The sequence below is a fragment of the Nocardia sp. 149-1B genome (assembly GCF_057747975.1).
In genome coordinates this window covers 2,139,753-2,593,246 of record NZ_CM173233.1, presented here as the reverse complement: position 1 = coordinate 2,593,246, position 453,494 = coordinate 2,139,753, and the positions used below count along the sequence as shown (strand labels likewise).

The 453,494-nt window shown below is 71.0% G+C and carries 439 protein-coding genes, 6 tRNA genes, 3 rRNA genes, 2 pseudogenes and 1 riboswitch (2 of these 451 cut by a window edge); of the genes and pseudogenes, 309 read left to right on the top strand and 141 right to left on the bottom strand.

Annotated elements, in window-relative coordinates:
* Positions 1-493, top strand: the 3' end of a protein-coding gene (locus tag AC3ANS_RS12490; RefSeq protein WP_488291913.1) for an NAD-dependent epimerase/dehydratase family protein. 545 nt of this gene lie to the left of the window's left edge; the window shows 493 of its 1,038 coding nt (coding positions 546-1,038); its start codon lies off the left edge, out of view; it ends in the stop codon at positions 491-493.
* 1 nt (position 494) lies between these two features.
* Here the strand turns inward: AC3ANS_RS12490 and AC3ANS_RS12485 are convergent, their stop codons facing one another.
* Positions 495-1,823: a hypothetical protein gene (locus tag AC3ANS_RS12485; protein ID WP_488291912.1), complete on the bottom strand. Its 1,329-nt coding sequence runs from the start codon at positions 1,821-1,823 to the stop codon at positions 495-497.
* Between the two features lie 112 nt (positions 1,824-1,935).
* On the opposite strand from AC3ANS_RS12485, the gene AC3ANS_RS12480 reads away from it, so the two are divergent.
* The 12 genes from AC3ANS_RS12480 (at position 1,936) to AC3ANS_RS12425 (ending at position 11,173) form a co-directional block, all read left to right on the top strand.
* Entirely contained in the window at positions 1,936-2,595 is a 660-nt protein-coding gene (locus tag AC3ANS_RS12480) for a glycosyltransferase family 2 protein (protein WP_488291911.1), read from the top strand.
* Positions 2,592-3,248 (top strand): TIGR04282 family arsenosugar biosynthesis glycosyltransferase, encoded by a 657-nt coding sequence (locus AC3ANS_RS12475; protein WP_488291910.1) that lies wholly within the window; start codon positions 2,592-2,594, stop codon positions 3,246-3,248. The genes AC3ANS_RS12480 and AC3ANS_RS12475 overlap by 4 nt, the downstream gene beginning before the upstream one ends.
* Positions 3,245-3,826 (top strand): methyltransferase domain-containing protein, encoded by a 582-nt coding sequence (locus AC3ANS_RS12470; RefSeq protein ID WP_488291909.1) that lies wholly within the window; start codon positions 3,245-3,247, stop codon positions 3,824-3,826. Before AC3ANS_RS12475 ends, AC3ANS_RS12470 begins: the two co-directional genes overlap by 4 nt.
* A complete protein-coding gene (locus AC3ANS_RS12465) occupies positions 3,823-4,974 on the top strand; it encodes a molybdopterin-dependent oxidoreductase (protein WP_488291908.1) in 1,152 nt (383 codons plus the stop codon). Before AC3ANS_RS12470 ends, AC3ANS_RS12465 begins: the two co-directional genes overlap by 4 nt.
* Positions 4,971-5,417: a hypothetical protein gene (locus AC3ANS_RS12460; RefSeq protein ID WP_488291907.1), complete on the top strand. Its 447-nt coding sequence runs from the start codon at positions 4,971-4,973 to the stop codon at positions 5,415-5,417. Before AC3ANS_RS12465 ends, AC3ANS_RS12460 begins: the two co-directional genes overlap by 4 nt.
* Positions 5,374-6,051 carry a response regulator transcription factor gene (locus AC3ANS_RS12455; protein ID WP_488291906.1) on the top strand — a complete coding sequence of 226 codons (678 nt, stop codon included), beginning with the start codon at positions 5,374-5,376 and terminating at the stop codon, positions 6,049-6,051. The genes AC3ANS_RS12460 and AC3ANS_RS12455 overlap by 44 nt, the downstream gene beginning before the upstream one ends.
* 8 nt (positions 6,052-6,059) lie before the next feature.
* On the top strand, positions 6,060-7,217 hold the full coding sequence (locus tag AC3ANS_RS12450) for a sensor histidine kinase (RefSeq protein WP_488291905.1): 1,158 nt from the start codon (positions 6,060-6,062) through the stop codon (positions 7,215-7,217).
* 186 nt (positions 7,218-7,403) lie between these two features.
* On the top strand, positions 7,404-8,456 hold the full coding sequence (recA, locus tag AC3ANS_RS12445) for a recombinase RecA (RefSeq protein ID WP_488291904.1): 1,053 nt from the start codon (positions 7,404-7,406) through the stop codon (positions 8,454-8,456).
* 58 nt (positions 8,457-8,514) lie between these two features.
* Positions 8,515-9,141, top strand: a complete 627-nt coding sequence (locus AC3ANS_RS12440; RefSeq protein ID WP_488291903.1) for a regulatory protein RecX — start codon at positions 8,515-8,517, stop codon at positions 9,139-9,141.
* Entirely contained in the window at positions 9,131-9,622 is a 492-nt protein-coding gene (locus tag AC3ANS_RS12435; RefSeq protein ID WP_488291902.1) for a phosphoribosyltransferase, read from the top strand. Before AC3ANS_RS12440 ends, AC3ANS_RS12435 begins: the two co-directional genes overlap by 11 nt.
* Positions 9,619-10,323: a GNAT family N-acetyltransferase gene (locus AC3ANS_RS12430; protein WP_488291901.1), complete on the top strand. Its 705-nt coding sequence runs from the start codon at positions 9,619-9,621 to the stop codon at positions 10,321-10,323. Before AC3ANS_RS12435 ends, AC3ANS_RS12430 begins: the two co-directional genes overlap by 4 nt.
* A 7-nt stretch (positions 10,324-10,330) precedes the next feature.
* Positions 10,331-11,173 carry a PPK2 family polyphosphate kinase gene (locus tag AC3ANS_RS12425; RefSeq protein WP_488291900.1) on the top strand — a complete coding sequence of 281 codons (843 nt, stop codon included), beginning with the start codon at positions 10,331-10,333 and terminating at the stop codon, positions 11,171-11,173.
* Positions 11,174-11,196: 23 nt separating this feature from the next.
* On the opposite strand, the gene AC3ANS_RS12420 is transcribed toward AC3ANS_RS12425, so the two are convergent.
* Positions 11,197-11,883 carry a hypothetical protein gene (locus tag AC3ANS_RS12420; protein WP_488291899.1) on the bottom strand — a complete coding sequence of 229 codons (687 nt, stop codon included), beginning with the start codon at positions 11,881-11,883 and terminating at the stop codon, positions 11,197-11,199.
* 117 nt (positions 11,884-12,000) lie between these two features.
* On the opposite strand from AC3ANS_RS12420, the gene AC3ANS_RS12415 reads away from it, so the two are divergent.
* Both AC3ANS_RS12415 and AC3ANS_RS12410 read left to right on the top strand, forming a co-directional pair.
* Entirely contained in the window at positions 12,001-12,780 is a 780-nt protein-coding gene (locus tag AC3ANS_RS12415) for a HipA family kinase (protein WP_488291898.1), read from the top strand.
* Positions 12,777-13,166, top strand: a complete 390-nt coding sequence (locus tag AC3ANS_RS12410) for a DUF3037 domain-containing protein (RefSeq protein ID WP_488291897.1) — start codon at positions 12,777-12,779, stop codon at positions 13,164-13,166. Before AC3ANS_RS12415 ends, AC3ANS_RS12410 begins: the two co-directional genes overlap by 4 nt.
* A gap of 54 nt (positions 13,167-13,220) precedes the next feature.
* Here the strand turns inward: AC3ANS_RS12410 and AC3ANS_RS12405 are convergent, their stop codons facing one another.
* The 4 genes from AC3ANS_RS12405 to AC3ANS_RS12390 all read right to left on the bottom strand — a co-directional run bounded on the left by AC3ANS_RS12405 (position 13,221) and on the right by AC3ANS_RS12390 (position 16,753).
* A complete protein-coding gene (locus AC3ANS_RS12405) occupies positions 13,221-13,964 on the bottom strand; it encodes a sirohydrochlorin chelatase (RefSeq protein ID WP_488291896.1) in 744 nt (247 codons plus the stop codon).
* 121 nt (positions 13,965-14,085) lie between these two features.
* Positions 14,086-14,832, bottom strand: a complete 747-nt coding sequence (locus AC3ANS_RS12400; protein ID WP_488291895.1) for a phosphoadenylyl-sulfate reductase — start codon at positions 14,830-14,832, stop codon at positions 14,086-14,088.
* Positions 14,829-15,026 (bottom strand): hypothetical protein, encoded by a 198-nt coding sequence (locus AC3ANS_RS12395; RefSeq protein ID WP_488291894.1) that lies wholly within the window; start codon positions 15,024-15,026, stop codon positions 14,829-14,831. Before AC3ANS_RS12395 ends, AC3ANS_RS12400 begins: the two co-directional genes overlap by 4 nt.
* A complete protein-coding gene (locus tag AC3ANS_RS12390) occupies positions 15,023-16,753 on the bottom strand; it encodes a nitrite/sulfite reductase (RefSeq protein ID WP_488291893.1) in 1,731 nt (576 codons plus the stop codon). Before AC3ANS_RS12390 ends, AC3ANS_RS12395 begins: the two co-directional genes overlap by 4 nt.
* Before the next feature lie 379 nt (positions 16,754-17,132).
* On the opposite strand from AC3ANS_RS12390, the gene AC3ANS_RS12385 reads away from it, so the two are divergent.
* On the top strand, positions 17,133-18,584 hold the full coding sequence (locus AC3ANS_RS12385; RefSeq protein WP_488291892.1) for a glycine hydroxymethyltransferase: 1,452 nt from the start codon (positions 17,133-17,135) through the stop codon (positions 18,582-18,584).
* A 25-nt stretch (positions 18,585-18,609) separates the two neighbouring features.
* On the opposite strand, the gene AC3ANS_RS12380 is transcribed toward AC3ANS_RS12385, so the two are convergent.
* Both AC3ANS_RS12380 and AC3ANS_RS12375 read right to left on the bottom strand, forming a co-directional pair.
* Positions 18,610-19,731: a hypothetical protein gene (locus AC3ANS_RS12380; protein WP_488291891.1), complete on the bottom strand. Its 1,122-nt coding sequence runs from the start codon at positions 19,729-19,731 to the stop codon at positions 18,610-18,612.
* A 69-nt stretch (positions 19,732-19,800) separates the two neighbouring features.
* A complete protein-coding gene (locus AC3ANS_RS12375; RefSeq protein WP_488291890.1) occupies positions 19,801-21,462 on the bottom strand; it encodes an acyl-CoA dehydrogenase family protein in 1,662 nt (553 codons plus the stop codon).
* A gap of 17 nt (positions 21,463-21,479) precedes the next feature.
* Here AC3ANS_RS12375 and AC3ANS_RS12370 point away from each other — a divergent pair, with 17 nt between their 5' ends.
* From AC3ANS_RS12370 to AC3ANS_RS12355, 4 genes are all read left to right on the top strand, one after another.
* Positions 21,480-22,463 (top strand): YihY/virulence factor BrkB family protein, encoded by a 984-nt coding sequence (locus tag AC3ANS_RS12370; protein ID WP_488291889.1) that lies wholly within the window; start codon positions 21,480-21,482, stop codon positions 22,461-22,463.
* A 10-nt stretch (positions 22,464-22,473) separates the two neighbouring features.
* Positions 22,474-23,574 (top strand): potassium channel family protein, encoded by a 1,101-nt coding sequence (locus tag AC3ANS_RS12365; protein WP_488291888.1) that lies wholly within the window; start codon positions 22,474-22,476, stop codon positions 23,572-23,574.
* Between the two features lie 105 nt (positions 23,575-23,679).
* Complete coding sequence (locus tag AC3ANS_RS12360; RefSeq protein ID WP_488291887.1) at positions 23,680-25,680, top strand: ATP-binding protein; 2,001 nt, start codon at positions 23,680-23,682, stop codon at positions 25,678-25,680.
* 351 nt (positions 25,681-26,031) lie between these two features.
* The gene (locus AC3ANS_RS12355; RefSeq protein ID WP_488291886.1) at positions 26,032-26,325 is read left to right on the top strand and encodes a hypothetical protein; all 294 of its coding nucleotides are present in this window, start codon (positions 26,032-26,034) and stop codon (positions 26,323-26,325) included.
* A gap of 320 nt (positions 26,326-26,645) precedes the next feature.
* Here the strand turns inward: AC3ANS_RS12355 and AC3ANS_RS12350 are convergent, their stop codons facing one another.
* The 4 genes from AC3ANS_RS12350 to AC3ANS_RS12335 are packed head-to-tail and all read right to left on the bottom strand — an operon-like array spanning position 26,646 to position 31,071.
* Entirely contained in the window at positions 26,646-28,280 is a 1,635-nt protein-coding gene (locus AC3ANS_RS12350; RefSeq protein ID WP_488291885.1) for an NAD(P)-binding protein, read from the bottom strand.
* Position 28,281: 1 nt separating this feature from the next.
* Positions 28,282-29,304 carry a thiamine pyrophosphate-dependent enzyme gene (locus AC3ANS_RS12345; protein ID WP_488291884.1) on the bottom strand — a complete coding sequence of 341 codons (1,023 nt, stop codon included), beginning with the start codon at positions 29,302-29,304 and terminating at the stop codon, positions 28,282-28,284.
* Complete coding sequence (locus AC3ANS_RS12340; protein WP_488291883.1) at positions 29,301-30,506, bottom strand: transketolase C-terminal domain-containing protein; 1,206 nt, start codon at positions 30,504-30,506, stop codon at positions 29,301-29,303. The genes AC3ANS_RS12345 and AC3ANS_RS12340 overlap by 4 nt, the downstream gene beginning before the upstream one ends.
* The gene (locus AC3ANS_RS12335; RefSeq protein WP_488291882.1) at positions 30,499-31,071 is read right to left on the bottom strand and encodes a 2-oxoacid:acceptor oxidoreductase family protein; all 573 of its coding nucleotides are present in this window, start codon (positions 31,069-31,071) and stop codon (positions 30,499-30,501) included. Before AC3ANS_RS12335 ends, AC3ANS_RS12340 begins: the two co-directional genes overlap by 8 nt.
* Before the next feature lie 177 nt (positions 31,072-31,248).
* On the opposite strand from AC3ANS_RS12335, the gene AC3ANS_RS12330 reads away from it, so the two are divergent.
* Positions 31,249-31,887, top strand: coding sequence for a hypothetical protein (locus AC3ANS_RS12330; protein ID WP_488291881.1), 639 nt, complete (start codon positions 31,249-31,251; stop codon positions 31,885-31,887).
* Here the strand turns inward: AC3ANS_RS12330 and AC3ANS_RS12325 are convergent.
* Positions 31,875-32,138 carry a hypothetical protein gene (locus AC3ANS_RS12325; RefSeq protein WP_488291880.1) on the bottom strand — a complete coding sequence of 88 codons (264 nt, stop codon included), beginning with the start codon at positions 32,136-32,138 and terminating at the stop codon, positions 31,875-31,877. The genes AC3ANS_RS12330 and AC3ANS_RS12325 overlap by 13 nt on opposite strands.
* A gap of 183 nt (positions 32,139-32,321) precedes the next feature.
* On the opposite strand from AC3ANS_RS12325, the gene AC3ANS_RS12320 reads away from it, so the two are divergent.
* Entirely contained in the window at positions 32,322-33,320 is a 999-nt protein-coding gene (locus AC3ANS_RS12320; RefSeq protein WP_488291879.1) for a hypothetical protein, read from the top strand.
* A gap of 22 nt (positions 33,321-33,342) precedes the next feature.
* Here the strand turns inward: AC3ANS_RS12320 and AC3ANS_RS12315 are convergent, their stop codons facing one another.
* Positions 33,343-33,951 (bottom strand): response regulator transcription factor, encoded by a 609-nt coding sequence (locus tag AC3ANS_RS12315; RefSeq protein ID WP_488291878.1) that lies wholly within the window; start codon positions 33,949-33,951, stop codon positions 33,343-33,345.
* Positions 33,952-34,098: 147 nt separating this feature from the next.
* Between AC3ANS_RS12315 and AC3ANS_RS12310 the strand changes: the two genes are divergently transcribed.
* Positions 34,099-34,812 carry a GAF domain-containing protein gene (locus AC3ANS_RS12310; protein ID WP_488291877.1) on the top strand — a complete coding sequence of 238 codons (714 nt, stop codon included), beginning with the start codon at positions 34,099-34,101 and terminating at the stop codon, positions 34,810-34,812.
* Positions 34,813-34,858: 46 nt separating this feature from the next.
* On the opposite strand, the gene AC3ANS_RS12305 is transcribed toward AC3ANS_RS12310, so the two are convergent.
* The 3 genes from AC3ANS_RS12305 to AC3ANS_RS12295 form a co-directional block, all read right to left on the bottom strand.
* A tRNA-Val gene (locus tag AC3ANS_RS12305) sits at positions 34,859-34,933 on the bottom strand.
* 25 nt (positions 34,934-34,958) lie between these two features.
* A tRNA-Cys gene (locus tag AC3ANS_RS12300) sits at positions 34,959-35,032 on the bottom strand.
* Positions 35,033-35,063: 31 nt separating this feature from the next.
* Positions 35,064-35,136, bottom strand: a tRNA-Gly gene (locus tag AC3ANS_RS12295).
* A gap of 133 nt (positions 35,137-35,269) precedes the next feature.
* Here AC3ANS_RS12295 and AC3ANS_RS12290 point away from each other — a divergent pair.
* Positions 35,270-36,085, top strand: coding sequence for an aminotransferase class IV (locus AC3ANS_RS12290; RefSeq protein WP_488291876.1), 816 nt, complete (start codon positions 35,270-35,272; stop codon positions 36,083-36,085).
* A gap of 16 nt (positions 36,086-36,101) precedes the next feature.
* Here AC3ANS_RS12290 and AC3ANS_RS12285 read toward each other — a convergent pair whose 3' ends face one another.
* On the bottom strand, positions 36,102-36,533 hold the full coding sequence (locus AC3ANS_RS12285) for an SsgA family sporulation/cell division regulator (protein WP_488291875.1): 432 nt from the start codon (positions 36,531-36,533) through the stop codon (positions 36,102-36,104).
* 136 nt (positions 36,534-36,669) lie between these two features.
* Here AC3ANS_RS12285 and AC3ANS_RS12280 point away from each other — a divergent pair.
* The 6 genes from AC3ANS_RS12280 (at position 36,670) to AC3ANS_RS12255 (ending at position 42,726) form a co-directional block, all read left to right on the top strand.
* Positions 36,670-36,741: transfer RNA gene (locus AC3ANS_RS12280), tRNA-Val, on the top strand.
* Between the two features lie 328 nt (positions 36,742-37,069).
* Positions 37,070-38,356, top strand: coding sequence for an ABC transporter substrate-binding protein (locus AC3ANS_RS12275; protein WP_488291874.1), 1,287 nt, complete (start codon positions 37,070-37,072; stop codon positions 38,354-38,356).
* A gap of 96 nt (positions 38,357-38,452) precedes the next feature.
* Positions 38,453-39,436 (top strand): carbohydrate ABC transporter permease, encoded by a 984-nt coding sequence (locus AC3ANS_RS12270; RefSeq protein ID WP_488291873.1) that lies wholly within the window; start codon positions 38,453-38,455, stop codon positions 39,434-39,436.
* Complete coding sequence (locus tag AC3ANS_RS12265; RefSeq protein WP_488291872.1) at positions 39,433-40,263, top strand: carbohydrate ABC transporter permease; 831 nt, start codon at positions 39,433-39,435, stop codon at positions 40,261-40,263. The genes AC3ANS_RS12270 and AC3ANS_RS12265 overlap by 4 nt, the downstream gene beginning before the upstream one ends.
* Complete coding sequence (locus AC3ANS_RS12260) at positions 40,260-41,696, top strand: glycoside hydrolase family 1 protein (protein WP_488291871.1); 1,437 nt, start codon at positions 40,260-40,262, stop codon at positions 41,694-41,696. Before AC3ANS_RS12265 ends, AC3ANS_RS12260 begins: the two co-directional genes overlap by 4 nt.
* Before the next feature lie 10 nt (positions 41,697-41,706).
* Positions 41,707-42,726 (top strand): LacI family DNA-binding transcriptional regulator, encoded by a 1,020-nt coding sequence (locus tag AC3ANS_RS12255; RefSeq protein ID WP_488291870.1) that lies wholly within the window; start codon positions 41,707-41,709, stop codon positions 42,724-42,726.
* 22 nt (positions 42,727-42,748) lie between these two features.
* On the opposite strand, the gene AC3ANS_RS12250 is transcribed toward AC3ANS_RS12255, so the two are convergent.
* Complete coding sequence (locus AC3ANS_RS12250) at positions 42,749-42,964, bottom strand: hypothetical protein (protein ID WP_488291869.1); 216 nt, start codon at positions 42,962-42,964, stop codon at positions 42,749-42,751.
* 105 nt (positions 42,965-43,069) lie between these two features.
* Between AC3ANS_RS12250 and AC3ANS_RS12245 the strand changes: the two genes are divergently transcribed.
* From AC3ANS_RS12245 to AC3ANS_RS12235, 3 genes are all read left to right on the top strand, one after another.
* Positions 43,070-43,765: an NADPH-dependent F420 reductase gene (locus AC3ANS_RS12245; RefSeq protein ID WP_488291868.1), complete on the top strand. Its 696-nt coding sequence runs from the start codon at positions 43,070-43,072 to the stop codon at positions 43,763-43,765.
* A gap of 174 nt (positions 43,766-43,939) precedes the next feature.
* A complete protein-coding gene (thrS, locus tag AC3ANS_RS12240) occupies positions 43,940-45,859 on the top strand; it encodes a threonine--tRNA ligase (protein WP_488296490.1) in 1,920 nt (639 codons plus the stop codon).
* Between the two features lie 2 nt (positions 45,860-45,861).
* Positions 45,862-46,818, top strand: a complete 957-nt coding sequence (locus AC3ANS_RS12235; protein WP_488291867.1) for a hypothetical protein — start codon at positions 45,862-45,864, stop codon at positions 46,816-46,818.
* Here AC3ANS_RS12235 and AC3ANS_RS12230 read toward each other — a convergent pair.
* Positions 46,766-47,293, bottom strand: a complete 528-nt coding sequence (locus tag AC3ANS_RS12230; protein ID WP_488291866.1) for a GNAT family N-acetyltransferase — start codon at positions 47,291-47,293, stop codon at positions 46,766-46,768. The genes AC3ANS_RS12235 and AC3ANS_RS12230 overlap by 53 nt on opposite strands.
* Positions 47,294-47,316: 23 nt before the next feature.
* Between AC3ANS_RS12230 and AC3ANS_RS12225 the strand changes: the two genes are divergently transcribed.
* Together AC3ANS_RS12225 and AC3ANS_RS12220 are read left to right on the top strand one after the other, a co-directional pair.
* On the top strand, positions 47,317-47,841 hold the full coding sequence (locus AC3ANS_RS12225; protein WP_488291865.1) for an HIT family protein: 525 nt from the start codon (positions 47,317-47,319) through the stop codon (positions 47,839-47,841).
* Entirely contained in the window at positions 47,832-48,611 is a 780-nt protein-coding gene (locus AC3ANS_RS12220) for an inositol monophosphatase family protein (RefSeq protein WP_488291864.1), read from the top strand. Before AC3ANS_RS12225 ends, AC3ANS_RS12220 begins: the two co-directional genes overlap by 10 nt.
* Here AC3ANS_RS12220 and AC3ANS_RS12215 read toward each other — a convergent pair.
* The 3 genes from AC3ANS_RS12215 to xylA all read right to left on the bottom strand — a co-directional run bounded on the left by AC3ANS_RS12215 (position 48,596) and on the right by xylA (position 51,171).
* A complete protein-coding gene (locus tag AC3ANS_RS12215; protein ID WP_488291863.1) occupies positions 48,596-49,738 on the bottom strand; it encodes a N(5)-(carboxyethyl)ornithine synthase in 1,143 nt (380 codons plus the stop codon). The two genes, AC3ANS_RS12220 and AC3ANS_RS12215, sit on opposite strands and share 16 nt — an antisense overlap.
* On the bottom strand, positions 49,735-49,869 hold the full coding sequence (locus AC3ANS_RS12210; protein WP_488291862.1) for a hypothetical protein: 135 nt from the start codon (positions 49,867-49,869) through the stop codon (positions 49,735-49,737). Before AC3ANS_RS12210 ends, AC3ANS_RS12215 begins: the two co-directional genes overlap by 4 nt.
* Before the next feature lie 138 nt (positions 49,870-50,007).
* On the bottom strand, positions 50,008-51,171 hold the full coding sequence (gene xylA, locus AC3ANS_RS12205) for a xylose isomerase (RefSeq protein WP_488291861.1): 1,164 nt from the start codon (positions 51,169-51,171) through the stop codon (positions 50,008-50,010).
* A 414-nt stretch (positions 51,172-51,585) separates the two neighbouring features.
* Between xylA and AC3ANS_RS12200 the strand changes: the two genes are divergently transcribed.
* The 25 genes from AC3ANS_RS12200 (at position 51,586) to AC3ANS_RS12080 (ending at position 74,588) form a co-directional block, all read left to right on the top strand.
* Positions 51,586-52,716, top strand: a complete 1,131-nt coding sequence (locus tag AC3ANS_RS12200; protein WP_488296416.1) for a sugar ABC transporter substrate-binding protein — start codon at positions 51,586-51,588, stop codon at positions 52,714-52,716.
* A 92-nt stretch (positions 52,717-52,808) separates the two neighbouring features.
* Positions 52,809-53,567 carry an ATP-binding cassette domain-containing protein gene (locus AC3ANS_RS12195; RefSeq protein WP_488296415.1) on the top strand — a complete coding sequence of 253 codons (759 nt, stop codon included), beginning with the start codon at positions 52,809-52,811 and terminating at the stop codon, positions 53,565-53,567.
* Positions 53,564-54,814: a sugar ABC transporter permease gene (locus AC3ANS_RS12190; protein ID WP_488296414.1), complete on the top strand. Its 1,251-nt coding sequence runs from the start codon at positions 53,564-53,566 to the stop codon at positions 54,812-54,814. Before AC3ANS_RS12195 ends, AC3ANS_RS12190 begins: the two co-directional genes overlap by 4 nt.
* 12 nt (positions 54,815-54,826) lie before the next feature.
* The gene (locus AC3ANS_RS12185; protein WP_488296413.1) at positions 54,827-56,017 is read left to right on the top strand and encodes an ROK family transcriptional regulator; all 1,191 of its coding nucleotides are present in this window, start codon (positions 54,827-54,829) and stop codon (positions 56,015-56,017) included.
* Positions 56,018-56,141: 124 nt separating this feature from the next.
* Positions 56,142-57,011 (top strand): formate transporter FocA, encoded by an 870-nt coding sequence (focA, locus tag AC3ANS_RS12180; protein ID WP_488296412.1) that lies wholly within the window; start codon positions 56,142-56,144, stop codon positions 57,009-57,011.
* An 18-nt stretch (positions 57,012-57,029) separates the two neighbouring features.
* A complete protein-coding gene (gene pgsA / locus AC3ANS_RS12175) occupies positions 57,030-57,662 on the top strand; it encodes a phosphatidylinositol phosphate synthase (protein ID WP_488296411.1) in 633 nt (210 codons plus the stop codon).
* A gap of 2 nt (positions 57,663-57,664) precedes the next feature.
* Positions 57,665-58,582, top strand: a complete 918-nt coding sequence (gene pdxS, locus AC3ANS_RS12170) for a pyridoxal 5'-phosphate synthase lyase subunit PdxS (protein WP_488296410.1) — start codon at positions 57,665-57,667, stop codon at positions 58,580-58,582.
* 144 nt (positions 58,583-58,726) lie between these two features.
* Entirely contained in the window at positions 58,727-59,269 is a 543-nt protein-coding gene (locus AC3ANS_RS12165; RefSeq protein ID WP_488296409.1) for an alternate-type signal peptide domain-containing protein, read from the top strand.
* Between the two features lie 4 nt (positions 59,270-59,273).
* Positions 59,274-59,888: a signal peptidase I gene (locus AC3ANS_RS12160; RefSeq protein WP_488296408.1), complete on the top strand. Its 615-nt coding sequence runs from the start codon at positions 59,274-59,276 to the stop codon at positions 59,886-59,888.
* A 71-nt stretch (positions 59,889-59,959) separates the two neighbouring features.
* Positions 59,960-60,520, top strand: coding sequence for a SipW-dependent-type signal peptide-containing protein (locus AC3ANS_RS12155; RefSeq protein ID WP_488296407.1), 561 nt, complete (start codon positions 59,960-59,962; stop codon positions 60,518-60,520).
* On the top strand, positions 60,517-61,530 hold the full coding sequence (locus AC3ANS_RS12150; protein ID WP_488296406.1) for a S24/S26 family peptidase: 1,014 nt from the start codon (positions 60,517-60,519) through the stop codon (positions 61,528-61,530). The genes AC3ANS_RS12155 and AC3ANS_RS12150 overlap by 4 nt, the downstream gene beginning before the upstream one ends.
* 72 nt (positions 61,531-61,602) lie before the next feature.
* Positions 61,603-62,205 (top strand): pyridoxal 5'-phosphate synthase glutaminase subunit PdxT, encoded by a 603-nt coding sequence (gene pdxT, locus AC3ANS_RS12145; protein ID WP_488296405.1) that lies wholly within the window; start codon positions 61,603-61,605, stop codon positions 62,203-62,205.
* A gap of 9 nt (positions 62,206-62,214) precedes the next feature.
* On the top strand, positions 62,215-62,994 hold the full coding sequence (locus AC3ANS_RS12140; protein WP_488296404.1) for a YebC/PmpR family DNA-binding transcriptional regulator: 780 nt from the start codon (positions 62,215-62,217) through the stop codon (positions 62,992-62,994).
* Between the two features lie 75 nt (positions 62,995-63,069).
* Positions 63,070-63,603, top strand: coding sequence for a crossover junction endodeoxyribonuclease RuvC (gene ruvC / locus AC3ANS_RS12135; protein ID WP_488296403.1), 534 nt, complete (start codon positions 63,070-63,072; stop codon positions 63,601-63,603).
* Positions 63,600-64,199 carry a Holliday junction branch migration protein RuvA gene (gene ruvA, locus AC3ANS_RS12130; RefSeq protein WP_488296402.1) on the top strand — a complete coding sequence of 200 codons (600 nt, stop codon included), beginning with the start codon at positions 63,600-63,602 and terminating at the stop codon, positions 64,197-64,199. The genes ruvC and ruvA overlap by 4 nt, the downstream gene beginning before the upstream one ends.
* A 4-nt stretch (positions 64,200-64,203) precedes the next feature.
* Positions 64,204-65,286, top strand: a complete 1,083-nt coding sequence (gene ruvB / locus AC3ANS_RS12125) for a Holliday junction branch migration DNA helicase RuvB (protein WP_488296401.1) — start codon at positions 64,204-64,206, stop codon at positions 65,284-65,286.
* A 144-nt stretch (positions 65,287-65,430) separates the two neighbouring features.
* Positions 65,431-65,763 (top strand): preprotein translocase subunit YajC, encoded by a 333-nt coding sequence (yajC, locus tag AC3ANS_RS12120; RefSeq protein WP_488296400.1) that lies wholly within the window; start codon positions 65,431-65,433, stop codon positions 65,761-65,763.
* Position 65,764: 1 nt separating this feature from the next.
* On the top strand, positions 65,765-67,543 hold the full coding sequence (gene secD, locus AC3ANS_RS12115; protein WP_488296399.1) for a protein translocase subunit SecD: 1,779 nt from the start codon (positions 65,765-65,767) through the stop codon (positions 67,541-67,543).
* Positions 67,543-68,781, top strand: coding sequence for a protein translocase subunit SecF (gene secF / locus AC3ANS_RS12110; RefSeq protein WP_488296398.1), 1,239 nt, complete (start codon positions 67,543-67,545; stop codon positions 68,779-68,781). The genes secD and secF overlap by 1 nt, the downstream gene beginning before the upstream one ends.
* On the top strand, positions 68,778-69,335 hold the full coding sequence (locus AC3ANS_RS12105) for an adenine phosphoribosyltransferase (protein ID WP_488296397.1): 558 nt from the start codon (positions 68,778-68,780) through the stop codon (positions 69,333-69,335). The genes secF and AC3ANS_RS12105 overlap by 4 nt, the downstream gene beginning before the upstream one ends.
* 81 nt (positions 69,336-69,416) lie before the next feature.
* Positions 69,417-69,896 carry a hypothetical protein gene (locus AC3ANS_RS12100; RefSeq protein WP_488296396.1) on the top strand — a complete coding sequence of 160 codons (480 nt, stop codon included), beginning with the start codon at positions 69,417-69,419 and terminating at the stop codon, positions 69,894-69,896.
* A gap of 64 nt (positions 69,897-69,960) precedes the next feature.
* On the top strand, positions 69,961-72,264 hold the full coding sequence (locus AC3ANS_RS12095) for a RelA/SpoT family protein (protein ID WP_488296395.1): 2,304 nt from the start codon (positions 69,961-69,963) through the stop codon (positions 72,262-72,264).
* A 150-nt stretch (positions 72,265-72,414) separates the two neighbouring features.
* Complete coding sequence (locus tag AC3ANS_RS12090) at positions 72,415-72,849, top strand: hypothetical protein (protein ID WP_488296394.1); 435 nt, start codon at positions 72,415-72,417, stop codon at positions 72,847-72,849.
* A gap of 376 nt (positions 72,850-73,225) precedes the next feature.
* Positions 73,226-73,417 carry a hypothetical protein gene (locus AC3ANS_RS12085; protein WP_488296393.1) on the top strand — a complete coding sequence of 64 codons (192 nt, stop codon included), beginning with the start codon at positions 73,226-73,228 and terminating at the stop codon, positions 73,415-73,417.
* A 235-nt stretch (positions 73,418-73,652) separates the two neighbouring features.
* Positions 73,653-74,588 (top strand): collagen-like triple helix repeat-containing protein, encoded by a 936-nt coding sequence (locus tag AC3ANS_RS12080; protein ID WP_488296392.1) that lies wholly within the window; start codon positions 73,653-73,655, stop codon positions 74,586-74,588.
* Between the two features lie 29 nt (positions 74,589-74,617).
* Here AC3ANS_RS12080 and AC3ANS_RS12075 read toward each other — a convergent pair whose 3' ends face one another.
* On the bottom strand, positions 74,618-75,772 hold the full coding sequence (locus tag AC3ANS_RS12075; protein WP_488296391.1) for a DUF349 domain-containing protein: 1,155 nt from the start codon (positions 75,770-75,772) through the stop codon (positions 74,618-74,620).
* 252 nt (positions 75,773-76,024) lie between these two features.
* On the opposite strand from AC3ANS_RS12075, the gene AC3ANS_RS12070 reads away from it, so the two are divergent.
* The 34 genes from AC3ANS_RS12070 (at position 76,025) to arcC (ending at position 113,492) form a co-directional block, all read left to right on the top strand.
* Entirely contained in the window at positions 76,025-77,578 is a 1,554-nt protein-coding gene (locus AC3ANS_RS12070; RefSeq protein WP_488296390.1) for a trypsin-like peptidase domain-containing protein, read from the top strand.
* A 78-nt stretch (positions 77,579-77,656) separates the two neighbouring features.
* Positions 77,657-78,340 (top strand): MBL fold metallo-hydrolase, encoded by a 684-nt coding sequence (locus AC3ANS_RS12065; protein WP_488296389.1) that lies wholly within the window; start codon positions 77,657-77,659, stop codon positions 78,338-78,340.
* Between the two features lies 1 nt (position 78,341).
* Positions 78,342-79,685, top strand: a complete 1,344-nt coding sequence (gene hisS / locus AC3ANS_RS12060) for a histidine--tRNA ligase (protein WP_488296388.1) — start codon at positions 78,342-78,344, stop codon at positions 79,683-79,685.
* Positions 79,682-81,454, top strand: coding sequence for an aspartate--tRNA ligase (gene aspS, locus AC3ANS_RS12055; RefSeq protein WP_488296387.1), 1,773 nt, complete (start codon positions 79,682-79,684; stop codon positions 81,452-81,454). The genes hisS and aspS overlap by 4 nt, the downstream gene beginning before the upstream one ends.
* 162 nt (positions 81,455-81,616) lie before the next feature.
* Positions 81,617-82,642, top strand: coding sequence for an ABC transporter permease (locus AC3ANS_RS12050; protein WP_488296386.1), 1,026 nt, complete (start codon positions 81,617-81,619; stop codon positions 82,640-82,642).
* A gap of 91 nt (positions 82,643-82,733) precedes the next feature.
* Positions 82,734-84,488, top strand: coding sequence for an ABC transporter substrate-binding protein (locus AC3ANS_RS12045; RefSeq protein WP_488296385.1), 1,755 nt, complete (start codon positions 82,734-82,736; stop codon positions 84,486-84,488).
* A 190-nt stretch (positions 84,489-84,678) separates the two neighbouring features.
* Positions 84,679-85,695 (top strand): ABC transporter permease, encoded by a 1,017-nt coding sequence (locus AC3ANS_RS12040; protein WP_488296384.1) that lies wholly within the window; start codon positions 84,679-84,681, stop codon positions 85,693-85,695.
* 10 nt (positions 85,696-85,705) lie between these two features.
* Positions 85,706-86,749: an ABC transporter ATP-binding protein gene (locus AC3ANS_RS12035; RefSeq protein ID WP_488296383.1), complete on the top strand. Its 1,044-nt coding sequence runs from the start codon at positions 85,706-85,708 to the stop codon at positions 86,747-86,749.
* Positions 86,746-88,023 (top strand): ABC transporter ATP-binding protein, encoded by a 1,278-nt coding sequence (locus tag AC3ANS_RS12030; RefSeq protein ID WP_488296382.1) that lies wholly within the window; start codon positions 86,746-86,748, stop codon positions 88,021-88,023. Before AC3ANS_RS12035 ends, AC3ANS_RS12030 begins: the two co-directional genes overlap by 4 nt.
* A gap of 30 nt (positions 88,024-88,053) precedes the next feature.
* A complete protein-coding gene (locus AC3ANS_RS12025) occupies positions 88,054-89,409 on the top strand; it encodes a replication-associated recombination protein A (protein WP_488296381.1) in 1,356 nt (451 codons plus the stop codon).
* Positions 89,410-89,604: 195 nt separating this feature from the next.
* Positions 89,605-89,916, top strand: a complete 312-nt coding sequence (locus tag AC3ANS_RS12020) for a hypothetical protein (protein ID WP_488296380.1) — start codon at positions 89,605-89,607, stop codon at positions 89,914-89,916.
* A gap of 129 nt (positions 89,917-90,045) precedes the next feature.
* Positions 90,046-90,543, top strand: coding sequence for a hypothetical protein (locus tag AC3ANS_RS12015; protein WP_488296379.1), 498 nt, complete (start codon positions 90,046-90,048; stop codon positions 90,541-90,543).
* Positions 90,544-90,550: 7 nt separating this feature from the next.
* The gene (locus AC3ANS_RS12010) at positions 90,551-90,871 is read left to right on the top strand and encodes a DUF6167 family protein (protein WP_488296378.1); all 321 of its coding nucleotides are present in this window, start codon (positions 90,551-90,553) and stop codon (positions 90,869-90,871) included.
* The gene (alaS, locus tag AC3ANS_RS12005; RefSeq protein ID WP_488296377.1) at positions 90,871-93,582 is read left to right on the top strand and encodes an alanine--tRNA ligase; all 2,712 of its coding nucleotides are present in this window, start codon (positions 90,871-90,873) and stop codon (positions 93,580-93,582) included. The genes AC3ANS_RS12010 and alaS overlap by 1 nt, the downstream gene beginning before the upstream one ends.
* A gap of 34 nt (positions 93,583-93,616) precedes the next feature.
* Positions 93,617-94,084, top strand: a complete 468-nt coding sequence (gene ruvX, locus AC3ANS_RS12000) for a Holliday junction resolvase RuvX (protein ID WP_488296376.1) — start codon at positions 93,617-93,619, stop codon at positions 94,082-94,084.
* Entirely contained in the window at positions 94,085-95,278 is a 1,194-nt protein-coding gene (mltG, locus tag AC3ANS_RS11995) for an endolytic transglycosylase MltG (RefSeq protein WP_488296375.1), read from the top strand. It abuts the gene before it with no gap.
* A gap of 19 nt (positions 95,279-95,297) precedes the next feature.
* Entirely contained in the window at positions 95,298-96,119 is an 822-nt protein-coding gene (locus AC3ANS_RS11990; protein WP_488296374.1) for a shikimate dehydrogenase, read from the top strand.
* Positions 96,116-96,862, top strand: a complete 747-nt coding sequence (locus AC3ANS_RS11985; protein WP_488296373.1) for a prepilin peptidase — start codon at positions 96,116-96,118, stop codon at positions 96,860-96,862. The genes AC3ANS_RS11990 and AC3ANS_RS11985 overlap by 4 nt, the downstream gene beginning before the upstream one ends.
* Before the next feature lie 39 nt (positions 96,863-96,901).
* Positions 96,902-98,080 carry a chorismate synthase gene (gene aroC, locus AC3ANS_RS11980; RefSeq protein ID WP_488296372.1) on the top strand — a complete coding sequence of 393 codons (1,179 nt, stop codon included), beginning with the start codon at positions 96,902-96,904 and terminating at the stop codon, positions 98,078-98,080.
* Positions 98,077-98,613 (top strand): shikimate kinase, encoded by a 537-nt coding sequence (locus AC3ANS_RS11975; RefSeq protein ID WP_488296371.1) that lies wholly within the window; start codon positions 98,077-98,079, stop codon positions 98,611-98,613. Before aroC ends, AC3ANS_RS11975 begins: the two co-directional genes overlap by 4 nt.
* Entirely contained in the window at positions 98,610-99,707 is a 1,098-nt protein-coding gene (gene aroB, locus AC3ANS_RS11970) for a 3-dehydroquinate synthase (RefSeq protein ID WP_488296370.1), read from the top strand. Before AC3ANS_RS11975 ends, aroB begins: the two co-directional genes overlap by 4 nt.
* Positions 99,704-100,159, top strand: a complete 456-nt coding sequence (locus AC3ANS_RS11965) for a type II 3-dehydroquinate dehydratase (protein ID WP_488296369.1) — start codon at positions 99,704-99,706, stop codon at positions 100,157-100,159. The genes aroB and AC3ANS_RS11965 overlap by 4 nt, the downstream gene beginning before the upstream one ends.
* Positions 100,160-100,175: 16 nt before the next feature.
* Positions 100,176-100,976: an SIMPL domain-containing protein gene (locus tag AC3ANS_RS11960; protein WP_488296368.1), complete on the top strand. Its 801-nt coding sequence runs from the start codon at positions 100,176-100,178 to the stop codon at positions 100,974-100,976.
* Between the two features lie 114 nt (positions 100,977-101,090).
* Positions 101,091-101,654, top strand: a complete 564-nt coding sequence (efp, locus tag AC3ANS_RS11955) for an elongation factor P (RefSeq protein ID WP_488296367.1) — start codon at positions 101,091-101,093, stop codon at positions 101,652-101,654.
* Between the two features lies 1 nt (position 101,655).
* Entirely contained in the window at positions 101,656-102,063 is a 408-nt protein-coding gene (nusB, locus tag AC3ANS_RS11950; protein WP_488296366.1) for a transcription antitermination factor NusB, read from the top strand.
* Positions 102,064-102,254: 191 nt separating this feature from the next.
* A complete protein-coding gene (locus AC3ANS_RS11945; protein ID WP_488296365.1) occupies positions 102,255-103,643 on the top strand; it encodes a dihydrolipoyl dehydrogenase family protein in 1,389 nt (462 codons plus the stop codon).
* Positions 103,640-104,473 carry a DUF1206 domain-containing protein gene (locus AC3ANS_RS11940; protein ID WP_488296364.1) on the top strand — a complete coding sequence of 278 codons (834 nt, stop codon included), beginning with the start codon at positions 103,640-103,642 and terminating at the stop codon, positions 104,471-104,473. Before AC3ANS_RS11945 ends, AC3ANS_RS11940 begins: the two co-directional genes overlap by 4 nt.
* Positions 104,474-104,482: 9 nt before the next feature.
* Positions 104,483-105,820 (top strand): dihydrolipoyl dehydrogenase family protein, encoded by a 1,338-nt coding sequence (locus AC3ANS_RS11935; RefSeq protein ID WP_488296363.1) that lies wholly within the window; start codon positions 104,483-104,485, stop codon positions 105,818-105,820.
* Between the two features lie 90 nt (positions 105,821-105,910).
* Positions 105,911-107,119 (top strand): MinD/ParA family ATP-binding protein, encoded by a 1,209-nt coding sequence (locus tag AC3ANS_RS11930; protein ID WP_488296362.1) that lies wholly within the window; start codon positions 105,911-105,913, stop codon positions 107,117-107,119.
* Positions 107,120-107,238: 119 nt separating this feature from the next.
* Positions 107,239-108,252, top strand: a complete 1,014-nt coding sequence (locus tag AC3ANS_RS11925; RefSeq protein WP_488296361.1) for an NADPH:quinone reductase — start codon at positions 107,239-107,241, stop codon at positions 108,250-108,252.
* A 315-nt stretch (positions 108,253-108,567) separates the two neighbouring features.
* Positions 108,568-110,034: an arginine-ornithine antiporter gene (gene arcD / locus AC3ANS_RS11920; RefSeq protein ID WP_488296360.1), complete on the top strand. Its 1,467-nt coding sequence runs from the start codon at positions 108,568-108,570 to the stop codon at positions 110,032-110,034.
* Positions 110,035-110,179: 145 nt separating this feature from the next.
* Positions 110,180-111,475 carry an arginine deiminase gene (arcA, locus tag AC3ANS_RS11915; RefSeq protein WP_488296359.1) on the top strand — a complete coding sequence of 432 codons (1,296 nt, stop codon included), beginning with the start codon at positions 110,180-110,182 and terminating at the stop codon, positions 111,473-111,475.
* A 44-nt stretch (positions 111,476-111,519) separates the two neighbouring features.
* On the top strand, positions 111,520-112,524 hold the full coding sequence (locus AC3ANS_RS11910; protein ID WP_488296358.1) for an ornithine carbamoyltransferase: 1,005 nt from the start codon (positions 111,520-111,522) through the stop codon (positions 112,522-112,524).
* Between the two features lie 11 nt (positions 112,525-112,535).
* Positions 112,536-113,492 carry a carbamate kinase gene (arcC, locus tag AC3ANS_RS11905; protein WP_488296357.1) on the top strand — a complete coding sequence of 319 codons (957 nt, stop codon included), beginning with the start codon at positions 112,536-112,538 and terminating at the stop codon, positions 113,490-113,492.
* Positions 113,493-113,780: 288 nt separating this feature from the next.
* On the opposite strand, the gene AC3ANS_RS11900 is transcribed toward arcC, so the two are convergent.
* Entirely contained in the window at positions 113,781-114,377 is a 597-nt protein-coding gene (locus tag AC3ANS_RS11900; protein ID WP_488296356.1) for a hypothetical protein, read from the bottom strand.
* A gap of 202 nt (positions 114,378-114,579) precedes the next feature.
* On the opposite strand from AC3ANS_RS11900, the gene pyrR reads away from it, so the two are divergent.
* The 3 genes from pyrR (at position 114,580) to AC3ANS_RS11885 (ending at position 117,501) form a co-directional block, all read left to right on the top strand.
* Positions 114,580-115,167, top strand: a complete 588-nt coding sequence (gene pyrR, locus AC3ANS_RS11895) for a bifunctional pyr operon transcriptional regulator/uracil phosphoribosyltransferase PyrR (RefSeq protein WP_488296355.1) — start codon at positions 114,580-114,582, stop codon at positions 115,165-115,167.
* The gene (locus AC3ANS_RS11890; protein WP_488296354.1) at positions 115,164-116,123 is read left to right on the top strand and encodes an aspartate carbamoyltransferase catalytic subunit; all 960 of its coding nucleotides are present in this window, start codon (positions 115,164-115,166) and stop codon (positions 116,121-116,123) included. Before pyrR ends, AC3ANS_RS11890 begins: the two co-directional genes overlap by 4 nt.
* A gap of 76 nt (positions 116,124-116,199) precedes the next feature.
* On the top strand, positions 116,200-117,501 hold the full coding sequence (locus tag AC3ANS_RS11885; RefSeq protein WP_488296353.1) for a dihydroorotase: 1,302 nt from the start codon (positions 116,200-116,202) through the stop codon (positions 117,499-117,501).
* An 87-nt stretch (positions 117,502-117,588) separates the two neighbouring features.
* Here AC3ANS_RS11885 and AC3ANS_RS11880 read toward each other — a convergent pair whose 3' ends face one another.
* Positions 117,589-118,146 (bottom strand): DUF4142 domain-containing protein, encoded by a 558-nt coding sequence (locus tag AC3ANS_RS11880; protein WP_488296352.1) that lies wholly within the window; start codon positions 118,144-118,146, stop codon positions 117,589-117,591.
* A 252-nt stretch (positions 118,147-118,398) separates the two neighbouring features.
* Between AC3ANS_RS11880 and carA the strand changes: the two genes are divergently transcribed.
* The 11 genes and pseudogenes from carA (at position 118,399) to AC3ANS_RS11825 (ending at position 131,178) form a co-directional block, all read left to right on the top strand.
* Positions 118,399-119,532: a glutamine-hydrolyzing carbamoyl-phosphate synthase small subunit gene (gene carA, locus AC3ANS_RS11875; RefSeq protein ID WP_488296489.1), complete on the top strand. Its 1,134-nt coding sequence runs from the start codon at positions 118,399-118,401 to the stop codon at positions 119,530-119,532.
* Entirely contained in the window at positions 119,532-122,861 is a 3,330-nt protein-coding gene (gene carB / locus AC3ANS_RS11870; RefSeq protein ID WP_488296351.1) for a carbamoyl-phosphate synthase large subunit, read from the top strand. The genes carA and carB overlap by 1 nt, the downstream gene beginning before the upstream one ends.
* A 1-nt stretch (position 122,862) precedes the next feature.
* Complete coding sequence (locus AC3ANS_RS11865) at positions 122,863-123,900, top strand: quinone-dependent dihydroorotate dehydrogenase (RefSeq protein WP_488296350.1); 1,038 nt, start codon at positions 122,863-122,865, stop codon at positions 123,898-123,900.
* Complete coding sequence (pyrF, locus tag AC3ANS_RS11860; RefSeq protein WP_488296349.1) at positions 123,897-124,706, top strand: orotidine-5'-phosphate decarboxylase; 810 nt, start codon at positions 123,897-123,899, stop codon at positions 124,704-124,706. Before AC3ANS_RS11865 ends, pyrF begins: the two co-directional genes overlap by 4 nt.
* The gene (locus AC3ANS_RS11855) at positions 124,703-125,143 is read left to right on the top strand and encodes a hypothetical protein (RefSeq protein ID WP_488296348.1); all 441 of its coding nucleotides are present in this window, start codon (positions 124,703-124,705) and stop codon (positions 125,141-125,143) included. The genes pyrF and AC3ANS_RS11855 overlap by 4 nt, the downstream gene beginning before the upstream one ends.
* A 101-nt stretch (positions 125,144-125,244) precedes the next feature.
* The gene (gene mihF / locus AC3ANS_RS11850) at positions 125,245-125,565 is read left to right on the top strand and encodes an integration host factor, actinobacterial type (RefSeq protein WP_488296347.1); all 321 of its coding nucleotides are present in this window, start codon (positions 125,245-125,247) and stop codon (positions 125,563-125,565) included.
* Positions 125,558-126,154: a guanylate kinase gene (gene gmk, locus AC3ANS_RS11845; protein WP_488296346.1), complete on the top strand. Its 597-nt coding sequence runs from the start codon at positions 125,558-125,560 to the stop codon at positions 126,152-126,154. The genes mihF and gmk overlap by 8 nt, the downstream gene beginning before the upstream one ends.
* A 9-nt stretch (positions 126,155-126,163) precedes the next feature.
* Positions 126,164-126,403 (top strand): annotated as a pseudogene (gene rpoZ / locus AC3ANS_RS11840) (DNA-directed RNA polymerase subunit omega); the annotation flags it as partial.
* Positions 126,404-126,500: 97 nt separating this feature from the next.
* Positions 126,501-127,778 carry a bifunctional phosphopantothenoylcysteine decarboxylase/phosphopantothenate--cysteine ligase CoaBC gene (coaBC, locus tag AC3ANS_RS11835; RefSeq protein ID WP_488296488.1) on the top strand — a complete coding sequence of 426 codons (1,278 nt, stop codon included), beginning with the start codon at positions 126,501-126,503 and terminating at the stop codon, positions 127,776-127,778.
* 73 nt (positions 127,779-127,851) lie between these two features.
* Complete coding sequence (metK, locus tag AC3ANS_RS11830; RefSeq protein WP_488296345.1) at positions 127,852-129,042, top strand: methionine adenosyltransferase; 1,191 nt, start codon at positions 127,852-127,854, stop codon at positions 129,040-129,042.
* Positions 129,043-129,183: 141 nt separating this feature from the next.
* Positions 129,184-131,178 (top strand): primosomal protein N', encoded by a 1,995-nt coding sequence (locus AC3ANS_RS11825; protein WP_488296487.1) that lies wholly within the window; start codon positions 129,184-129,186, stop codon positions 131,176-131,178.
* 79 nt (positions 131,179-131,257) lie between these two features.
* On the opposite strand, the gene ppk2 is transcribed toward AC3ANS_RS11825, so the two are convergent.
* Positions 131,258-132,148, bottom strand: a complete 891-nt coding sequence (gene ppk2 / locus AC3ANS_RS11820) for a polyphosphate kinase 2 (RefSeq protein WP_488296344.1) — start codon at positions 132,146-132,148, stop codon at positions 131,258-131,260.
* Between the two features lie 55 nt (positions 132,149-132,203).
* On the opposite strand from ppk2, the gene def (AC3ANS_RS11815) reads away from it, so the two are divergent.
* From def (AC3ANS_RS11815) to AC3ANS_RS11800, 4 genes are read left to right on the top strand one after another with little or no spacing between them, the layout of a single operon-like run.
* Positions 132,204-132,749: a peptide deformylase gene (gene def / locus AC3ANS_RS11815; RefSeq protein WP_488296343.1), complete on the top strand. Its 546-nt coding sequence runs from the start codon at positions 132,204-132,206 to the stop codon at positions 132,747-132,749.
* A 5-nt stretch (positions 132,750-132,754) separates the two neighbouring features.
* Entirely contained in the window at positions 132,755-133,693 is a 939-nt protein-coding gene (gene fmt, locus AC3ANS_RS11810; protein ID WP_488296342.1) for a methionyl-tRNA formyltransferase, read from the top strand.
* Between the two features lie 25 nt (positions 133,694-133,718).
* Complete coding sequence (locus AC3ANS_RS11805) at positions 133,719-134,147, top strand: MmcQ/YjbR family DNA-binding protein (RefSeq protein WP_488296341.1); 429 nt, start codon at positions 133,719-133,721, stop codon at positions 134,145-134,147.
* Positions 134,140-135,537 (top strand): RsmB/NOP family class I SAM-dependent RNA methyltransferase, encoded by a 1,398-nt coding sequence (locus tag AC3ANS_RS11800; RefSeq protein WP_488296340.1) that lies wholly within the window; start codon positions 134,140-134,142, stop codon positions 135,535-135,537. The genes AC3ANS_RS11805 and AC3ANS_RS11800 overlap by 8 nt, the downstream gene beginning before the upstream one ends.
* A 4-nt stretch (positions 135,538-135,541) precedes the next feature.
* Here AC3ANS_RS11800 and AC3ANS_RS11795 read toward each other — a convergent pair whose 3' ends face one another.
* Genes AC3ANS_RS11795 through AC3ANS_RS11785 form a run of 3 tightly spaced genes read right to left on the bottom strand, consistent with a single transcriptional unit; the run spans position 135,542 to position 137,416 of the window.
* Positions 135,542-136,126, bottom strand: coding sequence for a hypothetical protein (locus AC3ANS_RS11795; protein WP_488296339.1), 585 nt, complete (start codon positions 136,124-136,126; stop codon positions 135,542-135,544).
* The gene (locus AC3ANS_RS11790) at positions 136,123-136,635 is read right to left on the bottom strand and encodes a SigE family RNA polymerase sigma factor (RefSeq protein WP_488296338.1); all 513 of its coding nucleotides are present in this window, start codon (positions 136,633-136,635) and stop codon (positions 136,123-136,125) included. Before AC3ANS_RS11790 ends, AC3ANS_RS11795 begins: the two co-directional genes overlap by 4 nt.
* Before the next feature lie 46 nt (positions 136,636-136,681).
* Entirely contained in the window at positions 136,682-137,416 is a 735-nt protein-coding gene (locus AC3ANS_RS11785) for an AAA family ATPase (protein ID WP_488296337.1), read from the bottom strand.
* 39 nt (positions 137,417-137,455) lie between these two features.
* Between AC3ANS_RS11785 and ligD the strand changes: the two genes are divergently transcribed.
* The 10 genes from ligD (at position 137,456) to AC3ANS_RS11735 (ending at position 145,415) form a co-directional block, all read left to right on the top strand.
* Entirely contained in the window at positions 137,456-138,418 is a 963-nt protein-coding gene (ligD, locus tag AC3ANS_RS11780) for a non-homologous end-joining DNA ligase (RefSeq protein WP_488296336.1), read from the top strand.
* 9 nt (positions 138,419-138,427) lie between these two features.
* Entirely contained in the window at positions 138,428-139,090 is a 663-nt protein-coding gene (rpe, locus tag AC3ANS_RS11775) for a ribulose-phosphate 3-epimerase (protein WP_488296335.1), read from the top strand.
* Positions 139,091-139,272: 182 nt separating this feature from the next.
* A riboswitch (FMN riboswitch) is annotated at positions 139,273-139,418 on the top strand.
* Between the two features lie 76 nt (positions 139,419-139,494).
* Complete coding sequence (gene ribD / locus AC3ANS_RS11770; protein ID WP_488296334.1) at positions 139,495-140,526, top strand: bifunctional diaminohydroxyphosphoribosylaminopyrimidine deaminase/5-amino-6-(5-phosphoribosylamino)uracil reductase RibD; 1,032 nt, start codon at positions 139,495-139,497, stop codon at positions 140,524-140,526.
* Between the two features lies 1 nt (position 140,527).
* Complete coding sequence (locus tag AC3ANS_RS11765) at positions 140,528-141,142, top strand: riboflavin synthase (protein ID WP_488296333.1); 615 nt, start codon at positions 140,528-140,530, stop codon at positions 141,140-141,142.
* Positions 141,143-141,378: 236 nt separating this feature from the next.
* Positions 141,379-142,077 (top strand): nicotinamide mononucleotide transporter family protein, encoded by a 699-nt coding sequence (locus tag AC3ANS_RS11760; protein WP_488296332.1) that lies wholly within the window; start codon positions 141,379-141,381, stop codon positions 142,075-142,077.
* A complete protein-coding gene (locus tag AC3ANS_RS11755) occupies positions 142,074-143,330 on the top strand; it encodes a bifunctional 3,4-dihydroxy-2-butanone-4-phosphate synthase/GTP cyclohydrolase II (RefSeq protein WP_488296331.1) in 1,257 nt (418 codons plus the stop codon). Before AC3ANS_RS11760 ends, AC3ANS_RS11755 begins: the two co-directional genes overlap by 4 nt.
* A gap of 3 nt (positions 143,331-143,333) precedes the next feature.
* Positions 143,334-143,819, top strand: a complete 486-nt coding sequence (gene ribH, locus AC3ANS_RS11750; protein WP_488296330.1) for a 6,7-dimethyl-8-ribityllumazine synthase — start codon at positions 143,334-143,336, stop codon at positions 143,817-143,819.
* Positions 143,820-143,830: 11 nt separating this feature from the next.
* Positions 143,831-144,094, top strand: a complete 264-nt coding sequence (locus AC3ANS_RS11745) for a phosphoribosyl-ATP diphosphatase (protein ID WP_296605538.1) — start codon at positions 143,831-143,833, stop codon at positions 144,092-144,094.
* Between the two features lie 15 nt (positions 144,095-144,109).
* On the top strand, positions 144,110-144,952 hold the full coding sequence (gene hisG / locus AC3ANS_RS11740; protein ID WP_488296486.1) for an ATP phosphoribosyltransferase: 843 nt from the start codon (positions 144,110-144,112) through the stop codon (positions 144,950-144,952).
* Positions 144,936-145,415 carry a PH domain-containing protein gene (locus AC3ANS_RS11735; protein ID WP_488296329.1) on the top strand — a complete coding sequence of 160 codons (480 nt, stop codon included), beginning with the start codon at positions 144,936-144,938 and terminating at the stop codon, positions 145,413-145,415. Before hisG ends, AC3ANS_RS11735 begins: the two co-directional genes overlap by 17 nt.
* A 7-nt stretch (positions 145,416-145,422) precedes the next feature.
* Here the strand turns inward: AC3ANS_RS11735 and AC3ANS_RS11730 are convergent, their stop codons facing one another.
* The 4 genes from AC3ANS_RS11730 to AC3ANS_RS11715 form a co-directional block, all read right to left on the bottom strand.
* On the bottom strand, positions 145,423-146,346 hold the full coding sequence (locus AC3ANS_RS11730; protein WP_488296328.1) for an aldose 1-epimerase family protein: 924 nt from the start codon (positions 146,344-146,346) through the stop codon (positions 145,423-145,425).
* A 38-nt stretch (positions 146,347-146,384) separates the two neighbouring features.
* Positions 146,385-146,927, bottom strand: a complete 543-nt coding sequence (locus AC3ANS_RS11725; RefSeq protein WP_488296327.1) for a nucleoside/nucleotide kinase family protein — start codon at positions 146,925-146,927, stop codon at positions 146,385-146,387.
* A gap of 325 nt (positions 146,928-147,252) precedes the next feature.
* On the bottom strand, positions 147,253-148,515 hold the full coding sequence (locus AC3ANS_RS11720; protein ID WP_488296326.1) for an amino acid deaminase/aldolase: 1,263 nt from the start codon (positions 148,513-148,515) through the stop codon (positions 147,253-147,255).
* Complete coding sequence (locus AC3ANS_RS11715; protein ID WP_488296325.1) at positions 148,515-148,955, bottom strand: hypothetical protein; 441 nt, start codon at positions 148,953-148,955, stop codon at positions 148,515-148,517. The genes AC3ANS_RS11720 and AC3ANS_RS11715 overlap by 1 nt, the downstream gene beginning before the upstream one ends.
* Positions 148,956-149,067: 112 nt before the next feature.
* Between AC3ANS_RS11715 and AC3ANS_RS11710 the strand changes: the two genes are divergently transcribed.
* From AC3ANS_RS11710 to AC3ANS_RS11685, 6 genes are all read left to right on the top strand, one after another.
* Positions 149,068-149,598 carry an SseB family protein gene (locus tag AC3ANS_RS11710; RefSeq protein WP_488296324.1) on the top strand — a complete coding sequence of 177 codons (531 nt, stop codon included), beginning with the start codon at positions 149,068-149,070 and terminating at the stop codon, positions 149,596-149,598.
* 266 nt (positions 149,599-149,864) lie between these two features.
* Positions 149,865-150,596, top strand: a complete 732-nt coding sequence (infC, locus tag AC3ANS_RS11705) for a translation initiation factor IF-3 (protein ID WP_488296323.1) — start codon at positions 149,865-149,867, stop codon at positions 150,594-150,596.
* Between the two features lie 101 nt (positions 150,597-150,697).
* Entirely contained in the window at positions 150,698-150,892 is a 195-nt protein-coding gene (gene rpmI / locus AC3ANS_RS11700) for a 50S ribosomal protein L35 (RefSeq protein ID WP_488296322.1), read from the top strand.
* Positions 150,893-150,964: 72 nt separating this feature from the next.
* A complete protein-coding gene (gene rplT / locus AC3ANS_RS11695) occupies positions 150,965-151,351 on the top strand; it encodes a 50S ribosomal protein L20 (RefSeq protein WP_488296321.1) in 387 nt (128 codons plus the stop codon).
* A complete protein-coding gene (locus AC3ANS_RS11690; protein WP_488296485.1) occupies positions 151,348-152,139 on the top strand; it encodes a TrmH family RNA methyltransferase in 792 nt (263 codons plus the stop codon). Before rplT ends, AC3ANS_RS11690 begins: the two co-directional genes overlap by 4 nt.
* A 10-nt stretch (positions 152,140-152,149) precedes the next feature.
* A complete protein-coding gene (locus AC3ANS_RS11685; protein WP_488296320.1) occupies positions 152,150-153,181 on the top strand; it encodes a sensor histidine kinase in 1,032 nt (343 codons plus the stop codon).
* 10 nt (positions 153,182-153,191) lie between these two features.
* Here AC3ANS_RS11685 and AC3ANS_RS11680 read toward each other — a convergent pair whose 3' ends face one another.
* Positions 153,192-153,815 (bottom strand): TIGR03086 family metal-binding protein, encoded by a 624-nt coding sequence (locus AC3ANS_RS11680; protein WP_488296319.1) that lies wholly within the window; start codon positions 153,813-153,815, stop codon positions 153,192-153,194.
* Between the two features lie 61 nt (positions 153,816-153,876).
* Here AC3ANS_RS11680 and AC3ANS_RS11675 point away from each other — a divergent pair, with 61 nt between their 5' ends.
* The 4 genes from AC3ANS_RS11675 (at position 153,877) to AC3ANS_RS11660 (ending at position 161,684) form a co-directional block, all read left to right on the top strand.
* Entirely contained in the window at positions 153,877-154,890 is a 1,014-nt protein-coding gene (locus AC3ANS_RS11675) for a helix-turn-helix transcriptional regulator (protein WP_488296318.1), read from the top strand.
* Between the two features lie 239 nt (positions 154,891-155,129).
* Positions 155,130-156,236 (top strand): phenylalanine--tRNA ligase subunit alpha, encoded by a 1,107-nt coding sequence (pheS, locus tag AC3ANS_RS11670; protein WP_488296317.1) that lies wholly within the window; start codon positions 155,130-155,132, stop codon positions 156,234-156,236.
* Positions 156,233-158,716, top strand: a complete 2,484-nt coding sequence (pheT, locus tag AC3ANS_RS11665) for a phenylalanine--tRNA ligase subunit beta (protein ID WP_488296316.1) — start codon at positions 156,233-156,235, stop codon at positions 158,714-158,716. Before pheS ends, pheT begins: the two co-directional genes overlap by 4 nt.
* 1 nt (position 158,717) lies before the next feature.
* On the top strand, positions 158,718-161,684 hold the full coding sequence (locus tag AC3ANS_RS11660; protein WP_488296315.1) for an ATP-binding protein: 2,967 nt from the start codon (positions 158,718-158,720) through the stop codon (positions 161,682-161,684).
* 107 nt (positions 161,685-161,791) lie between these two features.
* Here the strand turns inward: AC3ANS_RS11660 and AC3ANS_RS11655 are convergent, their stop codons facing one another.
* The 3 genes from AC3ANS_RS11655 to AC3ANS_RS11645 all read right to left on the bottom strand — a co-directional run bounded on the left by AC3ANS_RS11655 (position 161,792) and on the right by AC3ANS_RS11645 (position 164,497).
* Positions 161,792-162,622: an ABC transporter permease gene (locus AC3ANS_RS11655; RefSeq protein ID WP_488296314.1), complete on the bottom strand. Its 831-nt coding sequence runs from the start codon at positions 162,620-162,622 to the stop codon at positions 161,792-161,794.
* Positions 162,619-163,623, bottom strand: coding sequence for an ATP-binding cassette domain-containing protein (locus AC3ANS_RS11650; RefSeq protein WP_488296313.1), 1,005 nt, complete (start codon positions 163,621-163,623; stop codon positions 162,619-162,621). Before AC3ANS_RS11650 ends, AC3ANS_RS11655 begins: the two co-directional genes overlap by 4 nt.
* Positions 163,624-163,684: 61 nt before the next feature.
* A complete protein-coding gene (locus tag AC3ANS_RS11645) occupies positions 163,685-164,497 on the bottom strand; it encodes a maleylpyruvate isomerase family mycothiol-dependent enzyme (RefSeq protein WP_488296312.1) in 813 nt (270 codons plus the stop codon).
* A gap of 90 nt (positions 164,498-164,587) precedes the next feature.
* On the opposite strand from AC3ANS_RS11645, the gene argC reads away from it, so the two are divergent.
* The 13 genes from argC (at position 164,588) to AC3ANS_RS11580 (ending at position 180,200) form a co-directional block, all read left to right on the top strand.
* Positions 164,588-165,628, top strand: coding sequence for an N-acetyl-gamma-glutamyl-phosphate reductase (gene argC / locus AC3ANS_RS11640; RefSeq protein WP_488296311.1), 1,041 nt, complete (start codon positions 164,588-164,590; stop codon positions 165,626-165,628).
* Positions 165,628-166,779 (top strand): bifunctional glutamate N-acetyltransferase/amino-acid acetyltransferase ArgJ, encoded by a 1,152-nt coding sequence (argJ, locus tag AC3ANS_RS11635; RefSeq protein ID WP_488296310.1) that lies wholly within the window; start codon positions 165,628-165,630, stop codon positions 166,777-166,779. Before argC ends, argJ begins: the two co-directional genes overlap by 1 nt.
* A gap of 76 nt (positions 166,780-166,855) precedes the next feature.
* Positions 166,856-167,809, top strand: a complete 954-nt coding sequence (gene argB, locus AC3ANS_RS11630; RefSeq protein ID WP_488296309.1) for an acetylglutamate kinase — start codon at positions 166,856-166,858, stop codon at positions 167,807-167,809.
* Between the two features lie 44 nt (positions 167,810-167,853).
* Positions 167,854-168,990 (top strand): acetylornithine transaminase, encoded by a 1,137-nt coding sequence (locus AC3ANS_RS11625; RefSeq protein ID WP_488296484.1) that lies wholly within the window; start codon positions 167,854-167,856, stop codon positions 168,988-168,990.
* Complete coding sequence (argF, locus tag AC3ANS_RS11620; protein WP_488296308.1) at positions 168,987-169,907, top strand: ornithine carbamoyltransferase; 921 nt, start codon at positions 168,987-168,989, stop codon at positions 169,905-169,907. The genes AC3ANS_RS11625 and argF overlap by 4 nt, the downstream gene beginning before the upstream one ends.
* Positions 169,904-170,455 carry an arginine repressor gene (locus AC3ANS_RS11615; RefSeq protein WP_488296307.1) on the top strand — a complete coding sequence of 184 codons (552 nt, stop codon included), beginning with the start codon at positions 169,904-169,906 and terminating at the stop codon, positions 170,453-170,455. Before argF ends, AC3ANS_RS11615 begins: the two co-directional genes overlap by 4 nt.
* Positions 170,452-171,885 carry an argininosuccinate synthase gene (gene argG, locus AC3ANS_RS11610; protein ID WP_488296306.1) on the top strand — a complete coding sequence of 478 codons (1,434 nt, stop codon included), beginning with the start codon at positions 170,452-170,454 and terminating at the stop codon, positions 171,883-171,885. The genes AC3ANS_RS11615 and argG overlap by 4 nt, the downstream gene beginning before the upstream one ends.
* Entirely contained in the window at positions 171,885-173,327 is a 1,443-nt protein-coding gene (gene argH / locus AC3ANS_RS11605; RefSeq protein WP_488296305.1) for an argininosuccinate lyase, read from the top strand. Before argG ends, argH begins: the two co-directional genes overlap by 1 nt.
* Positions 173,311-173,904 (top strand): DNA-3-methyladenine glycosylase, encoded by a 594-nt coding sequence (locus AC3ANS_RS11600; protein WP_488296304.1) that lies wholly within the window; start codon positions 173,311-173,313, stop codon positions 173,902-173,904. Before argH ends, AC3ANS_RS11600 begins: the two co-directional genes overlap by 17 nt.
* 426 nt (positions 173,905-174,330) lie before the next feature.
* Positions 174,331-175,855: ribosomal RNA gene (locus AC3ANS_RS11595) — 16S ribosomal RNA — on the top strand.
* 444 nt (positions 175,856-176,299) lie between these two features.
* A 23S ribosomal RNA gene (locus AC3ANS_RS11590) occupies positions 176,300-179,402 on the top strand.
* Between the two features lie 135 nt (positions 179,403-179,537).
* A 5S ribosomal RNA gene (rrf, locus tag AC3ANS_RS11585) occupies positions 179,538-179,654 on the top strand.
* The 16S, 23S and 5S rRNA genes sit together here, the layout of an rRNA operon.
* A 186-nt stretch (positions 179,655-179,840) precedes the next feature.
* Positions 179,841-180,200 carry a single-stranded DNA-binding protein gene (locus AC3ANS_RS11580; protein ID WP_488296303.1) on the top strand — a complete coding sequence of 120 codons (360 nt, stop codon included), beginning with the start codon at positions 179,841-179,843 and terminating at the stop codon, positions 180,198-180,200.
* Here AC3ANS_RS11580 and AC3ANS_RS11575 read toward each other — a convergent pair.
* The gene (locus AC3ANS_RS11575; RefSeq protein WP_488296302.1) at positions 180,175-181,299 is read right to left on the bottom strand and encodes a DUF1015 family protein; all 1,125 of its coding nucleotides are present in this window, start codon (positions 181,297-181,299) and stop codon (positions 180,175-180,177) included. The two genes, AC3ANS_RS11580 and AC3ANS_RS11575, sit on opposite strands and share 26 nt — an antisense overlap.
* 47 nt (positions 181,300-181,346) lie before the next feature.
* Here AC3ANS_RS11575 and AC3ANS_RS11570 point away from each other — a divergent pair, with 47 nt between their 5' ends.
* The 12 genes from AC3ANS_RS11570 (at position 181,347) to AC3ANS_RS11515 (ending at position 195,298) form a co-directional block, all read left to right on the top strand.
* Complete coding sequence (locus AC3ANS_RS11570) at positions 181,347-182,345, top strand: HAD-IIA family hydrolase (RefSeq protein ID WP_488296301.1); 999 nt, start codon at positions 181,347-181,349, stop codon at positions 182,343-182,345.
* Between the two features lie 9 nt (positions 182,346-182,354).
* Positions 182,355-182,585 (top strand): hypothetical protein, encoded by a 231-nt coding sequence (locus tag AC3ANS_RS11565; protein ID WP_488296300.1) that lies wholly within the window; start codon positions 182,355-182,357, stop codon positions 182,583-182,585.
* Positions 182,586-182,587: 2 nt separating this feature from the next.
* On the top strand, positions 182,588-183,427 hold the full coding sequence (locus AC3ANS_RS11560) for a TlyA family RNA methyltransferase (protein ID WP_488296299.1): 840 nt from the start codon (positions 182,588-182,590) through the stop codon (positions 183,425-183,427).
* Positions 183,424-184,389 (top strand): NAD kinase, encoded by a 966-nt coding sequence (locus tag AC3ANS_RS11555; RefSeq protein ID WP_488296298.1) that lies wholly within the window; start codon positions 183,424-183,426, stop codon positions 184,387-184,389. The genes AC3ANS_RS11560 and AC3ANS_RS11555 overlap by 4 nt, the downstream gene beginning before the upstream one ends.
* On the top strand, positions 184,382-186,133 hold the full coding sequence (recN, locus tag AC3ANS_RS11550; RefSeq protein WP_488296297.1) for a DNA repair protein RecN: 1,752 nt from the start codon (positions 184,382-184,384) through the stop codon (positions 186,131-186,133). The genes AC3ANS_RS11555 and recN overlap by 8 nt, the downstream gene beginning before the upstream one ends.
* Positions 186,134-186,212: 79 nt before the next feature.
* Positions 186,213-187,385 (top strand): putative cytokinetic ring protein SteA, encoded by a 1,173-nt coding sequence (gene steA, locus AC3ANS_RS11545; protein ID WP_488296296.1) that lies wholly within the window; start codon positions 186,213-186,215, stop codon positions 187,383-187,385.
* A complete protein-coding gene (locus AC3ANS_RS11540; protein WP_488296295.1) occupies positions 187,382-188,248 on the top strand; it encodes a copper transporter in 867 nt (288 codons plus the stop codon). The genes steA and AC3ANS_RS11540 overlap by 4 nt, the downstream gene beginning before the upstream one ends.
* Positions 188,249-188,259: 11 nt before the next feature.
* Positions 188,260-189,969: a CTP synthase gene (pyrG, locus tag AC3ANS_RS11535; protein ID WP_488296294.1), complete on the top strand. Its 1,710-nt coding sequence runs from the start codon at positions 188,260-188,262 to the stop codon at positions 189,967-189,969.
* 8 nt (positions 189,970-189,977) lie between these two features.
* Complete coding sequence (locus AC3ANS_RS11530) at positions 189,978-190,568, top strand: NUDIX domain-containing protein (protein WP_488296293.1); 591 nt, start codon at positions 189,978-189,980, stop codon at positions 190,566-190,568.
* 60 nt (positions 190,569-190,628) lie between these two features.
* Complete coding sequence (gene ald, locus AC3ANS_RS11525) at positions 190,629-191,744, top strand: alanine dehydrogenase (RefSeq protein ID WP_488296292.1); 1,116 nt, start codon at positions 190,629-190,631, stop codon at positions 191,742-191,744.
* Complete coding sequence (gene xerD / locus AC3ANS_RS11520; RefSeq protein ID WP_488296291.1) at positions 191,741-192,721, top strand: site-specific tyrosine recombinase XerD; 981 nt, start codon at positions 191,741-191,743, stop codon at positions 192,719-192,721. Before ald ends, xerD begins: the two co-directional genes overlap by 4 nt.
* A 57-nt stretch (positions 192,722-192,778) precedes the next feature.
* On the top strand, positions 192,779-195,298 hold the full coding sequence (locus AC3ANS_RS11515) for a DEAD/DEAH box helicase (protein WP_488296290.1): 2,520 nt from the start codon (positions 192,779-192,781) through the stop codon (positions 195,296-195,298).
* Between the two features lies 1 nt (position 195,299).
* Here the strand turns inward: AC3ANS_RS11515 and AC3ANS_RS11510 are convergent, their stop codons facing one another.
* Positions 195,300-196,679 carry a glycoside hydrolase family 26 protein gene (locus tag AC3ANS_RS11510; RefSeq protein WP_488296289.1) on the bottom strand — a complete coding sequence of 460 codons (1,380 nt, stop codon included), beginning with the start codon at positions 196,677-196,679 and terminating at the stop codon, positions 195,300-195,302.
* A gap of 23 nt (positions 196,680-196,702) precedes the next feature.
* Between AC3ANS_RS11510 and AC3ANS_RS11505 the strand changes: the two genes are divergently transcribed.
* The 6 genes from AC3ANS_RS11505 (at position 196,703) to AC3ANS_RS11480 (ending at position 200,941) form a co-directional block, all read left to right on the top strand.
* Positions 196,703-197,014 carry a GNAT family N-acetyltransferase gene (locus AC3ANS_RS11505; RefSeq protein WP_488296288.1) on the top strand — a complete coding sequence of 104 codons (312 nt, stop codon included), beginning with the start codon at positions 196,703-196,705 and terminating at the stop codon, positions 197,012-197,014.
* Positions 197,015-197,268: 254 nt separating this feature from the next.
* Positions 197,269-198,240 carry a ParA family protein gene (locus AC3ANS_RS11500; protein ID WP_488296483.1) on the top strand — a complete coding sequence of 324 codons (972 nt, stop codon included), beginning with the start codon at positions 197,269-197,271 and terminating at the stop codon, positions 198,238-198,240.
* The gene (locus AC3ANS_RS11495) at positions 198,237-198,572 is read left to right on the top strand and encodes a hypothetical protein (RefSeq protein WP_488296287.1); all 336 of its coding nucleotides are present in this window, start codon (positions 198,237-198,239) and stop codon (positions 198,570-198,572) included. Before AC3ANS_RS11500 ends, AC3ANS_RS11495 begins: the two co-directional genes overlap by 4 nt.
* Positions 198,569-199,480 (top strand): segregation and condensation protein A, encoded by a 912-nt coding sequence (locus AC3ANS_RS11490; protein WP_488296286.1) that lies wholly within the window; start codon positions 198,569-198,571, stop codon positions 199,478-199,480. The genes AC3ANS_RS11495 and AC3ANS_RS11490 overlap by 4 nt, the downstream gene beginning before the upstream one ends.
* Complete coding sequence (gene scpB / locus AC3ANS_RS11485) at positions 199,437-200,192, top strand: SMC-Scp complex subunit ScpB (RefSeq protein WP_488296285.1); 756 nt, start codon at positions 199,437-199,439, stop codon at positions 200,190-200,192. The genes AC3ANS_RS11490 and scpB overlap by 44 nt, the downstream gene beginning before the upstream one ends.
* A complete protein-coding gene (locus tag AC3ANS_RS11480; protein WP_488296284.1) occupies positions 200,189-200,941 on the top strand; it encodes a pseudouridine synthase in 753 nt (250 codons plus the stop codon). Before scpB ends, AC3ANS_RS11480 begins: the two co-directional genes overlap by 4 nt.
* A gap of 6 nt (positions 200,942-200,947) precedes the next feature.
* On the opposite strand, the gene AC3ANS_RS11475 is transcribed toward AC3ANS_RS11480, so the two are convergent.
* Entirely contained in the window at positions 200,948-201,301 is a 354-nt protein-coding gene (locus AC3ANS_RS11475) for an STAS domain-containing protein (RefSeq protein ID WP_488296283.1), read from the bottom strand.
* Positions 201,302-201,441: 140 nt separating this feature from the next.
* Between AC3ANS_RS11475 and aroH the strand changes: the two genes are divergently transcribed.
* From aroH to AC3ANS_RS11435, 8 genes are all read left to right on the top strand, one after another.
* A complete protein-coding gene (aroH, locus tag AC3ANS_RS11470) occupies positions 201,442-201,828 on the top strand; it encodes a chorismate mutase (protein WP_488296282.1) in 387 nt (128 codons plus the stop codon).
* On the top strand, positions 201,821-202,897 hold the full coding sequence (locus AC3ANS_RS11465; protein ID WP_488296281.1) for a prephenate dehydrogenase: 1,077 nt from the start codon (positions 201,821-201,823) through the stop codon (positions 202,895-202,897). The genes aroH and AC3ANS_RS11465 overlap by 8 nt, the downstream gene beginning before the upstream one ends.
* Positions 202,898-202,908: 11 nt before the next feature.
* On the top strand, positions 202,909-203,640 hold the full coding sequence (gene cmk / locus AC3ANS_RS11460; protein ID WP_488296280.1) for a (d)CMP kinase: 732 nt from the start codon (positions 202,909-202,911) through the stop codon (positions 203,638-203,640).
* Between the two features lie 7 nt (positions 203,641-203,647).
* A complete protein-coding gene (locus AC3ANS_RS11455) occupies positions 203,648-204,412 on the top strand; it encodes a lysophospholipid acyltransferase family protein (RefSeq protein ID WP_488296279.1) in 765 nt (254 codons plus the stop codon).
* A complete protein-coding gene (gene der, locus AC3ANS_RS11450; RefSeq protein WP_488296278.1) occupies positions 204,409-205,800 on the top strand; it encodes a ribosome biogenesis GTPase Der in 1,392 nt (463 codons plus the stop codon). Before AC3ANS_RS11455 ends, der begins: the two co-directional genes overlap by 4 nt.
* A 33-nt stretch (positions 205,801-205,833) precedes the next feature.
* The gene (locus tag AC3ANS_RS11445) at positions 205,834-206,808 is read left to right on the top strand and encodes a hypothetical protein (protein WP_488296277.1); all 975 of its coding nucleotides are present in this window, start codon (positions 205,834-205,836) and stop codon (positions 206,806-206,808) included.
* Between the two features lie 39 nt (positions 206,809-206,847).
* Positions 206,848-207,363 carry a DinB family protein gene (locus tag AC3ANS_RS11440; protein WP_488296276.1) on the top strand — a complete coding sequence of 172 codons (516 nt, stop codon included), beginning with the start codon at positions 206,848-206,850 and terminating at the stop codon, positions 207,361-207,363.
* Positions 207,364-207,513: 150 nt separating this feature from the next.
* Positions 207,514-207,587, top strand: a tRNA-Pro gene (locus AC3ANS_RS11435).
* Positions 207,588-207,650: 63 nt separating this feature from the next.
* On the opposite strand, the gene AC3ANS_RS11430 is transcribed toward AC3ANS_RS11435, so the two are convergent.
* Positions 207,651-208,838: an IS481 family transposase gene (locus AC3ANS_RS11430; protein ID WP_488293685.1), complete on the bottom strand. Its 1,188-nt coding sequence runs from the start codon at positions 208,836-208,838 to the stop codon at positions 207,651-207,653.
* 231 nt (positions 208,839-209,069) lie between these two features.
* Positions 209,070-211,853, bottom strand: coding sequence for a glycoside hydrolase family 15 protein (locus tag AC3ANS_RS11425; protein WP_488296275.1), 2,784 nt, complete (start codon positions 211,851-211,853; stop codon positions 209,070-209,072).
* 207 nt (positions 211,854-212,060) lie between these two features.
* On the opposite strand from AC3ANS_RS11425, the gene AC3ANS_RS11420 reads away from it, so the two are divergent.
* The 9 genes from AC3ANS_RS11420 (at position 212,061) to AC3ANS_RS11380 (ending at position 227,580) form a co-directional block, all read left to right on the top strand.
* Positions 212,061-213,269 carry an ROK family transcriptional regulator gene (locus AC3ANS_RS11420; RefSeq protein WP_488296274.1) on the top strand — a complete coding sequence of 403 codons (1,209 nt, stop codon included), beginning with the start codon at positions 212,061-212,063 and terminating at the stop codon, positions 213,267-213,269.
* 134 nt (positions 213,270-213,403) lie between these two features.
* Positions 213,404-214,693 (top strand): extracellular solute-binding protein, encoded by a 1,290-nt coding sequence (locus tag AC3ANS_RS11415; RefSeq protein ID WP_488296273.1) that lies wholly within the window; start codon positions 213,404-213,406, stop codon positions 214,691-214,693.
* A gap of 77 nt (positions 214,694-214,770) precedes the next feature.
* A complete protein-coding gene (locus AC3ANS_RS11410; protein WP_488296272.1) occupies positions 214,771-215,727 on the top strand; it encodes a carbohydrate ABC transporter permease in 957 nt (318 codons plus the stop codon).
* Complete coding sequence (locus AC3ANS_RS11405) at positions 215,724-216,593, top strand: carbohydrate ABC transporter permease (RefSeq protein WP_488296271.1); 870 nt, start codon at positions 215,724-215,726, stop codon at positions 216,591-216,593. Before AC3ANS_RS11410 ends, AC3ANS_RS11405 begins: the two co-directional genes overlap by 4 nt.
* Positions 216,590-218,185: a glycoside hydrolase family 66 protein gene (locus tag AC3ANS_RS11400; RefSeq protein WP_488296270.1), complete on the top strand. Its 1,596-nt coding sequence runs from the start codon at positions 216,590-216,592 to the stop codon at positions 218,183-218,185. Before AC3ANS_RS11405 ends, AC3ANS_RS11400 begins: the two co-directional genes overlap by 4 nt.
* A gap of 11 nt (positions 218,186-218,196) precedes the next feature.
* Positions 218,197-220,800, top strand: coding sequence for a glycoside hydrolase family 66 protein (locus AC3ANS_RS11395; protein ID WP_488296269.1), 2,604 nt, complete (start codon positions 218,197-218,199; stop codon positions 220,798-220,800).
* Between the two features lie 4 nt (positions 220,801-220,804).
* The gene (locus tag AC3ANS_RS11390; RefSeq protein ID WP_488296268.1) at positions 220,805-222,427 is read left to right on the top strand and encodes a glycoside hydrolase family 13 protein; all 1,623 of its coding nucleotides are present in this window, start codon (positions 220,805-220,807) and stop codon (positions 222,425-222,427) included.
* 490 nt (positions 222,428-222,917) lie between these two features.
* Entirely contained in the window at positions 222,918-225,134 is a 2,217-nt protein-coding gene (locus AC3ANS_RS11385; protein ID WP_488296267.1) for a response regulator, read from the top strand.
* Positions 225,135-225,471: 337 nt separating this feature from the next.
* Positions 225,472-227,580: a M1 family metallopeptidase gene (locus AC3ANS_RS11380; RefSeq protein WP_488296482.1), complete on the top strand. Its 2,109-nt coding sequence runs from the start codon at positions 225,472-225,474 to the stop codon at positions 227,578-227,580.
* Between the two features lie 183 nt (positions 227,581-227,763).
* Here the strand turns inward: AC3ANS_RS11380 and AC3ANS_RS11375 are convergent, their stop codons facing one another.
* Positions 227,764-228,495 carry an AIM24 family protein gene (locus tag AC3ANS_RS11375; protein WP_488296266.1) on the bottom strand — a complete coding sequence of 244 codons (732 nt, stop codon included), beginning with the start codon at positions 228,493-228,495 and terminating at the stop codon, positions 227,764-227,766.
* Positions 228,496-228,621: 126 nt separating this feature from the next.
* Between AC3ANS_RS11375 and AC3ANS_RS11370 the strand changes: the two genes are divergently transcribed.
* Positions 228,622-229,044: a hypothetical protein gene (locus AC3ANS_RS11370; protein WP_488296265.1), complete on the top strand. Its 423-nt coding sequence runs from the start codon at positions 228,622-228,624 to the stop codon at positions 229,042-229,044.
* Positions 229,045-229,406: 362 nt separating this feature from the next.
* On the opposite strand, the gene AC3ANS_RS11365 is transcribed toward AC3ANS_RS11370, so the two are convergent.
* The 7 genes from AC3ANS_RS11365 to AC3ANS_RS11335 all read right to left on the bottom strand — a co-directional run bounded on the left by AC3ANS_RS11365 (position 229,407) and on the right by AC3ANS_RS11335 (position 237,978).
* The gene (locus AC3ANS_RS11365) at positions 229,407-230,645 is read right to left on the bottom strand and encodes an AGE family epimerase/isomerase (protein WP_488296264.1); all 1,239 of its coding nucleotides are present in this window, start codon (positions 230,643-230,645) and stop codon (positions 229,407-229,409) included.
* Positions 230,642-231,613: a glycoside hydrolase family 130 protein gene (locus AC3ANS_RS11360; protein ID WP_488296263.1), complete on the bottom strand. Its 972-nt coding sequence runs from the start codon at positions 231,611-231,613 to the stop codon at positions 230,642-230,644. Before AC3ANS_RS11360 ends, AC3ANS_RS11365 begins: the two co-directional genes overlap by 4 nt.
* Positions 231,614-231,684: 71 nt before the next feature.
* Entirely contained in the window at positions 231,685-233,682 is a 1,998-nt protein-coding gene (locus AC3ANS_RS11355) for a hypothetical protein (protein ID WP_488296262.1), read from the bottom strand.
* 104 nt (positions 233,683-233,786) lie between these two features.
* Positions 233,787-234,611 carry a carbohydrate ABC transporter permease gene (locus tag AC3ANS_RS11350; protein WP_488296261.1) on the bottom strand — a complete coding sequence of 275 codons (825 nt, stop codon included), beginning with the start codon at positions 234,609-234,611 and terminating at the stop codon, positions 233,787-233,789.
* A 1-nt stretch (position 234,612) separates the two neighbouring features.
* Positions 234,613-235,560 (bottom strand): carbohydrate ABC transporter permease, encoded by a 948-nt coding sequence (locus AC3ANS_RS11345; protein ID WP_488296260.1) that lies wholly within the window; start codon positions 235,558-235,560, stop codon positions 234,613-234,615.
* A 16-nt stretch (positions 235,561-235,576) separates the two neighbouring features.
* Positions 235,577-236,866 (bottom strand): extracellular solute-binding protein, encoded by a 1,290-nt coding sequence (locus AC3ANS_RS11340; protein ID WP_488296259.1) that lies wholly within the window; start codon positions 236,864-236,866, stop codon positions 235,577-235,579.
* A gap of 98 nt (positions 236,867-236,964) precedes the next feature.
* Positions 236,965-237,978 (bottom strand): LacI family DNA-binding transcriptional regulator, encoded by a 1,014-nt coding sequence (locus tag AC3ANS_RS11335; RefSeq protein WP_488296258.1) that lies wholly within the window; start codon positions 237,976-237,978, stop codon positions 236,965-236,967.
* 179 nt (positions 237,979-238,157) lie between these two features.
* On the opposite strand from AC3ANS_RS11335, the gene AC3ANS_RS11330 reads away from it, so the two are divergent.
* The 4 genes from AC3ANS_RS11330 to AC3ANS_RS11315 are packed head-to-tail and all read left to right on the top strand — an operon-like array spanning position 238,158 to position 240,854.
* Positions 238,158-238,394 carry a hypothetical protein gene (locus AC3ANS_RS11330; RefSeq protein ID WP_488296257.1) on the top strand — a complete coding sequence of 79 codons (237 nt, stop codon included), beginning with the start codon at positions 238,158-238,160 and terminating at the stop codon, positions 238,392-238,394.
* A 28-nt stretch (positions 238,395-238,422) separates the two neighbouring features.
* The gene (locus AC3ANS_RS11325) at positions 238,423-239,808 is read left to right on the top strand and encodes a flotillin family protein (RefSeq protein ID WP_488296256.1); all 1,386 of its coding nucleotides are present in this window, start codon (positions 238,423-238,425) and stop codon (positions 239,806-239,808) included.
* 24 nt (positions 239,809-239,832) lie between these two features.
* Positions 239,833-240,360 (top strand): bifunctional adenosylcobinamide kinase/adenosylcobinamide-phosphate guanylyltransferase, encoded by a 528-nt coding sequence (gene cobU, locus AC3ANS_RS11320; protein WP_488296255.1) that lies wholly within the window; start codon positions 239,833-239,835, stop codon positions 240,358-240,360.
* Between the two features lie 44 nt (positions 240,361-240,404).
* Positions 240,405-240,854: a hypothetical protein gene (locus AC3ANS_RS11315; RefSeq protein WP_488296254.1), complete on the top strand. Its 450-nt coding sequence runs from the start codon at positions 240,405-240,407 to the stop codon at positions 240,852-240,854.
* A gap of 31 nt (positions 240,855-240,885) precedes the next feature.
* Here the strand turns inward: AC3ANS_RS11315 and AC3ANS_RS11310 are convergent, their stop codons facing one another.
* Together AC3ANS_RS11310 and cobT are read right to left on the bottom strand one after the other, a co-directional pair.
* Positions 240,886-241,584 carry an adenosylcobinamide-GDP ribazoletransferase gene (locus AC3ANS_RS11310; protein WP_488296253.1) on the bottom strand — a complete coding sequence of 233 codons (699 nt, stop codon included), beginning with the start codon at positions 241,582-241,584 and terminating at the stop codon, positions 240,886-240,888.
* A complete protein-coding gene (gene cobT / locus AC3ANS_RS11305; protein ID WP_488296252.1) occupies positions 241,577-242,599 on the bottom strand; it encodes a nicotinate-nucleotide--dimethylbenzimidazole phosphoribosyltransferase in 1,023 nt (340 codons plus the stop codon). The genes AC3ANS_RS11310 and cobT overlap by 8 nt, the downstream gene beginning before the upstream one ends.
* A gap of 107 nt (positions 242,600-242,706) precedes the next feature.
* On the opposite strand from cobT, the gene AC3ANS_RS11300 reads away from it, so the two are divergent.
* Positions 242,707-243,495 carry a spermidine synthase gene (locus AC3ANS_RS11300; protein ID WP_488296251.1) on the top strand — a complete coding sequence of 263 codons (789 nt, stop codon included), beginning with the start codon at positions 242,707-242,709 and terminating at the stop codon, positions 243,493-243,495.
* Between the two features lie 37 nt (positions 243,496-243,532).
* Here the strand turns inward: AC3ANS_RS11300 and AC3ANS_RS11295 are convergent, their stop codons facing one another.
* From AC3ANS_RS11295 to AC3ANS_RS11275, 5 genes are all read right to left on the bottom strand, one after another.
* Entirely contained in the window at positions 243,533-244,027 is a 495-nt protein-coding gene (locus AC3ANS_RS11295; protein ID WP_488296250.1) for a SigE family RNA polymerase sigma factor, read from the bottom strand.
* Complete coding sequence (locus AC3ANS_RS11290) at positions 244,024-244,596, bottom strand: hypothetical protein (protein WP_488296249.1); 573 nt, start codon at positions 244,594-244,596, stop codon at positions 244,024-244,026. The genes AC3ANS_RS11295 and AC3ANS_RS11290 overlap by 4 nt, the downstream gene beginning before the upstream one ends.
* A 47-nt stretch (positions 244,597-244,643) precedes the next feature.
* Positions 244,644-246,212 carry a long-chain-fatty-acid--CoA ligase gene (locus AC3ANS_RS11285; RefSeq protein WP_488296248.1) on the bottom strand — a complete coding sequence of 523 codons (1,569 nt, stop codon included), beginning with the start codon at positions 246,210-246,212 and terminating at the stop codon, positions 244,644-244,646.
* 133 nt (positions 246,213-246,345) lie between these two features.
* Positions 246,346-247,458: an acyl-CoA dehydrogenase family protein gene (locus AC3ANS_RS11280; RefSeq protein WP_488296247.1), complete on the bottom strand. Its 1,113-nt coding sequence runs from the start codon at positions 247,456-247,458 to the stop codon at positions 246,346-246,348.
* 2 nt (positions 247,459-247,460) lie between these two features.
* The gene (locus tag AC3ANS_RS11275) at positions 247,461-248,648 is read right to left on the bottom strand and encodes an acyl-CoA dehydrogenase family protein (protein WP_488296246.1); all 1,188 of its coding nucleotides are present in this window, start codon (positions 248,646-248,648) and stop codon (positions 247,461-247,463) included.
* 110 nt (positions 248,649-248,758) lie between these two features.
* On the opposite strand from AC3ANS_RS11275, the gene AC3ANS_RS11270 reads away from it, so the two are divergent.
* The 4 genes from AC3ANS_RS11270 to AC3ANS_RS11255 all read left to right on the top strand — a co-directional run bounded on the left by AC3ANS_RS11270 (position 248,759) and on the right by AC3ANS_RS11255 (position 252,121).
* Positions 248,759-249,943, top strand: coding sequence for a 3-ketosteroid-9-alpha-monooxygenase, oxygenase component (locus tag AC3ANS_RS11270; protein WP_488296245.1), 1,185 nt, complete (start codon positions 248,759-248,761; stop codon positions 249,941-249,943).
* A gap of 5 nt (positions 249,944-249,948) precedes the next feature.
* Entirely contained in the window at positions 249,949-250,242 is a 294-nt protein-coding gene (locus tag AC3ANS_RS11265; RefSeq protein WP_488296244.1) for a hypothetical protein, read from the top strand.
* Complete coding sequence (locus AC3ANS_RS11260; RefSeq protein ID WP_488296243.1) at positions 250,239-251,360, top strand: 2Fe-2S iron-sulfur cluster-binding protein; 1,122 nt, start codon at positions 250,239-250,241, stop codon at positions 251,358-251,360. The genes AC3ANS_RS11265 and AC3ANS_RS11260 overlap by 4 nt, the downstream gene beginning before the upstream one ends.
* A gap of 179 nt (positions 251,361-251,539) precedes the next feature.
* Positions 251,540-252,121, top strand: coding sequence for a hypothetical protein (locus tag AC3ANS_RS11255; protein WP_488296242.1), 582 nt, complete (start codon positions 251,540-251,542; stop codon positions 252,119-252,121).
* A gap of 65 nt (positions 252,122-252,186) precedes the next feature.
* Here AC3ANS_RS11255 and AC3ANS_RS11250 read toward each other — a convergent pair whose 3' ends face one another.
* Both AC3ANS_RS11250 and AC3ANS_RS11245 read right to left on the bottom strand, forming a co-directional pair.
* The gene (locus AC3ANS_RS11250) at positions 252,187-252,861 is read right to left on the bottom strand and encodes an MBL fold metallo-hydrolase (protein ID WP_488296241.1); all 675 of its coding nucleotides are present in this window, start codon (positions 252,859-252,861) and stop codon (positions 252,187-252,189) included.
* Positions 252,861-253,583, bottom strand: coding sequence for a maleylpyruvate isomerase family mycothiol-dependent enzyme (locus tag AC3ANS_RS11245; RefSeq protein WP_488296240.1), 723 nt, complete (start codon positions 253,581-253,583; stop codon positions 252,861-252,863). The genes AC3ANS_RS11250 and AC3ANS_RS11245 overlap by 1 nt, the downstream gene beginning before the upstream one ends.
* Before the next feature lie 155 nt (positions 253,584-253,738).
* On the opposite strand from AC3ANS_RS11245, the gene uvrA reads away from it, so the two are divergent.
* Positions 253,739-256,723, top strand: a complete 2,985-nt coding sequence (gene uvrA, locus AC3ANS_RS11240; protein ID WP_488296239.1) for an excinuclease ABC subunit UvrA — start codon at positions 253,739-253,741, stop codon at positions 256,721-256,723.
* Between the two features lie 147 nt (positions 256,724-256,870).
* Positions 256,871-257,278 carry a Rieske (2Fe-2S) protein gene (locus AC3ANS_RS11235; protein WP_488296238.1) on the top strand — a complete coding sequence of 136 codons (408 nt, stop codon included), beginning with the start codon at positions 256,871-256,873 and terminating at the stop codon, positions 257,276-257,278.
* Between the two features lie 44 nt (positions 257,279-257,322).
* Here the strand turns inward: AC3ANS_RS11235 and AC3ANS_RS11230 are convergent, their stop codons facing one another.
* Genes AC3ANS_RS11230 through AC3ANS_RS11220 form a run of 3 tightly spaced genes read right to left on the bottom strand, consistent with a single transcriptional unit; the run spans position 257,323 to position 262,327 of the window.
* Positions 257,323-260,091: an alkaline phosphatase family protein gene (locus tag AC3ANS_RS11230; RefSeq protein WP_488296237.1), complete on the bottom strand. Its 2,769-nt coding sequence runs from the start codon at positions 260,089-260,091 to the stop codon at positions 257,323-257,325.
* On the bottom strand, positions 260,088-261,446 hold the full coding sequence (locus AC3ANS_RS11225; protein WP_488296236.1) for an ABC transporter permease: 1,359 nt from the start codon (positions 261,444-261,446) through the stop codon (positions 260,088-260,090). The genes AC3ANS_RS11230 and AC3ANS_RS11225 overlap by 4 nt, the downstream gene beginning before the upstream one ends.
* On the bottom strand, positions 261,443-262,327 hold the full coding sequence (locus AC3ANS_RS11220; protein WP_488296235.1) for an ABC transporter ATP-binding protein: 885 nt from the start codon (positions 262,325-262,327) through the stop codon (positions 261,443-261,445). The genes AC3ANS_RS11225 and AC3ANS_RS11220 overlap by 4 nt, the downstream gene beginning before the upstream one ends.
* A gap of 173 nt (positions 262,328-262,500) precedes the next feature.
* Between AC3ANS_RS11220 and uvrC the strand changes: the two genes are divergently transcribed.
* The 9 genes from uvrC to AC3ANS_RS11175 all read left to right on the top strand — a co-directional run bounded on the left by uvrC (position 262,501) and on the right by AC3ANS_RS11175 (position 271,325).
* Positions 262,501-264,483 carry an excinuclease ABC subunit UvrC gene (gene uvrC, locus AC3ANS_RS11215; RefSeq protein WP_488296234.1) on the top strand — a complete coding sequence of 661 codons (1,983 nt, stop codon included), beginning with the start codon at positions 262,501-262,503 and terminating at the stop codon, positions 264,481-264,483.
* 68 nt (positions 264,484-264,551) lie between these two features.
* A complete protein-coding gene (gene rapZ / locus AC3ANS_RS11210) occupies positions 264,552-265,397 on the top strand; it encodes an RNase adapter RapZ (protein ID WP_488296481.1) in 846 nt (281 codons plus the stop codon).
* 7 nt (positions 265,398-265,404) lie between these two features.
* Positions 265,405-266,400 carry a gluconeogenesis factor YvcK family protein gene (locus AC3ANS_RS11205; protein WP_488296233.1) on the top strand — a complete coding sequence of 332 codons (996 nt, stop codon included), beginning with the start codon at positions 265,405-265,407 and terminating at the stop codon, positions 266,398-266,400.
* A 22-nt stretch (positions 266,401-266,422) separates the two neighbouring features.
* Positions 266,423-267,409: a DNA-binding protein WhiA gene (gene whiA, locus AC3ANS_RS11200; protein ID WP_488296232.1), complete on the top strand. Its 987-nt coding sequence runs from the start codon at positions 266,423-266,425 to the stop codon at positions 267,407-267,409.
* A 171-nt stretch (positions 267,410-267,580) separates the two neighbouring features.
* Positions 267,581-268,576 (top strand): type I glyceraldehyde-3-phosphate dehydrogenase, encoded by a 996-nt coding sequence (gene gap / locus AC3ANS_RS11195; protein ID WP_488296231.1) that lies wholly within the window; start codon positions 267,581-267,583, stop codon positions 268,574-268,576.
* Between the two features lie 2 nt (positions 268,577-268,578).
* Positions 268,579-269,778, top strand: a complete 1,200-nt coding sequence (locus AC3ANS_RS11190) for a phosphoglycerate kinase (RefSeq protein ID WP_488296230.1) — start codon at positions 268,579-268,581, stop codon at positions 269,776-269,778.
* 108 nt (positions 269,779-269,886) lie between these two features.
* Positions 269,887-270,681, top strand: coding sequence for a triose-phosphate isomerase (gene tpiA / locus AC3ANS_RS11185; RefSeq protein WP_488296229.1), 795 nt, complete (start codon positions 269,887-269,889; stop codon positions 270,679-270,681).
* Between the two features lie 31 nt (positions 270,682-270,712).
* Positions 270,713-270,943: a preprotein translocase subunit SecG gene (gene secG, locus AC3ANS_RS11180; protein ID WP_207559306.1), complete on the top strand. Its 231-nt coding sequence runs from the start codon at positions 270,713-270,715 to the stop codon at positions 270,941-270,943.
* On the top strand, positions 270,909-271,325 hold the full coding sequence (locus AC3ANS_RS11175) for an RNA polymerase-binding protein RbpA (RefSeq protein WP_488296228.1): 417 nt from the start codon (positions 270,909-270,911) through the stop codon (positions 271,323-271,325). Before secG ends, AC3ANS_RS11175 begins: the two co-directional genes overlap by 35 nt.
* A 106-nt stretch (positions 271,326-271,431) precedes the next feature.
* Here the strand turns inward: AC3ANS_RS11175 and AC3ANS_RS11170 are convergent, their stop codons facing one another.
* The 7 genes from AC3ANS_RS11170 to tkt all read right to left on the bottom strand — a co-directional run bounded on the left by AC3ANS_RS11170 (position 271,432) and on the right by tkt (position 280,816).
* A complete protein-coding gene (locus AC3ANS_RS11170) occupies positions 271,432-272,394 on the bottom strand; it encodes a hypothetical protein (RefSeq protein WP_488296227.1) in 963 nt (320 codons plus the stop codon).
* 179 nt (positions 272,395-272,573) lie between these two features.
* Positions 272,574-273,302 (bottom strand): 6-phosphogluconolactonase, encoded by a 729-nt coding sequence (gene pgl, locus AC3ANS_RS11165; protein ID WP_488296226.1) that lies wholly within the window; start codon positions 273,300-273,302, stop codon positions 272,574-272,576.
* Positions 273,299-274,210 carry a glucose-6-phosphate dehydrogenase assembly protein OpcA gene (locus AC3ANS_RS11160; protein WP_488296225.1) on the bottom strand — a complete coding sequence of 304 codons (912 nt, stop codon included), beginning with the start codon at positions 274,208-274,210 and terminating at the stop codon, positions 273,299-273,301. The genes pgl and AC3ANS_RS11160 overlap by 4 nt, the downstream gene beginning before the upstream one ends.
* A gap of 145 nt (positions 274,211-274,355) precedes the next feature.
* Positions 274,356-275,906 carry a glucose-6-phosphate dehydrogenase gene (zwf, locus tag AC3ANS_RS11155; RefSeq protein ID WP_488296224.1) on the bottom strand — a complete coding sequence of 517 codons (1,551 nt, stop codon included), beginning with the start codon at positions 275,904-275,906 and terminating at the stop codon, positions 274,356-274,358.
* On the bottom strand, positions 275,903-277,570 hold the full coding sequence (locus AC3ANS_RS11150; RefSeq protein ID WP_488296223.1) for a hypothetical protein: 1,668 nt from the start codon (positions 277,568-277,570) through the stop codon (positions 275,903-275,905). Before AC3ANS_RS11150 ends, zwf begins: the two co-directional genes overlap by 4 nt.
* 8 nt (positions 277,571-277,578) lie before the next feature.
* Positions 277,579-278,685, bottom strand: a complete 1,107-nt coding sequence (tal, locus tag AC3ANS_RS11145; protein ID WP_488296222.1) for a transaldolase — start codon at positions 278,683-278,685, stop codon at positions 277,579-277,581.
* 28 nt (positions 278,686-278,713) lie between these two features.
* On the bottom strand, positions 278,714-280,816 hold the full coding sequence (gene tkt, locus AC3ANS_RS11140; RefSeq protein ID WP_488296221.1) for a transketolase: 2,103 nt from the start codon (positions 280,814-280,816) through the stop codon (positions 278,714-278,716).
* Positions 280,817-280,938: 122 nt separating this feature from the next.
* Here tkt and AC3ANS_RS11135 point away from each other — a divergent pair, with 122 nt between their 5' ends.
* Complete coding sequence (locus AC3ANS_RS11135; protein ID WP_488296220.1) at positions 280,939-281,883, top strand: heme o synthase; 945 nt, start codon at positions 280,939-280,941, stop codon at positions 281,881-281,883.
* A 184-nt stretch (positions 281,884-282,067) separates the two neighbouring features.
* Here the strand turns inward: AC3ANS_RS11135 and AC3ANS_RS11130 are convergent, their stop codons facing one another.
* From AC3ANS_RS11130 to AC3ANS_RS11105, 6 genes are all read right to left on the bottom strand, one after another.
* On the bottom strand, positions 282,068-282,964 hold the full coding sequence (locus AC3ANS_RS11130; protein ID WP_488296219.1) for a COX15/CtaA family protein: 897 nt from the start codon (positions 282,962-282,964) through the stop codon (positions 282,068-282,070).
* Positions 282,964-283,728: an ABC transporter permease gene (locus AC3ANS_RS11125; RefSeq protein WP_488296218.1), complete on the bottom strand. Its 765-nt coding sequence runs from the start codon at positions 283,726-283,728 to the stop codon at positions 282,964-282,966. Before AC3ANS_RS11125 ends, AC3ANS_RS11130 begins: the two co-directional genes overlap by 1 nt.
* Entirely contained in the window at positions 283,725-284,621 is an 897-nt protein-coding gene (locus tag AC3ANS_RS11120) for an ABC transporter ATP-binding protein (RefSeq protein WP_488296480.1), read from the bottom strand. Before AC3ANS_RS11120 ends, AC3ANS_RS11125 begins: the two co-directional genes overlap by 4 nt.
* Positions 284,622-284,714: 93 nt before the next feature.
* Positions 284,715-285,374 (bottom strand): glycerophosphodiester phosphodiesterase, encoded by a 660-nt coding sequence (locus AC3ANS_RS11115; RefSeq protein WP_488296217.1) that lies wholly within the window; start codon positions 285,372-285,374, stop codon positions 284,715-284,717.
* Entirely contained in the window at positions 285,371-286,117 is a 747-nt protein-coding gene (locus tag AC3ANS_RS11110; protein ID WP_488296216.1) for a phosphatase PAP2 family protein, read from the bottom strand. Before AC3ANS_RS11110 ends, AC3ANS_RS11115 begins: the two co-directional genes overlap by 4 nt.
* A 243-nt stretch (positions 286,118-286,360) precedes the next feature.
* Positions 286,361-287,221 (bottom strand): lysylphosphatidylglycerol synthase domain-containing protein, encoded by an 861-nt coding sequence (locus AC3ANS_RS11105; protein WP_488296215.1) that lies wholly within the window; start codon positions 287,219-287,221, stop codon positions 286,361-286,363.
* 147 nt (positions 287,222-287,368) lie between these two features.
* Here AC3ANS_RS11105 and AC3ANS_RS11100 point away from each other — a divergent pair, with 147 nt between their 5' ends.
* The 8 genes from AC3ANS_RS11100 (at position 287,369) to AC3ANS_RS11065 (ending at position 293,990) form a co-directional block, all read left to right on the top strand.
* A complete protein-coding gene (locus AC3ANS_RS11100) occupies positions 287,369-288,088 on the top strand; it encodes a helix-turn-helix transcriptional regulator (RefSeq protein ID WP_488296214.1) in 720 nt (239 codons plus the stop codon).
* Positions 288,085-289,503 (top strand): Fe-S cluster assembly protein SufB, encoded by a 1,419-nt coding sequence (sufB, locus tag AC3ANS_RS11095; protein WP_488296213.1) that lies wholly within the window; start codon positions 288,085-288,087, stop codon positions 289,501-289,503. The genes AC3ANS_RS11100 and sufB overlap by 4 nt, the downstream gene beginning before the upstream one ends.
* A 111-nt stretch (positions 289,504-289,614) precedes the next feature.
* Positions 289,615-290,799, top strand: a complete 1,185-nt coding sequence (gene sufD, locus AC3ANS_RS11090) for a Fe-S cluster assembly protein SufD (protein ID WP_488296212.1) — start codon at positions 289,615-289,617, stop codon at positions 290,797-290,799.
* Positions 290,796-291,131 carry a non-heme iron oxygenase ferredoxin subunit gene (locus AC3ANS_RS11085; RefSeq protein ID WP_488296211.1) on the top strand — a complete coding sequence of 112 codons (336 nt, stop codon included), beginning with the start codon at positions 290,796-290,798 and terminating at the stop codon, positions 291,129-291,131. Before sufD ends, AC3ANS_RS11085 begins: the two co-directional genes overlap by 4 nt.
* Entirely contained in the window at positions 291,128-291,889 is a 762-nt protein-coding gene (gene sufC / locus AC3ANS_RS11080; RefSeq protein WP_488296210.1) for a Fe-S cluster assembly ATPase SufC, read from the top strand. The genes AC3ANS_RS11085 and sufC overlap by 4 nt, the downstream gene beginning before the upstream one ends.
* 1 nt (position 291,890) lies before the next feature.
* On the top strand, positions 291,891-293,162 hold the full coding sequence (locus AC3ANS_RS11075; protein ID WP_488296209.1) for a cysteine desulfurase: 1,272 nt from the start codon (positions 291,891-291,893) through the stop codon (positions 293,160-293,162).
* A complete protein-coding gene (sufU, locus tag AC3ANS_RS11070) occupies positions 293,162-293,617 on the top strand; it encodes a Fe-S cluster assembly sulfur transfer protein SufU (RefSeq protein WP_488296208.1) in 456 nt (151 codons plus the stop codon). The genes AC3ANS_RS11075 and sufU overlap by 1 nt, the downstream gene beginning before the upstream one ends.
* Positions 293,610-293,990, top strand: a complete 381-nt coding sequence (locus AC3ANS_RS11065; protein WP_488296207.1) for a metal-sulfur cluster assembly factor — start codon at positions 293,610-293,612, stop codon at positions 293,988-293,990. Before sufU ends, AC3ANS_RS11065 begins: the two co-directional genes overlap by 8 nt.
* Positions 293,991-294,230: 240 nt before the next feature.
* Here AC3ANS_RS11065 and AC3ANS_RS11060 read toward each other — a convergent pair whose 3' ends face one another.
* Positions 294,231-295,874, bottom strand: a complete 1,644-nt coding sequence (locus AC3ANS_RS11060) for a methyl-accepting chemotaxis protein (protein WP_488296206.1) — start codon at positions 295,872-295,874, stop codon at positions 294,231-294,233.
* A gap of 306 nt (positions 295,875-296,180) precedes the next feature.
* On the opposite strand from AC3ANS_RS11060, the gene AC3ANS_RS11055 reads away from it, so the two are divergent.
* The gene (locus AC3ANS_RS11055) at positions 296,181-296,789 is read left to right on the top strand and encodes an acVLRF1 family peptidyl-tRNA hydrolase (protein ID WP_488296205.1); all 609 of its coding nucleotides are present in this window, start codon (positions 296,181-296,183) and stop codon (positions 296,787-296,789) included.
* Between the two features lies 1 nt (position 296,790).
* On the opposite strand, the gene AC3ANS_RS11050 is transcribed toward AC3ANS_RS11055, so the two are convergent.
* Complete coding sequence (locus AC3ANS_RS11050; RefSeq protein ID WP_488296204.1) at positions 296,791-297,261, bottom strand: GbsR/MarR family transcriptional regulator; 471 nt, start codon at positions 297,259-297,261, stop codon at positions 296,791-296,793.
* A gap of 53 nt (positions 297,262-297,314) precedes the next feature.
* Here AC3ANS_RS11050 and AC3ANS_RS11045 point away from each other — a divergent pair, with 53 nt between their 5' ends.
* Genes AC3ANS_RS11045 through AC3ANS_RS11035 form a run of 3 tightly spaced genes read left to right on the top strand, consistent with a single transcriptional unit; the run spans position 297,315 to position 300,716 of the window.
* Positions 297,315-298,229: an ABC transporter ATP-binding protein gene (locus AC3ANS_RS11045; protein WP_488296203.1), complete on the top strand. Its 915-nt coding sequence runs from the start codon at positions 297,315-297,317 to the stop codon at positions 298,227-298,229.
* Complete coding sequence (locus tag AC3ANS_RS11040) at positions 298,226-299,797, top strand: ABC transporter permease (RefSeq protein WP_488296202.1); 1,572 nt, start codon at positions 298,226-298,228, stop codon at positions 299,795-299,797. Before AC3ANS_RS11045 ends, AC3ANS_RS11040 begins: the two co-directional genes overlap by 4 nt.
* 10 nt (positions 299,798-299,807) lie before the next feature.
* Positions 299,808-300,716 (top strand): phosphotransferase, encoded by a 909-nt coding sequence (locus AC3ANS_RS11035; protein WP_488296201.1) that lies wholly within the window; start codon positions 299,808-299,810, stop codon positions 300,714-300,716.
* 20 nt (positions 300,717-300,736) lie between these two features.
* Here the strand turns inward: AC3ANS_RS11035 and ypfJ are convergent, their stop codons facing one another.
* The gene (gene ypfJ / locus AC3ANS_RS11030; RefSeq protein ID WP_488296200.1) at positions 300,737-301,672 is read right to left on the bottom strand and encodes a KPN_02809 family neutral zinc metallopeptidase; all 936 of its coding nucleotides are present in this window, start codon (positions 301,670-301,672) and stop codon (positions 300,737-300,739) included.
* Between the two features lie 61 nt (positions 301,673-301,733).
* Between ypfJ and AC3ANS_RS11025 the strand changes: the two genes are divergently transcribed.
* Genes AC3ANS_RS11025 through AC3ANS_RS11010 form a run of 4 tightly spaced genes read left to right on the top strand, consistent with a single transcriptional unit; the run spans position 301,734 to position 306,821 of the window.
* Entirely contained in the window at positions 301,734-303,332 is a 1,599-nt protein-coding gene (locus tag AC3ANS_RS11025) for an ABC-F family ATP-binding cassette domain-containing protein (protein WP_488296199.1), read from the top strand.
* Positions 303,333-303,352: 20 nt separating this feature from the next.
* Positions 303,353-304,141, top strand: a complete 789-nt coding sequence (locus tag AC3ANS_RS11020) for an enoyl-CoA hydratase/isomerase family protein (protein WP_488296198.1) — start codon at positions 303,353-303,355, stop codon at positions 304,139-304,141.
* A 45-nt stretch (positions 304,142-304,186) separates the two neighbouring features.
* Entirely contained in the window at positions 304,187-306,061 is a 1,875-nt protein-coding gene (locus AC3ANS_RS11015; protein ID WP_488296479.1) for an ABC transporter ATP-binding protein, read from the top strand.
* A 4-nt stretch (positions 306,062-306,065) separates the two neighbouring features.
* Positions 306,066-306,821 (top strand): SDR family oxidoreductase, encoded by a 756-nt coding sequence (locus AC3ANS_RS11010; RefSeq protein WP_488296197.1) that lies wholly within the window; start codon positions 306,066-306,068, stop codon positions 306,819-306,821.
* Here AC3ANS_RS11010 and AC3ANS_RS11005 read toward each other — a convergent pair.
* On the bottom strand, positions 306,707-307,693 hold the full coding sequence (locus tag AC3ANS_RS11005) for an SURF1 family cytochrome oxidase biogenesis protein (RefSeq protein WP_488296196.1): 987 nt from the start codon (positions 307,691-307,693) through the stop codon (positions 306,707-306,709). The genes AC3ANS_RS11010 and AC3ANS_RS11005 overlap by 115 nt on opposite strands.
* Before the next feature lie 62 nt (positions 307,694-307,755).
* On the opposite strand from AC3ANS_RS11005, the gene moaA reads away from it, so the two are divergent.
* Positions 307,756-308,760, top strand: a complete 1,005-nt coding sequence (moaA, locus tag AC3ANS_RS11000; RefSeq protein WP_488296195.1) for a GTP 3',8-cyclase MoaA — start codon at positions 307,756-307,758, stop codon at positions 308,758-308,760.
* A gap of 333 nt (positions 308,761-309,093) precedes the next feature.
* Here the strand turns inward: moaA and AC3ANS_RS10995 are convergent, their stop codons facing one another.
* From AC3ANS_RS10995 to AC3ANS_RS10985, 3 genes are all read right to left on the bottom strand, one after another.
* The gene (locus AC3ANS_RS10995; RefSeq protein WP_488296194.1) at positions 309,094-310,509 is read right to left on the bottom strand and encodes a flavin monoamine oxidase family protein; all 1,416 of its coding nucleotides are present in this window, start codon (positions 310,507-310,509) and stop codon (positions 309,094-309,096) included.
* 76 nt (positions 310,510-310,585) lie between these two features.
* On the bottom strand, positions 310,586-310,810 hold the full coding sequence (locus AC3ANS_RS10990) for a hypothetical protein (RefSeq protein ID WP_488296193.1): 225 nt from the start codon (positions 310,808-310,810) through the stop codon (positions 310,586-310,588).
* A 124-nt stretch (positions 310,811-310,934) separates the two neighbouring features.
* Complete coding sequence (locus AC3ANS_RS10985) at positions 310,935-311,270, bottom strand: DUF3099 domain-containing protein (protein ID WP_488296192.1); 336 nt, start codon at positions 311,268-311,270, stop codon at positions 310,935-310,937.
* A gap of 69 nt (positions 311,271-311,339) precedes the next feature.
* On the opposite strand from AC3ANS_RS10985, the gene AC3ANS_RS10980 reads away from it, so the two are divergent.
* Genes AC3ANS_RS10980 through AC3ANS_RS10955 form a run of 6 tightly spaced genes read left to right on the top strand, consistent with a single transcriptional unit; the run spans position 311,340 to position 314,304 of the window.
* Positions 311,340-311,552, top strand: a complete 213-nt coding sequence (locus AC3ANS_RS10980) for a dodecin (protein ID WP_488296191.1) — start codon at positions 311,340-311,342, stop codon at positions 311,550-311,552.
* Positions 311,553-311,612: 60 nt separating this feature from the next.
* Positions 311,613-312,347, top strand: a complete 735-nt coding sequence (gene fabG, locus AC3ANS_RS10975) for a 3-oxoacyl-ACP reductase FabG (RefSeq protein ID WP_488296190.1) — start codon at positions 311,613-311,615, stop codon at positions 312,345-312,347.
* A gap of 3 nt (positions 312,348-312,350) precedes the next feature.
* Complete coding sequence (fabI, locus tag AC3ANS_RS10970) at positions 312,351-313,121, top strand: enoyl-ACP reductase FabI (protein WP_488296189.1); 771 nt, start codon at positions 312,351-312,353, stop codon at positions 313,119-313,121.
* Between the two features lie 4 nt (positions 313,122-313,125).
* The gene (locus tag AC3ANS_RS10965; protein ID WP_488296188.1) at positions 313,126-313,422 is read left to right on the top strand and encodes a DUF1330 domain-containing protein; all 297 of its coding nucleotides are present in this window, start codon (positions 313,126-313,128) and stop codon (positions 313,420-313,422) included.
* A complete protein-coding gene (locus AC3ANS_RS10960) occupies positions 313,419-313,727 on the top strand; it encodes a hypothetical protein (RefSeq protein WP_488296187.1) in 309 nt (102 codons plus the stop codon). Before AC3ANS_RS10965 ends, AC3ANS_RS10960 begins: the two co-directional genes overlap by 4 nt.
* A 55-nt stretch (positions 313,728-313,782) precedes the next feature.
* Positions 313,783-314,304, top strand: a complete 522-nt coding sequence (locus AC3ANS_RS10955) for a SixA phosphatase family protein (protein ID WP_488296478.1) — start codon at positions 313,783-313,785, stop codon at positions 314,302-314,304.
* 165 nt (positions 314,305-314,469) lie between these two features.
* Here AC3ANS_RS10955 and serB read toward each other — a convergent pair whose 3' ends face one another.
* Both serB and AC3ANS_RS10945 read right to left on the bottom strand, forming a co-directional pair.
* Complete coding sequence (gene serB, locus AC3ANS_RS10950; RefSeq protein WP_488296186.1) at positions 314,470-315,696, bottom strand: phosphoserine phosphatase SerB; 1,227 nt, start codon at positions 315,694-315,696, stop codon at positions 314,470-314,472.
* Positions 315,697-315,729: 33 nt separating this feature from the next.
* Positions 315,730-316,464, bottom strand: a complete 735-nt coding sequence (locus AC3ANS_RS10945; protein ID WP_488296185.1) for a hypothetical protein — start codon at positions 316,462-316,464, stop codon at positions 315,730-315,732.
* A 54-nt stretch (positions 316,465-316,518) separates the two neighbouring features.
* On the opposite strand from AC3ANS_RS10945, the gene AC3ANS_RS10940 reads away from it, so the two are divergent.
* The 4 genes from AC3ANS_RS10940 to AC3ANS_RS10925 are packed head-to-tail and all read left to right on the top strand — an operon-like array spanning position 316,519 to position 319,721.
* Positions 316,519-317,313, top strand: coding sequence for an ABC transporter ATP-binding protein (locus AC3ANS_RS10940; protein ID WP_488296184.1), 795 nt, complete (start codon positions 316,519-316,521; stop codon positions 317,311-317,313).
* A gap of 34 nt (positions 317,314-317,347) precedes the next feature.
* Complete coding sequence (locus tag AC3ANS_RS10935; protein WP_488296183.1) at positions 317,348-317,809, top strand: NfeD family protein; 462 nt, start codon at positions 317,348-317,350, stop codon at positions 317,807-317,809.
* 23 nt (positions 317,810-317,832) lie between these two features.
* On the top strand, positions 317,833-318,960 hold the full coding sequence (locus AC3ANS_RS10930; protein WP_488296182.1) for an SPFH domain-containing protein: 1,128 nt from the start codon (positions 317,833-317,835) through the stop codon (positions 318,958-318,960).
* Positions 318,957-319,721, top strand: coding sequence for a sulfite exporter TauE/SafE family protein (locus tag AC3ANS_RS10925; protein ID WP_488296181.1), 765 nt, complete (start codon positions 318,957-318,959; stop codon positions 319,719-319,721). The genes AC3ANS_RS10930 and AC3ANS_RS10925 overlap by 4 nt, the downstream gene beginning before the upstream one ends.
* Positions 319,722-319,911: 190 nt before the next feature.
* Here AC3ANS_RS10925 and AC3ANS_RS10920 read toward each other — a convergent pair whose 3' ends face one another.
* Positions 319,912-320,268, bottom strand: a complete 357-nt coding sequence (locus tag AC3ANS_RS10920) for a DUF4267 domain-containing protein (protein ID WP_284535658.1) — start codon at positions 320,266-320,268, stop codon at positions 319,912-319,914.
* Positions 320,269-320,321: 53 nt separating this feature from the next.
* Between AC3ANS_RS10920 and AC3ANS_RS10915 the strand changes: the two genes are divergently transcribed.
* A complete protein-coding gene (locus tag AC3ANS_RS10915) occupies positions 320,322-320,981 on the top strand; it encodes a nitroreductase family protein (RefSeq protein WP_488296180.1) in 660 nt (219 codons plus the stop codon).
* Between the two features lie 168 nt (positions 320,982-321,149).
* Here AC3ANS_RS10915 and AC3ANS_RS10910 read toward each other — a convergent pair whose 3' ends face one another.
* The 8 genes from AC3ANS_RS10910 to AC3ANS_RS10875 all read right to left on the bottom strand — a co-directional run bounded on the left by AC3ANS_RS10910 (position 321,150) and on the right by AC3ANS_RS10875 (position 328,467).
* Complete coding sequence (locus AC3ANS_RS10910) at positions 321,150-321,572, bottom strand: DUF3224 domain-containing protein (protein WP_488296179.1); 423 nt, start codon at positions 321,570-321,572, stop codon at positions 321,150-321,152.
* Between the two features lie 53 nt (positions 321,573-321,625).
* Entirely contained in the window at positions 321,626-322,588 is a 963-nt protein-coding gene (locus AC3ANS_RS10905; RefSeq protein ID WP_488296178.1) for an alpha/beta hydrolase, read from the bottom strand.
* A complete protein-coding gene (locus AC3ANS_RS10900; protein WP_488296177.1) occupies positions 322,585-323,331 on the bottom strand; it encodes a glycerophosphodiester phosphodiesterase in 747 nt (248 codons plus the stop codon). The genes AC3ANS_RS10905 and AC3ANS_RS10900 overlap by 4 nt, the downstream gene beginning before the upstream one ends.
* A complete protein-coding gene (locus tag AC3ANS_RS10895; RefSeq protein WP_488296176.1) occupies positions 323,328-324,041 on the bottom strand; it encodes a gamma-glutamyl-gamma-aminobutyrate hydrolase family protein in 714 nt (237 codons plus the stop codon). The genes AC3ANS_RS10900 and AC3ANS_RS10895 overlap by 4 nt, the downstream gene beginning before the upstream one ends.
* Positions 324,042-324,043: 2 nt before the next feature.
* On the bottom strand, positions 324,044-324,823 hold the full coding sequence (locus AC3ANS_RS10890) for a 3-oxoacyl-ACP reductase (RefSeq protein ID WP_488296175.1): 780 nt from the start codon (positions 324,821-324,823) through the stop codon (positions 324,044-324,046).
* Positions 324,824-324,974: 151 nt separating this feature from the next.
* Positions 324,975-326,339, bottom strand: a complete 1,365-nt coding sequence (locus AC3ANS_RS10885; protein WP_488296174.1) for an aldehyde dehydrogenase family protein — start codon at positions 326,337-326,339, stop codon at positions 324,975-324,977.
* Positions 326,339-327,676 (bottom strand): glutamine synthetase family protein, encoded by a 1,338-nt coding sequence (locus AC3ANS_RS10880; protein ID WP_488296477.1) that lies wholly within the window; start codon positions 327,674-327,676, stop codon positions 326,339-326,341. The genes AC3ANS_RS10885 and AC3ANS_RS10880 overlap by 1 nt, the downstream gene beginning before the upstream one ends.
* 53 nt (positions 327,677-327,729) lie before the next feature.
* Positions 327,730-328,467 (bottom strand): FadR/GntR family transcriptional regulator, encoded by a 738-nt coding sequence (locus AC3ANS_RS10875; RefSeq protein WP_488296173.1) that lies wholly within the window; start codon positions 328,465-328,467, stop codon positions 327,730-327,732.
* A gap of 150 nt (positions 328,468-328,617) precedes the next feature.
* Here AC3ANS_RS10875 and AC3ANS_RS10870 point away from each other — a divergent pair, with 150 nt between their 5' ends.
* From AC3ANS_RS10870 to AC3ANS_RS10860, 3 genes are read left to right on the top strand one after another with little or no spacing between them, the layout of a single operon-like run.
* A complete protein-coding gene (locus AC3ANS_RS10870; RefSeq protein WP_488296172.1) occupies positions 328,618-330,231 on the top strand; it encodes an amino acid permease in 1,614 nt (537 codons plus the stop codon).
* Positions 330,232-331,146 carry an LPS biosynthesis choline kinase gene (locus AC3ANS_RS10865; protein WP_488296171.1) on the top strand — a complete coding sequence of 305 codons (915 nt, stop codon included), beginning with the start codon at positions 330,232-330,234 and terminating at the stop codon, positions 331,144-331,146.
* On the top strand, positions 331,139-333,553 hold the full coding sequence (locus AC3ANS_RS10860; RefSeq protein WP_488296170.1) for a GcvT family protein: 2,415 nt from the start codon (positions 331,139-331,141) through the stop codon (positions 333,551-333,553). Before AC3ANS_RS10865 ends, AC3ANS_RS10860 begins: the two co-directional genes overlap by 8 nt.
* Positions 333,554-333,557: 4 nt before the next feature.
* Here AC3ANS_RS10860 and AC3ANS_RS10855 read toward each other — a convergent pair whose 3' ends face one another.
* Positions 333,558-334,232 (bottom strand): chitosanase, encoded by a 675-nt coding sequence (locus tag AC3ANS_RS10855; RefSeq protein WP_488296169.1) that lies wholly within the window; start codon positions 334,230-334,232, stop codon positions 333,558-333,560.
* Positions 334,233-334,435: 203 nt separating this feature from the next.
* On the opposite strand from AC3ANS_RS10855, the gene AC3ANS_RS10850 reads away from it, so the two are divergent.
* The 4 genes and pseudogenes from AC3ANS_RS10850 to AC3ANS_RS10835 all read left to right on the top strand — a co-directional run bounded on the left by AC3ANS_RS10850 (position 334,436) and on the right by AC3ANS_RS10835 (position 337,489).
* On the top strand, positions 334,436-334,951 hold the full coding sequence (locus AC3ANS_RS10850) for a PadR family transcriptional regulator (protein WP_488296168.1): 516 nt from the start codon (positions 334,436-334,438) through the stop codon (positions 334,949-334,951).
* Positions 334,948-335,402, top strand: a pseudogene (locus AC3ANS_RS10845) (ABC transporter ATP-binding protein); the annotation flags it as partial. The gene AC3ANS_RS10850 and the pseudogene AC3ANS_RS10845, both read left to right, overlap by 4 nt.
* A gap of 36 nt (positions 335,403-335,438) precedes the next feature.
* Positions 335,439-335,678 carry a hypothetical protein gene (locus tag AC3ANS_RS10840; RefSeq protein WP_488296588.1) on the top strand — a complete coding sequence of 80 codons (240 nt, stop codon included), beginning with the start codon at positions 335,439-335,441 and terminating at the stop codon, positions 335,676-335,678.
* Positions 335,675-337,489, top strand: coding sequence for an ABC transporter permease (locus AC3ANS_RS10835; protein WP_488296167.1), 1,815 nt, complete (start codon positions 335,675-335,677; stop codon positions 337,487-337,489). Before AC3ANS_RS10840 ends, AC3ANS_RS10835 begins: the two co-directional genes overlap by 4 nt.
* Before the next feature lie 24 nt (positions 337,490-337,513).
* On the opposite strand, the gene AC3ANS_RS10830 is transcribed toward AC3ANS_RS10835, so the two are convergent.
* The 3 genes from AC3ANS_RS10830 to AC3ANS_RS10820 are packed head-to-tail and all read right to left on the bottom strand — an operon-like array spanning position 337,514 to position 338,453.
* A complete protein-coding gene (locus tag AC3ANS_RS10830) occupies positions 337,514-338,017 on the bottom strand; it encodes a carbohydrate ABC transporter permease (RefSeq protein ID WP_488296166.1) in 504 nt (167 codons plus the stop codon).
* Positions 338,017-338,199: a hypothetical protein gene (locus tag AC3ANS_RS10825; protein ID WP_488296587.1), complete on the bottom strand. Its 183-nt coding sequence runs from the start codon at positions 338,197-338,199 to the stop codon at positions 338,017-338,019. Before AC3ANS_RS10825 ends, AC3ANS_RS10830 begins: the two co-directional genes overlap by 1 nt.
* Positions 338,121-338,453: a LacI family DNA-binding transcriptional regulator gene (locus AC3ANS_RS10820; RefSeq protein ID WP_488296165.1), complete on the bottom strand. Its 333-nt coding sequence runs from the start codon at positions 338,451-338,453 to the stop codon at positions 338,121-338,123. The genes AC3ANS_RS10825 and AC3ANS_RS10820 overlap by 79 nt, the downstream gene beginning before the upstream one ends.
* Before the next feature lie 167 nt (positions 338,454-338,620).
* Here AC3ANS_RS10820 and AC3ANS_RS10815 point away from each other — a divergent pair, with 167 nt between their 5' ends.
* The 3 genes from AC3ANS_RS10815 (at position 338,621) to AC3ANS_RS10805 (ending at position 341,518) form a co-directional block, all read left to right on the top strand.
* Positions 338,621-339,739, top strand: a complete 1,119-nt coding sequence (locus tag AC3ANS_RS10815; protein WP_488296164.1) for a SpoIIE family protein phosphatase — start codon at positions 338,621-338,623, stop codon at positions 339,737-339,739.
* Positions 339,740-339,855: 116 nt separating this feature from the next.
* Positions 339,856-340,884 (top strand): hypothetical protein, encoded by a 1,029-nt coding sequence (locus AC3ANS_RS10810; RefSeq protein WP_488296163.1) that lies wholly within the window; start codon positions 339,856-339,858, stop codon positions 340,882-340,884.
* A 43-nt stretch (positions 340,885-340,927) separates the two neighbouring features.
* A complete protein-coding gene (locus tag AC3ANS_RS10805; protein WP_488296162.1) occupies positions 340,928-341,518 on the top strand; it encodes a class F sortase in 591 nt (196 codons plus the stop codon).
* Here the strand turns inward: AC3ANS_RS10805 and AC3ANS_RS10800 are convergent.
* Entirely contained in the window at positions 341,496-342,080 is a 585-nt protein-coding gene (locus AC3ANS_RS10800; RefSeq protein ID WP_488296161.1) for a DUF2238 domain-containing protein, read from the bottom strand. The two genes, AC3ANS_RS10805 and AC3ANS_RS10800, sit on opposite strands and share 23 nt — an antisense overlap.
* Positions 342,081-342,176: 96 nt before the next feature.
* Between AC3ANS_RS10800 and AC3ANS_RS10795 the strand changes: the two genes are divergently transcribed.
* Together AC3ANS_RS10795 and AC3ANS_RS10790 are read left to right on the top strand one after the other, a co-directional pair.
* A complete protein-coding gene (locus AC3ANS_RS10795; protein WP_488296476.1) occupies positions 342,177-343,301 on the top strand; it encodes an LLM class flavin-dependent oxidoreductase in 1,125 nt (374 codons plus the stop codon).
* Positions 343,298-343,897 carry an FMN reductase gene (locus AC3ANS_RS10790; RefSeq protein WP_488296160.1) on the top strand — a complete coding sequence of 200 codons (600 nt, stop codon included), beginning with the start codon at positions 343,298-343,300 and terminating at the stop codon, positions 343,895-343,897. The genes AC3ANS_RS10795 and AC3ANS_RS10790 overlap by 4 nt, the downstream gene beginning before the upstream one ends.
* A gap of 3 nt (positions 343,898-343,900) precedes the next feature.
* Here the strand turns inward: AC3ANS_RS10790 and AC3ANS_RS10785 are convergent, their stop codons facing one another.
* From AC3ANS_RS10785 to AC3ANS_RS10775, 3 genes are read right to left on the bottom strand one after another with little or no spacing between them, the layout of a single operon-like run.
* On the bottom strand, positions 343,901-344,986 hold the full coding sequence (locus AC3ANS_RS10785) for an amidohydrolase family protein (protein WP_488296159.1): 1,086 nt from the start codon (positions 344,984-344,986) through the stop codon (positions 343,901-343,903).
* Positions 344,974-346,317, bottom strand: a complete 1,344-nt coding sequence (locus tag AC3ANS_RS10780) for a type I glutamate--ammonia ligase (RefSeq protein WP_488296475.1) — start codon at positions 346,315-346,317, stop codon at positions 344,974-344,976. The genes AC3ANS_RS10785 and AC3ANS_RS10780 overlap by 13 nt, the downstream gene beginning before the upstream one ends.
* On the bottom strand, positions 346,314-346,841 hold the full coding sequence (locus AC3ANS_RS10775) for a YbhB/YbcL family Raf kinase inhibitor-like protein (RefSeq protein ID WP_488296158.1): 528 nt from the start codon (positions 346,839-346,841) through the stop codon (positions 346,314-346,316). Before AC3ANS_RS10775 ends, AC3ANS_RS10780 begins: the two co-directional genes overlap by 4 nt.
* Before the next feature lie 103 nt (positions 346,842-346,944).
* Here AC3ANS_RS10775 and cobA point away from each other — a divergent pair, with 103 nt between their 5' ends.
* Positions 346,945-348,168, top strand: coding sequence for a uroporphyrinogen-III C-methyltransferase (cobA, locus tag AC3ANS_RS10770; protein ID WP_488296157.1), 1,224 nt, complete (start codon positions 346,945-346,947; stop codon positions 348,166-348,168).
* A complete protein-coding gene (locus AC3ANS_RS10765) occupies positions 348,168-348,971 on the top strand; it encodes a TrmH family RNA methyltransferase (RefSeq protein ID WP_488296156.1) in 804 nt (267 codons plus the stop codon). The genes cobA and AC3ANS_RS10765 overlap by 1 nt, the downstream gene beginning before the upstream one ends.
* A gap of 132 nt (positions 348,972-349,103) precedes the next feature.
* On the opposite strand, the gene def (AC3ANS_RS10760) is transcribed toward AC3ANS_RS10765, so the two are convergent.
* Complete coding sequence (gene def / locus AC3ANS_RS10760) at positions 349,104-349,700, bottom strand: peptide deformylase (protein WP_488296155.1); 597 nt, start codon at positions 349,698-349,700, stop codon at positions 349,104-349,106.
* 81 nt (positions 349,701-349,781) lie between these two features.
* On the opposite strand from def (AC3ANS_RS10760), the gene AC3ANS_RS10755 reads away from it, so the two are divergent.
* Together AC3ANS_RS10755 and AC3ANS_RS10750 are read left to right on the top strand one after the other, a co-directional pair.
* On the top strand, positions 349,782-351,158 hold the full coding sequence (locus AC3ANS_RS10755; protein ID WP_488296154.1) for an acyl-CoA dehydrogenase family protein: 1,377 nt from the start codon (positions 349,782-349,784) through the stop codon (positions 351,156-351,158).
* Positions 351,158-352,375, top strand: coding sequence for an acyl-CoA dehydrogenase family protein (locus AC3ANS_RS10750; RefSeq protein ID WP_488296153.1), 1,218 nt, complete (start codon positions 351,158-351,160; stop codon positions 352,373-352,375). The genes AC3ANS_RS10755 and AC3ANS_RS10750 overlap by 1 nt, the downstream gene beginning before the upstream one ends.
* Positions 352,376-352,574: 199 nt before the next feature.
* On the opposite strand, the gene AC3ANS_RS10745 is transcribed toward AC3ANS_RS10750, so the two are convergent.
* Both AC3ANS_RS10745 and galK read right to left on the bottom strand, forming a co-directional pair.
* The gene (locus tag AC3ANS_RS10745; RefSeq protein ID WP_488296152.1) at positions 352,575-353,375 is read right to left on the bottom strand and encodes a hypothetical protein; all 801 of its coding nucleotides are present in this window, start codon (positions 353,373-353,375) and stop codon (positions 352,575-352,577) included.
* Between the two features lie 302 nt (positions 353,376-353,677).
* Complete coding sequence (gene galK / locus AC3ANS_RS10740; RefSeq protein ID WP_488296151.1) at positions 353,678-354,868, bottom strand: galactokinase; 1,191 nt, start codon at positions 354,866-354,868, stop codon at positions 353,678-353,680.
* A 42-nt stretch (positions 354,869-354,910) separates the two neighbouring features.
* On the opposite strand from galK, the gene AC3ANS_RS10735 reads away from it, so the two are divergent.
* A complete protein-coding gene (locus AC3ANS_RS10735) occupies positions 354,911-356,347 on the top strand; it encodes a GuaB1 family IMP dehydrogenase-related protein (protein ID WP_488296150.1) in 1,437 nt (478 codons plus the stop codon).
* Positions 356,348-356,351: 4 nt separating this feature from the next.
* On the opposite strand, the gene AC3ANS_RS10730 is transcribed toward AC3ANS_RS10735, so the two are convergent.
* A complete protein-coding gene (locus AC3ANS_RS10730; RefSeq protein ID WP_488296149.1) occupies positions 356,352-356,945 on the bottom strand; it encodes a LysR family substrate-binding domain-containing protein in 594 nt (197 codons plus the stop codon).
* 35 nt (positions 356,946-356,980) lie between these two features.
* Between AC3ANS_RS10730 and AC3ANS_RS10725 the strand changes: the two genes are divergently transcribed.
* Positions 356,981-357,373, top strand: coding sequence for a GAF domain-containing protein (locus tag AC3ANS_RS10725; RefSeq protein ID WP_488296148.1), 393 nt, complete (start codon positions 356,981-356,983; stop codon positions 357,371-357,373).
* Positions 357,374-357,671: 298 nt separating this feature from the next.
* Here AC3ANS_RS10725 and AC3ANS_RS10720 read toward each other — a convergent pair whose 3' ends face one another.
* From AC3ANS_RS10720 to AC3ANS_RS10710, 3 genes are read right to left on the bottom strand one after another with little or no spacing between them, the layout of a single operon-like run.
* Positions 357,672-358,370 carry an FAD-binding oxidoreductase gene (locus tag AC3ANS_RS10720; protein WP_488296147.1) on the bottom strand — a complete coding sequence of 233 codons (699 nt, stop codon included), beginning with the start codon at positions 358,368-358,370 and terminating at the stop codon, positions 357,672-357,674.
* Positions 358,367-358,990 (bottom strand): molybdopterin-dependent oxidoreductase, encoded by a 624-nt coding sequence (locus AC3ANS_RS10715; protein WP_488296146.1) that lies wholly within the window; start codon positions 358,988-358,990, stop codon positions 358,367-358,369. The genes AC3ANS_RS10720 and AC3ANS_RS10715 overlap by 4 nt, the downstream gene beginning before the upstream one ends.
* Before the next feature lie 21 nt (positions 358,991-359,011).
* Positions 359,012-360,223 carry a hypothetical protein gene (locus tag AC3ANS_RS10710; protein WP_488296145.1) on the bottom strand — a complete coding sequence of 404 codons (1,212 nt, stop codon included), beginning with the start codon at positions 360,221-360,223 and terminating at the stop codon, positions 359,012-359,014.
* Between the two features lie 75 nt (positions 360,224-360,298).
* On the opposite strand from AC3ANS_RS10710, the gene fadD1 reads away from it, so the two are divergent.
* Entirely contained in the window at positions 360,299-361,912 is a 1,614-nt protein-coding gene (gene fadD1, locus AC3ANS_RS10705; protein ID WP_488296144.1) for a fatty-acid--CoA ligase FadD1, read from the top strand.
* A gap of 90 nt (positions 361,913-362,002) precedes the next feature.
* Complete coding sequence (locus AC3ANS_RS10700; RefSeq protein WP_488296143.1) at positions 362,003-363,505, top strand: LCP family protein; 1,503 nt, start codon at positions 362,003-362,005, stop codon at positions 363,503-363,505.
* Positions 363,506-363,522: 17 nt separating this feature from the next.
* On the opposite strand, the gene AC3ANS_RS10695 is transcribed toward AC3ANS_RS10700, so the two are convergent.
* A complete protein-coding gene (locus AC3ANS_RS10695; RefSeq protein ID WP_488296142.1) occupies positions 363,523-365,241 on the bottom strand; it encodes a CHAP domain-containing protein in 1,719 nt (572 codons plus the stop codon).
* A 174-nt stretch (positions 365,242-365,415) separates the two neighbouring features.
* On the opposite strand from AC3ANS_RS10695, the gene AC3ANS_RS10690 reads away from it, so the two are divergent.
* From AC3ANS_RS10690 to AC3ANS_RS10680, 3 genes are all read left to right on the top strand, one after another.
* Entirely contained in the window at positions 365,416-367,122 is a 1,707-nt protein-coding gene (locus AC3ANS_RS10690) for a long-chain-fatty-acid--CoA ligase (RefSeq protein ID WP_488296141.1), read from the top strand.
* A gap of 59 nt (positions 367,123-367,181) precedes the next feature.
* The gene (locus AC3ANS_RS10685) at positions 367,182-367,742 is read left to right on the top strand and encodes a GNAT family N-acetyltransferase (protein ID WP_488296140.1); all 561 of its coding nucleotides are present in this window, start codon (positions 367,182-367,184) and stop codon (positions 367,740-367,742) included.
* Positions 367,743-367,857: 115 nt separating this feature from the next.
* Entirely contained in the window at positions 367,858-369,627 is a 1,770-nt protein-coding gene (locus tag AC3ANS_RS10680) for an AMP-dependent synthetase/ligase (protein ID WP_488296474.1), read from the top strand.
* 58 nt (positions 369,628-369,685) lie between these two features.
* On the opposite strand, the gene AC3ANS_RS10675 is transcribed toward AC3ANS_RS10680, so the two are convergent.
* Positions 369,686-369,770: transfer RNA gene (locus AC3ANS_RS10675), tRNA-Leu, on the bottom strand.
* 78 nt (positions 369,771-369,848) lie between these two features.
* On the opposite strand from AC3ANS_RS10675, the gene AC3ANS_RS10670 reads away from it, so the two are divergent.
* Positions 369,849-371,195 (top strand): M20/M25/M40 family metallo-hydrolase, encoded by a 1,347-nt coding sequence (locus AC3ANS_RS10670; RefSeq protein WP_488296139.1) that lies wholly within the window; start codon positions 369,849-369,851, stop codon positions 371,193-371,195.
* Positions 371,196-371,198: 3 nt separating this feature from the next.
* On the opposite strand, the gene AC3ANS_RS10665 is transcribed toward AC3ANS_RS10670, so the two are convergent.
* The 3 genes from AC3ANS_RS10665 to AC3ANS_RS10655 all read right to left on the bottom strand — a co-directional run bounded on the left by AC3ANS_RS10665 (position 371,199) and on the right by AC3ANS_RS10655 (position 373,731).
* The gene (locus AC3ANS_RS10665) at positions 371,199-372,362 is read right to left on the bottom strand and encodes a GDSL-type esterase/lipase family protein (RefSeq protein WP_488296138.1); all 1,164 of its coding nucleotides are present in this window, start codon (positions 372,360-372,362) and stop codon (positions 371,199-371,201) included.
* A gap of 191 nt (positions 372,363-372,553) precedes the next feature.
* Entirely contained in the window at positions 372,554-372,772 is a 219-nt protein-coding gene (locus AC3ANS_RS10660; RefSeq protein ID WP_488296137.1) for a DUF5703 family protein, read from the bottom strand.
* A gap of 11 nt (positions 372,773-372,783) precedes the next feature.
* Positions 372,784-373,731 (bottom strand): aldo/keto reductase, encoded by a 948-nt coding sequence (locus AC3ANS_RS10655; RefSeq protein WP_488296136.1) that lies wholly within the window; start codon positions 373,729-373,731, stop codon positions 372,784-372,786.
* A 90-nt stretch (positions 373,732-373,821) separates the two neighbouring features.
* Here AC3ANS_RS10655 and AC3ANS_RS10650 point away from each other — a divergent pair, with 90 nt between their 5' ends.
* Positions 373,822-374,643 carry an undecaprenyl-diphosphate phosphatase gene (locus AC3ANS_RS10650; protein ID WP_488296473.1) on the top strand — a complete coding sequence of 274 codons (822 nt, stop codon included), beginning with the start codon at positions 373,822-373,824 and terminating at the stop codon, positions 374,641-374,643.
* Between the two features lie 10 nt (positions 374,644-374,653).
* Here AC3ANS_RS10650 and corA read toward each other — a convergent pair whose 3' ends face one another.
* Positions 374,654-375,625 (bottom strand): magnesium/cobalt transporter CorA, encoded by a 972-nt coding sequence (corA, locus tag AC3ANS_RS10645; RefSeq protein ID WP_488296135.1) that lies wholly within the window; start codon positions 375,623-375,625, stop codon positions 374,654-374,656.
* A gap of 32 nt (positions 375,626-375,657) precedes the next feature.
* Between corA and AC3ANS_RS10640 the strand changes: the two genes are divergently transcribed.
* The 4 genes from AC3ANS_RS10640 to mshC all read left to right on the top strand — a co-directional run bounded on the left by AC3ANS_RS10640 (position 375,658) and on the right by mshC (position 379,138).
* The gene (locus AC3ANS_RS10640) at positions 375,658-376,389 is read left to right on the top strand and encodes a histidine phosphatase family protein (protein WP_488296134.1); all 732 of its coding nucleotides are present in this window, start codon (positions 375,658-375,660) and stop codon (positions 376,387-376,389) included.
* A 9-nt stretch (positions 376,390-376,398) separates the two neighbouring features.
* Positions 376,399-376,971, top strand: a complete 573-nt coding sequence (locus tag AC3ANS_RS10635; RefSeq protein ID WP_488296133.1) for a DUF3090 domain-containing protein — start codon at positions 376,399-376,401, stop codon at positions 376,969-376,971.
* Positions 376,968-377,750 (top strand): SCO1664 family protein, encoded by a 783-nt coding sequence (locus tag AC3ANS_RS10630; RefSeq protein ID WP_488296132.1) that lies wholly within the window; start codon positions 376,968-376,970, stop codon positions 377,748-377,750. The genes AC3ANS_RS10635 and AC3ANS_RS10630 overlap by 4 nt, the downstream gene beginning before the upstream one ends.
* 140 nt (positions 377,751-377,890) lie before the next feature.
* On the top strand, positions 377,891-379,138 hold the full coding sequence (mshC, locus tag AC3ANS_RS10625; protein WP_488296131.1) for a cysteine--1-D-myo-inosityl 2-amino-2-deoxy-alpha-D-glucopyranoside ligase: 1,248 nt from the start codon (positions 377,891-377,893) through the stop codon (positions 379,136-379,138).
* A 262-nt stretch (positions 379,139-379,400) separates the two neighbouring features.
* Here the strand turns inward: mshC and AC3ANS_RS10620 are convergent, their stop codons facing one another.
* Positions 379,401-380,249: a PAC2 family protein gene (locus AC3ANS_RS10620; RefSeq protein WP_488296130.1), complete on the bottom strand. Its 849-nt coding sequence runs from the start codon at positions 380,247-380,249 to the stop codon at positions 379,401-379,403.
* A gap of 132 nt (positions 380,250-380,381) precedes the next feature.
* On the opposite strand from AC3ANS_RS10620, the gene metH reads away from it, so the two are divergent.
* The 5 genes from metH to AC3ANS_RS10595 all read left to right on the top strand — a co-directional run bounded on the left by metH (position 380,382) and on the right by AC3ANS_RS10595 (position 387,372).
* Positions 380,382-384,128, top strand: coding sequence for a methionine synthase (gene metH, locus AC3ANS_RS10615; protein WP_488296129.1), 3,747 nt, complete (start codon positions 380,382-380,384; stop codon positions 384,126-384,128).
* A complete protein-coding gene (locus AC3ANS_RS10610; RefSeq protein ID WP_488296128.1) occupies positions 384,121-384,780 on the top strand; it encodes an HAD family hydrolase in 660 nt (219 codons plus the stop codon). Before metH ends, AC3ANS_RS10610 begins: the two co-directional genes overlap by 8 nt.
* Positions 384,781-384,944: 164 nt before the next feature.
* Positions 384,945-385,367, top strand: coding sequence for a hypothetical protein (locus AC3ANS_RS10605; RefSeq protein WP_488296127.1), 423 nt, complete (start codon positions 384,945-384,947; stop codon positions 385,365-385,367).
* 38 nt (positions 385,368-385,405) lie between these two features.
* On the top strand, positions 385,406-386,734 hold the full coding sequence (locus AC3ANS_RS10600) for a sensor histidine kinase (RefSeq protein ID WP_488296126.1): 1,329 nt from the start codon (positions 385,406-385,408) through the stop codon (positions 386,732-386,734).
* Complete coding sequence (locus AC3ANS_RS10595) at positions 386,731-387,372, top strand: response regulator (protein ID WP_488296125.1); 642 nt, start codon at positions 386,731-386,733, stop codon at positions 387,370-387,372. Before AC3ANS_RS10600 ends, AC3ANS_RS10595 begins: the two co-directional genes overlap by 4 nt.
* 118 nt (positions 387,373-387,490) lie before the next feature.
* Here AC3ANS_RS10595 and AC3ANS_RS10590 read toward each other — a convergent pair whose 3' ends face one another.
* The gene (locus tag AC3ANS_RS10590) at positions 387,491-388,384 is read right to left on the bottom strand and encodes a RecB family exonuclease (RefSeq protein ID WP_488296124.1); all 894 of its coding nucleotides are present in this window, start codon (positions 388,382-388,384) and stop codon (positions 387,491-387,493) included.
* Between the two features lie 104 nt (positions 388,385-388,488).
* Here AC3ANS_RS10590 and AC3ANS_RS10585 point away from each other — a divergent pair, with 104 nt between their 5' ends.
* The 4 genes from AC3ANS_RS10585 to AC3ANS_RS10570 all read left to right on the top strand — a co-directional run bounded on the left by AC3ANS_RS10585 (position 388,489) and on the right by AC3ANS_RS10570 (position 392,936).
* A complete protein-coding gene (locus AC3ANS_RS10585) occupies positions 388,489-389,625 on the top strand; it encodes a site-2 protease family protein (RefSeq protein ID WP_488296123.1) in 1,137 nt (378 codons plus the stop codon).
* A gap of 10 nt (positions 389,626-389,635) precedes the next feature.
* On the top strand, positions 389,636-390,592 hold the full coding sequence (locus AC3ANS_RS10580; protein WP_488296122.1) for a tRNA (adenine-N1)-methyltransferase: 957 nt from the start codon (positions 389,636-389,638) through the stop codon (positions 390,590-390,592).
* Between the two features lie 178 nt (positions 390,593-390,770).
* Entirely contained in the window at positions 390,771-392,525 is a 1,755-nt protein-coding gene (arc, locus tag AC3ANS_RS10575; RefSeq protein WP_488296121.1) for a proteasome ATPase, read from the top strand.
* A gap of 225 nt (positions 392,526-392,750) precedes the next feature.
* Positions 392,751-392,936 carry a hypothetical protein gene (locus AC3ANS_RS10570; RefSeq protein ID WP_488296120.1) on the top strand — a complete coding sequence of 62 codons (186 nt, stop codon included), beginning with the start codon at positions 392,751-392,753 and terminating at the stop codon, positions 392,934-392,936.
* Between the two features lie 9 nt (positions 392,937-392,945).
* Here the strand turns inward: AC3ANS_RS10570 and AC3ANS_RS10565 are convergent, their stop codons facing one another.
* Together AC3ANS_RS10565 and AC3ANS_RS10560 are read right to left on the bottom strand one after the other, a co-directional pair.
* The gene (locus tag AC3ANS_RS10565; RefSeq protein ID WP_488296119.1) at positions 392,946-393,431 is read right to left on the bottom strand and encodes an aminoacyl-tRNA deacylase; all 486 of its coding nucleotides are present in this window, start codon (positions 393,429-393,431) and stop codon (positions 392,946-392,948) included.
* Positions 393,428-394,051 (bottom strand): class I SAM-dependent methyltransferase, encoded by a 624-nt coding sequence (locus AC3ANS_RS10560; protein WP_488296118.1) that lies wholly within the window; start codon positions 394,049-394,051, stop codon positions 393,428-393,430. The genes AC3ANS_RS10565 and AC3ANS_RS10560 overlap by 4 nt, the downstream gene beginning before the upstream one ends.
* 49 nt (positions 394,052-394,100) lie before the next feature.
* On the opposite strand from AC3ANS_RS10560, the gene dop reads away from it, so the two are divergent.
* From dop to AC3ANS_RS10490, 14 genes are all read left to right on the top strand, one after another.
* Entirely contained in the window at positions 394,101-395,603 is a 1,503-nt protein-coding gene (gene dop / locus AC3ANS_RS10555; protein ID WP_488296472.1) for a depupylase/deamidase Dop, read from the top strand.
* A gap of 17 nt (positions 395,604-395,620) precedes the next feature.
* The gene (locus tag AC3ANS_RS10550; RefSeq protein ID WP_488296117.1) at positions 395,621-395,818 is read left to right on the top strand and encodes a ubiquitin-like protein Pup; all 198 of its coding nucleotides are present in this window, start codon (positions 395,621-395,623) and stop codon (positions 395,816-395,818) included.
* A 3-nt stretch (positions 395,819-395,821) separates the two neighbouring features.
* Positions 395,822-396,673 carry a proteasome subunit beta gene (gene prcB / locus AC3ANS_RS10545; RefSeq protein ID WP_488296116.1) on the top strand — a complete coding sequence of 284 codons (852 nt, stop codon included), beginning with the start codon at positions 395,822-395,824 and terminating at the stop codon, positions 396,671-396,673.
* 4 nt (positions 396,674-396,677) lie between these two features.
* The gene (gene prcA, locus AC3ANS_RS10540) at positions 396,678-397,448 is read left to right on the top strand and encodes a proteasome subunit alpha (RefSeq protein ID WP_488296115.1); all 771 of its coding nucleotides are present in this window, start codon (positions 396,678-396,680) and stop codon (positions 397,446-397,448) included.
* A 155-nt stretch (positions 397,449-397,603) separates the two neighbouring features.
* On the top strand, positions 397,604-398,578 hold the full coding sequence (locus AC3ANS_RS10535; RefSeq protein ID WP_488296114.1) for a hypothetical protein: 975 nt from the start codon (positions 397,604-397,606) through the stop codon (positions 398,576-398,578).
* Positions 398,579-398,707: 129 nt separating this feature from the next.
* Positions 398,708-400,069: a Pup--protein ligase gene (pafA, locus tag AC3ANS_RS10530; protein WP_488296113.1), complete on the top strand. Its 1,362-nt coding sequence runs from the start codon at positions 398,708-398,710 to the stop codon at positions 400,067-400,069.
* Positions 400,070-400,240: 171 nt separating this feature from the next.
* Positions 400,241-401,191, top strand: a complete 951-nt coding sequence (locus tag AC3ANS_RS10525; RefSeq protein WP_488296112.1) for an FKBP-type peptidyl-prolyl cis-trans isomerase — start codon at positions 400,241-400,243, stop codon at positions 401,189-401,191.
* Positions 401,192-401,224: 33 nt separating this feature from the next.
* Positions 401,225-402,196: a helix-turn-helix transcriptional regulator gene (locus AC3ANS_RS10520; RefSeq protein ID WP_488296111.1), complete on the top strand. Its 972-nt coding sequence runs from the start codon at positions 401,225-401,227 to the stop codon at positions 402,194-402,196.
* The gene (locus tag AC3ANS_RS10515) at positions 402,193-403,185 is read left to right on the top strand and encodes a helix-turn-helix transcriptional regulator (RefSeq protein WP_488296110.1); all 993 of its coding nucleotides are present in this window, start codon (positions 402,193-402,195) and stop codon (positions 403,183-403,185) included. Before AC3ANS_RS10520 ends, AC3ANS_RS10515 begins: the two co-directional genes overlap by 4 nt.
* A 45-nt stretch (positions 403,186-403,230) precedes the next feature.
* On the top strand, positions 403,231-403,518 hold the full coding sequence (gene tatA / locus AC3ANS_RS10510; RefSeq protein ID WP_488296471.1) for a Sec-independent protein translocase subunit TatA: 288 nt from the start codon (positions 403,231-403,233) through the stop codon (positions 403,516-403,518).
* Positions 403,519-403,534: 16 nt separating this feature from the next.
* On the top strand, positions 403,535-404,389 hold the full coding sequence (gene tatC, locus AC3ANS_RS10505; RefSeq protein ID WP_488296109.1) for a twin-arginine translocase subunit TatC: 855 nt from the start codon (positions 403,535-403,537) through the stop codon (positions 404,387-404,389).
* Complete coding sequence (locus AC3ANS_RS10500) at positions 404,386-404,793, top strand: hypothetical protein (RefSeq protein ID WP_488296108.1); 408 nt, start codon at positions 404,386-404,388, stop codon at positions 404,791-404,793. The genes tatC and AC3ANS_RS10500 overlap by 4 nt, the downstream gene beginning before the upstream one ends.
* 10 nt (positions 404,794-404,803) lie before the next feature.
* Entirely contained in the window at positions 404,804-405,679 is an 876-nt protein-coding gene (locus AC3ANS_RS10495) for a diacylglycerol kinase (RefSeq protein WP_488296107.1), read from the top strand.
* 84 nt (positions 405,680-405,763) lie between these two features.
* Positions 405,764-408,580 carry a DEAD/DEAH box helicase gene (locus tag AC3ANS_RS10490; protein ID WP_488296106.1) on the top strand — a complete coding sequence of 939 codons (2,817 nt, stop codon included), beginning with the start codon at positions 405,764-405,766 and terminating at the stop codon, positions 408,578-408,580.
* Here the strand turns inward: AC3ANS_RS10490 and AC3ANS_RS10485 are convergent, their stop codons facing one another.
* Entirely contained in the window at positions 408,581-409,237 is a 657-nt protein-coding gene (locus tag AC3ANS_RS10485) for an SDR family oxidoreductase (protein ID WP_488296105.1), read from the bottom strand. It abuts the gene before it with no gap.
* An 81-nt stretch (positions 409,238-409,318) separates the two neighbouring features.
* Between AC3ANS_RS10485 and AC3ANS_RS10480 the strand changes: the two genes are divergently transcribed.
* Positions 409,319-410,452, top strand: coding sequence for an NAD(P)-binding domain-containing protein (locus tag AC3ANS_RS10480; protein WP_488296104.1), 1,134 nt, complete (start codon positions 409,319-409,321; stop codon positions 410,450-410,452).
* 210 nt (positions 410,453-410,662) lie between these two features.
* Here AC3ANS_RS10480 and AC3ANS_RS10475 read toward each other — a convergent pair whose 3' ends face one another.
* The gene (locus tag AC3ANS_RS10475; protein WP_488296103.1) at positions 410,663-411,601 is read right to left on the bottom strand and encodes a 5'-3' exonuclease; all 939 of its coding nucleotides are present in this window, start codon (positions 411,599-411,601) and stop codon (positions 410,663-410,665) included.
* Positions 411,602-411,628: 27 nt separating this feature from the next.
* On the opposite strand from AC3ANS_RS10475, the gene AC3ANS_RS10470 reads away from it, so the two are divergent.
* Complete coding sequence (locus AC3ANS_RS10470; RefSeq protein ID WP_488296102.1) at positions 411,629-412,081, top strand: Lrp/AsnC family transcriptional regulator; 453 nt, start codon at positions 411,629-411,631, stop codon at positions 412,079-412,081.
* Between the two features lie 140 nt (positions 412,082-412,221).
* Here the strand turns inward: AC3ANS_RS10470 and AC3ANS_RS10465 are convergent, their stop codons facing one another.
* Positions 412,222-413,628 carry a KamA family radical SAM protein gene (locus AC3ANS_RS10465; RefSeq protein ID WP_488296101.1) on the bottom strand — a complete coding sequence of 469 codons (1,407 nt, stop codon included), beginning with the start codon at positions 413,626-413,628 and terminating at the stop codon, positions 412,222-412,224.
* Positions 413,629-413,782: 154 nt separating this feature from the next.
* On the opposite strand from AC3ANS_RS10465, the gene kdd reads away from it, so the two are divergent.
* The 7 genes from kdd to AC3ANS_RS10430 all read left to right on the top strand — a co-directional run bounded on the left by kdd (position 413,783) and on the right by AC3ANS_RS10430 (position 420,820).
* A complete protein-coding gene (gene kdd / locus AC3ANS_RS10460) occupies positions 413,783-414,844 on the top strand; it encodes an L-erythro-3,5-diaminohexanoate dehydrogenase (RefSeq protein WP_488296100.1) in 1,062 nt (353 codons plus the stop codon).
* Positions 414,841-416,424 (top strand): lysine 5,6-aminomutase subunit alpha, encoded by a 1,584-nt coding sequence (kamD, locus tag AC3ANS_RS10455; protein WP_488296099.1) that lies wholly within the window; start codon positions 414,841-414,843, stop codon positions 416,422-416,424. The genes kdd and kamD overlap by 4 nt, the downstream gene beginning before the upstream one ends.
* Positions 416,421-417,176 carry a lysine 5,6-aminomutase subunit beta gene (gene kamE, locus AC3ANS_RS10450; RefSeq protein ID WP_488296098.1) on the top strand — a complete coding sequence of 252 codons (756 nt, stop codon included), beginning with the start codon at positions 416,421-416,423 and terminating at the stop codon, positions 417,174-417,176. Before kamD ends, kamE begins: the two co-directional genes overlap by 4 nt.
* Positions 417,173-417,559: a 3-aminobutyryl-CoA ammonia lyase gene (gene kal, locus AC3ANS_RS10445; protein ID WP_488296097.1), complete on the top strand. Its 387-nt coding sequence runs from the start codon at positions 417,173-417,175 to the stop codon at positions 417,557-417,559. Before kamE ends, kal begins: the two co-directional genes overlap by 4 nt.
* A gap of 460 nt (positions 417,560-418,019) precedes the next feature.
* Positions 418,020-419,600, top strand: coding sequence for an apolipoprotein N-acyltransferase (gene lnt, locus AC3ANS_RS10440; protein ID WP_488296096.1), 1,581 nt, complete (start codon positions 418,020-418,022; stop codon positions 419,598-419,600).
* 34 nt (positions 419,601-419,634) lie between these two features.
* Positions 419,635-420,357, top strand: a complete 723-nt coding sequence (locus AC3ANS_RS10435) for a polyprenol monophosphomannose synthase (RefSeq protein WP_488296470.1) — start codon at positions 419,635-419,637, stop codon at positions 420,355-420,357.
* A 10-nt stretch (positions 420,358-420,367) separates the two neighbouring features.
* Positions 420,368-420,820, top strand: coding sequence for an FxsA family protein (locus tag AC3ANS_RS10430; protein WP_488296095.1), 453 nt, complete (start codon positions 420,368-420,370; stop codon positions 420,818-420,820).
* A gap of 12 nt (positions 420,821-420,832) precedes the next feature.
* On the opposite strand, the gene AC3ANS_RS10425 is transcribed toward AC3ANS_RS10430, so the two are convergent.
* From AC3ANS_RS10425 to AC3ANS_RS10415, 3 genes are all read right to left on the bottom strand, one after another.
* On the bottom strand, positions 420,833-421,219 hold the full coding sequence (locus AC3ANS_RS10425; protein ID WP_488296094.1) for an RNA polymerase-binding protein RbpA: 387 nt from the start codon (positions 421,217-421,219) through the stop codon (positions 420,833-420,835).
* Between the two features lie 193 nt (positions 421,220-421,412).
* Positions 421,413-422,789: an MFS transporter gene (locus tag AC3ANS_RS10420; RefSeq protein WP_488296093.1), complete on the bottom strand. Its 1,377-nt coding sequence runs from the start codon at positions 422,787-422,789 to the stop codon at positions 421,413-421,415.
* Positions 422,786-423,598 carry a glycerophosphodiester phosphodiesterase family protein gene (locus tag AC3ANS_RS10415; RefSeq protein ID WP_488296092.1) on the bottom strand — a complete coding sequence of 271 codons (813 nt, stop codon included), beginning with the start codon at positions 423,596-423,598 and terminating at the stop codon, positions 422,786-422,788. Before AC3ANS_RS10415 ends, AC3ANS_RS10420 begins: the two co-directional genes overlap by 4 nt.
* A 63-nt stretch (positions 423,599-423,661) precedes the next feature.
* Here AC3ANS_RS10415 and AC3ANS_RS10410 point away from each other — a divergent pair, with 63 nt between their 5' ends.
* Positions 423,662-423,934 carry a TFIIB-type zinc ribbon-containing protein gene (locus AC3ANS_RS10410; protein WP_488296091.1) on the top strand — a complete coding sequence of 91 codons (273 nt, stop codon included), beginning with the start codon at positions 423,662-423,664 and terminating at the stop codon, positions 423,932-423,934.
* Between the two features lie 129 nt (positions 423,935-424,063).
* Here the strand turns inward: AC3ANS_RS10410 and AC3ANS_RS10405 are convergent, their stop codons facing one another.
* Entirely contained in the window at positions 424,064-425,590 is a 1,527-nt protein-coding gene (locus AC3ANS_RS10405; protein ID WP_488296090.1) for a helix-turn-helix domain-containing protein, read from the bottom strand.
* A 94-nt stretch (positions 425,591-425,684) separates the two neighbouring features.
* Between AC3ANS_RS10405 and AC3ANS_RS10400 the strand changes: the two genes are divergently transcribed.
* A complete protein-coding gene (locus AC3ANS_RS10400; RefSeq protein ID WP_488296089.1) occupies positions 425,685-426,701 on the top strand; it encodes a zinc-dependent alcohol dehydrogenase family protein in 1,017 nt (338 codons plus the stop codon).
* Between the two features lie 39 nt (positions 426,702-426,740).
* Here AC3ANS_RS10400 and AC3ANS_RS10395 read toward each other — a convergent pair whose 3' ends face one another.
* Positions 426,741-427,163 (bottom strand): hypothetical protein, encoded by a 423-nt coding sequence (locus AC3ANS_RS10395; RefSeq protein ID WP_488296088.1) that lies wholly within the window; start codon positions 427,161-427,163, stop codon positions 426,741-426,743.
* A gap of 27 nt (positions 427,164-427,190) precedes the next feature.
* Here AC3ANS_RS10395 and AC3ANS_RS10390 point away from each other — a divergent pair, with 27 nt between their 5' ends.
* Both AC3ANS_RS10390 and AC3ANS_RS10385 read left to right on the top strand, forming a co-directional pair.
* The gene (locus AC3ANS_RS10390; protein WP_488296087.1) at positions 427,191-428,894 is read left to right on the top strand and encodes an alkaline phosphatase D family protein; all 1,704 of its coding nucleotides are present in this window, start codon (positions 427,191-427,193) and stop codon (positions 428,892-428,894) included.
* Positions 428,895-428,945: 51 nt separating this feature from the next.
* Complete coding sequence (locus tag AC3ANS_RS10385) at positions 428,946-429,701, top strand: DinB family protein (protein ID WP_488296086.1); 756 nt, start codon at positions 428,946-428,948, stop codon at positions 429,699-429,701.
* A 63-nt stretch (positions 429,702-429,764) separates the two neighbouring features.
* Here AC3ANS_RS10385 and AC3ANS_RS10380 read toward each other — a convergent pair whose 3' ends face one another.
* Complete coding sequence (locus AC3ANS_RS10380; RefSeq protein ID WP_488296085.1) at positions 429,765-429,905, bottom strand: hypothetical protein; 141 nt, start codon at positions 429,903-429,905, stop codon at positions 429,765-429,767.
* A gap of 132 nt (positions 429,906-430,037) precedes the next feature.
* On the opposite strand from AC3ANS_RS10380, the gene AC3ANS_RS10375 reads away from it, so the two are divergent.
* The 4 genes from AC3ANS_RS10375 to AC3ANS_RS10360 are packed head-to-tail and all read left to right on the top strand — an operon-like array spanning position 430,038 to position 433,606.
* Positions 430,038-430,505: a helix-turn-helix transcriptional regulator gene (locus AC3ANS_RS10375; RefSeq protein WP_488296084.1), complete on the top strand. Its 468-nt coding sequence runs from the start codon at positions 430,038-430,040 to the stop codon at positions 430,503-430,505.
* Between the two features lie 17 nt (positions 430,506-430,522).
* Positions 430,523-430,930, top strand: coding sequence for a VOC family protein (locus tag AC3ANS_RS10370; RefSeq protein WP_488296469.1), 408 nt, complete (start codon positions 430,523-430,525; stop codon positions 430,928-430,930).
* A gap of 21 nt (positions 430,931-430,951) precedes the next feature.
* On the top strand, positions 430,952-431,188 hold the full coding sequence (locus AC3ANS_RS10365) for a DUF1059 domain-containing protein (RefSeq protein ID WP_488296083.1): 237 nt from the start codon (positions 430,952-430,954) through the stop codon (positions 431,186-431,188).
* A gap of 27 nt (positions 431,189-431,215) precedes the next feature.
* Positions 431,216-433,606, top strand: coding sequence for an ATP-binding cassette domain-containing protein (locus tag AC3ANS_RS10360; RefSeq protein ID WP_488296082.1), 2,391 nt, complete (start codon positions 431,216-431,218; stop codon positions 433,604-433,606).
* 69 nt (positions 433,607-433,675) lie between these two features.
* Here AC3ANS_RS10360 and pgfA read toward each other — a convergent pair whose 3' ends face one another.
* The 5 genes from pgfA to AC3ANS_RS10335 form a co-directional block, all read right to left on the bottom strand.
* A complete protein-coding gene (pgfA, locus tag AC3ANS_RS10355) occupies positions 433,676-434,605 on the bottom strand; it encodes a cell envelope lipid trafficking protein PgfA (protein ID WP_488296081.1) in 930 nt (309 codons plus the stop codon).
* 88 nt (positions 434,606-434,693) lie between these two features.
* Complete coding sequence (locus tag AC3ANS_RS10350; RefSeq protein WP_488296080.1) at positions 434,694-435,416, bottom strand: ABC transporter ATP-binding protein; 723 nt, start codon at positions 435,414-435,416, stop codon at positions 434,694-434,696.
* On the bottom strand, positions 435,413-438,193 hold the full coding sequence (locus tag AC3ANS_RS10345) for an ABC transporter permease subunit (RefSeq protein WP_488296079.1): 2,781 nt from the start codon (positions 438,191-438,193) through the stop codon (positions 435,413-435,415). Before AC3ANS_RS10345 ends, AC3ANS_RS10350 begins: the two co-directional genes overlap by 4 nt.
* Before the next feature lie 93 nt (positions 438,194-438,286).
* On the bottom strand, positions 438,287-439,486 hold the full coding sequence (locus AC3ANS_RS10340; RefSeq protein ID WP_488296078.1) for an ABC transporter substrate-binding protein: 1,200 nt from the start codon (positions 439,484-439,486) through the stop codon (positions 438,287-438,289).
* 444 nt (positions 439,487-439,930) lie between these two features.
* Complete coding sequence (locus tag AC3ANS_RS10335) at positions 439,931-440,431, bottom strand: GNAT family N-acetyltransferase (protein ID WP_488296077.1); 501 nt, start codon at positions 440,429-440,431, stop codon at positions 439,931-439,933.
* 129 nt (positions 440,432-440,560) lie between these two features.
* Between AC3ANS_RS10335 and mraY the strand changes: the two genes are divergently transcribed.
* A complete protein-coding gene (gene mraY, locus AC3ANS_RS10330; protein ID WP_488296076.1) occupies positions 440,561-441,646 on the top strand; it encodes a phospho-N-acetylmuramoyl-pentapeptide-transferase in 1,086 nt (361 codons plus the stop codon).
* Here mraY and AC3ANS_RS10325 read toward each other — a convergent pair.
* Positions 441,625-442,209, bottom strand: coding sequence for a VanZ family protein (locus AC3ANS_RS10325; RefSeq protein ID WP_488296075.1), 585 nt, complete (start codon positions 442,207-442,209; stop codon positions 441,625-441,627). The two genes, mraY and AC3ANS_RS10325, sit on opposite strands and share 22 nt — an antisense overlap.
* A 24-nt stretch (positions 442,210-442,233) precedes the next feature.
* Complete coding sequence (locus tag AC3ANS_RS10320) at positions 442,234-443,169, bottom strand: GNAT family N-acetyltransferase (protein ID WP_488296074.1); 936 nt, start codon at positions 443,167-443,169, stop codon at positions 442,234-442,236.
* Positions 443,170-443,249: 80 nt separating this feature from the next.
* On the opposite strand from AC3ANS_RS10320, the gene lepB reads away from it, so the two are divergent.
* Positions 443,250-443,990 carry a signal peptidase I gene (gene lepB, locus AC3ANS_RS10315; RefSeq protein WP_488296073.1) on the top strand — a complete coding sequence of 247 codons (741 nt, stop codon included), beginning with the start codon at positions 443,250-443,252 and terminating at the stop codon, positions 443,988-443,990.
* Here the strand turns inward: lepB and AC3ANS_RS10310 are convergent.
* From AC3ANS_RS10310 to AC3ANS_RS10300, 3 genes are all read right to left on the bottom strand, one after another.
* A complete protein-coding gene (locus AC3ANS_RS10310; protein WP_488296072.1) occupies positions 443,984-444,787 on the bottom strand; it encodes a DUF2817 domain-containing protein in 804 nt (267 codons plus the stop codon). The two genes, lepB and AC3ANS_RS10310, sit on opposite strands and share 7 nt — an antisense overlap.
* A gap of 67 nt (positions 444,788-444,854) precedes the next feature.
* Positions 444,855-445,736 carry an LLM class F420-dependent oxidoreductase gene (locus tag AC3ANS_RS10305; protein ID WP_488296071.1) on the bottom strand — a complete coding sequence of 294 codons (882 nt, stop codon included), beginning with the start codon at positions 445,734-445,736 and terminating at the stop codon, positions 444,855-444,857.
* A gap of 9 nt (positions 445,737-445,745) precedes the next feature.
* Complete coding sequence (locus AC3ANS_RS10300; protein WP_488296070.1) at positions 445,746-446,468, bottom strand: M50 family metallopeptidase; 723 nt, start codon at positions 446,466-446,468, stop codon at positions 445,746-445,748.
* Positions 446,469-446,523: 55 nt separating this feature from the next.
* Between AC3ANS_RS10300 and AC3ANS_RS10295 the strand changes: the two genes are divergently transcribed.
* The 6 genes from AC3ANS_RS10295 (at position 446,524) to AC3ANS_RS10270 (ending at position 450,526) form a co-directional block, all read left to right on the top strand.
* Entirely contained in the window at positions 446,524-446,748 is a 225-nt protein-coding gene (locus tag AC3ANS_RS10295) for a hypothetical protein (protein ID WP_488296069.1), read from the top strand.
* A complete protein-coding gene (locus tag AC3ANS_RS10290; RefSeq protein ID WP_488296068.1) occupies positions 446,745-447,179 on the top strand; it encodes a hypothetical protein in 435 nt (144 codons plus the stop codon). Before AC3ANS_RS10295 ends, AC3ANS_RS10290 begins: the two co-directional genes overlap by 4 nt.
* 74 nt (positions 447,180-447,253) lie before the next feature.
* Entirely contained in the window at positions 447,254-447,913 is a 660-nt protein-coding gene (locus tag AC3ANS_RS10285; protein ID WP_488296067.1) for a lysoplasmalogenase, read from the top strand.
* A 9-nt stretch (positions 447,914-447,922) separates the two neighbouring features.
* Positions 447,923-448,759, top strand: a complete 837-nt coding sequence (locus AC3ANS_RS10280) for an aldo/keto reductase (protein ID WP_488296066.1) — start codon at positions 447,923-447,925, stop codon at positions 448,757-448,759.
* A 7-nt stretch (positions 448,760-448,766) separates the two neighbouring features.
* Positions 448,767-449,831: an alanine racemase gene (locus AC3ANS_RS10275; protein WP_488296065.1), complete on the top strand. Its 1,065-nt coding sequence runs from the start codon at positions 448,767-448,769 to the stop codon at positions 449,829-449,831.
* A gap of 23 nt (positions 449,832-449,854) precedes the next feature.
* The gene (locus AC3ANS_RS10270; RefSeq protein ID WP_488296064.1) at positions 449,855-450,526 is read left to right on the top strand and encodes a peptidylprolyl isomerase; all 672 of its coding nucleotides are present in this window, start codon (positions 449,855-449,857) and stop codon (positions 450,524-450,526) included.
* On the opposite strand, the gene AC3ANS_RS10265 is transcribed toward AC3ANS_RS10270, so the two are convergent.
* On the bottom strand, positions 450,523-451,407 hold the full coding sequence (locus AC3ANS_RS10265; protein WP_488296063.1) for an oxidoreductase: 885 nt from the start codon (positions 451,405-451,407) through the stop codon (positions 450,523-450,525). The two genes, AC3ANS_RS10270 and AC3ANS_RS10265, sit on opposite strands and share 4 nt — an antisense overlap.
* Positions 451,407-451,853 (bottom strand): OsmC family protein, encoded by a 447-nt coding sequence (locus tag AC3ANS_RS10260; RefSeq protein WP_488296062.1) that lies wholly within the window; start codon positions 451,851-451,853, stop codon positions 451,407-451,409. Before AC3ANS_RS10260 ends, AC3ANS_RS10265 begins: the two co-directional genes overlap by 1 nt.
* Positions 451,854-451,963: 110 nt before the next feature.
* Between AC3ANS_RS10260 and AC3ANS_RS10255 the strand changes: the two genes are divergently transcribed.
* Both AC3ANS_RS10255 and AC3ANS_RS10250 read left to right on the top strand, forming a co-directional pair.
* Positions 451,964-452,248 (top strand): hypothetical protein, encoded by a 285-nt coding sequence (locus tag AC3ANS_RS10255; protein ID WP_488296061.1) that lies wholly within the window; start codon positions 451,964-451,966, stop codon positions 452,246-452,248.
* Between the two features lie 403 nt (positions 452,249-452,651).
* Positions 452,652-453,185, top strand: coding sequence for a hypothetical protein (locus AC3ANS_RS10250; RefSeq protein ID WP_488296060.1), 534 nt, complete (start codon positions 452,652-452,654; stop codon positions 453,183-453,185).
* Between the two features lie 20 nt (positions 453,186-453,205).
* Here the strand turns inward: AC3ANS_RS10250 and AC3ANS_RS10245 are convergent, their stop codons facing one another.
* A protein-coding gene (locus AC3ANS_RS10245; protein WP_488296059.1) for an aminotransferase class V-fold PLP-dependent enzyme crosses the window boundary here: on the bottom strand, positions 453,206-453,494 show its end. It continues 1,514 nt past the right edge of the window; 289 of the gene's 1,803 nt are visible here — the last part of the coding sequence; its start codon lies off the right edge, out of view; it ends in the stop codon at positions 453,206-453,208.

Genomic DNA, 453,494 nt, shown 5'->3' with positions numbered 1-453,494 from the left:
GGAGCACTACACCTCCGCGTGGGTGCGGCAGGCCGACGCGGCCGCGGTGGCGCTGCGCTACCACAACGTCTACGGGCCCGGGATGCCGCGGGACACGCCGTACTCCGGGGTCGCGGCGATGTTCCGCTCCTCGCTCGAGCGCGGTGAGCGGCCTCGCGTCTACGAGGACGGCGGTCAGATGCGCGACTTCGTGCACGTCTCCGACGTCGCGCGGGCCAACCTGCTCGCGCTCGAGTCGGTGGTCGCGGGCGAGGCGGGGACGTACGCCGCCTACAACGTCTGCTCGGGCCGCCCGGTCTCGATCCTGCGGGTCGCCGAGCTGGTCGGGGCGGGCACCGGCATCGAGCCGGAGGTGACCGGCGACTACCGGCTCGGCGACGTCCGGCACGTGGTCGCCTCGCCCGAGCTGGCGCGCACCGAGCTCGGCTTCACCGCGCAGGTCGACCCCGACCAGGGGTTGCCGGCGTTCGCGACCGCGCCGCTGCGCGAGTGACTCACCAGGTCGTGTAGAGCAGCTGCTGGACGGCGACGGCCCAGGCGACCTGGAGGAGCAGGCCCCAGCGACGCCAGCGCTCGGGCAGCAGGGCCGTCGTGAGCATCAGCCACGGCACGAACGGCAGCCAGATCCGCTCGACCTCGGCCTTGCTCATCTGGGAGACGTCCGCGAGGAGGACCGCCGCGGCGGCGGCCCCCGCGAGCAGCAGGACCACGCGGTCCGAGCCGCGCCGGAGCACGGCCAGGCCCGCGCCCAGCAGGGGCCCGGTGCAGACGAGGAGCGCGGCGAGGTTCGCCCACGTCCAGTACGCCGCCGGGCGCCTCGCGGCGATCCCGTCCCAGTAGCGCTCGCGCAGCACGGGGAAGGCCTCCCACCAGGCGAACCCGTCCGCCGCGAAGGCGAGCACCACCGCGGCAGCGGCCAGCGCGGCCACCGGCAGCGGCCACCACGACCTGGCCCGCACCAGCACGGCCAGGGCGAGCACGCCCAGCAGCGGCAGGCCGTAGGAGAGCATCACGCAGCACCCGAGCAGCACCCCGGCCACGAGTGACCAGCCGATCACCCGGCTCCGGCGGGTCGAGGTGGCGCCGAGCGCGAGCGTGGCCAACCCCCACGCAGCGACCGCCCCGAACAGCGCATCGGCCGAGACCGCCATGAACACCGCGGCCGGCGCCAGCACCAGGAACGGCGCCGCCCGCCGGGCCACGTCCTCGGCACCGAGCGCCCGCAGCGTCACGAGCACCGCGACGGCCGTCGTCGCGGCCAGCACGGTCACCACGACTCCCGCGGCGAGGTCGCCGCCGAGCCCGACCCGCACCAGCCCCACGAAGAACAGCACGGCGCCCGGCGGGTGGCCGGCGATGTGGGTCGGCCAGCTGTCGGCGAGGCCGTAGGGGATGCGGTCGACGTACCCGGTCAGCAGCGCGTGCACGTCGGTGACCTCGCGGGCCGTCGGCAGGTACTCGTACTGGTTGCCGAGCGCTCGCGAGAGCCCGTCGGTCCCGTCGACCAGAGCGAGGCCGAGCAGCCAGGCCAGGCTGCCGGCGTACGACGCGAGCAGCAGCGCCCGCCACGACAACCGTTCGGCCAGTCGGGGCCCGAACCGCCAGCCGAGCAGGGCGAGCGCGACGGCGAACGGCGTGCCCGGGCCGAGCAGCTGCGGGTGCCAGTAGCCGTGCAGTGGCGGCGCGCTGGCGTCGACGGCGCTGCGCGGCGCGCGGGCGAACACCTGCCAGCCGGTGAGCGGCGGTACCGCGAACGCGACCACGACGACGAGGAGCGCGAGCGCCAGCCCGGCCCACGGCGCACGTGTGGTGGTGGCCGACATGCCATCGACCCTAGGTCGCGCGAGCCGCCGAGAACGCCGGCGTCGGCGATCGTCACGGCTTCGTAAGACTTGGGCGGCCCGTACGCGCGTCGCGCTCCCTACGTTCGGTCACGTGCCATCCACGTGCGATCTGATCCTCCCTTGCCGCGACGAGGCGGCCGCCCTGGCGGACCTGCTCCCGGAGGTCCCGGACGAGTTCGCGGTCATCGTCGTCGACAACGGCTCCCGTGACGGCACCGCCGAGGTGGCCAGGCGCCTCGGCGCGAGCGTGGTCGTCGAGCCGCGACCGGGGTACGGCGCGGCCGTCCACGCCGGCCTGGTCGCGGCGACGCGCGAGCACGTCGCGGTGATGGACGGGGACGGGTCCTTCGACCCCCGGGAGCTGCTCGGGCTCCTCGAGGAGGTCCGGTCGGGACGGGCCGACCTCGCGGTCGGCCGGCGGCGGCCCGTGAGCGGCGGGGTGTGGCCGTGGCACGCGCGGGCCGGCAACGCGCTGGTGGTGTGGTGGCTGCGACGCCGCATCGGCATGGCCGCCCACGACATCGCGCCGGCCCGGGTCTGCCGTCGCGACGCGCTCCTGGCCCTGGGCGTCCAGGACCGCCGGTTCGGCTACCCCGTCGAGCTGCTCGACAGAGCGACCCGCGCGGGCTGGCGGGTGGCGGAGCGCGACGTCACCTACCGTCCGCGGGCCGTCGGCACCCGGTCGAAGGTCTCCGGCTCGGTGACCGGGACCGCGCGGGCCGCCCGCGACTTCTGGAAGGTGCTGGCGTGAGCGGCCCGCGGGTGCTGGTGGTGGCCAAGGCGCCGGTCCCCGGGCGGGTCAAGACCCGGCTGGGTGCTGCGATCGGGATGGACGCCGCGGCCCGGCTCGCCGCTGCCGCCCTGCTCGACACCATCGCCGCCTGCCGGGCGACCGTCGGCCCCGAGGGGTGCCTGCTCGCCCTCGCGGGCGACCTCGCCGACGCCGCGCGCGGCGACGAGATCGCCCGGGCGCTGGACGGCTGGGCCCTCGCGCGGCAGCGGGGCAGCACGTTCGCCCAGCGGCTCGCCAACGCACACGCCGACGTCTCGCCCGGCGGACCGGTCGTCCAGGTCGGGATGGACACGCCCCAGGTGACGCCGGCCCTGCTGCACGCGGCTGCCGCCGAGCTCGTGGATCACGAGGCGGTGCTCGGACCCGCGGACGACGGCGGCTGGTGGGTGCTCGGGCTGCGCACGCCCGGCGCGGCCGGGTCGCTGCACGACGTACCGATGTCGACGCCGTCGACGTACGACCACACCCGCGACGCGCTCACCGCTGCCGGCGTCGGTGTCGGCACGACCGCCACGCTGCGCGATGTCGACACGGTCGCCGACGCCGACGCGGTCGCGCGGGTGGCGCCGGACGGCGAGTTCGCCCGCGCCTGGGAGCTGGTGCGGCCGTGAGCGCGGAGCCGCTGGACCTCCTCGCGGAGGTGTTGTCGATCGACAGCTGGGCGCACGCCGCCGACGAGCACGACCGCGACATGGTCGCGCTGTGCGTGGGTCCGACGCTCGACGTCGGGTGCGGACCCGGCCGGTTGACCGCCCACCTGGCGGAGCGCGGGCACGTGGCGCTCGGCATCGACGTGGCGCCCGAGTGCGTCGGCCGGACCCGCGAACGCGGCGCGGTCGCGCTGCACCGCGACGTCTTCGACCGCATCCCGGGTGAGGGTCGCTGGCGTACGGCGCTGCTCGCCGACGGCAACGTCGGCATCGGCGGAGACCCGGTCGCGCTGCTGCGCCGGCTGCGCGAGCTGCTCGACCCGCGCGGGCGGGTCGTGGTCGAGCTGGCCCCGCCCGGCAGCGAGCTGCGGCACGGCTGGGCGACGCTGCGGTACGCCGCGGGCGTCGCCCGGCCGTTCCGGTGGGCCGTCGTGGGCGTCGACGACATCGCGCGCCTGGCACGCGCGGCCGGGCTGGAGGTGACCGGGCGCCACAGGTTCGGCCACCGCTGGTGCGCGGTGCTGGAGGAGGCGACATGAGGATCCCGTCGGAGGCCGACTTCTCCTCCCGGCTGCGCAGCGCGGCCGTCACCGCGCGGGTGGGGCTGTGGCTCGGGGTCTGCTTCGGCATCTGCTTCGTCACCGGGCTGATCAGCCACTACGCGCAGAACGCCGACCACCCGGTGCCGTTCCCTCCCGGCCCAGTGTGGGGCTACCGCGTGACCCAGGGCCTGCACGTCACCACCGGCACCGCGGCGGTGCCGCTGCTGCTCGTGAAGCTGTGGACGGTCTATCCCCGGCTGTTCCTCCGGCCCGCCCGGGGCGCCCGCCGCCTGCTGCTCGACGCCCTCGAGCGCGGATCGATCGGGGTCCTGGTGGCTGCGGCGGTCTTCCAGCTGGCGACGGGGCTGGCCAACGCCGCGCAGTGGTACCCGTGGGACTTCTCGTTCCGGTCGACCCACTACGCGCTGGCGTGGGTGGCGATCGGGGCGTTGCTCCTGCACGTCGCGGTCAAGCTGCCGGTGATCCGCGGCGCGCTGGGCGCCGGCGTCGAGGACACGACGTACGACCGCGCGACCGCCGTCCGCCCGGGCGCGCTGTCGCGTCGCGGGCTGCTGCGGACGACCTGGCTGGCGGCCGGGGTCGCGGTGCTCGCCACCGCGGGCAGCACGGTGCCCGTGCTGCGGCGGGTGTCGGTGCTGGGGGTCCGGTCCGGTGACGGGCCGATGGGCGTGCCGGTCAACAAGTCGGCGGTGGCCGCCCGGGTGACGGCCGCCGCCACGAGCGCGGACTACCGGCTCACGGTCGCCCACGGGGACCGCGAGGTCACGCTGACCCGCGCGCAGCTCCTGGCGATGCCGCAGTCGACCCACACGCTCCCCATCGCGTGCGTCGAGGGGTGGAGCGCGGCCGGCACCTGGACCGGCGTGCCGGTGCGGGCGCTGCTCGAGCTGGTCGGCGCGCCGTCGGGCTCCGACGTGCTGGTGACCTCGCTGCAGGAGAGCGGGCCGTACCGGACCACCGTCCTGCACGCCAGCTTCGCCGACGACGAGCGGACCCTCCTCGCCCTGGCACTCGGCGGTGAGCCGCTCGCGATCGACCACGGCTACCCGGCGCGGGTGATCGCTCCCGACCGGCCGGGCGTGCTGCAGACCAAGTGGGTCGCCCGGCTGGAGGTGAGGACGTGAGGGCCGCGCTCGGGGCGCTCGGCGTCGCGGTCGCGGCGTACGGCGGGTGGCTGCTGGTCAGCCGGGGGCACGACCTGCTCGACGTGGCCGTGTGGCTGGTTGCCGGGGTCGTGCTGCACGACGCGGTGCTGGCCGGCGCGACACTGGCGCTTGGGATGGTGGCCACCCGGCTGCTCCCGCGGCCGGCGCGGGCGCCGGTGGCGGTGGGGTTCCTGGTGCTCGGCCCGGTCACCCTGCTCGCCGTACCGGTGCTGGGTAGGTTCGGCGCCCGCGCCGACAACCCGACGCTGCTGGACCGCGACTACACCGTGGGCTGGCTGGCGCTGGCCGGGGTCACGGTGCTGGCGGTCGTGGTGGCGACCCTCGTACGCTCGCGCTCGGACCGAGAAGGAGGCGCGCGTGGCCCGGATCCTCGTCGTCGACGACGACCCCACCGTGCGTGAGGTCGTGGTGTCCTACCTGCGCGCGCACCAGCACGAGGTCGTCGAGGCCGCCGATGGTGAGAGCGCACTGCGGGCCGTCCGCGACCGGCCCGCGGACCTGGTCGTGCTCGACCTGATGCTGCCCGGCATCGACGGCATCGAGGTGTGCCGCAGGCTGCGCGAGGCCGGCGACGTCCCGGTGATCATGCTGACCGCGCTGGGGGAGGAGACCGACCGCGTGGTCGGGCTGGAGGTCGGCGCCGACGACTACGTCACCAAGCCGTTCAGCCCGCGCGAGCTGGCGCTGCGGGTCGACTCGGTGCTGCGCCGCAGCGGCGCCCCGCCGGCGCCGCAGCGGCTCGTCGACGGCGACCTGCTCGTCGACGAGGCCGCACACACGGCGTTCCGCGGCGACCGCGCGCTCGCGCTGACCTCCCGTGAGTTCGACCTGCTGCGCTTCCTGCTCGCCCACCCCGGCACGGCGTACTCCCGCGACGACCTGCTCAAGCACGTGTGGGGCTGGTCGATCGGCGACCAGTCGACGGTCACCGTGCACGTGCGCCGGCTGCGGGAGAAGATCGAGGACGACCCGACCCGGCCCGTTCGGCTGCAGACCGTGTGGGGCGTCGGCTACCGGTGGGAGGCATCGGCGTGATGGGGGGCGTGACCGCGGACGAGGTGCAGATCGTGCTCGTGGCCGCCGCGTGCGCGGTCGGTGTGGGCGTGGTCGGGTTGGTCGCTGCCTGGCTGGTGCGTCACCTCTCGATCCGGTGGCAGCTGGGACTGATCGTGGTGGTCTCGGTCGGCTCGGTGCTGGCCGGCGTCGTCGCCGTGGCGCGGATGATGTTCATCTCCACCCACGACCGTCAGGTGGTCGGCCTGGTCACCGTCGTCTCCGGCGTGGTCGGCCTCGTGGTCGCGCTCGCCCTCGGTGCGGCGATCTCGCGCTGGTCCGCCGCGCTGCGCGAGGGCGCACGGCTCCTGGACACGCACGGGTCGTACGTCGCGGACCCCCGCGGGCCCAGCGAGCTGCAGGCGCTGGCCGCCGAGCTCGAGCGCACCAGCGAGCGGCTTGCGGAGTCACGGCTGCGCGAGGCCCGGCTCGAGGAGTCACGTCGCGAGCTGGTGTCGTGGGTCTCCCACGACCTGCGCACGCCGCTGGCCGGCATCCGCGCCATGACCGAGGCGCTCGAGGATGGCCTGGCCTCCGACCCGGTGCGCTACCACCGCCAGATCAGCGCCGAGGTGGACCGGATGGTGCGGATGGTCGACGACCTCTTCGAGCTCTCCCGGATCCATGCCGGAGTGCTGCGGATCAGCCCAGAGACCGTGATGCTCGGCGACCTGGTCAGCGAGGCCATCGCCGGTGCCGACCCGGTCGCCCGGGCACGCAGCGTGCGCCTCGGCGGTCGGGTGGAGGACGGCATCGAGGTCACCGCCGACGCGGCCGCGATGTCGCGGGTGATGACGAACCTGATCATGAACGCCATCCGGCACACGCCGGCCGACGGGTCGGTGGAGATCCGCGGGCGGCTCGTCGGCGAGGGCGCCGGCCAGAGCGTCGAGCTCAGCGTGAGCGACCAGTGCGGCGGGCTGAGCGAGGACGACATGGGCCGGGTCTTCGACCTCGCCTGGCGGGGCGGGGGAGCGGCCCGCACGCCCGAGCCCGAGGGTGCCGACCGGCTCGAGGGCCCCGGGGCGGGGCTGGGCCTGGCGATCGTCAAGGGCATCGTCGAGGCGCACCGCGGCGTCGTGCACGTCGAGAACGTCGGCTCGCCGACGCCGGCCGGCTGCCGGTTCCTGGTGCGGCTGCCCGCCTGAGCGGGACGCCGACACGCCGGGCCAGCCTGTCAGTGTCGAACAGGTGTTCGGGCTAGGTTGTGTCCACAGGCACGACGTGGAGCGAGGTTGTCCACAGCCGTGGCGGCGCTGATCAGGGCGCTGTCGGTGGCTCGCTCTAACGTCGCCGATGTGCCTGGACCACGACGAGAGAAGAGGAAGCAGCAGATGGCTGGAGGAGACCGCGAGAAGGCGTTGGACGCCGCGCTCGCCAACATCGAGAAGCAGTTCGGCAAGGGCTCGGTCATGCGCCTCGGAGACGAGGTCCGGGCCCCGCTCGAGATCATCCCGAGCGGCTCGATCGCGCTCGACGTCGCCCTCGGCCTGGGCGGGTTCCCCCGCGGCCGCGTCGTGGAGATCTACGGCCCGGAGTCCTCGGGCAAGACGACCGTCGCCCTGCACGCCGTGGCCAACGCCCAGCGCGCCGGCGGCATCGTGGCGTTCATCGACGCCGAGCACGCTCTCGACCCCGAGTACGCGAAGAACCTCGGCGTCGACACCGACAACCTGCTGGTCTCCCAGCCCGACTCCGGCGAGCAGGCCCTCGAGATCGCGGACATGCTGATCCGCTCGGGCGCGCTGTCCCTGATCGTGATCGACTCGGTCGCCGCGCTGGTGCCCCGGGCCGAGATCGAGGGCGAGATGGGCGACAGCCACGTCGGCCTCCAGGCCCGGCTGATGAGCCAGGCGCTGCGGAAGATGACCGGTGCCCTCAACAACTCCAAGACCACGATGATCTTCATCAACCAGCTCCGGGAGAAGATCGGCGTGATGTTCGGCTCGCCCGAGACCACCACCGGTGGCAAGGCGCTGAAGTTCTACGCCTCGGTCCGGCTCGACGTGCGCCGCATCGAGACGCTCAAGGACGGCACCGACATGGTCGGCAACCGCACCCGGGTCAAGGTCGTCAAGAACAAGGTGGCCCCACCGTTCAAGCAGGCGGAGTTCGACATCATGTACGGCAAGGGCATCAGCCGCGAGGGTGGCCTGATCGATGTCGGCGTGGAGGCCGGCCTGGTCCGCAAGGCCGGCGCTTGGTACACCTACGAGGGCGACCAGCTCGGCCAGGGCAAGGAGAACGCCCGCAACTTCCTGCGCGACAACCCCGACCTGGCCAACGAGCTGGAGAAGAAGATCCTCGAGAAGCTCGGCGTCGGCCCGACCGTCGACCAGGACGTGACCGAGCTGCCCGCGGAGCCGATCGGCGTCGGCGACTTCTGATCGGTGACTTCGAGCTCGAAGGAGCCTCGAGACCATCGCGCCTGCGAGGGAGACATCAATGACTCTCGACGATGACAGGCCGCCTCCTGAGTGGCTGGGTGACGTCACTGACGGGGTCGACGCGTGGACGCATCGCGCGCCGGCCCCGCCCGGGGCTCCGCCCGAGGACCTGGCCGTCCAGGTCCCCGAGGCGGATGCGGAGGCCGTCGCGCGCAAGATCCTGCTCGACCAGCTGACCGGGCAGGCGCGCAGCCGCAAGCAGCTCAGCGACAAGCTCGCGTCTCGCAACGTGCCCGAGGACCTCGCCAACCGGCTGCTCGACCGGTTCGAGGAGGTCGGGCTGATCGACGACGAGGCGTTCGCTCGCCTGTGGGTCGAGTCGCGGGGCGCCGGTGGCGGCCGGGGACTGGCGCGGCGAGCCCTGGCGCAGGAGCTGCGCCGCAAGGGGATCGCCGACGAGGTGGCTCGTGCCGCGCTGGACGAGGTCGACCCGGACGACGAGGAGGAGACGGCCCGGGCCCTGGTCCGCAAGAAGCTGCGGTCCCTCGCCGCGGTCGACGACACCACGGCGACCCGGCGACTCGTCGGGATGCTGGCCCGCAAGGGCTACGGCTCGGGGATCGCCTTCGCGGTGGTCCGCGACGAGCTGGGCCACCGTGCGGAACAATACGAGGGTGGCAACTGAGCGCGAGGTCCTGACGTACGAGCTGTTCGGCACCGCGGTGCGCGACCTGGCCCACCAGATCGTCGACTCCGGCTACGAACCCGACCTGGTCCTCTCGATCGCGCGCGGCGGCCTCGGGCTGGGCATGGGCCTGGGCTACGCCCTGGACGTCAAGAACCTGTCCGCGGTCAACGTCGAGTTCTACACCGGCGTCGACGAGCGGCTCGAGATGCCGGTGATGCTGCCGCCCACCCCCGACGCCGTGGACCTGACCGGTCTGAAGGTGCTGATCGCCGACGACGTCGCCGACACCGGCAAGACCCTCGAGATCGTCCGGGAGTTCTGCGCCGAGCACGTCGCCGAGGCACGTGTCGCGGTGATCTACGAGAAGCCGTGGACGGTGGTGCGGCCCGACTACGTCTGGCGGCGGACGGAGGCGTGGATCGACTTCCCGTGGTCGGCGGAGCCGCCGCTGGTCCGGAGGGATCGAGGTCCGGCGTGACCGCACACCGGGTCGTCGTGCACGACCGTGGCCGCGACCTGACCGGCGTGGTGCACGAGGGTGAGTCCTGGGCGGCCGCGGCTCGGCGTACGGTCGCGAGCCTGCACGCGGACCCGGTCCCGCTCGACCTCTCCGAGGAGGTCAAGCTGTTCGTCGTCGACCACGACAACCGGGTGACCGTGCGCGCGATGACCCGTGGCGACCTCCCCGACGTGACCCGCTGGCGGCAGACCGAACACATCCGGCGGTGGTGGGCCTCGGAGGGTGAGCCGACCTCGGAGCGGATCGAGGCGCGCTACGGCCCGTGCATCGACGGGATGGAGCCCACTCGGATGTGGGTCGCCGAGGTCAACGGCCGCTCCGTCGGGTTCGTCCAGGACTATCGCATCGGCGACTACCCGGACTACGCCGTGCTCGGCCCCGACCCCGAGGCCATCGGCGTCGACTACGCCCTGTGCGAGGAGTGGAGCGGTCGCGGTCTCGGTGCCCGCGTGCTCTGGGCGTGGATGACCCGGGCCCGCAAGCGGTTCCCCGACGCGACGACGTACTTCGCCGCCCCCGACCACCGCAACGCAGCCTCGCTCCGGATGCTCACCAAGACCGGCTTCACTCCTGGCCTGTGGTTCGACGAGCCGCAGGAGGACGGCTCCGTCGACACCGTCGTCGGTTGCAGCCTCGACGTACGCCGCGTCCTGGGATGATGCGGTGATGAACGCCCACGCGCAGCTGGTCCCACCGGGCCCCGTCGATCTCACGGCCTACCGCACCGACCGCACGGCGGGGGTGAAGGGCGGCAAGACCGCCGGCAAGCGGGCCCTGGTTGCGCTGGGTCCGGAGCTGTCCGACCTGCAGGAGCGCTTGTTCGCGCAGGGCCGACGCGGGTCCGAGGTCCGGGTGCTGCTCGTGCTCCAGGGCATGGACACCTCGGGCAAGGGCGGCATCCTGCGCCACACCGTCGGGCTGGTCGACCCGCAGGGCGTCCGCATCACCTCGTTCAAGGCGCCGACTGAGGAGGAGCGTGCCCACGACTTCCTGTGGCGCATCCGCCGGGCACTGCCCGGCCCCGGGATCATCGGGGTCTTCGACCGCTCGCACTACGAGGACGTCCTGGTGCCTCGGGTGCACGAGCTGGTCGAGCCCGAGGAGATCGAGCGCCGCTACGACGTGATCAACGAGTTCGAGCGCGGGCTGGTCGAGAGCGGCACAGTCGTCTTGAAGTGCCTGCTGCACATCTCCCCTGAGGAGCAGAAGAAGCGGCTGCTGGCCCGCCTGGCGCAGCCCACCAAGCACTGGAAGTACAACCCCCACGACGTGGACGAACGGGCTCGGTGGGCCGACTACCGCGACGCCTACGAGGCGGCGGTCGAGCACACCAACACCGACGTCGCGCCCTGGCACCTCGTGCCGAGCGACAGCAAGTGGTACCGCAACCTCGCGATCGGCGAGCTGCTGCTGCACACGTTGCGCGGTCTCGACCTCGACTGGCCCGTCGCCGACTTCGACGTGGACGCCGAACGGGCCAGGCTGACCGGCGAGGAGCCGGTCGCCTGACCCGTTCGGCAGACGCCTCGGTGTCAGAGTCGGTGCGTGTAGTAGACGCCGCTCTGGGTGGTCGCGAAGGACTTGTCAGCGCGGATCACCAGGCGCCAGAAGAACTTGCCGCTCCGCGGGGTGGGCAGGGCGAACGCCACTCGGCTCTTGGCGTTGGTGCGGACGACCTTGAACTTCTTCCACTTCTTGCCCTGCTTCTTCAGCACGGTGATCGCGCCCTTGTACTTCGGGCTGACCTTGACCTTCATGCCGGCCGTGCGGCCGGTCGTGCCGGTGACGTCGAGCTTGCGCTGGATCGAGGCCGAGACGGAGTCGGACGATGGCGCGAAGTCGCCGCTGCCGCTGTAGGTCACGCGGTAGATCGCGTTGCCCTGGGCCTTGATCGACTCGTAGAGGTAGGCGCTGGTGGAGCTGGCGACCGTGGTCCACGTGGACTGGCCCGCGAGCTGGCGCTGGACGGTCAGTGTGCCGTCGTAGACCTGCTGGCCGCTGTCGGTCGCGACCTCGATCGAGAGCGAGAGCGTGTCGCCGTAGACCGGGACGCCCGGCTGGCTGCGGTAGCTGGGGCCGGAGATCCACGGGCCCCCGTCGCTGCTGACGATGTGGGTCGCGGTGGCGGCCGAGGCGGGAGCGGAGGTGGCGACCAGGGCGAGAGCCGGCCCGGTCAGGGCGGCGGCCGTCACGGCGGCGAGGAGGGTGCGGATGCGCATCGGGTTCCTGTCGATCGATGGGGTGGGCGGTCGCCGAGTCGACCAGCCGTCGATTACCCACGGCGGTTGTCCGATAAACCGCACGACCCTCGCGGGGCCGTGCCCTAGGGTGTGCCGGTGATCCCGACGGTCTCCGTGACCCGCTACGTCACCCCTCTGCGCGAGGGTGGCAGCCTGCCCGGCATCGTCGAGGGCGACGACCTGGGCACCTACGTCTGCAAGTTCCGTGGCGCCGGGCAGGGCGTGCGCGTCCTGGTCGCCGAGGTCGTCGTCGGCGAGCTCGCCCGGCGGATCGGCCTGCGCACACCGCGGCTGGTCGCGCTCGACCTCGATCCCGAGATCGCCCGCTACGAGGCCGACGAGGAGGTCCAGGACCTGCTCAACGCGAGTCCCGGGCTGAACCTCGGCGTCGACTTCCTCCCCGGCGCCTTCGGGTTCGACGGCGAGCTGCCGGCCGACCCCGGCGTGGCGGGGAAGGTCCTGTGGCTCGACGCGTTCTGCGCCAACGTGGACCGGTCCTGGCGCAACCCCAACCTGCTGGTCTGGCACGGCGAGCTGTGGGTGATCGACCACGGGGCCTCGCTGTACTTCCACCACGCGTGGCCCGGTGGGTCACTGCTCAAGGAGGGCGCCGCCGGCCGGTTCGCCGGGCAGCCCTGGGACGCGGGGGACCACGTCCTGCTCCCGCTCGCCCATGAGCTCCCCGTCGCGGACGAGGAGGTCCGTGCCCTGCTCTCGCCCGACGTCTTCACCGAGCTGCTGGCGGAGGTGCCGGACGCCTGGCTCGAGGCCGTCCCTGGCGCCGAGACCCCCGACGCGGTGCGGTCGGCGTACGTCGACTTCCTCGGCGCCCGGCTCGCGACGGGCTCCTGGCTGCCCGAGGTGGTGGCGCGATGAGTGAGCCGGCGAAGCTCGCCTACCAGTACGTCGTGCTGCGCTGCGTGCCCCGCGTGGACCGCGAGGAGTTCGTCAACGTCGGGGTCGTCGTCTACTGCCAGGCCAGCGACTTCCTCGAGGCGGCCTGGCTGGTGGACCGCGAGCGCCTGCAGGCCTTCGACCCGGGCCTCGACCTCGACCAGGTGTGCGAGGGGCTGGAGTTCGTGGCCGGGGTGTGCGCGGGTGACCAACGCGCCGGCGCGGCCGCCGGCAAGCCGATCGGCCAGCGGTTCGGCTTCCTCAAGGCGCCGCGCAGCACCGTCCTCCAGCCCGGCCCCGTCCACGGCGGTCTCACCCGAGACCCCGCCCGCCAGCTCGAGCACCTGATGGAGAAGCTGGTCGGCTGAGCCGGGCCGGCAGATGCCGAGCCGGCGCCAGTTTCCGCGCCGACTCGGCAGAGATCAGACGGGGACGAGCTCGACGGCGCCGACCGCGTACCGAGCCAGGATCGTGCGGGCCACCTCGGGGTGAGCGCCCAAGGGCGCGGAGACCGCGATCGCACCGGCCTCGAGGGCCAGCTCGGCCGCGCGGTCGGGGAGGAACCCGGGTGCGAGGAAGAGCGAGGCCACCGCGATGTGGCGGCGTCCCTCGGCACGGAACGCACGGACCGCCTCGCCGGTCGCCGGGGGAGAGGCCGAGGCGAAGGCCGCGGTCACCGGCAGCTTGTGGCGCGACCCCCACACCCGGGCGAGCCGGGCCACCGCCTGGTTGGCCAGCGGGTCGCTCGACCCGGCAGCGGCCAGCACGAGCGCATCGAGCTCACGCACCCGGTGCGCGCGCAGCGACTCGCGCATCCGCACGTCGAGCACCTCGAGGAACTGCGCCTCGAGACCGAGGATCGACGTCGCGCGGATCTGCAGCCCCGGGTGCCGGGACGCGGCCTCGGCGATCGCGCCCGGCACGTCGACCTTGGCGTGGTAGGCCTCGGTCAGCAGCAGCGGTACGACGACGATCTCGTCGAAGCCGGCCTTGACGAGCCGGTCGACCACCGTGGTGAACGAGGGCCGGGACAGGTCGAGGAAGGCCTGCTCGATGCGCAGGTCGGGTCGCATGGACCGGACCTCGTCGACCAGGGCCTTGATGGTCGCGGCGGACCTCGGGTCACGGCTGCCGTGAGCGAGGGCCACCAGTGCAGGAGCAGCCATCACGCCGCCTCCTTACGTGTGCGTGCGGTTGGTGCGGGGTCGTACGTCGTTACGCGGTCGGCCACGCTGCCGGTCGCGCGGTGTGCGGTGGTGCAGGTTGCGGTGTTCGAGAGTGCGGTGATCATGAGTGGATCCCGCACTCGGTCTTGGCGGTGCCGGCCCACCGGCCGCTGCGCGGGTCCTCACCGGGAGCCACGCGTCGGGTGCAGGGCCAGCAGCCGATCGAGGGGTAGCCGTCGTACGCGAGCGGATTGACGAGCACGCCGTTCTCGGCGATGTAGCGCTCGACGTCCTCGTCGCTCCACCGCGCCAGCGGCGAGACCTTGACCTTGCGCCGCTTGGCGTCCCAGCCGATCACGGGCGCGATCACGCGGTTCTTGGTCTCGGCCCGGCGTAGGCCGGTCGCCCACGCGTCGTACTCGTCGAGCGACGTCGCGAGCGGCTGGACCTTGCGCAGCTTGCAGCACAGGTCCGGGTCGGTCTTGTAGAGGTCGGGGCCGTGCTCCGCGTCCTGCTCGGCGACCGACTGCACGGGCGTGATCGTGATCAGGTTGACCGGCAGCGTCGCCTGGACGGCGTCGCGGGTGCCGATCGTCTCGGCGAAGTGGTAGCCCGTGTCGAGGAACACCACGTCGACCCCCGGCGCGACCTTCGAGACCAGGTGGCTGAGCACGGCGTCGGCCATGGACGAGGTGACGCAGAAGCGGTCGCCGAAGGTCGCCACGGCCCACTCGACGATGTGCTCGGCCGGGGCGAGCTCGAGCTCTGCTCCCCAGTGGGAGACCAGCTCTCGCAGCTCCTCGGGCGAACGGCCCGCGGTCTCGGTGCCCCGGTAGTTGCGAGCCGACCTCGTGGTGGCGGCGGTCACGACCGCACCCCCGGTGTCGACGAGCCGGGTCGCACCAGGCCGAGCATCTTCAGCGAGAACGCGCGCAGGCAGCCGCGGCACTCCCAAGTCCCGTGCGGGGAGCTGACCTCGCCGGCCTCGGAGACGACCTCGTGAGGACGGAGGTCCTCCTCGCCGCAGTAGGGGCAGTGGAAGGGGGTCGCCCGCTCGCTCACGGCGTCACTCCTTCCAGGACCCGCTCCCCGCGGAGCAGCTCCTCGTCGGCGCGCGCCACCCAGGCGCTGAAGGACTCGTCCTCGTCTCGGCCGGCGAGGTAGTTGACCACGAGGCTGCTGATGTAGTCGTCGAGCCCGGCGCTGGTGACCTTGTGGGCGCGCAGCTTGCGACCGAAGTTCGCCTGCAGACCGGTGGCGCCCCCGAGGTGGACCTGGAAGCCCTCGACCTGCTGGCCCTCGTGCATCACGAGCTGGCCCTTGAGGCCGATGTCGCCGACCTGCGTGCGCGCGCAAGCGTTGGGGCAGCCGTTGACGTTGACGGTGATCGGGGTGTCGAGCTCGGGGAACCGGCGCTCCAGCTCGTCGACGAGGTCGCGGGCGCGATTCTTGGTGTCGACGATGGCCAGCTTGCAGAACTCCAGTCCGGTGCAGGCCATGGTGTTGCGCCGCCAGGCCGATGGCCGGGCCGAGAGCCCGAGGGCGTCGAGACGGTCCAGCAGCTCGTCGAGGACGTCCGGATCGACCCCGATCAGCACGATCTTCTGGTACGGCGTGAGCCGGGCGCCCGCGACGGCGTACTCCTCCATCAGGTCGGCGAGCGCGACCAGGAGGGTGCCGGAGACTCGCCCGGCAGTGGGGGCGATGCCGACGTACCGCTTGCCGTCCTTCTGCTCGTGCACGCCGATGTGGTCGCGGTGGCCGACCGGTGAAGCCGGCGACTCGCACGACACGAGCGCGTGGCCGAGGTACTCGTTCTCCAACACCTCCCGGAACTTCTCCACGCCCCAGTCCTGCACCAGGAACTTCAGCCGGGCCCGGGAGCGCAGCCGCCGGTAGCCGTAGTCGCGGAAGATGGACGCCACGCCCTCCCAGACGTCGGGGACCTCGTCGAGCGGGATCCAGACGCCGAGCTTCTGCGCCAGCATCGGGTTGGCCGCCAGGCCGCCGCCGACCCACAGGTCGAAGCCGGGGCCGTGCTCGGGGTGGACCGTGCCGACGAACGAGACGTCGTTGGTCTCGGGCGAGACGTCGTGACCTGGGTGTCCCGTCACGGCGGTCTTGAACTTGCGCGGGAAGTTCGCGAAGTCCGGGTTGCCGATGTAGCGGCGCTTGATCTCCTCGAGCGCCGGGCTCCCGTCGATGATCTCCTCGCGGGCCACGCCGGCGACGGGGGAGCCGAGGAACGGCCGGGGGGAGTCTCCGCACGCCTCGAGCGTGGAGAGGCCGGCCGCCTCGAGGCGTTCCCAGATCGCCGGGACGTCCTCGATGCGGATCCAGTGGTACTGGATGTTCTCGCGGTCGGTGACGTCGGCGGTGTCGCGGGCAAAGTCGACGCCGATGCTCCCCAGGGCGCGCACCGTCGCGGGCGGCAGCAGGGCTCCGTCCGAACGCACGCGCATCATGAAGAACTCCGCGTCGAGCTCTTCCTCCGACAGCGTCGCGGTCTTGCCGCCGTCGAAGCCCGGCGCGCGCTGGGTGTAGAGCCCCATCCACCGGAACCGCCCGCGCAGGTCCGCCGGGTCGATCGAGGCGAAGCCGCGCTTGGAGTAGATGTTGACGATCCGGGCCTGCACGTTGAGCGGGCCGTCGTCCTTCTTGGACTGCTCGTTCTTGTTGAGCGGCTCGGTGTAGCCGAAGGCCCACTGGCCCTCGCCGCGCTTGGGGCGCGGGACGTCGGTGCGGGCAGGCGGCTTGGCGGTGTAGCGCAGGTCGGTCATCGGGGGCATTCCTCGGCGGGTCTGGCGAGCGACGCTCGAACCGTTCGGACCACGTCGTCGGGGGCCGTCAGCGGTGAGGTCAGCTGCGCCGGTCTGTTGGCGGGCGGCTGATCAGGAATGCCAACACATGGAGCTCCGCGTACGCCCGAGGTCCACGTGGCGTCGAACCACGAGGTACGCGTGCGTCGCAGCGGAGATCATGTCAAGCAGTCTCACGGGCCGGACGCCCATCCCACAAGGCGAAATCTCATGATGCGGACCGCCTGTCCGAAAGGTGAGACGATCGCAACGCCTGTCCACCGCGTCGAGGTCGACGCCTGAGGCCCAGGTCACACCGAGCGCGCGGACGACTCGGCGGCCGAGGAGCCCGGAATACTAGGCTAGAAGCATGACCTCCGATGCTCGCCTCAGCTCCCTCACCAGCAGCGCGTACCAGCAGGCCCTCGAGGTGATCGGCGCCGTCGAGCCCCGGATCGCGGAGGCGACCCGGCAGGAGCTGACCGACCAGCGCGGATCGCTCAAGCTGATCGCCAGCGAGAACTACGCGTCGCCGGCCGTGCTGCTGACGATGGGCACCTGGTTCAGCGACAAGTACGCCGAAGGCACGGTCGGGCACCGCTTCTACGCCGGCTGCCAGAACGTCGACACGGTCGAGGCGCTCGCAGCCGAGCACGCGCGCGAGCTGTTCGGCGCGCCTTACGCCTACGCCCAGCCACACTCGGGCATCGACGCCAACCTGGTGGCGTTCTGGGCGATCCTCGCCCACCGGATCGAGGGCCCTGCGCTGCAGCGCCTCGGCGCCAAGAACGTGAACGAGCTGACCGAGGCGGACTGGGAGACTCTGCGCGGCGAGCTGGGCAACCAGCGACTGCTGGGCATGTCCCTGGACGCGGGTGGCCACCTGACGCACGGGTTCCGGCCGAACATCAGCGGCAAGATGTTCCACCAGCAGCAGTACGGCACCGACCCCGAGACCGGGCTGCTCGACTACGACGCGGTGCGGGCCAAGGCCAAGGAGTTCAAGCCGCTGGTGCTCGTCGCCGGCTACTCCGCCTACCCGCGCCGGGTGAACTTCGCGAAGATGCGCGAGATCGCCGACGAGGTCGGCGCGACGCTGATGGTCGACATGGCCCACTTCGCCGGGCTGGTCGCCGGCAAGGTCTTCACCGGCGACGAGGACCCGATCCCGCACGCCCACGTGACGACCACGACCACCCACAAGTCCCTCCGCGGACCCCGCGGCGGCCTGGTGCTGGCCCAGGAGGACTACGCCGCCGAGGTCGACCGCGGCTGCCCGATGGTGCTCGGTGGCCCGCTCTCGCACGTGATGGCGGCCAAGGCCGTCGCGCTGGCCGAGGCGCGGCAGCCGGAGTTCCGGACCTACGCCCAGAACATCGCCGACAACGCCAAGTCGCTGGCCGAGGGGTTCCTCTCCCGGGGTGCCCGCCTGGTCACCGGCGGCACCGACAACCACATCGTGCTGCTCGACGTGTCGGGCTTCGGGCTCACCGGTCGTCAGGCCGAGTCGGCGCTCCTCGACGCGGGCGTGGTCACCAACCGCAACTCGATCCCGCAGGACCCCAACGGCGCGTGGTACACCTCCGGCATCCGCCTCGGCACCCCGGCCCTGACCACGCGTGGCTTCGGCCACGACGAGTTCGACCGGGTCGCCGAGCTGATGGTCGAGGTCCTGAAGAACACCCAACCGGGCACGACCAAGGACGGTGGTGTGTCGAAGGCGTCGTACGCCCTCGCCGATGGCGTGGCCGACCGGGTCCGCGCGGCCTCGGCAGAGATGCTCGACAAGCACCCGCTCTACCCCGGCCTCGACCTGGCGTAGGCCGTGGTGGCGGGCGCCCGCCGCGTCAGGACAGCGTGAGGCCTGCGCTCAGCAGCTCGCCCAGGGCGGTGACGGTGGTTGCCGGCGGCACGACGCTCGTCGTCGAAGTGGCGCTGAAGACCACCACCGCGAGGTCGCCGGCCGTGAGGGCGGAGCTGAGGCCGGTCACCCGGCACGTGCCGACGGTCCCCGCCACGGCGATCGTGTTGTACGCCGGGGCGAGCGAGCAGGTCGCGCCGGCGACGGGCGCGAACGGGGTCGCGCCCGACCCGGGTGCGGTGTAGAGCTGGGCGGTGATCGAGAGGCCTGACCCGGTCCCGAAGAACCCGACGGTGGTCAGCAGCACCCCCCGCGCGGAGAACGACGAGAGCGTCATGTTCGCAGGGATCACCTGCGCGACGGCGGCCGGCCCGGTGGGGGAGCTCGAGCTGAGCGGGTTAGACATGTCGATGCTGCCGACGGACCCCGTGCCCGAGATCGGTACGGCGACCCCGGCGCCGGTGCCACCGCCGGGCGGCGTGGTGAGCGTGACGAGCCCGTCGCTGCTGGAGGCCATCGCGGTGGTCCCGGCACCGTCGGTCCCGTCCGCGCCGGCCGGGCCGACCGCACCGACCGCGCCGGCGGGTCCGACCGCTCCGGCCGCTCCGGCCGGGCCGGCAGCGCCGGCCGGACCGGCAGGACCGACTGCGCCGGCAGCGCCCGCCGGGCCGGCGGGCCCCGCGGGCCCGGTCGCCCCATCGGCCCCCGCGGCGCCACGGAGGCTGACGCCCTCTGCGGGCCAGGCGGTGGTCTTGGGTCCGTAGATCCGGCTGGCGCTCAGGTCGAGGTAGAAGTCCCCGGGCATCCCGATGTCCTCGGCCGGTGCGCCGTCGCCGCTGAGGATCGTCGAGCCGTCCAGGCCGGCCGGGCCGCGGGCACCGCTCTTCTTCCAGGAGATCCGGTGCTCACGCACGGATCGGGGACCCTCGGTGACGCAGGGTGACGAGGGACGCTCGAGTCGCATCGCGCCGGTCGCGACGCTCACGCAGGCGGTGACCTTGCCGGACTTGCGCTCGGTGCCGGTCGCATAGCCGACGGCGGTGGACGCGGTGAGCGCCACGACGGCGACGGCGACGCCGGTCACCCGGGCGCGAGATGGCTTGTTCATCGAGAGACCCCTTGTCGTCCGGTCGGTGACCGCACGCTAGGGGCAGGTCCGCCGTCACGTCCGGGGGGTCTAGACCTCCTGGATCACCGGCGTCGCCCGAGCGACCATCGCGCGCAGATCACCGCCCTCGAGGGTGCCGAAGACGCCGTCGTACGACGTCCCGAAGCGCGATCCGCAGAAGAGGTCAGCGACCTCGGGCGGTGCGAAGCGCACCAGCAGCGCGCCCTGCAGGCAGGTCGCCATCCGGGCCGCCAGCCGCCGGGCGTTGACCTCCATCGCGCCGGGCTCGCCCATCAGCGTGCCGAGCAGGGCGAGGGTGTCCTCGACGGCACGGTCGAGGCGGTGGTCGCCCCCGCGGGCACGGCCGACCTCGGTGATCCAGGCGTCGAGCACCTCCGGCTCCCGCGTCAGGGCCCGCAGCACGTCGAGGGCGTTGACGTTGCCCGAGCCCTCCCACACGGAGTTCAGCGGTGCCTCGCGGTAGAGCAGCGGCAGGCCGGACTCCTCGACGTACCCGTTGCCGCCGAGGCACTCGAGCGCCTCGGCGACCAGGAACGGCGTGCGCTTGCACACCCAGAACTTCGCCAGCGGCAGCGCGATCCGCCGGAACGCCGCCTCGTGCGGGTCGGCGACACCGTCGACGGCCGCGGCCAGGCGGATCGCGAGCGCGGTCGCGGCCTCCGTCTCGACGGCGAGGTCGGCCAGGACGTTCTGCATCAGCGGCTTGTCGGCCAGCCGGGAGCCGAAGGCCGAGCGGTGAGCGGCGTGCCAGGTGGCCTCGTTGACCGCCCGTCGCATCAGCGAGGTCGAGCCGAGCACGCAGTCGAGCCGGGTCGCGGCGACCATCTCGATGATCGTGCGGACCCCGCGGCCCTCGTCGCCGAGCCGGTGCGCGACCGTGCCGTCGAACTCGAGCTCGGAGGAGGCGTTGGACCGGTTGCCGAGCTTGTCCTTGAGCCGCACGACGTCGAGCTGGTTGCGGGTGCCGTCGGGGAGGACGCGCGGGACCACGAAGCAGGTGAGGCCGCCCTCGGCCTGGGCGAGCACGAGGAAGACGTCGTTCATCGGGGCGGACGTGAACCACTTGTGGCCGTGGAGCGTGTACTCCCCGTCGACCGAGGTCGGACGCGCCTGCGTCACGTTGGTGCGGACGTCGGAGCCGCCCTGCTTCTCGGTCATCCCCATGCCGGCCAGGGCACCCCGCTTGCCGGAGGCGAGCCGCACGCCGGGGTCGTAGGACGTGGACGCTAGCAGCGGCGTCCACTCCTTGGCGATCGCGTCGTCGGTCCGCAGCGCGGGCACTGCGGCGTACGTCATCGAGATCGGGCAACCGTGCCCGGGCTCTGTCTGCGACCAGGCCATGAAGCCGGCGGCGCGCCGGACATGGGCGTACGGCGAGCCCGCCTCCTGCAGCTCCCAGGGCCGGGCGGCGAGCCCGTGCCCGACCGCCCGCTCCATCAGCCAGTGCCAGGAGGGGTGGAACTCGACCTCGTCGATGCGGTTGCCGTGCCGGTCGTACGACTTGAGCCGGGGATGGAACTCGTTGGCGAGCAGTCCGTGCTCGCGGGCCTCGGCGGTGCCGGCCTCGGCGCCGATCGGCGCGAGGTCGCCGACCACCTCGGGGCTGGCGTGACGGGTGACCGCCTCGACCAGAGCGAGGTCGGCGGTGACCACGTTGTGACCCACCAGCGGCGGTGCCTGGTTGGTGGCTGCCCGGATGTCGGAACGCATGGCCCTACGGTAGTTCCATGTCCGGGGCGGAGGGTGCGGAGCACCGCGACCAGGCGCCCCGCGCCTCGCCGATCGTGCTGCGCGCCCGCCAGGTGCGCGAGGTGGTCTGGCGGCTGGTCGTCACGACCGTCGCCTCGTGCCTGCGCCACCGGGTGACCGGCCTCGCGGCCGAGGCGGCGTTCTTCGCCGTGCTCTCCGTGCCGCCGTTGATCTTCGCCCTGGCCGGAGCCATCGGCTTCGTGTCCGACCAGTTCAGCGCCGCCCAGGTGGAGGACGTCCGCGTCGCGATCATCGACCTGTCCCAGCGGGCGCTGACCGACCGCGCGGTGCACTCGATCATCGAGCCCACGATCCGCGACGTGCTCAAGCCGGGGCGCTTCGACGTGATCTCGGTGGGGTTCGTGCTCGCGCTGTGGTCGGGCTCCCGGGCGCTCAACGTCTTCGTCGACACCATCACGATCATGCACGGCCTGGGTGGTCAGCGGGGGATCGTGAAGACCCGGGCGCTGTCGTTCCTCCTCTACGTGCTCGCCATGGTGACCGGGGTGGTCTCGGTGCCGTTGGTGGTCGCCGGCCCGGGGCTGGTCCACGACTGGCTGCCCGAGCGGCTGGACATCCTCATGGGGTTCTACTGGCCAACGGTGATCGTGGTGTGCATCTGCTTCCTCGCGACGCTCTACCACGTGTCGGTCCCGGTGCGGACGAACTGGACCTTCAACCTCCCGGGCGCGACGTTCTCGCTGTTCTGCTGGGTCGTCGGGTCCTTCCTGCTGCGGTGGTTCCTCACCGCGACGGCGTCCGACTCGCACTCGATCTACGGGCCCCTGGCCGCGCCGATCGCGGTGCTGCTCTGGCTCTACCTCGTGTCGATCGCGGTGCTGGTCGGGGCGGCCGTCAACGCGGCCTTCGACACGGTGTTCCCGCAGAACGCCACGACCAAGGCGAGGCTCGAGCTCGTGCAACGGCTACGCCGCCTCAGCGCTCGCACCGAGAGCGACTAGATTCACCCCCGTGGCAGAGGACTCCAGCGACATCACGGTGGACCGGGCGCGGGGGAAGCTCTCGCTGCCCGACCAGGTGCGCTCGCCGTGGTGGGAGCTCGGTCGCAGGCTGCTGCTCGCGATCGCGATCCTGGTCGGCACCGTGCTGCTGGTCTACCTGGACCGCGGCAACTACCGCGACGCCAACGACCCGACCGGGCGCGTCAGCCTGGTCGACTCGATCTACTACACGACAGTCACGCTCAGCACGACCGGGTACGGCGACATCGCGCCGGTCGCCCCGCACGCGCGGATGATCAACGCGTTCCTCGTCACCCCGCTCCGCATCGCGTTCCTGGTCCTGTTGATCGGTACCACCCTGGAGGTGCTCGCCTCCCAGGGCCGCGAGCTGTTCCGCATCGCCCGCTGGAGGAAGCACATGACATCCCACGTCGTCGTCGTCGGCTACGGCACCAAGGGCCGGGCGGCGGTCGACACGCTGGTCAACAACGGCCAGGACCGTGAGTCGATCGTCGTGGTCGACCCGGGTGCAGGCGCCCTCCAGGAGGCCCACGCGGACGGGCTGGCGGTCGTCACGGGCGACGCCACCCGGCAGGACGTGCTGCGCCGGGCCGGGGTGGGGGAGGCCAGCCAGGTCATCATCACCACCAACCGCGACGACTCCAACGTGCTCGCCACGCTCACCGTCCGACAGCTCAACCCTGACGTGTGGATCGTCGCGGCCGTCCGCGAGCAGGAGAACGTCGCGCTGATGCGGCAGTCGGGCGCCAACTCGGTGATCACCTCTTCCGACGCGGTCGGCCGGCTGCTCGGGCTCTCCTCGCTCTCACCCACCCTGGGGTCGGTGATGGAGGACCTGCTGACGTACGGCGAGGGCCTCGAGGTGGCCGAGCGGGACCTGATGGTCAGCGAGGTCGGCAAGCAGCCGCAGACGCTGCCCGACCAGGTGATCGCGGTCGTGCGCGACGAGAAGGTCTACCGCTACTTCGACCCGGTGGTCACCCAGCTGGCGCGCGGTGACCGGCTGATCGTCGTACGTCCTGCGAAGGAGCTGCCCTGGGCACCGCGCCCCGGCACCCACAACGAGGATCTCGCGACCGACGAGGACTGAACCACCCCGACACGCCTCCGTACGCGTTCGCACGCCTCCGCACGCTCGGGCCGCGGGACCGCTAGCCTGCACCTCACACACAGGTGGGGGCCTAGTGGGGGTGGGATGCCGGGCGACCGGACGAAGACGTATGCGCACGCGCGCCCTGGCGTGGCCTTCGGGCTCGCCGGGTGCTGGGTGCTGCTCGCGCTGATCGCACGTGAGCCCGCGCTCGACAGCCCCGGGTTCGCGACCGTGTGGCCGGCGGGCGGCATCGCCGCGCTGTGGTTCATGGTCCGCGGCGCACGGGGGCTCAGCCTCGACACCGCGTTGCTGGTCGCGGCGGCCGCCACCGCGAACGCGATCTTGGGCTCCAGCCTCGAGGTCAATGCGGTGTTCACGGCGACGAACGTCGGGCAGACCCTGTTCGCGGTGTGGCTCCTGCGCCGGTGGTGCCCGGACCTGTGGGGATGCGGTGGGGACCGCACCCTGGATCGCCCCCGGATGCTGCCGAGGTACGGCGGTGCGCTCGCTCTGGCGTGTGGCGCGGGTGCCCTGGTCGGCAACTTCGCCGCGGCGGCCGTCACGACCGAGCCGGACCCGATGGGCGGCGTGCTGTTCTTCGGGCGCAACCTGGTCAGCTGCCTGATCGTCGTCACGCTGGGCATCCTGGTCGGCCACTGGCGCACGCGTCCGCGTCCGCGGCCGCCGCTGCTGGCGGACGCCACCGTGGTGGAGCTCGTCGCGGCGGCCGTCTTCACGATCGCGATGTACGGTCTCGCCTTCGCGTTCGACGACCTGCCGCTGGTGTTCCCGCTGCTGGCCGCGACCGTGTGGTTCGGGCTGCGGTTCTCGACCCTCGTCAGCGCCGCGCACTCGATCGTCGTCGGCGTCGCCACCCAGACGTTCACGATGACTGGCATCGGACCGTTCGCGGCGGTGGAGCGCTCCGACGTGGGCTCGCTGCTCGCGGAGTTCTACGTGGCGACGATCGTCGTCACGGGGCTCGCGCTCTCCACGGGACGCGACGAGCGGCAGGCGCTCGCGGCGGAGCTCCGTCGGACCCAGGAGGAGGCGGTCTACCAGGCCAGCGTCCGCGAGGCCGTGATCCACTCGATGACCGAGGGCCTGTTCGTGATGGACACCTCGGGTGAGCTGCTCGTGCACAACGCCGCGGCCGCCGAGATCTTCGGGCTGCGGCCCGAGGCTCTGGAGTGGGGCGCCCTGGTGGCCAGCTCCGCGCGCTGGGCCGACGGCTCGGCGACCCCGCACGCCGAGCGCCCCTCCAGCCGGGCCCTGCGCGGCGAGGCCGTCCACGACGCCGAGATGCTCGTGACCCGTCCCGACGGCACCGAGCGCATCGTCTCGGTCTCGGCGATCCCGCTGCCCCGAGACGAGGTGCGCGATCGTGCCCGCGCCCTGGTGCTGTTCCGCGACATCTCCGCCGAGCACGCTCGGCGTGCGGAGCTGGCGGCCTTTGCGGGAGTCGTCGCGCACGACCTGCGCAACCCGCTGGCGGCCATCGACGGCTGGACCGAGATGCTCTCCGACGAGCTCGAGGACGGCACGCTCTCCCCGGACCTGGCACGCGAGTTCGTCGGCCGGGTCGGCTCGTCCTCGCGCCGGATGCACGACCTCATCCGCGACCTGCTCGCCCACGCCACGAGCGGCCAGCGAGACCTCGAGGTGACCCGCGTCGACATCGGCGCGCTGGTCGCGGAGGTGGCCGCGGGGCGGCACGCCGAGCACCAGGTGCGGGTCGAGTCCCTGCCGCCGGTCCTCGCCGACCCCGTGCTGGTGCGCCAGGTGCTCGACAACCTGCTCGGCAACGCGCTCAAGTACGTCGCACCCGGGGTCGAGCCGGAGATCGTCGTGCGCGGGTGCCGCAGCGACGTCCGGCTGGTCACCGTGCACGTCGCGGACAACGGCATCGGGATCCCGGCGGAGGAGCGCGAGCGGGTGTTCGAGGAGTTCCACCGGGCGCACTACCGCGGCTACGAGGGCAGCGGGCTGGGCCTGTCGATCGTGCGGCGGATCATCACCCGCCACGACGGCACGATCCGGGTGCGCCCGAACCCGGTCGGCCAGGGCTCCGTCTTCGAGTTCACGCTCCCGGCGTACGACTGAGGGCACCCGGCCGGTCCTGACCTTTCCTCCAGATTCGCGCAACCCGCTTCGCACGAGGCCGATCTCTGCCTACAGTCGTCCTGGATCGAGTCGGTGACCCGAGACGCCGGCGTGATCCACCCCCGGGTGACGGAACCCGGGGAGCGCTACGTCGACAGGGAGGCGGCCCGCGGTCGTCGCTGCCCGCGGGCCACTCCCTGTCCTCGGCTGCTGCCTCCGGCCGTGGTCTCCGGCCGCTGTCTTGGGCGTCGTACGGCGTGCGCCGGTCGCAGGTCCCTGTCCACGGGGACCATGGACCCTCCTCTGTTCCCTCCTCAGCGCGCAGTCTGGAAGGAGAACGGAGGTGGAGTCGTGCAGCTCCCTTGGCAGTCACGCCCACGCGCACCGCGCGAACACGTCGAACCGATCCGCCTCGACCCGGCCGCCGACGTCGAGGTCCAGCGGATGCTGGTCGACCGGCTCACCGGAGAACAGCTCTGCGCCGCCTGGTACCTCTCCAGCGACGCCCTCCGAGCCGCCCGAGACCCGCGCCGGGCGCAGCAGCTGGTGGTGCTGCGCGGTCTGATGCTCGATGCTCTCGAGCGTCGCGACCCGGCCCGCTACCGGCACTGGCTGCGCGACGGCGGGCCCGCCGTCGAGGCCTGACGACGCCGGGTCGCCGTACGCTGAGGCCGGGTCTCGGAGGGTGAACTGGCTGATCATGGGTGCGTTGGGTCTCGGTGGCCTTGGCGTGCCCGCTGCTCTCGTGCCACCGGCGGTCGCGGCGGGGGAGACCTGCCGGGGGTTGCCGGCGACGATCAGCTCGCGGGATCTCCGTTCGGCAACGACCTCCTGATCGGAGGCGCCGGTGTGGACTCGGCGAACGGCCGGCAAGGGGAGGACAGCTGCGAGGCCGAGACCACGGTCGACTGCGAGCTCGCTCCTGTGCCTGCCCGAGTCCGCCGCTGAGCCGCGGGGCTCCGCGGTCAGATCTCCTCCGGCACCATCCCGATCGCCCCGGCCGGGCACTCGGCGGCACACAGTCCGCAGCCCTTGCAGTAGTCGAGGTCGATGGCGTACGGCGCGTCCGGGTCACCGGTCTTCGTGATGGCGTTGTCGGGGCAGACCCCGAAGCAGTTGTCGCACGAGAAGCAGTTGCCGCATGACATGCAGCGCCGCGCCTCGTAGAGCGCGCTGTCGGCGTCCAGGGACTGCACGACCTCGTCGAACGTCGAGGAGCGGCGGACCGCCTCGAGGAGCGGCCGGTGGGCGCGAGGAGCGTCGGCGAAGTACCAGGTGTTGAGCGCGTCGAACTCCGCGTCCGCCTTCGGCTCTGCGCCCGGGACGGGCCGGCCACGCAGCCAGGCGTCCACGCCGAGGGCCGCGCGGCGGCCGTGGCCGATGCCGACGGTGGCGGAGCGCTGGTCGGGGACCATGTCGCCGCCGGCGAACACACCTGGCCGGCCGGTCATCATGTGCTCGTCGACCGTCACCACGCCGTGGTCGACCTCGATGCCGGCGACGCCGTCGAGGAACCGGAGGTCGGTGTCCTGGCCGAGGGCGAGCACGAGCGAGTCGGCGGGCAGCTCCTCGGTCACGCCGGTGGGCTGGGGGAATCCGGTCTCGTCGAGCTCCATGTGCTCGATGGTGAGCGAGCCCTGCTCGACCTGGGTGATCGAGGAGAGCCAGGTGAACCGCACGCCCTCCTCCTCAGCCTCGCGGACCTCGGCGTCGTGGGCCGGCATCTTGTCGCGGGTGCGTCGGTAGACGACCAGCGAGTCGGCCGCGCCGAGGCGCATGGCGGTGCGGGCGGCGTCCACGGCGGTGTTGCCGCCGCCGTACACCGCGACCCGGCGGCCGAGCAGCGGCCGCTCGCCCTCGCCGAGCTGGTGGAGCAGGGTCACGGCGTCGACCACGTGGGACGCGGCGCCGGCCGGCAGGTAGGCGCGGCGCCCGAGCTGGGCACCGACGGCGAGGAACGCCGCGTCGAAGCGGCCCTCGCGCATGGTCGCGTCCAGGTCCGTGACGGTCGCACCGACCTCGAGGTGCACGCCGAGGTCGAGGATCCGCTGGATCTCGGCGTCGAGCACCTCCCGGGGGAGCCGGTACTCCGGGATGCCGTAGCGCATCATCCCGCCGGGCTTCGGTGCCGACTCGAGGATCGTGACGGCGTGCCCGAGGCGCGCGAGCTGGTAGGCCGCGGACAGGCCCGAGGGGCCCGCGCCGACGACCAGCACCCGCAACCCGCTCGAGGGATGGTCAACGGTGACCTTCCAGCCGCAGCGGAGGGCCTCGTCGCCCAGGAAGCGCTCGACGGAGTTGATGCCGACGGCCTCGTCGACCTGGCCGCGGTTGCAGCCCGTCTCGCAGGGGTGGTAGCAGACCCGGCCCATCACCGCGGGGAACGGGTTGACCTCCATGATCTTGCGCCAGGCACGCTCGTACGCCGGCCCACCCTCCTCGGCCTCGTAGAGCCAGGTGCGGACGTCCTCGCTGGCCGGGCAGCCCTGGTTGCACGGGGGCTGGTTGTGCACGTAGACGGGCCGCTCGGTGCGCCACGAGCCGGTCTTGTTGGCTCGGCTGGTGCCGACGTCGAGGGTGATCGCGAACGGGTGGTCCATGTCAGTCGCTCCCGGTTCCGGGCTCGGTCTCGGTGTCCAGGAGACCGAAGCGGCGGATGTTGCGGTCCGCACCGGCCTGCAGCCGGGCCACCAGGTCCGGCCGGGCGTGCTTGCCGAACAGGTGGGCGTAGCGGCCCTGGAGCCGGAGGTACTCGTCGACCTGGACGGGCCGGCGGATCGGCGTCACGGAGGTGACCTCGCCGTACTCCGCCTCGAAGACCGGGAAGATCCCGGACTGGGCGGCCAGGCGCGCGAGCTTGATGGTGTCGCTGGCCTTGGCGGCCCATCCGAGCGGGCAGGGGACCAGCACGTGGAGGTAGCGGGCGCCGCGGATCGACATGGCCTTCTCGACCTTGCGCTCGAGGTCGCGCAGGTCGGCCACGGTGGCGGTCGCGACGTACGGGATCTCGTGCGCCATGGCGATCAGCGGCGCCGACTTGCCCTGCCCGAACGAGTTGCCCGGCTCGGCCCCGCCGGTGCCGGTGTTCGCGGTGCGGGCGGCCGCCGGAGTGGCACCGGAGCGCTGGACGCCGGTGTTCATGTAGCCCTGGTTGTCGTAGCAGACGTACAGCACGTCGTCGTTGCGCTCGAACATCCCCGAGAGGCAGCCGAACCCGATGTCGACCGTCCCGCCGTCGCCGCCCTGGCCGACGACCCGGGTCTCCTTGCCGAGGGCCTTGAGACCTGCGGCCATCCCCGACGCCACCGCCGGGGCGTTGCCGAACAGGGAGTGCAGCCAGGCGATCTGCCAGGACGACTCGGGGTACGGCGTCGAGAAGACCTCCAGGCAGCCGGTGGCGTTGGCGACGACCACGTCGCCCCCGGCCGAACGCATGGCGGCGTCGAGGACGTAGCGCGCCCCGAGCGCCTCACCGCAGCCCTGGCAGGCGCGGTGGCCCGAGGTGATGGAGTTCGCCCGGTCGGGGTGGGCCTGCACCGAGCGCTCCTCGAGGTCGAGGAGCCGGTTGCCGGCCGCGAACGTGCCGACCTGGTAGAGCTTGAGGTCCGTCACGGGGCCTGTCATCTGGTCCCCCTCCAAGGTGTGCCGGCCCGCTCGAGCAGGTCGTGGTCGAGGTCGAGGAAGTGCAGCTGGTGGTGGTCCATCCGCTCGGCGAGGACGTCGTCCAGGAGCCGGCGCAGCGAGGCGCGGGTGACCGGGCGGCCGCCGAGACCGGCCACCACGGCGTACACCGTCGGCGCGCCGCCGTCACCGGAGCGGAGCGCGAGGCGCACGTCCTGGGCGACGATGCTGCCGGCGCCGGGCGCGAAGGCGCGCTCGACGACGACGACCTTGCGGGCGGACCCGAGGGCCTCGCGGACGGCTGCGGCGGGCCAGGGGCGGAAGCAGGAGATGCCGAGCGAGCCGGCGGCGACGCCGTCTTCACGCAGTGCGTCGACGACCTCGTTCACCCCGCCGAGGACCGAGCCGAGCGTGACGACGACGACATCGGCGTCCTCGGTGCGGTAGGGACGCACCAGGCCGCCGCTGCTCCGGCCGAAGGTGGCCTCGAAGTCGGCGGCGATCTTGGGCAGCTGCTCGAGGGCGGCGAGCTGCTGGTCGTGCATGAGGTAGCGGACCTCGGTGAAGGCCTCGGGTCCGACCATGGACCCGATGGTGATCGGGTCGGCCGGGTCGAGGACCTGGCGCGGCACGAACGGCGGCAGGAACGCGTCGACCTGTTCCTGCTCGGGGAGGTCGACGTCCTCGACGGCGTGGGTGAGCACGAACCCGTCCATGCAGACCATGACGGGCAGCGAGAGCCGCTCCGCCAGGACGAAGGCCTGCACGTGGAGGTCCACCGCCTCCTGGTTGGAGGCCGCGAACAGCTGGATCCACCCGGCGTCGCGCTGCGACATCGAGTCGGAGTGGTCGTTCCAGATGTTGATGGGGGCGCCGATGGCACGGTTGGCCACCGTCATCACGATCGGCAGGCCGAGCCCCGAGGCGTTGAACAATGCCTCGACCATGAACAGCAGGCCCTGGCTGGCGGTGGCGGTGTAGGTGCGGGCTCCGACGGCGGACGCGCCGATGCAGGCCGACATCGCGCCGAACTCCGACTCGACCATGAGGTACTCGCAGCCCTCGAGCTCGCCGTTGCGGACGAAGTCGGACAGCGCCTCGACGATGTGGGTCTGGGGCGAGATGGGGTACGCCGCGATCACGTCGGGCCGGCAGCGCGCCACCGCCTTGGCGACCGCCTTGGACCCCTCCAGCTGCTCAAACATGGCAGATCACCTCGAAGGCTCGGGTGGCGACCTGGACGTTCGCCTCGATGATGGGCGGGGTCAGCACCCCGTCGAACCGCTGCCGGATCGCGGTCGTGACCGCCTCGATCGTCACCACGCGTGTGAGCGCGGCGAAGGCGCCGAGGAGCGCGGTGTTGGGCATCGGCCGGCCCAGCAGGTCCCGTGCCATCTCGGTCGCCGGCAGGGTCGCTGCCCGGCCGGGGGCGAGCCAGTCGACGTACCCCTCCAGGCCGATCTCGGAGAAGGAACGAGACGTGTTCACCAGCAGGAACGTCGCCGGGCTGGCGCCCTCCAGCACCGCGAGCACGTGGAGCAGGGTCGGGTCCTGGATCACCAGGGCATCCGGGACGGCGATCGGTTCGTGGAACCCGATCGGCTGGTCGTGGATGCGGCAGAAGGACACGACGGGGGCGCCGGTGCGCTCGGACCCGAAGGTCGGGAACGCTTGACCGTGCAGGCCCATGTCGAAAGCGGCGGCGGAGAGCATCTCCGCCGCCGTCACGACACCTTGGCCACCTCGGCCGTGGAACCGGACGTTGAACACGCCTTTACATTCGCCCGGCCCGCATCGACGGCGCAGGGCCGAAGGTCCTCGGGGCGGGCGACGTTCTGCCCCTCTGGCCCGGGGCGGGGGTGCGGGTCGTCCGCGAAGGACCGACGTCCCACGTTCGGCGCACTTTCGGCCCTGCCGAGCCGCCTGGCGCGGGCGGATCGTGAGGGCATGACGGGCACACCGGAACGGGTATTCGAGAGCCGCATGCGGCGGCGTTACCGCGTCTTCTGGAACGCGGTGGTCGTCCTCCTGACCGGCGTCGGGATCGTGGCTGGTTCCGCCGAGATCGGGTGGGCGCCGCTGGCCGGCATCACGCTCTGCCTGGCGGTCCTCGGAGCGGCCTTCGGCGTGGCCTGGGTCGAGCCCGACGGCGACCGGCGGGTGGCCTGCTCGGTCGGCGCGAGGTACGGCGCTGCCGGTGCCGTGGTCGTGGCGGGGTTCCCGGCGATCATCGACGGCTGGACCGCGTTGGTGCTGGTCGTGATGACCGTGTCGGCACCCCCGATCGTGGCGCTCATGGTGCGCGGAGTCCGCGGCCGGTGCGACCGTGCCGTCGACGACCCGACCCGTCTCAGCGAGCGGGAGCTGTCCGAGCGGTGGCGCTCGTCGTACGACGAGGTCCACCGGGCCGATGCGTCCACTGCCGACCTGATGACGGTCGTGGCCGAGCGCGCCCGGCTGCTCGACGAGCTCGAGCGGCGCGACCCGCGGCGCTTCCGCGCCTGGCTGGCGGAGACCGCCGAGACCCGGCCGAGCCCGCGTCCCCGGACCCAGCCCGGCAGCCAGCCGGGAGCTCAGGGGCGGTAGCCCGACCCGCTCGAGCCCTCGCTCGCGGGGGCCACGTGCTCGCGGCGTACCCACTCCAGGTGCGCCCGCGGCCGGATGTTGCCGCCGCCCTCGGCCCACGCGACGAGTGCCTCCCAACGGCCGTCCGGACAGCGCCGCCAGTCCAGCAGCACACCGGGGGAGCGGTGCACCGGGTTGCGGGTGACGTTGACCCAGACGTGGCGGGGCGTGGTGTTGCCGCGCTGGCCGGTGTCGCGGTCGGGGGCTGCCACACCACCAGGTTAGAACACATGTTCGAGTCGGTCGCAGTCCACAGGTCCCGGGACCAAAGGCCCTCCGGCACCCGAGGAGGGGCCGGGCGACTCGCGGATTCACGCCGGAGCCCGTGAAAACGTGACGTGTCAGCCCGACAGCTGGGCGACACCCACCGATCTGCGAACGAAATGAGCCCCGTGATGCACGCCCTCGCCGTCTCGATCCTGCCGACGCACGAGACCTGGTTCGAACAGTCCTCCGCCGGCCACGACTGGGGGTTCTTCTTCTCGCCGCTCCCGCTCGTGCTGGTGGCCGTGATGGTCGTGGTGACGGTCGCGTGGCGCGCGGTCGGCAGCCGGTTGCCCGCCCCGGAGCTGAAGGTGCTCGCGCCGGTGGGCCGGTTGACCCCGTGGATCCCGCGGCTGCTCGGCATCCACCTGGGCGTCGCGCTGCTGGCGCTGGCGGCCACGGGTGCCTTCCTGACGCCGGCGAACGACGACCTCGACTCCCCGGCGGGCACGGTGCTGCTGCTGGCCGAGGCGGGCCTGGGGATCTGGCTGGTGAGCGGCTACCGCCTGCGGCCGGCCGCTGCGCTCGTCCTCACCTTCGGGCCGGTGCTCGGCGTCGTGTCGAGCCCGGTCGCGCTGCTGGAGTGCGCGAACCTCGCCGCGGTGGCGGCGTTCCTCGTGATCGTGCCGCCGGGCGCCGACCGCCACGGCGCGGTCACCCCCAGCGCCGACGCCGTGCGCTGGGGCCTGTTCGCGATGCGCCTGGGTGTCGGCATCGCGCTGATCGCGCTCGCGTTCACCGAGAAGTTCACCAACCCGGTGCTGGCGCGCATGACGCTGCACGACTACCCCGCGCTCAACGTCTTCGACCAGGTCGGCATCTCGATGCCCACCGACACCTTCATCGCGGTCGCCGGCTCGATCGAGCTGCTCTTCGGTCTGCTGGTCGTCTCCGGTGCGATCCCTCAGGTCGCCGTGCTCGTCGCGGCGGTGCCGTTCAATGCGACGCTCATCCTGTTCGGGCAGACCGAGCTGGTCGGGCACCTTCCGGTGTACGGCGTCTTCCTCGCGCTGCTCGCCTACGGCTCCGACCCCGCGACCGCTCGGCTCGTCTCGTGGCTGCCGAAGCGCCGGGCCGACCTGGCCCTGGGGACGCGCGAGGTCCAGGCTCCGGTGGCCGTGTCGGCCTGAGAGGCCCGGTGCCGCCGGCCGGTCAGTCCTGCATCGTGCGGAAGCCGTGCTGCATGCCCCACGCGACCGCCTGGGACCGCCGCTGGACGCCGATCTTGCGGTACGCCGTGCGCAGGTAGGTCTTGACGGTGTTCACGCTGAGGTAGGAGTGGGCCGCGATCTCGTCGTTGGTCATGCCCTGGGTGACGAACGCGATCACCTCGGACTCGCGCGCCGTGAGCCCCTGCTCCTGGCCCGGCCAGCTCGGCATCGTCTCTTCCGTAGGCTCCGGTGCGGCGGGCGGGCGGCCCTCGTGGACGGCGACGATCGCCTCGACGAGCTCGTCGGCGGAGATGCCCTTGTGGAGGAAGCCGGCGGCGCCCCGGGCCCGCGCGGCCTCCTCCGGGTAGGTGTGCCAGCTGTAGAGCACGACCGCCGCGTCGTTCTCAGCGACGATCTGCTCGAGCTTGCGATCCCCGTCCGGCATCCGTCCGAACGTGTCGAAGAGGATGACGTCGACGTCGTGCGACATCCGCGTGGCGCCGGTGATCTCCACGACCTCGACCCGGTGGGCGTGCTCGGCCAGCATGGCCGCGAGACCGCGGAGCACGACCTCGTAGTCGTTGGACAGCGCCAATCTGACCGGCTGCATGGGTCCTGCTCTCTGGTGGGATCGGGTCCGCTGACTGTACGTCGACCGCGGCCGGCCCGACTCGGCTCGACTCGGCTCGTCGGGGTGCGTGGACGGTTGCACCATGGGGTACCCAGGTGCGGCCGGCTTACTGCAGAAGGGGGACCAGTGGATCTCGAGCCCATCCAGGAGACCTGCGAGGCCGTCGACGAGCTCGACCCGCCCGACGACGACCTGCTCGACAAGCTGATCTCGTGGGGGCGGCAGGTGGGCGAGCTGGTGCCCGACTGTGTCGGCTTCAGCATCGCCGGTCTCGAGCACGGCGTCACCTTCACCCTCGCCGCCACGAGCCCGGACATCGCGGTGCTCGACGCGGTGCAGTACCTCGACGGCGGCCCCTGTGTGGAAGCCGTCGACGCCGGGCGGGTGCTCGCGTGCGACCGCGAGGACTTCTTCTCGGAGGAGGCCTGGGGCTTCTTCGCCCGGGCCACGGCCGCAGCCGGGGTGGCGAGCTCGCTGACGCTGCCGATCCTGGGCCCGAGGGGAGTGGTCGGCACGGTCAACCTCTACGGGGCCTCCCCGGGCTCGTTCGAGCGCCGGCACCAGGCGCTCGCCGAGGTCTTCTCGGCCTGGGCTCCCGGTGCGGTCACCAACGCCGACCTCGCGTTCGACACCCGGCGAGCGGCTCGGGCGGCCCCCGCCGAGCTGCGGGCGCGCCACAAGCTCTCCGCCGCGATCGGCATCGTCGCGGCGACCGGAGGCCTGTCCCTCGACGATGCGGCCGCCGCCATCGATCACGCTGCGCAGCGAGCGGGCGTCGGGGTCTCCGAGCTGGCCGCCGCCATCATCGCCGTCGAGGGCTGCCGACCGGACCAGAACTGAACGACGAAGGCCCCCGGTCCGCGATGCGGAACAGGGGCCAGTCGACTGGTGGGCGATACTGGGTTTGAACCAGTGACCTCTTCCGTGTCAAGGAAGCGCGCTACCACTGCGCCAATCGCCCGGGTCTTGAGTTAGTGGGGACTGCGTGGAGGTGGGTACGGGATTTGAACCCGTGTACACGGATTTGCAGTCCGTTGCCTCGCCTCTCGGCCAACCCACCATGGAGGCCAAACCAGGGAGAGACCTCTCCGAGCGGACGACGAGGCTCGAACTCGCGACCTCAACCTTGGCAAGGTTGCGCTCTACCAACTGAGCTACGTCCGCTTGCGCATCCGTTCCGGTCTCCCGGTCGGCGTGCGTGAGAACAGTAGCCGATGCCCCAGACCATGCAAAATCCGCCCCCGGCTGGCGCGTCGCGGGCGCGTCGAGCACGATCCGGCCCTCCTAGAGTGAGGCCATGCGCGCCTGGATCAACGGTGACCTCCTGACCGATGCGACCGCCCCGGCGGTGTCGGTCACCGACCACGGCCTCACCGTGGGCGACGGCGTGTTCGAGGCCGTCAAGGTGGTCGACGGCCGGCCGTTCGCGCTCGACCGGCACCTCGAACGCCTGCACCGGTCCGCGCGCGGGCTCGGCTTGCCGGACGTCGACGAGGACGCCGTACGACGTGGGATCGCGGCGGTCCTCGACGGCGAGCCGCTGTCCCTGGGACGGCTGCGCATCACGTGCACCGGAGGGCCGGCGCCCCTCGGCTCCGGCCGCGGCGACGCCGCGCCGACGCTGATCGTCGTCCTCGACGCCATGTCCACGTGGCCGGACACGACGAGCGTCGCGACCGTGCCCTACCCGCGCAACGAGCGCGGGGCCCTCGCCGGCCTGAAGACCACGTCGTACGCCGAGAACGTCGTCGCGCTCGCGGCCGCCCACGAGCGCGGGGCGAGCGAGGCGATCTTCGCGAACCTCGCCGGCCACCTCTGCGAGGGCACCGGCTCCAACGTCTTCTACGTCCTGGACGGCGAGCTGCGCACCCCCACGCTCGCGAGCGGCTGCCTGGCCGGGGTGACCCGCGCGCTCGTGCTCGAGTGGTACGGCGGCCGCGAGGTCGACGAGCCGATCGAGGTGGTCGAGCGCGCCAGCGAGGTGTTCCTCGTCTCCACGACCCGCGACGTGCAGGCGGTGGCGCGCTGGGACGGCCGGGACCTGCCCGCGCCCGGTCCGGTCACGACGGAGGTGCGCGAGGTGTGGCGGCGGCGGGAGCCCGAGCTGCGGTGAGCGACCCCGCCGCGGGCTACTCGGTGGCCGGGGTGCGGGTGATCTCTGCGACCAGGTCGTCGAGGTCGATCGACTCCGCGCCCACCGCGATGACCGCGAGGGTGCGGGTCAGGAACCGGTAGAGGTCGTGGGTGTGCAGCTGGGTCACCAGCCGGCCGTCGGGGGAGCGGAGCTCCATGACGACCGCGGCCCGGCCGTTGTCGTCGATGCTGGGCCACAGCTGGATGTCGCCCTCGCCCGCCGGGTCGGTCAGGCCCTGGAGAAGCAGGTCACGTCCGACCGCCCACCGCACCTGGTCGCGCGGGCCGCGGAACGTGATCCACACCGCCCACGGGTCGGCGGCGTCGTACTCGAAGGTGGATGGGAGGTCCGCCGAGCGCCCCCACGCGTCGAGGACCTGGAGCGTGATGTCCTGGGAGAGGGTGCGGGTCTGCGGCTGCTGCGTCACGGAGAGGGGACGGGCGCCCCGTCGGTCCGTGACGCGGTTCGCGCCCGGTAGGCCGGACGGGCACCGAATGTGAGCCCGCCCGGTCCGTGCGCTAGAGTCTCCGACCGCACCGCTGTTCGCGGCGGAGCACCATCTAGGGCGATTGGCGCAGTGGTAGCGCGCTTCGTTCACACCGAAGAGGTCACTGGTTCGAACCCAGTATCGCCCACCGAGATCCAGCACAGGCCGCACGCAGAGCGTGCGGCCTGTGCCATTTCGGGCTCGCTCCGGCCCGCTGCCGTGCCCATCCGGCCGCTTCGACCGCCACTCCGGCCACGCCAAGAACGGCTGCTCGAGCGGGGCCTTCGACAACCACGTCTGGTGTCTGGCTGGCCATCATCCCACCATGACAGTGGAAACGGTCTCACCGCGTCTGATTCTGATTTGCTACGTACCGCACGCTCACTCTTGACACCGGATGTGATCGCCCTCATAGTCCTGAGGCAACAGGAGTGGAAACGGTTCCACCACGTTCGATCGGTCAGGAGCGTCCAGTGATGCGCAAGCCCAACATCCGACGGGGGGCAGCACTCGGCGCCGCCGTCGCCCTCATCGCCGGGATGACCGCCGCCTGCGGCGACAGCGAGTCCGGCAGCGGCACGTCCAAGCTCGGTCAGGACGACGTCTTGACCATCACCACGTTCAGCGACTTCGGCTACGACAAGCTGATCGACCAGTGGAACGCCGACCCGAAGCGGCCGTTCACGGTCAAGATGAGCAAGATCGCCGACTGGGACCCCTGGAAGAAGACGCTGACCCAGGACCTCCAAGCCGGCCACGGGTTGACCGACATCGTGGCTGTCGAGGGCGACGCGATGCCGCAGTTCGTCGCCGAGGGCGCCTCCGACCAGTTCGTCGACCTCGCCGACTCCTCGCTCGACGACCGCTGGGTCGAGTACGCCTACAAGGCCGCCCAGACCGCCGACGGCAAGCAGATCGGCTATCCGACCGACGCCGGGCCGGAGGCGTTCTGCTACCGCGCCGACCTGTTCAAGAAAGCGGGGCTGCCGAGCGACCGCGACGCGGTCAAGCCGATCTTCGCCAGCTGGGACTCCTACTTCGAGGCCGGCAAGAAGCTCGTCGCGAAGCTGCCCGGCACCAAGTGGTACGACTCGAGCGGCTCGATCGCGCAGGCCATGCTCAACCAGGCCGAGTTCCCGTTCCAGACAGCTGACAACTCGGTCGACGTGGACAACCCCGAGGTCCAGAACGTCTGGGACACGGTCACGCAGTACTCCTCGACGCTCTCGCCTCGGGTCGTCCAGTGGGGAGAGGACTGGACCGCCAACTTCCGCAACGACGGCTTCGCGACGATGCCCTGCCCGGGCTGGATGTTCTCCAACATCAAGTCGTCCGCTCCGAACGTGAAGGGCTGGGACATCGTCGACGCCTTCCCGGGTGGCGGTGGCAACTGGGGTGGCTCGTTCCTCGCCGTGCCGACCCAGTCCAAGCACCCCGAGGAGGCCAAGCAGTTCGCCAGCTGGCTGACCGACAAGGAGCAGGAGCTCGCCGCGTTCAAGGCTGCGGGCAACTACCCGGCCAACGTCTCGGCCGAGCAGGAGCTGGCCTCGCAGAACGCCACCGACCCCTACTTCGACAACGCGCCGACCGCCGCGATCCTGGCCTCCCGTGCCGCGGCCGTCGAGCCGGGTCACCCCTACAAGGGCGACAAGTACTCCGACATCCTCGGCCTCTTCCAGACGGCCATCCAGCGGGTCGACGAGGGCAGCTCGCCCGAGGACTCGTGGAAGACCTTCGTCCAGGCTGTCGACGGCCTGTCCTGACCGCATGTCCGGGTCCGCACCCACGCCCCTGGCCGGGAGTCCCCGCGACTCCCTGCCAGGGGCACCCGGTTCCAGATCGACACGAGGAGGGACGACGTGACAACCGTCCAGGCCACCCGGAGCGGTGAGGCCGGGATCCCGCAGGACTCGCCGCCGCGACTGACTCCGCGCCAGCGGCTGTCCCAGTGGGACTACCGCTTCTCGCCGTACCTCTATGTGCTGCCGTTCTTCGCGCTGTTCCTGCTGATCGGGATCTACCCGATGGTCTACTCGGGGTACCTCTCGTTCTTCTCGTGGCCGCGCTTCGGCCCGCAACACGGTGACAGCGTGGGGTTCGCGAACTACGCGCACGTGCTCCAGGACCCCGTGTTCCGCAAGGCGTTCTGGAACACGATCGGCATCTTCCTGCTCTCCTCGGTGCCCCAGATCGTCACCGCGACCGCGATCGCCGCGATGCTGGACACCCAGCTCCGCGGCCGCACGTGGTGGCGGATGAGCGTGCTGCTGCCCTTCGTCGTCGCGCCGGCGGCGACCGCGCTGATCTTCGGGAGCCTTTTCGCGGACAAGACAGGCCTGATCAACGAGCTCATCCACGCCGTCGGGCTGCCCAAGGTCGGCTGGCACTCCAACCGGTTCGCGAGCTGGGGGGCCATCGCGTCGATGGTCAACTACCGCTGGACCGGCTACAACACGCTGATCATCCTGGCCGCGATGCAGGCGGTCTCGCGCGAGTTCTACGAGGCCGCAGCCATCGACGGAGCCAGCCGGGTCCAGCAGTTCTTCCACGTGACGCTGCCCTCGATCGGGCCCACCATGCTCTTCGTCGTCATCACCTCGACGATCGGCGGGCTGCAGATCTTCACCGAGCCCCGGCTGTTCGACACCAACCTGCAGTTCCAGGGCGGCGCCGACTACCAGTACCAGACGCTCACCATGTACGTGTTCAACACCTCCAACAGCAGCACCGACCCCTATCCGCGTGCGGCCGCCGCGACCTGGATCATCGTGCTGATCATCATCACGATCGCCCTGCTCAACTTCGGCCTCACCCGCCTGGTTCAACGGAGGTCCGAGCGGTGAACCGTCGTCCTGGATTCCTCGTCTACGGCCTGCTGTCTGCCTTCGTGATGGGATCGGCCTTCCCGCTCTACTGGTCCTTCGTGGTCGGCTCGGTCACCAAGGAGCGCGCGATCCACAGTCCGCCGCCGCTCTACCCGGGCGGTCACTTCCTCGAGAACGCGCGGCGGGTCTTCGACCAGATCGACTTCTGGTCCGCGCTGGCCAACTCCGTGATCATCTCCGGAGTCTCGGCGATCTCGGTGGTGTTCTTCTCCACCCTGGCCGGCTACGCCTTCGCCAAGCTCAAGTTCCGCGGCAGCAACGTCGGGATGGCCTTCGTGATCGCGACCATGGCGGTGCCGACCCAGCTCGCGCTGATGCCGCTGCTCAAGGAGTTCAGCAACCTCGGGCTCGCCGGCACCCGTACGGCGGTCGTCCTGCCCTGGCTGGTCACCGCCTTCGGTGTGTTCTTCATGCGCCAGTACCTCATCGACGCGATCCCGGACGAGCTGATCGAGGCGGCCCGTGTCGACGGCTGCTCCCAGCTCCGCACGTTCTGGACGGTGGCGGTGCCGGCGGCGCGCCCGGCGATGGCGATCCTGGCGCTGTTCACGTTCATGCACACGTGGACCGACTTCATGTGGCCGCTGCTGATCCTGCAGGGATCCGACGTCCAGACCCTGCAGACCGCGCTCGACCAGCTCAAGATCGCGCCGGCCGGCGGGATCTCCGACATCGCGCTGCTCCAGGCGGGGACGCTCCTGGCGACGATCCCCCTGCTGATCCTGTTCATCGCGACCGGCCGCCAGCTCGTGGCCGGCATCATGCAAGGAGCCGTCAAGGGATGACGACCCGAGAGTTCCCACCTGGCTTCCTCTGGGGAGCCGCCGCGGCGGCGTACCAGATCGAGGGCGCCGTCGCCGCCGACGGGCGCACGCCCTCGATCTGGGACACCTTCGTGAGGTTGCCGGGTGCCATCGTGAACGGCGACGACGCCGACGTCGCGTGCGAGCACTACGAGCGGATGCCGCAGGACGTCGCGCTGATGAAGGAGCTCGGTCTCGCGTCCTACCGGTTCTCGACGGCCTGGCCGCGGATCTGCCCCGACGGGGGAGCGGTCAACCCGGCCGGGACCGATTTCTACAGCAGGCTCACCGACGAGCTGCTCGCCGCCGGGATCACGCCCTGGCTGACGCTCTACCACTGGGACCTGCCGCAGGTGCTCGAGGACGCGGGCGGCTGGACCAACCGCGACACCGCCTACCGGTTCCTCGACTACGGCATGGCGGTGCACGATGCCCTCGGTGACCGCGTCAGCAGCTGGACGACCCACAACGAGCCGTGGTGCTCGGCGTTCATGGGCTACACCGGCGGCGGCCACGCACCCGGCCGTGAGGAGGGCGTGGCCGGCCTGGTCGCCGCCCACCACCTGCTGCTCGGGCACGGCCTGTTCGTCGAGGAGTTCCGCCGCCGAGGCGGGGTCCCCGAGGAGGGCAAGGCCGTGGGCATCACCCTCAACCCGACGGTTGCCGACCCGTTCGACCCGGCCCGCGCCGCCGATGTCGACGCCGCCCGCCGCCTGGACGGGTTCCACAACCGGGTGTTCCTCGATCCGCTGTTCCGTGGCCGGTACGCCGACGACCTGGCCGCCGACACGCAGGGGATGCTCTTCGCGGGCAGGCCCTGGCAGGACGCCGTCCGCGACGGTGACCTCGAGCTGATCAGCGCACCGCTGGACTTCCTCGGCGTGAACTTCTACCACGGCGACGTCCCCGCAGCGGTGCCCTACGACGCCGAGCCGGGCGAGCTCCTCGGCAGCCGCCTCGAGCATGCGCCCCGGCCGCGTCAGTCGCCCTACCCGGGTGGTGGCTTCGTCTTCCCGCGCACGGGCCGGCCCACCACGGACCGGGACTGGGAGATCGACCCCGACGCCTTCACCCGCCTGCTCGTCCGCCTGCGCGAGGAGTACGCCGTACCCCCGATCTACATCACCGAGAACGGCGCGATGGCCAACGACGTGGTCGAGGACGGCGCGATCCACGACCTCGGTCGACAGGAGTTCATCGAGCAGCACCTGCACGCGATGCTGGACGCCATGGACAAGGGAGTCGACGTGCGCGGCTACTTCGTGTGGTCGTTCATGGACAACTTCGAGTGGAGCTACGGCTACTCGCACCGTTTCGGTCTCGTCCATGTCGACTTCGCCACCCAGGTCCGCACGCCGAAGGACAGTGCCCGCTGGTTCGCCGAAATGGCGGTTCGCAACGCCCTGTGCCAGTAGCGTTCTGCGGATGGCTGAGAACGGGCAGGCGCCCACCCTCGACGAGGTGGCGAGGCGGGCGGGGGTCAGCAAGGCCACGGCGTCCCGGGCGATCAACGGCCGCTCCAAGGTCAGCGCCAAGGCGCAGTCGGCCGTCGATGCCGCGGTCCGCGAGCTCGGCTACACCCCGAACGCAGCTGCCCGGTCGCTGGTCACCCGGCGTACCGGCTCCGTCGCCCTGATCGTCCCGGAGTCCGACGAGCGCATCTTCGCCGACCCCTTCTTCGCGCGGATGCTCCACCTGGTCGCCCGATCGCTGCGCGAGCGCAACCTCCAGCTGGTGCTCCTGATCGCCCAACGCGGGGACGACGAGGCGCGACTGCTGCTCTACCTGCGGGGTCGCTACGTCGACGGGGCGATCGTGGTCTCCCACCACCGGGACGACCGGCTCGCCGAGCACCTCTCCGACCTGGGGCTGCCCTGCGTCTTCATCGGGCGCCCGTGGATCGGGGCCGATCGGGTCTCCTTCGTCGACAGTGACAACGCCGACGCGGCCGGTCAGGCGGTGCGGGCCCTGCTGGAGGCCGGCCGGCGCCGTATCGCGACCATCGCCGGTCCGCGCGACATGCGCGCGGGCCACGACCGGCTGGACGGGTGGCGCCGGGAGCTGGTCGCGGCCGGCCTGGACAGCGATCTGGTGGCCTACGGCGACTTCACCGAGGACAGCGGTGCCGAGGCCTGTGCCGCGCTCCTCGCGGCCGACGGCGACATCGACGGCATCTTCGCGGCGTCCGACCTCATGGCGCAGGGCGCGATGCGCGAGCTCGCCGCGCGGGGCATCCGGGTGCCCGAGGACGTCGCGATCGTCGGCTACGACGACCTCGGGGTCGCCGAGCGCACCCACCCTCCGCTCACGACCCTGCACAACCCGATCGACCAGATGGTTACCGAGGCGGTCCGTCTGCTGACGGAGTCCATCGAGGGCGGGGGCAAGGGCTCCTCGCGGCGCGTGATCTTCGTGCCCGAGCTGGTCCGGCGCGGCTCTGTCTGAGTCGAGGCTGAGCCCGGCCGGCTCAGATGCCGCTGCGGGCGACGGTCGTGCGCGACTGCGAGCGCTTCTCGCGCCGCGGCAGGTGGTTGCCGAAGGTGTCGCCCGAGCAGAGGTCGTAGCTCTCGCCGAGGCCCGGGGCGACCCAACCGACCTGGGGGACATCGACGATCAGGTGACCGCAGTGGGAGCAGATCTCTCGGGGGCCGTCCACGGTTCCGCGTCGTACGAATGCCTTCATGTCTCCATCGTCTTCCGTGCGCTTCTGCATCACAGAGTCAAAAGTTTGTCTGGAGCAAGGCGTTAGTCCCGGAATCCCCGAGCGACCTCCGGTGTTCCCCCTGGCATGACCACCATCGGACTCATCGGCAGTGGAAACATCGGCAGCGCCCTGGCTCGGTTGACGATTTCGGCCGGGCACGACGTCGTCCTCAGCAACAGTCGCGGCCCGGAGACGCTCGCCGACCTCGTCGCCGAGCTCGGCCCGCGGGCGCGGGCGGGCACGCCCCACGAGGCGGCGGAGGCGGGTGACCTCGTCGTAGTGACGATCCCGCTCGCTGCCTACCGCTCGGTCCCGGTCGAGCCGCTGCGCGGCAAGGTCGTGATCGACACCAACAACTACTACCCCCAGCGCGACGGCCAGATCGCCGAGCTCGACGACGAGTCGACGACCACGGCCGAGCTGCTCCAGGCACACCTCCCCGAGTCGAAGGTCGTGAAGGCCTTCAACAACATCTTCGCCGGGTTCCTCACCGTCCTCGCGCGCCCGTCGGGGGACCCCGAGCGGAGCGTGCTGGCGATCGCCGGCGACGACGCCGAGGCCAAGGCGACCGTCGCCCGCTTCCTCGACGAGATCGGCTACGACGCCCACGACGTCGGCCCGCTGGCCGAGGGGTGGCGCTACCAGCGCGACGAGCCGGCGTACGCCGAGCTCTACAGCGCCGACCCCCAGGGGACCTGGCCGCCGCAGACGCCGCGTCGCGTCGACGAGGCCTTCCTCGTCGAGCAGCTCGGGAAGGCCGTGCGCTACCGCGACATGTGACCCCCGAGCACGCAGGCGGAAACCGAAGGGCGACCGCGACGGACCCACCGATACGATCGGTGGGTCCGTTTCGTCTTCCTCCAAGGAGCCATCGTGTCCGATCCGAAGATCGTCCTCGTCCACGCCGACGCGCGTGAGGAGCGGACGGTCACGACGGGCACCAAGGCCTGGGAGCTGTTCGCCGACGACCCCGCGGTCATCGCCGCCCGCGTCGACGGCGCTCTCAAGGACCTCGCCTACGAGCTGTCCGATGGAGACCAGGTCGAGGGCGTGGCGATCGACAGCGCCGACGGCCACGACATCCTGCGCCACTCGACGGCGCACGTGATGGCCCAGGCCGTCCAGCAGCTGTTCCCCCAGGCCAGGCTCGGCATCGGGCCGCCGGTGGAGAACGGCTTCTACTACGACTTCGACGTCGAGACCCCGTTCGTGCCGGAGGACCTCGACAAGATCGAGACCGCGATGCGCAAGATCATCAAGGAGGGCCAGCGCTTCTCGCGCCGGGTCACCACGGATGCCGAGGCGATCGACGAGCTGCAGGACGAGCCCTACAAGATCGAGCTGATCGGGCTCAAGGGCTCCGGGAAGTCCGAGGATGCTGCCCAGGAGATAGCAGAGGGCGCGAGCGTCGAGGTCGGCGCGGGCGAGCTCACGATCTACGACAACATCCGCCGCAACGGCGAGGTCGCGTGGAGTGACCTGTGCCGCGGCCCGCACCTGCCGACCACCAAGCGGATCCCGGCGTTCAAGCTGATGCGCACCGCGGCGGCGTACTGGCGCGGGGACGAGAAGAACAAGCAGCTCCAGCGCATCTACGGCACCGCCTGGGAGTCCAAGGAGGCGCTCGAGGCCCACCTGCACCGCCTCGAGGAGGCCGAGCGCCGCGACCACCGCAAGCTCGGGCGTGACCTCGACCTGTTCAGCTTCCCCGACGAGATCGGCTCGGGCCTCGCGGTGTTCCACCCCAAGGGCGGCGTGATCAAGCGGGTGATGGAGGACTACGTCCGCCAGCGCCACATCGAGGAGGGCTTCCAGTACGTCGGTACCCCCCACATCAGCAAGGAGGGGCTGTTCCACACCTCCGGGCACCTGCCGTACTACGCCGACACGATGTTCCCGCCGATGGAGTTCGAGGGCGCGAACTACTACCTCAAGGCGATGAACTGCCCGATGCACAACCTGATCTTCAGGTCGCGCGGGCGGTCCTACCGCGAGCTGCCGCTGCGGCTCTTCGAGTTCGGCTCGGTCTACCGCTACGAGAAGTCCGGCGTCGTGCACGGCCTGACCCGCGTGCGCGGACTGACCCAGGACGACTCGCACTCCTACGTCACCCCCGAGCAGGCACCCGCGGAGATCAAGCACCTCCTGGACTTCGTGCTCGGGCTGCTGCGCGACTTCGGGATCGACGACTTCTACCTCGAGCTCTCCACGCGCGACGACTCCAAGCCCGACAAGTTCGTCGGCTCCGACGAGGACTGGGTGACTGCGACCAAGGTGCTCGAGGACGTGGCCATCGCCTCGGGCCTCGACCTGGTCGCCGACCCCGGGGGAGCGGCGTTCTACGGCCCCAAGATCTCGGTGCAGGCGCGCGATGCGATCGGCCGCACCTGGCAGATGTCGACGATCCAGTACGACTTCAACCAACCCAAGGGCTTCGGGCTGGAGTTCCAGGCCGCCGACGGCACCCGTCAGCAGCCGGTGATGATCCACTCGGCCAAGTTCGGCTCGCTCGAGCGGTTCTTCGGCGTCCTGGTCGAGCACTACGCCGGCGCGTTCCCTCCGTGGCTCGCGCCGGTGCAGGTGCAGGCGATCCCGATCGCCGAGCGTCACAACGACTACCTCTACGAGGTGGCCCAGCGGATGCAGCGTCAGGGCCTGCGGGTCGAGGTCGACGACTCCGACGACCGGATGCAGAAGAAGATCCGCAACGCCCAGCTGCAGAAGGTGCCGTTCATGATGATCGCGGGTGACGACGACATCGCGGCGGGCGCGGTGTCGTTCCGCTACCGCGACGGGCGCCAGGACAACGGCGTACCCCTCGACGAGGCGATCCGACGGGTCACCGACGCGGTCGCGAGCCGCGAGCAGGTCTGAGCTTGCTTCGCACGGCGGCGGCCACGCTGATCACGGTGGCCGCCGCCGCGAGCCTCCTCTCGTGCTCGGCGTCCGACGCCCCGACACCGAGCCCATCGCGGTCACCGACGCCGCGACCGACCTCGGTGGTGCAGCCGACGCAGGACCCAGCGGCTGCCCGGCTCTCGGCGCTGGCTCGGCTCGCCGAGCAGGCCGCGGCCGAGCTGCCGCAGGCCCCGGTGGCCCAGCCGCGCAGCGGCGAGGTCCTCGGCGCCGACGTCAGCTGGCCCCAGTGCCCGCGCGGCCTCGGCATCCCCCAGCGGCGCACCCTCGGGTTGCCGATGCCGGACGCGAGCGCGGAGTACGTCGTGCTCGGTCTCACCAACGGCCCCGGGTTCACCGCCAACCCGTGCCTGGCGGACCAGGTCAGCTGGGTGCGGGAGCGCCGGCTGATGGCGGCGGCGTACGCCGTCGCGAGCTATCCCGACGACTCGGCCGTCGCGGAGCACCGCGCGTCCGGGCCCTACGACGGCTCGAGCTCACTCGGGGCGCTCGCCAACACCGGCTACCAGGAGGCGCTCGCCAACGTCGTGACGATGCGCCGTGCCGGGCTCGCCTCGCCGGTGGTGTGGGTCGACGTCGAGCCGGTCCCGGACTTCGGGTGGAGCAGCGACCGGGAGGCCAACGCCGCCGTCGTGGAGGGCGTGGTGCGGGGTTATCGCGACGCGGGCTACCGGGTCGGCGTCTACTCAACGCCGGCGCTGTGGGCCGGCGTGGTCGGTGGGCTCGCGCTGGGCCTGCCCGAGTGGAGGGCGGCCGGGCAGACCTCCCGCTCCGAGGCGCGCGGGCGCTGCTCTGACGACTGGTCGATCCAGGAAGGCCCCGCGGTGCTCGCCCAGTGGGTGGAGGACCGCCGGGACCTCGATCTCACCTGCCCGGGGACGTCTGCCCGGCTGGGTCGGTGGTTCCAGCAGTACTGACCGGCTTCACGTAGCGCCGGCACGGGGAGACGTACGCCGTCCCGCCGGCGGTGACCTCGTAGGGCAGGTCGCCGCCGTCGCGCCAGCCGTGCTTCTCGTAGAACCGGCGCGCCCGGGCGTTGCCGGTGACCACGGCCAGCCAGGCCTCGGCGTACCCCGCCGCGGCGATCCGCAGCTCGGCCTCGGCAAGCAGAGGAGCGCCGACCCCGGAGCCATGGTGCCCGGGGTCGACGAAGAGCTGCTCGACCTCGTCGCCGGCGACCATCGCGAAGCCCACGACGAGGCCGTCGACCTCGGCGACGGTGGTGTCGACGACCCGGGCCGGCGTCCGGTCGTGGAAGGCCTCGAGCGTGCGCGCCGCGGTGAGGCCCTCGGGCACGTGACCGGCGTGCGCGAGGTGCCAGGCCACGTGCCAGATGTCGGCGACCGTCGACATGTCGTCGGCGCGGGCGGGACGCAGCGTCGGGGTGCTCACGGGCTCACCCTAGGGTTGTCGCCATGACGGATCCTGCCGGCCACGCGCGCGACGGGTTCGAGGGCTTCGACCGGCTCTGGACACCCCACCGGATGGCCTACATCGCGCCGAGCCTGCCGGTCACCGACCAGGGCTGCCCGTTCTGCGCGATGGAGCACCTGGCCCCGGAGGAGAGTCTCGTCGTCCACCGCGGCGAGACCTGCTTCGTCGTGCTCAACCTGCACCCCTACAACCCGGGCCACCTGATGGTGCTGCCCCACCGGCACGTCGCCGAGCTCGAGGACCTCACACCCGAGGAGACCACCGAGCTGATGACCACGACCCAGCGGGCCGTACGGGTGCTGCGCGAGGTCAGCGGCCCCCATGCCTTCAACATCGGCATCAACCTCGGCGGGGTCGCCGGCGGCTCCCTGTCCCAGCACCTCCACCAGCACGTGGTGCCTCGGTGGTCGGGCGACGCGAACTTCATCACGGTCCTCGGCGGGACCAAGACCCTGCCGCAGCTGTTGTCCGACACCCGCGCCCTGCTCGCAGAGGCATGGACGTGAGCATCGCGGACGACGTCGCGCTCGCCGCGCGGTTGGTGCGCGACGCCGGCGAGCTGGCCGCCCGGATGCGGGCCGAGGGCCTGGAGACCGCGACCAAGACCTCGATCTCCGACGTCGTCACCGCGGCCGACCACGCCGCGGAGCGGCTGGTCGTCGACACCCTCGCCCAGGAGCGCCCCGAGGACGGCGTGCTGGGGGAGGAGGGGGCGGCCCACACCGGGTCCTCCGGCCGAACCTGGGTGATCGACCCTGTCGACGGCACCTACAACTTCGTGTCCGGGCTCGACTGGTGGTGCTCGGCACTGGCCCTCACCGATGGCGACGAGCTCGTGCTGGGCGCGGTCCACCACCCCGCCACCGGTTGCACGTACGTCGGCGGGCCCGGTGTGCCGACCCGCGTCGACGGGGTGCCGCTGGCCCCGCTCGAGGACCGGCCGCTCGCGGCGGCCTGCCTGACGACGTACCTCCACCCGCCGTCGTACGGCGGCGAGGTCGGTGCGGCCTTCGACCGGCTGGCCGGCGGGGCGGCGACGCTGCGCATGCTCGGGTCGGCGTCGATGGACGCCGTCGCGATCGCCGCGGGGCAGCTGCACGTGCGCTGCCAGCACTCGCTGCCGCCCTGGGACGACCTGCCCGGGCGCGCGCTGATCCTCGGGGTCGGCGGCGCGTCGGCGCGTGTTCGTGCCGGGGGTGTCGAGTGGTCCGCAGCGGGTGTCCCGACCGCGGTCGCGGATCTGTGTGCGGCCCTCGAGGCTCAGGCGACCGCGTAGGGCGGCTGGGCGTCCCTGCCCTGGAAGGCCAGGATGGCCGGGTTGACCACTCGCCCGTCCCGGATCTCGATCGCGCGGTGCAGCGTCTCGTCGGCGTCCCAGGCGGCTGAGCCCTCGAGCATCGGGCGCAGGAACGGGATCAGCGCGTTGCTGTTCTCCCACGTCGCGGAGTTCCACAGGTACGACGGACTGTGGTCGACCGCGTAGTAGAGGACGTGGTCGCCGACCACGAACGTCGGCTCGTCGAAGGTCGTCGGCCGGGCCCACTCGAAGCCCATGCCCTCGTCGCAGGAGACATCGACGATGAGGCTGCCCGGGCGGAAACCCGCCAGGTCGGCGGTCTGCAGGTAGGTCAGGGGAGCGGCGGTGTCCTGGAGCGTGCAGTTGACGATGATGTCGTTCTCGGCCAGGTACGGCGCCAGCTCGACCCGGCCGCGGTCGGTGATCACGTGGCTGAGATGGGTCTCGTCGGTGTCGTGGTCGAACTGCCGGATCCGTACGGAGTGGATGGGGGAGCCGACGGCAGCGACGCCGCGGTTCGTGAGCACCGCGACCTCGTGCACGCCGTGGGCGTTGAGGGCGGTGACCGCCCCACGGGCGGTGGCGCCGAAGCCGATCACGACTGCGGTGAGCCGCCGGCCGTAGTCGCCGGTGATCCCGGCCAGCTCCATCGCCTGGATGACCGAGCAGTATCCGGCGAGCTCGTTGTTCTTGTGGAAGACGTGCACCCCGACGTCGCCGCCGACCGTCCAGTGATTCATGGCCTCGAACGCCACGAGCGTCAGCTTCCGGTCGATCGCGAGCTGGGTCAGCTCGGGGTCCTGGACGCAGTGCGGCCAGCCCCACAGCACCTGCCCAGGGCTGAGCGCCGCGACATCGGAGTGCTGCGGCTTGGGCAGCAGTACCACGTCGGACGTCGCCAGGATCTGCGTGCGCGACGCGAAGCCGGCGACGTGCGGCGCGAGCGAGGCGTCGCTGATGCCGAATCGCTTGCCGTAGCCGTGCTCGAGGGTGATCTGCGCCTGGAGATCCGCGTCGAGGTGCGGGAGGTGCTCCGGGTGCAGCGGGAGCCGGTGCTCGTTCTCCTTGGCCGAGGTCCCGATGACGCCCAGGCCGCGGAGTGTCACTTCTTCTTGTTCGGGTGGATGCTCTCGGAGAGTGTCACCTCGTGGCCCTTGTCGCGCTTCTCGGCGCGCTTCTCCTTGATGGACTTCCCGGACTTCTTGGACATGCCCTGGCGCGGCGACTTGTCGCTCATGTGGGATCTCTCTGAGAGGAAGCCTGGACGGCTCCGCACTCGCGACACTACGCCCCCTCTGCATTGGGGGAGCGACGACGACGGGCCCCTCCCCGATGGGGAGGGGCCCGTGCGTCAGGGACTACGCGACAGGATCGCTCAGCGAACGCCGTACAGGTGCTCGAGGGCGAGCTGGTCGAGCTTCTCGAAGCCCATGCCACGCTGGGCCGCTGCGTCGGGGTCGAACGACTCGGCACGCAGGTCGGCGATGCTCTCGCCGGCAGCCACGGTCGAGACCGCGAGCTGGTCGACGCGTGCGTCCTTGAGCGCCTGCTGGACCTCGGGGTCGGCACGGAACGCGCGGACCTTCTCCTTGAGGATCAGGTAGTTGCGCATGCACGCCTCGGCCGAGACCCAGGCGCCTTCCTGGTCCTCGGTGCGCGGGGGCTTGAAGTCGAAGTGGCGCGGCCCTTCGTAGCCACCGTTCTCGACGATGTCGACCGTCCAGAACGCGCCGCGCGCGTTGCCGGCGCCGAAGCGCAGGTCCTGGTCGTAGCGCGGGCCGTGCTGACCGTTGAGGTCGATGTGGAAGAGCTTGCCGTGCCACAGGGCCTGGGCCAGGCCGTGGGCGTAGTTGAGCGAGGCCATCTCCTCGTGCCCGACCTCGGGGTTGATGCCGACCATCTCGGGGTGCTCGAGCTCGTTGATGAAGGCCAGGGCGTGGCCGACGGTCGGGAGCAGGATGTCGCCGCGGGGCTCGTTGGGCTTGGGCTCGATCGCGAAGCGCAGGTCGTAGCCCTTCTCCAGCACGTAGGAGCCCAGCAGGTCGAAGGCCTCCTTGTAGCGCGACAGCGCGGACTTGACGTCCTTGGCCGCACCGGACTCGGCACCTTCACGACCGCCCCAGGCGACGAAGATCTTGGCGCCGAGCTCGGCGGCCAGGTCGATCTGGTCGGCCGCCTTGCGGATGGCGAAGCGGCGGACGTCGCGGTCGTTGTTGGTGAAGCCGCCGTCGCGGAAGACCGGGTGGGAGAACAGGTTCGTCGTCACCATCGGGACGACGAGACCGGTCTCCTCGAGCGCCTTGCGGAACGGCGCGAGGTGCTTCTCCTTGGTGGCAGCGTCGGCGTCGAAGGGGAACACGTCGTTGTCGTGGAACGTCACGCCGTACGCGCCGAGGTCGCTCAGGCGGTGGATGGCCTCCGCGGGCTCGAGGACGGGGCGGATCGCGGAGCCGAACACGTCGACCCCCTGCCAGCCCACGGTCCACAGGCCGAAGGTGAAGTGGTCGTCGCGGGTGGGGGAGAAGCTCGACTCGGTCATGGTGCCTGGTGCCTCCGGGTGGGAACGGGGTTGATGGAGCAACAGAACCGGGGCGTCCGCAGGCGTGGGTAGGGCCAAGGGACCCAGGTATGTTGTCGACCACAACATACCCGGTGACGGTCGTCACGTCACCTGCCTCCAGACAGGTTTCGATATCGATTTCCAAACGAGGCCCCGACGGCCTCCCGGCAATGTCTCGAAAAGTCGCCGACGAAGCCGTTCTGGGCTAGCCAGCAGGGCTCTGAGCATCACGATTTGGTTACGGCCAGGCGGGCCGAGACTTGGTTTGATCGTGCAACAAAAGAAGGGTCCTTGGTCCCCTTGCTGCGGTCAGGGGTCCTCAGTATGTTGTCGCCGACAACATACCCGGTGATGGTCGTCACATCGTCGGGCCCAAGCCATGGAGGTCGAGGAATGGTCAGGATCAAGGGAGCGCGGCTCGCGTCCCTCGCAGCAGTCGGGGTAATCGCATTCGGCTCACTTGCCGCGTGCGGAAGCGACTCCGACGGCGGCAGCGGCACCAACAGCGGCGGCGACAAGAACACCGAATCATCGGCTCCTGCGGCCACGGGCAAGGTCGGGGTCATCCTCCCCGACTCGAAGTCGTCGGTCCGGTGGGAGACGCAGGACCGCCCGAACCTCGAGGCCGCCTTCAAGGCCGCGGGACTCGAGTCGACCATCCAGAACGCCGAGGGTTCGCCCGACACGTTCGGTCAGCTCTGCGACCAGATGATCACCGAGGGCGTCAACGTCCTCATCGAGACCGACCTCGACCCCGACTCGGGCAAGGCGTGCATCGACAAGGCCAAGAACGCCGGCATCGCGGTCATCGACTACGACCGCCTCACGCTGGGCGGCGGCGCTGACTACTACGTGTCGTTCGACAACGTGAAGGTCGGCGCGCTGCAGGGTCAGGGCCTCATCGACGGTCTCAAGGCCAAGGGCGTCACCAAGGGCAACATCGCGTTCATCAACGGCGCAGCGACCGACAACAACGCGACGCTGTTCAAGCAGGGCTACGAGCAGGTCATCAAGGACGACGGCAGCTTCACCGTCGTCGCCGACCAGACCGGTGACTGGGACCCGGACACCGCGGGCAAGGTCTTCGACCAGTTCTACGCGGCTCACCCCGACCTCGTCGGTCTCGTCACCGCGAACGACGGCATGGCGGGCGGCGTCATCGCCCGTATGAAGGCCGCCGGCGTCGAGGGCAAGATCCTCGTGACCGGTCAGGACGCGACGGCCGAGGGTCTGGCCAACGTGCTCCAGGGCTACCAGGCCGGGACCGTCTTCAAGGACACCTCGATCGAGGCCAAGGCTGCGGCCGACCTCGCGATCGCGATCATCAAGGGTGAGGACCCGGCCTCGATCGCGACCGGCTCGGTCAACGACTCGGTGCTCAAGGTCGACGTCCCGTCGGTGCTCGCGACCCCGGTCTGGATCACCGCCGACAAGGTCGAGACCGTCGTCACGGCCGGCCAGGCGAGTGCTGCGGACATCTGCAAGGGCATCGAGAAGCTCTGCACGAAGTACGGAGTCAAGTGACCATCTAGTGGTCGCGTGACAACTCGAGACACGGGGGCCCGTCCGGCTGGGCGGGCCCCCGTTCCACGATCAAACCCCGGAGGGTCTAGCAAATGTCGAGTGGAGAGCCGTTGCTGGAGTTGCACGGCGTTGAGAAGAGCTTCGGTGCCGTGCACGTGCTGCACGGCGTCGACCTGACGGTACGGCCCGGCCGTGTGACGGCCCTGGTCGGCGACAACGGCGCCGGCAAGAGCACCCTGATCAAGGGGATCGCCGGCATCTATCCCTTCGAGGAGGGCGACTACCACTTCGAGGGTGCACCGGTGAAGGTCCACTCGCCCAAGGACGCCAACGACCTCGGCATCGAGGTCGTCTACCAGGACCTCGCGTTGTGCGACAACCTGGACGTCGTGCACAACATGTTCCTCGGGCGCGAGCTCACCAAGAGCGGCATGGTCGACGAGGACACGATGGAGTCGCGGGCTCGCGAGACCCTCGACGGGCTCTCGGTGCGCACGCTCCAGTCCGTGCGCACGCACGTCGCCGCCCTGTCCGGTGGGCAGCGCCAGACGGTCGCCATCGCGCGCGCCGTCCTTTGGAACTCCAAGCTCGTCATCCTCGACGAGCCGACCGCGGCGCTGGGCGTCGCGCAGACCGAGCAGGTCCTCAAGCTGGTCCGCCGGCTCGCCGACCGTGGCCTCGGGGTCATCTTGATCAGCCACAACCTCAACGAGGTCTTCCAGGTCGCCGACGACATCGCGGTCCTCTACCTCGGCCAGATGGTCGCGCAGGTCGAGGCCAACACCACCAACCGCGAGCGGATCGTCCAGGCGATCACGACCGGCAAGCTGAACGAGGGGGATGCGGCATGAGCGTCGCGACCGACGAGACGCACGACACGCACCGGCCGGCCACGGTCCTCAGCCTCTGGAGGGAGTACGTCGCCAAGCTCCGGGGCGGCGACGTCGGCTCGCTCCCGGCGATCCTCGGGCTCCTCGTGCTCGTCGTCGCGTTCTCGCTGCTCCGGCCGGAGACCTTCACCAAGGCCTTCAACTTCGGCAACCTGATCCAGCAGTCCGCCGGCGTCACGATCATCGCGATGGGACTCGTCTTCGTCCTGCTGCTCGGTGAGATCGACCTGGCCGCCGGCTACACGGGCGGCACGTCAGCGGCTGTGATGTGCCTGCTGCTCATCGAGCACGGCTGGCCGACCCCGTGGGCGATCCTCGCTTGCATCGTCACCGGTGCCGTGATCGGCATGTGCATTGGGTTGATCGTCTCCCGGCTCGGCGTTCCGTCGTTCGTCGTCACGCTGGCCGCCTTCCTCGGCCTGCAGGGCGTCATGCTGTCGATCATCGGCGAGAAGGGCTCGATCGACTCGGGCGAGTTCGTGGCGAAGCTCAACAGCGAGACCCTTCCGGTCTGGCTGGGCTGGGTCATCGCGGCGGTGCTCGTGGGTTCCTATGCGGCGTTGACGTACCTGAGCAACCGGCGCCGCCGGCGCCACGGGCTGACCAGCCAGCCGCCGCTCCTGTGGGCGTTGAAGTCGATCGCCCTCGCTGTCATCGCCCTCCTGATCGTCTTCTACCTCTCGATCGAGCGCAGCCCCAACGCGCACATCAAGTCGATCAAGGGCGTGCCGATCGCGCTGCTCATCCTGATCACGCTCGCGCTCGTGCTCAGCTTCTTGCTGGGCCGGACCAAGTGGGGCAGCCACGTCTATGCCGTCGGCGGCAACGCCGAGGCCGCGCGTCGGGCGGGTATCAACGTCCCGTTGATCAAGCTCAGCTGCTTCGTCGTAAACTCCGCGGTGGCAGCGCTCGGCGGCATCATGCTCGCGAGCTACAGCGGCGGCGTGAACAACGTCACCGGCGGCACCACCACGCTGCTCTACGCCGTGGGCGCGGCCGTCATCGGCGGCACCAGCCTCTTCGGCGGCAAGGGCCGGGTCATCGACGCCCTCATCGGCGGCACCGTCGTGGCGGTCATCGCCAACGGCATGGGCCTGATGAACCAGCCCGACAGCCGGAAGTACATGGTCACCGGACTGGTGCTGCTCGTCGCCGCGAGCGTCGACGCGATCAGCCGTCGGCGCGCGGCCGCCAGCGGTCGCGTCTGACGGGAAGAGAACGTGCCCACCCCCACCGGCGTCGGCACCGACGAGCTGCGACGCGCGAACCTGCGCGCGATCCTGCAGACGGTGCACACGCGGGGTCCGACGACCCGCGCGGTCCTCACGCGCCAGCTCGGGCTCAACCGCAGCACGATCGGTGCGCTCACCGGTGAGCTGCAGAGCCTCGAGCTGGTCTCGGAGGAGACGTCGGCGGTGGGTGGCCGCTCCGGTCGCCCATCGCACCTCGTGGTGCCGCGGGAGGACAACGTGGTCGTCGCTGTGGACGTGGGGGTCGACCGGATCGCGGTCGCGCTCGTCGGTCTCGGCGGCGAGGTCATCGAGCGGCGTGATCGCGGCCACCAGCGCGGTGAGCACGACGTCGACCACGTGGTCGAGGCGATCGCACAGATGGTCGAGGAGACGCTCGCGGCGGTGGCCGGCCGCCACGTCCGGTGCCTCGGCGTCGGCGTCGCGGTGCCCGGTGCGGTCCGGGCAGTGGACGGACTGGTCCGGTTCGCTCCCAACCTCGGGTGGGTCGAGGTGCCCTTCACCGACCTCCTGGCCGAGCGCCTCGACCGGCCGGTCGCCGCCGGCAACGACGCGGACCTCGGCGTGCTGGCCGAGCACGTCCGGGGGGCCGCCGTCGGCTTCGGCGAGGTGGCGTACCTGAGCGCGAGCGTCGGCATCGGTGGGGGGTTCCTCGTCGGCGGCCGGCCGCTCCGGGGTGCTCGCGGGTACGCCGGCGAGGTCGGCCACATGCAGGTCGACACCGAGGGACCGGTGTGCCGCTGCGGCGCGGTCGGGTGCTGGGAGACCAAGGTGGGGGAGAACGTGCTGCTCCGGCTCGCCGGGCGGCTGCCCGGGGGCGGCCCGCCCGCCGTCGCCGAGGTGATCGACGCCGCCCGGGCGGGCGAGGCCCGCGCCTCGCACGCTGTCGAGGAGGTCGCCGACTGGTGCGGGGTCGGCCTGCGCGCGATCGCGAACCTCTTCGACCCCGAGGTCGTGGTGCTCGGTGGATCCCTGGCCCAGGTGTGGCGGGCAGCCGAGGCCCGGGTGCGGGAGGCGATGTCGCGCAGCACGATGATGCCGCGCGACGACGTCGCCGTGCGCGCGGCGCAGCTGGGCGGCGACTCACCGCTGGTGGGTGCCGCGGAGCTGGCGTTCATGCCGGTGCTCGACCACCCCCAGGCCGTGCCCCAACCTGTCTGACCCGGCCGCTGGTCACGCTCCCACGCGCCCTAGGATCGGACGAGCAATCAGTCGCCTCGGGGACCACTCGCCCCGGACGCGGCGCGACGGAGTCCGGCGCCGGACCGACCTGGAAGGCCACGTCATGTCCGACTCGAGCTGGATCCGCTCGCCCGACCAGATGGCCCAGGCCGCCGAGGATGCCGCGTTCGGCAAGGTGACCGCCGGGCTGCTGAAGTCCCTGCTCCTCGGGCTCACCGGCGGCGGCTACATCGCCCTGGGCTTCGTCTTCTTCGTCACGAGCCAGGTCGGTGCCGGTGACATGCCGTACGGCGTCGCCAAGGTGCTGGGCGGCGTGGTGTTCTCCACCGGCCTCGTGCTGGTCGTGCTCACCGGTGCGGAGCTGTTCACGAGCTCGACGCTGACCCTGGTCGCCCGCGCCAGCGGTCGCATCACCTGGCGGCAGCTCGCCGGCAACTGGGCCGTGGTCTACGTCGCGAACTTCGTGGGTGCGCTGACGATCGTGGGCCTCATCTACCTCGCCGGGACCTGGCACAACGCCGACGGCGCCTGGGGCGCGGTCGTCCTCGACGCGGCGCTGCACAAGGTGCAGCACACGTTCGTCGAGGCGTTCGTGCTCGGCATCCTGTGCAACCTGATGGTCTGCCTGGCGGTGTGGGCGGCCTACTCCGGGCGCACCACCACCGACAAGATCGTGGCGGTCACGATGCCGATCGCGCTCTTCGTCGCAACCGGCTTCGAGCACTCGGTCGCCAACATGTTCATGATCCCGCTCGCGCTGCTGATCAAGGGCCACGCAGGGGCGGACTTCTGGTCGACCAGCGGCCTCGACGTCAGTGCGTACGGCGACCTCACCTGGTCGTCGTTCTTCGTCGACAACCTGCTGCCGGTGACGCTCGGCAACATCGTCGGCGGCGGGGTGATGATCGGCATCTTGTACTGGACGATCTTCCACCTCCTCCCGAGCCGCAAAGCCGCCTCGGCCGGCGAGTGACGGTAGCCTACTGCCGCCATGCTCGAACGTTTCCGTGCCTTCTGGACCAAGGTCCTCTCGCCGATCGCCCACCTGCTGCTCCGGATGGGCGTCAGCCCTGACGCCGTGACCCTCGTCGGCACCATCGGCGTGGCCGCGGGGGCCCTCGTGTTCTTCCCCCAGGGGATGCTGCTGACCGGGGTGCTGGTGATCACCGCGTTCGTCTTCAGCGACCTCCTCGACGGCTACATGGCCCGCACCTCGGGCCGGGTGAGCAAGTTCGGTGCGTTCTGGGACTCCACGCTCGACCGGATCGGCGACGGCGCGATCTTCATCGGGCTCGCGCTGTACTTCGCCTGGGAGGAGCCCAGCAGGCTCTACCTGGTGCTCAGCCTGGTCTGCCTGTTGATGGGTGGGGTGACGTCGTACGCCCGCTCCCGCGGCGAGACGCTCGGGTTCTCCGTCAAGGTCGGCATCGCGGAGCGGGCCGACCGGTTGGTCGCGATCTTGGTGATGACGGGACTGAGCGCGATCTTCGACCTGCCGGTGCTGCTCTACATCGCCCTGTGGGCGCTCGCCGCTGCATCGACCATCACGGTCGGTCAACGCGTGTGGGTCGTCCGCAAGCAGGCACTGGCCGAAGCCGGCACGACGACCGGCACTACGATCTGAGCATGGTCGAGAGCAACACCACCGCAGCGGACAGCACCCCCACCACCGGCACCACGCGCGTCAAGCGCGGCATGGCCGAGATGCTGAAGGGGGGCGTGATCATGGATGTGGTCACGCCGGACCAGGCGAAGATCGCCGAGGACGCCGGCGCGGTCGCGGTGATGGCGCTCGAGCGCGTGCCCGCCGACATCCGGGCCCAGGGCGGCGTCTCGCGGATGAGCGACCCCGACATGATCGACGGCATCATCGAGGCGGTCTCGATCCCGGTGATGGCCAAGGCCCGGATCGGGCACTTCGCCGAGGCCCAGGTGCTGCAGGCGCTCGGCGTCGACTACGTCGACGAGTCCGAGGTGCTGACCCCGGCCGACTACGCCAACCACATCGACAAGTGGGCGTTCACCGTCCCGTTCGTGTGCGGTGCGACCAACCTCGGTGAGGCGCTGCGGCGGATCACCGAGGGCGCGGCGATGATCCGGTCCAAGGGCGAGGCGGGCACCGGTGACGTCTCCAACGCCGTGACGCACATGCGCACGATCCGCCGGGAGATCCGGCGTCTGGGTGCGCTCGAGCCCGACGAGCTGTTCGTGGCGGCCAAGGAGCTGCAGGCGCCGTACGACCTGGTCAAGGAGGTCGCCGAGGCCGGCAAGCTGCCGGTGGTGCTGTTCACCGCGGGCGGCATCGCGACGCCCGCTGACGCGGCGATGATGATGCAGCTCGGTGCGGAGGGCGTGTTCGTCGGCTCGGGCATCTTCAAGTCCGGCAACCCGGCGCAGCGCGCCGAGGCGATCGTCAAGGCCACCACCTTCCACGACGACCCCGACGTGGTCGCCAAGGTCTCGCGCGGTCTCGGCGAGGCCATGGTCGGCATCAATGTCGAGGAGATCCCGCAGCCGCACCGGCTCGCCGAGCGCGGTTGGTGACGCCCTTTTCGGACGGCGTTCCTCTACAACACATTCTGTAATAAAGCAAGCATTTCCTACGATTCGGCGCGTCGATGCCGAGTTGGAACTCGACATGTCCATTTCCGGGAATGGACCACCATTCGAGTTCCAGAGGAAATGACCATGAAGAAGACAACCAAAGGCGCACTCGCCGCCGTCGCCGGCGGCACGATGCTGTTCGGCGGCGCAGGCTCGCTCGCGTACTGGTCGGGCACCTCGACCGTCACCGGTTCGACCATCGACTCCGGCACGATCACCTTGAGCGCGCCGGACTGCTCCGTAGCCAGCGGAACGCACGACTGGCTCCTCGACAACACCGACCCGTTCGACGCGCTCAACGACACGATCGTCCCCGGTGACACCATCACCAAGGTCTGCGACATCGCGCTCCACATGGACGGCAAGCACATCGGCGCGACGTTGGCGATCGACCCCGCGGTCTTCGGCAGCCCCAACGTGCTCACCGGTGAGCTGGTGCCGACCGCGACCTTCCTCGTCGACGGCTCGCCCTACGCCCCGATCACCGCGGCAGGCGACTACGTCGTCCGAGCCACGATCACCGTCGACTTCGACTTCGCCGCGGCCACCAACGGGTCCCAGGCGCTCAGTGCCGTTCTCGACGACATCGCCGTGACCACCACGCAGACGCACGACACGGCGTCCTGATCCGATGACCACGCTCGTCGCCGGGCGGCACGCCGCGGTCGAGAGTCCGGCGCCCGGCCCGGTACGAGGTGTCCTGCCGTGGCTCGGGCAGGTGCTGGCCTGGGCCGTGATGCTCGGGATCGGCGCGGTCCTGCTCGTGTCGCTGATGGTGCCTCGGATCGCCGGGGCCACGACGTACGTCATCGAGACGGGCTCGATGAGGCCAGACCTCCCGCCGGGAACGATGGTGGCGGTCCGGCCAGTCGATGCGAGTGCCGTGCGGGTAGGTGACGTGATCACCTACCAGCTGCGATCGGGCGACCCGACCGTCGTCACCCACCGGGTGGTCGCCATCGGCTACGACGCGGCCGGCCGGATGCGCTGGAGCACCCAGGGCGACGCCAACAACACGGCCGACGCTGCGTGGGTCCGTCCGGCGCAGCTGCGGGGTCGGCTCTGGTACGCCGTCCCGTACCTCGGCTACGTGACCTCCGTGGTCACCCAGCAGCAGCGCGGCGTCCTCGTGGGTCTCGGCGCCCTCGGCCTCGGCGGCTACGCCCTGCTGCAGTTCCACGGGGCGTGGCGCGACCGGCGGCGTCACCGGGCGCCCCGACGCGGCGAGATGGGCGCCGAGAGGTAGCGATGACGGGCAGGCGAGCCGGACCGGCCCGGTGTCGGCACCTGCCGCGGCGCAGGCTGCGGCGGGCGCTGATGTCTGCCCAGGTTCGCGCGGCGCTCGGCCTCGGCGTGGTGCTGTCCGTCGGAGTCACGGGCACCTTCGCGTACTGGACGGACGCGGTCGCGATCAGCGGTACGACGCTGACCGGCGGCACCATCGACCTCCGGGCCGACGACAGCGATGCGCTCGCGGGCTACTCCACGCTCAGCCTCGCGACGATGGTCCCGGGCAGCGCGACTGCCGCGGTGCTGACGATCAGGAACGCCGGGACCTCGCCGCTGAAGTACACCGCGGCCTCGACGGCGACCGACCCGGACGGCAAGAGCCTGCGGGACAGCCTCGTGGTGAAGGTCACCGGCGATGCGGTCGTCGCGGGCGCGGCGCCGTCGGCCACGTGCCCGGGGGCCGCGCTGCCCGGAGCGCAGACCACGGTGAACGGGCCGCTCCTCTCCACGGGCCGGCTGCTCGCCGCCGGCGCGACCGAGACCGTGTGCATCCAGGTCACGCTCGACCCCGCGGCCGCGAGTGCGCTGCAGGGTGCGACCACGGACGTCGTGCTCACCTTCGACGCCACCTCGGACGTGTTGTCATGATCGGGCCGAGCCGCGTCACCGCCGGCGTACGGCAGACCGTGCTGTGGGTCGGCGCGGCCGCCGGTGTGCTGTGCATCCTGGTCACCCTCGCCGCCGCCGGCTTCGGGCTCCGGCCGCTGGTGTTCCGGTCGGGCTCGATGGCTCCGGCGATCGACTCCGGCGCTCTGGCGATCGCGCACCGGGTGGACGCCGGCCACCTGCGCCGCGCCGACGTCGTCTCGGTGCCCACCCCCGGTGGGCAGCGAGTCACCCACCGGATCGTCTCGATCGAGCACGTCGGCCCGCAGGCGGTCGTGCGGCTCAAGGGCGACGCCAACGAGGCGGCCGACGCAACGCCGTACGTCGTGCACGATGCCGACGTCGTGCTGTTCTCGGTGCCGAGGGTCGGCACCGCGGTCGCCTGGCTGACCTCACCCGCCGGACTGTTCGCGCTCGGCCTCTACGCGGCCTACCTGGCCTCGGTGATCCTGCGTGGCGACACCCGGCGCCCCCGCGCAGGGCGTCGGCGCAAGGAGGCCGGCCGCCACCGTGGTGCCCTGCCGGCGCTCACCCTGCCGCTCACGGCGATCACCCTGGTCGCCGGCGTGCTGAGCCTCGGTCGGACCGAGTCGACCCTGGCGGCGTGGACCGACCCGGTCTCGGTCTCGGGCACCACGCAGACGGCGTACACCGTGCCTGCGCCAGGGGGCGGCAGCTGCGAGGCCTTCCCCGGCGGCAGTGACACCACGCGCGGCGTCGACCTCACCTGGCCCGCTGTGGCGGCGCCGCTTCCGCCGGTCGCCTACTCCGCGTCCGTGAGCGGCCTGAACGGGGAGACCGCCGAGTTCGTGCAGATCGGGGCGGACGTGCAGCTCCAGGTGCGCTACGACCCCAGCGTGGTCGCCAACCAGGGTCAGACGGTGACGGTCACCGCGACCCCTGCGCTGGCGGGCACGTCCAGCTGGACCGGCCCGTCGACGACCTGGACGTTCCGGACAGGTGGGACCTCCTCCCAGCCTGTCTGTGCGTGACGCGACCCCTGCGGACCTCGTGACGACGATGGCGGTGTCACCGGCGTTCGGGTCACCACCTACGATCCAGGCGTGTCCGCTCCGACCGTCGGTGTCTTCGCCCTGCAGGGTGACGTGCGTGAGCACCTGCGCGTGCTCCGCGACCTGGGCGTCGACGCGGTCGCCGTACGCCGCGAGCGGGAGCTCGACGCGTGCGACGGCTTCGTCATCCCCGGAGGCGAGTCGACGACGATGGCCAAGCTGGCCCGCACGTTCGACCTCTTCGAGCCGATCCGGCAGCGGATCAAGGGCGGCATGCCGGCGTTCGGGACCTGCGCCGGGATGATCCTGCTGGCCGACCGGATCGAGGACGGCGCCCACGACCAGGAGACCCTCGGGGGACTCGACATCACCGTGCGGCGCAACGCGTTCGGGCGCCAGGTCGACTCGTTCGAGGGCGACGTCGAGGTCACCGGTCTGGACGCTCCCGTGCACGCGATCTTCATCCGCGCGCCGTGGGTCGAGGCGGTCGGCGACACGGTCGAGGTGCTCGCCCGTGTCGAGCAGGGTGCGGCCGCGGGTAGGATCGTCGCGGTCCGTCAGGGTTCGCTGATGGCGACGTCGTTCCACCCCGAGGTGGGTGGCGACTCCCGGGTCCACCGCTTGTTCGTGGACCTGGTCACCGCAGAGAGATAGGGATACGCCATGTCTGGCCACTCCAAGTGGGCGACCACGAAGCACAAGAAGGCCGCGATCGACGCCAAGCGCGGCAAGCTGTTCGCCAAGCTGATCAAGAACATCGAGATCGCGGCGAAGATGGGAGGTCCCGACCTCTCCGGCAACCCGACCCTCTACGACGCGGTCCAGAAGGCGAAGAAGCAGTCGGTCCCGAACAAGAACATCGACTCCGCGGTCAAGCGCGGCGGTGGTCTCGAGAGCGGCGGCGTCGACTACGAGACGATCATGTACGAGGTCTACGGCCCCCAGGGCGTGGCACTGCTCGTCGAGTGCCTCACCGACAACCGCAACCGCGCCGCGATGGAGGTCCGCACGGCGGTCACCCGCAACGGCGGCACCATGGCCGACCCCGGCTCCGTCTCCCGCCTGTTCACCCGCAAGGGCGTCGTGGTGGTGGAGAAGACTCAGGAGCGCGGCGGCAAGCCGTGGGAGATCACCGAGGACGACATCCTCGAGGCCACCCTCGACGCGGGTGCCGAGGAGGTCGACGACCTCGGCGACACCTTCGAGATCCAGTCGGAGGCCTCCGACGTGGTCGCGGTGCGTACGGCGCTGCAGGCCGCTGGCATCGACTACGACTCCGCCGAGGTGCAGTTCGTCGCGACGCTCGACATCCCGGTCGGGGAGGTCGACGTCGCGGGCAAGGTGTTCCGCCTGGTCGACGCCGTCGACGACCTCGACGACGTCCAGAACGTCTACACCAACGCCGACATCCCCGATGACGTCATGGAGTCCATCGACGCGTGAGCGTGTCTTCCCGCGATCGGGGGAGCAGGCGGCTAGCGTGACCTCCGAACACCTGTTCGGACGGAAGGTCACCACATGCGCGTGCTCGGCATCGACCCGGGCCTGACCCGCTGCGGCATGGGCGTGGTCGACGGCTCGATGGGGCGACCGCTGACGCTCGTGGACGTCAACGTGCTGCGGACCTCGGCCGACCTCCCGGTGCCGCAGCGGCTGGTGACCATCGAGCGTGGCGTCGAGGCGTGGCTCGAGGAGTACGCCCCCGACGCGGTGGCGATCGAGCGAGTCTTCGCCCGCTCCGACGTCAGCACGGTGATGGGCACCGCCCAGGCGAGCGGCATCGCGATGGTGGTGGCCGCCCGGCGCGGGCTGCCGATCGCCCTGCACACGCCGAGCGAGGTCAAGGCCGCGGTGTCGGGCAACGGCCGGGCCGACAAGGCCCAGGTCGGTGCGATGGTGACCCGCATCCTCCGTCTCGACACGATGCCCAAGCCGGCGGACGCCGCCGACGCGCTCGCGTTGGCGATCACCCACATCTGGCGGGGTGGCGCGCAGGCCCGGATCGACGCGGCGGTCGCCGCGGCCCGCCAGCAAGTGAGGAGCAGATCGTGATCGCCTTCGTGCGCGGCCAGGTGGCCGCCGTGACCCTCTCGAGCGCCGTGGTCGAGGTCGGGGGAGTCGGCCTCGACGTGATGTGCACGCCGGGCACCCTGGCCACCCTCCGCGTCGGCCAGCAGGCCACCCTGCCCACCAGCATGGTGGTCCGCGAGGACTCCCTGACGCTGTTCGGATTCGCCGACGACGACGAGAAGCAGACGTTCGAGCTGCTGCAGACGGCTTCGGGCGTCGGCCCGAAGCTCGCTCAGTCCATGCTGGCCGTGCTGTCGCCCGACGACCTGCGCCTGGCGATCGCCGGTGACGACGTCAAGACACTCACCCGGGTCCCGGGCATCGGGCAGAAGGGCGCCCAGCGCATCATCCTGGAGCTCCGCGACCGGATCGGCGCCCCGACGGGTGCCGGCCACCGCCCGGCAGCTCCCGCGCCCGGAGCCGTCTGGCGCGACCAGGTGCACCAGGGCCTGGTCGGCCTGGGCTGGCCGGCGCGCGACGCCGAGAAGGCGGTCGAGGCCGTGGCCCCCGAGGCCGGCGATGCACCCGACGTGGCAGCTCTGCTCCGGGCCGCCCTGCGCACGCTGAGCAAGGCGTGAGCCGATGACCTTTCACGAGGAGGACCTCGACGAGACCGAGGCCACCCACTACCGATCGCTGACGGCCGTCGAGGCGGACGGCGACGAGCGGGCGGTCGAGGCCGCCCTGCGGCCGCGGACCCTCGACGAGGTCATCGGGCAGGTGCGCGTCCGCGACCAGCTCGGCCTCGTGCTCGAAGCGGCTCGGCGCCGCGGGCGAGCACCCGACCACGTGCTGCTCTCCGGTCCGCCCGGCCTCGGCAAGACGACGCTGGCGATGATCATCGCCGGCGAGATGAGCACGCCGCTGCGGCTGACCAGCGGGCCGGCCATCACGCACGCCGGTGACCTCGCGGCCATCCTCTCGGGCATGAACGAGGGCGACGTCCTCTTCGTCGACGAGATCCACCGGATGTCGCGCCCGGCCGAGGAGATGCTCTACATGGCGATGGAGGACTTCCGGGTCGACGTCGTCATCGGCAAGGGCCCCGGCGCGACCGCGATCCCCTTGGAGATCCCGCCGTTCACCCTGGTGGGTGCCACCACCCGCGCCGGCCTGCTGCCCGGGCCGCTGCGCGACCGCTTCGGCTTCACCGCGCACCTGGAGTTCTACGAGCCCGACGAGCTCGACACGATCATCCAGCGCTCGGCCCGGCTGCTCGACGTGCACGCGGTCGCCGACGGCACCGCCGAGATCGCGTCCCGATCCCGCGGCACGCCGCGGATCGCCAACCGCCTGCTGCGCCGGGTCCGCGACTACGCCCAGGTGCGCGCCGACGGGGTCGTCACGCTGCCGGTCGCGCGGGCGGCGCTCGATCTCTACGAGGTCGACCGGCTCGGCCTCGACCGGCTCGACCGGGCGGTGCTCGACGTACTCTGCCGACGCTTCGGCGGCGGCCCGGTCGGTGTGTCCACCCTGGCCGTGGCGGTGGGGGAGGAGCGCGAGACCGTCGAAGAGGTCGCCGAGCCGTTCCTGGTCCGCAACGGCTTCCTGGCCCGGACCCCGCGCGGTCGGGTGGCGACGCCGGCGGCCTGGCAGCACCTCGGCCTGACGGCGCCGCCGACGCTGACGTTCCCCGAAGCCGACGCGCCGCTGTTCGAGGACTGACTCGCGAGAGGACCCGGATTCGCGGCCCGACCCGCCCACCCGGTTATGCTTGCCCGTCGACCGGCCCGGTCTGGGCCGCGTATCCGGCGAGCCCGCTCGCGAGCCCGCCGATGCATGTCGTGAGGTCGTTCGAGAGGTTGTCCCGTGGTAGAGCTGCTGCCGCTTGTCGGCATCGCGCTGCTCTTCTGGCTGTTCCTGATCCGGCCGATGAGTCGTCGCCAGAAGGAACTCCGGCGGATGCAGTCGTCGTTGTCCGTAGGGGACGAGGTCATGCTGACCTCCGGCGTGTACGGCGAGGTGCGCGAGCTCGAGGATGACCACGTGATGGTCGAGGTCGCGCCCGGCGTGACGATCAAGGTCGCGCGCGGTGCGGTCGGAACCATCCTCACCCAGACCGACGAGCAGTACGACGAGCCCGACGAGCACGACCAGACCGATGACCAGCCGGGGACGATCTCCGGCCCGGAGGAGAGCTGACATGGCACGCAAGGCGTTCCGCCCCGGACGCACCCTCGTGGTGTTCTTCCTGGTGGTGGTGGTCTCCTACGGACTGGTGGCCCTCGGGGGCACCTGGAAGCCCGAGCTCGGGCTCGACCTCAAGGGCGGCACCCGCATCACGATGACCGCCAACGGCAGCCCGAAGGCGGACCAGCTCGACGAGGCCGCCTCGATCATCGACCAGCGGGTCAACAGCACCGGTGTCGCCGAGGCGGAGGTGACCACCCAGGGCAACAAGTACATCGTGGTCGAGATCCCCGGACCGACCAACGACAACCTCGTCGGCCTGGCGACCCGGACCGCCCAACTGCGATTCCGCGTCGTGGCGTGCAGTAGCCAGATCCCCGGTCCCTGCGGCACGGCCAGCTCGCCGCTGCCGGGCGATGGCTCGTCGCTCCTCCCGTCGGGGTCCCCGTCTGCCGAGTCCTCCGGCTCCCCGTCGGCCAAGCCCTCCGACAAGGCCAGCGGGAAGCCTAAGAACCGACCCGGCGTGCTCGCGAAGCCTGCCAAGAAGCCCTCGAAGACGCCGTCGCCCAGCGGCTCGACGACCTCGACGACCTCGACGCCGACGGGCTCACCCGCCAGCTCGCCCAGCGAGTCACCGACGGACACCGCCTCCGACGCTCCGAGCGGCGAGTCCGGTGACAAGGCGCAGATGGCGCTGAAGTTCATGACCGACCCTGGCCAGGAAGCGATCGCGGCCTACAACGCCTACAGCTGTCCCGCGAAGCAGCCGGTCGTCGACGACGCCGGAAAGTTCCTGGTCACCTGCGGCGTGGAGGCCGAGGGCGAGGCGAACGTCAAGTTCCTGCTCTCTCCGGCGGCGATCGAGGGCACCGATCTCAAGAGCGCGTCAGCGCAGCCGCCCGGGGCAACGCAGGGGGGAGTCGCGTGGACCGTCAACTTGACGCTGGGCGGCGAGGGCAAGGGCGTCTTCGCTGACCTCTCGCAGGCAATGCAGAACAAGAGTGGTGAGCAGTTCGCCGTCGTTCTCGACGGACAGGTGATCAACCACCCCGGCTTCAACGGTTACATCCCCAGCGGGGATGCCGAGATCTCCGGCAACTTCACCAAGTCTTCGGCGCAGTCGTTGGCCACCAGCCTCAAGTTCGGCGCACTGCCGATCTCCTTCGCGAAGGACGGCACGCAGGTCGACGAGATCGGCGCGACGCTGGCCGGTGACCAGCTCTCCGCGGGCATCACCGCCGGCATCGTCGGTCTGATCCTGGTGATGATCTACTGCCTGCTCTACTACCGCGGCCTCGGCGTGGTCGTGATCGCCTCGCTGATCGTGGCGGGCGTCGTGACGTACTCGCTCGTGCTGTTGCTCAGCAAGACCGCTGGCTTCACGTTGACCTTGCCGGGCATCGCCGGACTGATCGTCGCGGTCGGCATCACCGCCGACTCGTTCATCGTCTACTTCGAACGCATCCGCGACGAGATGCGCGACGGCAAGTCGATGCGAGTCGCGGTGCAGGCCGGCTGGAAGCGCGCCCGGAACACCTGTCTGGCCGCGGACACCGTCTCGCTGCTCGCGGCGGTCGTGCTCTACATCTTCGCCGCCGGCGTGGTGAAGGGCTTCGCCTTCACGCTGGGTCTCTCCACCCTGATCGACCTGGCGATCTTCTTCTGGTTCACCCATCCGCTGGTGACCGTGCTGGGCGGGCACCGCTTCTTCAACCAGGGACACAAGCTCTCCGGGCTGGACGCCGAGGCCCTCGGCGTCGACCGGATCAACACCGTGGGAGGGAGGGCCTGATGGGCAAGTTCTCGCGATTGGGCAACCACCTCTACTCGGGTCAGAAGTCGATCGACTTCGTCGGCCGCAAGTGGCTCTGGTATGCCATCTCCGGCGTCATCGTGCTGGTCTCGGGCGTGGCCCTGATGGTCAAGCCGCTCGACATGGGCATCGAGTTCGTCGGTGGCGCCGAGTACAAGGTCAGCGGCATCGCCGACCTCAACCAGGGCCTCGTGGACGACGTGCGGACTGCCGTCGCCGACACCGGCATCGACGCCGCCAAGCAGCCAGTCGTCAGCAGCACCGGCAAGGACGGGATCCTGATCCAGGTCAAGTCCGTGACCAGCAGTGAGAGCACCGAGATCAAGTCCGTCATCAAGGACAAGACGGGCACCACGGACAAGCAGATCAACTCCCAAGAGGTCGGGCCCAGCTGGGGCAAGGAGATCGCCAAGCGATCGCTCACAGGCCTCGTGGTCTTCCTGGTGCTGGTCGTGCTCTTCATCTGGGCCTACTTCCGCGAGTGGAAGATGTCCGTGGCGGCGATCGTGGCGCTGGCGCACGACGTGGTGATCACGATCGGCGTCTACGCGCTCTCGGGCTTCGAGGTGACGCCGGCGACGGTCACCGGCGTGCTGACGATCCTCGGCTTCTCGCTCTACGACACCGTGGTGGTGTTCGACAAGGTGCGCGAGAACACCAGGAACCTCCGCGAGAGCCGCACGACCTACGCCAAGGCCGCCAACCTCGCGGTCAACCAGACGCTGGTGCGCTCGATCAACACCTCGATCGTGGCGCTCATCCCGGTGGCGGCGATCCTGTACGTCGGCGCGGTCCAGCTCGGCGCCAGCACGCTGAAGGACCTCGCGCTCGCGCTGCTTGTCGGCATGGCCGCCGGTGCCTACTCGTCGATCTTCATCGCGACCCCCCTGGTCGTCCAGCTCAAGGCCGGTGAGACCGACGTGGTCCAGGCCGAGAAGCGCGACAAGGCGCGACAGAAGAAGATCGAGGCCGACCGCTACGCGGCGGTGCCGACCTTCAGCGAGGACATGCCGATCGCGGCCGAGCCCGGTGACTCCGACGAGCTCGGTGACGCTCCGGTGTCCCGGCCGGCGGCCCCGGCCCGTGAGCCTCGTGCCCCGAGCGAGCCCGGGCGCGGCCGCGTGGCCCCCCAGTCCCGTGGACCGGTGCGGCCCTCGGGCGCGGCGGGTCGGCAGCAGCCGACCCGTGAGCCGCGGTCCAAGCGGGGCAAGAAGTGACGCTGCCCGCCGCTGAGGTGGCCGGGGTGGCGGACGCGCTCGCGCTGATCGCGGACGTGCCAGACTTCCCCGAGCCCGGGATCCTGTTCAAGGACATCACCCCGCTGCTCGCCGACCCGGGCGCCCTGGCGGCGGTCGTGGCCGCGCTGGCCGCCCCGGGACGTGACGAGACCGGTGCCGTGGTCGTCGACAAGGTCCTCGGCATGGAGTCGCGCGGGTTCATCCTCGGCGCGCCCGTGGCGCTGGCGCTGGGCGTGGGCTTCGTGCCGGTCCGCAAGGCCGGCAAGCTCCCGCGCGCGACGTACGCCGTCTCCTACGCCCTCGAGTACGGCGAAGCCACGCTCGAGGTCCACCAGGACGCGCTCGCACCGGGGGACCGGGTGCTGCTCGTCGACGACGTGCTCGCCACCGGCGGGACGGCGAAGGCGACCATCGACCTGGTCGAGCAGTGCGGGGCGAGCGTGCACGCCGTGGCGATGCTGATGGAGCTCGGCTTCCTCTCCGGACGGCAGGCGATCGGGTCGACGCCGCTGACGTCGTTGCTGGTCGTCTGAATCGACGCGACCGCAGTTTAGGACTCGTCGGTAGCGGGCACGCGACGAGCTGACCACTGAACGCAACGTCTCGGAGGACCCGTGAAGCGTGTACTGCTCGTCTCATTCGTCGGAGTGTTCAGCTTGTTGCTGAGCATGGTGGCACTCGGTCCGACAGCAAGCGCGGACACCACGTCGGTGCCGTTCCAGGGAATGAAGCTGCTCCCCAAGAAGTGCAAGACCCCCGGGTCCTATCGCGTCGTCAAGACGGTCAAGCGCGCCCCTCGCGAGTCCGACACGCCCGCCTGGTACTGGGTCGAGACGAGTCAATCGGCCACCGGACACCTGAAGACGCAGACCTACGTGAAGAACTCCTGGCGCGACTACGAGGTCGGGATCTTGTGCAACAGCGCCCACGACAAGTACCGCATCACGGACCCGGTCACCTACCTTCACAAGACGCGCAGTGTCTTCCTCAACTGCTACGGCGGGAGTTGTCAGCTCCTCTTCACCCGAACATCGGATTGGGCGAAGGGCTATTGCATGCGTGGCGAGGACGGAAAGTACTGCGTGAACTACTGAGGTCCATCGCGGTGCTGCGCCTGCGGGCGCAGCACCGCGAGCCCGGGCTACGTAGACTGAACGAGTGACCGAGGAACGCACCGCCCCGCCCGAACAGGAGCGGCGCGCCTCGGAGCCGGCGCCGTCGACCAGATCGATGCGGGCGCGGTTCGCCCGGATGGGCACCCGCAACCAGGGCGCCAACCCGGTGCTGGAGCCGTTGTTCCGGTCGGTGCGCGCCAACCACCCCAAGGCCGACCTGGCGCTGCTGGAGCGGGCCTACGCCACCGCCGAGCGGATGCACGGGACCCAGACGCGCAAGAGCGGTGACCCCTACATCACCCACCCGCTCGCGGTGACGACGATCCTCGCCGACATCGGCATGACCGAGCCGACGCTCGCCGCGGCTCTGCTCCACGACACGGTCGAGGACACGCCGTACACGCTCGAGCAGGTGCGCCACGACTTCGGCGACGAGATCGCGCTGCTGGTCGACGGCGTGACCAAGCTCGACAAGGTCAAGTACGGCGACTCCGCGCAGGCCGAGACCATCCGCAAGATGATCGTCGCGATGTCGCGCGACATCCGGGTGCTGGTCATCAAGCTCGCCGACCGGCTGCACAACATGCGCACGCTGCGCTACGTCCGCCAGGAGACCCAGGAGCGGGTCGCGCGCGAGACCCTCGACATCTACGCCCCGCTCGCGCACCGGCTCGGCATGAACACGATCAAGTGGGAGCTCGAGGACCTCGCGTTCGCGACCCTGCACCCGAAGATCTACGACGAGATCGTCCGAATGGTCGCCGAGCGCGCACCGTCGCGCGACCAGTTCCTCGCCGAGGTGATCGCCCAGGTCGAGACCGACCTGCGCGAGGCGAAGCTGAAGGCCGCGGTCACCGGTCGACCCAAGCACTACTACTCGATCTACCAGAAGATGATCGTCGGGGGCCGGGAGTTCTCCGACATCTACGACCTGGTCGGCATCCGCGTCCTCGTCGAGAACGACCGCGACTGCTACACCGTCCTCGGCATCCTGCACGCCCGGTGGAACCCGGTCCTCGGCCGGTTCAAGGACTACGTCGCGATGCCGAAGTTCAACATGTACCAGTCGCTGCACACGACGGTGATCGGCCCGCAGGGCAAGCCCGTCGAGCTGCAGATCCGCACGTTCGCGATGCACCGCCGTGCGGAGTACGGCGTCGCCGCGCACTGGAAGTACAAGGAGGACGGCCGCGCCGGCGTCGACACCGAGCGCCCCGGCGACCTCGACGACATGACGTGGGTCCGCCAGCTGCTCGACTGGCAGAACGAGGTCGAGGACCCGGGGGAGTTCCTGGAGTCGCTGCGCTTCGAGATCAACCGGGCGGAGGTCTACGTCTTCACCCCGCGCGGTGACGTGATCGCGCTGCCGACCGGCGCGACCCCCGTCGACTTCGCGTACGCCGTCCACACCGAGGTCGGCCACCACACCATCGGCGCGCGGGTCAACGGTCGCCTGGTGCCGCTGGAGTCCGCGCTCGAGAACGGCGACGTGGTCGAGGTCTTCACCTCCAAGGCCCCCACGGCGGCACCGTCACGCGACTGGCTGGGCTTCGTGAAGTCCCCTCGCGCGAAGTCCAAGATCCGGCAGTGGTTCACCAAGGAGCGCCGCGAGGAGGCGATCGACCGCGGCAAGGACCAGATCGCCAAGCTGATGCGCAAGGAGGGGTTGCCTCTCAAGCGGCTGATGACCCACGAGTCGCTGATGCTGGCCGCCGGACACTTCAAGCTGGCCGACGTCTCGGCGCTGTACGCCGCAGTGGGCGAAGGCAACCTGTCGGCCCAGTCCGTCGTACGCCGGGTGATCGACGTCCATGGTGGCGATGCCGGTGCGGCCGAGGACCTGGCCGAGGGTGTCACGATCACCGGACGGCGCTCCCGGTCGAACGTCCAGCCCGGCGGCGACTCCGGGGTGATCGTCAAGGGCGCTCCGGACATCTGGGTCAAGCTCGCGAAGTGCTGCACCCCGGTGCCGCCCGACCCGATCCTGGGCTTCGTGACCAAGGGCGGGGGAGTGTCCGTGCACCGCCAGAACTGCACCAACGCCGCGAGTCTGCAGGCCCAGCCCGAGCGGCTGCTCGACGTCGAGTGGGCGCCGACCGGTCAGTCGAGCTTCTTGGTCAACATCCAGGTGGAGGCCCTCGACCGGGCCCGCCTGCTCTCCGACATCACCATGGCGCTCTCCGATGCCCACGTCGACATCCTCAGCGCCAACCTCTCGACCACCCGCGACCGGGTCGCCAAGAGCCGGTTCACCTTCGAGATGGCCGAGGCCAAGCACCTCGACAACGTCCTCAAGGCCGTGCGCTCCGTGCCCGGCGTCTTTGACGCCTACCGCGTCACTCAGTAGGGCGCCCGAAGGGCAGCTGGCCCGCCTGTCGATCTCTGGGTTGCGAGGCGGCTGCAGGTTCCTGCAACTGTGTGGTGGAGGGTCTGCAGCAATGCGACGATCGGCGCACGCGGGGCCGCTCGGCGCCGATCTCGGAAGGATCTCGGGTACATGTTCAGATCGATCTACGCGTTGTTGGCCGCCGTGGCTGTCATCCTCAGCGTCGGTGCGCCTGCTGTTGCCACTCAAGGCGACGGCGGCGGCGGCAGCCGGGCGTGCACGTCGTCGGTGACGACCAGCAAGTCGGGCGGCTACGTCTACGGCAGCTTCACGGTGTCCTGTGACTCCATCGTCTACCAGATTGACGTTCAAGGGAACATGCAGCGTGGGAACGACTCGCCCATCCACAAGGGACGCGAGTGCAACCTGGTGAAGTCGTGCACCGTCCAGCTGAAGCTGAGTGACCCGTCGGGATCGCAGGACTATGCGTTCGTGTTCGAGCCCGAGGGGGCGGTCACGTCTGTGACACTCGTGCGCTACACACAGCCCGACTACTACTGTGAGTACCTGCGATGCGGGTACGCGCTGACGACCAAGACGTACTGAGCCGCGGCTCCTCATCGAGGCGGGCAGGGGCCGATTCGGGTGTGTGCGGCCGAGGTTGGCCATCGACGCCGAGTCTGGTCCCTGCTCGGTCATGGGGGCGTCTCGCGCCACGAGCTTCTTGTCGCCGCCACCACCCAGCGGCATGCGGCATGCGGCATGCCAGCGCGCAGCCGGCGACGGCGACCCGGCCTGAGGGGGTCTCCCCGGGAGGCAGGCGTCGACGATCCCAGGCCGGAGAGTCTCGCTGGGTGCGGCCGACTTCGTCCTTGACGCACGGTCAGCTGCAGCACGCCCGTCGACGCGCATTGCCTGAGCGCGCCACGTGCGATGTCACCTACCCCTCTCGGTGTCCGCCGGGGGTCTCGAGCTGCCGGTGATGAACCTGCCGATGCTCGGACGCGGCAGTGACTGCCCGCCGGACAGCGGCGCGACGTACGCGATCGTCGCGATCTACCAGGTCAACGACACTCCCACGCCCGACCCCACCCAGTGCGACGGCCCGTATGGGGGTGGGGGCTCTGATGCCGGCCAGCTGGGGAAGGTCGCCCGTCAGCTCGGACTGCGCTGAGGCACCGACCGACCGTGGAGTCGAACGAGCGGGTCAGCCAGAGCAGTCTGCGCTGGCCCGCTCGCGGCCCCGGGGTTCTCGTGGCCTCACGACCCAGGTGGCGGCCGTGCACCCGGCAGAGAACCCGGCAGAGAACCCGGTCTGGACCGGGGTGGCAGATCGGGCCGAATGCCATGCCAGACGATGACCTTCGGCCCTAGCGTGCGCTTACCAGCTCAGCCTCGGAGGTGCCCGCATGCGCTCGTTCCGCCCATCCGGCAAGGCCGTGTTCGTCGCCGCCGCACTCGCGGCGACCCTCGTCGTCGCCGGCACGTCCGGCGCCGTGGCCGCCCGTCTGATCACGTCGCAGAACATCAAGGACGGCACGATCCAGGCCGAGGACCTGGACAACAACAGTGTCACCAACGACAAGATCGCTCGAGGCGCGGTCGACTGGGACAAGTCCCTGAGCGCAGCCACCAGGAAGCAGATCCAGTCGCTGCTCGCCGAGCCCGTCCCCGGCCCCCAGGGCGAGCCCGGTCCGGCGGGGGCTGCCGGTCCGCAGGGCCCGGCCGGCGCGATCGGTGCGCAGGGTGCGACCGGTGCGCCGGGTGCAACCGGTGCGCAGGGGCCGACCGGCGCGCCCGGTGACGGCAGCCTGGTCGCCGGCGACATCTTCGGCCTTGACGGGTACAGCGCGGCCAGCGACGGCCAGGGCCTGAGCGAGCTCTACGGTCCCCACGGCACGATCGAGCTCGAGGACGCCGGCAACTACCTGGTGTCCATGCAGGGGCTCATCGTGGACACCGGGGTCGTCCAGGCGCCGTTCCTCTTCGCCGGCGACCCGGGGTCGGACCTGGTCGCGGGACTCCTGAACGCCTGCTCGATCAGCACCGACTTCTTCGTCCCGACCTGCAACTCCACGTTCCCGGTCACCGTTCACGACGGCCACCCGGTGTCGTTGCCGGTGCTCTTCCCCTCCGAGGCTCAGGATGAGTGTGCCACGGACTGCAGCCCGCCGGCCGTGGTGCGCCTTGCCGTGTACCGGGTGGGCGGAGCCCCCTCCGACAACCTCGACCTGCCGAGCGGCGAGATCTGCAACACCGAGGACTGCGGTGTCTGCGCCTGCCCGGTTCGCCCCTCTGCCCAGTGGGAGAAGCAGGCGAAGCTGTACGTGCGCGAGCACTTCTGACGCGCACCGGCCGAGCGCCGGCGAGCGCGTCAGCCGGAGTAGTCCGCGCTGGCGCGCTTCGCCGTCTCGAGGAACATCTGCCGCGAGGCGAGGTTGTCCTCGAGGTCCTTGATCAACTTCCCGTTCCCGGCGGCCCGGGCCTTCTCGAGATCGGCCTCGACCTTGGCGATCGCGGCCTCCAGCTTGGAGACCATGTCGTCGGCACGGGCGGACTTCTCCGGGTCCGAGCGGCGCCACTGCTCCTCCTCGACCCCGCGGATCTCCTGCTCGATCTTGCGGATGCGGCCCTCGAGCTCCTTCATCCGCTCACGCGGGACCTTGCCGGCGGCGTCCCACCGCTCGGCGATGTCACGGAAGGCCCGCTTCGCGGCGTCGAGGTCGGTCACCGGCACCAGCGCCTCGGCCTCGACGAGCAGCTGCTCCTTGACCACGGCATTGGCGGCGAACTCCTGGTCCTGCTCGGCCGCGGCCGCGTCCCGGGCCCCGAAGAACGCGTCCTGGGCGCCTCGGAAGCGCTTCCACAGGGCGTCGTCCACCTCGCGCTGCGCGGGGCCCGCGGCCTTCCACTCGCGCATGAGGTCGCGGTAACGGCCCGCCGTCGGACCCCAGTCGGTCGACGTGGCGAGCTCCTCGGCCTGGGTCGCGAGTCGCTCCTTGACGGCCCGGGCGGCGTCGCGCTTCTCGTGCTGCTCGGAGAAGTGGGCCTTGCGGCGACGGGTGTACGCCGTACGTGCCGTGGAGAACCGGCGCCACAGCGCATCGTCGGAGGACCGGTCGATACGGGGGAGCGCCTTCCACTCGTCGAGCAGCTCGCGCATCCGGTTCGCGCCGTTGCGCCAGTCGGATCCCTCGGCGAGCTTCTCGGCCTCCGCGACGATCCGCTCCTTGTTGGCGCGCGACTCAGCGGACCGCTGGGCCCGCTCGGCCTTGCGCGCCTCGCGCTGCTGCTCCAGCACGGGAGCGAGCGCCTCCAGCCGCGCGGTGAGTGCGGCGAGGTCTCCGACCGCGTTCGCCTCGGTGACCTGGGTCTGCACCGTCCGCACGGAGGCCGCGGCCTCTTCGGGGGCCATCACGCCGGACTGGATCCGCTTCTCCAGCAGCTCGACCTCGAACGCCAGCGCGGCGTAGCGCTCGGTGAAGAAGTTCAAGGCCTCGTCGGGCGTGCCCTCGGGGTACTGACCCACGGCGCGTTCCCCGTCGGGGGTCTTGACAAAGACCGTCCCGTCGTCCGCGACACGACCCCATTCATGGCTCGTCACAGGTGATCCTCTTCGCTCGACGACGGACGCAGGCAGCCATGCTACCGACGTGGCGCCGCATGTGTGCGGAAGGTCGCTGTGCCCTGCGCCTGCGGGACCAGCGACTCTGCCGCCGAACGGTCCGAATGCCTACGGTCGAGGTGAAGAGGCACATCCCTGCGGCAGAGAGGGGTTGTCATGAACAACCGCCGTCGCAGCGTGGCCGCTCTCGTGGGCGCCGCCGCGCTCCTGGGTTTGTCCGTCACGGGCGTGGGGCCCGTCCATGCCGGGGATCCGCCCGAGGCGGAGACGCCTCTCGAACGGGTCAACGCCTTGGTCCAGCCCAGCATCGTGTACCTCCAGCAGGACTGGTCGGGCTACATCTTCGACAAGGCCAACAAGACGTACCTCAACGCGGGCCAGCCGTTCCAGGTGTCGTTCCAGTGCACCGGCTTCGTGGTCAACCCGGATGGCTACATCGCCACCGCCGGACACTGCGTCGACCTCGAGGAGGTCAAGCCGGTGTTCTTCCAGACGGCCGCGCAGTGGGCCGTCGACAACGGCTACTACCTCGACGCGACGCTGACGGCCGACGACATCTTGGCCTTCCAGGACTTCCGCGTGGAGACGATGGACCGGCTCAACCGCGCGGACCTCGTCATCCAGGTCGGGTGGGGCGCGGCCGCGTCCGGGATCCAGACGGCCGAGGTGCGTCGGGCGCGGGTGGTCGGCAGTCGCGGCCCCGCTGCCGGTGACGTCGCGCTGCTCAAGGTCGAGGCCACCGGTCTCAATGCGCTGCCCCTGTCGGAGGACGAGATCGAGGTCGGGACAGAGGTGGTCTCGATCGGCTACCCCGCCTCGGTGGACAGCGTGACGGACCCCGACCTCACGCCGAGCTTCAAGGACGGGTCCATCAGCTCGGTCAAGACCGTGCAGGGCGGCCTGCTGTCGGTCTACGAGATCTCGGCAGCCGTGTCCGGCGGCATGAGCGGCGGCCCCACGGTGGATCTCGACGGTCGCGTCGTCGGCGTCAACAGCTTCGGGATCACCGGCGAGACCCAGCCCTTCAACTTCGTCCGGCCCTCCGACCAGCTCGCGGAGCTGATGGCGGGCGCGGGCGTGGACAACCTGCTGAGCGAGTCGACCACGGCCTATCGGGACGGGTTGGCGGCGTACTGGGCGGGGGAGAAGGCCACGGCGGTCACCAAGCTCGCCGCCGTCGTCGACGACCAGCCGAGCAACGAGCTCGCCGCCAAGTACCTCGACAAGGCCGAGGGCCTGCCGGATCCGCCGCCCCCTGAGGACACCGGCTCCGACCTGCCGGTCGCCGCGGTCGTCGCGGGCGCAGTCGTGCTCGCCGCCGGCGCAGGCGTCGCGGTGCTGCTCCTGCTCCGTCGGCGGGGACGCGTAGCGGCGACCGCGAACGTCGGTACCCCGCCTGAGGGGCCCGCCTCGTCGGCACTCGCGATGCCGTCGATGCCGACGATGCCGACGGTGCCGACGATGCCGTCGCCGACGGTGGTGCCCGCGACCGGCGTGCCCATCGGGTTCTCGTCCGCTCCGCCGGCCGCTCCGCCGACCGCTCCGCCGGCCGCTCCGCCGACCGCTCCGCCGTCCGCCCCGCCGACCGCCCAGTCGGCCGCCCCACCGTCCGCGACCGCTGTCCACGAGCCGCACTTCTGCGGCTCCTGCGGAGAGCCGGCCGAGCACGGGACCCGCTTCTGCACGAACTGCGGTCACCCGCTCGGCTAGCCGCCGCACCTCCCGTGCCGTCCCGGCCGGCGTCGCACCGGTGCGACGCCGGTCCGGGCCGCTCGATAGTCTGCACCGGTGTTGATCGCCGGATTCCCCGCGGGCCCGTGGGGTACGAACTGCTACGTGGCCGCCACCGGTCCCGGCAGCGAGTGCGTCGTCATCGACCCCGGCAAGGACGCTGCTGACGGCGTGGCGGCCGTCGTTCGCGAGCACCGCCTCAAGCCCGTCGCGGTCCTGGTGACGCACGGTCACGTCGACCACATGTGGAGCGTGGCGCCGGTCGCCGGGTCGTACGACGCCACCGCGTGGATCCACCCCGCCGACCGGCACCTCCTGGCCGACCCGACCGCGGGCATGTCACCGGACACCGCACAGATGCTGCTCGGCGGCGGGTACGAGTTCGCCGAGCCCGACGACGTACAGGAGCTCGGTGACGGCCAGGTGCTCGAGCTGGCCGGGCTGAGGCTCACCGTCGACCACACCCCGGGCCACACCGGGGGCTCGGTCACGTTCCGGTCGCCGTACGAGCACCAGGACGTCTCGCAGGTGATGTTCTCCGGTGACCTGCTCTTCGCGGGCTCGATCGGGCGCACCGACCTCCCCGGCGGCGACCACGCGGCGATGCTGCGCAGCCTCGCCGCCAAGGTGCTCACCCTGCCCGACGACATCGTCGTGCTGCCGGGCCACGGAGAGCAGACGTCCATCGGTCGCGAGCGCGTGTCCAACCCCTTCCTCCAGGACCTGGAACAGGATCTCTGAGATGTCCAAGCCCACCCCGTTGAGCGGGTTCCCCGAGCTCCTGCCCGCCGCGCGCGTCGTCGAGCGCGAGGTCGTCGCGTCGCTGTCGCGCACCTTCGAGCTGCACGGGTTCGCCAACATCGAGACCCGCGTGGTGGAGCCGCTCGACCGGCTCGCCAAGGGCGGTGAGATCGACAAGGAGATCTACGTCCTGCGCCGGCTGCAGGCGGGCGACGAGGAGGGGGACTCGGGCCTGGGTCTGCACTTCGACCTCACCGTGCCGTTCGCGCGCTACGTGCTCGAGCACGCGGGGCACCTGGAGTTCCCGTTCCGGCGCTTCCAGATCCAGCCGGCCTGGCGCGGCGAGCGGCCCCAGGAGGGCCGCTACCGCCAGTTCACGCAGGCCGACGTCGACATCGTCGGCAAGGACGTCCTTGCGTTCCACCACGACGTCGAGGTGATGCGGGTGATGGTTGACGCGCTCGACGCCCTGCCGATCCCGCCGGTGAGCTTCCAGTTCAACAACCGCAAGCTCATCCAGGGCTTCTACCGCGGCCTCGGCATCGCCGACGTGACCACCGCGATCCGCACGATCGACAAGCTCGACAAGCTGCCGGCCGACAAGGTCGCCGAGCTCCTCGTCAGTGACGCCGGGGCCAGCCCTGAGCAGGCCGCACGATGCCTGGAGCTCGCGACGATCCGCGTGCCCGACACCTCCTTCGTCGAGAAGGTGCGTGCCCTCGGGGTCGAGGACGACCTGCTCGACGAGGGCCTGGCCGAGCTGGCCGCCGTCGTCGACGGGTGCTCCTCCGGCGATCACCGGCACGTGAGCATCGAGGCCAACCTGCGCATCGCGCGCGGCCTGGACTACTACACCGGCACCGTCGTCGAGATCTTCATGGCGGGCTACGAGCGGCTGAAGTCGGTCGGTGGTGGCGGCCGGTACGACGCGCTCGCCTCCGACGGGCGCTCGACGTACCCGGGCGTCGGTGTGTCCTTCGGTGTCTCGCGGACGCTGATCCCCCTGCTCGCCGACGGCGTGCTCGCCGGCAGCCGGGCGGTCCCGAGCGCCGTGCTCGTGGCGGTCGCCGACGAGGAGACCCGCGCGTCGAGCACCGAGGTCGCCGACGCACTGCGCGCCCGCGGCGTAGCCTGTGAGGTCGCCGCCAACGCCCAGAAGTTCGGCAAGCAGATCCGCTACGCCGAGCGCCGCGGCATCCCCTACGTCTGGTTCCCCGCCGGTGACGGCGGGCACGAGGTCAAGGACATCCGATCGGGGGAGCAGGTCACCGCAGACCCGGCGACCTGGACCCCACCGACCGAGGACCTGCGCGCGCAGGTCGTCATCGAGGAGACAACGAAGTGATCCGCACGCACGATGCCGGAGCCCTGCGGCCCGAGCACGCCGGAGAGACCGTGACGCTGGCCGGTTGGGTGGCGAACCGGCGCGACCACGGGGGTGTCGCCTTCATCGACCTGCGCGAGGCCAGCGGCGTCGTCCAGGTCGTCATCCGTGACGAGGCCGTCGCCCACCACCTGCGCGCCGAGTACTGCCTCAAGGTCACCGGCGAGGTCACGCTGCGCAAGGCGGGCAACGAGAACCCCAACCTGGCGACCGGTGCCGTCGAGGTCGTGGCGGCCGACGTCGAGGTGCTCAGCGCCGCCGCGCCACTGCCGTTCCCGATCAGCGACCACGTCGACGTCGGCGAGGAGGCCCGCCTCAAGCACCGCTACCTCGACCTGCGCCGCTCGGGCCCCAACAGCGCGCTGCGGCTGCGGAGCAAGGTCAACAAGGCTGCGCGCGACGTGCTCGACGCGCACGACTTCGTCGAGATCGAGACCCCGACGCTGACGCGCTCCACTCCGGAGGGGGCGCGCGACTTCCTGGTGCCGGCGCGGCTGCAGCCGGGCAGCTGGTATGCCCTGCCGCAGAGCCCGCAGCTGTTCAAGCAGCTGCTGATGGTGGCCGGCATGGAGCGCTACTTCCAGATCGCCCGCTGCTACCGCGACGAGGACTTCCGCGCTGACCGGCAGCCGGAGTTCACCCAGCTCGACATCGAGATGAGCTTCGTCGACCAGGACGATGTCCTCGCGGTGGCCGAGGAGATCCTGGTCGCGCTGTGGAAGCTGGTCGGTCACGACGTGCCGGTGCCGCTGCCGCGGATCACCTACGCCGAGTCGATGGCCCGCTACGGCACCGACAAGCCCGACCTGCGGATGGGCCTGGAGCTCGTGGAGTGCACGGACTACTTCGCGCAGACGCCGTTCCGGGTCTTCCAGGCGCCGTACGTCGGCGCCGTGGTGATGCCCGGGGGAGCGAGCCAGCCGCGCAAGCAGCTCGACGCCTGGCAGGAGTGGGCCAAGCAGCGCGGCGCCCGAGGCCTGGCGTACGTGCTGGTCCAGGAGGACGGCGAGCTGACCGGGCCCGTCTCGAAGAACATCTCCGAGGAGGAGAAGGCCGGCCTGGCAGCTCACGTCGGAGCCCAGCCGGGCGACTGTGTCTTCTTCGCTGCCGGCGCGGCCAAGCCGAGCCGGGCGCTCCTGGGTGCGGCGCGTCTCGAGATCGGCCGTCGCTGCGGGCTCATCGACGAGGACGCGTGGAGCTTCCTCTGGGTCGTCGACGCGCCCCTGTTCGAGCCGGCCGCCGACGCGACCGCCTCCGGCGACGTCGCCCTCGGCTCGAGCGCCTGGACCGCGGTGCACCACGCGTTCACCTCGCCGCAGGACCTCGACACGTTCGACACCGACCCGGGCGGTGCGCTCGCGTGGGCCTACGACATCGTCTGCAACGGCAACGAGATCGGCGGCGGCTCGATCCGTATCCACCGCGAGGACATCCAGAAGCGCGTCTTCGCGATCATGGGCATCGGGGAGGACGAGGCGCAGGAGAAGTTCGGCTTCCTGCTCGACGCGTTCAAGTACGGCGCGCCCCCGCACGGCGGCATCGCCTTCGGCTGGGACCGCATCGTGGCGCTGCTCGCCGGCACCGAGTCGATCCGGGACGTGATCGCGTTCCCCAAGTCCGGCGGCGGTTTCGACCCCCTGACCGCAGCTCCTGCGCCGATCACGCCGGAGCAACGGAAAGAGGCGGGCGTGGACGCACAACCGCCGAAATCCGTCCCGTCGGACGCCTGATCGGAAGGACGACAGGCGAACCTGTCGAGACCAGATCGTTACACGCAGTAGACCCTTTGATGCGCTGGCGTCACATAGAGTCCGACGCGTCGCCGGCCCTCCGGTGCTCGTGATCCGGGCTCAAGAACCGACGCACAGCACACCCGACAAGACAGAGGTGCCATGACTGTTCAGGCCTCCAACCTGGAGAGCGAACACCTGCCGGACCCGACCGGCGCGCCCGATGACGGTGACGTCGCGAAGATCGCCGGCAAGTCCCCGACGAAGCTCGCGATGGACCGGTTCCGCCGGGACAAGCTCTCGATGATCTCGTTCGTGGTCGTCGTGGTGTACATCCTGATCGGCATCTCGGCGCCGTTCCTGGTGCACTTCGGTGTGCTCGACCCGACCACGCCGCACAACCAGGGCGAAGGCAACCTGCTGGACGCGAACACGCTGCCCAAGGGCGCGTGGGGCGGCATCAGCTGGGACCACCCCCTCGGCGTCGAGCCCGGCATCGGCCGCGACGTGATGTCGCGGCTGGTCTACGGCGTCACGTTCTCGCTGACGATCGCGATCTCGGCCACGATCATCGCGATCGTGATCGGCACCGTGCTCGGCATCATCTCCGGGTTCTCCGGAGGCTGGGTCGACTCGATCATCGGGCGGGCGGTCGACCTCACGCTGTCGTTCCCGCAGACACTGATGCTGCTGGCGCTCTCGAGCATGGGTGTCGCCACCGTTGCGGAGTTCCTGCCCGGCGGGGAGTCCGACAACATACCCAACGGTGCTTACGTGGTGCTCGTGCTCGGACTCTTCGGGTGGCCCGGCATCGCCCGCATCATCCGCGGCCAGGTGCTGTCGGTGCGCGAGCGCGAGTTCGTCGACGCGGCCGTGCTGATCGGTGCCTCGCGCCGCCGGATCTACTTCAAGGAGATCCTGCCGAACCTGTGGGCCCCGCTGCTGGTGACCTTCACCCTGACCATGCCGGCCTACATCTCCGCCGAGGCGGCGTTGAGCTACCTCGGTGTCGGCATCCGGCCGCCGACGCCCACGCTCGGCAACATCCTGCGCGGCTCGATCAACTACTCCATCGGCGACTTCATGTTCTTCTTCACGCCGGCGTTCTTGATCATGGTCATCGTCGTCAGCTTCAACCTGCTCGGCGACGGCATCCGCGACGCGCTCGACCCCAAGGCCGCGCGTTGACCCCGGACCTCACGGTCCTCCCGTTCTTCGGCGGCAAAAAGCCGCCGAACGTGCCGCCGCTCCAGGCGCGACACACACTCAAGGAGAAGTAATGGTCAAGTATCGAAAGCGGTTGTTCGCAGCCACCGCTGCGATCGCGCTGGCAGCCGGGCTCGCCGCCTGCGGTGGCAGCTCGGACGGCGGGAATTCCCCGGGTGAGTCGGGTGCGCCTGCTGCCGACGGCGCCAAGGGCGGAACGCTCTTCTACTACATCTACAAGCCGTTCGAGCACGTCGACCCCCAGCGCACGTACGTCGGCGTCGAGCTCACGAACTTCCGCCGCACGATCTACCGCGGCCTGCTGGCGTTCCCGATCTCGACCGACCCCGACGTCTCCAACACCCCGGTCCCGGACCTGGCGACCGACAAGGGCACCAAGACCGACGGCGGCAAGACCTGGTCGTTCACGATCAAGGACGGCGTCAAGTGGGAGGACGGCCAGCCGATCACGTGTGAGGACTTCAAGTACGGCGCGTCCCGCGTGTTCGCCACCGACGTCATCACCGGTGGCCCCAACTACCTGCTGAGCTACCTCGACGTCCCCACGGACAAGTCGACGGGCCTGCCGATCTACACCGGCCCCTACAACTCCTCCCCCGAGGGCCAGCAGGCCTTCGACAAGGCGATTGTCTGCGACGGCAACACGATCACGTACCACTTCAACAAGCCGTGGCCGGACTTCGACCTCGCGGTGGCGAGCCTGTCGATGATGGACCCGTACCGCAAGGACAAGGACCACGGCGCCAAGTCCAACTACCAGATGTTCTCCAACGGTCCTTACCGGATCGAGGGCAACATGTGGAACAAGAACAAGGGTGCGACGTTCGTCCGCAACGACAACTACGACGCCTCCACCGACTCCACCGACATCCGCAAGGCGCTGCCGGACAAGATCGAGTTCAACGTGGGTCAGACCACCGAGACGATCTACGACCAGCTGATCCAGGACTCCGGTGACGCGCAGTACGGCGTGACCAGCCAGCGCGTGCCCCCGGCCTACTACTCGCAGATCGTGGGCGACGCCGCGGACCGCTCGGTGCTTGTTCCCTCGCCGTACGTCGACTACCTGGTGCCGAACTTCCGTCGCCTGACCGACCCTGCCGTCCGCAAGGCGCTGGCGCTCGCGACCAACGCCGAGGGCTGGATCACCGCTGGCGGCGGCGAGAAGGCCTACGCGCCTGCCGAGTCCATCGTGAACCCGGCCGTGATCGGCTACCAGGCCAACCCGGCGTTCTCCGGCCCGCAGGCCGGTGACCCCGACGCTGCCAAGCAGATGCTCGAGGACGCCGGCGTCAAGCTGCCGTACCCGATCAAGTTCACCTACCCGCAGTCCGACACCGCCGACAAGCAGGCGGCGGCTCTCCAGGAGACGTGGGAGAAGGCTGGGTTCGACGTCACGCTCGACCCGCTGGGCGACACCTACTACGACGTCGTGCAGCAGCCCGACAAGGACAGCGACGTCATGTGGGCCGGTTGGGGCTCCGACTGGCCGTCGGCCATCACGGTCACCCCGCCGCTCTTCGACAGTCGCCCGAACCTGACCGCGAACAGCGACGGCCAGGACTACGGCGCCTACAAGAGCGACGAGTTCAACAAGCTGGTCGACCAGGCCGCGAACGCCGGCACGCTGGACGACCAGACCGCCGCCCTGCAGCAGGCCGACACGGTCCTGGGCAACGACGTCGCCTACATCCCGCTGGAGATCGCGCAGTTCTACTTCCTCCACGGCTCGAAGGTGACCGGCTTCATGAACACCCCCGCCTCCAGCAGCTACCCGGACCTCGGTCCGATCGGCGTGGAGCAGTGACGCTCGTCGTCACGACCAGCACCATCTAGCAACTCCTAGCAACACCCGTGTCGGGCGGCCGCTCTCTGCGGCCGCCCGACCAGCGCGGGTGAGGGCCTCGTCAAGGGGCCCTCACCCCCACTACCGTCCAGGGTGCGATGCTTGGTCCTGCACCAGCCGCCCACTGACATGACCCGAGGTGGTCCCTCCCGTGTTCGCGTACGTCGTTCGCCGGCTCTTCATCGGCGTGATCATGCTGATCGTGATGAGCCTGGTGACGTTCCTGCTGTTCTTCCTGATGCCCCAGGACCCTGCCCGGGTCGCGTGCGGCAAGAACTGCAGCATCGCCCAGATCAAGCAGACCGAGAAGGCACTCGGCTATGACAAGCCGGCGCTCACCCAGTGGACGGACTTCCTGAAGGGCGTCGTGGTGGGGCGCCACTACCCCGAGGACGAGTCGCTGCGCGAGAAGGCACCGGAGCTGATCTCCGACTGCGCCGCCCCGTGCCTCGGCTACTCCCGCGTCAACCAGGTCACGGTCGGATCGGAGATCAAGGAAGCGTTCCCGGTCTCGCTGTCACTGGCCGTGCTGGCGTTCCTCATGTGGATCATCGGGGGCGTGTTGTTCGGCGTCGTATCCGCGGTGACCAAGGGGTCGTTGCTCGACCGCGGCATCGTGGCGATGTCCCTGATCTTCTATGCGTTCCCGACGTTCTTCATCGGACTGTTCCTGCTGAAGTTCATCGCGATCAAGTGGGGCTTGACAGACGTGCCCAACTACGTCCCGATCGCGGACGGTGGCGTCGGCGGCTGGCTGAGCAACCTCTTCCTGCCCTCGCTGACACTGGCGCTCGCCTTCATGGCCGGATACGTCCGGATGACCCGGGCGTTCGTGCTGGAGTCGATGAGCGAGGACTACATCCGCACCGCCCGGGCCAAGGGTCTCAAGCGCGGCCCGGTGCTGTTCAAGCACACGATGCGCGCCGCGCTCACGCCGCTGGTGACCATGGCAGGCCTCGACTTCGCGGGTCTCATGGGTGGTGCGATCATCACCGAGTCGGTGTTCAACTTCAACGGACTCGGCAAGCTGGTGGTCGACGCGAACGCTTCATACGACCTACCGACCTTGATCGGACTGGTGATCCTGCTCGGATCGTTCGTGATCGTGGCCAACATCATCGTCGACGTGCTGTACGCCGTCATCGACCCGCGCGTCCGCGTCGGCTGAGGGGATCAACGTGAGCTTTCTGTCCGTCCGGGACCTCCGGGTCCACTTCCCGACGATCGACGGCGTCGTCAAGGCCACCGACGGCCTCTCCTTCGACCTCGAGCGAGGCAAGACGCTCGGCATCGTGGGGGAGTCCGGCTCCGGCAAGTCCGTGTCGACCTCCGCGATCCTCGGCCTGCACCGCCGAACCAGCGCGATCGTCAGCGGTGAGATCCTGCTCGACGGCGTCGACCTGCTGAAGATCAGTGACGAGGACATGCGACGTCGCCGGGGCCGGGAGGTCGCGATGATCTTCCAGGACCCGCTCTCGGCGATGCACCCCTACTACCGGGTCGGCAACCAGATCGCCGAGGCCTACCGGGTGCACCACGACGTCAGCAGGAAGGCGGCCCGAGCCCGCGCGATCGAGATGCTCGACCGCGTCGGCATCCCGCAGCCGGACCGCCGCGTCGACGACTACCCGCACCAGTTCTCCGGCGGCATGCGTCAGCGTGCGATGATCGCGATGGCGCTGATCAACAACCCGAGTCTGCTGATCGCCGACGAGCCCACCACCGCGCTCGACGTGACCGTGCAGGCGCAGATCCTCGATCTGTTGCAGGACCTGCAGCGCGACTTCGACGCCGCGGTCATGATCATCACCCACGACCTCGGGGTCGTGGCCGAGATGGCCCACGACGTCCTGGTGATGTACGGCGGCCGCTGTGTGGAGTACGGCTCGACCAAGGAGATCCTGACCCACCCCGAGATGCCCTACACCTGGGGTCTGCTCTCGAGCATCCCCGAGGTCGGCGCGGACCCCGAGGCCAAGCTGCTGCCGATCCCGGGCAACCCCCCGAGCCTGCTGAGCCCGCCGAGCGGGTGCCACTTCCACCCGCGGTGCACCCACCGCGACAAGGTGCCCGGCGACCTGTGCCGGACGGTGAGCCCCGAGCTGACACCGGGGACCCGTGGCGGTGGGCACCTCAAGCGGTGCCACCTGGCCAACCCCGACGTCGTGTACGAACGAGAGGTCCTGCCGGAGATCGCGCCGGACCTGGTGGAGGAACGATGAGCGACCAGCAGCTGCCGATGGTCGGCGGCATGCCAGGCGACGACCCGGTGAGCCGCGCCGAGGACCCGCTGAGCGGCGCGAGCCAGTTCGTCGAGACCGAGCGGCCCCACGGTGCGACCGAGGCCCACTTCGACGCCGAGCCGATCCTCGAGGTCAAGGACCTGCGGATGTACTTCCCGGTGCGCTCGGCGGGCATCGTCCGGCGGACGGTCGGCCACGTCCAGGCCGTGGACGGGGTGTCCTTCCAGGTGCCGAAGGGTGGCTCGCTCGGGCTGGTCGGTGAGTCCGGCTGTGGCAAGTCCACCACCGGTCGGCTGATCACCCGTCTTTATGAGCCCACCGGCGGGTCGATCACCTTCGACGGCCGCGACATCTCCAAGACGTCCTCGCGGGGGCTCAAGCCGCTGCGGCGGGAGATCCAGATGATCTTCCAGGACCCCTACACGTCGCTGAACCCGCGGCACACGGTGGGTGCCATCGTCGGCGCGCCGCTGCTGATCCACGGCGTGCTGCCCAAGGACAAGATCCTGCCTCGCGTGCAGGAGCTGCTCGAGATCGTGGGCCTGAACCCCGAGCACTACAACCGCTACCCCCACGAGTTCTCCGGTGGTCAGCGCCAGCGCATCGGCATTGCCCGGTCGCTGACGCTGCAGCCGAAGCTGTTGGTGGCCGACGAGCCGGTCTCAGCTCTCGACGTCTCGATCCAGGCGCAGGTGATCAACCTGCTCCAGGAGGTGCAGCGGGAGTTCGACATCGCCTTCCTCTTCATCGCTCACGACCTCGCGGTGGTGCGGCACTTCTGCCCCGAGGTTGCGGTGATGTACCTCGGCAAGGTCGTCGAGATCGCCGACCGTGACTCGCTCTACGGCCACCCCAACCACCCCTACACGCAGGCGCTGCTCTCCGCGGTGCCCGACGTGAAGCAGGCGGCCATCGGCGGCCGGCGCGAGCGTATCCGCCTCGAAGGCGACGTGCCCAGCCCGATCAACCCGCCCTCGGGTTGTCGGTTCCGCACCCGGTGCGCGCTAGCCCAGGAGATCTGCGCCCGGGTGGAGCCGCCGCTCCTGCAGATCGGCAAGCGCCACAAGGTCGCCTGCCACTTTGCCGGTGAGCTCGGTCACCACCCGGAGCGGCCGGTGACGGCCTCGCTGCTGGGCGTCGACGACAACGGATCGCCCGACCCCGGCGCGACCCCGAGCGTCGAGATCGGCAACGACCCGGGCTATGCCGACACGTGGTTCGACCTCGAGCGCAAGACGATGGCCGGGGCGTGATCCCCGCAGCGCGCGACCTAGCCTGAGCGGGTGGACGAAGGACTGTTCGAGACGCCGGGTGCCGCGGCGCGGACCGGCGGCGGCACGCTGTCGGGCAACACCCATGCCTCGGCGCCGTTGGCGGTGCGGATGCGTCCTCGGACCCTGGACGAGCTGATCGGGCAGACCCAGCTGCGCGCCCCCGGGTCGCCGCTGCGGCGGCTGGTCGAGGGTGACCAGTCGATGTCGCTGCTCCTGTGGGGGCCGCCGGGCACCGGCAAGACGACGATCGCCGCGATCGTGAGCCAGCAGACCGACCGGCGCTTCGTGGAGGTCTCGGCTGTCTCCGCGGGCGTCAAGGAGGTTCGAGCCGCTATCGACGCCGCACGCGCCGAGCTGGCGGGCAGCGGGCGCGAGACGGTGCTGTTCGTCGACGAGGTGCACCGGTTCAGCAAGGCCCAGCAGGACGCCTTGCTGCCGGGCGTGGAGAACCGGTGGGTGACGCTGATCGCGGCCACGACCGAGAACCCCTTCTTCAGCGTGATCTCCCCATTGCTGTCGCGGAGCCTGCTGCTGCGCTTGCAGTCGCTCACCGACGACGACATCCGGGCGGTACTGGCCCAGGCGCTGGCCGACGAGCGTGGCCTGGGTGGTCGGGTCACGGTGGAGGACGACGCGCTCGATCACCTGGTCCGACTCGCCGGTGGCGACGCGCGCCGGTCGTTGACCTACCTCGAGGCGGCCGCCGGCGCCGCCACGTCGCAAGGCAGCGACGTGGTGGACCTGTCGACCGCCGAGACCGCAGTCGACCAGGCCGCGGTCCGCTACGACCGCCAGGGCGACCAGCACTACGACGTGACGAGCGCGTTCATCAAGTCGGTCCGCGGCTCCGACGCCGACGCCGCGCTTCACTACCTGGCGCGGATGATCGAGGCGGGAGAGGACCCGCGGTTCATCGCGCGGCGGTTGATGATCCTGGCCTCCGAGGACATCGGGTTGGCCGATCCGACGGCGTTGACGACCGCGGTCGCGGCGGCCCAGACGGTGCAGCTGATCGGGATGCCCGAGGCCCAGCTCACGCTCGCGCACGCGACCATCGCACTCGCCGTCGCGCCGAAGTCGAACGCCGTGACCACCGCGATCGGCGCCGCGATCGCCGATGTCCGAGCCGGGAAGATCGGACCGGTGCCCGCCCACCTCCGCGACGCGCACTACTCCGGCGCCAAGAAGCTCGGCCACGGAGCCCGCTACAAGTACAGCCACGACGAGCCGTTCGGGATCGCCGAGCAGCAGTACGCCCCCGACGTGGTCGCCGACGCGGAGTACTACCGGCCCACGACGCTGGGGGCCGAGGCGGCGATCAAGGAGCGCTGGGAGCGAGTCCGTCGCTTGATCCGTGGCAGCTGACTCGCGGGACCCGACGTCGGCCGGGGCCGGTTGCGACGTGGCGGCGGACTGCTTGCCCTCGGCCTGACCGCGTGAACTAATTGTGCTGCTTCACCACGGAACAACTCCAACTCCTTGCTCGGGAAAGGCTGAAAGATGCTCCGCAAGAAAACTCTGATCGGCGCCGCCGTGCTTGCTGTCGGTCCGCTGGCCCTCATGGCACCTGCGAACGCGTACTACCGGATCGGCGACTGCACTGTCACCGGTGGTGCCGCTGACGCCGGGGTCACCCTCACGGTCGTGAGCTCGGGTCCACACTGGGACACCACCGGCCACATCGATGACGGGCACGGGCGCACCTGGAACTGGACGATCTACTCCAACGGAGACGTCGAGTACACCGGGTCCCGGACAGGTACCGGGGACGTCAGCAGGTACTGGGTGATGCGTGGCGGTTCGGAACACATCCGGTTCCACGTCGTCAACTCGGCCGGCACGGTCGTCTGCAACGCGGCGCTCGACACCTGAGCCGACCTGAGTCTCCCCGACGGGGCGGTGAGCAGAGCTCGCCGCCCCGTCGCCGCGCCGGGTGTCGAACGCGCGGCGGCCACCTGGGCGTCGTCGGGTCACGCGGTTGCCGCGATAGGGTCGGGCACCATGCAGGACTGGATCGTGCCGGCGGCGGCCGCGGCTCTCGCGCTGCTGGCGCTCGGGCTCGGACTGGCGCTGCTGCGCGCCCGGAACCGGACCGATCTCGCCCTCGCCCAGGCTCGGCGCGAGACCGAGGCCCTGCGCTCACAGCTCGAGGCGCTCGAACGCCGGCTTGAGCCACCCGTGCGGACCACGACGGTGGACGAGACCGAGTACGTCATCACCCACTTCGGCGAGGACGACCCGGACTCAGCGGAGCCCGCCCGGATCGAGCGGGCGCTGTTCGCCGATCTGGTCCTGCGCGAGACCGTCGTCAAGACGGCATCGCTCGCCCACGGCGTACGCCGGGCTCTCGCACCCGAGTCCCGCAACCGGATCCGCTTCGAGATGCGGCGCGAGGTCAGGCGGGCCCGCAAGCAGCGCAAGGTCGACACCCGCGAGGCGGTCCGGGAGTGGCAGGCCCGCCAGCGAGCGCAGCTCCCCGACGAGGGCTCGGCCGCATGAGGGCAGCATGAGGCGGGGTCTCTGGTTCGTGGCCGGGGCCGGCGCCGGGGTCTACGCGATGATCCGCGGGCGCCGCGCAGCGGAAGCCCTCACGGCCGACGGGCTCAAGGACCGGCTCGGGGCGCTCGAGGTCGGGGCACGGCTGTTCCGCGACGAGGTCGCGCAGGGCCAGGCCGAGAAGGAATCGCAGTTGCGCGAGAGACTCGGTCTCGTGCCTCATGGGAGGCCCGAGCTCGGGATCGGCCGGCACAAGGCCGTGGCACCACCCACCGCAGCATCCCTAGCACCACCCCCGACAGCGCACGCACAAGAGGAAGGCAGCACCTGATGGACACCGCGGAGATTCGCCGACGGTTCGTCGCTCACTTCGAGCAGAACACGACCGTCGGGGCACACACGCCGGTGCCGTCTGCGTCGCTGCTGCTCGACGACCCCAACCTGCTGTTCGTCAACGCCGGCATGGTGCCGTTCAAGCCCTACTTCCTCGGCCAGGAGACGCCGCCGTACCCGCGCGCGACCAGTGTCCAGAAGTGCGTGCGCACGCCCGACATCGAGGACGTCGGCAAGACCACGCGGCACGGCACGTTCTTCGAGATGTGCGGCAACTTCTCCTTCGGCGACTACTTCAAGGAAGGCGCCATCGAGCTCGCCTGGGACCTGGTGACCAAGCCGCTCGCAGACGGCGGCTGGGGGCTGGACGAGGCGCGCCTGTACCCCTCGATCCTCGACGGCGACGACGAAGCGCTGGCCTTGTGGCGCAAGGTGACGGGGCTGCCCGAGGAGCGCATCCTGCGGCTCGGTCGCAAGGAGAACTACTGGTCGATGGGCATTCCGGGACCAGGTGGCCCGTGCTCGGAGATCCTCTACGACCGTGGCTCGGCGTACGGCCCCGACTTCGACCCGGCGACCCTCGGCCCCGACATGCCCGTCGCGCTCGAGGACCGGCTGCTGGAGATCTGGAACCTCGTCTTCATGCAGGACGAGCTCAGCGCGGTGCGGTCCAAGGAGGACTTCGACATCGCGGGCTCGCTGCCGAAGCGCAACATCGACACCGGCATGGGCCTGGAGCGGGTCGCGTTCCTGCTGCAGGGCAAGGCCAACATGTACGAGATCGACGTGATGTTCCCGGTGATCGAGAAGGCCCAGGAGCTCACCGGGCGCCGCTACGGCGCCGACCACGAGGACGACGTGCGCTTCCGGGTCGTCGCGGACCACATCCGCAGCTCGATGATGCTCATCGGCGACGGGGTCACGCCGGGCAACGAGGCACGCGGCTACGTGCTGCGCCGCCTGCTGCGTCGCGCGGTCCGCTCGATGCGCCTGCTCGGCTACGAGGACCCGGCGCTGCCCGAGCTGTTCCCGATCAGCCGCGACAAGATGGGGGAGACCTACACCAACCTCCACCAGGACTGGGAGCGGATCTCCACGGTGGCGTACGCCGAGGAGCACGCGTTCCGCCAGACCCTGCGCGCCGGCACCACGATCTTCGACCAGGCCACGGCCGAGCTCAAGAAGGCCGGCGGCAGCCAGCTCTCGGGCGACAAGGCGTTCGCGCTCCACGACACCTACGGGTTCCCGATCGACCTGACGCTGGAGATGGCCTCCGAGCAGGGCCTCGCGGTCGACGAGGCCGGGTTCCGCAGGCTGATGAACGAGCAGCGCCAGCGAGCGAAGGACGACGCGAAGGCCAAGAAGGGCCAGCACCGCGACGCCTCGGCGTACCGCCAGGTCGCCGACTCCATGGGCCACGCGGTGCAGTTCACGGGCTATGACGTCGTCACCGACGAGGCGTCGATCCGCGGCCTGGTGGCCGCCGGTGGCGTCGTGGCCTCCGCCGGCCCGGGCGACGAGGTCGAGATCGTGCTCGACCGCACCCCGTTCTATGCCGAGGGCGGCGGTCAGCTCGCCGACCAGGGCGTGATCGAGCTCGAGAACGGCGCCCGCCTCGAGGTGCGCGACGTGCAGTCACCCGTGACGGGGCTGATCGTCCACCACGCCACCGTCCTGTCCGGCGAGGTGACCACCGGGCTCGGTGCGCACGCCGTCGTCGACGTCGAGCGGCGGCGGGCGATCTCGCGCGCGCACACCGCGACCCACATGGTGCACAAGGCGTTCCGCGAGGCGCTCGGCGAGACGGCGACCCAGGCCGGCTCCGAGAACGCCCCGGGCCGGTTCCGCTTCGACTTCTCCGCGGTGGGCGCCGTCCCTGCGTCGGTCATGTCCGACGTCGAGGCCCGCGTCAACGAGGTCGTCCTCGACGACCTGGCCGTGCACGCCGAGGTGATGAGCCAGGCGGAGGCGGTCAAGTCCGGCGCGATGGCGCTGTTCGGGGAGAAGTACGGCGACCGCGTGCGCGTGGTGTCCGTCGGCGACTGGGCCCGCGAGCTGTGCGGAGGCACCCACGCGGGCAGCTCCGGCAAGCTCGGCGTGATCAAGCTGCTCGGCGAGTCCTCGATCGGTTCCGGCGTACGCCGGGTCGAGGCGCTGGTCGGCAGCGACGCCTACCGGTTCCTGGCGCGCGAGCACGTGCTCGTCGCCCAGCTCTCCGACACCCTCAAGGTGCGCCCCGAGCAGCTGCCCGAGCGCGTCAACGATCTGGTCGAGAAGCTCCGCACCGCGGAGAAGGAGATCGAGAAGGTCCGCGTCGCCCAGCTGCTGGCTGCGGGTGGCGAGCTGGCCGCGGGTGCGGCCAAGGTCGGCCCGGTCAACCTGGTGGCCCACCGGGCCGACGGGGCGGGCGGCGGCGACGTGCGCACGCTCGCCCTCGACGTCCGCGGCCGCCTGCCGCAGGGCGAGCCCGGCGTGGTGGTGGTGATCGGCGCGGCCGACGGCAAGGTCGCGGTCGTCGCCGCGCTCAACGACGAGGCGCGGGCCCGCGGGCTGAGCGCGAACGACCTCGTGCGCGCTGTGGGTCCGCTCGTCGGCGGCAAGGGCGGTGGCAAGGACGATGTCGCCCAGGGCGGTGGCACCGACGCGTCGCGGATCGATGAGGCGATCGCGCTGGTGACCACCGAGGTCGGACGGGTGGCCGCCGGCTGATGCCGGACTGGCCCGGCCTGGCAGGGTGTCCGGCATGAGGACCGGCGTACGGATCGGCATCGACCCCGGCGACGCGCGCGTCGGCGTGGCCCGCAGCGACCCGTCGGGGTTCCTGGCCACTCCGGTCGAGACCGTGCGGCGGGGCAAGGGTGACCTGGGCCGGATCGCCCGCATCCTCGCCGAGGAGGGTGAGGACTCCCCGGTGCTCGAGGTCGTCATGGGCCTGCCGCGGTCGCTCTCCGGCGGCGAGGGGCCGGCGGCGGCCAAGGTGAGGGAGTTCGCCGCCCAGCTCGCGTCCCGCATCGCCCCGGTGCCGGTGCGGCTGGTCGACGAGCGCATGACCACCGTGTCGGCGGAGGCTATGCTGCGCGACCAGGGCCGCAAGGGGGGCAAGCGGCGAGCCGTGGTCGACCAGGCAGCAGCCGTCCTGATCCTGCAGCACGCACTGGACACCGAACGCGCGACGGGGGCCGCGCCGGGCGAGATCGTCGAGGAGACGTAGATGACCGACGAGCACGAGCCTCTCGAGGACGCACAGTCGCCGGAGGACGACGGCGGTCTGCTGGGCGTCGACGGTCCGGCGTACGGAGGCGGCCGGCGGCGCAAGCGCCGCAGCCTGCGCAGCTGCCTGGCCGTGCTGATCGCGCTCGCGATCGTCGTGGGCGGGTTCTACTTCGTGGTGACCTGGGGCATCGGCAAGGTGCGTGACCAGTTCAGCTCCGCCGAGGACTACCCCGGGCCGGGGCGCGGCAACGTGACCTACCAGGTCCTCAGCGGCGCCACCGCCGGCAGCATCGGCCGCGACCTCAAGGCCAAGGGCGTGGTGGCCTCGGTCGACGCGTTCGTCCAGGCGGCCAACGACAGCCCCGACTGGTCCAACCTCCAGGCGGGCTACTTCGCGCTGAAGAAGGAGATGGCCGCCAAGGACGTGGTCGAGATCCTCGTCGACCCCGCCAACATGGTCACCGACCGGGTCACGATCCCCGAGGGCCTGCGCGTCGTCGACATCGTGGCGATCCTGGCCAAGAAGACGAAGTACAAGAAGTCCGACTTCGAGAAGGTGCTCGCCAAGCCCGACCAGCTCGGGCTGCCCGACTACGCCGACGGCAACCCCGAGGGCTACCTGTTCCCTGCGACCTACGACTTCGGGCCCGACGAGACGCCCACGTCGATGCTCCAGGCGATGGTGACCCGGTGGAAGCAGGCGGCCCAGGACGCCGACCTCGAGGCCCGTGCGGCCGCGCTGGGCTACACCCCCGCGGAGCTGATGACGGTCGCCAGCCTGGTGCAGGCCGAGGGCCGCGGCGACGACATGCCGAAGATCGCCCGGGTCATCTACAACCGCGTCGAGAACCCCGACAACGGGGTCACCAACGGGCTGCTGCAGGTCGACGCGTCGGTCAACTACGCGCTGCACCGGTCCACGATCGCGGTGCTGACCCAGGCCGAGATCGACTCGGTCTCGGACTCGCCGTACAACACCTACACGCAGACCGGTCTGCCGCCGACGCCGATCGAGGCACCGGGCGACGACGCGATCGCCGCGGCTGCCCACCCCGCGGACGGAAGCTGGTTGTTCTACGTGACGGTCAACCTGAAGACCGGCGAGACCAAGTTCACCGACGACTACCAGGAGTTCCTCGGCTTCAAGCAGGAGCTCCAGCAGTACTGCGACACCCAGTCCGACCGGTGCTGAGCCGACGATCGGCCCGGCGATGAGGTGCGCGGTCCTGGGTGACCCGATCGCCCACTCGCTCTCGCCCGCCCTGCACCGGGCGGGGTACGCCGCGACCGGGCTCGACTGGACCTACGACGCGGTCCGGGTCTCCTCGGAGGAGTTCGTCCCGTTCGTGATGGGTCTGGGCCCGGACTGGCGGGGCCTGTCGCTGACGATGCCGCACAAGCGGAGCGGCTTCGCGATGGTCGGTCCGGACATCACGGCACGGGCTCGGCTCGCCGGCGCCATCAACACGCTGGTGCTCGAGGACGGGTCGATCGTGCTCGCCGACAACACCGACCTGCCGGGGGCCGTCGCCGCGGTGCGCGAGCGCTACGACGGGCCGGTCACCGCCGGCACGGTCCTCGGAGGCGGAGCGACAGCCGCCTCCACCGGGCTCGCGCTCTGCGAGCTCGGCGCCCGCACGGTCCGGCTGCTCGCCCGGTCGCCGGAGCGGGCGGCGCCTGCGGCCGCGGCCATCGCCGCGCACCCCACGAGACCCCGGGTCGAGGTGCTGGGCCTGGCGGACGGCGAGGTCCTGGGCGAGGTCGTGGTCTCCACGGTGCCCGCGGAGGGCCAGGACCCCGACCTCGTCGCTCGCTGCGCGCAGACCCCGGTGGTCTTCGAGGTCATCTACGATCCATGGCCGACCCCGCTGGCCGCCTCGGTCGGCGGCGACCGGGTCCTGGTCGGTGGGCTCGACCTGCTCGTCCACCAGGCGGTGCTGCAGTTCGAGCTGTTCACCGGGGTTGCCGGGCCGCTGACGGCCATGCGGGCGGCGGGGGAGCGTGCCCTGGCGGCACGCCGTACGGACGCGTGAACGTCGACCCGGCAGCCGTCGCGCTCGGCGCGGTCGCCTGCAGCGCCGCCGGCCTGCTCGTGCCCGCACTGATCGCGCGGATCCCCGAGCCAGCACCCGAGCCAGCACCCGACCCCGATGCCGGCCGCGATGCCGTCCTTGAGGCGGAGCCCAAGCCGGCGTACGCCGAGGTGGCCGCCGCCCCGCTGCTCCCGGCGGCCTCCGTGGTGCTGTGCCTGGCCGCCGGCGGGCTGGTCGGCGCGGCGATCGGCCTGACGTGGCCCTTGCTGTTCCTGCTGCCCCTGGTGCCGGTCGGGGTCGCGCTGTCCGCGGTCGACCTCCGCACGCGGCTGCTGCCGACCGTGGTGGTCTGGCCGACGTTCGGCGTCACGCTCGTGCTCGTGGTCGCCAGCGCGGTGCTGGAGGGTGACCGGGGCGCTCTGGAGCGGGCCGGACTGGGCGTGGTCGTGGTGTTCGGCCTCTTCTACGCACTGTGGTGGATCCACCCGGCAGGCATGGGTTTCGGCGACGTGCGGCTCTCGGCCGTGGTCGGTCTGGCGCTCGGCTACCTCGGCTGGACCGAGGTGATCCTCGGCGTCTACGGCGGCTTCCTGGCGTTCTCGGTGCCGGGTCTCGTCATCGCGCTGCTGCGCCGCGACCGCGGCGTCCTCAAGGCCGCCTATCCGTTCGGGCCGTTCTTGCTCGCCGGCGCGCTGGCCGGCGTCGTGCTCGGGCCGGTGTGGGGTGGTCTCGTCTCCGGGTGAGGCGATCTGGCTCGGTTCCCGACGTGAAAGACTGACGCCATGCTGCGTTGGCTGACCGCGGGCGAGTCCCACGGCCCTTCCCTGGTCGCGATCCTCGAGGGGCTTCCTGCCCATGTGCGGGTGACGTCGAGCGACGTCGCCGACGCGCTGGCCCGGCGCCGGCTCGGCTACGGCCGAGGTGCCCGGATGAAGTTCGAGCAGGACGAGGTCACGCTGGTCGGCGGTATCCGCCACGGCGAGACGATCGGCGGGCCGGTCGCCATCGAGATCGCCAACACCGAGTGGCCCAAGTGGGAGAAGGTGATGTCGGCCGACCCGGTCGACCCCGTCGAGCTGGAGGCCCTGGCCCGCAACGCGCCGTTGACCCGGCCGCGTCCCGGGCATGCGGACCTGGTGGGCATGCAGAAGTACGACTTCCCCGAGGCCCGGCCGATCCTCGAGCGCGCGTCCGCCCGTGAGACCGCCGCCCGGGTGGCGCTGGGCCGGGTGGCGTCGGAGTTCCTCGAGCAGGCGACCGGTGCCCGGATCGTCTCCCACGTCCTCGAGCTCGGCGGCGTGCGTGCACCCGCCGGCCTCTGGCCCCAGCCCGACGACGTGGCGCGCCTCGACGACGACCCGGTCCGCTGCCTCGACGCCGACACCAGCAAGCTGATGGTCGAGGCGATCGACCAGGCCCACAAGGACGGCGACACGCTCGGTGGTGTGGTCGAGGTCGTCGTCCACGACCTGCCGCCGGGCCTGGGCTCGCACGTCCACTGGGACCGGCGCCTCGATGCGCGCCTGGCCGGGGCGCTGATGGGCATCCAGGCCATCAAGGGCGTCGAGGTCGGCGACGGCTTCGAGCTCGCGGCGACCCCCGGCTCGCGTGCGCACGACGAGATCGTCGGCGGCGCCGACGGCATCCGCCGGGTCAGCGGCCGCTCAGGCGGCACCGAGGGAGGCATGTCGACCGGCGAGGTGCTGCGGGTCCGGGCGGCGATGAAGCCGATCGCCACCGTGCCGCGCGCCCTGCGCACGATCGACGTCAGCACCGGCGAGGAGGCAGTCGCCCACCACCAGCGCTCCGACGTGTGCGCGGTGCCCGCCGCCGGCATCGTGGCCGAGGCGATGGTCGCGCTCGTGCTCGCCGACGCCGTGCTGGAGAAGTTCGGCGGGGACTCGGTGCACGAGACCCGTCGCAACGTCGAGAGCTACCTGGACACGCTGAGGTTCAAGTGACGTCCTCCGTTCGTCCCCGGGTGGTCCTCGTCGGCCCGATGGGGGCCGGCAAGACCACGGTCGCCGACCTCTTGGCCTCCCGGTGGGGCACCACCGCCCGCGACACCGACCGGGACGTCGAGACGGCCGAGGGTCGCACGATCTCCGACATCTTCGTCGACTCCGGCGAGGACACCTTCCGGGCGCTGGAGCGGGCCGCCGTTGCCGAGGCGCTCGCCACGCACGACGGGGTGCTCGCGCTGGGCGGGGGAGCCGTGCTCGACCCCGGCACCCGGGACCTGCTCGCCGGCCACCGGGTCGTGTTCCTCCAGGTGGGGCTGTCCGACGCGGTCAAGCGCGTCGGGCTCGGCACCTCCCGCCCGATGCTGCTGGGCAACGTGCGCGGGCGGATCAAGACGCTGCTCGACGAGCGCACCCCAGTCTACGAGTCGGTCGCCACCCTGGTCGTGGACACCGACGGGCGCACCCCCGAGGATGTGGCCGAGGAGATCGTGGCCGCGTTCGACGGCCCGGCGCAGGAGGGGGAGGCATGAGGGACACCGTCGTGCGCGTGACCGGGCCCTCGCCGTACGACGTGGTGGTCGGCCACGACCTCGCCGATCAGCTCCCACAGATGCTCGGTGTCGGGGTGCAGCGGGTCGCGGTCGTGTTCTCCGACGCCCTGGCCGAGCTGGTGCGCCCGGTCCTCGACTCGCTGGCCGCGGCGTACGACGTGATGGTCCTGCCCATCCCCGACGGCGAGCGCGCGAAGAAGGCAGCGGTGGCCGCCTCCTGCTGGGAGGCGCTCGGCGAGGCCGGCTTCACCCGGTCGGACGCGGTCGTCACCTTCGGAGGTGGCGCCACCACCGACGTCGGCGGCTTCGTCGCCGCGACCTGGCTGCGCGGCGTGAAGGTCGTGCACGTCCCGACCACCCTGCTCGGCATGGTGGACGCGGCGGTGGGCGGCAAGACCGGCGTCAACACCCGCAGCGGCAAGAACCTGGTCGGCGCCTTCCACGAGCCCGCGGGCGTGCTCTGCGATCTCGCCACGCTGAGGTCGCTGCCCCGAGCCGAGCTGGTCGCGGGCCTGGGTGAGGTCATCAAGTGCGGCTTCATCGCGGACCCGGAGATCCTGGCGCTGGTCGAGCGGACCGAGCCCTCCCGACTCGAGGCCGACTCCCCGGTGCTGCGCGAGCTCGTCGAGCGCGCGGTGCGGGTCAAGGCCGAGGTCGTCTCCGCCGACCTCAAGGAGACCGGCGGCGCGCAGGGCCACCCCGGGCGCGAGGTCCTCAACTACGGCCACACGATGGCGCACGCGATCGAGCGCACCGAGAACTACCGGATCCGGCACGGCGAGGCCGTCGCGATCGGCTGCGTCTACGTCGCCGAGCTCGCGAGTCGCGCCGGGACGCTCGGCGCCGACGTCGTCGAGCGGCACCGCCAGACGTTCGCGCGGGTCGGGCTGCCCACGACGTACTCCCAGGCCTCGTTCGACGAGCTCCACCGCGCGATGGCGGTCGACAAGAAGGCGCGGGGCTCGCAGCTGCGCTTCGTGGTGCTCTCGGACCTCGCCGTTCCCACCGTGCTCGCCGGTCCGTCGGTGGCCGACCTGCGCGACGCCTACGCCGCGATCGGCGGGCCCGCGTGAGCGACCCGCGGCGGGTGCTCGTGCTCAACGGACCCAACCTGGGCCGCCTCGGCCGGCGTCAGCCCGAGATCTACGGCACCACCACGCACGCTGAGCTCGCGCAGCTCTGCCAGGACTGGGGCCGCGACCTCGGCCTCGACGTCGACGTGCGGCAGACCAACCACGAGGGCGAGCTGCTCGACTGGCTCAACGCCGCCGCCGACGACGCGACCCCCGTGGTCCTCAACGCCGCGGCCTGGACCCACTACTCCTACGCGATCTTCGACGCGTGCGCCCAGCTCGAGGCCCCCCTGGTCGAGGTGCACATCTCCGACCCGCACCAACGGCCCGAGGAGTTCCGGCACACCTCGGTCGTCACGCCGTACGCCGTCGAGGTCGTCGCCGGCCACGGCATCGACGGCTACCGGATGGCCCTCGAGATCATCGCCCGAGGGGAACCCGATCGGGGCTGACGACGTCCGAGCCCACATGAACAGCAACGTGACGGTGAGTGTGCGCGGGCTCCTGGTCGCCGCGCTGGTGGCGATGGCCCTGGTGGTCGCCTACCTCCTCGGCGGCTCCGGCGGAGCCACCCCGGCCGCCCAGGCGGCGGACGACCAGGGCTCGGCGGCGGCCCAGCCCCGGCGGCTGCTGACGATGTCCGGCACCGGGGAGGCGAGCGCCGTCCCCGACGAGCTGTCCTTCGGCATCGGGGTCAACGAGACGCGCCTGGCCCTCGACGACGCGCTGGGCGCCGCGAACACGACGATGAGCCGGGTGCTGGACTCCCTGAAGAAGTACGACGTCGCGAAGTCCGACGTGCAGACGACCGGGCTGTCGATGACTCCGGTGTACGAGTACCACCAGTACAGCCCGCCGACGATCACCGGCTACCGGGTCTCCGAGCGCGCGACGGTGCTAGTCAAGGAGCTCAAGCAGGGAGGCCAGGCGGTCAGTGCGGCCGTCGCGGCCGGCGGCAACAGCGTGGCGGTCAGCAACATCCGGCTGCTGGTCGGCGACACCGACGCGGTGATGGGCAAGGCCCGCGCCGCCGCCGTCGCGGAGGCCAAGGCCAAGGCGCAGCAGTACGCCGAGGCCTCGGGCCAGACGCTCGGCGACGTCGTGACACTGCGTGAGGTGCACACGCGTGCGCTGCCGACACCGACCGTGGGCCTGCACGCCCTGGACCGGGGCGTGTACGGCGCGATGGACATCCCCGCCGCGCTGCCGATCCGGGCCGGCCGCGACCAGGGCTCGGTGACGGTCCAGATCGTCTGGGAGCTGACCTAGTGGTCGGGCAATTCCAGCGTGAGGGGGCCGAGCCGATAGACTCGTGGGCTGTTGCCCGGCGGGTCCGGGCGGCACCCCGACCCCTCGACGTACGCAGAAGGTTGACACGCGCGCATGGCAACGACGAACGACCTCAAGAACGGCATGGTTCTCAACATCGACGGCCAGCTCTGGGCCGTGGTGGAGTTCCAGCACGTCAAGCCCGGCAAGGGCCCGGCGTTCGTGCGCACCAAGCTGAAGAACGTCGAGTCCAACAAGACCGTCGACAAGACCTTCAACGCCGGCACCAAGGTCGAGACCGCCACGGTCGACCGCCGCACCATGCAGTACCTCTACAACGACGGCACCTCGTACGTGTTCATGGACGTGCAGAGCTACGACCAGCTCGAGGTCGCGCCCGAGATCGTCGGCGACACCAAGAACTTCCTGCTCGAGAACCAGGACGTCATCATCGCCACCAACGAGGGCCGGGTGCTGTTCATCGAGCTCCCCGCCTCCGTCGAGCTGCAGATCACCTTCACCGAGCCCGGTCTCGCCGGTGACAGCGCCACCGGCCGCACCAAGCCGGCCACCCTCGAGACCGGTCACGAGATCCAGGTCCCGCTGTTCATCAACCAGGGCGAGAAGGTCAAGGTCGACACTCGCGACTCCTCCTACCTCGGCCGTGTGAAGGGCTGAGATGTCAGCCCGGTCCAAGGCCCGCAAGCGGGCGCTGGACGTGCTCTACGCCTCCGACATGCGCGGCGAGAGCCCGGTCGAGGCGCTGGACCGCGCGATCGCCGAGGGTGAGGGCCCGACCAACGACTACACCGCGACCCTGGTGCGCGGCGTGGCCGAGCACCAGGAGCGGATCGACGAGCTGCTCACGTCGTACTCCGAGGGCTGGACGCTGGCCCGGATGCCCGCGGTCGACCGCAACGTGCTCCGGCTCGGCGTGTGGGAGCTGCTGTACGCCGGAGACGTGCCGGACGCCGTAGCGGTCAGCGAGGCCATCGCGCTGGTCAGCGAGCTGTCCACCGACGAGTCCCCGCAGTTCGTCAACGGGATCCTCGGCAGCATCGTGCGCAACCGGGAGTCCATCGCCTGACTAGTGCCGCGTCCCAGAGGTTCTTGGGCGCTTCGCGCCCCCATGGCACGCACCTCGCTGCGTTGCCGACGCTTGCGAGACGGGCGGGTATGGCGGCGCGCCGGCGCCTTGCGATGCCCACACCCTGAGAACGCCAACCGTTCAACAACTTCCGAGACGCGACACTAGGCCCGGTTCGCCATAGTGTGCTCATGAACACCCCCATGAGCGCACACGAGGTGGACCTGGTCGTCATCGGCACCGGACCCGGCGGGGAGGCACTCGCCACCGGCGCCGCCAAGGCCGGACTGCGCGTCGTCGCGGTCGACAAGCACCTGGTGGGCGGTGAGTGCCCCTACTACGGGTGCATCCCCACCAAGATGATGGTGCGTGGCAGCGACGTCGTGGCGGAGGTACGCCGGGCGGCGGAGGTCGCGGGTGAGGCGATCATGTCGCCGAGCTGGTCGGTGGTCGCCCGCCGGATCGACCGCGACGCCACCACCGGCTGGGACGACACGATCGCGGTGGACCGGCTCCGCGACGCCGGCGCGATCGTCCACCACGGCGTGGGACGCCTCGACGGGCCCGGACAGGTGCGGGTCGAGCTGGCGGACGGCACCGTGACGTCGTACGCCGCGATCCGGGGCGTCGTGCTCAACCCCGGCACCCGCCCGGCCACGCCGCCGGTCGAGGGCCTCGCGGGGACGCCGTACTGGACCAACCGCGACGCGGTCCGGGTCACCGACCTGCCGGCGTCGTTGGTGGTCCTCGGCGGCGGCCCGATCGGGTGCGAGCTGGCCCAGGTGTTCGCCCGGTTCGGGGTGCACGTCACCGTCGTGCAGCACGGTCCGCGGCTGCTGCCGGGCAACGAGCCCGAGGCCGGTGCCCTGATCGAGCAGGTGTTCGCCGAGGAGGGCATCCGGGTGCTGACCGGGGTGGAGGCCACCCGGGCGGCGTACGCCGACGGCGGGTTCAGCCTCGACCTCGACACCGGCGAGCAGCTCACCTCGGACAAGCTGCTGGTCGCCGCCGGCCGGACCCCGAACCTCGACGACCTCGGGCTGGAGACGGTCGGGCTCGACCCGGCCGCCCGGACCATCGAGGTCGACGACCGGCTGCGGGCGGGGGAGCGGCTCTGGGCGATCGGCGACGTCACCGGCAAGGGTGCGTTCACCCACGTCTCGATGTACCAGTCGGCGATCGCGCTGCGCGACGTCCTCGGGGAGGACGGGGCTCCGGCGCGCTACCACGCGCTGCCGCACGTGACGTTCACCGATCCCGAGGTCGGCGGGGTGGGCCTGACCGAGCAGCAGGCGCGCTCCGCCGGGCTCCGGGTGCGCACCGGGTCCACCCCGCTGGAGCAGTCCTCGCGGGGTTTCACGCACGGACCCGGTGGGCACGGCTTGATCAAGGTCGTCGAGGACGTGGATCGGGGAGTCCTGGTCGGAGCCACCGCGGTGGGTCCGGCGGGCGGGGAGATCCTCGGCTTCCTGGCCGTCGCGGTCCACGCGGAGGTCCCCGTCGACACCTTGAGGAACATGATGTACGCCTACCCCACCTTCCACCGGGCGATCGAGAGCGCTCTCGCCGCGCTGTCATGACGATCACGGGAGGGAGCGCCGCGCGACGGGCCGAGGGAGCGGGCCGAGACGCGCACAACAGCGATTGGATGGAGTACGCCGTCCGCGCGGGCCTCGTGGCCTACGCCGTGGTGTACCTGATGATCGGCTGGCTGGCCGTCCAGCTGGCCTTCGGCGACCGAGAGGGCAAGCCCTCGAGCAGCGGCGCCATGCACCAGCTCGCGGAGCAGCCGTTCGGCGGCGTGCTGATCTGGGTCGTCTCGATCGGGATGTTCCTGCTGGTGCTCTGGAAGCTGCTCGATGCGGCCTTCGGTCACCAGGAGGAGCGCGACGGCGGCAAGCGCACGCGCAAGCGCCTCGTCTCGGTCGGCAAGGCGATCATCTACGCGGTGATCGGGTTCTCCGGGCTCAAGGTCGCCACCGGGTCCGGCTCCTCGGGCAAGCACAAGAGCTGGACCGCCTCGGTCATGGAGTGGCCGGGTGGCCAGCTGCTGGTCGGACTGGCCGGCCTCGCGGTCATCGGTTACGGCTGCTACCAGATCTACCGGGCCTGGACCGAGGGCTTCGCCGACAAGCTGGACGCCGAGGGCCGCGGCGGCAGCACAGGAACGGCGTACATCGCCTTCGGCAAGGCCGGCTACACCGCGCGGGGGATCGCGTTCATCGTGGCCGGGGGCCTCGTCCTCTACGGAGCCGCGACCCACGACGCCTCGAAGTCCGGCGGGCTCGACCAGGCCCTGTTCAAGGTGCTCGACCAGCCCTTCGGCCCGGTCCTGCTCTGCCTGCTGGGCGTCGGCCTCGCCTGTTACGGCGTCTTCACGCTGGCCCGCGCCCGTCACCTGTCGAAGTAGCCGGTGCCGATGACGTCGGTCGACGCAGTCGACCCAGCCGACGTGGTCGTCCTGGGCCTCGGGGCCGGGGGCGAGCACGCCGCCCGCAAGCTGGCCGAGGCCGGCCTCGCGGTCGTCGGCGTCGAGCGGGACCTGGTCGGCGGTGAGTGCCCGTTCTGGGGCTGCACGCCCTCGAAGCTGCTGATCCACTCCGCGCACCGGGGCGACCCGTGGAGCCGGGCAGCGGCGCGGATCCGCGAGGCCAACCACGACTGGACCGATGCTCAGCACGCCGGTCCGCTGGTCGAAGCGGGGGTCCGCCTGGTCCGTGGGCACGGCCGCCTCGACGGCCCGGGCCGGGTCGTGGTCGACGCCGAGACCGGCGCCGAGACGTACGACGCGCGGCTCGGGGTCGTCATCGACACCGGCACCGAGCCGGCCGTCCCCGACATCCCCGGCCTCGCGGGGACGCCGTACTGGACCAACCGCGAGGTGATGAGGCAGGCCCAGCAGCCCGCCTCCCTCATCGTCGTGGGGGCCGGCCCGATCGGCACCGAGCTCGCCCAGGCGTTCGCAAGGTTCGGGACCCGGGTCACGGTGCTCGAGGCGCTGGACCGGATGCTGCGCCCGGAGGAGCCGGAGGCGTGCGAGGTCGTGTCCACCGCATTGCGGCGGGACGGGGTCGAGATCCACACCGGGGCGGACGTGACGGCGGTCCGCCACGACGGGCGCGAGTTCGCGGTCGACGTCGACGGCACGACGCTGCGGGCCGAGCGGCTGCTGGTCGCGACCGGCCGCCGGATGAACCTGGCCGATGCGGGGCTCGACACGGTGGGCCTCGATCCGGAGGCCGACCGGCTCGAGACCGACGAGCGGATGCGCGCGGCCGAGCGACTCTGGGCGGTGGGTGACATCACCGGCCACGGCGCCTACACACACCTGTCGATCTACCAGGCCCAGGTCGCCGTACGCGACCTGCTCGGTGAGGACGGCCCCTGGGCCGACTACCGCGCGGTCAGCCGGGTCACGTTCACCGACCCTGAGGTGGGGTCGGTCGGGCTGACCGAGGAACAGGCGCGGGCCGAGGGCCTGCGAGTCGCGGTCGGCCGCGCCGACCTGGCCCGTTCCAGCAGGGGCTGGATCGCCGAGGCGGAGGGCGTCGTGAAGCTGGTGGCGGACGCGGACCGCGGGGTGCTGGTCGGTGGGTCCGTGGTGGCGCCGTACGGCGGGGAGGTGCTCGGACTGGTGACGGCCGCCGTGCACGCCGAGATCCCGCTCGCGACGCTGCGCGGCGTGCACTACGCCTTTCCGACGTTCCACCGGGCCGTGAGCGCCGCGCTGGCGGACCTCGAGGTCGAGTCGGAGTAGTCCGCGGCCGATTGGTGCGTGTGACCGGCCCGTTTTGGGGGAAGGACGCACTCAGGCAGGAACTCGATTCTCTCTCGAGGGAGGACACTCATGTCGCAGGAAGCATGGAGCTCGGCCGGCGCAGGCCCGGGGAGCGCCTGGTCGGACCCCCTCACCGGTCCGCTGCCCGAGTCTTCGCCCGATGGCGGCTCGCTCCCCAGCGGCCCGCCGCCCAGCACGCCTCCGCCCCTGCACCGGCCTCCGAGCGTCGTGCTCGCCCCGGAGCCGCTCGGCCCGCCGCCGGCGGCACCTCCTGTCGTCGTCGGACCGGCGGCCGAGCCCCTGCCCGAGGACCCGTCCGGGGGGCTTGGCGACGTGCGCCGGTTCATGACCGCCACCGACTTCCTCGACCGGCGCGACGGCTCGCAGGAGCAAGGCCCCGCCACCTGGGGCTGGCGGGGCGCCGTACGCCGCTGGACCGGCGGGCTGGTGAGCCCGCGGATGGGCGCCGCCGAGGTGGCCTACGAGAACGACCGGCGGGCGATCCAGAAGGACTTCGACGGTCCGCGGACGATCGCCTTCATCAACCCCAAGGGCGGCGCGGCGAAGACGACCGGGGTGCTGGCCGCCGGCTACACCTTCGGCACCGTGCGCGGTGGGGGAGTCGTGGCGTGGGACAACAACGAGACCCGCGGCACCCTGGGCATCCGCGGCACGCGCAGCACCCACCGCAACACCACACGCGAGCTGCTCGAGGACCTCGAGCGGTTCACCGACGTCTACCAGTCGCGGATCGGTGACCTCGGTGCGTTCGTGCGCTCGCAGGGTGACGCCCACTTCGACGTGCTCGCCTCCGACGAGCGACCCGACGTGACGGGGACGATCCGCGCCCAGGACTTCGACGCGGTCCACAAGCTGCTGGAGCGCTTCTACCGGATCATCCTGATCGACACCGGCAACAACATGAGGGCGGAGAACTGGCTCGCGGCGGCCGGTGCGGCCGACCTGCTCGTCGTGACGAGCACGATCCGCGAGGACACCGGCTACAGCGGACTCTGGATGCTCGACGCCCTCCAGGACGCGGGCTACCAGAACCTGAAGTACAAGGCGATCACGGTCCTCTCGGACCCCTCGTCGACGGTCGACGCGAAGCTCGCCTCCGACCTGGTTGACGTCTACCAGCAGCGCACGCGCGCGGTCTACCGGGTGCCCTACGACCCGTCGCTGGTGTCCGGGTCGGTCGTGCCCTACGCCCAGCTCTCCGAGAACACCAGGAGGCAGTGGCTCAAGGCGTGCGCCGGGATGGCCGCCGCCCTCTGACCAGGGCCCGAAGCCAACGCGCCGACCGTAACCACACCGTCTGCCGACCGAGCCAAGAGCGATCCGCGGCGCGCGCGGCGACGGAGTCGACGCGCGAGACGCGGGCTAACGTCGGTGTCATGCGTGCGATCGTCTACCGCGAGACAGGTCCGTCGTCGGTGCTCGAGCTCGTCGAGCGCGAGGTGGCCGAGCCCGGGCCCGGTGAGGTGCGGGTCCGCGTGGTCCGGGCCGGGGTGAACCCCACCGACTGGAAGTTCCGGGCCGGGATGATGGCCGGCCACGACGAGGTGGTGCCAGGTCAGGACGGAGCCGGCGTGGTCGATGCCGTCGGTGCCGGCGTCGAGGGTCTGGCCGTGGGCGACCGGGTGTGGCTGGTGCTCGCCCAGCACGGACGCCCCTACGGCACGGCCGCGGACTACACCGTGCAGCCGGCACATCTGGTGGTCCCGCTGCCCGACGGCGCGTCGTACGACCTCGGGGCGAGCCTGGGGGTGCCGGCGGTGACCGCCCACCGGGCCCTGACCTGTGGCGAGGGAGGCCCGACCCGGCTCGCACCGGGTGCCCTCGAGGGGCGCGTCGTGCTGGTCGCCGGGGGAGCGGGAGCGGTCGGCAACGCAGCCATCCAGCTCGCGCGCTGGGCGGGAGCGACGGTGGTCACCACGGTGAGCGGCGCGGGCAAGGCAGAGCTCGCGCGGGCCGCCGGCGCCCATCACGTCGTGAACTACCGAGAGCCCGACGCGGCGGCGGCGATCCTGGCGGTCGCGCCGCAGGGCGTCGACATCGCGGTCGAGGTCGCCCCGGCGCAGAACATCGCGCTCGATCTCGAGGTGGTGCGGGTGCACGGCACGGTCGCGATCTATGCCAACAACGGCGGGGACGAGCTGACGATGCCGCTGCGGGCCGCCTTCGGGAAGAACCTCCGCTTCCAGTTCCTCATCCTCTACACGCTGGCCGAGGACCTCCTGCGCGCCGCGGTCGAGGATGTCGCGGCCGCGGTCTCGGCCGGGGCGATCCGGATCGGTGCCGACGCCGGGCTGCCGGTGCACCACTACCCACTGGCGCAGACCGCCGCGGCACACGACGCGGTCGAGGGCGGGGCGGTCGGCAAGGTCCTCCTGGACGTCTCGGAGTGACCAAGACCACTCGTCGCCGTGACCGGCGTCGGTGGGACCTCGGCGGGACCGATCGGGGTGCGCCCAGCGCATGATCTGACGGACGTGAGGGTCGTCTCGCCGGGCCTCGATGCAAGTTCATGCATGGCCTTGTACAGTGATCCAGGACAACGCGGACCTGAGCGAAAACCCGGTCGCCGGTAGGCCTCTTCTGGGCCGGGACCTGTCCCAATTCCCCGTGCCGTTGGTCCCTGCTGCGTGCGTTCTCACGCGTCCTAGCGTCCTTCACAGGACGGAAGATCGGTCTTCCGTCCTCTTGAAGGAGGCCCGAACTACATGACTCAGCAGATGGTCCGACCACCGTCGGGCCCCAGTCCTGAGCAACACGGGCGTGGCGCCGGAACCCTGGCCCTGCCCGCCCTCGTTGCACTCGTCGTCGGCTCGATGATCGGCAGCGGCATCTTCGCCCTGCCGTCCCAGATGGCCGGGAGCGCCGCTCCTGGACCGCTGCTCATCGGCTGGCTCATCACCGGCGTCGGCATGCTCATGCTGGCGTTCGTCTTCCAGACCCTCTCGCGCCGCAAGCCCGAGGTCGACGGCGGTGTCTACGGATACGCCCGCGCCGGGTTCGGCAACTACCTCGGCTTCACCTCGGCCTGGGGATACTGGATCAGCGCCTGGATCGGCAACGTCGGCTACCTCGTGCTGCTGATGTCGACGCTCGGGTACTTCATTCCCGCCTTCGAGGGCGGCAACACGGTCTCGGCGATCGTGTGTGCCTCGATCGTGCTGTGGGTCCTGCACTGGCTGACCACGCGCGGTGTCCACAACGCGGCCTTCGTCAACACGCTCGTCACGATCGCCAAGGTCGTCCCGATCATCACCTTCATCGCGATCGCCGCGGTCGGCTTCAAGGCCGGCGTCTTCACCGCCGACTTCTGGGGCGACAGCCAGGGCCTCGGCTCGAGGCTCGACCAGGTCAAGAGCATGATGCTCGTCACCGTCTGGGTGTTCATCGGCATCGAGGGCGCCTCGGTCTACAGCCAGCGCGCCGCGAAGCGCAGCGATGTCGGCCGCGCCACCGTGATCGGCTTCGTGGGCGTTCTCGCCCTGCTGCTCGCGGTGAACATCTTGTCCTACGGCCTGATGAACCAGGCGAAGATCGCCGGTCTCGACGACCCGTCGATGGCCGGACTCATGCGCCACGAGGTCGGCAGCTGGGGCACCGGGTTCATCTCGGCCGGCCTCGCGGTCTCCCTGATCGGTGCGCTGCTGTCCTGGGTGCTCCTCTGCGTCGAGATCCTCCGGCTCCCCGCCCAGGAAGGCGTGCTGCCGCGCCAGCTCGGTGCCGAGAACCGGTTCGGCGCCCCGTCCAACGCGCTGTGGCTCACCAACGGCTGCGTGCAGCTGATGCTGATCTGGACGCTGTTCAACGACAGCACCTACACCGACCTGATCTACCTCGCGACCTCGCTGATCCTGCTGCCCTACCTCTGGTCGGCGCTCTACCAGGTCAAGCTCGCGTTCACCGGTGAGACCTACGCCGGAGAGAGCCGCACCCGCGACCTCCTCATCGGTCTGGTCGCCCTCGCCTACGCCGTGTGGCTGGTCTACGCGGGTGGCTGGAAGTACGTCCTGGTCGCCGGCATCTTCTACCTCGTCGGCACCGCGCTCTACGTCTGGGCACGCAAGCAGGTCCGCGCGGAGATCTTCACCGCGGCCGAGCGTGTGATCGTCGGTGTGGTGTCCGCTCTCGCGGTCGCCGGCGTCATCGGCCTCATCCAGGGCTTCGTCACCATCTGACCCGGTCGAGCCCCGGCATCAACCATCGCAACACCGGGGGGCGGGGCGGTCCTCGGGCCGCCGCCTCGCCCGACCGGCGGCTGACGCTGCCCGGAACCCGGACCCGTTCCCGGCCTGCCACACATCTGAGCAAGGAAGAAGCACCATGGCTATCGAACAACTGCCCCGAGCGACGGTCGAAGAGACCGTCACCGAGCCCAGAGTCGGCGTGTGGTCCGAGGCCGGCCGACTGCGACGCGTGATGGTCTGCGCGCCCGGCCTGGCCCACCTCCGGCTCACCCCCGACACCTGTGACGAGCTGTTGTACGACGACGTCATCTGGGTCAGCCAGGCCAAGCGCGACCACTACGACTTCGTCACCAAGATGCGCGACCGCGGCGTCGAGGTCCTCGACATGCTGCAGCTCCTCGTCGACGTGGTGCGGTACCCGCAGGGTCGCAACTGGATCCTCGACCGCAAGATCACCGACGACCAGGTCGGCCCCGGCCTCGTCCACGAGGTCCGCGCCTGGCTGGAGAGCCTGCCGGCCGAGAAGCTGGCCGAGTTCCTCATCGGCGGCGTCGCGTTCAGCGACGTACCCGACGACATGGCCGGCTCGTTCCTGCGGTCCTTCCGCGACGCCGACGTGCAGCAGTTCGTGCTCCCGCCGCTGCCCAACACGGTGTTCGCCCGCGACAACTCCTCGTGGGTCTACCAGGGCGTGACGCTCAACAGCATGTACTGGGGCGCTCGCCGTCAGGAGACGCTGCTGACGACCGCGATCTACCGGTTCCACCCGGCGTTCGCCGGCGAGGACTTCCGGGTCTGGTTCGGCGACCCCGACCAGCAGCCCCGCGACCGCGGCAACGCCACGATCGAGGGTGGCGACGTGATGCCGATCGGCAACGGCGTCGTCGTGATCGGCATGGGCGAGCGCACCTCGCAGCAGGCCATCACGCAGGTCGCTCGCTCGCTCTTCGCGGCCGGTGCCGCCGAGCGCGTCATCGCCGCCGGTCTCCCGCGGACCCGTGCTGCCATGCACATCGACACGGTCTTCACCTTCTGCGACCGCGACGTCGTCACGGCGTACGGCCCGGTCGTCGACAAGATCGACAGCTTCTCCCTGCGGCCCGACGAGTCCTCGCCCTCCGGCCTGGACGTGCGCCACGAGGACAAGCACTTCGTCGACGTCGTCTCCGACGCGCTCGGCGTCCCGATGCGCGTGGTGCCCACCGGTGGCGACCGCTACGGCTCGGCCCGCGAGCAGTGGGACGACGGCAACAACGTGCTCGCGCTCGAGCCCGGCGTCGTCGTCGGCTACGACCGCAACACCCACACCAACACCCAGCTCCGCAAGGCCGGGATCGAGGTCATCACGATCGACGCGAGCGAGCTGGGCCGGGGCCGCGGGGGTGGGCGCTGCATGACCTGCCCGATCCTGCGCGACCCCATCGAGTACTGACCACCGACCGGACCCTGAGCCGGAACAAGAGAGGACTACCGACCATGCCGGTCAACCTTCGCGGGCGCCACCTGCTGAGCCTGCGTCACCACACCGCGGACGAGATCCGCTACCTGCTCGACCTCTCGCGCGACCTCAAGCGCGCGAAGTACGCCGGGACCGAGCGGCAGCTGCTCCAGGGCCGCAACGTCGCGCTGATCTTCGAGAAGACCTCCACCCGCACCCGGTGTGCGTTCGAGGTCGCCTCCTACGACCAGGGCGCGCACGTCACCTACATCGACCCCGCGTCCTCCCAGCTGGGGCACAAGGAGTCGGTCGCCGACACCGCACGCGTGCTCGGCCGGATGTACGACGCGATCGAGTACCGCGGCTTCTCCCAGGACGTCGTCGAGGAGCTGGCGAAGTACGCCGGCGTCCCGGTCTTCAACGGCCTCACCGACGAGTTCCACCCCACCCAGATGCTCGCCGACGTCCTCACCATGCGTGAGCACTCCGACAAGCCGCTGCACGAGATCGCCTTCGCGTACATGGGCGACGGCCGCAACAACGTCGCCAACTCGCTGATGCTGGTCGCCGCCAAGCTCGGCATGGACGTCCGCATCGGCGCCCCCAAGGAGCTGTGGCCCGAGGACGAGCTCGTCAAGCTGTGCCACGACCTGGCCACCGAGTCCGGCGCCCGGATCCTGATCACCGACGACCCGTCGGAGGCCGTGGCCGGAGTCGACTTCATCTACACCGACGTGTGGGTCTCCATGGGTGAGCCGGTCGAGTCCTGGGCCGCGCGCGTCCAGCAGTGCCTGCCGTTCCAGGTGAACGCCACGCTGCTCGAGGCCACGGGCAACCCGCGGGTCAAGGTCCTGCACTGCCTGCCGGCATTCCACAACACCCAGACCAAGGTGGGTGCCCAGGTCGTCCAGCAGTACCCGGAGCTCGCCGACGGCATCGAGGTGACCGAGGACGTCTTCGAGTCCGCGGCGAACATCTCCTTCGACCAGGCCGAGAACCGGATGCACACGATCAAGGCGCTCCTCGTCGCGTCGCTGGCCTGAAGGGAACTGACATGAGAATCGTGATCGCACTGGGAGGCAACGCCCTCCTGCGCCGTGGTGAACCCCTCACCGCGGAGAACCAGCGCGCGAACATCCGGATCGCCGCCGAGCGCATCGCCACCGTGGTCCCCGACCACGAGGTCGTCGTCGCCCACGGCAACGGTCCCCAGGTCGGCCTGCTCGCCCTCCAGGCGGCGGCCTACGAGGACGTGCGGCCCTACCCGCTGGACGTCCTCGGCGCGCAGACCGAGGCGATGATCGGCTACGTCATCGAGCAGGAGCTCGGCAACGTGCTCCCGTTGGAGAAGCACATCGCCACGCTGCTGACGATGGTCCGCGTCGACCCCGAGGACCCGGCGTTCCAGAACCCGACGAAGTTCATCGGGCCCGTCTACATGCAGGACGAGGCCGAGGAGCTGGCCGCGGAGAACGGCTGGGCCATTCGCCCCGACGGCTCGTCGTGGCGCCGGGTCGTCGCGTCGCCGGAGCCGCAGCACATCTACGAGGTGCCCTCGATCCGGGCCCTCGTGGAGAACGGCACCGTGGTCGTGTGCGCCGGTGGCGGCGGCATCCCGACCGTGCTCGAGCCCGGGCGCATCCTGCGCGGGGTCGAGGCCGTGATCGACAAGGACCTCGCGTCGTCGCTGCTGGCCCGTGAGATCGACGCCGACATGCTGGTCATCGCGACCGACGTCGACGGCGTGTACGTCGACTGGGGCACCCCCGCCCAGCGGCGACTCGCGGAGACGACCCCGGCCGAGCTGCGGGCCTTCGACTTCGCAGCGGGCTCGATGGGCCCGAAGGTGGAGGCCGTGTGCCGCTTCGTCGAGCAGACCGGGCGTACGGCGGCGATCGGCTCGCTCGCCGACATCGCGGACATCGTGGCCGGCAACGCCGGGACCCGGATCGTCCCCGACGGTCAGGCCACGGCGCCGGGACAGGACCGGGAGCTGGCCGTCTCCGGCTGACTCCCACAGGCCGCATCTGGCGTGGCGGCTTCGCCGCCACGCCGGCCGCGGATCGCTCCTGGGGTGATGCACCGACGGTGTGGTTGCGGTCGGCGCATGAGCTGCGGGGCCCCGGGATGTCGTACGGAGCGTGCGTTCTCTGAGCGTCGCGGTGTAGGCCCCCCGGGTGAGCTTGGGTCGAGGCCGTCGCATCCGGCCTAGATTCACAGACGCGTTGACCCGCCCGGAACTCTCGGGCGGGTCAACGTGTTCGGGAGAGCCCGGGGGAGTGTTGCTGTCGGGTCGTCGTCAGTAGAGGCGGCCCGGGTGGTCCTGGTACTGGACGTCCCAGTGCAGGTTGCTCTCCGCCCACGACGCGGTGGGCACGACGACCCACCAGCGGTGCTTCTTGGTGGGGCACACCGAGGAGTTGTAGGTGACCGTCACCGTCACCTTGAAGCGGTAGGCCTTGTGGTAGAGCGTCCAGCGGGTGAAGTCGTTCGCCGGCAGCTGCGGGCTCGAGGTGCTGTAGGTCTTCGACGTGCTCGTCGTGGTCGTGGTCGACCGGTTCCACGTGTGGTTGTAGTTGGCGCTGGCGGAGCCGATGCCCAGGTTGACGCCGCCGCTTCCGCCGATCGAGTCCGAGCTGCCCTTGGACTTGGCGTACTGCTTGCCGTCCTGGTAGCTGATCCCCTGGCTGCCGCCCTTCTGGTAGTGCCCGGCAGCCAGCCCGGTCGGCTTCCAGACGGCCCCGCCCTTGGTGGTCTTGTACGTGGTCCTGACCTCCATGCACTGCTTCGCCTCGGCGCCCGAGGCGGCCAGGCCGACGGCGACGGGGCTGATCATTCCCGCGACCATCGCCGCTGCGGCCGCTCCGGCGAGGCTCCTGCGCTTGTGGTTGAACATGTCACACCTTCCCGCTCGTGGCCGTGCGAAGCGGCCCCCGTTGTGGGCCGCCCGATGCGGCCTCACGGGCACCTTCCCCGCTCCCGCTCGTGGTCAAACTGCGGGCCCGGTGGTCGCCCGCCTCGGCGTCGGAGTAGGGTGACCGTCGTTCGACATCCTTTAACGAGCCGTCCTGTGAGGCGGAGAAGGAGGTCCGAGGCAGTTGCCTGCGCACCCTCACCCCAATGCTGCGTCCGACGCGTCCCGCGTCGTCCTCGACGACAGCGACATCACGCGGGCCTTGACCCGCATCGCCCACGAGATCCTCGAGCGCAACAAGGGCGCCGCCGATCTCGTGCTCCTGGGCATCCCGACACGCGGCGTCCCGCTCGCAGAGCGGATCGCTGAGCGGATCGCGTCCGTCGAGGGCTACGACGTCCCCGTCGGCTCGCTCGACGTCACGATGTACCGCGACGACCTGCGGATGAAGCCGGCCCGGGCGCTGCTGCCCACGCAGATCCCGAGCGGCGGCATCGACGGGCGCACGGTCGTCCTCGTCGACGATGTGCTCTTCTCAGGTCGCACGATCCGCGCCGCGCTCGACGCGCTCAACGACATCGGCCGGCCACGTGCCGTCCAGCTCGCGGTCCTCGTCGACCGCGGCCACCGCGAGCTGCCGATCCGCGCCGACTTCGTCGGCAAGAACCTCCCGACCTCGCTCCTCGAGCGGGTCAAGGTGAGCCTCGGCGGCATCGACGACGTCGACGCCGTCACGATCCAGGGGCCGACCGGGACCGAGGTGACAGCATGAAGCGCCACCTGCTGAGCACCGGCGACCTGAGCCGCGACGACGCCGAGCTGATCCTCTCGACGGCCGCGGAGCTGCGCGAGCTGGCGGACCGCCCGATCAAGAAGCTGCCCGCCCTGCGCGGCCGCACCGTGGTGAACCTCTTCTTCGAGGACTCCACCCGCACCCGGATCTCCTTCGAGGCAGCGGCCAAGCGCCTCTCGGCCGACGTCATCAACTTCTCGGCCAAGGGCTCGTCGCTGAGCAAGGGCGAGAGCCTCAAGGACACCGCGCTGACCCTCGAGGCGATGGGCGCGGACGCGGTCGTCGTGCGCCACGGCGCCAGCGGGGCTCCGCACCGGCTCGCGCACTCCGGCTGGGTGCGCTCCAACGTCGTGAACGCCGGCGACGGCACCCACGAGCACCCGACCCAGGCGCTGCTCGACGCCTTCACGATGGTCCGGCACCTGGGCGGTTCGGGGGCCAAGCCGAGCCTCGACGGCCGCCGGGTCGTGATCGTCGGCGACGTGCTGCACAGCCGGGTGGCCCGCTCCAACGCACTGCTGCTCAACACGCTCGGTGCCGAGGTCACGCTCGTCGCGCCGCCGACGCTGCTGCCGGTCGGGGTCGAGACCTGGCCGGTGGAGACGTCGTACGACCTCGACGCGGTGATCCCGAAGGCGGACGCGGTGATGATGCTCCGCGTCCAGCGCGAACGGATGAGCGGGGGGTTCTTCCCCACGGCCCGGGAGTACTCCCGCCGCTACGGCCTCGACGGGCGGCGGATGGCCACCCTGCAGGACCACACGATCGTCATGCACCCCGGCCCGATGGTCCGCGGCATGGAGATCACCGCGGACGTCGCCGACAGCGACCGGTCCGTGATCGTCGAACAGGTCACCAACGGTGTCGCCGTGCGGATGGCCGTCCTGTACCTGCTGCTCGGCGGCTCCGAGCCGGCCGTCGGAGGAGAAGAGTGAGCGAGCGGAGCGAGGTCACCATCCAACACAGTGCGCCATGTGCCTCATGCGCGCACGGAGCGAAGCGAGTACGGGCATGAGCGTCAGCTACTTGATCAAGAACGTCTCCGTGCTCGGGGGCGAGCCCACCGACCTGTTGCTCGAGGACGGCGTGGTCGCGCAGGTCGGTGCCGGGATCTCGACGAGCTCGACCAACGAGGCCGCCGAGGTCATCGACGGCACCGGGCTGATCGCACTGCCCGGCCTGGTCGACCTGCACACCCACCTGCGTGAGCCGGGCCGCGAGGATGCCGAGACCGTCGAGTCAGGCACCCGCGCCGCGGCGATGGGCGGCTTCACCGCCGTGCACGCGATGGCCAACACCGAGCCGGTCGCCGACACCGCCGGCGTCGTCGAGCAGGTGTGGCGGCTCGGCCGCGAGGCCGGCTACTGCGACGTGTACCCGGTCGGCGCGGTCACGGTGGGCCTGGCGGGCCAGCAGCTCGCCGAGCTCGGTGCGATGGCCGACTCCGCCGCCCGGGTCCGAGTGTTCTCCGACGACGGCAAGTGCGTCAGCGACGCGGTGCTGATGCGCCGCGCGCTGGAGTACGTCAAGGCGTTCGACGGCGTCGTCGCCCAGCACGCCCAGGAGCCCCGGCTCACCGAGGGCGCCCAGATGAACGAGGGCCCGCTCTCCGGGCGGCTCGGACTGGCCGGGTGGCCGGCGGTCGCCGAGGAGGCGATCATCGCCCGCGACGTGCTGCTCGCCGAGCACGTCGGCTCGCGCCTGCACGTGTGCCACGTCTCGACCGCCGGCTCGGTCGAGCTGATCCGCTGGGCCAAGGGCAAGGGGGTGAACGTCACCGCCGAGGCGTGCCCCCACCACCTGCTGCTCACCGACGACCTGGCCGCGACGTACGACCCGATCTACAAGGTCAACCCGCCGCTGCGCTCGGCCGCCGACGCCGAGGCGCTGCGCGCGGGGCTCGCGGACGGCACGATCGACATCGTCGCGACCGACCATGCCCCGCACCCGCACGAGGACAAGGACTGCGAGTGGGCGGCCGCGGCGTTCGGCATGCTCGGGCTCGAGACCGCGCTGTCGATCGTGCAGCAGACGATGGTCGACCCGGGCCTGCTCGACTGGGCCGGAGTCGCGGACCGGATGTCCGCAGCGCCGGCCCGGATCGGCCGGGTGGCCGACCACGGCCGGCCGATCGCCGAGGGCGAGCCCGCCAACGTCGTGCTCTACGACCCCGCGGCGACCAGGGTCGTCGACCCCGCGGAGACACAGAGCCTGAGCCGCAACACGCCCTACCGGGGCATGGAGCTGCCCGGCCGGGTGGTCGCGACGTTCCTGCGGGGCAAGGCGACCGTGCTGGACGGGAAGATCGCCTGACCTGACGGTGGGCCCCGGGTGCCCGTCCCGGCCGTGCGTGGGCCGGGACGGGGCTCAAGTGGGGCCATCGGCGACGCCGGTCGCCGGTCAGCAGCCGCCCAGGTGGTGCAGGACCCGAGTGATGATCCGCAGGTGCTCCCGGAGCACCGGCAGCGACGCGCGGGCGTCATCGACGACCTGGGAGTTCAGGCCGTCGCGCACCTCGTCCTTGGCCTCGGCGATGTCGAGCTGGTGGTCCTCCCACTCGTAGGGCACGTACGCGCAGGCCAGGTCGCGGGCGCTGGTCGTGTGCCACAAGGCGATCGCCTTGCGCTGCCCCAGCGACGGCTTCGCCGGCACCTCGACGCCGACCTGCCGCCCGGTACGCCGAGCCTGGCCGTACTCCTCGGTGTGGTCGCGGACCATCCGGTGCCCGAAGGCGCGGACTGCGGGGACGTGGCTGTGGTGGGCCGCGAGCCGACCGGCGGCGATCTCGAGCAGGTCGCCCTGCGGGGACTCCTCGAGGTACGTCCGATCCTGGTCGTTCAGGCTGGCCTGCGCGCGACCGGTCGACGTGTGGGCGTCCCCGTGGGCCGCCGCCCCGGTGCCGAGGGCACCGACGGTGGCGAGGGCGGCGATGGACGTGACGAGCTTGGTGGAGCGCATGTGGTTCTCCTCCTGGAATCGGGCTGGAGTACGGCTGGGACACGGCTGGAGTGAGGCATTGGTCGGACCCCGGGTACCCGTCGATGAGAGCTCCACACGGAGCGGTGTTCGGGTCCGTCCAGCAGCCGACCGCGCGCCGGAGCGCCGGCGCCGCACTGCTAGGGTTGGGCCGTTCGACATCCTTTAACGATCCGTCCTGTGAGGCGGAGAAGGAGGTACGGCGTGACGTTGCACGCCCAGACCCAAGTCCCGCTGTCCACACCCGGCGCCCGACCCGCGATCCTCGTGCTCGAGGACGGGCGGACGTTCACCGGCGAGTCCTTCGGCGCGGAGGGGGAGACCTTCGGCGAGGCGGTCTTCAACACCGGCATGACCGGCTACCAGGAGACTCTCACCGACCCGTCGTACCACCGTCAGGTCGTGGTGATGACCGCGCCGCACGTCGGCAACACCGGTGTCAACGACGAGGATCCCGAGAGCCGACGGATCTGGGTGGCGGGGTACGTCGTGCGCGACCCCGCGCGCCGGTCGTCGAGCTGGCGCGCGAGCCGCACCCTCGACGACGAGCTGCGCGAGCAGGGTGTCGTCGGCATCTCCGGCATCGACACCCGCGCGCTGACCCGGCACCTGCGCGAGCGCGGCGCGATGCGCGTCGGCATCTCCTCGGTCGAGGCCGACCCGGACGCGCTGCTGGAACGGGTGCGAGCCTCGGGTGAGATGACGGGTGCCGAGCTGGCCTCCGAGGTCTCGACCAGTGACCCGTACGTCGTCCCCGCGATCGGTCCGAAGCGGTTCACCGTGGCCGCTCTCGACCTGGGCATCAAGACCATGACCCCGCACCGGATGGCCGAGCGCGGCGTCGAGGTGCACGTGCTGCCGGCGACGGCGACCCTCGACGACGTCCGCGCCGTCGGCGCCGACGGGCTCTTCTACTCCAACGGCCCGGGTGACCCGGCCGCGACCACCCACCAGATCGAGGTGCTCCAGGGGGCGCTCGCCGACGGGCTGCCGTACTTCGGCATCTGCTTCGGCAACCAGCTGTTCGGCCGTGCCCTGGGGTTCGGCACCTACAAGCTGAAGTACGGCCACCGCGGCATCAACCAGCCGGTCATGGACCGCACCACCGGCAAGGTCGAGGTCACCGCCCACAACCACGGGTTCGCGGTCGACGCACCGCTGGAGGGCAGCACCACCACGCCGTACGGCGAGGCGAGCGTCAGCCACGTGTGCCTCAACGACGACGTGGTCGAGGGGCTGGAGCTTCGAGACGGCAGCGGCCAGCTGAAGGGCTTCTCCGTGCAGTACCACCCCGAGGCCGCCGCCGGCCCGCACGATGCGGCGTACCTCTTCGACCGGTTCCTCGACGTGATGGAGGGCAAGGCCTGATGCCGAAGCGTGAGGACATCAAGAGTGTGCTGGTGATCGGCTCCGGGCCGATCATCATCGGCCAGGCCTGCGAGTTCGACTACTCCGGCACCCAGGCGTGCCGCGTGCTGCGGGCCGAGGGCCTGCGGGTCGTGCTGGTCAACTCCAACCCGGCCACGATCATGACCGACCCCGAGTTCGCGGACGCGACGTACGTCGAGCCGATCACCCCGGAGTTCGTCGAGAAGGTCATCGAGAAGGAGCGCCCCGACGCGCTGCTGGCCACCCTGGGCGGCCAGACCGCCCTCAACACCGCGATCGCGCTCTCCGAGCGGGGCGTGCTGGACAAGTACGGCGTGGAGCTGATCGGTGCCAGCATCGAGGCGATCCACCGGGGTGAGAACCGCGAGTCGTTCAACGCGATCGTGCACAAGGTCGGAGGAGAGGTGGCGCGCAGCTTCGTGTGCCACTCGCTCGCCGACTGCGAGCAGGCCGTCGGTCAGCTCGGCTTCCCGGTGGTCGTGCGCCCGTCGTTCACGATGGGCGGCACCGGCTCCGGCATCGCCTACGACGAGGGCGACCTCGCCCGCATCGCCGGTGCCGGACTGGCCGCCAGCCCGACCACCGAGGTGCTGATCGAGGAGTCGATCATCGGGTGGAAGGAGTACGAGCTCGAGGTCATGCGCGACCGGGCCGACAACGTGGTGATCGTCTGCTCGATCGAGAACGTCGACCCGATGGGCGTGCACACCGGCGACTCGATCACGGTCGCGCCCGCGATGACGCTCACCGACCGTGAGTACCAGCACCTGCGCGACCTCTCGATCGGCATCATCCGCGAGGTCGGCGTCGACACCGGCGGCTGCAACATCCAGTTCGCCGTCAACCCCGTCGACGGCCGGGTCATCGTCATCGAGATGAACCCGCGGGTGTCGCGCTCGAGCGCCCTCGCGTCGAAGGCGACCGGCTACCCGATCGCGAAGATCGCCGCCAAGGTCGCGATCGGCTACACCCTCGACGAGGTGCCCAACGACATCACGACCCGACCGGACGGACAGAGCACGCCCGCGTCGTTCGAGCCCACGCTGGACTACGTCGTGGTGAAGGTGCCGCGGTTCGCGTTCGAGAAGTTCCCCGGCGCCGACCCGGTGCTGACCACGCACATGAAGTCCGTCGGCGAGGCGATGGCGATCGGGCGCAACTTCACCGAGGCGCTGCAGAAGGCGCTGCGCTCCCTGGAGAGCCGCACCGCGGTCTTCGACTGGGAGAAGGAGTGGGTCGACCTCGACAAGGACGCGATCATCGAGGAGATCCGCAAGCCGCACGACGGCCGGCTGAAGAAGGTCATGGACGCGATCCGGGCCGGGGCCACGCCGGAGGAGGTCTTCGACGCCACCGGCATCGACCCGTGGTTCGTCGACCAGCTCGTGCTGATCAACGAGATCGCCGCCGAGGTGACCGCTGCGTCCGAGCTGACCCCCGAGCTGCTGCGCAAGGCCAAGCGGCACGGGTTCTCCGACTTCCAGATCGGCAAGATCCGGGGGATGACCCCGGCGGTCGTGCGCGGGGTGCGCCACGCCCTGGGCATCCGCCCGGTCTACAAGACCGTCGACACCTGCGCGGCGGAGTTCGCGGCGACCACGCCGTACCACTACTCCTCCTACGACGAGGAGACCGAGGTCCGCCCGCGCGAGAAGGAGGCGGTGCTGATCCTCGGCTCCGGCCCCAACCGGATCGGTCAGGGCATCGAGTTCGACTACTCCTGCGTGCACGCGGCGCTGGCGCTCTCGAACGCCGGCTACGAGACCGTGATGGTCAACTGCAACCCCGAGACGGTCTCGACCGACTACGACACCTCCGACCGCCTCTACTTCGAGCCGCTCACGCTCGAGGACGTGCTCGAGATCGTGCACGCCGAGGAGCAGGCCGGGCCGGTCGCGGGGGTCATCTGCCAGCTCGGCGGGCAGACCCCGCTGGGGCTGGCGCAGGGGCTGAAGGACAACGGCGTCACGATCCTGGGCACCTCGCCCGAGGCGATCCACCTTGCCGAGGAGCGCGGCGCCTTCGGGCGGGTGCTCCACGAGGCCGGCCTGCCCGCTCCCAAGCACGGCATGGCCACGAGCTTCGGCGAGGCCAAGGAGATCGCGGCCGAGATCGGGTTCCCGGTGCTGGTGCGCCCGTCGTACGTCCTGGGCGGGCGCGGCATGGAGATCGTGTACGACGACGCCGCGCTCGAGGGCTACATCAACCGGGCGACCGAGATCAGCCCGGCGCACCCGGTGCTGGTCGACCGGTTCATCGACGACGCCGTCGAGATCGACGTCGACGCGCTCTTCGACGGCGAGGAGCTCTTCCTCGGCGGCGTGATGGAGCACATCGAGGAGGCCGGCATCCACTCCGGTGACTCCTCGTGCGCACTGCCGCCGATCACCCTCGGCGACGCCGAGATCCGCCGCATCCGGGAGGCCACCGAGGCGATCGCGCGCGGGGTGGGCGTCCGAGGTCTGCTCAACATCCAGTTCGCGCTCGGCTCCGACGTGCTCTACGTGCTCGAGGCCAACCCGCGGGCCAGCCGGACGGTGCCGTTCGTCTCCAAGGCGACCGCGACCCCACTGGCGAACGCGGCCGCCCGGATCATGGTCGGCGACACGGTCGCACGACTGCGCGAGGTCGGGATCCTGCCCGCGACCGGCGACGGTGGCACGCTGCCGCCGGGCCAGCCGATCGCGGTCAAGGAGGCGGTGATGCCGTTCAACCGGTTCCGCACCCCCGACGGCCGCCAGATCGACACGATCCTCGGCCCGGAGATGAAGTCCACCGGCGAGGTGATGGGCCTCGACGCCGACTTCGGCACGGCGTTCGCCAAGGCCCAGGCCGGGGCGTTCGGCGCGCTGCCCACCAGCGGACGCGTGTTCGTGTCGGTGGCCAACCGCGACAAGCGCAACATGATCTTCCCGATCAAGGTGCTCGCGGAGCACGGCTTCGAGATCCTCGCCACGCAGGGCACCGCGGAGGTGCTGCGCCGCAACGGCGTCGCCGCCACCGTGGTGCGCAAGCACTTCGAGGGCTCCGGCCCGCACGGCGAGAAGACCACCGTGCAGCTGATCCTCGACGGTGAGGTGCAGCTGGTGGTCAACACCCCGCACGGGTCGACCAGCGGCAGCTCGGTGCGCCTGGACGGCTACGAGATCCGCACCGCGGCGGTCATGGGCAACATCCCCTGCGTGACCACGATCCAGGGGCTCGGTGCCGCCGTCCAGGGGATCGAGGCCGTGCGGCGCGGCGAGATCGGGGTGCGCTCGCTGCAGGACTGGGCCGCTTCGGCGGCCGCGGCGGCCGAGAACCGCTGACGTGTACCGCCTGCTGTTCGATCACCTGCTGACCCGGACCGACCCGGAGCGCGCCCACCACGGCGCATTCCGGGCGATCCGGGCGGCCGGGCCCGCGCTGCGGTTGCGGGCCCAGGTCGGGGGAGCGCCGGGGCAGCCGGTCGACGCGCTCGGGCTGCGGTTCCCCAACGTGCTCGGCCTCGCGGCCGGCTTCGACAAGAACGCGGTGGGCATCGACGCGCTCGCCGCGCTGGGCTTCGGGCACGTCGAGGTCGGCACGGTGACGGGGGAGCCCCAGCCGGGCAACCCGAAGCCGCGGCTCTTCCGGCTGCCCGAGGACCGGGCGATCGTCAACCGGATGGGCTTCAACAACGACGGCGCCGAGGTCGTGGCACACCGGTTGGCGGCCCGCGCCAGGCGCCTCGACAGGCTCGGCCACCGACCGCACCCCGTGCTCGGGGTCAACATCGGGAAGAGCAAGGTCGTGCCGGAGGAGGAGGCGGTCCGCGACTACGAGAAGTCCGCACGCCTGCTCGCGCCGTACGCCGACTACCTCGTGGTCAACGTCAGCTCGCCGAACACCCCGGGACTGCGCAACCTGCAGGCTGTCGAGAAGCTCGAGCCGATCCTCACCTCCGTGCAGGCCATCGCCCGGACCGGCGACCAGCGCACCCCGCTGCTGGTGAAGATCGCGCCCGACCTGTCCGACGACGACGTCCTGGCCGTGGCCGACCTGGCGCTGGCGATCGGCCTCGACGGGATCATCGCCACCAACACGACGATCTCGCGAGCGAGCCTGCGCACGCCGGCTCCCCGGGTCGACGAGATCGGAGCGGGTGGCCTGTCGGGCCGACCGCTCACCGAGCGCGCCACCGACGTGATGCGGCTGCTGCGCGGCCGGGTCGGTCCGGACCTGACCCTGATCGGGGTCGGCGGGATCAGCACGGTCGAGGACGCCCAGGCCCGCCTGGCGGCCGGTGCGACGCTGCTGCAGGCCTACACCGCGTTCATCTACGAGGGGCCGCTCTGGCCCCGCCGCATCGTCCAGGGAGTGTCATGAGCACCTTCGGAGCCCGCCTCCACGCCGCGATCCAGGCGCGCGGGCCGCTGTGCGTCGGCATCGACCCGCACGCCTCGCTGCTCACCGAGTGGGGCCTGGGTGACGACATCGGCGGCCTCGAGACGTTCACCCGTACGGTCGTCGAGGCGGTCGCGCCGGTGGCCTCGGTCGTCAAGCCGCAGTCGGCGTTCTTCGAGCGGTTCGGCAGCCGGGGCATCGCCGTGCTCGAGCGCGTCATCGCCGACTCCCGTGAGGCCGGTGCGCTGGTGCTGCTGGACGTGAAGCGCGGCGACATCGGCTCCACCAGCCAGGCGTACGCCGACGCCTACCTCGACCCGGCCTCGCCGCTGGCGAGCGACGCGATCACGCTCAGCCCGTTCCTCGGCTTCGGCTCGCTCGAACCGTTCGTCGACACCGCCCGGCGCCATGATGCCGGCCTCTTCGTGCTCGCCCTCACGTCCAACAAGGAGGGGCCGGAGGTCCAGCACGCGCGCGTCGAGGACGGGACCGTCGCCGGTCGGATGCTCGACCACCTGCGCCACCTCAACGCCGGCGCCGAGCCGCTCGGCAGCTTCGGCGCGGTCGTCGGAGCCACGATCGGCTCGACCGAGGAGGACCTCGCGTTCAACGGACCGATCCTGGCTCCCGGCTTCGGGGCGCAGGGCGGCACGATCCTCGACGTACGCCGGTTGTTCGGTGCCGCCGCGGCCGTGCTGCCCAGCTCCTCGCGCGACATCCTGCGGCACCAGGACCCCGCGGCCATGCGCGCGGCGGTGCTCCGGACCAACGACGAGCTGCGCCCGTGAGACGGCTCGCGGCCCTCGCGCCGCTGTCGCTCCTGCTGCCGCTCCTGGTCGCGTGCGGCTCGGGGAGCGGCGACTACTGCGCGGCGGTCAAGGACCACCAGCAGGAGCTCAGCGACATCGTCGGGAGCGGGAAGCCGGACGCGCTGCTGCGCGCGCTCGACATCTTCCACGACCTGCGCGACCAGGCGCCCGAGGACATCACCGACGAGTGGCAGCAGGTGATCGGCCGGGTCGAGGCGCTCTCCGAGGCTCTCGACGCCGCCGGCGTCGACCCGGCGACCTACGACCGTGCGCACCCGCCTGCGGGGCTCACCGCGGAGCAGAAGGCCACGATCGACGCGGCCGCCACCGAGCTGGGCAGCGGCACCACCCTGCGAGCCCTGCAGGACCTCGACCAGCAGGCGCGCGACGTGTGCCACACCCCGCTGACCCTGTGAGCCGACCCGATTGCTGCCCGGTCTCGCTTCTGACTAGTGTGGCCTCTCAGCACCGGCCTCGGGGCCGTACTTCAGCCCGCTGACCAAAGGACCTCACGCTCGTGGCTCTGCCCCCGCTCACCCCCGAACAGCGCCAGGCGGCCCTCGAGAAGGCCGCCGCCTCCCGCAGGGAACGGGCCGAGGTGAAGAACCGGCTGAAGAACTCCGGGGCGTCCATCGTCGACGTCCTCCAGGAGGGCCAGCGCAACGAGGTCATCGGCAAGATGCGGGTCGTCGACCTGCTGCAGTCGATGCCGGGCCTCGGCAAGGTCCGGGCCCGCCAGGTCATGGAGCGGCTCGGCATCGCCGAGAGCCGCCGGGTCCGCGGGCTCGGCACCAAGCAGGTCGCCGCGCTCGAGAAGGAGTTCGCCGGGCGTGAGTGACGCGCCGGTGTCCTCCCCTCCTCGTCGTTCGCGTCTCCTCGTCCTCGCGGGTCCCACGGCGGTCGGGAAGGGCACGGTCGCGGCCGAGGTACGCCGCAGCCACCCCGAGGTGTGGATCTCGGTGTCGGCCACGACCCGGGCCCCGCGGCCGGGTGAGGAGAACGGCGTCCACTACTGGTTCGTCTCCGACGAGGAGTTCGACGCCATGGTCGAGCAGGGCAACCTGCTGGAGTGGGCCGTGGTCCACAAGGCCGCCCGCTACGGCACGCCCCGCCAGCCGGTCGAACTCGCGCTCGCCTCCGGACGGTCGGCGATGCTCGAGATCGACCTCCAGGGCGCGCGCCAGGTGCGCGGCACCATGCCCGACGCCCTGTTCGTGTTCCTCAAGCCGCCCTCGTGGGACGAGCTGGTGCGCCGCCTGGTCGGGCGGGGGACCGAGACCGCGGAGGAGCGCAAGCGCCGGCTCGAGACCGCACGCGAGGAGCTGGCGGCCGAGGAGGAGTTCGACGTGACGATCGTCAACCGCGAAGTTCACGCAGCTGCGGAGGAGTTGGTAGCCTTGATGGAGCCATCCCCAACAGATCTGTGAGGCTTTAGCGTGTCAGGACCCACCATCGCGGCCGTGGGGGTCACGAACCCCCCGATCGACGAGCTGCTGACGAAGACCGACAGCAAGTACAAGCTGGTCCTCTACAGCGCCAAGCGCGCCCGGCAGATCAACGCCTACTACTCCCAGCTCGGCGAGGGCCTGCTGGAGTACGTCGGGCCGCTCGTCGACACGCACGTCCAGGAGAAGCCCCTCTCGATCGCGCTGCGCGAGATCAACGAGGACCTGCTGACCTGCGAGGACATCGACCCCGCCGAGCTCGCCGCCGAGGAGGCCGCTGCGTCGGCCGCCGCCGCGGACGCCGGGAACTCCTTCAGCGAGTGATCCGCTGAGCACCAGCAGCACCAACGAGGCCGCCTCCCCGTCCGGGGGGCGGCCTGCTGCTCGTCGGCCCGTCGTCGTGCTCGGGGTCTCGGGCGGCATCGCGGCGTACAAGGCGTGTGAGCTGCTGCGCCGCTTCACCGAGTCCGGTCACGACGTCACGGTCGTGCCGACCGCTGCCGCCCTGGAGTTCGTGGGCGCGCCGACCTGGGCGGCCCTGTCGGGCAAGCCTGTCGCGACCGAGGTGTGGAACGACGTCCACGAGGTGCCGCACGTGCGGATCGGCCAGTCCGCCGACCTCGTGGTCGTGGCTCCGGCCACCGCCGACCTGCTGGCCAAGGCCGCCCACGGGATGGCCGACGACCTGCTCACCAACACGCTCCTCACCGCCCGGTGCCCGGTGGTGTTCGCGCCCGCCATGCACACCGAGATGTGGGAGCACCCCGCGACCCGGGCCAACGTCGCGACCTTGCGCAGCCGCGGTGCCGTGGTGATCGAGCCCGCCGAGGGCCGGCTGACCGGCAAGGACACCGGCAAGGGCCGGCTGCCCGACCCGGTCGAGATCTTCGACCTGTGCCGCGACCTGCTGACCCGCGCCCCCGGTGGCGCGGTCGCCGATCTCGCGGGGCGACACGTCCTCGTCACGGCCGGCGGCACCCGGGAGTACCTCGACCCGGTCCGCTTCCTCGGCAACCGGTCCTCGGGCCTGCAGGGCTATGCCCTGGCACGTGCGGCCGCAGCGCGCGGAGCCGAGGTCACCCTGGTCGCGGCCAACGTGGCGCTGGCCGACCCCGCCGGGATCAAGGTCGTCCGGGTCGAGAGCACCGCCCAGCTGCGCGAGGAGGTCCTCGCGGCGGCGCCGTCGGCCGACGCGGTCGTGATGGCGGCGGCACCCGCCGACTTCCGGCCCGTCGACGTCAGCGGCGCGAAGATCAAGAAGGCCTCGGACGGCTCGGCGCCGATCGTGACGCTCGAGCAGAACCCCGACATCCTGCACGAGATCAGCACCCACCGCGCCCGCCCCGGTGCGGTGATCGTCGGCTTCGCCGCCGAGACCGGTGACGAGACCGGGTCGGTGCTCGAACTCGCCCGCGCCAAGCTGGCCCGCAAGGGCTGTGACCTGCTCGTCGTCAACGACGTCAGCGGCGGCGCCGTGTTCGGCAGCCCGGACAACGAGGCCGTGATCCTGGCGGCCGACGGCGCCACGGTCGAGGTCCCGCGCGGACCCAAGTCGGCCCTCGCCCACGTCATTTGGGACGAAGTGGCCTCGAGGCTGCAGGATTGAGACCGGCGTCCCGCCATCCGGGACGCTGGATATCGTTGCCGCACCGCCAACTCATGGACACAGGAGCGCAGAAGTGACCGGACGCTTGTTCACCTCGGAGTCGGTGACCGAGGGTCACCCTGACAAGATCGCCGACCAGATCAGCGACTCCGTGCTGGACGCGATGCTCGAGCAGGACCCCAACAGCCGGGTCGCGGTCGAGACGCTGCTGACCACCGGCCTGGTGGTCGTCGCCGGCGAGGTCACCACGACCGGCTACGTCGACGTCAAGGACGTCGTACGCCGCCGGATCATCGAGATCGGCTACGACTCCTCGATCAAGGGCTTCGACGGCCACTCCTGCGGCGTGATGGTCGCGATCGGCGGCCAGTCCGGTGACATCGCCCAGGGCGTCGACACCGGTCACGAGAGCCGCACCGGCTCCGTGGACGCGATGGACAAGCAGGGTGCCGGCGACCAGGGCCTGATGTTCGGCTACGCGTGCGACGACACCGACGTGCTGATGCCGCTGCCGATCGTGATCGCCCAGCTCCTCGCCGAGCAGCTCACCGCCGTACGCAAGGACGGCACGCTGCCCTACCTGCGCCCCGACGGCAAGACCCAGGTCACCATCGAGTACGACGCCGACAACCGTCCCGTGCGCGTCGACACCGTCGTGCTCTCCTCGCAGCACGACGAGGACACCGAGCTCGGGACGCTCGAGTCCGACGTCAAGAAGCACGTCATCGACCCCGTGCTCGCGAAGTTCTCGATCCCGTCCGAGGGCTACCGGCTCCTGGTCAACCCGACCGGGCGCTTCGTGGTCGGCGGGCCCATGGGCGACGCCGGCCTGACCGGCCGCAAGATCATCGTCGACACCTACGGCGGCATGGCCCGCCACGGCGGCGGTGCCTTCTCCGGCAAGGACCCGTCGAAGGTCGACCGCTCGGCCGCCTACGCGATGCGCTGGGTCGCCAAGAACGTCGTCGCCGCCGGCCTCGCCACCCGCTGCGAGGCCCAGGTCGCCTACGCGATCGGCAAGGCCCAGCCGGTCGGGGTGTTCATCGAGACGTTCGGCACCGGCGTCGTCGCCGACGAGCGCATCCAAGCCGCCGTCCTCGAGGTCTTCGACCTGCGTCCGGCCGCGATCATCCGCGACCTCGACCTGCTGCGGCCGATCTACGCCAAGACCGCGGCGTACGGCCACTTCGGCCGCGAGCTCCCCGAGTTCACCTGGGAGCGCACCGACCGCGCCGACGCGCTGCGCGCCGCCGCCGGTCACTGACCAGGTCCGCGTCTCGCGGGATCGCTCCTCGGGCTGGCCTTCCGACTACGTGGTTGCGGTCGGCGCCCGGGTGCGTCGCCGCTCACTGGTAGACATCTGCCCATGACGGACCCGGACGAGCAGCCCGAGCTGCTGCCGGGGATGGTGCGGGCGACGCTCAAGGCGTCCCAGGCGAAGGCCCGCGCCACCCGGGCGCGCAAGGCCGCCGAGGCCGAGCCGGCGGCCGTCGACCCGGTGGCCCGGGTGCTGGTCGACGTGCCGCTGGCGCACCTCGACCGGCCGTTCGACTACAGCGTCCCGGCCGCGATGGCCGAGGCCGCGCGCCCTGGCGTGCGTGTCAAGGTCCGGTTCGCCGGGCAGGACGTCGACGGCTTCGTGGTGGCCCGGGCGGCCGAGTCCGAGCACCCCGGCCGGCTGGCACCGCTTCGGCGCGTGGTCAGCCCCGAGCCGGTGCTCGCGCCCCAGATCGAGGCTCTGAGCGCCGAGATCGCCGAGCGGTACGCCGGGGCGCGCGCCGACGTGCTGCGGCTCGCCGTGCCGCCCCGGCACGCCACCACCGAACAACGTCCGACTCCGCCCGCCGTCCTCTGGGCCGGCCACGATCAGGCCGCAGGCGAGACGGCGTGGGCCGCGCACGAGCCGGGAGCGGCGTTCCTGCGCCACCTCGCCGCAGGCGGGGCGCCCCGGGCCGTGTGGGCGGCGGCCCCCGGGACCGACTGGCCGACGCTGGTCGCCCACGCCGTCGCGGCGACATACGCCTCGGGACGCGGCAGCCTCGTGTGCGTCCCCGACCGCAAGGACGTCGCACGCGTCGACGCGGCGCTGACCGCGGTGCTCGGCACCGGTCAGCACGTCACCCTGACGGCAGACTCGGGCCCGGCGGCGCGCTACCGCGACTTTCTCGCGATCAGTCGCGGCGCCCGGCGGATCGTCGTCGGCACCCGCGGCGCGGCCTTCGCGCCGGTGCACGACCTCGGCCTGGTGGTGGTCTGGGACGACGGCGACGACCTGCACGCCGAGCCGCGCGCGCCGTACCCACACACCCGCGAGACGCTGCTCCTGCGCGCCGAGCGTGAGGGCTCGGCAGCCCTCGTCGGTGGCTTCGTGCGCACCGTCGAGGGGGAGTACCTCGTGCGCACCGGTTGGGCCCACGAGCTGGGGCCGACCCGCGAGGAGGTCCGGCGCCGGGTGAGCGTCACCGTCGCCGGCGACGCTCACCGCCGTGACACCCATGCTCGGGCGGCACGGATGCCTCGCGAGGTGCACCTAGCGATCCGTGATGCGGTGAGCGAGGGGCCGGTGCTCGTGCAGACCCCGCGCCTGGGCTACGTGACGTCGCTCGCCTGTGAGCGCTGCCGTACGCCGGCCCGCTGCGACGCCTGCCAGGGTCCGCTGGCGCTCACCGGACCGACGACGCCGCCCTCCTGCCGCTGGTGCGCCACGGTCGCCGAGGACTGGGCGTGCCGCGAGTGCGGCCACCGCGGGTTGCGCGCACCCGTGCTGGGTGACGCGCGGACCGCCGAGGAGCTCGGCCGGGCCTTCCCAGGCGTCACCGTCCGCTCGAGCTCGGGTGACACGGTGATCGCCACGGTGGGGCCCAAGCCCCAGATCGTGGTGGCCACGCCGGGTGCCGAGCCCGTCGCCGAGGGCGGCTACACCGCGGTCGTGCTGCTGGACACGTGGCTGCTGCTCTCGCGCATCGACCTGCGCGCCGAGGAGGAGGCGCTGCGTCGCTGGGCCGACGCCGCCGCCCTGGTCCGTCCGGGCGGTCGGGTCGTCGCCGTCGGTGACGCCGCCCATCCGGCGCTCCAGGCGCTGGTGCGCTGGGACCCGGCCGGGTTCGCCGCGCGCGAGACGGCCGAACGCGTCGAGGCGCACCTGCCGCCGGCCAGCCGGCTGGCGACGATCACCGGCGAGCCCGGTGCGGTCGACGACGCGCTCACGCTCCTGGACGCGCCGCCCGGGGCCGAGGTCCTCGGTCCGGTCGACCTCGGCGACGACGAGTGCCGGGTGGTCGTGCGGGTCCCTCGCGCGCAGGGTGGTGCACTCTCGCACGCGCTCGGTCAGCTCCAACGGGTGCGCTCGGCCCGCAAGCTCGACGCCGTACGCATCCAGGTGGACCCGCAGACGCTGTAGGAACGCTCGCTCGGGGCGGACGTCGTGCGTGGTGGTCGTGCGGGGAGCGGGGGCGGAGGACGTCCCCGGGGACGTCGGGCTAGTCGCCGACGGCGTCGGTGCCGCGCTGGACGATGAGCGGGTCGGGGGTGCCGACGACGCGGGTGTCCTTGCCCTCGTAGTCGAAGCGGGAGAGGAACGCGCGCATCGCGTTGACCCGGGCTCGCTTCTTGTCGTTGCTCTTCACGGTGGTCCAGGGCGCCCACTCGGTGTCCGTACGCCGGATCATCGCCTCCTTGGCGTCGGTGTAGGCCTCCCACTTGCTCAGCGACTGCAGGTCGATCGGGGAGAGCTTCCACTGCCGCACCGGGTCGACCTGCCGGATGATGAACCGGGTGCGCTGCTCGGACTGGGTGACAGAGAACCAGAGCTTGGTCAGCGAGATACCGCTGTCGACGAGCATCCGCTCGAACAGCGGCGCCTGGACCATGAACTGCTCGTACTCCGGCTCGGTGGTGAAGCCCATCACCCGCTCGACACCGGCGCGGTTGTACCAGGAGCGGTCGAACAGCACCATCTCACCGGCCGTGGGCAGGTACTGCACGTAGCGCTGGAAGTACCACTGGCTCTGCTCGCGGTCACTCGGCTTGGTCAGCGCGACCGTGCGGGCGTAGCGCGGGTTGAGGTGCTCCATGAATCGCTTGATCGTCCCGCCCTTGCCGGCCGCGTCCCGGCCCTCGAAGAGCAGCACGTGCTTGGTGTGGGTGTCCTGCGCCCAGTTCTGGAACTTCAGCAGCTCGACCTGCAACCGGTACTTGGTCTCGTCGTACTCCTCGCGAGGCATCCGCTCCGCGTAGGGGTAGTTCTCCCGCCAGGTGTCGACGGCGCGCCCCTGGGGGTCGAGGAGGATCGGGTCGTCGTCGTGGTCCTCGCCGATCGTGTGCCCATCGATCCGGAGGTGATCGATGTACTCACGCACGTCCTGCAGCATGTTCGCAACCTAGCCCTTCGGGTTCGCGTGCACGGGCGATCCCTAGACTGGCGTCGTGCCCGTTCAGCCGATCCGTCTCCTCGGGGACCCCATCCTCCGCAGGCCCGCCGTCGAGGTCGTCGACTTCGACAAGGAGCTGCGCCGCCTGGTCGAGGACCTCACCGACACCATGATGGACGCTCCCGGCGCAGGCCTCGCGGCTCCGCAGATCGGCGTCGGCCTGCGAGCGTTCACGTGGTACGTCGACGGCGAGCCCGGCCACCTGATCAACCCCCGCCTCGAGCTGTCGCCGGAGATCCAGGACGGCCCGGAGGGCTGCCTGTCGATCCCCGGACTGAGCATCGACTGCCGCCGCGCCCTGTCGGTGGTCGCCCACGGCTTCAACATGTACGGCGACCCGGTGGTCATCGAGGGCTCCGAGCTGCTCGCCCGGGCCATCCAGCACGAGACCGACCACCTCGACGGGGTCTTGTTCATCGACCGCCTCGACCCGGCCGCGCGCAAGGCCGCGATGAAGGAGATCCGCGAGTCCGACTGGTTCGGGCTCGACAAGCCGCAGGTCAAGGTGTCCCCGCACGCCACCAACGGGCTGGGGTTCTGAGAGGCATGAGAGTCGTCTTCGCCGGCACCCCCGAGGTCGCCGTCCCCGTCCTGGACGCGATCGCCGCGTCCGCCCACGAGCTGGTGGGCGTCGTGACCCGCCCCGACGCACCCACCGGCCGCGGCCGACGCCTGGTCGCGAGCCCGGTGGCGCTGCGCGCCGCGGAGCTCGGCGTGCCGGTGCTCAAGCCCGACCACCCGCGCGACCCGGCGTTCCAGGAGGAGCTCCGGGCGCTGCGCCCCGACTGCTGCCCGGTCGTCGCCTACGGCGCGCTCCTGCCGCAGTCGGCCCTCGACATCCCGCCCCACGGCTGGGTCAACCTGCACTTCTCGGCGCTGCCGGCCTGGCGCGGCGCGGCCCCGGTCCAGTACGCGATCTGGGCCGGTGACGAGGTGACCGGCGCGACGACGTTCCGCATCGTCAAGGAGCTCGACGCGGGCCCGACGTACGGCGTGATGACCGAGCGGATCCGGCCCACCGACACCGCGGGTGACCTGCTGGCCCGGCTGGCCGAAGGCGGCGCGGGCCTGCTGGTGGCCACCCTGGACGGCATCGAGAACGGCTCCCTGTTCGAGCGCGCCCAGCAGGAGGAGGGCGTCTCCTACGCACCCAAGGTCGAGGTCGAGGATGCCCGGGTCGACTGGACCCACCCGGCGGTCGCGATCGACCGCCAGGTGCGTGCGTGCACCCCTGCGCCGGGCGCGTGGACGACGTTCGCGGGGGAGCGGCTCAAGCTCGGGCCGGTCACGCGCACCGACCAGAGCCTGGCGCCCGGCGTCCTCGAGGTCACCAAGAACGCGGTGCTCGTCGGGACCGCGACCGAGGCCGTGCGGCTGGGCGACGTACGCCCCCACGGGCGCAAGCAGATGGCCGCCGCCGACTGGGCTCGCGGGGCCCGGGTGGAGTCGGGTGTCCGGATTGGTGACGGTTCCGGTGAAAGCTGACGCCGGGATCGCTACGGTCATCACCATGAGCCGCCCGGCGCACGAGGAGGACTTGCGCGAGGACCTCGACCCGCTCGTCGACGAGATCTGCCGCTCGCTGCCCGAGGTCGAGCTCGGGACGTCGTGGGGTGACCGCCCGACCTACAAGGTGCGCGGCAAGGGCTTCCTGCTCTACCGGGCGCCCCACAAGACCGCGGTCGACCCCGCGACCGGCGAGATGTACGACGACCTGCTGGTGATCACCACGCCCGGCGAGGCCGAGAAGCAGGCGCTCGTGGCGGACGAGCGGTTGCCGTTCTTCACCATCGACCACTTCAAGGGCTATTCCGCCGTGTTGGTCCAGCAGTCCCGTCTCGGAGAGATCGAGCGCGAGGAGTTGGCCGAGATCATCACCGAAGCCTGGGCCGCGAAGGCCCCCCAGAGCCTGTCGAGGAAGTACCTCGGGGATGGCTGACCCCCGCCCACGGGGACAGCAGCGCGGAGGCCGCACGACCGGCGCCCGCGCGGGTCTGGACCCGGCCCGGCTCGCGGCGCTCGAGGTGATGAAGGCGGTCCGCGTCGACGGGGCGTACACCAACCTGGTGCTGCCCTCCGTGCTGCGCCAGCACGGCCTCTCGGGCCGCGACGCGGCGTTCGTGACCGAGCTGGTGTCGGGGACCATCCGGCGGCGCGGTACGTACGACGCCATCCTCGCCGCGTGCGTGGACCGGCCGCTGAGCAAGGTCGAGGCCAAGGTCCTCGACGCCCTGCGCCTCGGCACCCACCAGCTGCTGTCGATGCGCGTGCCGACCCACGCCGCGATCAGCACCACCGTCGACCTGGTGCGGGCCAAGGTCAGCTCGGGTGCCGGCGGCTTCGCCAACGCCGTGCTCCGCCAGGTCGCCCGGCAGGAGCTGGCGGAGTGGATCGGCCGGGTCGCGCCCGACCCGCGGGTCGCCCCCACCCGGTTCGCCTCGATCGCCTACAGCCACCCGCGCTGGATCGTGGACGAGCTGCGCTCGGCCGTGGGCGCCGAGGAGCTGTTCGAGCTGCTGGCCGCCGACAACGAGCCGCCGCGCGTGACCTTGGTCGCCCGCCCCGGGCGGAGCACCCGCGAGGAGCTGCCCGGCGAGCCGACCCCCTACTCGCCGTACGGCGTGGTCCTCGGTGGCGGCGATCCGGGGGAGATCCCGGCCGTCGCCCAGGGCCGCGCGGGCGTCCAGGACGAGGGCTCGCAGCTGGTCGCGGCGGCCCTGGCCGCGGCGCCGATCGAGGGGCCGGACCGCCGGTGGCTCGACCTGTGCGCCGGCCCGGGCGGCAAGGCCGCGCTGCTGGCGGCGCTCGCCGAGCAGCGTGGGGCCTCGCTGGTCGCCGCCGAGCGTCAGGAGCACCGCGCCCGTCTCGTGCAGCGGGCGCTGCGAGACGCACCCGGCACGCTCGGGATCGTCACCTCCGACGGCACCGCGCCACCGTTCGCGCCCGGCGCCTTCGACCGCGTGCTGGTCGATGCTCCCTGCACCGGCCTGGGAGCGCTCCGACGCCGACCGGAGGCCCGGTGGCGGCGTCGTGCCGACGACCTGCTCGGGCTGGTGCTGTTGCAGCGCCGGCTGCTGGCCTCTGCGCTCGAGCTCACCCGGCCCGGTGGTGTCGTGCTCTACGCCACCTGCTCGCCGGTGGTCTCCGAGACCCGCGGCGTGGTGTCGTCGGTGCTCGAGAGCCGGGACGACGTCGTGCTGGAGGACGTGCGGGCGCTGCTGCCCGACGTCCCGCGGTGCGAGGGGCCGATGCCGGGGACCGTGCAGCTGTGGCCGCACCGGCACGGCACCGACGCGATGTTCCTGGCCCTGCTGAGGCGCACGGGCTGAGGGCTCACTCGGCCCAGATCAGCGCCCGACCGACCTCGTCGACCTGCGCCACCGTGGTGGCCTGTCCGGGCGCGACCGTGGCGAAGAACTGGCCGTGCACGTCGCTGACGAACGTCTGGTCGCCCGACTTCGCCGGGTCCTGGTAGTCGCCCCAGGTCGAGGCGCCTCGCCAGTTCACCACCACCGAGGACGCACCCTGGGTGCAGATGAACTTCTCGTCCAGGGGCTTGTCGCAGCTCCAGTCCGGTGAGTCGACGTACACCGGCGCGTCCTGGAGCATCCGCAGCGCCCGGGCGTGGGCGCGCTCGGCTCGGGTCGGAGCCGGCTGGTTGGCGGCATCGGTCGGCGACGCCGGCGGTTGCGTGGCGAAGTCGGGCTCGCTGCCGGGACGGGTGCCCGCGCCGCCCAGCATCGCGACCCCGACGGCGACGGCGGCGACCCCGGCCGCGGCCGCCAGCGCCCCGCCGGCGCGACGGCGTCGCCGGATCCGGGTGCCGGTCCGGGTCGAGACCCGGACCAGCTCGTCGAGGTCGGTCCACTCGTCGCGGACCCGGTCGTGCAGGGCGGTGCCGAACGGCGTGTCGTTCATGAAGCGGTCTCCTCGGTGAGGCCCGCGCCCACCAGCGGCCGGAGCCGCAGCAGTGCGCGTCGGGAACGGGTGCGGACGGCCGACTCGGTGATGCCGAGGTCGCGGGCCGTGTCGGTGACCGATCGGTCCTCCCAGTAGCGCAGCACCACGATGGCCCGGTCGAGCCGGGACAGGGTGGCGAGCGCGGCGAGGAGGTCCAGGCGGGTCGCGGAGTCGACCGGCTCCGAGCCCACCGGGTCGACGTGGTCGTGGAGGTCTCGGGGCAGCTCCGAGGAGCGGCGCAGCCGGCGGTGTGAGAGGAACGTGTTGAGCAGGGTGGTGCGGGTGTAGGCGAGCGGGTTGTCCGCCCGCGACACCCGCCGCCACGAGGCGTACACCTTGGCGTAGGTGGTCTGGGTGAGGTCCTCGGCCAGGTGGTGGTCGCCGGTCAGCAGCAGCGCCTGGCGGTGCAGCTGGGTCCCGGTCGCACGCACGAAGTCCCCGAAGTCCTCGGCGTCGTTGGTCGTCACACCCTGTTGACTCCTCGAGCGCCGGTTGTGTTGCACGGGTCCGGCTTCAGTCCAGCACGTGGCGCAGGTAGCGGCCCGGCTGGTCGAGGTAGGCCTTCCAGTGCTGCACCAGCTCGAGCTCCTCCCACGTCGTACGCCGGTAGCCCCAGTCGCCCACCTCGAGGATCGTGGCGCCGGGCATCGCGGCGAGCACGGGCGAGTGGGTGGCGCACAGGACCTGGCCGCCGCTCTCGACCACGCGGCCCAGGGCGCCGATGAGCCCGAGTGTCGAGGAGAACGACAGCGCCGCCTCGGGCTCGTCGAGGCAGTAGAAGCCGGGGGAGTCGAATCGCGTTCGTAGTACCTCGAGGAACGACTCGCCGTGGCTCATCTCGTGGAAGAGCGGCGCGGTGCGTGGTCGGCGCGGGTTGACCTGCTGTTCCTCGAACTTGTACCAGCCGTGCATGGTCTCGGCCCGCAGGAAGAACCCCCATCGGCTCGCCGCGAGTCCGCGTTGCAGCCGTAGCGAGCGCCCGAGCGCCGACTCGGTGGCGCGCGTGGAGTGCTTGCCCTGGGTCGAGCCACCTTCGGGCGAGAGCCCGAACGCGTCGGCGACAGCCTCGACGATCGTCGACTTGCCGGAGCCGTTCTCGCCGACCAGGAAAGTCACGAACGGCGAGAGCTCCAGGCCCTCGCGGGCCAGCTGGGCCACGGCCGGGACGTCCATCGGCCACCTGCCGGGAGGCAAGGGTCGCTCAGGGTCGGCCCAGACCCGGACCACGGGCGGCTGGTCGAAGTCCATGCCCGCACCGTACGACGGGCCACCCCCTACCCTGGCCGCATGCCGTCGAAGCCGCCCTCGGTCGAGATCGAGGTCGACAACCGCGTCGTGCGGGTGAGCAACCCCGACCGGGTCTACTTCCCGGAGTCGGGTGCGACGAAGCTCGACCTGGTCGAGTACTACCTTGCGGTCGGGCCCGGCATCGTCAACGCGCTGTTCGAGCGGCCGTGCATGCTGCACCGGTTCCCCAAGGGCCTGGCCGGGGACAAGGTCCACCAGAAGCGGCTACCGCAGGGCGCGCCGGACTGGGTCGAGACCGTCCGGCTGCACTTCCCGCGGTGGAACCGCACGGCCGACGAGCTCTGTGTGACCGAGCTGGGCTCGGTGATCTGGGCCGTGCAGATGTCCACCGTCGAGTTCCACCCCTGGAACAGCCGGCGCGAGGACCCCGAGAAGCCCGACGAGTGGCGCATCGACCTCGACCCCGGCCCGGACTGCTCCTACGACCGGGTCCGCCGGGTCGCCCACGTCGTGCACGAGGTCCTCGACGAGCTCGGCGTCGTGGCGTTCCCCAAGACCAGCGGGAGCAAGGGGCTGCACGTCTACGTCCGGATCAAGCCCGAGCACGGGCACAAGGACGTACGCCGGGCCGCGCTCGCGTTCGCCCGCGAGGTCGAGCGCCGGGCCCCCGACGAGGTCGACCTGACGTGGTGGCGCAAGGACCGCGACCCGGCCACGGTGTTCGTGGACTACAACCAGAACGCCCGCGACCACACGATCGCCGCGGCGTACTCCGTGCGCGGCCTGCCCGACGCCCGCGTCTCGACGCCGATCCGCTGGGACGAGGTGGACGACGCCGATCCCCACGACTTCACGATCTTCACCGTCCCCGCGCGCTTCGCCGAGCTCGGCGACCTGCACGCCGACATCGACGATCACGTCTACGACATCGCCCCGCTGCTGGGGTGGGCCGAGCGCGACGAGCGCGACGGCGCCGAGACGCCCGAGGAGCCCGAACCCTAGGCTGGCCCCGTGGGCATCCAGATCACGCCGAGCATCCTGAACGCCGACTTCTCGCGCCTCGGCGACGAGGTGGCCCGGATCGGCAGCGCCGACTGGGTGCACGTCGACGTGATGGACAACCACTTCGTCCCCAACCTCACGTTCGGTCCGACGATGGTGGAGGCACTCGCCCGCTCCACCGACGTGCCGCTGGACGCCCACCTGATGATCGAGGACGCGGACCGCAACGCGCTCGCGTACGTCGAGGCCGGGTGCGGGTCGGTCACGTTCCACGTCGAGGCCGCGAAGGCCCCGGTGCGGCTGGCCCGCGAGATCCGCTCCCACGGTGCTCGCGCCAGCATGGCGCTGCGGCCGGCCACGCCGGTCGAGCCCTACGAGGACCTGCTCCCCGAGCTCGACATGCTGCTGATCATGACTGTCGAGCCCGGTTTCGGGGGCCAGAAGTTCCTCGACCTGTGCCTGCCCAAGATCCGTCGCGCCCGCGAGCTCATGGACAAGCACGGCGTCGAGACCTGGCTCCAGGTCGACGGCGGCATCAGCCTCGACACGATCGAGCGCTGCGTCGAGGCCGGTGCCGACACCTTCGTCGCCGGCTCCGCGGTCTACTCCGCCGACGATCCCGACCGGATGGTGGCTGAGCTCCGGGCGCGGGCCGAGAGCGCGCGCACCTGACCGTCCTCCCGGTGCCCCGGGGCAGAAGATCTCTGTCGTTTGGTCACCAACGGCAGAACTTTCGGGCCCGAGGTTGTCGTTGGTGACCAAACGACAACCTCGCCGGGCGTCTCACCGTGACGCGCCCCACGCGGCGTCGTCAGATGTCGTGTGGCACACTCGACCTTGACGAGCTTTCGAGCTCGCGTGCTCTGGGGTCGGTGTAATTCCGAGCCGGCGGTGACTGGGTGAAGGCCCAGAAGTCCGCGACCCGGTCACAGCCAGTGACCGGTTGACCAGGTGAAGTTCCTGGACCGACGGTTAAAGTCCGGATGGGAAGCGCACGCAGGTGTCGTCCACACGTGTCCACGTGGGGTCGACCCGTCGGCCCCGGAGTCCGCGAGCGGACACGAGGGGCACACCAGATGACGACCACCGCAGGCGAGCAGGCCGCAATGTCGCGCGCCCTCGAGCTGGCCGCGACGCCGGGTGTCCCGCTCGGGCCCAACCCCCGCGTCGGCTGCGTCCTGCTGGACGACGAGGGCCGCACGGTCGCCGAGGGCCACCACCGCGGCGCCGGCACCGCGCACGCCGAGGTCGACGCGCTCGCTCGAGCCGGGGACCGGGCCCGAGGCACCAGCGCCGTCGTCACCCTCGAGCCCTGCAACCACACCGGCCGCACCGGCCCGTGCGCCCAGGCGTTGATCGAGGCCGGCGTACGGCGCGTGGTCTTCGCCCAGCCGGACCCCAACCCCGACGCAGCCGGGGGAGCAGCCACGCTCCGAGCCGCCGGCGTCGACGTAGCGTCGGGGCTCCTGCTCGACGAGGCGCGGCTCCTGAACAGGTTCTGGACGTTCGGGCTCGAGCACGGCCGCCCGTTCGTCACCTGGAAGTTCGCGACGACCCTCGACGGGCGCAGCGCGGCCGCCGACGGCACCAGCCGCTGGGTCAGCTCGTCCGCGGCGCGGCTCGACACCCACCGGCTGCGCGCGACGTGCGACGTCATGCTCGTCGGCGCCAACACGATCGCGGTCGACGACCCGCTGCTGACGGTCCGTGACGACCACGACCGGCCGCTGGAGCACCAGCCGCTGCGCGCGGTCATGGGGGAGCGCGACCTCGACCCCGCCCGCCGGGTGTTCAACGCCGACGGCCCGTCGCTCCACCTCCGCACCCGCAAGCCCGAGCAGGCGCTCGCCGAGCTGTTCGACCGCGGTCGCCGCCACGTCTTCCTCGAGGGCGGCCCGACGCTCGCCGCGGCCTTCCTGCGCGCCGGGCTCGTCGACGAGATCGTCACGTACGTCGCCCCGATGCTGCTCGGCTCCGGCCGCAGCGCCGTGGCCGACCTCGGAATCACCACCATCGCCGACGCGTTCCGTCCTCGCGTCACCGACATCACCGTGCTCGAGGGGGATCCGCCGAACGTGCGGTTCACCCTCGCGCCAGGGAAGGACTGACATGTTCACCGGAATCGTCGAGGAGCTCGGCACGGTCGCCGCGGTCGAGGACCAGGGCGACGCGATCCGACTCACCATCCGCGCCACGACCGTGCTCGAGGACGCCGGCCTGGGCGACTCGATCGCCGTCAACGGCTGCTGCCTGACCGTCGCCGAGCGCGACGGCGACACCTGGACGGCCGACGTGATGCAGGAGACGCTCGACAAGACCAGCCTGTACGGCGTACGCCCCGGCGACCGGGTCAACCTCGAGCGCGCCGTGACCGCGGACAAGCGGCTGGGCGGTCACATCGTCCAGGGCCACGTCGACGGTGTCGGCGAGATCGTGAGACGTACCCCGAGCGAGCACTGGGAGGTCGTCGAGATCGCGATGCCTCCCGCACGTGAGAAGGGGTCGTTGAGCCGCTACCTCGTGGACAAGGGTTCGATCACCGTCGACGGCGTCAGCCTGACGGTCGTCGAGGCCCACGACGACGGCTTCACGGTCAGCCTGATCCCCGAGACCCTGGCTCGCACCACGCTCGGCACCCGCCAGCCCGGCGACCGGGTCAACCTCGAGGTCGACGTCCTCGCCAAGTACGTCGAGCGCCTCCTGCCGTACCGGGACCGCGCATGAGCGAGCGCAGCGAGCGAATCATTCAATGCAGCGCCCACTGTGCCTCATGCGCGCACGGAGCGAAGCGAGTACGTGCATGAGCGAGCGCAGCGAGCGAATCATTCAATGCAGCGCCCACTGTGCCTCATGCGCGCACGGAGCGAAGCGAGTACGTGCATGAGCGAGCGCAGCGAGCGAATCATTCAATGCAGCGCCCACTGTGCCTCATGCGCGCACGGAGCGAAGCGAGTACGTGCATGAGCATCTCAGCGCTGTACGACGCGCACCTGACGATCTCGGGGCATCAGATCACCTGGCGCGAGATCGTCGGCAACGCCTTCGGGTTCGCCTCGGCCATCGGTGGCCTGCGCCGCCGCCTCTGGGCGTGGCCGGTCGGCATCGTCGGCAACGCGCTGCTGTTCTCGGTGTTCATCGCCGCGACCTTCGACGCCCAGGCCCAGCAGCCGTTGTTCGGCCAGGCCGCCCGTCAGGTCTTCTTCATCGTCACCAGCGTCTACGGCTGGCACCGGTGGAACCAGGTCAGGAGCGCCCACGGCGGTGGTGACGCGCCCGCGGTCGACCCGCGCTGGGCGGCCGCCCGCGAGCGCACGGCGTACCTCGTCGCCGCCGCGGTGGGCGTGCTCGTGTGCCAGTGGGTGTTCAGCGTCGTCGGCGCGGGCTGGCCGGCGCCGCGCTGGTACTACTGGTGCGACGCCTGGATCTTCGTGGGCTCGATGCTCGCGACGTACGCGATGGCCCGCGGCTGGAACGACTTCTGGCTCGCCTGGGTCGCCGTCGACCTGGTCGGCGTCCCGCTCCTGTGGCACTCCGGCTACTACCCGTCCGCGATCCTCTACGTCTTCTACGGCGGCCTGTGTGTCGCCGGCTTCCTCACCTGGCTGCGGGCGACCGCGGCCGTACCCGGCATCACCGATCGGCAGAAGGTCCCCGCATGAGTGAAACCGTCCGGCTCGACAGCGTCGAGCGCGCCATCGCTGACATCGCCGCCGGCAAGGCCGTGGTGGTCGTCGACGACGAGGACCGCGAGAACGAGGGCGACATCATCTTCGCCGCGAGCAAGGCGACGCCCGAGCTGATGGCGTTCACGATCCGCTACAGCAGCGGCGTGATCTGCGTGCCGATGCCGGCGCCGATGCTCGACCGGCTCGAGATCCCGCTGATGACCCCGCACAACAAGGACCGGCTGCGTACGGCGTACACGATCTCGGTCGACGCGCGAGACGGCGTCAGCACCGGCATCTCGGCCGCCGACCGCGCCCACACCGTACGGGTGCTGGCCGACTCGGCCACCGAGCCGTGGGAGCTCACCCGGCCGGGCCACGTCTTCCCGCTGCGCTACCGCGAGGGCGGCGTGCTGGTGCGGCGCGGCCACACCGAGGCCGCGGTGGACCTGGCGAAGCTCGCGGGGCTGACGCCCGCCGGGGTGCTCGTCGAGGTCGTCAACGACGACGGGACGATGAAACGCGGCCCCGAGCTGCGCGCCTTCGCCGACGAGCACGGACTGGCGATGATCTCGATCGACGAGCTGGTCCGCTATCGCCGCCGGCACGAGAACCTCGTCGAGCGGGTCGCGGAGACCCGGCTGCCGACCCGGCACGGCGACTTCACGGCGTACGGCTACCGGATCACCGTCGACGACTCCGAGCACATCGCGCTCGTGTACGGCGACATCAGCGGACCCGAGCCGGTGCTGACCCGGGTGCACTCGGAGTGCCTGACCGGCGACGTGTTCGGCAGCCACCGGTGCGACTGCGGTCCGCAGCTGGACGAGGCGCTCGAGCGGATCGTCGCGGAGGGCCGCGGCGTGGTCGTCTACCTGCGCGGGCACGAGGGCCGGGGGATCGGCCTGGTCGCGAAGCTCCAGGCCTACCAGCTCCAGGACGGAGGCAGGGACACGGTCGACGCGAACCTCGACCTCGGGCTGCCGGCCGACGCCCGCCACTACGGCACGGCCACCCAGGTGCTGCGTGACCTCGGTGTGGGCAGCGTGCGGCTGATGACCAACAACCCCGACAAGGTCTCGAACCTCGAGGACTTCGGCGTGCCGGTCGCGGCTCGGGTGCCGCTCACGCCGCACCCGAACGACCACAACATCGGCTACCTGCTCACCAAACGCGACCGAATGGGTCACGATCTGCCGAATCTGGCCGATGAGATGCCCGATACCCTGACCAAGAACGGAGCGTGACCGATGACCGGACACGGTGCCCCCGTCCTCGACACCGTCGACTGCAGCGACCTCAAGGTCGCCGTGGTCGCCTCCAGCTGGCACACCCAGGTGATGGACGGCCTCATCGCCGGCGCCGAGCGGGCGCTGGACGACTACCACGTCGTGCAGCGCACGCTGGTCCGCGTCCCCGGCGCCTACGAGCTCGCCGTCGTGGCCGACGCCTTGGCCCGGCAGGGCTACGACGTGGTCGTGGCCCTGGGCGTGGTGATCCGCGGCGGGACGCCGCACTTCGACTACGTCTGCCAGGCGGCCACCAACGGGCTGACCCGGGTGGCGCTCGACCGGGGCATCCCGGTCGGCTTCGGCGTCCTCACCTGCGACGGCGACCAGCAGGCGCTGGACCGCGCCGGCCTGGAGGGCTCCAAGGAGGACAAGGGCTACGAGGCCACCTCCGCGGCACTGCTCACCGCCCGGACCCTGAAGGAGCTGGCCGCCGGCGCCCCGTAGGCTCTTCCTCCGTGAAGACGTTCGACGAGCTCTGGACCGAGCTGAGCGAGAAGGCCCGGTCGCGCCCCGAGGGATCCGGCACCGTGCGTGAGCTCGACGCCGGTGTCCATGCGATCGGGAAGAAGCTGGTCGAGGAGGCCGCGGAGTCGTGGATGGCCGCCGAGCACGAGGGCCGCGAGCGCACGGCTGAGGAGATCAGCCAGCTGCTCTACCACGCCCAGGTGCTGATGCTGGCGACCGGCATCGAGCTCGACGACGTCTACGCCCACCTCTGAGGAGGAGCCATGGCACTGCTCCGCATCGCGGTCCCCAACAAGGGATCGCTGTCCCAGTCCGCCTCCGAGATCCTGCGTGAGTCGGGCTACCGCCAGCGCGACGACGCCAAGCAGCTGACGCTCACCGACGCCGAGAACGGCGTCGAGTTCTTCTACCTGCGCCCCCGCGACATCGCGCTGTACGTCGGGGAGGGCACGCTCGACGTCGGCATCACCGGTCGCGACCTGCTCAAGGACTCCGGCGCGAAGGCCGAGGAGGTGCGGGGTCTCGGCTTCGGGCGCAGCAGGTTCCGGTTCGCCGGACCGCGCGGCTCCTTCACCGACCTCACCCAGCTGGCCGGCACCCGGATCGCCACGTCGTACGTCGGCGTCGTGCGGACCTTCCTGGAGGAGCGCGGGATCGAGGCGAGCGTGGTCCGCCTCGACGGCGCCGTCGAGACCAGCATCCAGCTGGGCGTGGCCGACGTGATCGCCGACGTCGTGGAGACCGGCAGCACCCTGCGGCAGGCCGGGCTGGAGACGTTCGGCGAGACGATCCTCGACTCCGAGGCGGTGCTGATCACCCGCAGTGGCGCGGTGCCCGAGGGATTCGAGATCTTCCGGCGTCGCGTCGAGGGCGTGCTGGTCGCGCGGACCTACGTGATGATGGACTACGACATCCCGACCGAGCGGGTCACCGACGCGGTGACGCTCACCCCCGGCATCGAGAGCCCCACGGTCTCGCCGCTTCATCGCGAGGGGTGGTCGGCGGTGCGGGCGATGGTCCCGCGCGACGGCGCCCAGCGGTTGATGGACGAGCTCTTCGAGATCGGTGCCCGCGGCATCCTGCTCACCGACATCCATGCCTGCCGGCTCTAGCGGCGCGGCCGGTACGCCGGCCCGCTCGCGCACCTGGCGCCCGCTGGGGGTCCGCGTCGCCGGTGTGGTGCTCGGGGTGGGGCTGCTGCTCTGCTTCGCGCTGGCCTGGCTCGGCTTCGACCAGGAGACCCGGGACAAGTTCACCGCGTTCCAGCTCGGCACGCTGGTCTTCCTCGGGCTGCTGGCGTTCTCGGTCTGGTTCGCGCTGGTGCGGTGCCGGGTCGTGGCGGAGCCCGAGCGGCTGGTCGTGGTCAACGGCTACCGGCGCCACGAGCTGGACTGGGCGCAGATCGTCGCGGTCCGGCTCCCGCGCGGGGCGCCGTGGGTGACCCTCGACCTCGCGGACGGCAACACGCTCGCGGCGATGGGCATCCAAGGCTCCGACGGCGACCGCGCGCGGCGCGCCGTACGCGAGCTGCGGGCGCTCGTCGAGCAGCGCTCCGCGAACCCGACCGACTCCTAGGGACGCTCTAGGACCGGGCCCGGATGCCCCACGACGCTGCGAAGGTGTCCCCGGACTGCCCCGCAGGCGCGAGCGTGACGAGATCCCGCCCCGAGCGGAAGGCGTCCGCCGGCGCCGTCATCGGCTCGACGGCCAGCGATCGGCGCGGACCGATCGGCACGTCGTCGGCGCTGAAGACCTGCAGCCACCGGTGCCGCTCGTCCACCCACAACACCACGCCACGGCCGGTCGCGGGGTCGGCGAGCACGACGGTGGCCACTCCCGCCGCGTCCCGCGCCAGGTCGGTGAAGCCGTCGTCGAACGACACCTCGCCGATCCGGTGGGCCACCCGGAAGTCGAAGGGAGTCCCGGTGACGTCCTCGAGGCCGGTCGGGAGGAGCCGATCGTCGACCAGCGCCCGGGTGGACACCGGGAGCGTCATCTCCCAGCCGTCGACCGGACCCGGGCCGAGCGCGAGGTAGGGGTGTGCGCCGCTTGCGTACGGCGCCGGCGTCGAGGCCCGGTTGACCGCGGACTGGGTGACCGTGAGGCCGTCCGCGGACACGGCGTAGGTGACCCACAGGTCGAGGGTCCACGGGTAGCCGCTCTGGGCGATCAGCCGGTAGGTCAGGCTCACCGACGAATCGGTGTGCTCCTCGACCGACCACGCGGCCCAGCGGGCCAGCCCGTGCGAGGCGTTGTGCAGCGACGGCTCGTTGAGCGCGAGCTGGTGGTCGCGGCCACCGAAGGAGTAGGCACCGTCGCCGATCCGGTTCGGCCAGGGCATCAGCAGCTGGCCGCGGGCGCCGGGCGCGAGCTCGTCCTCGCCGAATCCGTCGATCAGCGGCACGCCGTCGTGCTCGAGGACCCGCAACGTCGCGCCGCCCTGGGTGATCACCGCCCGGTAGCCGCTGCCCGAGATCTCGTACTGGTCACCACTGGGAGGCAGCATGAACGTCACCCTAGGGCTGTGTGCGGGAGACCCCGGGGTCAGGGTGAGGTGTCGACGACGAGGTCGGCGCGGGAGCGCGTCGCGTCGCGGTCGAACATCGCCTGCTCCGCGACCTGCCACCGCTCCCAGTGCTCACGCATCGCTTCGCCGTCGCGCGCGAGACCGCGCCGCAGCCGTACGCCGACCGGGGCCTCGACCCACGCCAGGGCGGTCGCCAGGTGGGCGACCCGGAGCGCCCCCGAGCCGACGCCCTCGATCACCAGCAGCTCGGTGGGGTCCACCGTCACGGTCTCGGCGTACCGTCCGGCGACCCAGTCGTAGCGCCGGTAGGTCCCGGGCCGGTCGCGCGCCAGTGGCTCGAGGAGTCCGGCGAGGTGCTCCGCGACCTGGGGCAGGCCCTCCCAGCCGTCGTACAGGTCGTCCATGTGCACGACCGCCGCGTCCGGCTTGAGGCCGACGACCGCGCCGGCGAGCGTGGTCTTGCCGGATCCGGCGGGTCCGTCGATGCAGATCAGCCGGCCGCGGCCCAGGGTCGCCGGACGCGACCGGGCCAGGTCGAGCAGCGCCCGCGCCGCCTGCACTAGTGGTCAGCTCCGTCAGCTCGTCGGGGTGCCCGCCGCCCGGGCACGCAGATCGCTGCGTCGGCAGTGCTCGAAACTCCCCAGCCTGCCGACGCGCCGCCGCCTTGCGCTGCACGCACCTGGACGTCGGCCATCCTCGACGACCCCTCGTCGATGACCACTAGTGTCGCGTCTCGGGAAGTTGTTGAACGTTTGGCGTTCTCAGGGTGGGTGCATCGCCAGGCGCCGGCGCGCCGCCATACCCGCTCGTCTCGCAAGCGTCGGCAACGCAGCGAGGTGCGTGCCATGGGGGCGCGAAGCGCCCAAGAACTTCTGGGACGCGCCACTAGAACGCCTGGCCGCACCCACGGTAGGTCGGGACGGAGTCGACGAGCTCCTCGCCCGCGAGGAGGTGGACGGTGGTGGTGTGCTCGAACGGCTCGCCCGACTTCGCGTGGCGGAACCACACCAGGTCGCCGATCTCGAGCTGGTCCGCCGGTGCGCCCGTGAGCGGGGTCTGGACCTCGCCGGCACCCTCGAGCCCGGTCAACGACAGCCCGGCCGGTGCCCACGGGGTCGGCAGCCGGTCCGGCCCGATGGGCCCGGAGGCGACCAGGCCACCGCCGTGGACGGTGACGACGCCGGGCGCCGGCTTGCGGGTGACCGGCACTCCGAAGAACGCGGCCGGTCGCGGGTCGAAGGACCGGTAGTGGTCGAAGAGCCTGGGGACCAGCAGCCCGGAGCCCGCGGCGACCTCGGTCACGACGGGGTCGGAGGCGGAGTCCTCGACGGAGCCCGAGCCGCCCGCGTTCCAGAACTCCAGGTCGGCGAGCTCGTGCAGCGCATCGGCGATCTCGCTGCGACGTACGCCGAGCTGGGTGAGCGACAGCGCCTTGAGCCGGCGCACGATCGCCGAGCGGGTCCGGGCGGTCGGCACCGAGTCGGCGAGTCCCGCGACCTGGCCCTCGTACGTCATCGCGCCGACGAGGCGCAGGCCGCCGCGCGCGACGACCGCGCGGGCCAGACCGACGACGTCGGCGGTGTCGTGCAGCGGTGAGCGCTTCGGTCCGACGTGCTGGCCGGCCATCCGCAGCCCGGCGTCGACGTCGATCGCGATCCGCACCGGGACCGCGGGGGAGGACCGCACGGACTCCACCAGGTCGAGGTGGGCGAGGTCGTCCACCATGATGGTGATCGCGGCCGCCGCCGAGGGGGAGGCCACCAGCGTGGCGAGAGCGCCGCGGTCGACGGTGGGGTAGGCGACGACGATGTCGTCGCAGATCCCCTGCTCGTGCAGCCAGAGCGCCTCGCGCAGGGTGTAGGCGAGCACGCCCTGGACGCCGTCGTGGGCGAGAGCCCGCGAGATCAGGGCGGGGATCCGCACCGACTTGGACGCGAGCCGGATGGGCTTGCCCCCGGCCCGGCGGACCAGGTCGTCGGCGTTCGCGTCGAACGCATCGAGGTCGACGACGAACGTCGGCGTCGGAAGCGGCTCGTCCAGGGCCTGGACCGCGCCCGTCAGCCGCGCCCAGAGCCGGTTGCGGTCCGCGGGGCCGGCCGTCGTGGACGCGGAGACCAAGGACGGAAAGGGAACGGGAAGCCGGCCCATCAGCTGATCCCACGCTTGCGGAGCAGGGCCTCGATCTCGGCCATCTCGTCGTCGCCGCCCACCGCGGGTGCGCCCCCGCCCCGGGCGCGCTTGCGCTCCGCCAGCGCCGCTGGCTCACCCTGCTTGGTGCGCCGGCTGCCGAGCTGCCGGGCGCGCAGGGCGCCGGAGATCGCGAAGAGCCCGGCGGAGACGCCGGCGACCACGATGCCCGCCCAGGTCGTCGGGTTCCAGGCCAGGTTGACCGCCCAGTCGCCGACCGCGTCGACGATGCGGGTGAACATCCGCAGGGTCTTGGTGAGGTACGCCGCGAGCGGCAGCAACGTGAACGCCAGGGCGCGCAGCCCCGACGTCAGACCGCGGCGTCGGAAGGACAGCCAGGTCCAGATGCCGCCGAGCACGGTGAGGCTCAGCGTCAGCGCTGCCCAGGAAGCATCATCCACGCGATCGATCGTCCCACATCGGCGGTCAGGAGAGGGCTCGGACGGGCGGAGAGTGGCGGCACTCGACGGCCCTGGCTGGCGCCATCCGGAGCTCGCCCGAGACAATCTCGCGGTGAGCGACCAGCGGACGACCATCCCCGATCCCGGGTTCGCGGGCGACGACGGGTCCGCCGATCCGGCCCTGGGGCAGGCGCTCGCTGCTTGGTCCGCCGGCGAGGCGACGTACGCCGATGCGCTGTGCGCCCTCCAGGCGGCTCGCCTGCTGGTGCCCGTGGTGGCGGTGCTCGGGGAGGTCGAGCTCGACGAGGCCGGGCTCGCTCACGAGAAGACCAGTGACATGGCCACCGTGCTGCTCCAGGGGGCCGACGGGCGGCTGGCACTGCTCGCCTTCACCGGCACTGCCGAGCTCGCCGCGTGGAACCCCGACGGGCGTCCGGTCCCGGTGGCTGCGGCTGTGGCGGCGCAGGCGGCTCTCCAGGACGACGCCGCTGCGTTGGTGGTCGACATCGCCGGCCCGACGCGCTTCGTGGTGGAGGGCGACGACCTCGAGGGGCTCGCGCGCGGGTGGACGCTCGCGCGCGTGGGGTCGGGCACCGCCTGGATTCGGCCTGGCGGGGAATCGTCGGCTACGATTCAGCGTTGACCGATCAGTTCCGCCGTGCATGCGGCGGGATGGATCACGCAAGCGGAGGCTCGCACGATCGCCTCCCACCCGCATCGTCCGCCGTTCTCGAAGTCTGGGAGCACAGGTCGTCGGGTCCGGTCACCGAAGGCCGAGGCCTCGGAGCGTACGCCGTACGCACCGGAGTCGGGTCGTCGGAGGCGCACCCTGCGATGGGGGGCGTCGGACTGGCTTCCGCTTGCAGACAAGCGGAAGCCTTTGTTGATTTCGCGCCACCCTTCTCGGGGGTGTCGAGCGACAGAGACCTCCGGCCACAAAGCCAATCAGGAGGACACATCAGCACCGAGCTGCGAATCAACGATCGGATCCGGGTTCCCGAGGTCCGGCTCGTTGGACCCAACGGGGAGACCGTGGGCATCGTGCCCACCGATCAGGCCCTGAAGCTTGCGCAGGAGGCGGACCTCGACCTCGTCGAGATCGCCCCGCAGGGGAAGCCGCCCGTCTGCAAGCTCATGGACTACGGGAAGTTCAAGTACGAGAACGCCCAGAAGGCTCGCGAGGCGCGTCGCAACCAGACGAACGTGATCATCAAGGAGATGAAGCTTCGTCCCAAGATCGACGCGCACGACTACGAGACCAAGAAGGGTCACGTGGTGCGGTTCCTGCGCGCCGGGGACAAGGTCAAGATCACGATCATGTTCCGTGGCCGCGAGCAGCACCGTCCCGAGCTGGGCTTCCGTCTGCTCCAGCGCCTCGCCGAGGACGTGGGTGAGCTGGGCTTCGTGGAGTCCTCGCCCAAGCAGGACGGGCGCAACATGATCATGGTGCTCGGCCCCCACAAGAAGAAGGCCGACGCGAAGGTCGACATCAAGGCCGAGAAGGACGCCAAGGCCGCCGAGCGCGCCGCCCTGGTCGCCGACGAGCAGGCCGAGCGCGATGCCGCCCACGCCGCTGGACCGGTCGCCCAGAAGAAGGAGCGCGGACGCTCCGAGAACCTCGATCCCGAGATCGAGGCCTAGAACACCCTCGCGGTGGTCGAGCACGTCGAGACCACTACCACCCACGGTGGCCGAGGTCGACGAGATGACCACGCCCAGCAGGACGAGAAGAGAGAGCAGAGATGCCGAAGAACAAGACGCACTCCGGTGCGAGCAAGCGTTTCCGGGTGACCGGGTCCGGCAAGATCCTTCGCGAGAAGGCCGGCAAGCGCCACAACCTCGAGAAGAAGGCCTCCAAGGTCACCCGCCGTATGACGGGCACGGTCGAGGTTGCCAAGGCCGACGTCCCCCGCGCGAAGAAGATGCTCGGACTCTGATCCAGCCCCCACCCGTCGGTGGTCGAGCTCGTCGAGACCCCGCACCGAACTTGAGCAACAAGGAGTAAACAAGTGGCACGCGTCAAGCGGGCAGTGAATGCCCAGAAGAAGCGCCGGGTCGTCCTCGAGCGCGCCAGCGGCTACCGCGGGCAGCGCTCGCGGCTCTACCGCAAGGCCAAGGAGCAGGTCACCCACTCGCTGGTCTACAGCTACAACGACCGGCGCAAGAACAAGGGCAACTTCCGCAAGCTGTGGATCCAGCGGATCAACGCCGCGGCCCGCGCCCAGGGCATGACCTACAACCGGTTCATCCAGGGCCTGGGGCTCGCCGGTGTCGAGGTCGACCGCAAGATCCTGGCCGAGCTGGCCGTCAACGACGTGGCCGCGTTCAACGCGCTCGTCGAGACCGCCCGGGCCGCGCTGCCCGAGGACGTCAACGCGCCCAAGGTCTCGGCCTGAGCGTCGACGCGCTGTCTGCGAGCAACGCCCGCATCAAGCAGCTGCGCCGGTTGAGCCGCCGCTCGGAGCGATCCGAGCGGCGGCTCTTCCTCGCCGAGGGACGCAACGCCGTCGAGGCGGCGCTCGAGGCAGGTGCCGTGGTCGAGGTGTTCGCGCGCCCCTTCCACGACCTCCCCGTCGACGGCCTCGTGCCCCCGTTGCCCGACGGGGTACCCCTGACGTTCGTCGACGAGCGCGCGCTGAAGGCGCTCAGTGACGCGGTCACACCGGCCGGGGTCGTGGCCCTGTGCCGGTTCGTGGACGTCCCGCTGGAGCAGGCGCTGGTGGGTGGCTACGTCGCGCTCTGCGCGCACGTGAGCGACCCGGGCAACGCCGGCACCGTCATCCGGTGCGCCGACGCCGCCGGCGCCGGCGGCGTGGTGCTCGCCGGGGAGTCGGTGGACCTGTACAACGCGAAGACCATCCGGGCCAGCGCCGGCAGCGCCTTCCACCTGCCCGTCGCCACCGGGTCCGGCGCCGAGGATGCGATCCGCGCCGCCCAGGCAGCCGGGTACCAGGTGCTCGCCACCGAGGCCGACGGCGACGTCGACCTCTTCGACGCCGACGACGTGCTCGCCCGGCCCACCGCGTGGCTGTTCGGCAACGAGGCCCACGGGCTCTCGCCCGAGCTCGCCACGCTCGCCGACCACCGGGTCCGGATCCCGATCCACGGCCGCGCCGAGAGCCTCAACCTCTCCACCGCCGCGGCGCTCTGCCTCTACGCGTCGGCCCGCGCGCAGCGTCACTAGGGTGGTCGGCGTGACCCAAGCCGATCTCGACGCACTGGCCGACGGCGTCCTGCTGGCCGGCCCGGATGGCGCGGTGACCGTGGTCAACGCCGCGGCCGGCCGGTTCCTGGGGATCGATCCCGGCACGACCGTGGGCCATCCGCTCGGCGAGGTCCTCGCCCTGCGCGACCACGACGGTCGCGACTGGTGCTCGGTGAACCAGCCGTACGACGGGCTCGCGACCCGCACCGGCGTACCCGAGCAGACGTGGCTGCTGCCCGACGGCACCGAGGTGCTGGTCGTCGCTCGCATCCATCGCCCGGCGCTGGACCGCCCGGTCGAGCGCGTGGCGGTGAGCCTGCGCTCGGGACGCGGACGGGCCCGGCTGGACCGGGAGCGCTCCGACCTGGTCGCCACGGTGGCCCACGAGCTGCGCTCGCCGCTGACGGGCGTCAAGGGCTTCGTGCAGGCGCTGCTGAACCGGTGGGACAAGCTCAGCGACGACCAGAAGAAGCTGATGCTCACCACCGTCAGCGCCGACTCCGACCGGCTCAGCCGGCTGATCGCGGAGCTCCTCGACGTCGCGCGCATCGACACCGGCCGGCTCCAGCTCTATCCGCGGCCCTCCGACCCCGCGTTGCTAGCCCGACGAGTCGTCGACTCCGTGGGGGCGAGCACCAGCCGCCATCTCGAGCTCGAGACCTCGGGGGCGGTTCCCGACATCGTCGTCGACCCCGACAAGCTCACCCAGGTCGTGACGAACCTGGTCGAGAACGCCGTCCGCCACGGTGAGGGCACGGTCCGGGTCCTGGTCGAGCCACTGCCCGAGACCGGCGCCGGCGTCCGGCTCGTGGTCGAGGACGAGGGCGACGGGATCCCGCCCGAGCTGCGCCGCCGCGTGTTCACGAAGTTCTGGAAGGGCGGCGCGACCGGGGGCTCGGGGCTGGGCCTCTACCTGGTCAACGGGCTGGTCGAGGCACACGGCGGCACCGTGACGATCGGCGACACCGAGTCCGGTGGTGCGCGGATCACCGTGGTGCTGCCGGCCGAGCCGCCCTCCTAGAAGACGTGACCTAGGGGCGCCAGCGCGGGTCGCGGCCGTACCACCCCAGGAGCCGGTCGTACGCCGGGGCGTCCTCGGCCACCGCGACGACCGGGGCGAACGGCATCGTCTCGCGCGGCTCGGCGGGCAGGAACGAGCGGATCGGCCCGAGGCAGGCGGCGGCGAGGTCCTGGTCGAGCATCGAGGTGCGCTCGAGCGCCGCTGCCAGGTCCCATCCGTGGGCGGCGAGCTCTCCGGCGTACACGCCGAGCGCGACCGGGGCGGGGAACGACCCGAGCGGGTGGGCGACGGTGCGTTCGAGCACGTCCGGCTCGTCGAGCGCGGCCGCGACGTCCGCGGCGGAGGCCCGCCAGGCGGACGCCCAGTCTTCGTCGGCGACGTCGGTGATGTGCGACGGCACGTCGAAGGGGTGTCCGCCCCGGACGATGTGGACGATCCGGCGCTCGACGGCGACGAGATGGGCGAGGAGGTCGCGCACGGTCCAGTCGGTGCACGGCGTGGGGCGGCTCAGGTCGCCGATGGTGGTGAGCTCGACGAGGCCGGTCGCCTGGTCGATGGCGCGCAGGACGAGTGGGCGGGGATCGCCGGCCGCGCGGTCGGTGGTCGGGGTGGAGGCAGGGGTCTGAATGGTCATGGGACCAGCCTGGTGGTCAAAGACGACATCCTGTGTCAGGAAAAGATGACAGGATCAGGAAATGCGCGCCGACCGACTGCTCCAGTTGCTGCACCTCCTGCAGCGGCACGGCCGGATGCCGGCTCGCCGGCTGGCCGAGGTGCTCGAGGTGTCCGAGCGCACGGTCCTGCGCGACATGGAGGCGCTCTCCGCGGCCGGTGTGCCGGTCTACCTGCAGCGCGGCCGCGGTGGCGGCTGCTTCCTGATGGAGGGCTACAAGACCGATGTCAGCGGCCTGTCGACCGCCGAGGCCCAGGCGCTCTTCCTGTGGAGCGGTCGTGACTCCGCGCACGAGCTGGGCCTGGGGCCGGCGCTCGCCAGCGCGATGGCGAAGCTCGCCGCGACGGTGCCCAGCGCCGCGATGGACAAGGCCGACGAGCTCGCGTCGGTGCTCGTGGTCGACCGGAGGCGCTGGTTCGCGGCGGCCGAGGAGGTCCCGCTGCTCCCGGTGCTTCGTACGGCGTCCACGGACGGCCGCCGGATCCGGCTCCGGTACGCCTCCGCGGGCCAGGACGAGCCGTCGGCGCGGACCGTCGATCCCTACGGTCTGGTCGAGAATGCCGGCCGCTGGTACCTCCTCGCCGCCCACCGCGGCAGCCCGCGGATGTTCCGGGTGTCGCGGATCGCAGCGGCCGAGGTCCTCGACGAGCAGGCGCGGCGACCCGACGACCTCGACCTCGCGGCCGAGTGGGCGCGGCTGCGCAGTCGTCTCGAGACGGGCGAGGCCGTGACGGTCGAGGTGGCGATCGAGCCCGGCGAGCTGGACCTGTTCCGGCGGCTCGCGACGTTCCAGGTCCTGCCCGACAGTGCCGTCGCGGAGCTCGGCGTCGAGGCGGGCACCGGGCGGGTGCTGCTGCGACTGACGATGCGTGCGCGCCGCCAGGCGATCGGGTTGCTGCTGACCTTCGCGGGCGCCGCGGAGCTGCTGGCGCCGGCCGACCTGCGGGCCGACCTGGTCGAGCGCGCCTCGGCTGCGCTGCGCAGGCACGGCGGCGACCGCGGCGACGCGCCCGCGTCGTCTGCCGGAACCGGTTAGCCCCCCACGCCGCCAACCTCCCTAGTGGTCACCACCGTTGGTTCGTCGGGGGTCCCCGCCGCCCAGGCACGCACCTCGCGGCGTTGCCGTCGCTCGACAGACGACCCGGTATGCCCCTCGCTCCGGCGCCTTGCGATGCACGCACCTGTTCGACGGCTACCCCAGATGATCCAACGGCGGCAACCACTAGACTCCGCGATGAGAACGATCCAACGAACGACGCAGGGAAGAGGCGTGCCTTGTCGGGCCCCAACACCGATTACGACCCCGTGGAGGTCACCCCGTTGAAGCCCGAGGAGGTCGACGCCGCGCGCGACACGGCCATCGCGGCCATCGAGGCCGCCGCGGACCTGGCGGAGCTCAAGCAGGTGCGCATCGAGCACACCGGCGACCGGTCGCCGCTGGCGCTGGCGAACCGCGAGATCGGTGCCCTGCCTCCGCAGGCACGCAAGGAGGCCGGTCAGCGGATCGGGCAGGCGCGCGGCGCCGTCAACCAGGCGCTGGCGGCGAGGCAGGTCGTGCTCGAGGCCGAGCACGAGGAGCGGATGCTCGCCGACGAGACCGTCGACGTCACGCTGCCGACGGACCGGGTGCCGACCGGGGCCCGCCACCCGCTCACCACCGGTGCTGAGCTGATCGCCGACATCTTCGTCGCGATGGGCTGGGAGGTCGCCGAGGGCCCGGTGATCGAGGCCGAGTGGCTGAACTTCGACGCGCTCAACCTCGGCGCCGACCACCCGGCCCGCACCATGCAGGACACGTTCTGGACCGAGCCGGCCGAGAACGGCCTGGTGCTGCGCACCCACACCTCTCCGGTGCAGGCGCGGACCATGCTCACGCGCACGCCTCCGATCTACGTCGTGTGCCCCGGCCGCGTGTTCCGCACCGACGAGTACGACGCCACCCACAGCCCGGTGTTCCACCAGGTCGAGGGCCTCGCGATCGACGAGGGCATCACGATGGCCCACCTCAAGGGCACGCTCGACCACTTCGCGGCCGCGATGTTCGGCGACGGCATCAGCACCCGGTTCCGCCCGTCGTACTTCCCCTTCACCGAGCCCAGCGCCGAGGTCGACCTGGTCTGCTTCGTGTGCCGCGGCGCGGGCGAGATCGACGGCGCACCGTGCCGGACCTGCCGCGGCGAGGGCTGGATCGAGTGGGGCGGCTGCGGCGTGGTCAACCCGCGCGTGCTCACCGCGTGCGGCGTCGACGCCGAGCGCTACACCGGCTTCGCGTTCGGCATGGGCATCGACCGCACGCTGATGTTCCGTCACGGCATCGAGGACCTGCGGGAGCTCTTCGAGGGCGACGTCCGCTTCACCACGGCATTTGGAAGTGAGCTGTGAAGACGCCAGTCTCCTGGATCCGCGAGTACGTCGACCTGCCCGAGGGCGTCACGACCGAGGACCTCACCCACCGGCTCACGGCGCTCGGGCTCAAGCTCGAGGCCATCGAGAGCGCCGGTGCGGACATCCGCGGCCCGCTCGTCGTGGGCCGCGTGCTCACGATGGAGCCCGAGCCGCAGAAGAACGGCAAGACGATCAACTGGTGCACGGTCGACGTCGGCGCCGCCAACGGGACCGGTGAGCCCCAGGGCATCGTCTGCGGTGCGCACAACTTCGCCCCCGGCGACCTGGTCGTCGTCGTGCTGCCCGGGGGAGTCCTCCCGGGCGGCTTCGAGATCTCCGCGCGCAAGACCTACGGGCACGTCTCCTCCGGGATGATCTGCTCGGCCCGCGAGCTCGGCCTGGGGGAGGACCACGACGGCATCATCGTGCTGCCCTCCGACGCCGGCGCCCCCGGTGACGACGCGTTCGACGTGCTCGGCCTGCGCGAGGAGGTCATCGAGTTCGAGATCAACCCCGACCGGGCCTACGCCCTCTCGCTGCGCGGTGTCGCCCGCGAGGCCGCGCTGGCCTACGGCGCGCCGTACCGCGACCCCGCTCACCGCACGGTCCCGGCCGCCAACGGCGACGGCTACCCGGTCGTGATCGACGACCCGAGCGGTTGCCCGGTCTTCGTGGCGCGCAAGGTGACCGGCTTCGACCCGGCCGCGCCCACCCCCGACTGGATGGCGCGCAGGCTCACCCAGGCGGGCATGCGCCCGATCTCCCTCGCCGTCGACATCACCAACTACGTGATGCTCGAGATCGGCCGGCCGATCCACGGCTACGACGCCGACAAGCTCCGCGGCCCGATCCGGGTCCGCCGCGCTCGAGCGGGCGAGCGACTCACGACGCTCGACGGCGTCGAGCGTGTCCTGTCGGTCGAGGACCTGGTCGTCACCGACGACTCCGGGATCATCGGCCTCGGTGGCGTCATGGGTGGCGAGACCACCGAGATGTCCGAGACCACCACGTCGGTCCTCGTCGAGGCCGCTCACTGGGATGCGACCTCGATGTTCCGCACCGGCAAGCGCCACAAGATCGGCTCCGAGGCCGGCAAGCGAAACGAGCGCGGCGTCGACCCCGTCGTCACCGAGGCCGCCGCGGACCGCGTGGTCGAGCTGCTCACGACGTACGGCGGCGGCACGGCCGACCCCGGCGTCACGGTCGTCGGCACGCCGCCGGCCCGGCCCGCGATCACCATCTCCTACGACCTGCCCGCCCGGGTGACGGGCATGCCGATCGACGCGGCGGCCACGGTCGCCAACCTCGAGGCGGTCGGGTGCGCGGTCCACCGCGCGGACTCGACGCTGACGGCGACCCCGCCGCCGTGGCGGCCCGACCTCAACGACCCGTTCGACCTGGTCGAGGAGGTCGCGCGGATCGTCGGCTACGACCAGGTCCCCTCGGTGCTGCCTCGCGAGGCGGCCGGGCGTGGCCTGACCCGCGAGCAGCGCCTGCGGCGCCGCGTGGGCCGGACCCTGGCCGGTGCCGGGTGTGTCGAGGTGATCAGCTTCCCGTTCGTCGGCGACGCCGCCTTCGACGCGCTCGGGCTCGCGCCCGACGACGCGCTCCGGTCGACGGTCCGGCTCGCGAACCCGCTCTCGAGCGAGGAGCCGTCGTACACGACGACGCTGCTGCCGGGCCTGCTGCGCGCCACAGCCCGCAACCTGGGCCGCGGCGCCTCCGGGGTGTCGCTGTTCGAGACCGGCACGGTGGCGTTCCCCGTCGACCGCGGCCCGGCGCCGATCTACGGCGTCGACTGGCGCCCGAGCGACGACGAGCTCGCCAAGCTCTTCGAGGCACTTCCCGAGCAGCCGCTCCACCTCGCGGTCGCCCTCGCCGGCGAGCGCGAGCGGGCCGGCTGGTGGGGTACCGGCCGTGAGTCCGGATGGTCCGACGCCATCGGGCTGGTCCGTCGCCTGGGCAGCGAGCTCGGCGTCGAGGTCGACGTCGCCGCAGCGACCCGGATGCCGTGGCACCCCGGCCGCTGTGCCGTCCTCTCGGTGGCCGGCGAGGTCCTCGGGCACGCCGGCGAGCTGCACCCCAAGGTCTGCCAGGCGTTCGGCCTGCCCCAGCGCAGCGCCGCGGTCGAGATCGACCTCGACGCGCTGATGCGGCGGGCTCGCGACGTCACCCCGGGGCCCGACTTCTCGACGTACCCGCTCGCGAAGGAGGACGTCGCGCTGGTCGTCGACCAGGCCGTGACGGCCGCTCAGGTCGAGGCGGCGCTGCGTGAGGGCGCGGGGGAGCTGCTGGAGTCGATCCGGCTGTTCGACGTCTACACCGGTGAGCAGGCCGGCGCCGGCCGCAAGTCGCTGGCGTTCGCGTTGCGCTTCCGCGCACCCGACCGCACGCTGACCGAGGAGGAGACGGGAGCCGCGCGCGACGCGGCGGTCGCGCTCGCCGCCGAGCGGACCGGTGCCGTCCAGCGGAGCTGACGTGCCGACGGCTCCGCGGCTCGGGGTCCTCGACGGCGTCACGTGGGAGGGCGAGCCGGTCCGCGGCGAGCGCACCCACGCGCTGCTCCGCAGCCTCGCTGACGCCGGCTCGCGGGGGCTGAGCGAGGTCGCCCTCGTCGAGGAGATCTGGGGCGACGACGTCCCGGCCAACCCCACCAAGGCGCTCCAGGTCGTCGTCTCGCGCGCCCGCTCGGCGACCCAGCCCGACGTCATCGAGCGGACGCCGCGCGGCTACCGTCTCGCGCTCGCCGCGCGCGACGTCGATGCCTGGGCGCTGCGCCCGGAGGGCCTCCGTCTCGCGGCCGTGGGGGAGTACGCCGCGGCCCTGCCGTTGCTCGAGCGCGCGGAGCCCGACGACGAGGTCCTGGCGGCCCTGCTGCGCTCGCTCGCGAGCGTGCACGGCGTCCCGGCCGCGCTGGACAGGTACGAGCGGTACCGCAGCGACCTCGCCGACCGGCTGGGCGTGGACCCCGGCCCGGAGCTGCGCGCCCTGCACGCAGAGCTGCTCGCCCGCGACCGACCGGTGCGCGAGGGCCTCCTCTACGAAGCCTCCCGGCTGATCGGGCGCGAGGACGACGTCGTGGCTCTGGAGGCGATGATCCGCACCTCGCGGGTCACCTCCATCGTGGGCCCCGGCGGGCTCGGCAAGACCCGGCTCGCCCACCTGATGGGCCGGTTGGCCGAGCAGCCGGTCGTGCACTTCGTCGAGCTCGCCGGCGTCACCTCCCCGGAGGGAGTGGCCGTCGAGATCGGCGACGTCCTGGGCGTCCGTGAGTCGGTGGCGGGGCGGCTCACGTCGACGGCTGCCCGGCGTACGGACCTGGTGACGCGGATCGTCGACCAGATCGGGACCGCTCCGTCGTTGCTCATCCTCGACAACTGCGAGCACCTCGTCGACGCGGTCGCCGACCTGGTCTCCGTGCTGGTCCTCCGCACGCCGTCGGTCCGCGTGCTCACCACCAGCCGGGCGCCGCTCGGCATCGCCGCCGAACGGGTCTACCAGCTGCCGCAGCTCGGCCTCGGTGACGCCGTCGACCTGTTCCGCGAGCGCGCCACGGCCGCCCGACCCGGCGTGCGGCTCGACGACGCCGAGGTCCGCTCGCTGGTCTCGCGCCTGGACGGTCTCCCGCTCGCCGTCGAGCTCGCCGCCGCCAAGGTGCGGGTGATGTCGGTCGCGGAGATCGAGCGTCGCATCGAGGACCGGTTCGCACTGCTGCGCGGCGGCTCCCGCGACGCCCCGGAGCGGCACCAGACGCTCCTCGCCGTCATCGACTGGAGCTGGAACCTGCTCCACGAGCAGGAGCGCGTCGCGCTGCGCCGGCTCTCGATCTTCCGCGACGGGTTCTCCCTCGACGGGGCCGAGGCCGTGGTCGGCGGCGACGCGCTCGGCGCGGTCGCCAACCTCGTGGACCAGTCCCTCGTGACCGTGGTCGAGGGCGCCGGAGACGTGCGCTACCGGCTGCTCGAGACCGTGCGCGAGTTCGGCCAGATGCAGCTGGTCGGCGCCGGCGACGACACCGAGACGCTCACCCGGCTGCGGGCGTGGGGGATGGCGCTGGCCCAGCGGTGTTCTCAAGAGCTGTTCGGACCCGATCAGGTCCGGACGATGACGGAGATCAGGGCCGAGGAGGGCAACCTCGTCGACCTGCTCCGGCGCTGCCTGCGGACGCGCGACGCCGACCCCGTCGTGGTGCTGGTCGCCTGCCTGTCGGACTTCTGGACGATCGAGGGCAGCCACCTCAAGGTCGTCAGCATCTCACCTGAGGTCGAGGACGTCGTCGTCGACGCTCGCGTCCCCGCCGAGCTCGTGGACGCGTTCCGCACGACGCTCGTCGCGCTCGCCTTCAACTCGCTGATCTTCTCCGACTCGGTGGTCGGCCGGTCCTTCGATCACCTCGAGCAGCTCGGCGCCGGCTCCCGCACCACCCGCAGCGAGATCGCGGCGACGGTCCTGCTCGCAGCACGCCGCAGCATCGGCGAGGAGCGCATCGACGCCCTCGACAAGCTGTGTGACGACCCGGACCGCCGCGTGGCCCAGCTCGCGCTGCAGTGGTCGAGCCAGATCCACGAGAACCAGGGCGAGCTGCTCCTGGCGCAGGAGCGCGGCCTGGCGTCCCTCGCGCTGACCGACGAGCGCGACGGACCGTGGGGCGCTGCCCTCGTCCGCGCCCAGCTCGCGGGGCTGACGATGCAGGTCGGCGACATGGATCAGGCGATCGGCTACGCCCAGCAGGCGATCCCGGTGCTGGAGGCGCTCGGGGCCGAGGAGGACGTCGCCCAGCTGCGGGCGGTGCTCGCCGTCGGCGCGATGGAGGACGGACGGATCGCCGAGGCCGAGCGGATCTTCGACGAGATCGAGGCCGACGACGCCGGCACGGGGATCTTCGGGGCGGCGGTCATCCTGCTGTGCGGGCGCCCTGAGCTGGACCTGGCCGCCGGTCGCGTCGACCTCGGGCTCCGGGGCTACCGCGAGGCGGTGGAGACCCTGGCGCAGCGCAGCTTCCCGGAGTTCCAGGCAATGCTGGGCTACGAGCCCTGGGCGCTGTACGCCGCCTCCGCGGCGCTCGCGGCGCACGTGCGGCACGGCCGCGCCGAGGAGGTCGACGGCCTGCGCCGGGAGCTGCACCGCAAGGCTCCCGACATCCTCGAGGGAACCGTCGGGTTCCTCGACTACCCGGTGTTCGGGTCGCTGCTCTTCGCGCTCGCGGTGGGCGAGCTCGCGGAGCCGCACGACCCCGAGCGCACCGCGGTAGCCGTACGCCTGCTGGTCTACGCCGACCGGTTCGGCTACAACCGGCAGCTGCCGAGCCTCGCCTGGGCCCCGGCCCTGGCCCTGGCCGAGGCGGCGGTGCCGGGGGAGGAGGCGCGGATCCGCGCCGAGCTCGGGGCCACGAGGGCCACCGAGCTCCGCGACGAGATCCGCGAGCTGCTGGCGCAGCTGGCCTGAGCGAATGGCTTGGCTGACGTATTGGGATTCGACGCGCTGCCGCGACTTCGTTCCTCAGCCGCGACGCCTGCTCTACCTGCCCGCCCGACGGGGGCTCGGCTGGACGGTCACATCTTGCGGTTGTAGCTGCGGACCGAGAGCGGCAGGAAGACCGCTACCACGATGGCGCAGCCCACGAAGGCCCAGCCGACGTTCGCGGTGACATCACCGTTGTTCATCAGGTCGCGCAGCGCGTCGATCACCAGCGTCACCGGGTTGACGTTGACGAAGTGCTGCAACCAGGTGGGCAGCGTGTTGACCGGGACGAACGCGTCGGAGAGGAACGTCAGCGGGAACATGATCATCATCGAGATGCCCTGCACGGCCTGGGCGCTCCGCGCGATCGTCCCGAAGTAGGTGAAGATCCACGCCAGCGACCACCCGGCCACGACCGTCAGCAGCCAGCCGCCGACGACCCCGAGGACGCCGCCGCCGGGCCGGTAGCCCATCGCGAGGCCCGTGAGGATCGTCAGGGTGGCGGCGGTGCCGTAGCGGACGAGGTCCGCGAGTGCCGGACCGACCAGCGGCGAGATCCGTGCGATCGGCAGCGACTTGAACCGGTCGAAGACCCCCTTGTCCATGTCCTCGCGCAGCTGGGTGCCGGTCGCCATCGACGCCGTGAGAGCGGTCTGGGCGAGGATGCCGGTGATCAGCATCGGCAGGTAGCTCGACACGTCACCGGAGATCGCGCCACCGAAGATGTAGGCGAACATCGCGGTGAACAGCAGCGGCTGGATCGTCACGTCGAACCACTGCTCGGGATTGCGGCGCATCTTCTTCAGCGCCCGCCACGCCATCGCGAGACTCTGGTCGATCGTGTCGCGCAGCGAGGGGTGGGTGACGATCGTGCGGTCGAGGACCGTCGTCGTCTCGTGCTCGGGCAGCAGGGTCGTGCTCATCGGGCCACCTCCATCGTGGGCTCCAGTGCGGGCTCGGATGCCTCGTCCTCGGCGCTGTGACCGGTGATGGCCAGGAACACCTCGTCGAGGGTGGGCTTCTGGACGGTCGCGCTGAGGATCGACAGGCCCGACTGACGCAGCGCGATCAGCACGTCGGCGGCCCGGTTGGCGTCGGTGAGGGCGGCGTTCAGTCCGCCGGCCTCCGGGGTGAGGACCGGCTCCTCGCCGAGGATGCGGCGTACGACGGAGACGGCGTCGGCCAGGTCTGAGGTCCGCTCCATGCGCAGGTGCAGCGTGGAGCTGCCCACCGAGGTCTTGAGCTCGTCGGGGGTGCCCTCGGCGACCTTGATGCCTCGGTCGATGACCGCGACCCGGTCGGCGAGCTGGTCGGCCTCGTCGAGGTACTGCGTGGTCAGCAAGACGGTGCTGCCCTCGCGGATCAGCTCGCGGATCGTGTCCCACATCTGGCCGCGGGTGCGGGGGTCGAGCCCGGTCGTCGGCTCGTCGAGGAAGATCAGCGGCGGCCGCGAGATCAGGCTCGCGGCGAGGTCGAGGCGCCGGCGCATGCCGCCGGAGAAGGCGTTGATCTGCTTGTCGGCCGCCTCCGCGAGACCGAAGCGCTCCAACAGGTCGACCGCGGTCGAGGAGGCCTTGGCCGAGGAGAGTCCGAGGAGCCGTCCGAACAACCAGAGGTTCTCGCGGCCGGTCAGGTTCTCGTCGACCGAGGCGTACTGGCCCGTGACGCCGACGAGCTGGCGGATCATGTGCGGGTGCCGGCGTACGTCGACACCGAAGATGCTGGCCTCGCCCCCGTCGATGGGGAGCAGGGTGGCGAGCATCTTGAGCATGGTGGTCTTGCCTGCGCCGTTGGGGCCGAGGACGCCGAAGACCTCGCCGCGGCGCACCTCGAGGTCGACGTGGTCGACCGCGCGCTGCGTCCCGAAGGTCTTGACGAGCCCGGCGGCCGCGACGGCCAGGTCGGTGTCAGGTGAACGTGTCATGGCTCGAGACTGGAGCCACCGGGTTTCAATCCACCTTCACCCGGGTTTCACCGGTTTCGATCTAGGAGATCGGCTGGTCGACCGCTCGGCGGAAGTGGTCGTAGACCGCCCGGTCGCCAGCGACCCGGATCTCGGTGTCGTCGCCGCGGCGCCACAGCCAGGCGTCCACCGCCCCGGCGGGCCCGTCGACGACGACGTCCGGCTCCTCGCCGGGGTCGGCCACGACCGCGATGTCCTCGAGCCGCTCGTGGTGGGTGCCGCTCTCGGGGTCGGTGCCCGTGAAGTGCCCGACCTGCACCCACACCGACTCGTCGCGGTCGGTGAGGTCGACGCGCAGGTGCTGGGGGACCTCGACGGGCAGGGGCGTGAAGGTGCCCCACGGCGGCGTGCCCCCGAACATCACCGCGAGTGCCTCCTCGACGCCGTCGGCGGCCAGCTCCGGATCGAGCGGGGTCACGTCGCCGGCAGTCAGCTCGGCGTCCAGCCGGTGGATGAGGGCCTCGTGGGCCTGCCGACGGAACGTGAAGCCGACCGTCTGCTCGTCCGACCACGACCAGGCGGCCTCGGCGGGTTCCGCGGCCTCGAGAGCCGCGACGAGCGCGGCGGAGTGCTCGTCGAAGGCCGCGAGGATCTCGGCGTACGACGCCGGCCTGTCCGGCTCCGTCCAGTCCTCGCCCGGCATGACCGGGCGGTCTCGGATGATGCGAGTCCAGAACTGCTGCACCTTCGTGAGGTGCCACAACAGGTCGGCCGCATTCCAGTCGGGGCAGCTGGGTACGCGAGCCTCGGGGTCGCACTCGGAGAGCACGGCCCGGAACCGGGCCGACTCGACACGCAGGTGGTCCAGGTAGCCGTCGAACGTCAATCTCGCCATGATGGGAACCTAGTTCCCAGCGCCGGCCGCGGCACACCGGGTTTCTACCCGGTTGCACATAGACATACGAAGATCTGTATAGTCATGCATATGACGAGCAAGCGCATCGCGGTCGCCGGAGCCAGTGGCTACGCCGGAGGCGAGCTGCTCCGTCTGCTCCTGGCCCACCCCGAGGTCGAGATCGGTGCGCTGACCGCGGCATCCAACGCCGGCCAGCCGCTCGGGGCGCTGCAGCCGCACCTCGTGCCGCTCGCCGAGAGGCTCCTGGTAGAGACGTCCCTCGAGACCCTGGCCGGCCACGACGTCGTGTTCCTCGCGCTGCCGCACGGCCAGTCCGGTGAGCTCGCCGCCCAGCTGGGCGACGCCGACCCGCGCACCGTGGTCATCGACTGCGGCGCCGACTTCCGGCTCGCCGATCCCGCGGCCTGGGAGAAGTTCTACGGCGGCACGCACGCCGGCACCTGGCCCTACGGGCTCCCCGAGCTCGCCGGCCAGCGGGCCCTGCTCGCCGGCGCGCGGCGGATCGCCGTCCCGGGCTGCTACCCGACGGTCTCGACGCTCGCGCTGGCGCCCGCGGTGGCCGCAGGCATCGTCGAGCCCGACGTGGTGGTCGTCGCCGCCTCGGGGACCAGCGGGGCCGGCAAGGCCGCCAAGCCGCACCTGCTCGGCAGCGAGATCATGGGCAGTGCGAGCGCTTACGGCGTCGGCGGCACCCACCGGCACACCCCAGAGATCACCCAGAACCTCTCCGCGCTCGTCGACGGAACCGTCCGGGTCAGCTTCACGCCGCTGCTGGTGCCGATGCCCCGCGGCATCCTGGCCACCTGCTCGGCCCCGCTCCGTGGCGACATCACCGCCGAGGACGCCTACGCGGTCTACAAGTTGGCGTACGCCGACGAGCCCTTCGTCCACCTGCTCCCCGAGGGACAGTGGCCCCAGACGAAGTCGGTGACCGGATCCAACGCCGTCCACCTCCAGGTGACGGTCGACGAGGACGCGCGACGACTCGTCGCCGTCGGTGCTGTGGACAACCTCGCCAAGGGCACCGCCGGCGCTGCAGTCCAGTGCATGAACCTCGCGCTCGGCCTCGACGAAGGCCTGGGCCTCACGACCGTAGGAGTAGCCCCGTAATGAGCATCACTGCACCCCAAGGCTTCCGGGCCTCCGGCGTGGTCGCCGGACTGAAGTCCACGGGCGCCAAGGATGTCGCCCTCGTCGTCAACGACGGGCCCACCTTCGACTCCGCCAGCGTCTTCACCGCCAACCGTTGCAAGGCCAACCCGGTGCTCTGGAGCCAGGAGGCCGTCAAGGACGGCACGGTCCGCGCCGTCGTCCTCAACTCCGGTGGTGCGAACTGCTACACCGGCCCCGACGGGTTCCAGACGACCCACGCGGTGGCCGAGCGGGTCGCCGAGCGCCTCGGCTTCGGCCCGATCGACGTCGTGGTCTGCTCGACCGGCCTGATCGGCCTGGCCAACGACCGCGAGCAGGTCCTCGCCGGCGTGGAGGCGGCGTACGCCGCTCTCGCCGCCGACGGTGGCTCGCAGGCGGCCGAGGCGATCATGACCACCGACACGGTGAGCAAGCAGGTCGTCGTCGAGGGTGCCGGCTGGTCGATCGGGGGGATGGCCAAGGGCGCGGGCATGCTCGCGCCGCAGCTCGCCACCATGCTCGTGGTGCTCACCACCGACGCCGTCGTGCCGGCCGCGGACCTGGACGCTGCCCTGCGCACGGCCACGGCGGTCTCCTTCGACCGGCTCGACTCCGACGGGTGCATGTCGACCAACGACACCGTGACCCTGATGGCCAGCGGGGCGAGCGGCATCACCCCGTCGCTGCCGGACTTCACCGCTGCGCTCACCCAGGCGTGCACCGACCTCGCGATGCAGCTGCTGCGCGACGCGGAGGGCGCCGACCACGAGATCGCGATCACGGTCCTCAACGCCGCGACCGAGGCCGAGGCCGTCGAGGTCGCGCGCAGCGTCGCCCGCTCCAACCTGTTCAAGGCCGCCGTGTTCGGCAACGACCCCAACTGGGGACGGGTGCTGGCCAGCATCGGCACCACCACGGCGCGGTTCGACCCCGCCGACCTGGACGTCGCGATGAACGGCGTCTGGGTCTGCCGGCAGTCCACGCCGCACGCCGACCCCGCCGAGGTCGACCTGAAGCCGCGCGAGGTGAGCGTGACCATCGACTTGAAGTCCGGCCCCGAGCGGGCCACGGTCTGGACCAACGACCTCACCCACGCCTACGTCCACGAGAACAGCGCGTACTCATCATGAGCGAGCGGAGCGAGCGAATCAATCAAGACAGCGCGTCCGGTGCCTCATGCGCGCACGGAGCGAAGCGAGTACGCGCATGAGCGAGCGGAGCGAGCCCACGATCCAGCACACGCAGCACGACCCCAGCAAGCCCGATCCCGCGAAGGCCCGCACGCTGGCGGCCGCCCTGCCGTGGCTGAAGCGCTACCACGGCAAGATCGTCGTGGTGAAGTACGGCGGCAACGCGATGACCGACGACACGCTCAAGCGCGCGTTCGCCGAGGACATCGCGTTCCTGCGGTTCGCCGGCTTCAAGCCGGTGGTCGTGCACGGCGGTGGCCCCCAGATCTCGACGATGCTCGACCGGCTCGGCATCGAGTCGGAGTTCCGTGGGGGCCTCCGGGTCACCACTCCCGAGGCGATGGACGTCGTCCGCATGGTGCTGGTCGGCCAGGTCCAGCGCGAGCTGGTCGGGCTGATCAACGAGCACGGGCCGCTCGCGGTCGGCTGCTCGGGGGAGGACGCCGGCCTGTTCACCGCCGAGCCGACCAACACCGTCGTCGACGGCGAGGAAGTCGACCTCGGCCTGGTCGGGGAGGTGGCCCGGGTCCGTCCGGAGTCCGTGCTCGACCTGATCGAGGCCGGCCGCATCCCGGTGGTGTCGAGCGTCGCCCCGGACATCGACGGCCAGGTCCACAACGTCAACGCCGACTCGGCCGCGGCCGCGCTCGCCGTCGCGCTCCGGGCGGAGAAGCTCCTGGTGCTCACCGACGTCGAGGGCCTCTTCCTCGACTGGCCGAGCTCGGAGGACGTGATCGGCGAGATCGGACCCGAGGCGCTCGAGGAGATCCTCCCCACGCTGGCGTCGGGCATGGTGCCGAAGATGGGCGCCTGCCTGCAGGCGGTCAAGGGCGGCGTGCCCCGCGCCACGGTGGTCGACGGCCGGGAGCCGCACGCCGTGCTGCTGGAGCTGTTCACCAACGAGGGCGTCGGCACGCAGGTGCTGCCGGGCGTCGAGACCAAGACCCGGAAGGCGAGGGACGCCCAGTGAGCGACGCTGAGCAGACGTGGGGGGAGCGGTACGCCGCGAGCCTGATGAACACCTTTGGCCCGCCCAAGCTGGTGCTCGTCCGCGGCGAGGGCTCGCACGTCTGGGACGCCGACGGCAAGGAGTACATCGACTTCCTGGGTGGCATCGCCGTCAACGCGCTCGGCCACGCCCACCCCGCCCTCGTGGAGGCCGTGACGAAGCAGCTGCAGACACTGGGCCACATCTCGAACTTCTTCACCAGCGCTCCCCAGGTCGAGCTCGCCGAGAAGCTGCTCGACCTGCTCGGCGTCGGCCCCGGCGGCGGCAAGGTCTTCCTCACCAACTCCGGCACCGAGGCCAACGAGGCGGCGTTCAAGCTGACCCGCCGCAGCGGTCGCACCCACGTGGTCGTTGCCGAGGGCGGCTTCCACGGACGCACCATGGGCGCGCTTGCGCTCACCTCCAAGGAGGCCTACCGCACGCCGTTCGAGCCGCTGCCCGGAGACGTCACGTTCGTCCCGTACGGCGACGCCGAGGCGCTGGCGGCCGCCGTGACCGATGCGACGGCCGCGGTGCTGCTCGAGCCGATCCAGGGCGAGGCCGGGGTCGTGGTTCCCCCCGAGGGCTACCTGGCCGGGGCCCGCGCGGTCGCCGACGAGCACGGTGCGCTGCTCTGGTTTGACGAGGTGCAGACCGGCATGGGCCGCACCGGCCGGTGGTTCGCGCACACGGGTGTCACGCCCGACATCGTCACCGTCGCGAAGGGCCTCGGCGGGGGCTTCCCGGTCGGCGCCTGCATCGGCCTCGGGGCCGCGGGCGACCTGCTCGAGCCGGGCAACCACGGCACCACGTTCGGGGGCAACCCGGTCGCGTGTGCCGCGGCGCTCGCCGTCATCGGGACGATCGAGGACGAGGACCTCCTCGCGCACGTGACCGAGCTGGGGCACAAGCTCCGCGACGGACTGGCCGCCGACCCGCGCGTCACCGAGGTGCGCGGCGAAGGGCTCCTCATCGGCCTGGACCTCTCGGCCGAGACCTCCGCAGCCGTGGTCGCGGCCGCCCAACGGGCCGGGTTCATCGTGAACAACCCCACGCCCCGGCGCATCCGGCTCGCGCCCCCGCTGGTCCTCACCGCTGACGACGCCGAGGCGTTCCTGGCGGCGTGGCCGGCGATCCTCGACGAGGCGATGGGTCCGGCATGAGGCACTTCCTGGCCGACGACGACCTCACGCCCGCCGAGCAGGCCCACGTCCTGGACCTGGCGGCCGAGCTCAAGAGGGCGCCGTACGCCGGCAAGCCGCTCGCGGGTCCCCGCACGGTCGCGATGATCTTCGACAAGCAGACCCTGCGCACCCAGGCGTCGTTCGCTGCCGGCATCGCCGAGCTCGGCGGGCACCCGATGCTCGTGGACGGCGCGCTGGCGGGCATCGGCGTCCGCGAGTCGGTGCACGACGTCGCACGGGTGCTGGGCCGTCAGGCCTCGATGATCGTCTGGCGCACCTACGCGCAGACCCGGCTCGAGGAGATGGCCGAGCACGCGGGCGTGCCGGTGATCAACGCACTGACCGACGAGTTCCACCCCTGCCAGCTGCTGGCCGACCTGCTGACGATCCGTGAGCACAGGCAGCGGCTGGCCGGCCTGACGGTGGCGTTCGTCGGCGACGGCGCCTGCAACATGGGCAACTCCTGGCTGCTCGCCGGCGCGACCGCGGGTCTGCACGTGCGGGTCAGCTCGCCGGCCGGCTACGCCCCGGAGGCGGCGATGGTCGAGCGGGCAGCCGCGATCGCGGCGACCACCGGCGGGTCCGCGGTGCTGCAACCCGACGCCGTCGCCGCCGTGTCCGGTGCGGACGTGGTCGTCACCGACACCTGGATCTCCATGGGCAAGGAGGACGAGGCCGCGTCCCGGGCCGCGGTGTTCGCGCCGTACTCCCTGACCACCGAGCTCCTCGGACACGCCCGGCCCGACGCGATCGTCCTGCACTGCCTGCCGGCCTACCGCGGCAAGGAGATCGATGCCGAGGTGCTCGACGGCCCGCAGAGCGTGGTCTGGGACGAGGCCGAGAACCGCCGCCATGCCCAGAAGGCGATCATGACCTACCTCCTGGAGACCCGATGAGCTCCGCGATGCGTCCGACGACCAAGAACGCGCGGCACCAGCGCATCGTCGAGCTGGTCACCCAGCGCGAGGTGCACTCGCAGGGGGAGCTGGCCGAGCTGCTCGCCGAGAGCGGCCTTCGGGTCACCCAGGCGACACTCTCGCGCGACCTGGTCGAGCTCGACGCGATCAAGGTCCGCTCGCCGTCGGGCTCGCTGGTGTACGCCGTACCTGCCGAGGGCGGGGACCGACGACCGAGCGCGCCGGGGGAGACCGCGGCGGCGACCGCCCGGTTGGCACGGCTGTGCAGCGAGCTCCTCGTGAGCGCCGACGCCAGCGCCAACCTGGTGATCCTCCGCACTCCTCCCGGCGCGGCCCAGTTCCTGGCCTCCGCCTTCGACAAGGCCGAGCTGCCAGCGATCCTCGGCACCATCGCCGGCGATGACACGGTGCTGGTCATCGGCCGCGGACCCGACAGCGGCGACGAGCTCGCCCGCCGGTTCCTCTCGCTGGCCGACAGCCACCAGCACCCCGACGACTCCCCACTCGAGAAGGAAGAGCATTCGTGAGCAAGGTCCTGACGTCCCTCCCGGTCGGCAAGCGTGTCGGCATCGCGTTCTCGGGAGGCCTGGACACTTCGGTGGCGGTCGCCTGGATGCGTGACAAGGGCGCGATCCCGTGCACCTACACCGCCGACATCGGCCAGTACGACGAGCCCGACATCAGCAGCGTCCCCGACCGGGCGCTGCTGTACGGCGCCGAGATCGCCCGTGCCCTCGACTGCCGCCACCAGCTCGTGGAGGAGGGCCTGGCCGCGATGGTGTGCGGTGCCTTCCACATCCGCTCCGGGGGACGGGCCTACTTCAACACCACGCCGCTGGGCCGTGCGGTCACCGGCACGATGCTGGTGCGCGCCATGCACGAGGACGGGGTCGACATCTGGGGCGACGGCTCGACGTTCAAGGGCAACGACATCGAGCGCTTCTACCGTTACGGGCTGCTGGCCAACCCCGACCTCCTGATCTACAAGCCGTGGCTCGACGCCGACTTCGTGCACGAGCTCGGCGGCCGCGCGGAGATGAGCCACTGGCTCACCGAGCACGGGTTGCCCTACCGGGACAGCCAGGAGAAGGCGTACTCCACCGATGCCAACATCTGGGGCGCCACCCACGAGGCCAAGACGCTCGAGCACCTCGACGTCTCGCTGGAGACCGTCAGCCCGATCATGGGCGTCCGGTTCTGGGACCCGGCGGTCGAGATCGCCACCGAGGACGTCACGATCGCCTACGAGAACGGGCGACCGGTGAGCATCAACGGCATGCGCTACGACGACCCTGTCGCGCTGGTCCACGAGGCCAACGCGATCGGCGGTCGCCACGGCCTGGGGATGTCCGACCAGATCGAGAACCGCATCATCGAGGCGAAGTCCCGCGGCATCTACGAGGCGCCCGGGATGGCACTTCTCTGGATCGCCTACGAGCGCCTGCTCAACGCGATCCACAACGAAGACACCATCGCGCTCTACCACACCGAGGGCCGGCAGCTGGGGCGGCTGCTCTACGAGGGCCGGTGGCTCGACCCGCAGGCCCTGATGCTGCGCGAGTCGATCCAGCGCTGGATCGCCTCCCTGGTCACCGGCGAGGTGACGCTGCGGCTGCGGCGCGGTGAGGACTACACGGTCCTGCGCACCGAAGGCCCGTCGTTCTCCTACCACCCCGACAAGCTGTCGATGGAGCGCACCGAGAACGCCGTGTTCGGTCCGACCGACCGGATCGGCCAGCTGACCATGCGCAACCTCGACATCGCGGACTCCCGCTCCAAGCTCGAGGCGTACGCCGGCCAGCCGCTCGACCAGGGCACCGTGCTGGTCGAGAACGGCACCCTGTTCGGTGAGATCGAGTCCGGCGGCGGGGAGCGGATCGCCAGCAACCCGACCGTCGAGCACGGTGAGGGCGAGGACGCGCTCGACCATGCCGCCATGGAGTCGGGGACCGACTGATGACCGGAGCCACGCCCGAGGCCACCCCCGGGGGCACGAACACCGGCAAGCTCTGGGGCGGCCGCTTCGCCGGCGGACCGTCACCGGAGCTCGACGCGCTGTCGCGCTCCACGCACTTCGACTGGCGACTGACGCCGTACGACCTCGCGGGGTCGCGGGCGCACGCCAACGCCCTCCACCGGGCCGGGTTGCTGACCGACGGCGATCTCGCCGAGCTGCAGCGGGGGCTGGACGTGCTGGGCGAGCGGTACGCCGCCGGCTCCCTCCACCCCGACCCGTCCGACGAGGACGTGCACGGCGCGCTCGAGCGGATGCTGGTCGACGAGGTCGGCGCGGACGTCGGTGGCCGGCTCCGGGCCGGGCGCAGCCGCAACGACCAGATCGCCACGCTGTTCAAGGTGTTCCTGCGCGATCACGCCCGCGTGGTCGCCGGCCAGGTGCTCGACCTCGTCGACGCCCTCGCGGCTCAGGCCCGCGCGGCCGGTGCGGCCGTGATGCCGGGCCGGACGCACCTCCAGCACGCCCAGCCGGTCCTGCTGGCGCATCACCTGCTGGCGCACTGCTGGCCGCTGCTGCGTGACGTCGACCGGCTCGCGGACTGGGACGCCCGCGTGGCCGCGGACTCGCCGTACGGCTCCGGTGCGCTGGCGGGCTCCAGCCTCGGCCTGGACCCCGAGGGTGTCGCCCGCGAGCTCGGTTTCACCGGCTCGAGCGCGAACTCCATCGACGGCACCGCGTCGCGCGACTTCGTCGCCGAGTTCGCCTACGTCGCCGCGCAGATCGGCGTCGACGTCAGCCGGATCGCCGAGGAGGTCATCTTGTGGTCGACGCGTGAGTTCGGGTTCGTGACGCTCCACGACTCCTGGTCGACGGGGTCGAGCATCATGCCGCAGAAGAAGAACCCCGACATCGCCGAGCTCGCCCGCGGCAAGGCCGGGCGGCTCATCGGCAACCTCGCGGGCCTGATGGCGACCCTCAAGGCGTTGCCGCTGGCCTACAACCGGGACCTCCAGGAGGACAAGGAGCCGGTGTTCGACTCCGTCGACACGCTCGAGGTGTTGCTCCCGGCGTTCACCGGCCTGGTGACCACGCTCGTCTTCGACACCGAGCGGATGGCTGCGCTCGCACCGCAGGGCTTCTCGTTGGCCACCGACGTCGCGGAGTGGCTGGTCCGCGAGGGCGTGCCCTTCCGGGTGGCCCACGAGGTCGCCGGCGCCTGTGTACGCCGGTGCGAGGAGCTCGGCGTCGAGCTGGCCGACCTGACCGACGCCCAGTTCGCCGAGATCTCCCCGGCCCTGACGCCGGGTGTGCGCGGCGTGCTCACCGTCGAGGGCTCGGTGTCCTCGCGCGTCGGGCGCGGCGGCACCGCACCGGTCCGCGTCCGCGAGCAGCTCGACGAGCTCACCGCTCTCGTCGACGGACATCGTGGCCGGCTCCACTGATCTGGCCCAGGTGCTCGCCGGGCCGGTGCTCGACGTCGCACCCAGGATCCTGAACGCCGTGCTCCGGCACGGTGACGTCGCGGTGCGTCTCACCGAGGTCGAGGCGTACGACGGTGCCGCCGACCCGGGCTCCCACGCCTTTCGCGGACAGACCCGCCGCAACGCGGTGATGTTCGGGCCTCCGGGACACCTCTACTGCTACTTCACCTACGGGATGCACGTGTGCTGCAACGTCGTGTGCGGGCCCGAGGGGGCCGCCAGCGCCGTGCTGCTGCGCGCCGGCGAGGTGGTCGACGGTCTCGACGTGGCCCGGACGCGCCGACCGAGGTCGAGCGACCGCGACCTCGCCCGGGGCCCCGCGCGCCTGTGCTCCGCGCTCGGCATCGAGCTGAGCCACGACGGTGTCGACCTGGGGCGGGGGCCGATCACGCTGACGCTGGGGGAGCGATCCAGCGACGTCTCGACCGGCCCGCGCGTCGGGCTGAGGGGGGCTCCCGAGCGCCCCTGGCGGTTCTGGTCGACCGGCGATCCCACGGTCTCGGCGTACCGTCCCGCCGCCCCGCTGAAGCCGCGGTGACCCCCCGGTTTGGCACCGCCGCCACGCGCTGGTAATGTTCCACCTCGCCGCAGCACGCGGCTCCCACTCGGGCCAAGCGGCCACAAACGAGCGGGAGAGGTGCGCCCGGCGTCGGCAGAAGATCTGCCCGGTGAACGCAAGTTGACCTGGTGGCTCGGAACCGGTAAGTTTCTGCAGGTTGCCCCGCAGCCGGTCTCGCAAGGGTCTGGTTCGGTGTGCGTCTGATTCTTGAGAACTCAACAGTGTGTCATAGTCGACGAATTAGTTTGTAATGCCCCGTTGACTGATGTTTCTGCTTGCCTTTTGGTGGGTGGGGGTGTTGGTTGATGGTTTCTTTGACAATGATTCTGACAATTGTCAGTGTCTCCTGTCAGGCATCTCTTTTTCCTTGCATCGGTCTTTTTGGTTGGTGTGGGGGTGTTGTTTTCAACGGAGAGTTTGATCCTGGCTCAGGACGAACGCTGGCGGCGTGCTTAACACATGCAAGTCGAGCGGAAAGGCCCTTCGGGGTACTCGAGCGGCGAACGGGTGAGTAACACGTGAGTAATCTGCCCTTCACTTTGGGATAACTACCGGAAACGGTGGCTAATACCGGATACGACACAGGTACGCATGTGCTCTGTGTGGAAAGTTTTTTCGGTGGGGGATGTGCTCGCGGCCTATCAGCTTGTTGGTGGGGTAATGGCCTACCAAGGCTTCGACGGGTAGCCGGCCTGAGAGGGTGACCGGCCACACTGGGACTGAGACACGGCCCAGACTCCTACGGGAGGCAGCAGTGGGGAATATTGGACAATGGGCGGAAGCCTGATCCAGCAACGCCGCGTGAGGGATGACGGCCTTCGGGTTGTAAACCTCTTTCAGTACCGACGAAGCACCGGTAATGGTGGTGACGGTAGGTACAGAAGAAGCACCGGCCAACTACGTGCCAGCAGCCGCGGTAATACGTAGGGTGCGAGCGTTGTCCGGAATTATTGGGCGTAAAGGGCTCGTAGGCGGTTTGTCGCGTCGGGAGTGAAAACGCCGGGCTTAACTCGGTGCTTGCTTTCGATACGGGCAGACTAGAGGCATGCAGGGGAGAACGGAATTCCTGGTGTAGCGGTGAAATGCGCAGATATCAGGAGGAACACCGGTGGCGAAGGCGGTTCTCTGGGCATGTCCTGACGCTGAGGAGCGAAAGTGTGGGGAGCGAACAGGATTAGATACCCTGGTAGTCCACACCGTAAACGTTGGGCGCTAGGTGTGGGGCCTATTCCATGGGTTCCGTGCCGCAGCTAACGCATTAAGCGCCCCGCCTGGGGAGTACGGCCGCAAGGCTAAAACTCAAAGGAATTGACGGGGGCCCGCACAAGCGGCGGAGCATGCGGATTAATTCGATGCAACGCGAAGAACCTTACCTGGGTTTGACATACGCCGGAAAGCGCCAGAGATGGTGCCCCTTTTAGTCGGTGTACAGGTGGTGCATGGCTGTCGTCAGCTCGTGTCGTGAGATGTTGGGTTAAGTCCCGCAACGAGCGCAACCCTCGTCCTATGTTGCCAGCACGTTATGGTGGGGACTCATAGGAGACTGCCGGGGTCAACTCGGAGGAAGGTGGGGATGACGTCAAGTCATCATGCCCCTTATGTCCAGGGCTTCACGCATGCTACAATGGCCGGTACAAAGGGCTGCGATGCTGTAAGGCGGAGCGAATCCCAAAAAGCCGGTCTCAGTTCGGATTGGGGTCTGCAACTCGACCCCATGAAGTCGGAGTCGCTAGTAATCGCAGATCAGCAACGCTGCGGTGAATACGTTCCCGGGCCTTGTACACACCGCCCGTCACGTCACGAAAGTCGGCAACACCCGAAGCCGGTGGCCTAACCCTTGTGGGAGGAGCCGTCGAAGGTGGGGCTGGCGATTGGGACGAAGTCGTAACAAGGTAGCCGTACCGGAAGGTGCGGCTGGATCACCTCCTTTCTAAGGAGCACACGCCCCGATGGCCGTCGGATGTACGGTCACGCATGGTGGTGTTCACTAGTGGAATCGTCGATGAATGATCTGGTCCATGTTGTTGGTCCTCTCAGTACTGCTGGTCTGCTCTCTTCGGGGGGTTGCTGGTGTGGAACCTGGGGGTCGGCGGGGTGGGGTGGGTCGTGGCACACTGTTGGGCCCTGAGGGATCAGGCCTTGGTGACAGGGTTTCTGGTTTTTCTTGTGCCTCTTTCGTCTGGTCTTGCCCTGTGGGGTGGGGTTGGGTGTTGGTGGGCTGGTTGTTTGTGAATTGGATAGTGGACGCGAGCATCTGTGACTGGACTACACCAGGTCCGGTCACTTTTTGACGCCATGGTCAGCGGGCAGCCTTGTGGGGTTGTTTGGTGGTGGTGGTGTTCAGAGTCTTTGTAGTTTTTGTTGAGTGTTTGTGAGACAAGCTATGAAGGGCACATGGTGGATGCCTTGGCATCAAGAGCCGATGAAGGACGTAGGAGCCTGCGATAAGCCCTGGGGAGTTGGCAACCGAGCTGTGATCCGGGGGTGTCCGAATGGGGGAACCCAGCACGAGTCATGTCGTGTTACCTGCACTTGAATATATAGGGTGTGTGGAGGGAACGCCGGGAAGTGAAACATCTCAGTACCGGTAGGAAGAGAAAACAATAGTGATTCCGAGAGTAGTGGCGAGCGAAATCGGATCAGGCTAAACCCTTTGCGTGTGATACCCGGCAGGGGTTGCGTAGAGGGGGTTGTGGGACCATTTGGACCGGTCTGCCGGCTGGTCAAGCAGTAAGAAAATTCTGGTGAAGTTGAAGTCCATTGGAAAGTGGCGCCGTAGAGGGTGATAGCCCCGTAAGTGTAAGCCAGGATCTGCTGAGTGGTATCCCAAGTAACACGGAACCCCTGAAATTCCGTGTGAATCTGGCGGGACCACCCGTTAAGCCTAAATACTCCTTGATGACCGATAGCGGACAAGTACCGTGAGGGAAAGGTGAAAAGTACCCCTGGCGGGGAGTGAAATAGTACCTGAAACCGTGTGCCTACAATCCGTCGGAGCCTGTGAGGGTGACGGCGTGCCTTTTGAAGAATGAGCCTGCGAGTTTGCGTTGTGTTGCGAGGTTAACCCGTGTGGGGGAGCCGTAGCGAAAGCGAGTCCTAATAGGGCGTTTTAGTAGCACGATCAAGACCCGAAGCGAAGTGATCTATCCATGGGCAGGTTGAAGCGCGGGTAAGACCGCGTGGAGGACCGAACCCACTTAGGTTGAAAACTGAGGGGATGACCTGTGGATAGGGGTGAAAGGCCAATCAAACTTCGTGATAGCTGGTTCTCCCCGAAATGCATTTAGGTGCAGCGTTGCGTGTTTCTTGCCGGAGGTAGAGCACTGGATAGCCGATGGGCCCTACCAGGTTACTGACGTTAGCCAAACTCCGAATGCCGGTAAGTGAGAGCGCAGCAGTGAGACAGTGGGGGATAAGCTCCATTGTCGAGAGGGAAACAGCCCAGACCATCAGCTAAGGCCCCTAAGCGGTGACTAAGTGGAAAAGGATGTGGAGTCGCATTGACAACCAGGAGGTTGGCTTGGAAGCAGCCACCCTTGAAAGAGTGCGTAATAGCTCACTGGTCAAGTGATTCCGCGCCGACAATGTAGCGGGGCTCAAGTCATCCGCCGAAGCTATGGCATTCACGCAACAGCCCCAACGGGTGTGTGGATGGGTAGGGGAGCGTCGTGTCGCGAGTGAAGCTCCGGAGTGATCCAGGGGTGGACGCGACACGAGTGAGAATGCAGGCATGAGTAGCGAATCAGGAGTGAGAAACTCCTGCGCCGAATGATCAAGGGTTCCAGGGTCAAGCTAATCTGCCCTGGGTAAGTCGGGACCTAAGGCGAGGCCGACAGGCGTAGTCGATGGACAACGGGTTGATATTCCCGTACCGGCAAAGCAGCGCCCATGACGAACCCGGTGATGCTAACCGCCCGAAGCTCATCTGACCGATCCCTTCGGGGTGAGGCGGGTGAGGGGAGCGCGGGACCCGATCTGGTAGTAGTCAAGCGATGGGGTGACACAGGAAGGTAGCCCAACCGTGGCGATGGTTGTCCACGGGTAAGGATGTAGGGGGTGGTCCAGGTAAATCCGGACTGCTGGCTTGGATGCCGGCCCTGAGATCCGATGCCGATCCTTAATGGAGTAGTGGGTGATCCTATGCTGTCGAGAAAAACCTCTAGCGAGCTGCGCGCCGCCCGTACCCCAAACCGACTCAGGTGATCAGGTAGAGAATACCAAGGCGATCGAGCGAACCATGGTTAAGGAACTCGGCAAAATGCCCCCGTAACTTCGGGAGAAGGGGGGCCGGATCCGTGACACACCTTGCGTGTGGAAGCGGTGATGGCCGCAGAGACCAGGCCCAAGCGACTGTTTACTAAAAACATAGGTCCGTGCGAAGTTGTAAGACGATGTATACGGACTGACTCCTGCCCGGTGCTGGAAGGTTAAGGGGACCGGTTAGAACGCAAGTTCGAAGCTGAGAACTTAAGCCCCAGTAAACGGCGGTGGTAACTATAACCATCCTAAGGTAGCGAAATTCCTTGTCGGGTAAGTTCCGACCTGCACGAATGGAGTAACGACTTGGGCGCTGTCTCAACCGTGGACTCGGCGAAATTGCACTACGAGTAAAGATGCTCGTTACGCGCGGCAGGACGGAAAGACCCCGGGACCTTTACTATAGTTTGGTATTGGTGTTTGGTTCGGCTTGTGTAGGATAGGTGGGAGACTGTGAAGCATTCACGCCAGTGAGTGTGGAGTCAACGTTGAAATACCACTCTGGTCGTACTAGATGTCTAACCTAGGTCCATTATCTGGATCAGGGACAGTGCCTGATGGGTAGTTTAACTGGGGCGGTTGCCTCCTAAAATGTAACGGAGGCGCTCAAAGGTTCCCTCAGCCTGGTTGGCAATCAGGTGGCGAGTGTAAGTGCACAAGGGAGCTTGACTGTGAGACAGACATGTCGAGCAGGGACGAAAGTCGGAACTAGTGATCCGGCGTCGGCATGTGGAAGCGACGTCGCTCAACGGATAAAAGGTACCCCGGGGATAACAGGCTGATCTTCCCCAAGAGTCCATATCGACGGGATGGTTTGGCACCTCGATGTCGGCTCGTCGCATCCTGGGGCTGGAGTAGGTCCCAAGGGTTGGGCTGTTCGCCCATTAAAGCGGCACGCGAGCTGGGTTTAGAACGTCGTGAGACAGTTCGGTCCCTATCCGCCGCGCGCGCAGGAAACTTGAGAAAGGCTGTCCCTAGTACGAGAGGACCGGGATGGACGAACCTCTGGTGTGCCAGTTGTCCCGCCAGGGGCACGGCTGGTTAGCTACGTTCGGAAGTGATAACCGCTGAATGCATCTAAGCGGGAAGCACGTTTCAAGATGAGGTTTCCCACCCCCTTGAGGGGGTAAGGCCCCCAGCAGAACACTGGGTTGATAGGCCGGAGGTGTACAGCAGCAATGCCCAGCCGACCGGTACTAATAGGCCGAGGGCTTGTCTTACAAACCCTCAACAAAACCTACCAAAGCGCCTCGCGTCCACGATCCAACACACACAACTGTTATGCACACATAACAGAACAATGGCTTGGAACACCACATTTGTGAACACACACCAGATGTGGGATCCGCAAGAGTTACGGCGGCCATAGCGAAAGGGAAACACCCGGTCCCATCCCGAACCCGGAAGTTAAGCCTTTCAGCGCCGATGGTACTGCAACCGAGAGGCTGTGGGAGAGTAGGACGCCGCCGGACATACTTTTGAATAGGGCCACCCGCTATGCGGGTGGCCCTATTCGCATTTGCGGTGCATGTCGTAGGGGGCGCGCAGCCCGGGAGTTGTCCACAGGCGACCTGACGACGCCGTCATCCCCAGGCGGGGCCGCGCGATCGCCCGGCCGTCGGTGCGCGCGGTCAGGGTGTCGACCGGAGGTGATGTCGATGTCGGCACACAAGATGAAGGAGTTCGACCAGACGGTCGCCAACGAGGTCCGTCTGGTCGGGCGGGTGTCGCAGCAGCCGGAGGAGCGCGTGCTCCCCAGCGGCGACGCGATGTGGACGTTCCGGGTGGTGGTGCCTCGGGCCCCGGGTGGCGCCTCGCGTCAGTCGGTCGACGCGCTGGAGTGCGCCGCCTGGTCGGCCCGCGCGCGCCGTTCGGTCAGTGGCTGGTCCGCGGGGGACGTCGTGGAGGTGACGGGGGCGCTACGCCGCCGCTTCTTCCGGGCCGGCGGCTCTGCCGCCTCGCGCGTGGAGGTCGAGATGACGTCGGGGCGGGTCATTCGTCGCGCAGCGAGCGGATGAGGACGCCGACGCTCGGCTTCGGCTGGAACGACGTGGCCTTCTCCGGCAGCAGCCGGTCCGCCGCTGCGATGCGGAGGACCTGGCCGAACTCGGGTGCCGGCATCAGCAGGGCGACTCCCCGGCGTCGACTGACTCCTTGGAGGACCTCGTCGACGGAGTGCAGGTAGCTGGTGCTGGTCGGTGGCCGGTCGAGGGCGGGGACGAGGTCCTGGTGGAGCCACTCGACGGCGGCCCGGTCCGGGCCCAGGCCGGGGTGCAGGGTCGCCCAGGAGCTGCCGTCGGTGGCCACCAGGGTGTCCGGGGCCAGGGCCGCGACTCCCGACCTGCGGTCGGTCGTCTCGAACCGGACCCCGATCTGGGCCGCCGCGGCTCGGAGCCCGGAGATCGGCGTGCCGGCGAGGAGCCGGTGGATGGCCCCGAGGAACAGGGGCGTGTCGTCCTGATCGACGAGCATGGCGAGACCGGCGGCCGTGCCGTGCGTCGGAGCGAGCTGGTGCATGCGTTGGTAGGCCGCGAAGCGGTGATGTCCGTCGGCGATCAGCGCGTGCGAGCGTGCGAGCGCGGCGTCGAGCGCGGCGAGCTCTGCGGCGTCCCTGATCGCCCAGACCCGGTGGCGCTGCTCGGCGCGGTCGACGAACTCGAGGTAGGGCGGGCGGTCCTGGACCGTGGCGACCAGGGCGCGCGTGGCCGGAGAGCCACGGTGCACGAGCAGGATCGGCGCCGGGTTGACCTGCATCTCCGTCATCCGTGCGGCGAGCTCGTCCACCTGGGCGGGGTGGATGCCCTCATGGGGAAAGACGGCGATCTCGTCGCGGGTCGCTGCCCGGTGGGAGAGGTCCAGGCAGCCGACGAGCCCTCGAACCGTGATCCCGCCGGACGTGTACTCGTGCAGGTAGACGGCAGCCGCTGAGTCGTGGATGACCTGCCCCCGGCGCTCCCATCGCTCGAGGCGTTCCGCGACACCGCGGTAGGGCCGCGTGAAGGTGCGCGCCGAGCCGCGATCCCCGATCCTCCGCGCGGCCAGGGTGAGTCCACGGAACGGCAAGAGCCGAAGCGGCCCGGCACTGTGGGGTGGGGTGACCACCGTGCCGACGTCCATCGGAGCATCGTAGGGTGCGACCACGCCCGGTTCTGGAGGAGGTACGTGTGCTCGGCTCAACGCGGGAGGCCCTGTGCCGGGTCTACGACCTCGCGATGCTCGACCTGGACGGGGTCGTCTACGTGGGTGGCGACGCGGTGCCTGGCGCACCGGAGCACCTCGCATCGGCACGGTCGGCCGGGATGCGGCTGGCCTTCATCACCAACAACGCCTCCAGGCCGCCCGAGGTGGTGGCCGAGCACTTGCGCGAGCTGGGGGTCGACGCCACGGCCGACGACGTCGTCACCTCCGCGCAGGCCGCCGCGCGGGTGCTCGTCGACCGGTTCGGTCCGGGCGCGCGGGTGGTGACCCTCGGGGCGGACGGCCTGCGCGCGGCGCTGGACGCCGAGAAGTTGCAACCGGTCGGTGTCGAGGACGACGGGGTCGCGGTGGTCACCGGCTACGGCCCTGAGGTGCGCTGGGAGGAGCTGATGCGCGCGGCGGTGCGGATCCGTGGCGGGCTGCCCTGGGTGGCGAGCAACACCGACCTCACCTTCCCGGCGTCCTTCGGCGTGGCACCCGGCCACGGTGTCCAGGTCGACATGCTGCGCCGATTCACCGGCGTGGAGCCGACGGTGGCAGGCAAGCCCGAGCGGCCGCTCCTCGACGAGACCGTGCGTCGCGTCGGCGGCAGGCGGCCCCTGATGGTGGGCGACCGGCTCGACACCGACATCGAGGGTGGGCGTCGCGCCGGGGTCGACTCGCTCCTGGTGCTCACCGGCGTCACCGGGCTGCCTGAGCTCGTGGCCGCCCCGCCCGAGCTCCGCCCGACCTACCTGGCGCCCGACCTCGCCGGCCTGCTCGCGCCGCAGGAGGCTCCCGGTCAACGGGAGGGGGACTTCCTGCTCGGCGGCTGGCGGGCACGGGTCGCCGACGGGGCGTTGAGCATCGCCGGGCACGGTCCGGCCGGGGACTGGTGGCGGGTCGTCGCCGCCGCGGCCTGGGCCCATCTCGACCGCGAGGGTGAACCGGTCAGCCTGTCCGGCCTCGAGCCCCCCGCACGGTAGCCTCGGCTCATGAGCGAGGACGCCGACTTCACCGGGCACGACGGGCTCGACGACGCCGGCGAGCTGTCGTCGCAGACCGAGCGGGTGCGCACCGGGATGCCGGACGTCGACGAGGTGATCGTCGCGGTCGAGGAGCTCGAGGAGCGTCCCATCGAGGAGCACGTCGGCGTGTTCGAGGCTGCGCACGACCGGCTCCGCCGGGCCCTGGATCGTCCCGCCGGACCGACCGAGCCTTCCTGACCGTGCCGCCGCGCCGTCTGCGTCTCGACGCCGAGCTGGTCCGTCGCGGGCTGGCTCGCTCTCGCGACCACGCCAGCGAGCTCATCGACCTGCGTCGGGTCAAGGTCTCCGGCACGGTGGCGACCAAGGCCGCCACGGGGGTCACGACGGACGTCGCGATCGTGGTGGTCGACGACCCCGACCGCCCTGACTACGTGTCCCGGGGTGGGCACAAGCTCGCCGGTGCGCTGGCGGTCTTCGAGCCCGCGGGCCTGGTGGTCGCCGGGCGCCGGTGCCTCGACGCCGGCGCGTCGACCGGTGGGTTCACCGACGTGCTGCTCCGGCACGGGGCAGCCGAGGTGGTCGCGGTCGACGTCGGCTACGGGCAGCTGGCGTGGCGACTCCAGCAGGACGAGCGCGTGGCTGTGCACGACCGGGTCAACGTGCGCGAGATCGTGCCCGAGACCATCAACGGTGGGGTCGACCTCGTCGTCGGCGACCTGTCCTTCATCTCCCTCGCGCTGGTGCTCGACGCGCTCATCGGCGTCACCGAGCCCGACGGGGACCTCGCGCTGATGGTCAAGCCCCAGTTCGAGGTCGGCAAGGACCGGGTCGGCAAGGGCGGTGTCGTGCGCGACCCCGCCTTGCGTGCCGAGGCCGTGGCGGGCGTCGCCGCCGCCGCGGCCGCGCGCGGCTGGGGCGCCCGGATGGTGGCGACCAGTCCGCTGCCCGGCCCCTCAGGCAACGTCGAGTTCTTCCTCTGGCTGCGGCGAGGCCCGGCGGAGCTGGACGAGGAGGCCATCCACACCCTGGTCCGCGCCGCGGCACCGTTGGGGGTACCGGGTGAGAGGGTGGACCCGTGACCGCCGCCGCACCATCGCAGACCCGACGCGTCCTGCTGCTCGCGCACACCGGGCGCGGGGACGCGCGTGACGTCGCCTGCGCGTTCGTCAAGGCGCTCACCATGCACGGGCTGCTGGTGCGCGTCATGGCCAACGAGGCCGTCGAGCTCGGCCTCGACACCGCCGCGGACGGCATCGAGGTCGTCAGCGAAGGCGATCCGAGCGCCGGATGCGAGCTCGTGGTCGTCGTGGGCGGGGACGGCACGATCCTGCGCGCCGCCGAGGTGACCCACGACTCCGGTGCCCCCGTGCTGGGCATCAACCTGGGCCACGTCGGGTTCCTGGCCGAGGCCGAGTACGACGACCTCGAGTCCACGATCGAGGCCGTGGTGCGACGGCGCTACACCGCCGAGGACCGGCTCACCCTCGATGTGAGCGTCATGCTCGACGGTGAGGTGCTCAACCGCACCTGGGCGCTCAACGAGGCGAGTGTGGAGAAGGCATCCCGCGAGCGGATGCTCGAGGTGGTCGTCGAGGTCGATGGACGGCCGTTGTCCCGCTGGGGGTGCGACGGGGTCGTGTGCGCCACGCCGACCGGGTCCACGGCCTACAACTTCAGTGCCGGAGGCCCCATCGTGTGGCCCGGCGTCGAGGCCTTGCTGATGGTCCCGATCAGTGCGCACGCGCTGTTCGCGCGACCGCTGGTGGTCGCGCCCACGTCCGTTCTGGCTGTCGAGGTGCTGGCCCGCACCAACGGTGCCGGGGTGCTCTGGTGCGACGGCCGCCGGACCGTGGACCTCCCTCCAGGCGCCCGGATCGAGGTGCGTCGCGGCGCCCAGCCCGTCCGGCTGGTCCGGCTCCACGAGGCACCGTTCACCGACCGCCTGGTCGCGAAGTTCGGGTTGCCGGTCGAGGGCTGGCGAGGATCGGCCGAGCGCAGGCTCCGGACACCCGGGGAGACGGGAGCAGACCCCCGTGCTTGAGGAGATCCGGATCACCTCGCTCGGGGTGATCGAGTCCTCGACCCTGGAGCTGGGGCCCGGCCTGACGGTGATCACCGGCGAGACCGGGGCGGGCAAGACGATGATCGTGACGGCGCTCGGCCTGCTCCTGGGCGGGCGCGCCGACAGCGGTGCGGTGCGCACGGGCGCCAAGAACGCCCGCGTCGAGGGTGTGGTCCGGGTCGGGGGGCTCGCCGCGTTCGCCACGGCGGTCGACGAGGCCGGGGGAGAGGTCGAGGAAGACCGGGTCGTGCTCGCGCGCAACGTCTCAGCGGAGGGACGCTCGCGTGCCTATGTCGGTGGTGCCTCGGTGCCCGCGTCCACGCTCGCCGAGCTCGCCGAGCCGCTGGTCGCCGTCCACGGGCAGTCCGACCAGCACCGGCTGCTGCGGGCCCGCGCCCAGCGTGAGGCGCTCGACCGCTTCGGCGGTGACTCCGTGGCCGGGCTGCTGACGACGTACGCCGACCTGCACCGGCGGCTCGAGGCCACCGAGCGCGAGCTCGACGAGGTCGTCGCCACCGCCCGGGAGCGGGCCCAGGAGGCGGACCTGCTCCGCTTCGGACTCGGCGAGATCGAGGCGGTGGCCCCGGAGCCGGGTGAGGACGCCGCGCTGGCTGCTGAGGAGTCGCGTCTCGGCTACTCCGACACGCTCCGCACGGCGGCTGAGCAGGCCCGCGAGGCCCTGTCGAGCGAGCAGGGTGATCCCGACGCGCTCGCGACCACCTCGGCTGCGCGCACGCTCCTGGACGGCGTGCGTGAGCACGATGGCGAGGCCGGCGAGCTCGCGGACCGGCTCAGCGAGATCACCTACCTGCTCTCCGACCTGGCCGCCGATGTCGCGTCGTACGCCTCCCGGATCGACACCGACCCCGCCCGCCTGGCCGTGGTCTCCGAGCGGCGCGCGGCGCTCACCGCCCTGACCCGCAAGTACGGCGACACCATCGACGAGGTGCTCGCCTGGTCCGAGCGGTCCGCGACCCGCCTGTTGGACCTCGACCACACCGACGAACGCATCGAGGCCCTGCGCTCCGAGCAGATCCAGCTCCGCCGCGAGCTGGGGGCGGCCGCGACGGCGCTGTCGGCCGCCCGGTCGGAGGCCGCGGCCCGGCTGGCCGAGGAGGTCACCGCCGAGCTCGCCCTGCTGGCCATGCCGCACGCACGGCTCACCGTGGACGTCCGGCAGCACGAGGTCGACGAGCCGGCCGCGAGCACCCACGGGCCGCTTCAGGTGGACGGGCGCTGGCTGCGCTACACCGCGTCCGGCGTGGACGAGGTGGAGCTGTTGCTCGCCGCCAACACCGGCTCGGAACCGCGACCGCTGGGCAAGGGCGCGTCGGGAGGTGAGCTCTCGCGGGTGATGCTCGCCCTCGAGGTCGCCCTCGCCGGCACCAGCCCGGTGCCCACCTTCGTGTTCGATGAGGTCGACGCCGGTGTCGGCGGCGCCGCGGCCGTCGAGGTGGGCCGCCGGTTGGCCGAGCTCGCCCGCAGCGCCCAGGTCCTGGTGGTCACCCACCTGCCGCAGGTCGCGGCGTACGCCGACCGCCACGTGGTGGTCGAGAAGTCCTCCGACGGCACCGTCACCAGCTCCGGGCTCACCGTCCTCGACGAGGAGCACCGCGAGCGGGAGCTCTCCCGGATGCTCGCCGGGCTGGCCGACTCCGAGTCCGCGCTCGCCCACGCACGAGAGCTCCTCGACGTCGCCCAGGAGGCACGCACCAGCCGCTGAGTGACCCAGGCCACCCGACGCGCCCGGAGCACGCTGGTCCGCCAACCGCCGGTCACCGGCTGGCAGCATGGACGCGGTCATGAGACTGCCCGTACGCCCTCGTCCCGCCCTCGACGACCCCGGAGTCGTGGGCACCGCCCGCGTCGATCGCCGTACCCCCGCTCTGCTGTCGCGTCTGCGGCCGGGGGACATCGCCGTGCTCGACCACGCCGACCTGGACCGCTCGACCGCGCAGGCGCTCGTCGACGCGGGTGTCGCTGCCGTCGTCAACGCCGCACCGATGGTCTCCGGGCGCTACCCATGCCTGGGGCCCGCCCTGCTGGTGGCGGCGGGGGTCCCGCTGGTCGACGGCATCGGTGCTGCCGGACTGTCCTCGATCCCCGACGGGTTCGAGGTCCGGGTCCACGAGGGCACGGTGCTGGTCGAGGGCCGACCGGCCGCCGTGGGACGCGCGGCGAACCCGGACACGATCGCGGCCGAGCTGGACGCTGCTCGAGACGGCCTCCCGACCCAGCTGCAGACGTTCACCCACAACACCACGGAGTTCCTGCGCCGCGAGCAGGACCTGCTGCTCCACGGGCTGGGCGTGCCCCGGCTGTCGACGCGGGTCGCCGGCCGTCCGGTCGTCGTGGTCGTCGCGAGCCACGACGTCGAGCGGGAGCTGCGCCTGGTGCGCCCCTTCGTGCGCGAGCAGCATCCGGTGCTGATCGGGGTCGGCCGGGGTGCCGAGGCCCTGCGCGAGGCCGGCCTGCGTGCCGACGTGGTGGTCGTCGACGCCGGCGCCGGCGACGCGGAGACCCCCGCCGCCAAGACGCTGAAGGCCGCGCGCGACGTGGTCGTGCGCACCGACCGGGGCGCCGGGCGGGGAGCCGTCGAGCAGCTCGAGCGGCTCGGGCTGCGACCGCTGCGCTTCGAGTCCGGTGCGACCCCCGAGGACGCTGCCCTCCTCCTGGCCCACTCCGCCGACGCGGCGATGATCGTCGGGGTCGGCATGCACGCGACGCTCGAGGACTTCCTGGACCGGTCGCGATCCGGGCTGGCGAGCACCTACCTGACCCGCCTCAAGGTGGGCCCCCGCCTCGTGGACGCGACCGCCGTACCCCTCCTCTACGCCGGGCGCGTGCGCCCCTGGCACCTGTTCCTGGTCATGCTGTCCGGGCTCGTCGCCCTCGGAGCCGCGGTCGGCGTCACGCCGGTGGGGCACGAGTGGGCACACACCCTGACCGACACCCTGCAAGGACTTCTCCCGTGATCTCCTACCGGCACCACATCGTCTCCCTCGTCTCCGTGTTCTTGGCCCTGGCCGTCGGCGTGGCCCTCGGGGGCGGTCCTCTCAGTGAGCTGGGCCGCGACGACCGGCCGGCATCGGCCACGACCCAGCGGCAGCGCACGGAGGCGCAGGGCACGTCGTACGGCGACGAGTTCGCCGCGGCGAGTGGTGCCGCGCTGTACGACGGCCGGTTGAAGGGCCACCCGGTCTCGCTGGTCACGCTGCCGGGTGCCTCGGGCGAGGTCGTGAGCGCGCTCGGGGCGGAGGTGGAGGCCGCGGGTGGCGAGGTCGCGGGCACCTACGACGTGCTGCCCGCGCTGACCGACCCGCAGGAGAAGTCACTGGTCGACACGCTCGGCAGCCAGCTGATGACGCAGCTGGGCTCGGGAGCCGTGAGCGCGGACGCCTCGACGTACGTCCGTCTCGGCCAGCTCGTGGGCCTCGCGACCGCGGAGACCGATCTGCCCGGCGCCGACGCGCTCTCGGTGCGGCAGAGCCTCGCCGGTGGGGAGCTGCTCACCTCGCCGGACGGCGCAGTGCGCGCTCCGCTGGTGCTGGTCGTGCTCGGCACGACCGTCAACCCCGCGATCCTGTCGGGCCTGCTCTCCGGGCTGGCGGCGAAGGCGACCGGTGTGGTCGTCGCTGGGGACACCGGGTCCGCGAGCGGTTCGGGTGATCTCGCCGCGCTGCGCTCGGAGCCGGTCGCCGACGAGGTCGCGACCGTCGACGGGGCCGACGCCCCGCTCGGTCAGGTGACCACCGTGCTGGCCCTGATCCGGTCGATCTCGGTCCAGGGTGGCTCTTTCGGAGCGTCGGGGTCGGACGGAGCGGTTCCTCTGACGTAGGATCGAACTCCGTGAACCAGGCGACGCCCACCAAGCACGTATTCGTTACCGGAGGCGTCGCCTCCTCGCTCGGGAAGGGCCTGACGGCATCCAGCCTCGGCAGCCTTCTGCGATCGCGTGGTCTGCGCGTCACGATGCAGAAGCTCGACCCCTACCTCAACGTCGACCCCGGGACGATGAACCCGTTCCAGCACGGCGAGGTGTTCGTCACCAACGACGGCGCCGAGACCGACCTCGACATCGGGCACTACGAGCGGTTCCTCGACACCGACCTGAGCCAGATCGCGAACGTCACCACGGGCCAGGTCTACTCCAGCGTGATCGCCAAGGAGCGTCGCGGCGACTACCTGGGCGACACCGTCCAGGTGATCCCGCACATCACCAACGAGATCAAGGACCGCATCCTCGCGATGGGGCAGACCCAGGTCGACGGGCAGCGGGTCGACGTGGTGATCACCGAGGTCGGCGGCACCGTGGGCGACATCGAGTCGCTGCCGTTCCTCGAGGCGGCCCGGCAGGTGCGCCACGACATCGGTCGCGACAACTGCTTCTTCCTCCACGTCTCCCTGGTGCCCTACATCGGACCGTCGGGTGAGCTGAAGACCAAGCCCACCCAGCACTCCGTGGCCGCGCTGCGCCAGGTCGGCATCCAGCCCGACGCGGTGGTGTGCCGTGCCGATCGAGAGCTGCCGCCGTCGATCAAGAAGAAGATCTCGCTGATGTGCGACGTCGACCAGGAGGCCGTGGTCACCGCGGCCGACGCGCCGTCGATCTACGACATCCCCAAGGTTCTGCACCGCGAGGGCCTCGACGCCTACCTCGTACGCCGGCTCGACCTGCCGTTCCGCGACGTCGACTGGACCGTCTGGGACGACCTGCTCCGCCGTGTGCACCACCCGAAGGAGGAGGTCACGGTCGCGCTGGTCGGCAAGTACGTCGACCTCCCGGACGCCTACCTGTCGGTCGCCGAGGCGCTGCGGGCCGGTGGCTTCGCGCACGAGGCGAAGGTCCAGCTGCGCTGGATCGCCTCCGACGAGTGCCAGACCCCCGCGGGGGCGGCCCGCAACCTCCAGGACGTCGACGCGATCTGCGTCCCGGGTGGGTTCGGCGTCCGCGGCATCGAGGGCAAGCTCGGTGCGCTCACCTATGCGCGCACCCACGGGATCCCGACCCTGGGGCTCTGCCTGGGCCTGCAGTGCATGGTCATCGAGTACTCCCGCAGCGTGCTGGGCCTGGAGAAGGCCGGCTCGACCGAGTTCGACCCCGACACCCCGGAGCCGGTGATCGCCACGATGGCCGAGCAGAAGGCGTACGTCGAGGGCGCCGGCGACCTGGGCGGCACCATGCGTCTGGGCCTCTACCCGGCCGCGCTCAAGGAGGGCTCGATCACCCGGGAGGCCTACGGGAGCGCGCTCATCGAGGAGCGGCACCGGCACCGCTACGAGGTCAACAACGGCTACCGCGGTCAGCTCGAGGAGGCCGGGCTCGTGTTCTCCGGCACCTCCCCGGACAACAACCTCGTCGAGTTCGTCGAGCTCCCGCGCGACGTGCACCCCTACTACGTCGCCACCCAGGCCCACCCCGAGCTGCGCTCGCGGCCGACCCGCCCGCACCCGCTGTTCGCGGGCCTGGTGGGCGCGGCGCTGGCGCGGCAGCGTGAGCTGCGGTTCCCGATCGACGAGTCCGGGCTGCGTCGTGAGCCCGAGGTCGACGAGGACTGACGACCGCCATGGCGCCCGAGCTCGCGGACCGGCCTGAGCAGTGGCCGGTGCAGGACAGCAGCTACCCGTACGACGGGGGCGGGTGGGTCGTGAAGGTCCGCGCGGACCGACTGCGGCGACCTGGCCACCCCGAGGAGGAGCCGTTCACCCGACTGGTGATCGAGCACCCGGGCGCTGCCATCGTGCTGGCGATCGACGACCAGGAGCGGGTGCTGTGCCTGTGGCAGTACCGGCACGCGGTGGGGAGCGCGCTGGTGCAGCTGCCGGCGGGGCTCTGCGACGTCCCGGGCGAGGACGCGGCGGAGGTCGCCCGCCGCGAGCTGGCCGAGGAGGCAGGGCTGGAGGCGTCGGACTGGACGCACCTGGCCTCGACGTACTCCTCACCCGGCTTCTCCTCCGAGCAGAGCCACTTCTACCTGGCCCGCGGGCTGCGCGAGGTCGGGCGCGGTGACTTCACCCCCGAGCACGAGGAGGCCGAGATGGAGCTCGGCTGGGTGCCGTTCGACGAGCTGCACGCGGCCGTGGCGTCCGGACGACTCGCCGACGCGCACCTCGTCTCGGCCGTGCTTCTCGCCAAGGCGAGGGGTCTGGCCGGATAGTCTCGCCCGTGGCCGCCACACCGTCGTGACGGTCTGACCCGAGCAGGAGGAAGTGCGCGCATGAAGGTCGGCGTCCCCAAGGAAGTCAAGAACCACGAGTACCGGGTGGCGATCACGCCGATCGGCGTGCACGAGCTCACCGCCCACGGTCACCAGGTGTTCATCCAGCAGGGCGCGGGGGAGGGCTCCTCGATCCACGACGAGGAGTACGTCGCCGCCGGCGCACAGATCGTTCCCGACGCGGACGCCGCCTGGGGCGAGGGCGAGATGGTGCTCAAGGTGAAGGAGCCCGTCGCCGAGGAGTACCACCGCCTCCGCGAGGACCTCACGCTGTTCACGTACCTGCACCTGGCCGCGGACAAGCCGCTCACCGAGAAGCTGCTCGAGACCAGGGTGACCGGCATCGCCTACGAGACGGTGCAGCTGCCCTCGGGCGGGCTGCCGCTGCTGTACCCGATGTCCGAGGTCGCGGGCTGCCTCGCGCCCCAGGTCGGCGCCCACTCGCTGTTGAAGGCCCAGGGCGGCCGCGGCGTGCTGATGGGTGGAGTCGGCGGCGTCGCCAACGCCAAGGTCGTGATCATCGGCGCCGGTGTCTCCGGCCAGAACGCCGCCAACATCGCGCTGGGCATGGGCGCCGACGTCACACTCCTCGACACCGACCTGGACAAGCTGCGGATGTCGTTCTGGCGCTACAACAACCGGGTGCACGGGCTCGCCTCCTCCAAGCTCGCGATCGAGCAGCAGGTCATGGAGGCCGACATGGTGATCGGCGCCGTGCTGATCCCCGGCGCAGCCGCACCCAAGCTGGTCAGCAACGACCTGGTCTCGCGGATGAAGCCGGGCTCGGTGCTCGTCGACATCGCGGTCGACCAGGGTGGCTGCTTCGAGGACACCCACGCGACCACGCACGCGGACCCGACGTACCAGGTGCACAACTCGACGTTCTACTGCGTGGCGAACATGCCGGGAGCGGTGCCGAACACCTCGACGTACGCGCTCACCAACGCGACGTTGCCGTACGTCGTCGCGCTGGCCGACAAGGGCTGGCGCCAGGCGAGCCGCGACGACCACAGCCTGGCCCTGGGCCTCAACACGCACGCCGGCCGGCTGACCAACGCACCTGTGGGCGAGGCGGTGGGGATCGCGGTCGACCCGCTGGACGCCGTCCTGGCGTGAGCGAGGCCCCGGCGGCCACGACATCGCCTGTCGCGGCCGCGCCCGCCGCTGTCGTCCCCACCGAGATCGGGAGGGCGGTCCGCACCTACCTCGACCACCTCTCGGTCGAGCGGGGGCTGGCGAAGAACACGCTCACGTCGTACCGGCGCGACCTGCGGCGCTACCAGGAGTACCTCGCGGTGAGCGGCGTCGAACGGCTCGAGGCCGTCACCGAGGCCACGGTCTCGGCGTTTCTCGTGCGGTTGCGCGAGGGAGACGCGGACCATCCGGCGCTGAGCTCGACCTCGGCGGCGCGGACGGTGGTGGCGGTGCGGGGGTTCCACAAGTTCGCGGTGGCCGACGGGCTCGCGACGAGCGACCCGGCCGGCGGGGTGAAGCCGCCGACCCCGGCGAAACGGCTGCCCAAGGCGCTCCCGCTCGCCGACGTCGAGGCGATCCTCGAGGCGGCCGGGGCATCCGGCACCACGCTCGCGCTGCGCGACCGGGCTCTGTTGGAGGTGCTCTACGGCACGGGCGCGCGCATCTCGGAGGCCGTGGGCCTCGACGTGGACGACCTCGACATGACCGACGGCACCGTGCTGCTGCGCGGCAAGGGGGGCAAGGAGCGGATCGTGCCGGTCGGCTCGTTCGCCCGCGAGGCGGTGGACGCCTACCTCGTGCGCGGTCGCCCGGAGCTGGTCGCGGCGGGGAAGGGCACGCCGGCGCTGTTCCTCAACGCCCGAGGCGGGCGCCTCTCGCGGCAGTCCGCGTGGTCGGTGCTCGTCAAGGCGGCGGAGCGGGCCGGGGTCACCAAGGACGTGTCCCCGCACACGATGCGGCACTCGTTCGCCACCCACCTGCTCGACGGCGGTGCCGACGTGCGCGTCGTCCAGGAGCTGCTCGGGCATGCGTCGGTGACCACTACCCAGATCTACACGCTGGTGACCGTGGAGAACCTGCGCGAGGTCTTCGCGACCGCCCATCCCCGGGCGCGCTGAGCGCGCCGACGGGTGAGCGAGGACCGGGGCGGACCGGGCATCGGGAAGGATGGGGGTGTGGCGGACCTCCTCGACGACATCACGGCAGCCGCCGCCGAGCGCGGGCTGACGCTCTACCCGCACCAGGAGGAGGCGATCCTGGCGGTGCTGGCCGGCGACAACGTCGTGCTGGCCACCCCCACGGGGTCGGGCAAGTCGTTGGTCGCCGCGGCCGCCCATCGCGCCGCGCTGGCCGAGGACCGGGTCTCGTTCTACACCGCCCCGATCAAGGCGCTGGTCAGCGAGAAGTTCTTCGCGCTGGTGGAGGAGTTCGGTGCCGAAGACGTCGGGATGCTCACCGGCGACGCGTCGGTCAACGCGGAGGCACCGATCATCTGCTGCACCGCCGAGGTGCTGGCGAACATCGCCCTGCGCGAGGGGACGAGCGCCGACGTCGGCCTGGTGGTGATGGACGAGTTCCACTTCTACGCCGAGCCCGACCGCGGCTGGGCGTGGCAGGTCCCGCTGCTCGAGCTGCCCCAGGCGCAGTTCGTGCTGATGTCGGCGACGCTGGGGGACATGTCCGAGCTCGCCGCGGACCTGACCCGGCGCAACGGGCGCGAGACCACGGTGGTCGACGACGCCGTACGCCCGGTGCCGTTGACGTTCAGCTGGGTGATGACGCCGTTGTCCGACACGCTCGAGGAGCTGGTCACCACCGGGCAAGGGCCGGTGTACGTCGTGCACTTCACCCAGAAGGACGCCGTCGAGCAGGCGACGGCGCTGCTCAACGCGGGCTGGGCGGCTGCGCCCCGCGACCAGCGCGACGAGCTGGCCGAGCGGCTCGCCGGCATCCGGTTCGGGGCGGGGTTCGGCAAGACCCTCTCGAAGCTGTTGCGACGCGGGATCGGCGTCCACCACGCCGGCATGCTGCCGCGGTACCGGCGCCTGGTCGAGCAGCTCGCCCAGGCGGGCCTGCTGCGCGTGATCTGCGGCACCGACACGCTCGGGGTGGGCATCAACGTGCCCATCCGCACCGTGCTGTTCACCGGCCTGGCCAAGTTCGACGGCAGCCGCCAGCGGATCCTGCGCACGCGGGAGTTCCTGCAGATCGCCGGCCGGGCCGGACGCGCCGGCTTCGACACCGCCGGGTACGTCGTGGTCCAGGCACCCGAGCACGTGATCGAGAACGAGAAGGCCAAGGCGAAGGTCGCGGCCCGCCAGGCCGCGGGGAAGAAGAACTCCAAGGCGCAGCTGCGCAAGCCGCCCGAGGGCACCGTGGTGTGGAGCGAGCAGACCTTCGACAAGCTGGTCGCTGGCGAGCCCGAGCCGTTGGTGTCGCGGATGAAGGTCGACAACGCGATGCTCGTCAACGTCCTCGCACGTGAGGAGGACGCCTTCCCGGTGCTCCGCCGGCTGCTGACGGACAACCACGAGGACCACCGCCAGCAGCTCCGCCTCGCGCGGCGTGCAGTGCGCCTGGCTCGGTCGCTGCTGCGGTCCGGGACACTGACCCGGCTCGACGAGCCGGACGAGTTCGGCCGCCGCTACGTGCTCACGGTCGACCTGCCGGCCGACTTCGCGCTCAACCAGCCGCTCGCGCACTTCGCGCTGGCCGCCCTCGACGTGCTGGACCCCGAGACGGAGACCTACACGCTCGACATCGTCTCGGTGGTGGAGGCTGTCCTCGAGGGGCCGCGCCAGATCCTCTTCCAGCAGCAGCACGTGGCCCGGGGCGAGGCGGTCGCGGAGATGAAGGCCGACGGGCTGGAGTACGACGAGCGGATGGCGTTGCTCGAGGACATCACCTGGCCGCAGCCGCTCGCGGAGCTGCTGGAGGCGACGTACGAGATCTATCGCGAGCGGCACCCCTGGCTCCGCGAGGACGCCCTCCAGCCCAAGTCGATCGTGCGCGAGATGTACGAGCAGGGGATGACCTTCACCGACTTCGTCGGCCGCTACCAGCTGGCCCGGTCCGAGGGCCTGGTGCTGCGCTACCTCAGCGACGCCTACCGGACGCTGCGACAGACCGTCCCCGACCAGCACCGGACGCCGGAGCTGGACGACCTCGCGGAGTGGCTGGGGGAGACCATCCGACAGACCGACTCCTCGCTGCTCGACGAGTGGGAAGCGCTTGCGGACCCCACGCACGTCCGCTCCGACGTGGCTCACCACGAGCCGCCGCCTCCGCCGCGGCCGATCTCGAAGCAGGACCGCGCCTTCCGGGTGATGATCCGCAACGCGATGTTCCGACGGGTCGAGCTGGTCGCGCGCGACGACCTCGATGCGCTGATGGGGATGGAGCGCGCCGCCGCCGACCGCACCGACCCGCCCCGGGAGGTCGTGATGACCCGGTCAGCCTGGGACGCGGCGATCGAGGACTACTACGCCGAGCACGACCGGGTGCTGCTGGACTCCGACGCCCGTGGACCGGATCTGCTGCAGGTCGCGCAGGCCGGGCGGACCTGGCGGGTCACCCAGACCCTCCACGACCCCGAGGGCAACCACGACTGGGTGATCGAGGCCGAGGTCGACCTCGACGCCTCCGACGAGGCCGGCGAGCTGGTGCTGCAGACCACGGCGATGCGGTCGTTGTGAGTCAGCGCACGTAGCAGAGCGCGGTGGGACAGGAGTCCAGCCACCGCAGGCCGCCGGTCAGCGAGCCGATCTGCTTCTTGCCCTCGCCGTCGTCGAACCAGAGCATCGCCCACGCAGGACGAGGCGCGAGCGAATGCGCGACGCGGGAGACGACCGCCGGGTTCCAGGCGCCGGTCGGGCTCTGCGCGGGGCCGACCTCGGTCAGCGCCATCCGCTTCACCTTGCGGGCAACTGCGGCGTACCCGGTCACGTCGAGGCGGTCCCGCGGGTCTGCCTGGGCGCCCTCGGGGTCGTAGCTGTCGACACCCGCGAGGTCGACGTGGAGCGGCAGCAGGGTCTCGGGCGCGCGGACCCCGGACCAGGTCCGGGCCGCGAACGAGTAGGCCCAGACCACGTTGTGCACCCCGGCCGCCCAGGCACGCTGCTGCATCATCGACCACAGCCGCCGGTACGTCGTCGGGTCGGGCCGGCCCCACCAGAACCAGCTGCCGTTGGCCTCGTGGAAGGGGCGCAGGACCACGGCCACACCGGCGTCCTGAAAGCGCCGCAGCAGGTCGAGCTTGGTGTCGAAGTCAGCCCAGAACCGGGCGCCCTCGGGGGTGGTCGTGCTCAGCAGGGAGTCCAACGACGTCCAGCTGCGGTCCCACGACGAGCTCGCCGAGTGCGGGTTCAGGGCGTGCCACGACGCGGAGAGGACCGCCCCCTGCTGCGCGAGGCCCGCCAGGGTGTCCAGCGGAGGCTGAGGGAACTGGTAGGTCTCACCTTCCGCGAGCTCCTGCAGGTCGAAGCCGACGACCGACACGCGCCGGTCGCCGAGCGCCGACAGCGGGGCGAGGTAGTCCTGGTTGGAGACGTTGAGCTGTTGCCCGACGCCCATCAGGCCGGCCGCCCGCCAGCGATCGAGCCGGGCGGCCAGGCAACGCGCCGCCTCGGTGGGGGCGGGGTCGACGAGAGCTGGCGTGGGTCTGCAGGAGCCCGGCGTGTAGACCTTCAGCGTCACCTGCGCCGAGCGGACCGCGGGGAGCGTCGCAGTGGCGTCCGCGACGACCTGCAGCGTCTGCGAGCCGGGGCTCGTGGTGTCCAGGGGCACGACGGCCAGGCCCGCGGCATTGCCGGTGCCCGTGGCGACCGACGTCCAGCCGGCGTTCCCGAGCCGCAGCACCGTGAACGTCCGCCCGCCCTGGGCGGGGGAGAGCTGTGCCACCACCGAGCTCGGCTCCCCGGTCGTGACGACGGGCGGGGCGAGGCGCACCCCCAGCGTGGTCCGCACCCGGTCGAGCGGTGTGGGGCGCGCAGAGGCAGGGGTCGCCCCGGATGCGATCATCAGTCCCCCCGCGAGCGACCCCGCCAGCAGGGCCAGGACGGCCGCTCGTGGGCGCACACCAGCAGTCTAGAGTCGCTGTCATGAGTGACGTCGTGACTTCGAACAATCCCGAGCAGAGCCGCTACGAGGCCCACATCGACGGAGAGCTCGCCGGATTCGCCGAGTACCAGCTCACCGACGAGCTCGTGGTCTTCACCCACACCGAGGTCGGCGACCGGTTCGAGGGGAAGGGCGTGGGCTCGGCGCTGGCGCGGTTCGGTCTCGACGACGTACGCGCCGCGGGCGAGCGCAAGGTGATGCCGCTGTGCCAGTTCATCAAGGGCTGGATCGGCAAGCACCCCGAGTACACCGACCTCGTCTACGGCGCCGACGAGACGACTCCGAGAGCCTGACCCTCCTCCACAGACTTGTGCACAGGCGGCGGTCTGCTGTGCATCCGCCGCCTGTCCTCTGCACAGGTCATCAACAGATTGCCCGGTCAGGCTGAGGGTTTCCCGCTTCGGCTTGTCGCTGTCGGAGCACAGTCCTAGAGTCGCCCGCGGGTCGACAACTTGTCGTCGTGTCGACAAGTCGGTGAGGAGCGGGGATGACGACAGGTGGCACCTTCGGGACGGGCCCCGGCCCGTCCGGCAGCGCAGCCGGAGCGATGCCCCCGCTGATCCGCACCCCTTCCCCAACCATCGATCGATCACCAGAACCCGGAGATGACCTGCCCGTGGCCGAACCCCTGCCGTTCGAGCGCCCCCTCGTCGAGGTCGACGGGCCGGCCGCACCGGCCGTGCTCGGCCCCACGGGCCGGCCGATGCCGCACATCCCCGAGCCGGGACCGGTGGGCGCCCACGGCCGTGCCCGGGTGGTGTCGATGTGCAACCAGAAGGGCGGCGTCGGCAAGACGACGACCACGATCAACCTCGGGGCGGCGCTGGCCGAGCTCGGCCGCAAGGTCCTGCTCGTCGACTTCGACCCGCAGGGCTCCTTGTCGGTGGGTCTGGGCCTGAACCCGCACGAGATGGACCTCACGATCTACAACCTGCTGATGGAGCGCGACGTCGACCTCCACGACGTGATCGTCCCGACGGTCGTGGCGGGAATGGACCTGCTGCCCTCCAACATCGACCTCTCGGCCGCCGAGGTGCAGCTGGTCCACGAGGTCGCCCGCGAGCAGACCCTCCAGCGAGTCCTCGGCCCGGCAGTCGAGGAGTACGACATCATCCTCATCGACTGCCAGCCCTCCCTGGGCCTCCTCACCGTGAACGCCCTCACGGCGTCCGACGGCGTCATCGTGCCGCTCGAGTGCGAGTACTTCGCACTCCGCGGGGTCGCACTGCTCAAGACGACGATCGACAAGGTCCGCGAGCGACTCAACCCCAAGCTCTCCATCGACGGCGTGCTGGGCACGATGTACGACGGCCGCACGCTGCACAGCCGCGAGGTCATGGACCGGCTGGTGCAGGCGTGGGGGGACACGGTGTTCCACACCGTCATCCGGCGCACCGTCAAGTTCTCCGACTCGACCGTGGCCGGCGAGCCGATCACGACGTACGCCTCGTCGTCCGCGGGGGCCGACTCCTACCGTCAGCTCGCCAAGGAGGTGCTCGCGCGGTGCCTCGACGGGTGAGCCTTCCCGCCGCCGACGACCTGTTCCGTCCCACCGCGCCCCCCGGCGACGACCGGGGCGTGCGCGACGAAGACGAGGCGGCCGACGGCAGCCAGGACACCGCGGGGCAGAAGAAGCCGAGTGGCCGCGTCCGCCACGACGAGAAGATGACGGTCTACGTCACCTCCGACGAGCTGCTCGACCTCGAGCACACCCGGCTGGTGCTGCGCCGGTCCCACGGGCTCGCCGTCGACCGGGGCCGGATCGTCCGCGAGGCGATCGCGCTCGTGCTGGCCGACTTCGAAGCCCAAGGTGACGACAGTGCGCTGGTGCGACGATTGAGCGAGGGATGACCGCGGCGTCCGTGGAGACCAGCGGCGAGGCGACGCCGGCGTTCGCAGTGCGTCTCGACAACTTCGAGGGGCCCTTCGACCTGCTGCTCAGCCTGATCGCCAAGCACAAGCTCGACATCACCGAGATCTCGCTCTCGACGGTCACCGACGAGTTCATCGCCCACATCAAGGTCGGGGGCTCGCCCGAGAACCCGGCCCAGTGGGACCTCGAGCAGACGACGTCGTTCCTGCTGGTCGCCTCCACCCTCCTCGACCTCAAGGCCGCGCGCCTGCTGCCCCAGGGCGACATCGAGGACGAGGAGGACCTCGCGCTCCTCGAGGCACGGGACCTGCTGTTCGCCCGGTTGCTGCAGTACCGCGCCTTCAAGCAGGTCGCGTCCGTGCTCGCGACGCGGCTGGCCGTGGAGTCCAAGCGGCATCCTCGTGCGGTCGGTCTGGAGGAGCGGTTCGCCGGTCTGCTGCCGGAGGCGCTGATCGGCATCGGGCTCGAGCAGTTCGCGCAGCTCGCCGCGAAGGCCCTCGAGCCCAAGCCGGTGCTGGAGGTCTCCCTGCAGCACATCCACGCCAACAAGGTCAGCGTGCGCGAGCAGGCGGCGCTGGTCGTGGACCGGCTGCGGCGCAGCGGCACGATGACGTTCCGGGCCCTGTGCGGCGACTCCCCGGACCGGCTCACGACCGTGGCCCGGTTCCTCTCGCTGCTCGAGCTGTTCCGCGAGGGCGCGGTCGCCTTCGACCAGGTGACGCCTCTGGGCGAGCTGACCGTACGGTGGACCGGAGAGGACGACGCCGACGTCGACGAGCTGATCACCGACGAGTTCGAGGGCGCACCGCCCGAGGCCGGCGACGTACCGGAGGGAGAGACCGATGACCGAGACCCAGGATCAGACCCCGGCGGGGACGACCGCTGACATGACCGACATGACCGACATGACGGCCGAGGAGACGCTGGCGATCCCGGTCGCCGCCCTGCGGCCCTCGCTGGAGGCGCTGCTGATGGTCGCGGACCAGCCGATGGACACGATGACGCTGGCGACCGCCGTGGGCTACCCGGTCGTCGAGGTGACCGAGGCGCTCGAGGCGCTCGAGGCGGAGTACGCCGAGCAGGGGCGCGGCTTCGAGCTGCGCAACGTGGGCGGCGGGTGGCGCTACTACACCCGCGACGACTACGCGGCGGTCGTGGAGGGCTTCGTCCTCGACGGACAGCAGGCCCGGCTGACCCAGGCGGCGCTGGAGACGCTGGCGGTGGTCGCCTACAAGCAGCCGGTGTCGCGGGCGCGGGTCTCGGCGATCCGGGGCGTGAACGTCGACGGCGTGATGCGCACGCTGCTGACTCGGGGCCTGGTCGAGGAGGCCGGCCACGACCACGAGACCGGGGCGCACCTCTACCGCACGACCACCTACTTCCTCGAGCGCATCGGGGTGACCTCGATCGAGGACCTGCCCGAGCTCGCGCCGTACCTGCCCGACATGGACGACCTCGAGGACGAGCTCGCCGAGATGGCGGCACCGATGGCGACGGAGTCGACGCCTGAGTCGATCCCGGGGGCGGCGCCCGAGCACCCGCACTCCCCGCACAGCGGGGACGGGACCGAGCCCGACGGCGGGACCGAGCCCACGTGAGCGGGGGACTGGAGACCGACGAGGACGGCCTGATCCGTCTGCAGAAGCTGCTGGCGATGTCGGGCGTGGCCTCGCGGCGCAAGTGCGAGGAGCTGATGCTCGCGGGCTCGGTCGAGGTCGACGGCGAGGTCGTCACCCGGCTCGGGACCAAGGTCGACCCCCGCACCGCGGTGATCCGGGTCGACGGCAAGCGGCTGCCGCCGGTGTCCGAGCTCGTCTACCTGGTGCTGAACAAGCCCCGTGGCGTCGTGTCCACGATGTCGGACCCCGAGGGCCGGCGGACGATCTCCGACCTGGTCGCCGACCGCCCCGAGCGGCTCTTCCACGTCGGGCGCCTCGACACCGACACCTCCGGGCTGCTGCTGCTCACCAACGACGGCGACTTCGCCCACCGGATGGCGCACCCGTCGTACGAGGTGGACAAGACGTACGTCGCCGAGGTCGAGGGCGAGGTCTACCGGCGCACGATCAAGCAGCTGCTCGAGGGCGTGACGCTCGAGGACGGACCGGTCACGGTGTCGCAGGCGCGGATCGTGGAGGCGACGGCCGCGAAGTCCATCGTCGAGCTGGTGATCCACGAGGGACGCAACCGGATCGTGCGGCGGCTGCTCGACCACGTCGGCCACCCGGTCCGCCAGCTCACGAGGACCGCGATCGGCCCCGTGTCGTTGGGCCGGCTGCGCAGCGGCGAGCTGCGCGAGCTCACCCTCGACGAGCTCGGCGTCCTGCTCGACCTCGCCCAGCTCTGAGAGCCGTCACGAGACGGGCGTCAACGCCTCCTCGAGCGTGTCGACGATCCGGAACACCCGGTTCATCGCGGTGACCGAGAACAGCCGCAGCACGGGGCGGCTGGTGCACACGATCGTGAACGAGCCCTGCAGCACCCGGGCCCGCTTGTGCGCGCCGATGAGCGTGCCGAGGCCGACGGAGTCGAGGAACGTGACGTCGTCCAGGACGACCACGAGGACGCCGGAGCCGTCGACCAGCGCCTCGGTGAGGTGGGTCCGGAGCAGACCGGCCGTCGCCAGGTCGATCTCACCGGCGCAGCGCACGACCACCACCTCGCCGTGGCGTTCGGCGGTGAGCTCGAGTGGCTCGATGGAGGTCACTCGCTCGTTCTACACCGAGGCGCCCCCGCGGGAACGGCAATCGGCTTCACCCGGAAGGGTGGTAACGGTGGGCCGGCACCCTGGCGCGTGGCCGTGAGACCGGCGCCGGTGGTGGCGTCGCACCTCGATAGCCTTGCGTCGTGGCAGTCAGGGCAGTGCGAGGAGCGACCCAGCTCGACGTGGACACGCGAGACCACATGCTCGAGCGGGTCGCCGAGATGGTCGTGGACGTGATGAGCGCCAACGGGCTCGAGGTCGACGACTTCATCTCGGTGATCTTCACCGCCACGTCCGATCTCGTCTCGGAGTTCCCGGCGTACGCCGCGCGGCGCCTCGGGTTCGGGGACGTGCCGCTGATCTGTGCCCGCGAGCTGGAGATCGCCGGCTCGATGCCGCGCGTGGTGCGGATGATGGCTCACATCGAGACCGACCTGCCTCGCGCGGACCTCACCCACGTCTACCTCCACGGCGCGGCGGCGCTGCGCACGGACCTCACCCGGGTCCGGTCGGTGCCCGACGATGAGTAGCGACCTGGTCGGCCCGGTCGAGATCGTCGGCACCGGCCTGCTGGGCACCTCGATCGGGCTCGCCTGCAGCCGCGCCGGTCTCGAGGTGCTGCTCACCGACGCCTCCGGCGAGCACGTGCGCACGGCGTCCGGTCTCGGCGCGGGACGGCCGAGCACGGCGGGGGACCGTCCCCAGCTGGTCGTGGTCGCGGTGCCGCCCGACGCGCTCGGCGCGGTGATCGCGCAGTCGCTACGGGAGCGACCCGACGCGGTCGTGACCGACGTGGGCAGCGTGAAGTCGGGGCTTCCCGACCAGGTGGTGCGGGCGGTGGGCCCCGAGCTCGCGCGCCGTTATGTGGGCGGTCACCCGATGGCGGGGTCGGAGCGCTCCGGGCCGCTGGCGGCGACGCCCGCGCTGTTCGACGGCCGCCCGTGGGCGATCACCCCGCACGAGGGCAGCGACGCGGCCGCCGTACGCCTCGTCGAGGCGCTCGCGGTGCTCTGCGGCGCCGTGCCGGTGCGGCTGAGCCCGGAGGAGCACGACAAGGCCGTCGCGCGCACCTCGCACGTCCCGCACCTGCTGGCCTCGCTCGTGGCCGGACGCCTGGTCGGTGCCCCCGAGCAGCACCTGGCCCTGTCGGGGCAGGGGGTTCGCGACGTCACCCGGGTGGCGGCCGGGAGCCCGGCGCTCTACGGCCAGATCGTCTCCGCGAACGCCCAGGCCGTGCTCGGGCTGCTCGCCGAGGTCCGGGCCCAGCTCGACACGGTGATCGACGCGGTCGCCGCCGACGACCGGACTGCTCTGGAGACCGTGCTCGCCCAGGGCGTTGCCGGGACCCGCGCGATCCCCGGCAAGCACGGCGGCCCGGTGCGCCCGACCCGGTCGGTCTTCGTGTCGGTGCCCGACCACCCCGGGGAGCTCGCGCGGCTCTTCGCGGACGCCGGGGCCAGCGAGGTCAACATCGAGGACGTCCACATCGACCACGACCCCGGCCGCCCGGTCGGTCTCGTCGAGCTCCTGGTCGACGAGACCCGCGCTGAGCACCTCCTGACGTCGCTGGAGTCACGGGGATGGGTGACGCACCGGTAGGCTGCGGCCCCGTGGACCACACCCCGCGCACGCCTGCCCCCGACACCCACGTCGGTCTCGTGATCGCCGTCGACGGCACCTCGGGCTCGGGCAAGTCGAGCACCTCGCGGGGCGCGGCGACCCGCTTGGGCCTGCGCTACCTCGACACGGGTGCGATGTTCCGCGCGATGACCTGGTGGCTGCTGCAGGAGGGCGTGGACGTCCACGACGCGGCCGCCGTGGCGGCCCGCTGCGGCGAACCCGCGATCGTCTCGGGCACCGACCCGCAGGCGCCCACGATCACCGTCGACGGCACCGACGTCGCCGTGGAGATCCGCGGGGACGCCGTCAACGCGGCCGTGTCCCCGGTGAGCGCGGTCCCCGAGGTGCGCGCCCGCCTCCTGAACCTCCAGCGCGCGGTCATCGCCCGTGAGACGGGCTCTGGCGGGATCGTCGTCGAGGGCCGCGACATCGGCTCGGTCGTCGTACCCGACGCGCCGGTCAAGGTCTACCTGAGCGCGGATCCCGAAGCGCGCGCCGTACGCCGGGCCACCGAGCAGGGCGTCACCGACGTGACCGACGTGGCCGCCACGCAGGAGTCACTGCTCGCTCGCGACCGGATCGACTCCGGCCGTGCCACCGCCCCGCTGGTGATGGCCGACGGCGCGGTCCACATCGACACCACGCCGTACTCCCTCGAGGAGGTCATCACCCTGGTCGTCGGGCTGGTCGAGCACGCTGTGGAGTCGGAGGCCCGCGCATGAGGGCGCGATGAGGGACCTCGCCGCCCACCGCGAGCTGCCACGGAGCGACAACGCGCGCTCCGCGCCCCGCTACGCCCTCAACTCGCCCTTGCGTCCGCTCGCCCGCTGGCTGCTCCGGCGGTGGTACGACGTGCGGGTGCACGGGCCGCAGCAGGTGCCGCGCCACGGCGCGGTGATCTACGCGTCCAACCACATCGGGATCCTCGACGGGCCGCTGCTGGCGATCTTTGCCCCGCGCGCGGCCCACGCGCTGACGAAGATCGAGATGTTCCGCGGGCTGCTGGGGCGGTTCCTCATCCAGGCCGGCCAGATCCCGCTGGACCGCTACCACGCCGATCCGGCCGCGGTGAAGACCTGCCTGAAGGTGCTGCGCGACGGCCAGGCGGTCGGCATCTATCCCGAGGGCGGGCGAGGGGCCGGAGACCTGGGGCGGTTCCACCGCGGCGCGGCCTACCTCGCGCTGGTTTCCGGCGCACCCGTCGTACCTGTCATCATGTTCGGGAGCCGGGAGCCCGGCGCGCACCACAGCTCGCTGCCGCCTCGCGGTTCGAGGATCGACATCGTCTTCGGCGAGGCCTACCGGATCGACCCGATCCCGTGGCCGCGTACCCGGGAACAAGTGGAGAAGTCCTCGTTGTTGCTACGGGAGCACATGCAAGCCGTGCTGGACCGTGCGCGCGCGTCGACCGGCCGGCAGCTGCCGGGTCCGCTGCCCGTGACCGACGTAGACCCAGACCCCGCGACCGGGGTCACCGATCAAGGAGCACCATGACCGAGCTCGAGGGTGCCCCCGACGGCACCCCGGATGCCACTGCGGATCTCACCGGCGACGGCGACACCCTCGGCCCCGTACCCGTCCTCGCCGTCGTCGGACGGCCCAACGTGGGCAAGTCGACGCTGGTCAACCGGATCATCGGCCGCCGCGAGGCGGTCGTCGAGGACGTGCCCGGCGTCACCCGCGACCGGGTCTCTTACGACGCCAACTGGAACGGCCGCGCGTTCACCGTGGTCGACACCGGTGGCTGGGACCCCGACGCCCGCGGCCTGGCCGAGCGGATCGCCGGTCAGGCGGAGGTCGCGGTGAGCCTGGCCGACGCGGTGCTGTTCGTGGTCGACGCGACGGTGGGGATCACCGACGCCGACGAGGCGGTCGTGAAGATCCTGCGCAAGTCGGGGAAGCCCGTCGTGCTCGCCGCGAACAAGGTCGACGACCAGCGCACCGAGGCCGAGGCCTTCGGTCTGTGGAACCTCGGGCTGGGGGAGCCGTGGCCGGTCTCCGCCCTGCACGGTCGCGGCTCGGGCGACATGCTCGACGCGATCCTCGACGCGCTGCCCGAGCCGCCGCCGGAGCGTGAGCCCGAGGCCCGCGGTCCGCGCCGGATCGCGATCGTCGGCAAGCCGAACGTCGGCAAGTCCTCACTGCTCAACAAGCTGGCCGGTGAGGACCGGGTCGTCGTCGACAACGTCGCCGGCACGACGGTCGACCCGGTCGACGAGCTGATCGAGCTCGGCGGGCAGACCTGGCGCTTCATCGACACCGCCGGCATCCGCAAGCGGGTCAAGGAGGCCTCCGGCCACGAGTACTACGCCTCGCTGCGCACCTCCACCGCGATCGATCGCGCCGAGGTCGCGGTGCTCGTCGTCAACGGCGGCGAGTCGATCTCCGAGCAGGACGTCCGGATCATCCAGACCGTCCGCGAGGCCGGCCGCGCGCTGGTGATCGCGTTCAACAAGTGGGACCTGGTCGACGAGGAGCGCCGCTACTACCTCGACCGCGAGATCGAGCGCGAGCTCGTGCAGGTCCAGTGGGCGCCGCGCATCAACATCACCGCCAAGACCGGGTGGCACGTCGACCGGCTCGTCCCGGCGCTGGAGAAGGCGATCGAGGGCTGGGAGACCCGCATCTCGACCGGCGCCCTCAACGGCTTCCTCGGCCGCTTGGTCGCCGAGCACCCGCACCCGGTGCGCAGCGGCAAGCAGCCGAAGATCCTGTTCGGCACCCAGGCCTCGACGGCGCCGCCGATGTTCGTGCTGTTCACCAGCGGCAAGCTCGACGCGTCGTACGAACGCTTCATCGAGCGCCGGCTCCGTGAGGAGTTCGGGTTCGTCGGCACGCCGATCGTGCTCCAGCAGCGGCCGCGGGAGAAGCGCAAGAGGTAGGCCGGGCACGTCCGGCGGGGTTACCGTCGGGCGATGCGCAGGCTCGTGCTCCTCGCCCTGGTCGGACTAATCGGCAGCTCCATCGCGGCGCCGTCGTACTCGTCGCGCCCGGCGACGGACGTGAAGCCGGTAGCCGGGACGTCGTGTGCGGCGTTCCCGAGCGACAACTGGTGGCACGCCGACGTGAGTGGCCTCCCGGTGCACGCCCGCAGCCGCGCCTGGCTCGCCCACATGTCGCCCGAGGTGGACCTGCACCCCGACTTCGGCCCGTCGTACGGCGATGGCCCGAACTATGGGATCCCGATCACGGTGGTGGCTGCGTCGCACCCCCGGGTGCGGGTCCGTTTCGACTACGCCGACGAGAGCGATCGGGTGCGATACCCGCTCGGCGCAGACACGCGGATCGAGGGCGGGCGGGGCTCGTCGGGTGACAAGCACGCGATCGTGGTGGACAAGGGCGCGTGCCGCCTCTACGAGACCTGGAACACGCGCGTGCGAGGCGGTCGGTGGATCGTGGGGTCCGGCGCGGTCTGGTCGCTGGCCTCCAACCGGCTGCGCCCGGACGGCTGGACGTCCGCGGACGCCGCGGGGCTGCCGATCCTGCCGGGGCTGCTGCGGTGGAACGAGGTCAAGGCCGGCAGCGTCGACCACGCGATCCGGTTCACCACGGACGTGACCAGCCGCCACCATCTCTGGCCCGCGCGACATGACGCCGGCTCCCAGGACTCGCTCGCCTACCCGCCGATGGGGGCGCGGTTCCGGATGCGGGCCGGGTTCTCCACCCGGGGCTACTCGGCGTACGCCGTCGCGGTGATCGAGGCGATGAAGAAGTACGGCCTCGTGCTCGCCGACAACGGATCACCCTGGTACTTCCAGGGCGAGCAGAGCTCCCACTGGCCGGCGCGCCTGATCGAGGAGCTCAAGCGGATCCCGGCCTCGGCCTTCGTCGCCGTCGACACCTCCTCGCTGAAGGTCAGTGACGACAGCGCCCAGGTCGCCTCCGATTGAGGACAGGTTCTGACCGGTTGGCCTCCTAGCGTGCTCGGCATGACGACCGAACGCGACGACATCCTCGACCTCCTCCACAAGCACCGCGGCTTCCTGACGTTCACCGTGCAGGGCCTCTCCGACGAGGCCGCCCGCAGCACGCCGACCGTCAGCGCGCTGTCGTTGGGCGGTCTGGTCAAGCACGTGACCTCAGTCGAGAGGAACTGGGCCGACTTCGTCGTGCACGGTGCGGCCAACCAGCCCGACTGGGCCAGCGTCGATTGGAGCAACCCGCCGCCCGAGATCCTCGCCCACCAACAGGCGTTCGTGATGGGAGAGGACGAGACGCTCACCGAGATCCTGGCGGCGTACGCCGAGGTGGCCGCCGCCACCGATGAGCTCGTGCGCACCGTCGACCTCGACACCGCGCACTCGCTGCCCGAGGCCCCGTGGTCCGCCGCGACGACCTGGACAGCACGCCGCGCCATCCTCCACATCGCCCTGGAGACCGCGCAGCACGCCGGCCACGCCGACATCCTGCGCGAGACGATCGACGGCCAGAAGACGATGGGCTGACCGGCCTCGCCAGCCGCTGGTGGGTCGTGTGCCTGAGCACGCGCCATGCGGCGTGCTCAGACACACGACCCGATTCCGCAGCAGTGGCCGGCCTGCGGTAGTGTTCACGCCGCTCGGGTGGTCGCGCTTATCGCGACCATCTGGAGTGTTCGGGCTGTGGCGCAGCTTGGTAGCGCACTTGACTGGGGGTCAAGGGGTCGCAGGTTCAAATCCTGTCAGCCCGACCGTGTGATGTCTCAGGACATCGCGGACACCCGGACCCACGGAAACGTGGGTTCGGGTGTTCTTCATTTCGGGGTTCGTGGCTGGTAGTCCCTGGTCAGGTCGATGGTGAGTTCGCGGAGCAGTTCGCCGGTGATGGCGTTGACGACGCGGACCTCGAGGTCTTGGACGAGCAGGAGGACGTGGGTTCCGGCGTGGGTTCGACCGATGCCGATGTGACGCAGTTGGCCGGCCACGCGCAGGGTGACGGTGCCGGATTTGTCGATGCGGTCGTGCCGGACCCGGTCGTGGGTGTCTGCGTCGCGGCTGGAGCCGGGCATGGCCTTGGGCATGGTGTCGTAGAGCGCTGCTGGCGTGGCGCGGTGCGGCAGCGAGCGGTGCGGCCGGTGTTGGTTGTACTCGGTGACGAACCGGTCGAGGAGAGCTTGCAGCTCGGCCAGGGTCTCGGGCTGGTCGCGTTGAGCTCGGAGCCAGTTCTTCATCGTCTGTTGGAACCTCTCCACCTTGCCGCAGGTGGTGGGGTGGTTGGGCCTGCTGTTCTTCTGGGCCACCTGCCAGTCGTGGAGCTGCTGCTCGAACCCGTTGCGGCCACCGCGTCGCCCGATGCCGGCCAGGCGGACGGTGTAGACCATTCCGTTGTCGGTCAACGTGGATGCGGGAATACCGTGCTGACCTGCGGCTTCACGGAAGGTGGCTTTGACGATCGGGGTGGTGATCGCCCGGTGCGCGGACACGTGCAGGGCGTAGCGGGTGCAGTCATCGAGCCAGGTGATGATCTCGACGCCCTTGGGAAACGTCGCGGTGTCGGTGAGCGGGTAGTGAGTGAAGTCGGACTGCCAGGTCTCGTTCGGCATCGCTGCCTGGAACCGGATGTAGGAGGACTTGGGTCGCTTCTTCGGCTCCGGGGTGATGGCGCCGTGGCGGGTCAGGATCCGGTGGATGGTGGCCCGCGACAGCGTGATCGCGTGGTGCTGCGCCAAGTGCCACAGCAGGGTCTCGGCGCCGGCGTCGTGGCCGTCCTCGGCGAGCTGTTTGCGCACTCGGAGCACCAGGTCGACGATCGCGGGCGGTGTCGCGGCCGGTGAGGTCTTCGGTGCCTTGGAGCGGGGCTCGAAGGCCTCTTCACCTTCGTCTCGGTAGCGGGCCAGGAGTTCGTAGAGCCAGGAACGGGACACCCCGTAGGCCGCGACGACCTCGGCGACGGGTCGGTTCTCCACGGTGACGGCGGTGATGACCAGGCGTGCCTTCGACATGGCCGCACGCTCGCGGCCCGGTGTCTCCTATGTCGTGAGACATGCTGTCCGGGATGTCTTGAGACATGTGTCCGGGATGTCTTGAGCCAGCACACTGTCAGCCCGACCGAACAGAAGACCGCCTCTGACCAGCGCGTGCGCTGGTCAGAGGCGGTCTTGTGTTGAGCGGCCGAGCGGGAGGTCGTCCGCCCGTGCCCCTCGGGCGACTCCCTGGTCAGGGGAGCGCCCAGCTCACCGGACGTTCCCGTAGATCCACGGCGTGCTTGTCGGCGTGAGGCGGTAGCGGAGGGTGATCATGTCGTCCTCGCTCCATGCCGACGTCGTTGGGTTCTGCCGGGCGAGCGCGATGGTGATCGGGATCGTGGTGTTGTCGGTGGCGCTCCCGCTGGTCAGGGCGCTGCGGGGGATCACCACCTCGATCCGACCGGTGGCGGTGTCCCACTGCGGGGCGATCACCGACGTGATGCTGGAGTCGGCCGTCCACGTCCCGCCGCTGACGGAGAAGTGGGCGTAGTTGTTCGAGTCGGACCACCGACCGACCATGTAGGCGGCAGGGCGGGTCAGCGCCGCGCCGTAGAGGCCGACGCTCTTCGTCGGGGTGGAGGGGTTCCCCGCGTAGTCACCGGCGTAGACGTTCACGGCGAACCTCGGCGTGGTGTTGAAGCCCGGAAGCGTGCCGGAGGCGTTGTCGATGCGGACGTAGATGTTGTTGGCATCGTTGGTGACCGCGACGTTGCGGATGTCGGTGTTCGCGTCGCCGCTCGCCTCATTCCCCACTGGGGAGACGAAGTAGGGGATCGGCCCCCACTGCGTCCAGTCGCCGGTGGTCCCCGCGTGCACGGTGAGGCCGGCGTTCGACCCCGCGTTGCTGATCGGCGCGTAGACGCGGGTGTCGGACTTGCCCGTGAACGCCAGCGCGGCGAGCACGTACCAGGCACCCGTCACCGGCTCGACCATCGTGGAGACGATCGGCTTCTGGGAGGTGTTCGAGACGGCCTCGCCGGGCGGCATGTAGCCGACGGCGGTCCGGCTCGCGTACCACGTCAGCCGGTTCAGGGCGTCGGTGGTGTTGCCGGTGTAGACGTCGTCGATGGCGGCGTACATCGACATCTGCGGCCACGACGGCTCGGCGGCCCCGGCCTCGTTGCCTGCCGGACTGTAGGGCGAGGTGTAGTAGAAGTTGTCGCCTTGGTAGCGCGACAGGCCGTAGGTGTCGTGGGTCAGGGTGGCCACGACCTTGGCCAGGTGCGAGGACGCGCGGCTGCTCGCGGGGTCGATCGCGCCCGAGACCATCAACATGTCGGAGGAGGAGTCGACGGTCGTCCGGCCGGTGTCGTCCGCGTTCACGGCCCGGTTGAAGTAGCCGTCAGGGGAGTTCCACAGTCCTGCAGGGGACGCGAGGGAGCTCCGCTGCAGGGTGGTGGCGATCGACCCGACGGCGTTGCTCCAGCTGTCGGCGTCGCTGGTGTCGCCCTTGCTGTGGGCGATGGCCTCGGCGGCCCAGAGGCCGGAGATGTACAGCGCCTGCGTGAAGGTGTTGAACTCCTGCTGCTCCTCCCAGATCGAGGCGTCCTTGGGGCCGAGACCGTTGCTGGCGATGTTGGTGCTGATGAAGTTGGCCGCCTTCTGGATCTGGGTCCAGATGGCGTCTCGGAACGAGTTGTCACCCGTCTGGACCCAGTGGCGGTAGGCGCCGATGAGGAAGATGCCCACGCTGTCGAGCTCGGGCTCGACGAAGCTGACATGCGCTCCGGTCCAGGTGTCGTAGGTGGTCCCGAAGGAGCCGTCGGCGTACTGGACACTGGCCAGCCAGCGGAAGTACTGGTCCGCCTCCGCGTGGTGGCCGGCGCTGTCGAGGGCGAGCGCCGTCACCGCGGAGTCGCGGACCCAGCTCTTGTACCCGTAGGCGATCGGGTTCGTCGCGGCCGGCCACACGCCGAGGACCGGGCTCTGGGACTGCTTCATGGTCACCAGTGCCCGGTCGTACGCAGTGGAGAGCCCGGTGTCGGACAAGTCCGACGTCACCCGGCTGCCGGCGTTGAGCCACGTCGTGTACGCCGTCGTCGTGGCGTTGAGCCAGTAGTCGCCGGTGTGGGCCCGGGCTGCGTCGGCCGCGGCCAGGGCTGCCGTGTCGGTGTTCGCGATCGCCAGGTAGAACGACGCGGTCGCATCGCCCCCGGCGGGGATGCTCACCTGCTTGTTGATCGCCATGTCGACGTCTGCTGCCGTCACGGAGTTGTTCCCGCTGAGCGTGCCGTTGTTGTCGAAGGTGTACCAGGGTGCGACGGCGGCGTTCGAGAGCGATGAGACGGTGTCGTCACCGACCTGGTGCCCGGTCGGCGTCTCGAGGGCACCCAGCACGATGTGGTACTGGCCGCTCGCGGACATGTCCGCATTGGCGGCGTTCCGCGTGGAGTCCCAGGTGGCATGGACGTTCTGGCCCGCCGTGCCGACGTCGTTGAGGTGGACGCTGTCGAGGACGTTGAACGTGACGGCGCTCGCGCCGGGATTGTGCAACCGGTACTGGACGACGAGGAAGTGCTGGTTCGGGACGAACGCGTAGTCGCGGCCGACCGTGACGGTCGTGGCGGATCCGTTGTAGCTGCCGTAGTCGGAGCGCAGGACACCGCCCGAGTCGAGGTACCCGGTGGCGTTGGTGAATCCATGCACCTGGTCGTACTTCGTGGCATGGGTCTCGTCGCGGAAGAACCCGGTGTAGTCCTTGATCTGGTTGATCGCCGACGCGGAGCTCGCCCCGCTGGGGGAGTAGTGCAGCTCGGCGAGGCGCGGGCCGTACTGGGTGTTGGAGTCGGTTTGCGCGAGCTGCGGTGCCATCCACAGGCCCGTCGTGTCGGTCCAGTTGTTCAGGTACAGGCTCCGCGCGGTCTCGCTCGTCGGGCTGGTCGGGCCCGTCGCGACCGCGCTGGGGGCGGTGGCCACCGCGACGAGGGAGGTGGCGCCGACGAGCGTCAGCGCGACCCCTCTCGCAGCCGTGGACAGCGTGGGAAGTCGCATGGTGGTGCCTCCGGCTCACGAGTCGCAATGGGGGAGTTCTCAGGAGTCTGAAACGGATTGATTGCGGACGTCAAGCAACTGGCGTGATTGCGATCACGAATTTACGCTCACCGTCGTTGGCTGTTCGGACAGATTCGGTGAGTTGCTTGACAGGCGAAACCAAAGGGTCGATCTTGTGGTGGTGACCACAGGGACGGGAAGCCAGCCGTGAAGTCGGGTGAGGCGCAGTTCGACGCGCCGGCACGTCCGGGCAGCCGTGAGCAGCACCTGGGCGCGGTCTTCGAGGCCGTGCTCGCTCGTGGCCCGCTGTCCCGACGCGACGCCGCGCGCCTCACCGGGCTCTCCCCGGCGTCGGTGACCAAGCTCGTCAAGCCGATGATCAACGACGGCTACCTCGTCGAGCAGGACCGGGAGGCGGGGGTGCCCGGTCGCCCTCAGATCCCCCTCCAGGTTGTCCCGGACCGGCACTCCGCGGTCGGGGTGAAGGTGATGGAGGGCGAGCTGGTCGGCGTCATGGCCGACCTCCACTCAGAGGTGCAGGCCTCGTACCGGCTGCGGTACACCGACACCTCTCCGGCAGGCGTCGTCGAGGCGATCGCCCAGCTCACCGAGACCCTGCTCGACCGGTCCCCGGTCGCTCGCGAGCGGCTGCTGGGCATCGGCATCGGCCTGGGCGGCCACGTCGACGGGAACGCCGGCATGGTGGTCCAGGCGCCGTTCCTCGGGTGGAGCGAGGTCCCGCTGCAGAAGCTCGTCGCCGAGCGGGTCGGGATGAGCGTCGTCCTCGAGAACGACGTCAACACCCTGGCCGTCGCCGAGCAGTGGTTCGGCCCGGGCTCGGCGTTCCAGAGCTTCGCCCTGGTGACCCTCGGACTCGGCGTCGGCTCCGCCTTCGTGATCGACGGCAAGCTCTGGCGCGGTGTGCACGGCGCCGCCGGCGAGATGGGGCACATGGTGGTCGTCCCCGACGGCCCGGTGTGCCACTGCGGCAAGCGGGGCTGTCTGGAGGCCGTCGTCGGCGACGACGCACTGGTCGCCGCGATGTCGACGCGGACCGGACGCCGCTACAGCAAGGTGTCGCAGGTCATCGCGGCCGCGCACGCCGGCGACGAGCACGCCCGCGAGGTCTTCACCGAGGCCGGCGTCGGCGTCGGTCGCGCCCTGGCGTCGCTGCTGAACCTGCTCAATCCACCTCTGGTCATTCTCTCGGGCGAGGGCATCGCCGCCTCGGACCTGTTCATGGACGCCCTGCGCTCAGAGCTCGAGCAGGACTCCTTCTCCACCACAGCGCAGGACTGCACGTTGCTCGTGCGGCCCCTGCCCGACGAGACGTGGGCCCGTGGCGCCGCCGCGACGATGCTCAGACAGGGCGTGCTGCGCTCCCTGAGTCGGCTCAGCGAACAGGTCGTGGGCTGAGCCCACCTCCCGACGCGTCGTAGCACCGCAACGAAGGTTCGCATCCAGGCGCCGGATCCCAACGGATTCGCGACTTCACTCGCATCCACGTGGGCGCCACCCACGCCGGCACTATCTCTGAGGAGAGACCCACAATGGCACGTCGTATCCCGACCTTCCTGGCCCTCGCGACTGTGGCCACGCTCGCGCTCACGAGCTGCGGCTCCAGCGACGACAGCGACGGCTCCGGTGGCGGTTCCGCCTCCAAGCCGGTCACCCTGACCTTCTGGGGCACCTACGGCAACGGCGGCAACAGCGCCCAGACCGACATGCTCGAGAAGACGGTCATCCCGGCTTTCGAGAAGGCCAACCCGGGAATCAAGATCAAGTACGTCGACATGCCGTACGACGGGCTGCTGCAGAAGCTCACCACCGGCGCGGCCGCGGGTGAGCTCCCCGACCTGGTCCGTGCCGACATCGGCTGGGTGCCGAAGTTCGGAGCGCTGAACGTGTTCGCTCCGCTCGACGAGCAGCTCGGCGACTTCCAGAAGCTCGCCGACGACACCTACCCGGGCAGCCTGGCCACCAACAAGTTCGGCGACCACTACTACGGCCTCCCGCTGGACACCAACACCCGGGTCATGATCTCGAACTCGGACGCGCTGAAGAAGGCCGGCATCGACGCACCGCCGGCGACCTTCGAGGACCTCCAGGCCGACGCCCCGAAGCTGGCCGCGCAGGGCATCTCCGTCTTCGCCGACGGCGGGCTCCAGGGATGGAACGTCTACCCGTGGATCTGGTCGGCCGGCGGGTCGGTGACCAACGAGGACCAGACCAAGGCCACCGGTTACCTCAACAGTGCCGAGAGCGTGGCCGGCGTGCAGATGCTCGTCGACCTGTACAAGGAGGGCGCGATCCCGAACCTGATCATCGGCAACAAGGGCGCCGTCCAGACCTCCGACGGCCTGCCCAAGGGCGACTACGCGACGATCCTGGACGGTCCGTGGATGGCCGACATCTGGGCGGGACAGTACCCCGACTTCAAGCCGGTCTACTCTCCGGTCCCCTCGGGCCCGGGCGGGTCGGTCTCGGTGGTCGGCGGTGAGGACATCGCGATGACGACGGCCTCGAAGAACCAGGATGCCGCAGCGAAGTTCATCGCCTTCACCCAGACCGCCGACTTCCAGATCAACATGGCCAAGACCGGTCAGATGTCGGTGGTCAAGTCCCTGGACGCGCAGGAGTCGGCAGCCATGCCGGCGTTCGCTCCGTTCATCGCGCAGCTGGCCACGGCCAAGCCGCGGCCCTCGGTGCCGCAGGCCCCGGCGATCGACACCGCACTCATGAACGAGCTGACGAAGGCGTTCGAGGGCAAGGCCACGGTCCAGGAGGCGCTCGATGCCGCTGCTGCGGCGATCGACCCGCTCCTGACCCAGACCAACTGACCGACCGACCGATTCCGGCCGGACCTGCTGGTCGACGACGCCGGGTGCGAGCGGACAACGAGGATTCAATGACTGCCATGGACGTCGCGACAGTGCGCACCACACCCGGCACCAACGACAGCACCCCCCTGGTACGCCGACCCCGTCGGCGTACCAGGGGAGGGGCACTGACTCCGTACCTGTTCATCGCCCCCGGCATGGCGATGTTCCTGCTCCTCCTGGCTTATCCGATGGTCAAGGCCTTCCAGATGAGCTTCTACGACTGGAACGTGGTCGCCGGCGCCACCAGTGAGTACATCGGCCTGGACAACTACCGACGGGCGTTCCACGACCCGCTGTTCTGGCGAGGGTTGCAGAACAGCGGCCTGTACATGCTCCTCACGGTGCCGCCGCAGATCGTGCTGGGGCTGCTGGTGGCGATGCTGCTCAACCACAAGGCGCCCGGCCGGGCCGTCTACCGGGTGCTGTTCTACCTCCCGGTCGTGACCAGCTGGGTCGTCGTCTCGCTGCTGTTTCAGTACCTGTTCGCCGACAGCGGCCTGGTCAACTGGGTTCTGCACGACGTCACCGGGGTGACCAGTGAGCGCACCTCCTGGCTCTCTGGTCGCTGGACCGGCATGGTCGCCATCTCCGCGCTCGGAGTGTGGAAGGGGATCGGCTGGTCGATGATGATCTTCCTCGCGGCACTCCAGTCCGTCTCCAAGGACCTCACGGAGGCGGCCGCCCTCGATGGTGCCGGTCGCTGGAGCAGCTTCCGCGCGGTCACCCTGCCCGCCATCCGACCCGCGGTCCTCTTCGTCACCGTGATGCTCGTCATCGGTGGCTTCAACGTCTTCGTCTCGGTGCTGTTGATGACCGGGGGCGGACCGGCCGACTCCACCCAGGTGCTGTTGACGTACATGTACAAGATGGCCTTCACCAACCTCGACTTCGGGTACGGCGCCTCGATCGCCGTGATGCTGACCCTCGGCGTCTTCATCCTCTCGGTGATCCAGCTCCGCGCATTCCGCACCGACAGCGAGGACCTGGCATGAGCACCGCCGTCGCCAGCCCTCGCCGCGGCTCGTACGTTGCCGCGAGGCGCCGCGGCAATGCCGTCCGCTACGTCGTCCTCACGCTCGGCGCGGCCGTCATGGTGATGCCGTTCGTGTACATGCTCTCGACGTCGTTCAAGTCCCAGACCTACGTGCTGACGATCCCGCCGCAGTTCGTGCCACACCCGGCGACGTTCGACAACTACCAGCGAGTGTGGAGCTCGCAGGGCTTCGGCCACTACTTCTGGAACTCGCTGGTCGTGGCGGTCGCCAGCACGGTCCTGTCCCTGGTGCTGTCCTCGATGATGGCCTACGGGTTCGCGCGCTTCCGCTTCGTCGGCCGCGAGCTCCTGTTCCGGCTGCTGCTGCTCGGCCTCATGGTCCCGGCCATCATGTTGATCATCCCGCAGTTCGTGCTGGCCAAGCACCTCGGCCTGATCGACTCCCTGCTCGGGCTGGTCGTCTTCTACGCCGCCTCCACGCTCTCGCTCAACACGTTCCTGCTACGCGGGTTCTTCCAGGCCATCCCGGCCGAGCTCGAGGAGGCCATGGAGGTCGACGGGGCCGGGGCGTTCGCTCGCTACTGGCGCCTGGTCCTGCCGCTCTCACGGCCGGTGCTGGCCACCTGCACGATCTTCACCTTCCTCGCGTCCTGGGACGAGTTCGCCTGGGCGCTGACCACCATCACCTCTCCGGAGAAGCGCACCTTGCCCATCGCGATCGCCCTGTTCCAGGGCCAGAACTCCACCCTGTGGGGCCTCGTGTTCGCCGCCTCGATCATCGCGGTCCTGCCTGTGGTGGCGGTCTTCCTCGTCTTCCAGCGCCACTTCGTCCAGGGCCTGACCAGCGGAGCGGTGAAGGGATGAGCACGCCGTTCGAGATCCTGCCCATGCGCGTCGTGTACGCCCCCGACGAGTCGGTGCGCATCGAGGTCCGCGGCATCACCCGGCCCGGAGAGCTCGTCGTCCGCCACCTCGGGGACACCGTGGCCACGCAACCGGTCACGAGTGAAGGGATCGTGACGCTCGGCGCGCTCCCGGCGGGCGGCTACACCGTCGCACTCGACGGTGCCCGCACGGCCGTCGAGGTCACCGACCGTCCCCGTGACGTCCTGCGGTACGGCTTCGTCGTCGACTACCGGCCCGGCCGGGACCTGGCCGCGGTCTCGGACAACCTCCGCCGGCTCCACCTCACGGGTGTCCAGTTCTACGACTGGGCCTATCGTCACGCCGACCTCCTCGGTGGGGGAGAGCAGTACGACGACGCGTTGGGCCAGCCCGTCGCGCTCGCCACGGTCCGCGGCCTGGTCGCCGCCTGCCACGAGGTCGGCGCGGATGCACTGGGCTACGCGGCCGTCTATGCCGTGGGACCGCAGGAGTGGCCGAAGTGGGAGCACGACGCCCTGCTCACCGGGGCCGGCACGGCGTACGGGCTCGGCGACTTCCTGTTCATCCTCGACCCCGCCGCGCCCGACTGGCTCGACCACTTCTGCGCCGACCTGGACGACGCGACCCGGTCCGTGGCCTTCGACGGGTTCCACCTCGACCAGTACGGGTACCCCAAGCGCGCGCACCGCCCCGACGGCAGCCTGGTCGACCTGACCGACAGCTTCTGCACCCTCATCGAGGGTGTCCGCGACCAGCTGCCCGAGAGCAGGCTGGTCTTCAACAACGTCAACGACTTCCCGACCTGGGCCACGGCCCGGACCCGTCAGGACGCGGTCTACATCGAGGTCTGGAAGCCGCAGCTCGAGCTCGGACACCTCGCCCAGACCGTGACCCGCGCCCGGGCCGTCGCTGACGGCAAGCCGGTCGTGATCGCTGCCTACCAGCACGTCTACGACACGGCCCCGGCGGCTGCGGCCGACCTGGCCACGGCGTTCACGATGGCCACCCTCTACTCGCACGGCGCCACCCACCTGCTGGCCGGCGAGGCCGACCGGATCCTGGTCGACCCCTACTACGTGCGCAACCACGCCGTGGAAGACTCCACGGCCGACCTGCTGCACCGCTACTACGACTTCGCGGTCGCGCACGCGGAGCTGCTCTTCCCTGCAGCGGTCACCGACGTCACCGGCAGCTTCGCCGGCGACTACAACGACGACATCGACGTCAGCTACGAGGACGTCGAGGTCGCCCACATCGCCGCGCCGGGAACGGTGTGGCGGCGGATCACCGAGGACGCCTCCGGCCGGTACGTCGTGCACCTGATCAACCTCATCGGCCAGGACGACACCCACTGGGACGCACCGCGGGCAGCACCCCACGACCCCGGGACCGGGACCCTCCGGATCCGCCGCATGGGACCCGGCCTGCCCCGCATCCAGTGGGCCGACCCGGATCGGCAGCAGGACCTCGTCGACCTTGAACCCACCGTCGATGGCGACTACCTGACGGCCACCCTGCCGGCCCCGCACCTGTGGCAGGTCGTGGTCCTCACCCCCACCACCTCAGGATGAGGAGTACGTCCATGCACCTCAGCGCCCCCCACCCGGCCCGGCTGGCCCGGCTCCTGCTGGCCCTCGCCGTCGTTGCCCTCGTGTGCCTCGTCCGCGTCCCGAGCGCCTCGGCGGCCGGCGGAACACCCGCCGTGACCGACGCGTACACCGATGCCGCGCGCTACGCTCCCGGCAGTGCGGTGACCGTCTCGGCGGTCATCCACGAGACCGGCGGGACCGACTCGTGGAGCGGCACGGTGGGGTTCACCGTCACCCACCTCGGGACCACGGTCGCCACCGGCACCACCTCCGCCACCCTCGCTGCCGGCGGCACCACGACCGTGACGTGGACGACCACACCCCCGACCACGGACTTCACCGGCTACCTCGTCACGATCACCGCCGGGTCATCCACCTCCGCCACGGCGATCGACGTCTCCAGCAACTGGACCCACTTCCCGCGGTTCGCCGCGCTCACCTCCTACCCGTCCGGCACGAGCTCCGCGGCCGCGCAGGCCGACGTCGACCAGCTGGTCCGCCGGTACCACATCAACGCCCTGCAGTTCTACGACTGGATGTGGCGGCACGAGAACCCCATCAAGCGCAACGGCGACGGCACCCTGGCCTCGACCTGGACCGCCTGGAACGGAGACGTGATCTCCCCGGCGACGGTCTCGTCGTACATCTCCGCCGCGCACGCCGACAGCGTCGCGGCCATGCCTTACACCATGTCGTACGCCGCACTCCAGGACTACCAAGCCGTTTCGGGCGTCTCCCCGAGCTGGGCGTTGAAGTACGCCTCGAGCGGGCAGCCGTGGGCCTTCGAGATGAAGCCCAACCAGCCCGCGACCAACCTCTACATGTTCAACCCGGCCAACACCTCGTGGCAGAGCTACATCACCGCCAAGTACGTCGACGAGGCCACCACGATGGGCTTCGACGGCGTCCACCTCGACCAGCTCGGCAACTGGGGCGCGATGACGGACACGAGCGGCAACCCCGTCGACCTCCCGGTCGGCCTCGCCTCGCTCGTCGCGGCCAGCCGCACGGCCCTCGGATCGGGCAAGGCGCTCGGGCTCAACGCGGTCGACGGGTTCGGCGGATCGCAGATCGCCTCGGGCAAGCACACGGACTACCTCTACAGCGAGCTGTGGGACAACCACGAGACGTACCTTGCGATGAAGTCCTACCTCGATGACCAGCAACAGGACTCCGGGGGCATTCCCTCCGTCATCGCCGCGTACCCGAACACCAAGGACGACGCCGGCACCTCCTACGAGGCCGAGAGCGGATCCCTGAGCAGCGGTCTGACCACCATGTCGGACCACCCGGGCTACACCGGGTCCGGATTCGTCGCCAACTACGGCAACACCGGAGACACCGTCACGTTCACGATCAACGCGCCGGAGTCGCGTCGCTACAGCCTCGTGTTCCGGTACGGCAACGGTGCCGCCGGCGACGCGACGCGCACCGTCAAGGTCGACGGTGCCACCGTCGGCCGAGTGACGATGCCGACCGACGGGAACTGGAACAACTGGCACTACGACGCCGACGTCGTCACGCCCACCCTGAGTGCAGGCACCCACACGGTCTCCATCTCGGTCGCCAGCGGCGACACCGGTTTCGTCAACCTCGACAACCTGGTCCTCGGGACCCTCGACACCAACTCGGTCCGCCTCGAGGACGCTGTGATCGCGGCCTCGGGCGCGAGCCACATCGAGATGGCGCAGGGCGACTCGATGCTGTCCGCGCCGTACTTCCCCGACCACAACAAGCAGATGAGCAACAGCCTGCGGGACTGGATGAAGGACTACTACGACTTCATCACCGCCTACGAGAACCTCCTCTTCGGGCCCGACGTGCACTCCGTCGACTCGGGCAGCCAGTTCGTGTCCATCGCCGGCAAGACGACGTCCGGCGACGCCTCGGGCAACACGATCTGGACCAACCTGAAGAAGACGAGCACCGACGACGTCATCCAGCTGGTCAACCTGCTGGGCAACAACGGGACCTGGCGTGACGCCGGCAAGAGCACGCCGCCGACGCAGACCAACCTCGCCGTGAAGTACTACCTCGGTCCCGACGAGAACCCGACGGCCGTGCGCGTCGCCTCACCCGACGTCTCCCACGGCGCGTCGACGAGCCTGACCTACACCACCGGTACCGACGGCACCGGCCGCTACATCTCCTTCACCGTTCCGTCCCTCAGCGTCTGGGACATGGTCTACGTTGGCCGGACCTTCACGACCCCTTCGACCAACCGCTACGAGGCCGAGACAGCGGTCCGGACGGGCGTCACCGTCGGCACGGACCACGCCGGCTACACCGGCACGGGCTTCGTCGACAACTTCGCCACCACCAACAGCGGGGTCTCGTTCACCGTCAACGCCGCGACCGCGGGCAACTACACGCTGACGCTGCGCTACGGCAACGGCGGCTCCAACGCGACCCGCATCGTCGCCGTCGACGGACGCCAGGTGGCCGTCTCGACCTTCCCCGCCCAGGGGACCTGGGACTCCTGGGTGACCCTCTCCGTCCCCGTCACCCTGACCGCCGGACTCCACACCGTCGTGGTCTGGCGCGGCAGCAGCCAGATCGGTGCCATCAACCTCGACAACATCACGCTAGGACCGTAGATCTGTGACCACGTTCCCCCCCTCCGGCCGCACCGACTGGTGGCGCAGCAGCGTCGTCTACCAGCTGTACGTGAAGTCGTACGCAGACTCTGGTGGCGACGGCTTCGGCGACCTCGGCGGTGTGGTCGCCCGGCTCGACCACATCGCCGGTCTCGGCGTCGACGCGGTCTGGCTCAACCCGTGCTACCCGTCCCCGAACAGGGACGGAGGGTACGACGTGGCCGACTATCTGACGGTCGACCCGCGCTACGGGGGTCTGGTGGGTCTGGAGGAGCTCCGGGACGCCTGCCACGACCGCGGCCTGCGCCTGCTGATGGACCTCATCCCCAACCACTGCTCCGACCAGCATCCGTGGTTCGAGGCGGCGCTGGCGGCCGGCCCGGGATCGGAGGAGCGCTCCCGCTTCCACTTCGCGCCCGGGCAGGGCCCCGACGGCGCGGAGCCGCCGAACAACTGGCGCTCCACCTTCGGCGGTCCCGCGTGGACCCGGGTGCCCGACGGCGAGTGGTACCTCCACGCCTTCGACTCGACCCAGCCCGACTTCAACTGGGACCACCCGGCGGTGGCGGAGATGTTCGACGACGTGCTCCGGACCTGGTTCGACCGTGGCGTCGACGGCTTCCGCATCGACGTCGCCTACGCGATGGTCAAGGCGCCGGGCCTGCCGGATGCCGATGACCCCGCCGGCGACAACCCCCACCTGTGGAACCAGCCCGGCGTGCACGACATCTTCCAGCGGTGGCGGAAGATCGCCGACAGCTACGACCCGCCGCGGGTCCTGCTCGGTGAGGTCTGGCTGCCGCCCGCAGACATCGCCGACTACCTGCGCCCCGGTGAGCTGCACCAGGCCTTCTACTTCGACCTGATGCAGCAGCCGTTCGAGGCGGCGGCGTTCGAGGAGTCGGTCCGCGCGACGTTCGCGGCGCTCGGCCCCGACGGCGGCGTACCGGCCTGGACGCTCAACAGCCACGACGTCCACCGCGCGGTCACCCGCTACGGCCTCGTCGAGCCCGAGCCCATGCAGAGTGCTGACCCCAACGCGGTGCGCACCCGGCTGCGCGGCCGGATCGACGTCGAGCTGGGCACCGACCGCGCCACCGCGGCCCTGCTGTTCCTCCTGGCGCTGCCCGGGTCCACGTACCTCTACCAGGGAGAGGAGCTCGGCCTCCCGGAGGTCCAGGACCTGCCGGACGAAGCTCGTCAGGACCCGATCTGGGAGCGGTCCGGACACACGGAGCACGGTCGCGACGGCTGCCGGGTGCCGCTGCCCTGGTCGGCGGAGCGCCCTGCCTTCGGGTTCTCCACGGGGACGCCCTGGCTGCCGCAGCCGGCTTGGTTCGAGCAGTTCGCGGCGGACCAGCAGGCTCTCGACCCGGGCTCCATCCTCGGGTTCTACCGCGGCGCTGTCGCGGCCCGCGCCGTCATCGACGTGACCAGCGGTCTCGAGTGGCTGGAGACCGGCAGCCGCGACGTCCTCGCCTTCACGCGTGGTGACCTGACGTGTGTCGTGGTCTTCGGCGGCGGGCCGTTCGACGTGCCTGCCGAGTGGGGTACGCCGTTCCTCGGCACCCGGACCGTTGTCGGGCGACGCTGCCCGCCCTCGAGCGCGGCGTGGTTGCGGCGCTGACCGCTCGAGCCGCGCCGGCACCCCGTCCCAGCTGATCGGGCAGGTCAGGGTGCCGGCACAGGTGTGCCGGGATGACCCGGGGACGGGCCTGAGCATGACCGGTCGAATCCATCGACGCGGTACCCGCAGGTCAGAGCGGCTGCTCGCCGCGTCCCGGAAGTTCTTGGGCGCTTCGCGCCCACATGGCATGCATCTGGCTGCGTTGCCGACGCTTGCGAGACGGGCGGGTACGGCGGCGCGCCGGCGCCTGGCGATGCACCCACCCTGACAACGCCGACCGGTCGACAACCTCCGAGACACGACCCCGGCGCCGGTCAGCACGCGGGAGGCGTACGAGCGACGTGCTCCCCGCCGGTACGCCCCGGCATCCCGCGCGACCGTACCGCTCAGTAGGCCGGCTCTCGTGCCGATCCCTGGGGGGAGGTGGGTGCGGTCGGGGGCCGCGGTCGCGCGACGGGTCGGACCCTGGCGGGGTGAGGAGGTGAGGATCGTGTCGTCCACGCGGCTACGCGTCGTCACCGGCCTGGTGGCGGCGCTGGCGATCGTGGCTGGGACCTACACCGGGCTGTCGACCTTGCGGGAGGACGCCGACACCGCCGACGACGCGGCGACCCGGCTGATCGCGGTGCGGCTGCACATGATCCAGATGCTCGACATCCCCTGGGGAGCATCGCCCGCCGAGACCGACGATCCCCAGGCGGTCGCCGACGAGCTGCTCGGCGCCCAGCAGGAGGTGAGCAGCGAGCTCGACGACCTGGCTCGCTCTCCTGGGCTCCCGGAGCACGAGCAGTTCCTCGACCACTTCGACACCTCGGTGGAGGCACTCCGGGCGATCCTGACGGCCGTTGCGGCCGAGGACGAAGGGGCCACCAGCCGGCCGTCGACCGTGGCCGCGCGCGAGATGTACCAGGCGGACTCGGTTCTCCAGCGTGCCACCCGACGCCTGCAGCGTGACGCCGACCGATCGGCGCGCCAGGAGTCCCTCGGGTCCGCGGTCCTGGTCGGCTGCCTGTTCGTGGCGTTCGGGGCCTACTTCGTGCGGTCGGTGCGGTCCCGAGCGAAGCTCGCTGCCGCGAACGACGAGCTGGCACGAGGCCGCGATGCCGCAGTCGTCGCCGCCCAGCAGAAGGCCGCCTTCCTGGCAACGATGAGCCACGAGATCCGGACACCGCTGAACGGACTGGTCGGGCTCAACGACCTCCTGCTGCGCACGCCGCTGGACACCTACCAGGAGCAGCTGGTCAACGGCGCGGACGCGTCGGGGAGGACCCTGCTGCGCCTGGTCAACGACGTCTTGGATCTCTCGAAGCTCGATGCGGGACGCCTGGTGCTCGAGAGCATCGACTTCGACCTGCGCAAGCTCCTCGACGACATCGCAGTCGTGCTCGGCATCCAGGCGCGACAGCAGGGGGTGGAGCTCGTGGTCTCCTGCCATCCGGACGTGCCGGGCCGGCTCCGTGGAGATCCGACCCGTCTCGGACAGGTCATCTACAACCTGACCTCCAACGCGCTGAAGTTCACCCCCCGCGGCGAGGTGTCCGTCAGGGCGCTGGCGTACGACCAGGCCACCCGGCAGGCGATCCTGCGCGTCGAGGTGAACGACACCGGGCCAGGTGTCGATCATGACAAGCGCGAGCACATCTTCGAGCCCTACTCCCAAGCCGAGGCGTCCACGACGCGGAAGTACGGCGGCACCGGTCTGGGGCTGGCGATCGCCCGCCAGATCGTCGAGGCGATGGGCGGCACGATCGGCGTCGAGGACGGGCCCCACCGGGGCGCCCTGTTCTGGTTCACCGTGCCGTTGGTCCCGGCCGGCGGTGCAGAGACGCCCGCGACCGGCCCCGCCCCAGGACTCGTGGCCGGCCGCCGCGTGCTCGTCGTGGACGACAACGCGACCAGTCGCATGGTCCTGTGCGAGCAGCTCGACCGGTGGCACGCCGTCGCCCGTGCGGCCTCGCACGCGTCCGCCGCGATCGGGCTGCTCGAGGCGGCGATGACGGCGGGGGAGCCCTTCGACGCCGTTCTCGTCGACAGCGTCATGCCGGGCGTGGACGGTCCGGAGCTCGTGGCGCGGATCCGGGCCCACGAGCTGCTCTCCGCCACGCCGATCCTGATGCTCAGCGCCACGCCCGGTCCGCCGCCTGTCGGAGCGACGAGCTCCGGTGTGTCGGCAACCCTCGCCAAGCCCGTGCCGGCCGACGTTCTCCTGGAGTCGTTGGCGCGCGAGCTCGCACCCGTGAGCCACCTGGCCGCGCCGAGCGTCGAGGACGAAGCGCCCGCACCGGTGACCCGTCGTGTACTGGTCGTCGACGACAACGACGTGAACCGGCTTGTCGCTGGAGGCCTGCTGGCCTCCATGGGATTCGAGCCGGTCGAGGCCGACGACGGGCTCGCGGCCGTCGCCGCCGTGGAGGCCGCGGGCCCAGGGGAGTTCGCAGCGGTGCTGATGGACCTTCACATGCCCCGGATGGACGGGTACGACGCCACCCGGGCCCTGCGCGTCCTGGGAGGTGGCCGGTCCCGGGTGCCGATCCTGGCGCTGACGGCCACCGCGGCCCAGTCCGAGCGTGCGGCCTGCCTCGAGGCGGGCATGGACGACTTCCTGACCAAGCCGTTGGGCCGCGCGCAGCTGCAGGCGGCACTGGAGCACTGGGCGCGGGTCTACGCGGACGCCTCAGCCGCCGCGGAGACCACTCAGCGCGCCTGACGCCATGGGATCGCTACGGCACGCCTGCCCGTCCCACCCTGAGCGACGTCCCGCCGCCGCTGCCCACCGAGCCCACGGGTGCGCGTGTCCCTCGCGTCCCACAAGGTCGGGACCTTCGGCACGGCGCGTTCCGGTGACGACGTCTGTTGGCGCATGAGATGGATGGGAGTGCGCCCCGCTCCGGCCTGGCGACGCGGAACACCCGCGCTGGTTGGCCTCGGAGGTCGCGCACGACCGCGGGCCGCTGACCGGGGAAGCGGCTCGACCGATATCGAGATGAACGAGGTAGCAGGTGAACAACCTGGACAGGACATGGCAGCGCAGGGTGGGCGTGAACATGCTCGCCCTGGCCCTCGCGACCGGCGGCACCACCGTGCTCGTCGGTACGGGAGCGGCGGTCGCAGCCGGACCGGTGGACGGACCGCAGACGGTCGGGGACACGATGTTCCCCAACGTCGGCAACGGCGGCTACGACGCACGGCACTACGACGTCGACATCTCCTGGGCGACCCAAGGCGTGGTCGACGGGACGATGAGTGGCAGCTTCGCTTCGGCGACCACCCGCATGGTGGCGACGACCACGGGCCGCCCGCTGAAGAGCTTCTCGCTCGACTTCGAGGGGCTGCAGGTCGACTCCGTGACCGTCGACGGCACCAAGGCCGCCTTTCACCGTGTCGAGGACGATGCCGCGATCAAGCACAAGCTCGTGGTCACGCCGCGGAAGCCGGTGAAGGGTGAGTTCACGACCGTCGTGAAGTACCACGGCGTCCCCGCCGCGCACGTCGACGCTGACGACAGCCTCGAGGGCTGGAACGCGACCGCGGACGGGGCGACGTTCCTCGCCCAGCCGATCGGCTCGATGACGGCGTACCCGAACAACAACACCCCCGGCGACAAGGCGACGTACACCTTCAATGTCGACGTGCCCTCGACGCTGACCACCGCGGAAGGCACCGGGCCGAGCGCCGTGGCGAGCAACGGCGAGCTCGTCGCCAGGAAGAGGAGCAGCGACGGCACGCGGACCACCTGGACGTGGGTGGAGAAGCAGCCGATGGCCAGCGAGCTGGCGCTGATCTCGATCGGGCGCTACGACGTCGCCGAGTCGAAGGTCACCCTGGCCAGCGGCCGGGTGCTGCCGGAGTGGTCGTTCGTCGACTCCGCGCTCCCCGACGCCGACAAGGACGCGATCAGCGCCCGGCGGGCCCAGCTCGCCCAGATCATCGACCGGTTCGAGACGATCTACGGCCCCTACCCGGGCAACAGCGTGGGCGTCGTCGTCGACGCCGTCCCCTCCGGCATCAGCTACGCCCTGGAGACCCAGGACCGCCCCTTCTTCCCGCGCGCCCGCTCGGTGACGGGCAACACGCTGCTCCACGAGCTCGTCCACCAGTGGTACGGCGACGCCGTCGCGCCGCGGATCTGGACCGACATCTTCATCAACGAGGGCATGGCGAGCTGGGGCCCGCTCTGGCACAACAGTGTGCTGGCCACGGCGACGCCTGACCCGGCCGCCGTCGAGCGGACCGTCTTCGGCATGTGGGACGAGGTGCCCGCCGACGACGCCGGGTGGAGCGTGCCACCGGGCGCCCAGACCGACCCGGCGCTCCTCTACGAGTTCCAGACCTACGACCGCGGTGAGATGTTCTACGAGGCGCTGCGTACGGCGGTCCGGGACGACGCTTTCCTCGCGATCGTCAAGCAGTGGCAGCGTCACTACACCGGGCTCAGCCAGGGCCGCACGTCCTTCAAGGCCCTCGCCGAGCAGATCTCCGGCCGCGACCTCGACGGCTTCTGGCAGGACTGGGTCCTCGACGCTGACAAGCCGGCCTGGCCCGCGAAGTACGACGTCACGCTGTCCTCCGCCCCCGAGGGGCGGCCGAGCCCCGGCACCACGCTCACCTACACGCTGAGCGCGGCCAACGTCGGGATGGTGGCTCTGGCAGACGGCCGGGTGACGGTCGATCTCGGTGACGTCCTCGACGACGCCAGGCTGGGAGACCTGCCCGCCGGCCTCGCTCGCCACGGCAGCACCCTGACCTGGACGGTGCCCGAGACCGCGACGACCACGCGTGCGAGCACGTCGTTCACCGTCACCGTCGGTGCCTTGACCGCCGGCGACACCCTGGCCGCGTCGGCCGCGCCGGCCTCGCTCGGCGGCGGCTGCGTCGCCGGCGGCGCGGTGTCCCCGGCGCCGAGGCCTCAGGTCCGCGGCGCTGCGGTGGTCGGCACGACGCTGAGGGTCGTGCCCGGCTCCTGGGCGACCGGCACGAGGCTGTCCTACCGGTGGCTGCGCGACGGCACGCCGATCGCCGGCGCCAAGGACGCGACGTACCGGGTCACCGCCGAGGACCTTGGGGCCCGACTCTCCGTGCAGGTGATCGGCATGAGGACGGGCTACACCTCGGTCGCCCGGACCAGCGACCGCACGCGGGCGATCGTCCGCTGACCGCTCCCGGCCCGTCCTCTCACCGATCGTGGGAGGGCGGGCCGGTCCGCGCCGGGCACGCCGTACCCCGCCTGTGGCATCGCGTGGATTCGTGTGCTTCACCTGGGGTCGCCCCGTGCGGCCGAAACCGACACGGCCCGCCGCCGAGCGCCGCCTGCGAACGGACAGGGCCGGCGCGGCGCGTCAGCCGCCGAGGAGCCCGCCGAGCCCGCCTCCGCCGCTCTTGGTGGGTGCCGCCTGGTGCCCGCCGGTGATCACGGACTCGCTGGGCTGCACGACGACGTACCCCTGACCGCCGAAGGCCATCTGGAACATCTCCCCGGTGCCGCCGCGGACCAGGGACTTGAGGCCACCGGTGTCGACCCGGATGTCCATGGAGACCCCCGAGGTCCACAGGACGACGGCTTGCGCGTCGGCGAACGTCGGCGCGCTCGCGACGTCGAGGGCGACCGGGTCGCCGTTGGTGGTGACGGCGACGTAGCCGGTGCCGCGCAGCGCCACGTTGTAGAGGCCGCCGGTCATGGCCGCACCGCGGGCCTGAACACGGTGGATCTCCCACTCGATCGAGGAGGAGAACGCCAGCACGCTGGCGCCGTTGACCGACACCAGGTCGTTCTCCAGGTAGAGCAGCTGGACCTCCGAGGCCAGGTCGGCGACGAAGAGCTCGCCACTGCCGGTGCACAGCATCATGTCGACGCCCTCGCCGGTCACCGCCTGCTTCAGCATCTTGCCCAGACCGCCGGAGCCCTTGTTCTCGAACCGGACATCGCCCTGGTAGGCGACCATCGAGCCCGTCTTGGCCCAGACCGGGCCGTAGCCCATGTTGATCTTCAGCAGCTTCTTGTTCTGCAGGGAGAACGGGTCGGTCGACGACTTCTCCTTGAACTCCTCCAGCAGTGTTCCGTGCAGTGGCATGTCCACTCCTCCTGGTGCCGTCGGCAGGCCGCCGACGTCGTCCTGTTTCGCACTCTACGAGCGTGCTGCGGCGTACGCTGCGGAACAGGGGAGCACCCCGATGACGCGCTCAGGGAGGGCACCGACATGGGATTCCTGGACAAGGCGAAGGCAGCGGCCAACGAGCTCGCGGCGAAGGCCGACACGGCGCTGGCGAACTCCGGACTCGGCGGACCCGGAGCGGCGGTCTCGCCGGAGAAGCTCCTGCGCGACCTCGGCGTCGTGGCGTACCTCGAGGCCGCGGGGCGTCCCTCGCCCGAGGGCGAGCGAGAGCGCCTGGTCGCGGCCCTCAGCGAGCTCGAGCGGGCCGGGACGCTACCGGCGCTGGTGCTGCAGACCACCCCGCCGGCAGCAGGCGCGACAACGGGCGCGACGGCCGAGCCGCCGGCCGGTACGACGCAGGCCCCGCCGCCACCACCGTCTGCCCCGTCGGGCCCCGGCGCCACCCAGCCCGCCGCGGCCGCACCGCCTCCGCCGCCGTCGTGGATGAACAAGACCGACGGCAGCTGAGCGACCTCACCTCGGGACGGGTGGCCGGCACCGTCGGCCCTGGTCTCGCGGGCGAGGCGATGCCCCCCCATCCGCGGCGGCAGCGCGGCGTTCAACGCCTTCCCGGACAGGAAGCCCGATCTCATGGCCTTGATCTGGCGCGTCACCGAGTCGAACGAGGCGCTGGTCATCTGCGGCCCGGCTGCGCGCGGCGAGACCCCGGCGCTGAGACGCAGATCCGCGGTGCGGCGGTGGCCGGCAAGAACCTGAGGGCCCTGTCGGGCACCTGAGCGGCCGGCACGCGGCAAGGAGGCGATGCTCCAGGTGGGCGCCGGCGACCTGGCGCTCGCCTCTCCGCCCGTCGCCGGACCGGCCGTGACCGATCAACGGAGGTCGAGGAGCCCGTCCCGCAGCGCCGCGGCCAGTGTGGGCGAGAGCGGCAGGCGGGGGATCAGAGTCGCCTGGAAGGCGTGGTAGGTGTCCGGCTTGCCCTGCCACACCACGGTGCTCGGCCGGAGGTGCGCGTCGACCTCGTGATGCCACGAGCCCAGCTCGGGGTCGATGAACACCTCGGCGATGTGGTCCCACCAGGTGGCGTACCACGCGCCGTACGCCGGGTCGCCGGTCGCGGAGTGGAGGGCCGCCGCGGCGGCGGTGGCCTCGGCTGCGACCCAGTGCATCCGTTCGCGAACGACCGGCTCGCCTGACCAGCCGATGGTGTAGACGAACCCATCGGCGCCGTCGACGGCCCATCCGTCGCGGACGGAGGCCTCGAACAGGGACGCCGCGTCGTCCAGCATCCAGTCCGGGGCCGCGGGGCCCAACGCCGCCCGCAGGTGCAGCGTCAGCCGCGCCCACTCCAGCCCGTGACCGATCGTGGCGCCGTACGGGCGGAAGGGGTCGGCGGGGGCGTCCCGGTTGTAGTCAGGCAACGGGACCCAGCGCTCGTCGAAGTGCTCGGGCAGCCGCCAGCTGTTGTTGCGACCCAGATCGTGCACGACGCGGGTCACGATCCTCAGGGCCCGGTCCAGCAGGCTGCCGTCGCCGGTCGCGTCCGCTGCGGCGAGCAGCGCCTCGACCGTGTGCATGTTGGCGTTGACGCCGCGATAGGGGTCGAGCCTGGTGAAGCCCTCGTCCCATTCCTCGACGACCATGCCGTTCTCGTCGTCCCAGAAGCGCGTGAGCAGGACGTCCAACGCCTCGTCCAGCAGTTGCCGGGCGCCGGGGCGGTCCGCACACGTGGCGCTGGCGGCGGCGAGCACCACGAACGCGTGCGGGTAGGCGCTCTTGGCGCGCTGGGTCGGGCCGGCATCGTCAACAGCGGCGTACCAGCCGCCGTTGACCGCGTCGCGGAAGCGGCCCGCGACGTCGGCGATGCCGTGGTCAGCCAGCGGGCCGCAGCCGGGCCGGCCCACCAGGTGGCCCAGCGAGTACACGTGCGTCATCCGGCAGGTGATCCAGAGCTCCACGTCGCGGGCCGGGTCCGGCCGTCCCGCAGCGTCGAGCCAGGCGAAGCCGCCACCGGGGTGTCGGGCGGCCCGCCCGAACTCGAGGAGACGGTCGCCCTCGGCCTCCAGCCATCGGGCGTGTGCGGGGCTGCCCAACCAGGTCGTCCGCGTCATGCGCCCAGCGTGGAGTAGCGGTCCCCGAGCCTGTACGTCGCCACACCGAGCGTGGAGTCGCTCTGGCCGTAGTAGGCGAACCAGGTGTCCTTGAAGAACACCAGGCCCTCCACGAACGTCACGTTCGACACCAGGCCGTGGGTGTCCTCGAACGTGGTCGGCTCCAGCCACGGGCGGTTCATCTGGGCGAGGATCGTGGCCGGGTCGGCGGGATCGAAGAGCAGCTGGCCGCACGTGTAGCGCACCGATCCGTCGGGGTTCTTCACCGCTGCGTTGTGGAGCATCAGGATGAGGCCGTTGTTGGTGATGATCGGCTGGGGCCCGACCTCGACCAGCAACTCGCCGAAGGTCCCGGGAGGAGTCGGCACCATCAACGGATCGTCGTTGGAGCACGGGGTCCAGTGGATGAGGTCCTCGGACCAGGCGTGGTAGATCGAGCCCTCGCCGAAGTACATGAGGTAGCGACCGTCGATCGGCACCGGCAGGATCGCGCCGGCCTTGCTCCAGGGGGCGTCCTGGCCGTTGCCCTGGGGCAGGAACGTGTTGAAGTCCGGGAACAGCGGGCCGTGCTTGGTCCAGGTGAACAGGTCCGTGGACGTGGCCAGGCACAGCAGCGCCGAGGTGCGGTCCCAGCCGGTGTAGGTCAGGTAGTAGGTTCCGTCGATCTCGGTCACCCGGGGGTCCTCGGCGCCGAACCGCTCGTAGGGCTCGGTCGGCGAGAGCACCGGGTCCGGGTGCCGCTCGAAGTGGATGCCGTCGTCGCTGGTCGCGAGCCCGACGTACGAGACGAGGTCCTCGGCGTGGGCGCGGTAGAGCAGCACCACCTTGCCGTCCTTGACGACGGCCGCCGGGTTGTAGACGTTCGCGGACTCCCAGCCCTCGCCCTGCGGGGCCAGGATCGGGTTCTTGTCGTAGGGGCGGAACGGACCGAGGGGGAACTCGGCGTGGGGGGTGAGGGCGCTGGACATGGTTCCTCGCTCGTGGTCGTGACTCGTGGTCGTGAATGGGCAGGGGCGAAAGAGAAGGACAGGTACGTCGGCTAGCGACGGACGAGGGTGAAACCCCCGGCGGGCACGGTGATGCTCAGCGAGCCGCCGTGCCTCGGCGGCATGGCCGTCACCCGGATCAGCCGGCCGCGACCGTCGTAGGTCCGCACCCGGGCCACGCCGTGACCGGGGACGCGGAGTCGCGCCCGCTCGGGTGAGGTGGAGGCGCTGCGCAGCAGGGCTGTCCCGTGGCCGTCGCCGCGGAGCACGAGCCACGAGACCAGGGGTTCGATCATCACGGCGTCGAGCGCGGCCCGGTCGCCGCCGGCGGTGGCCGTCGACGCGGACAGGGTGTTCGTCGCGGCGGAAAGGGGGCGCGGCAGGGTCACCGGCAGGAGCGCGCCCGATGCAGGGGAGTCTCCCTGGGGGCCGATCCCACCGGAGGAGACCCGGCCGATCAGCCGGTGCCCGGCTCGGAACGTCGTGACGGCCGCGCTCCCGGGACGCAGATCGACGACGGGCTGCACCAGCGAGTCGGGGTGCGGCGGCAGGTCGATGGTGGTGGCACCGCCGGCGCCGAGCGCGGCGTACCCCGTGCCGCTGAACAGCGACTCCCCGGTCCACAGCGACTCCGGCACCGTGGCCTCGGCGTCGCCGGTGAGTGCCCCGTCCTCGGCCTCGACGGTCAGCGTGCCGCGGCGATCGACGACCTCGGCGGTGCGCGCAGCTACGGCGACGGCAGGATGCTGGTCCAGGGCGATCATCGAGAGCAGACCGTGGATCGTGGACTCCGCCCCTGAGTTGGGATTGACCTCCCCGGACGCCGAGATGCCGTCGTGGGTGACGCCGGTCGCCGGGTCGTACATCGCGACCCCGGCGGGGTTGGCGCCGAAGTACCAGGCGCCGGCGATGGCGGCGAGGCTCAGTGCGGCCGGCCGGCCCGTGACATCGGCGGTGGCGAGCAGGGACTGGAGACGGGAGTCGGCCCCGTAGGCGATCTGGGAGGCATCGCCGCGGGTGGGCATCCGGCCGTTGTCGGGGCCACCGGACGTCAGCAGCCACGGGTCGAACGTGAAGGAGTCGCGGATCGCGCCCGACGCGAGCCGGGGCTCGGCGAGTGCGACCGAGGCGCGCGCCAGGGCGGCGGGCATCTGGCCGCCCCAGCCGTGCCACATCGAGCGGGACAGGGCCCACGGACGGATCGCGCCGACGGGCCACGTCCGTGCGTCCCCGCCGCTCAGCTCCGCGATGCCGTCGCTCAGGCGGCTCAGGGCCGTCCGCGCGGCGTCCGAGCCGCCGGCGTCGACGTACGCCGACAGTCCCAGGACCGCCTCGGCGGACGCGTCGGCGCCGTCGGCGATCAGCCAGGCCGGAGCCGGCTGGCCGTCGATGTCGAGGTGATCACCGTAAGCGTCGAGGACCTGTCGGTCGACCGCGCCGATGGCCAGCTCGAGGCGGTCCCGCAGGAACCCCGCGAAGGTGGGGTCCACCTCGCGGAACGCCGCGTAGCCCTCGCCCAGCGCCCAGATGGTGCGGGCGAGCCAGTACGACGCGTCGCTGTCGGACGGGTCGGGTTGCTCCGCCGGGTCGGCACTCGGGTTGAGCGTGCCGTCGGGCTGCATCCAGAGCACCACGTTGCCCGCGTGGGGACCGGTCGACGTCTGGAGGTAGGTGAGCCCCCGCAGCAGCCGGTACGCCGACGCCCGGCTCGTGGACGAGCCCGTCGCCTGCCAGTCACGCAGGTAGACGACGGCGGCGCGGCTGATGTCGTCGGCGTTGAACGCGCCCTGGCCCCAGGTGTCCGACTCGGGGTGGTAGGTGCCCCCACCCACGTGCCGGAAGCTGCCGTCCGGGTTCGGCTCGGCGTACGTCCACACGACGCCGACGGAGGGCTCGGTGTCGATCCGATACGTCGTGTGGCCGGCCTGGTCGGGCGGTGCGACGGAGACCGACAGCCAGTCCAGGTGGTCGAGGTTGGTGAGGCGGGTGGCCCCGTGAGACCCGGTCCGCTCCGGACCCGGCGCCGACTCCGCCGCGGGGGCGATGGTCACGGAGGCCAGGGTCAGTGCGAGTGCGACGGTGGCGACGCCGATGTGGCGCGGCCTGAGATGTGCGTGCTGATGCATGGGACTCCTCGGTGCTGGGGGATGGAGGCTCATCCCTTGACGCCCGACCCGAGGTCGGAGGCGGTGAAGTGCTTCTGGAAGGCGATGAACAGGGCGACGGCCGGGACGGCGAGCACCACGGCGCCGGCGAGGATCGAGCCGAACGGGTTGGCCGCGCGGCCGGCCATCACGTTGATGTAGTTGGCCAGCGACACGGCCAACGGCTGCATGTCGGCGTCCTTGGTGACCAGGAACGGCCACAGGAACTCGTTCCACGGTCCGATGAACGTCAGCAGTGCGGCGGTCAGGAGGGCGGGGCGGGCCAGGGGCAGGGCGACCGACCAGAGGATCCGGATCTCGCTCGCGCCGTCGAGGCGCGCTGCCGAGAACAGCTCCTCCGGCAGCGCCAGGAAGAACTGACGGAAGACGAAGACCGCGGTGGAGTTGATCGCGAACGGCGCGATCATGCCGAGGTAGGAGTCCGCCAGCCCGTAGGTGCGCACGATCATCACGTAGATCGGGATGATCAGCAGCTGGAACGGCACGATCTGCACCAGCAGCATCAGCGCGAAGAGCGTGCCCTGCCCGCGGAAGTGCAGCCGGGCCAGGGCGTAGCCGGCGAGCACACCGAAGACGAGGGTGCCGAAGAGGACGCCGCCAGTGAAGATGCCCGAGTTGATCAGCGACCCGACCAGGTCGATGCGCCTGTTGATCTCGACGTAGTTGTGGAAGGTGAGTCCGCCGGTGGGGAAGGCACCCGCGAGCGAGGTGTCCGGGTCCTTCTGCAGCGACCCGACCACCATGTAGTAGAAGGGGAAGAGGAACAGCAGGGCGCCGATGACGAGCAGCGCACGGCGTACGTAGACGGTCACCATGTCAGTCCCTCTCCAGGATCCGTCGGTTGATCAGCGAGATGATGAGGACACCGACGACCAGCAGGACGCCGATCGCGGACGCGACGTCCGGGTTGCCCTGCTCGATGCCGCGTTGGTACATCACCAGGACAGGCGAGGCCGACGCGCCGTTGGGCCCGCCGCCGCTGGTGAGCAGGTAGGGCTCGGTGAACAGGTTGGCGCCGGTGATGGTCGCGAGGATCACGACGAGCGTGGTGGCCGAGCGGACCCCGGGCACGGTCACGTTGCGGAACGTGGCCACCCGTCCTGCGCCGTCGGTCTGTGCCGACTCGTAGAGCTCCTTCGGGACGTTCTGCAGGGCGGCGAGGTAGAGCAGGATGAAGAAGCCCATCTGCTTCCACGTCACGAAGATCGCGATGACCGGCATCGCGAGCGTGCTGTTGACCAGCCACGACGGATCGGGTGCGGCCGAGCCGAGCACCTGGTTGACCATGCCCGAGCTGCTGAAGAGGAACAGCCACACCGCGACCAGGGCCACGCTCGCGGTCACGTACGGCACGTAGTAGGCGACGCGGAGCAGGGTGCGTCCGCGGACGGCCGCGTTGAGTCCGGTCGCCAGGAGCAGCGACAAGACGACGGTCAGCGGCACGTTGATGACCAGGAACTCCGCCACGTTGAGGAAGGACCGACGCACGTCGGGGTCGGCGAGCACCGTGCGGTAGTTCTCCAGCCCGACGAACGGCCGGTCGACATCGGCTCCCGGCGCGGCGAAGAAGTAGTCGTGGAAGCTGATCCAGACCGCCAGCCCCAGCGGGTAGGCGAAGACGGCGGCCAGGAACACGGCGTACGGCGCGCTGAACACGATCCCCACCGGCTGGCGGCCCAGGAGGGCCGCCAGCCGCGGGCGACGTGTCGGCGACGGGTGCGTCGGCGACGGCGGGCTCGAGGGGTGGGTCGCGGTGGCTGTCACGGTCGGACCGCCAGGCTCAGGACTGGCCGGCGAGCTCGGTCGCCTTGTCGGCCGCCGTGTGCAGGGCATCGTCGACCGAGGACTTGCCGAAGATGACCGCCGAGGACCACTCGTCGCGGAAGGCCTGCCAGATCTCGATCGAGCTCGGCACGTTCGGCACCTCCACCGTCCGAGCGGCCTGGTCGGCGAACTGCGTGTACTCCGGGTGCTCCTTGAAGTAGTCCGGGTACGTCGCCGCGAGATCGGTGCGCAGCGGCATCTGGCCGGTCATCTCGAGCAGCTTGCCGTCCTGCTCCTTGCTGGTCGCGAACTTCAGCACGTCGAACGCGGTCTGCTGGTTGTCGCAGGCGGAGTAGAGCGCGATGTTCTTCGCGTCGGAGAACGTGTAGGTGTCCTCCGGCGCGGTGCCGGCGGAGGTGGGCACCGGGACGACACCCCAGTTGACCTTGTCACCGTAGACCGAGACCGCCCAGGGCCCGACGGTGGCCATCGCGGCCTTGCCGTCGGCGAACGAGTCGCCGCTGTAGGCCTCCTGGGGGGCCAGACCGTCGGCGTACATGCTCGCCCAGAGGTCGGCTACCGCCTTGCCGGCGTCGGAGTCGAAGGTCGCCTTGCCGTCCTCGATCAGCTGCTGGCCGCCGGACTCGGCGGCGTACATCGGGTAGAAGTCGAACCAGGACTGGAAGAACTCGCTGGTCGGTGCCGGCCAGATCGCGGCGTCGGCCACACCGCTGTCGACGATCGTGCGGCTGGTGGCGAGAAACTCGTCGTACGTGGTGAGCGGCGGGTTCTCCGGGTCGATGCCGGCCTTCTTGAACAGGTCCTTGTTGTAGAAGATCATCACCGGGTTGGACTTCCACGGGATCTGGAAGTACTTCCCGCTCGGTGACTTGTACTGCTCGGCGACGTCTCCGCTGCGCGACTCGATGTAGTCGGTGCCGCCGTCGAAGTCGTCGAGGGCGACCAGGCCGCCCTGCTTCTCGAACTGCGGGACCGCAGCGGGGGAGGTGTTGAACACCAGGCACGGAGCGTTGCCCGCGGTGATGGCGGCACCGATCACCTCCTCGGACGTCTTGCCCGCCGGGATCTCCTGCGCGGAGACCTTCTGGTCCGGGTGGTCGGTGTTCCAGGCGGCGACCATCTGCTTGCCCCAGGCGATCTCCTCGGGGTTGTTCGAGAGCCAGACCTTGATCGGTCCGACGCCGGTGGCCGAGCCGCCCGAGTCGCCGGAGGAGCCCCCGCAGGAGGCAGTGGTCATCGCGAGTGTCAGTGCGGCCAACGAGGCGGCGGCGACCTTGGATCTCATGTGCTTCTCCATTCGAGTACGACGAGTACGACGAGTACGACGAGTGCGACGGGTGGTGCAGCGCCGGGGGCGCCAGGTGGGTGTGCGCAAGTACGGCGCTAGGACGGAGGCGCCGTGGACCCGCGCACGACCAGCCGTGGTGGCTCGAGCGCGGTCTCCCTGGCGGGGCGCTCCTCGATGAGGTCGAGCAGCCGGGTGGCGGCGGCCCGGCCCCAGCCGATGACGTCGGTGCTGACCGTGGTCAGGGCAGGCTGGACGTGAGCGGAGAGCTCGGTGTCCTCGTAGCCCACGATCGACAGCCGGCCCGGGACGTCGATGTCACGCGCGACCGCGACCGCGAGGCCCGCGATCGCCATCAGGTCGTTGGCGTAGACGATCGCCGTGGGCGGTTCGGCGAGGTCGAGGAGGTGGCGGGTGGCTGCCGCGCCCTCCTCGGCCGAGAAGTCGGTCTCGACGCACGGACCGTCAGGGAGCCCGGCCGCCCGCATGGTGGTCGACCAGGCGCGGCGGCGAGACTCGCCGTGCACCATCGCGCCCGGTCCGGCGACGTGACCGATGCGCGTGTGCCCCAGCGCGAGGAGGTGCTCGACGGCCGCGGCGACCCCGGGGGCGTCGTCGACGCCGACGGCGGGCCAGAACCCGTCGCCCAGGGCCGGACCGATGACCACCGCGGGAAGCCCGAGCTCGGCGAGCAGGGCAGGACGCGCGTCGTCGACGTACAGGTCGGTGACGAAGACGCCGTCGACGCGGCCGTCGTTCGCCAGCCGGCGATACGTCTCGTGCTCGCTCTCGTGCTCGGGGACCATCTGGAGCAGTAGGGCGTAGCCGGCCGGCGACAGCTCGCTCTCGAGTCCGGCGATGAACGAGGGGAAGAACGGGTCGGCACGCAGCGTCTCGGGCGCCCGTGCCATCACCAGGCCGACGGCCAGGGACCGGGAGACCGAGAGGGCGCGGGCGCGGGAGCTGGGGCTCCAGCCGAGCTCCCGAGCGGCCGCCAGGATGCGCTCTCGCGTCTCGGTGGAGATCCCGGGGCGGTTGTTGAACGCGAAGGACACGGCGCCCTTCGAGACACCGGCCCGGCGGGCGACGTCGTTGATGGTGGGGCGAGGCACCCCGTCACCTAAACCGGTTTAGTCGCGTCCTGTCAAGGGTTCCAGCCGGGTTCTGTCCGGTGTGGCGCGAGAGAGCGGAGCAACGGAGGGCCGAGGCCCGTCGTGACCGGACCCGGGCCGATGTGGTCTGATGTGCGCGTCGCGCGGCTCGGAACGGCGACGAACGAACGGGGGTTCGGATGGCACGCAGGTCTGCGGTCGACCGCGGCGACGACAGCGTCGTGGGCCGAGAGGGACGGGTGACCGGCACGGTCGGTCCCGGTCTCGTGGGTGAGGTGATGCTCCCCATCCGCGGCGGCAGCGAGGCGTTCAACGCCTACCCGTACGTCGGCACCGACACGCTCCCGATCGGCACGCTCGTGCGGGTCATGGAGTACGCCCAGCCCCGCATCGTGTACGTCTCCGCAGCGCTCTAGCGCTCTTCTCGGACAGGAACCCACTCTCATGACCACCCTCATCCTGGGCGCGGTCGCGCTCGCCGCCGTCCTCTTCGTCGTCCTCGTGTTCAAGATGATCTGGCGGGTCGCCGAGCCGAACGAGGCGCTGATCATCTCCGGCCTGGGCGCCCACGGCGAGACCCCGGCCGACATGCCGGGGGACACCGGCCGCGGCTTCAAGATCGTGGTGGGCCGCGGCACCGCGGTGATCCCCGGCTTCCAGACCGTACGCCGCTTCTACCTCGGTCTGCGCACCACGACGCTGACCGTCAAGGCCGTGTCGAGCCAGTCGATCCCGTTGACCGTCAAGGGTGTCGTGGTCTTCAAGGTCGCCGACGACAAGGCCAGCATCGCCAACGCCGCGCGGCGCTTCCTGGAGCAGAACGAGGAGACGCTCGTGAGCACCATCCACGAGCTGTTCGCCGGCCACCTGCGCGCGATCGTCGGCGGGATGACGGTTGAGGGCATGCTCCACGACCGCGAGTCGCTGACCGCGAACATCCGGACCTCTCTCGCCGACGACCTCGGCAAGCTGGGCCTGATCGTCGACTCGCTGCAGATCCAGGAGATCGACGACGAGGTCGGCTACATCAACAACCTCGGCAAGCCCCAGGCGGCCGCCATCGAAGCAGCCGCCCGTATCGCCAACGCCCAGCGCGACCAGGAGGCCACCCAGGCCGAGCAGGTCGCCAACGCCCGCAAGGCCGAGGCCGTCCGACAGTCCCAGATCGAGCAGGCCGGCTACCAGGCCGAGGTCGACACGGCCAAGGCCCAGTCCGCGCAGGCCGGTCCGCTCACGGAGGCCCAGGCCCGGCAGGAGGTCGTCCGGGCCGAGACCGCGGCGGCCGAGCTCGACGCCCAGCGCGCCGAGAAGGTGCTCGACACCCAGATCCGCAAGCCCGCCGACGCCGAGGCCTACCGCCAGATCACCCTCGCGGACGCCGAGCGGCAGGCGAAGATCGCCCGGGCCCAGGCCGAGGCCGAGGAGACCACCCTGCGCGGTGACGCACAGGCGCGGGCCACTGCCGCCACCGGTGAGGCCGAGGCGAAGGCGATCCAGGCCCGCGGGCTCGCCGAGGCCGCCGGCATCAAGGCCCGTGCGGAGGCGCTGGCCGAGAACCAGGACGCGGTGATCGCCCAGACGATCGCCGAGCACTACCCCGAGATCGTCAAGGCCGGCGCGTCGGCGCTCGGCAACATCGACAACCTCGTCGTCCTCAACGGCGCCCAGGGCATGGAGGACATGCTCGGGAAGGCGCTGACGATGGGTGGCGCGGGTCTCGGGCTCGCCCAGAGCCTGATCTCCTCGATCAAGACCAACGGCACCAGCGACGCGGCGGCGACCAACGGCACCGGGCCGGCCCCCACCGACTCGGTCGGCGTCTCGTCCTGACTCCGGCTGTGGGAGCCTTCCGCCGTGAAGGTCCTGGTCACCGGGGGAGTCCGGTCCGGCAAGTCCACCCACGCCGAGCACCTGCTCGCGCACGAGTCGACGGTGACGTACGTCGCTCCGGGGGCGACCCCCGAGGAGGACGCTGACCCGGACTGGGTGGCGCGGATCGCCGCCCACCGGGCTCGACGCCCGGCCCACTGGACCACGCTGGAGACCCGAGACCTGGCCGCGGGGCTGACCCGCGACGGCGCGGTCCTCGTCGACTGCCTCGGCACCTGGCTGACCGCGGTGCTCGACGAGGCCGAGCTCTGGGACGCGACGGCCGACGTCGTCCACGCCCACGTCAGCGCGCAGGCCGACGCGGCCGTCGCCGCGCTGCGCGGCGCGCCCGGTCCGGTCGTGCTCGTCACCAACGAGGTCGGCCTCGGCGTGGTGCCCGAGCACCGGTCCGGCCGGCTGTTCCGCGACCTGCTCGGGGTCGTCAACCAGCGCTTCGGGGCCGCCTGCGACGAGGTCCACCTCGTGGTCGCCGGCCGGGTGCTGCGTCTCTAGTCCGGGTCGTGCAACCGGAGCGCGGCGCGCCCCGTCGAACTGGCATGGGTGACGCTCGCACGCGGATGGGCCTGGTCGGGGCAGCCGTGCTGCTGCTCGCCTGCGCGGCCTGTGGCGATCGGTCGGACCCGCCGGGGACGTCGAACCAGAGCTGCGTCGGGCCGTACCTGAACGACCAGCCGGCGAGCGGGCCGTTCCGGGCCCCGGAGCCGACGGTGGCCCCCGGCGACACGATCACGATCCACGGCCACTGGTACACGAGCACGTGCAACGACACCGGCGGTGACGACCCGGAGCGGCCGCTGCCGGCGGTGCGTCTGACGCTGAGGCTGCCTGGCGGCGGTGCGCAGGAGCTCGGACCGTTCGACCCCGACGGCGAGGACATGGGGTTCTCGGTCCCGGTGCACGTGCCCCCGGACACCCCCGCGGGCACGGCGACGGTCCGCGACGACCGGGAGGACCCCGCGACCTACAGCTTCACCGTCGCGGACTAGCGCGGCTGCGTCGGCGGAGCGCTCGCCACGGTCACACGGCCGACCAGGTGAGCAGCGTGCACGCCAGCGCCACCTCGATCGCGGCGCCGAGCACGTCCCCGGTCACGCCACCGAACCGGTGCACCGTCCGGCGGGTCAGCGCCAGCACTGCGAGCCCGCCGGCCACCGAGAGGAGCAGCCCACCGGCCGCCGCGACGGGGACCGGAACCGTCCCGGTGACGGCGGCGCCGAGGCCGTCGGGCCGGGCGGCCGGGACCCGGGTGCAGCACACGATCCAGAGCGCGCACCGCGAGAGGCACACCAGAGCGCCGGCCAGCACGGCGTGCCAGCCGACCTCGACGTACGACGCCAACGCGGCCGCCTGGACGCCCAGCACCACCACGGTCGCCACGACACCGGCCGGCCCGCTGGTGCCCGACCGCATGACCTCGAGCGACCGGGCCCGGTCGTAGGACGCGGTCAGTCCGTCCGCGGTGTCGGACAAGCCGTCCCAGTGGAGGGCCCGCGAGCCCAGGGCGAGTGCCCCGACCGCGACGAACGCGACCGCGAGCTCGGGGAGCCGGGCGGCGGAGCCGGCGACCAGCAGGAGGGTCACCATCGCACCCAGCGGCAGCACGGCGAGCGGCGCGAGCAGCATCGCGTCGCGGGCGATGCGACGGTCCACCGAGGCGGGTGGCCGGACCGGCAACGCGGTCAGGGTCCCGACCGCGAGCCGCCAGGGGTCACCCACCGAGCTCGCTGAGCAGCGCGACGTCGCGGAGCACGGCGACCGCGCCGCGCAGCACCGGGACGGCGGCGACGGCGCCACTGCCCTCGCCGAGGCGCATCCCCAGGTCGAGCACCGGCTCCAACCCCATCTTGGCCAGCGCGAGCGCCTGGGCCGGCTCGGTGGAGCGGTGACCGGCCGCGAACCAGGCCGCGGCGCCGGGGTCGATCCGGTCCGCGGTCAGCGCGCAGGCCACCGCCATCAGCCCGTCCAGCAGCACAGGCACGCCCTGCCGGGCCGCCTCGAGGAGATAGCCCGTGCTTGCCGCCAGGTCCGCGCTGCTGAGCGCGGTGAGCGTCTCGACCGGGTCGTCGACGCGGTCGCCGGCGCGGGAGAGCGCCTGGTCGATGAGCTGTTCCTTGTGCGCGAGCGTGGCGGGGTCGACGCCGGTGCCACGGCCGGTCACCTCAGCTGCGGGCAGGCCGAGCGCGGCGGCGACAAGGGCCGCCGCCGGGGTCGTGTTGCCGATGCCCATGTCGCCGCTGATCAGCAGCTGCGCGCCCGCGGCGATCTCCTCGCGGGCGACGGCGGCACCGACCTCGAGGGCCGTCCTGGTCTCCTCGGTGCTGAGGGCGTCCTCGAGGTGGATGGCGCCCGAGGAGCGGCGGATCTTGAAGCGGCGTACGGCGTCCGGCACCCCGGCCAGGTCGTCGTCGACACCGAGGTCGAGCACGCGGACCGCGACGCCGTGGGCGGCCGCGAGCGCGCTGACCCCGGCCCGGCCGGCCACGAACGTGCGCACCATCGCGGCCGTGATCTCCGGCGGGTACGCCGACACGCCGTGCCGCGCGACGCCGTGGTCGCCGGCGAAGATCACCAGCCGGACGTTGGTGAGCTCCCGGGGTGGCACCGCGCCCTGACAGGCCGCGACCCAGACCGCGAGGTCGCCGAGGCGGCCGAGGGCGCCCGGCGGTGTCGCGAGGGCTCCGAGCCGCTCGCGAGCGGCGGTGGCGGCGTCGGGACGGGGCGGGGTGATCACGGGCGGCTCCTGGTCGGTGGGCGGGCGCTCACCGTAGCGCGGTGACGAGGCCCACTCGGCCCCGGACCTCGGCCCCTGCGCACGGCCGCGGCGGCCTACGCTGAGGCATGACCGACGCCGAGATCGTCCCCGGCGACCGGCCCGGCAGCCACGTTCTCCGCATGTCGGGCATGAACCAGTCGTACGTCGACCTCGACGACCCGACCCGGCTGGTCTTCGACTACGTCCGCCGGATGGCCGACGTCGTCGACGCCGCCGCGCCCGCGGGTGAGCCGGTGCGGATCGTGCACGTCGGCGGAGCGGGCCTGACCCTGCCGCGGTACGTCGCGGCGACGCGCCCCGGGTCCGCGCAGGTCGTGCTGGAGCCGGACGCGGTGGTGACCGAGCTGGTCCGCCGCGAGCTGCCGCTGCCGAAGCGCAGCGGCGTCAAGGTCCGCGCGGTCGACGGGCGCAGCGGTGTGGAGGGGCTCCGGGACGGCCACGCCCAGCTGCTGCTGCTCGACGCGTTCGCCGATGCGCGCGTGCCGGCCGAGCTGGTCACCGTCGAGTTCTTCGACGAGGTGGCGCGGGTGCTCGGCGACGGCGGGTTGTTCGTGCTGAACCTCACCGACCGGGCTCCCTTCGGCTGGACGCGCCGTGCGGTGGCCGGCCTGCGTCAGGTGTTCGGTTCGGTGGTGCTGACCGCCGAGCCGGCGACCCTGCGGGCGCGGCGGCTCGGCAACCTGGTGATCGTCGCCTCGCGGGGGCCGGTGCCGGTGGACGTGCTCGGCTCCCGGGCAGCGAGCGCGGCCGCGCCTTACCGGGTGCTGGACGCCCGGCAGGTCAGCGACGGCTTCGGCGGCGGGACGCCGTTCACCGACGCCGACACCGCGCCCTCGCCGCCTCCCGGTGGCTGACCGCGTCCGCGGTCACAGCAGGCGTCGCGACCGGGCGTCAGCACCGATCGGCGGCCAAGAGCCCCTGCAGCGCCTGGATCCCGCGCGAGGTGTGGCTCTTGACGGTCCCCTCGCCGATGCCCAGCTCGGCGGCGGTCTCGCTGACCGAGAGCCCGACCCAGTGCCGCAGGAGGACCGTCTTGCGCTGCATGGCGGGGAGCGCCTGCAAGGCCTCGAAGAGTGCGGACCGGTCCTCGGGGGCCAGGGGTTCGGGGGCCGGGGCGTCGTGGCCGTCGAGCCCGGGCCGCTCCCGGCGCCATGGCCGGCGGGACTCGTCGATGTCCGCCCGGACGATGATCGTCCGGGCGTACGCCTCCTCGTTGCCCCGGCGGCGGATCCGCGGCCAGGCGGCGTACAGCTTGACCAGCGCCGTCTGCACGAGGTCCTCGGCCTGGTGCCGGTCGCCGCACACGGCGTACGCGATGCGCGCCAGGTGGGCTCGGCGGGCCAGGACGAACTCGGCGAACTCCGCGTCGCGGTCGGGTCTGCTCATGAGGAGGCCTGGGCCGCGATCCAGTCCTCGAACGTCGGGGCGTCGACGCCGGGCTTCCCGGTCGCGAAGTCCATCCGGCCGGTGTTCGGTCCGGTCGGTTCCACCCGGCTCAGGTACCACGTGGTCGTGCCCTGGAACCGGATCTCGTAGGCGACGGAGAGCACCTCGGGCTCCCGGTGGAGCGCGTTGTCGACCTGCCGGAGGACCGTGACGTCGGGCGGGAAGGTCATCTGGCCGTCGCCACTCACGATCAAGAAGCCGTCACCCACGTGTCCGCGTGAGTCCCAGAACCGGTCCTCGCCGTTCGACGTGGGATCGAAGCGATAGGACTGCTCGAGGCCGCCGCTCGCAGGTCCGACGGTGGCTGGGTGCTCGGCCGTACGCCCGACAGCGGCGATGGATCCCGCCCCCGCCGCCAGCACGAGGGCGACGGCGACGGTCGCGGCCTGCGCGCGGCGCCGGCGGACGAGACGCTGTCCGCCGTGCAGGACGGACTCGAGGTCGGGGCCCTCGGGGCCCGCGGGGATGCCGCGCTCGAGGGCTTCGGTCAGGACGGTGGTGTCGGTCATGGTGTCCTCCTTCACCACTCAGACGGACCCAGCCGTGCGGTCCGTTGTCAGGACGTCGCGACGGAGTACGACGAGCTCCGGGCCGCCCGTACCCACAGCCTGCCACCTCCGGCGACGGGCCCCTCGGCGGCGAGCTCGCGCTTGAGGACCTTGTTGGTCGCGGTGCGCGGCAGGGTGTCGACCAGGCGCACGTAGCGCGGCCACGCCTTCGAGGAGAGATCTGGCTGGGCGGCGAGGAACTCCTCGAACCCGACCGGGTCGACGGGCTCACGCACCACGAGGGCGGCCATCACCTGGTCGCCGACCGACTCGTCGGGGACGGCGTAGACCGCGGCCTCGACGACCGCCGGGTGCCGCAACAGGATCCGTTCGACCGGGGCCGCGGCGAGGTTCTCGCCGTCGACCCGCAGCCAGTCGGCCGTGCGGCCGGCGAAGTAGACGAACCCGTCCGCGTCGCGGTAGGCGAGGTCGCCCGACCAGTACATCCCGGCGCGCATCCGATCCGCCTCGGCGTCCGGGTCGTGGTAGTAGCCGGCGAACGCCCCGGCTCCGATCGTGTTCACCAGTTCACCGGTCGCGGCGTCGGCGTTGAGCAGCACGCCGTCGGGGGCGAACTCCGCGTCCGGCGTCTCCTGCATCGTCACGGGATCGAGCACCTTGACGCCCTCGACCGGCCGGCCGAGGCTGCCGGGAGGCATCTCCGGGACGCGCTGGACGATCACGGCGTTCTCGGTCGAGGAGTAGGAGTCGACGACCGTGCAGCCGAAGCGCCGGGCGAACCCGTCGATGTCGCGCTCGTTGGCCTCGTTGCCGAACACCAGCCGCAACGGGTTGTCGGCGTCGTCGGGCCGCTCGGGCGTCGCCATCACGTAGGTCAGCGGCTTGCCGACGTAGTTCGCGTACGTCGCGCCGTGCCGGCGCACGTCCCGCAGGAACCCCGACGCCGAGAACCGGCGGGCCAGCGCCACCGTCGCGCCCGACGCGAGCGCGGGTCCCCAACCGGCCATGATCGCGTTGGAGTGGAACATCGGCATCGAGACGTAGGCGACGTCGTCCGGGCCGAGGCCGAACCGCTCGGACAGGAACTGCCCCGGGTGCGCGACCTTGGCCTGGGTGACGTTCACCGCCTTGGGCTCCCCGGACGTGCCCGAGGTGAAGATCAGCATCATCAGGGTGTCCGGCCGCACCTCGGCGTCGGGGATCGGCGCCGCCCGGTGCGCCTCCACCAGTGCCTCCCACTCGGGCCCGTCCGCGAGCAGCACCGGCACGTCGGTGTCGCCGAGGAGCGCGGCGTACGTCGCGTCCGTCACGACGACCTGCACGTCGGCGCGGACGATGTCCGCAGCGAGCGCGGGTCCCCGGCGGGTCGGGTTGAGCCCCACCACGACGTGGCCGCCGAGCGCGGCGCCGCCGAGCAGGAACGCGAACTCCGGGAGGTTGTCGAGCAGCACGCCGACGTGCGGCGGTGTGCCTGCCGGGAGGAGCGCCGCCAGGAGCGCGGACCGCACGCAGGACTCCCGCACCACCTCGGCCCAGGTCCAGGCGTCGTCCTCGAACAGCAGGCCGGGGGAGTTGTCTTCGGCCCGAGCGAGGAGCTGGTCCCGGACCGTGGGCATGGTGGTTTCGAGGCTCAGGCCTGGCGGCCTTCGCACCTCAACCACCGTGCCGGCTCGGGCCTGGCGGCCTTCGCACCTCAACCACCGTGCCGGCTCGAAGGGAGCCTCGAGACCACCACCGCCACGGCTGCGATCACGCCGGTTCGGCCGCGAGGGCTCGTCCGACGTTCAGGGCCTGCTCGGTGGTACCGCCGTGGAGGAACTCGAAGCGCTTGGCGCTGGTGAAGTAGCGGTGCGCCTCGCCATCGAGGTCGATGCCCACGCCGCCGTGGACGTGCACGGTCGTGTGGGCGAGCCGGTGGCCGGCGTCCGCGGCCCAGAGCTTCGCGATCGCGACCTCGGTGTCGGCCGGGAGCCCCTCCTCGAGCCGCCAAGCCGCCTGCCACAGGGTGAGCCGCTGGCCGAGCACGTCGATGTAGCCGTCGGCGAGGCGCTGGGAGACCGCCTGGAACGTGCCGATCGGCCGGCCGAACTGCTCGCGCGTCTTCGCGTACGACGAGGTCAGCCGCAGCGCGCCCTCGGTGATGCCGAGCTGCTCCGCGCACCCGGCGAGCAGCATCAGCAGCCGCAGCCGGTGGTCCGCGGCGCCGTCCGCGTCCCCGACCAGCCGGTCCGGTCCGACGGTCACGCCGTCGAGGTCGAGGCGGGCGACGGCGTCGCGGTCGGAGAACGTCTGGGCGACCACGGTGACGCCCGCGTCGCCGGGCTCGACCAGGAAGACCCCGACGCCGGTCGGGGTGTCGGCGGGGACGAGGAACGCGTCGGCGTACGGCCCGGCCGGGACGATCGCCTTGCTGCCGGTGAGCCGGTAGCCGTCGCCGTCGGGGGTCGCGACGGTCGTCGGACGCGACGGGGCGTAGGCCCGGTCCTCGGCGATCGCGGCGGTCAGGACGTGGGCGCCGGTGGCCGCACCCGGCAGCCACCGCGCGCGGAGGTCGTCCGAGCCGAGCTCGGCCAACAGCCGGGCGGCCGGTCCGTGGGCGGCCAGCGGCACCGGCGCGACCGTGCGGCCCACCTCGACGAGCACCCGGCACAGCTCGACGAGGCCGAGCCCGGCGCCGTCGTGCTCCTCGGGAAGGGCGAGCCCGAGCAGGCCCGCCGAGCCGAGCTCGGCCCACAGCTCCCGGTCGAAGCGGTCGCCTGCTGCCTCGACGGCCTTGAGCCGGTCGTTGGTCGCGCGGTCCCGCAGGATGCTCGCCGCGAGCTCGGCGGCCTCGTCCTGCTCGGGGGTGAAGGTGAAGTCCATGATTACCTCTTCGCCGCGGGCAGTCCGAGCCCGACGTAGCCGATGATGTCGCGCTGGATCTCGTTGGTGCCGCCGCCGAAGGTCATCACCAGCGCCGAGCGGTAGTAGCGCTCGAGGCGACCCGCGAGCACCGCGCCCTCGGAGTCGCCGGTGATGCCGGCGTTGGGGCCGACGACCTCCATCAGCGACCGGTAGACCTCGGTGGCCAGCTCGGAGCCGTAGATCTTGGTCGCCGACGCCTCCGCGGGGGAGAGGGCGACGCCCGCATCGGCGTCCGCGGCGAGCTTCCAGTTGATCAACGAGAGCGCCTCGGTGCGGGCGTGCGCCCGGCCGAGCGCGATCTGCACCCACTCGGAGTCGATGACCCGCTGGCCGTCCGGGTTCTTCGTCTCCTGCGCCCACCGCCGCACCATCTCGATCGAGTGCGTCAGGGGCGCGGAGGAGGTGAGCGCGACCCGCTCGTGGTTGAGCTGGTTGGTCATCAGCGACCAGCCGCCGTTGAGCTCGCCGACGAGGTTGCCGTAGGGCACGCGCACGTCCTCGTAGTACGTCGCGCTCGTGCTCACCCCGGCCACCGTGTGCACGGGCGTGTAGGAGAAGCCGGCAGCGTCGGCGGGGACCAGAATCATCGAGAGCCCCTTGTGGCGGGGCAGGTCGGGGTCGGTGCGGCACGCGAGCCAGATCCAGTCGGCGTACTGGATGAGCGAGGTCCACATCTTCTGGCCGTTGATCACCCACTCGTCGCCCTCGCGTACCGCCTTGGTCTTCAACGAGGCGAGGTCGGTGCCGGAGCCGGGCTCGGAGTAGCCGATCGAGAAGTGCAGGTCACCCGCGAGGATCCGGGGCAGGAAGTAGTCCTTCTGTTCCTGCGTGCCGTAGCGCATGATCGTGGGCCCGACGGTGTTGAGCGTCAGATAGGGGATCGGTACGCCGGCCACCGCGGCGACGTCGGTGAAGATCAGCTGCTCGATCATCGAGCGGGCCTGCCCGCCGTACTCCTCCGGCCAGCCGATCCCCAGCCAGCCGTCGCTCCCGAGGCGGCGGATCACGTCCTTGTAGACGCCCGCCTCGCCGAACTCGCCGGTCGCCGACGCGAGCCCGGCCTTGACCTCGGGGGTGACCAGCGCGGCGAAGTACTCGCGCAGCTCCTCGCGGAGCCTCTCCTGCTCGGGTGTGAGGGCGATGTGCATCGGGGCTCCGTGGGAGTGTGGCGGTGGGAAGGTGAGGCGTGGCGCTGGCAACGGCGTCCCAAAAACTATAACCTGTTCTCGTTTTGGTCCACCGTGTCTGGAGGCGCGTCATGAGCGACACCCCCTCGAGCGTTCGAGCCCTCGACCAGGGCAAGCCGCCGGAGCGCTTCGCGCGCGGCTGGCACTGCCTGGGCCTGAAGGAGACGTTCGCGGACCGCAAGCCGCACGCGGTCGACGCCTTCGGCACCAAGCTCGTGGTCTGGCAGGACACGCAGGGCGACGTCAACGTCCTCGACGCCTACTGCCGGCACATGGGAGGCGACCTGACGCAGGGGTCGGTCAAGGGCGACGAGGTCGCGTGCCCGTTCCACGACTGGCGCTGGGGTGGCGACGGCAAGTGCAAGGCGATCCCCTACGCCCGCCGGGTCCCGCTGCGCGCCCGCACCGAGAAGTACCCCGTGGTCATCCGCAACGGCCAGGTGCTGATCTGGCACGACGTGGAGGGCTCCGCGCCCGACCACGACATCCTGCCGCCGGAGCTGCCCGGGGTGATGGACGGCGAGTACACCGACTGGTTCTGGAACGTCGTCCCCATCGAGGGCTCCAACTGCCGTGAGCTGATCGACAACGTGGTCGACATGGCGCACTTCTACTACGTGCACTTCTCGTTCCCGACCAGCTTCCGCAACGTCTTCGAGGGCACCCAGGCCACGCAGTACATGCAGTCCAAGGGACGCCCCGACAAGAGTGGCGGGTACGGCGACGCCGAGCTGTTCCTCAAGTCCGAGGCGACCTACTTCGGGCCGGCGTACATGGTCAACTGGCTCGACGTCGACTACAAGGGCTTCGAGACCGAGGTCATCCTGATCAACTGCCACATCCCGACCGGGCCCGACTCGTTCACGCTGCAGTACGGCATCACCGTGAAGAAGCCCGAGGGCCTCGACGACAAGACCGCCCAGTACATCGCGAAGAAGTACGCGCAGATGTTCGGCGACGGGTTCCTCCAGGACGTGCACATCTGGAAGAACAAGGTGCCGGTGCAGAACCCGCTGCTCTGCGAGGAGGACGGGCCGGTCTACCAGCTGCGTCGCTGGTACGAGCAGTTCTACGTCGACAAGGCCGACATCGCCCCCGAGATGGTCGACCGGTTCGAGTTCGAGGTCGACACCACCAAGGCCAACGAGTACTGGCAGGAGGAGGTCGCGGAGAACCTCGCCCGCAAGGCCGAGGAGGACGCCGCCGGTGAGTCCGGCGCGTCCGCGGAGTCGCCGCAGATCATGACGGGTACCTGAGTGCGATGGCGTCCTTCGTCCCGACCAGTCCCGACACGCTCGAGGACCAGCGGCTCTACACCTCCGCCCGGCTGGTCGAGGTGGCCTGTCTCGACTGCCTCGCCCGCGTGGGCGTGAAGAAGAACAGCGAGCACCACACCTCGATCCAGTGGACCTCCGAGGCCCGGCGGCAGTGCCCCGAGCTCGCGCGCCGTGCGGATGCCCGCTCGGCCCACGCGAGCTGTCCGCGCCTGCTCGCGAGCATCGAGGCCGCCGTACGCGACGGTCAGGTCTCGATCGGTGCCGAGGACGGTTGGTGAGTGTGGACGAGCCGTCCTTCGAGCTTCGGGTCGTGGGCGTGGTCGAGGAGACCGCCGACGCGCACTCGATCTCGTTCGAGGTGCCCGCTGACGCGGCCGACGGCTTCGCGTACAAGCCGGGCCAGTTCCTGACCCTCGCCGTGCCGAGCGAGCTGACCGGGGTCGCGGCGCGCTGCTACTCGCTGTCGAGCAGCCCTCTCGACGACGGTCCGCTGACGATCACCGTCAAGCGGACCGCGGACGGCTACGCCTCCAACTGGCTGTGCGACAACGTGCGCGAGGGCGACACGGTGCGGATGCTCCCTCCCAGCGGGATCTTCACCCCGGCCAACCTGGATGCCGACCTGCTGCTGTTCGCGGGCGGCAGCGGCATCACGCCCGTCATGTCGATCACCCGGACCGCGCTGCAGCGCGGCAGCGGGCGCATCGTGCTGTTCTACGCCAACCGCGACGAGCGGTCCGTGATCTTCGCCGCCGAGCTCTCCCGGCTGGCCGCGGAGCACCCCGACCGGCTGCTCGCCGTGCACTGGCTGGAGTCGGTGCAGGGGCTGCCCAGCCAGGAGCAGGTCAAGGCGTTCGCTGCCGCCTACACGTCGTACGACGCGTTCGTCTGCGGGCCTGCGCCGTTCATGAAGATGGCCGTGGCCGCGCTGAAGGAGCTGGAGTTCCCCCGGGGGCGCCGACACCAGGAGAAGTTCATCTCGCTCGGTGGCAACCCGTTCGGGGACCTGCACGACCAGGAGGTCGCCGAGCACGAGATCGAGGACGCCGAGCACGACCCGGACGACACCGAGGCAGCCGAGGCCGCCGATCCGGTCGCAGACGAGGACCAGCCGCAGGGCCCGGTCACCCTCGAGGTGGAGCTCGACGGCCAGCAGTACGTCTTCGACGACTGGGCGCCCGGCACCAAGATGCTCGAGCACCTGGAGTCCAAGGGCGTGAAGGCGCCGTACTCCTGTCGTGAGGGCGAGTGCTCGGCGTGCGCGGTCCGGCTGCTCGAGGGCGAGGTCAAGATGCTCCACAACGACGTCCTCGACGACGAGGACATCGCCGAGGGCATCCGCCTGGGCTGCCAGGCCGTACCCGTCACCGACACGGTGAAGGTCACCTACCACTGAGGGCTGATCGTCGCCGGTCAGGCAGGATGCCGGCGGCGAAGGGGTCAACTCGCCGCATTTCTGGTCTAGCCCGCAGGGGTGGACTTCGGCTCGCGGCGTAACGCTGTACGCGTCGGGGGCGTTGCCCGGTCGACAACGACCTCCGCCGACCGGCTGGAGACCCGGAAGGAGGACGAGCGATGCTGCTCGGGCTGTGCCTGATCACAGTGATCTGCCTCGGTCTGGCGATCGCCGGCACCGCCGCCCCGGACGCCGGGCGGGGCTCCCGTCGACGCGACCTCGAGCTGCAGCGACACCCCGAGCGTGTCCAGCACGCCGACGTGGAAGCGTTGCTGATCGCCGGGGGAGTGTCGGCCCCGACGGTCGAGCGGGTGATGAAGCTCGCCCGGTCTCGGCGGTTCTCCGCGCGCACCATGTGGCGCTGGATCGCCGCGCACGGCGCCGAGCGGCTCGTCGTCGTCATCGACGCCGGCGTGGCCGAGGACGCGATGCTCGAGCACCTGGACGCCGGATCCGCGCCGCGTTGGGAGTCGCTGCGAGTCTTCGCGCGCCTCAGCGACGACAGTCTCCCGGCCGGGATGCCCCTCGCCGAGCTGCTCGACCTCGACACCATCCCGACGCTCGACGACCTCACCTTCCCCACCGACCTGGCCGACTGGTCCACCGACGCCGCCGCGTCGAGCGCCGACCCCGGTCGCGGCCCCCTGCCCACGGCCGAGTGGGACACCGACGGCGACGGCGGCTGGTCCTCCGTCGCCTGAGCGTCGCCGCTCAGCTGTCGGCGTGTCTGCGGGTTTCGGCTGCCAGCAGCCGAACCCCGCGACCTTCACCAGCCCCGCGTCCTCCACTCGGGCAGGGAGGGCCGCTCGGCGCCGAGGGTGGAGTCGTCGCCGTGGCCGGGGTAGAACCACGTGTCGTCGGGGAGGCGCTGGAAGATCTTGGTCTCGACCTCGTCGATGAGCTGGGCGAAGGCCGCCTCGTCGCCGAACGTGTTGCCGACGCCGCCGGGGAACAGCGAGTCGCCCGTGAAGAGGTGCGGGTGACCGGCGGGGTCGTCGTACAGCAGGGCGATGGAGCCGGGAGTGTGGCCGGCCACGGCGATCACCGACAGGGTGCAGTCGCCGACCGCGACCGTGTCGCCCTGGGTGACCGGCCGCGTCACCGGGACGCCGGTCTGGTCGGTGACCGCCTGAGCGTCGGGCGCGCCGACGACGACGGTCGCGCCGGTCGCGGCGACGACCTCGGCGAGCGCGCGGTGGTGGTCCCAGTGCTGGTGGGTGGTGATGACCGTGGTGAGCCCGGTGTCGCCGATCAGCGGCAGCAGCGTCGCGGGCTCGGCGGCCGCGTCGATGAGCACCTGCTCGCCGGTGTGGCGGCACCGCAGGAGGTAGCAGTTGTTGGACATCTGCTCGTCGACCGCGACCTTGGTGATCGTCAGGTGGGCGAGCTCGCGCACGTCCGGTCCGCCGCCCGGCGTCACGTGTCCTGTGTAGTCGCTCATCACCACTCCTCGATCCGCGGCAGGTCGCCGTTGTCGCTGGTCAGTCCCTCGCCGTTGCCGCGACCGGTCAGCCACCACCCGAGGTCGGCAGCCGCGCCGGAGACGGTCGGGCCGGCGCCGAAGCTCCAGGTGCGCTGCAGGTCGGTTGCGTACGCCGAGAACCCGGAGTCGGCCGCACCGCGGTCGAGCATCGAGTCCAGCAGGTAGGTCGCGAACGCCGTCGGCCAGTCGTGGCGGTCGTACCCGGCGTCGAGGTCGGCGTGGTGGATCTCCACCTCGCGCAGCCGCATGCCCGGGACGGCCGAGGCGGGGAAGGACCGCCCGCCGGGGACCCGCTCGATGCGGGACTCGACGGCGTCGGGCGGGACCGCGGCCAGGGCGTCCGCCAGCTCGGTGCACGCCCCGAGGAGCCGGGCGCGGACGGCAGCCGGCTCGTCGTTGGCGAGGTCCTCGATGTCCGCGTCCCGCGCCTCCTGGGAGGTGTACATCGGCGCCGGGCGACCGTCCACGAGGCCCGTGAGCGCGCCGGCCAGGGCCTCGGCGTTGAGCGCGAGGTGGGCCAGCACGTGGGCGCGGGTCCAGTCGGGCAGTGCGCTCGGGGCCGCGTGGTCGGAGTCGGGGAGACCGTCCGCGGTGCGGATCAGTCGCCGGGTCGCCTCGGCCAGCAGGTCCACGGGGGCCTCGGGTGCCACGGGCGAGGGGGCGTCGTCGGGATCGGCCATGCCCCCATCCTGCCGGACGGGGCACTGTCGGTGGGCCGTGAGATCGTGGGGAACACGGGCGGGTCCGGGATGGTTGTGCCTGGTTCGCACCGGGTACGATGGCGAACACCTGTTCGAACGCGCACGTCGACACGAGGGACCGAGGGGACAACGCAGTGGCGGACCAGCTCATCATCCGGGGGGCCCGGGAGCACAACCTCAAGGACGTCTCGATCGACCTGCCCCGTGACTCCCTGATCGTCTTCACGGGTCTGTCCGGGTCCGGCAAGTCCTCCCTCGCCTTCGACACGATCTTCGCGGAGGGCCAGCGCCGCTACGTCGAGTCGCTGTCGGCGTACGCCCGCCAGTTCCTCGGCCAGATGGACAAGCCGGACGTCGACTTCATCGAGGGGCTCTCGCCCGCGGTGTCGATCGACCAGAAGTCGACCTCCAAGAACCCTCGCTCCACGGTCGGCACGATCACCGAGGTCTACGACTACCTGCGCCTGCTCTACGCCCGCGCGGGCCGTCCGCACTGCCCGACGTGTGGGGCGCCGATCGAGCGGCAGACGCCGCAGCAGATCGTCGACCGCATCCTCGCGCTCGAGGAGGGGCGGCGCTTCCAGGTGCTCGCGCCGGTCATCCGGGGCCGCAAGGGTGAGTACGTCGAGCTCTTCAAGCAGCTCCAGACCCAGGGGTTCTCCCGGGCCCGCGTCAACGGCGAGACGCACTCCCTCGACGAGCCCCCCAAGCTCGACAAGCAGAAGAAGCACACGATCGAGGTGGTCGTCGACCGGCTCAAGGTCTTGGACTCCTCCAAGCGCAGGCTCACCGACTCGGTCGAGACCGCGCTGCAGCTGGCCGGCGGCCTGGTGCTCTTCGACTTCGTCGATCTCAGCGCGTTGGACCCGCACCGCGAGCTGCGGTTCAGCGAGAAGATGGCCTGCCCCAACGAGCACCCGATCGACACCGACGAGCTCGAGCCGCGCTCGTTCTCGTTCAACTCGCCGTTCGGAGCCTGCCCGGCCTGCCACGGACTCGGCACCCGCATGGAGGTCGACCCCGAGCTGGTGGTCCCCAACCCGCAGGCGACCCTCGGCGAGGGCGCGATCCAGCCGTGGAGCCAGGCCCACGTGGCCGACTACTTCCTGCGACTGATGGGTGCGCTGGGCGAGGAGCTCGGCTTCGACCTCAACACGCCGTGGGAGGACCTCTCGGCCAAGGCGCAGCGCTCGATCCTCGACGGCCACTCCACCAAGGTGCACGTCGTCACCCGCAACCGTTACGGCCGCCAGCGTGCTTACTACGCCGAGTTCGAGGGCGTGCGCACCTACGTCGAGCGTCGGCACCGCGAGGCCGAGTCCGACACGAGCCGTGAGCGCTTCGAGGGCTTCATGCGCGAGGTGCCCTGCCCGACCTGCGCCGGGAGCCGGCTGAAGCCGGTCTCGATGTCGGTCACGCTCGGCGGCTCGCTGCAGGACGGCGGCAAGAACATCGCCGAGGTCTGCGCGATGCCCATCAACGAGACCGCCGACTACCTGCGCCACCTCGAGCTGACCGCGCGCGAGCGCCAGATCGGCGAGCGGGTGCTCAAGGAGATCCAGGAGCGGCTCAACTTCCTGCTCGACGTCGGGCTCGACTACCTCTCGCTCGACCGGCCGTCCGGGTCGCTGTCGGGCGGCGAGGCCCAGCGGATCCGGCTCGCGACCCAGATCGGTGCCGGCCTGGTCGGCGTGCTCTACGTGCTCGACGAGCCCTCCATCGGGCTGCACCAGCGCGACAACCACCGGCTGATCGAGACCCTGCTGCGGCTCAAGGACCTCGGCAACACCCTGATCGTCGTCGAGCACGACGAGGACACCATCCGCGTCGCCGACTGGGTCGTCGACATCGGGCCCGGCGCGGGTGAGCACGGCGGTCAGGTCGTCCACAGCGGCAGCGTCGAGGACCTGTTGCGCCACCCCGACTCCATGACGGGGCAGTACCTCTCCGGTCGCCGGGAGATCCCGGTGCCGGAGGTGCGCCGGCCGCGCACCAAGGGCCGAGACCTGACCGTCCACGGGGCCCGCGAGCACAACCTGCGCAACGTCGACGTGTCGTTCCCGCTCGGCCTGTTCGTGGCCGTGACGGGGGTCTCGGGCTCGGGCAAGTCGACGCTGGTCAACGACATCCTCTACACCTCGCTGGCCAAGCAGATCTACAACGCTCGTGCGGTGCCCGGCCGACACCAGAAGATCAGCGGCCTCGAGCACGTCGACAAGGTCATCCACGTCGACCAGTCGCCGATCGGGCGCACCCCGCGCTCCAACCCGGCGACCTACACCGGGGTCTTCGACCACATCCGCAAGCTGTTCGCCTCCACCCCGGAGGCCAAGATGCGGGGCTACCTGCAGGGGCGGTTCTCGTTCAACGTCAAGGGTGGTCGCTGCGAGGCGTGCGCGGGCGACGGCACGATCAAGATCGAGATGAACTTCCTGCCCGACGTCTACGTCCCGTGCGAGGTCTGTCACGGCGCCCGCTACAACCGCGAGACGCTCGAGGTCCACTACAAGGGCAAGACGATCGCCGAGGTCCTCGACATGCCCATCGAGGAGGCGGCCGAGTTCTTCGCGGCCGTCCCCGCCATCGCACGCCACATGAAGACCCTCGTCGAGGTCGGCCTCGGCTATGTCCGGCTCGGCCAGCCGGCCACCACGCTCTCGGGTGGTGAGGCCCAGCGGGTCAAGCTCTCCTCCGAGCTGCAGAAGCGCTCCACCGGCCGCACGGTCTACGTGCTCGACGAGCCGACGACCGGACTGCACTTCGAGGACATCCGCAAGCTCTTGCTGGTGCTCGGCCGGCTGGTCGACCAGGGCAACACCGTGCTGGTGATCGAGCACAACCTCGACGTGATCAAGACCGCCGACTGGCTCATCGACATGGGCCCCGAGGGTGGGTCGCGCGGGGGCATGGTCGTGGCCGAGGGCACGCCGGAGTCGGTCGCGGCCGACCCGGGCAGCTACACCGGCCAGTTCCTCGCCCCGTTGCTGGAGGGTCGGGCCGCCAAGCAGCCGGCGCGCCGTGCCACCCCCGCGAAGACGGCGGCCAAGAAGACGGCCGCGAAGAAGACGGTCGCGAAGACGGCAGCGGCCAAGAAGGCAGCGGTCCGCAAGGCGGGCTGACCGGCACACATCACGAGTCCCGCTCCGGCGTGCTACGGCGGACCTCCGGGCGGCGGACCTCCGGGCGGTGAACCTCCGGGCCGTGGGAGCCGTTTGTAGGGTGAAGATTCAACGACCGCCACCGAGAGGACGACCGTGAGCATGGGGATGACGCGCCGACAGACACTGACCGGAGCAGCCGTGGTGGGCGTGGGAGCTCCGCTGCTCGCCGCGTGCGGCGCAGGTTCCGGAGGCGACGCCACGGGAAGCGACCCGTCGGTGAGCGCGGGGCAGCAGATCGGCCCGGCGTCCGAGGTCCCGGTCGGCGGCGGCACGATCTTCCCCGACCAGAAGCTCGTGGTCACCCAGCCGACCAAGGGTGAGTTCAAGGCCTTCTCCTCGATCTGCACCCACGCCGGCTGTCCGGTGACCACGGTCGAAGGCGGCACGATCGACTGCCACTGCCACGGCAGCAAGTTCTCCATCGAGGACGGATCGGTCGCCAACGGTCCCGCGACCAAGCCGCTGCCTGAGGTCAAGGTGAGCGTCGAGGGCGGTCAGGTCACCACGGCCTGAGCCGAGGTCGGGCCATGGTGACCTGACCCTCGCTGCGGAGCCGATCAGTCGACGTCCGCACCCGGGAGCGCGGCGCCGGGAACCTCGCCGGGCAGGTAGATCTTCGGGTCACCCGGGTAGGGCAGGTCCCAGTGGTGCGCGTCGTACCACGTGTACCGGTTCATCTGCTCCGGGTTCGCGTAGTCCGCCCGCGCGTGCGCGCCGGTCAGGTGCTGCCGGTCCGCCCAGCGCTGCCAGGCGGCCGCGTACGACCGGTGTGCCGCCGGAACCGGGCGGGCCCGCACCGCACCGGGGCCGGTCGGGGTGTCGAGGCCGCACGCGGGTGCGGTCGCGATGTTCTCGGTGAGCGGGATGCGATTGGGCCGCGCGGAGTACGCCGTGAAGTCGGGTCGGGACCCGAACGCGTCGAACATGGGGGTGGCCGCGGCGACCTTCTGGTTGAGGGGCTCGGCACCGAGGATCTGCTCGATGGTCCGGACCATGGATAGCTGGGAGTAGTACGTCGAGACCGTCCGGCCGTGCGTGGCCCACGGGCTGATCACCTGGATCGGGGCACGGTGCCCGTCGACGTGGTCCGCGCCGTTCTGGCTGTCGTCCTCGACCACGAAGATCGCCGAGTCGTGCCAGTACCGGCTGTGCGAGATCGTGTCGACGATCTTGCCGAGCGCGAGGTCGCCACCGGCGACCTCGGCGCGAGCGGACACCGGGCCGCCCGTGTGGTCGTCGGAGAGCCAGATCATGTTGAAGTCGGCGGGCCCGTGCTGGCGGAAGTCCTGCTTCCAGATCTGGTAGCGGTAGAGGTCGGGGATCGACAGGTCGAACGGCGGCGAGGTCGGGTTGGTGATCGCGTTCAGCGACGGGATCACCGATCCGTAGTCGCCTTTCAGGTCGGAGGTCGTGAGCTGAGCGGGGTCGCCACCCTGGTCGACGCTGGTGGCCGCGCAGTAGTACTGCTGCCAGGTGCCGGCGGGCTTGCCCTCGGTGTAGAGGAACTCACCGTAGTTGCGGGCGGTGTTGCCCGCGCCCTGGATCGCGGTCCACAAGAAGCCGGAGCGCTGGTGACCGAGGACGTCCTCCTCGGTGTCGTAGCTGCGGATGTACTGGCCGGCGCTCGACTCGGTGTACTCGGGGTTGTCGCCCTGCATCAGCCAGTTGTGGCCCTCGGCCGAGTTGGTGCCGACGTCGTAGGTGTTGTCGTACAGGCCGAACTGGCGCGACAGCGCGTGGGTGTTCGGCGTGACGTCCGCGCCGAACTGCGCGAGCGACGCGTCGCCGTCGCCCTCGGGCATGTCGCCCTGCACCTGGTCGTAGGTGCGGTTCTCCTTGACCACCATGAACACGTGCTTGATCGTCGACGGATCTCCGATCCGCTCGGGGACCGGGACAGGCCGGGCCGGGCGTCCGGTGGCGTGCCGGACGTCGGCGTTGGCGTCGCCCCAGCCGTTCTGCCGGAAGACCGTCGGCGTGTAGGTGTCGCGGATCTCGAGGTCCGAGGGGAGCTGGAAGCGGGTGAGCGACGCCGTGGTGCCGTGCGTGCCGTGGCCGGTCGCGGGGTTCGTACCGTAGCCGGCGGTGAACGTCAGCAGCGGGCCGCGGGCGTCGATGCCGCGACGGTTGGACACCACGAGGTCGCCGCCGACCGCGAACACGTCCTCGGGGTAGTAGTCGGTCGGGAGCAGCCCGACGTAGCTGACCGGGTCCAGTGCGTTGCGTCCGAGGCGGTAGACCGCGATCGCGTTCGCACGGCCCAGGCTGACGAGCAGGCGACCGTCCTGGACCGTGATGCCGTCGGGCTCGTAGCCGATCCGCGAGCCGCGCCAGGGCTGGGTCGCGATCGTCTGGACGACCCGACCGCGGGAGGTGTCGATGACCGAGACCGTGTCGTCGTTGGTGTTGGCGACATAGAGCACGCCGTCGGCGTCGTACATCGCCGTCGGGTGCAGCCCGACCGGGATCTGTCCCACGGGCGCACCCGGATCGGTGATGTCGATCGTGCTGAGCGCGCCGGTCGTCGACGTACCTCGCACCGGGTCAGCCGGGACGTCCGTGCCGTACGACCCGATCGTGGTGTCGCCCGGGCGGGCGCGTCGCCCGCCCTCGTCGCTGACGTAGAGGGTGTTCCCGACCAGCTGCAGCTGCCGGGGCGCGATCCCCACGTCCCAGGTGTGTTGGATCGTGCCGGTCGCAGCGTCGAGGGCGACCACGGTGTTCTGGCCGTTCACCGCGGCATACAGCGTGGCGGCGTCGGCGGAGAAGGCCAGCCCGGCGGTGAGCGCCTGCTGGCTCCCTACGGTCGGAATGGTGACCTTGGTGCCGGTGCCCAGGGTGCCGTCCGCGTTGACCGGAAACCGGGTGAGCCCGGTGGCGTTCGGCATCCAGAGCGTCGAGCCGTCGGGGGAGTAGAGAGGGCCCTCCTGGCCGACGTTGTTGTCGGTGAGGCGGGCGTCCACCCCGGCCGCGGTGCCGCCGCGCCAGATGAGCCGGTAGGAGGAGAGGTCGAAGATCTGCAGCGAGACCGAGCGGTCGGCGGACGTCGCGGCCAGGAACCGGCCGTCCGGGCTGACCGTGGAGCCCATGAACTTGCCGTACGGCGTCATCAGCCGCTCGCCGAGGGGCGCAAGCGCCTGGTCGGAGGAGATCTGGAGCCCGTTGGAGTACTCCGTCCCGACCTGGTGCTGACCGAAGCCGGCCGTCGTGGCGTAGGCCACGCCGCCGGTGACCGCGAGGGCCAGTCCGCCGGCGATGACGGCCGACGCCTTGCGGGGGAGGCGCCGGCTGGCGGGCCGCCCCACGCGGTTGCGCGTCACGTTCATGCTGATCCTTTCCGAGAGGTGAGCAGGTCGACGAAGCCGTCGAACTGCCAGAGGGGGTTGGGTGCATCGCCGGTGGCGGTGCGGATCTGGAAGTAGCCGTTGACCTCCTTGGGCCCGTCACCGTCGGCGACGAACCGGCCGTCCGCGGCGACGTCGAGCTGGTAGATCGCCGTGCCGGTGGCGGTCGCCCCCGGCAGCGTCCAGGTCACGACGCAGCGCCAGTCGGCGCCGGGCCCGGCGTCCTCGACGCGGTCGCCGCCCTTGTCGCACCGCGCCGTCGTGTGGAGCTCGTCCTCACGGACCGCGGGTCGGTGCAGCTCACGGGTCTGCAGCACGTAGAGGTGGGAGAACGACGTCCCCAGCGCGGTCTCGAGCTTCGCCCGGTCGATGCCCGAGCCCCAGGCGTCCGTGGTGGCGCCGACCACGGCGGACGTCGCGGCGACCAGGGCGGCCGGGGGCACGATCCCCGCGAGCACCAGCCGGCGGCCGGACCCGTCGTACGCCGGATCCGTGAAGTCGCGTCGCACGAAGAGCCGGTACGCCAGGGACGTGGCGACCACCGCCCAGGTCAGGCTGACGAGCGTGCCGATCCACAACGGCCCGAGCTGGGTGGGATCGCTCAGCAGGCCGCGGTAGCCCAGGAACGCGTTCGTGGGGAGCGCGACGCGCAGCGCGACCGGGACCGGCAGCAGCTGGACGCCCTCGAGGACGAGCGCGAGGACCACCGGCAGGAGCAGTCCTAGCGGGGACCGGCCGAGGGCCACGGAGCCGAGCAGGCCGACCGCCGAGAACGCGAGCGTGGGCGCGACGATGCTCAGCCAGGCCAGGAGGACGGCCCGCGCGAGCGCGCCGGACGCCATGACGTGACCGTCGAGGCCGGGCAGGGGATGGCTGCCGATCGAGGCCAGCCCGCCGGCGATCGACGACACGACCAGTGCCAGGAGGAGGGCGATCGTGACGGTGAGCGCGGCGAGGGCCTTGGCGAGGAAGATCCGGCGCGGCGAGCGTACGGCGACCAGCAGGTGCCGCCAGGTGCCGAGCCGGTCCTCGATGGCGAAGACGTCGCCTGCCACGACGCAGGTGAGGAGTGGGAGCACGATGCTCCCCATGAAGACCAGGACGACCAGCGCGCCTGCCCAGCCGGACTGACCCATCCAGCGTCCGTACACCGCGTCCGCGGGCAGCGACGTCTGCCTGCTGACGACCGCGGTGTAGAGGGCGGGGGCGGTCAGGCAGGCCGCGAGGACGAGGCGCAGCCGCCACTGGGACGCCAGCTTGACCAGCTCGAAGCGGTAGCCGCGCAGCAGCGCCGGAGCATCGCGGCGAGGCGAGGCCGTGAGGACGGTGGCGCTCACCGGGCCGGACCCGTCTCGACTGCCCCGGTGAGCGCGAGGAAGGCTGCCTCCAACGGCGGGACCACGGGGCTGAGCTCGCGGATCGCGACGCCGGCACCCACGAGCCGGGTGACGAGTTGGTCGAGCGCCACGTCGGGTCCGCTGACCACGAGCTCGCGGCCGGGGGTGACGCGCACCCCCGGCGTGGCGGTTGCGATCGAGAGCGCCCGGTCGGGGTCGGTGGTGACGACCCGGTGGTCGAGTTCCCCGCTCTCTGCCGCGAGCTTGCGTACCGGTCCCGAGAACACGATCCGTCCGGCGGAGAGCAGGCTGACCTCGTCGCACAGCGCGGCCAGGTCGTCCATCCGGTGGCTCGAGAGCACCACGGTCGCACCGGCCGCGGCGACGTCGGTCAGCACCCGGTGCACCTGCCGCTTTCCGGCCGGGTCGAGCCCGTTCGCCGGCTCGTCGAGGACCAGCAGCCGCGGGTCGCCGAGCAGCGCGGCGGCCAGGCCGAGGCGCTGGCGCATCCCGAGGGAGAACCCGCGGACCCGGTCGTGGGCGACGTCGCTCATCCCCACCCGGGCGAGCAGCTCGTCGGCGTCCGATCTCACTCCGCGGAGGGCGGCGAGGGACGTGAGGTTCTGGCGGGCGGTGAGCGTCGGGTACAGCCCTGGCGAGTCGACGAACCCCGCGACCGGGAGCTCCTCGATGTCGAGGGTGCCGGCGTCCGGAACGGCCAGGCCGAGCAGGACGCCGAGCAGCGTCGTCTTCCCAGCCCCGTTGGGGCCGACCAGCCCATGGATCTCACCGCCGGCGAGGTCGAGGTCGACCCCGTCGAGGGCGATCACGTCGCCGAACGTCTTGGTCAGACCGCGCACCCGAACGACGGTCGATGACATGGCGGGACTTCCTCCGTCTGCTGGTGCTCCGAGTCGAACCTGGCGTCCACGCCCCCGCCGAGGAAAGTAGGGAGACCCGGTGACCGGCCCCGGTCGGTCGGGGGAACGCCGTGCGAACGGGAGCCGCCCTTCCGGGGAGTGCTCTGTCGGACCCGGACCGTAGGGTGGGAGTCGTGCCATCGCCTGTGTCGTACCGGCCCGAACCGGGCTCGATCCCGACCCAGCCGGGCGTCTACCGCTTCCGGGACCCCAAGGGCCGGGTCATCTACGTCGGCAAGGCGAAGAACCTACGCGCGCGGCTCTCGTCGTACTTCCAGGACGTGCGCCACCTGCACCCGCGCACCGCCACGATGGTGACCACCGCCGCCAGCGTCGAGTGGACCGTCGTCAAGACCGAGGTCGAGGCGCTGCAGCTGGAGTACTCGTGGATCAAGGAGTTCGACCCGCGGTTCAACGTCAAGTACCGCGACGACAAGTCCTACCCGTGGCTGGCCGTGACGGTGGGCGAGGAGTTCCCGCGCGTGATGGTGGGGCGCGGCGCCAAGCGCAAGGGCACCCGCTACTTCGGTCCCTACAGCCACGCCTGGGCGATCCGGGAGACCGTCGACCTCCTGCTGCGCGTGTTCCCGATGCGTTCGTGCAGCAACGGCGTGTTCAAGCGGTCCTCCCAGATCGGGCGGCCCTGCCTGCTCGGCTACATCGACAAGTGCGCGGCCCCGTGCGTCGGCAAGGTGAGCGCCGAGGAGCACCGGGCGATCGTCGATGACTTCTGCGACTTCATGGGCGGGCACACCGCGGCCTTCGTCAAGCGCGTGGAGCGTCAGATGTACGCCGCCTCCGACGCGCTCGACTTCGAGAAGGCCGCGCGCCTGCGCGACGACCTCGGCGCGCTCAACAAGGCGCTCGAGAAGCAGGCGGTGGTCCTCGGCGACGGCACGGACGCCGACGTGATCGCGCTGGCCGAGGACCCGCTCGAGGTGGCCGTGCAGATCTTCTACGTGCGTGGCGGGCGGATCCGGGGCCAGCGGGGCTGGGTGGCCGATCGGGTCGACGAGGGCGGCACCGCCGAGCTCGTCGACGACTTCCTCCTGCAGCTCTACGCCGGTGCGGTCCCCGACGAGATCCCGCGCGAGATCCTGGTGCCCGCCCTGCCGGCCGACGTCGCGACGTACGAGCAGCTGCTCGGCGACCTGCGGGGGTCACGGGTGTCGATCCGGGTGCCGCAGCGTGGCGACAAGCGGACGTTGCAGGAGACGGTCGCCCAGAACGCCGCACACGCGCTCGCACTGCACAAGACCAAGCGGGCCAGCGACCTGACGACCCGCAATCGCGCGCTGGAGGAGATCCAGGACGCCCTGGGTCTCGACGAGGTGCCGCTGCGGATCGAGTGCTACGACATCTCCCACCTGCAGGGCTCTGAGATCGTCGCGTCGATGGTGGTGTTCGAGGACGGCCTCGCGCGAAAGTCGGAGTACCGCCGGTTCGTGATCCGCGGCCAGGACGGGTCCGACGACGTGCGCGCGATGCACGAGGTCATCACGCGGCGTTTCAAGCGGCTCCTCGACGAGCAGGCGAAGTCGGTCCCGTCGGTGGAGGTGGACGGCGCCCAGGGGCCGATGCTCGTCGACCCCGAGACCGGCAGGCCCCGCAAGTTCGCCTACGCGCCCGGCCTGGTGGTCGTCGACGGTGGTGCACCGCAGGTCGCCGCGGCACAGCGTGCGCTGGCCGAGCTCGGCATCGTCGACATCCCAGTCTGCGGGCTCGCGAAGCGGCTGGAGGAGGTCTGGCTCCCGGGCCAGGAGGACCCGGTGATCCTGGCCCGGTCCAGCGAGGGCCTCTACCTGCTCCAGCGGGTCCGTGACGAGGCGCACCGCTTCGCGATCACCCACCACCGCTCGCGGCGGTCGAAGTCGATGGTCGAGAGCGTGCTCGACGACGTGCCCGGTCTGGGCGAGGTGCGGCGCAAGACGCTGCTCAAGCACTTCGGGTCGCTCAAGAGGCTGCGGGAGGCGACCGCCGAGGAGATCGCCCAGGTGCCCGGCATCGGTGCCCGCACGGCTGGTGCGATCAAGGATGCGGTCGCGCAGAGCAAGGGCAAGACTGGTCCCGCCATCGTCAGCGTCAACACCGCCACCGGCGAGATCGAGGAGGGCTAGCCGTGCCCGAGGACAGGCCCAGCGACGGGCCCAGCGACAGGCCCACGACGCACAACCGGCTTGGTGAGCTGGTGGTCGTCACCGGCATGACGGGCGCCGGGCGGAGCACGGCCGCGAAGGAGCTCGAGGACCTCGGTTACTACGTCGTCGACAACCTGCCGCCGAGTCTCCTGCGGGAGGTGGTCCGGTTGGTCGACGACAGTCGGGGCACCGCGCAGCCGATCGCGGTCGTGGTCGACGTCCGTTCCGGGTCGTTCTTCCAGACGCTGCAGGCCAACCTCGCCCAGGGCGCGACCGGTCGCCACGCGACGCTCGTGTTCCTCGAGGCCACCGACGACGTCCTCGTCCGTCGCCAGGAGGCTGCTCGACGCCCGCACCCGTTGCAGGGCGACGGACGGCTGATCGACGGTCTGCGCCGCGAGCGGACGGCGCTCGCCGACCTGCGCAGCGACGCCGACCTCGTCATCGACACGACGGCGCTGAACGTCCACGAGCTCACCGACCGGATCGCCGAGGCGTTCGGCACCCCCGACACGACGCGGCTCAAGGTCAGCGTGGTGAGCTTCGGCTTCAAGTACGGCATCCCCGTCGACGCGGACTTCGTGGCCGACATGCGCTTCCTGCCGAACCCGCACTGGATCCCCGAGCTGCGACCGCGGACCGGTCGCGACCGGGCGGTCGCTGACTACGTCATGGCGCAGGCGGGGGCCGCGGAGTTCCTCGACGCCTACGTCCCCGTGCTCGAGGGCGTCGCCGGCGGCTACCTGCGCGAGGGCAAGCGCTTCATGACCGTCGCGATCGGCTGCACCGGTGGCAAGCACCGCAGTGTCGCCATGACCGAGGAGATCACCCGCCGATTGGCGGCCTCGGGCTTCGACGCGCGTGCGACGCACCGTGACCTCGGGCGTGAGTGAGGCAGCGATGATCAACGATCGCGCCCAGTCCGTGGTCGCCTTCGGCGGCGGGCACGGACTGGCGGCCTCGCTGCAGGCCTTGCGGATCCTCGTCGACGACCTGGTGGTCGACGACCTGACCGCTGTCGTCACGGTCGCGGACAACGGTGGCTCCTCGGGACGGTTGCGCTCCGAGTTCGGGGTGCTCCCGCCGGGCGACCTGCGGATGGCCCTGGCGGCCCTGTGCGGAGAGCACCAGTGGGGAGACACCTGGGCGCGGGTCCTCCAGCACCGGTTCGCCGGCCAGGGCGACATGCACGGGCACGTGATCGGCAACCTGCTGATCGTCGGCCTGTGGGAGCAGCTCGGCGACCCGGTGGCAGCGCTGGACTGGGTCGGCCGGCTGCTCGGCACCTCGGGCCGGGTGCTGCCGATGGCGCTGACGCCGTTGGACATCACGGCCGAGGTGCGGGGACTGTCGCAGGACCCGCACGGGCTGACCACCGTCCGCGGGCAGGTCGAGGTGGCCACCACCGAGGGCGTGATCGCCACGATCGCCCTGGACCCGCCCGACCCGAAGCCGTGTCCCGAGGCACTCGACGCCGTGCACAGCGCCGACTGGCTGGTGCTCGGGCCCGGGTCGTGGTTCACCTCGGTGATCCCGCACCTGATGGTGCCCGCGCTCCACGACGCGATCGTGAGCAGCGACGCTCGTGTCGTGGTCACGCTCAACCTCACCGAGCAGGCGGGGGAGACCCCGGGGTTCGAGGCCGCCGACCACCTCGCGGTGCTCGCCGAGCATGCACCCGACCTGCGGATCCACACCGTGCTGGCCGACGCCGCGAGCGTCGGCGACGGTCTCGACGACCTGCTCGAGGTCGTCCACGCAGCCGGGGCCGAGCTGGTCGTCGCCGATGTCGCCTGCGACGACGGCACGCCGCGGCACGACCCGGCGAAGCTGGCTACGACGTACGCCCGCATCATCGGCGCGGGAGATCTCGACCGGCGCGGCACACGTCGTTGACGGGCGTGAAAGGATCTGCGCCATGGCGATGACGGCACAGGTGAAGGCGGAGCTGGCCAGCACCCAGGTCACGAAGACGTGCTGCCGCAAGGCCGAGGTGGCCTCGATGCTCCGGTTCGCGGGCGGTCTGCACATCGTCAGCGGCCGGATCGTGGTCGAGGCCGAGTTCGACACCGGTGCCTCCGCCCGGCGGCTGCGCACGAACATCGCCGAGGTCTACGGCCACCAGTCCGACGTCGTGATGGTGCAGGGCAACGGCATCCGCAAGGGCAGCCGCTACATCGTGCGGGTGGTCAAGGACGGCGAGGCGCTCGCGAGGCAGACCGGGCTGCTCGACCAGCGCGGACGTCCTGTGCGGGGGCTCCCGCCCGCGGTCGTCTCGGGCGGCGGCTGCGACGCCGTCGCCGCGTGGCGCGGCGCGTTCCTCGCGCACGGCTCGCTCACCGAGCCCGGCCGGTCCTCCGCGCTCGAGGTGACCTGCCCCGGCCCCGAGGCCGCGCTCGCGCTGGTGGGCGTCGCGCGCAGGCTCGGCATCCACGCGAAGGCCCGCGAGGTACGCGGCGTCGACCGGGTCGTGATCCGCGACGGCGACGCCATCGGCCAGCTGCTCACCCGGCTCGGCGCCCACGAGTCGCTGATGGCCTGGGAGGAGCGCCGGATGCGACGCGAGGTCCGCGCCACCGCCAACCGGCTGGCCAACTTCGACGACGCCAACCTGCGGCGGTCGGCACGGGCCGCGGTGGCGGCCGGAGCGCGGGTGGACCGGGCGATGGAGATCCTCGGCGAGGACGTCCCCGACCACCTCAAGATGGCCGGCGAGCTCCGTCTGGAGCACAAGCAGGCCTCGCTCGAGGAGCTCGGCCAGCTGCACGACCCGGTGCTCACCAAGGACGCGATCGCCGGGCGCATCCGACGGCTGTTGGCGATGGCCGACAAGCGCGCCGAGGAGCTCGGCATCCCCGACACCGAGGCGTCGCTGACGCCGGACATGCTTGCGGATGAGGGCTGACTTCGGTTCTATGAAGACCTAAGGTCCCGAGGTCTGGGGACCTTCGCTCGTTACCGGAACGTACCCCGGGACGAGAGGTTGGTCATAGCGATCCGAGGGATAGGGTCGGAAAACGGACGGCCGGACACCCCAGCCGTCCCCATCAGCTAGCGCGACATGAGGAGCTCCGCAGTGACCGTTCGAGTAGGTATCAACGGGTTCGGCCGGATCGGCCGCAACTTCTTCCGGGCCGTGGTGGCCTCTGGCGCCGACATCGAGATCGTCGCCGTCAACGACCTCACGGACAACAAGACCCTGGCGACGCTCCTCAAGTACGACTCGATCCTGGGTCGCCTCGAGGGTGACGTCACCTCCAACGAGACCGAGATCTCCGCTGCGGGCCACACCTTCAAGGTGTTCGAGGAGCGCGACCCGGCCGCACTGCCGTGGGGCGACCTCAACGTCGACATCGTGCTCGAGTCGACCGGCTTCTTCACCGACGCGACGAAGGCCAAGGCCCACATCGACGGCGGCGCCAAGAAGGTCATCATCTCCGCTCCGGCGAAGAACGAGGACGTCACCATCGTGATGGGCGTCAACGAGGGCGACTACGACCCGGCCGCGCACCACATCATCTCCAACGCGTCCTGCACCACGAACTGCCTGGCGCCGATGGCCAAGGCGCTCCACGACGAGCTCGGCATCGTCAAGGGCCTGATGACGACCATCCACGCCTACACCGGCGACCAGAACCTGCTCGACGGCCCGCACAAGGACCTGCGTCGCGCCCGCGCCGCCGCGCTCAACATCGTGCCGACCTCGACCGGTGCCGCCAAGGCGATCGCCCTGGTCATGCCCGAGCTCAAGGGCAAGCTCGACGGCTACGCCCTGCGCGTCCCCACCCCGACCGGCTCCGCCACCGACCTCACCTTCGAGGCCGGCCGCGAGACCACGGTCGAGGAGGTCAACGCGATCGTCAAGGCCGCCGCCGACGGCAAGTTCCTCAAGTACAGCGAGGACCCGATCGTCTCCACCGACATCACCACCGACCCGGCGTCGTGCATCTTCGACGCGCCGCTGACCAAGGTCATCGGCAACCAGGTCAAGGTCGTCGGCTGGTACGACAACGAGTGGGGCTACTCCAACCGCCTCGTCGACCTGATCGACTACGTCGCGGCGACCCTCTGATCGTGGCGTCCTACGACGGACTCGGTGAGGTCGCCGGCAAGCGCGTGCTCGTCCGGTCCGACCTCAACGTCCCGCTCGACGGGACGACCATCACCGACGACGGCCGGATCCGCGCAAGCGTGCCGACCATCAAGGCGCTGGCCGACGCCGGCGCCCGGGTGATCGTGACCGCCCACCTCGGGCGCCCCAAGGGGGCGCCCGAGGACCGGTACTCGCTCCGGCCGGTCGTAGCCCGGCTCGGCGAGCTGCTGGGCCAGGAGGTCGCGTTCGCCACCGACACCGTCGGGGAGAGCGCCCAGGCCACGGTCGCGGGTCTCCAGGACGGGCAGGTCGCCGTGCTCGAGAACGTCCGGTTCAACCCGGGCGAGACCAGCAAGGACGAGGCCGAGCGCGGTGCGTTCGCCGACCAGCTCGCGGCCCTCGCCGATGCCTTCGTCTCCGACGGCTTCGGCGTGGTGCACCGCAAGCAGGCCTCGGTCTACGACGTCGCGCAGCGCCTGCCGCACGCGATGGGTGCGCTGGTGTCCACCGAGATCGGCGTACTGCGTCGGCTCACGGTCGACCCGGCCCGCCCCTACGTCGTCGTCCTCGGCGGCTCGAAGGTCTCCGACAAGCTGGGCGTCATCGACAACCTGTTGGGCAAGGCCGACAAGCTGCTCATCGGCGGTGGCATGGTGTTCACCTTCCTCAAGGCCCAGGGCCACGAGGTCGGCAAGAGCCTCCTCGAGGAGGACCAGCTCGACACCTGCCGCTCCTACCTGGAGCGGGCCGCACAGTCCGGCGTCGAGATCGTCCTGCCCACGGACATCGTCGTCGACACGGCGTTCCCCTCGGGGGACCGCGAGCCGCAGCCGAGCGTCGTACCCGCCTCGGAGATCCCGGCCGACGCGCTCGGGCTCGACATCGGACCCGAGTCGGCGCAGGCCTTCGCGGCTGCGCTCGCCGACGCCAAGACGGTGTTCTGGAACGGCCCGATGGGCGTGTTCGAGACCGACGCCTTCGCCGGCGGCACCCGTGCCGTCGCCGAGGCGCTCACCAAGGTCGACGGGCTCTCGGTGGTCGGTGGTGGCGACTCCGCCGCCGCCGTCCGCAGGCTCGGCTTCGACCAGGCGGCCTTCGGCCACATCTCCACCGGTGGCGGCGCCAGCCTGGAGTACCTCGAGGGCAAGGAACTGCCCGGCATCAAGGTCCTCGAGGCCTGAACCACCCGGGCGTGGCCCCCGCGGACCTCGGTCCGCGGGGGCCCGACCCGGATCCCACGAACCACACCGGGGCGTCCGCTCCGGACCACACGAGACGCCGAGGATGGCATGGCCGAGAAGCGCACCCCGCTCATGGCGGGCAACTGGAAGATGAACCTCAACCACCAGGAGGCGGTGGTCCTGGTCCAGAAGCTCGCCTGGACCCTGGCTGACAAGAAGCACGACTACCGTCGCGCCGAGGTCGTGGTCGTCCCGCCGTTCACCGACCTGCGGTCGGTCCAGACGCTTGTCGACGGTGACCGCCTGCTGGTCAAGTACGCCGCCCAGGACGTCTCGACGCAGGACTCCGGCGCCTACACCGGCGAGATCTCGGCCAGCATGCTGAGCAAGCTCGGCTGCTCCTACGTCGTCGTCGGGCACAGCGAGCGTCGCGAGTACCACGCCGAGACCGACGAGGTCGTCAACGCCAAGGCGCACAAGGCGCTGAACGCCGGCATGATCCCGATCGTGTGCGTCGGCGAGGGCCTCGAGGTCCGCCAGGCGAACCAGCACGTCGCGCACTGCCTCGCCCAGGTCGACGGATCGCTCGCCGGGTTCACCGCCGAGCAGATCGCCGGCCTCGTCATCGCCTACGAGCCCGTGTGGGCCATCGGCACCGGCGAGGTCGCCACGCCCGAGGACGCCCAGGAGGTGTGCGCGGCGATCCGGGAGCGGGTCCGCGAGGTCCACGGCGACGACGCGGCGGACGCCGTACGCGTCCTCTACGGCGGGTCTGTGAAGGCATCCAACGTCGCGGGCATCATGGCCAAGGAGGACGTCGACGGCTGCCTCGTGGGTGGCGCGAGCCTGCAGGTCGACGAGTTCGGCGGAATCTGCCGGTTCTACGACATGCCGATCCTCTGATCGCCGGACCTCTGACGTAGGCTTACCGATCGTGACTCTGCTCTTCACCATCGTGCTCATGATCGCGAGCGGTCTGATGATCCTGCTCGTGCTGCTCCACAAGGGCCGCGGGGGCGGCCTCTCGGACATGTTCGGCGGTGGCGTCTCGAGCTCCCTGGGCGGTTCTTCCGTCGCGGAGCGCAACCTCGACCGTCTGACGGTCGGGATCGGCGTCATCTGGTTTGCCTGTGTGGTGGCCCTCGGGCTCCTGCTCGCCTACTGAGAATTCGAGAAGGGAACCGTCTGTGGCTGGTGGAGGAAACGCGATTCGCGGGAGCCGGGTTGGTGCCGGCCCGATGGGCGAAGCGGAGCGCGGTGAGGCTGCCCCTCGGCAGGCCGTCACGTACTTCTGTGCCCACGCGCACCGCTCAGTGGTGACGTTCTCGGTCGAGGCGCAGGTGCCGGACTCGTGGGACTGCCCCAAGTGCGGTCTGCCGGCGAGCCGTGACTCCGAGAACCCGCCCCCGGCACCCAAGATCGAGCCGTACAAGACCCACCTTGCCTATGTTAAGGAGCGTCGCTCCGACCAGGAGGCCGCGGACATCCTCGACGAGGCGCTCGCGCTCCTGCGCTCGCGGCGCAAGTCCGGCGACATCATCTTCTAGGCCCGCCCCGTCTTCACCACCGACTCGGCGCTTACTGCACATGCAGGGGCGCCGAGTCGGCGCATCTGCACGCGTCGTGGTGCCGAGTCGGCGCATCTGCACGCGGTCAGGCGATACGGCGCGCCCGGGCGGCGCGTGCTTCGCGGGCAGCGCCGCGAAGCACGAGGTCGCAGGTCCGCGCTCGCCCGAATACGTCGTCGACGCCGAACGCCTCGATGCGGTAGCCGACGTCGGTCATCACGGACCGTCGCTCGCGATCGTGCTCCTGCTGCTCGGGTGTCGAGTGCCATTCGATGCCGTCGTACTCCACACCGAGAAGGAACTCGTCGTTCAGGAGGTCCAACCTGCCCAGGAACACGTCGCCGTCGTAGACGTCCACCTGTGGAGCGACGCGCAGGCCGGCCTCGTAGCAGCGCAACCGTAGGACCGACTCGCCGGGCGACTCGCTGCGACCGTCGGCGAGCGGCCCGATCTCGCGTAGCGTCGTCACCCATCGCATCTTCGCGAAGCGCTCGATGCCGGCCAGGAACTCCTCGCGACTAAACGAGCCGAGCCGGAACATCGCGTCCAGGCCGGAGATGGCCTCGTCGGTCCACCGGACTCGGCCGAGATCCCACGCCGTGCGCAGCGGGGTCGTGACCTGCAGCCCGTGAACCACGGTGATGTCCTCGTCGCGGACGTTTCGTTCGCCACTGGCTGCTATCGGGTTGCGCAGGCGTCCGTTTCCGGATGGCCGATACATAGAGATTGGTCGCAGATGCAGGTGTTCGTTGGGCCGCAGCACCATCTGGGCGCCCAACAGCCAGCCTGCGTGCCGGTCGACCACCACGCAGTCAGGGGGCGTCACGAGTCGCAGGCAAGCGGCGCGCAAGTCGAGTGAGTCGGGAACATGGGTGCCGACATAGACGCTCTTGAGGGGTCGCCGCACGAGCGCCTCGGTCTGCAGGCGCCCGAGTCCGCGACGCGTGATGCCCGCAGCGAGCGCCGCGGCATAGGTGAAGGGTTCGTCGACGGGAAGCGGGAAGTCGTGCCCGAGGCGCCCGTCGTACGCCATGGTGTCGATGTCCATGCACAGACTCTTCCCGGCGAGGGCACTCACGAGCCCGACTGCCTGCGGGCCTGTGGAGAAGTGCCTGCAGATGCGCCGACTCGGCTTCTCAGGGCGTGCAGATGCGCCGACTCGGCCTCTCAGGGCGTGCAGATGCGCCGACTCGGCCTCTCAGGGCGTGCAGACGCGCCGACTCGGCCCTAGAGCTGGGAGGCTGCCGGGCGGTCCAGGAACCAGATCGTCTCGTCGTGGCCGGTGACGCCGGCGGCGGGGATCTCGTGGAGGTCGGCGCCACCGAGCGCGCGGGCGACGGCTCCGGCCTTGCCATCGCCGCTGACCAGGAACCACACCGACCGGGCCCGGTTGAGGGCGGCGAATGTGAGGCTGACCCGCTCGGGCGGTGGCTTCGGTGAGCCCGTGACACCCACGGCGATCTGGTCGGTGACGTCGAGCTGGGGGAACCCCGGGAACAGCGACGCGATGTGGCCGTCGGGGCCGATCCCCAGCATCACCACGTCGAACTCGCCGGCCCCGTGCTCGCGCAGCTCCGCGGCGTACGACGCCGCACCGGCGTCGACGTCGGCCGCGTCCGCGGTCGAGGGCATCGCGTGCACCTTCGCGGGGTCGGCACCGACCGCGTCGAGGAAGGCGGCCTGCGCTTGTCCGGCGTTGCGGTCGGGGGAGTCCGGGGCCACGAACCGCTCGTCGCCCCACCACACCACGACCTGGCTCCAGTCGACCTCGGATGCGGGGGAGAGGCGCGCGACCTCGCGGTGGATCTCCTCGGCGATGCTGCCGCCGGTGAGGGCGATCTGCGGGATCCCACCGGCGGCCTGCGCGTCGGCGAGCCGGGTGAGGAGCTCGCCGGCGACCGCCGTGGCCAGGGTCGCGGAGTCCGGGTGGACCTCGACGCGGGGGACGGTGCTCATGATCGCGTTCCCATCTTGACCAGCGCGCGGGCGGTCTCGGCGTAGATGTCGTCCTCGTCGAGGCGACGCAGCTCCTCGGCGAGCAGCTCGGGAAGATCGCGCCGCTTGAGCGCGACCGGGCGGTCGGGCTGGCCGGGTGAGGAAAACGTGGCGAGCTTGCCGTCGGTCCGGCTGATCCGGATCGGCCCGTCACGGGTCTCCAGCACGACCTCGGTGATGCCGGGCCCCTCCGAGCTCGAGCGCTTCACCTCGATCTTGAGACGATCGGCCAGCCACGCGGCCAGCAGGTCGGCGCTCGGGCTGACGCGTTCGCCGGTCACCGAGGCGCTCGTGACCTTGATCGGTCGTTGGTCCAGCGACGCGGCCAGCAGCGCGCGCCACGCCGTGATCCGGGTCCAGGCGAGGTCGGTGTTGCCCTTGGTGTACGCCGAGCACTGCTGGTGGATCGCCTTGGTCCGCGCCTTCGAGGCCGCGGCCGCATCGGTGATCCGGCGCTGGGCCAGCCTGCCGAGCGGGTCGGCAGCGGGGTCGGCCGGCGGGTGGCAGGGCCACCAGACGGCCACAGGGGAGTCGGGGAGCAGCAGCGGCAGCACGACCGACTCGGGGTGCTTGACGACCTCGCCCTTCAGCCGGATCAGGGCGGTCTCGCCCGTCCAGCCCGACCCGATGCCCACCTGGGCGTTGACCTGCGGCGCGCCGCGGCCATCGCCGAGGATCACGCCGAGGACCCGCGCGGGGTGCTCGTGGGAGGCCGCCTGGGCGGCCGCCATGGCGTCGTCGGCCTGGTCCTCGTTGACCACGATGATCAGCGTCATCACCATGCCCATGGCGGGACTGCCGGCCCGAGTGCGGGCCCGGACGAACTCCGCGGCGATCGCCGACGCATTCGTACTGACGAGCTCAATCATTCCGGGGTCCCCTCGAAGGTGTGGGTCGGAGGAGCGCAGCTTCGGGGTCCCCGCGGGCTTGTCGCGGGGGAGCGAAGCGGAGGAGCGAGAAGGTCGTGGGGTGAAGCGTTGCGGGGGAGGCCCGCGGCTTCGTTGGGTGGGGTCACTACGGCCTCCTCCAGACGCGCCCGTCGCGGGCCAGCATGGCGTCGGCGGACTCGGGTCCCCAGCCGCCGGACTCGTACTGCTCGGGCTTGCTCTTGCCCTGCTCGTCCTGCCGGGCCCAGTGGTCGAGGATCGGGTCGAGGATCTTCCAGGACAGCTCGACCTCCTCGTGCCGCGGGAACAGCGGCGGGTCTCCGAGCAGCACGTCGAGGATCAGCCGCTCGTAGGCCTCGGGGGAGGACTCGGTGAACGCACCGCCGTAGACGAAGTCCATGTTCACGTCGCGGATCTCCATCTGGGTGCCCGGCACCTTGGAGCCGAACCGCATCGTGACGCCTTCGTCGGGTTGGACCCGGATCACCAGGGCGTTCTGGGTGAGCTCCTCGGTCGAGGATGCAGCGAACGGCAGGTGAGGGGCGCGCTTGAACACCACGGCGACCTCGGTGACGCGCCGGCCGAGGCGTTTGCCGGTGCGCAGGTAGAACGGGACCCCGGCCCACCGGCGGGTGTCGACGTTGAGGGTCACAGCGGCGTACGTCTCGGTGGTCGAGGTGCGCTTGATGCCCTCCTCCTGGAGGAAGCCGATCACCTCCTCGCCGCCCGCCCACCCGGGCGCGTACTGGCCCCGGGCGGTCGTGAGGTCGAGCCGGCGCGGCAGCACCACGCTGGCGAGCACCTTCTGCTTCTCGAAGCGCAGGCTCTCCGCGTCGAACGACGTGGGCTCCTCCATGGCGACCAGCGCCATCAGCTGGAGCAGGTGGTTCTGGATCACGTCGCGCGCCGCGCCGATGCCGTCGTAGTAGCCGGCCCGGCCACCGATGCCGACGTCCTCGGCCATCGTGATCTGCACATGGTCGACGTAGTTGGAGTTCCAGATCGGCTCGAACATCGAGTTGGCGAACCGCAGCGCCAGGATGTTCTGGACCGTCTCCTTGCCGAGGTAGTGGTCGATCCGGAAGATCGACCCGGACGGGAACACCTCGTCGAGCACCGCGTTCAGCTGCTTCGCGGACTCCAGGTCGTGGCCGAACGGCTTCTCCACGACCACTCGGCGCCAGGAGTCGCCGCGGCCCTCGGTGAGGCCGTGCTCCTGGAGCTGGCCGACCACGTTGCCGAAGAACCCCGGCGGGATCGCCAGGTAGAACGCGTGGTTGCCGCCGGTGCCGCGGACCTCGTCGAGCTCCTCGATCGTACGGCGGAGCCGCTCGAACGCCTGGTCGTCGTCGAAGTCGCCCGGCACGAACCGGAAGCCCTCGGCTAGCTGCTGCCACACCTCCTCACGGAACTCCGTGCGAGCGTGGGCCTTCACCGAGTCGTGGACGATCTGCGCGAAGTCCTGGTCGGCCCAGTCGCGCCGGGCGAACCCCGTGAGGCTGAAGCCTGGCGGCAGCAGCCCCCGGTTAGCCAGGTCGTAGATGGCCGGCATGATCTTCTTGCGGGAGAGGTCTCCGGTCACACCGAAGAGCACCATCCCGCTCGGCCCCGCGATGCGAGGCAGCCGCCGGTCCCGGGGATCGCGGAGCGGGTTGCTCCACACCGGCGGCGTCGTCACCCGAGCACTCCCAGCACCGCGCCGAGGTCGCCTGGTGACGACACGTGCAGCCGGAGCACCGGCCGGCCCTTGTCCGCCAGCACCTTGCCGTCGCCGACGGCCTGGGCGGTGATGAACTCGTGGAACGTGAACGGACGGTCGGGTACGGCGAGGTCCGCCTCGGGCTGGCCGGTCACCTGGAGGTAGACGCCGGTGGCGGGTCCGCCCTTGTGGTACTGACCGGTGGAGTGCAGGAACCGCGGGCCCCAGCCGAACGTCACGGGGCGTGAGGTGCGGACCGCGAGCTTGTCGCGGACGCCAGCGAGCCGGGCGTCCCGGTGCCGGTCGAGGTAGGCCTGGACGGACACGTAGCCGTGGTCCTGGTCGAGACTGCTGAGCAGGGCCTCGACCGCGCCGGCGACCGTCGTGGTCCCCTCGGGCAGCCAGCCCTCGGAGGCGTAGACCGCAACCGGCCCGTCGGTGAAGACGGGCTCGGGGGTGCTGCCGCCGCCGTCGAGCATCTCGCGGGCCGCGGCCTTCGCGCTCTCGACGTCGGGCTGGTCGAACGGGTTGATGCCGATGATGCGCCCCGCGACGGCGGTGGCGTACTCCCACAGCAGCAGCTGCGCGCCCAGCGGTGCGTCGATGGTGGCGCCCCAGCCGGATGTCGGGCGGATCTTGTCGGCGCGCTCGGCGTGGCCGGGACCGAACGCGACCAGCACCTCGTCTGCGGTGTTGGGCGTGAAGTTGGGGGAGTCGAGCGACTCGACGACGACCGGCAGGATGCCCTTGCCGTCCTTGCCGGTCGACTCGGCGACCAGCTGCTCCACCCAGTCGCCGAAGCCGGCGTACGGCGCCCCGACGTTGGCGAGCGCGAGCTTGTCGGCGCCGGCGAGGTTGGCGACGCCCAGCAGGGCGCCCAGCCGCAGGCCGGGGTTGTCGACGGAGTCGTCCTCGAGCGCCGGGCGGATCGCCTCGGCCTCGTCGAGGAGCTCGGCGATGTTGGCGCCCGCGAGGCCGCTGGGCACCAGCCCGAACGCGGTCAGCGCGGAGTAGCGACCGCCCACCTCGGGGTCGGCGAGGAAGACCCGGTAGCCGGCCTCGCGCGCGGACTTCTCCAGAGGGGAGCCCGGGTCGGTGACGACGATGATGCGGTGCGTGGGGTCGATGCCGGCGTCCTTGAACGCCTTCTCGAAGGCGCGGCGCTGGCTGTCGGTCTCGACGGTGCCACCGGACTTGCTGGAGACCACGACAGCGGTCTCCTCGAGCCGCTGCTCGATGGCCGTGCGCACGAAATCGGGGTCGGAGGAGTCGAGCACCACGAGCTCGACGTCGTCGCTCTGGCAGATGACCTCGGGTGCCAGCGACGACCCGCCCATGCCGCACAGCACGATCCGGTAGACCTGCTGCTCGCGCAGCTCGACCTCGAGCTCAGCGATGTCGCTGATCATCGAGCGCGAGGCGCTGGACAGTCCCACCCAGCCGAGCCGCTTGCTGGACTCGGCCTCGGCGGCCTCGCCCCACAGCGTGTGGTCGCGGGCCGCGAGTCGGCTGGCGACCTTGTCATCGACGAGGGAGCGGACGGCGGCGACGTACGCCGCCTCGTCGCGGTAGCCCACGTGCAGCTCGTGGTGGTCACCCTGCGAGACGTGCCAACCGGCAACAGGGCTGGAGGAGTCGGTCATGCCATCAGTCACCGGGAGGCCTTCTTCATCTGGGTGGACACCGTCTCGACGAGCTCGGTCCACGACTTCTTGAACTTGTCGACACCCTCGTGCTCCAAGACGACCAGGACGTCGAGGAAGTCGACGCCGAGCTCGCCGAGCCGGTCGAGAATCGCGGCACCTGCGCCCGCGCGACCGGTGACGACGTCGCCGAGGATCTCGCCGTGGTCGGCGAAGGCGTCCAGGGTCTTCTCCGGCATGGTGTTGACGGTCTCGGGGACCACGAGGTCGCGGACGTACATCGTGTCGTCGTAGTCGGGGTTCTTGACCCCGGTCGACGCCCAGAGAGGACGCTGGCGCTGGGCACCGGCCGCCTCCAGCTCGCGCCAGCGCTCGGAGCCGAAGACCTCCTCGAACGCGCCGTAGGCGACCAGCGCGTTGGCGACCGCGGCCTTGCCCCGCAGGGCGAGGGCGGGCTCCGAGCCGATGCTCTCCAGGCGCTTGTCGACCTCGGAGTCGACGCGGGAGACGAAGAATGACGCCACCGAGTGGATCGACGAGAGGTCGTGGCCGGCCTCGCGGGCCTGCTCGAGGCCGGTGAGGTAGGCGTCCATGACCTCGCGGTAACGCTGCTCGCCGAAGATCAGCGTGACGTTGACGCTGATGCCCTCGGCGATCGCTGCGGTGATCGCCGGAAGCCCTTCCTTGGTCGCCGGGATCTTGATCAGCGCGTTGGGCCGGTCCACCGCCTTCCACAGCGCCCGGGCCGAGGCGATGGTGCCCTCGGTGTCGTTGGCCAGGTCGGGCTCGACCTCGATGGACACCCGGCCGTCGGCCGGGGTGCCGTCGTACGTCGGGCGCATGAGGTCGCAAGCGTTGCGGACGTCCTCGGTCGTGAGCTCGAAGACCACCCGCTCGACGGGCTCGCCCTTCTCGACGAGCTGCGCGACCTGCTCGTCGTAGCGCTCGCCGTTGGCGATCGCCGCAGCGAAGATCGTCGGGTTGGTGGTCACGCCCACCACCGAGCGCTCCGCGACGAGCTCGGCGAGGTTCCCGCTCTCGATGCGTTCGCGGGAGAGGTCGTCGAGCCAGATGGAGACGCCTGCGTCGGTCAGGGCTTTCAGTCGGTCGTTCACGGGCTGCTCCTCTGGTCGTTCGGTCAGGTCAGCCGCGTACGGCCGTGATGCTGTCGTGCGCCGCGGCCGCGACGGCCTCGGCGGTGATGCCGAACTCCTGGTAGATCCGGGAGTAGTCGGCCGATGCGCCGTAGTGGTCGATGGAGATGATCCGGCCGTGGTCGCCGACGTACTCGCGCCAGCCCTGCTTCACCCCGGCCTCGACCGAGACCCGCGCCTTGACGATCGGCGGGATCACCTTGTCGCGGTAGGCCTGGTCCTGCGCCTCGAACCACTCCAGGCACGGCATGGAGACGACGCGGGCCTTGATGCCCTCGGCAGCGAGCAGCTCGCGCGCGGCGACGGCGACCTGCACCTCGGAGCCGGTGCCCATCAAGATCACGTCGGGGGCGCCGCCCTCGGCCTCGAGCAGGATGTAGGCGCCCTTGCTCACCTCGTCGGTGTCGGCGAAGCCCTCCGCGCCGCGCGGGAAGACCGGCACGTTCTGCCGGGTGAGAGCGAGCGCCGCCGGCCGATCGGTGTGCTGGAGGATCGCCAGCCACGCGGCCGCCGTCTCGTTGGCGTCGGCCGGACGTACGACGTCGAGGCCGGGCATCGCGCGCAGCGCGGCGAGGTGCTCGATCGGCTGGTGGGTGGGGCCGTCCTCGCCGAGACCGATGGAGTCGTGGGTCCAGACGTAGATCGCCGGCAGCTTGCTGAGCGCGGCGACGCGGACGGCGCCGCGCATGTAGTCGGAGAACGTCAGGAACGTGCCACCGAAGACGCGGGTGAGGCGGTCGGCGGTGATGCCGTTCATGATCGCGCCCATGCCGTGCTCGCGGATGCCGAAGTGCAGCACGCGACCCTGGAACGGGTCGGCCTTCCACTCCTCGGTGTCGCGGCTGAGCGGCAGGAAGGACGGCGCCGACTCGATCGTGGTGTTGTTGGAACCGGCGAGGTCGGCCGAGCCGCCCCACAGCTCGGGCATCACCGGGGCGATCGCGTTGATGATCTTGCCGGACGCCGTCCGGGTCGCGACGCCCTTCTCGCTGGGCTCGAAGGTCGGCAGCACCGCGTCGAGGCCCTCGGGGAGCTGGCGCTCCTTGAGGCGGTGCAGGAGCGCGGCGCGCTCGGGGTTGGCGGCCGCCCAGGCGGCGTACTTCTCGTCCCACTCCGCGCCCCACGCGGCGCCGCGCTCGCGCAGCTCACGGGCATGGGCGAGGACCTGCTCCGAGACCTCGAACTTCTTCTCGGGGTCGAAGCCGAGCACCTTCTTGGTGGCCGCGACCTCGTCGTCGCCGAGCGCGCTGCCGTGGGCCTTCTCGGTGCCCTGTGCGTGGGGGGCGGGCCAGGCGATGATCGTGTCGAGCACGATCAGCGAGGGCCGGTCGGTGACCTCGCGGGCTGCCTGGATCGCGTCGTAGAGCGCCGGCACGTCCTCGACGTACTCGGTGTGGCCATTGGTCCAGTCGACGTTCTGCACGTGCCAGCCGTAGGCCTCGTAGCGCTTCGCCACGTCCTCGGTGAACGCGATGTCGGTGTCGCCCTCGATCGAGATCTGGTTGCGGTCGTAGATGACCGTGAGGTTGCCCAGCTCCTGGGTGCCTGCGATCGAGCTCGCCTCGCCGCTCACGCCCTCCTCGAGGTCGCCGTCGGAGCACAGCGCGTAGACGTGGTGGTCGAAGAGGCTCTCGCCGGGGGCGGCGTCCGGGTCGAGCAGGCCGTGGACACGGCGGGCCGACATGGCCATGCCGACGGCGTTCGCGACGCCCTGGCCGAGGGGGCCGGTGGTCACCTCGACGCCGGCGGTGTGGCCGAGCTCGGGGTGGCCCGGGGTCTTCGAGCCCCAGGTGCGCAGGGCCTTGATGTCCTCGATCTCGAGACCGAAGCCGCCGAGGTAGAGCTGCGTGTACAGCGTGATGCTCGAGTGGCCGCAGGAGAGCACGAAGCGGTCACGGGCGACCCACTCGGGGTCCGCGGGGTCGTGGCGCATGACCTTCTGGAACAGAAGGTACGCCGCGGGGGCGAGGCTCATCGCGGTGCCGGGGTGGCCGTTGCCGACCTTCTGCACGGCGTCGATCGCGAGCACCCTGGCCGTGTCCACCGCCTTCTGGTCGAGATCTGTCCAGTCGAGCGCAGCGGTGTCGGTCACGGGATTCCTTTCGAGGTGAGCGCCGAGGTCATCGGCCGTCCCCGAGCCTACTCACCCCAGGCGATAGACTCGAAGCAGTCCTGCTACCTGCCAGTACCCCCATCGCGCTCGAGGATCCCCTTGTGACCTACGTCGGCCAGTCGTCTTCTGCTGCCCAGCAGTCCACGGCCGAACGCGCGACGCTCAAGGACGTGGTGGCGGCGTACGTCGGGCTCACCAAGCCCCGCGTGATCGAGCTGCTCCTGCTCACGACGGTGCCGGTGATGTTCTTCGCCGCGCGCGGGGTGCCCGACCTGGGACTGGTCGTCGCGACGGTCGTGGGCGGTGCGTTCTCGGCGGGGTCGGCGTCGGTGTTCAACTGCGTCTACGACCGGGACATCGACGAGCAGATGCGACGGACGCGACGACGGGCGTTGCCGCGGCACATCGTGTCGCCGGCGGCGGCGCTCGTGTTCGGGTTCGTGCTCGGGATCGCCTCGACGGTGATCCTCTACGTCTGGGTCAACCCGCTGTCGGCCGGCCTGTCGGTCGGTGCGAACGCGTTCTACGTGTTCGTGTACACGATGCTGCTCAAGCGGCGTACGACCCAGAACATCGTGTGGGGCGGCCTCGCCGGCTGCTTCCCCGCGCTCATCGGTTGGACGGCGGTGACCGGCTCCCTGTCGTGGGTGCCGGTGGTGCTGTTCGCGGTCGTGTTCTTCTGGACCCCGCCGCACACGTGGGCGCTGGCCCTGCGCTACCGCGAGGACTACGCGAACGTGGACGTGCCGATGCTCCCGGTGGTCGCTCCGGCCCGTGAGGTGGGCCGCCAGGTCGTGCTCTACAGCTGGGTGATGGTGGCGACGTCGTTGCTGCTGTGGCCGGTGGCCGACACCGGTGTCTTCTACCCCGTCGCCGCCGGCGTCCTCGGCGCGTTCTTCCTGCTCGAGGCCCACCGGATGTGGGCCCGGACCCGAGGCACCGAGAGCCTCTCGGTGATCCAGCCGATGCGGCTGTTCCACTCGTCGAACCTCTACCTGTCGCTGCTGTTCGTCGCCGTGGCGGTCGACCCGCTGCTCTCCCGCTGAGCCCTCGCGGGCCGGGTTACGCCGGGATCGGGACTAACTAGTGGCAAGTATTCCTGCCCGAGACGCAACCTCCGGGGCTCTCATCGCGTCTGAGGAGTGACGGCGGCCAGCCCGTCCACGGGGGTGCGGGCGGCCGCCGTCGATTCATGTCCGGTCCCGGGTGGCGCTCCGGGGATCCGAGGGCCTATGTGTCGGCCGGAACCCGCGGCTCGCGCACGCGGACCAGCGCCCAGGTGACGGCGCCCGACGTGAGTGCGGAGCCGAGCATGTGGAAGCCGACCAGCACGACCGGCAGATCGGTGAAGTACTGCACGAAGCCGATGGTTCCCTGGCCGGCCTCGATGGCGAGCAGGACCACGATCACCCGGCGGGTGGAGCTGGGTGCCCCGGTGGCGATCGCGGCGAACAGCAGCCCGATGGTCAGGCCGACGAACAAGAACACGAGGTCGGCGTGCAGCTGGCTCATCTGGAGCGGCGAGAGCCCGTTGCGCTTGGAGGCGGAGTCACCGGCGTGCGGGCCCGACCCGGTCACGATGGTGCCGACGTAGAAGACCGCCCACGCGGCGGCGAACGTGGCCCACGCCAGACCGAGCGCAGCGCCGCGGGGGGCCAGCTCGGGCGCCGGCTGGTCGAGTCGTTCCAGGAAGAACACCGCGAGCCCGACGATGGCCATCGAGCAGAGCATGTGCAGCGAGACGACCCACGGGTTGAGGTGGGTGAGCACGGTGATTCCGCCGATCACCGCCTGGGCGGGGATGCCGAGTGCCATCACCAGGGCGATCCGGCGCAGGTCGCGCCGACCTGACTGCCAGGCCGCCACGAACGTGCCCACGGCGACGACGACCAGCACCCAGGTGAGCATCCGGTTGCCGAACTCGATGATCGAGTGCACGTCGTAGGCGCCGTGGGGCGTCAACGAGTCCTCGGTGCACCGGGGCCAGGTCGGGCACCCGAGGCCGGAGCCGGTCAGCCGGACCACACCTCCGGTCACCACGAGCATGCCGTTGGCGATCAGCGACGCCCAGCCCCAGCCCCGGATCCAATCGTCGAGGTGCCGCAGCCGGCTGGTCAGTCGGTCCATCACTCCCACTTGAAGGTCCGGGCGGTGAGGGCGGTCCCGAGGACCGACCAGGCGAGGAGGACGCACAGGTCGCGCCAGGCGGTCCCGTCGTCGATGAGGGCCACCCGCATGGCGCTCCCGAGGGCACCCGAGGGTAGCCAGCGCACGACGTCGCCGAACGCGCCGTACGCCGAGACCGGCAGGACGACAGCCCCACCGGCCATGAGCAGGAGGTAGATCAGGTTGGCCGCGGCCAGGGTGGCCTCGGCGCGCAGCACGCCGGCGACGAACAGCCCGAGGGACGCGAACGCCGCGGTGCCGAGCACGACCGCGAGGGCGGCGCCGATCAACCCCGGCTGGGGATCCCAGTCGAGAGCGAGCGCGACCAGCGAGATGACCAGGACCTGGAGCACCTCGATCAGCAGCAGGCCGCCGATCTTGCCGGCGAGGAGGCCGGAGCGGGGGAGCGGTGAGGACCCGAGACGCTTGATGACGCCGTAGCGCCGCTCGAACCCGGTCGCGATCGCGAGCGAGGTGAAGGCGGTCGACATCACCGCGAGCGCCAGTACGCCGGGCGCGAAGACGTCGACCGCGGAGTGCGTCAGGTCGAGGCCGACGCGGTCCGCGCCCGCGACCCCGCCGATCAGCACGATGACCGGGATCACGACCGCCAGCAGCAGCTGCTCTCCGTTGCGGAGCATCAGCCGCGACTCCATGGCCGCCTGGGCCAGCACCTGCCGGTGCAGGGGAGCTGCGCCGGGCCGAGGAGAGAACGTCCCGCTCACGGCGTCAGGCCCCGTCCGGTCAGCTGGAGGAACACGTCCTCCAGAGTGCGTTGGCCCAGCGTCAACGACTCGGGCAGCACCTCGTTGGTCTCGCACCACCGCGAGACCTTGGCGAGCGTGGAGGCGTCGGCGGGTCCAGTGACCAGCAGGCTGACCTCGTCGAGCTGGGTGACCTCGGTGTGCTCGCCCAGCGCCGCGCGCAGCGAGTCGGGCGAGCCCGGGGGGAACGGCCGGGTCACGACGAGCCTGATGGTGGCGTGGGTGCCGCCCCGGGTCAGCTCCAGCGGGGAACCCGACGCGATCAGCCGGCCCCGGTCGATGATGTGGATCTGGTCTGCGAGACGCTCCGCCTCGTCCATGTAGTGGGTCGTGAGGACCACCGTGACCCCGTCGCCGCGCAGCTCCTCGAGCAGCTCCCAGGTGGTCCGCCGGGCCTGCGGGTCCATCCCGGCCGTCGGCTCGTCGACGAACACGATCTCGGGCCGGCCGACGAGGGCCATCGCCAGCCCGAGCCGCTGCTGCTGCCCGCCTGAGAGCCGCCGATACGGCGTACGGCCGCAGTCCGCCAGCCCGAGGCGGTCGGAGAGCATCTGGGTGTCGAGCGGGTGGGCGTGCAGCTTCGCGATGTGGTCGAGCATCTCGCGGGCGCGCACGCCGCTCCAGGCGCCGCCGCCCTGGAGCATGACCCCGATGCGCGGCAGCAGCTCCGCGCGCTCGCGGATCGGGTCGAGCCCGAGCACGCGCACGGTCCCCGACTGGGGACGCCGGTAGCCCTCACAGGTCTCCAGCGTGGTCGTCTTGCCGGCGCCGTTGGGGCCGAGGACGGCGGTGATCGTCTGTCGTTCGACCACCAAGGACAGCCCGTCGACCGCGACCTTCTCGCCGTAGCGCATCACCAGGCCGTCGACCGAGACCGCAGGGGCGGCAGGGTCGGACGCAGGCACCGCCACAGTGTAGGGAGCGCCCCGGACGCGCTCGGCGACGGGTCAGGCGCTGCGGCGACGCACCTCGCGGAGGATGTCCGGCTCGTTGGTGATCACGCCGTTGGCGCCGACGGCGGTCACCTGGTCGAGCGTGCCGATGTCGTCGATCGGCCAGGTCATCACCACCTCGACGGTGCGGCGCACCCGAGCCACCAGCTCCGCGTCGAGCAGGGAGCGGTGCAGGGAGACGCCGTACGGCGCAGGGCGGTCCGGCCGCGCCAGGCGGCGGACCAGGGCGCTGAGCTCGGCTCGGTTGCGGGCCGAGAGCACCGGCCGCGCGTAGGGCAGGTCCGCGACCCGCTCGACCGCCGGCCAGTGCCGGCCGCAGACCAGGACGTCGTGCTCGTTGGCTCGCTCGTGGAGCAGCTCGGCGACGGCCTGTCCGGTCGAGACCTTGCGACCCTTGAGGTCGAGCATGAACGTCGTACCGTGCCGGTCGGCGTCCAGCAGCTCCTCCAGGCCCAGTCGCGGCGCGGTCGCCGAGGCGAGCTCCCAGCGGTCCCAGAGGAACGGCAGCGGGCCTGCGGTCTTGAGGTGCCGCACCTCCAGCCGCCCGCAGTAGGCGTGGACGTCGCACTCGATGACGTCGGCACCGACCTGGTTGGCCTCGTGCAACCCGGCCAGCGAGTTCCCCGCACGGTGGGCGATCGCGAGCAGGGTCATGGTGCGGCCGCCTTGCCGGCCCGTCTGCCGCGGCGTCCCTCGAGCGCGACCGCGCCGGCGTACCCCACCATCGCGAGCATCAGACCGGCGACGACGTCGACGACGTAGTGGTTGGCGGTCGCCACGACGGCGAACGCCATCAGGACCGGGAGGATGCACCCCACCACCCGGAACAGCAGGGTGCCGGCCGCGGTCGCCAGTGAGATCCCGACGAGCAGGTCCCAGCCCGCGTGCAGGCTCGGCATGGCGGCGTACTGGTTGACGAAGTTGGGGGGCTGGAGCACCCGGTAGGCGTAGGAGCGCTCGGTGACGGTGTCGACGAGGTTCGGGTCGGCCAGGCGCGGTGGGGCGACGGGGTACGACACGAAGATCACCAGGCCGATCCCACCGGAGATCAGCATCGCGTTGCGCAGCCGCAGGAAGATGTCGCGGTGGTGCCAGACGAGCCAGGCCATCGTCAGCACGATCACTGGCCAGTGGCCCCAGATGTAGATCCAGTTCACGATCGTCGAGAAGACGCCGGAGTCGGCCACGGGGTCCTGCACGACCGACTCGATGTCGATCCCGAGCCGCCCCTCGAACGCCATCACGTCGTGGGCGTGGTCGATGGCGACCGAGGGGGTGGCGGCGGTCAGGCCGCGCACCTGGAAGTAGAAGAAGATCCCGAGGACGACGATCGCCACCTGCTCGAGCACCCAACGGACCCGCCGATCGTGGAGCGCGCTCGGGCGCGGCATCAGCATCACCCGACCTCCTGCCCGCTCGCGTCATGACGTCCGGGGTGGCCCACCTTCGATGCTGCCGCGGCGCGCACAGGCCGTCGTGAGGCGAAGGTCCCGAGTTCCGAGGACGCGTCTCCCGCGCCGACGTCGTCGCCGCGACACCGCGTCTCCCGCGTCGACTTCGTCGCCGCGCGTGGCCGCGGATCGCTCTGGGGGTGGTGTTTCGACGGTGTGGTTGCGGTGGGCGCGTGGGCTGCGGGCAGATCAGGCGGTGGCGGCGGCCTGTCGCCGGCCGGCGACGAGGCTGGCCCCGCCGAGGGTGAGGGCGGGGAGCCAGGCGAGTGCGGCCTTGAGCGACACGGCGGCGACGGCCGCCGCGAGGGGTACGCCGGCGGCGACCAGCGCGATCACGAGGGCGCCGTCCCGCGGGCTCGCCCCGTTGGGTCCGGGCACCGCGCCGGCGAGCTGGCTGGCTCCGAACGCACCGAGGACGGCGAGCGGCGAGACCGAGTGACCGGTGGCGCCGACCGCGCCGACGAGCAGCGCGGCGATCGAGAGCTGGTAGCCGGCCGAGAGCACGAGCCCGTGCAGGAGCTTGCGCACCGGGGGCAGTGGCCGGCTCGGCAGCAGCCCGGGGCGCACCCGGTGCAGCACGATCACGGTGAGGACGGCCGCGAGGGAGACCCCGGCGACGGGGAGGATGAGGTGCATCGGCAGTGCGGTGCCGGCGAACGCCACGAACGCCGCCAGGCCCAGGGCGCCGACGAGCCGGTCCGTGCCGACGCTGAGCACCGCGTCGCCGCGGCCGAGCCCGGCCCCGGTGAGGCGCTTGAGCCGCCACAGGTCCGCGCCGACGTGGCCGGGGGTGAACAGCCCGAGCAGCTCGGACTCGGCGTACGCACGCAGGTGCCAGCGACGGGAGAGGTCGGCATCGGTCAGAGCGCGCCAGCGCAGCGGGCAGAGGAGGTACTTGCCGACGACCCAGGGGAGAAGCCCCGCGAGCACGGGCCACAGGGACACGTGGGGGAGGCGGGGGAGCGTGAGTGCCGGGACGACGAGGCTCACGACGACCCCGAGGGCGAGCACGGTGCGAGAGGAGAGGACGGCGCGGAGGCGGTCGATCATGGAGGTCGGCGGAACCTTCGGTCGGCGAGGTCGCAGCGTCGTTGCGGCGCGGTGGACCTCCAGTGTCGCCGATGACCGACCGTGAGCCAAGCGAGGTAAGGATGACCTTACTTGAACGGTCGAGATCAATAACGGCACACTGGCGTTGTGGAATTCGACGAGGTCCCGGTCGCGGGACACGACCAGCCCACGCGTGAGCGTGTGGCCCGGTCGATCCTCGTCAACGGCCCCTCGACCGCGGCGGCGCTCGCCGAGCGCCTCGACCTGACGCCCGCGGCCGTCCGCCGTCACCTCGACCAGCTCGTCGACGACGGCGCCGTCGAGGCTCGCGAGGCCCGCACCCTGGCCGCCCGCGGCCGGGGCCGCCCGGCCAAGGTGTTCGCTCTCACCGAGACGGGCCGCGACCGCTTCGACCAGCAGTACGACGACCTCGCCGTCCAGGCACTCCGGTTCCTGGCCGAGACCGGAGGTGTGGACGCGGTCCGCGAGTTCGCGACCCGGAGAGCGGCGTTCATCCAGGACCGGTTCTCCGGCGTCAGCGCGGCGCACCCCGACCTGGGACCGGCCGAGGTGCTCGCCCGCGTCTTCACCGACGAGGGCTACGCCGCGGCCGTCCGCGACGTACCCGTCGGGGAGCAGCTGTGCCAGCAGCACTGCCCGGTGTCCCACGTCGCGCACGAGTTCCCCCAGCTGTGCGAGGCCGAGACCGAGGCCATCAGCAAGGTCCTCGGGCGGCACGTCCAGCGCCTGGCGACCATCGCCCACGGCGACGGCGTGTGCACCACCTGCATCCCGGACCTGCCCACGACCAGCCCGACCATCCAGCAGAGCTCGACCACCGAGAAGAAGGAGCACGTCAGCCGATGACCTCCATCGAAGAACTCAACCCCGAGCTCAAGGGGATCGGCCGCTACGACTTCGGTTGGGCCGACCCCGACGTGGCCGGCGCGTCCGCGAAGCGCGGCCTCAGCGAGGACGTCGTCCGCGACATCTCCGCGAAGAAGAACGAGCCGCAGTGGATGCTCGACCTGCGCCTGAAGGGCCTCAAGCTCTTCCACCGCAAGCCGATGCCGTCCTGGGGCTCCGACCTGTCGGGCATCGACTTCGACAACATCAAGTACTTCGTGCGCTCCAGCGAGAAGCAGGCAGCCACCTGGGACGACCTCCCCGAGGACATCAAGAACACCTACGACAAGCTCGGCATCCCCGAGGCGGAGAAGCAGCGCCTTGTCTCCGGCGTCGCCGCGCAGTACGAGTCCGAGGTCGTCTACCACTCGATCCGCGAGGACCTCGAGGCCCAGGGCGTGCTCTTCCTCGACACCGACACCGCGCTCAAGGAGCAGCCGGAGCTCTTCCAGGAGTACTTCGGCACGGTGATCCCGGTGGGCGACAACAAGTTCGCCGCGCTCAACACCTCGGTGTGGTCGGGCGGCTCCTTCATCTACGTGCCGAAGGGCGTGCACGTCGACATCCCGCTCCAGGCCTACTTCCGGATCAACACCGAGAACATGGGCCAGTTCGAGCGGACGCTGATCATCGTCGACGAGGACGCCTACGTGCACTACGTCGAAGGCTGCACGGCGCCGATCTACAGCTCCGACTCTCTGCACTCGGCCGTCGTCGAGATCATCGTGAAGAAGGGCGGCCGCTGCCGCTACACGACGATCCAGAACTGGTCGAACAACGTCTACAACCTCGTCACCAAGCGCGCGGTCTGTGAGGCCGGCGCGACCATGGAGTGGGTCGACGGCAACATCGGCTCCAAGGTGACCATGAAGTACCCCGCGGTCTACCTGATGGGCGAGCACGCCAAGGGCGAGACGCTCTCGATCGCGTTCGCGGGCGAGGGTCAGCACCAGGACGCCGGCGCCAAGATGGTGCACGCCGCCCCGCACACCTCGTCCTCCATCCTGTCGAAGTCCGTCGCCCGTGGCGGCGGCCGGACGTCCTACCGGGGCCTCATCCAGGTCAACGAGGGCGCCCACGGCTCCAAGTCCAACGTGCTGTGCGACGCGCTGCTCGTCGACCAGATCAGCCGCTCCGACACCTACCCCTACGTCGACATCCGCGAGGACGACGTGTCGATGGGTCACGAGGCGAGCGTCTCGAAGGTCTCCGACGACCAGCTCTTCTACCTGATGTCGCGCGGCATGGAGCAGGACGAGGCGATGGCGATGATCGTCCGCGGCTTCGTCGAGCCGATCGCCAAGGAGCTGCCGATGGAGTACGCCCTCGAGCTCAACCGGCTGATCGAGCTCCAGATGGAGGGCGCTGTCGGCTGATCGACAGCGCCGGAGGCGCCGTCGATCAGCCGACAGCGCCGTGGGAGGGGCCGCCTGTGGTTGCGGCCCGCCCGTGAGACCGAAACGGAAAGTAGACGTAGATAAGTGACCGTGACTGACACCGCACGCGAGAGCGTGTCGTCCGCCCTCGAGCAGGAGCAGGGACACCTGATCGTGTCCCACCTCAACCCGCCCGCGTCGTACGACCTCGACGACCACCCGGTGCCGACCGGGCGCGAGGAGATCTGGCGCTTCACGCCGCTCAAGCGGCTGCGCGGGGTGCTCGACGGCGAGGCCTCCGAGGCCCGCCTGACGTGGACCACCACGCTCCCGGAGGGCGTGACGCTGCGTGAGATCGGCGCCGACGAGGCGATCGCCCTCGGCGAGTTGGCTCCCAACGACCGGCCCTCGGCCCTCGCGGCGGCGCGCGCGGGCGGCGCGATGCTGCTCGACGTGCCCGCCGACACGGTGGTCACCGAGCCAGTCGTGCTGCACCTGCACGGCGAGTCGGTCGACGACCTCGTGTGGGGCCGGCTGCTGGTCCGGGTCGGCACGCACGCCGACGTCACGGTGGTCGTCAACCACACCGGCTCCGCGCGCTACGCCGCGATCACCACGGTTCTCGTCGGCGACGGCGCCCGGGCCAACGTGCTCACCCTGCAGGACTGGGCCGACGACGCCGTCCACCTGGGCCGCGACGCGATCCGCGTGGGCCGCGACGCGAGCGTCAAGCACACCTCGATCTCCTTCGGGGGTGACCTGGTGCGCATGCACGCCAACGTCGAGTACGCCGGCCCCGGCGGCGATGCCGAGCTGCTCGGCCTCTACTTCGCCGACGAGGGCCAGCACCTCGAGCACCGGCTCTTCGCCGACCACAACGCCCCCAAGACCAAGAGCCACGTGCTCTACAAGGGTGCGTTGCAGGGCCAGGGCGCCCACACGGTCTGGATCGGCAACGTGCTGATCCGCAAGATCGCGCAGGGCATCGAGACCTACGAGGAGAACCGCAACCTGGTGCTCACCGACGGCTGTCAGGCCGACTCGGTGCCCAACCTCGAGATCGAAACCGGCGACATCGAGGGCGCCGGGCACGCCTCGGCGACCGCGCGCTTCGACGACGAGCAGCTGTTCTACCTCCGCTCCCGCGGCGTCTCGGAGAAGGAGGCCCAGCGCCTCGTCGTGCACGGCTTCTTCAACGACCTCATCCGCAAGGTCGGCATCCCCTCCATCGAGGAGCGGCTGCTGAGCACCGTGGAGACGGAGCTGGCCAAGAACGTCCTCAAGGAGGACGCATGAGCTTCGTGCGCGCCTGCGCGGTCGGCGACGTCCCCACCGACGAGGCCCTCGCGGTCACGGTCGGGGCGTACGACGTCGCCGTCGCGCGCCACGAGGACGAGTTCTTCGCGATCCAGGACCTCTGCTCGCACGCGGCGGTGCCGCTGAGCGAGGGCGAGGTCGCCGACTGCACCGTCGAGTGCTGGCTGCACGGGTCGCGCTTCGACCTGCGCACCGGCAAGCCGACCGGCCTCCCGGCCACCGAGCCCGTCGCGACCTTCCCCGTGGAGGTCCGCGACAACGACATCTACGTCGACACCACCACCACCCTGAACGGAGTCACCCCCTCATGAGCGAGCTCGTCATCAAGGACCTGCAGGTGTCCGTGGACACCGAGGACGGTCCCAAGGAGATCCTCAAGGGCGTCACGCTGAGCATCAAGGCCGGCGAGACCCACGCGATCATGGGGCCGAACGGGTCGGGCAAGTCCACGCTGGCCTACTCGATCGCCGGCCACCCGAAGTACACAATCACCGGCGGCACGGTCACCCTCGACGGTGAGGACCTGCTGTCGATGACCGTCGACGAGCGGGCGCGTGCCGGCCTGTTCCTCGCCATGCAGTACCCCGTCGAGGTCCCGGGCGTCTCGGTGTCGAACTTCCTGCGCACCGCCAAGACCGCCCTCGACGGCGAGGCGCCCAAGCTGCGCACCTGGGTCAAGGACGTCAACAAGGCCCTCGAGAACCTCAACCTCGACCCGACGTTCGGCACTCGCTCGGTGAACGAGGGGTTCTCCGGCGGCGAGAAGAAGCGCCACGAGATCGCCCAGCTCGAGCTGCTCAACCCGCAGGTCGCGATCCTCGACGAGACCGACTCCGGCCTCGACATCGACGCGCTGAAGGTCGTCTCCGAGGGCGTGAACCGGTTCCGCGCCCAGGAGGGCAAGGGCGTCCTGCTGATCACGCACTACACGCGGATCCTGCGCTACATCACCCCCGACCACGTCCACGTGTTCGTCGACGGCAAGGTCGCCGAGTCCGGCGGCCCGGAGCTCGCCGACGAGCTCGAGGCCAGCGGCTACGACAAGTACCTCCGGGCGGCGGCGGTCTGACATGACCACGGTGCAGCTGCCCGGACTCCTCCCCGAGCTGGAGGTGATCCGCGCCGACTTCCCGATCCTGGAGCGGACCCTCGCGGGCGGTCTGCCGCTGGTCTACCTCGACAGCGCCAACACCTCGCAGAAGCCGCAGGTCGTCATCGACACGATGGTCGACCACCTCGAGCGTCACAACGCCAATGTGGCCCGGGCCATGCACCAGCTTGGTGCGGAGTCCTCCGAGGCGTTCGAGGACGCGCGCGACAAGGTCGCGGCCTTCATCCACGCGCCGAGCCGCGACGAGGTGATTTTCACCAAGAACGCCTCCGAGGCGCTCAACCTGGTCGCGAACACGCTCGCCTGGGCCACCGGTGACCTCTCGATCGGCCCCGGTGACGAGGTCGTCATCACCGAGATGGAGCACCACTCCAACATCGTCCCCTGGCAGCTGCTCACCGAGCGCAAGGGTGCGACGCTGCGCTGGTTCGGGCTCACCGACGACGGCCGGCTCGACCTCTCCGACATCGACTCCCTGATCACCGAGCGGACCAAGGTCGTCTCGCTGACCTGGGTCTCGAACATGCTCGGCACGATCAACCCGGTCGCCGAGATCGCCCGCCGTGCCCACGAGGTCGGCGCGCTGGTCGTGGTCGACGCCTCGCAGGCGGCGCCTCAGCTGCCGGTCGACGTGGTCGCCTCCGGCGCCGACCTGCTGGCCTTCACCGGCCACAAGGTCGTCGGCCCCACCGGCATCGGAGTGCTGTGGGGGCGCCGCGAGGTGCTCGATCAGCTGCCGCCGTTCCTGGGCGGCGGCGAGATGATCGAGACCGTGCGCATGGAGCGCTCGACGTACGCCGGCATCCCGCACAAGTTCGAGGCGGGCACGCCCCCCATCGTCGAGGCCGTGGGCCTCGGCGCGGCGGTCGACTACCTCGCCCACGTCGGGCTGGAGGCCGTGCACCGGCACGAGCAGGCGATCACGGCGTACGCACTCGAGGGCCTCGCGACCGTGCCCGGCCTGACCGTGCTGGGACCGCTGGACGCCACGCAGCGCGGGGGAGCGATCGCGTTCGAGATCGACGGGGTGCACCCCCACGACGTCGCGCAGGTGCTCGACTCCCGCGGGATCGCGGTGCGGGCCGGTCATCACTGCGCGAAGCCCGCGCATGCCCGGTTCGGCGTGCAGAGCTCGACCCGGATGTCGTCGTACCTCTACACGACGCCGGCCGAGATCGACGCGCTCGTCGAGGGCCTGGAATACACCCGCTCGTACTTCAAGTTGGGCTGATGATGAGCCACGAACTCGACTCCCTGTACCAGGACATCATCCTGGACCACGCGAAGCGCCGGTTGAATGCCGGCCTGCGCGAGCCCTTCGACGCCGAGGTCCACCACGTCAACCCGACCTGCGGCGACGAGGTGACGTTGCGCCTGCACCTCGACGGTGACGTCGTGCGCGACATCTCCTACGACAACCAGGGCTGCTCGATCTCGTCCGCCTCGGCGTCGGTGATGACCGAGCTGTTGATCGGCAAGACCGTGGCCGAGGCCCGGCCTGTCGTCGACGCCTTCCTCGAGATGATGCGCGGCAAGGGCCAGGTCGAGCCCGACGAGGACGTGCTCGAGGACGCGGTCGCCTTCGCGGGCGCCGCCAAGCTGACCGCGCGCATCAAGTGCGCACTACTGGCGTGGATGGCCTACCAGGACGCCCTCGCCCGAGCCCAGGAGGACTCGCATGCCTGACACCAGCTCCGTTGACCATGGCGCCCTTCCCGAGGTGCCCGAAGCCGGCGGCGTCGGCACCTCGACCGTCTCGGTCGAGGACGTCACCGAGGCGATGAAGGACGTCGTCGACCCCGAGCTCGGCATCAACGTGGTCGACCTCGGCCTCGTCTACGACGTGCACCTCGACGAGAGCTCGAACGTCGTGCTCGACATGACCCTCACCTCGGCGGCGTGCCCGCTGACCGACGTGATCTCGGACCAGACCAACAGCGCACTCGAGGGCCTGGTCAACGACGTGGCCATCAACTGGGTCTGGATGCCCCCGTGGGGCCCCGACAAGATCACCCCCGACGGCCGCGAACAGCTGCGAGCCCTCGGCTTCAATGTTTGAGCCGCTACGCCGCGCGCCGGCGAGCGGAGCTCGCGGCGCTGCGGCGTAGCGACGCAAGAAGGTCGAGGGAGCCCCGCGCCTGAGCGGAGCGAAGGCGCGACGGGCGGCTCGAGACCTGAGACACCGGCCCGCTTGGACGAACAAGCCAGGCAGCGGTTAGGTCGTCTCGCACGGCCGAGCGTCCCGAGACCCCTCCCCGGCGGGGGCTCGAGACACTGGTCGGTGGGTTCCGGCTCCCGCTCAGTAGGTGAACTGGGCGACCTGGCCGCGGAGGTCGGACGACATCCGGGCGAGCTCGGCGATGGCCTGCTTGGTCTGTCCGACGACCTCGTTGGTGGTCGCCGCGACGGAAGCGACGCTCGTGATGCTCGTGGCGATGTCGGCGGACCCGGACGCGGCCTCGGCGACGTTGCGTGCCATCTCGTTGGTGGTCGCCGTCTGCTCCTCGACCGCCGAGGCGATCGTCGCCTGGGTGTCGTTGATCTGGGCGATGATCTCGGAGATCTCGGTGATGGCCGTGACGGCCGCCTGGGTCTCGGCCTGGATCGCCTCGATGCGGCCGCTGACCTCGCCCGTGGCCCGAGCGGTCTCCTGCGCGAGCTCCTTGACCTCGTTGGCGACGACCGCGAAGCCCTTGCCGGCCTCGCCGGCTCGCGCGGCCTCGATCGTCGCGTTGAGCGCGAGCAGGTTGGTCTGCTCGGCGATCGAGTTGATGACGGCGATGACCTTGCCGATGTCGGCGGAGGAGTTGCCGAGACGGGTCACCGTCTCGGAGGTCGTGTGGGCCGCGTCGACGGCTCGAGCGGCCACCTGCGAGGCGGAGGCCGCGTTCTGCGCGATCTCCCGGATCGACGCGGACATCTGCTCGGTCCCGGTGGCCACGGTCTGCACGTTGTCGGTGACGTGCTCGGCCGCCCCGGCGACGACGTCCGCCTGGGCGGAGGCCTCCATCGAGGTCGACGAGATCTGCTCGGAGGTCGCCGACAGCTCCTCGGCCGCGCCGGCGACGGTCTCCGAGGTCGAGACCACGTGCGCGATGGTCTGCCGGAGCTCGGCCTGGGCGGTACCGAGTGCCGCCGCCATCTGTCCGACCTCGTCGGTCGAGAAGACGTCCGCGGTCACGGTGAGGTCGTTGTGAGCCATCGCCTCGAGCGAGTGCTGGACCGCGCGGAGCGGGCGGCGGATCGCGTTCGCGAGGAGGATGCCTCCGGCCAGGGCGGCGCCGAACCCGACCACCATGATCACGACCATGCGCTTGATCGCGGCGCCGGCCTTCTCGTCGGCCGACGACGCCACGGACGCGAGGTGGGCGACGACCTCGTCGTTGACGGAGACGAGGTTGTCGACCATCTCTCCACCGATCGTTCCGGCCTCGGCACGGGCAGCCACCCAGCCGGCGAGGTCACCTGCCTGCGCGGCCCGCACCATCTTGTCGTGCACGACGGCTCGGTAGGCCTCGAGGGACTTCTTGAAGTCCTCGAACCGAGCCGGCAGTGCGCCGGTCTCGGCCTGGTAGTCCGCGCCGAACTTCGCCAGCGATGCGTCGAGGGCCGTCTCGGCGTCGTCGAGCGCGGCGACCCGGTCGCCCAGCTCCGGGGAACCCGTGAAGCCGCCGACCACCGAGGCGTTGTTGCGCACCGACCACAGGGCGTCCTTGAGCGCGGCGAGCGAGGTGTTGAGCGAGGCCTGGGAGGTCGCCATGTCGTTCGTGGTGTGACGCGCCGAGGACATCGCCGTCACTGCCGAGGCACCGAGGATGACGCTCACGAGCGTCGCCAACCCGACGAGGGACATGATCTTGGTGCGCAACGACCGGTTGGCGAACCACGCGGTGCGCCGTCGGCGGCTGCCTGCCACTGCGTCGCCTTCGATCGTGCCTGCCATCGTCATCACGCTCCCTCGCCCATGGTTCGCTGAGGAGAGCCGTTGGGCGCCCGGCTCACGCGGTTGCCATTCGGCGGGCGGATGGTCTGTTGTAGGGAAAACGCGCGGCAGTGTTGATCCGGTCTGGTCCGCTCGCGTCGAGTGCCGCGTCTCGGAAGTCGTCGACCGGTTGGCGTTCTCAGGGTGGGTGCACCGCAAGGCGCCATACCCGCTCGTCTCGCAAGCGTCGGCAACGCAAGCGGGGTGCGTGCCATGGGGGCGCGAAGCGCCCAAGAAGCTTCCGGGACGCGGCACTAGGCTCCTGGGGTGGCCCACGTCCGAGTGCCCGCCGACCGGGTCGAGCGGTGGATCGAGAACTTCCTGTCGCGCCACGGCGAGACCTCGCTGTCGACCACCGCCGGCGCCCTGTGCGGCGTGGCCGAGGACGGGTCGACGTTCGTCGCCCGGCTCCCGTTCGCGGCGGCGTACGGCGGCCCCGCGGCGCCGGACGCGTTCGCGGCGGAGGTGGCGTCGCCCACCGACTGGGGAGTGCTGCTGGTCCGCAAGGGCGGCTTCGCCGTCGCGCGCATGGCCGGCCTGCGGATGACGGAGAGCAAGGTCGGCCAGCGTCACGTCCAGGGGCGGACCAAGGCCGGTGGGCAGAGCCAGCAGCGGTTCGCGCGCCGACGCGACAACCAGGCACGGCAGGCCTACGAAGCGGCCGGCGAGCACGCCGCGCGCATCCTCGAGGGCCTTCGAGGTCCGCTGGTGACCGGTGGTGACCACACAGCCGTCGCGGAGGTCCTGGAGGACCCGCGGCTGCGACGCCTGGTCGTGGTCGAGCCGTGGCTCGCGGTGCCGGATCCGCGCCGTAGCGTGCTCGAGGAGGCGGTGCGAGAGGCCTGTGCGGCGCAGGTCGAGGTCGTGAACGCGTGAGTCAGAGGTCGAGCTCCTTGACCCGCTCGCTCCAGCGCTGGTTGATGGAGCCGAGCTCCGTGAGCAGGAAGCTGATGAACTCCTCGGAGAGTCGCAGCCGCCGGTAGGCCGGGTCATCGGGGGAGAGCTCGTCGAGGCCCTTGCGCAGCGCTGCCTGCATGGGGGCGTAGATCTGGTCGGCGTGGAGCATCGCGTCATGCCACGCGTCGTCGTCGACCACGAAGATGTCGCGCCGCGATCCGCGCTCGCGCTCGCGTCGCACGACCCCCATGCCGTCGAGGTAGCGCACCGCGCCGGAGACGGCGGCCGGCGAGACCTCGAGGCACGCCGCGATCTCTGCGGCGGTCATCCGGCCGTCCCCGTCGACGAGCAGGGCGGCGAAGATCCGGGCCGGGAGGCGAGCCATGCCGGCGGAGGTGAGTGCCCCGCCCATGCGCTCCACGAAACGTCGGCGTTGTGCATCGTTCGACATGCCGGAAGATTACAGGATTCAGAATCATGTGAAACAGGTGTACGGTCGATCGCGTGGGCGACTTCGTGATCGAGATCCGGGACCTGGTGAAGGAGTTCGGGAGCCTGCGGGCGCTCGACGGGCTCGATCTGGCGGTCGAGCGCGGAGAGGTGCACGGCTTCCTCGGACCGAACGGTGCCGGCAAGTCCACGACGATCCGGGTGCTGCTCGGGCTGCTGCGCAAGGACGGGGGAGAGGCCCGGCTGCTCGGCGGCGACCCGTGGCGCCAGGCCGCCGAGCTGCATGCCCGGCTCGCCTACGTGCCCGGCGACGTGAACCTGTGGCCGAACCTGACCGGGGGAGAGGTCATCGACCTGCTCGGGCGGCTGCGCGGCGGACTGGACGAGCGCCGGCGCACGGACCTGCTCGAACGCTTCGACCTCGATCCGACGAAGAAGGGTCGCAGCTACTCCAAGGGCAACCGGCAGAAGGTCGCCCTGGTGGCGGCGCTCGCCTCCGACGTGGAGCTGCTGCTGCTCGACGAGCCGACCTCCGGACTCGACCCGCTGATGGAGGCGGTCTTCCGCGACTGCATCGACGACTTCCGCAGCGAGGGCCACTCCGTGCTGCTGTCCAGCCACATCCTGGCCGAGGTGGAGCACCTCTGTGACCGGGTGAGCATCATCCGCGCGGGCCGCTGCGTGGAGTCCGGCACGCTCGCCGAGCTGCGTCACCTGACGCGTACGTCGATCACCGCCGACCTCGCTACGGTGCCGGCGGGGTTGGGCGACCTCCCGGGCGTGCACGACGTGGACATCGACAACCACCGGGTGCACCTCGAGGTCGACACGACTGAGCTCGACGCCGTGCTCGACCTGCTGCAGACCGGCGGCGTCCGCTCGCTGGAGAGCCAGCCCCCCACCCTCGAGGACCTGTTCCTGCGCCACTACGGCGACCAGGCCGCGAGCTCGGAGGACGCTGCCCGATGACCGGGACGTTGATCCTGCTGCGGGCGTTCCTGCGGCGCGACCGCTGGATGTACCTCTGGTGGCCGGTGGGGATCGCGATCCTCTACGTGAGCCAGGGCTGGAGCGTGGACGGGCTCTACAAGACCCAGGCGGAGTTCGACAAGGCCGCGGCCGGCATGGAGGGCAACGCGGCACTGATCGCCATGGCCGGGCCGGCGCGCGCGTTGAACACGACCGGGGGCCAGGTGACCTGGCAGTCGGCCGCGTTCGGTGCGGTGCTCGTCGGCCTGATGAGCATGTTCATCGTCGGGCGTCACACCCGCGGCGAGGAGGAGTCCGGGCGTGACGAGCTGCTGCGCGCCGCACCCGTCGGTCGGTACGCGCCTCAGACCGCTGCGGTCCTCGACGCCGCGCTGGCCAACCTCGTCGTGGGAGTCCTGACCGCGGGTGGGCTCGCGGCGTACGGGCTCGCGACCGCGGACTCCGTCGGTCTCGGGCTCGGGGTCACGTTCTGCGGCTGGCTCTTCACCGGTGTCGCCCTCATCGCCGCCCAGCTGGCGACGAGCACGCGAGCCGCCTACGGGCTCACCGGCGCGGTCATCGGCCTGGCGTACGCCTTGCGGGCGTTCGGGGACGTGAGCGTCGCGGCTCTCAGCTGGATCTCCCCGATCGGCTGGTACCAGGCGATGCACCCCTTCTCTGGGTTGCGCTGGTGGCCGGCGCTGCTGCTCGTCGCGGGTGCCGGGGCCGGGGTGGTCGTGGCGTACGCCGTGTTCGACCGCCGCGACTTCGGCTCCGGTGTGCTCCCCGCGCGTCCGGGACCGGCGCGGGCGGCGCGCGGTCTCGCAACCGGTCCCGGCCTGGCCTGGCGCCTGCAGCGGGCCACGGTTGTGGCCTGGGCCGTGGGACTCCTGCTGTCGGGTCTGGCGTTCGGCTCGATGGGCAACGACGTCGGCGACCTGGTCGGAGACTCCCAGACCTCCCGCGACCTGGTCTTGCAGGGTCGCGCCGACATCGTCGGTGGCTTCTACGCCATGTTGATGCTGATGCTCGCCCTGCTGGCCGCGTGCTTCGCGGTGTCGTCGGCGCTGCGTCCGCGCGGTGAGGAGGACTCCGGTCGGGTCGAGGGCCTGCTCGCGACCCAGCTGGCCCGGTCGACCTGGCTGCGCGGGCACATCCTCGTCACCGTCGCCGGCGCCGTGGTCGTGCTCGGCTCGGCCGGCCTGGGGTTGGGAGTGAGCTACGCGCTGGTCACCGGCGACGGCGGAGCGGTGTGGCGGATGACCTGGCAGGTGCTGACGCTCCTGCCCGGCGTCCTGGCGCTCAGCGGGCTGACCCGCCTGCTGCACGGCGCGGCTCCGCGCGCGGCGTCGCTGTCGTGGCTCGCGGTGCTGCTCGCCTACGTCGTGCTCATCTTCGGTGAGCTCCTGAAGCTCCCGCAGTGGCTGCAGGACCTCTCACCGTTCGAGCACCTCGCGATGGTTCCGGTCGACGACTTCCGGTGGGTGCCGTTCCTCCTCGTCTCCGCGGTAGCCGCCGCCCTGAGTGTCGCGGGCCAGATCGCGTTCCAACGGCGCGACGTGCACTAGCGTCAGCGGCATGTGGCAGCCCGAACCCGGGTGGCTCGCGCTCCCCGGCGGCTCGAGCGCCTCGACGGTCGGCGTGTGGCGGACCGTGCTCGGCGACCGGCCGGTGGTGGTCAAGCGGCTCGCGGCCCCCCAGGAGGACGATCCCGCCGGGCTGAGCGACCCGCGGCACTTCGCCTACTGGCGCAGGGCCGCCGACGTCGTCACCGCGGGAATCGTCACGGCCACCCCTGGACTGCGGTCGCCGCACCTGGCCGCGGTGGACGAGGACGTCGAGGGGATCACGATCACCGAGGAGTGGGTCGAGGACGCGGCCCTGAGCGGGCTGTTCGTCGCGCACGCTCTCGGCCGGTTCGCTGGCGCGCAGCTCACCCCGACACCCTGGCTGGCTCGCAACCAGCTGCGGGACCGGATGGCCCGCGTCGAGCACCGGGGCGGGTGGAAGACCCTCGAGCGGACCACGGTCGCCGACGTGGCGGTCCAGCTCTGGGAGCGTCGTCACGAGCTGCTGGCCGCGGCCGACGCCCTGGTGCAGGTGCCGATGCACGGTGACGCCGTACCGGCGAACCTCCCCGGCCGGGAGGGCGATGACGTGGTCGCGATCGACTGGTCCACGCTCGGCACCGGACCCGTGGGCGCCGACCTCGGCTACTACGCCCTCGCGGCACGCGAGGACCTCGAGCCGTTGCTAGACGCCTACCTCATGGGCCTTCCCGACGGACTCGCCACGCGCGAGGAGGTCACCCTCGGGGCGCGGGTGAGCGCTGTCTACACCGTGCTCAACCGTGCGGAGTGGGCGCTCGCCCGGGTCGCCGGCGGCGAGGGCGCCCTCGCCGGCAAGTTCCGGCACCCGTCGGTGGCACCTCACCTGCGCGCGCTCCAGCGGCAGTTCGCGCACATCGAGGCGCTCGTTCAGGGCTGATCGTCTCCCGTCGAGGCGGGTCAGAGCGCCCCGGCCGCGAACGTGTCGCAGGCGTCCAGGTCGCCTTGGGTGTAGCCCGTGGTGAACCAGTCGACGCGCTCCTTCGCGGAGCCGTGGGTCCACTGCTCGGGATTGACGCGACCACCGCTGCGCTGCTGGATCCGGTCGTCGCCGACGGCGGTGGCGGCCTCGATGGCCTGCTGGATGTCCTGGTCGGTGAGGGAGACGAACAGCGTCTGGCCCGAGGAGTCCTGGGTGCTGGTGGCGGCCTTGGCCCACATGCCGGCGTAGCAGTCGGCCTGCAGCTCCAGGCGCACCGAGTCGCTGGTGGGACCCTGCTGGGTCTTGACCTTGCCCATGGTGCCGAGCAGGTTCTGGATGTGGTGGCCGTACTCGTGCGCCAGCACGTAGGGCTCGACGAACCCGCCGTCAGGGCCGCCGAGCTGTCGCTCGAGCACGTCGTCGAAGAACGTGGTGTCGAGGTAGATCGTCTGGTCCACGGGACAGTAGAACGGGCCGACGTCGGAGGTCGCCTGGCCACAACCGGTGGATGTGGCGCCGGTGAACGTGTCCACCTCCTTCTCCGCGCGGAACTTCGAGCCGAGCTCGTCGCCCCAGAAGTCGTAGAGCGAGTTCTCGACCGCCACGCGGGCGCAGTCGGCACTGTTGTTCGCGTCCTCACCGGTCTTGCACGAGGCGTAGCGGTCGGTGTTCCCCATCCGGCTGGCGTCCAGCGAGCCGCCGGTCCCACCGCCCCCGACGCACTGCGTGAGCACCACGTAGAGCACGACCACGATGATGCCGACGACGCCACCGCCGCCGGCCACGCCGGCGGGGATCGGCATGCCGCGCCCACCCGTTCCACCGCCGAGACCGCCGCCGAGACCGCCACCGCCCCCACGTCCGCGGTCGCGCACCCGGCTCGTGTCGAGTCGGGCCTTGGGGTTGAAGCGCATGGGTCCTCCTGCGTCCGCCGATGTCTGCGTGGACCGTACCCACAACTAGGATCGAGTCCTCATGATCGTCACTCACAACCTGGAGGTCCGTGCCGGCGCACGTCTCCTGATGGAGAACGTCAGCTTCCGGGTCGCCGCCGGTGACAAGGTCGGTCTGGTCGGTCGCAACGGCGCCGGCAAGACCACGCTCACCAAGATCCTCGCCGGCGAGGCGTTGCCGGCCGCGGGCACGGTGCAGACGACCGGCGAGGTCGGCTACCTGCCCCAGGACCCGCGCATCGGCAACCCCGAGGTGCTCGCGCGCGACCGGATCCTCTCCGCGCGCGGCCTCGACGACGTCGTACGCCGGCTCCGGCAGGCCGAGGCCGACATGGGCAGTGACGACGCGGGCGTCCGGGACAAGGCGATGCGCCGCTACGAGCGCGCCGACGCCGAGCTGCACGCCGGCGGTGGCTACGCCGCCGAGTCCGAGGCCGCGCAGATCGCGCACAGCCTGGGGCTGGACGAGCGGCTGCTGCACCAGCAGCTCAAGACCCTCTCGGGCGGTCAGCGCAGGCGTGTGGAGCTGGCACGGATCCTGTTCTCCGGCGCCGAGACGCTGCTGCTCGACGAGCCCACCAACCACCTCGACGCCGACTCGATCGTGTGGCTGCGCGACTTCCTCAAGGCCCACCGCGGCGGGCTGATCGTGATCAGCCACGACACCGGCCTGCTCGAGGCGACCGTCAACAAGGTGTTGCACCTCGACGCCAATCGCGGCGAGATCGACGTCTACAACATGGGTTGGAAGTCCTACCTGACCCAGCGCGAGACCGACGAGAAGCGCCGCAAGCGCGAGCGGATGAACGCGGAGAACAAGGCCAAGACGCTCACCGACCAGGCCAACAAGATGCGCGCCAAGGCCACGAAGGCCCAGGCCGCGCAGTCGATGCTCAAGCGGGCCGAGAAGCTGCTCGCCGGGGTCGAGGGCGAGCGCCAGTCGGACAAGGTGGCTCGGATCAAGTTCCCGGCACCGGCTCCGTGCGGCAAGACCCCGCTCACCGCGACCGAGCTGTCCAAGTCCTATGGCTCGCTCGAGGTCTTCACCGACGTCGACCTCGCGATCGACAAGGGTTCGCGGGTGGTGATCCTCGGCCTCAACGGTGCAGGGAAGACGACCCTGCTGCGGATGCTCGCGGGTGTGGACCAGCCCGACACGGGTGAGGTGGTCCCCGGGCACGGCCTCAAGATCGGCTACTACGCCCAGGAGCACGAGACCCTCGACGTGGACCGCACGGTGCTGGAGAACATGCAGAGCTCCGCCCCGCAGCTCACCGACACCGAGGCGCGCTCGGTGCTCGGGTCGTTCCTCTTCTCCGGCGAGGACGCGCACAAGCCAGCCCGGGTGCTCTCGGGCGGGGAGAAGACCCGACTGGCTCTCGCAGCACTGGTCGTCTCGAGCGCCAACGTGCTGCTGCTCGACGAGCCGACCAACAACCTCGATCCCGCATCGCGCGAGGAGGTGCTGGCCGCGATCCGCACCTACGAGGGCGCGATCGTGCTGGTCACCCACGACGAGGGTGCGGTGCTGGCCCTGGAGCCCGACCGGGTTCTGATCCTGCCCGATGGTGTCGAAGATCTCTGGAACGCGGAGTACGCCGACCTCGTCTCGCTCGCCTGAGTGCAACTAGTTTCAGGGGCATGAACCTCGAGACCCTCGAGCAGGCCGGACTCCAGTACGACGTGACCGGCCCGGTCGCCGCGATCACGTTGCACCGCCCCGACGTACGCAACGCCCAGACCCCCACGATGTGGCGGGCGCTGGCCGACCTGGGCCGGGAGATCCCGGACGACGTACGGGTGGTGGTGCTGCGCGGGTCGGGTCACTCGTTCTCGGCCGGCCTCGACCGCACGATGCTCGACCCGACCAACGCCTCGGGCCAGGAGTCGGTGGCTGACCTGCTGGGCCTCTCGGACGCAGAGGTCTCCGCCACGATCGACGCCTACCAGCAGGGCTTCACGTTCCTCCGCGACCCGCGGTTCGTGTCGGTGGCCGCGGTTCAGGGCTACGCGATCGGCGCCGGCTTCCAGCTGGCGCTCTCCTGTGACCTGCGTGTGCTGGCCGACGATGCCCAGCTGTGCATGAAGGAGTCCGCGCTGGGGCTGGTCCCCGACCTCACGGGAACAAAGCCGCTGGTCGAGCTTGTTGGCTACGCGAGGGCGCTGGAGATCTGCGCGACCGCCCGGATGGTCGGGGCCGAGGAGGCCGTGGCGATCGGGCTCGCGTTGACCGCCGTACCCGCCGACGAGCTGGACGCGACCGTCGCCGACCTGGTCGGCGCGCTGACCGCCCCGCTGGCGGGCGCGGTCCGCGAGACCAAGGAACTGCTGCAGGGGGCGGCGGACCGTAGCCTCGACGACCAGCGGCGCCTCGAGCGTGAGGCTCAGACCCGCCGGTTCCGCGAGCTCGCGGCGCTCATGGGGGGCTGAGCAGGTTCGGCAGCAGGAGCAACAGGGAGGCAGAACGTGTCGGGAATGCATGGCGGAGGGGCGGCCTGGCGGCTGCTGCGGTCGGACCGCAGCGTCGTCCACAACCGCATCGAGCGCGGCACCGTACGCCGGGTCCTGGGCTTCGCCCAGCCGCACCGCCGGCTGATCGGCATCTTCCTGGCGCTGACCGTGATCGATGCGGGCATGGTCGTCGTGACGCCCCTCCTGGCCAAGAGCATCATCGACGACGGCATCAAGCGTGGCGACCAGGGGCTCATCACGGTCCTGGCGATCGCGATGGCCGCGACGGCGCTGGTGAGCGCGGTGCTGGCCGTCGGAGAGGGCTGGCTGTCCTCACGGATCGGTGAGGGGCTGATCTACGACCTGCGCACGCGGGTGTTCGGGCACGTGCAGCGCCAGTCCCTCGCCTTCTTCACCCGCACCCAGACGGGCGCGTTGGTCTCTCGGCTCAACAACGACGTGATCGGCGCGCAGCGCGCGTTCACCTCCACCCTGTCGACCACCGTGGCCAGCACGATCTCGGTGATCGTCGTCGGCATCACGATGCTCGCGCTGAGCTGGCAGGTGACGTTGCTCTGCCTGGCGATCTTCCCGCTGCTGGTGCTCGTGTCGCGGTGGGTCAGCGGCCGGCTCGCCGGTCTCACCCGCGACCAGATGGACGGCAACGCCGACATGGGCAACGCGATGACCGAGCGGTTCAACGTCGGCGGCGCGATGCTGCTCAAGCTCTTCGGCCGACGCAGCGAGGAGGACGCGCTGTTCGCGACCAAGGCCGCGCGGGTGCGCGACCTCGGGGTCCGCATCTCGCTGCTCACCCGGCTCTTCGGGGCGGCGATGATGGCAGTCCCCGCGCTCGCGACCGCGCTCGTGTACGGCGTGGGCGGCCACCTGGCCGTCGACAAGACCCTCACGGTGGGCACGGTGATCGCGCTCGCGACGCTGCTGCTGCGGCTGCTCGGCCCGCTCCAGAGCCTGTCCAACGTCCGCATCGACGTGATGACCGCGCTGGTCAGCTTCGAGCGGGTCTTCGAGGTGCTCGACCTGCCCTCGCTGATCCAGGAGCGTGCCGACGCGGTCGTGCTGCCCCGCACCGCTGCCCGGCTCGAGTTCGACCACGTCGCGTTCGCCTACCCGCGTGCCGACGAGATCTCGCTCGCCTCGCTCGAGGTGGTCGCTCGCACCGAGTCACGCGACTCGGGACCGGTGCTGACCGACATCACGTTCACGGCCGAGCCCGGCCAGATGGTCGCGCTCGTCGGACCCTCGGGTGCCGGCAAGACCACGATCACCCACCTGGTCGCCCGGCTCTACGACGTGGGCTCCGGGACCGTGCGGGTGGGCGGGCACGACGTACGAGACGTCACCCTGCAGTCCCTCGAGGACGTCGTGGGCTACGTGACCCAGGACGCCCACATGTTCCACGACACCATCCGGGCCAACCTGCTCTATGCCCGGCCCGGTGCGGCCGACCCCGAGGTGTGGGCGGCGCTCGAGGCGGCACAGATCGCGAGCCTGGTCCGGGCCCTGCCCGACGGGCTCGACACCGTCGTCGGCGACCGCGGCTACCGGCTCTCCGGAGGTGAGCGCCAGCGGCTCGCGATCGCCCGGCTGCTGCTCAAGGCACCGGCCATCGTGGTGCTCGACGAGGCGACGGCCCATCTCGACAGCGAGTCGGAGGCGGCCGTGCAGCGAGCCCTGGACGCGGCGCTCGAGGGACGGACGTCGCTCGTGATCGCACACCGGCTCTCCACGGTGCGCAACGCCGACCAGATCCTCGTGGTCGACCAGGGGCGCATCGTCCAGTCCGGCACGCACGCCGAGCTGCTGGCGAGCGGGGGCCTGTACGCCGACCTCTACCGCACCCAGTTCATCGAGGACCAGCCGCCCGCGGCGGTGTGACCCCATGGACCTCGAGCTGACCGACCGCGTCTTCCTCGTCACCGGTGGGGCCCGCGGGCTAGGCCGCGCGACCGCCGAGGTGCTCGTCGCGGAGGGAGCCCGCGTCGTGGTGTCGAGCCGGAGCTCCGACACGGTCGACCGCGCCGTGGCCGAGCTCGGCGAGCGGGCCGAGGGCGTCGTCGCCGACAACGCCGACCCGGGCACGCCGGGGCGCCTCATCGCCGCGGCTCAACAGCGCTGGGGCCGCGTCGACGGCGCGCTCGTGAGCGTCGGCGGCCCGCCGAAGGGCGGGGTCACCGAGATCACCGACGCCCAGTGGACCGCGGCCTTCGAGTCCGTGTTCCTTGGCGCCGTGCGCCTGGCCCGGGAGGTGGCCGAGGTGCTGCCGGCGGGTGGGTCGATCGCGTTCGTGCTCTCGTCGAGCGTCCGCGCGCCGATCGCCGACCTCGCGATCTCCAACGGCCTGCGCCCGGGTCTCGCGATGATCGCCAAGACCCTGGCCGACGAGCTCGGACCGCGCGGCATCCGCGTCAACGGCCTGCTGCCCGGGCGGGTCGGCACCGAGCGGGTGGCCGAGCTCGACGCAGCCTCCGTAGATCCCGCAGCCGCGCGCGCGGCGGCCCTCGCCTCGATCCCGCTGCGCCGCTACGGAGTGCCGGAGGAGTTCGGCCGGGTGGCAGCGTTCCTGCTCTCGCCGGCCGCGTCGTTCGTGTCGGGCTCGATGGTGCCGGTCGACGGCGGCATGCTGCGCGCGCTCTGAGGTCGCGTGGCCTGCGCGCGCTGGCGGCGCTCCTCCTCCCAGGCCCGCTCGTACGCCGCCCGCACCGCCTGTTTGTGGGCGTTCTTCGCGCTACGTCGTCGTCCGCGCTCGGCCCCCGCCTCGACCCGGGCAGGCTGCTCGCCCCGCTGGCGGCTGCGCCACTCGTCGAACGCGAGGTAGACGAATCCGAAGGCCGCGAGGATCCCGAAGAACCACCACTGGAGTCCGTAGAAGAAGTGCGGCCCGTTGTCGAGCTCGGGCAGCTCGACCGGCTCCAACCCGTCGGCCGGCTGGCCGTCCTCGGACTTCAGCTCGACGAACCCGCCGTAGACCGTGCGATCGAGCTCATCGCCGATCTTCGTGCTCGAGATCGCCCGGGTCGAGTGGTCGTCGACCGCCGTGCTGTCGCCCTCGGCGTCGGTGCGCACCCAGCCCTCGACGGTGACCTCGCCGCTCGGCGGGGAGGGGACGTCCTCGGGTCCGGTGCCCCGGTTGTCGGACGCCATCCACCCGCGGTCGACGAGCAGCGCGGCGCCGTCAGGGGTGACGAGCGGCACCACGACGTCGATGCCGGACGCACCGTCGCGGGTGCGGTAGCGCACGATCACCGTGTCGGCCGCGTCGTAGGTGCCGGTTGCGGTCACCACCCGCCACTCGTCCGACTCGGTGACCGCTCGCCCGGGAGCGAGCACGTCGGCCACGGGTGCGGGGGACCGCTCCTCGTTGGTCCGGACCACCGCGTTGGACGCCTTGCGGTCGGCGAGGCGGCCGAACTGCCACTCGCCCAGCCACCAGGCGGAGTAGCAGAGCAGCACGACCACGAACGCGAACAGCAGCCACCGCCGACTCAGCAGGAATCGCAACGACCGCACCCACCGAGGCTATCCGGCGGTCCTCAGCTGGCGGCCATCCGCCCAGGGATGCCTACACTGCAGTGGTGCCGCACACGAGACCGCTCTCGGACCGCTACGGGCGGGTCGCCACCGACCTGCGCGTCTCGCTGACCGACCGCTGCAACCTCCGCTGCTCCTACTGCATGCCCGCCGAGGGCCTCGACTGGCTCCCCGACGACTCCGTGCTCAGCGACGACGAGGTCGTGCGGCTGGTCCGGATCGGGGTCGAGCTGCTCGGCATCCGGGAGGTCCGCTTCACCGGCGGCGAGCCGCTCGTCCGCCGGGGACTGGTCGACATCGTCCGGCGTACGCACGAGATCGACCCCACCGTCGAGACCTCGCTCACCACCAATGCGCTCGGCCTGGCGCGGGTCGCCCCTGCTCTCGCCGAGGCGGGTCTCGACCGGGTCAACGTCAGCCTGGACAGCATCCGGCGAGAGACCTTCCACGCGATCACCCGGCGCGACCGCCTGCAGGACGTGCTCGACGGGCTCGCGGCGGCACGCGACGCCGGGCTGGGCCCGGTGAAGGTGAACGCCGTGCTCATGCGCGACCAGAACGACCAGCAGGCACCCGAGCTGCTGCGCTGGGCGATCGCCGAGGGTTACCAGCTCCGATTCATCGAGCAGATGCCGCTGGATGCCCAGCACGTGTGGAACCGCAAGGAGATGGTGACCGCGGACGAGATCTTCGAGCGGCTGGAGAGCGAGTTCGACCTCCAGCCGGCGGCGGAGCCGCGGGGGAGTGCCCCCGCCGAGCTGTTCCGCGTCGACGGCGGCCCCGCCACCGTCGGTGTGATCGCCTCCGTCACGCGGCCGTTCTGCGGCGACTGCGACCGAGTGCGGCTCACCGCCGACGGCCAGGTCCGCAACTGCCTGTTCGCCCGTGAGGAGTCCGACCTCCGTACGGCGCTGCGCGCCGGCGCGTCCGACGACGTGATCGCCGAGCGTTGGGTCGTGGCGATGCGCGGCAAGCGCGCCGGCCACGGGATCGACGACCCCTCGTTCCTCCAGCCCGATCGGCCGATGTCGGCCATCGGGGGCTGACCCGACTCGAGCGCGGCGGAGACGAAGTTCCCGCCCATGCACGTGAAGACCTCCGCGTCACCGGTCGCGGCCGGCGGTGCCCCATCCACCTCCCGCGCCTCCGCCCAGGTGGATCACCCACCGCCCGCCGGGGCCGCCCGCCGGGGCCGACCACCGGTCGCGGGCCGGCGGTGCCCCATCCACCTCCCGCGCCTCCGCCCAGGTGGATCACCCACCGCCCGCCGGGGCCGCCCGCCGGGGCCGACCGCCAGTCGCGGGCCGGCGGTGCCCCATCCACCTCCCGCGCCTCCGCCCGGGTGGATCACCCACCGCCCGCCGGGGCCGACCGCCGTCTCAGCGAACGCGGAGGAACCGCTCGACCGCTCGGGCCGCGCGCTCGCCGGACCACACCGCGCCGTTCATCGTGGACCGGTTGGTGTAGCGGGCGGTGTGCTCACCCGCGAAGAACGCGGGCCCCTCCGGGAGCGCCTCGGCTCCGGCGATCTCGGTCATCGTGCCGGCCCGGTAGTAGGAGTAGGTGCCGCGCGTCCACGGGTCCGCGTCCCACCGGTCCACGCGCGTCACCCCGGCGTACGCCGAGCGCGTGCTGGGGAAGATCGTCTCGAGGTCGCGCAGGTAGGCGTCTGCCAGCCGGCGCGGGGCGAGACCGTGCACCGGCGCGCCCGCGACGTCCGGCAGGACCGAGGCGCCGGTGAGGGACACGAGCAGGGAGAACCCCGCGTCGGGGCTCGGGTGCTGGCCCGGGCGGCCCGGCCAGGTCCATCCGGGCACCAGGTCGGAGACCGACTCCCCGCTGCTGGCGGGCTGCCAGGGCGTGCCGCGGAACACGAGATTGGCCTTCAAGGCCACTCCCATGCCGAGGGCGCGGATCGCACGCAGCTTCACCCGCGAGAAGCCGCTCCCGGACAGGTCGACGTCGCGCAGGGCCGCGAACGGCAGCGCCAGGACCACAGCGTCGGCGTCGACGTCGGTGGTCGTCCTGTTCTCCTCGAACGTGAGCCGGTAGCCGTGGGTGCGGCGGCGCAGCGCGACGAGGGCCGAGCCCAGGCGCACGGAGCCCTCGGGCAGGCCCGCGGCGAGGGTGCTGGTCAGGGTGTCGGTGCCACCGGCGACGACGAACCGCTCGTCGTAGCTGCGACCCGGCCGCGCCAGCTCGCCGAGGACCATGAGCGCACTCGCCTCGTCCACCGGAGCGGTGTAGTCGCTCTCGAGGAGGACCCGGAGGTAGGCGGCGTAGTCCGGTGCGCGCGGGGTCACGACCCGGTCGATCCACTCGGCGAAGCTCAGCCGGTCGAGCCGGACCACGTCGGGGTGGCGCTCGCCGTGCCGGACCGGCCAGGGCAGCCCGTGCAGTCGGCGTGCCGCGGCCCGGGCGGCATCTCGCTGGCCCCGGAAGGTCTCCGCGCGGGTCAGGTCGTGGCCGCCGAAGTGGTAGGCATATCCACCGCGCGGCCAGATCGGGTCCAGATCGACGAGCGGGACGTGCAGCTCCCGCGCGAGGTGCCGGATCGCGGCGTCCCCGGTGCTGATGAACGTGCCGCCCGCCTCACAGGTGAGCCCGCCCGGCAGGTCCCGCACGGTCAGCACCCGTCCGCCCACCCGGTCGCGAGCCTCGTGCAGGACGACCGGCCACCCCGTGCGGAGCCGCAGCCGGTGGGCGACGGTCAGGCCGGCCAGACCGGCCCCGACGACCAGGACCCGCGGCACCGCCGGGCGAGCGGCGACCCGGCCTGCGACCGGGGAACCCACGGCGACCACCCCGGCGGCCAGTCCTCCGGCCAGTCCTCCGGCGAGGACCCCGCGACGCCCGAGGGAGGGACGCCGGTCAGACGTGGGGGACCACGTCCTTGAGGAACCCACGCTTGCCCAGGAAGTCGATGAGCGACTGGCGGTGCTCGTCACACGCCAGCCACACCTTGCGCCGGTCGGGCGTGTGCAGCTTGGGGTTGTTCCACAGCAGCTGCCACGTCGCGGGCGCCTGACAGCGCTTGGCCGAGCAGGTCGCGGGACCGTCCGGGCCCTCGAGATCGTCGGGCAGAGGGTCGGTCACGGTGCTCCTTCTGGACATGAGAACGGTGCCGGACAGCCACGGGGGAAGCCGTCCGGCACCGTTGCGAACCGAGACGGGGGAGACCCGGCTCGCGCGGCTGATTCTGTCACGGGTGGCCCGGTTCTCAAAGCACGTCCGAGGAGGACGTTCCACCGGATTCCGTCGCCGGTCCCAGCTCGTTGCCGCCGTACTCGTTGTCGAGCAGATCCAGCCCGTCGGATCTCGAAGCGGTGGCATTAGCCATCACCACGGCGACGTACGGCAGCAGCACCGCGGCGCCCACGAGCACCCAACGCAGCCACCCGCCGCCGACGGCGACGGCCGCGACGAAGCAGATCGTGCGGATGGCCATCGAGAAGACGTAGCGGCGCTGGCGCGCGGAGATCTCCTCGTCGCGGCTGGACGCCGCGGTCGTGATGCGGACGGCCTCCTCGCGGCGGCGGCGCAGCTCCCGGGCCATGCCGTCCAGCCTACGTCGGTAGGCTCGGCCCACCCACGTCCGCAGCCACGTCCGCACCTGGAGGCACCCATGACCAACCGCACCTACCGCGTGTCCGAGATCGTCGGCACCTCGCCCGACGGCATCGACGAGGCGATCCGCAACGGTATCGAGCGTGCCGGCCGCACGCTGCGCCACCTCGACTGGTTCGAGGTCACCCAGGTCCGTGGCCAGGTCAAGGACGGGGTCGTCGAGCACTTCCAGGTGGGTATCAAGGTCGGCTTCCGGCTCGAGGACGACTGACGGTCTCCAGCGGCGGGACCGGTTCGGCGTACCGACCAGTAGTCGCTAGCGTCACCTGACGTGAGCGAGACCCACGCATCCCCCACGAACGGGCCGAGGTCCGTGCTGGTGACCGGCGGCAACCGGGGCATCGGCCGCGCGATCGCCGAGGCGTACGTCGCCAACGGCGACCGGGTGGCGGTGACCACCCGCACCGGTGGCGCGCCCGACGGCGCGCTGGACGTCCGGTGCGACATCACCGACCCCGCGCAGGTCGAGGCGGCCTTCGCCGAGGTGGAGGAGGCGCACGGCCCGGTGGAGGTGCTGGTGGCCAACGCGGGGGTCACTGCCGACACACTGCTGCTGCGGATGAGCGAGGAGGACTGGGCCGGTGTCCTCGACACCAACCTGACCGCGTCGTTCCGGCTGGCCAAGCGCGCCTCGAAGGGGATGCTGCGGCTGCGTCGGGGCCGGATCGTCTTCATCTCCTCGGTGGTCGGCCTGCTCGGGTCGGCGGGCCAGGTCAACTACGCCGCCTCCAAGGCGGGCCTGGTGGGCATGGCCCGGTCGATCGCGCGGGAGCTGGGATCGCGGTCGATCACGGCGAACGTCGTCGCACCGGGGTTCGTCGAGACCGACATGACGGCGGTGCTCAGCGACGAGCAGAAGGCCGCGATCAAGGCGCAGGTGCCGCTCGGCCGGTACGGCACGCCGCAGGAGATCGCGAAGACGGTGCTGTGGCTGACCAGCGACGGCGCGGCGTACGTCACCGGGGCGGTCATCCCGGTCGACGGTGGACTCGGAATGGGGCACTGAACCATGGGCATTCTCGACGGCAAGCGGATCCTGGTCGCCGGGGTCACGATGGACACCTCGATCGGGTTCGCGACCGCCAAGGTCGCCCAGGAGCAGGGCGCCACCGTGCTGATCTCCAACTTCGGCCGCGCACTCGGCATCACCCGGCGGATCGCCCGGCGGCTGCCCGTCGAGCCCGCCGTGCTGGAGCTCGACGTCACCGACGAGGAGCACCTGGCGCGGCTGCCCGAGCTGGTCCGTGAGCACGTCGACGGGCTCGACGGCGTCGTGCACTCGATCGCCTACGGCAATCCCGAGACCTTGCTGGGCGGCAAGTTCCTGACCGGCCCGTGGCCGGACGTGGCGCAGGCGGTGCAGGTGTCGGCATACTCCCTGAAGTCGCTGGCGGAGGCCTGCCGGCCGCTGATGGGTGAGGGTGGCTCGGTGGTCGGGCTGACGTTCGACGCGACCGTCGCCTGGCCGGCGTACGACTGGATGGGCGTGGCGAAGGCCGCTCTCGAGTCGTGCTCGCGCTACCTGGCGCGCGACCTCGGTCGGGAGGGCATCCGGGTCAACCTGGTGTCCGCCGGACCGCTCAAGACCCTCGCCGCCAAGGCGATCCCCGGCTACGAGGCGCTCGACCAGATGTGGGGCGAGCGCGCGCCTCTGGGCTGGGACAACTCCGACCAGGAGCCCACCGCCAAGGCGGTCTGCGCGCTGCTCTCGGACTTCTTCCCCGCGACCACCGGCGAGATCGTCCACGTCGACGGCGGCTTCCACGCGATGGGAGGCTGAGGTCATGAGCGCCTACTGGATCAGCATCTACGACGAGGTCACCGACGAGGCCAAGGTCGCGGCGTACGCCGAGCTGGCCGGTCCTGCGCTGCGCGACGCGGGCGGCACCTTCCTGGTCCGGGGGCTGCCCGAGGCGGTCTACGAGGCCGGCGAGCGCACCCGCACGGTGGTCATCGAGTTCGCCTCGGTCGAGGCCGCTCGCGCGGCCCACGAGAGTCCGGCCTACCAGGCGGCGCTCGCCGCACTCGACGGCGGGGCCGTGCGCGACCTGCGGATCGTGCCCGGAGCGGACGCGGAGTGACCGCCACCCGCTCCGCCCGGGAGCGGAAGGCCGCCGCCGAGGCGGGGACCCTCGCGAGCGTCAAGATCGACCTGGACGCCGAGGAGAGGTTCCTCTACCGGATCAGCTGCGCCACGTGTGTCGTCCGTGACGGCCGGACGTGGTCGACGTACCGCCCCGGCGAGGACAACGGCTACCTGGCCGCGATGGACCGGTGGGCGTTCCACCTGACCGAGAAGCACCCAGGCGAGGACGCTCCGTGCCTGGCCTACCTCGCCGCGGCCCAGCAGCGGCTCCAGGAGAGGCGCGACGAGCGGGCTCGTTGACGGCGGCCCGGGGCATGACAGCTCTTGCGGGGGCTGCCAGAGTTGTGCCGTGCAGATGCCAACCGGGAGCTCGACGCGGCTGATCGCCCTGATGCGCCACACCAAGGCCGAGCAGCACGGCCCCAGCGACTTCGACCGACCGCTCGCCGAGCGCGGTCGCCGTGACGCCGCCGCCGTGGGTGAGTGGCTCAGCGGCGAGGGTTTCGAGCCCGACCACGCACTCGTGTCGGCGGCTCTCCGCACTCGTGAGACGTGGACGAGCACGGCTGCGGCCGCCGACTGGGACCTGGAGCCCGAGGTCGACCGCGGGCTCTACGCCGCGGGGCCCGACACCGCGCTGGACCTGGTCCGCGAGGTCGACGACGACGTACGCCGGCTGCTCGTGATCGGCCACAACCCGACGATCGCCGTGCTCGCCCAGCTGCTCGACGACGGCGACGGCGAACCCGAGCTCGCCGAGGAGATGCTGGAGGGGTACCCCACCGGCGCGATCGCGGTCTTCGAGCACCACGGTTCGTGGGCCGACCTGGCCGAGGGAACCGCGCGGCTGGTCGGGTTCCACGTCGGCCGCGGCTAGTGACGCGTGTCCGAGGTCCTTCCGCGCTTCGCGCGGCCATGGCACGCACCTCGCTGCGTTGGCCTCGCTCGAGCTACGCCCGGTAGTCCTGCGCTCGGCCGCCTTGCGATGCACACACCCTGACCACGCCAACCGTCCAAGGGCCTCGAACACACCCCACTAGCCTCAGATCGGAGGCGACGGGGTCACGAAGCCGGCCTCGGCGTCGGCGGCCTCGACGTCCTCGCGCGAGATGCCGAGCAGGTACAAGATCGCGTCGAGGTAGGGCACGTTGACGGCGGTGTCGGCGGCGTCGCGGACCAGCGGCTTGGCGTTGTAGGCGATGCCGAGCCCGGCGGCGTTGAGCATGTCGAGGTCGTTGGCGCCGTCGCCGATGGCGATCACCGCCGCCTCGGCAACACCCGCCGCCTCGGCGAACTCGCGGAGCGCAGCGGCCTTGCCGGCCCGGTCGACGATCGGGCCGGCGATCCGGCCGGTCAGCTTCCCGTCCGCGATCTCCAGCTCGTTGGCGCGCGCGTAGTCGATCTCGAGGTCGGCGGCCAGCCGGTCGGTGATCTGCGTGAACCCCCCCGAGACGATCGCGAAGTGGTAGCCCAGCCGTCGCAGGGTCCGGACCATCGTTCGCGCGCCCGGGGCGAGCACGATCGCGTCGTACACCTCGTCGAGGGCGGTCTCGGGCACGCCCTCCAGGAGAGCGACGCGTGAGCGCAAGGACTCCGCGAAGTCGATCTCGCCGCGCATCGCGGACTCGGTGACGGCCGCGACCTCGGCCTCGCAACCCGCGTGCGCCGCGAGCATCTCGATGACCTCGCCCTGGATGAGCGTGGAGTCGACGTCCATCACGATCAGGCGGGCGCCACGGCGCAGCAGGCTGGCGGGCTGCACCGCGATGTCGACGCCTTGCCGCACCGCCTCCGCCGCCAGCACCGTGCGCAGGGCGCTGGTCTCGACGCCCGAGACGTGCAGGTCGATCGCGGTGACCGGGTAGCGGGCCATCCGCTCGATGCGGTCGATGTTGGCGCCCGCGTCGGCGATCCGGCCCGCGACGGCGCCCATCGCCGCGGCGCGCAACGGAGACCCGATGATCGTCACGTGCGAACGGCCGTCACGGCGCGCCCGGTTGTCGCCGACACCGCGCTCGATGTCGATGTTCATGCCCAGCTCGGACGCCGTCTCCTGCAGGGCGTCGGTGACCCGGGCCACGTGGTGCGGCGCGGTGACCAGGACACCGAGGATCAACCGGCCGCGAAGCACGATCTGCTCGATGTCGAGGACCTCGACCCCGGCCCCGGAGAGGGTGCTGAACACCGAGGACGTCACGCCCGGGCGGTCCTTGCCGGTCAGCGTGATGAGCAGGGTCTCCGGTCTGCGCCCGGTGTGCAGGTCAGTCATCTCAGTCGCCGAGGCTATCGCGACCGCAGGGAGTCACGCCGGGGGCCATGCCTCGGGGGAGCAGGCCGCCACCAGTGCGCGCCGACCGGCCCGGTCCAGAGGGACCAGTGCGGCGCGCCGCTCCTCGATCTCGTACGCCGACACCGCGCCGCCCTCGTCCTCCAGCGCGAGCTCGACGATCGCCGTCGCTTGGAGGCCGCGGCCGGCGAGGTCGACGCACCGGGCCGGGACGCCGTCGGGAGCCGCGAGGCCCGGGCGGTGGCGGAGGTTCATCAGCTGGTCGGCCACCTCCGGGCGCCATCGGGCGACATCGAGCCGGGCGAGCAGCTCCGCGGAGGTCAGGAGGGCGTTGCGCAGGTCCCGATCGGCCTCGCCGACGTCCGGGAGCTGGCGTCGCTGCGCCGGGTGGGCGGTCCAGACGGTCGCCGCACCGGTGCGGTGGGGGACGAGGCCGACACCGACGCCGAGGACCACCACGGCCTCTCCGGCCTCGAGGGCATCCGCGTTGAACGCGGGTGGACCTCCCAGACCGACCGGGTCGCCCTCGGCGGGGAAGGCCGCCCCGAAACCGGTCGCGCCCAGCGCGCGCAGCCGGGCGAGAGCGCCGACCAGGGTCTCCGTGCCGTCCGCACCGGGAAGCCCGGCGACCGCATGGGTCGCGTCGCCGTCGAGCACGGCGTCCACGAGCAGGTCGGTCACGGTGTGGCCCGTGAGCCACGCGGTGCCCCACCACGCGAGGCGCGCGGACGGCGGCAGGAGGGTGGTCACGGCCGGTGAGGATACGCCGCGAGGCCCGCACACGCGGTCGATAGGGTGCTCGGTATGACCGCCGTGCTGGACTTCGTCGAGGTGACCATCCGGCGCGGACAGGCCACCTTGCTCGACCGCGTGTCGTGGCGCGTCGAGGAGGGCGACCGGTGGGTGATCCTCGGGCCCAACGGTGCGGGGAAGACCACCCTGCTCCAGGTCGCGTCCGCACAGATCCACCCGACCTCGGGGGTCGCCGGCATCCTCGACGAGGTGCTCGGGACCGTCGACGTGTTCGAGCTGCGCCCGCGGATCGGGCTCACCAGCGCCGCGCTCGCCGAGCGGATCCCGCGCAGCGAGCGGGTGCACGACGTGGTGGTCTCGGCGTCGTACGGCGTGGTCGGGCGCTGGCGCGAGGCCTACGACGACCTCGACCACGAGCGGGCCGGTCAGCTGCTGACCGAAGTCGGCGCCGTCCACCTGGTCGACCGCACGTTCGGCACGCTCAGCGAGGGCGAGCGCAAGCGGGTGCAGATCGCCCGGGCGCTGATGGCCGACCCGGAGCTGCTGTTGCTCGACGAGCCGGCCGCGGGTCTGGACCTGGGCGGCCGTGAGGACCTGGTGTCCACGCTGTCGGTGCTCGCCGCGGACCCCGCGTCACCGGCGACCGTGCTGGTGTCGCACCACGTCGAGGAGATCCCGCCCGGGTTCACCCACGCGCTGCTGCTGCGCCGCGGGCAGGTGGTGGCCGCTGGGCCTGTTGCCGAGGTGGTCACCGAGGAGAACCTCGCGGCGACGTTCGGGATGTCGCTGGTGCTGCGCCACGACGCCGGTCGATGGAGCGCCCGCCGACGCACCCGCCACCTGTAGCGCGCTGAGACCGTTGCGGGGATAGGGTCGGTCCATGGACTGGCTGGGGGAGCATGCCTGGGCGGCGTGGCTGGGGATCGCCGCCGCGCTGGCCATGGCTGAGCTGGTGAGCCTCGACCTCGTCCTGGTCATGCTGGCGGCGGGGGCGCTGGTCGGCATGCTGACCGCCGCGCTCGGTGCCGGGGTCCCGGTCCAGGTCGTCCTGGCGGGCGCGTCGGCGGTCGCGATGCTGGCGCTGGTGCGGCCGTCCCTGGTGGCCCGCCTGCACCAGGGGCCCGAGCTGCGGCTCGGCACCACCAAGCTGATCGGCCAGCGTGCGGTCGTCACCCAGCGCATCACCGGTCTGGCTGTGGGTCAGGTCAAGGTCAACGGGGAGACCTGGACCGCCGCGCCGTACGACGAGCACGTCACGATCGAGCCCGGAGCCACCGTGGAGGTCTTCGAGATCCGGGGCGCCACGGCGTACGTGCATCCCGTGGCGGAGCTCGGCGAGTGACGTCCCAATAGAAGGAGAGACCTGTGCCTGTGATCCTGATCCTGTTGGCGATCCTGCTGCTGTTCGTGATCGTCCTGCTCGCCAAGACCGTCCGCATCGTGCCGCAGGCCCGAGCGGGCATCGTTGAGCGCTTCGGCAAGTACAAGGAGACCCTGCCCGCCGGGCTGAACGTGCTGGTGCCGTTCATCGACCGGGTGCGCTACATCATCGACCTGCGCGAGCAGGTGGTGAGCTTCCCGCCGCAGCCCGTGATCACCGAGGACAACCTCGTGGTGTCCATCGACACCGTCATCTACTTCCAGGTCACCGACCCGATCGCGGCGACGTACGAGATCGCCAACTACATCCAGGCCATCGAGCAGCTGACGATGACCACGCTGCGCAACATCGTCGGCGGCATGGATCTCGAGGAGACCCTCACCAGCCGCGACCAGATCAACTCCGGCCTGCGCGGAGTGCTGGACGAGGCCACCGGCAAGTGGGGCATCCGAGTCAACCGGGTGGAGCTGAAGGGCATCGACCCGCCGCCGTCGATCAAGGACTCGATGGAGAAGCAGATGCGCGCGGATCGTGAGAAGCGCGCGGTGATCCTCACGGCGGAGGGTCAGCGTCAGGCGGCCATCCTCACCGCCGAGGGCGCGAAGCAGTCCTCGATCCTGAACGCCGAAGGCGCGCGTGAGTCGCAGATCCTGCGCGCCCAGGCCGACCGGGAGTCCTCGATCTTGCGGGCCCAGGGTGAGGGGCAGGCGATCCAGACCGTGTTCCAGGCGATCCACGACGGGCGCCCTGACCAGTCGCTGCTCGCCTACCAGTACCTCCAGATGATGCCCAAGATCGCCGAGGGCGACGCCAACAAGGTCTGGATCGTGCCGAGCGAGATCGGCAAGGCACTCGAGGGGCTCGGGTCGACCATGACCGACCTGCAGGGCATCCCGCGGCACGTGGACGGGCCGGCCAAGCGGGTCGACATGGGCCCGACAGAGCCCAGCATCTCCGGCCCCGACTCCCAGCTGAGCCAGACCAACGCCGCTGTCGAGGCAGCGATCGCCGAGGCCAACCGGGCGGCCAACCCGGGCAGGAGCTCCCTCACCGATCCGGCCGACGGCCAGCTCGACCTGCCGTCGCCGGCCGAGGAGCCGCCCGCCTCGTGACGCCGTACGAAGTCGTGGCGGTCCTGCTGGCCGGGGTCGCCGCCGGAACCATCAACACCGTGGTGGGGTCGGGAACGCTGATCACGTTCCCGACCCTGCTGGCGTTCGGTGTGCCGCCGGTGACCGCGAACGTGTCCAACACCATCGGTCTGGTCCCCGGATCGGTCTCCGGCGCCGTCGGTTACCGGCGCGAGCTCGCGGGACAGCGCTCACGGGTCCTGCGGTTGTGCGGCGGATCGCTGATCGGCGGGATCCTCGGCGCCATCCTGCTGCTGGTGCTGCCTGACGGAGCGTTCGCCGCGATCGTGCCGGTGCTGATCCTGCTGGGTCTGGTGCTGGTGGTCCTCCAGCCCCGGATCTCCGCCTGGGTCGCCCGGCGCCACGACGCCACCGGCGGGCTGCCCCACCACGGCACGTGGTGGGTCTGGCCCGGGGTGCTGGCCACCGGTGTGTACGGCGGCTACTTCGGCGCCGCCCAGGGCGTGCTGCTGATGGCGGTGCTCGGCACCGGGATCGATGAGTCGCTCCAGCGGCTCAACGCCGTCAAGAACATCCTCGCCGCCGTCGTCAACGCCGTCGCCGGGCTGATCTTCGCCGTCGTCGCCGACGTCGACTGGCGGGTCGTGCTGCTGATCGGCGTCGGCTCGGTCATCGGCGGCCAGCTCGGCGCCACCGTCGGCCGTCGGCTCCCGCCCACCGCGCTGCGGATCGTGATCGTCTGCGTCGGCGTAGTCGCCCTCGTGGCCTTCCTCTGGGGCTGATCGGCTCCGCGTTCGGGCGTCGGCCCGCGGCAGTTCTGTCGTCGTTTGGTCACCAACGACAGGTCCGGTGCCGGAATCTGTGTCGTTGGTGACCAAACGACAGAGGTTTCGGCAGACCGCCAGGGATCGCGGTCGACCGGGTCTCCGACTCAGAACCGATGTCGTTCGGTCACCAACCGCAGATCGAGGATCAACGGCGGAACAGGCTGGACACCCCGGAGCCGATGGCGCCGACGGCGGGGCCGATGAGCGTGAAGGCGGTCTTCTTGGAGACGGTGCCCTCCTGCATGGCGAGGTAGCCGGTGGCGGCGTCGGCGGCGTCGACGAGGATGCCGGCGAGCACCACGTTGCGGCGGGTCTTGTCGCGCGCCAGGAGGGTGATCAGGCCGAGCGCGATCTCGCGCGAGCCGAACAGCCGGGTCAGGTAGGGCAGCTGGGGATTGGTGGCCGGGTCGAGCTGGAACAGCTTCGCGGCGAGGTCGGGGTTGGCGAGCGCCACCGAGCCGACCGCGACCCGGCCGAGGGACAGTCCGATCACAGGGTTCATGGCCGGCAACCTATCGGTCGCTTGGTTGGTGGGTGGAGTGGCAGGCTCGACGTATGGACCTCTACGACGTCATGCGGACCACACCTGCCGTCCGGGAGTTCACCGACGAGCCACTGCCGGACGAGACGCTGCACCGCATCCTCGACAACGCGCGCTTCGCCCCGAGCGGTGGCAATCGCCAGGGCACCCGGATCGTCGTCGTCCGCGACCAGGAGACCCGGCGGCGCCTGGCTGCCCTCAACGAGCCGGCGGTGCGCCGGTACGTCGCGCAGGCCAAGGCCGGCCAGAGCCCCTGGAACCCGCTGCAGCCGCCAACCCCCACCCCGGACGAGATCGCCGCCACGGAGGTGCCTGCCTCGTTCACGACGCCCGTGCTCACGGCCGCGGTGGTGCTCGTGGTCTGGCTGGATCTCGGGCTGGTCGCGGCGACCGACCAGGACCTCGACCGCATCGGGCTGGTGGCCGGTGCGTCGGTCTACCCGCTGGTCTGGAACCTCCTGCTGGCCGCTCGCAACGAGGGGTACGGCGGCACCATCACCACGATGGCCGTCGCGGAGGAGCCGGCCGTGCGCGAGCTGCTGGGAGTGCCCGATCAGTTCGCGCTGGCCGCGGTCGTGCCGATCGGCAAGCCCGTCCGCCAGCTCACCAAACTGCGACGGATCGAAGTGGAGGAGCTCGCCACCCGCGAGCGCTTCGACGGCAGGGCCGTCTGAGCGCCCGCGGGCGACGGCCCCGGGGTGGGGCGATCGAGTCGTCGCCGTACGCCCGGACGCCCACCGGCCGGCCGTGGGACATCATGCGGGTGGAGCCCACGGGCAGAGCCGGCGTCACGCCGTGCGGAAGAAGTCCCCCGACAGCGAGGCGGGGCGCGCCGAGGCGGGTCAGCTCTCCAGGGTGTAGTCGAGCTCGAACCGGTGCGTGCCGTCAGCGTCGACGACCAGCTTCCCAGTGCCGCTGATGCCGGCGAGCTCGCCGGCACCGCTGTCGGGCACGATCGTGAAGTGCTCGTCGTAGCGGTCGGTCCCGTGGGTCGACGCCGCGTGCACGACGTTGAACTGCCCCTCGCGGCCGTGCAGCGTCGCGTCCACGGCCTCGAGTGCGGCGTACGAGCCGACACCGGTCTCCTGGTTGAGACAGCCCAGGAACCAGGTGATCGACCGGCCCGAGAGGTCACCCTCGAACGTCTTGACCATGTGCGCGAGCCCGGCGGACGCGCCGGTAGTGATCAGAGGTACGTCGCCGACGACCGTGGGTGGGTCGGTGGGAGTCCAGTCGGACACGGTGAAGGTCGAGGTCGCACGCACTCGGACAGGCTAGTGACCCGGAGGCTCGATCCTTGGAAGGAACCCGACAGACCTCACTCGACGTACGCGGAGACCCACCGGTCCAGGGCGGCGTACGCCGCGGTGCGCGGCTCGGGCAGCGAGAGCACCACGTCGTGCCGCGCGCCCTCGATCGCCACGTACGTCACGTGCTTGCCGAGCGCGACCGCCCAGCGTCGGATCTGGGGCACCTCGAGCACGGTGTCGAAGTTGTGCACGTCCGGCCCCATCTCCTTGGGCCAGTGGGTGCCGCCCGAGGACAGCACGAGCACCGGGCAGCCGACGTCGAGGCCGCGGTGGAGCCGGCCGTGTCCGACGCGGATCGCCCGGAGCCACCCGAAGTAGACCGGCCACGAGTCCAGCGGCTTCCACTCGGTGTTGAAGTCCCACTCGCCCTCGTGGTCGATGTGGAGGCTGCGCGCGTAGAACCCCTCCACCTTGCGCGGCAGGACTCGCCGCGGCGAACGCGCGCCGACCCGCTTGACGATCTGGGTCCCGATGGTGCGGATCATCATGCCGCCCTGCATGTCCAGCCATGGGGAGTTCAGCACCATCCCGGCCAGCCGCGGGCGCCGCTCGTCTGCCCAGAGCGGGACGATCAGTCCGCCGGTGGAGTGTGCGCTGAGCACCACCTGATCGTGGCCGTCGCGCTCGACGATGCGGTGCCACGCCGCATCGAGGTCGGCGAAGTAGTCGCGCAGGTCCGTGACGAAGTTGGCCGTCTGGTGCGCGCGGATGGAGCGGCCGTACTTGCGCAGGTCGATGGCGTAGAAGTCGAAGCCCCGCTCGTTCCACCACTCGGCGAACTCGGTGTGGAAGAAGTAGTCGGCGAACCCGTGGACGTAGAGGACCGCGCGACGCGTGGGTCGTGCGGCACGGCGTACGACGAGGGTGGCCACGACCGGGCCTTCCTCGTCGGGAGGCAGGTTGATCGTCTCGGCCAGGTAGGGCTCGCCCAGGATGTCGGGGAGCAGCTCGTCGAACGCGCCGCTGGTCATGACTGGATTCTTCCAGGGCGGCGGAGCCGGAGGGCGAGCGCCGGGTGGTTGGTGGTCACCATCCAGGCCCGCCCCGGGTGCAGCCAGTGGCGCAGCGCCCGCGGGGTGTCGACGGTCCACACCAGGAGCGGCAGCCGATGGCGGCGCGAGAACCGGGCCACGCCGAGCAGGGCCAGGGAGTGGTGAGCCACCACCACCGAGGCCCCGGACCGTCGGACCCGGCGCCCGGGCATCAGCTCGGAGCGCCGGATACGGATCTGGTCACGGAGGGAGAACCCCCTGGTGTTGCGCCCGAGGGAGAGGCCGGCGAGCAGGTCCAGGCCCTGGCTCTCGCCCCAGTCGCGGATCGCCTTGACGGCGCGGTCGCTGCCCGTCGTGACCACGAACCCCCGGGGGCCGAGGACCTCGACGGCGCGGGCGACCGCGTCGACGGCGCACGCCGTGCCGGCAGCGCTGGCCTTGAGGTCGATGTGGGCACGCCGGACTCCGGCGAGCATCGCCAGCGCCTCGTCGTACGTGACCAGCTCCGGGACGCGCCCGATGACCTCCGCCCCTGAGGTCTCGGGGATCACGATGTCGCCCGCGTCGGAGGCGAAGACCGGGTCGTGGTGCACGACGAGCAGCCCGTCGACGCAGCGCTGGACGTCGAACTCGACGAAGTCGGCGTCGAGCCCCAGCGCCTCCTCGAACTGGCCCCGGGTCAGGCAGCGGTGGGCGCTGATCAGGACGGGGCTGTGGCTCATCGAGCGGAAGCGTAGTCCGCGGCCGCCCGCACCAGTCCCGCGAGCAACCCGACGTCGGCCGCGGTCTCCGGATGCCACTGCACCCCGACCGCGAACCGTTCCCCAGGAGCCTCCATGGCCTCCAGGGTGCCATCCTCGGCATGGGCGACGGCGGCGTACCCCGGATGTGCTCGCACCGACTGGTGGTGGTGGCAGTTGACGGCGAGCCGGTCGCCGACGAGCCCCGCCAGACGGGTGCCCGGGCTGGTGGTCACCGTGGTCGCCCCGAACTCCGCGCCACCGGGGGAGTGCTGCTCGTGGTCGACCAGGTCCGGCACGTGCTGCTCCAGGCTGCCTCCGGCGTGCACCGCCATCACCTGCATGCCGCGGCACACCCCGAGCACGGGCAGCCCGGCGGCCTCCGCGGCGTCGAGCAGCGCGGACTCCCATGCGTCGCGGTCGGCTCGCCATCCGACGGTCCGGGGGTGCGGGTCGGCGCCGTAGCGCGCGGGCTCGACGTCCGCGCCGCCGCTGATCACCAGGCCGTCGAGGCGGGCGACGATCGCGTCGGCCGCACCCGTGCTCCCGACCGGCGGGAGCAAGACCGGTACGCCGCCGGTCTCCTCGACCGCGGCGGCGTACTGCGTCGGCAGCAGGTCGGCACGCTGGTGCCACACCCCCCAGGCCGCGTCCTCGCGATAGGTGGTGAGCCCGATGACAGGGACGACCACGGCTACAGCGGGGTGACGTAGGCGCCGGAGATGCCGCCGTCGACCAGGAAGGTGTTGGCCGTCATGAACGAGGAGTCGTCCGAGGCGAGGAACAGCACCGCGGCGGCCATCTCCTCGGGCTCGCCGAAGCGGCCCATCGGCACGTGCACCAGGCGCCGGGCCGCGCGCTCCTCGTCCTTGGCGAACAGCTCCTGCAGCAGCGGGGTGTTCACCGGCCCGGGGCAGAGCGCGTTGACGCGCACCCCCTGCCGGGCGAACTGGACGCCGAGCTCGCGGGTCATCGAGAGCACCCCGCCCTTGGAGGCGGAGTAGGAGATCTGCGACGTCGCCGCCCCCATGACCGCCACGAACGACGCGGTGTTGATGATCGAGCCCTTGCCCTGCTCGAGCATGTGGGGGAGCGCGGCCTTGCAGCACAGGTAGACGCTGGTGAGGTTGACCTCCTGCACCTTGCGCCACGCGTCGAGGTCGGTGTCGAGGATGGAGTCGTCCTCGGGCGGGCTGATGCCGGCGTTGTTGAAGGCGATGTCCACCGAGCCGTAGGTGTCCTTCGCTGTCTGGAACAGCGCGTCGACCTGCTCCTTGCTAGTCACGTCGACGTGGACGTACGCCGCCACCGCCGCGCCGCCCAGCTCTTCGACCAGGTCTGCTCCGCGGGCATCGTCGATGTCGCCGATGACGACCTTGGCGCCCTCCGCGACGAACCGCCGGACGGTCGCCAGGCCGATGCCCGAGCAGCCGCCGGTGATGACCGCGACCCGGTCCTGGATGCGTCCTGCCATGTGTGACTCCTTGTCGTGGTGGTTTCGAGGCTCGTCGCTAGCGCTCCTCGCACCTCAACCACCGTGACGGTGGTGGGGTCGGGTGGGTCTCGATCGGCTACGTGTGGGTGGTTGAGGTGCGAGCGACGAGAGCATCGCAACCACCCTCCTCCTAGTGACTGATGAAGACGTTCTTCTCCTCGGTGAACGCCATGGGGGCGTCCGGCCCGAGCTCGCGGCCGAGGCCGGACTGCTTGTAGCCGCCGAACGGCGTCCAGTACCGGACCGAGGAGTGCGAGTTCACGCTGAGGTTGCCGGCCTCGACGCCGCGGGCGACGCGCAGGCCGCGGCCGAGGTCGCTGGTGAAGACCGAGCCGGACAGGCCGTACTCCGTGTCGTTGGCCAGCTCGATGGCGTGCGCCTCGTTGTCGAACGGCATCACCGCGACCACGGGCCCGAACACCTCCTCGCGCCAGATCCGCGTGGCAGGGTCGTCGATGGTGACGACCGTGGGCGGCACCCAGAACCCGTCCCCACCGGGGGTGGAGCCGGCGAACGCCACCTCGACCTCGTCGAGGTAACCCGTGACCGCGGCCTTCTGGTGCGCCGAGATCAGCGGCCCCATCTCACTGGACTCGTCGCCCGGGTCGAGCACACGCAGACCCTCGACCGCCGGCTGCAGCTTGGACAGGAACTCGTCGTACGCCGAGCGCTCGACGAGGATCCGGGAGCGCGCGCAGCAGTCCTGCCCGGCGTTGTCGAACACGGCGTACGGCGCGCTTGCGGCCGCGGCGTCGATGTCGGCGTCGGCGAACACGATGTTGGAGCTCTTGCCGCCGAGCTCGAGCGTCACGCGCTTCACCTGCTCGCTGCAGCCCGCCATGATCCGCTTGCCGACCTCGGTCGATCCGGTGAAGCAGACCTTGCGCACCAGCGGGTGCGTCACGAAGCGCTCGCCGACGATCGAGCCCTTGCCGGGGATCACGGTCAGCACGTGCTCGGGCAGGCCGGCCTCGAGCGCGAGCTCGCCCAGGCGGATCGCGGTGAGCGGGGTGAGCTCCGCCGGCTTGAGCACCACGGTGTTGCCGGCTGCCAGGGCGGGGGCGAAACCCCAGCCGGCGATCGGCATCGGGAAGTTCCAGGGCACGATGATCCCCACGACGCCCAGTGGCTCGTGGAAGGTGATGTCGACGCCGCCGGCCACGGGGATCTGCCGGCCGAAGAGCCGCTCGGGCGCCCCGGCGTAGTAGTTGAGGCAGTCCCGGACGTTGCCGGCCTCCCACCGGGCGTTGCCCCAGGTGTGCCCGGCGTTGCGGACCTCGAGCTCGGCGAGCTCCTCGACGTGCTCGTCGACCACGGCCGCGAAGCGGCGCAGCAGCCGCGCTCGCTCGCCTGGCGGCATCGCCCGCCAGGCGGGGAACGCGGCGTGGGCGCGCTCGATCGCCGCGTCGGCCTCTGCCACGGACGCCAGGTGGACGCTGGTGACCGGCGCGGCGGTGGCCGGGTTGATGACGGTATAGGTGTCGCTCACGCTCACTACAGCCTCTCGAATCCTCGACGGAGCTCCCAGTCGGTGACGGCAGCGGCGTACGCCGTGAGCTCCACGTCGGCCATGTTGACGTAGTGGTCGACGACCTCGTCACCCAGGGCCGCGCGGGCGATCGCGGAGCCGGCGAACCGGTCGCGCGCCGCAGACATCGTGCGCGGCACCTGCGGGCGGCCCGAGGTGTAGGCGTTGCCGACCAGCTCGTCCTCGAGCGGGAGCTCGTTCTCGATGCCGTGCAGGCCACCGGCGACCATCGCCGCCAGGGCGAGGTAGGGGTTCACGTCCGCGCCGGGGATCCGGTTCTCCATGCGGGCCGAGGGGCCGTGCCCGACGAGCCGGACCGCGCAGGTGCGGTTGTCGAGGCCCCAGGCGACCGTGGTCGGTGCGAAGGAGCCGTCGGCGAACCGCTTGTAGGAGTTGATGTTCGGTGCGTACAGCAGCGTGAAGTCGGGGATCGTCGCGAGCACGCCGGCGATGAAGTGGTCGTACAACGGGGTGCGCTCGCCGGTCTCCTGGTCCCAGAAGACCAGCGAGCCGTCGGTTCCCCGCAGCGACATGTGGATGTGGCAGGAGCTGCCCTCGCGCTGGTCGTACTTCGCCATGAACGTGATCGCCTTGCCCTGCTGGGCGGCGATCTCCTTGGCCGCTGTCTTGTAGACCGCGTGGTTGTCGGCGGTCGTCAACGCGTCCGCGTAGAGGAACCCCACCTCGTGCTGGCCGAGGTTGCACTCGCCCTTAGCGCCCTCGACGTCCAGCCCGGCGGCGTACATGTGGTTGCGCAACGAGCGCAGCAACGGCTCGATCCGGGTGGTGCCCAGGATCGAGTAGTCCACGTTGTACTGGTTGACCGGGGTGAGGTTGCGGTAGCCGTCGATGGCGGCCTGCTCGTACGTCGTGTCGAAGGCGATGAACTCCAGCTCGGTGCCCGCCAGCGCCGTCCATCCGTGCTCGGCGCACCGGTCGAGCTGGCGCCGCAGGATGCCACGCGGGGACTGGACCACGGGGGTCTCGTCGGGCCAGACGAGGTCGCACTGGATCATCGCGGTCGCGGGCAGGTGGCTCAGCACTCTGATCGTCCGGTCGTCGAGGCGGAACTCCATGTCGCCGTACCCCTTCTCCCAGGAGGAGATGGTGTAGCCGTCGACGGTGTTCATGTCGACGTCGACGGCGAGGAGGTAGTTGCACCCCTCGGTCCCGTGCCCGGCGACGTGGTCGATGAAGTACCTGCCGTGCAGGCGCTTGCCCTGGAGCCGGCCCTGCATGTCGGTGATCGCGACGACGACGGTGTCGATCACGCCGCTCTCGATCCGGTCGATGAGCTGGTGCATCGTCAGGTGCCGGCTGTTGCGGAGTCCGGTCTGGTCCTGGGCCACGCTGTCCCCTATCCCACGAGCCCGCGCAGGAGCGCGGCCGTGTCGTCGCAGTGCTCTTCCATGACCCGGCGAGCGCGCTCGGCGTCCCCGGTGAGGATCGCCTTGACCAGCGTCGCGTGCTGGCGGTCGGAGTGGCCGATGTTCCGGTTCAGGACCGGGATCGCCAGCAGCATCTCGTGCAGGGTGGCCTGGACGGAGGTGACCGCCTCGATCACCCGCGGTGAGTCGGCCAACGACGCGACGATCAGGTGGAAGCGGGAGTCGGCCTGCCGGTGGGCCGCCGGGCGCCGAGCGTCCGTGACCTCCGCGAGCGCCGTGGTCAGCTGCTCGCGCCGGCCCTCGTCGAGCTCGGTCCGTGCGGCGAGGTAGGCCGCGCCGGGCTCCACGATCCGCCGGTACTCCAGCGCGTCGAACCAGTCGAGGCGCTGCGCGGGGGTGAACCGTGCCGCCTTGCGAGCATTGGGCAGCCGGGGCTTCAGCGTCACCACGGTGCCACCGCCGCGACCGCGGGTGGTCTCCACCAGCCCCGCCTCGCGCAGCGCGGCCATGGCCTCGCGCAGCGTCGCTCGGGAGACCGCGAGACGCTCGGCGAGGTCGCGCTCGGCGGGCAGCACCGTCCCCAACGGATAGACACCGAGCCGGATCGCGGTCGCCAGCTGCTCGACGCAGGACTCGAACGCGTGGTGCCCCCGCACCGGGCGCAGCACCGCCTCCGGCAGGCGGTCCTCGGGGGTGGGGGCGGTCACGGGCTCAACCATCGGGGCCCGACGCGGACAAGTCAATGACGCAATGGTCTGAGTTCATACCTTTTTAACAAACGACCATTTACACCCGGAACGGCCGGGGTCTAGCGTCCGTTCACATTCGCACGAACCCTCCCCGGAAGGTGTGTCGCAATGCCCGAAGCCCATGAGCCGGTGCCGGCTCATCACCCTCATCTCAGCGCGGACGAGGCCCACCTCGCCCGGCTCGGCTACAAGCAGGAGCTCAACCGGACCTGGTCCGGGTTCTCGAACTTCGCGATCTCGTTCTCGATCATCTCGATCCTGGCCGGCTGCTTCACGACGTTCGGTCAGGGCTGGAGCAACGGCGGGCCCGTCGCGATCACGTGGGGTTGGCCGATCATCTCGCTGTTCATCCTGATCATCGGGTTCACGATGTCCGAGCTGGTCTCGGCGTACCCGACGTCGGGCGGCATCTACTGGTGGGCCTCCAAGCTCGGCGGCCCCGCGGCGGGCTTCTACACCGGCTGGCTGAACCTGATCGGCCTGATCGCGGTGACAGCCTCCGTGGCGTACGGCGCGGCGACGTTCCTCGACATCACGCTGAGCACGCTCAGCTCCAGCTGGGCGGACGGCTACAGCCTCAAGCGGGTGTTCGTCCTGTTCGTGGCGATCATGGTCCTCGCGGTGTTGCTCAACGCGTTCGGTGCGCACCTGCTCGCGGTGATCAACAACATCTCGGTGTGGTGGCACGTCGCCGGTGCGGCCGTCGTGATCCTGATCCTGGTGATCGTGCCCGATCACCACCAGGACCTCTCGTTCGTGATCAGCGAACGCATCAACAACTCCGGGTTCGCCGCGGGCTCGGGCAGTGGCGGTACGTACTGGTTCCTGGTGCTGCCGCTGGGCTTCCTGCTCACGCAGTACACGATCACCGGCTTCGACGCCTCCGCCCACCTCTCCGAGGAGACCGCCGAGGCGTCCGACTCGGCGGCCAAGGGGATCTGGCGGTCCATCTTCTACTCGGCCATCGGGGGCTGGGTCCTGCTGCTCTCGTTCCTCTTCGCGGTCCAGGACCCCGACGGCGTCACGGCCGGCATCAACTCGGGCCTCAACGGGGCGGACGTGATCTTCGGCCAGTCGCTCAGCAACGGGTGGCACGTCACGATCCTGGTGATCTCGACGGCGGGCCAGCTGTTCTGCGCCACCGCGTGCCTGACGAGCGCCTCACGCATGACGTTCGCCTTCAGCCGTGACGGCGCGATCCCCGGGTCGGCGATCTGGTCGAAGGTGGCGGCCAACAAGGTCCCGGTGAACGCCGTGCTCGCCGTTGCAGTGATCGGGGTGCTGATCACGCTGCCGGCGCTGATCGAGGTCAACATCGGGACGTCCGACGCCCCGATCATCGTGCCCACGGCGTTCTACGCGGTCGTGTCGGTCGCGGTGATCGGCCTCTACCTGGCGTTCGCCATCCCGATCTTCCTGCGCTGGCGGATGGGTGACGCCTTCGAGGCCGGTGCCTGGACGAACGGCTCGAAGTACAAGTGGATGAACCTGGTCGCGGTTGCGGAGATCGTCGTCATCTCCGTCTACTTCATCCTTCCGTTCTCGCCGCTGGCCGTGCCCTGGAACGAGAACTTCTCCTGGAAGTTCGTGAACTACGCCCCCATCCTCACGTTCGGTGCCCTGATCCTGCTGACGATCTGGTGGCACCTCTCGGCCAAGAAGTGGTTCACGGGTCCGAAGCACACCATCGACCCGGCCGTCGTCCAGGCGTTCGACGACTGAGTGGAACGCCCTCCTGCGCTGGACCGCCTCGCCTGCCTGGCGGGGCGGTCCTGGCATGTCGACGAGCTGCCCGGCGGGCTCACCAACCGCAACCTCCACGTGGTCACGGACGACGCCGGGCCTCGCCTCGACCTCGTGGTGCGTTGCTCGCAGGGTGACCCGGTCGCCCTCGGCATCGACCGCGACGCCGAGGCGGCCCACACCCGGATCGCTGCCGCCTCGGGCATCGCTGCGGACGTCGTGGAGTACCGGCCCGACCTCGGGCTGCTCGTCATCGAGTTCCTCTCCGGCAAGCCGCTGGTGAACGCCGACTTCGGCGATCCTGACGTGCTCGCCCGGGCGGCTGCCTCCTGCCGGGTGCTGCACGCCGGTCCGGCGTTCGGCACAGACTTCGACATGTTCGAGCGGCAGGCGGCCTATCTGCGGACAGCCCGCAGGCGCGGCTACCGGGTGCCGTCGGGCTACGACGACCACGCCGGCGCGTGGTCCGACGTACGCCGGGCTCTCGGCGTCGCGCGTCCGCCGACCGTGCCGTGCAACAACGACCTGCTGGCTGCCAACTTCATCGACGACGGCGAACGGGTCTGGCTGATCGACTACGAGTACTCCGGAAACAACGACGCGGCGTTCGAGCTCGGCAACACCGCTGCGGAGTGCGACTTCACGCTCGACCAGGTCGAGGCGTACACCGAGGCCTACTACGGATCGCCCACCCGCGCCGACCTGGCCCGGGTGCGCCTGCAGATGCTGTGCAGCGCCTATGGCTGGTCGCTCTGGGGATTCATCCAGGAGGCGGCCAGCCCGATCGACTTCGACTTCAGGATGTGGGGGATGGCGCGCTACGAGAAGGCGGCCGCGATCTTCGGCGGTCCGGACCTGGCCCGGCTCCTCGAGGAGGTGGCGACCGGTGACTGACCTGCCGACCCGCGCCCGGGTCGTGGTCGTCGGCGGCGGCGTGATCGGCACCTCGGTCGCCTACCACCTGGCCAAGCTCGGCTGGACGGACGTGCTGCTGCTCGAGCAGGGCACGCTGTCCTGTGGCACCACCTGGCACGCCGCCGGCCTGGTCGGGCCACTGCGCGCCTCGGAGAGTGGCACCCGCCTGGTGCAGTACTCCGCCGAGCTCTACGCCGCCCTCGAGGCGGAGACTGGCCTGGCCACCGGTTACCGCAACGTCGGCGGGGTGATCGTGGCCCGCACCGAGGACCGGATGGTCCAGCTGCGGCGTACGGCGGCCAACGCCACGGCGTACGACATGGACTGTGAGCTGGTTAGTCCGGAGCGGGCCCAGGAGCTCTGGCCGCCGATGCGGGTCGACGATCTGCTCGGCGCGATCTGGCTCCCCGGCGACGGGAAGGTCAACCCGACGGACCTCACCCAGTCGCTGGCGAAGGGCGCGCGCCTGCGCGGTGCCCGGGTCGTGGAGCGCGTGCGGGTGACCGGGTTCAGCGTCCGCGAGACGCCGACCGGGCGACGCGTGACCGGTGTCGTGACCGACCGGGGCTCGGTCGAGGCGGAGGTGGTCGTCAACTGCGCCGGGCAGTGGGCCAAGGCGCTCGGCGACATGGTCGGGGTGCCGGTGCCGCTGCACTCGGCGGAGCACTTCTACGTCGTCACGGAGGCCGTCGAGGGTGCTCACCCCGAACTGCCGATCATGCGCGACCCCGACGGCTGGACCTACTTCAAGGAGGAGACCGGCGGCCTCGTGGTCGGCGGCTTCGAGCCCGAGGCCAAGCCGTGGCGCTCACCCGACGACCTGCCGCACCCGTTCGAGTTCCAGCTGCTGGAGGAGGACTGGGAGCACTTCTCGGTGCTCATGGACGAGGCGCTGCGCCGCATCCCGGCGTTGGAGGAGACCGGGATCCGCAAGTTCTACAACGGGCCGGAGTCGTTCACGCCCGACAACCAGTTCCTCCTCGGCGAGGCGCCCGGCCTGCGCGGCTACTTCGTCGGCGCCGGGTTCAACTCCGTCGGGATCGCCTCGGCCGGTGGTGCCGGTCGCGCGCTCGCGGAGTGGATCGTCGCCGGCGCTCCTCAGGACGACCTCGTCGGTGTGGACCTGCGGCGCTTCGCGCCGTTCCACGCCGACAACACCTGGCTCCGCTCCCGGGTCGCGGAGGTCCTGGGCCTGCACTACGCGGTCCCGTGGCCCAACCGGGAGCTCGAGTCCGGGCGCCTGCAGCGCACCTCGCCACTCCACGAGCGGCTGGCGGCGGCCGGGGCGCTGTTCGGCACCCGGATGGGCTGGGAGCGCCCGAACGTCTTCGGGCCGCCGGGCGCGACGCTGGCCTATGCCTGGGACAAGCCGTCCTGGCTGCCCTGGTCGGCGGCCGAGCAACGGGCGACCAGGACGGATGTGGCCGTCTTCGACCAGACGTCGTTCTCGAAGTACGTCGTCTCCGGGCCGGACGCGCTCGAACGGCTGCAGTGGGTCTGCGCCGCCGACGTGGACGTGCCGGTGGGGCATTGCGTCTACACGCCGTTCCTCAACGAGCGCGGCACCTACGAGGCCGACCTGACCGTCACCCGCACCGGGCCGGACTCGTTCCTCCTCGTCTCGAGCTCGGCGACGACGATCCGCGACCTGGACTGGCTGGACCGGCACGGCGTCCCGGCCGTCGACGTCACCGACCGGTACGCCGTGCTCGGGGTGATGGGACCTAGCTCGCGGTCACTGCTCGCATCGCTCTCGGACGACGACTGGTCCGCGGAGGGCTTCACGTTCGCGACCAGTCGAGAGGTGACGGTCGCCGGTGTCGAGCTCCGCGCGACGCGGATGACCTACGTCGGCGAGCTCGGGTGGGAGCTGATGGTCCCGGCGGCCGGCGCGGCGGAGGTGCTCGATGCCCTGACCGCGTCCGGTGCGACGAACGCGGGCTACTACGCGATCGAGTCGCTCCGGCTCGAGAAGGGCTACCGCGCGTTCGGACGCGAGCTCACCCCGGACTACGGGCCGGTCGAAGCGGGTCTGGTCTTCGCGACGGCACTGGACGGCAGCAAGGACTTCCTCGGCCGCGCGGCGCTCCACGAGCACCGCGAGAGGCTGCGGGCGGGCGGGCCGCGCCGGCGGCTGGTGTCGATCGTCGTCGACTCACCCGAGCCGATGCTCTGGGGTGGTGAGCTGCTGCTGTGCGACGGCGTGCCGGTCGGGCAGGTCACCAGCGCTGCATGGGGGGAGACCGTGGGCTCCTGCGTGGGTCTCGCCTACGTCCGCAGCGACGGTCCGGTGACGTCCGGCTGGCTCGGCTCCGGAGCGTTCGAGGTCGATGTCGCGGGGGAGCGGTACGCCGTCCGGCTCTCGCTCCGGGCGCCGCTGCCCTGACCGGTCACGCCGCGATGTGGAAGCGGTCGCCGTACACGTGCCAGGTCAGCGGCGGGCGCAGCCCGAAGTTGCGCTCACGCAGGAACCTGCGCTGCGCGGTGTCGATGCGCGAGGTGTCCTCGTGGGCCTCCTCCAGGCGCATGACCCGCTTGCGGGCATCGAGGAACGCGTTGAGGTAGCGCACCTCCGAGCCCCCCTCGGCGGGCGTCGCCGCGTGCCGCATCGCCGCCCGGCGGATGCCACCGAAGCTCTCCGCGTCGGTGCCGGGTCCGTGCATCACCATCGCGTCGTAGTAGATGAACTGACCGAGCGAGCGCAGGCCGTCCCGCTTCGCACGACGGACGGCCGGATCGAAGTAGACGCGGTCGCGCTCGCCGTCCTGGGCGTGCTGGAACCCCACGCTGCGTGCCGCCTCGTGCCAGGCCCGGACGAACGGCCGCCCGAGTCCGGCATGGGAGTCGGTGCCGTCGACCCGGCGCAGCGCCGGCAGGAACGGCGCGAGCGGGTTGTCCGGGTGCTGGCGGGTGTAGCGGCGTACGAGCTCGAGCATGTCCCCGGTGCCCGAGCAGAACCCGATGATCCCGCCCGTGTAGCCCCGACCGTCCCCGATGTCCTCGAGGTAGGTGTACTGCTTGCGCCACTCCAGGGTGGAGTTCTCGGCACTGGAGACCAGCTCCATCGCGATCTCCTTGCGGTCCGCCCGATCCAAGCCAGGAGGCGCCGTCGCGGCGCCGGGCGCCCCCCAGAGAAGGAGGAGAGAGGTCAGCATCGCTCCGAGCCATCGCATCCTCCGAGGCTAGACCCGTTCCCGTGCGCGACCCCTGGTCAGACCGCCAGATAACGGTTAGCCTCGCCCCAACAGATAACGGTTAGGGGTATGGCATGCAACAGGAAGTCGTCCTTGCGCTGCTCGCCAAGGAGCCCTCGCACGGCTATGAGCTGCGGGCCCGGATCGAGCGGGCCCTGGGCCCGCTGGCCGAGGGCTTCAACGCCGGCCAGATGTACGTGACGCTCGGTCGTCTCGAGCAGGCCGGACTGGTCACCTCGATGAGGGAGGCGGCTGCCGAGCGGCCGGAACGACGTACCTACGACCTGACGCCGGCCGGTCGGGATCGGGTGGCGGAGTGGCTCGCCGACGTGACCTGGCCGCGCCCGGACCTCACCAACTTCCACCTGAAACTGACGGTCGCCGCGGCCGGGCGACTGGCGGACCCGCTCGCCGTCATCGACTCGCAGCGGCACGAGCTGGTCCGGCGCCTCCGGCAGGCCCAACGCGCAGCGCTGTCCGAACCGGACGGCTCCGACGCCTCTCTCCTCCTCGAGGGCGTGGTGCTGCGAACCGAGGCCGACCTCGCCTGGCTCGACGCTTGCGAGCGGTCCTGGGAAGCGTCACGATGAGCGGCGCAACGGGAGCCGCGATCCGCGTCGGCGGCCTGACCCGGCACTACGGCCGTGGTGACTCCCTCGTGCGGGCCGTCGATGGCGTCGACCTGGAGGTGGCGTCGGGCGAGTCGGTGGTGGTGGTCGGCCCGAGCGGCTGCGGGAAGTCCACCCTGCTGCAGCTGATGGGCGGGCTCGACCTGCCCACGTCGGGCGAGGTCTGGGTCGACGGCCGGCGGATCGACCGGACCACCGAGCGAGCCCGCGCGCGTCTGCGTCGCGACCACGTCGGCTTCGTCTTCCAGGACTTCCACCTCATGGACGACCTGTCGGCGGTGGAGAACGTCGAGCTTCCCGCACTGCTCGCCGGCGTTCGACCCAGGGTGGCCCGGCGGGCGGCCGCCGGGCTGCTGGAGTCGGTCGGGCTCGGCACCGGCCCGCGCAGCTCTCGGGCGGTCAGCGGCAACGGGTCGCCATCGCCCGGGCCCTCGTCAACCGGCCGACGGTGCTGCTGGCCGACGAGCCGACGGGCAACCTCGACAGCGCGGCGACCACCGAGGTGCTCCGGCTCTTCGACCGCCTCCGGCAGGAGGGGCAGACCCTGGTCGTGGTCAGCCACGACCAGCGGACGGCGGCGACGGCCGACCGGATGGTCTCGATGCGTGACGGGTCGATCGTCCAGGACGTGGTGCTGCGGTCCCAGGACGCCAGCACGGCCGACATCCTGGCGGGAAGCCGCGAATGAGCCGCTGGCTGCTCGGCTGGCGGCTCGCCGTGCGGGACCTCCGCCGGCGAGCGACCGAGACCCTGCTGCTGTTCGTCGCGCTGGGCGTGACCGCGACGACTCTTGCGATCGGCCTGATGCTCCACGGGCAGACGGCGACGCCGTACGCCCTGACACGATCGAGCACGGCGGGGCCGGATGTCGTCGCGGCGATCTTCCCCCCGCCGCACCACACGGTGCCCGCCGCGGGACGCGCCCGGCTCCAAGGACTCGCCGAGCGTCCGGAGGTCGCGTCGGCCAGCAGGCAGTTCCCGACCACGTGGACCTCGATCGAGGCAGACGGCGTCGCCGGCGTGGCTGAGGTGCAGGGGCGCGATCAGGGCCCCTCGGCCGTCGACCGGCCCCACCTCGTCGCCGGCCGGTGGGTCGGCGCGGGCGGGGTGGTGGTCGAGCGCGCCTTCGCCGAGGCCATGGGGTTGTCGGTTGGCGACACCGTCGAGCTCGGGGGACGACGCATGCCGGTGGTGGGCGTGGCCGTCTCGGCAGCGTTGCCGCCGTACCCGCAGCTATGCACCGTCGGCTGCATCCTGGACGACCCGAGTTGGATGTCCGCGCAGCCGGGTCTGGTCTGGACGACGCGATCCGAAGCCGCCGGCCTGGCCACTGCGGAGGAGCCGCTGGTGTGGTTCCAGTACCTCCGGCTCCGTGACCCGGCATCGGCCACGGCGTTCGCGCATCCCGACGGCTCGCTGGACCTGCCCGCGGGGCTGCCCCAGCTCACGGCCTGGCAAGACGTGGCGGGCCGGCAGGCCGAGCAGGTGGGCAACGAGCGCGCCGTGATGGTGTTCGGCAGCAGCCTCCTGGTGATCCTCTCGCTCGCGACCCTCGCGGTCCTGGTCGGTGCTCGGATGGGTGAGGAGCGACGACGGGTCGGCACGCTGAAGGCCGCCGGCGCGAGTCCCGGCTATGTCGCCGGGCTCCTGTTGACCTCCTACCTGGCGATCGGGTCGACCGCGGCCCTCGTCGGTCTTGCGGCTGGGCAGGTCGTCACCCCTCGGCTGGTGACCATGAGCGCAGGCCTCCTCGGCGAGGAGGGACCGACCTCGATGTCACTGACGGACGCGCTCGTGGTGGTCGGCTCGATGCTGGTCGTGGTCGTCCTCGCCACGAGCCTCCCGGCGTGGCGCGCTGCCCGGACCAGCACGATCGCGTCCCTCAGCGACCGGACGACCCTGCCTCGCCGTCATCGCCTCGTCCTCGCGGTGTCGGCCCGTCTGCCCGCCGCGGGACTCCTCGGACTCCGACTCGCTGTGCGACGCCCGCGGAGGGCGATGCTCACCGCACTCTCCATCGCCGTGGTGGTCTGCGCGGGGGTCGTGGTGCTGTTCGCACGCGCCGACCTGCGCGCCGAGCAGGGGGGTGCCGGCGGGCCGGCGAACCCGGTGACCGCGCAGCTCGGGCTGGTCACGACCACCGTGACCGTCCTCCTGGCGACCATGGCCGCCGTCAACCTGCTCTTCGTCGCCCGCGCCAGCAGCACCGACGCCGGCCGGGTCCTGGCCGTCGCCCGGGCCGTCGGCGTCACGCCGACCGGTGCCGGCGCGGCGATCGGCGTGGGCCAGCTCCTTCCCGCCGTACTCGGCATGGCAGTCGGCGGCGTGAGCGGGACCGGTCTCTACTACGCGCTCTCGGCGTCGCGTCCCACGCCGCCCCCGCTCGGGCAGTTCGCGCTCCTGGGCCTGGCGACTCTCGCCCTGACCGTCGCGTTCACCGCGATCCCGGCCCGGTGGGAGTCCCGGCGTCCGATCGCCGCGGCGCTCCGAGCACCGTGACAGCGACCCGGCCGAGCTATCGGGTCACCCCTTGACCGCCCCCTCCAGGCCGCCGCGCAGGAACATCCGCTGGAAGGCCAGGAAGAACACGATCGGCAGCCCGCAGGAGACAAGCAGTGCGGCGAGCACCACGTCGAGCTCGGTGACTGCCGCGAGGCGGGGGAGCCGCACCGACAGGGGCTGCTTGGCCGGGTCGGGCAGCACCACCAGCGGCCAGACGAAGTCCTTCCACGCCGCGAGGACCGCGAACACCGACACCACGCACAGCACGGGGCGGGACATCGGCAGCACCACGTGCAGGAACAGCCGGAAGCCGCCGCACCCGTCGACGCGCGCCGCGTCGAGGATCTCGGGCGGGAGGTTGTCGAAGAACCGCTTGACCAGGGCGACGTTGAAGGCGCCGGCGCCGGCGGGCAGGAACGCGCCCCAGTGGGTGTTGACGAGGTTCCAGTCGGTGAACGGCAGGTCGAGCACGGTCAGGTAGAGCGGCACCAGCAGCACAGCCGCCGGCACGAACATCGTCGCCATCACCAGGCCGTCGAGCAGCCGCCCGAAGCGGGGCGCAGCACCGAGAGCGCATACCCGGCTGTGACCGCGACCAGCATCTGGGTCGCCCACGAGCCCGCTGCGATCACGACGGTGTTCCAGAAGTAGCGCTTGAGATCGATGTCGACCCAGGCGGGTGCGCAGGTTCTCCCAGTCGATCCCATGTGGCCACAGGCCATCCGGCCACTTCCGCCAGCGCGGGGAAGATCGGGTTCTGGAGCTCGGGGAGGACCGGACTGACCAGGCGGGCGCGCTCGCCGCGCAGCTTCGTGGGCCGTTCGTAGCCCAGCACGTCCAGCGCGGTGAGGACCGTGGAGCGAGTCGCGGCGCTCACGCCGGGCTTGCTGCTGAGGACCCGGCTGACGGTGGCCTCGCTGACCCCGGCCCGGGCCGCGACCTCGGCGAGTCGACGTGTCATGACCCAAGGGTCAAGCCAGCGGTACCCCACCTGTGTGCAAGTCACTGCAAGAATCCGGCGACTGCCTGCCGTCTGTCGTGCGAGGGCTGGCCGTTCGACCGACCAAAGCGGGCCCGACTGTGGACGGGAACACCTCGCCACGCTCGGACGCTGGTTACGCTCGGTGCGTGGCCGGTACGTCGGGGATCCTGGGCGCCCTTCGACGCGCGGCGAGCTTCGTGGACGACCGGGTCAGCGCCCGGGTCGCGGCCTGGCGCACCGGCAGTAGCTCCAGCCAGGCGCTCGCGCTCGGGGTGCTGGTCGCGGGGGTCGCCGCCTCACTGGTGATCTCGCTCGCGGCGTACAACCTGATGCCGCTGACGGCGTACTTCGTCTGGTTGCTGCTCGGCATGCTGCTGCTCCGCTTCACGCCGATGCTCGTGCTCAGCGGGTGCACTCTCCTGGCGGCGCTCACCGCGGTCCTGCACGAAGGGAACCTGGCCGGCGCACGACTGACGGCGCTGGTGACGATGGTTCTCTCGGTCCTGGTGCTGCTCTTCCAGTCGAGCCGCCAGCGCAGCGGTCTGCCGGGGTCACTGGGCGAGGCGATGCTCGCCGACCTGCGCGACCGGCTCCAGGCTCAGGGCAAGGTTCCGCCCCTGCCCGCCGGGTGGACGTCGCAGTCCGCGATGCTGCCGGCCCACGGCGCCGGCTACGCCGGCGACTTCCTGGTCGCAGACCTCGACGACGACGACCGACACCTGGAGATGATCCTCGTCGACGTGTGCGGCAAGGGGGTCGCCGCGGCCACGCAGGCACTCCAGTTCGCCGGCGCCCTGGGCGGCCTGGTCGGCGCACTGCCGCCGCTGGCGCTCCTCGAGGCCGCCAACGGGTTCCTGATGCGCCAGTTCTCCGATGAGTCGTTCGCGACCGCGGTCCACGTGATGGTCGACCTCGAGGACGGCAGCTACTCGATCGTGAGCGCCGGACATCCGCCGGCGCTGCGCTGGTGCGGCACCCAGGGCGAGTGGCTGATCGACAACGCTCGAGGCACCGCCCTCGGCATCACCCGACGCCCGGAGATGCATCCCAGCACCGGTGTCCTGGCACCGGGCGAGGCGCTGCTGTTCTACACCGACGGGGTGGTCGAGTCGCGGCATGCGGACCTCGACGAGGGGATCGCCTGGCTGCAACGCACCGCCCGCGACGCCGTGGCCGGGGGCTTCGACGGTGCGGCCGGACGCATCGTGCGCCGAGTCGCACGCGGTGACGACGACCGGGCGGTGCTGATCCTCGCCCGGTCGTGATGACGCGCCGGTCTAGACCACCGCGACAACAGGTTTCCGCAGGGCACGCGACGGCAACGTAGCGGCCGTTGGGGGACGACTGCCGCATCGCGGCCTGGACACACATGGAGCACGTCATGGGGAACTCGGTACGTCTGCGCGCGCTCGCGCTCGTCGCCGCCGGAGTCATCGGGAGCTGGTCGCTGGCAGGGCCCGCAGCCGCAGACCCGAAGAGCGATCACGTCGACCACGGCCACCATCTCGGTCAGGACACCTCGACCGACCCGCAGTCCGACCAGGGTCGGCACGCTGGTCAGCAGCAGGGGCACCACCACGGACACTCGCACGCGCCGGGACAGCAGGCAGCCCCGGGACACCCGGGCAACCAGGGTCAGCAGGGCGACCACGGCGCGCAGGCCCCCGGTCACCTCGCCCAGGGCGCCGCGCACGGCGACCCTGCCGGCAACAACGGCACCGTGAAGATCGCCGGCCCTGGCGACGAGATCGGCCAGCCGAGCAACAACCCGCACCCGGGGTGCACGTTCTACGTCGAGTGGTTCGGCTTCGACGAGGGTGCAGACGTGGTCTCGACGGTCACGTTCACCTCGCAGGCGCCCACCTCGGACGTCGTCCTCGGCGGCACCGCGCCCGCCCAGGTGTTCGTCGGCGGCGACCCGGCAGGCGGCGGCACCGACCTCGACGGGCGCCAGGCCTACACGCTGACCTTCCAGGGTGAGCCGCAGCCCCAGCAGGGCTACCACGTCAAGCTGACGGTGGCCACGCCGCGGTCGCTGGGGAACGACACCAAGACGAAGGTCTTCTGGGTCGAGCCCTGCGCCGACGTCGCAGCGTCCGAGGCGCCGGCCCCGACGGACACCCCGGCCGCGGGCGTGGGTGCCACGACGGCCGGGACCACCCAGTCCTCCGAGGCTGCCGCGACCGACCAGGGCGTCCTCGGCGAGATCTACGTCGCCGATGACGCCGCGGGTCAGGGTGTCGACGCTGCGACGGCCCGCGCCGGCGCGGCGGTGCCGACGGCGGTCGATGCGGGAGAGAACGGTGTGCTGCCGTCTTGGGCACGCTCCCCGCTCCCGCTGACGCTGATGTCGTTCGCGCTGGTCCTGGTCGGGGCCGGCATGGTCCTGCGCAACCGGTCGCGTGCCTGAGCCAGGCACCCGTAGGGCGCCGGCAGGCCGCCATCCCCGGTGGATGGCGGCCGCCGGTGTCGCGCTGATCGGCCTGGGCGCCGGGCTCTGGTGGGCGCAGACGTCCGGGACGCAGGCGGTGACCGTCGACCCCTCGGGCAGGCCGGCCGCCCGCACCCGGACCGCACCCACGACCGAGCCCGTCCGGGCGCCGCGGGAGCCCGGTTCGCCCGTGCGCGTTCGGATCCCCGCGCTCGGAGTCGACGCCCCGGTGCTGCCGGTGCGGGCCCCCGGCCGCACCTTGATCCCGCCGAGCGACCCGCAGGAGCTGGGGTGGTGGGCGGATGGCGCCAAGCCGGGCGCGGCCACCGGCAGTGCGCTGTTGGCGGGCCACACCGTGCACACCGGCGGGGGCGCGCTCGACGATCTCGAGGACCTCTCCCGCGGCGACCTGGTCGTCGTGCGGACGGACCGGGGCACCGTGCGCTACGACGTACGCCGCGTCCGCGTGTTCAGCAAGGGCACGATCGCGGACGAGGCCACCGAGCTCTTCAGCCAGGACGTGCCCGGCCGCCTCGTGCTGGTCACCTGCGAGGACTGGGACGGCGAGCGCTACCTGAGCAACGTCGTCGTCACCGCGACTCCGCGCGCGTAGCCCGCGCGACGACCAGGCCGGCCACCAGGGCGCCGAGCGTGCCGAGTGTCTCGTCGCCGAGCGTGTCCTCGTAGGCCGTGTCCAGCTCGGTCCCGTGCCGGATGAACGTGAACCACTCGCCGAGCTCCCACCCGATCGCGAGCACGGCTCCCAGGCCGGTGAGGAGCACGATCACCACCCATCCGGGCCGGAGACCCCGGCAGATGATCAGCCCGATGCCGGTCAGCAGCAGCGCCCAGTTCGCGAAGTGGTTGAGGTCGTCCCACCAGCCGATCGCGTCGTAGAGGTCGAGGCTGTTGCCGGTGACGTCGACGAGGAACGGCGCCATCACCAGCGTGAACGCGGCGTACGGCGGGGCCGGCCGCGGCTCGGTGCGCCGCGTGGCCAGCCACCACAGGGCGGGGGTCAGGGCCATCAGCAGGGGATAGGCGACCAGCCGGGCGCCGAACGCCTTGTCGGCGAACCGGTCGATGCCCGGGACCCACTCCGCGACCGCGAGCTGGGCCACGGTCAGCACCAGCACCAGGACCGGCACCCAGGCGGGACAGCGTCGGCTCGTCACGGGGGCATGCTGCCAGCGCGTGCTGGAATACCCGCGACCCCGCTCCGGTTGAGTGGGCTAGTTCGTCATTCAACCAGTTTCAGGGAAGTGAGTGCCATGCAGTTCGGGATCTTCTCCGTCGGCGACGTGACCACGGACCCCACGACCGGACGCACCCCGTCCGAGCACGAGCGCATCAAGGCGCAGGTGGAGATCGCGAAGAAGGCCGAGGAGGTCGGGCTCGACGTCGTCGCGGTCGGCCAGCACCACAACCCGCCGTTCGTCGCGTCCTCGCCGACGACCACGATGGCCTACATCGCCGCCCAGACCGAGCGGATCGTCCTCTCGACGTCGACGACGCTGATCACCACGACCGACCCGGTGCGGATCGCCGAGGACTACGGCACCTTGCAGCACCTGACCGATGGCCGGATGGACCTGATGCTCGGCCGCGGCAACACCGGCCCGGTCTACCCCTGGTTCGGCAAGGACATCCGTGAGGGCGTCAACCTCGCGATCGACAACTACGCGCTGCTGCACCGGCTCTGGCGCGAGGACGTCGTGAACTGGGAGGGCCGGTTCCGTACGCCGCTGCAGGGCTTCACCGCCACGCCGCGTCCGCTCGACGGCGTCGCGCCGTTCGTCTGGCACGGCTCGATCCGGACCCCCGAGATCGCCGAGCAGGCGGCGTACTACGGCGACGGGTTCTTCTCCAACCACATCTTCTGGCCGGCCTCGCACACCCAGCAGATGGTCGCGCTCTACCGGCGGCGGTTCGAGCACTACGGCCACGGCACCGCCGACCAGGCGATCGTCGGTCTCGGCGGGCAGTTCTTCATGCGGAAGAACAGCCAGGACGCGGTGCGCGAGTTCCGTCCGTACTTCGACAACGCGCCGGTCTACGGCCACGGGCCGTCGCTGGAGGAGTTCAGCGCGCAGACGCCGCTCACGGTGGGCTCGCCCCAGGAGGTGCTCGAGCGGACGCTGGGCTTCCGCGAGTACGTCGGGGACTACCAGCGCCAGCTCTTCCTGCTCGACCACGCCGGCCTCCCGCTCAAGACCGTCCTCGAGCAGCTCGACCTCCTCGGTGAGCTCCTGCCCGCGTTGCGGGCCGGCTTCGCCGAGGGGCGACCGGCGCACGTGCCGGACGCTCCGACGCACGCATCGCTCGTGACGGCCGCCGGTGGCGCGCACGACACGACACTGCACGCCGTCGACGACGTGACCGGGGTGTCGGTGTGACCACCCGGTTGGTCGTCATCAGCGCCGGGCTGAGCGTCCCGTCGTCCACCCGGCTGCTCGCGGACCAGCTCGCTGCCGGTGCCGTCGCGGCGATGCACGAGCCGGTCGAGGTCGACGTCGTGGAGCTGCGCCCCTTGGCGCACGCGCTCGCCGACAACCTGCTCACCGGCTTCCCCTCCGGTGAGCTGGCCGAGGCGATCGCGACCCTGCGTCGGGCCGACGCCCTGATTGCCGTCACACCGGTCTTCTCGGCGTCCTACAGCGGTCTGTTCAAGACGTTCTTCGACGTGCTCGAGCCCGACCTGCTCGAGGGGATGCCGGTGCTGATCGGCGCGACCGCGGGCACTCCCCGGCACTCGCTCGTGCTCGAGCACGCGCTGCGCCCCCTGTTCACCTACCTGCACGCCGTGGTCGTGCCGACGGGCGTCTTCGCCGCGAGCGCGGACTTCGGGGAGCACGGCCTCGAGGAGCGCATCGAGCGCGCCGCCGGTCAGCTGGCGGCGCTGCTCACGGGTGCACCCCGGGAGCGCGGCCGCAGCGTCGAGGACGAGTTCGCCGACCCGACGCCGTTCGAGGACCTGCTCCGCGGCGCCTGACGGTCAGGGACGCGCCAGGCCGTAGACGCGGCGCGCGTTGTCGGCGCCGATCATCGTCACGATGCCGATCGCGTCGTCGACCGAGCAGTCGCCGCGGCGCACCCAACCGCCGAGGACCTCGCCCATCGCGCGCCGCCACAGCACCGAACCCAGGTAGTGCAGCTCCGGTGGTCCGTAGGCGTCGGAGGAGTAGAGCTGCTTGCCGAACGGCGCCAGGTCCATCGCCTCGGCGACGAGCTCGACCGAGCGGGCGCCGAGGTGGTTGATCGCGAGGCCGACGTCGAAGGACACGTGGTCGAACGCCTGGGCGAGGTAGCCCGCCTCCCGGTGGTAGGGATAGCAGTGCAGCAGCAGGATGGGCGCGTCGACGGTCCGGATCAGCGGGAGCAGGTGGAGCGGGTCGGCCGCGCGCAGGTCGAGGTCGCGGTCGCCGAAGCCGGTGTGCACCTGGATCGGCAGTCCGCGGTCGGCCGCCTCGTGCACGCCGAACGCCACCAGGACCGGATCGGTGACGCGTGGCCCCGAGGTCCGGGCACGGGCGGCGACGAGGGCGTCGTCCGGCCGGGACCAGTCGATGTCGAGGCCGCACCGGTAGGCCGCGATCGTCTTGGCGCCCACCACGCCCACCACGCCCACCCCGCCGGCCGTGTCGAGCCGCTCCCGGAACGCGCCCGGGACCTCGCTCTCGCCGAGCACTTGCTCCATCAGCAGCTCGAGCCGGACGACCTCGGACCGCGGTGCGGGGTGGGTCAGCCGGTCGGGCGTCAGTCCGGTGTCGACGATCCAGTGGTCGACGACGGCCGCGTCGAGGAAGGTCCGCACGACCTGGTCGTACGGGAGTGCGGAGCGCGCCTCCCAGTAGTCGTCGGCGCTCGCGTGCGGCGACAGGCCGAGCAGCGGTGCGCACCACCGGCGTACCGCCAGGCCGACGGGGAGGTCGAACCCCGAGAGGAACGACGGGACCGGACCGGTCGAGCCCTCGTTGAGCGCCGCTTCGAACCCGGGTCGGTCTCCGGGGTCGGTGAACCAGCCGTGCACGTGGTGGTCGACCAGGCGCAACGACGCCACGTGGTCGCTCAGCAGCTCCATGCCAACCGCAGCGCCTCGGCCGTCTCGGCGAGCGGCAGGGCGCCGAACGTCGAGACCTCGTGTCGCCGCACGGCGGCGACACCGCCGACGATCGGGGCGCCGAGGAACCGGTGGGCGACGTCGGACGACTCGAGCGCGGCGATGGCTGCCTCCTGGCCGGACGGCATCGCCGGCAGCCGGGCACCGGACTGCGCGGGGTCGACCGCCACCTCAGGTGGGAGGGGGAGTCCCCGGTCGATCCCGGCCAGCACGCTGCCGAGGAGCCCCGCGACCGCGAGGTAGGGGTTGGCGCTGGGGTCGACGATCTTGAGCTCGACGTTCGCGCCATGAGCACTCGACGGACCGGCCGCGACGAGCCGCACTGCGGCCTCCCGGTTCTCCAGGCCCCAGCAGAGCGCCGCGCCCGCCCAGTTGCCGGGCATCAGGCGCCGCGTCGACACGGCTGACCCGGCGTACACGCCGAGGAGGCCCGGCAGCGCATCCAGGATGCCCGCGACCGCGGCCTCCCCGGTGGGGGTGAGCCCGTGCGGGCCGGCGCCCCCGGAGAACACGGGACCGTCCGGCCCGCTCAGCGAGAGGTGCAGGTGGGCACCGTTGCCCGCCTCGCCGGCGAAGGGGACCGGGGAGAACGAGACCCGCAGGCCGTGCCGCTCGGCGGTCCGGCCGATCACGACGCGGGCCAGCACCACGGCATCGGCGGCGGCCACCGGGTGAGCCGGAGACAGGGAGACCTCCAGCTGGTCCTGACCGAACTCCATGTGCACCTGCTCGATCCCGAGGCCCGCACGGTCGGCCGACTCGGCGAGGTCGACGAGGAACGGCGCTCGCTCGAGCGAGGTGCGCAGGCCGTACGGCGCCCAGCCGGGCCCGGAGGCGTGGCGTCCCTCGGTGTCCAGCAGCGTGCACTCGAGCTCAGCACCGACGAGCGCTGAGAGGCCGGCGATCCGGGCTTGCTCGGTCACGTCCGCCAGTCGGGACCGGGCGCACATCGGGGAGACCTCGCCGTCCTGCAGGTGCAGGTCTCCCGGCGCCCAGGCCACACCGTCGGCCACGACGCGCAGATCGTCTGGATCGATCCGGATCCGCAGGTCGCCCACCACCCCGAGCTCCGGTGTGAACGCGATGGCGCCGTCCGCACAGAAGACGCTCCACGACGGCGATGCGCCCATCCCGAGCCGGTGGAACGCCGCCAGCCGCGCCGTCGGCACGTACTTGGCGCGGGAGACGCCCGCCATGTCCACGATGGAGCCCGCCACGAGGCGGATGCCCTGACCGGTGAGGTCCTCGACGTACGTCGCCAGGTCGGCGTCGGTGTGCGGCACGGACGTCAGTGCTGGTAGGTGCCGTGGATGATCGCCCGTCCCGCGGTCTTGAACGCGAGGTTGAACGACACGACCGCGGGGGAGGCCTCGGAGTCGACGCCGAGCGACTCCTCCTGCACCGCGTGGACGACGAAGAAGTAGCGGTGCACATGGTCGCCCTGGGGCGGCGCAGCGCCGCCGAACGCCTTGGCGCCGCCGTCGTTGCGGCACATGAACGCCTTGCCCGGCAGCGCGGCGCCCTCGGCGCCCGCACCGCTGTCGAGCGAGGTCACGTCGGCCGGCAGGTCGACGAGGACCCAGTGCCAGAAGCCGCTCGGGGTCGGGGCGTCGGGATCGAAGCACGTGACGGTGAAGCTCTTGGTCCCCTCCGGGGCACCCTCCCAGGACAGCTGCGGCGAGGTGTTGCCCAGGTGGGCGACCTGGTCGTCCTTCAACGGCTGGCCGTCGGTGACGTCCGCGCTGGTCACCGTGAAGGACGAGACGGTGGGCAGCAGGTCGTAGGGGTTCGGGCTGACGGGTCGGTCGAGACTCATGGTGCTCCTGACGGGATAGCTCAGAGTGCGGGACGTCCTCAACGTAGTCCGGAGGCTGAACGCGTGCCACGGTCCTGCGGCCGTGGGCCGCGATGATGTCCCGATGGACGACTACACGACGTACCCCGCCGGGCTGCGGCTCGCGGGGCGGCGGGTCGTGGTGGTCGGCGGTGGGCACGTCGCCCAGCGCCGGGTGCCGCACCTGATCGCGGCCGGGGCCGACGTGCACGTCGTCAGCCCCGAGGTGACACCGGCGATCGAGGGCATGGTCGGCTCGGGGGAGGTGACCTGGCACGCGCGCGGCTTCGCCGACGCCGACCTCGACGACGCGTGGTACGTCGTCGCCGCCACCAACGACCGCGCCGTCAACGAGCAGGTCTCCGCCGCGGCCGAGGTGCGCCGGACCTTCTGCGTCCGCTCCGACGACGCGACCCGCGCGACCGCCTGGACTCCCGCGGTGGGCCGGCACGCCGGGGTGACCGTGGCCGTCCTCGGCCAGCGGGAGCCGCAGCGCTCGGCCGCGGTCAGGGACGAGATCCTCGAGGGCCTGCGGGAGGGCACGATCGTCGCCCGCCACCAGCGCGATCGCTCGCCGGGCGTGGTGCTCGTGGGTGGGGGACCGGGCGACCCGGAGCTGATGTCGGTGGCCGGGCGCAAGGCGCTGATGGAGGCCGACGTGGTCGTGGCGGACCGGCTGGCGCCGCGGGAGCTGCTCGGTGAGCTGCCCGCGGACGTCGAGCTCATCGACGTCGCCAAGCTGCCGCGGGGACGGTCGGCGCTGCAGGAGGAGATCAACCGCGTGATCGTCGAGAGGGCGCTCGCCGGCAAGCGGGTGGTGCGCTTCAAGGGCGGCGACAACTTCGTGTTCGGCCGCGGCTACGAGGAGGTCCTCGCCTGCCGCGAGGCGGGCGTGCCGGTCACGGTCATCCCGGGGCTGAGCAGTCCGATCGCGGTGCCCGCGGTCGCCGGCATCCCCGTCACCCACCGCGGCGTCGCGCACGAGTTCGCGATCGTCTCCGGACACCTGCCGCCCGGCCACCCCGAGTCGCTGGTCGACTGGTCCGCGCTCGGGCGACTGACCGGCACCGTGGTCCTGATGATGGCCGTCGAGAACGCTCCGGCGATCGCGGCGGCGCTCGTCGATGGCGGCCGCGACGCCGCGACACCCGTCGCGGTCGTGTGCGACGGCACCATGCCGGGGGAGCGCACCGTGCTTGCCACCCTCGGCACGCTGGAGGCGCAGCTGGTCGAGCACGCCGTACGCCCGCCGGCGATCATCGTGGTCGGTGGCGTGGTGGCGGTGGCGCATCCGGCACACTTCGCCTGATGGCCACGCTGCACGAGATCACCGATCCCGCCGACCCGCGCCTCGCCGACTACCGTGACCTGCGCGACGTCGAGCTGCGCAAGCACCTCGAGGCCGAGCACGGGCTGTTCCTGGCCGAGGGCGAGAAGGTCGTGCGGCGCTCGGTGGAGGCCGGCTTCACGCCGCGCTCGTTCCTGATGGCCCCGCGGTGGCTCGAGGGCCTCGACGACGTCCTGTCCCGCTCCGACGTCCCGTGCTACGTGGTCTCGGAGGCGCTTGCCGAGGAGGTGACCGGCTTCCACGTGCACCGGGGTGCCCTCGCCTCGCTGGAGCGGCGGCCGCTGCCGTCGATGTCCTCGGTGCTGGAGGGGGCGCGCTCGGTGCTGGTGCTGGAGGACATCGTCGACCACACGAACGTCGGAGCGATCTTCCGCTCCGGCGCGGCCCTCGGCTTCGACGCCGTGCTGCTCGCCCCGCGCTGCGCCGACCCGCTCTACCGCCGCTCGATCAAGGTCGCGATGGGCGCGGTGTTCGCGGTGCCGTGGACCCGGCTGCCCGACTGGTACGACGCCCTGCCGTCTCTCTCGGAGAGGGGGTTCACCACCGTGGCACTCACGCTGGCGCCCGACGCCACCCCGATCGAGGAGGCCGTCGCGGGCATCGACAAGGTCGCCCTCGTGCTCGGCTCCGAGGGGCACGGCCTCTCCCCGCGCTGGCAGCAGGCCGCCGACCGGCGCGCGATCATCCCCATGCGCGAGGGCATCGACTCGCTCAACGTCGCCGCCGCCACCGCCGTCGCCTGCTACGTCACCGCTCGCCGCTAGCCGGGTGGACCGCTCGGCCGGACTGTCGTCGTTTGGTCACCAACGACAGCTGGGAGCGCTCCGGATCTGTGGTTGGTGACCAAACGACACCATTTTGAGCGCGACGCCGGGCCGGGGCGCCGCCTCGGTCGATCAGGCCGGCCAGTCGGGCGGGTAGTCCTCGACGGCCCGGTCGTGGGCCTTCTGGAGCTTCTTGCGCAGCTTCGTCGAGAGTCGGTCGCCGAACACGGTGCCCACCGTGTGGTCGGTCTCGTGCTGGAGGCAGCGGGCGAGGAGACCGTCCCCCGAGAAGCTGACCGGCTCGCCGTCCAGGCCCGTGCCGGTCACCGACGCGTGGTCGGGCCGCGCGCACTCGACGTACGCCCCGGGGAAGGAGAGACAGCCCTCCTCGCCGTCGTCGAGCTGCCGGTCGCGGCCCTCGGGGAGGGTGAGCACGGGGTTGCAGACGACGCCGACGGTCCGGGCGCCGGAGTCGTCGGGGCAGTCGAAGACGAACATCGCCAGGTCGACGCCGATCTGACAGGCCGCGAGGCCGACGCCGTCCGCGGCGTACATCGTCGCGACCATGTCGGCGGCGAGCGCGCGGAGCTCGTCGTCGTACGTCGTCACCTGCTGCTGCGGCCGGTGCATCACCGGCGTGCCCCACCGGGTCATCGGGCGCGGGGTCCCACCCTCGGGGAGCGGGCCGTGCGGGGCGTGTTCGGGCTCCTGGTCCGGCGTGATGGGCATGGAGAGCAGATTATCGAGCGTGTGACCCGACCCACGGAGCGGCCTGTAGCCGTGAGTGTAACTCCGAGTTACATTGAGGCCATGTTCCCAGCATCAGCCAAGGCCTGGAGCCTGAGGCCCGGCGGCAAGCACGGGTTGTCCTCGAAGGAGTCGCGCGACCCGATAGGCCTCGCCGTCGCCGCACTCAGCCGGCTCGCGCAGAGCGACGTCCTGGACCGCGTGGGCCTGCGCAAGCAGGCCGAGCACACGGTCTTCACCGTCACCCGGGCCGGGTTCAAGACCGCCACGACCGCGAGCCGCCAGTTCGCGCGCGCCGGCCGTGGTGACGCCGCCGGCACGCGCCCGGCGAGCGCGCCGCGCACCGGCGTCTTCGACCTCACGCCGACCGAGGACGAGCAGATGCTCGTCGACGTGGTCACCGAGCTCGCCGAGGAGGTGTTCCGCCCGGCGGCGGCCGAGGCCGATGCGGCCTGCGCCGCCCCGGACGCCGTCCTCAAGGCAGGGCTCGAGGTGGGGCTGCCGATCCTCGGGGTCCCCGAGGCGCTCGGGGGCATCTCCGAGGAGCGCTCCGCGATGGCCGGCGCGCTGGTCGCCGAGGCGCTCGCTCGGGGCGACATGGGCCTGGCCGTCGCGTCCCTCGCGCCCGGGTCGGTCGCCACCGCCCTCGGGCTGTGGGGCACCGAGGAGCAGCAGCAGACCTACCTGCCGTCGTTCACCGACGGGGAGGTGCCGGCCGCCGCGCTCGCGCTGAGCGAGCCCACCGTCCTCTTCGACCCGCTGGCGCCCGGGACCACCGCGGTCCGCGCCGAGGGCGGGTTCGTGCTCAACGGGGTGAAGTCGGCAGTGCCGCGCGGAGCCGAGGCGGAGCTGTTCATCGTGGGCGCACAGCTCGACGGCGCCCCCGTGCTGTTCCTCGTGGAGTCCGGCACTCCCGGCCTGGAGGTCGTGGCCGACCCCGGCATGGGAGTGCGCGCCGCCGGCCTGACCCGCCTCGTCCTCAGCGACTTGTCGGTGCCGGCCGCTGCGGTGCTGGGTGCGACCGACGGCACGACGTACGCCGAGTGCGTGCGACTCTCGCGGCTCGCCTGGTGCGCCCTCGCCGTGGGCACCGGGCAGGCGGTGCTCGACTACGTGGCGCCGTACGTCAAGGAGCGCGAGGCGTTCGGCGAACCCGTCGCCCACCGGCAGTCGGTGGCCTTCATGGTCGCCAACATCGCGATCGAGCTGCAGGCGATGCGGCTGCTGACCTGGAAGGCCGCGTCGCGCGCCGCGGCCGGCAAGGACTTCGCCCGCGAGGTAGCCCTCGCGCGGCGCCTGTGTGCCGAGAAGGGCATGCAGATCGGACTCGACGGCGTCCAGCTGCTCGGGGGTCACGGCTATGTGAAGGAGCACCCGGTGGAGCGGTGGTACCGCGACCTCCGGGCCGTCGGCGTCATGGAAGGTGCGGTGCTGATCTGATGGCCATCAACTTGGACGACCCGAAGAAGTTCCGGCCGCTGGCCGGCCAGGCCCACCAGGTCGCGATGAACATGCTGCGACCGATCTCGCGGAAGTACGACCTGGGGGAGCACGAGTACCCCAAGGAACTAGACATGCTCGCCGCGATGATCGACGGGCTCTCGGAGTCGGGCGCAGCCGAGGGCGCCGGCGCCGCCGGCGTACGTCGCGAGGAGACTGCCGACGAGGCGGGTGTCGTCAAGAACGGCTCCAACCTCGCCTCGGTGATGTCGATCGCCGAGATGTGCTGGGGCGACGTCGGCCTGCTGCTCTCGATGCCCCGGCAGGGCCTGGGCAACTCCGCGATCGCCTCGGTCGCCAACGAGGAGCAGCTCGCCCGCTTCGACGGCGTGTGGGCCGCGATGGCGATCACCGAGCCCGGCACCGGCTCCGACTCCGCGAACATCAAGACGACCGCGGTCCTCGACGGGGACGAGTACGTCCTCAACGGCGAGAAGATCTTCGTCACCTCCGGTGAGCGCGCCGACGCGGTGGTCGTCTGGGCGACGCTCGACCGCGACCTCGGCCGAGCCGCGATCAAGTCGTTCGTGGTCCCGAAGGGCACCCCGGGCATGCGCGTTGAGCGCCTGGAGCACAAGCTCGGCATCAAGGCGTCCGACACCGCGACGATCATCTTCGACGACTGCCGGGTGCCGAGGGACAACCTCCTGGGCTCCCCGGAGATCGACACCAAGCAGGGCTTCGCGGGCGCGATGGCGACCTTCGACAACACCCGCCCACTGGTGGCGTCGATGGCCGTCGGCTGCGCGAAGGCCGCCCTCGACCTGACCCGCGAGTTGCTCGAGCAGGCCGGTGTCGTCATCGACTACGACCGCCCGGCGCTCACCCAGTCGGCGGCGGCCGCGAAGTTCCTGCAGATGGAGGCCGACTGGGAGGCGGCCCACCTGCTGATGCTCCAGGCGGCGTGGATGGCCGACAACCGCCAGCCCAACTCGCTGGAGGCCTCGATGGCCAAGGCCAAGGCCGGTCGCGCGGGCACCGACATCACGTTGTCCTGCGTCGAGCTCGCGGGCTCGGTGGGCTACGGCGAGGCCGAGCTGCTGGAGAAGTGGGCCCGCGACTCCAAGATCCTCGACATCTTCGAGGGCACCCAGCAGATCCAGCAGCTGATCGTGGCCCGGCGGATCCTGGGGCTCACCAGCGCCGAGCTCAAGTAGGACGGGTCACGGAAGCGGGCCGTACGGCGAGTGCGGCTCGCTCCGGCCTGAGGAGAGCTCCTCGGCGAGCAGCCGTCGTCCACACACGGCGATGTCGGTGGGGTGACCGTCCTGGATCACCCAGGCGTCGAGGCCGCTCCACCGGGTCCCGGCGTTCTCGCCAGGACCCGGTGGCCGCCTGCTCAGGTGAGGCCGGGATTCAGACCTTGTCCGGATCAGCAGCGCGCGACAGGGTGTCAGCCTCGCTGGCGACCGCCTTCGTCGTCGCCGGGTCCAGCAGCGGCTCCTGATCGGGCTGGGACTTCTTGACCGGCAGCTTGGCGCCCGGCGAGGACGTCGCTGCCTTCTTCGCCGGTGACTTCTTCGCCGCGGTCTTGGTGGCGGGCGCCTTGGCCGCCGCCTTGCGCGGCGTGGCCTTCTTGGCGATGTCGGCCGGAGTGACGTCCACGTGGGCGGGGTCCGCGGCGGCGTCGATGGACGTCGCCGGCGCGGGCGTCGACTTCTTCACCGGCTGGCTCGCCGCCTGCTTCTTGACGGCCGGGGTGGCGACGTCGGTCACCGGCGCCTTGGTCGGGGTCGGCGCCTTCTTCGGCGCCTTCTTCGGCGTGCTCTTCTTGGCGGTCGCCTTGGCTGACGGCTTGGCGGGGGTCGCCTTCTTCACGGGAGCCTTGCGCGCGGCCGGCTCGTCCGCGGTCGTCTCTTGCCGGGCCGGCGTCTCCGAGGTGCGCGCCTGGGGGGCGGGGTCGTCGGGTACGGCGCGCAGCGGCTGCTCGGTCGGGCGCACGGGGGTCGGCGTACCGCCGCGGTGTCCGGACATCCGGCTGGCGACGACGCCGGCAGCGGACTTGGTGACCTGGCCCGCCACCATCCGCCCGAGGGAGAGGGTGCCCTTGGCCTGCTCGACGGCCTTCTCAGCCGACTCGACAGGGTGCGTGATCGCTCCCTTCACGGTGCCGACGACGGATTCCTGGAGCTTGTTGAGCGGGCTCTTCCTGGCCACGGTGGTCCCTTCGATCGATGGAGGTCGGTCGTGCCTTGGTGCCAAGCATGTACCCACTCCGTCTGGGCATGCTGCGTGGCATGGCCCACTCGCGGGCCGTCGCATCCGACCCGCATGGTCAATGGCACCAGGCCGCGCCGGGTGCACCCACGGTCCAGGCAAGCCCGGCCGCAGCCTGCCCGCCCGCGGCCGTGCCTGGCCGCGCCGAATCTCCGTCGTTTGGTCACCAACGACACATTTCGGCGCCCGGAGACCGCCGTTGGTGACCAAACGACAGGCTTTCCGAGCAACCCGGAGTGCGGTCAGTCGAGCAGCGCAGCCGCCGCGGCGGGCTCGGCGCGCAGGTGCTGCGGCGGGGCGTACCCGGCAGCCGCGAAGGCCGCGTCGATCGCGCGGACGACCGCGTCGACCCGATCTTCGGGCACCAGGGCGATGGAGGAGCCGCCGAAGCCGCCCCCGGTCATCCGGGCTCCCACGGCGCCCGCCTCGACGGCGGTCGTGACCGCGACGTCGAGCTCGGGGCAGGAGATCTCGAAGTCATCGCGCATCGAGACGTGGCTGTCCCGGAACGCCCGTCCCACGGCGGGCCAGTCACCGGCGCCGATGGCGTCCACCGCCTCGCGGACCCGTGCGATCTCGGTGACGATGTGGCGGGCCCGGCGCCGGATCCGCTCGTCGCCGAGGCGCTCCACTCCCGCGAGGTCGGCGTCTCGCAGCGATCGGACGCCGAGCTCCTCGGCAGCAGCCTCACAGTCGGCCCGCCGAGCGGCGTACCCACCGTCCACCAGTGCGTGCGAGACCCGCGTGTCGGTGACCAGCAGCGCCAGGTCGCCCCGGTCGAGCCCGAGCGCGACGTCCTGGGTGGCACCGTCCGCCGCGGGGTCGAGGTCGAAGTCGATCAACAGAGCTGAGCCGGCCGACGCCAGAAGGGAGACCGTCTGGTCCATCCCGCCCGTCGGCGCCCCGGCGACCTCGGACTCGGCGCGGATGGAGGCGGCCGCGAGCCGCCGGCGTACGGCGCCGTCCGGCTCCACTCGGAGCACCCCGCACGCGGCCAGCGCGACCGAGCACTCCAGCGCGGCCGAGCTCGACAGGCCGGCCCCCAGGGGGACGGTGCCGTGGACCAGCACGTCGACCCCCGGCACGTCCAGGCCGTCCTCGCGCATCGCCCAGAGGACGCCGGCCACGTACGCCGCCCAGCCCTCCACGTCGCCCGGCCCGAGCGCCCCGAGCGAACCGGTCCAGGGGGACTCCTCCTCGAGGCTGCCGATCCGGACCACGTCGTCGCTCCGCGGCGACATCGCGGCGTACGTCGCGTGCGGAAGCGCCACCGGCAGCACGAGCCCCCGGTTGTAGTCGGTGTGCTCACCGATCAGGTTCACCCGGCCCGGCGCACGAGCCACGACAGCGGGTTGCCCGCCGTACGCCTCGGCGAAGGCGGTGCGGAGCGCGACCGCGAGCTCGACGGGATCACCGGGTGCGACGAAAGCCATGGGATCACCCTAGGGAGGGGGCACCGCGTAGGCTGACCCGACGTGCAGTTCCTCGACGCGGTGACCCCGCACCACGACCTGACCTACGACGACGTCTTCATGGTCCCGCGGCACTCCGCCGTCGCCAGCCGCTACGACGTCGACCTCGCCACCAGCGACGGAACCGGCGCCACCTTGCCGCTCGTGGTCGCGAACATGACCGCGATCGCGGGCAAGCGGATGGCCGAGACGGTTGCGCGCCGGGGCGGTCTCACCGTGATCCCGCAGGACATCCCCACCGCCGTGGTCGCCGAGGTCGTGGGGTTCGTGAAGTCGCGCGACCTCGTCTTCGACACCCCGATCGAGCTGGCGCCGGACCAGACCGTGGCCGAGGCGCTCTCGCTCATCCCGAAGCGGGCGCACCGGGCCGCGGTCGTGCTCGAGGACGGCCGGCCCGTGGGCGTCGTCGCGGAGGCCGACTGCGTCGACGTGGACCGGTTCGCCCAGGTCCGGCACGTGATGCGGCCCCCGGCGGTGGTCCTGCCGGCGGACGCCGACCCGCGGGCCGCGTTCGAGGCCCTCGACCGCGAGCACGCGGCGCTGGCGGTTGCCGTCGACGCCGACGGCAGGCTCATCGGCGTGCTGACCCGCACCGGCGCGCTGCGGGCCACGTTGTACTCGCCTGCTGTGGACGCCCACGGTGGCCTGCGGGTCGCCGCGGCGGTCGGGGTCAACGGCGACGTCGCCCAGAAGGCGCGTGACCTCCTCGACGCCGGCGTCGACTGCCTCGTGGTCGACACCGCCCACGGCCACCAGGACCGGATGGCCGAGGCGCTGTCCGCGATCCGCGCGCTGGACCCGCAGGTCCCGATCGCCGCGGGCAACGTGGTGTCGGCCGAGGGCACGCGTGCGCTCGTCGAGGCGGGCGCCGACATCGTCAAGGTCGGCGTCGGCCCGGGGGCCATGTGCACCACGCGGATGATGACCGGGGTCGGGCGACCGCAGTTCTCCGCAGTGCTCGAGTGCTCCCGGACCGCGGCCGAGCTGGGCAAGCACGTCTGGGCCGACGGGGGAGTGCGACACCCTCGCGACGTGGCCCTCGCGCTCGCGGCCGGGGCGTCGGCGGTGATGATCGGCTCGTGGTTCGCGGGCACGCACGAGTCCCCGGGCGATCTGATGCTGGACTCCGATGGGCGGGCGTACAAGGTGTCCTTCGGCATGGCGTCCGCACGCGCGGTCGCCAACCGGACGGTCGGCGAGTCGGCGTACGACCGTGCCCGCAAGGGGCTCTACGAGGAGGGCATCTCCTCGTCGCGGATGTACCTCGACCCCGCGCGCCCGGGCGTCGAGGACCTCATAGACCAGATCTGCTCCGGACTCCGCTCGGCCTGCACGTACGCCGGCGCCACGACGCTCGGCGAGCTGCACGAGCGCGCGGTGGTCGGCGTGCAGTCGGCGGCCGGCTTCCACGAGGGCCGGCCGCTCGCCACCAGCTGGTAGGAGGTCACCCCCGCGAGCTTCGCTCGGTGCGGCCACGGACGATCCCGATGAACCGCTGCACCCACGGGTCCTCGTTGTCGATCAGCCACGCGAGGCCGACCTTGGTGGGGGACAGGTCGGTGACCACGCGGTGGGTGACGTCGCGCCGATGGTGCAGCCGGGCCACGGACATGGGCACGATCACCACGCCGGTACCGCTGGCGACGACCTCGACCGCGTCCTTGACCGACATCGTGGGCCAGTCGAGCTGGGGGGCGTCCGGTGTCCAGCCGGAGGGGTGGGGGAGCACGAGCTGTTCGTCGGCCAGGTCGGCGGTGGTGACCTCCTCCGCGAGCGTGAGCACGTGCTCGACGCCCATGACGGCCACGGGCAGCTCGTCGTACAGCGGGATGCAGTGGAGGCCGTTTCGGTCGATCGGCAGGCGCACGATGGCCATGTCCAGCGTGCCCTCACGCACTCGCAGCTCCTGGTCCTCCTCGGTCAGCGGTACCAGCTCGAGGGGGTCCCGCGCGTATCTCGACCGCCAGACGCCGACCCACTTGTCGGGGGTCGCCCCAGTCACGAACCCGACCCTGAAGTGTCCGAACGCCTCGCTCACCCGCCCACCCTATGGTCGGTCCCTACGATCGGGGGGTGTCGACCTACCGCGCGCCGATGCACTCACGTCTCGACGACGTCGACCGGTGGGTCGCGGTCGAGCGGGCCCTGCGGCTCGGGGTCGTGGGCATGGGCGACCGGGCGGCTGACGAGGGCACGGCCGCACGGCTGGCGCGGTTCCGATCGGTGCCGGTGGGTGGCGTGGTCTGGACGCGTGATGAGCAGGGTCTCTTCCACCGCGGTGTCATCACCGGCCCGCCCCGCGTCGAGCGCGGCACCGCTGCGCTCGACGCCGACCTGCGACACGTCCGCCCCTGCACCTGGGACCCCGATCCGCTCCCGGAGCACCGGGTGCCTGCGCAGGTCGCCGCGGCCTTCCGCCGAGGCGGGCGCAACTTCCAGCAGATCCGGACGATTTTCGTCGAATGACCTGGGTGGCTCCCGCCTGCGGGGAAATGTGTGTCGTTTGGTCACCAACCGCAACTTCTGGGCGCCGAAACCTGTCGTTGGTGACCAAACGACGACAGTCCCGGTCCCCGGTTCTCGCGCCAGGTGCTTTGATCCGGACGTTTGCAGTCCGCTGACGGAGGAGCCCCGCCGCCCCCGAAAGCTCTGTCGTTTGGTCACCAACCGCAACTTCTCGGTGTCGAGACCTGCCGTTGGTGACCAAACGACGACAAATCTGAGCCGCGGTCGGCCAGGCGGCCAACGGGGGATGAGAGCAGGGTCAGCCGGTCTCACCGAACTGCTCGACGCGGATGGTGTCGGTGCGGACGCCGGACTCCTGGAGCAGTCGGGTGGCAAAGGACGCGAAGCCGACGGAGCCACAGACGTAGGCGCGCTCGGTGCCGGCGACCAACGCCGTCATCTCGGCGGGGTACGGCGGGGCCGCGACCCGGCCGGCCAGGTTCTCGCGGGTGAGTGCCACGAAGGCGCCGTACCGTTGCAGCTCGGCGGCGTACGGGAGCTCGGCCCAGGTGCGGGCCACGGCGACGATCCGCAACCGGTCCTGGAGGCCGAGCCGGCGGGCGTACCGCGCCATCGCAACCAGCGGCACCACCCCCGAGCCGCCGGCGATGCAGACGGCGGGCACGTCGCCCTCCCAGACGAACCAGCCGCCGATCGGGCCGCGCAGCTCGAGCACGTCGCCGACCTCGGCCACGTCGTGGAGGAACCCGGACACCTCCCCGCCGGGCAGGCACTCGACCATCAGCTCGAGCAGCGGGTCGTCGGGGTCGGAGGCGACCGAGTAGGACCGCTGCGCGGTGTAGCCGTCGGGAGCGCGGAGCCGCACGACGTAGTGCTGGCCCGGCAGGTGATCGACGCGGTCCTCGACGTGCATCCGCAGCCGCACCAGCCGGTCGCTCGGGTGGTCGATCTCGATGATCGTGCCGGTCGTCCAGCCCCCGGCGGGAGCGGCCGTCACGGATCACCCTGGTAGCGCTGCTCCAGCCACGGGTCGCCGCGGTCGTGGTAGCCGTTCTGCTCCCAGAACCCCGGCCGGTCGCGGTCGAGGAGCTCGAGGCGGGTGATCCACTTCGCGGACTTCCAGAAGTACAGGTGCGGCACCAGCAGCCGCGCCGGGCCGCCATGACCGCGGGCGAGCGGCAGACCACCGACCTCCCACACCACCCACGCCTTGCCGCCGGTGACGTCGGCGAGCGGCAGGTTCGTGGTGTAGCCGGTGGTCGAGTGCGCGAGCACGTACGCCGCCTCCGGCCGCGGGCGGGCGGCGGCGAGCAGCGTGTCGACGCTGACGCCCTTGAACGTCATGTCGAACTTCGACCAGGTCGTGACGCAGTGGATGTCGCCGGCGTACGTCGAGGACGGCAGGGCGTGGAGCTCGTCCCAGGTCCAGCTCTGGGGCTCCTCGACCAGGCCGTCCACACTCATCCGCCACCGCTCGGCCCACTCCTCCAGGGAGAGGGTCGGCGTCGCCTCGGCGGTGAGCGTCGGCCACGAGCTGCCGGTGTCGTACTGCCCCGGCGGGAGCCGGTCGGGTCGCTCGGGCCGGCCTCGGCCGGTGAAGCCGCGAGTGATGGGCACGGGGCAAGTATGCCGGGGCGTCTACACCGGGGTGATCGGCAAGGACCGCCGCGGCTCGAACGCGAACGCCGCGCCGGTGCTGAACCTGGTCACGGCCACCTCGCCCGCCTCGGGTGCCGGCTCGGCTCGACGGACGACCCGGGCCGTCCACTCCTCGTCACTGCCCGAGACCTCGACGTCGAGGTGGGCGTCAAGAGCCCGCACCGCCGCCTGCAGTGGCGCGACGCGCCCCGGCCCGCACAGCGCGATCCAGGCACCGTCGGCGCTGGCGGCCGACGGCCGGACGGCGAGCGTGTCGCCGCCGAGCACGGCGTCCACGTACGCCGCCGGGTTGAGGAGCGGGTGCAGCTCGAGCACCCGGAGCGGGTCGTCGAGGTCCAGCGCCCGGGCGATCCGCTCGGCGGCGATGCCGGCGATCCCCGTCAGCTGCTTGGTCATCACCTCGACGGCCTGCGCCTCGTCGACCGCGCGGCTGCGCACCGCGAGCCCGAAGGACAGGTTGAGCAGGTGCATCTGGACGCAGACCTCGTCGGCGATCCGCACCAGCGCGCTGTGCGAGAACGCCGCGAAGTCCACGTCGCTCAGCAACGGGCCGGAGTAGTCGGCGGCACCGTCCTCGGAGGGATCGATCGGGTCGAGCTCGAGGGCCGCGGCCCGGGTCCGCTCGATGACGAAGTACGGCGCGAGCGGCTCGACCGGAGGATGGGCGTCGTCGATGGTGACCGTCCACGCGCAGTGCGGGTGCCGGTCGGCAGGGGTCCGCGGCGGCCGGTGCACCGGCCGCACCTGGGCCCGCGGGTTGGTCGCGACGGCCGTGGCGTCGAAGGTCGGGTCCTCGATGTCGTGGCACATCGAGACGACGTACTCCTCGCCCATCGGCTCGACGTCCATCAACGCGCCGCAGTGGTCGAGGCGGAACGTCCCGTGCCACGGGTCCTCGACGTCGTAGCGGAAGTCCATGAACTGCGGCGGCGCCCCGATGTCGAGCTGCAGCCCCTTGAAGATCGTGACGACGTCGGTGCCCTCGTAGCCCAGGGCCCGCTGCATCCGCCGGGTGTAGATCGGGCTGGAGCCGGCCCACTCCTCGATCGCGACCCGCGCCATCTCCTCGCGCCCCCAGGCCGAGATGCACCAGGCCATGCCCGAGCGGTCGATGAGCTGGCCGATGAGCAACAGCTCGGGGACGAGGGTCGCCAGCTCGTTGCGGGTCAGCCTGGCGTAGCGGCTCGGCATGGGCGCTCCGGAGAGGAAGGAACTAGAACGTGTTGCAGAGTAGCCGATCGTCGCCTAGTTTGACGCGCGTCAAACATGCTCGACGACGAGGCAGAGGACAAGGGAGACGACGTGGCGGAGACCGTCCAGCAACTGCTTCGGGAGCGAGCCGCTGACGACCACACCGGCGTGCGGTACGGCGACCGGGAGTGGACGTGGCGCGAGCACGTCGCCGAGTCCGAGGCGGTCGCCGCGGCGCTCATCTCGATCGCCGACCCGGACCGTCCGCTGCACGTCGGCACGCTGCTCGGCAACACCCCGGACATGCTCCGGGCGATGGCGGGGGCCGCGCTCGGCGGCTATGTGCTGTGCGGCATCAACAACACCCGCCGGGGCGACGGCCTGCTCGCCGACATCCGCCGCGCCGAGTGCCAGCTGCTGGTCACCGACGCCGAGCACCGGCCCCTGCTGGAGGGCCTCGACCTCGACGGGGTCCGCGTGCTCGACACCGACAGCGTGGAGTGGGCGGACCTGGTCGCCGGGGCGGGCCCGCTGACGCCGTACCGCGAGGTCGGCGCGATGGACACGTTCATGATGATCTTCACCTCCGGCACCAGCGGCGATCCGAAGGCCGTGCAGGTCAACCACCTCATGGTCCTGTTCGCCGGGCTCAACCTGCAGGGTCGCTACGGCCTCGGCCCGGCCGACGTCTGCTACGTCTCGATGCCGCTGTTCCACTCCAACGCGGTGGTGGCGGGGTGGAGCCCTGCAGTCTGCGGCGGGTCCACGATCGTGCCGGCGAAGTTCAGCGCGTCGGGATTCCTCGACGATGTACGACGGCACGGCGTGACCTACATGAACTACGTCGGCAAGCCGCTGGCCTACGTCCTCGCCACGCCCGAGCGACCCGATGACGCGGACAACACCCTGCGCGTGGCGTTCGGCAACGAGGCCAGCGACCGCGACATCGAGGAGTTCAGCCGGCGCTTCGGGTGCGAGGTGTGGGACGGGTTCGGGTCCACCGAGCTGGCCGTGATCATCACCCGCGAGCCGGGGACACCCCGAGGCTCCATCGGCCGCGGCGCCGAGGGCGTCGCGGTCTACGACCCCGAGACCCTCACCGAGTGCGAGGTCGCCGCCTTCGACGAGCACGGTGCGCTCACGAACGCCGACCGCGCCGTGGGGGAACTGGTCAACACCCAGGGCGCCGGCTACTTCAGCGGCTACTACAACGACAGCTCGGCCAACGAGGAGCGGCTGCGGCACGGCATGTACTGGTCCGGTGACCTGGCCTACCGTGACGCGGACGGCTGGATCTACCTCGCCGGTCGTACGGCGGACTGGATGCGGGTGGACGGGGAGAACCTCGCCGCCGCGCCGATCGAGCGCGTCCTCCAGCGGCTGCCGCAGGTCAACCGGGTGGCGGTGTACGCCGTTCCGGACGCCCACGTCGGCGACCAGGTGATGGCCGCCGTGGTGCTCCGCGACGGCGTCGAGCTGGCACCCGGTGAGCTCGAGGCGTTCCTCGCCGCCCAGCCCGACCTGTCGGCCAAGGCGTGGCCACGCTACGTGCGGATCGCCCCGGACCTGCCGAGCACGGCCACCAACAAGGTCCTCAAGCGCGAGCTCGCGGCGCAGGGACCCACGCCCGGCAACGGCGTGCTGTGGACCCGCGCCGAGCGCGGGCACAGCTACGGCGCGGCGACGTGACCCGCGCTGACCTCGACCTGGCCTCGGCCTGACATTGCCCTGACATTGCTGCGATAGCCTCGGGCCCGGATTTCGGCCGGGAGGGTGCAGATGTCGGGACCGGAGCAGACGCTCCTCCCGTCCGCACGCCCTGATCCCTCCGGCCCCCGGTCCTCCGGTCGGCACCGGGCGCCACGCAGCCCCGGGAACCACCGGTTCCGGCGGGCCCGGACGCTGGCCGGCGCCCTCGGCGTCACGGTGATGACCGCCGTGGTGCCCGGCAGCGGCTACCTGTGGACCCGCCGCCGGCTTGGGTACGCCGTGCTGGTGCCGTTCCTGGTCGGACTGGTGCTGGTCGGGCTGTATGCCCGCAGCCTGCACCGGCTCGTCGACTTCGCCTTCGACCCTGCCCGCCTGCGGGTGGCGGCGGTGGTGATCGCGGTCCTGTTCCTGGCGTGGGCGTTCGTGGTGGCCACGACGTACGTCATGGCCCGTCCCCGCGGGATGAGCCGGCTGGAGAGCGGCCTGGGCACGCTGGTCGTGTGCCTGCTGTGCATCCTGGTCGGGCTCCCGACCTTCCAGGGCGTCCGGATCGCGGTGACCCAGGCGCACTTCGTCGCCACCGTCTTCGACGACGAGCACACCGCGACGACCCCCGAGGACGTCACCGAGGAAGACCCGTGGGCCGGCCGGGAGCGGGTCAACGTCCTGCTCCTCGGCGGCGACGGCGGGGTGGGCCGCACCGGCATCCGCACCGACTCGGTGATCCTGCTCAGCATGGACACCCACACGGGCAAGTCGGTGATGTTCAGCCTGCCGCGCAACATGATGAACGCGCAGTTCCCCGAGAACAGCCCGCTCCACGGCGTCTTCCCCGACGGCTTCCGCAGCACGGATCCGAACGCCGATCCCGGCAACTGGATGCTGAACGCGGTCTACAGCCAGGTGCCGGCGTTGTACCCCCACATCCTCGGCAACTCCGAGAACGAGGGCGCCGACGCGGTCAAGCAGGCGGTCGAGGGGAGCCTCGGCACGCACGTCAACTACTACGTGCTGATCAACCTGCTCGGGTTCCAGCAGCTGGTCGACGCGATCGGGGGCGTGACGGTGAACATCAACGAGCCGATCGCCATCAACGGCAACACCGACCTCAACATCCCGCCCACCGGCTACCTGCAGCCGGGGCCCGACCAGCACCTCGACGGCTTCCACGCGCTCTGGTACTCCCGGGGCCGTTGGGGCTCGGACGACTACGACCGGATGCTCCGTCAGCGCTGCATGGTCAGCGCGATCATCGACGAGGCCGACCCGCTCAACGTGCTGCGGCGCTACCAGGACCTGGCCAAGGCGGGGGAGGAGATCATGCGCACCGACATCCCGCGCAAGCTGATGCCGGCGTTCGTCGACCTCGCCCTGAAGGTCAAGGAGACCAAGGTCAGGTCCATGGCCTTCGTCTCCTCCGACAAGTTCTTCTCCGGCGATCCCGACTTCACGTGGATGCAGTCGGTGGTCGCGAACGCGCTCGCCCCGCACGGCCACGGCGGCGGCAAGAAGGACGACCCGGGCAAGGCGGTCCGCACCGACGACGCCTGCGGCTACCACCCGGTGAGCTGACGGCCCACCGGGGCCGGTCAACCCACCCGGATGGTCCGGGTGACGACTGCTCGGTCGACGGTGGCGCTGCCGGCGTACCGCACCGTCAGCGTGCGCTTGCCCTGCGGCAGGTCGGTCAGCCGGACGGTGGCGACCCCGTGGCGGAGCTCGACCTGCTGGGCGACCCCGGCGAAGCGGATGACCACGGGTCCTGTCGCCTCGGCGACCCCGGGAGCGGTCACGGTGATCGTGACCTTCAGGCTGTGGGAGGCGGACGTGGTCTCGAGGCGGACCCGCGGTGCGGACTTGATCACCGAGGAGCGCGGCGTCTCGAGCGCCGTGTCCACGTAGCCGGCACGCGAGAGCGTGACCAGCGCGGAGACCCTGGCGCCCAGGTCGAGCGCGGTGACCTGGTACGTCGAACCCGTGGCGTCCGCGATCGGGGTGCCGTCGCGCAGCCACTGCACGGCGACCTGGACGGCGGGGTCAAGGGGTGCGTACTGACCGGGGTCGACCGTGAGGGTCTGGCCGAGCTTGGCGAGGCCCTGCAGCGACGGCGCGGTGGTGATCACGAAGCTGCCGGGCGCTACCGGTGCGGTCGCGGCAGCAGGGGCCGTCACCGGGGCGTACCCGTCGCGACTGGCGGTGACCTGGGCGGTGATCGTGCGTCCGACCAGGTCGGGCCCGAGGTCCAGCGTGGTCCCCGTCGCATCGGCGATCGGCTGGCCGTCGGCGAACCACTGGTAGGCAAGCGTGGGCGCGGGGTTCCAGGTGCCGGGGGAGAGCGAGAGGGTGGAGTCGACCTTCGCCTCCCCACTGATCTGGGGTGCGGTGAGGTTCCTGAGCTGGCCGGGCTGGACCGGCAGGGTGGGCGCCGACGTGGCCGAGACCGTCGGGAGCCCCAGCTGGGAGGCCGTGGCCCGCACCGTCACCTGCTGGTCCAGGCGGGCCCGGGTGAGCCTGAGGGTGGCGTCGTCGGCGCCCACGATCGGCTGGCCGTCGGCGAACCACTGGTAGGCGACGTCCACCGCGGTGGGTCGCCACGCGCCCGGTGTAGCGCTGAGGACCGCGCCGACCTTGGGCGTGCCGGTGACCACGGGGAGCCCGGTGTTGACCAGCGCACGGTCGTTGAAGTGGACGAACCCGCTGGGCCAGTTGCCGCTGCTCCGGGTCACGACGGCCCAGGAGAAGTCGCCGTTCCAGCTGTCCTGCGAGATCACGATCTCGTCGGCCGAGACGACCTTCTCGACGTACGCCACGTGGCCCGAGGAACCCGCCGGTCCCGTGTTCGCCTTCCACCAGGCGACCGCGCCGACGAGCGGGACATCGTCGGTGATCGTGGACATCGCGGTGCCCCAGTAGGTCGCGTTCCCGCCACCCGACCACGGTCGCTGGTTGGGCAGGCCGCTCTTGACCATCCGGTAGGCCGCGTAGTTGGTGCAGTTGTGGCCGGCGTACATCCGCCAGTACATCGTCTTGTTGTTGGCGGAGTAACCCGCGTTGCCCATCCCGGCCTCGCGGCAGGCGTCGTAGCCCATGCACAGGTAGGCGCTGCGCTTGAAGACCGCCGACGGCTCGCCGCCGTCGAGGGCGCCCGCCTTGCCCCGGTCCCGCACTGCGGCCGCCGGTGACGGGGAGCCCGCGGGCGCGGCTGCGGCGATGGCGCCGGTCGCCGGGACGAGCGTGAGCAGCCCCGTGACCACGGCCCCGAGCAGGGCGGAGGTCAGGGGCGCCAGCAGGCGTCGACTCGTCGGCACGGGTGGGAGTCTAGGGACTGATGAGCCCTCTTGGGAACGAAGTGACCAAATTGTCAAGGAGACACGCCGAAGGAGAAGGTTAAAACTACAGCGGTGTAATTCGTGGTTCCGTGACCGCTGACCCTGAGAAGGGTGTGCCTACTAGGCTGCGGACCGACAAGAAACGAGGCCTGCATGCGACCCGACGAACGCCCCTGGGCGAGCAGCTACGCGCCCGGCGTGCCCCTGGACATCCAGGTGCCTGAGGAGACGCTGGTCGACCTGCTCGACGCCTCTGCGAGCCGCTTCTCGGCGCTCCCGGCTCTCGACTTCTTCGGGGCCACCACGACGTACGCCGAGCTCGCCGACCAGGTGGCCAGGGCCGCGGAAGGACTGCGCCGCCTCGGTGTCGGCCCGGGGGACCGGGTCGCGCTGGTGCTGCCGAACTGCCCCCAGCACGTCGTCGCGTTCTACGCCGCGCTGCGGCTCGGTGCGATCGTGGTCGAGCACAACCCGCTCTACACCGAGGAGGAGATGGCCTTCCAGCTCGGTGACCACCGGCCGACGGTGGTCGTCGCGTGGGACAAGGTGGCGACGATGGTGCGCGGCATCGTCGAGCCGCTCGGCGTCCGCGCCGTGCTCTCGGTCAACCTCCCCTCGGCCCTGCCCCGGCTCAAGCGGCTCGCGCTCCGGCTGCCGGTCGCCCGAGCCGCCGCAACGCGCTCCGCGATGACCGGGCCCGCCCCGGGCATCGACCGCTGGGAGGCGCTGCTGCGCGGCCCGGCGCTCGACCGGGCGCATCCGCGCCCGGCGACCGGCGACGTCGCGCTCCTGCAGTACACCGGCGGGACGACCGGACGGCCCAAGGCCGCCGTACTCACCCACCGCAACCTGCGCGCGAACGCCGCCCAGGGTCGCGCTTGGATGCCCGGGCTCGTCGACGGGCACGAGGTCGTCTACGCCGTGCTGCCGCTGTTCCATGCCTACGGGCTCACGCTCTGCCTGACGTTCTCGATCAGCATCGGAGCGACGCTCGTGCTGATGCCCCGCTTCGACGTGGACATGGTGCTCGAGGCGATGGCGCGCCGGCCGGCGACCTTCCTCCCGGCGGTGCCTCCCGTCTACGAGCGCCTCGCGTCGGCGGCCCGTGAGCGCAGTGCCGACCTCACCACGATCCGCTACGCGATCTCCGGCGCGATGTCCCTCCCCGCGGCGACCGCCGAGCTGTGGGAGTCGGAGACCGGGGGACTCCTGGTCGAGGGCTACGGGATGACCGAGACGTCCCCGGTCGCGCTCGGCAACCCCGCGGGCGATGCCCGCCGGATCGGGGCGATCGGCGTGCCGTTCCCCTCCACCGAGGTCCGTGTCGTCGACCGGCACGACTCCTCGCGCGACCTGGCTCCCGGGCAGGAGGGCGAGCTGTTGCTGCGCGGCCCCCAGGTGTTCAGCGGCTACTGGGAGCGGCCCGCCGAGACCGCCGAGGTCGTGCTGGCCGACGGCTGGATCCGCACCGGCGACGTGGTCGTCATGGACGAGGACGGCTTCTTCACGATCGTCGACCGGATCAAGGAGCTGATCATCACCGGCGGCTTCAACGTCTACCCGAGCGAGGTCGAGCACGCGCTGCGCGAGCTGCCCGAGGTCGCCGACGCGGCGGTGGTGGGCATGCCCTCGGGTCGCGGCGACGAGGACGTGGTCGCGGTCGTGGTGCTCGAGCCGGGCGCCACGCTCGACGAGCAGGCGGTCCGAGACGGCTGCCGCGAGCACGTCGCGGCGTACAAGGTCCCGCGCCGCGTCTATGCCGTGGAGGAGCTGCCGGTCTCGATCATCGGGAAGGTCCTGCGCCGCCAGGTCCGCGACGAGCTCGAGGCGCGACTGGCGGGCTCGCCGCCGACGGCGTGACGGGCGTCGCAATCCACCGGTCGAGGAGTCTCCCGTCCCCTAGATTGGGGACACAGGAGGTGCGCGAGGTGTTCGCCGAGGCGGTGCTCAAGGATGGCACCCGCGCGCTCATCTGGGACCTGGTCCCCGGCGATCGCGAGGCGATCCGTGACGGCTACGAGCAGCTCTCCGACGAGACCCGCTTCCACCGGTTCCTCGCCGCGGTGCCGCACCTGACCGACACGATGCTCGACCATCTCGTCGACGAGGTCGACGGCGTTGACCATGTGGCGCTCGCGCTCGTGGTGGTCGACGAGGACGGGCACGGAGTCCCTGCGGGCGTGGCACGGATGATCCGCTACTCCGACAAGTACGACGCTGCCGACGTCGCCGTGACCGTGATCGACGAGTGGCAGCGCAAGGGCGTCGCGAGCGCGCTCCTCGATGAGCTGATGCGACGCCGGCCCGCGGGAGTGACCCAGCTCATCACGACCGTGACGGCCGACAACACCGCGTCGCTGGCGATGCTGCGACGGCTCGGTGACACGGTGGCCGAGCCCGCCGGACCGAACCGGCTCGACGTGGTCGTGCATCTCCCGGCCCCTGAGACAACGGTCACACCTGAGGACGAAATCCTCTAGTGCCACCCCTGCGGCCGGATGAGTGTGGTCGCATCCGGAGGAGGGTGGCAGCGTGAGTGACACGACGACGTGGAGATCAGGCGCCCGCGCCGACCAGGCGGCGTCTCTGGCCCGGATGTTCTACGACCGGGTGGCCGCCACCCCGGACCTCGAGGCGTTCCGGTTCCCGGTGGCCGACGGCTGGCGCTCGGTAACCTGGAGGCAGACCGGGGAGACCGTGCGCACCCTGGCCGCTGGACTGCTGGCGCTCGGCATCCGGCCCGAGGAGCGAGTCGCGATCCTGAGCGGCACGCGGGTCGAGTGGCTCGAGGCGGACCTCGCGATCATGTGCGCAGGCGGGGCGACCACCACGGTCTATCCGACCACCGGCGCCGACGACGTGGCGTTCATCCTCGCCGACAGCGGGTCGCGGGTGGTGTTCGCCGAGGACGACACCCAGATCGCCAAGCTGCGAGCGCGCCGCGACCACCTTCCCGACCTGGTCCGGGTCGTCACCTTCGACGGCCAGGCCGACGGGGAGTGGGTGCTCAGCCTGCCGGACCTGGTCGCACTGGGAGCGCGTCATCTGGTCGACCACCCGGGGGCGGTCGACCAGGCCGTCGCCGCCATCGGTCCCGAGGACCTCGCCACACTGATCTACACCTCGGGGACGACCGGCCAACCCAAGGGCGTGGAGCTGCCACATCGCTGCTGGACCTACATCGGTGCCGCCGCCGGCGATCTGGAGATCCTCTCGGCGGACGACCTCCAGTTCCTGTGGCTGCCGCTCTCGCACTCCTTCGGCAAGATGCTCGAGGCCGTCCAGCTGCAGATCGGCTTCCCGACCGCGGTCGACGGCCGGCTCGAGCGGATCGTGGACAACCTCGCCGAGATCCGACCGACGTTCATGGCCGGCCCGCCGCGGATCTTCGAGAAGGTGCACGCCAAGGTCGTGCAGACGATCCAGGAGGAGGGCGGCGTCAAGCACCAGCTGTTCCGCTGGGCGTTCCGGGTCGGTGACGAAGTCGCTCGGCGCCGGGTCGACGGGCTTCCCGCTTCGCGCCTCCTGGCGGCGCAGCACGCCGTCGCCGACCGGATCGTGCTCCACAAGATCCGCGAGCGCCTCGGTGGCCGGATCCGCTTCCTGGTCTCCGGGAGCGCGGCGCTCTCACCCGACGTGGCGCGCTGGTTCCACGCCGCCGGCCTGCTGGTCCTCGAGGGTTACGGACTCACGGAGACCAGCGCCGGGACCTGCCTGGTGCTGCCGGCGGACCCGGTGTTCGGGTACGTCGGCAAGCCCCTCGCCGACACCGAGGTCCGGATCGCGGGCGACGGCGAGATCTTCGTGCGCGGGCCGGGCGTCATGCGTGGCTATCACCACCTGCCGGAGGCCACGGCCGAGGTGCTGAGCGAGGACGGCTGGTTCGCCACGGGTGACGTCGGTGAGCTCGACGCCCAGGGACGGCTCCGGATCACCGACCGCAAGAAGGACCTGATCAAGACCTCGGGCGGGAAGTACATCGCTCCGCAGGCCATCGAGATCATCTTCAAGGCCGTGTGTCCGCTGGCCAGCCAGATGCTGGTCCACGCCGACGGCCGCAGCTACGCAACGGCCCTGATCACGCTCGATCCGGAGGCGCTCGCCCAGTGGGGGAAGGCGGAGGGAATCGCGGCGACCGACTACGAGACGCTCGCGGCGAGCCCGCAGGTCCACGACTACGTGGAGGCCTGCGTGGCGGAGCTGAACACCCGGCTGAACCGCTGGGAGACGATCAAGAAGTTCCGGATCCTCGACCACGACCTCAGCGTCGAGAACGGTGAGCTCACGCCGAGCATGAAGGTGCGCCGCAAGGTGATCGAGACGACGTACCGCGAGCTGATCGACTCGATGTACGCCGCGCTCTGAGGCTCGCCTCGGACGCAGAAGACCCCGCCCCAGCGAGCTGGGACGGGGTCTTCGTCGGTGTCCGAGGGGGGACTTGAACCCCCACGCCCTATACGGGCACTAGCACCTCAAGCTAGCGCGTCTGCCAATTCCGCCACCCGGACGAGTGCGGGTGGAACTGTAGCAAAGGCCGAGGGCATTCCCCGCATCGGGCCGGTGGTCCCGGGTGACATGCTGAGGCCATGGCTCTGGACCCCACCAACGACAGCTCGCAGGCTGCCCACGACCCCGCGGCCGAGGTCGTCGATCTGTGCCGCGAGCTGATCCGGATCGACACCTCCAACTACGGGGACGAGGACGGCCCGGGGGAGCGCAAGGCGGCCGAGTACGTCGCCGCCCTCCTCGACGAGGTGGGGATCGAGTCCCGCCTCGTCGAAGGCGAGCCCGGCCGCACCTCGGTGCTCGCACGGTGGGGCGGCACGGGTGGCTCCGGTGACGCCGAGAAGGGCGGGTTGCTGCTGCACGGCCACCTCGACGTCGTACCGGCCGAGGCGCAGGACTGGCAGGTCGACCCGTTCGCCGGCGAGGTCCGAGACGGGTACGTCTGGGGCCGGGGCGCGGTCGACATGAAGGACTTCGACGCGATGCTGCTCTCCGTGGTGCGGGCCCGCCAGCGCGCCGGCCGGGTGCCGGAACGACCGATCACCTTGTGTTTCACCGCCGACGAGGAGGCCGGTGGGCATCGGGGCGCCCAGGTGCTCGTCGACCAGCACGCCGAGGAGCTCGAGGGCTGCACCGACGCCGTCGGCGAGGTGGGTGGCTTCAGCGCGACCGTGCGAGGACGCCGGGTCTACCTGATCGAGGCGGCCGAGAAGGGCATGGCGTGGATGCGCCTGACCGCCCGCGGCAGCGCCGGCCACGGCTCGATGATCAACCCCGACAACGCGGTGACCCGGCTCGCGGGGGCCGTGGCACGCATCGGCGCGCACGACTGGCCGGTGCGGCTCACCCCGACCATGCGCACGTTGCTGGCCGCGGTCGCCGAGCTTGCGGGCACCGAGGCGACACCGGACAACGCGCCGCAGCTGATCGAGGAGTTCGGCGGCGCGGCGCGGATGCTGGGAGCGGTCCTGCGCAACACCGCCAACCCGACCATGCTCGGCGCGGGCTACAAGGTCAACGTCGTCCCGACCGAGGCGACCGCCCATGTCGACGGTCGCTTCCTGCCCGGCTACGAGGACGAGTTCTTCGCGACACTGGCCGAGCTGGCGGGGGAGGGCGTCGACATCGAGCACGTCAGCCACCAACAGCCGTGGGAGTCGCCGTACGACGGAGACGTCGTGGACGCGATGACGCGCTCGATCCTCGCCGAGGACCAGGACGCCGTCGTCGCGCCGTACCTGATGAGCGCCGGCACCGATGCCAAGCACTTCCGCCGGCTCGGGCTGCGCTCCTACGGGTTCGTGCCGCTGCGGCTGCCCGGTGACCTCGACTTCACCGCGCTGTTCCACGGGGTGGACGAGCGGGTGCCCGTGGACGCGCTGGAGTTCGGTGCCCGGGTGTTCGACCGGTTCCTCGACGAGGTCTGAGGCTCACGCCCGCGCGAACGGTCCTCCGGGCCCGAACACCAGCCGGCCGAACCGTTCGCCCATGATCCGGTGGGTCGCGGCGTCGGGGTGGAGCTGGTCGGGCAGCGGCCTCTCGTCGTGGTCGGCGGCGCCGTACAGCTCGAGGCCATCGAGGTAGTGCAGATGGGGGTCCTCGCCGGCCCGCTCGCGGACGATGCGGGCGAGCTCGCCGCGGATCATCCGCAACGAGAGCTTGCCGGTCGCGCACTCGGCGGGGTCGCCCAACGCCACGAACCGGACGCCGCCACCCGTCAGGTCCGGGGCGCTCGGGCCCGGGGTGTCCTCGTGCACGGGGCAGCAGATCGGGGACACGACGACCAGCGGCGTGTCGGGGTGGCCGTCGCGGATGGTGTCGAGGAAGCCGTGCACGGCAGGGCCGAACGCGCGGATCCGCATCAGGTCGTGGTTGACGACGTTGATGCCGATCTTGACGCTGATCAGGTCGGCCGGGGTGTCCCGCATCGTGCGGGCCACGAACGGGTCCAGGAGCGCGCTGCCGGCGAGGCCGAGGTTGACCAGCTCGACGCCACCCGCGGCCGAGGCGAGGGCCGGCCAGGTCGTCGACGAGCTCTCGGCGCTCGAGCCGTGGCTGATCGAGCTGCCGTGGTGCAGCCACACCGGCCGCCCGCTCTCGGGAGCCGGCTCGACGGGTGCGTCGGTGCGCAGCGCGACCACCTCGGTCACCTCCGAGTACGGCAGCCAGAGCTCCACGTCCTTCGGGCCCGGCGGCAGCCGGTCGAAGACGACCGAGCACACCCCGCCCGGTTGGACGTCCGCCGCTCCGGTCGCCATGTCGATCGTCACCAGGTGGCCCGTGGGGGCCACGGCCCGCGACGCCAGCCGTCCGTCGACCACGAGGTCGTAGACGCCGTCCGGACGGTCGGACAGACCGGCGTACGTCAGCTTCGTGGCAAGCACGTCCAGCTCGATGCTGGTGGCGGCCGTGCGGAACACCAACCGCACCCCTGAGGGCTGGGCCTCCGCCATCGCGAGTTGCCCGTCGGCACACTGGGCCCGCGCCCACCCCGGCAACCGGTGCGGCCGCAGCCCTCGCTCGGTCTGCTCCAGCTCGATCGCGCCCCGCACCAGCTCGGGCGTCACGGGGGTGGTGACCACCGGTCTGCTCATGGACCCAGTCATGGCTCCAGCCTGGCAACCACCGGTCGCGCCGGCAACGCCACCACGCCCCACCACGCCCACCACCTTCGATCCGCCCCGCCGGCCGTGGTCAGAAGGGACGTCGTTTGGTCACCAACGACATGGTTTCCGGAGTCATTTCTGTCGTTGGTGACCAAACGACAGAGATCTGCCCCGGGGGATCAGGCGGTGCGGACGGCGCGGATGATCTTGCGGCGCAACACGACCCGGCGGGTGCCGTCGGAGGTGATACGGACCCGGTGAAGCTCCCAGCCGCCGTGCTCGGCGCGCTCGACGAGGAGCTTGGTGACGACGTTGCGCGAGTACTCCCGCGAGAAGGTCACCCGGTCGAACTCCCACTCGACAGCCCGCGGGGGAGGTCGGTGAAGCGTCGGGCTCATCGAGGCCCCCCTCAGTCCGCGGAGACGTCGTCGAGGGCGGCGGTGATCTCCGCGGGCAGGCTCAGCTCCTCGACCCCGAGGGCGCCACGCAGCTGGGCGGCGGTCCTGGCGCCGACGACCGGCGCGGTGACACCGGGCCGGTCACGGACCCAGGTGAGCGCGACCTCGAGCGCGCTCCAGCCGAGACCGTCCGCGGCCCGGACGACCGCCTCGACGATGCCGGCGGAGCGCTCGTCGAGGTAGGGGTTGACGAAGTTCGCGAAGTGCGAGGACGCGGCCCGGGAGTCCGACGGCGTGCCGGTGCGGTACTTGCCGGTCAGCACGCCCCGGCCTAACGGCGACCACGGGAGCACGCCGAGCCCCAGCGCACCGGCCGCGGGCAGCACCTCCTGCTCGACGGCCCGGTTGAGCAGGGAGTACTCCACCTGGGTGCTGGCGAGCGGCGTACGCCCCGGCACCGCGTGCTGCCAGGTCGCGGCCTGCGCGGTCTGCCACCCGGAGTAGTTCGAGATGCCGACGTACGACGTGCGCCCGCTCTGCACGGCCGTGTCCAGAGCCGCCAGCGTCTCCTCGAGCGGCGTCTCGTCGGACCAGATGTGCACCTGCCACAGGTCGACGTGCTCGACGCCCAGCCGGCGCAGCGAGGCGTCCAGGGTGGCGAGCAGGTGACCGCGGGAGGTGTTGTACTCCCGGCCGCCTCGGCGCGCGGTGATGCCGGCCTTGGTGGCGAGCACCACCTCGTCGCGGGCGACGACGTCGCCGATCAGGGTGCCGATCAGCTCCTCGGAGGCGCCGTTGCCGTACCCGGCCGCGGTGTCGACGAGGGTGCCGCCAGCCTCCGCGAACGCGATCAGCTGGTCGCGGGCCTCGTGCTCGTCGGTGTCGCGACCCCAGGTCATGGTCCCGAGCGCGAGGCGGGACACGGTGAGGCCGGTCGATCCGACACGCCGCTGCTGCATGGCGACAAGGTAGTCGGCGACACCACACCCGTGCGCACCGGCACGCCCAGCGGACGATCGTCGAGTTCCGGCCGTAGAGTTCCCGCCGTGGTGGACTTCCTCCAGGCCGTCGTGCTCGGGCTCATCCAGGGTCTGACCGAGTTCCTTCCGATCTCCAGCAGCGCGCACCTGCGGATCTACCCCGAGATCTTCGGGTGGGGCGACCCCGGAGCCGCGTTCACCGCGGTGATCCAGATCGGCACCGAGCTGGCCGTCGTGCTGTTCTTCCGCAAGGACATCTGGCGCATCGGCAAGGCGTGGGTGCTCTCGCTGTTCCGCCCGGAGTACCGCGGTCACCTCGACGCCAGGATGGGGTGGTTCATCATCACCGGCTCGGTCCCGATCGTGGTGCTCGGGATCCTGCTCAAGGACGTCATCGAGCAGGACTTCCGCAGCCTGTGGCTGATCGGCACCACCCTGATCGTGCTCGGTCTGATCCTCGGGTTCGCCGATCGCGTGGGCGGCACGGACAAGACGATCAAGCAGATCTCACTACGCGACGCGGTCCTCATGGGCCTGGCGCAGGCGCTCGCGCTGATCCCGGGCGTCTCCCGGTCGGGCGCGACCCTGTCGATGGGCCGACTGCTGGGCTACGAGCGGGAGGCCGCCACCCGCTACGCGTTCCTGCTCGCGATCCCGGCGGTGATCGGTGCCGGGGTGTTCGAGCTCAAGGACGTTCCAAACGGCGACAACCTCTACGGCTGGGGCCCCACGATCGTCGCGACCGTGGTGTCGTTCGTGGTCGGGTACGCCGCGATCGCGTGGCTGCTGCGCTACGTCACCACGCGCTCGTACACGCCGTTCGTCCTCTACCGGGTCGCCCTCGGAGCGACCACGCTGATCCTGGTGGCGACCGGCGTCATCGCTTCCTGAGTCCGCTGGGCTACAGCCACCCGGAGCGCTTGAACCACACCCACAGGGCCCCCGAGGTGACCACCATCAGCAACAGCGCGAACGGGTAGCCATAGGCCCAGTCGAGCTCGGGCATGTGGGTGAAGTTCATGCCGTAGACGCCGGCGATCAGGGTCGGGGCGGCCACCAGCCCGACGGCCGCCGAGATCTTGCGCATGTCGTTGTTCTGCTGCACCGAGATCTGCGCGATGTGGGCGTCGAAGGCGGTGGAGAGCAGGGTGTCCAGGGTGTCGACGGTCTCCGCCGCGCGGGCCAGGTGGTCGGCGACATCGCGGAAGAACGGCGCGGCCTCCGGCGGGACGCCGTCCACCGCACCGGCCCCGAAGCGGTGCATCGGCTCCTTGAGCGGCAGCACCGCCCGGCGTACCTCCGCGATCTCCCGCTTGAGCGTGTAGATCCGTGCCGAGTCGTTGGTCCGCTCGTCGGAGAAGACCGATGCCTCGATCTCGTCGACGTCGACGACCAGCTCGTCCACCACGGCGGCGTACCCGTCGACGACGCGGTCGCACACGGCGTACACGACCGAGGCCGGACCGTGGATGAGCACCTTCTCGCGCTGCTCGAGGTACTCGCGCGCCGAGTGGAGCTCCGAGCCCTGGCCGTGACGCACCGTCACCACGAAGTCGGGGCCGACGAACATCGCGATCTCACCGGTCTCGACCGCGTCGTCCTCGTCGACGTACCAGAGCGTCTTGAGGATCAGGAACAGCGAGTCGTCGTAGCGCTCGAGCTTCGGTCGTTGGTGGGCCTTCACGGCGTCCTCGACCGCGAGGGGGTGGAGACCGAAGATCTCGGCGACCTCAGCGATCTCCTCGTCCCCGGGCTGATGCATGCCCACCCAGAGGAAGTCGCCGTCGCGGTTGGCGCGCTCGCGCAGGGCCCGGCAGTCGGTGCCACCGTCGACCCGGGCGCCGTGCCGGTACAGGGCGCAGTCGACGATCACGGGCCCACCGTAGCCCCACTACAGTCCACGGCATGGCAACGGTGATCCTCGTCCGACACGGCCGGACGACGGCCAACGCATCGGGCACCCTCGCCGGTCGCACCCCCGGCGTACGGCTGGACGACACCGGCGCCGCCCAGGCCACCCGTGCGGGCGAGCGGATCGCCGGAGTGCCACTGGCCGGGATCGTCAGCAGCCCCCTCGAACGCTGCCGCCAGACGGCGAAGGCGATCTCGGCCGCGCGGTCCGAGCCGGTCCGGATCACCACCGACCGGGGCATCACCGAGTGTGACTACGGCGCCTGGCAGGGTCGCACGCTCAAGGAGCTGGCCAAGGAGAAGCTCTGGTCGCTGGTGCAGACCCAGCCGTCGGCGGCGGTCTTCCCCGACGGGGAGTCCATGTCGGCCATGCAGGCGCGCGCCGTCACCGCCGTACGCCGTCACGACGCCACCGTCGAGGCGGAGCACGGCCCGGGAGCGGTCTGGGTGGCCGTGAGCCACGGCGACATCATCAAGTCCGTCCTGGCCGACGCGCTCGGGATGCACCTGGACCTGTTCCAGCGCCTGCACGTCGACCCCGCGTCGATCTCGGTGATCCGCTACACCGGGACCCGCCCCTACGTGCTGGCGACCAACACCCACGCCGGCGACCTGTCCTGGCTGGCGCCGCCGCCCTCCGGCAAACGGCCCCGGGCGGCGCGCTCGACCGGCGCCGACGTCGGTGCCGCCGTCGGTGGCGGGGCCGGGCCTTCGGGCACGTCCTAGGGTGTGGTCATGCCAGTCGTCCACGGATTCGATCCCCCGGAGCGGTTCGTCGCGGGCACCGTCGGACCGCCCGGTCAGCGGACCTTCTTCCTGCAGGCGCGCACCGGCACCCGCCTGGTGAGCGTCGCACTGGAGAAGCAGCAGGTCCAGGCGTTGGCCGAGCGGGTCGACGAGCTGCTCGACGAGGTGATGGCCACCCAGGTCGAGGGCATCATCCCCGCGGTCGCGCCGTTCGGCCTCGAGGACTCCGCTCCGTTGGAGCAGCCGATCGAGGAGGAGTTCCGGGCCGGCACGATGACGTTGTCGTGGGATCCGTCCGACGAGCGGGTGGTGATCGAGGTGTTCCCCTACAGCGAGGCCGCCGTGATCACCCCCGACCAGATCGACGAGGACTTCGAGGAGCCCGAGCCCGACGAGGTGCTCGTGGTGCGGCTGCCGGCCGGGCCGGCACGGGCCTTCGTGCAGCGCGCCGAGCAGGTCCTGGATGCGGGGCGGCCGAGCTGCCCGTTCTGCGGCAACCCGATCGACCCGGACGGCCACCTCTGCGTGCGCGCCAACGGCTTCCGGCGCCGCGATCCGTGACCACCGACCGGGGTGAGGCCGGGCTCGACCTGGTCGGGGGCGAACTGGTGCTCCACGGCCGCGTGATGCCGGCGTCCAACGCCACGTTCGTCGGGGAGATCGCCGGGATCCGGGTCGTCTACAAGCCGGTCGCGGGGGAGCGTCCGCTGTGGGACTTCCCGGACGGGACCCTCGCCGACCGGGAGCGAGCGGCGTACCTGGTCTCCGAGGCGTTCGGCTGGAACGTCGTCCCCGAGACCTGGTTGCGCGGTGGCCCGCACGGACACGGCATGGTCCAGCGCTGGCAGGAGCCTGACGACGAGCAGGTGGCCGTGACGCTGGTCCCCGAGGGCGAGGTGCCGGAGGGGTGGCGACACGTGTTCGACGGGCTCGACGGGCACGACCGGCCGATCTCGCTGATCCACGAGGACTCCGCCCCGCTGCGCCGGATGGCGGTCTTCGACGTGGTGGTCAACAACGCCGACCGCAAGGGCGGGCACGTGCTCGAGATGACCGACGGGCACCGGTACGGCGTGGACCACGGAGTCACCTTCCACACCGACCCCAAGCTGCGCACGGTGCTCTGGGGGTGGCTCGGCGAGGAGCTGAGCGCCGAGGAGGTCGCGGTGCTCCGCCGGGTGGCGGCCGACGTCGGCGGTTCCCTCGGCGACGTGCTGGCACCCCATCTCAGCGACCTCGAGATCGATGCGCTTCGGCGCCGCTGCACACGGCTCGCCGACCGGGCCGTCATGCCCTCGCCGCACGGGGAGTGGCCCGCGATCCCGTGGCCGCCGTTCTGAGCTGCCCCGGCCTGAGCCTGCGAAGGCCGGGGCCCAGCAGCCAGGTCGAGTAGTCCCGCGACCGACGCAGGAGGTCGCGACCGGCGTATCGAGACCGAGCCCGTCTCGAATCCAGTCCGACCCCGGCTAGGCTTCGCGGCATGCGAGCCTGGCCTGCCCCGGAGATCTCGACCCTGCCGGTGCTGGGACCGGCGGTGTCGTTGCACGACACCGCGTCGGGTGCGAAGGTGACCACCACGCCGACCGGCCCCGCGCGGCTCTATGTCTGCGGGATCACGCCGTACGACGCCACCCACCTCGGCCACGCGGCGACGTACGTCGCGTTCGACCTGCTCAACCGGGCCTGGCGCAACGCCGGCCACGAGGTGACCTACGTCCAGAACGTCACCGACGTCGACGACCCGTTGCTGGAGCGTGCCGACAAGGTCAACGTCGACTGGGTCGAGCTCGCCGAGCGCGAGACCGAGCTGTTCCGCCAGGACATGGCGGCGCTGCGGGTGCTGCCTCCGGACCACTACATCGGTGCCGTCGAGTCGATCCCGCTGGTGATCGAGCTGATCCAGCGGCTCGAGGCGGCCGGGACCGTCTACCGGGTCGAGGACGACCTCTACTTCTCGGTCACGGCCGACCCCGCCTTCGGCGCCGAGTCGGGCTGGGACCGGGCCACGATGCTCGAGATCTACCCCGAGCGGGGCGGCGACCCCGACCGCCCCGGCAAGAAGGACCCGCTCGACTGTGTCGTGTGGCGCGGCCGGCGCGAGGGTGAGCCGTCGTGGGAGAGCCCCTGGGGCCCTGGGCGGCCGGGCTGGCACGTCGAGTGCACCGCGATCGCCCAGCGCCACCTCGGCGGCGCCTTCGACGTGCAGGGCGGCGGCCGCGACCTGGTCTTCCCCCACCACGAGATGTGTGCGGGCCATGCCCAGGTCGCCGTGCCCGGCACGCCGTTCGCGCAGGTCTACAGCCACGGCGGGATGGTCGGCTACGACGGCGAGAAGATGTCGAAGTCGCGGGGCAACCTGGTCTTCGTCTCGGCGCTGCGCAACAGCGACGTCGACCCCATGGCGATCCGCCTGGCGCTGCTGCGCCACCACTTCCGCTCCGACTGGGAGTGGACCGACGACCAGCTGTGGGCCGCCGTCGACGATGTCACCCGGTGGCGGCGTGCGTTGTCCCTGGGCGCCGGCGCACCCGCCGCTCCCGTCGTCGAGGAGGTGCTCGCCGCGATCGCCGACGACCTCGACGCCCCCCGCGCCGCCGCGGCGGTCGACCGCTGGGTCGCGGCGACCCTCGGCACCGACGGCCTGGCCGACACCAGCGACCCCGGCGCCGGCGCCCAGCTGCTCGCCGCCCTCGACGCGGCCCTCGGCCTCGCTCTCTGGCTCACCTGACCGCCGCTTCCGCAGCTCTGGCCGCGCGCCGGAGTTCTCCGCGGTTTGGTCACCAACGACAGCTGGGAGCGATCCCAATCCGTCGTTGGTGACCAAACGACAGCAGTTTTGTCCCGGAGCGGATCGAGTGACGCCAGCCGATGGATCCGTGCGGTTTGGTCACCAACGACAGCTGGGAGCGATCCCAATCCGTCGTTGGTGACCAAACGACAGGAGTTCTGGACAGGGGCCGCTCCAGGACCCGCTCAGCGGCGGATCGGGGTCACTCGTCGCCTTGGCGACGCTTGAGGTAGCGCTCGAACTCGCGGGCGATGGCCTCGCCGGAGGCCTCGGGGAGGTCGGTGGTGTCGCGCGTCTCCTCGAGCGAGCGGACGTAGTCGGCGATGTCCTCGTCTTCCTCGGCGAGCTCGTCGACACCACGTTCCCAGGCGCGGGCGTCCTCGGGCAGGTCGCCGAGGGGGATGCTGACCTCGAGGAGGTCCTCGAGCTGGCCGATCAGCGCGAGCGTGGCCTTCGGGCACGGCGGTTGGGCGACGTAGTGGGGGACAGCAGCCCAGTAGGAGACGGCCGGCACGTCGACGCGGACGCAGGCGTCCTGGAAGACACCGACGATGCCCGTCGGGCCCTCGTACGTCGACTGCTCGAGCTTGAGCCGGTCGACCAGCTCGGGCTCGGTCGCCGTGCCGGTGACGGGGATCGGTCGCGTGTGCGGGGTGTCCGCCAGCAGCGCGCCGAGCGTCACGACGAGCTCGCCGCCGAGGTCGTCGCAGGCCGTCAGGAGCTCCGCACAGAACTGCCGCCACTTCATGTTGGGCTCGATGCCGCGGATCAGGATCACGTCGCGGTCGAGGTCGGGCGGCGAGGCAATGGCGATCTGGGTGCTGGGCCAGGTGAGCCGGCGGTGGCCGAGCTCGTCGGTGCCGACAACGGGTCGGTTGACCTGGAAGTCGTAGAAGTCCTCGGGGTCCACGGCCCCCACGGTCCGCGCGCCCCACACCTGGATCAGGTGGTCGATCACCGAGGACGCCGCGTCGGCGGCGTCGTTCCAACCCTCGAACGCGGCGATCACCACAGGGTCCACCAGGTCCGGGACGTCCTCGAGCTCGATCACCGCTCCAGCCTAGTAGCGCTACCCGAGGGCGTGAGGATTTCCCGGCGGCCGAGCCGCGATGTCACGATCTGGATGTGGGGTCCAGTTCGTGGACACGGTTCCTACGCTGGAGACACGCCGCCCTCCGGGTGGATGAGAGGAGTCGCATTGTCCCCGTCACCGCACCTGCGCCCGGATCTGACCGAGGAGCTCACCCGAGCCCTCCGGGATCGGATCATGGTGCTCGACGGAGCGATGGGTACGGCGATCCAGCGGGACCGGCCCGACGAGGCGGGCTACCGAGGTGAGCGGTTCAAGGACTGGCCGAGCGACCTGGTCGGCAACAACGACCTGCTGACGATCACCCAGCCCGACATCATCGCCGGCATCCACCGTGAGTACCTCGAGGCCGGCGCCGACATCATCGAGACCAACACGTTCAACGCGAACGCGATCTCGCTGGCCGACTACGGCCTGCAGGACCTTGCCTACGAGCTCAACCGCGAGGCGGCACTGCTGGCGCGGCGCGAGGCCGACGCAGTCGCCACACCGGACCGACCGCGGTACGTCGGTGGCGCCCTCGGGCCGACCACCCGCACGGCATCGATCTCCCCGGACGTCAATGACCCCGGGGCGCGCAACGTGACCTTCGACCAGCTGGTCGCGGCGTACCTCGAGGCCGCCCGCGGGCTCGTGGACGGCGGGTCCGACCTCCTCGTGATCGAGACGATCTTCGACACCCTCAACGCCAAGGCCGCGATCTTCGCCGTCGAGACGCTGTTCGAGGAGCACGGCCGGCGCTGGCCCGTGATCATCTCCGGGACGATCACCGATGCCTCCGGACGCACTCTCTCCGGTCAGGTCACCGAGGCCTTCTGGAACTCCGTGCGGCACGCCCGGCCCCTCGCGGTCGGCCTCAACTGCGCCCTCGGCGCCAAGGAGATGCGGCCCTACATCGCCGAGATCTCCCGGATCGCCGACACCTTCGTCTCCTGCTACCCCAACGCAGGCCTCCCCAACGCGTTCGGTGAGTACGACGAGGCCGCGGAGGAGACCGCCGCGATCATCGAGGAGTTCGCGACCGCAGGCTTCGTGAACCTGGTCGGCGGCTGCTGCGGCACCACGCCCGCTCACGTCGCCGCGATCGCCCGGGCAGTGGCCGCCAAGCCGGTCCGCGAGCTGCCCGACGTACTGCCCGCCCTGCGGCTCTCGGGTCTCGAGCCGTTCGCGGTCACCGACGACAGCCTGTTCGTCAACGTCGGCGAGCGCACGAACATCACCGGTTCGGCCCGCTTCCGCAAGCTCATCAAGGACGGCGACTACGACACCGCTCTGTCGGTCGCCGCGCAGCAGGTCGACAACGGTGCGCAGGTCATCGACGTCAACATGGACGAGGGCATGATCGACGGCGTCGCGGCGATGGACCGCTTCACCCGTCTGATCGCCAGCGAGCCCGACATCAGCCGGGTGCCGGTGATGGTCGACTCATCGAAGTGGGAGGTCATCGAGGCCGGCCTCAAGAACGTGCAGGGCAAGCCGATCGTCAACTCCATCTCGATGAAGGAGGGCGAGGACGCGTTCCGCCAGAACGCCCGCCTGTGCCGCAAGTACGGCGCCGCCGCGGTGGTGATGGCCTTCGACGAGGACGGCCAGGCCGACAACCTCGAGCGCCGCAAGGCGATCTGCGAGCGCGCGTACCGGATCCTCGTCGACGAGGTCGGCTTCCCACCCGAGGACATCATCTTCGACCCGAACGTGTTCGCGGTCGCGACCGGCATCGAGGAGCACGCGTCGTACGGCCTGGACTTCATCGAGGCCACCCGCTGGATCAAGCAGAACCTGCCCGGCGCCAAGGTGTCGGGCGGCATCTCCAACGTCAGCTTCTCCTTCCGCGGCAACAACCCCGTGCGCGAGGCGATCCACGCCGTCTTCCTCTACCACGCGATCGGCGCGGGCCTCGACATGGGCATCGTGAACGCCGGTGCCCTGGTGGTCTACGACCAGGTCGAGCCCGAGCTGCGAGAACGCATCGAGGACGTGGTGCTCAACCGCCGTCCGGACGCCGCCGAGCGGCTGCTCGAGATCGCCGAGGCCCACAACATCACCGGCGAGGCCGCGGAGGTGGCTGCCGAGGAGTGGCGCGGGCTGCCGGTGGGGGAGCGGATCACGCACGCTCTGGTGAAGGGCATCGACGCCCACGTCGAGCAGGACACCGAGGAGCTCCGTCTCGAGATCGCCGCCCGCAACGGGCGCCCGATCGAGGTCATCGAGGGCCCGCTCATGGACGGCATGAACGTCGTCGGCGACCTGTTCGGCGCCGGCAAGATGTTCCTCCCACAGGTCGTGAAGTCGGCGCGGGTGATGAAGAAGGCCGTTGCCTACCTGATCCCGTTCATCGAGCAGGAAAAGGTCGACAACCCCGAGTACGCCACCGCCAAGGACACCAACGGCACGATCGTGATGGCCACGGTCAAGGGCGACGTTCACGACATCGGCAAGAACATCGTCGGCGTCGTCCTTCAGTGCAACAACTTCGAGGTCGTCGACCTGGGCGTGATGGTGCCGGCCCAGAAGATCCTGGACACCGCGGTGGAGATCGGCGCCGACGCCGTGGGGCTCTCCGGGCTGATCACCCCCTCGCTCGACGAGATGGTCAACGTCGCGGCCGAGATGCAGCGCCGCGGGCTCGAGATCCCGTTGATGATCGGCGGTGCGACCACCTCGCGCGCCCACACCGCGGTGAAGGTCGACGGCAAGTACGACGGCCCCGTGGTCTGGGTGAAGGACGCCTCGCGGTCGGTCCCGACCCTCGCCGCCCTCCTCAGCCCGGCGCAGCGACCCCAGCTGATGGCCGACATCAAGGTCGACTACGACGCGCTGCGCGCGCGGCACTCCACGAAGCAGGACCGGCCGATGGTCGCGATCGAGGAGGCGCGCGCCAACCGCACTCCGATCGACTGGTCGGCGTACACGCCTCCCGCCCCGCGGGTGCCGGGCGTCACCGTGCTCGAGGACTACGACCTGGGCGAGCTGCGCGAATACATCGACTGGCAGCCGTTCTTCAACGCGTGGGAGCTGAAGGGGAAGTTCCCCGACATCCTCAACAGCCCGTCGACCGGTGAGACCGCCCGGGGCCTGTACGACGACGCCCAGGCGATGCTCGACCGGATCGTCGAGGAGAAGTGGCTCACCGCCAACGCCGTGTTCGGGTTCTTCCCGGCCCACGCGGTCGGCGACGACATCGAGGTCTACACCGACGACTCCCGCTCGGAGGTGCTGACGACGCTGCACAACCTGCGCCAGCAGGGTGAGCACCGTGACGGCGTGCCGAACCGCTCCCTGGGTGACTTCGTGGCGCCGCGTGACACCGGCCTCCCGGACCACGTGGGCGCCTTCGCGGTCACGGCCGGCCTCGGCGCCCAGGACCGGATCCTGGCGTTCAAGGCACAGCACGACGACTACTCCGCGATCATGCTCGAGGCGTTGGCCGACCGGTTGGCGGAGGCGTTCGCGGAGCGCCTCCACCAGCGGGTGCGCACCGACTTCTGGGGGCACGCGCGCGACGAGGAGCTCGACAACGAGGCGCTCATCGCCGAGCGGTACGACGGCATCCGTCCGGCGCCGGGCTACCCCGCCTGCCCCGAGCACACCGAGAAGCGGACCCTGTGGGGGCTGCTCGACGTCACCGCCAACACCGGCATCGAGCTCACCGAGGGGATGGCGATGTGGCCCGGGGCAGCGGTGTCCGGGTGGTACTTCAGCCACCCACAGTCGCAGTACTTCGTCGTGGGCCGGATCGGCCGCGACCAGGTCGCCGACTACGCCGACCGCAAGGGCTGGACGCTGGCCGAGGCCGAGCGCTGGCTCTCGCCCAACCTGGGCTACGACCCCGATGACTGAGCGGTCAGACCTGCCCGCGGCCGTTCTGTGGGACATGGACGGGACGCTGGTCGACACCGAGCCGTACTGGATCGACACCGAGTACGCGCTCGCCGAGAAGTACGACGGACGCTGGAGCCAGGCCGACGCGATGAACCTGGTCGGCAACGACCTCATCTCCTCGGGGCACTACATCCGGGAACACATGGGCATCGACGTCAGCCCTGAGCGGATCGTCGAGGAGCTCCTCGACGGCGTCGTCGCCCGCGTCGAGCGCGACGTACCGTGGCGTCCCGGCGCCGTCGACCTCCTGGACCGGGTGCGTGCCGCCGGGGTCCCGTGCGCGTTGGTGACGATGTCCTACGAGCGCTTCGTGGCGCCGATCCTGTCGCGGCTGCCCGCGGAGACCTTCCGCGTCGTCGTCACCGGCGACCGGGTCGAGCAGGGCAAGCCGCACCCCGAGCCGTACCTCACCGCGGCCGCTGCACTGGGTCTGGCCCCCGAGCGCTGCCTGGCGATCGAGGACTCCAACACCGGGGCCAAGTCCGCCGAGGCGGCAGGGTGCCTGGTGCTGGTCGTCGAGAACCATGTGCCGGTGCTGCCGAGCCCCCGGCGCGTCTTCGCGGACACGCTCGAGGGCCTCGACCTCGGCGAGATCTGGTCCCGGCAGTGACGGCCGCCCGCGGGCAGTGACTAGTCGATGACTAGGGAATGACTAGTCGCGGAGCGACGAGGTCCTAGTACCACCGGACAATGGCGGGCGGCCCTCGCGACGTCAGAGGATAGGGACATCTCGGGGGGAGCTGTTCCACCTGGATAGGTCCGAAAAGGTTCATCATGCTCGTCCGACGCGTTCCCGCCATCGTGCTCAGCCTTGCGCTGGGTGCAGCGGCCCTTGTCAGTGCTCCTATCGCGCTGGCGAGTGATGGCGGGAACGCAACGGATGTCCAGCAGGACCGGGACCCGTGCGGGTCCGGCACCGACAGCCGCGCCAAGCTCAAGGTGGGCACCCTCGACGGCAACAGCTCTCGACTCGTCGTCATCGGCGTCGTCTGGAGCGACGACAGCGACGTGTGGGAGTGGCGGATGCGCCACAACGGCGAAGTCTCCTTCGAGGGACGGGCCCGCGGGCGTGAGGACGTCGACCTGGCCTTCCGCGTCTCGCGCACCATGATCAACTGGGACGGCGCCGACGACGTGACGTTCCGGGCCGAGAACCTCCGCACCGGCGAGGTCTGCCGGACGGCGCTGTCGTACTGACGCCTATTCTGAGCGGACCCGAGCGAAAGGTCCGACGGTTGAGGCTCGTCCGTAGTCCGATCACGCTGTTCCTGGTCATCGGACTGGTGACCGCCGGCGCGATCCTCGTCGGCGTGAACCACCTCGCTCACCGAGCCGCCTCCGACGAGGCGATCTCCGAGGCCGAGCGCACGACCCAGCTGCTGGCGCAGTCGGTCATCGGGCCGGAGATGCCACGCGGGCTCGTCAACCTGCGCCCGGACAACGTCGAGAAGTTCACGGGGATGCTCGACCAGTTCGACCTGGAGATCAAGGCGCGCCTGCTCGACGTCGACCGCCCCTTCCGCATCAACCTCTGGTCGCGCGACGGGCGCCTGGTCTACACCAGCGAGCTCCTGGTGCTGATCAAGAACGTGCGCTCCCTCGACCTCAGGCTCGACGCCGACCAGCGCAAGATCCTCAAGGACGGTGGGGTCGACTCGGAGATCGCCGGTGAGTCCGGGTCCGCAGCGCCCCACAGCCTGGTCGACGAGGACACCGACGGCATGGTCCGCATCTACGCGCGGGCGAAGTCGCCCGAGGGCAAGCCGGTCCTCGTCGAGACGTACTTCACCCTCGACGAGCTGGGTCAACGACAGGCCGAGATCTTCTCCTCCTTCCGCTGGATCACCCTCGGCGGCCTGGGGCTCCTCGCCCTGGTGGCCACCGCGATCCTGGTGGCGCTCACCCGCCAGCTGCGTCACGCCGGCGCGGAGCGCGAGCGGCTCCTGCGATCCGCCATGGACGCCTCCGACGCGGAACGGCGCCGGATCGCCCGCGACCTGCACGACAGCGTCGTCCAAGACCTGGCCGGATCCGCGTTCGCGATCAGTGCGGTCTCACGCAGCCCCGACACGGTCCCCGAAGCGCGGGAGACCCTCGAAGGCGCCGGGTCGTCGTTGCGCGACAGCCTGAAGTCGCTGCGCTCCCTGCTTGCCGAGATCCACCCACCCGACCTGCGTGCCGACGGTCTGGCCGCAGCGCTCGCCGATCTCACGGCCCCGGCCGCCGCTGCCGGGGCTCAGGCCTCGGTGAGCGTCGAGGGTGCGGAGATCGCGTCCGACGCGAAGGTGGCACTCGTCTGGCGGGTCGCTCAGGAAGCCGTCCGAAACGCACTGCGCCACGCCGGAGCATCCACCGTCGCCGTCACCGTCCGCGGCGACGGGCACCGGCTCACGTTGGAGGTGGTCGACGACGGGGTCGGGTTCGACCCCAGGTCGGTGCGCGACCCCGATCGCTACGGCCTGCGCGGCCTGCGCAGCCTGGTCGCCGACAACGGCGGCGTACTCGAGTTCAGGTCCGCCCCCGGCGAGGGGACGACCGTCCACATGGAGGTTGCAGCCCAGTGACGACCACACCCACGACCCCCGAGCCGATCCGGGTGGTGCTGGTCGACGACCACGCCGTGATCCGGGCGGGCCTCGAGCAGCTGCTGGCGGGCACCGACGACATCACGGTGGTCGGCACCGCTGCGAACGGCGCGGAGGCGCTGGACGTCGTACGCCGGATCCGGCCCGACGTCGTGCTCATGGACCTGCAGATGCCGCTGGTCGACGGCGTCGACGCCACCCGGGCGATCATGGCCGAACGCCTCGGCGTCGACGTCCTCGTGCTGACGTCGTTCTCCGACAGCGAGCGGATCATCGCCGCTCTCGACGCCGGCGCCGTGGGCTACCTCCTCAAGGACGCCGACCCCGAGGACGTGCTCCAGGGCATCCGCGCCGTCAGCCGCGGCGAGTCACCCCTGCACCCCAAGGCCGCCCGCGCCCTGCTCGGTGTCCGCGCCGGCTCACCGCAGGTCCAGCTGACCACTCGTGAGACCGAGGTGCTCACCCTGGTCCGCGAGGGCCTGGCGAACAAGCAGATCGCCCGCCGGCTCGACATCAGCGAACGCACCGTGAAGGCGCACCTGACCTCTGCCTTCGCCCGCATCGGCGTCGCCGACCGCACCCAGGCCGCCCTCTGGGCCGAGCGCAACGGCCTCTGACCGCCGCCTCCCCTCGCCACCACCGCGCCGGGAATCTCCGCCGTTTGGTCACCAACCACGGATGGGATCGCTCCCAATCTGTGGTTGGTGACCAAACGACGACACTCTCGAGACCGAGCTAGTCGGCGCGCTCGTCCCCGGACAGGTCGAGGGGCGGCCCGTCGACGGGCAGCGGCGGGGGCGTGCCTCCCCAGGCCGGGCAGATCGCCCGGTGAGCACACCAGTCGCACAGTCGGCCGGGACTGGGCTGCCAGTCGCCGGTCTCGGCCGCCCGCCGGATGGCGCGCCAGATGGCCTCGACCTTGCGCTCGGTGGCCAGCAGATCCTGCTCGTCGGGGACGTACCGCAGCAGCTCGCCGTTGCCGAGGTAGACCAGCTGCAGCATCGCCGGCACGACGCCTCGGGTCCGCCAGATGACCAGCGCGTAGAACTTCATCTGGAACAGCGCCTTGGCCTCGAACATCTCGCCGGGGGAGCGGCCCGTCTTGTAGTCCACCACCCGGATCGACCCGTCGGGCGCCACGTCGATGCGATCCACGAACCCACGCAACAGCAGGCGGGAGTCCAGGAGCGTCTCGACGTACAGCTCCCGCTCTGCGGGCTCGAGCCGACGCGGGTCCTCCAAGGTGAAGTAGCGCTCCAGCACCACCCGGCACGACGCGAGCCACCCGGCCGCCTGTGCACCCTCGCCGTCGTCGGGGAACAGCTCGGCGAGCTCGGGTTCCTGCGCCACGAGCACCGCCCACGCAGGCTCGAGCATCGACTGCGCCCGCGCGGGAGTGCGCTCGGCGGCAGGCAGGTCGAAGAGGTCCTCGAGCACCTTGTGCACGACGGTGCCGCGCACGGCGTCGGGCGAGAACGGCTCGGGGAGCTTGTCGACGGTGCGGAAGCGGTAGAGGAGAGGACAGCTCAAGAAGTCGCCGGCCCGGCTGGGGGAGAGCGCTCCGAGCACGTCGACGCCGTCCACTGGTGTCGAGACCCGGGTCGCGGGCGACTCGGACTGCGTGCTCATGCCGCTCACCTTAGGCGGCCCCACCGACGCCCATCCTGACGGCCAGGGTCGCTGGGCGGGTCGCTGGCCGGGGCCGGCCCTGCCCGGTCGGCTAGCCTCGAGGTGTGCCCGACTCCCCGCCCCGGCCCCGCCCACCGGGCACGCTCAAGGTCGGCACGATCGCCGGCAGTGACGTTCTGGTCTCCTCCTCCTGGTTCCTGGTCGCGGGCCTGATCTCGATCATCGTGGCGCCCGGGGTCGAGCAGGCTCAGCCCGGTCTGGGTGCCTGGAAGTACGTCGCCGGGCTCGCGTTCGCGGTGATCCTCTACCTCTCGGTGCTGATGCACGAGGCGTCGCACGCGGTCGTCGCCCGGCGGTACGGCTTCCAGGTCTCCTCCATCACCCTGCACTTCCTGGGCGGCATGACCGCGATCGAGGGCGAGGCCCGCAAGCCTCGGCAGGAGTTCTTCATCGCGGTCGTCGGCCCCCTGACATCCCTCGCGGTCGGCGTGCTCGCGCTCGGACTGCGGGAGCTGACGCCGGACGGCCTGTTGTTGATGGCGGTCGAAGGCCTCGCCGGGGCCAACCTGCTCGTCGGCGTCCTCAACCTCATTCCGGGCCTTCCCCTCGACGGTGGGCGGGTGCTCAAGTCGGTCGTCTGGCGGGCCACCGGCAACGTGCACCGCGGGACGATCGTGGCCGGGTGGGGTGGACGGGTGACAGCAGCCGCCGCCCTGCTCTGGCCGCTGGCCCAGGAGCGGGTCACCGGAACCGCTCCGGACACGGTCGACTTCGTCCTCGGCTTCGTCGTAGCGGCATTCCTCTGGTCCGGCTCGACCGCGGCGATGGCCGCCGCCCGGTTGCGCAGCCGGCTGCCGCACCTGGTGGCGCGGCAGCTCGCGCGGCGTACCCTCGCCGTCCCAAGCGACCTACCCCTTGCCGAGGCTGTACGACGGGCCCAGGAGGCGGAGGCGGGCAGCATCGTCACGGTCACCTCCGCGGGTGTGCCCGAGGGCATAGTCAGTGAGGCTGCTGTGGAGGCAACGCCCCAGGACCGCCGACCCTGGGTGGCAGTCTCGGCGGTCTCCCGCTCCCTCGAGGAGGGGCTGCGCCTGCCCGCCGACCTGGGCGGTGAGGAGCTGGTGATGGCGATCAGCCGTACGCCGGCCGCGGAGTATCTCCTGGTCGAGCCGGACGGCTCGCTGGTCGGCGTGCTCGCCACCGCCGACGTCGATAGGGCGTTCCGCGCCGCGGCCCACTAGGGTTCCGGCCGTGTCCGAGCATCCCGACGTACCCCTCGAGGCCTGGTCCGGTGTCCACCGCGGCCCGCTGCGCGCCGGAGAGTGGGTGCGGCTGACCGACAGCAAGGGTCGGCGGCACAACATCTGCCTCGAGGCCGGAAAGCGGTTCTTCTCCAACCGGGGCCACTTCGACCACGACGAGCTGATCGGCCGCGAGGAAGGCTTCACCGTCACCTCCTCGGCCGGCGGGGAGTACCTCGTGTTCCGCCCGCTCCTGTCCGAGTTCGTGGTGTCCATGCCGCGCGGAGCGGCCGTGGTGTACCCCAAGGACGCCGCCCAGATCGTCGCCCTCGCCGACATCTTCCCGGGCGCCGACGTCGTCGAGGCCGGGGTTGGCTCCGGAGCGCTCACTTGCTCGCTGCTGCGCGCGGTCGGACCGTTCGGGTCCGTCTCGTCCTATGAACGGCGCGAGGAGTTCGCGGAGGTCGCCCGCCGCAACGTCCACCAGTTCTTCGGCGCTCCCGACGGCGTCAGCCACCCGGCGTGGCGGCTCACCGTGGGTGACCTCGCCGAGGCGCTGCCCGCGTCGGGTGCCCGCGCCGACCGGGTGATCTTGGACATGCTCGCCCCGTGGGAGTGCCTGGACGCCACCGCCGAGGCTCTGCGACCGGGCGGCATCGTGTGCGCGTACGTCGCCACCACCACCCAGTTGTCGCGGTTCGTCGAGACCGTGCGCGTCCACGGTGGGTTCACCGACCCGCAGGCCTGGGAGTCGTTGGTGCGCGACTGGCACGTCGAAGGCCTCGCCGTACGCCCCGGCCACAAGATGATCGGCCACACCGCGTTCCTCGTCACCGCCCGTCGGATGGCCCCCGGGGAGCGGCCTCCGCTCAAGCGGCGCCGACCCGCGCCCGGCGCCTACGGCCCCGACTACACCGGTCCCCGTCCTGCGGACGTCCCCGTCGACGACACCCCCGACCCGGCCTAGCCCCGCCGTCGAAACCTCCGCGGTTTGGTCACCAACGACGAGTCTTGGCGGCCCGCGGCTGTCGTTGGTGACCAAACCGCAATGGTTCTGTGCGCCCAAATCGTGAGCGACATCGTGAAATGGGGGCTTTCGTCGTCACCGCTCGCGGGTAGGGTCATTCGCACAGGAGGTGGCGCTGATGTCGACATCGGATGGCGTGTCCAACGCGGGTGGTCGCAGCCCTGAGGAGCTCGCGAGCCAGGTCAGGCTCCTGGAGGAGGAGATCTCCGACCTCCGCCGCCGGTTGACCGAGAGCCCCGGGAGCTCCCGTGGGCTGGAGCTGCGTCTCGCGGACACCCAGCGCTCTCTGGCCGGCCTGACCTCGCAGAACGAGCGGCTCGCCCAGACGCTGCGCGAGGCCCGAGACCAGATCATGAAGCTCAAGGAGGAGGTCGACCGGCTCGCTCAGCCCCCCGCCGGCTTCGGCACGTTCCTCGCCCGCAACGAGGACGACTCCATCGACGTGTTCACAGGAGGCCGCAAGCTGCGGGTCAATGTGAGCCCCAGCGTCGACCTCGACACCCTCCAGCGTGGGCAGGAGGTGATGCTCAACGAGGCGTTGAACGTCGTCGCCGCCCTCGACTTCGAAGAGGTCGGCGAGGTGGTGATGTTCAAGGAGCTGCTCGCCGACGGCGACCGCGCCCTGGTGATCGCCAACGCCGACGAGGAGCGCGTCGTACGACTCGCGGAGCCCCTGCGTGGTGACACCATCCGCGCGGGCGACTCGCTGCTGCTCGATTCGCGCGCCGGCTACGTCTACGAGAAGGTGCCGAAGTCCGAGGTCGAGGAGCTCGTCCTCGAGGAGGTTCCGGACATCGCCTACGAGTCAATCGGTGGGCTCGCGGGTCAGATCGAGCAGATCCGCGACGCCGTGGAGCTGCCGTACCTGCACCCCGAGCTCTTCAAGGAGCACCAACTCAAGCCGCCGAAGGGTGTTCTGCTCTATGGGCCTCCCGGCTGTGGCAAGACGCTGATCGCGAAGGCCGTGGCCAACTCCTTGGCGAAGAAGGTCGCGGCGAAGACCGGCCAGGAGGGGAAGTCGTACTTCCTCAACATCAAGGGTCCCGAGCTGCTCAACAAGTACGTCGGGGAGACCGAGCGGCACATCCGCCTGGTCTTCCAGCGAGCACGCGAGAAGGCGAGCGGCGGCACGCCGGTCATCGTGTTCTTCGACGAGATGGACTCGCTGTTCCGCACCCGCGGCTCCGGCGTCTCCTCAGATGTCGAGAACACCATCGTTCCTCAGCTGCTCAGTGAGATCGATGGCGTCGAGCTCCTCGAGAACGTGCTGGTCATCGGTGCGTCCAACCGTGAGGACATGATCGACCCGGCGATCCTGCGCCCGGGTCGGCTGGACGTGAAGATCAAGATCGAGCGTCCCGACGCCGAGTCGGCGCGTGACATCTTCAGCAAGTACCTCCTCACCACGTTGCCGTTGCACGCCGACGACCTCACCGAGTTCGGTGGTGACCGGGATGCGTGCGTGGCGGGCATGATCCGGGCGACCGTCGAGCGGATGTACACCGAGACCGAGGAGAACCGCTTCCTCGAGGTCACCTATGCGAACGGGGACAAGGAGGTCCTGTACTTCAAGGACTTCAACTCCGGAGCCATGATCCAGAACATCGTCGACCGGGCGAAGAAGATGGCGATCAAGGACTTCCTCGATCACGACCAGCACGGTCTGCGGGTCTCGCACCTGCTGCAGGCGTGCGTGGACGAGTTCAAGGAGAACGAGGACCTCCCGAACACCACCAACCCCGACGACTGGGCACGCATCTCCGGCAAGAAGGGCGAGCGGATCGTCTTCATCCGCACGCTCATCACCGGCAAGCAGGGCACCGAACCGGGCCGCTCGATCGACACGGTCGCCAACACCGGTCAGTACCTCTGAGCGCCGTGCCGCCCGGCGGGTTCGGGCGGATCAGAGCGCCTTCCAGGCAGCACGGAAGTGCTGTCGTTTGGTCACCAACCGCAGATGGGATCGCTCCCAAATTGTCGTTGGTGACCAAACGACGGGGATCAACAAGTGGCTGCCTGCTGGCGGGGACTTAACCGGCGGCTTAGGGTCGAACGAGGAGACAGGCGCGGTCTGTCTCACCAAGTCGGGGGAGTCGCCATGATGTTCTGGCTCATCGTTCTCGCTGTCGTCGTCGTCCTGTCCGCCCTCGCCTGGTGGTCCAGCGGCCGCGCGAAGGGGCGCGTGCCGCGGCCGGACCCGGGCGCTGAGACCGGCCGCGGCTGGGCAACCCAGCAAGGGATCATCAACCGCGACAACACCCACGGGACCGGCGGCAGCTTCTGAGCGGTCGGATCAGCCAGCCTGGCTCGCGCCGTCCGTCGTGACGTCCGCGACCAGGGCGTCGAGCCGCGCGAGGAGCGTGGCGGCGTCCACCGTCAGGGCGACACCGGGCGCACCGCCCCCGATGCTGACGGTGCCGCCGATCGACCCGTCCGCGATCACGGGCAAGTGAGACCGGCTCCCGAGCGGCGTGATGGTGCCCCGGACGTAGCCGGTGACGTCGTACGCCGCGGCCGCGCTCGGCATCGACACCCGGTTGACCCCCAGCAGCGCGCGGAGCTTGGGCCACGCGATCTCGCGGTCGCCGGGCACCAGCACGAACCGGTGGTCGCCCTCCTGGACCCGCACGACCATCGTCTTGATGATCTGCCGGGGCTCGATCCCCCGCAGCGCGGCCGCCTCCGCGAGCGAGCCGACCGGACCGTGGCGGGTCACCGTGAACGTGAGGCCGAGCCGGGTCGCCGCGGCGGCGGCACGCTTGGCGCCGGCCTCGCTCACGAGCGGCGCGCGGTGCCGATGAACCCGTAGGCCCAGGGCTCACCGATGCTCGGGACGGCCAGGAGGTTCCTCGCCGTCAGGTCGCGGATCTCCAGCTGAGCGCCGACCAGTTCGGGGACGTCGCGGGTGAGGTGGCAGCCGCCGGCGAGGCGCCGCTGCAGGGGCTCGAGCCGACCCTGCCACCGTGCCACCCGGGCGTCCGGGGCGAGGCCGTGCTCCACGAAGTGGAGGACCCCGCCCGGCCGCAGCACCCGGCGTACCTCGCTCAGGGCACGCTCGACATCGGGGATCGTGCAGAGCGTGAACGTCGTGAGCACCGCGTCGTACTGCCCGTCGGCTGCCGCGAGCCGCTGGCCGTCGAGCCCGGTGCGCTCGACCGGCACCGCCGAGGCGGCCCGCCGCCGCGCGGACATCTCCCAGGCCACGTCGGAGGGCTCCACGGCGTCCACCTGGGTGGTCGAACCCGGGTAGTGGGCCACGTTGAGACCCGTGCCGAACCCCAGCTCCAGGACCCGGCCGGACAGCCCGGCGCACGCCACGACACGCAGCTGCCTCACCTCCGGCCCGGACAGCGAGCGTTCGGTCAGGCGGGGCAGCACGCGGTCGGTCCAGTAGCCCATGCCCCCGAGAGTAGGACGTGTTCCACTCGCGTACGCTCGCAACATGAGCGTGCGCCGGGTCATGGGGACCGAGGTGGAGTACGGCATCGCGGTCCAGGGCCAGCCCCTGGCCAACCCGATGGTGGCTTCCTCACAGGTCGTGAACGCCTACGCCTCGTCCACGGTGAAGGCGCGTCGGGCGCGCTGGGACTTCGAGGAGGAGTCCCCGCTGCGCGACGCCCGCGGGTTCGACATGTCCCGCCAGGTCGCGGATCCCACGCAGCTCACCGACGAGGACATGGGCCTGGCCAACGTGATCCTCACCAACGGCGCCCGGCTCTACGTGGACCACGCCCACCCCGAGTACTCCACCCCCGAGGTCACCACCCCGCTCGACATCGTGCGGTGGGACAAGGCGGGCGAGCAGGTCATGCTCGACGCCGCACGCCGGGCGGGGCAGCTACCGGGCGGACCGCAGATCGTGCTGTACAAGAACAACACCGACAACAAGGGCGCGTCGTACGGCGCCCACGAGAACTACCTGATGCGCCGCTCCACGCCCTTCGGCGACATCGTCCGCCATCTGACACCGTTCTTCGTGAGCCGGCAGGTGATCTGCGGGGCGGGGCGGGTCGGGATCGGCCAGGACGGGCGCGAGGACGGCTACCAGATCAGCCAGCGCGCCGACTTCTTCGAGGTCGAGGTCGGGCTCGAGACCACCCTCAAGCGGCCGATCATCAACACCCGCGACGAACCGCACGCCGACCCGGAGAAGTACCGACGGCTGCACGTGATCATCGGTGACGCCAACCTCTCGGAGGTCGCGACGTACCTCAAGGTCGGGACGGCGGCCCTGGTGCTGGCGATGATCGAGGACCGTTTCATCACCAGTGACCTCACGGTCGACGGCTCCGTGGCGGGCCTGCGCGCGATCTCCCACGACCCGACTCTGCGCCAGACGGTCACCCTGACCGATGGCCGGAAGCTGACCGGCGTGCAGTTGCAGCTCGAGTACCTCGACCTGGCCCGCAAGTACGTCGAGGACCGGTACGGCGCCGACGCGGATGCCCAGACGCTCGACGTGCTGGCGCGGTGGGAGTCGGTGCTCGACCGCCTCGAGCGCGACCCGATGCTGTGCGCGCGCGAGCTCGACTGGGTCGCGAAGCTGAAGCTGATCGAGCAGTACCGCCAGCGCGACGGGCTCGCCTGGGACGACGCCAAGCTCCAGGTCATCGACTACCAGTACTCCGACATCCGCCCCGAGAAGGGGCTCTACCACCGGCTGGTCGCCGCCGGCCGCCTGGAGCGACTCCTCGACGACGCCGCCGTCGACTCGGCGATGCACGACCCGCCCGAGGACACCCGGGCCTACTTCCGTGGCCGATGCCTGGAGAAGTACTCCGACCACGTCGCGGCGGCGTCCTGGGACTCAGTGATCTTCGACCTGCCCGGTCGGGAGTCGCTGCAGCGCGTGCCCACCATCGACCCGTTGCGCGGCAGCAAGGCCCACGTGGGCGATCTGCTCGATCGGTGTGAGACGGCCGAGGAGTTGTTCACCGCTCTCACCCGCTGAGTGGATAGGTTGGGCGTATGGCACAGGAGCAGAAGCAGCCTCGCAAGTCCTCCGAGACAGAGGAGGCGACCCAGGTCGCCCCCGAGAGCGACGTGGCCGAGCGCAAGGAGGCGATCGACAGCGACGTGGACGACATCCTCGACGAGATCGACGACGTGCTCGAGACCAACGCCGAGGACTTCGTGAAGTCGTTCATCCAGAAGGGCGGGGAGTAGGCCTTGAGCGACCCCCGACTTCCGGCCGCGTTCCTGCAGCCGGGCTCCCCGTCGTTCTCCGACTTCCTCGCCGAGCAGGCGCCCGACCTGCTGCCGGGGCGCCGCGCCGTACCTCAGGGACACGCCGGCGACCTCGCGCCCCACGGCACCACGATCGTCGCCGCCACCTTCCCGGGCGGCGTGGTGATGGCCGGCGACCGGCGCGCGACGATGGGCAACATCATCGCCCAGCGCGACATCGAGAAGGTGTTCCCGGCTGATGAGTTCTCCGCGGTCGGCATCGCCGGCTCGGCCGGTCTGGCAGTCGAGATGGTGCGGCTCTTCCAGACCGAGCTCGAGCACTACGAGAAGATCGAGGGCAGCACGCTGTCGATGGACGGCAAGGCCAACCGCCTCGCCGCACTCATCCGCTCCAACCTCGGGATGGCGATGCAGGGCCTGGCCGTCGTACCCCTCTTCGCCGGCTTCGACCTGGCCGCCGACCAGGGCCGGATCTTCAGCTACGACGTCACCGGCGGCCGGTACGAGGAGACGGCGTTCCACTCCGTCGGCTCCGGGTCGTTGTTCGCGCGCGGCTCGCTGAAGAAGCTCTACCGGGCCGACCTGACCGCTGAGCAGACCGTGCAGGCGGTTGTCGAGGCGCTGTACGACGCCGCCGACGACGACTCCGCGACGGGCGGACCCGACGTGACGCGGAGGATCTTCCCGGTGGTGCAGGTGATGACCGCCGACGGTGCCCGACGGATGCCGGACGCCGAGGTGGCCGCGATCGCCGACCGGGTGATCGCCGGCCGGATGAGCAGCCCCGATGGTCCGAACGCCCCGCTGACGACCCACCCCACGGAAGGTGCGTGACCCGATGAGCATGCCCTTCTACGTTTCGCCCGAGCAGCTGATGAAGGACCGGGCGGACTTCGCCCGCAAGGGGATCGCCCGCGGTCGGTCGGTGGTGGCCGTGCAGTACGCCGACGGCATCCTGTTCGCCTCCGAGAACCCCTCCCAGGCGCTGCACAAGGTCTCGGAGATCTACGACCGGATCGCGTTCGCGGCGGTTGGCCGGTACAACGAGTTCGAGAACCTCCGGATCGCCGGCGTCCGGCTGGCCGACATGCGTGGCTACGCCTACGACCGGCGCGACGTCACCGGCCGTGGCCTGGCCAACGCCTACGCCCAGACGCTCGGCACGATCTTCTCCAGCGGGGGTGAGAAGCCGTACGAGGTGGAGCTGTTCGTGGCCGAGATCGGCGACGCCGCTGCCGACGACCAGCTCTACCGGCTGACCTACGACGGACAGGTGGCCGACGAGCACGGGTTCGCGGTGATGGGCGGCGCGGCCGACGTGGTGGCGTCGTACCTCAAGGAGCGGTACGCCGAGGGCGCCTCGGTCGAGGAGGCCCTGAGCCTCGCGGTCGCCGCGCTGGGGCACACCGCCGACGCTCAGGACCGGGTCATCCCCGCGGAGGACCTCGAGGTCGCGGTGCTCGACCGCACCCGCAGCCAGCCGCGCAAGTTCAGCCGGCTCCGGCCGGCCCGGCTCGAGGAGCTCCTCGGCGACCGCGGCCCCTCCGAGCACGCCCCCGAGGACGTCGCACCGGGCTCCGACGAACCTCCCGTCGCTCCGCCGTCCTGATGCCCCGAAACGTCAGTGGTTTGGTCACCAACGACAGACTCCCCGGGTGAACACCTGTCGTTGGTGACCAAACCGCAGAGCTTCTGCCCTGCGGCTCATCCACAGGCCCGGGAGGCGCCCGTTTCGCGGGGCGCGGGACCGCGCAACCTGACGTCATGGGGAAGAAGACGCCGAAGGACGATGGACCGATCCGCGGACAGGTACGACTCGTGGGACACTGGCGGGTCAGCCACGGCCTGTATCTGCGGTTGCGGGAAGACCTGACCGAGGACCAGGAGTTCGTCCGAGAACTCACGGCCTACCTGCTGGTGCTGCCGAAGACGGCTGTGTTCACCCACCTCACTGCGGCTCGGCTGCTCGGGTGGCGGCTGCCCAAGCTGCCGGACCAGGTGCCAGTCTTCGCCGCGGTGAACCAGAAGGACCCCCGGCCCCGCAGGCATGGACTGATCTGCTCCAGGCTGGTGCGCGAGCGCAACCCGGTGAAGCGCATCGACCTGCCGGTGGAGAGCCCCGAGGAGATCCTCCTGAGAATGGCTCGAGACCTGGGCCTGCTCGACATGTTGATCGTCGTCGACTCCGCCCTCGAGAAGGGCGACATCGACCCCGAACGCATGGACAAGCTGCTCGCGAGTCGGCGACCTGGCGTTCGGATGCTCCGCGCGGCCTACGAGATGGCCTCCGGACGGAGCGAGTCTGCCGGGGAGACGGTCCTGCGGACGTTCCACGCCGCGATCGACGTCCCGGTCGAGCCGCAGGTCGAGCTGTTCGACGATCGCGGGAACTCCATCGGTCGTGTGGACCTGGTCGTCACCGGTACGTCGAGGGTGCACGAGTACGACGGAGAGCATCACCGGGACAAGGACCAGCACCGGGTCGACCTGCGTCGCGAGCGCGGCTGGGCGGGCTCGCCGTACACGCGCAGCGGGTATGCGCTCGACGACCTGCTGAACCATCCGGCAGTGACAATGCACGAGATCGACCGTGCGCTGGGCCGGCCGCATGCGGCGCGTCGGCTCAGAAGGTGGCGTCGGTTGGTGGACAACTCCCTCTACTCCGACGCCGGCCGCCGGCGCATCATGAATCGGTGGTGTCGCCAGGACGGCATCGTGGATTGGCACCGAACCGCCTGATCCGGGGCGTGACTTGCGGCGTGAATTGCCGCGCGGTCTGCGTCGTTGGTGACCAAACCGCAAGAATCCTCGGCTACCGCACGCGTGGACAACCACCACGAGCGACCAGGCTGCGCCTAGGCTGAGCGCGTGGACCGGCGGATCTTCGGCATCGAGAACGAGTACGGCGTGACGTGCACGTTCAAGGGCCAGCGCCGCCTGAGCCCGGACGAGGTGGCGCGCTACCTGTTCCGCAAGGTCGTGAGCTGGGGTCGCAGCAGCAACGTGTTCCTGCGCAACGGGGCGCGCCTCTACCTCGACGTGGGTAGCCATCCCGAGTACGCCACGCCCGAGTGCGACGACGTGGTCGAGCTCGTGACGCACGACAAGGCGGGGGAGCGGGTGCTCGAAGGGTTGCTCCTCGACGCCGAGCAGCGGCTTCACGACGAGGGCATCGCGGGCGAGATCTACCTGTTCAAGAACAACACCGACTCGGCCGGCAACTCCTACGGCTGTCACGAGAACTACCTGGTCGGCCGAGCGGGGGAGTTCAGCCGGCTGGCCGACGTACTGATCCCGTTCCTGGTGACCCGCCAGATCATCGTCGGCGCCGGCAAGATCACCCAGACCCCGCGCGGGGCGAGCTACAGCGTCTCGCAGCGTGCCGAGCACATCTGGGAGGGCGTCTCCAGCGCGACCACGCGGAGCCGGCCGATCATCAACACCCGCGACGAGCCGCACGCGGACGCCGAGAAGTACCGCCGGCTGCACGTGATCGTGGGCGACTCCAACATGAGCGAGACCACGACAATGCTCAAGGTCGCGAGCTGCGACCTGGTGCTGCGGATGATCGAGGAGGGCGTGGTGATGCGCGACCTCACCATGGAGAACCCGATCCGCGCGATCCGCGAGATCTCCCACGACGTCACCGGTCGCCGCAAGGTCCGGCTCGCCAACGGCCGGGAGGCCAGCGCGCTGGACATCCAACAGGAGTACCTCTCCAAGGCCCGCGACTTCGTCGATCGTCGTGAGATCAGCACCCCGCTCATCGAGCAGGCCCTCGACCTGTGGGAACGCGGGCTCAAGGCCGTCGAGTCCGACGACCTCGGTCTGGTCGACCGCGAGATCGACTGGGTGATCAAGTGGAAGCTGATCGAGCGGTACCGGGCCAAGCACGGCCTGCCCCTCGGCCATCCGCGGATCGCCCAGCTCGACCTGGCCTACCACGACATCCACCGCGGGCGGGGCCTCTACTACCTGCTCGAGAAGAAGGGTGCGGTGGCCCGGGTGACCACCGACCTCAAGATCTTCGAGGCCAAGTCGGTTCCGCCGCAGACCACGCGCGCCCGCCTGCGCGGCGAGTTCATCCGCCGCGCCCAGGAGCGCCGTCGCGACTTCACCGTCGACTGGGTCCACCTCAAGCTCAACGACCAGGCTCAGCGCACCGTGCTGTGCAAGGACCCCTTCCGCGCGCATGACGACCGGGTCCAACGCCTCATCGACGGCATGTAGCCCGCGCGATTGGCCGTCGTTTGGTCACCAACGACATCAGAACTGCCCCAGGATCTGTCGTTGGTGACCAAACCGCAGAACTTGCGGCCACCCGCGATCAGGCTCCCCTCAGGAGGGAGGGCTAGTGTGTGGCGCGCTGTCCCAGCACCCGAACTGCGAAGGTTGAACTCAGTGTCTCGACGTCTCCGACGCCTCCCCGCCGCCCTGCTGCCGCTGGTCCTCGCGACCACGCTGGTGGCCTGCGGCTCCAGCGACTCCTCCGACGGGGGCGGCGACTCGTCGTCCTCCGACAGCCTCCACGGCATCAAGATCACCGGCGACATCGGCGCGGCGCCGGAGGTGAAGTGGGACGGCAAGCTCGACGTGGACAAGACGGAGACGACCGTCGTCACCGAGGGCGACGGCGACAAGATCGAGGACGGTGACCAGGTCCAGGTCAACCTCTGGATCGGCAACGGCTTCACCCAGAAGCAGGCCTACAGCAGCTACGACACGGGCGGCCAGGAGGAGACCGTGACGGCCAGCGACCAGCTCGCCCCGGTCTTCAAGGACGCCGTGCTCGGCCAGACCATCGGGTCGCGGGTCGCGGTGACGGCCACCGGCAAGGACGCGTTCGGCGACTCCGGCAACACCTCGATCGGGGTCGCGCCGACCGACACGGTCCTGATCATCGTGGACCTGATGAAGCCGTTCACCCCACCGACGCCCAAGGACGTCCCGTCCAGCCAGCTGCCCGGCGTGGTGGAGCAGAAGGGCAAGCCGGTCTCGCTGGACTTCAAGGGCCTTCCCGAGCCCAAGGCCGACGGCGACCTGCTGCGCAGCGTGATCAAGAAGGGTGACGGCAAGACCCTCACCCCCGACATGACCGTGACGGCCAACTACCTCGGCATGGTCTACGGCGCCAAGACGCCCTTCGACGAGAGCTACTCCAAGGGCAAGCCGATCCAGCTGGCCCTGTCGAGCTTCGTCTCGGGCTGGACCTACGGCCTCTCCGGCCTCAAGGTCGGCGACCGGGTGCTGCTGCAGATCCCGCCGTCCCTCGGCTACGGCGCGCAGGAGCAGTCCGGCATCCCCGCGAACAGCACGCTGTACTTCGTCGTCGACATCGTCGACGCCAAGTAGCACCGGCGACGCAGACCGGCGAGGATCAGCGGCATGGCGGTGCACAAGAGCGAGCGTCTGCTCAACCTGCTCATCATGCTGCTGGTCCAGCGTCACTACGTCTCCAAGGACCGGATCCGGTCGATCCTGTACGCCGACTCCAGCACCGACGCGTTCGAGAAGATGTTCGAGCGCGACAAGGAGGAGCTGCGCAGCCTCGGCGTACCGATCGAGGTGGGCAACATGGATGCCTACTTCGACGACGAGCCGGGCTACCGGATCCGGCCCGACGAGTTCGCGCTGCCCGACGTCTCCCTGACGGGTGACGAGGCGGCGGTGATCGGTCTCGCGACCCGGGTCTGGGAGCATGCCCGGCTGGCGGAGGCCACGACGGAGGCGGTCCGCAAGCTGACCGCGCTCGGCCTGCCACTGGACGTGAGCGCGCTCGACATCGCCCAGCCCCGGCTGAGCGCCGACGAGCCGTCGTTCGACGTGTTCTGGGAGGCAACCCAGGAGCGCACCCCGGTCGAGTTCGAGTACCGCCGTGCCGGCGCCACCGCGACCACGACCCGGCACCTGCAGCCGTGGGGTGTCGTGCGCTACTCCGGGCGCTGGTACGTCGTCGGCCTCGACACCGACCGAGGCGAGGAGCGCGTGTTCCGCCTGTCCCGGGTGCAGGGGGAGGCGCGCAAGGTCGGGCAGCCCGCGTCCTACGACGTGCCACCCGGCACCGACGTGCGCGCCACCACCATGCGCCTGGCCCCGGAGCCCAGCACCGGTCGCGCCGTACTCCTCGTGCGTCAGGGATCCGGCCTCGCCCTGCGGCGCGACGCCGAGTCGGTCGAGACCGGCGTCCCCGGACCTGACGACCACACGACCTGGGACCGCGTCACGATCAGCCGCGGCGGACCCGGGGTGGCCGACGAGGTCCTCGGCTACGGCCCGGACGTGTACGTCGAGGAGCCCACGTCACTGCGCGACGAGGTCGTCCAGCGGCTGCGCGCGGTCGTGTCGGAGGCCTCGTGAGCACGCCGGCCGCCAGCGGGGCCAAGGACCAGGTCGCGCGCCTGCTCACCCTGGTCCCGTTCCTGCACAGCCACGGCGAGGTGCGCCTCGATGATGCCGCTGTCGCGCTCGGGATCCCACCCGACCAGCTGCTCAGCGACCTCAAGGTGCTGCTGATGTGTGGGCTGCCCGGCGGCTACCCCGACGACCTGATCGACGTGGACCTCGACGCCCTCGAGGGACCGGAGGCCGACGGCGTCATCCGGGTGTCCAACGCCGACTACCTCTCCCGGCCGCTGCGACTCACACCGACCGAGGCGACCGCGATCATCGTCGCGCTGCGGGCGCTGCGGAGCACCGCCCGGGAAGAGACCCGCGAGGTCGTCGACCGGGCTCTTGCGAAGCTCGAGACCGCTGCCGCCGAGGGGTCGGCGGCCCAGCAGATCGACCCGGGGGAGGACGCCCCCGAACAGCTGGACGCGGCGCTCCTCGAACGTGACCTCCAGGACGCCGTCACGCGGCACCGCCAGGTCCGGCTGTCCTACTACGTGCCCTCACGCGACGAGCAGTCCGAACGCGTCGTCGACCCGCGCGGCCTGGTCACCGCCCACGGGTTCACCTACCTGGACGCCTGGTGCCACAGCGCGGAGGCGCCTCGGCTGTTCCGTCTCGACCGGATCCACGAGGCCGAGGTGCTCGACACCCCGGTGTCCACTGCTCCGGAGCCGCCACGCGATCTCTCCGACGGCCTGTTCACCCGGGCCGAGGACACGACGCTCGTCACCCTCCGCGTCGAGCGGCCCGCCCGGTGGATCGTGGAGTACTACCCCGTGGAGGACGTGCGGCCCCGTCGTGGCGGCGCGCTCGACGTCGACCTCCTCATCGCCGACGAGCGGTGGCTCCAGCGGCTCCTGCTCCGGCTCGCGCCCCATGCGCGGGTGCTCAGCCCGACCGACCTCGACCAAGCGTTCACCCGACGTGCACAGGACACGCTCAGCCTTTACCGCTGACCGGCGTACCATGGCCACGTCACCAACAAGCCCGTGAGGACCCACATGCTCCCGCTCGCCATCGGCGGACTCGGTACGCCCGAGCTGCTCATCATCCTGGCCGTCGTCATCCTGCTGTTCGGTGCCTCCAAGCTGCCGGAACTGGCCCGCGGCAGCGGTCGCGCGCTGCGCATCTTCAAGGCCGAGACCAAGGGCCTGATGGACGACGACCAGCCCGAGGCCACCAAGACGGCCGAGCAGCGTGAGCTGGAGTCCCGGCAGGCCGAGCTCGATCGCCGCCAGGCCGAGCTCGACGCCGAGCGCGACCGCCTGCACCGCCCCGACAGCGCCTGACCCGGCGTCCCACCCGTTGTCCCTCAGCGGAGTCTTCGACTACTTCTCCGGCCGCCCGCACCACCCCGTGGGCGAAGACGGCCGGATGGCGCTCTCCGACCACCTGCGTGAACTCCGCGCCCGGCTGCTGAAGTCGGTGCTGTTCCTCGTCTTGGCGTTCACGGTGGCCCTGTTCTTCTTCGAAAGACCTCACGACGGCCTCCTGGGCCTTGTGCTGGGTCCCTACAACGACGCCCGCGAGATGCTCGGCGCCAAGGTCCAGACCAAGGCGTACGTGGCAGGCGCCACGGGCCCGCTGATGCTGCAGCTGAAGCTGTGCGGCATCGCCGCGATTGTCGTCTCCAGCCCGTACTGGCTGTTCCAGATCTGGGCCTTCGTCGTCCCAGGCCTGCACGCGCAGGAGCGGAAGTGGACCCGGATCTTCGCCGCGATCGCCGGCCCGCTGTTCATCGTGGGCGTGGGGACCGGCTACTACGTCCTCCCGCGGGGTCTCGAGGTCCTCATCGGCTTCACCCCGGCCGGGCTGGACAACCTCGTCGAGTTCGGTGACTACTTCTCCTTCCTCACCCGCATGCTGTTGGTCTTCGGCATCGCGTTCGAGATCCCGCTGTTCGTGGTCATGCTCAACCTCGCCGGGGTTGTCAGCGGCAAGGCCCTGGGGCGCTACCGCCCGTGGATCATCCTCGGCACCTTCGTGTTCGCGGCGGTCGCGACCCCGTCCACGGACCCGTTCTCGATGACGATGCTGGCGATCCCGATGCTCGTGCTGTTCCTGGTCGCGGAGGTCATCGCCCGGGCCGTCGACCGCGCCCGCGGACGGCGCCGGCCGAGCACCGATCAGTGGGCCGACGACGAGGTCTCGCCCCTGTGACGGTCGCAGCGAGCTTCGGGGCGATCGACCCGTTCGACCTGCCCGAGTGGCTCGGTGAGGCCGAGGTGACGTGGACAGCCGAGAGCGGCGTACGCCGGGGCCACACGGTCCTGGGCCTGCTCACCGGCCCCGGCCACGAACCGGTCCCGTGCGACCTGCTCGCGGTCGATCCGGCGTACCCCGCCCCGGTCGCCACGGAGACCGTCCGGCACGACGCCCACCAGGCGTGGCGGCACGGGCAGGTGCTGACGGTGACCCGCGAGGGACGGCTCACGCTGGCGGTGCCTGGTACCGGATTCACCGCCGACCTGGTCCTCGAGGCCGTGGGTCGCCTCGCGCTCGCGGTCGGCGCCTCGGTCGATCGCTACTCCGTGCTGCTGCGGATCGGCGTCGAGAAGCCCTAGTCTCACCCGCGTGACGGACCGCGACATCGCGCTGCTGACGAACCCGACCGCGGGCAAGGGCCGAGGCGGGCGCTACCGCGACGTCGCCCTGCCCCGCCTCCGGGCCGCCGGACTCACCGTCCGCAACCTCGCCGGCCGGGACGCCGCCGAGGCCCAGGACCTCGCCCACCAGGCCGTGGCCGACGGGGTCGACGCCCTGGTCGTCGTTGGCGGCGACGGGATGGCCCACCTCGCGGTCCAGGCGCTCGCCGGCACTGGCATACCGCTCGGCCTGATCCCCGCCGGCACAGGCAACGACGTCGCCCGCTACTTCGGCGTACCCCGCAAGGACCCCGCGGCCGCCGCCGACGTGGTGCTCGCCGGGCGCACCCGCACCGTCGACCTGGCGCGCAGCGGCACCCAGCACTTCGTGACGGTCCTGGCCGCCGGCTTCGACGCGATCGTCAACGAGCGCGCCAACAAGATGACCTGGCCCAAGGGGCAGATGCGCTACAACATCGCCACCCTCGCCGAGCTGCGCACGTTCCGTCCGATCCCGTACACCCTCGACCTGGACGGCCAGACCCGCACCCTGGAGGCGATGCTGGTCGCGGTCGGCAACGGCCCCTCCTTCGGCGGTGGCCTGCGGATCACCGAGGGCGCGCTCCTCGACGACGGGCTCCTCGACGTGGTGATCATCAAGCCGATGACCAAGACCGGGCTGGTGCGCACCTACCCGAAGCTGTTCAAGGGCACCCACGTCACGCACCCGCAGTACGAGCACCACCGGGTCCGCAAGGTCACGGTCGCGGCGCCGGGCATCGTGTCGTACGCCGACGGCGAGCGCTTCGGCGCACTGCCGTTGACCGTGGCGTGTGCTCCCGGGGCGTTGACGGTCCTCACGTAGGTTGGACCACATGAGACTCACCCCACCGAGTCGAGTGCTTCCCGCCCTGCGCTCCTCCAGCTCACGACTCGGCGGGGACCCCGAGTGACGGACGACCTGAGTCCGTCCGAGCGGTACGCCGACTACCGCAAGGCCCGCTTCCACCCCGTCCTGCGCGACTTCCGCGCCCTCTACGACTTCGCGCTCGACGACTTCCAGGTGCGCGGCTGCCAGGCGATCGAGGAGGGCCGAGGCGTCCTCGTCGCGGCCCCGACCGGGTCGGGCAAGACGATCGTCGGGGAGTTCGCCATCCACCTGGCGCTCGAGACCGGGCGCAAGGCGTTCTACACCACCCCGATCAAGGCGCTGTCGAACCAGAAGTACAACGACCTCGTCGCGCGCTACGGCCCCGACCAGGTCGGACTGCTGACCGGTGACAACGTCGTCAACGGGGAGGCACCGGTGGTCGTGATGACCACCGAGGTGCTCCGCAACATGCTGTACGCCGGCTCCCGCACCCTGCTCGGCCTCGGCTTCGTCGTCATGGACGAGGTGCACTACCTCGCCGACCGCTCCCGGGGCGCGGTGTGGGAGGAGGTGATCATCCACCTGCCGGAGTCGGTCTCCCTGGTCTCCCTGTCCGCGACCGTCTCCAACGCCGAGGAGTTCGGCGAGTGGCTCGAGACCGTCCGCGGCGACACCACCACGATCGTGGAGGAGCGCCGCCCGGTGCCGCTCTACCAGCACGTGATGGTCGGCCGCCGGCTGCTCGACCTCTTCGCCTCCTCCGACGTCGACGCGGCCGCCGGCTTCGTCAAGGAGGGCGCACCGGTCAACGACGAGCTCGTCAAGATCGCGCGCGACGACTGGGCGAGCAGCAGGATCCGTGACCGGCGCAGCCCACGCGGCCGCTCCAAGCCGGGCCAGAAGAGCGCGGGGCAGAAGAACGTCGGCAACGGCCGCCGGGTGTGGATCCCGAGTCGCCCCGACGTCATCGAGCGCCTCGAGCGCGAGGGGCTGCTGCCGGCCATCATGTTCGTCTTCAGCCGGGTCGGTTGCGACGCCGCCGTCACCCAGTGCCTCAACGCAGGTGTCCGGCTCACCTCGCCGAAGGAGCGCGACGAGATCTACGCCTACGTCGAGGAGGCGTGCCGCGACCTGCCCGAGCAGGACCTGCACGTGCTGGGCTACCACGACTTCCTCGACGGCCTGACCCGCGGCGTGGCCGCCCACCATGCCGGCATGCTGCCGGCGTTCAAGCAGTGCGTCGAGGAGCTGTTCGTGCGCGGCCTGTGCAAGGTCGTCTTCGCCACCGAGACCCTGGCGCTCGGCATCAACATGCCGGCGCGCACCGTGGTGATCGAGAAGCTCAGCAAGTGGAACGGCGAGACCCACGCCGACATCACGCCAGGGGAGTACACCCAGCTCACGGGGCGCGCCGGCCGGCGCGGCCTCGATGTCGAGGGTCACGGCGTGGTGCTGTGGCAGCCCGGCATGAACCCGCGCGAGGTGGCCGGACTGGCCTCCACCCGCACCTACCCGCTGCGGTCGTCGTTCCGCCCGTCGTACAACATGGCGATCAACCTCGTGCACCAGTTCGGCCGCGAGCGCGCCCGCGAGCTGCTCGAGCAGTCCTTCGCCCAGTTCCAGGCCGACAAGGCCGTGGTCGGTCTGGCTCGCCAGCTGCGCAAGAGCGAGGATGCGCTCGCCGGCTACCGGGAGGCGGCCACCTGCCACCTCGGCGACTTCATGGAGTACGCCGAGCTGCGCCGGCGGATCAGCGAGGCCGAGAAGGGTGCCAGCCGGGCCAAGCGTGCCGACCGGCGCGAGGAGGCCGTGGAGTCGCTGCGCGCGTTGCGTCCGGGCGACGTGATCGAGGTCCCCACCGGCAAGTTCGCCGGGTTCGCGGTCGTGGTCGACCCGGGGTGGTCGGAGGAGGGGCCGCGCCCGTACGTCGTCACCGCCGACCGCCAGGCGCGCCGGCTGGCGATGATCGACTTCCCGACGCCCGTGACGGCGCTGGCGCGCCTGCGGATCCCCAAGAACTTCAGCGGGCGCAACCCGCAGATGCGCCGCGACCTCGCCTCGGCGCTGCGCTCGCGCACCCACGACCTCACCCCGCCGCCGCCGGGGAGGGCGCCCGCCCAACGCGACCCGGTGCGCACCCACGCCGACGAGGAGGTCGCCCGGCTGCGGGCCGAGCTCAAGTCGCATCCCTGCCACGACTGCCCCGACCGCGAGGACCACGCCCGCTGGGCCGAGCGGTACTTCAAGCTCGACCGCGACGCCCAGACGCTCAAGCGGCGCGTGGAGCAGCGCACGAACACCGTCGCGCGGCAGTTCGACCGCGTCTGCGACGTGCTCACCGCCCTGGACTACCTGAGCGGCGACGGCGCCGAGTCGCGCGTCACCGAGCGCGGCGCCCACCTGCGGCGGATCTACTCCGACATGGACCTGCTCGCCGCGGAGTCCATGCGGCTCGGGCTCTGGGACGACCTCGCACCCTCCGGCCTGGCCGCCGCCCTCTCGGTTCTGGTCTTCGAGGCCCGCAGGCCCGATGACGCCTCCTCGCCACGCATCCCCGGCGGGGCGGTGCGCGAGGCGATCGGCGAGATGGTGAAGCTGTGGGGGAGCCTCGATGCGTTGGAGCGCGACCACAAGCTCGACTTCCTGCGCCAGCCCGACCTCGGGTTCGCCTGGGTCGCCTACCGCTGGGCCGAGGGCGACGCGCTCGACGACGTACTGGTCGCCAGCGACCTCGCCGCGGGTGACTTCGTCCGCTGGATGAAGCAGCTGCTCGACCTGGGCGGCCAGGTCGCGGACGCCGCCGGGGCGTCTCCGCTGCGCGAGACCGCTCGGGAGATGATCCGCGCGATGCGCCGCGGCGTGGTCGCCTACTCCTCGCTCACCGACGACGAGTGACTACCCGGCGACGCGGACGGCCTCACCGACCGGCACCTCGCCGTTGACGAGGTTCCACTGCCGACCGATGGTGGCCGGTACGTCGAGGACCGCAGCCACCACGGCCGCGACATCGGCCCGGGTCACGTCGCCACGCACGACATCGGGACCGAGCGCCACCCGGCCCGTGCCGGGGTCGTCGGTGAGCCGGCCCGGACGGATGATCGTCCAGTCCAGGTCGCTGGCGCGCAGTGCCGCGTCTGCGTCGCGCTTGGCCCCGACGTACGCCCTCCACACCTCGCCGGTGTCGTCGGGCAGCGGGTCGTCGACCCCGATCGCGGAGATCTGCACGAACCGGCGGATGCCGGCTGCCTGTGCGCCCTCGATCGACTTCAGGGAGCCCTCGAGGTCGACGGTGCGCTTGCGCTCGATGTTGCCATCGGGGCCGCCGCCCGCGGCGAAGACCACCGCCTCGCAGCCGGCGAACGCCGCGCCGAAGTCACGTGCGCCCTGGTGCTCGATGTCGAGGAGCCGGACCTCGGCGCCGCGGGACTCGAGCTCCTCGCGATAGTCCTCGGTCCGCACCAGCGCCACCGGGTCGTGGTCGGCCCTGCGGAGGAGGTGGATGAGCTGGCGGGCCACCTGGCCGTGGCCACCGACGATCGCGATCCGAGTCATGCCTTCACCGTACGAGACCCGCGGTTGGGCGATACGGTGCGACGTACGTCACATCGCGTCATCCTGGGGAGGGAGGGCGTCATGCCAGAACGGACCGACCTGCTCGTCGTCGGCGCGGGGCCGTACGCCTACGCGACCGCGGCGTACGCCGGAAGCCGGGGGATCGACACCCACGTCGTGGGCGTGCCGATGGCGTCCTGGCGCGACCAGATGCCCCGCGACATGTACCTGCGCTCCGGTCCCGACTGGCACCTGGACGCGACCGGGGAGCACACGTTCGCGGCGTACTTCGAGGAGCACGGTCTCGACCCCGGGGAGCACGACCCGATCCCGATCGGGGTGTTCCTCGACCACACCGAGTGGTTCGCCGCGGCCAAGGGCCTCCACCCCGATCCGCGTCTCGTCGCCGACCTGGCCAAGCCGGACGGCCGCTTCGTGGCGACCATGGCCGACGGGTCCACCATCTCGGCCGAGCGCGTCGTCGCCGCCCCCGGGGTCGGCTACTTCGCCCAGCTGCCCGAGTGGCACGCCTCGGTGCCGGCCGATCGGCGGTCGCACACCAGCTCGCTCGTGTCCTTCGAGGCCCTGGCTGGCCGCCGGGTCGCCGTGATCGGGGGACGGCAAAGCGCCTACGAGTGGGCGGCCCTGCTGTGCGACCACGGCGCCGAGCGCGTCGACGTCGTCCACCGTCACGACACCCCGGACTTCGCCAAGGTCAGCTGGTCCTTCGTCGACGAGTACGTCGACCAGACGCTGGCCCACCGCGGGTGGTGGCGTGGCCTGGCCGCCGACGACCAGGCCGCGATCGCGCGGAAGTTCTGGGAGGTCGGCCGGCTGACGCTGGAGCACTGGCTCGTGCCCCGGCTCGATCCCACGGTCGTCCAGCGGCACCCCCGTTCGGAGGTCGTCGCCGTCTCGGCCTCCGGAGCCGCTGTGAGCCTGACTCTGAGCGACGGATCGGTGCTCGAGGTCGACCACGTCGTCTTCGCGAGCGGCTACCGAGCCGACCTCTCGCGGGTGCCCTACCTGGCTGGGGTCCTGGACCGGGTTGCCGTCACCGACGGCTTCCCGGACCTCTCGGAGGGGTTCGAGACCACCCTGCCGGGGCTCTCGATCGTCGGCTTCGCCGCCACCCGCGACTTCGGACCGTTCTACGGCTTCACCAAGGGCTGTCCCTCCGCCGCCCAGCTCGTCGTCGACGAGATGCTTCGCTGAGCAACCCCGCCGACCCAGGTGCCCGGAAATCATGTCGTTTGGTCACCAACGACAACTTTCGGGACGCGAGATCTGTCGTTGGTGACCAAACCGCAGCGATTCAGCGCCGCGCCTCGGCTCCAGGCCGCCCGCTCGCAACTGTCGCCGTTTGGTCACCAACGACAAGAGTCAGGCCGGCGGATCTGTCGTTGGTGACCAAACGACGGGGATTCAGCCGCCGACGAGGACGGTGGTGAGGCGCTGGACGGGGCTCTCGAGACCCCAACGGTGGGCGAGCTCGGCGACGCGGGGGAGGTCACGGGGCTCGGGGGGCAGCGCGGTCTCAGGTGCACCCAGGTCGAGGTCTCGGGCGACGGCGACGACCTGAGGGGCGACGGAGAGGTAGTCGGCCGCGCCCTTGATCTTGGCGCGAGGGCCGGGGGCGAGGTCGGAGTCGGGGTCGGCCGCGGCGGCGAGGATGCCGTCGATGTCGCCGAAGCGGCCGAGCAGGGTCGCGGCGGTCTTGTCGCCCACACCGGCCACGCCGGGCAGGCCGTCGGATGCGTCGCCGCGGAGCGTGGCGAAGTCGGCGTACTGCCGAGCGTCGACGGCGTACTTGCTGCGCACCCAGTCGTTGGTGACCCGCTCGTGGTTGCCGACACCGCGGGCGATGTAGAGCACCCGCACGTCAGCCTCGTCGTCGACCAGCTGGAACAGGTCACGGTCGCCGGTGACGATGTCCACCGGCGACCGCGCCTGAGCGGCCAGCGAACCGATCACATCGTCGGCCTCGTAGCCGTCGGCGCCCAGCACGCAGATCCCGAACGCGTCGAGGACCTCGCGGATGATCGGCACCTGCACCTCGAGCGGGTGCGGCACCTCCTCGACGTCCGGTGCGCCGGTGCGCTCCGCCTCGACCCGGTGCGCCTTGTACGACGGCAGCAGGTCGACCCGCCACTGCGGACGCCAGTCGTTGTCCCAGCACGCGACCAGGTGCGTGGGCCGGTAGTCGCCGACCAGCCGGGAGATGAAGTCGAGCAGGCCACGCACCGCGTTGACCGGCGTGCCGTCAGGGCCCTTGATCTCCGGGACCCCGTAGAACGCCCGGAAGTACATCGAGGCGGAGTCGAGAAGCATCAGGCGCCCGGGCTGGTCCGTCACGACCCGCATCCTGCCACGCGCCGCTACGCTGACGGCGTGAGCCAGTCCGAACTCGAAGGCACCGACCGCAAGATCCTGGACCTGCTTGCCAATGACGGGCGGATGTCGTTCACCGACCTGGGCAAGGCCACCGGGCTCTCCACCTCCGCGGTCCACCAGCGGGTCAAGCGGCTCGAGGGCCGGGGCCTGATCAAGGGGTACGGCGCCACCATCGACCACGAGCAGCTCGGGCTGCCGCTCACGGCGTTCATCTCGATCCGGCCGATCGACCCCTCCCAGCCCGACGACTCCCCGGAGCGGGTGCGCGGCATCCCCGAGATCGAGTCGTGCTGGTCGGTCGCCGGCGACGAGTCGTACATCCTCAAGGTCCGCGTCGGCACGCCGACCGATCTGGAGGACCTGCTCGCCCGCATCCGCGCGGCCGCCAACGTCTCGACCCGCACCACGATCGTGCTCTCGACGCCGTACGAAGGTCGCTCGATCACCTGAGTCCGCAGCGCCAGGTCGCTCGAGAACCCTGTCGTTTGGTCACCAACCACAGGTTCTGGACGCCGGGGAGTGTCGTTGGTGACCAAACGACGGCAATTCGACCGGCCGGCCAGGGGCGGGCGCCGGGACGGCCCGGCGGGTCAGTCGAGGGCGTGCTCGGCCCACCACGCCTGGCCGGAGGCCGGCAGGGTGTGGATCGGGTCGTAGTACTCATAGGTCCGCGACAGCGCATCGGCCGCGCTCTCGCCGTCGACCTCGATCGAGGTGCGGTAGTTCTTGGTCCAGTAGGAGATGCCGCGCTCGGTGTCGTAGTCGGCGATCTGGTGGACCCAGCGCTTGCCGACGAACGGCACGTCGCACACGATCCGCGGGGTCGCGAAGCCCGGCAGGTAGCCCATGATGTGGTGCTGCAGCCCCTGCGCGTCGGCGACCGAGACCCGCCAGTGCTCCGAGAACGGGATCATGTCGCACATGTAGAAGTAGTAGGGCATGACCTGAGCGCCGTCGAGGAGCCGGAAGCACAGGTCGAGGAGCGCGTGCGGGTCGGCATTCACACCGTTGAGCAGCACCCCCTGGTTGCGCACGTCGCGTACGCCGGCCTCGAACATCGCTCCGGCCGCCTGGGCGACCAGCGGGGTGATGGAGTTGGCGTGGTTGGCGTGGGTGTGGATCGCGATCGAGACCCCGCGCGAGCGGGCCACTCCCGCCACCCGCGCCATGCCGGCGCGGACGTCGTCCTGCAGCCAGTGCTGGGGGAGGCCGACCAGCGCCTTGGTGGCCAGACGGATGTCGCGGATGTTCTCGATCTCGAGCACCTGGGTCAGGAAGTCCTCGAGCCGGGGCCACGGCATGTTCGCCACGTCGCCACCGGAGACGACCACGTCGCGCACCTGAGGCGTACGACGCAGGTAGTCGAGCATGTCGCCGAGCCGGTCGTTGGGCTTGGCCACGAACTTCAGCTTGTCGATGACGGGCGTGGAGTTGCCGACCAGGTCCATCCGCGTGCAGTGCCCGCAGTACTGCGGGCAGGTGGGGAGCAGCTCGGCGAGCACCTTGGTGGGGTAGCGGTGGGTGAGGCCCTCGGCCACCCACATGTCGTGCTCGTGCAGCGAGTCACGGGTGGCGTGCGGGTGTGAAGGCCAGTCGGTGCGCCGGTCGGAGAACACCGGGATCATGTAGTGCCGCACCGGGTCGGCGTAGAACGCGTCGGTCAGGGAACCCGGCCCGGCAGGCACCGCCTCGGGCATCATCGTGTTCATCATCTGCGGCGGCACGAGCATCGACATCGTCGCCCGCTCGGCCTGGTCGCGCTCGAGATCGGCGTAGAAGCGCTCGTCGACCAGGTCGCCGAACAGCTCGCGCAGCTGCTTGAGGTTCTTCACGCAGTGAGCGCGCTGCCACTGCACCGACTCCCACTCGAGGCGGGTGACGTCGCGCCACCCGGGGAAGCGGGTCCAGTCCGGCTCGACGAGCTCGGCGCGCCGGTAGGCGTAGGGCTGGTCGTTGCGTCCCTCGACCAGGGAGGCGATGGAGGTCTCGATGCTCATCGTGGGGCTCCTCGGAGGCGCCGGGTGGGTGCGGTCGGCGCGCCGGTTGTGTCCGTCGCGCCCTGTCTGCCAGAGTAGGAGAAGATCATCCTGTCTGTCCAAAGCAACACCGCATCTTTTCCTGTCAGATCGAGTATTCATCGGAGGACGCGCCGTGACGACGCCCCGCGCCAGCGATCCCACCGGCCTGCACCGGGTGCTCGACACGGTGTCGGGAGGCGGCGCCCGGCTGCCCCAGGCCGCCGAGCGGCTCGACACCCGTCGCGAGCTCTGGCCCGACGAGGTGCGCGTGCGGGTCGAGCGGCTCAACCTCGACGCGGCGTCGTACCGCCAGCTGGAGCGCAAGCACTCCGTGGCCGGCAGGGTCGACGGTGACGCGGTCCGGGCCGAGGTCCGCGAGATCGTCGGCCGCCGCGGGAAGATGCAGAACCCCGAGACCGGCTCGGGCGGGATGCTCGTCGGCACGGTCGAGGAGGTCGGGGCGGACTCGCCGCTGGGCCTCACGGTGGGCGACCGGGTTGCGACGCTGGTCTCCCTGACCCTGACCCCGCTCGTGATCGAGGACGGGCTCGCCCGGTGGGACGGCCTGGGGGAGCAGGTGCCGTGCGACGGGTACGCCGTGCTGTTCGGCCGCTCCATCGCCGCGGTCCTGCCCGACGACCTCGCCCCTGAGCTCAGCCTCTCGGTGATGGACGTGTGCGGAGCGCCCGCCCTGACGGCCCGGGTCGTCGGTTCGTACGCCGAGCCCGTGGTGGCCGTCGTGGGCGGTGCCGGCAAGTCCGGCTCGTTGAGCCTGGCCGCCGCCCGGGCAGCCGGCGCCCGCCGCGTCATCGGGGTCGTGCCGCACCAGGCCGAGGCCGACCTCCTGCGCGAGTCGGGCCTGGCGGACGAGGTCGTGATCGCCGACGCCCGCGACGCGATCGCACTGCGCGACGCCGTCACGAGCGCCGGCGGACCGGCCGACGTCACCGTCGTGTGCGTCGACGTCCCCGGCTGCGAGGGCGGCGCGATCCTCGCTACCGCCGAACGCGGCACCGTGGTGTTCTTCTCCATGGCCACGTCGTTCTCCGCGGCCGCACTCGGCGCCGAGGGCCTGGCCGCCGACGTCACGATGCTGATCGGCAACGGTTACGCCCCCGGGCACTCGGCGTACGCCCTGGAGCTGCTGCGAGAGACCCCGGGCGTACGCAGCCTGTTCGAGAGGAGGATGGGATGAGCGGCACCCCGCGCGACAAGCTCGGTCTGGACCCGGCCACCGTCAAGCAGGCCCGCGCGCTGGCGCGCAAGGCCGGACGGCCGATCGTGACGATGGCCAAGAACCACACGACCGTGGCGGTCGAGCGCGCCACCCTGCGCCTTGCCGGCCTCGAGGGCGCCGACCCCGACGGCACACCCTGGGTCAACCGCCTCCTGGACGTCGTCCGTGCCGACCTCGCCGACGACGGCGGCCTCGAGCACGGCGTCGCGCTCCCCGTCTGGGACGCCCTGCTGCGCGGCGAGGCCGACGACCTGGTGACGCTGGCGGAGAAGGCGTCGGCCGGGTCGGTCCGGTTCCGGCTCCCCGACGGCAAGGACGCCGAGCGCGCTCGCCGGGCCTCGCGGCAGCAGGTCGGCCGCGGCATCAAGCTCATCGACCGGCGCCGCGCCGAGCGCGACCGGCTGATCCGGCGCTACGGCGACGCACCCCGCACACCCTGGATCTACCTGATCGTCGCCACCGGCGACATCTACGAGGACATCCCGCAAGCCCAGGCCGCGGCCCGGGCCGGGGCCGACGTGATCGCGGTGATCCGCTCCACCGGCCAGAGCCTGCTCGACTTCGTGCCCGAGGGCGCGACCCGTGAAGGATTCGCCGGCACCTACGCCACCCAGGAGAACTTCCGGCTGATGCGAGCCGCGCTCGACGAGTCGAGCAAGGAGCTCGGCCGCTACGTGCGGCTGACCAACTACGCCTCGGGGCTGTGCATGCCCGAGATCGCGGCCTTGGCCGGCATGGAGCGGCTCGACATGATGCTCAACGACTCGATGTACGGGATCCTGTTCCGCGACATCAACCCGGTGCGCACGTTCGTCGACCAGCGCTTCAGCCGTCAGGTCCACGCCCGGGCCGGCATCATCATCAACACCGGTGAGGACAACTACCTCACCACCGCCGATGCCGTGGAGGCCGCGCACACGGTCACCACCAGCCAGCTCCTCAACGAGTACTTCGCCAAGGAGGCGGGCCTCGAGGACTGGCAGCTCGGTCTCGGCCACGCCTTCGAGATCGACCCCGAGGTGCCCGACTCCTTCCGGCTCGAGCTCGCCCACGCCCTGTTGGCGCGCGAGCTGTTCCCGAAGGCTCCGCTGAAGTGGATGCCTCCCACGCGGCACATGACCGGGGACGTGTTCCGCGGATACCTCCTCGACGGGTTCTTCAACCTCGTCGGGGCGCTCACCGGGCAGGGCATCCTGCTGGTCGGGATGATGACCGAGGCGGTCGTGACGCCGTGGATCTCCGACCGCGACCTCGCGCTGCAGAACGTCCGCTACGTCATGAACGCCGCCGGCAACCTGCACCAGGACTTCCGCCCCGAGCCGGAGGGCTTCATCGTGCAACGCGCCCGCCAGGTGCTGGCCGAGTCGATCGACCTGCTCGACCGGATCGCCGACGACACGCTGCTCAACGCGATCGCCGACGGCACCTTCGGCCTGATGAAGCGGCCCGCCGACGCCGGCAAGGGCCTCGACGGCGTGGCACGCAAGTCCAGCTCCTACTTCAACCCCGCCAGCGAGATCCTCGAGGCCCAGGCATGAGCGAGCTCATTCGTCCGTACGGCGACACCACCGGTGACGGCATGGTGCAGATCAGCTTCACCCTCCCGATCAACGGGGAGGGCGACCACCTCAAGGTGGCTGAGGGTGCCGCCGCCCAGCTCGCCAACAAGATGGGCATGGACCCCGCACTGGTCGTGCACGCCAAGCCCATGGGGCCGGACTTCACGTTCTTCGTCGTCTACGGCCGGGTCAACCACCTCGTCAACGTCGACGAGGTCGTGGTCGTCGAGCGCGACTTCCCGCTGCTGACGCCCAAGGAGGCCAACGCCGCGATCAAGCGGGCACTGCGTCGCCGGCTCGTGGTCGTCGGCGGCTGCATCGGCACGGATGCCCACACCGTCGGGATCGACGCGATCCTCAACATCAAGGGGTTCGCGGGGGAGAAGGGCCTGGAGTACTACCGCGAGCTGAAGGTCGTGAACCTCGGCGCTCAGGTCTCGGTGCCGCAGCTCGTCGAGCGGGCGCGGGCCGAGAAGGCGGACGCGGTGCTCGTCTCCCAGGTCGTCACGCAGCGCGACGCCCACCTGCTCAACACCCGAGAGATGTCCGCGGCGTTCCGCGAGGCCTACCCCGCCGAGCGCCGTCCGCTGCTCGTCGTCGGAGGGCCGCGGTTCGACGAGTCCATGGCCGCGGAGCTCGGTGTCGACCGGGTCTTCGTCCGCGGTACGACGCCGGCCGAGGTGGCCTCCTACCTCGTCCACCGGCTGGCACGGAAGGGAGTCGCAGCATGAGCGCAGAGACCGGGACCCGGGTGGTGCACCGCCGTTACGTGCCGTACTCGCACGCCCACTACGCCGGCAACTTGGTCGACGGGGCCTACAGCCTGGGGCTCTTCGGCGATGTCGCCACCGAGATGTGCATCCGCACCGATGGCGACGAGGGCCTGTTCGCGTCGTACTCCGACGTCCAGTTCCGCGCCCCCCTCCGGGCCGGAGACGTCCTGGAGATCAGCTGCGAGCTCGTGCGGGTCGGCACCCGTTCACGGGTCATGGAGTTCGCCGTCCACGTGGTGGCGCGTGGCGCCGCCACGGCCGAGCGGCCCGGAGCGGCCGAGGTCCTGACCGAGCCGCTGCTGGCGACGACGGCGACCGGGACGGTCGTCGTACCGGGCTGACGCCTCGATCCTCGGCGCGTCGGCGGCGACACGCCGAAGACGGTTCGAAATCGTTGAGATTTTCCTCGGCCGGGACACGTCCGTGACCTGCGATTTCATGCGTTCTCGCAGGTCATTGGCAGGTTGACAGCCAGCCACTCGGCGATCCAGTGTGTGCCGTCCGCCCATGCAGATCGTGGCCGGCGAACCGACGTCCGAGTGGCCGGGTCGGAGGATGGCAGTGCCAACCATCCGTCCACCTGGTCCGCGGAGGTCGGTCCGCTCCGCGAGGACGGATACGGAAGGGACTCGTATCCCCTAGACAACAGTCACGTTCTCGACAGCCAGTCGGCGTCGTGCTGGTCCGAAGGGTGCGGCTCCCTTCCGTGATCTGCAAGGTCGGGGGCCGCACGGCAGTGCGCCCCGGGCCAGCGGTGGGGCGGAACCGGTCCGACGGGGGTCGGACCGGTATTTTCTTCTCGTGCCCGCCCGACTCCTCCTCGCCCTGCTGTCGGGTGCTGCGCTGTCCCTGGCGTTCGAGCCGGTCGCGGTCCCCGTGGTCATCCCGTTCGCGGTCGCGGGGTTCGTGCTCTCGGTCCGGGGTCTGCGGGTCCACCTCGCCCTCCTGACCGGGCTGGCCTTCGGCCTCGGCTTCGAGCTGTTCCTGCTGTTCTGGATGCGCACTGTCGGCCCGGACGCCTGGATCGGGCTCGCGATCTGGCAGTCGGTGTACTTCGCGGTACTCGGCGCAGGTGCGGCATTGCTCCAGCGACACCGGCTGTGGCCGCTCTGGGTCGCCGCCGGCTGGGTGAGCACCGAGATCTGGTACGGCACCTGGCCGTTCAGTGGGATGCCCTGGGGCCGGCTGGCCTTCGCCGTGGTCGACACCCCGCTGGCCGACGCGCTGCCGTGGATCGGCTCGACCGGTGTCAGCCTCGTGGCCGCCCTGGGCGGCACCCTGCTCTCCTGGGTCGTCGTCGAGCACGGCCGCGCCCGGCTGGTCGCCGCCGGGTTGCTCGTGGCGCTCATCGCGGCCGGCCTCCTGCTCCCGCAGGTCGTCGCCTGGAAGGTGGAGCCGCAGGGCACGGCAACGGTCGCTGTGGTCCAAGGCGACGTACCCGGGAACGGCGACGACATCCTCTACGACTTCCGGCAGGTGACGCAGAACCAGGTGGACGTCACCGTCCAGCTCGCCCGCGACGTCGAGGCGGGTACCGTCGAGCGCCCCGACTTCGTGCTGTGGCCGGAGAACTCGACCGCGATAGACCCGTTCCGTGACACCCAGACCAACGCCGACATCCGGGCGGCCAGCGCCGCCATCGGGGTGCCGATCCTCGTGGGTGCGATCGTGGACGCCGGTCCGGACCACGTGCTCAACCAGGGCATCGTCTGGGACCCGGTCACCGGCGCGGGAGACCGCTACACCAAGCACCACCCCGTCGTGTTCGGCGAGTACATTCCGTTCCGCAGTCTCCTCGACAACCTCCAGATCGGCCGCCTGAACATGGTCGGACGCGACATGCTGGAGGGCACCCGCCATACCCCACTGCAGGTCGCCGGCATCAAGGTCGCCGACTCGATCTGCTTCGACGTGGCGTACGACGACAGTATCTATGCCCAGGTGAGCCGGGGTGCTCAGCTGCTGACCGTGCAGACCAGCAACGCCACGTTCATCCACACCGACCAGATCGACCAGCAGTTCGCGATCACCCGGCTGCGGGCGATCGAGACCGGCCGGTGGCTCGCGGTCGCCTCGACCAACGGAGTCTCCGGCGTGATCGCCCCTGACGGGCACGTGGTCGCCAGCGCGGCGCCGCGCACCCAGCGGGTGCTGGTCGAGCGCGTCGGGCTGGTCGACGGCCTCACCCCGGCCGTGCGCATGGGGCCGTGGCCGGGACGGTTCTGCATCGCGCTGACCGCCGTTGGCCTGCTGGTCACCCTCGGGTCTGGGCGTGTCCCGTATCGTCGTAAGGACCGGCAGCAGGCCGAGGACGGCCCAGCAGCCTCCGACCTCCCCGTCGCTGCCCCGACCGTGAGTGGAGGGCGTACCGCAGGTGAGTGAGGGCAGCAGCGTCGGAGGCCTCGGCCGCGTCGTGATGGTGATCCCGACGTACAACGAGGCCAGCAACCTGGCGTGGATCGTGGGCCGGCTGCGCGCCGCGCAGCCGCAGGTGGATGTCCTCGTCGTCGACGACGGCTCGCCCGACGGCACCGGCGCGATCGCGGACGAGCTTGCCGCCGCCGACCCCGCGGTGTCGGTGGTGCACCGGAGCGCGAAGGCCGGGCTGGGCGCGGCGTACCTGCACGGCTTCCGGGTGGCTCTCGACGCCGGCTACGACGTGATCGGGGAGATGGATGCCGACGGCTCTCACCAGCCCGAGCAGCTCGACCGGCTGCTCGATGCGCTGGCGTCCGCCGACCTGGTGATCGGCTCGCGATGGGTGCCGGGCGGGTCGGTCGTGAACTGGCCGCTGCGCCGCGAGCTGCTCTCCCGGGGCGGCAACCTCTACGTCCGGATGCTGCTGGGAGTGCGCGTGCGAGACGCGACCGCGGGGTTCCGGCTGTTCCGGCGCGCGACGCTGGAGAAGATCGACCTCGAGTCCGTCGAGTCGACCGGCTACGTCTTCCAGACCGACATGGTCGCGCGAGCGCTCTCGGCGGGGCTCACCGTTCGCGAGGTGCCGATCGAGTTCGTCGAGCGGGTCCGCGGTGACTCCAAGATGAGCGGCGCGGTCGCGACCGAGTCCCTCAAGCGGATCACCGTCTGGGGCCTCCACGAGCGTGCCGCGCAGGTACGCCGGGCCTGGCGGCGCCGATGAGCAGGCCCGGATGAGCAGGCGTCGTCGCCCGGTCGCACTGGGCCTGGTGCTCGCGTTCGTCGTGATGCCACTGCTGGAGATCTACGTGATCGTCCAGGTCGGTCAGGCGATCGGCGCGGCCTGGACGATGCTGCTGCTGGTGGTCGACAGCATCGTCGGCGCCTGGCTGGTCCGGCGCGAGGGCGGACGGGCCTGGGCGGCCCTGCGCGAGGCTCTCGGCAGCGGCCGGATGCCTGCTCGCGAGCTGGCAGACGGGGCGCTGATCCTCATCGGCGGCACGCTGATGCTGGCCCCCGGCTTCGTGACCGACGTGCTCGGGCTGCTGCTGGTGCTGCCCCCCACCCGCCCGGTGTTCCGGCGGTTGCTGGGCGTGCTGGTGGGCCGTCAGGTCCTCGTGAACGTGACTCGCCCCGGACGCGGACCCGAGGGTCCGGTCGTCCGGGGCGAAGTCATCGACGAGTAGCGACGCGTCCCGCTAGGCCGACGCGCGCTTCTTCTTCTGGTTGACGCGGTGCAGGTGCGCGGGACCGATCTCCCCGTCACGAAGCAGCTGGAGCCGCTCCTTGAGGATGTCCTCGAGCTCCTTCTCCGAGCGCCGCTCGAGCAGCATGTCCCAGTGGGTGCGAGCCGGCTTCTCAGCCTTCGCCTCGGGCTGGATGCCGGAGACGCTCAGTCCCTCGGCACCGCAGCGCGGGCACTCCCACACCGCCGGGACATCGGCCTCGACCGACATCGTGATCTCGAACTCGTGCCCCTGGGGGCACCGATACCCGACCTGCTGACGAGCCGCGAACTCGATGCCGCGCTCGTCCTCGAAACTCTGGCCCCCGAGCCGCGCTCCACGCAGTGTGCGCTCCGCCATGAGCCACCTCCCGAATTCGTTTCCCCCGTGCATTGACCGAGACGGACGAACTCCGATGTTCGTGACACCGGACTCCGGGATTTCTTGTACCCAGCCGGACGACGTCTCAACCCGTTCAACGGTACTGGGGGGTTGATCATTCCAGGAATCGCCGACGTGGGCGCCCTCACACCCGCGCCGGCCACCGCCCGGTTCAGACCACCCGCGGCACCGCGTTGCCCGCCTCCGCGATCCCACGACGTGGGTCGACGCGCAGCAGGAAGCCGATGCCGAGCACGAACAGCACCATCAGGGCCAGCAGCGCCGGACGGTAGGAGTCCGTCCACTGGTGGACCACACCGAAGATCAGCGTCCCGACCCAGCTCGTGCCTCGTTCGCAGGCCTGGTAGAGGGAGAAGTACTCGGCCTCGCGCCCTCGGGGGATCAGCTGGCTGTAGAACGAGCGCGAGAGCGCCTGGGTGCCGCCCAGCACGATCCCGATGCCCACCGCGAGCAGGAGGAACAGCGGGAAGTTCCCGTCGGGGGTGAGCCAGCCGGCCACCACCACCAGCAACCAGACGAAGAGCCCGCCCAGGATCACCCGGTAGGCGCCGCGCCCGCGGGCGACCCGGCCGAACCACAGCGCGCCGAGGATCCCCACGAACTGGACCACCAGGAACGCCAGCAGCACGGTGCTCTTCTCGAACCCGAGCTGCTTCTCGCCGTACACCGACGCGGCGTAGATCACCGTCTGGATGCCGTCGTTGTAGAACAGGTAGGCCAGCAGGAACGTCATCGTGACCGGGTAGCGGCGCAGGTCCTTCAGCGTCCGCCACAGCTGGCCGAAGCTCGCCTGCAGCAGGCCGCCCGGCTCGGCGACCACGTCGACCGGTGGCCGGGAGCGGATCCCGCGGACCGGGATGATCGTGAACGCCGCCCACCAGACGCCGGCGCTCAGCAGGCTGATGCGCACCGCGAGCTCGGTGTGGTCGCTCATCACGGTCAGCAGCCCGAAGTTGAGCGCCAGCAGCAGTCCACCGCCCAGGTAGCCGAGTGCCCAGCCCCGCGAGGACACCCGGTCGCGGTCGTCCGGCTCGGCGATCTCGACCAGCAGCGCGTCGTACACGACCAGGCTCGCGCCCAGGAACAGGGTCGCGAGCAGCAGCAGGACGGCCCCCAGCTGCCAGCTGCTGCCGGCCACGAGGAACATCGCCATCGCCATCACGCTGCCGGCCCAGGCGAAGCCACCGAGCAGGCGGGGCTTGCGGCCACTGCGGTCGGCGACCGCGCCGACGACGGGGAGCACGAGCGCGGAGAGGATCGTGGCCGCGGTGACGATGTAGAAGACCAGGGAGCCGGCCGACAGCGCGATGCCGAGGACATGGAGGTCGTCGGTGCACTTGAGGCCCTTGTCCTCGTCGGTCGCGAAGCCGCAGGCGGCCTTCTCGGCGACCGAGGTGAGGTACGGCGCGAACAGCACCGCGGCGGTCGTCGTGACGTAGGCGCTGTTGGCCCAGTCGTACCAGTACCAGGCCTTCTGCTCCCGGGCCCGCCGCAGCGGCCCCAGGTCCGCCAACCCGCTCGCCGTCATGTCGTCTCCCTCCACTGGGCCCTCCACTGGGCCCGCTCGGTGAGGACGGCCTTGAGTATGTCGGTCCGGTCGCTGAACAGGCCGTCGACGCCCCGGTCGAGCAGGAGGTGCATCTCCCCGGCCTCGTCGATCGTCCACACGTGGACGTGCCGGCCGGCCGCGTGCGCGCGGCGAACCAGCCCGGCGGTGGCGACCGTGATGCGGCCGCGCCGATGGGGCACCTGGAGCGCGGTGGCCCGGCCGCGGGTCAACAACCCCGCGAGCCGGCCACTGGGCAGGAGCCGGAAGAGGGCGATCTCCCCGGGCGTCGCCGCCGTCGGCACCCGGCCGCCGGTCAGGGCGCGGAACTCCCGCGTCCGGCGCCGGGAGAACGAGCCCACCAGGACCCTGCCCCAGGCTTCACGAGCCGCGAGGAAGTCGGCCAGGACGGGCACGGCGCCGTCGGACTTCAGGTCGATGTTGAAGCGTGCGTGGGGGAAGGCGTCGAAGAGCTCCGCGAGGGTCGGTACCGACTCGCGCCCGCCGACCAGCGCCCGGCGTACCTCCGCGTGGGTGAGGGCGCCGATCTCACCGCGGTGGTCGGTGACCCTGTCCAGCACGCTGTCGTGGAACGCGAGGAGCACGCCGTCGCGGGTGACGTGGACGTCGGTCTCGAGGTAGCCGTAGCCGAGGCCCACCGCGTGACGGAAGGCGGCGAGGGTGTTCTCCAGCCCCTCGATCTCGGGGTGGTAGGCGCCCCCGCGGTGGGCGAAGGCGATGACGGGGCCGGGGTCGTCGAGGTAGGGGAACCCGGTGCGCGGCGTGACCACGCAGAGCAGTAAACCCGACCCCGGGTCCACCCCCGGGGGCCGGGCGGGCGGTAGCGTCGAGCCATGGAGACCTTGACCTGTCCTCGTTGCGGAGCCGAGATGGTCACCCAGACCCTGAGCTCGTCCCTGGGGGAGGGCGAGATCCACCAGTGCCCCGACGGGCACGGGGTCTTCCTGGCCCGCTCCGACCTCGGCGCCCTGATCGAGGCCGAGGGCGACTGGCACCGTCACGCCGGCCAGCACACCGCGCCCATGCCCCGCATCACCGCCGACATGACCGCCCCGCCGGTGGGCAAGCCGTCCCCCCGCGCGTGGGTGGAGACCCTCTTCGAGTAGCCGCGTCTCGCGCGTCGACTTCGTCGCCGCGCGGGCCGCGGATCGCCCTTGGGTCGATCTTCAGACGGTGTGGTTGCGGTCGGCGCGAGGCTTTGGACCCGCGTGCCGAAGTGGCGCTGATCCAGATCGCTAAATGTCTCTGAAGGTCTCGATGGTGGCGCCGAGCTGGTTGAGGCGCTCGGCGAGGTCCTCGTAGCCACGGTGGATGACGTACGTCGAGCGCAGCACCGAGGTGCCCTTCGAGGCGAGCATCGCCAGCAGGATCACCACGGCCGGCCGCAGGGCCGGCGGGCAGACCAGCTCGGTGCCGGTGAAGCTCGTGGGCCCCTCGATCATCACCCGGTGGGGGTCGAGCAGCTTGACCTTCGCGCCGAGCTTGTTGAGGTCGGTGAGGTAGATCGCCCGGTTCTCGTAGACCCAGTCGTGCAGCAGCGTCTGACCCTCGGCCACGGCGGCGATCACCGCGAAGAACGGCAGGTTGTCGATGTTGAGGCCCGGGAACGGCATCGGGTGGATCTTGTCGAGCGGGGCGTGCAGGCTCGAGGCCTTGGTGGTGATGTCGACCAGTCGGGTGTGTCCGTTGAGCGCGACGTACTCCTCGGAGCGGTCGTAGTGGAAGCCCATCTCCTCGAGCAGCGCGAGCTCGATCTCGAGGAACTCGATCGGCACCCGGCGGATCGTGATCGACGACTTGGTGACGATCGCGGCGGCGAGCAGCGACATCGCCTCGATCGGGTCCTCGCTGGGCGCGTAGTCGACGTCGACGTCGATGTCGGCCAGGCCGGTCACCGAGAGCGTGGTGGTGCCGATGCCCTCGATGCGTACGCCGAGGCGCTCGAGGTAGAAGCAGAGGTCCTGGACCATGTAGTTGGACGAGGCGTTGCGGATCACGGTCGTGCCGGGGTGGAGCGCGGCCGCCATCAGAGCGTTCTCGGTGACGGTGTCGCCACGCTCGGTGAGCACGATCGGGCGCTGCGGCTCGATGGCCCGGTTGACCGCCGCGTGGTAGTTGCCCTCGGTCGCCTTGACCTCCAGGCCGAAGGGCCGCAACGCGGCCATGTGGGGCTCGACGGTGCGCGTGCCGAGGTCACAGCCGCCGGCGTACGGCAGCTCGAAGACGTCGGTGCGGTGCAGCAGCGGGCCCAGGAACATGATGATCGAGCGGGTACGCCGCGCGGAGTCGGCGTCGATGTGGTCGAGGTCGAGCTCGCGCGGGGGCACGATCTCGAGGTCGTTGTCGTCGTTGAGCCAGCGGCACTGCACGCCCATGCTCGTCAGCACCTCGAGCAGCCGGTTGACCTCCTCGATCCGCGCGACCTTGCGGAGCGTGGTGCGGCCGCGGTTGAGCAGGGTGGCGCACAGCAGCGCGACCCCGGCGTTCTTGGAGGTCTTCACCGCGATCTCGCCGGACAGCGTGGTCGGGCCGCTCACGCGCAGGTGCGTGGGCCCGGCGCCCAGCGCCACGATCTCTGAGTCGAGCGCCGCGCCGATGCGCGCGAGCATCTCCAGCGAGAGGTTCTGGTGGCCCTTCTCGATCCGGTTGATCGCACTCTGGCTGGTCCCCAGGAGGTCCGCGAGCTGGTGCTGGGTCAACCCCCGGTGCTTGCGTGCGTCGCGGATGAGGTTCCCGATGCGGTTCTTGTATCCCTCACTCATGTCAGCCACGGTAACTCACATATGAGATAAGACAACAACCCGGTCCCCAGGGGTGTCGGGCGCCGGGGTAGGGGCGGCTGACACCATGGGAGACATGCGCGCAACGACGATCCACGGCCCCCGCGACATCCGCGTCTCCGAGGTCCCCGACCCCACGATCGAGGCACCGACCGACGCCATCGTCCGCGTCGTGGCGGGCTGCATCTGCGGCTCGGACCTGTGGCCCTACCGGGGCGAGAACGACGTCACGCCCGGCGACACGATCGGCCACGAGTGCGTGGGCGTCGTGGAGGAGGTCGGCGCAGCGGTGCGGTCGTTCCGCCCCGGCGACTTCGTGATCGTGCCGTTCGACCACTGCGACAACACCTGCCCGCACTGCCTGGCCGGCGCCCAGTCCGCGTGCACCAACCTCGGCTTCACCCAGAGCGGCCAGGCCGAGCTCACCTTGGTGACCCAGGCCGACGGCAGCCTCGTCAAGACCGACGGCATGCCCGACCGCGAGCTGCTGCCCTCGCTCCTGACGCTCTCCGACGTGCTCCCGACCGGGTGGCACGCGGCGGTCTCCGCCGGCGTCCGCGAGGGAGGTACGGCGGTCGTGGTCGGCGACGGCGCGGTCGGACTGTGCGGCGTGCTGGCCGCCTCGGTCATGGGCGCGGAGACCATCGTCGCGATGTCACGCCACGAGCCCCGCCAGGCCGTCGCGCGCCGCTTCGGCGCCACCCACGTGGTCGCGGAGCGGGGCAAGGAGGGCATCGAGGCGATCATGGAGATCACCGGCGGCGTCGGGGCCGACGCCGTGCTGGAGTGTGTCGGGACTGACGACGCCATGCGCAGCGCGTTCTCGATCGCCCGTCCGGGCTCGATGGTCGGCTTCGTCGGCGTACCGCACGGCGTGGAGCTGCCGGTACGCCGCATGTTCCAGCGCAACGTCGGCCTCGCCGGCGGGATGGCGCCGACGCGCCGCTACATCCCCGACCTGCTCGAGCTCGTGCTCAGCGGCCGGATCGAGCCAGGCCTGGTCTTCGACAGCACGCTGCCGCTCGCCGAGGTCGCCGAGGGCTACCGGGCCATGGACGAGCGCCGGGCGATCAAGGTCCTCATCGAGCCCTGACCGGCACCGTAAGCGCCGGTCAGCACCGTCAGCGCCGGGTCAGCGCCGGTCGGAGCCCGCGGCCTGCAGCCCGGCGGCGAGCAGCACCACGACCCCGGCGGCGAGCTCGGTGACGAGCACCCGGTGGGGGTTGTCGAGGAACACCGCGAACAGGACGAGCAGCACGCCGCAGAGGCCGATCAGCCCGAGCGCGGGCTTCGCGGGCAGCGAGGACCGCAGCCACATCGCGGCCACGATCACCACGGTGCCGATCAGGCTGCCCCGGTAGCCGGCCCACATGCCGGGACCGTCGGTGGGGTAGACCAGCCAGGTCGCCAGGAGCAGACCGATGCCGCCGGCGAGGGCCAGCAGCCACCCGAGGGGCGCCACCACGGGCACGGGCTCGACGGGCGTGTAGGCGGCGGTCGGGTGCGTCGCGGGGGACGCGGGGACGTGGGAGGTGCGCTGCACAGGGGTCGCCATGGGCGACAGCGTATTAGGTTCGGTCCCATGTCGGATCTGGTGCTCGGCCCCTTGCTCAGGTACGTCGACGCCACGTCCGCCACGATCTGGGTCGAGACGGCCGGTCCGGCCGAGGTCGTGGTGACGGCGGGGGAGCAGCGGGGATCGGCCCGGACCTTCGGCGCGCACGGACACCACTACGCCCTGGTCGAGCTCACCGGGCTCGAGCCGGGCACGAAGACGCCGTACGTCGTGAGCGTCGACGGCGCCCAGGTCTGGCCGCCCGACGACCCGGAGCTCGCGGACTTCCCGCCGTCGGTGATCCCGACGCTGGAGCCCGGCAAGCCACTGCGGATGGCGTTCGGGTCGTGCCGGGTCAGCGTGCCCCACGACGAGGACGGCACCGCGGAGTTCGGGGTCGACGCACTCCGGGCGTATGCGCTGTTCATGGCCGGGATCACCGCGGCGGAGTCCCCGGAGTCCAGCGAGAGCGAGCGGTGGCCCGACCTGGTGCTGTTCCTCGGCGACCAGGTCTACGCCGACGAGACCAGCGACGAGATGCGAGAGTTCATCCAGGAGCGGCGCGACCCGGAACAGCCACCGTGGTTCGAGCTGAAGGACTTCGAGGAGTACGCCCACCTCTACGCGATCTCCTGGCGCGAGCCGGCCAACCGCTGGCTGCTCTCGACCCTGCCGAGCGCGATGATCTTCGACGACCACGACATCCGCGACGACTGGAACACGAGCTGGTCCTGGCGCCAGGACATGGAGGCCACGTCGTGGTGGCACGACCGGGTGGTCGGCGGGCTGGCGTCGTACTGGGTCTACCAGCACCTGGGCAACCTCGGGCCCGAGGAGCGCGGGGCCGACGAGCTGTGGAAGCGGATCACGGCGTACGACGGCGGCCCCGACGGTCAGCAGGAGCTCGACGTGTCCGACGCACTGGACGCGCTCGCGGATCGCGCCGACCAGCACCCCGAGACCTATCGCTGGAGCTACTCCCGCGACTTCGACACCCAGGCCCGGCTGGTGGTCGTCGACTCCCGCGCCGCGCGGGTGCTCGAGCCCGACCACCGCTCGATGCTCGACGAGGGCGAGCTGATGTGGCTGGACGCCCAGCTGCAGGGTGACGTCGACCACCTGCTGGTCGGTACGTCGCTGCCGTTCCTGCTGGCGCCGGGCCTGCACCACATCGAGTCGTTCAGCGAGTCGATCGCCGAGGGCGCCTGGGGCGGGCCGGGCAAGGCCCTGGGGGAGAAGGCCCGGACCGCCGCGGACCTCGAGCACTGGGCGGCGTTCGAGCAGGGCTTCCGCGACGTCGCCGAGATCGTGCTCGAGGTCGCCTCGGGACGGCGCGGCCGGGCACCTCGCACGATCACGTTCCTCTCCGGCGACGTCCACCACAGCTACGTCGCGGAGGCCCACCCGCGCGGCGGCCTGGTGGCCAGCCGGATCGTGCAGGCCGTCTGCTCGCCGATCCGCAACCCGCTGCCGCCGGCGATGCAGAAGTTCATGACGGCGGCCTCGAAGCGCCCCTCCGGCATCGTCGGTCGGCTGCTGTCGCTCGCAGGGCGGGTCCCGCTCGAGCCACTGCGCTGGGGCGTGATCCAGGGTCCGTGGTTCGACAACAACCTGGCGATCCTGGAGCTGGGGGCCGGCGGGCTGCGGATCTGGTGGGTGGCGGGCGAGGTCGAGGGGCGGCCGGAGCGGCCCCTGCTCAAGCGCGTGGCGACCGTCGACCCCATCGGCTGACGCGCCGCCATCGGGATGCCCGCCGTCGGTGCCGCCCTCTACGGTCAGCGCATGGTCGAACACATCGAGGAAGATCTCAGCGGGTCGCGGTTCGAGAACGTCGACCTCCAGCGGTCGCGGTTCCACAACGTCGACCTGAGTGGCGCGGTGATCCGCGGGGCGCTGATGCTCGACGCCGAGATCGACGGCGACATCGAGGGCCTGCGGGTCAACGGTGTCGACATCGCCCCGCTGGTCGAGGCCGAGCTCGACCGGCGCCATCCCCAGCGGGCCAAGATGCGACCCACCGACGCCGACGGCTTCCGGTCGGGCTGGGCCGCGCTCGAGCCGCTCTGGGCGATCACGGTCGAGCGGGCCCGCCGGCTGCCCCCCGAGCTGCTCGACGAGCGCGTCGACGGGGAGTGGTCGTTCATCGAGACGCTGCGGCACCTGGTGATGGCGACCGACGCCTGGGTCGGCCGCGCGCTGCTGGGAGACCCGGAGCCCTACCATCCGCTCGGCCTGCCCCACACCGAGATGGGCGACGTGCCCGGGGTGCCCAACGACCCGGACGCCCACCCGACCCTCGATGAGATCCTGGCGGTGCGAGCCGGGCGGATGGCCACGGTCCGCGACGTCCTCGCGAGCTTGACCGACGAGCAGCTGGCCGGGCAGACCGACCCGGTCGACGCGCCCGGCTACCCGCCGCCGGAGTCCTACGCCGTCCAGCGCTGCCTGCGCGCCATCCTCAACGAGGAGTGGCACCACCGGCTGTTCGCCGAGCGCGACCTCGACGTGCTGGAGCGCCGGCAAGGCGACGGTGCCTGATCGCCGGCGCCGAGCTCCTGCGCCCGAGGGGTGCGGCGGTGGAGGCGTCAGGCGCTGGAGGGGTCAGGCGCAGGCCGCCCGGACCTCGCGCGGCTGGCACTCACAGCCGTCGCACGCCAGGTAGACGTGCAGCTCGTGCCCGCACAACGGGCAGGGCCGCTCGCGCGACAGGTGCTCGGTGCTGGTCTCGACGGTGTCCCACATGACGGCTCCCTTCCCTGCTTCCGGTGGCGCCCGGCCCACTCTCGAGGAGGGCCTCGGTGCGCCACCGGATACCTGTGACCATCGGCCGGTCCTCGCGGGACCAAAGAGAACCGCCGGGACCAGTACGCCCGGATGTGGCACGATCCCCAGGTGACGCCTCCGCCGGTCAGGACACCCGACTTGGCTGACCTCGCGCGGCTGCGGCGGGTCCGCGACCGGATCGACCGCGACTACGCCGAACCGCTGGACGTCGAGGCGCTGGCGCGCGGCGCGAACATGTCGGCCGGACACCTCAGCCGCCAGTTCAAGCTCGCGTACGGCGAGTCGCCGTACGGCTACCTGATGACCCGGCGCATCGAGCGGGCGATGGCGCTGCTGCGCCGCGGTGACCTGAGCGTCACCGAGGTCTGCTTCGCGGTGGGCTGTTCCTCGCTCGGCACGTTCAGCACGCGCTTCACCGAGCTGGTCGGGATGCCGCCGAGCGCGTACCGGAGGGCGACGGCCGGCTCGTCCGAGGGGATGCCGTCGTGCGTGGTCAAGCAGGTCACCCGACCGGTCAGGAATCGAGAAGCGCCGGCCCCGCAGCCGCACCTAGCCTGACCGCCATGACAACCGCCATGGACCTCAGCATCCACACCACCGCCCTCCCGCACGTCGACCCGGAGGAGTCGCTGGCGTTCTACCGAGACGCCCTCGGCTTCGAGGTGCGCAGCGACGTCGGCACCGGCACCATGCGCTGGATCACCGTCGGCCCCGTCGGGCAACCCGAGACGTGCATCCTGCTCGGGCCGCCCGCGGCCGATCCCGGGATCACCGAGGACGAGCGCCGGATGATCTCCGAGATGATGGCCAAGGGCACCTTCGGCTGGATCCTGCTCGCCACCCACGACCTCGACGCCACCTTCGACCAGGTGCAGGCCACCGACGCCGAGGTCGTCCAGGAGCCGACCCTCCAGCCGTACGGCATCCGCGACTGCGCCGTCCGCGACCCGGCCGGCAACCTCGTCCGCATCCGCGAGCTCTGACCCCGGCAGGAGGACCCAACCATGAAGACGATGACCTGCCGCCAGCTCGGCGGGCCCTGCGACCTCGAGCTCCGGGGCTCGAGCGCCGACGAGGTGATCAAGGCCCAGGACAAGCATCTCCGCGAGGCTGTGACGGGTGGCGATGCCACCCACGAGCAGGCTCTCCAGGAGATGAAGGGCCGCTGGAAGCACCCGCTCAAGGGCATGGGCTGGTACAAGGACGCCAAGCGGCAGTTCGCTGCGCTGCCTCCCAGCTGACGACACCCACGAAGGAGACACCACCGGATGGCCGCGAAGACCGAGGCGGCGGCGTACCCGCCGTACGCCGCGGACAGCCACGAGCTGATCCGCGTCCATGGAGCCCGGGTCAACAACCTCAAGGACGTGCACGTCGAGATCCCCAAGCGCCGCCTCACGGTGTTCACCGGGGTCTCCGGGTCGGGCAAGAGCTCGCTGGTCTTCGACACGATCGCCGCGGAGTCGCAACGCCTGATCAACGAGACCTACAGCGCGTTCCTGCAGGGGTTCATGCCGAACCTGACCCGCCCCGACGTCGACGTCCTCGAGGGGCTGACGACCGCGATCATCGTCGACCAGGAGCGGATGGGCGCCAACCCACGCTCGACCGTGGGCACGGCCACGGACGCCTACGCGATGCTGCGGATCCTCTTCAGCCGTCTCGGCGACCCACACATCGGCGGCCCCACGGCGTTCTCGTTCAACGTCCCGACCCGGACCGCGAGCGGAGTGATGAGCACCGAGAAGGGTGGTCGCGTCGAGCGCAACGTCGTCCGCAAGGCGGTCTACCTCGGCGGGATGTGCCCGCGCTGCGAGGGCATGGGCTCGGTGAGCGACTTCGACCTGACCGCCTTGTACGACGACAGCCGGTCGCTCAACGAGGGCGCGATCACGATCCCGGGCTACAGCATGGAGGGCTGGTACGGCCGGATCTTCCGTGGCTGCGGCTGGTTCGACCCCGACAAGCCGATCGCGAAGTACAGCAAGTTGGAGCTCGACACCCTCCTGTACAAGGAGGCGACCAAGATCAAGGTCGACGGGATCAACCTCACCTACCTCGGCCTGATCCCGCAGATCCAGAAGTCCATGCTGTCCAAGGACGTCGAGGCGATGCAGCCACACGTCCGCGCGTTCGTGGAGCGGGCGATCACGTTCACGACCTGCCCGGACTGCGGCGGCACCCGGCTCAGCCCGGAGGCCCGCTCCTCGAAGATCGCCGGGCTCAACATCGCCGACCTGTGCGCGATGCAGATCACCGACCTCGCGGCCTGGGTCCGCGACCTCGAGGAGCCCACGGTCGCGCCCCTGCTGACCGGGTTGCAGCACCTGCTCGACTCCTTCGCCGAGATCGGCCTGGGCTACCTCTCGCTCGACCGGCCTGCGGGCACGCTGTCCGGGGGAGAGGCCCAGCGAACCAAGATGATCCGCCATCTCGGGTCCTCGCTGACCGATGTCACCTACGTGTTCGACGAGCCGACGATCGGGCTGCACCCGCACGACATCGAGCGGATGAACCAGCTGCTGCTCCAGCTGCGCGACAAGGGCAACACGGTCCTGGTGGTCGAGCACAAGCCGGAGACGATCGCGATCGCCGACCACGTCGTCGATCTCGGTCCCGGCGCCGGCAGCGGCGGGGGAGAGGTGGTCTTCGAGGGGACGTACGACGGCCTGTGCAGCGCCCCCACGATCACCGGTCGGCACCTCGGCGATCGAGCATCGCTCAAGGCGGCGGTCCGCACCGCGACCGGCGCCCTGGAGATCCGGGGGGCCTCGACCCACAACCTGCGAGACGTCGACGTCGACATCCCCCTCGGGGTCCTGTGCGTGCTCACCGGCGTCGCCGGCTCCGGCAAGAGCTCGCTCGTGCAGGGCTCGGTCGCAGGCCTCGAGGGAGTCGTGCTCATCGACCAGGCCGCGATCAAGGGCTCCCGGCGGAGCAACCCGGCGACGTACACAGGCCTGCTCGACCCGATCCGCAAGGCGTTCGCCAAGGCGAACGGCGTCAAGCCCGCCTTGTTCAGCGCCAACTCCGAGGGCGCGTGCCCGACCTGCAACGGGGCCGGGGTGATCTTCACCGAGCTGGGCGTGATGGCGACGGTGGAGTCGCCGTGCGAGGACTGCGAGGGCAAGAGGTTCCAGGCCGCGGTCCTGGAGTACACCTTCGGCGGCAAGGACATCAGCGAGGTGCTCGCGATGCCGGTGTCCGAGGCGTTCGAGTTCTTCGGAGAGGGCGAGGCGGCAACACCGGCCGCGCACAAGATCCTCGCCCGGCTCGCGGACGTGGGCCTGGGTTATGTCAGCCTCGGCCAGCCGCTGACCACCCTGTCGGGAGGGGAGCGGCAGCGCCTGAAGCTCGCCGCGCAGATGGGCGACAAGGGCGAGGTCTACGTGCTTGACGAGCCGACCACGGGGCTGCACCTCGCCGACGTCGAGCAGCTGCTCGGTCTGCTGGACCGGCTGGTCGACTCCGGGCGCTCGGTGATCGTGATCGAGCACCACCAGGCCGTGATGGCGCACGCCGACTGGATCATCGACCTCGGCCCCGGGGCCGGTCACGACGGCGGCCGGGTCGTGTTCGAGGGCACGCCCGCGGACCTGGCGTCATCGCGTGCGACGCTCACCGGGAAGCACCTGGCGGCGTACGTCCAGGAGACCTAGCAGTGGGACCCGCCGACCGCCGCCCCGCCGGACGGGACGGCTGTCGAGGTGGGTCGACGCGCAGTGTGTTCAGACGCCGGCGGGCTCCTTGGTGGCGTGGCCGACTTCGTGCTCCTCGGTCCTGCGGCGGCCCCGGACCAACAGCAACAGCCCGGCCGCCAGAACGGGGACGCCGGCGACGAAGCCGACGATGGGGACGATGACCTCCAGCGTCCGCAGCAACGACAGCGAGTCGTTGACGTCGTCGACATTGGCCTGGATCTGCTCGTCGGTGAACTGCAGGTCCAGCTCGAGGATCGTCTCGACACCAGAGGCGATCCGCTCCTGGTGGACCACCTGGTTGATGATCTTTCCGGTCTTGGGCTCCACGTAGTACGTGTAGGTCGCGTAGTAGGTGCCCTCGATGTCGGCGACCAGGTTCACCGGCCCGACATTGGTGGTGTACTCGTAGACGTAGACGTCAAGGCCATCGATCTTGTCCTCACCCTGGTACTCCGCGTCGACCGCGGCCCCCACGATGTCGTCCCAGACCGGATAGGTCGTCTTCTCGGCGTTGAACGGGAACTTGTTCTGCAGGCCGTCGAGCTGCGGGGCGCCCTCCGGCAGGTAGCCGTCGTTGTCGACGGTCATGCCGGTGTGCCGATCGACCGCGAACATCGCCTGCTCGGCGCTGATCAAGCGACCCTGCGGGTCGTTCTCGTCCACGCAGCCGTCGATCCCGTCGGTGTCGTGGACCAGGCACAGCGAGGTCACGAACACCGCGACGTCGCCGTCGGACTTCTCGGAGTCGACGTCGTTCTGGCTGTACGCCTTCACCGGCCCCTCCTCGAGCACGAACTCGTCGTTCGGGGTGCTCGCGGTGCCCGAGAGGACGGTCGTGTCCGCGGTGTCCAGTGGCGTTCGCTCGACGACCCCGGGCACCCAGGTGAGGGCTACGACGGCCGCGGCGAGCAGGAACGCACCGAGCCCAACGAACAGGAAGGGACCAACCTTGCGCATGACGCCTCCTCGGCGAGTTGTGGTGCCAGGTGATGATTGAATCGGATCGAGCGAGTATCGGGTACGGCGACGAAGTCAGTGGTGGGAGTCAGCGGGCTTCGGCGGGCACCCCCAGGTAGGTGCGCACGAGCTCTCGCTCGTCCAGGTCCGTGGACTTGCCCACGTACGACGGGGATCCGTGGTCCATCAGGACGACCTGGTCGGCCAGGTCGAGCGCGCGGTGGACGTACTGCTCGACGATCAGCAGTGCGATCCCCGCCTCGGCCAGGACGCGGAGCGACGCGAAGATCTCGTCGACGACCTTGGGCGCGAGCCCCATGGAGACCTCGTCGAGCGAGACGATCGCCGGCTTGGCGAGATAGGCGCGCGCGAGGGCCAGCATCTGCTGCTGACCTCCCGACATCGTCCCGGCGACCTGGTCCAGGCGGTCGCCGAGCACGGGAAAGGCCTCGAGCGCCTCGTCGACGGCGGCGCCACGTCGCCACGGGGGGACCTGCAGCCGGAGGTTCTCGCCCACGGTCAGGCTGCGGAAGATGCCCCGGCCCTCGGGGATCAGGCAGAAGCCGGCCTTGGCGCGCTGGTGTGGCGCACGGCGGTTGACGACCTCGCCGGCGAGCCGGATCGTCCCACTCGTGGGCCGGAGCAGGCCGGCAGCGGTGCGGAGCACGGTGGTCTTTCCGGCACCGTTCGCGCCGAGCATCGCGGTGACGGTGCCGGGGGAGACCGCGAAGCTCACGTCGCGCAGCACGGTGGTGCGGTCGTAGCCCGCCGTGACCCGGTCGAACTCCAGGATCGGAGCGGTGGTGCTCATCGGTGCGCCTCCTCGGCGCCGGCCGAGGCCGGGCTCAGTCCGGGTTCGCCCTCGGCGACCACGGTGACGCCGGTGGCCAGGGCGTCGAGCTCGGCGTCCGGCTCGTCGCCGAGGTAGGCCGCCTGCACGACCGGTGCAGCCATCACCTCGGCCGCGGTGCCCTCGAACACCGGGCGACCGAAGTCGAGGACGTAGACGTAGTCGCAGATGCTCGTCACCAGGCTCATGTCGTGCTCGACGATGAGGATGCCGACCCCGCGCTCCTGCACGACCCGGGTCAGCACCTCGGCGAACCGCGCGGTCTCGGCACGGTCCAGGCCGGACGATGGCTCGTCGAGCAGCAGCAGGTGGAAGGGGCCGGCCAGGCATCGCGCGATCTCGACGAGCCGCCGCTGGCCGGTGGAGAGCGCTCCGACCGTACGGTCCGCGATGTCGTCGAGCCCGCACAGCGCGATCGACTCGGCAGTGATGGCGTCGATCTCGTGCCGGTCGGCGCGGGACGCGGCGAGGTGGGTGAGCGGGTTGGTGCCCGCCCGGCTCGCCTCGGCGCCCATCGCGACGTTGTCGCGCACCGACATCGAGTCGAACAGCTCCATCTGCTGGAACGTCCGCCCGAGCCCTCGCCGGGCCCGGGCGGCGGGACCCAGCCGTCCGGCATCGCTCCCGTCGAGGACGACCCTGCCGCCGGTGGGCCGGATCAGCCCGGAGCAGGCGTTGAAGGTGGTGGTCTTCCCGGCCCCGTTCGGGCCGATCAGCCCGGTGATGCGCCCGGTCGGCGCCGAGATCGTCACGCCGTCGACAGCGACCAGCCCGCCGAACTGGACCCGCAGGCCGTTCACCTCGAGCGACCCGGCCTGCACGGGGGGACGTACGGACGCCTGGTCCAGGACGTCCGCCGGCGGGCGGGCGCGGACGGCGCGCTGCTTCCCCGTCTCGAAGGTCGGCAGCGGGATCCGCGCGAGAAGAGCCACCATCGCCGGCCGGCACCCGATGAACAGGGCCAGCAGGCCGATGACGAGCGTGACGTAGCCCTCCGTGTTGGGGCCCTGCGTGAAGACCAGCGGCAGGCTGGGGAACACGAAGACCACGAACGCCGCGAGCACGGCGTACCACGGGTCGCGTCCGATGCTCACGACCACGGTGACGAAGAGGATCAGCGACAGGATCGGCTGGTAGCTGTCGCCGCTGACGAACGTGACGGTGGCACCGTGCAGAGCTCCGGCCGCCGACGCGATGAAGGCGCTGAGGCAGAAGACGAGGACACGCGTCACGTTGATCGAGGCGCCGGCCGTGGACAACCCGGTCGGACTGTCGGTCATGCTGCGCAGCAGCCGGCCCAACCGGGTGGCCGTGATCGTGAGAATCCCCACCGCGGTGACGACAGCGAGCGCCAGGACCAGGTAGTAGTAGCTGCGATCGGACTCGAAGCCGCTCGGCCGAGGGATCATCAGGCCGGCTCCGAAGGAGCCGAACATGAAGTCCTCGGAGTAGAACATGAACTGCAGCAGGATGCCGAAGCCGAACGTCGCGAGCGCGAGGTAGAGCCCCGACAGGCGGATCGCGGGGATCGCCAGCAGCGCTCCGACCGGGATCGCGATCACGCCGCTCAGCACCAGCGCCACCCACCAGCTCACGCCGTGCTCGTTGACGAGGTTCGACATCGCGCAGACGCCGATCGCCATGAAGCTCACATGCGCCAGCGACACCTGACCGGACGTGCGCACCAACAGGCCCAGCGAGAGGAACACGAGCAGATAGCAGAGCCCTGTCGTCCAGCTGGCGATCGCATCGGGGAACAGCGACGGGGCGAGCAGGAGCACGATGAGCGTCGCCGCGCCGAGGACGGCCTGGACCGGCCACGGGGCGCGCCGACCGGTGGTGAGCCGAGCCGTCGACTGGTGCTCGACCAGTCGACGCCTCGGCATCACCAGCAGCACCACGAAGAGCACGAGGAACGGCAGCGCGGGCGCGAGCCCGGACCAGAACCCGTCGGAGATGTACTTCGTGCACAGCGCCTGGGCGAGACCGATCACCATGCCACCCAGGTAGGTGAGTGGGATGTTGGTGAACGCTCCGATCGCGGCGGCCCCGAAGGCGGTGACGACCATGAAGGTCAGGGTGATCCCGTCGATCTGGGCGAGCAGGGGAGCGAGCAGCGCGCCGGCGGCGCAGGCGAACGACGAGCCGATCATCCACGCGAGCCGGCGTACCGTCACCGGGTTGGTGCCGGCGAGGTCGAGCAGGTCGGCGTTGTCGACCACCGCGCGCATCGCGGTGCCGGTGCGGGAGAGCCGGAAGAAGAGCCAGAGCGCGACGGTGGCGGCCAGCGAGATGCCGATGATGATCAGCTGGAACGCCCGGACCTTCGTCTCCCCGACGTCGAAGGAATCGGTGGGGAGGAACTGGTCGACCTGCCGCAGTGTGCCGCCGCTCGTGCCGTAGATGATGCCGAGGGCCGCCTGCACCACGATCAGCACGCCGACCGTCGCGGTCACCCTGCTGACCAGGGGCGCATCCGTGAGCGAGCGCGCGAGCACCTCGTAGCCGAGACCGAGGACCGGACCGAGCACAAATACGCACACGACGGCCGCGACCTGCCAGCTCAGGTCGTGGCTGACAGTCAGGGTGTAGAAGAGGAACGCCGCGATCGTGGCCGTGGCCCCGTGAGCGAAGTTGAAGACGCCGGACGTCTTGTAGGTCAGCACCAGGCCGGTAGCGGTGAGCCCGTAGACCGACCCGGTGACCACCCCGGCGAGCAGGTAGGGCAACAGTTCCATGCTCTGGTCTCCTGACTCAGAACTTCTCTGTCATCGTCGCGGCGCTGGGACCCGGGACGTGCCGGCTCCCAGCGCCGCGACAGCGGTTCGGCGTCACGCGAGGTTGGCGGACTTCAGGATCACGTCGATCAGGTCGTCGGGGGCGCAGGTGTACTTCAGGCCCTCCGGCATCGTGAACTCGCCGTCCTCGATGCCCAGGGTGAAGTAGCAGTTGACGATTGTCGGCCGGCCCTCGGTGAAGGTGAGGGGAACCGTCAGGCCGTCGAGGGTCTCGCCCTTCATCTGGTAGAGCCCGTCGATGATCGACTTCGAGGTGACCTCGTCGGTTCCGCCGAGCTCGACCGCCTTCTTGAACAGCTGCACGGCGATGAAGGAGTTCATCGGGAGCGGGCCGTTCTCGCCGCCGATGTCCGGGAGGTACTTCGCGAGCAGCTCCTGGTACGCCTTGGTCCCCGGGGTCGAGTCGTCGACGAACGGCACCGTGGAGCCGACCGCCACCGTGCCGTCGAGCTGGGGGATGTCGGCGAAGAGCGACCGCACGGTCGCATCGGCCGTCACCAATCGCGCCTTGAGGCCCTGATCGGCGCAGGCCGCGGCGACCTTGGCGACGACCGGCCCGTCGGCCGCGACCTTGTAGGTGTCGACCTTGGCGTCGATCAGCGCCTGGCAGGCCGCGGTGAAGTCGCTGGCCGTGGAGGAGATCTCCACCTGGGGGTCCGTCGTGGTGCCGAGCAGGCCGTCGAGCACCGGGGCGAACTCCTTCGAGGAGGCGCACTGCGGGGACTCGGCACAGTAGAGGTTCCCGACCTTCTTGCCATAGCGCGAGCCGACCTCGCCGATGCCGTAGCCCATCGCGTAGATGTTGGCGCCGGTCGGGAAGAACAACGGGTTGGTGACGTACGGCGTGTTGACGTTCAGCCCGCCGATCACCGGGATGCCCTTCTGGGCGGCGTACTGCTGCCACTGGGCGTCGGTGTTGCTGGTCTGGCCGACGATCGCGACGACGCCGTCCTTGTCGATGAGCTCCTTGACGGCCGCGGGGCCGTCGGTGCCCTCCATCGTGGTCTCCTTGCTGACCAGCTTGACCTGCTTGCCGTCGATCCCACCGGCGTCGTTGAGGGCCTCGACCGAGGCCTCCATGACGTCCATCATCGCGCTCGGCGCACCGAGCGTGCCGATCACGATGGTGTCGCTCTCGGCGCCACCGCCGCCATCGGAGCCGGTGTCGGCACAGGCCGCCATCGTGGGCAGCAGCAGGGCGACCAGCCCGGCCGCGATCCTCGTAGTCCGCATGTTCTCTCCCTCTTGAGACCGACCTCACACGGACGGTGTGTCAACGTAACGGCGCTGACGGCCCCGCCGTGCACCCTTTCGAGGCGGAGCCGTCCGAATCCTGACCTTGTTGTCCGACTCCCTCAGTCGTGACGCAGATCACCCGGGCTCAAAGTAGAACGTGTTCTCGTCTGCTGCAAGCAAAATCGCCCACTTCGTCACGCGTTGTTCGTCGCGCCGGTGTCGGAGAACTCGCGCCGCGCGACATGTGGGTCAGCACCTGACACTGAGTCTCGAGCCTCGCCTGGACCCGGACGCAGGGCGTCCACCGCTCAACGGCGACCATCACCTCCGACGACCCTGACGACCCCAGGTCGGTAGATCGCCGATAACTGACATTATGTCAGGTAACGTCCAGAGGCTGCCCGCACGATCACCGCCGCTGACGCCGCTCCCACTGCCCCATCACGTCCCCGTGACACGCTCGCGGACCATCCGCCGCTCCACTCCGACGGGCTCGGTCTTCGAGGCTCCGTCGAACCGGAAGCGTTGCCGCTGATAGAACTCGATCGCACGTTCGTTGCCGTCGAGCACCCAGAGGTACGCCGCCGCCGCGCCGATCGCCTCGTGCAACAACGCGTAGCCGACGCCGTGGCCATACGCCTCGGCGCGGACGTACAGCGCCCAGACCTCCCGGTCCGGGAGGTCCGCGTGGGGCTCGTCGCGCCCCGGACCGGTGCTGACGAAGCCCAGCAGCCGGCTCTGGTCGTCACTCCAGGCAAGAAGTGTCCGGCTCTCGGGACGCGCGATGTTCTGAGACCAGCGCGCGATCCGCTCCGGACGGCTGGTGCGCCTCTCCCGCAAGATGTCCAACGCCACGAGATGGCCGTACGCCTCGTCCCAGACGTCCAGGTGGAGATCCGTCAGAGCCTCGGCGTCGGCGACGTCGGCGGGTCGGATCAGCACGAGCGAAACGCTAGTGTCCCGGTGGGTCGGCCGTACCGCCCGGCCCCGCTCCCCCACAATTGCTCCGTGACGAGTCCCTCCTGCTCGAAGGGATCGACCATCCGGGTGGCCGAGAGGGGCTGAGGTTCGTTGCGGGCAATCCTCCTGAGCGGCGGCCTGGCCGTGATCTGCTCGCTCCTGGGCACCCGGCTGGCCATCGGGTGGTTCACCCGGCACGGGTTCGGCCAGCCCATCCGAGACGACGGACCGACGACCCACCACGTGAAGCGCGGTACGCCGACCATGGGCGGGGTCGCGATCCTGCTGAGCGCCACGGCGGCGTACCTGGTCGCGACCGCCCTGAACCGCGGGTGGCCGAGCGCCAGTGCGCTGCTCGTGCTCCTGCTGTTCCTCGGCTGCGGGCTGATCGGGTTCCTCGACGACTTCATCAAGGTCTACACCCAGAACAACGCCGGCCTCAGCGGCCGGGCCAAGATCGCCGGCCAGACAGCGGTCGCACTCGCCTTCGGCATCCTCGCCACCAGCTTCTTCGCCGACGAGCGGGGCATCCGGCCGGCGTCGCGGCACCTCTCCGCCATGCACGACTGGGGCGTCAAGCTCCCCCTGGTCGTCGTGCTGCTCCTGATCTGGTTCATCGTCACCGCGACCTCCAACGCCACGAACCTCACCGACGGTGCCGACGGGCTGCTGGCCGGCGCGGCGACCCTGGTGTTCGGCGCCTACACGATCGTGAACGTCTGGCAGAACAACCAGCTCTGCGGCTCCTCCCGGGCCACGGTCGTGCAGTCGCAGTGCTACCAGGTGCGCGACCCGCTCGACCTGGCGGTGTTCTCGGCTGCGATCGCCGCGGCCTGCCTCGGGTTCCTGTGGTGGAACGCCAAGCCGGCCCGGATCATCATGGGCGACGTCGGCTCCCTGGCCCTGGGCGGCGCGCTCGCCGGGCTGGCGATCCTGTCGCGCACCGAGCTCCTCATGGCCGTCATAGCCGGGCTGTTCGTGCTCGAGACCATGTCGGTGCTGATCCAGATGAGCTACTTCAAGCTGACGCGACGGCTCACCGGCACCGGGCGCCGCATCTTCCGGATCACCCCCATCCACCACCACTTCGAGCATCTCGGGTGGGACGAGATCACCGTGGTGATCCGCTTCTGGATCGTCGCGGGCGTCTGTGTCGCCGGCGGCCTCGGGATGTTCTACGCCTCCTGGCTGGCCTGAGTCGCCGTCGGCGAGGTCTCCCCCGGCGCGCTCGGCCGCCAGCGGAACCGGTCGACGAGGACGGCGGCGCCCGGCACCCGGCCGAGCACCCAGAGCAGCCCCGCACCGACTCCCCCGCCGACGACGTTGAAGATCAGGTCGTGCACGTCGGCGACGTGGCCACCACCCAGGACGGACGCGGTGACGAGCTGCGTCACCTCGATCGCGGCGCTGACGACCGCGCACGCCACCACAGCGCCCCACCACCGCATGGCGAGCAGCGCCATCAGGATCCCCAGAGGCACGAAGACCAGGACGTTCATGGCCGCGTCGGCCAGCTCGTAGTCCGCCAGCGGCGACAGCACGAGGTAGTCGCTCCACCGAGCGTTGCCGGACGGCTTGTCCAGGAAGATCGGGAACACCGTGTTCGCCACCACGCCGGCGGCGTACACGCACAGCGCAAGGGCGACCGCCACCCGCGGGGCCGAGAGCCGGCCGGTGCGGTGCAGGTGCCAGGTGAGCGCCGCGAAGAGCGCGACAGTGGCTGGGAGCACGACCGGCAGCACCGGGACTTCACGGAACACGATCAGGAGCATACTCGGTATGCATCAGGCCCTCGGTGGCACGTCCCGGTCGGCGAAGACCAACCGGACGGCTTCCGCGTCACTCGTCCCGGCAACGGGCTCGCGCCACTGGAGGCGGAGGCCGACGCGCTCGGCCGTCACCCGGGACGCCTGGTTGTGCTCGAGGAGACTCGCGACGACGGGTCGGCGCGCCTCGACGCGACGGGCGGCCGCCAGCGCCGCCGCGCCGATCTCCGCGGCCAGCCGGTGCCCGTGCGCTTCGGGACGGAGTCGGTAGTAGAGGTTCCACCAGTCCTCGGGCGGCTCGACCGCACAGCCGCCGACCCCGATGAACTCCCCCGCCGCCAGACCGTACGCCGACCTCCGCAGCCGGGCTGACCAGTACCCGAGGCCGTCGCGCCGCCACTGCTCCTCCATCGCCGCGACCTTGCCGCGGGAGTACGCCACGCTCGGATGCCGCCCCTCGGGTCGGTGGACCCAGACGCGCTCGTCGGCATGCAGGGCGGCGACGTCGTCCAGATCGGCCAGCGACACCGGTTGGAGGACCAGCCGCTCGGTCACCACCTCCGTGACGTCGCGGGCACCTCGCAGCGCCGGCAGGACGCGGTCGCGCAGCAACGGCGCCAGGTCGTCATCGGTGGCGTCGAGTGGCGACCATCGCAGCTCGGCGATCTCCCCGGTCGGCCCAGGCTCCCCCGGCAGCGCCGCGCGATAGACGGTGGAGCGGACCGTCCGGCCCGGCTCGTTGGCGGCCGCGGCGGTGAACTCGCCGAGCAGCTCGAGATCGGCGACCACGAGGCCGACCTCCTCGGCCACCTCACGGCACGCGGCCTGAGCGGGCGACTCCCCCGGCTCGAGCTTGCCGCCCGGGAGCATGAACATCGCCGTACCGTGCTTGCGCACGGTGAGTACGGCGCCGTCGCGGACGAACACGACCGCGGCCACGACGATCGACTCCATGCCCCCATCTTGGCCGACGACCCCAGCCCGACCCGCTACCGCCCGCGGACGGGCAGCGGCGCGTGCGTACTCTCCAGCCTGTGACTACTCGGAAGCGGCGTCTGAACTGGTGGCAGGAGTCCCTGCTCATGCTGGGGATCGCGGTGATCCTCGCGGTCGTCATCAAGACGCTGTTCCTCCAGGCGTTCTACATCCCCTCCCCCTCGATGGTCCCGGGGCTGGTGAAGAACGACCGGATCCTGGTCGAGAAGCCGTCGTACTGGTTCGGCGGCGAGCCGCAGCGCGGCGACGTCGTCGTCTTCAAGGACCCCGGCGACTGGCTGCCGCCCGAGGACAAGGCCGGACCCACGAACCCGGTGGCCGAGCTGATGACCAAGGTCGGCCTCTACCCGACCGGCGGTCACCTCGTGAAGCGCGTGATCGGCGTCGCCGGCGACACGATCTCGTGCTGTGACGCGCAGGGGCGCCTGATGGTCAACGGACACCCGCTGGACGAGGACTCCTACGTCAACGACGCGGCCACTGCGGAGTGTCGAGGCCCCGAGGGGCCCGGCGGTCCGGAGAAGTGCCAGTGGACGGCCGGCCCGGTCCCGAAGGGACGCCTGTTCGTGATGGGTGACAACCGCTACCACTCGGGCGACTCCAGCTACCACCTGTGTGCTCCCGGTGACGCCGCCTGCGATCCGGACGAGGCGTACGTCGACGTCGGACTCGTGGTCGGCCGGGTCTTCGCGGTGATCTGGCCGCGCGACCACATGACCTGGCTGCACCGGCCCGCGACGTTCGCCGACGTGCCCGGACCCGGCAGCGCGGGTCAGTAGGCCAGGGCTGCCCGCAGCAGGGCCGGGCCGGCCGAGCGCACGAACCCGCGCGCCGGGTGCTCGCGGAACTCCACGGTGATCGCGGTCCCCGGGTAGTGCGCGTTGTACCAGCCGGTGAGCGTCGGGGCGTTGTCGGAGCCGCCTGGCTGCAGGTCGCCCGGCGGGTTCGGGTCGTCGGGTGGCGTGGGCCCGCCGATGCCGATGCCGCGCAGCGGGAGGTGGAGGTAGCGCGACAGGCGGCGCTGGAACGGCCGCGGCTTGTCGGCGCAGAACCCCACCTCGCCGTAGGGCTGGTGCAGCGAGGTCAGGAAGTCCGGTTGCACCTGGCGCAGGAACCGCAGCATCGCCCGGGTCTCCGGCTCGGAGGCCGCGCGCGGACCCGAGTAGGTGATGCCGTGCGCGGTGCGGCGCCAGTTCATCGGCCAGTTGCGGTTGAGGTCGACGCCATGAGCGTTGGTGCGGGTGCCGCGGGCCAGACCGTCGGGGTTCATCGTCGGGACGATCCACACGGTGGTGTCGTCGCGGACCGGGACGTGGTCACGGGTCCAGCGTGCCGTGGTGACCCCCGCGGGCTCGTCGCCGTGCATCTGCCCGAGCACCACCACCGTGCGGGAACCGTCCGCAGGGCCCTTCCGGTAGGCCATGATCGCGCGCCCTCGCACGGAGTGCCCGATGATCTGCGTGGCGGTCACGCGGTTGGTGCGGGTCACCCCGTCGTCGGGCGCCGACGTCGCTGCGGGGCTCGCGCCGGCCCAGGGCAGCACGACTGCGACCAGCAGCCCGACCAGGATCCGCACATCCGCCTCCTCGACCCAGCGATCCTACGGACGATCGGTCAGGTCAGGACGGACCTGAGTGGGTCGATCAGATCTCGGCGAGCCGCGGTAGGACCGACTCGCACACGGCGGACGTCCACCCGACCGGGTCGTCGGCCGGCGGGACCATCATGACCAGGCTGATCCCGAGCTCGGCGTACCGCCCCATGTCGGTGAGGAACGCGTCGGCGTCGCTCACCGGGTCCGGCCCGCCCGGCGCACCGCCGATCATCGTCTTCTCGATCTCGGCGTAGTCGCGGCCGACGTCGTCGCAGTGCCGTCGCAGCACGTCGAGCTTGTGCCGGACCGCCTCGGGGCCCTCCGGGAACAGGTTGCACGCGTCGGCGTACTGCGCCACCAGCCTGAGCGTCTTGCGCTCCCCTCCCCCGCCGATCAGGATCGGCGGGTGCGGCCGCTGGACGGGCGGCGGCACGCAGACGGTCTCGGCCAGCTGGTAGTGCCGGCCGTCGAAGGGCCCGTCGTCCTCGCTCCACATCTGCCGGCAGATGAGCAGGGTCTCCTCGAGCCGCTCGAAGCGCTCGGACATCGACGGGAACGGCACGCCCAGACCGGCGTGCTCGCGGTCGTACCACGCGGCACCGAGGCCGAGGACCGCCCGGCCGCGCGAGAGCACGTCGAGGGTCGTGACGATCTTGGCGAGCAGGCCCGGGTGTCGGTACGTCGTGCCGGTCACCAGCAGGCTGAGCCGGACGTTCTCGGTGATCCCCGCGAGGTACCCGAGCGTCGTGTAGCCCTCGAGCATCGGCTCACCCGGACCGCCGAGATTCTCCATCTGGAAGTAGTGGTCCATCACCGTGAACAGGTCGACCCCGCCCTGGTCCGCGACCCGGGCGGTCTCGGCCAGCCGGTCGACGAGCTGGGAGCCCCAGTCGGGGCCGGAGAAGTTCGCGTAGTGGATGCCGATGCGCACGAGCCGAGCCTAGGCCGACGCTCCCAGGAGCCACCCGCCGCCGAGCACGAGCGCGCCGAGCGTCGCCGCCAGGAACACCCCGACCCACACCAGCCCCGGCACCCCGGTCAGCCGGGCCAGCACGTCGGCGTCCGACGTGCGGGCACGGCCACCACGCCGATGCGCCTGCAGCTCGAGCACCGGGCGCGGTGACCCGAGCAGCAGGAACCAGGTGCCGACGTACGCCACCGCTGTCTGCACCGTCCCGCTCCCCCACCAGGTCACCGCGAACGCTGCGAGTCCGGCGACGCCCACGGCGTACAGCCCGTAGAAGTTGCGGATCTGGAGCAACAGCCCGGCCAGCAGGAGGACGGCCAGCCACAGGACGGCCAGCGCGTGCCGCTCGCGCAGGAGGTACGCCGCGCCGAGTCCGAGCGCAGCCGGGCCCAGGTAGCCGGCGAGGGTGGTCACGACCATCCCGAGCCCGGTGGGCCGCCCCCGCGACACGGTCAGGCCGGAGGTGTCGGAGTGCACGCGGATGCCGGACAGCTGACGGCCGCTGAGCAGCGCGGCGACCCCGTGGGCGCCCTCGTGGGCGATCGTGATCAGGTGACGTCCCACGTACCAGCCCGTCGGCACCACCACGAGCAGGAGTGCGCCGGCGCCCGCGAGCACCGCCATCCCCTGCTCGGGAGGCGGCTGGCGACCCGCGATGTCGGTCCACACGGAGGACAGCACGTCGCGGAGAGCCACCCCACCAGCCTGCCCGACAGGCGTGCGGTCGCGCCGTCCTGGGTACGCCGCAGCCATGACCGAACAGCACAGCAGTGAGAAGCTCGAAGCCATCCAGGCGGTCGTCGACCGCGTCAGCTCCTGGCAGGACGGCGCCCCCGAGGGGACCGTCGAGAAGGAGCTCCGCGACGGGTTCGCCGAGGCAGGGGTCGACGTCTCCGAGGCCGAGCTGACCAAGCTGGCCGAGGCGATCCAGGCCGAGCACGGCGCTGTCTCCGCCGCGGACGTCCTCTCGGCATGAGCGGTCCCGACGCCGACCACCGGCGGCCCGAGGGGGTGGACGACGCGACCGTCGAGGCCCTGGGCAAGCTGTCCGAGGCGCTGGAGGCGGCCGAGGTCGCTCGCGGGCACCTCTACACCTTCCACCGGCTCTCCGGCACCACCGACCTGACGCTCGGCGATGCCGTCGCTCAGCTGCGCGAGGCCGGCCACACCGACCTCGCCGATCGCATCGACCGCGAGCTGGTCGGTCGCAACGTGATCCCCGGGCACTGGACCTTCCAGATCGTCGAGGCCTATGACGACGGCTACTACGCGACGTTCAAGGAGCTGGAGCAGGCGGCCCGCGAGGAGCTCGTGGGCGGGAGGCGGCACCTCTACGAGGCCGAGATGAAGGAGGACCGGCGTACGCGCGGCGCGCCCGGGCACGAGGCCACGCCGGACGACCTCTGACGCCGAGGGCCCGGACCTGGTAGGAATCGCCTGACCTCACTCGCGGGGTCCGACCTCGACGAGCGGAGCAGGCGATGTCCCAGGAACACCCTCGCTGGCAACGGGCGGCCGGCGCCGCGTTCGGCGCGCTCGCCCTCACCGACGCCGTGCTCGCCGCGGGCCCGCACCGGTGGCAACGAGCCCGCCGGATCACCAAGCCGCTGCTGATGCCTACGCTCGCGGCCAGCGCCCGGAGCGAGCGCCGACTCTTGGGGGCGCAAGCGTTCTCGTGGGGCGGGGACCTGGCGCTCCTGGGCGAGGGCCGGAGCGCGTTCCTGGCCGGTGTGGGGAGCTTCTTCGGCGCCCACGTCTCCTACGTCGCGGCCTTCCGGTCGCGTTCGTCGAGCCCGGTGCTCGCGACGCCGGGGCGCCGGCGCTTCCTCGCGGTCGGTGGGGTCCTGGCCGCCGGCATGGGTCTCGCGGCGGCTCGTGAGGACCGCGCCGTCGCCGGTCCCGTCGCGGCGTACGGCCTGGCCCTGGCGTCGATGGTCGCCTCGGCTGCGGCCATCGACCCCGAGCGCGGCCGCGACCGGGTGCTCCGGGGCGCCGTACTGTTCCTCGTCTCCGACGTCGTGCTCGGACTCCGCACGTTCGTGGTCGGCGAGGAGGGCTCGGCGTCCTCCGCGCTCGAGGGCGTGGTGATGGCGACGTACACCGCCGGGCAGTGGTGCCTCGCCGACGGCATGCGTGGCTAGTGTCGACGCATGCCCATCCCCACGCACACGCTCAATGACGGCACGACCCTCCCGGCGATCGGCTTCGGCACCTACCCACTGAAGGGCGCGGACGGCGTGACCGCGGTCCGGAGCGCGATCGAGGCCGGCTACCGGCTGATCGACACGGCCGTGAACTACGAGAACGAGCACGAGGTCGGCGAGGCGATCCGACAGTCGGGCGTCGCCCGTGAGGATCTCTTGGTCACGAGCAAGCTCCCCGGCCGCGACCACGGATACGACGACGCCATCGCCAGTGTGCACGGCTCCCTGGAGCGCCTCGGGCTGGCGCATCTCGACCTCCACCTGATCCACTGGCCCAACCCCAGCCGGGGCCAGTACGTCGACGCCTGGCGCGCCCTGGTCGACCTGCGCGAGCAGGGGCTGGTCCGCTCGATCGGCGTCTCCAACTTCACCGCCGCACAGCTCGAGCGGATCATCGAGGCCACCGGTGTGACTCCGGTGGTCAACCAGATCGAGCTGCACCCCTACTTCCCTCAGGTGCGGATGCGCGAGGTCAACGAGCGGCTCGGCATCCGCACCGAGTCGTGGAGCCCGCTGGGCAAGCGCCAGGCACCGTTCACCGAGCCCGCTGTGGCGCAGGCCGCTGAGCGGCACGGCGTGACCCCCGGCCAGGTGATCCTGCGCTGGCAGGTCCAGCTCGGCAGTGTGCCGATCCCCAAGTCGGCCACGCCCGAGCGGCAGCGGCAGAACCTCGACGTGTTCGGCTTCGAGCTCGCCGACGACGAGGTCGCCGCGATCACCGCGCTCGGGCGTCCCGACGGCCGGCTGTTCGGTGGCGACCCCGATACCCACGAGGAGATGTGAGCGCGGCGTGAGTGGTGCCGAGCCGGCGACGCCGTACCTCCGCGTCGACGTCCCGCGGCTGAGCGCCAACATCGAGCGCACCGCGCGCTGGGCCTCCCACGCCGGTGTGGCCCTGCGTCCGCACGCCAAGACCCACAAGTGCCCACAGGTCGCCCGGATGCAGCTCGAGGCCGGCGCGATCGGACTCACGGTGGCCACGATCGGTGAGGCGGAGGTCTTCGTCGCGCACGGCGCCGAGGACGTGTTCATCGCCTACCCGCTCTGGCTCACCGATGACGCCGTACGCCGCCTCCGCGCGCTCGCGGACCGGGCCGACGTGGCCATCGGCGTCGACTCGATCGAGTCGGCTGTCCGCGCCGCCCGGCTGCTGGAGGGCTCCGACGTCGTGGCCCTGGTGGAGGTCGACTCCGGGCAGCACCGCACCGGTGTGCCGCCGGAGGACGCGGGCGCGCTCGCCGCTGCCGCCGTGGAGGCGGGCATGCCGGTGCGCGGGATCTTCACGTTCCCCGGGCACAGCTACTCCCCCGACGCGCTAGCCACAGCCGCGGCCGACGAGGCCCGCGCCCTGGCCGCGGCGACCGAGTCGCTCCGGGCCGCGGGCCTCGAGCCCGATGTCCTCAGCGGCGGCTCGACGCCGAGCCTCGGCCACACCGACACCAGCGCCCTGACCGAGGTGCGGCCCGGGGTCTACGTGTTCGGGGACGCCCAGCAGTGGGAGCTCGGCACCACCACCCCGGACGACATCGCCCTCACGTGCCGGGCCACGGTCGTGAGCCACGCCGGCGGGAGACTGGTCCTCGATGCCGGCAGCAAGGCACTGGGCGCCGACCGGGCGTCGTACGCCACCGGCTGGGGTCGGCTTCTGGACCATCCCGACGCCCGCGTGATCCAGCTCTCCGAGCACCACGCCGTCGTCGACCTGGCAGGCGCTCCGCTCCCGCCGCTCGGCGCGCGCGTGGACGTGGTGCCCAACCACGTGTGCGTCGCCGTCAACCTGGCCGACACCCTGTGGGCCGACACCGGTGGCGATCTCGAGCCGTGGCCGGTGGCCGCCCGCGGCCGCAACGCCTGAGCCGCTCCCCTACGATTCCCGCCATGCTCCTGCGCCCCGCTGCTGCCGCTACCGCCCTCGCACTGCTCGTGCTGAGCGGCTGCGGGTCCGACGACAACGGCGACACCACCGCCTCGGACTCCGCGCCGACGACGTCGTGCGCCTACCCCACCGACGGCCAGGCCCCCGCCAAGCAGGTCGACCCGCCCGCCGAGAAGGCGCCGGCCTCCGGCGCCGTCCACGTGACCATGGCGACCAGCATCGGCGAACTCGGCCTCGACCTCGACGCCGCGGGCACCCCCTGCACCGTCAACTCGTTCGTCTCGCTCGCCAAGCAGGGCTACTTCGACGACACGTCGTGCCACCGGCTCACCACGGACGGAGGGCTGTTCGTCCTGCAGTGCGGCGACCCCACCGGCACGGGCAGCGGCGGCCCCGGCTACTCATTCGCCGACGAGCTCTCGGGCGACGAGACCTATCCGGCCGGCACACTGGCGATGGCCAATGGCGGACCGGACACCAATGGCTCGCAGTTCTTCATCGTGTACGCCGACTCCGATCTCAAGCCCGACTACACGGTCTTCGGCAGCATCGACGAGGCGGGACTGAAGGCGGTCCAGAAGATGGCCGCGGACGGCAACGACGGCTCCCTCGGTGCCTACGGCGGAGCACCGAACACCCCGGTCGACATCTCTTCGGTCACGATCGAGGACTAGAGCGGGAACCGCACCCCGGTCAGCTCCTCCGAGCGCTCCCACAGGCCGCGCGCCAGCTCGGGGTCGCACGCCGCCTGGCTGCGGCCGACACCGGTCGGCCAGCCGACCATCTCCAGCGGTCCGCCGGGGCCGATGAAGCTGTTGCCGGGCAGGTCCATGGTGGCGGCGTACAGCGTGGTCAGCGCGCCCTTCCAGGGCGGCATGCCGACGAGCTTGTGACCCCACGAGCCGACCCAGGTCTTGGCCCTGCTGCCGGTGTTCGCGGTGATCCCGGTCGCCGTCGACCCTGGGTGCGCGGCGGTCGCCCGCAGCGTCGACCCCGCTGCCGTCAACCGCCGCTGGAGCTCGGCGAGGAACAACAGGTTGGCCAGCTTGGAGGAGGCGTACGCCGCGAACGGCCGGTACGGCCGGCGCTCCCAGTTGAGGTCGTCGAGGTCGAGGTCGGCGGCCCGGTGCGCGTCCGAGGTCACGACCACGACCCGGTCGCGCAGCTGGGGCAGCAGCAGGTTCGTCAGGGCGAAGTGGCCCAGGTGGTTGGTGGCCAGGTGTGTCTCGAACCCGTCGGCGGTGAGCGCCTGGGGCACCGCCAAGACACCGGCGTTGTTGATCAGCACGTCCACGGGGCCGACGGCGTCCGCGAACTCCCGCACGCTGGACAGGTCGGCGACGTCGAGGCGGCGCACCACGACGCTCCCGGCGACCTGGGCTGCGGCGGCCTCGCCCTTCGCCGTGTTCCGCACGGCCATCACGACCTCGGCCCCCCGGCCGGCGAGCACCCGGGCCGCCTCGAGGCCGAGTCCCCCGCTGGCGCCGGTGATCACGAAGCGGCGGCCGTCCTGGCGCGGGACCTCGTCCCACCGGCCGGGGCGGTGGCGGAGCATCAGCGCGTGCCGTACTCGATCGGGCCGCCGAGCTGGACCGTGCGCCCCACCGTGCAGAGCCGGTCGCGCGACTGCTCGATGGAGCGCGGCAGTGCCTCGCGCGCACGGTCGCCGTCCTCGCCGTCGGGGAAGCGCACATCGAACGTGATCCGCAGGTCGACGAGGCGGTTGCCCTGCTCGTCGCGGATCTTGTCGCCCTCGGCGGACACCTCGAACGTGGTCGCCTCGGCCCGCTTGCCGGTGATCAGGTCCACGTCGATGGCGCTGCACCCGGCGAGGGCAGCCAGCAGCAGCTCAACCGGGGTGAAATCGGGGTCGTCGCCCGAGCCCACGGGCAGCACGCCGCCCCGTCCGTTGGTGGCCAGGAACCGGCCGACGCCGATCTTGTGGAGGTCGATGTGGCGCAGGCTCGCGCGCTGGGGATCGGTCGCGTCGGCGGTGGTCATGGCCTTAGGGTGCCAGACCGCGACACGCCCGGGATCCCGCGCCGGGTTGTGTCGAGCGGACGCATCGGACACGGTGGAAGGGACCAGCCAAGCAATCCGGAAGGACGAGCATGCTCACCCTCACCGAGAACGCCAGCGCCATCGTCAACGAGATCACCCACCAGCCCGGCCTCGCCGAGAGTGCGGGTCTACGCATCACCACCGACGACTCCCCCGAGCCGGCCTTCGCCATCTCCGCCGCCGAGCAGGGCGAGCCCGGCGACCAGGTCGTCGAGCAGGGCGGCGCGACCGTCTACCTCGACGAGTCCGCGGCCCAGCTCCTCGAGGACAAGATCCTCGACGCCGCGGTCGACACGTCGGGCAAGGTCGAGTTCGCCCTCGCCCTGCAGGGCTGAGCCGAGCTCAACAGCACCACATGGCGCGAGCCCCGGACCGGAGGTCCGGGGCTCGTCGCCGTCCGGGGCCGAGGGACGTCGAGTCGGCGCCAGTTGCCCACCCAGGAGGGTCGAGTCGGCGCCAGTTGCCGACTTCGTCCACAGCCTCTGTTTGCGGACGGGGCAAGTCACGCCGACTCGACGTCTCTGCGTGAGCAAGACGCCCGATTCGACGTCCCTGCGTGAGCAAGACGCGCCGACTCGACGTCCCTGCGTGAGCAAGACGCGCCGACTCGACGTCCCCGCGTGAGCAAGACGCGCCGACTCGACGTCCCCGCGTGAGCAAGACGCGCCGACCCGACGTGTCTGCGGGCACCGCGGCGAGCCGCTGGCGACGACGCGGCGCACGTGCGAGTCTCGGCAGGTGAAGCGACACCTCTCGGGCGCCCTCGCCCTCGCCGCCCTGCTCCTCACCGCGCTCGTCGCCTCCCCAGCCTCGGCCGCGGACGGATCGCTGTCGGACCCGTCCGGTGACGCCGCACGACCCGGGCTCGACATCGTCTCGGCGACACTCCACAACGACGAGGCCCGGCTCGTCGTCGACGTCGAGTTCGTGCGGTCCGTGCGTGGCGACGTCATCGTCAGCGTGGACGGGCGGCACGGCCGCGGCCTGCGACTCGTCAGCGAGTACCGCCCGGTCGCCCACACCCGCAACTACATCGTGGCCGGCGCGTTCACCGATCGAGGGGTCCCCGACGAGGCTCAGCTCGTGCACTGCCGCGGGTTCCGAGTCCGGTGGAGCCCCGACGAGCCCACGGTGCGCCTGATCCTGCCCAGCCGCTGCCTGCACGACGGCAACTACACCGCCCTGCGGTTCGCGGTGCTGACCGAGCGCGGCTCCGACACCGACATCGCCCCCGACAGCCACCCGGCGTCCGCCTGGGTCCGGCGAGGCTGAGGGCCAGCGGACGAGGCTCGCTATCGGTCGCTGCCCTCGCGTGATGGCCCGGGCAGCGACTCGGTCTCGATACGCGGGTCACGACCTCGTTCCTCGGTCGCGCCGCTACTCGACCTTCCCTCCTGAGCCGTCCCGTGCAAGCACGGGACGGGGAGCTCAAACCACCGCAGGTGCTCGAAGTCCTCGCTGACGTCGGCCGGGTGGGCGTCCAGGTCGGGTGCGATGCCCGATGCCAGGATCGCCACGGCCTCACGCAGGTGCTCGGCGAGCAGGTCCTCTCCCCCGGTCGCCCGGTGGCTCGGCATCGAG

Coding starts and splice junctions, on each gene's coding strand:
- AC3ANS_RS12485 (WP_488291912.1), bottom strand. CDS start 1,823: ATGTCGGCCACCACCACACGTGCGCCGTGGGCCGGGCTGGCGCTCGCG.
- AC3ANS_RS12465 (WP_488291908.1), top strand. CDS start 3,823: ATGAGGATCCCGTCGGAGGCCGACTTCTCCTCCCGGCTGCGCAGCGCG.
- recA (WP_488291904.1), top strand. CDS start 7,404: ATGGCTGGAGGAGACCGCGAGAAGGCGTTGGACGCCGCGCTCGCCAAC.
- AC3ANS_RS12440 (WP_488291903.1), top strand. CDS start 8,515: ATGACTCTCGACGATGACAGGCCGCCTCCTGAGTGGCTGGGTGACGTC.
- AC3ANS_RS12425 (WP_488291900.1), top strand. CDS start 10,331: ATGAACGCCCACGCGCAGCTGGTCCCACCGGGCCCCGTCGATCTCACG.
- AC3ANS_RS12420 (WP_488291899.1), bottom strand. CDS start 11,883: ATGCGCATCCGCACCCTCCTCGCCGCCGTGACGGCCGCCGCCCTGACC.
- AC3ANS_RS12410 (WP_488291897.1), top strand. CDS start 12,777: ATGAGTGAGCCGGCGAAGCTCGCCTACCAGTACGTCGTGCTGCGCTGC.
- AC3ANS_RS12405 (WP_488291896.1), bottom strand. CDS start 13,964: ATGGCTGCTCCTGCACTGGTGGCCCTCGCTCACGGCAGCCGTGACCCG.
- AC3ANS_RS12390 (WP_488291893.1), bottom strand. CDS start 16,753: ATGCCCCCGATGACCGACCTGCGCTACACCGCCAAGCCGCCTGCCCGC.
- AC3ANS_RS12385 (WP_488291892.1), top strand. CDS start 17,133: ATGACCTCCGATGCTCGCCTCAGCTCCCTCACCAGCAGCGCGTACCAG.
- AC3ANS_RS12380 (WP_488291891.1), bottom strand. CDS start 19,731: ATGAACAAGCCATCTCGCGCCCGGGTGACCGGCGTCGCCGTCGCCGTC.
- AC3ANS_RS12375 (WP_488291890.1), bottom strand. CDS start 21,462: ATGCGTTCCGACATCCGGGCAGCCACCAACCAGGCACCGCCGCTGGTG.
- AC3ANS_RS12370 (WP_488291889.1), top strand. CDS start 21,480: ATGTCCGGGGCGGAGGGTGCGGAGCACCGCGACCAGGCGCCCCGCGCC.
- AC3ANS_RS12360 (WP_488291887.1), top strand. CDS start 23,680: ATGCCGGGCGACCGGACGAAGACGTATGCGCACGCGCGCCCTGGCGTG.
- AC3ANS_RS12350 (WP_488291885.1), bottom strand. CDS start 28,280: ATGGACCACCCGTTCGCGATCACCCTCGACGTCGGCACCAGCCGAGCC.
- AC3ANS_RS12345 (WP_488291884.1), bottom strand. CDS start 29,304: ATGACAGGCCCCGTGACGGACCTCAAGCTCTACCAGGTCGGCACGTTC.
- AC3ANS_RS12340 (WP_488291883.1), bottom strand. CDS start 30,506: ATGTTTGAGCAGCTGGAGGGGTCCAAGGCGGTCGCCAAGGCGGTGGCG.
- AC3ANS_RS12330 (WP_488291881.1), top strand. CDS start 31,249: ATGACGGGCACACCGGAACGGGTATTCGAGAGCCGCATGCGGCGGCGT.
- AC3ANS_RS12320 (WP_488291879.1), top strand. CDS start 32,322: ATGCACGCCCTCGCCGTCTCGATCCTGCCGACGCACGAGACCTGGTTC.
- AC3ANS_RS12315 (WP_488291878.1), bottom strand. CDS start 33,951: ATGCAGCCGGTCAGATTGGCGCTGTCCAACGACTACGAGGTCGTGCTC.
- AC3ANS_RS12290 (WP_488291876.1), top strand. CDS start 35,270: ATGCGCGCCTGGATCAACGGTGACCTCCTGACCGATGCGACCGCCCCG.
- AC3ANS_RS12275 (WP_488291874.1), top strand. CDS start 37,070: ATGCGCAAGCCCAACATCCGACGGGGGGCAGCACTCGGCGCCGCCGTC.
- AC3ANS_RS12260 (WP_488291871.1), top strand. CDS start 40,260: ATGACGACCCGAGAGTTCCCACCTGGCTTCCTCTGGGGAGCCGCCGCG.
- AC3ANS_RS12255 (WP_488291870.1), top strand. CDS start 41,707: ATGGCTGAGAACGGGCAGGCGCCCACCCTCGACGAGGTGGCGAGGCGG.
- AC3ANS_RS12250 (WP_488291869.1), bottom strand. CDS start 42,964: ATGAAGGCATTCGTACGACGCGGAACCGTGGACGGCCCCCGAGAGATC.
- AC3ANS_RS12245 (WP_488291868.1), top strand. CDS start 43,070: ATGACCACCATCGGACTCATCGGCAGTGGAAACATCGGCAGCGCCCTG.
- AC3ANS_RS12225 (WP_488291865.1), top strand. CDS start 47,317: ATGACGGATCCTGCCGGCCACGCGCGCGACGGGTTCGAGGGCTTCGAC.
- AC3ANS_RS12220 (WP_488291864.1), top strand. CDS start 47,832: ATGGACGTGAGCATCGCGGACGACGTCGCGCTCGCCGCGCGGTTGGTG.
- AC3ANS_RS12210 (WP_488291862.1), bottom strand. CDS start 49,869: ATGAGCGACAAGTCGCCGCGCCAGGGCATGTCCAAGAAGTCCGGGAAG.
- xylA (WP_488291861.1), bottom strand. CDS start 51,171: ATGACCGAGTCGAGCTTCTCCCCCACCCGCGACGACCACTTCACCTTC.
- AC3ANS_RS12200 (WP_488296416.1), top strand. CDS start 51,586: ATGGTCAGGATCAAGGGAGCGCGGCTCGCGTCCCTCGCAGCAGTCGGG.
- AC3ANS_RS12195 (WP_488296415.1), top strand. CDS start 52,809: ATGTCGAGTGGAGAGCCGTTGCTGGAGTTGCACGGCGTTGAGAAGAGC.
- AC3ANS_RS12190 (WP_488296414.1), top strand. CDS start 53,564: ATGAGCGTCGCGACCGACGAGACGCACGACACGCACCGGCCGGCCACG.
- focA (WP_488296412.1), top strand. CDS start 56,142: ATGTCCGACTCGAGCTGGATCCGCTCGCCCGACCAGATGGCCCAGGCC.
- pgsA (WP_488296411.1), top strand. CDS start 57,030: ATGCTCGAACGTTTCCGTGCCTTCTGGACCAAGGTCCTCTCGCCGATC.
- pdxS (WP_488296410.1), top strand. CDS start 57,665: ATGGTCGAGAGCAACACCACCGCAGCGGACAGCACCCCCACCACCGGC.
- AC3ANS_RS12165 (WP_488296409.1), top strand. CDS start 58,727: ATGAAGAAGACAACCAAAGGCGCACTCGCCGCCGTCGCCGGCGGCACG.
- AC3ANS_RS12160 (WP_488296408.1), top strand. CDS start 59,274: ATGACCACGCTCGTCGCCGGGCGGCACGCCGCGGTCGAGAGTCCGGCG.
- AC3ANS_RS12155 (WP_488296407.1), top strand. CDS start 59,960: ATGTCTGCCCAGGTTCGCGCGGCGCTCGGCCTCGGCGTGGTGCTGTCC.
- AC3ANS_RS12150 (WP_488296406.1), top strand. CDS start 60,517: ATGATCGGGCCGAGCCGCGTCACCGCCGGCGTACGGCAGACCGTGCTG.
- AC3ANS_RS12140 (WP_488296404.1), top strand. CDS start 62,215: ATGTCTGGCCACTCCAAGTGGGCGACCACGAAGCACAAGAAGGCCGCG.
- ruvC (WP_488296403.1), top strand. CDS start 63,070: ATGCGCGTGCTCGGCATCGACCCGGGCCTGACCCGCTGCGGCATGGGC.
- ruvB (WP_488296401.1), top strand. CDS start 64,204: ATGACCTTTCACGAGGAGGACCTCGACGAGACCGAGGCCACCCACTAC.
- secD (WP_488296399.1), top strand. CDS start 65,765: ATGGCACGCAAGGCGTTCCGCCCCGGACGCACCCTCGTGGTGTTCTTC.
- secF (WP_488296398.1), top strand. CDS start 67,543: ATGGGCAAGTTCTCGCGATTGGGCAACCACCTCTACTCGGGTCAGAAG.
- AC3ANS_RS12090 (WP_488296394.1), top strand. CDS start 72,415: ATGTTCAGATCGATCTACGCGTTGTTGGCCGCCGTGGCTGTCATCCTC.
- AC3ANS_RS12085 (WP_488296393.1), top strand. CDS start 73,226: ATGAACCTGCCGATGCTCGGACGCGGCAGTGACTGCCCGCCGGACAGC.
- AC3ANS_RS12080 (WP_488296392.1), top strand. CDS start 73,653: ATGCGCTCGTTCCGCCCATCCGGCAAGGCCGTGTTCGTCGCCGCCGCA.
- AC3ANS_RS12070 (WP_488296390.1), top strand. CDS start 76,025: ATGAACAACCGCCGTCGCAGCGTGGCCGCTCTCGTGGGCGCCGCCGCG.
- hisS (WP_488296388.1), top strand. CDS start 78,342: ATGTCCAAGCCCACCCCGTTGAGCGGGTTCCCCGAGCTCCTGCCCGCC.
- AC3ANS_RS12050 (WP_488296386.1), top strand. CDS start 81,617: ATGACTGTTCAGGCCTCCAACCTGGAGAGCGAACACCTGCCGGACCCG.
- AC3ANS_RS12045 (WP_488296385.1), top strand. CDS start 82,734: ATGGTCAAGTATCGAAAGCGGTTGTTCGCAGCCACCGCTGCGATCGCG.
- AC3ANS_RS12030 (WP_488296382.1), top strand. CDS start 86,746: ATGAGCGACCAGCAGCTGCCGATGGTCGGCGGCATGCCAGGCGACGAC.
- AC3ANS_RS12020 (WP_488296380.1), top strand. CDS start 89,605: ATGGCACCTGCGAACGCGTACTACCGGATCGGCGACTGCACTGTCACC.
- AC3ANS_RS12015 (WP_488296379.1), top strand. CDS start 90,046: ATGCAGGACTGGATCGTGCCGGCGGCGGCCGCGGCTCTCGCGCTGCTG.
- AC3ANS_RS12010 (WP_488296378.1), top strand. CDS start 90,551: ATGAGGCGGGGTCTCTGGTTCGTGGCCGGGGCCGGCGCCGGGGTCTAC.
- alaS (WP_488296377.1), top strand. CDS start 90,871: ATGGACACCGCGGAGATTCGCCGACGGTTCGTCGCTCACTTCGAGCAG.
- ruvX (WP_488296376.1), top strand. CDS start 93,617: ATGAGGACCGGCGTACGGATCGGCATCGACCCCGGCGACGCGCGCGTC.
- mltG (WP_488296375.1), top strand. CDS start 94,085: ATGACCGACGAGCACGAGCCTCTCGAGGACGCACAGTCGCCGGAGGAC.
- AC3ANS_RS11990 (WP_488296374.1), top strand. CDS start 95,298: ATGAGGTGCGCGGTCCTGGGTGACCCGATCGCCCACTCGCTCTCGCCC.
- aroC (WP_488296372.1), top strand. CDS start 96,902: ATGCTGCGTTGGCTGACCGCGGGCGAGTCCCACGGCCCTTCCCTGGTC.
- aroB (WP_488296370.1), top strand. CDS start 98,610: ATGAGGGACACCGTCGTGCGCGTGACCGGGCCCTCGCCGTACGACGTG.
- AC3ANS_RS11960 (WP_488296368.1), top strand. CDS start 100,176: ATGAACAGCAACGTGACGGTGAGTGTGCGCGGGCTCCTGGTCGCCGCG.
- efp (WP_488296367.1), top strand. CDS start 101,091: ATGGCAACGACGAACGACCTCAAGAACGGCATGGTTCTCAACATCGAC.
- nusB (WP_488296366.1), top strand. CDS start 101,656: ATGTCAGCCCGGTCCAAGGCCCGCAAGCGGGCGCTGGACGTGCTCTAC.
- AC3ANS_RS11945 (WP_488296365.1), top strand. CDS start 102,255: ATGAACACCCCCATGAGCGCACACGAGGTGGACCTGGTCGTCATCGGC.
- AC3ANS_RS11940 (WP_488296364.1), top strand. CDS start 103,640: ATGACGATCACGGGAGGGAGCGCCGCGCGACGGGCCGAGGGAGCGGGC.
- AC3ANS_RS11935 (WP_488296363.1), top strand. CDS start 104,483: ATGACGTCGGTCGACGCAGTCGACCCAGCCGACGTGGTCGTCCTGGGC.
- AC3ANS_RS11930 (WP_488296362.1), top strand. CDS start 105,911: ATGTCGCAGGAAGCATGGAGCTCGGCCGGCGCAGGCCCGGGGAGCGCC.
- AC3ANS_RS11925 (WP_488296361.1), top strand. CDS start 107,239: ATGCGTGCGATCGTCTACCGCGAGACAGGTCCGTCGTCGGTGCTCGAG.
- arcD (WP_488296360.1), top strand. CDS start 108,568: ATGACTCAGCAGATGGTCCGACCACCGTCGGGCCCCAGTCCTGAGCAA.
- arcA (WP_488296359.1), top strand. CDS start 110,180: ATGGCTATCGAACAACTGCCCCGAGCGACGGTCGAAGAGACCGTCACC.
- AC3ANS_RS11910 (WP_488296358.1), top strand. CDS start 111,520: ATGCCGGTCAACCTTCGCGGGCGCCACCTGCTGAGCCTGCGTCACCAC.
- arcC (WP_488296357.1), top strand. CDS start 112,536: ATGAGAATCGTGATCGCACTGGGAGGCAACGCCCTCCTGCGCCGTGGT.
- AC3ANS_RS11900 (WP_488296356.1), bottom strand. CDS start 114,377: ATGTTCAACCACAAGCGCAGGAGCCTCGCCGGAGCGGCCGCAGCGGCG.
- AC3ANS_RS11890 (WP_488296354.1), top strand. CDS start 115,164: ATGAAGCGCCACCTGCTGAGCACCGGCGACCTGAGCCGCGACGACGCC.
- AC3ANS_RS11885 (WP_488296353.1), top strand. CDS start 116,200: ATGAGCGTCAGCTACTTGATCAAGAACGTCTCCGTGCTCGGGGGCGAG.
- AC3ANS_RS11880 (WP_488296352.1), bottom strand. CDS start 118,146: ATGCGCTCCACCAAGCTCGTCACGTCCATCGCCGCCCTCGCCACCGTC.
- carB (WP_488296351.1), top strand. CDS start 119,532: ATGCCGAAGCGTGAGGACATCAAGAGTGTGCTGGTGATCGGCTCCGGG.
- pyrF (WP_488296349.1), top strand. CDS start 123,897: ATGAGCACCTTCGGAGCCCGCCTCCACGCCGCGATCCAGGCGCGCGGG.
- AC3ANS_RS11825 (WP_488296487.1), top strand. CDS start 129,184: ATGGTGCGGGCGACGCTCAAGGCGTCCCAGGCGAAGGCCCGCGCCACC.
- ppk2 (WP_488296344.1), bottom strand. CDS start 132,148: ATGCTGCAGGACGTGCGTGAGTACATCGATCACCTCCGGATCGATGGG.
- fmt (WP_488296342.1), top strand. CDS start 132,755: ATGAGAGTCGTCTTCGCCGGCACCCCCGAGGTCGCCGTCCCCGTCCTG.
- AC3ANS_RS11805 (WP_488296341.1), top strand. CDS start 133,719: ATGAGCCGCCCGGCGCACGAGGAGGACTTGCGCGAGGACCTCGACCCG.
- AC3ANS_RS11800 (WP_488296340.1), top strand. CDS start 134,140: ATGGCTGACCCCCGCCCACGGGGACAGCAGCGCGGAGGCCGCACGACC.
- AC3ANS_RS11795 (WP_488296339.1), bottom strand. CDS start 136,126: ATGAACGACACGCCGTTCGGCACCGCCCTGCACGACCGGGTCCGCGAC.
- AC3ANS_RS11785 (WP_488296337.1), bottom strand. CDS start 137,416: ATGGACTTCGACCAGCCGCCCGTGGTCCGGGTCTGGGCCGACCCTGAG.
- ligD (WP_488296336.1), top strand. CDS start 137,456: ATGCCGTCGAAGCCGCCCTCGGTCGAGATCGAGGTCGACAACCGCGTC.
- ribD (WP_488296334.1), top strand. CDS start 139,495: ATGACGACCACCGCAGGCGAGCAGGCCGCAATGTCGCGCGCCCTCGAG.
- AC3ANS_RS11765 (WP_488296333.1), top strand. CDS start 140,528: ATGTTCACCGGAATCGTCGAGGAGCTCGGCACGGTCGCCGCGGTCGAG.
- AC3ANS_RS11760 (WP_488296332.1), top strand. CDS start 141,379: ATGAGCATCTCAGCGCTGTACGACGCGCACCTGACGATCTCGGGGCAT.
- AC3ANS_RS11755 (WP_488296331.1), top strand. CDS start 142,074: ATGAGTGAAACCGTCCGGCTCGACAGCGTCGAGCGCGCCATCGCTGAC.
- ribH (WP_488296330.1), top strand. CDS start 143,334: ATGACCGGACACGGTGCCCCCGTCCTCGACACCGTCGACTGCAGCGAC.
- AC3ANS_RS11735 (WP_488296329.1), top strand. CDS start 144,936: ATGCCTGCCGGCTCTAGCGGCGCGGCCGGTACGCCGGCCCGCTCGCGC.
- AC3ANS_RS11730 (WP_488296328.1), bottom strand. CDS start 146,346: ATGCTGCCTCCCAGTGGTGACCAGTACGAGATCTCGGGCAGCGGCTAC.
- AC3ANS_RS11720 (WP_488296326.1), bottom strand. CDS start 148,515: ATGGGCCGGCTTCCCGTTCCCTTTCCGTCCTTGGTCTCCGCGTCCACG.
- rpmI (WP_488296322.1), top strand. CDS start 150,698: ATGCCGAAGAACAAGACGCACTCCGGTGCGAGCAAGCGTTTCCGGGTG.
- AC3ANS_RS11680 (WP_488296319.1), bottom strand. CDS start 153,815: ATGACCATTCAGACCCCTGCCTCCACCCCGACCACCGACCGCGCGGCC.
- AC3ANS_RS11675 (WP_488296318.1), top strand. CDS start 153,877: ATGCGCGCCGACCGACTGCTCCAGTTGCTGCACCTCCTGCAGCGGCAC.
- AC3ANS_RS11655 (WP_488296314.1), bottom strand. CDS start 162,622: ATGAGCACGACCCTGCTGCCCGAGCACGAGACGACGACGGTCCTCGAC.
- AC3ANS_RS11650 (WP_488296313.1), bottom strand. CDS start 163,623: ATGACACGTTCACCTGACACCGACCTGGCCGTCGCGGCCGCCGGGCTC.
- AC3ANS_RS11645 (WP_488296312.1), bottom strand. CDS start 164,497: ATGGCGAGATTGACGTTCGACGGCTACCTGGACCACCTGCGTGTCGAG.
- argC (WP_488296311.1), top strand. CDS start 164,588: ATGACGAGCAAGCGCATCGCGGTCGCCGGAGCCAGTGGCTACGCCGGA.
- argJ (WP_488296310.1), top strand. CDS start 165,628: ATGAGCATCACTGCACCCCAAGGCTTCCGGGCCTCCGGCGTGGTCGCC.
- argB (WP_488296309.1), top strand. CDS start 166,856: ATGAGCGAGCGGAGCGAGCCCACGATCCAGCACACGCAGCACGACCCC.
- AC3ANS_RS11625 (WP_488296484.1), top strand. CDS start 167,854: ATGAACACCTTTGGCCCGCCCAAGCTGGTGCTCGTCCGCGGCGAGGGC.
- argF (WP_488296308.1), top strand. CDS start 168,987: ATGAGGCACTTCCTGGCCGACGACGACCTCACGCCCGCCGAGCAGGCC.
- AC3ANS_RS11615 (WP_488296307.1), top strand. CDS start 169,904: ATGAGCTCCGCGATGCGTCCGACGACCAAGAACGCGCGGCACCAGCGC.
- argH (WP_488296305.1), top strand. CDS start 171,885: ATGACCGGAGCCACGCCCGAGGCCACCCCCGGGGGCACGAACACCGGC.
- AC3ANS_RS11580 (WP_488296303.1), top strand. CDS start 179,841: ATGTCGGCACACAAGATGAAGGAGTTCGACCAGACGGTCGCCAACGAG.
- AC3ANS_RS11575 (WP_488296302.1), bottom strand. CDS start 181,299: ATGGACGTCGGCACGGTGGTCACCCCACCCCACAGTGCCGGGCCGCTT.
- AC3ANS_RS11565 (WP_488296300.1), top strand. CDS start 182,355: ATGAGCGAGGACGCCGACTTCACCGGGCACGACGGGCTCGACGACGCC.
- steA (WP_488296296.1), top strand. CDS start 186,213: ATGAGACTGCCCGTACGCCCTCGTCCCGCCCTCGACGACCCCGGAGTC.
- AC3ANS_RS11530 (WP_488296293.1), top strand. CDS start 189,978: ATGGCGCCCGAGCTCGCGGACCGGCCTGAGCAGTGGCCGGTGCAGGAC.
- ald (WP_488296292.1), top strand. CDS start 190,629: ATGAAGGTCGGCGTCCCCAAGGAAGTCAAGAACCACGAGTACCGGGTG.
- AC3ANS_RS11505 (WP_488296288.1), top strand. CDS start 196,703: ATGAGTGACGTCGTGACTTCGAACAATCCCGAGCAGAGCCGCTACGAG.
- AC3ANS_RS11500 (WP_488296483.1), top strand. CDS start 197,269: ATGCCCCCGCTGATCCGCACCCCTTCCCCAACCATCGATCGATCACCA.
- AC3ANS_RS11490 (WP_488296286.1), top strand. CDS start 198,569: ATGACCGCGGCGTCCGTGGAGACCAGCGGCGAGGCGACGCCGGCGTTC.
- scpB (WP_488296285.1), top strand. CDS start 199,437: ATGACCGAGACCCAGGATCAGACCCCGGCGGGGACGACCGCTGACATG.
- AC3ANS_RS11465 (WP_488296281.1), top strand. CDS start 201,821: ATGAGTAGCGACCTGGTCGGCCCGGTCGAGATCGTCGGCACCGGCCTG.
- AC3ANS_RS11455 (WP_488296279.1), top strand. CDS start 203,648: ATGAGGGACCTCGCCGCCCACCGCGAGCTGCCACGGAGCGACAACGCG.
- der (WP_488296278.1), top strand. CDS start 204,409: ATGACCGAGCTCGAGGGTGCCCCCGACGGCACCCCGGATGCCACTGCG.
- AC3ANS_RS11445 (WP_488296277.1), top strand. CDS start 205,834: ATGCGCAGGCTCGTGCTCCTCGCCCTGGTCGGACTAATCGGCAGCTCC.
- AC3ANS_RS11440 (WP_488296276.1), top strand. CDS start 206,848: ATGACGACCGAACGCGACGACATCCTCGACCTCCTCCACAAGCACCGC.
- AC3ANS_RS11430 (WP_488293685.1), bottom strand. CDS start 208,838: ATGTCGAAGGCACGCCTGGTCATCACCGCCGTCACCGTGGAGAACCGA.
- AC3ANS_RS11425 (WP_488296275.1), bottom strand. CDS start 211,853: ATGCGACTTCCCACGCTGTCCACGGCTGCGAGAGGGGTCGCGCTGACG.
- AC3ANS_RS11415 (WP_488296273.1), top strand. CDS start 213,404: ATGGCACGTCGTATCCCGACCTTCCTGGCCCTCGCGACTGTGGCCACG.
- AC3ANS_RS11410 (WP_488296272.1), top strand. CDS start 214,771: ATGGACGTCGCGACAGTGCGCACCACACCCGGCACCAACGACAGCACC.
- AC3ANS_RS11405 (WP_488296271.1), top strand. CDS start 215,724: ATGAGCACCGCCGTCGCCAGCCCTCGCCGCGGCTCGTACGTTGCCGCG.
- AC3ANS_RS11400 (WP_488296270.1), top strand. CDS start 216,590: ATGAGCACGCCGTTCGAGATCCTGCCCATGCGCGTCGTGTACGCCCCC.
- AC3ANS_RS11395 (WP_488296269.1), top strand. CDS start 218,197: ATGCACCTCAGCGCCCCCCACCCGGCCCGGCTGGCCCGGCTCCTGCTG.
- AC3ANS_RS11380 (WP_488296482.1), top strand. CDS start 225,472: ATGCTCGCCCTGGCCCTCGCGACCGGCGGCACCACCGTGCTCGTCGGT.
- AC3ANS_RS11375 (WP_488296266.1), bottom strand. CDS start 228,495: ATGCCACTGCACGGAACACTGCTGGAGGAGTTCAAGGAGAAGTCGTCG.
- AC3ANS_RS11370 (WP_488296265.1), top strand. CDS start 228,622: ATGGGATTCCTGGACAAGGCGAAGGCAGCGGCCAACGAGCTCGCGGCG.
- AC3ANS_RS11365 (WP_488296264.1), bottom strand. CDS start 230,645: ATGACGCGGACGACCTGGTTGGGCAGCCCCGCACACGCCCGATGGCTG.
- AC3ANS_RS11360 (WP_488296263.1), bottom strand. CDS start 231,613: ATGTCCAGCGCCCTCACCCCCCACGCCGAGTTCCCCCTCGGTCCGTTC.
- AC3ANS_RS11350 (WP_488296261.1), bottom strand. CDS start 234,611: ATGGTGACCGTCTACGTACGCCGTGCGCTGCTCGTCATCGGCGCCCTG.
- AC3ANS_RS11340 (WP_488296259.1), bottom strand. CDS start 236,866: ATGAGATCCAAGGTCGCCGCCGCCTCGTTGGCCGCACTGACACTCGCG.
- AC3ANS_RS11330 (WP_488296257.1), top strand. CDS start 238,158: ATGGCACGCAGGTCTGCGGTCGACCGCGGCGACGACAGCGTCGTGGGC.
- AC3ANS_RS11325 (WP_488296256.1), top strand. CDS start 238,423: ATGACCACCCTCATCCTGGGCGCGGTCGCGCTCGCCGCCGTCCTCTTC.
- AC3ANS_RS11315 (WP_488296254.1), top strand. CDS start 240,405: ATGGGTGACGCTCGCACGCGGATGGGCCTGGTCGGGGCAGCCGTGCTG.
- AC3ANS_RS11300 (WP_488296251.1), top strand. CDS start 242,707: ATGACCGACGCCGAGATCGTCCCCGGCGACCGGCCCGGCAGCCACGTT.
- AC3ANS_RS11295 (WP_488296250.1), bottom strand. CDS start 244,027: ATGAGCAGACCCGACCGCGACGCGGAGTTCGCCGAGTTCGTCCTGGCC.
- AC3ANS_RS11290 (WP_488296249.1), bottom strand. CDS start 244,596: ATGACCGACACCACCGTCCTGACCGAAGCCCTCGAGCGCGGCATCCCC.
- AC3ANS_RS11285 (WP_488296248.1), bottom strand. CDS start 246,212: ATGCCCACGGTCCGGGACCAGCTCCTCGCTCGGGCCGAAGACAACTCC.
- AC3ANS_RS11280 (WP_488296247.1), bottom strand. CDS start 247,458: ATGGACTTCACCTTCACCCCCGAGCAGGACGAGGCCGCCGAGCTCGCG.
- AC3ANS_RS11275 (WP_488296246.1), bottom strand. CDS start 248,648: ATGCACATCGCCCTCACACCCGAGCAGGAGAGGCTCCGCGAGGAGCTG.
- AC3ANS_RS11270 (WP_488296245.1), top strand. CDS start 248,759: ATGAGCGACACCCCCTCGAGCGTTCGAGCCCTCGACCAGGGCAAGCCG.
- AC3ANS_RS11265 (WP_488296244.1), top strand. CDS start 249,949: ATGGCGTCCTTCGTCCCGACCAGTCCCGACACGCTCGAGGACCAGCGG.
- AC3ANS_RS11255 (WP_488296242.1), top strand. CDS start 251,540: ATGCTGCTCGGGCTGTGCCTGATCACAGTGATCTGCCTCGGTCTGGCG.
- AC3ANS_RS11250 (WP_488296241.1), bottom strand. CDS start 252,861: ATGAGCGACTACACAGGACACGTGACGCCGGGCGGCGGACCGGACGTG.
- AC3ANS_RS11245 (WP_488296240.1), bottom strand. CDS start 253,583: ATGGCCGATCCCGACGACGCCCCCTCGCCCGTGGCACCCGAGGCCCCC.
- AC3ANS_RS11235 (WP_488296238.1), top strand. CDS start 256,871: ATGACGCGCCGACAGACACTGACCGGAGCAGCCGTGGTGGGCGTGGGA.
- AC3ANS_RS11230 (WP_488296237.1), bottom strand. CDS start 260,091: ATGAACGTGACGCGCAACCGCGTGGGGCGGCCCGCCAGCCGGCGCCTC.
- AC3ANS_RS11220 (WP_488296235.1), bottom strand. CDS start 262,327: ATGTCATCGACCGTCGTTCGGGTGCGCGGTCTGACCAAGACGTTCGGC.
- AC3ANS_RS11205 (WP_488296233.1), top strand. CDS start 265,405: ATGATCAACGATCGCGCCCAGTCCGTGGTCGCCTTCGGCGGCGGGCAC.
- whiA (WP_488296232.1), top strand. CDS start 266,423: ATGGCGATGACGGCACAGGTGAAGGCGGAGCTGGCCAGCACCCAGGTC.
- tpiA (WP_488296229.1), top strand. CDS start 269,887: ATGGCCGAGAAGCGCACCCCGCTCATGGCGGGCAACTGGAAGATGAAC.
- AC3ANS_RS11170 (WP_488296227.1), bottom strand. CDS start 272,394: ATGGACATCGACACCATGGCGTACGACGGGCGCCTCGGGCACGACTTC.
- pgl (WP_488296226.1), bottom strand. CDS start 273,302: ATGAGCACCGTCCCCCGCGTCGAGGTCCACCCGGACTCCGCGACCCTG.
- AC3ANS_RS11160 (WP_488296225.1), bottom strand. CDS start 274,210: ATGATTGAGCTCGTCAGTACGAATGCGTCGGCGATCGCCGCGGAGTTC.
- AC3ANS_RS11150 (WP_488296223.1), bottom strand. CDS start 277,570: ATGACCGACTCCTCCAGCCCTGTTGCCGGTTGGCACGTCTCGCAGGGT.
- AC3ANS_RS11130 (WP_488296219.1), bottom strand. CDS start 282,964: ATGGACCGACTGACCAGCCGGCTGCGGCACCTCGACGATTGGATCCGG.
- AC3ANS_RS11120 (WP_488296480.1), bottom strand. CDS start 284,621: ATGCGCTACGGCGAGAAGGTCGCGGTCGACGGGCTGTCCTTGGTGGTC.
- AC3ANS_RS11115 (WP_488296217.1), bottom strand. CDS start 285,374: ATGACCCTGCTCGCGATCGCCCACCGTGCGGGGAACTCGCTGGCCGGG.
- AC3ANS_RS11110 (WP_488296216.1), bottom strand. CDS start 286,117: ATGCTGATGCCGCGCCCGAGCGCGCTCCACGATCGGCGGGTCCGTTGG.
- AC3ANS_RS11105 (WP_488296215.1), bottom strand. CDS start 287,221: ATGATCGACCGCCTCCGCGCCGTCCTCTCCTCTCGCACCGTGCTCGCC.
- sufB (WP_488296213.1), top strand. CDS start 288,085: ATGACCTCCATCGAAGAACTCAACCCCGAGCTCAAGGGGATCGGCCGC.
- AC3ANS_RS11085 (WP_488296211.1), top strand. CDS start 290,796: ATGAGCTTCGTGCGCGCCTGCGCGGTCGGCGACGTCCCCACCGACGAG.
- sufC (WP_488296210.1), top strand. CDS start 291,128: ATGAGCGAGCTCGTCATCAAGGACCTGCAGGTGTCCGTGGACACCGAG.
- AC3ANS_RS11075 (WP_488296209.1), top strand. CDS start 291,891: ATGACCACGGTGCAGCTGCCCGGACTCCTCCCCGAGCTGGAGGTGATC.
- sufU (WP_488296208.1), top strand. CDS start 293,162: ATGATGAGCCACGAACTCGACTCCCTGTACCAGGACATCATCCTGGAC.
- AC3ANS_RS11065 (WP_488296207.1), top strand. CDS start 293,610: ATGCCTGACACCAGCTCCGTTGACCATGGCGCCCTTCCCGAGGTGCCC.
- AC3ANS_RS11060 (WP_488296206.1), bottom strand. CDS start 295,874: ATGGCAGGCACGATCGAAGGCGACGCAGTGGCAGGCAGCCGCCGACGG.
- AC3ANS_RS11050 (WP_488296204.1), bottom strand. CDS start 297,261: ATGTCGAACGATGCACAACGCCGACGTTTCGTGGAGCGCATGGGCGGG.
- AC3ANS_RS11040 (WP_488296202.1), top strand. CDS start 298,226: ATGACCGGGACGTTGATCCTGCTGCGGGCGTTCCTGCGGCGCGACCGC.
- AC3ANS_RS11035 (WP_488296201.1), top strand. CDS start 299,808: ATGTGGCAGCCCGAACCCGGGTGGCTCGCGCTCCCCGGCGGCTCGAGC.
- ypfJ (WP_488296200.1), bottom strand. CDS start 301,672: ATGCGCTTCAACCCCAAGGCCCGACTCGACACGAGCCGGGTGCGCGAC.
- AC3ANS_RS11025 (WP_488296199.1), top strand. CDS start 301,734: ATGATCGTCACTCACAACCTGGAGGTCCGTGCCGGCGCACGTCTCCTG.
- AC3ANS_RS11020 (WP_488296198.1), top strand. CDS start 303,353: ATGAACCTCGAGACCCTCGAGCAGGCCGGACTCCAGTACGACGTGACC.
- AC3ANS_RS11015 (WP_488296479.1), top strand. CDS start 304,187: ATGCATGGCGGAGGGGCGGCCTGGCGGCTGCTGCGGTCGGACCGCAGC.
- AC3ANS_RS11010 (WP_488296197.1), top strand. CDS start 306,066: ATGGACCTCGAGCTGACCGACCGCGTCTTCCTCGTCACCGGTGGGGCC.
- AC3ANS_RS10985 (WP_488296192.1), bottom strand. CDS start 311,270: ATGGCCCGGGAGCTGCGCCGCCGCCGCGAGGAGGCCGTCCGCATCACG.
- AC3ANS_RS10980 (WP_488296191.1), top strand. CDS start 311,340: ATGACCAACCGCACCTACCGCGTGTCCGAGATCGTCGGCACCTCGCCC.
- fabI (WP_488296189.1), top strand. CDS start 312,351: ATGGGCATTCTCGACGGCAAGCGGATCCTGGTCGCCGGGGTCACGATG.
- AC3ANS_RS10965 (WP_488296188.1), top strand. CDS start 313,126: ATGAGCGCCTACTGGATCAGCATCTACGACGAGGTCACCGACGAGGCC.
- AC3ANS_RS10955 (WP_488296478.1), top strand. CDS start 313,783: ATGCCAACCGGGAGCTCGACGCGGCTGATCGCCCTGATGCGCCACACC.
- serB (WP_488296186.1), bottom strand. CDS start 315,696: ATGACTGACCTGCACACCGGGCGCAGACCGGAGACCCTGCTCATCACG.
- AC3ANS_RS10940 (WP_488296184.1), top strand. CDS start 316,519: ATGACCGCCGTGCTGGACTTCGTCGAGGTGACCATCCGGCGCGGACAG.
- AC3ANS_RS10935 (WP_488296183.1), top strand. CDS start 317,348: ATGGACTGGCTGGGGGAGCATGCCTGGGCGGCGTGGCTGGGGATCGCC.
- AC3ANS_RS10920 (WP_284535658.1), bottom strand. CDS start 320,268: ATGAACCCTGTGATCGGACTGTCCCTCGGCCGGGTCGCGGTCGGCTCG.
- AC3ANS_RS10915 (WP_488296180.1), top strand. CDS start 320,322: ATGGACCTCTACGACGTCATGCGGACCACACCTGCCGTCCGGGAGTTC.
- AC3ANS_RS10905 (WP_488296178.1), bottom strand. CDS start 322,588: ATGACCAGCGGCGCGTTCGACGAGCTGCTCCCCGACATCCTGGGCGAG.
- AC3ANS_RS10900 (WP_488296177.1), bottom strand. CDS start 323,331: ATGAGCCACAGCCCCGTCCTGATCAGCGCCCACCGCTGCCTGACCCGG.
- AC3ANS_RS10890 (WP_488296175.1), bottom strand. CDS start 324,823: ATGGCAGGACGCATCCAGGACCGGGTCGCGGTCATCACCGGCGGCTGC.
- AC3ANS_RS10880 (WP_488296477.1), bottom strand. CDS start 327,676: ATGCACCAGCTCATCGACCGGATCGAGAGCGGCGTGATCGACACCGTC.
- AC3ANS_RS10870 (WP_488296172.1), top strand. CDS start 328,618: ATGCCCGAAGCCCATGAGCCGGTGCCGGCTCATCACCCTCATCTCAGC.
- AC3ANS_RS10855 (WP_488296169.1), bottom strand. CDS start 334,232: ATGGAGCTGGTCTCCAGTGCCGAGAACTCCACCCTGGAGTGGCGCAAG.
- AC3ANS_RS10850 (WP_488296168.1), top strand. CDS start 334,436: ATGCAACAGGAAGTCGTCCTTGCGCTGCTCGCCAAGGAGCCCTCGCAC.
- AC3ANS_RS10835 (WP_488296167.1), top strand. CDS start 335,675: ATGAGCCGCTGGCTGCTCGGCTGGCGGCTCGCCGTGCGGGACCTCCGC.
- AC3ANS_RS10830 (WP_488296166.1), bottom strand. CDS start 338,017: ATGGCGACGATGTTCGTGCCGGCGGCTGTGCTGCTGGTGCCGCTCTAC.
- AC3ANS_RS10825 (WP_488296587.1), bottom strand. CDS start 338,199: ATGGGATCGACTGGGAGAACCTGCGCACCCGCCTGGGTCGACATCGAT.
- AC3ANS_RS10820 (WP_488296165.1), bottom strand. CDS start 338,453: ATGACACGTCGACTCGCCGAGGTCGCGGCCCGGGCCGGGGTCAGCGAG.
- AC3ANS_RS10810 (WP_488296163.1), top strand. CDS start 339,856: ATGGGGAACTCGGTACGTCTGCGCGCGCTCGCGCTCGTCGCCGCCGGA.
- AC3ANS_RS10805 (WP_488296162.1), top strand. CDS start 340,928: ATGGCGGCCGCCGGTGTCGCGCTGATCGGCCTGGGCGCCGGGCTCTGG.
- AC3ANS_RS10795 (WP_488296476.1), top strand. CDS start 342,177: ATGCAGTTCGGGATCTTCTCCGTCGGCGACGTGACCACGGACCCCACG.
- AC3ANS_RS10785 (WP_488296159.1), bottom strand. CDS start 344,986: ATGGAGCTGCTGAGCGACCACGTGGCGTCGTTGCGCCTGGTCGACCAC.
- AC3ANS_RS10775 (WP_488296158.1), bottom strand. CDS start 346,841: ATGAGTCTCGACCGACCCGTCAGCCCGAACCCCTACGACCTGCTGCCC.
- cobA (WP_488296157.1), top strand. CDS start 346,945: ATGGACGACTACACGACGTACCCCGCCGGGCTGCGGCTCGCGGGGCGG.
- AC3ANS_RS10765 (WP_488296156.1), top strand. CDS start 348,168: ATGGCCACGCTGCACGAGATCACCGATCCCGCCGACCCGCGCCTCGCC.
- def (WP_488296155.1), bottom strand. CDS start 349,700: ATGCCCATCACGCCGGACCAGGAGCCCGAACACGCCCCGCACGGCCCG.
- AC3ANS_RS10755 (WP_488296154.1), top strand. CDS start 349,782: ATGTTCCCAGCATCAGCCAAGGCCTGGAGCCTGAGGCCCGGCGGCAAG.
- AC3ANS_RS10750 (WP_488296153.1), top strand. CDS start 351,158: ATGGCCATCAACTTGGACGACCCGAAGAAGTTCCGGCCGCTGGCCGGC.
- galK (WP_488296151.1), bottom strand. CDS start 354,868: ATGGCTTTCGTCGCACCCGGTGATCCCGTCGAGCTCGCGGTCGCGCTC.
- AC3ANS_RS10710 (WP_488296145.1), bottom strand. CDS start 360,223: ATGCCGAGCCGCTACGCCAGGCTGACCCGCAACGAGCTGGCGACCCTC.
- fadD1 (WP_488296144.1), top strand. CDS start 360,299: ATGCTCGACGACGAGGCAGAGGACAAGGGAGACGACGTGGCGGAGACC.
- AC3ANS_RS10700 (WP_488296143.1), top strand. CDS start 362,003: ATGTCGGGACCGGAGCAGACGCTCCTCCCGTCCGCACGCCCTGATCCC.
- AC3ANS_RS10690 (WP_488296141.1), top strand. CDS start 365,416: ATGCGACCCGACGAACGCCCCTGGGCGAGCAGCTACGCGCCCGGCGTG.
- AC3ANS_RS10680 (WP_488296474.1), top strand. CDS start 367,858: ATGTTCTACGACCGGGTGGCCGCCACCCCGGACCTCGAGGCGTTCCGG.
- AC3ANS_RS10670 (WP_488296139.1), top strand. CDS start 369,849: ATGGCTCTGGACCCCACCAACGACAGCTCGCAGGCTGCCCACGACCCC.
- AC3ANS_RS10665 (WP_488296138.1), bottom strand. CDS start 372,362: ATGAGCAGACCGGTGGTCACCACCCCCGTGACGCCCGAGCTGGTGCGG.
- AC3ANS_RS10660 (WP_488296137.1), bottom strand. CDS start 372,772: ATGAGCCCGACGCTTCACCGACCTCCCCCGCGGGCTGTCGAGTGGGAG.
- AC3ANS_RS10655 (WP_488296136.1), bottom strand. CDS start 373,731: ATGCAGCAGCGGCGTGTCGGATCGACCGGCCTCACCGTGTCCCGCCTC.
- AC3ANS_RS10640 (WP_488296134.1), top strand. CDS start 375,658: ATGGCAACGGTGATCCTCGTCCGACACGGCCGGACGACGGCCAACGCA.
- AC3ANS_RS10635 (WP_488296133.1), top strand. CDS start 376,399: ATGCCAGTCGTCCACGGATTCGATCCCCCGGAGCGGTTCGTCGCGGGC.
- mshC (WP_488296131.1), top strand. CDS start 377,891: ATGCGAGCCTGGCCTGCCCCGGAGATCTCGACCCTGCCGGTGCTGGGA.
- metH (WP_488296129.1), top strand. CDS start 380,382: ATGAGAGGAGTCGCATTGTCCCCGTCACCGCACCTGCGCCCGGATCTG.
- AC3ANS_RS10610 (WP_488296128.1), top strand. CDS start 384,121: ATGACTGAGCGGTCAGACCTGCCCGCGGCCGTTCTGTGGGACATGGAC.
- AC3ANS_RS10605 (WP_488296127.1), top strand. CDS start 384,945: ATGCTCGTCCGACGCGTTCCCGCCATCGTGCTCAGCCTTGCGCTGGGT.
- AC3ANS_RS10590 (WP_488296124.1), bottom strand. CDS start 388,384: ATGAGCACGCAGTCCGAGTCGCCCGCGACCCGGGTCTCGACACCAGTG.
- arc (WP_488296121.1), top strand. CDS start 390,771: ATGTCGACATCGGATGGCGTGTCCAACGCGGGTGGTCGCAGCCCTGAG.
- AC3ANS_RS10570 (WP_488296120.1), top strand. CDS start 392,751: ATGATGTTCTGGCTCATCGTTCTCGCTGTCGTCGTCGTCCTGTCCGCC.
- AC3ANS_RS10560 (WP_488296118.1), bottom strand. CDS start 394,051: ATGGGCTACTGGACCGACCGCGTGCTGCCCCGCCTGACCGAACGCTCG.
- AC3ANS_RS10550 (WP_488296117.1), top strand. CDS start 395,621: ATGGCACAGGAGCAGAAGCAGCCTCGCAAGTCCTCCGAGACAGAGGAG.
- prcA (WP_488296115.1), top strand. CDS start 396,678: ATGAGCATGCCCTTCTACGTTTCGCCCGAGCAGCTGATGAAGGACCGG.
- AC3ANS_RS10535 (WP_488296114.1), top strand. CDS start 397,604: ATGGGGAAGAAGACGCCGAAGGACGATGGACCGATCCGCGGACAGGTA.
- AC3ANS_RS10520 (WP_488296111.1), top strand. CDS start 401,225: ATGGCGGTGCACAAGAGCGAGCGTCTGCTCAACCTGCTCATCATGCTG.
- tatA (WP_488296471.1), top strand. CDS start 403,231: ATGCTCCCGCTCGCCATCGGCGGACTCGGTACGCCCGAGCTGCTCATC.
- AC3ANS_RS10485 (WP_488296105.1), bottom strand. CDS start 409,237: ATGACTCGGATCGCGATCGTCGGTGGCCACGGCCAGGTGGCCCGCCAG.
- AC3ANS_RS10480 (WP_488296104.1), top strand. CDS start 409,319: ATGCCAGAACGGACCGACCTGCTCGTCGTCGGCGCGGGGCCGTACGCC.
- AC3ANS_RS10475 (WP_488296103.1), bottom strand. CDS start 411,601: ATGCGGGTCGTGACGGACCAGCCCGGGCGCCTGATGCTTCTCGACTCC.
- AC3ANS_RS10465 (WP_488296101.1), bottom strand. CDS start 413,628: ATGAGCATCGAGACCTCCATCGCCTCCCTGGTCGAGGGACGCAACGAC.
- kamD (WP_488296099.1), top strand. CDS start 414,841: ATGAGCGGCACCCCGCGCGACAAGCTCGGTCTGGACCCGGCCACCGTC.
- kamE (WP_488296098.1), top strand. CDS start 416,421: ATGAGCGAGCTCATTCGTCCGTACGGCGACACCACCGGTGACGGCATG.
- kal (WP_488296097.1), top strand. CDS start 417,173: ATGAGCGCAGAGACCGGGACCCGGGTGGTGCACCGCCGTTACGTGCCG.
- AC3ANS_RS10435 (WP_488296470.1), top strand. CDS start 419,635: ATGGTGATCCCGACGTACAACGAGGCCAGCAACCTGGCGTGGATCGTG.
- AC3ANS_RS10430 (WP_488296095.1), top strand. CDS start 420,368: ATGAGCAGGCGTCGTCGCCCGGTCGCACTGGGCCTGGTGCTCGCGTTC.
- AC3ANS_RS10425 (WP_488296094.1), bottom strand. CDS start 421,219: ATGGCGGAGCGCACACTGCGTGGAGCGCGGCTCGGGGGCCAGAGTTTC.
- AC3ANS_RS10420 (WP_488296093.1), bottom strand. CDS start 422,789: ATGACGGCGAGCGGGTTGGCGGACCTGGGGCCGCTGCGGCGGGCCCGG.
- AC3ANS_RS10410 (WP_488296091.1), top strand. CDS start 423,662: ATGGAGACCTTGACCTGTCCTCGTTGCGGAGCCGAGATGGTCACCCAG.
- AC3ANS_RS10405 (WP_488296090.1), bottom strand. CDS start 425,590: ATGAGTGAGGGATACAAGAACCGCATCGGGAACCTCATCCGCGACGCA.
- AC3ANS_RS10400 (WP_488296089.1), top strand. CDS start 425,685: ATGCGCGCAACGACGATCCACGGCCCCCGCGACATCCGCGTCTCCGAG.
- AC3ANS_RS10395 (WP_488296088.1), bottom strand. CDS start 427,163: ATGGCGACCCCTGTGCAGCGCACCTCCCACGTCCCCGCGTCCCCCGCG.
- AC3ANS_RS10390 (WP_488296087.1), top strand. CDS start 427,191: ATGTCGGATCTGGTGCTCGGCCCCTTGCTCAGGTACGTCGACGCCACG.
- AC3ANS_RS10385 (WP_488296086.1), top strand. CDS start 428,946: ATGGTCGAACACATCGAGGAAGATCTCAGCGGGTCGCGGTTCGAGAAC.
- AC3ANS_RS10380 (WP_488296085.1), bottom strand. CDS start 429,905: ATGTGGGACACCGTCGAGACCAGCACCGAGCACCTGTCGCGCGAGCGG.
- AC3ANS_RS10375 (WP_488296084.1), top strand. CDS start 430,038: ATGTGGCACGATCCCCAGGTGACGCCTCCGCCGGTCAGGACACCCGAC.
- AC3ANS_RS10370 (WP_488296469.1), top strand. CDS start 430,523: ATGGACCTCAGCATCCACACCACCGCCCTCCCGCACGTCGACCCGGAG.
- AC3ANS_RS10365 (WP_488296083.1), top strand. CDS start 430,952: ATGAAGACGATGACCTGCCGCCAGCTCGGCGGGCCCTGCGACCTCGAG.
- AC3ANS_RS10360 (WP_488296082.1), top strand. CDS start 431,216: ATGGCCGCGAAGACCGAGGCGGCGGCGTACCCGCCGTACGCCGCGGAC.
- pgfA (WP_488296081.1), bottom strand. CDS start 434,605: ATGCGCAAGGTTGGTCCCTTCCTGTTCGTTGGGCTCGGTGCGTTCCTG.
- AC3ANS_RS10350 (WP_488296080.1), bottom strand. CDS start 435,416: ATGAGCACCACCGCTCCGATCCTGGAGTTCGACCGGGTCACGGCGGGC.
- AC3ANS_RS10345 (WP_488296079.1), bottom strand. CDS start 438,193: ATGGAACTGTTGCCCTACCTGCTCGCCGGGGTGGTCACCGGGTCGGTC.
- AC3ANS_RS10340 (WP_488296078.1), bottom strand. CDS start 439,486: ATGCGGACTACGAGGATCGCGGCCGGGCTGGTCGCCCTGCTGCTGCCC.
- AC3ANS_RS10320 (WP_488296074.1), bottom strand. CDS start 443,169: ATGGAGTCGATCGTCGTGGCCGCGGTCGTGTTCGTCCGCGACGGCGCC.
- AC3ANS_RS10295 (WP_488296069.1), top strand. CDS start 446,524: ATGACCGAACAGCACAGCAGTGAGAAGCTCGAAGCCATCCAGGCGGTC.
- AC3ANS_RS10290 (WP_488296068.1), top strand. CDS start 446,745: ATGAGCGGTCCCGACGCCGACCACCGGCGGCCCGAGGGGGTGGACGAC.
- AC3ANS_RS10285 (WP_488296067.1), top strand. CDS start 447,254: ATGTCCCAGGAACACCCTCGCTGGCAACGGGCGGCCGGCGCCGCGTTC.
- AC3ANS_RS10280 (WP_488296066.1), top strand. CDS start 447,923: ATGCCCATCCCCACGCACACGCTCAATGACGGCACGACCCTCCCGGCG.
- AC3ANS_RS10270 (WP_488296064.1), top strand. CDS start 449,855: ATGCTCCTGCGCCCCGCTGCTGCCGCTACCGCCCTCGCACTGCTCGTG.
- AC3ANS_RS10265 (WP_488296063.1), bottom strand. CDS start 451,407: ATGCTCCGCCACCGCCCCGGCCGGTGGGACGAGGTCCCGCGCCAGGAC.
- AC3ANS_RS10260 (WP_488296062.1), bottom strand. CDS start 451,853: ATGACCACCGCCGACGCGACCGATCCCCAGCGCGCGAGCCTGCGCCAC.
- AC3ANS_RS10255 (WP_488296061.1), top strand. CDS start 451,964: ATGCTCACCCTCACCGAGAACGCCAGCGCCATCGTCAACGAGATCACC.